This window comes from Bifidobacterium sp. JNUCC 75 (genome assembly GCF_054819865.1).
In genome coordinates, this window is record NZ_JBTHIF010000001.1 from 1 (window position 1) to 461,373 (window position 461,373).

General features: G+C 60.1%; 367 protein-coding genes, 7 tRNA genes, 7 pseudogenes and 4 riboswitches (1 of these 385 only partly in view). Of the genes and pseudogenes, 139 read left to right on the plus strand and 242 right to left on the minus strand.

Annotated elements, in window-relative coordinates:
* The first annotated feature begins 719 nt into the window (after positions 1 to 719).
* Positions 720 to 1,040, plus strand: coding sequence for a hypothetical protein (locus tag ACVWNW_RS00005; RefSeq protein WP_046322944.1), 321 nt, complete (start codon positions 720 to 722; stop codon positions 1,038 to 1,040).
* Between the two features lie 58 nt (positions 1,041 to 1,098).
* Here ACVWNW_RS00005 and metF read toward each other — a convergent pair whose 3' ends face one another.
* The 12 genes from metF to lepA all read right to left on the minus strand — a co-directional run bounded on the left by metF (position 1,099) and on the right by lepA (position 20,932).
* Positions 1,099 to 1,980, minus strand: a complete 882-nt coding sequence (gene metF, locus ACVWNW_RS00010) for a methylenetetrahydrofolate reductase [NAD(P)H] (RefSeq protein ID WP_454482335.1) — start codon at positions 1,978 to 1,980, stop codon at positions 1,099 to 1,101.
* Entirely contained in the window at positions 1,973 to 4,309 is a 2,337-nt protein-coding gene (gene metE, locus ACVWNW_RS00015) for a 5-methyltetrahydropteroyltriglutamate--homocysteine S-methyltransferase (RefSeq protein ID WP_454482337.1), read from the minus strand. The genes metF and metE overlap by 8 nt, the downstream gene beginning before the upstream one ends.
* A gap of 178 nt (positions 4,310 to 4,487) precedes the next feature.
* Positions 4,488 to 5,048, minus strand: coding sequence for a SixA phosphatase family protein (locus tag ACVWNW_RS00020; protein ID WP_046322947.1), 561 nt, complete (start codon positions 5,046 to 5,048; stop codon positions 4,488 to 4,490).
* 80 nt (positions 5,049 to 5,128) lie between these two features.
* Positions 5,129 to 6,262: a tRNA (adenine-N1)-methyltransferase gene (locus tag ACVWNW_RS00025; protein WP_198190834.1), complete on the minus strand. Its 1,134-nt coding sequence runs from the start codon at positions 6,260 to 6,262 to the stop codon at positions 5,129 to 5,131.
* Between the two features lie 6 nt (positions 6,263 to 6,268).
* Positions 6,269 to 8,215 (minus strand): ABC transporter ATP-binding protein, encoded by a 1,947-nt coding sequence (locus ACVWNW_RS00030; RefSeq protein ID WP_454482339.1) that lies wholly within the window; start codon positions 8,213 to 8,215, stop codon positions 6,269 to 6,271.
* Positions 8,216 to 9,979, minus strand: coding sequence for an ABC transporter ATP-binding protein (locus ACVWNW_RS00035; protein WP_454482341.1), 1,764 nt, complete (start codon positions 9,977 to 9,979; stop codon positions 8,216 to 8,218).
* Positions 9,980 to 10,119: 140 nt separating this feature from the next.
* The gene (locus ACVWNW_RS00040; protein WP_121913472.1) at positions 10,120 to 10,959 is read right to left on the minus strand and encodes an ABC transporter ATP-binding protein; all 840 of its coding nucleotides are present in this window, start codon (positions 10,957 to 10,959) and stop codon (positions 10,120 to 10,122) included.
* Between the two features lie 2 nt (positions 10,960 to 10,961).
* Positions 10,962 to 11,414 (minus strand): DUF2975 domain-containing protein, encoded by a 453-nt coding sequence (locus tag ACVWNW_RS00045; RefSeq protein ID WP_232348597.1) that lies wholly within the window; start codon positions 11,412 to 11,414, stop codon positions 10,962 to 10,964.
* 45 nt (positions 11,415 to 11,459) lie between these two features.
* A complete protein-coding gene (locus tag ACVWNW_RS00050; protein WP_454482344.1) occupies positions 11,460 to 13,007 on the minus strand; it encodes a glutamate synthase subunit beta in 1,548 nt (515 codons plus the stop codon).
* A 1-nt stretch (position 13,008) separates the two neighbouring features.
* The gene (gene gltB, locus ACVWNW_RS00055; protein ID WP_454482346.1) at positions 13,009 to 17,583 is read right to left on the minus strand and encodes a glutamate synthase large subunit; all 4,575 of its coding nucleotides are present in this window, start codon (positions 17,581 to 17,583) and stop codon (positions 13,009 to 13,011) included.
* Between the two features lie 123 nt (positions 17,584 to 17,706).
* Entirely contained in the window at positions 17,707 to 19,050 is a 1,344-nt protein-coding gene (gene hemW / locus ACVWNW_RS00060; protein WP_461196290.1) for a radical SAM family heme chaperone HemW, read from the minus strand.
* A gap of 4 nt (positions 19,051 to 19,054) precedes the next feature.
* Positions 19,055 to 20,932 carry a translation elongation factor 4 gene (gene lepA, locus ACVWNW_RS00065; protein WP_454482348.1) on the minus strand — a complete coding sequence of 626 codons (1,878 nt, stop codon included), beginning with the start codon at positions 20,930 to 20,932 and terminating at the stop codon, positions 19,055 to 19,057.
* Positions 20,933 to 21,077: 145 nt separating this feature from the next.
* On the opposite strand from lepA, the gene rpsT reads away from it, so the two are divergent.
* Positions 21,078 to 21,338 carry a 30S ribosomal protein S20 gene (rpsT, locus tag ACVWNW_RS00070; RefSeq protein WP_046322954.1) on the plus strand — a complete coding sequence of 87 codons (261 nt, stop codon included), beginning with the start codon at positions 21,078 to 21,080 and terminating at the stop codon, positions 21,336 to 21,338.
* Between the two features lie 40 nt (positions 21,339 to 21,378).
* On the opposite strand, the gene ACVWNW_RS00075 is transcribed toward rpsT, so the two are convergent.
* The 3 genes from ACVWNW_RS00075 to ACVWNW_RS00085 form a co-directional block, all read right to left on the minus strand.
* The gene (locus ACVWNW_RS00075; protein ID WP_454482351.1) at positions 21,379 to 22,185 is read right to left on the minus strand and encodes a trimeric intracellular cation channel family protein; all 807 of its coding nucleotides are present in this window, start codon (positions 22,183 to 22,185) and stop codon (positions 21,379 to 21,381) included.
* A gap of 183 nt (positions 22,186 to 22,368) precedes the next feature.
* Positions 22,369 to 23,496, minus strand: coding sequence for a branched-chain amino acid aminotransferase (locus tag ACVWNW_RS00080; protein WP_261252658.1), 1,128 nt, complete (start codon positions 23,494 to 23,496; stop codon positions 22,369 to 22,371).
* Positions 23,497 to 23,682: 186 nt separating this feature from the next.
* A complete protein-coding gene (locus tag ACVWNW_RS00085) occupies positions 23,683 to 24,306 on the minus strand; it encodes a 50S ribosomal protein L25/general stress protein Ctc (RefSeq protein ID WP_046322957.1) in 624 nt (207 codons plus the stop codon).
* Between the two features lie 236 nt (positions 24,307 to 24,542).
* On the opposite strand from ACVWNW_RS00085, the gene ACVWNW_RS00090 reads away from it, so the two are divergent.
* Positions 24,543 to 26,552: an AMP-dependent synthetase/ligase gene (locus ACVWNW_RS00090; protein ID WP_454482354.1), complete on the plus strand. Its 2,010-nt coding sequence runs from the start codon at positions 24,543 to 24,545 to the stop codon at positions 26,550 to 26,552.
* Between the two features lie 6 nt (positions 26,553 to 26,558).
* Here the strand turns inward: ACVWNW_RS00090 and era are convergent, their stop codons facing one another.
* The 6 genes from era to ACVWNW_RS00120 all read right to left on the minus strand — a co-directional run bounded on the left by era (position 26,559) and on the right by ACVWNW_RS00120 (position 31,894).
* A complete protein-coding gene (era, locus tag ACVWNW_RS00095; protein ID WP_454482356.1) occupies positions 26,559 to 27,512 on the minus strand; it encodes a GTPase Era in 954 nt (317 codons plus the stop codon).
* On the minus strand, positions 27,509 to 28,927 hold the full coding sequence (locus ACVWNW_RS00100) for a hemolysin family protein (protein ID WP_110425286.1): 1,419 nt from the start codon (positions 28,925 to 28,927) through the stop codon (positions 27,509 to 27,511). Before ACVWNW_RS00100 ends, era begins: the two co-directional genes overlap by 4 nt.
* Positions 28,920 to 29,474 carry an rRNA maturation RNase YbeY gene (gene ybeY, locus ACVWNW_RS00105; protein WP_046322961.1) on the minus strand — a complete coding sequence of 185 codons (555 nt, stop codon included), beginning with the start codon at positions 29,472 to 29,474 and terminating at the stop codon, positions 28,920 to 28,922. Before ybeY ends, ACVWNW_RS00100 begins: the two co-directional genes overlap by 8 nt.
* Entirely contained in the window at positions 29,471 to 30,625 is a 1,155-nt protein-coding gene (locus ACVWNW_RS00110) for a PhoH family protein (protein WP_211120139.1), read from the minus strand. Before ACVWNW_RS00110 ends, ybeY begins: the two co-directional genes overlap by 4 nt.
* Before the next feature lie 40 nt (positions 30,626 to 30,665).
* Positions 30,666 to 31,013 carry a histidine triad nucleotide-binding protein gene (locus ACVWNW_RS00115; protein ID WP_046322963.1) on the minus strand — a complete coding sequence of 116 codons (348 nt, stop codon included), beginning with the start codon at positions 31,011 to 31,013 and terminating at the stop codon, positions 30,666 to 30,668.
* Between the two features lie 80 nt (positions 31,014 to 31,093).
* Positions 31,094 to 31,894, minus strand: a complete 801-nt coding sequence (locus ACVWNW_RS00120) for a 16S rRNA (uracil(1498)-N(3))-methyltransferase (RefSeq protein ID WP_454482359.1) — start codon at positions 31,892 to 31,894, stop codon at positions 31,094 to 31,096.
* A 118-nt stretch (positions 31,895 to 32,012) separates the two neighbouring features.
* On the opposite strand from ACVWNW_RS00120, the gene ACVWNW_RS00125 reads away from it, so the two are divergent.
* Both ACVWNW_RS00125 and ACVWNW_RS00130 read left to right on the plus strand, forming a co-directional pair.
* A tRNA-Leu gene (locus tag ACVWNW_RS00125) sits at positions 32,013 to 32,101 on the plus strand.
* Positions 32,102 to 32,357: 256 nt separating this feature from the next.
* Positions 32,358 to 33,224, plus strand: coding sequence for a TrmH family RNA methyltransferase (locus ACVWNW_RS00130; protein ID WP_454482361.1), 867 nt, complete (start codon positions 32,358 to 32,360; stop codon positions 33,222 to 33,224).
* Positions 33,225 to 33,504: 280 nt separating this feature from the next.
* On the opposite strand, the gene ACVWNW_RS00135 is transcribed toward ACVWNW_RS00130, so the two are convergent.
* The 12 genes from ACVWNW_RS00135 to aroC all read right to left on the minus strand — a co-directional run bounded on the left by ACVWNW_RS00135 (position 33,505) and on the right by aroC (position 48,890).
* Positions 33,505 to 34,821, minus strand: a complete 1,317-nt coding sequence (locus ACVWNW_RS00135; RefSeq protein ID WP_454482363.1) for a uracil-xanthine permease family protein — start codon at positions 34,819 to 34,821, stop codon at positions 33,505 to 33,507.
* A gap of 101 nt (positions 34,822 to 34,922) precedes the next feature.
* The gene (locus ACVWNW_RS00140) at positions 34,923 to 35,645 is read right to left on the minus strand and encodes a metal-sulfur cluster assembly factor (protein ID WP_121913442.1); all 723 of its coding nucleotides are present in this window, start codon (positions 35,643 to 35,645) and stop codon (positions 34,923 to 34,925) included.
* The gene (gene sufU / locus ACVWNW_RS00145) at positions 35,642 to 36,229 is read right to left on the minus strand and encodes a Fe-S cluster assembly sulfur transfer protein SufU (RefSeq protein WP_121913443.1); all 588 of its coding nucleotides are present in this window, start codon (positions 36,227 to 36,229) and stop codon (positions 35,642 to 35,644) included. The genes ACVWNW_RS00140 and sufU overlap by 4 nt, the downstream gene beginning before the upstream one ends.
* Before the next feature lie 60 nt (positions 36,230 to 36,289).
* Complete coding sequence (locus tag ACVWNW_RS00150; protein ID WP_454482366.1) at positions 36,290 to 37,564, minus strand: SufS family cysteine desulfurase; 1,275 nt, start codon at positions 37,562 to 37,564, stop codon at positions 36,290 to 36,292.
* Between the two features lie 21 nt (positions 37,565 to 37,585).
* Positions 37,586 to 38,365 (minus strand): Fe-S cluster assembly ATPase SufC, encoded by a 780-nt coding sequence (gene sufC / locus ACVWNW_RS00155; protein ID WP_029678566.1) that lies wholly within the window; start codon positions 38,363 to 38,365, stop codon positions 37,586 to 37,588.
* Between the two features lies 1 nt (position 38,366).
* Positions 38,367 to 39,593, minus strand: a complete 1,227-nt coding sequence (gene sufD / locus ACVWNW_RS00160; RefSeq protein WP_454482369.1) for a Fe-S cluster assembly protein SufD — start codon at positions 39,591 to 39,593, stop codon at positions 38,367 to 38,369.
* A complete protein-coding gene (gene sufB, locus ACVWNW_RS00165; RefSeq protein ID WP_081581024.1) occupies positions 39,593 to 41,047 on the minus strand; it encodes a Fe-S cluster assembly protein SufB in 1,455 nt (484 codons plus the stop codon). Before sufB ends, sufD begins: the two co-directional genes overlap by 1 nt.
* Positions 41,048 to 41,307: 260 nt before the next feature.
* Complete coding sequence (locus ACVWNW_RS00170; RefSeq protein ID WP_046322971.1) at positions 41,308 to 42,972, minus strand: CTP synthase; 1,665 nt, start codon at positions 42,970 to 42,972, stop codon at positions 41,308 to 41,310.
* A 65-nt stretch (positions 42,973 to 43,037) separates the two neighbouring features.
* Positions 43,038 to 45,581 carry an excinuclease ABC subunit UvrA gene (locus tag ACVWNW_RS00175; RefSeq protein ID WP_454482371.1) on the minus strand — a complete coding sequence of 848 codons (2,544 nt, stop codon included), beginning with the start codon at positions 45,579 to 45,581 and terminating at the stop codon, positions 43,038 to 43,040.
* Positions 45,578 to 46,048, minus strand: coding sequence for a type II 3-dehydroquinate dehydratase (aroQ, locus tag ACVWNW_RS00180; RefSeq protein ID WP_454482373.1), 471 nt, complete (start codon positions 46,046 to 46,048; stop codon positions 45,578 to 45,580). Before aroQ ends, ACVWNW_RS00175 begins: the two co-directional genes overlap by 4 nt.
* A gap of 3 nt (positions 46,049 to 46,051) precedes the next feature.
* On the minus strand, positions 46,052 to 47,683 hold the full coding sequence (locus ACVWNW_RS00185; protein ID WP_454482375.1) for a bifunctional shikimate kinase/3-dehydroquinate synthase: 1,632 nt from the start codon (positions 47,681 to 47,683) through the stop codon (positions 46,052 to 46,054).
* 13 nt (positions 47,684 to 47,696) lie between these two features.
* The gene (aroC, locus tag ACVWNW_RS00190; protein ID WP_046322975.1) at positions 47,697 to 48,890 is read right to left on the minus strand and encodes a chorismate synthase; all 1,194 of its coding nucleotides are present in this window, start codon (positions 48,888 to 48,890) and stop codon (positions 47,697 to 47,699) included.
* 62 nt (positions 48,891 to 48,952) lie between these two features.
* On the opposite strand from aroC, the gene ACVWNW_RS00195 reads away from it, so the two are divergent.
* The gene (locus ACVWNW_RS00195) at positions 48,953 to 49,426 is read left to right on the plus strand and encodes a peptidase A24 (protein WP_454482377.1); all 474 of its coding nucleotides are present in this window, start codon (positions 48,953 to 48,955) and stop codon (positions 49,424 to 49,426) included.
* Positions 49,427 to 49,478: 52 nt separating this feature from the next.
* Here the strand turns inward: ACVWNW_RS00195 and mltG are convergent, their stop codons facing one another.
* The 7 genes from mltG to rpsD all read right to left on the minus strand — a co-directional run bounded on the left by mltG (position 49,479) and on the right by rpsD (position 56,164).
* Positions 49,479 to 50,675, minus strand: coding sequence for an endolytic transglycosylase MltG (gene mltG / locus ACVWNW_RS00200; RefSeq protein ID WP_232339342.1), 1,197 nt, complete (start codon positions 50,673 to 50,675; stop codon positions 49,479 to 49,481).
* Positions 50,676 to 51,158 (minus strand): Holliday junction resolvase RuvX, encoded by a 483-nt coding sequence (ruvX, locus tag ACVWNW_RS00205; RefSeq protein WP_082097851.1) that lies wholly within the window; start codon positions 51,156 to 51,158, stop codon positions 50,676 to 50,678. It lies immediately after the preceding gene.
* 7 nt (positions 51,159 to 51,165) lie between these two features.
* Positions 51,166 to 53,847, minus strand: a complete 2,682-nt coding sequence (gene alaS, locus ACVWNW_RS00210; RefSeq protein WP_454482380.1) for an alanine--tRNA ligase — start codon at positions 53,845 to 53,847, stop codon at positions 51,166 to 51,168.
* Positions 53,848 to 54,013: 166 nt separating this feature from the next.
* Positions 54,014 to 54,253, minus strand: a complete 240-nt coding sequence (locus ACVWNW_RS00215) for a hypothetical protein (RefSeq protein ID WP_046322979.1) — start codon at positions 54,251 to 54,253, stop codon at positions 54,014 to 54,016.
* Complete coding sequence (locus ACVWNW_RS00220) at positions 54,253 to 54,684, minus strand: DUF948 domain-containing protein (protein ID WP_198190848.1); 432 nt, start codon at positions 54,682 to 54,684, stop codon at positions 54,253 to 54,255. Before ACVWNW_RS00220 ends, ACVWNW_RS00215 begins: the two co-directional genes overlap by 1 nt.
* Positions 54,685 to 54,776: 92 nt before the next feature.
* Entirely contained in the window at positions 54,777 to 55,445 is a 669-nt protein-coding gene (locus ACVWNW_RS00225) for a histidine phosphatase family protein (RefSeq protein ID WP_313840455.1), read from the minus strand.
* A gap of 92 nt (positions 55,446 to 55,537) precedes the next feature.
* Positions 55,538 to 56,164, minus strand: coding sequence for a 30S ribosomal protein S4 (gene rpsD / locus ACVWNW_RS00230; protein WP_015021916.1), 627 nt, complete (start codon positions 56,162 to 56,164; stop codon positions 55,538 to 55,540).
* Between the two features lie 317 nt (positions 56,165 to 56,481).
* On the opposite strand from rpsD, the gene ACVWNW_RS00235 reads away from it, so the two are divergent.
* Together ACVWNW_RS00235 and ACVWNW_RS00240 are read left to right on the plus strand one after the other, a co-directional pair.
* Positions 56,482 to 57,168, plus strand: coding sequence for a TetR/AcrR family transcriptional regulator (locus tag ACVWNW_RS00235; protein ID WP_144177167.1), 687 nt, complete (start codon positions 56,482 to 56,484; stop codon positions 57,166 to 57,168).
* A complete protein-coding gene (locus ACVWNW_RS00240) occupies positions 57,165 to 58,442 on the plus strand; it encodes an MFS transporter (protein WP_144177168.1) in 1,278 nt (425 codons plus the stop codon). The genes ACVWNW_RS00235 and ACVWNW_RS00240 overlap by 4 nt, the downstream gene beginning before the upstream one ends.
* 116 nt (positions 58,443 to 58,558) lie before the next feature.
* On the opposite strand, the gene ACVWNW_RS00245 is transcribed toward ACVWNW_RS00240, so the two are convergent.
* The 4 genes from ACVWNW_RS00245 to ACVWNW_RS00260 all read right to left on the minus strand — a co-directional run bounded on the left by ACVWNW_RS00245 (position 58,559) and on the right by ACVWNW_RS00260 (position 62,790).
* Entirely contained in the window at positions 58,559 to 59,131 is a 573-nt protein-coding gene (locus ACVWNW_RS00245; protein ID WP_144177169.1) for an NAD(P)H-dependent oxidoreductase, read from the minus strand.
* Between the two features lie 143 nt (positions 59,132 to 59,274).
* Positions 59,275 to 60,612 (minus strand): ABC transporter permease, encoded by a 1,338-nt coding sequence (locus ACVWNW_RS00250; RefSeq protein ID WP_454482384.1) that lies wholly within the window; start codon positions 60,610 to 60,612, stop codon positions 59,275 to 59,277.
* Complete coding sequence (locus ACVWNW_RS00255; protein WP_144177171.1) at positions 60,599 to 61,792, minus strand: ABC transporter permease; 1,194 nt, start codon at positions 61,790 to 61,792, stop codon at positions 60,599 to 60,601. The genes ACVWNW_RS00250 and ACVWNW_RS00255 overlap by 14 nt, the downstream gene beginning before the upstream one ends.
* Before the next feature lie 41 nt (positions 61,793 to 61,833).
* Positions 61,834 to 62,790 (minus strand): ABC transporter ATP-binding protein, encoded by a 957-nt coding sequence (locus tag ACVWNW_RS00260; RefSeq protein WP_110425311.1) that lies wholly within the window; start codon positions 62,788 to 62,790, stop codon positions 61,834 to 61,836.
* 554 nt (positions 62,791 to 63,344) lie between these two features.
* Here ACVWNW_RS00260 and ACVWNW_RS00265 point away from each other — a divergent pair.
* Both ACVWNW_RS00265 and ACVWNW_RS00270 read left to right on the plus strand, forming a co-directional pair.
* The gene (locus tag ACVWNW_RS00265; protein ID WP_454482387.1) at positions 63,345 to 64,232 is read left to right on the plus strand and encodes a sensor histidine kinase; all 888 of its coding nucleotides are present in this window, start codon (positions 63,345 to 63,347) and stop codon (positions 64,230 to 64,232) included.
* A complete protein-coding gene (locus ACVWNW_RS00270) occupies positions 64,229 to 64,882 on the plus strand; it encodes a response regulator transcription factor (RefSeq protein WP_144177174.1) in 654 nt (217 codons plus the stop codon). The genes ACVWNW_RS00265 and ACVWNW_RS00270 overlap by 4 nt, the downstream gene beginning before the upstream one ends.
* A 27-nt stretch (positions 64,883 to 64,909) precedes the next feature.
* On the opposite strand, the gene ACVWNW_RS00275 is transcribed toward ACVWNW_RS00270, so the two are convergent.
* Together ACVWNW_RS00275 and ACVWNW_RS00280 are read right to left on the minus strand one after the other, a co-directional pair.
* Positions 64,910 to 67,444, minus strand: coding sequence for a UvrD-helicase domain-containing protein (locus tag ACVWNW_RS00275; protein WP_454482389.1), 2,535 nt, complete (start codon positions 67,442 to 67,444; stop codon positions 64,910 to 64,912).
* A gap of 192 nt (positions 67,445 to 67,636) precedes the next feature.
* A complete protein-coding gene (locus ACVWNW_RS00280; protein WP_144177176.1) occupies positions 67,637 to 67,930 on the minus strand; it encodes a hypothetical protein in 294 nt (97 codons plus the stop codon).
* Between the two features lie 246 nt (positions 67,931 to 68,176).
* Between ACVWNW_RS00280 and ACVWNW_RS00285 the strand changes: the two genes are divergently transcribed.
* Positions 68,177 to 68,767: a xanthine phosphoribosyltransferase gene (locus tag ACVWNW_RS00285; RefSeq protein ID WP_015021927.1), complete on the plus strand. Its 591-nt coding sequence runs from the start codon at positions 68,177 to 68,179 to the stop codon at positions 68,765 to 68,767.
* A 38-nt stretch (positions 68,768 to 68,805) separates the two neighbouring features.
* Here the strand turns inward: ACVWNW_RS00285 and ACVWNW_RS00290 are convergent, their stop codons facing one another.
* Entirely contained in the window at positions 68,806 to 69,798 is a 993-nt protein-coding gene (locus tag ACVWNW_RS00290) for a D-2-hydroxyacid dehydrogenase (protein WP_046322991.1), read from the minus strand.
* Positions 69,799 to 69,866: 68 nt separating this feature from the next.
* Positions 69,867 to 71,036, minus strand: coding sequence for an aminotransferase class I/II-fold pyridoxal phosphate-dependent enzyme (locus tag ACVWNW_RS00295; RefSeq protein ID WP_313840464.1), 1,170 nt, complete (start codon positions 71,034 to 71,036; stop codon positions 69,867 to 69,869).
* 715 nt (positions 71,037 to 71,751) lie between these two features.
* Between ACVWNW_RS00295 and ACVWNW_RS00300 the strand changes: the two genes are divergently transcribed.
* Positions 71,752 to 72,576 carry an oxidoreductase gene (locus ACVWNW_RS00300; RefSeq protein ID WP_454482392.1) on the plus strand — a complete coding sequence of 275 codons (825 nt, stop codon included), beginning with the start codon at positions 71,752 to 71,754 and terminating at the stop codon, positions 72,574 to 72,576.
* A gap of 246 nt (positions 72,577 to 72,822) precedes the next feature.
* Here the strand turns inward: ACVWNW_RS00300 and ACVWNW_RS00305 are convergent, their stop codons facing one another.
* Positions 72,823 to 73,851, minus strand: a complete 1,029-nt coding sequence (locus ACVWNW_RS00305) for an alpha-L-fucosidase (RefSeq protein WP_454482394.1) — start codon at positions 73,849 to 73,851, stop codon at positions 72,823 to 72,825.
* 852 nt (positions 73,852 to 74,703) lie between these two features.
* Between ACVWNW_RS00305 and ACVWNW_RS00310 the strand changes: the two genes are divergently transcribed.
* The 7 genes from ACVWNW_RS00310 to ACVWNW_RS00340 all read left to right on the plus strand — a co-directional run bounded on the left by ACVWNW_RS00310 (position 74,704) and on the right by ACVWNW_RS00340 (position 82,304).
* Positions 74,704 to 75,699 (plus strand): N(4)-(beta-N-acetylglucosaminyl)-L-asparaginase, encoded by a 996-nt coding sequence (locus ACVWNW_RS00310; RefSeq protein WP_454482396.1) that lies wholly within the window; start codon positions 74,704 to 74,706, stop codon positions 75,697 to 75,699.
* A gap of 1,288 nt (positions 75,700 to 76,987) precedes the next feature.
* Positions 76,988 to 77,284, plus strand: coding sequence for a hypothetical protein (locus tag ACVWNW_RS00315; RefSeq protein ID WP_454482398.1), 297 nt, complete (start codon positions 76,988 to 76,990; stop codon positions 77,282 to 77,284).
* A 490-nt stretch (positions 77,285 to 77,774) separates the two neighbouring features.
* Complete coding sequence (locus tag ACVWNW_RS00320) at positions 77,775 to 78,050, plus strand: hypothetical protein (RefSeq protein WP_454482400.1); 276 nt, start codon at positions 77,775 to 77,777, stop codon at positions 78,048 to 78,050.
* 784 nt (positions 78,051 to 78,834) lie between these two features.
* On the plus strand, positions 78,835 to 79,320 hold the full coding sequence (locus tag ACVWNW_RS00325; protein WP_454482402.1) for a TetR/AcrR family transcriptional regulator: 486 nt from the start codon (positions 78,835 to 78,837) through the stop codon (positions 79,318 to 79,320).
* Complete coding sequence (locus ACVWNW_RS00330; protein ID WP_267430478.1) at positions 79,317 to 79,673, plus strand: PH domain-containing protein; 357 nt, start codon at positions 79,317 to 79,319, stop codon at positions 79,671 to 79,673. Before ACVWNW_RS00325 ends, ACVWNW_RS00330 begins: the two co-directional genes overlap by 4 nt.
* 231 nt (positions 79,674 to 79,904) lie before the next feature.
* Complete coding sequence (locus ACVWNW_RS00335; RefSeq protein ID WP_267430477.1) at positions 79,905 to 80,174, plus strand: hypothetical protein; 270 nt, start codon at positions 79,905 to 79,907, stop codon at positions 80,172 to 80,174.
* Between the two features lie 309 nt (positions 80,175 to 80,483).
* Positions 80,484 to 82,304 carry a hypothetical protein gene (locus tag ACVWNW_RS00340; protein ID WP_123649856.1) on the plus strand — a complete coding sequence of 607 codons (1,821 nt, stop codon included), beginning with the start codon at positions 80,484 to 80,486 and terminating at the stop codon, positions 82,302 to 82,304.
* A 278-nt stretch (positions 82,305 to 82,582) separates the two neighbouring features.
* Here ACVWNW_RS00340 and ACVWNW_RS00345 read toward each other — a convergent pair whose 3' ends face one another.
* From ACVWNW_RS00345 to ACVWNW_RS00355, 3 genes are all read right to left on the minus strand, one after another.
* A complete protein-coding gene (locus tag ACVWNW_RS00345; RefSeq protein WP_096227033.1) occupies positions 82,583 to 82,891 on the minus strand; it encodes a hypothetical protein in 309 nt (102 codons plus the stop codon).
* Entirely contained in the window at positions 82,860 to 83,174 is a 315-nt protein-coding gene (locus tag ACVWNW_RS00350) for a hypothetical protein (RefSeq protein WP_123649857.1), read from the minus strand. The genes ACVWNW_RS00345 and ACVWNW_RS00350 overlap by 32 nt, the downstream gene beginning before the upstream one ends.
* A 106-nt stretch (positions 83,175 to 83,280) precedes the next feature.
* A complete protein-coding gene (locus tag ACVWNW_RS00355; protein WP_096227031.1) occupies positions 83,281 to 83,505 on the minus strand; it encodes a hypothetical protein in 225 nt (74 codons plus the stop codon).
* A gap of 131 nt (positions 83,506 to 83,636) precedes the next feature.
* Between ACVWNW_RS00355 and ACVWNW_RS00360 the strand changes: the two genes are divergently transcribed.
* From ACVWNW_RS00360 to ACVWNW_RS00440, 17 genes are all read left to right on the plus strand, one after another.
* The gene (locus ACVWNW_RS00360; RefSeq protein ID WP_096227030.1) at positions 83,637 to 84,803 is read left to right on the plus strand and encodes a WYL domain-containing protein; all 1,167 of its coding nucleotides are present in this window, start codon (positions 83,637 to 83,639) and stop codon (positions 84,801 to 84,803) included.
* Between the two features lie 535 nt (positions 84,804 to 85,338).
* Positions 85,339 to 85,557, plus strand: coding sequence for a helix-turn-helix domain-containing protein (locus tag ACVWNW_RS00365; protein ID WP_096227029.1), 219 nt, complete (start codon positions 85,339 to 85,341; stop codon positions 85,555 to 85,557).
* Between the two features lie 78 nt (positions 85,558 to 85,635).
* Positions 85,636 to 85,884 (plus strand): helix-turn-helix transcriptional regulator, encoded by a 249-nt coding sequence (locus tag ACVWNW_RS00370; RefSeq protein ID WP_096227028.1) that lies wholly within the window; start codon positions 85,636 to 85,638, stop codon positions 85,882 to 85,884.
* A 5-nt stretch (positions 85,885 to 85,889) separates the two neighbouring features.
* Positions 85,890 to 86,405: a hypothetical protein gene (locus ACVWNW_RS00375; protein ID WP_096227027.1), complete on the plus strand. Its 516-nt coding sequence runs from the start codon at positions 85,890 to 85,892 to the stop codon at positions 86,403 to 86,405.
* 14 nt (positions 86,406 to 86,419) lie between these two features.
* Positions 86,420 to 87,208 carry an ATP-binding protein gene (locus ACVWNW_RS00380; RefSeq protein WP_033500214.1) on the plus strand — a complete coding sequence of 263 codons (789 nt, stop codon included), beginning with the start codon at positions 86,420 to 86,422 and terminating at the stop codon, positions 87,206 to 87,208.
* 201 nt (positions 87,209 to 87,409) lie between these two features.
* Entirely contained in the window at positions 87,410 to 87,943 is a 534-nt protein-coding gene (locus ACVWNW_RS00385; protein ID WP_198187151.1) for a peptide ABC transporter substrate-binding protein, read from the plus strand.
* Positions 87,944 to 87,999: 56 nt separating this feature from the next.
* Complete coding sequence (locus ACVWNW_RS00390) at positions 88,000 to 88,551, plus strand: hypothetical protein (RefSeq protein ID WP_051923562.1); 552 nt, start codon at positions 88,000 to 88,002, stop codon at positions 88,549 to 88,551.
* A complete protein-coding gene (locus ACVWNW_RS00395; protein WP_096227025.1) occupies positions 88,548 to 90,365 on the plus strand; it encodes a VirD4-like conjugal transfer protein, CD1115 family in 1,818 nt (605 codons plus the stop codon). Before ACVWNW_RS00390 ends, ACVWNW_RS00395 begins: the two co-directional genes overlap by 4 nt.
* Positions 90,366 to 90,449: 84 nt before the next feature.
* Entirely contained in the window at positions 90,450 to 90,665 is a 216-nt protein-coding gene (locus tag ACVWNW_RS00400) for a hypothetical protein (protein WP_006234636.1), read from the plus strand.
* A 30-nt stretch (positions 90,666 to 90,695) separates the two neighbouring features.
* Positions 90,696 to 91,103, plus strand: a complete 408-nt coding sequence (locus ACVWNW_RS00405) for a PrgI family protein (protein WP_270241130.1) — start codon at positions 90,696 to 90,698, stop codon at positions 91,101 to 91,103.
* A complete protein-coding gene (locus ACVWNW_RS00410) occupies positions 91,072 to 93,549 on the plus strand; it encodes a VirB4-like conjugal transfer ATPase, CD1110 family (protein WP_073293312.1) in 2,478 nt (825 codons plus the stop codon). Before ACVWNW_RS00405 ends, ACVWNW_RS00410 begins: the two co-directional genes overlap by 32 nt.
* Positions 93,550 to 93,578: 29 nt before the next feature.
* Positions 93,579 to 95,153 (plus strand): NlpC/P60 family protein, encoded by a 1,575-nt coding sequence (locus tag ACVWNW_RS00415; protein WP_096228565.1) that lies wholly within the window; start codon positions 93,579 to 93,581, stop codon positions 95,151 to 95,153.
* Positions 95,154 to 95,183: 30 nt separating this feature from the next.
* Positions 95,184 to 95,882, plus strand: coding sequence for a hypothetical protein (locus ACVWNW_RS00420; RefSeq protein ID WP_198187153.1), 699 nt, complete (start codon positions 95,184 to 95,186; stop codon positions 95,880 to 95,882).
* Positions 95,883 to 95,884: 2 nt separating this feature from the next.
* On the plus strand, positions 95,885 to 96,886 hold the full coding sequence (locus ACVWNW_RS00425) for a hypothetical protein (protein WP_198187154.1): 1,002 nt from the start codon (positions 95,885 to 95,887) through the stop codon (positions 96,884 to 96,886).
* A 109-nt stretch (positions 96,887 to 96,995) separates the two neighbouring features.
* Entirely contained in the window at positions 96,996 to 97,454 is a 459-nt protein-coding gene (locus tag ACVWNW_RS00430) for a DNA gyrase (RefSeq protein ID WP_073293310.1), read from the plus strand.
* 12 nt (positions 97,455 to 97,466) lie between these two features.
* Positions 97,467 to 100,196 carry a VaFE repeat-containing surface-anchored protein gene (locus tag ACVWNW_RS00435; protein ID WP_096227024.1) on the plus strand — a complete coding sequence of 910 codons (2,730 nt, stop codon included), beginning with the start codon at positions 97,467 to 97,469 and terminating at the stop codon, positions 100,194 to 100,196.
* A gap of 72 nt (positions 100,197 to 100,268) precedes the next feature.
* Positions 100,269 to 101,000: a class B sortase gene (locus tag ACVWNW_RS00440; protein ID WP_071128194.1), complete on the plus strand. Its 732-nt coding sequence runs from the start codon at positions 100,269 to 100,271 to the stop codon at positions 100,998 to 101,000.
* A 205-nt stretch (positions 101,001 to 101,205) separates the two neighbouring features.
* Here ACVWNW_RS00440 and ACVWNW_RS00445 read toward each other — a convergent pair whose 3' ends face one another.
* The 6 genes from ACVWNW_RS00445 to ACVWNW_RS00470 all read right to left on the minus strand — a co-directional run bounded on the left by ACVWNW_RS00445 (position 101,206) and on the right by ACVWNW_RS00470 (position 105,957).
* Positions 101,206 to 101,760, minus strand: coding sequence for a hypothetical protein (locus ACVWNW_RS00445; RefSeq protein ID WP_073293304.1), 555 nt, complete (start codon positions 101,758 to 101,760; stop codon positions 101,206 to 101,208).
* A complete protein-coding gene (locus ACVWNW_RS00450; RefSeq protein ID WP_096227023.1) occupies positions 101,757 to 103,028 on the minus strand; it encodes a relaxase/mobilization nuclease domain-containing protein in 1,272 nt (423 codons plus the stop codon). Before ACVWNW_RS00450 ends, ACVWNW_RS00445 begins: the two co-directional genes overlap by 4 nt.
* On the minus strand, positions 103,016 to 103,462 hold the full coding sequence (locus ACVWNW_RS00455; RefSeq protein WP_015540324.1) for a CopG family transcriptional regulator: 447 nt from the start codon (positions 103,460 to 103,462) through the stop codon (positions 103,016 to 103,018). Before ACVWNW_RS00455 ends, ACVWNW_RS00450 begins: the two co-directional genes overlap by 13 nt.
* Positions 103,463 to 103,672: 210 nt before the next feature.
* Complete coding sequence (locus ACVWNW_RS00460; protein ID WP_096227022.1) at positions 103,673 to 104,629, minus strand: ParB/RepB/Spo0J family partition protein; 957 nt, start codon at positions 104,627 to 104,629, stop codon at positions 103,673 to 103,675.
* Complete coding sequence (locus ACVWNW_RS00465) at positions 104,616 to 105,380, minus strand: ParA family protein (protein WP_033499416.1); 765 nt, start codon at positions 105,378 to 105,380, stop codon at positions 104,616 to 104,618. The genes ACVWNW_RS00460 and ACVWNW_RS00465 overlap by 14 nt, the downstream gene beginning before the upstream one ends.
* A gap of 205 nt (positions 105,381 to 105,585) precedes the next feature.
* A complete protein-coding gene (locus tag ACVWNW_RS00470; protein WP_096227021.1) occupies positions 105,586 to 105,957 on the minus strand; it encodes a YraN family protein in 372 nt (123 codons plus the stop codon).
* 547 nt (positions 105,958 to 106,504) lie between these two features.
* On the opposite strand from ACVWNW_RS00470, the gene ACVWNW_RS00475 reads away from it, so the two are divergent.
* The 6 genes from ACVWNW_RS00475 to ACVWNW_RS00500 all read left to right on the plus strand — a co-directional run bounded on the left by ACVWNW_RS00475 (position 106,505) and on the right by ACVWNW_RS00500 (position 113,215).
* Positions 106,505 to 106,780, plus strand: a complete 276-nt coding sequence (locus tag ACVWNW_RS00475; protein ID WP_052118776.1) for a hypothetical protein — start codon at positions 106,505 to 106,507, stop codon at positions 106,778 to 106,780.
* Between the two features lie 168 nt (positions 106,781 to 106,948).
* Complete coding sequence (locus ACVWNW_RS00480; RefSeq protein ID WP_227561562.1) at positions 106,949 to 107,161, plus strand: YlcI/YnfO family protein; 213 nt, start codon at positions 106,949 to 106,951, stop codon at positions 107,159 to 107,161.
* Between the two features lie 4 nt (positions 107,162 to 107,165).
* Positions 107,166 to 110,411 (plus strand): helicase-related protein, encoded by a 3,246-nt coding sequence (locus ACVWNW_RS00485; RefSeq protein WP_033499418.1) that lies wholly within the window; start codon positions 107,166 to 107,168, stop codon positions 110,409 to 110,411.
* Positions 110,408 to 111,190 (plus strand): DUF4391 domain-containing protein, encoded by a 783-nt coding sequence (locus ACVWNW_RS00490; RefSeq protein ID WP_033499419.1) that lies wholly within the window; start codon positions 110,408 to 110,410, stop codon positions 111,188 to 111,190. The genes ACVWNW_RS00485 and ACVWNW_RS00490 overlap by 4 nt, the downstream gene beginning before the upstream one ends.
* Positions 111,174 to 111,968 (plus strand): hypothetical protein, encoded by a 795-nt coding sequence (locus ACVWNW_RS00495; protein WP_033499420.1) that lies wholly within the window; start codon positions 111,174 to 111,176, stop codon positions 111,966 to 111,968. Before ACVWNW_RS00490 ends, ACVWNW_RS00495 begins: the two co-directional genes overlap by 17 nt.
* An 11-nt stretch (positions 111,969 to 111,979) precedes the next feature.
* On the plus strand, positions 111,980 to 113,215 hold the full coding sequence (locus ACVWNW_RS00500) for a site-specific DNA-methyltransferase (protein ID WP_197702168.1): 1,236 nt from the start codon (positions 111,980 to 111,982) through the stop codon (positions 113,213 to 113,215).
* A gap of 53 nt (positions 113,216 to 113,268) precedes the next feature.
* Here ACVWNW_RS00500 and ACVWNW_RS00505 read toward each other — a convergent pair whose 3' ends face one another.
* Both ACVWNW_RS00505 and tet(W) read right to left on the minus strand, forming a co-directional pair.
* Entirely contained in the window at positions 113,269 to 113,775 is a 507-nt protein-coding gene (locus ACVWNW_RS00505; RefSeq protein ID WP_431978847.1) for a DUF4368 domain-containing protein, read from the minus strand.
* Between the two features lie 200 nt (positions 113,776 to 113,975).
* Positions 113,976 to 115,895: a tetracycline resistance ribosomal protection protein Tet(W) gene (tet(W), locus tag ACVWNW_RS00510; protein ID WP_000691721.1), complete on the minus strand. Its 1,920-nt coding sequence runs from the start codon at positions 115,893 to 115,895 to the stop codon at positions 113,976 to 113,978.
* Positions 115,896 to 116,500: 605 nt separating this feature from the next.
* Here tet(W) and ACVWNW_RS00515 point away from each other — a divergent pair.
* The 6 genes from ACVWNW_RS00515 (at position 116,501) to ACVWNW_RS00540 (ending at position 123,121) form a co-directional block, all read left to right on the plus strand.
* Positions 116,501 to 117,226: a hypothetical protein gene (locus tag ACVWNW_RS00515; RefSeq protein WP_197702167.1), complete on the plus strand. Its 726-nt coding sequence runs from the start codon at positions 116,501 to 116,503 to the stop codon at positions 117,224 to 117,226.
* 1 nt (position 117,227) lies between these two features.
* Complete coding sequence (locus ACVWNW_RS00520) at positions 117,228 to 120,290, plus strand: type III restriction-modification system endonuclease (protein ID WP_033499421.1); 3,063 nt, start codon at positions 117,228 to 117,230, stop codon at positions 120,288 to 120,290.
* Between the two features lies 1 nt (position 120,291).
* Complete coding sequence (locus ACVWNW_RS00525) at positions 120,292 to 121,176, plus strand: DUF4238 domain-containing protein (RefSeq protein WP_022349656.1); 885 nt, start codon at positions 120,292 to 120,294, stop codon at positions 121,174 to 121,176.
* Positions 121,177 to 121,200: 24 nt separating this feature from the next.
* Positions 121,201 to 121,419 carry a hypothetical protein gene (locus tag ACVWNW_RS00530; RefSeq protein WP_022349657.1) on the plus strand — a complete coding sequence of 73 codons (219 nt, stop codon included), beginning with the start codon at positions 121,201 to 121,203 and terminating at the stop codon, positions 121,417 to 121,419.
* Between the two features lie 51 nt (positions 121,420 to 121,470).
* Positions 121,471 to 122,100: a DUF262 domain-containing protein gene (locus ACVWNW_RS00535; protein ID WP_454482418.1), complete on the plus strand. Its 630-nt coding sequence runs from the start codon at positions 121,471 to 121,473 to the stop codon at positions 122,098 to 122,100.
* A gap of 565 nt (positions 122,101 to 122,665) precedes the next feature.
* Positions 122,666 to 123,121 (plus strand): HNH endonuclease family protein, encoded by a 456-nt coding sequence (locus ACVWNW_RS00540; protein ID WP_269748872.1) that lies wholly within the window; start codon positions 122,666 to 122,668, stop codon positions 123,119 to 123,121.
* Positions 123,122 to 123,124: 3 nt separating this feature from the next.
* Here ACVWNW_RS00540 and ACVWNW_RS00545 read toward each other — a convergent pair whose 3' ends face one another.
* From ACVWNW_RS00545 to ACVWNW_RS00555, 3 genes are read right to left on the minus strand one after another with little or no spacing between them, the layout of a single operon-like run.
* The gene (locus ACVWNW_RS00545) at positions 123,125 to 123,550 is read right to left on the minus strand and encodes a plasmid mobilization protein (protein WP_022349659.1); all 426 of its coding nucleotides are present in this window, start codon (positions 123,548 to 123,550) and stop codon (positions 123,125 to 123,127) included.
* 5 nt (positions 123,551 to 123,555) lie between these two features.
* Positions 123,556 to 124,626, minus strand: a complete 1,071-nt coding sequence (locus tag ACVWNW_RS00550) for a site-specific integrase (protein WP_022349660.1) — start codon at positions 124,624 to 124,626, stop codon at positions 123,556 to 123,558.
* A 1-nt stretch (position 124,627) separates the two neighbouring features.
* The gene (locus ACVWNW_RS00555) at positions 124,628 to 124,831 is read right to left on the minus strand and encodes a hypothetical protein (RefSeq protein WP_006681531.1); all 204 of its coding nucleotides are present in this window, start codon (positions 124,829 to 124,831) and stop codon (positions 124,628 to 124,630) included.
* Between the two features lie 140 nt (positions 124,832 to 124,971).
* Between ACVWNW_RS00555 and ACVWNW_RS00560 the strand changes: the two genes are divergently transcribed.
* The gene (locus ACVWNW_RS00560) at positions 124,972 to 125,385 is read left to right on the plus strand and encodes a helix-turn-helix domain-containing protein (RefSeq protein WP_022349661.1); all 414 of its coding nucleotides are present in this window, start codon (positions 124,972 to 124,974) and stop codon (positions 125,383 to 125,385) included.
* 618 nt (positions 125,386 to 126,003) lie between these two features.
* Here ACVWNW_RS00560 and guaA read toward each other — a convergent pair.
* Positions 126,004 to 127,566: a glutamine-hydrolyzing GMP synthase gene (guaA, locus tag ACVWNW_RS00565; RefSeq protein WP_454482422.1), complete on the minus strand. Its 1,563-nt coding sequence runs from the start codon at positions 127,564 to 127,566 to the stop codon at positions 126,004 to 126,006.
* Between the two features lie 337 nt (positions 127,567 to 127,903).
* On the opposite strand from guaA, the gene ACVWNW_RS00570 reads away from it, so the two are divergent.
* The 3 genes from ACVWNW_RS00570 (at position 127,904) to ACVWNW_RS00580 (ending at position 133,610) form a co-directional block, all read left to right on the plus strand.
* Positions 127,904 to 130,378: a phosphoketolase gene (locus tag ACVWNW_RS00570; protein WP_046323000.1), complete on the plus strand. Its 2,475-nt coding sequence runs from the start codon at positions 127,904 to 127,906 to the stop codon at positions 130,376 to 130,378.
* A 126-nt stretch (positions 130,379 to 130,504) separates the two neighbouring features.
* Entirely contained in the window at positions 130,505 to 132,193 is a 1,689-nt protein-coding gene (gene pta, locus ACVWNW_RS00575; protein ID WP_454482424.1) for a phosphate acetyltransferase, read from the plus strand.
* A gap of 190 nt (positions 132,194 to 132,383) precedes the next feature.
* Positions 132,384 to 133,610 carry an acetate/propionate family kinase gene (locus ACVWNW_RS00580; RefSeq protein WP_046323002.1) on the plus strand — a complete coding sequence of 409 codons (1,227 nt, stop codon included), beginning with the start codon at positions 132,384 to 132,386 and terminating at the stop codon, positions 133,608 to 133,610.
* A 146-nt stretch (positions 133,611 to 133,756) separates the two neighbouring features.
* On the opposite strand, the gene hisN is transcribed toward ACVWNW_RS00580, so the two are convergent.
* Positions 133,757 to 134,557, minus strand: a complete 801-nt coding sequence (gene hisN, locus ACVWNW_RS00585) for a histidinol-phosphatase (RefSeq protein WP_454482427.1) — start codon at positions 134,555 to 134,557, stop codon at positions 133,757 to 133,759.
* 32 nt (positions 134,558 to 134,589) lie between these two features.
* Positions 134,590 to 135,945, minus strand: coding sequence for a 3-phosphoshikimate 1-carboxyvinyltransferase (gene aroA / locus ACVWNW_RS00590; protein ID WP_454483463.1), 1,356 nt, complete (start codon positions 135,943 to 135,945; stop codon positions 134,590 to 134,592).
* A 118-nt stretch (positions 135,946 to 136,063) separates the two neighbouring features.
* On the opposite strand from aroA, the gene ACVWNW_RS00595 reads away from it, so the two are divergent.
* Positions 136,064 to 136,137 (plus strand) — tRNA-Pro (locus tag ACVWNW_RS00595).
* Here ACVWNW_RS00595 and ACVWNW_RS00600 read toward each other — a convergent pair.
* The 9 genes from ACVWNW_RS00600 to ACVWNW_RS00640 form a co-directional block, all read right to left on the minus strand.
* A complete protein-coding gene (locus tag ACVWNW_RS00600) occupies positions 136,129 to 137,415 on the minus strand; it encodes an MFS transporter (protein WP_454482429.1) in 1,287 nt (428 codons plus the stop codon). The genes ACVWNW_RS00595 and ACVWNW_RS00600 overlap by 9 nt on opposite strands.
* Before the next feature lie 13 nt (positions 137,416 to 137,428).
* Positions 137,429 to 138,124: an ABC transporter permease gene (locus ACVWNW_RS00605; RefSeq protein ID WP_454482431.1), complete on the minus strand. Its 696-nt coding sequence runs from the start codon at positions 138,122 to 138,124 to the stop codon at positions 137,429 to 137,431.
* A gap of 1 nt (position 138,125) precedes the next feature.
* Entirely contained in the window at positions 138,126 to 138,857 is a 732-nt protein-coding gene (locus tag ACVWNW_RS00610; protein WP_454482433.1) for an ABC transporter ATP-binding protein, read from the minus strand.
* Between the two features lie 99 nt (positions 138,858 to 138,956).
* Entirely contained in the window at positions 138,957 to 139,688 is a 732-nt protein-coding gene (locus ACVWNW_RS00615; protein ID WP_144177198.1) for a TetR/AcrR family transcriptional regulator, read from the minus strand.
* A 126-nt stretch (positions 139,689 to 139,814) separates the two neighbouring features.
* The gene (locus ACVWNW_RS00620; protein ID WP_454482435.1) at positions 139,815 to 140,498 is read right to left on the minus strand and encodes an NUDIX hydrolase; all 684 of its coding nucleotides are present in this window, start codon (positions 140,496 to 140,498) and stop codon (positions 139,815 to 139,817) included.
* A 35-nt stretch (positions 140,499 to 140,533) separates the two neighbouring features.
* Positions 140,534 to 141,451, minus strand: coding sequence for a Nif3-like dinuclear metal center hexameric protein (locus ACVWNW_RS00625; RefSeq protein ID WP_454482437.1), 918 nt, complete (start codon positions 141,449 to 141,451; stop codon positions 140,534 to 140,536).
* Positions 141,452 to 141,499: 48 nt separating this feature from the next.
* Positions 141,500 to 144,394 (minus strand): DNA polymerase I, encoded by a 2,895-nt coding sequence (gene polA, locus ACVWNW_RS00630; RefSeq protein WP_454482439.1) that lies wholly within the window; start codon positions 144,392 to 144,394, stop codon positions 141,500 to 141,502.
* Between the two features lie 8 nt (positions 144,395 to 144,402).
* Positions 144,403 to 145,050 carry an ANTAR domain-containing response regulator gene (locus ACVWNW_RS00635; protein WP_015021953.1) on the minus strand — a complete coding sequence of 216 codons (648 nt, stop codon included), beginning with the start codon at positions 145,048 to 145,050 and terminating at the stop codon, positions 144,403 to 144,405.
* A gap of 49 nt (positions 145,051 to 145,099) precedes the next feature.
* Positions 145,100 to 145,173: transfer RNA gene (locus tag ACVWNW_RS00640), tRNA-Leu, on the minus strand.
* A 121-nt stretch (positions 145,174 to 145,294) separates the two neighbouring features.
* Between ACVWNW_RS00640 and ACVWNW_RS00645 the strand changes: the two genes are divergently transcribed.
* Positions 145,295 to 145,888 (plus strand): NUDIX domain-containing protein, encoded by a 594-nt coding sequence (locus ACVWNW_RS00645; RefSeq protein ID WP_046323781.1) that lies wholly within the window; start codon positions 145,295 to 145,297, stop codon positions 145,886 to 145,888.
* Between the two features lie 208 nt (positions 145,889 to 146,096).
* On the opposite strand, the gene pyk is transcribed toward ACVWNW_RS00645, so the two are convergent.
* From pyk to ACVWNW_RS00675, 6 genes are all read right to left on the minus strand, one after another.
* Positions 146,097 to 147,539 carry a pyruvate kinase gene (gene pyk, locus ACVWNW_RS00650; protein WP_046323011.1) on the minus strand — a complete coding sequence of 481 codons (1,443 nt, stop codon included), beginning with the start codon at positions 147,537 to 147,539 and terminating at the stop codon, positions 146,097 to 146,099.
* A 114-nt stretch (positions 147,540 to 147,653) separates the two neighbouring features.
* Complete coding sequence (locus ACVWNW_RS00655) at positions 147,654 to 148,652, minus strand: TerC family protein (RefSeq protein WP_046323012.1); 999 nt, start codon at positions 148,650 to 148,652, stop codon at positions 147,654 to 147,656.
* A 173-nt stretch (positions 148,653 to 148,825) separates the two neighbouring features.
* Positions 148,826 to 150,937 carry an excinuclease ABC subunit UvrB gene (uvrB, locus tag ACVWNW_RS00660; protein ID WP_046323013.1) on the minus strand — a complete coding sequence of 704 codons (2,112 nt, stop codon included), beginning with the start codon at positions 150,935 to 150,937 and terminating at the stop codon, positions 148,826 to 148,828.
* Positions 150,938 to 150,975: 38 nt separating this feature from the next.
* Complete coding sequence (gene coaE, locus ACVWNW_RS00665; protein WP_454482443.1) at positions 150,976 to 151,608, minus strand: dephospho-CoA kinase; 633 nt, start codon at positions 151,606 to 151,608, stop codon at positions 150,976 to 150,978.
* An 86-nt stretch (positions 151,609 to 151,694) separates the two neighbouring features.
* Positions 151,695 to 153,200, minus strand: coding sequence for a 30S ribosomal protein S1 (gene rpsA, locus ACVWNW_RS00670; protein WP_046323014.1), 1,506 nt, complete (start codon positions 153,198 to 153,200; stop codon positions 151,695 to 151,697).
* Between the two features lie 104 nt (positions 153,201 to 153,304).
* On the minus strand, positions 153,305 to 154,243 hold the full coding sequence (locus ACVWNW_RS00675; RefSeq protein ID WP_461196291.1) for a bifunctional methylenetetrahydrofolate dehydrogenase/methenyltetrahydrofolate cyclohydrolase: 939 nt from the start codon (positions 154,241 to 154,243) through the stop codon (positions 153,305 to 153,307).
* A 193-nt stretch (positions 154,244 to 154,436) separates the two neighbouring features.
* On the opposite strand from ACVWNW_RS00675, the gene ACVWNW_RS00680 reads away from it, so the two are divergent.
* Positions 154,437 to 155,312 carry an ABC transporter ATP-binding protein gene (locus ACVWNW_RS00680; protein ID WP_046323783.1) on the plus strand — a complete coding sequence of 292 codons (876 nt, stop codon included), beginning with the start codon at positions 154,437 to 154,439 and terminating at the stop codon, positions 155,310 to 155,312.
* On the plus strand, positions 155,309 to 156,136 hold the full coding sequence (locus tag ACVWNW_RS00685) for a metal ABC transporter permease (RefSeq protein WP_046323016.1): 828 nt from the start codon (positions 155,309 to 155,311) through the stop codon (positions 156,134 to 156,136). Before ACVWNW_RS00680 ends, ACVWNW_RS00685 begins: the two co-directional genes overlap by 4 nt.
* Before the next feature lie 5 nt (positions 156,137 to 156,141).
* On the opposite strand, the gene ACVWNW_RS00690 is transcribed toward ACVWNW_RS00685, so the two are convergent.
* A complete protein-coding gene (locus tag ACVWNW_RS00690; protein WP_313841191.1) occupies positions 156,142 to 156,621 on the minus strand; it encodes a 2-C-methyl-D-erythritol 2,4-cyclodiphosphate synthase in 480 nt (159 codons plus the stop codon).
* 14 nt (positions 156,622 to 156,635) lie between these two features.
* On the minus strand, positions 156,636 to 157,256 hold the full coding sequence (locus tag ACVWNW_RS00695; protein ID WP_261252543.1) for a CarD family transcriptional regulator: 621 nt from the start codon (positions 157,254 to 157,256) through the stop codon (positions 156,636 to 156,638).
* Positions 157,257 to 157,480: 224 nt separating this feature from the next.
* On the opposite strand from ACVWNW_RS00695, the gene ACVWNW_RS00700 reads away from it, so the two are divergent.
* The 4 genes from ACVWNW_RS00700 to ACVWNW_RS00715 all read left to right on the plus strand — a co-directional run bounded on the left by ACVWNW_RS00700 (position 157,481) and on the right by ACVWNW_RS00715 (position 161,404).
* Positions 157,481 to 158,218, plus strand: a complete 738-nt coding sequence (locus ACVWNW_RS00700) for a response regulator transcription factor (RefSeq protein ID WP_046323019.1) — start codon at positions 157,481 to 157,483, stop codon at positions 158,216 to 158,218.
* Between the two features lie 18 nt (positions 158,219 to 158,236).
* Positions 158,237 to 159,349 carry a sensor histidine kinase gene (locus ACVWNW_RS00705; protein WP_110425639.1) on the plus strand — a complete coding sequence of 371 codons (1,113 nt, stop codon included), beginning with the start codon at positions 158,237 to 158,239 and terminating at the stop codon, positions 159,347 to 159,349.
* A gap of 88 nt (positions 159,350 to 159,437) precedes the next feature.
* Positions 159,438 to 160,055, plus strand: a complete 618-nt coding sequence (locus ACVWNW_RS00710) for a LexA family protein (RefSeq protein WP_121913133.1) — start codon at positions 159,438 to 159,440, stop codon at positions 160,053 to 160,055.
* The gene (locus tag ACVWNW_RS00715; protein ID WP_144177208.1) at positions 160,052 to 161,404 is read left to right on the plus strand and encodes a Y-family DNA polymerase; all 1,353 of its coding nucleotides are present in this window, start codon (positions 160,052 to 160,054) and stop codon (positions 161,402 to 161,404) included. Before ACVWNW_RS00710 ends, ACVWNW_RS00715 begins: the two co-directional genes overlap by 4 nt.
* Here the strand turns inward: ACVWNW_RS00715 and ACVWNW_RS00720 are convergent.
* Together ACVWNW_RS00720 and ACVWNW_RS00725 are read right to left on the minus strand one after the other, a co-directional pair.
* Positions 161,401 to 162,156, minus strand: coding sequence for a ComF family protein (locus tag ACVWNW_RS00720; RefSeq protein WP_454482450.1), 756 nt, complete (start codon positions 162,154 to 162,156; stop codon positions 161,401 to 161,403). The genes ACVWNW_RS00715 and ACVWNW_RS00720 overlap by 4 nt on opposite strands.
* Before the next feature lie 106 nt (positions 162,157 to 162,262).
* On the minus strand, positions 162,263 to 163,075 hold the full coding sequence (locus ACVWNW_RS00725) for an HAD-IIB family hydrolase (protein ID WP_461196292.1): 813 nt from the start codon (positions 163,073 to 163,075) through the stop codon (positions 162,263 to 162,265).
* Between the two features lie 92 nt (positions 163,076 to 163,167).
* Between ACVWNW_RS00725 and ACVWNW_RS00730 the strand changes: the two genes are divergently transcribed.
* A complete protein-coding gene (locus tag ACVWNW_RS00730; RefSeq protein ID WP_198190881.1) occupies positions 163,168 to 163,602 on the plus strand; it encodes a metallopeptidase family protein in 435 nt (144 codons plus the stop codon).
* Positions 163,603 to 163,612: 10 nt separating this feature from the next.
* Here the strand turns inward: ACVWNW_RS00730 and ACVWNW_RS00735 are convergent, their stop codons facing one another.
* The 3 genes from ACVWNW_RS00735 to ACVWNW_RS00745 all read right to left on the minus strand — a co-directional run bounded on the left by ACVWNW_RS00735 (position 163,613) and on the right by ACVWNW_RS00745 (position 168,589).
* Entirely contained in the window at positions 163,613 to 165,136 is a 1,524-nt protein-coding gene (locus ACVWNW_RS00735; protein ID WP_454482454.1) for a DUF5719 family protein, read from the minus strand.
* The gene (locus ACVWNW_RS00740; protein WP_461196293.1) at positions 165,133 to 168,219 is read right to left on the minus strand and encodes a glycosyltransferase family 2 protein; all 3,087 of its coding nucleotides are present in this window, start codon (positions 168,217 to 168,219) and stop codon (positions 165,133 to 165,135) included. The genes ACVWNW_RS00735 and ACVWNW_RS00740 overlap by 4 nt, the downstream gene beginning before the upstream one ends.
* Positions 168,220 to 168,331: 112 nt before the next feature.
* Positions 168,332 to 168,589 (minus strand): WhiB family transcriptional regulator, encoded by a 258-nt coding sequence (locus ACVWNW_RS00745; protein ID WP_046323023.1) that lies wholly within the window; start codon positions 168,587 to 168,589, stop codon positions 168,332 to 168,334.
* Positions 168,590 to 168,894: 305 nt separating this feature from the next.
* Between ACVWNW_RS00745 and ACVWNW_RS00750 the strand changes: the two genes are divergently transcribed.
* On the plus strand, positions 168,895 to 170,349 hold the full coding sequence (locus ACVWNW_RS00750) for an LCP family protein (RefSeq protein WP_454482458.1): 1,455 nt from the start codon (positions 168,895 to 168,897) through the stop codon (positions 170,347 to 170,349).
* A 236-nt stretch (positions 170,350 to 170,585) separates the two neighbouring features.
* Here the strand turns inward: ACVWNW_RS00750 and ACVWNW_RS00755 are convergent, their stop codons facing one another.
* Positions 170,586 to 170,714, minus strand: a complete 129-nt coding sequence (locus tag ACVWNW_RS00755) for a hypothetical protein (protein WP_255297760.1) — start codon at positions 170,712 to 170,714, stop codon at positions 170,586 to 170,588.
* Here ACVWNW_RS00755 and ACVWNW_RS00760 point away from each other — a divergent pair.
* The 3 genes from ACVWNW_RS00760 (at position 170,713) to ACVWNW_RS00770 (ending at position 174,101) form a co-directional block, all read left to right on the plus strand.
* Positions 170,713 to 171,684 (plus strand): LCP family protein, encoded by a 972-nt coding sequence (locus ACVWNW_RS00760; protein WP_232346966.1) that lies wholly within the window; start codon positions 170,713 to 170,715, stop codon positions 171,682 to 171,684. The genes ACVWNW_RS00755 and ACVWNW_RS00760 overlap by 2 nt on opposite strands.
* Positions 171,685 to 171,774: 90 nt before the next feature.
* On the plus strand, positions 171,775 to 173,745 hold the full coding sequence (locus tag ACVWNW_RS00765) for an FtsK/SpoIIIE domain-containing protein (protein WP_454482461.1): 1,971 nt from the start codon (positions 171,775 to 171,777) through the stop codon (positions 173,743 to 173,745).
* A 77-nt stretch (positions 173,746 to 173,822) separates the two neighbouring features.
* Positions 173,823 to 174,101 carry a WhiB family transcriptional regulator gene (locus ACVWNW_RS00770; RefSeq protein WP_015021978.1) on the plus strand — a complete coding sequence of 93 codons (279 nt, stop codon included), beginning with the start codon at positions 173,823 to 173,825 and terminating at the stop codon, positions 174,099 to 174,101.
* A 100-nt stretch (positions 174,102 to 174,201) separates the two neighbouring features.
* Here ACVWNW_RS00770 and ACVWNW_RS00775 read toward each other — a convergent pair whose 3' ends face one another.
* A complete protein-coding gene (locus ACVWNW_RS00775; protein ID WP_046323025.1) occupies positions 174,202 to 175,689 on the minus strand; it encodes a sensor histidine kinase in 1,488 nt (495 codons plus the stop codon).
* A gap of 168 nt (positions 175,690 to 175,857) precedes the next feature.
* On the opposite strand from ACVWNW_RS00775, the gene trhA reads away from it, so the two are divergent.
* Positions 175,858 to 176,778 carry a PAQR family membrane homeostasis protein TrhA gene (gene trhA / locus ACVWNW_RS00780; RefSeq protein ID WP_141650074.1) on the plus strand — a complete coding sequence of 307 codons (921 nt, stop codon included), beginning with the start codon at positions 175,858 to 175,860 and terminating at the stop codon, positions 176,776 to 176,778.
* Positions 176,779 to 176,942: 164 nt separating this feature from the next.
* Here the strand turns inward: trhA and ACVWNW_RS00785 are convergent, their stop codons facing one another.
* The 13 genes from ACVWNW_RS00785 to ACVWNW_RS00845 form a co-directional block, all read right to left on the minus strand.
* The gene (locus tag ACVWNW_RS00785; protein WP_024627331.1) at positions 176,943 to 177,422 is read right to left on the minus strand and encodes a GreA/GreB family elongation factor; all 480 of its coding nucleotides are present in this window, start codon (positions 177,420 to 177,422) and stop codon (positions 176,943 to 176,945) included.
* 105 nt (positions 177,423 to 177,527) lie between these two features.
* A complete protein-coding gene (locus ACVWNW_RS00790; protein ID WP_046323026.1) occupies positions 177,528 to 177,935 on the minus strand; it encodes an FKBP-type peptidyl-prolyl cis-trans isomerase in 408 nt (135 codons plus the stop codon).
* Between the two features lie 90 nt (positions 177,936 to 178,025).
* Positions 178,026 to 178,111 (minus strand) — tRNA-Leu (locus ACVWNW_RS00795).
* A gap of 24 nt (positions 178,112 to 178,135) precedes the next feature.
* A complete protein-coding gene (locus tag ACVWNW_RS00800; RefSeq protein WP_454482464.1) occupies positions 178,136 to 179,137 on the minus strand; it encodes a Ppx/GppA phosphatase family protein in 1,002 nt (333 codons plus the stop codon).
* A gap of 10 nt (positions 179,138 to 179,147) precedes the next feature.
* Positions 179,148 to 179,891 (minus strand): DUF501 domain-containing protein, encoded by a 744-nt coding sequence (locus ACVWNW_RS00805; protein ID WP_461196294.1) that lies wholly within the window; start codon positions 179,889 to 179,891, stop codon positions 179,148 to 179,150.
* A gap of 36 nt (positions 179,892 to 179,927) precedes the next feature.
* A complete protein-coding gene (locus ACVWNW_RS00810) occupies positions 179,928 to 180,506 on the minus strand; it encodes an FtsB family cell division protein (protein WP_046323028.1) in 579 nt (192 codons plus the stop codon).
* A 101-nt stretch (positions 180,507 to 180,607) separates the two neighbouring features.
* Positions 180,608 to 181,903 (minus strand): phosphopyruvate hydratase, encoded by a 1,296-nt coding sequence (gene eno, locus ACVWNW_RS00815; RefSeq protein WP_015021986.1) that lies wholly within the window; start codon positions 181,901 to 181,903, stop codon positions 180,608 to 180,610.
* A gap of 43 nt (positions 181,904 to 181,946) precedes the next feature.
* Positions 181,947 to 185,570, minus strand: coding sequence for a transcription-repair coupling factor (mfd, locus tag ACVWNW_RS00820; protein ID WP_454482469.1), 3,624 nt, complete (start codon positions 185,568 to 185,570; stop codon positions 181,947 to 181,949).
* On the minus strand, positions 185,560 to 186,159 hold the full coding sequence (gene pth, locus ACVWNW_RS00825; protein ID WP_454482471.1) for an aminoacyl-tRNA hydrolase: 600 nt from the start codon (positions 186,157 to 186,159) through the stop codon (positions 185,560 to 185,562). Before pth ends, mfd begins: the two co-directional genes overlap by 11 nt.
* A gap of 40 nt (positions 186,160 to 186,199) precedes the next feature.
* Complete coding sequence (locus ACVWNW_RS00830) at positions 186,200 to 186,730, minus strand: GNAT family N-acetyltransferase (protein WP_454482473.1); 531 nt, start codon at positions 186,728 to 186,730, stop codon at positions 186,200 to 186,202.
* Positions 186,727 to 189,933 (minus strand): UPF0182 family membrane protein, encoded by a 3,207-nt coding sequence (locus ACVWNW_RS00835; RefSeq protein ID WP_454482475.1) that lies wholly within the window; start codon positions 189,931 to 189,933, stop codon positions 186,727 to 186,729. Before ACVWNW_RS00835 ends, ACVWNW_RS00830 begins: the two co-directional genes overlap by 4 nt.
* Before the next feature lie 9 nt (positions 189,934 to 189,942).
* Positions 189,943 to 191,106: a glycosyltransferase family 4 protein gene (locus ACVWNW_RS00840; RefSeq protein WP_454482477.1), complete on the minus strand. Its 1,164-nt coding sequence runs from the start codon at positions 191,104 to 191,106 to the stop codon at positions 189,943 to 189,945.
* Complete coding sequence (locus tag ACVWNW_RS00845) at positions 191,103 to 191,735, minus strand: NAD(P)H-dependent oxidoreductase (RefSeq protein ID WP_144177221.1); 633 nt, start codon at positions 191,733 to 191,735, stop codon at positions 191,103 to 191,105. Before ACVWNW_RS00845 ends, ACVWNW_RS00840 begins: the two co-directional genes overlap by 4 nt.
* A 133-nt stretch (positions 191,736 to 191,868) precedes the next feature.
* Positions 191,869 to 192,027: riboswitch (M-box (ykoK) riboswitch) on the plus strand.
* A gap of 97 nt (positions 192,028 to 192,124) precedes the next feature.
* Between ACVWNW_RS00845 and ACVWNW_RS00850 the strand changes: the two genes are divergently transcribed.
* The 4 genes from ACVWNW_RS00850 to ACVWNW_RS00865 all read left to right on the plus strand — a co-directional run bounded on the left by ACVWNW_RS00850 (position 192,125) and on the right by ACVWNW_RS00865 (position 196,253).
* Positions 192,125 to 193,864: an ABC transporter permease gene (locus tag ACVWNW_RS00850; protein ID WP_186363921.1), complete on the plus strand. Its 1,740-nt coding sequence runs from the start codon at positions 192,125 to 192,127 to the stop codon at positions 193,862 to 193,864.
* A complete protein-coding gene (locus ACVWNW_RS00855) occupies positions 193,861 to 195,237 on the plus strand; it encodes an ABC transporter ATP-binding protein (RefSeq protein WP_454482479.1) in 1,377 nt (458 codons plus the stop codon). Before ACVWNW_RS00850 ends, ACVWNW_RS00855 begins: the two co-directional genes overlap by 4 nt.
* Positions 195,238 to 195,275: 38 nt before the next feature.
* A riboswitch (Fluoride riboswitch) is annotated at positions 195,276 to 195,348 on the plus strand.
* Positions 195,349 to 195,438: 90 nt separating this feature from the next.
* On the plus strand, positions 195,439 to 195,876 hold the full coding sequence (locus tag ACVWNW_RS00860) for a FluC/FEX family fluoride channel (protein WP_454482481.1): 438 nt from the start codon (positions 195,439 to 195,441) through the stop codon (positions 195,874 to 195,876).
* Positions 195,873 to 196,253 (plus strand): fluoride efflux transporter FluC, encoded by a 381-nt coding sequence (locus ACVWNW_RS00865; protein WP_454482483.1) that lies wholly within the window; start codon positions 195,873 to 195,875, stop codon positions 196,251 to 196,253. Before ACVWNW_RS00860 ends, ACVWNW_RS00865 begins: the two co-directional genes overlap by 4 nt.
* Before the next feature lie 33 nt (positions 196,254 to 196,286).
* On the opposite strand, the gene ACVWNW_RS00870 is transcribed toward ACVWNW_RS00865, so the two are convergent.
* The 6 genes from ACVWNW_RS00870 to ACVWNW_RS00895 all read right to left on the minus strand — a co-directional run bounded on the left by ACVWNW_RS00870 (position 196,287) and on the right by ACVWNW_RS00895 (position 202,414).
* Complete coding sequence (locus ACVWNW_RS00870; RefSeq protein WP_046323037.1) at positions 196,287 to 197,294, minus strand: bile acid:sodium symporter family protein; 1,008 nt, start codon at positions 197,292 to 197,294, stop codon at positions 196,287 to 196,289.
* Positions 197,295 to 197,415: 121 nt separating this feature from the next.
* Positions 197,416 to 198,186 (minus strand): L,D-transpeptidase, encoded by a 771-nt coding sequence (locus ACVWNW_RS00875; protein ID WP_461196295.1) that lies wholly within the window; start codon positions 198,184 to 198,186, stop codon positions 197,416 to 197,418.
* A 74-nt stretch (positions 198,187 to 198,260) separates the two neighbouring features.
* Positions 198,261 to 199,061, minus strand: a complete 801-nt coding sequence (locus ACVWNW_RS00880) for an alpha/beta fold hydrolase (protein WP_454482487.1) — start codon at positions 199,059 to 199,061, stop codon at positions 198,261 to 198,263.
* Entirely contained in the window at positions 199,058 to 200,164 is a 1,107-nt protein-coding gene (gene ychF, locus ACVWNW_RS00885; RefSeq protein ID WP_454482489.1) for a redox-regulated ATPase YchF, read from the minus strand. Before ychF ends, ACVWNW_RS00880 begins: the two co-directional genes overlap by 4 nt.
* A gap of 56 nt (positions 200,165 to 200,220) precedes the next feature.
* Positions 200,221 to 201,024, minus strand: a complete 804-nt coding sequence (gene proC / locus ACVWNW_RS00890; RefSeq protein ID WP_454482491.1) for a pyrroline-5-carboxylate reductase — start codon at positions 201,022 to 201,024, stop codon at positions 200,221 to 200,223.
* Positions 201,025 to 201,034: 10 nt separating this feature from the next.
* Positions 201,035 to 202,414 (minus strand): alpha/beta fold hydrolase, encoded by a 1,380-nt coding sequence (locus ACVWNW_RS00895; RefSeq protein ID WP_454482493.1) that lies wholly within the window; start codon positions 202,412 to 202,414, stop codon positions 201,035 to 201,037.
* 232 nt (positions 202,415 to 202,646) lie between these two features.
* Here ACVWNW_RS00895 and ACVWNW_RS00900 point away from each other — a divergent pair, with 232 nt between their 5' ends.
* From ACVWNW_RS00900 to ACVWNW_RS00920, 5 genes are all read left to right on the plus strand, one after another.
* Entirely contained in the window at positions 202,647 to 206,234 is a 3,588-nt protein-coding gene (locus ACVWNW_RS00900; protein ID WP_454482495.1) for an RCC1 domain-containing protein, read from the plus strand.
* Between the two features lie 475 nt (positions 206,235 to 206,709).
* The gene (locus ACVWNW_RS00905) at positions 206,710 to 207,744 is read left to right on the plus strand and encodes a LacI family DNA-binding transcriptional regulator (protein ID WP_461196296.1); all 1,035 of its coding nucleotides are present in this window, start codon (positions 206,710 to 206,712) and stop codon (positions 207,742 to 207,744) included.
* A gap of 53 nt (positions 207,745 to 207,797) precedes the next feature.
* A complete protein-coding gene (locus ACVWNW_RS00910; RefSeq protein WP_198208439.1) occupies positions 207,798 to 208,781 on the plus strand; it encodes a ribokinase in 984 nt (327 codons plus the stop codon).
* Between the two features lie 718 nt (positions 208,782 to 209,499).
* Positions 209,500 to 212,223: a sensor histidine kinase gene (locus tag ACVWNW_RS00915; RefSeq protein ID WP_454482499.1), complete on the plus strand. Its 2,724-nt coding sequence runs from the start codon at positions 209,500 to 209,502 to the stop codon at positions 212,221 to 212,223.
* A 318-nt stretch (positions 212,224 to 212,541) separates the two neighbouring features.
* A complete protein-coding gene (locus ACVWNW_RS00920) occupies positions 212,542 to 213,231 on the plus strand; it encodes a response regulator (protein WP_046323043.1) in 690 nt (229 codons plus the stop codon).
* An 18-nt stretch (positions 213,232 to 213,249) separates the two neighbouring features.
* On the opposite strand, the gene ACVWNW_RS00925 is transcribed toward ACVWNW_RS00920, so the two are convergent.
* The 5 genes from ACVWNW_RS00925 to ACVWNW_RS00945 form a co-directional block, all read right to left on the minus strand.
* The gene (locus tag ACVWNW_RS00925; protein WP_454482502.1) at positions 213,250 to 215,925 is read right to left on the minus strand and encodes an ABC transporter permease; all 2,676 of its coding nucleotides are present in this window, start codon (positions 215,923 to 215,925) and stop codon (positions 213,250 to 213,252) included.
* A gap of 10 nt (positions 215,926 to 215,935) precedes the next feature.
* Complete coding sequence (locus tag ACVWNW_RS00930) at positions 215,936 to 216,820, minus strand: ABC transporter ATP-binding protein (protein ID WP_232339346.1); 885 nt, start codon at positions 216,818 to 216,820, stop codon at positions 215,936 to 215,938.
* A 445-nt stretch (positions 216,821 to 217,265) separates the two neighbouring features.
* A complete protein-coding gene (locus ACVWNW_RS00935) occupies positions 217,266 to 219,917 on the minus strand; it encodes an ABC transporter permease (RefSeq protein WP_461196297.1) in 2,652 nt (883 codons plus the stop codon).
* A 53-nt stretch (positions 219,918 to 219,970) separates the two neighbouring features.
* Complete coding sequence (locus ACVWNW_RS00940) at positions 219,971 to 220,861, minus strand: ABC transporter ATP-binding protein (RefSeq protein WP_232339347.1); 891 nt, start codon at positions 220,859 to 220,861, stop codon at positions 219,971 to 219,973.
* A gap of 194 nt (positions 220,862 to 221,055) precedes the next feature.
* Positions 221,056 to 222,375, minus strand: coding sequence for an O-acetylhomoserine aminocarboxypropyltransferase/cysteine synthase family protein (locus ACVWNW_RS00945; RefSeq protein ID WP_261252453.1), 1,320 nt, complete (start codon positions 222,373 to 222,375; stop codon positions 221,056 to 221,058).
* Between the two features lie 266 nt (positions 222,376 to 222,641).
* Here ACVWNW_RS00945 and ACVWNW_RS00950 point away from each other — a divergent pair, with 266 nt between their 5' ends.
* The 4 genes from ACVWNW_RS00950 (at position 222,642) to ACVWNW_RS00965 (ending at position 227,968) form a co-directional block, all read left to right on the plus strand.
* Positions 222,642 to 223,538 (plus strand): pyridoxamine kinase, encoded by an 897-nt coding sequence (locus ACVWNW_RS00950; RefSeq protein ID WP_110425377.1) that lies wholly within the window; start codon positions 222,642 to 222,644, stop codon positions 223,536 to 223,538.
* A gap of 611 nt (positions 223,539 to 224,149) precedes the next feature.
* Positions 224,150 to 224,797, plus strand: coding sequence for a YraN family protein (locus tag ACVWNW_RS00955; protein ID WP_121912646.1), 648 nt, complete (start codon positions 224,150 to 224,152; stop codon positions 224,795 to 224,797).
* Positions 224,797 to 226,383: a YifB family Mg chelatase-like AAA ATPase gene (locus ACVWNW_RS00960; RefSeq protein ID WP_313841000.1), complete on the plus strand. Its 1,587-nt coding sequence runs from the start codon at positions 224,797 to 224,799 to the stop codon at positions 226,381 to 226,383. Before ACVWNW_RS00955 ends, ACVWNW_RS00960 begins: the two co-directional genes overlap by 1 nt.
* Before the next feature lie 49 nt (positions 226,384 to 226,432).
* Positions 226,433 to 227,968 carry a DNA-processing protein DprA gene (locus tag ACVWNW_RS00965; RefSeq protein WP_313841001.1) on the plus strand — a complete coding sequence of 512 codons (1,536 nt, stop codon included), beginning with the start codon at positions 226,433 to 226,435 and terminating at the stop codon, positions 227,966 to 227,968.
* A 4-nt stretch (positions 227,969 to 227,972) separates the two neighbouring features.
* Here ACVWNW_RS00965 and ACVWNW_RS00970 read toward each other — a convergent pair whose 3' ends face one another.
* The gene (locus ACVWNW_RS00970) at positions 227,973 to 228,317 is read right to left on the minus strand and encodes an MGMT family protein (protein WP_046323051.1); all 345 of its coding nucleotides are present in this window, start codon (positions 228,315 to 228,317) and stop codon (positions 227,973 to 227,975) included.
* A gap of 79 nt (positions 228,318 to 228,396) precedes the next feature.
* On the opposite strand from ACVWNW_RS00970, the gene ACVWNW_RS00975 reads away from it, so the two are divergent.
* From ACVWNW_RS00975 to ACVWNW_RS00985, 3 genes are all read left to right on the plus strand, one after another.
* A complete protein-coding gene (locus tag ACVWNW_RS00975) occupies positions 228,397 to 230,298 on the plus strand; it encodes an FAD-dependent oxidoreductase (protein WP_454482508.1) in 1,902 nt (633 codons plus the stop codon).
* A 129-nt stretch (positions 230,299 to 230,427) separates the two neighbouring features.
* On the plus strand, positions 230,428 to 231,639 hold the full coding sequence (locus tag ACVWNW_RS00980) for a succinate dehydrogenase/fumarate reductase iron-sulfur subunit (RefSeq protein WP_454482510.1): 1,212 nt from the start codon (positions 230,428 to 230,430) through the stop codon (positions 231,637 to 231,639).
* 73 nt (positions 231,640 to 231,712) lie between these two features.
* A complete protein-coding gene (locus tag ACVWNW_RS00985) occupies positions 231,713 to 232,390 on the plus strand; it encodes an O-methyltransferase (RefSeq protein WP_313841004.1) in 678 nt (225 codons plus the stop codon).
* A 20-nt stretch (positions 232,391 to 232,410) separates the two neighbouring features.
* On the opposite strand, the gene ACVWNW_RS00990 is transcribed toward ACVWNW_RS00985, so the two are convergent.
* The 5 genes from ACVWNW_RS00990 to ACVWNW_RS01010 form a co-directional block, all read right to left on the minus strand.
* On the minus strand, positions 232,411 to 233,178 hold the full coding sequence (locus tag ACVWNW_RS00990; RefSeq protein ID WP_198190917.1) for an LOG family protein: 768 nt from the start codon (positions 233,176 to 233,178) through the stop codon (positions 232,411 to 232,413).
* Positions 233,179 to 233,525: 347 nt separating this feature from the next.
* Positions 233,526 to 236,516, minus strand: a complete 2,991-nt coding sequence (locus ACVWNW_RS00995) for a beta-galactosidase (RefSeq protein WP_454482513.1) — start codon at positions 236,514 to 236,516, stop codon at positions 233,526 to 233,528.
* 102 nt (positions 236,517 to 236,618) lie between these two features.
* Positions 236,619 to 237,473 (minus strand): carbohydrate ABC transporter permease, encoded by an 855-nt coding sequence (locus ACVWNW_RS01000; RefSeq protein ID WP_454482515.1) that lies wholly within the window; start codon positions 237,471 to 237,473, stop codon positions 236,619 to 236,621.
* Positions 237,470 to 238,411: a carbohydrate ABC transporter permease gene (locus ACVWNW_RS01005; protein WP_198208426.1), complete on the minus strand. Its 942-nt coding sequence runs from the start codon at positions 238,409 to 238,411 to the stop codon at positions 237,470 to 237,472. Before ACVWNW_RS01005 ends, ACVWNW_RS01000 begins: the two co-directional genes overlap by 4 nt.
* 141 nt (positions 238,412 to 238,552) lie before the next feature.
* On the minus strand, positions 238,553 to 239,818 hold the full coding sequence (locus ACVWNW_RS01010; protein ID WP_313841006.1) for an ABC transporter substrate-binding protein: 1,266 nt from the start codon (positions 239,816 to 239,818) through the stop codon (positions 238,553 to 238,555).
* Positions 239,819 to 240,191: 373 nt separating this feature from the next.
* On the opposite strand from ACVWNW_RS01010, the gene ACVWNW_RS01015 reads away from it, so the two are divergent.
* A complete protein-coding gene (locus ACVWNW_RS01015) occupies positions 240,192 to 241,286 on the plus strand; it encodes a LacI family DNA-binding transcriptional regulator (protein ID WP_454482518.1) in 1,095 nt (364 codons plus the stop codon).
* 543 nt (positions 241,287 to 241,829) lie between these two features.
* On the opposite strand, the gene ACVWNW_RS01020 is transcribed toward ACVWNW_RS01015, so the two are convergent.
* The 6 genes from ACVWNW_RS01020 to ACVWNW_RS01045 all read right to left on the minus strand — a co-directional run bounded on the left by ACVWNW_RS01020 (position 241,830) and on the right by ACVWNW_RS01045 (position 248,651).
* Positions 241,830 to 242,585, minus strand: a complete 756-nt coding sequence (locus ACVWNW_RS01020) for an ABC transporter permease (protein ID WP_144177275.1) — start codon at positions 242,583 to 242,585, stop codon at positions 241,830 to 241,832.
* A 31-nt stretch (positions 242,586 to 242,616) separates the two neighbouring features.
* Entirely contained in the window at positions 242,617 to 243,531 is a 915-nt protein-coding gene (locus ACVWNW_RS01025; RefSeq protein ID WP_198190922.1) for an ABC transporter ATP-binding protein, read from the minus strand.
* Positions 243,532 to 244,261: 730 nt separating this feature from the next.
* Entirely contained in the window at positions 244,262 to 244,411 is a 150-nt protein-coding gene (locus tag ACVWNW_RS01030) for a hypothetical protein (RefSeq protein WP_176694649.1), read from the minus strand.
* Positions 244,412 to 244,414: 3 nt separating this feature from the next.
* Positions 244,415 to 244,615: a P-loop NTPase family protein gene (locus tag ACVWNW_RS01035; RefSeq protein WP_052733338.1), complete on the minus strand. Its 201-nt coding sequence runs from the start codon at positions 244,613 to 244,615 to the stop codon at positions 244,415 to 244,417.
* A 238-nt stretch (positions 244,616 to 244,853) separates the two neighbouring features.
* Positions 244,854 to 246,611: an ABC transporter ATP-binding protein gene (locus tag ACVWNW_RS01040; protein WP_454482521.1), complete on the minus strand. Its 1,758-nt coding sequence runs from the start codon at positions 246,609 to 246,611 to the stop codon at positions 244,854 to 244,856.
* A complete protein-coding gene (locus tag ACVWNW_RS01045) occupies positions 246,612 to 248,651 on the minus strand; it encodes an ABC transporter ATP-binding protein (RefSeq protein ID WP_454482523.1) in 2,040 nt (679 codons plus the stop codon).
* Positions 248,652 to 248,806: 155 nt separating this feature from the next.
* On the opposite strand from ACVWNW_RS01045, the gene ACVWNW_RS01050 reads away from it, so the two are divergent.
* Positions 248,807 to 249,781: a helix-turn-helix domain-containing protein gene (locus ACVWNW_RS01050; RefSeq protein WP_454482525.1), complete on the plus strand. Its 975-nt coding sequence runs from the start codon at positions 248,807 to 248,809 to the stop codon at positions 249,779 to 249,781.
* 5,829 nt (positions 249,782 to 255,610) lie between these two features.
* Here the strand turns inward: ACVWNW_RS01050 and ACVWNW_RS01055 are convergent.
* Positions 255,611 to 255,826, minus strand: a complete 216-nt coding sequence (locus tag ACVWNW_RS01055) for a hypothetical protein (RefSeq protein ID WP_454482527.1) — start codon at positions 255,824 to 255,826, stop codon at positions 255,611 to 255,613.
* 806 nt (positions 255,827 to 256,632) lie between these two features.
* Here ACVWNW_RS01055 and ACVWNW_RS01060 point away from each other — a divergent pair.
* On the plus strand, positions 256,633 to 257,556 hold the full coding sequence (locus ACVWNW_RS01060; RefSeq protein WP_454482529.1) for a P63C domain-containing protein: 924 nt from the start codon (positions 256,633 to 256,635) through the stop codon (positions 257,554 to 257,556).
* Between the two features lie 74 nt (positions 257,557 to 257,630).
* On the opposite strand, the gene ACVWNW_RS01065 is transcribed toward ACVWNW_RS01060, so the two are convergent.
* The 21 genes from ACVWNW_RS01065 to ACVWNW_RS01165 form a co-directional block, all read right to left on the minus strand.
* Complete coding sequence (locus ACVWNW_RS01065) at positions 257,631 to 258,128, minus strand: hypothetical protein (RefSeq protein ID WP_454482531.1); 498 nt, start codon at positions 258,126 to 258,128, stop codon at positions 257,631 to 257,633.
* A 366-nt stretch (positions 258,129 to 258,494) separates the two neighbouring features.
* A tRNA-Arg gene (locus tag ACVWNW_RS01070) sits at positions 258,495 to 258,568 on the minus strand.
* A gap of 106 nt (positions 258,569 to 258,674) precedes the next feature.
* A complete protein-coding gene (locus ACVWNW_RS01075; RefSeq protein WP_454483325.1) occupies positions 258,675 to 259,433 on the minus strand; it encodes a TlyA family RNA methyltransferase in 759 nt (252 codons plus the stop codon).
* A 47-nt stretch (positions 259,434 to 259,480) separates the two neighbouring features.
* Complete coding sequence (locus ACVWNW_RS01080; protein WP_454482533.1) at positions 259,481 to 259,801, minus strand: hypothetical protein; 321 nt, start codon at positions 259,799 to 259,801, stop codon at positions 259,481 to 259,483.
* A 5-nt stretch (positions 259,802 to 259,806) separates the two neighbouring features.
* A complete protein-coding gene (locus ACVWNW_RS01085) occupies positions 259,807 to 260,871 on the minus strand; it encodes an HAD-IIA family hydrolase (RefSeq protein ID WP_454482535.1) in 1,065 nt (354 codons plus the stop codon).
* Positions 260,868 to 262,982 (minus strand): tetratricopeptide repeat protein, encoded by a 2,115-nt coding sequence (locus tag ACVWNW_RS01090; RefSeq protein WP_454482537.1) that lies wholly within the window; start codon positions 262,980 to 262,982, stop codon positions 260,868 to 260,870. Before ACVWNW_RS01090 ends, ACVWNW_RS01085 begins: the two co-directional genes overlap by 4 nt.
* A gap of 23 nt (positions 262,983 to 263,005) precedes the next feature.
* Positions 263,006 to 264,337 (minus strand): tyrosine--tRNA ligase, encoded by a 1,332-nt coding sequence (tyrS, locus tag ACVWNW_RS01095; RefSeq protein WP_121912660.1) that lies wholly within the window; start codon positions 264,335 to 264,337, stop codon positions 263,006 to 263,008.
* 249 nt (positions 264,338 to 264,586) lie between these two features.
* Complete coding sequence (locus ACVWNW_RS01100) at positions 264,587 to 265,318, minus strand: SGNH/GDSL hydrolase family protein (protein WP_454482539.1); 732 nt, start codon at positions 265,316 to 265,318, stop codon at positions 264,587 to 264,589.
* 92 nt (positions 265,319 to 265,410) lie between these two features.
* Complete coding sequence (argH, locus tag ACVWNW_RS01105; protein ID WP_454483327.1) at positions 265,411 to 266,856, minus strand: argininosuccinate lyase; 1,446 nt, start codon at positions 266,854 to 266,856, stop codon at positions 265,411 to 265,413.
* Between the two features lie 17 nt (positions 266,857 to 266,873).
* Positions 266,874 to 268,109 (minus strand): argininosuccinate synthase, encoded by a 1,236-nt coding sequence (locus tag ACVWNW_RS01110; RefSeq protein ID WP_154312513.1) that lies wholly within the window; start codon positions 268,107 to 268,109, stop codon positions 266,874 to 266,876.
* 52 nt (positions 268,110 to 268,161) lie between these two features.
* A complete protein-coding gene (locus ACVWNW_RS01115; RefSeq protein ID WP_454482542.1) occupies positions 268,162 to 268,704 on the minus strand; it encodes an arginine repressor in 543 nt (180 codons plus the stop codon).
* Positions 268,704 to 269,678 (minus strand): ornithine carbamoyltransferase, encoded by a 975-nt coding sequence (gene argF, locus ACVWNW_RS01120; protein WP_454482543.1) that lies wholly within the window; start codon positions 269,676 to 269,678, stop codon positions 268,704 to 268,706. Before argF ends, ACVWNW_RS01115 begins: the two co-directional genes overlap by 1 nt.
* A 47-nt stretch (positions 269,679 to 269,725) precedes the next feature.
* A complete protein-coding gene (locus ACVWNW_RS01125; RefSeq protein WP_454482544.1) occupies positions 269,726 to 271,039 on the minus strand; it encodes an acetylornithine transaminase in 1,314 nt (437 codons plus the stop codon).
* Entirely contained in the window at positions 271,026 to 271,973 is a 948-nt protein-coding gene (gene argB, locus ACVWNW_RS01130; protein WP_198190942.1) for an acetylglutamate kinase, read from the minus strand. Before argB ends, ACVWNW_RS01125 begins: the two co-directional genes overlap by 14 nt.
* Positions 271,974 to 272,044: 71 nt before the next feature.
* The gene (gene argJ, locus ACVWNW_RS01135; RefSeq protein ID WP_454482546.1) at positions 272,045 to 273,214 is read right to left on the minus strand and encodes a bifunctional glutamate N-acetyltransferase/amino-acid acetyltransferase ArgJ; all 1,170 of its coding nucleotides are present in this window, start codon (positions 273,212 to 273,214) and stop codon (positions 272,045 to 272,047) included.
* Entirely contained in the window at positions 273,211 to 274,305 is a 1,095-nt protein-coding gene (gene argC, locus ACVWNW_RS01140) for an N-acetyl-gamma-glutamyl-phosphate reductase (protein WP_198230061.1), read from the minus strand. Before argC ends, argJ begins: the two co-directional genes overlap by 4 nt.
* A gap of 108 nt (positions 274,306 to 274,413) precedes the next feature.
* A complete protein-coding gene (locus ACVWNW_RS01145; RefSeq protein ID WP_454482548.1) occupies positions 274,414 to 275,004 on the minus strand; it encodes a DJ-1/PfpI family protein in 591 nt (196 codons plus the stop codon).
* Between the two features lie 120 nt (positions 275,005 to 275,124).
* On the minus strand, positions 275,125 to 275,733 hold the full coding sequence (locus ACVWNW_RS01150; protein ID WP_198208359.1) for a DUF4190 domain-containing protein: 609 nt from the start codon (positions 275,731 to 275,733) through the stop codon (positions 275,125 to 275,127).
* Between the two features lie 27 nt (positions 275,734 to 275,760).
* Positions 275,761 to 278,367 (minus strand): phenylalanine--tRNA ligase subunit beta, encoded by a 2,607-nt coding sequence (gene pheT / locus ACVWNW_RS01155; protein ID WP_454482550.1) that lies wholly within the window; start codon positions 278,365 to 278,367, stop codon positions 275,761 to 275,763.
* 7 nt (positions 278,368 to 278,374) lie between these two features.
* Positions 278,375 to 279,442, minus strand: coding sequence for a phenylalanine--tRNA ligase subunit alpha (gene pheS, locus ACVWNW_RS01160; RefSeq protein ID WP_015022071.1), 1,068 nt, complete (start codon positions 279,440 to 279,442; stop codon positions 278,375 to 278,377).
* A gap of 69 nt (positions 279,443 to 279,511) precedes the next feature.
* A complete protein-coding gene (locus ACVWNW_RS01165; RefSeq protein ID WP_454482553.1) occupies positions 279,512 to 280,432 on the minus strand; it encodes a TrmH family RNA methyltransferase in 921 nt (306 codons plus the stop codon).
* Positions 280,433 to 280,652: 220 nt separating this feature from the next.
* Here ACVWNW_RS01165 and ACVWNW_RS01170 point away from each other — a divergent pair, with 220 nt between their 5' ends.
* A complete protein-coding gene (locus ACVWNW_RS01170) occupies positions 280,653 to 281,273 on the plus strand; it encodes a superoxide dismutase (protein WP_015022073.1) in 621 nt (206 codons plus the stop codon).
* A gap of 112 nt (positions 281,274 to 281,385) precedes the next feature.
* On the opposite strand, the gene ACVWNW_RS01175 is transcribed toward ACVWNW_RS01170, so the two are convergent.
* The 5 genes and pseudogenes from ACVWNW_RS01175 to ACVWNW_RS01195 form a co-directional block, all read right to left on the minus strand.
* Entirely contained in the window at positions 281,386 to 282,381 is a 996-nt protein-coding gene (locus tag ACVWNW_RS01175) for an energy-coupling factor transporter transmembrane component T family protein (protein ID WP_454483329.1), read from the minus strand.
* 42 nt (positions 282,382 to 282,423) lie between these two features.
* Positions 282,424 to 283,347: pseudogene (locus ACVWNW_RS01180) on the minus strand (ATP-binding cassette domain-containing protein); the annotation flags it as partial.
* A pseudogene (locus ACVWNW_RS01185) lies at positions 283,321 to 283,917 on the minus strand (energy-coupling factor ABC transporter ATP-binding protein); the annotation flags it as partial. The pseudogenes ACVWNW_RS01180 and ACVWNW_RS01185, both read right to left, overlap by 27 nt.
* Positions 283,892 to 284,566 carry an ECF transporter S component gene (locus ACVWNW_RS01190; RefSeq protein WP_082097765.1) on the minus strand — a complete coding sequence of 225 codons (675 nt, stop codon included), beginning with the start codon at positions 284,564 to 284,566 and terminating at the stop codon, positions 283,892 to 283,894. The pseudogene ACVWNW_RS01185 and the gene ACVWNW_RS01190, both read right to left, overlap by 26 nt.
* A 49-nt stretch (positions 284,567 to 284,615) precedes the next feature.
* Positions 284,616 to 284,731, minus strand: a riboswitch (TPP riboswitch).
* Between the two features lie 28 nt (positions 284,732 to 284,759).
* Positions 284,760 to 286,136, minus strand: a complete 1,377-nt coding sequence (locus ACVWNW_RS01195; protein WP_454482555.1) for a dipeptidase — start codon at positions 286,134 to 286,136, stop codon at positions 284,760 to 284,762.
* A gap of 66 nt (positions 286,137 to 286,202) precedes the next feature.
* On the opposite strand from ACVWNW_RS01195, the gene ACVWNW_RS01200 reads away from it, so the two are divergent.
* The 5 genes from ACVWNW_RS01200 to ACVWNW_RS01220 all read left to right on the plus strand — a co-directional run bounded on the left by ACVWNW_RS01200 (position 286,203) and on the right by ACVWNW_RS01220 (position 292,371).
* On the plus strand, positions 286,203 to 286,829 hold the full coding sequence (locus tag ACVWNW_RS01200; RefSeq protein ID WP_046323086.1) for a DUF3043 domain-containing protein: 627 nt from the start codon (positions 286,203 to 286,205) through the stop codon (positions 286,827 to 286,829).
* A 141-nt stretch (positions 286,830 to 286,970) separates the two neighbouring features.
* A complete protein-coding gene (locus ACVWNW_RS01205) occupies positions 286,971 to 288,458 on the plus strand; it encodes a dihydrolipoyl dehydrogenase family protein (RefSeq protein WP_052733343.1) in 1,488 nt (495 codons plus the stop codon).
* 48 nt (positions 288,459 to 288,506) lie between these two features.
* Complete coding sequence (locus ACVWNW_RS01210; RefSeq protein ID WP_110425462.1) at positions 288,507 to 289,241, plus strand: DUF4191 domain-containing protein; 735 nt, start codon at positions 288,507 to 288,509, stop codon at positions 289,239 to 289,241.
* 145 nt (positions 289,242 to 289,386) lie between these two features.
* Entirely contained in the window at positions 289,387 to 290,823 is a 1,437-nt protein-coding gene (gene glnA, locus ACVWNW_RS01215) for a type I glutamate--ammonia ligase (protein ID WP_198190952.1), read from the plus strand.
* A 201-nt stretch (positions 290,824 to 291,024) separates the two neighbouring features.
* On the plus strand, positions 291,025 to 292,371 hold the full coding sequence (locus ACVWNW_RS01220; protein WP_121912674.1) for an MFS transporter: 1,347 nt from the start codon (positions 291,025 to 291,027) through the stop codon (positions 292,369 to 292,371).
* 38 nt (positions 292,372 to 292,409) lie between these two features.
* On the opposite strand, the gene ACVWNW_RS01225 is transcribed toward ACVWNW_RS01220, so the two are convergent.
* The 3 genes from ACVWNW_RS01225 to ACVWNW_RS01235 form a co-directional block, all read right to left on the minus strand.
* A complete protein-coding gene (locus ACVWNW_RS01225; protein WP_454482558.1) occupies positions 292,410 to 293,606 on the minus strand; it encodes an Mrp/NBP35 family ATP-binding protein in 1,197 nt (398 codons plus the stop codon).
* 69 nt (positions 293,607 to 293,675) lie between these two features.
* Entirely contained in the window at positions 293,676 to 296,264 is a 2,589-nt protein-coding gene (gene ligA, locus ACVWNW_RS01230; RefSeq protein ID WP_454482560.1) for an NAD-dependent DNA ligase LigA, read from the minus strand.
* Positions 296,257 to 299,688: a tetratricopeptide repeat protein gene (locus tag ACVWNW_RS01235; protein ID WP_454482562.1), complete on the minus strand. Its 3,432-nt coding sequence runs from the start codon at positions 299,686 to 299,688 to the stop codon at positions 296,257 to 296,259. The genes ligA and ACVWNW_RS01235 overlap by 8 nt, the downstream gene beginning before the upstream one ends.
* 50 nt (positions 299,689 to 299,738) lie before the next feature.
* Between ACVWNW_RS01235 and ACVWNW_RS01240 the strand changes: the two genes are divergently transcribed.
* Complete coding sequence (locus ACVWNW_RS01240; protein ID WP_454482563.1) at positions 299,739 to 301,997, plus strand: hypothetical protein; 2,259 nt, start codon at positions 299,739 to 299,741, stop codon at positions 301,995 to 301,997.
* Between the two features lie 18 nt (positions 301,998 to 302,015).
* On the opposite strand, the gene ACVWNW_RS01245 is transcribed toward ACVWNW_RS01240, so the two are convergent.
* From ACVWNW_RS01245 to ppgK, 4 genes are all read right to left on the minus strand, one after another.
* On the minus strand, positions 302,016 to 304,253 hold the full coding sequence (locus ACVWNW_RS01245; RefSeq protein ID WP_198190956.1) for an exo-alpha-(1->6)-L-arabinopyranosidase: 2,238 nt from the start codon (positions 304,251 to 304,253) through the stop codon (positions 302,016 to 302,018).
* A gap of 86 nt (positions 304,254 to 304,339) precedes the next feature.
* Positions 304,340 to 305,716, minus strand: coding sequence for an MFS transporter (locus tag ACVWNW_RS01250; RefSeq protein WP_232348592.1), 1,377 nt, complete (start codon positions 305,714 to 305,716; stop codon positions 304,340 to 304,342).
* 131 nt (positions 305,717 to 305,847) lie between these two features.
* Positions 305,848 to 307,029 (minus strand): pyridoxal phosphate-dependent aminotransferase, encoded by a 1,182-nt coding sequence (locus ACVWNW_RS01255; protein WP_454482564.1) that lies wholly within the window; start codon positions 307,027 to 307,029, stop codon positions 305,848 to 305,850.
* Between the two features lie 48 nt (positions 307,030 to 307,077).
* The gene (ppgK, locus tag ACVWNW_RS01260) at positions 307,078 to 307,848 is read right to left on the minus strand and encodes a polyphosphate--glucose phosphotransferase (protein WP_110413135.1); all 771 of its coding nucleotides are present in this window, start codon (positions 307,846 to 307,848) and stop codon (positions 307,078 to 307,080) included.
* A gap of 173 nt (positions 307,849 to 308,021) precedes the next feature.
* Between ppgK and ACVWNW_RS01265 the strand changes: the two genes are divergently transcribed.
* Complete coding sequence (locus ACVWNW_RS01265) at positions 308,022 to 308,801, plus strand: nitroreductase family protein (RefSeq protein WP_454482565.1); 780 nt, start codon at positions 308,022 to 308,024, stop codon at positions 308,799 to 308,801.
* Between the two features lie 52 nt (positions 308,802 to 308,853).
* Positions 308,854 to 309,627, plus strand: coding sequence for a histidine phosphatase family protein (locus ACVWNW_RS01270; protein WP_454482566.1), 774 nt, complete (start codon positions 308,854 to 308,856; stop codon positions 309,625 to 309,627).
* 10 nt (positions 309,628 to 309,637) lie between these two features.
* Here ACVWNW_RS01270 and ACVWNW_RS01275 read toward each other — a convergent pair whose 3' ends face one another.
* The 7 genes from ACVWNW_RS01275 to ACVWNW_RS01305 all read right to left on the minus strand — a co-directional run bounded on the left by ACVWNW_RS01275 (position 309,638) and on the right by ACVWNW_RS01305 (position 317,195).
* Positions 309,638 to 310,666: a glycosyltransferase gene (locus ACVWNW_RS01275; protein ID WP_454482567.1), complete on the minus strand. Its 1,029-nt coding sequence runs from the start codon at positions 310,664 to 310,666 to the stop codon at positions 309,638 to 309,640.
* 61 nt (positions 310,667 to 310,727) lie between these two features.
* On the minus strand, positions 310,728 to 312,644 hold the full coding sequence (locus ACVWNW_RS01280; RefSeq protein WP_454482568.1) for an FtsX-like permease family protein: 1,917 nt from the start codon (positions 312,642 to 312,644) through the stop codon (positions 310,728 to 310,730).
* Positions 312,645 to 312,784: 140 nt separating this feature from the next.
* A complete protein-coding gene (locus tag ACVWNW_RS01285; protein ID WP_101432577.1) occupies positions 312,785 to 313,522 on the minus strand; it encodes an ABC transporter ATP-binding protein in 738 nt (245 codons plus the stop codon).
* Positions 313,515 to 314,714: a hypothetical protein gene (locus tag ACVWNW_RS01290; protein ID WP_461196298.1), complete on the minus strand. Its 1,200-nt coding sequence runs from the start codon at positions 314,712 to 314,714 to the stop codon at positions 313,515 to 313,517. Before ACVWNW_RS01290 ends, ACVWNW_RS01285 begins: the two co-directional genes overlap by 8 nt.
* Positions 314,715 to 314,802: 88 nt before the next feature.
* Positions 314,803 to 315,651 carry an ABC transporter ATP-binding protein gene (locus ACVWNW_RS01295; protein WP_461196299.1) on the minus strand — a complete coding sequence of 283 codons (849 nt, stop codon included), beginning with the start codon at positions 315,649 to 315,651 and terminating at the stop codon, positions 314,803 to 314,805.
* Positions 315,652 to 315,694: 43 nt separating this feature from the next.
* Positions 315,695 to 316,558, minus strand: a complete 864-nt coding sequence (locus ACVWNW_RS01300) for a hypothetical protein (RefSeq protein ID WP_313835538.1) — start codon at positions 316,556 to 316,558, stop codon at positions 315,695 to 315,697.
* Entirely contained in the window at positions 316,545 to 317,195 is a 651-nt protein-coding gene (locus tag ACVWNW_RS01305; RefSeq protein ID WP_454482574.1) for an RNA polymerase sigma factor, read from the minus strand. Before ACVWNW_RS01305 ends, ACVWNW_RS01300 begins: the two co-directional genes overlap by 14 nt.
* A 165-nt stretch (positions 317,196 to 317,360) precedes the next feature.
* A riboswitch (FMN riboswitch) is annotated at positions 317,361 to 317,495 on the plus strand.
* Here ACVWNW_RS01305 and ACVWNW_RS01310 point away from each other — a divergent pair.
* Complete coding sequence (locus ACVWNW_RS01310) at positions 317,480 to 318,106, plus strand: ECF transporter S component (protein ID WP_181415119.1); 627 nt, start codon at positions 317,480 to 317,482, stop codon at positions 318,104 to 318,106. It overlaps the preceding riboswitch by 16 nt.
* A 33-nt stretch (positions 318,107 to 318,139) precedes the next feature.
* Complete coding sequence (locus ACVWNW_RS01315) at positions 318,140 to 320,557, plus strand: energy-coupling factor transporter ATPase (protein WP_454482576.1); 2,418 nt, start codon at positions 318,140 to 318,142, stop codon at positions 320,555 to 320,557.
* 169 nt (positions 320,558 to 320,726) lie between these two features.
* Here ACVWNW_RS01315 and ACVWNW_RS01320 read toward each other — a convergent pair whose 3' ends face one another.
* The 12 genes from ACVWNW_RS01320 to ACVWNW_RS01375 form a co-directional block, all read right to left on the minus strand.
* Positions 320,727 to 321,791, minus strand: a complete 1,065-nt coding sequence (locus ACVWNW_RS01320) for a Gfo/Idh/MocA family oxidoreductase (protein ID WP_454482578.1) — start codon at positions 321,789 to 321,791, stop codon at positions 320,727 to 320,729.
* A gap of 49 nt (positions 321,792 to 321,840) precedes the next feature.
* The gene (iolE, locus tag ACVWNW_RS01325; protein ID WP_046323821.1) at positions 321,841 to 322,740 is read right to left on the minus strand and encodes a myo-inosose-2 dehydratase; all 900 of its coding nucleotides are present in this window, start codon (positions 322,738 to 322,740) and stop codon (positions 321,841 to 321,843) included.
* 30 nt (positions 322,741 to 322,770) lie between these two features.
* On the minus strand, positions 322,771 to 323,658 hold the full coding sequence (locus ACVWNW_RS01330; RefSeq protein WP_454482579.1) for a sugar phosphate isomerase/epimerase family protein: 888 nt from the start codon (positions 323,656 to 323,658) through the stop codon (positions 322,771 to 322,773).
* Positions 323,659 to 323,734: 76 nt separating this feature from the next.
* Entirely contained in the window at positions 323,735 to 324,604 is an 870-nt protein-coding gene (locus ACVWNW_RS01335) for a sugar phosphate isomerase/epimerase family protein (RefSeq protein WP_046323108.1), read from the minus strand.
* Between the two features lie 27 nt (positions 324,605 to 324,631).
* A complete protein-coding gene (locus tag ACVWNW_RS01340; RefSeq protein ID WP_454482582.1) occupies positions 324,632 to 325,684 on the minus strand; it encodes a 3-isopropylmalate dehydrogenase in 1,053 nt (350 codons plus the stop codon).
* A 118-nt stretch (positions 325,685 to 325,802) separates the two neighbouring features.
* On the minus strand, positions 325,803 to 326,690 hold the full coding sequence (iolB, locus tag ACVWNW_RS01345; protein ID WP_454482584.1) for a 5-deoxy-glucuronate isomerase: 888 nt from the start codon (positions 326,688 to 326,690) through the stop codon (positions 325,803 to 325,805).
* Between the two features lie 68 nt (positions 326,691 to 326,758).
* Positions 326,759 to 327,301, minus strand: coding sequence for a heme-degrading domain-containing protein (locus tag ACVWNW_RS01350; protein ID WP_052733347.1), 543 nt, complete (start codon positions 327,299 to 327,301; stop codon positions 326,759 to 326,761).
* Positions 327,302 to 327,397: 96 nt separating this feature from the next.
* On the minus strand, positions 327,398 to 328,183 hold the full coding sequence (locus ACVWNW_RS01355) for a TIM barrel protein (RefSeq protein WP_454482586.1): 786 nt from the start codon (positions 328,181 to 328,183) through the stop codon (positions 327,398 to 327,400).
* Positions 328,184 to 328,251: 68 nt separating this feature from the next.
* On the minus strand, positions 328,252 to 329,679 hold the full coding sequence (locus ACVWNW_RS01360) for a sugar porter family MFS transporter (RefSeq protein ID WP_052733348.1): 1,428 nt from the start codon (positions 329,677 to 329,679) through the stop codon (positions 328,252 to 328,254).
* A 250-nt stretch (positions 329,680 to 329,929) separates the two neighbouring features.
* Positions 329,930 to 330,730 (minus strand): IclR family transcriptional regulator, encoded by an 801-nt coding sequence (locus tag ACVWNW_RS01365; protein ID WP_046323112.1) that lies wholly within the window; start codon positions 330,728 to 330,730, stop codon positions 329,930 to 329,932.
* Positions 330,711 to 331,544, minus strand: a complete 834-nt coding sequence (locus tag ACVWNW_RS01370; RefSeq protein WP_046323113.1) for an IclR family transcriptional regulator — start codon at positions 331,542 to 331,544, stop codon at positions 330,711 to 330,713. Before ACVWNW_RS01370 ends, ACVWNW_RS01365 begins: the two co-directional genes overlap by 20 nt.
* 161 nt (positions 331,545 to 331,705) lie before the next feature.
* Complete coding sequence (locus tag ACVWNW_RS01375) at positions 331,706 to 333,166, minus strand: NAD-dependent succinate-semialdehyde dehydrogenase (RefSeq protein ID WP_454482589.1); 1,461 nt, start codon at positions 333,164 to 333,166, stop codon at positions 331,706 to 331,708.
* Positions 333,167 to 333,421: 255 nt separating this feature from the next.
* Here ACVWNW_RS01375 and iolD point away from each other — a divergent pair, with 255 nt between their 5' ends.
* Positions 333,422 to 335,296 (plus strand): 3D-(3,5/4)-trihydroxycyclohexane-1,2-dione acylhydrolase (decyclizing), encoded by a 1,875-nt coding sequence (gene iolD, locus ACVWNW_RS01380; protein WP_454482591.1) that lies wholly within the window; start codon positions 333,422 to 333,424, stop codon positions 335,294 to 335,296.
* 157 nt (positions 335,297 to 335,453) lie between these two features.
* Here the strand turns inward: iolD and ACVWNW_RS01385 are convergent, their stop codons facing one another.
* The 6 genes from ACVWNW_RS01385 to ACVWNW_RS01410 all read right to left on the minus strand — a co-directional run bounded on the left by ACVWNW_RS01385 (position 335,454) and on the right by ACVWNW_RS01410 (position 343,247).
* Positions 335,454 to 338,096, minus strand: coding sequence for an ATP-dependent Clp protease ATP-binding subunit (locus ACVWNW_RS01385; RefSeq protein ID WP_454482593.1), 2,643 nt, complete (start codon positions 338,094 to 338,096; stop codon positions 335,454 to 335,456).
* Between the two features lie 102 nt (positions 338,097 to 338,198).
* A complete protein-coding gene (locus tag ACVWNW_RS01390; RefSeq protein WP_261252290.1) occupies positions 338,199 to 339,203 on the minus strand; it encodes a DUF3027 domain-containing protein in 1,005 nt (334 codons plus the stop codon).
* A 68-nt stretch (positions 339,204 to 339,271) separates the two neighbouring features.
* On the minus strand, positions 339,272 to 339,661 hold the full coding sequence (locus ACVWNW_RS01395; RefSeq protein WP_015022102.1) for a cold-shock protein: 390 nt from the start codon (positions 339,659 to 339,661) through the stop codon (positions 339,272 to 339,274).
* Positions 339,662 to 339,747: 86 nt separating this feature from the next.
* Positions 339,748 to 341,508 (minus strand): sensor histidine kinase, encoded by a 1,761-nt coding sequence (locus ACVWNW_RS01400; RefSeq protein WP_461196300.1) that lies wholly within the window; start codon positions 341,506 to 341,508, stop codon positions 339,748 to 339,750.
* A gap of 184 nt (positions 341,509 to 341,692) precedes the next feature.
* Positions 341,693 to 342,451 carry a response regulator transcription factor gene (locus ACVWNW_RS01405; RefSeq protein WP_110425491.1) on the minus strand — a complete coding sequence of 253 codons (759 nt, stop codon included), beginning with the start codon at positions 342,449 to 342,451 and terminating at the stop codon, positions 341,693 to 341,695.
* A 4-nt stretch (positions 342,452 to 342,455) separates the two neighbouring features.
* On the minus strand, positions 342,456 to 343,247 hold the full coding sequence (locus tag ACVWNW_RS01410) for a TPM domain-containing protein (protein WP_454482597.1): 792 nt from the start codon (positions 343,245 to 343,247) through the stop codon (positions 342,456 to 342,458).
* A gap of 69 nt (positions 343,248 to 343,316) precedes the next feature.
* Here ACVWNW_RS01410 and ACVWNW_RS01415 point away from each other — a divergent pair, with 69 nt between their 5' ends.
* Positions 343,317 to 343,610, plus strand: a complete 294-nt coding sequence (locus tag ACVWNW_RS01415) for a WXG100 family type VII secretion target (RefSeq protein WP_015022106.1) — start codon at positions 343,317 to 343,319, stop codon at positions 343,608 to 343,610.
* A 216-nt stretch (positions 343,611 to 343,826) separates the two neighbouring features.
* On the opposite strand, the gene groL is transcribed toward ACVWNW_RS01415, so the two are convergent.
* From groL to ACVWNW_RS01440, 5 genes and pseudogenes are all read right to left on the minus strand, one after another.
* On the minus strand, positions 343,827 to 345,446 hold the full coding sequence (groL, locus tag ACVWNW_RS01420; RefSeq protein ID WP_024626575.1) for a chaperonin GroEL: 1,620 nt from the start codon (positions 345,444 to 345,446) through the stop codon (positions 343,827 to 343,829).
* A 273-nt stretch (positions 345,447 to 345,719) separates the two neighbouring features.
* Positions 345,720 to 345,860, minus strand: a pseudogene (locus ACVWNW_RS01425) (IS256 family transposase); the annotation flags it as partial.
* Between the two features lie 2 nt (positions 345,861 to 345,862).
* Positions 345,863 to 347,806: pseudogene (locus tag ACVWNW_RS01430) on the minus strand (ABC transporter permease); the annotation flags it as partial.
* A gap of 8 nt (positions 347,807 to 347,814) precedes the next feature.
* The gene (locus tag ACVWNW_RS01435) at positions 347,815 to 348,546 is read right to left on the minus strand and encodes an ABC transporter ATP-binding protein (RefSeq protein ID WP_029676375.1); all 732 of its coding nucleotides are present in this window, start codon (positions 348,544 to 348,546) and stop codon (positions 347,815 to 347,817) included.
* Between the two features lie 411 nt (positions 348,547 to 348,957).
* Positions 348,958 to 350,122: pseudogene (locus ACVWNW_RS01440) on the minus strand (IS1249 family transposase).
* 316 nt (positions 350,123 to 350,438) lie between these two features.
* Here ACVWNW_RS01440 and ACVWNW_RS01445 point away from each other — a divergent pair.
* The gene (locus tag ACVWNW_RS01445; RefSeq protein ID WP_045925197.1) at positions 350,439 to 350,951 is read left to right on the plus strand and encodes a hypothetical protein; all 513 of its coding nucleotides are present in this window, start codon (positions 350,439 to 350,441) and stop codon (positions 350,949 to 350,951) included.
* A 22-nt stretch (positions 350,952 to 350,973) separates the two neighbouring features.
* Complete coding sequence (locus tag ACVWNW_RS01450; protein WP_015022033.1) at positions 350,974 to 351,420, plus strand: hypothetical protein; 447 nt, start codon at positions 350,974 to 350,976, stop codon at positions 351,418 to 351,420.
* 135 nt (positions 351,421 to 351,555) lie between these two features.
* Here ACVWNW_RS01450 and ACVWNW_RS01455 read toward each other — a convergent pair whose 3' ends face one another.
* The 7 genes and pseudogenes from ACVWNW_RS01455 to ACVWNW_RS01485 form a co-directional block, all read right to left on the minus strand.
* Positions 351,556 to 352,116 carry a hypothetical protein gene (locus ACVWNW_RS01455; RefSeq protein ID WP_015022034.1) on the minus strand — a complete coding sequence of 187 codons (561 nt, stop codon included), beginning with the start codon at positions 352,114 to 352,116 and terminating at the stop codon, positions 351,556 to 351,558.
* Positions 352,117 to 352,489: 373 nt separating this feature from the next.
* On the minus strand, positions 352,490 to 352,837 hold the full coding sequence (locus ACVWNW_RS01460) for a hypothetical protein (RefSeq protein WP_015022035.1): 348 nt from the start codon (positions 352,835 to 352,837) through the stop codon (positions 352,490 to 352,492).
* Between the two features lie 24 nt (positions 352,838 to 352,861).
* Positions 352,862 to 353,125 carry a hypothetical protein gene (locus tag ACVWNW_RS01465; RefSeq protein ID WP_141650026.1) on the minus strand — a complete coding sequence of 88 codons (264 nt, stop codon included), beginning with the start codon at positions 353,123 to 353,125 and terminating at the stop codon, positions 352,862 to 352,864.
* A 183-nt stretch (positions 353,126 to 353,308) separates the two neighbouring features.
* Positions 353,309 to 354,739, minus strand: a complete 1,431-nt coding sequence (locus tag ACVWNW_RS01470) for a ParB/RepB/Spo0J family partition protein (protein ID WP_015022037.1) — start codon at positions 354,737 to 354,739, stop codon at positions 353,309 to 353,311.
* A gap of 699 nt (positions 354,740 to 355,438) precedes the next feature.
* Positions 355,439 to 356,603, minus strand: a pseudogene (locus ACVWNW_RS01475) (IS1249 family transposase).
* Positions 356,604 to 356,847: 244 nt separating this feature from the next.
* Positions 356,848 to 357,051, minus strand: coding sequence for a cold-shock protein (locus tag ACVWNW_RS01480; protein WP_015022108.1), 204 nt, complete (start codon positions 357,049 to 357,051; stop codon positions 356,848 to 356,850).
* Positions 357,052 to 357,219: 168 nt separating this feature from the next.
* Complete coding sequence (locus ACVWNW_RS01485; protein WP_110425493.1) at positions 357,220 to 357,864, minus strand: LytR C-terminal domain-containing protein; 645 nt, start codon at positions 357,862 to 357,864, stop codon at positions 357,220 to 357,222.
* Positions 357,865 to 358,014: 150 nt separating this feature from the next.
* Here ACVWNW_RS01485 and ACVWNW_RS01490 point away from each other — a divergent pair, with 150 nt between their 5' ends.
* The 12 genes from ACVWNW_RS01490 to ACVWNW_RS01545 all read left to right on the plus strand — a co-directional run bounded on the left by ACVWNW_RS01490 (position 358,015) and on the right by ACVWNW_RS01545 (position 370,416).
* On the plus strand, positions 358,015 to 358,803 hold the full coding sequence (locus tag ACVWNW_RS01490) for a uracil-DNA glycosylase (RefSeq protein WP_232348590.1): 789 nt from the start codon (positions 358,015 to 358,017) through the stop codon (positions 358,801 to 358,803).
* Between the two features lie 36 nt (positions 358,804 to 358,839).
* Entirely contained in the window at positions 358,840 to 359,904 is a 1,065-nt protein-coding gene (locus tag ACVWNW_RS01495) for an AAA family ATPase (RefSeq protein ID WP_454482603.1), read from the plus strand.
* Positions 359,901 to 360,833 carry a DUF58 domain-containing protein gene (locus ACVWNW_RS01500; protein WP_454482605.1) on the plus strand — a complete coding sequence of 311 codons (933 nt, stop codon included), beginning with the start codon at positions 359,901 to 359,903 and terminating at the stop codon, positions 360,831 to 360,833. The genes ACVWNW_RS01495 and ACVWNW_RS01500 overlap by 4 nt, the downstream gene beginning before the upstream one ends.
* Positions 360,830 to 361,363, plus strand: coding sequence for a hypothetical protein (locus tag ACVWNW_RS01505; protein WP_461196301.1), 534 nt, complete (start codon positions 360,830 to 360,832; stop codon positions 361,361 to 361,363). Before ACVWNW_RS01500 ends, ACVWNW_RS01505 begins: the two co-directional genes overlap by 4 nt.
* Positions 361,360 to 362,436 (plus strand): vWA domain-containing protein, encoded by a 1,077-nt coding sequence (locus tag ACVWNW_RS01510; RefSeq protein ID WP_454482609.1) that lies wholly within the window; start codon positions 361,360 to 361,362, stop codon positions 362,434 to 362,436. Before ACVWNW_RS01505 ends, ACVWNW_RS01510 begins: the two co-directional genes overlap by 4 nt.
* Positions 362,433 to 363,461 carry a vWA domain-containing protein gene (locus ACVWNW_RS01515; RefSeq protein ID WP_454482611.1) on the plus strand — a complete coding sequence of 343 codons (1,029 nt, stop codon included), beginning with the start codon at positions 362,433 to 362,435 and terminating at the stop codon, positions 363,459 to 363,461. Before ACVWNW_RS01510 ends, ACVWNW_RS01515 begins: the two co-directional genes overlap by 4 nt.
* Complete coding sequence (locus tag ACVWNW_RS01520) at positions 363,458 to 364,009, plus strand: DUF6466 family protein (RefSeq protein WP_454482613.1); 552 nt, start codon at positions 363,458 to 363,460, stop codon at positions 364,007 to 364,009. Before ACVWNW_RS01515 ends, ACVWNW_RS01520 begins: the two co-directional genes overlap by 4 nt.
* A gap of 207 nt (positions 364,010 to 364,216) precedes the next feature.
* On the plus strand, positions 364,217 to 364,543 hold the full coding sequence (locus tag ACVWNW_RS01525) for a hypothetical protein (RefSeq protein ID WP_261252267.1): 327 nt from the start codon (positions 364,217 to 364,219) through the stop codon (positions 364,541 to 364,543).
* Positions 364,540 to 365,967, plus strand: a complete 1,428-nt coding sequence (locus tag ACVWNW_RS01530; RefSeq protein WP_454482615.1) for an esterase/lipase family protein — start codon at positions 364,540 to 364,542, stop codon at positions 365,965 to 365,967. Before ACVWNW_RS01525 ends, ACVWNW_RS01530 begins: the two co-directional genes overlap by 4 nt.
* A 72-nt stretch (positions 365,968 to 366,039) precedes the next feature.
* On the plus strand, positions 366,040 to 367,485 hold the full coding sequence (purB, locus tag ACVWNW_RS01535; protein WP_454482617.1) for an adenylosuccinate lyase: 1,446 nt from the start codon (positions 366,040 to 366,042) through the stop codon (positions 367,483 to 367,485).
* 2 nt (positions 367,486 to 367,487) lie between these two features.
* Positions 367,488 to 369,959 (plus strand): lysylphosphatidylglycerol synthase transmembrane domain-containing protein, encoded by a 2,472-nt coding sequence (locus ACVWNW_RS01540; RefSeq protein WP_454482619.1) that lies wholly within the window; start codon positions 367,488 to 367,490, stop codon positions 369,957 to 369,959.
* Between the two features lie 169 nt (positions 369,960 to 370,128).
* Positions 370,129 to 370,416, plus strand: coding sequence for an HU family DNA-binding protein (locus tag ACVWNW_RS01545; RefSeq protein ID WP_454482620.1), 288 nt, complete (start codon positions 370,129 to 370,131; stop codon positions 370,414 to 370,416).
* Between the two features lie 98 nt (positions 370,417 to 370,514).
* On the opposite strand, the gene ACVWNW_RS01550 is transcribed toward ACVWNW_RS01545, so the two are convergent.
* From ACVWNW_RS01550 to rpoZ, 10 genes are all read right to left on the minus strand, one after another.
* Positions 370,515 to 371,942, minus strand: coding sequence for a proteasome accessory factor PafA2 family protein (locus ACVWNW_RS01550; protein WP_454482622.1), 1,428 nt, complete (start codon positions 371,940 to 371,942; stop codon positions 370,515 to 370,517).
* A 3-nt stretch (positions 371,943 to 371,945) separates the two neighbouring features.
* A complete protein-coding gene (locus tag ACVWNW_RS01555) occupies positions 371,946 to 372,149 on the minus strand; it encodes a ubiquitin-like protein Pup (protein WP_454482624.1) in 204 nt (67 codons plus the stop codon).
* 24 nt (positions 372,150 to 372,173) lie between these two features.
* Positions 372,174 to 373,010 (minus strand): inositol monophosphatase family protein, encoded by an 837-nt coding sequence (locus ACVWNW_RS01560; RefSeq protein WP_045935548.1) that lies wholly within the window; start codon positions 373,008 to 373,010, stop codon positions 372,174 to 372,176.
* Between the two features lie 90 nt (positions 373,011 to 373,100).
* The gene (gene dop / locus ACVWNW_RS01565) at positions 373,101 to 374,591 is read right to left on the minus strand and encodes a depupylase/deamidase Dop (RefSeq protein ID WP_461196302.1); all 1,491 of its coding nucleotides are present in this window, start codon (positions 374,589 to 374,591) and stop codon (positions 373,101 to 373,103) included.
* Between the two features lie 14 nt (positions 374,592 to 374,605).
* On the minus strand, positions 374,606 to 376,168 hold the full coding sequence (gene arc / locus ACVWNW_RS01570; protein WP_454482628.1) for a proteasome ATPase: 1,563 nt from the start codon (positions 376,166 to 376,168) through the stop codon (positions 374,606 to 374,608).
* A 66-nt stretch (positions 376,169 to 376,234) separates the two neighbouring features.
* Complete coding sequence (fmt, locus tag ACVWNW_RS01575) at positions 376,235 to 377,209, minus strand: methionyl-tRNA formyltransferase (protein ID WP_454482630.1); 975 nt, start codon at positions 377,207 to 377,209, stop codon at positions 376,235 to 376,237.
* A 45-nt stretch (positions 377,210 to 377,254) separates the two neighbouring features.
* Entirely contained in the window at positions 377,255 to 377,959 is a 705-nt protein-coding gene (locus tag ACVWNW_RS01580) for an HAD family hydrolase (protein WP_144177404.1), read from the minus strand.
* Positions 377,960 to 378,061: 102 nt separating this feature from the next.
* Positions 378,062 to 380,365 carry a primosomal protein N' family DNA-binding protein gene (locus tag ACVWNW_RS01585; protein ID WP_454482633.1) on the minus strand — a complete coding sequence of 768 codons (2,304 nt, stop codon included), beginning with the start codon at positions 380,363 to 380,365 and terminating at the stop codon, positions 378,062 to 378,064.
* Between the two features lie 92 nt (positions 380,366 to 380,457).
* Positions 380,458 to 381,678: a methionine adenosyltransferase gene (gene metK, locus ACVWNW_RS01590; RefSeq protein WP_046323134.1), complete on the minus strand. Its 1,221-nt coding sequence runs from the start codon at positions 381,676 to 381,678 to the stop codon at positions 380,458 to 380,460.
* 62 nt (positions 381,679 to 381,740) lie between these two features.
* Positions 381,741 to 382,025, minus strand: a complete 285-nt coding sequence (gene rpoZ / locus ACVWNW_RS01595; RefSeq protein WP_015022131.1) for a DNA-directed RNA polymerase subunit omega — start codon at positions 382,023 to 382,025, stop codon at positions 381,741 to 381,743.
* Between the two features lie 178 nt (positions 382,026 to 382,203).
* On the opposite strand from rpoZ, the gene ilvD reads away from it, so the two are divergent.
* A complete protein-coding gene (gene ilvD, locus ACVWNW_RS01600; RefSeq protein ID WP_029678603.1) occupies positions 382,204 to 384,063 on the plus strand; it encodes a dihydroxy-acid dehydratase in 1,860 nt (619 codons plus the stop codon).
* 85 nt (positions 384,064 to 384,148) lie between these two features.
* Here ilvD and gmk read toward each other — a convergent pair whose 3' ends face one another.
* The 10 genes and pseudogenes from gmk to ACVWNW_RS01650 all read right to left on the minus strand — a co-directional run bounded on the left by gmk (position 384,149) and on the right by ACVWNW_RS01650 (position 396,427).
* Positions 384,149 to 384,772, minus strand: coding sequence for a guanylate kinase (gene gmk, locus ACVWNW_RS01605; RefSeq protein WP_454483331.1), 624 nt, complete (start codon positions 384,770 to 384,772; stop codon positions 384,149 to 384,151).
* 97 nt (positions 384,773 to 384,869) lie between these two features.
* The gene (gene carB / locus ACVWNW_RS01610; protein ID WP_454482636.1) at positions 384,870 to 388,244 is read right to left on the minus strand and encodes a carbamoyl-phosphate synthase large subunit; all 3,375 of its coding nucleotides are present in this window, start codon (positions 388,242 to 388,244) and stop codon (positions 384,870 to 384,872) included.
* The gene (carA, locus tag ACVWNW_RS01615; RefSeq protein ID WP_454482638.1) at positions 388,237 to 389,466 is read right to left on the minus strand and encodes a glutamine-hydrolyzing carbamoyl-phosphate synthase small subunit; all 1,230 of its coding nucleotides are present in this window, start codon (positions 389,464 to 389,466) and stop codon (positions 388,237 to 388,239) included. Before carA ends, carB begins: the two co-directional genes overlap by 8 nt.
* A gap of 424 nt (positions 389,467 to 389,890) precedes the next feature.
* A pseudogene (gene nusB, locus ACVWNW_RS01620) lies at positions 389,891 to 390,367 on the minus strand (transcription antitermination factor NusB); the annotation flags it as partial.
* Between the two features lie 22 nt (positions 390,368 to 390,389).
* Positions 390,390 to 390,953: an elongation factor P gene (efp, locus tag ACVWNW_RS01625; protein ID WP_454482640.1), complete on the minus strand. Its 564-nt coding sequence runs from the start codon at positions 390,951 to 390,953 to the stop codon at positions 390,390 to 390,392.
* A 236-nt stretch (positions 390,954 to 391,189) separates the two neighbouring features.
* Positions 391,190 to 392,389 carry an elongation factor Tu gene (gene tuf / locus ACVWNW_RS01630; RefSeq protein WP_015022138.1) on the minus strand — a complete coding sequence of 400 codons (1,200 nt, stop codon included), beginning with the start codon at positions 392,387 to 392,389 and terminating at the stop codon, positions 391,190 to 391,192.
* Positions 392,390 to 392,584: 195 nt separating this feature from the next.
* On the minus strand, positions 392,585 to 394,711 hold the full coding sequence (fusA, locus tag ACVWNW_RS01635) for an elongation factor G (protein WP_198190989.1): 2,127 nt from the start codon (positions 394,709 to 394,711) through the stop codon (positions 392,585 to 392,587).
* 26 nt (positions 394,712 to 394,737) lie between these two features.
* On the minus strand, positions 394,738 to 395,208 hold the full coding sequence (gene rpsG / locus ACVWNW_RS01640) for a 30S ribosomal protein S7 (RefSeq protein ID WP_015022140.1): 471 nt from the start codon (positions 395,206 to 395,208) through the stop codon (positions 394,738 to 394,740).
* A gap of 3 nt (positions 395,209 to 395,211) precedes the next feature.
* Entirely contained in the window at positions 395,212 to 395,583 is a 372-nt protein-coding gene (rpsL, locus tag ACVWNW_RS01645) for a 30S ribosomal protein S12 (RefSeq protein ID WP_015022141.1), read from the minus strand.
* Between the two features lie 475 nt (positions 395,584 to 396,058).
* Positions 396,059 to 396,427 carry a DUF488 domain-containing protein gene (locus tag ACVWNW_RS01650; RefSeq protein WP_454483333.1) on the minus strand — a complete coding sequence of 123 codons (369 nt, stop codon included), beginning with the start codon at positions 396,425 to 396,427 and terminating at the stop codon, positions 396,059 to 396,061.
* Between the two features lie 112 nt (positions 396,428 to 396,539).
* Here ACVWNW_RS01650 and ACVWNW_RS01655 point away from each other — a divergent pair, with 112 nt between their 5' ends.
* The 4 genes from ACVWNW_RS01655 (at position 396,540) to ACVWNW_RS01670 (ending at position 398,727) form a co-directional block, all read left to right on the plus strand.
* Positions 396,540 to 397,517: a YwiC-like family protein gene (locus ACVWNW_RS01655; protein WP_454482643.1), complete on the plus strand. Its 978-nt coding sequence runs from the start codon at positions 396,540 to 396,542 to the stop codon at positions 397,515 to 397,517.
* On the plus strand, positions 397,514 to 398,083 hold the full coding sequence (locus ACVWNW_RS01660; protein ID WP_454482645.1) for a DNA-deoxyinosine glycosylase: 570 nt from the start codon (positions 397,514 to 397,516) through the stop codon (positions 398,081 to 398,083). Before ACVWNW_RS01655 ends, ACVWNW_RS01660 begins: the two co-directional genes overlap by 4 nt.
* Complete coding sequence (locus ACVWNW_RS01665) at positions 398,073 to 398,531, plus strand: ASCH domain-containing protein (protein WP_454482647.1); 459 nt, start codon at positions 398,073 to 398,075, stop codon at positions 398,529 to 398,531. Before ACVWNW_RS01660 ends, ACVWNW_RS01665 begins: the two co-directional genes overlap by 11 nt.
* A 120-nt stretch (positions 398,532 to 398,651) precedes the next feature.
* Positions 398,652 to 398,727 (plus strand) — tRNA-His (locus ACVWNW_RS01670).
* A gap of 275 nt (positions 398,728 to 399,002) precedes the next feature.
* Here ACVWNW_RS01670 and ACVWNW_RS01675 read toward each other — a convergent pair.
* The 8 genes from ACVWNW_RS01675 to ACVWNW_RS01710 all read right to left on the minus strand — a co-directional run bounded on the left by ACVWNW_RS01675 (position 399,003) and on the right by ACVWNW_RS01710 (position 408,817).
* The gene (locus tag ACVWNW_RS01675) at positions 399,003 to 399,677 is read right to left on the minus strand and encodes an N-acetylmannosamine-6-phosphate 2-epimerase (protein WP_110425515.1); all 675 of its coding nucleotides are present in this window, start codon (positions 399,675 to 399,677) and stop codon (positions 399,003 to 399,005) included.
* Positions 399,674 to 400,735 (minus strand): ROK family protein, encoded by a 1,062-nt coding sequence (locus ACVWNW_RS01680; RefSeq protein WP_461196303.1) that lies wholly within the window; start codon positions 400,733 to 400,735, stop codon positions 399,674 to 399,676. Before ACVWNW_RS01680 ends, ACVWNW_RS01675 begins: the two co-directional genes overlap by 4 nt.
* Before the next feature lie 41 nt (positions 400,736 to 400,776).
* Complete coding sequence (locus ACVWNW_RS01685) at positions 400,777 to 401,730, minus strand: DUF4434 domain-containing protein (protein ID WP_454482652.1); 954 nt, start codon at positions 401,728 to 401,730, stop codon at positions 400,777 to 400,779.
* A 79-nt stretch (positions 401,731 to 401,809) separates the two neighbouring features.
* On the minus strand, positions 401,810 to 402,757 hold the full coding sequence (locus ACVWNW_RS01690; protein ID WP_121913841.1) for a carbohydrate ABC transporter permease: 948 nt from the start codon (positions 402,755 to 402,757) through the stop codon (positions 401,810 to 401,812).
* Complete coding sequence (locus ACVWNW_RS01695) at positions 402,738 to 403,745, minus strand: carbohydrate ABC transporter permease (RefSeq protein WP_211119716.1); 1,008 nt, start codon at positions 403,743 to 403,745, stop codon at positions 402,738 to 402,740. The genes ACVWNW_RS01690 and ACVWNW_RS01695 overlap by 20 nt, the downstream gene beginning before the upstream one ends.
* Before the next feature lie 114 nt (positions 403,746 to 403,859).
* The gene (locus tag ACVWNW_RS01700) at positions 403,860 to 405,161 is read right to left on the minus strand and encodes an ABC transporter substrate-binding protein (protein ID WP_461196304.1); all 1,302 of its coding nucleotides are present in this window, start codon (positions 405,159 to 405,161) and stop codon (positions 403,860 to 403,862) included.
* Positions 405,162 to 405,489: 328 nt separating this feature from the next.
* Positions 405,490 to 406,305, minus strand: coding sequence for a GntR family transcriptional regulator (locus ACVWNW_RS01705; protein ID WP_454482657.1), 816 nt, complete (start codon positions 406,303 to 406,305; stop codon positions 405,490 to 405,492).
* A gap of 109 nt (positions 406,306 to 406,414) precedes the next feature.
* Positions 406,415 to 408,817 carry a DUF4855 domain-containing protein gene (locus ACVWNW_RS01710; RefSeq protein ID WP_454482659.1) on the minus strand — a complete coding sequence of 801 codons (2,403 nt, stop codon included), beginning with the start codon at positions 408,815 to 408,817 and terminating at the stop codon, positions 406,415 to 406,417.
* Positions 408,818 to 409,929: 1,112 nt separating this feature from the next.
* Here ACVWNW_RS01710 and ACVWNW_RS01715 point away from each other — a divergent pair.
* Positions 409,930 to 413,718 carry an RCC1 domain-containing protein gene (locus ACVWNW_RS01715; protein ID WP_454482661.1) on the plus strand — a complete coding sequence of 1,263 codons (3,789 nt, stop codon included), beginning with the start codon at positions 409,930 to 409,932 and terminating at the stop codon, positions 413,716 to 413,718.
* 586 nt (positions 413,719 to 414,304) lie between these two features.
* On the opposite strand, the gene ACVWNW_RS01720 is transcribed toward ACVWNW_RS01715, so the two are convergent.
* The gene (locus tag ACVWNW_RS01720) at positions 414,305 to 414,622 is read right to left on the minus strand and encodes a VOC family protein (RefSeq protein ID WP_454482663.1); all 318 of its coding nucleotides are present in this window, start codon (positions 414,620 to 414,622) and stop codon (positions 414,305 to 414,307) included.
* Positions 414,623 to 415,076: 454 nt separating this feature from the next.
* Between ACVWNW_RS01720 and ACVWNW_RS01725 the strand changes: the two genes are divergently transcribed.
* The 6 genes from ACVWNW_RS01725 (at position 415,077) to ACVWNW_RS01750 (ending at position 421,625) form a co-directional block, all read left to right on the plus strand.
* Entirely contained in the window at positions 415,077 to 415,769 is a 693-nt protein-coding gene (locus ACVWNW_RS01725; RefSeq protein ID WP_461196305.1) for a hypothetical protein, read from the plus strand.
* A gap of 484 nt (positions 415,770 to 416,253) precedes the next feature.
* A complete protein-coding gene (locus ACVWNW_RS01730; RefSeq protein WP_454482665.1) occupies positions 416,254 to 417,444 on the plus strand; it encodes an NAD(P) transhydrogenase subunit alpha in 1,191 nt (396 codons plus the stop codon).
* Entirely contained in the window at positions 417,441 to 417,809 is a 369-nt protein-coding gene (locus tag ACVWNW_RS01735) for an NAD(P) transhydrogenase subunit alpha part 2 (RefSeq protein ID WP_454482667.1), read from the plus strand. The genes ACVWNW_RS01730 and ACVWNW_RS01735 overlap by 4 nt, the downstream gene beginning before the upstream one ends.
* Entirely contained in the window at positions 417,806 to 419,215 is a 1,410-nt protein-coding gene (locus ACVWNW_RS01740) for an NAD(P)(+) transhydrogenase (Re/Si-specific) subunit beta (RefSeq protein WP_461196306.1), read from the plus strand. Before ACVWNW_RS01735 ends, ACVWNW_RS01740 begins: the two co-directional genes overlap by 4 nt.
* An 81-nt stretch (positions 419,216 to 419,296) precedes the next feature.
* Positions 419,297 to 420,322, plus strand: coding sequence for a threonine aldolase family protein (locus ACVWNW_RS01745; protein ID WP_454482669.1), 1,026 nt, complete (start codon positions 419,297 to 419,299; stop codon positions 420,320 to 420,322).
* A 253-nt stretch (positions 420,323 to 420,575) separates the two neighbouring features.
* Positions 420,576 to 421,625 (plus strand): NAD(P)-dependent alcohol dehydrogenase, encoded by a 1,050-nt coding sequence (locus ACVWNW_RS01750; protein WP_454482671.1) that lies wholly within the window; start codon positions 420,576 to 420,578, stop codon positions 421,623 to 421,625.
* A gap of 190 nt (positions 421,626 to 421,815) precedes the next feature.
* On the opposite strand, the gene ACVWNW_RS01755 is transcribed toward ACVWNW_RS01750, so the two are convergent.
* Together ACVWNW_RS01755 and ACVWNW_RS01760 are read right to left on the minus strand one after the other, a co-directional pair.
* The gene (locus tag ACVWNW_RS01755) at positions 421,816 to 422,721 is read right to left on the minus strand and encodes a sensor histidine kinase (RefSeq protein ID WP_461196307.1); all 906 of its coding nucleotides are present in this window, start codon (positions 422,719 to 422,721) and stop codon (positions 421,816 to 421,818) included.
* A gap of 49 nt (positions 422,722 to 422,770) precedes the next feature.
* Positions 422,771 to 423,463 carry a response regulator transcription factor gene (locus ACVWNW_RS01760; protein WP_454482675.1) on the minus strand — a complete coding sequence of 231 codons (693 nt, stop codon included), beginning with the start codon at positions 423,461 to 423,463 and terminating at the stop codon, positions 422,771 to 422,773.
* Between the two features lie 158 nt (positions 423,464 to 423,621).
* Between ACVWNW_RS01760 and ACVWNW_RS01765 the strand changes: the two genes are divergently transcribed.
* Together ACVWNW_RS01765 and ACVWNW_RS01770 are read left to right on the plus strand one after the other, a co-directional pair.
* On the plus strand, positions 423,622 to 424,551 hold the full coding sequence (locus tag ACVWNW_RS01765; protein WP_454482677.1) for an ABC transporter ATP-binding protein: 930 nt from the start codon (positions 423,622 to 423,624) through the stop codon (positions 424,549 to 424,551).
* Positions 424,548 to 425,324, plus strand: a complete 777-nt coding sequence (locus ACVWNW_RS01770) for an ABC transporter permease (protein ID WP_198208297.1) — start codon at positions 424,548 to 424,550, stop codon at positions 425,322 to 425,324. Before ACVWNW_RS01765 ends, ACVWNW_RS01770 begins: the two co-directional genes overlap by 4 nt.
* Positions 425,325 to 425,336: 12 nt before the next feature.
* Here ACVWNW_RS01770 and ACVWNW_RS01775 read toward each other — a convergent pair whose 3' ends face one another.
* From ACVWNW_RS01775 to ACVWNW_RS01795, 5 genes are all read right to left on the minus strand, one after another.
* On the minus strand, positions 425,337 to 426,509 hold the full coding sequence (locus tag ACVWNW_RS01775) for a glycosyltransferase (protein WP_198230120.1): 1,173 nt from the start codon (positions 426,507 to 426,509) through the stop codon (positions 425,337 to 425,339).
* A 90-nt stretch (positions 426,510 to 426,599) separates the two neighbouring features.
* Positions 426,600 to 427,463 carry a MetQ/NlpA family ABC transporter substrate-binding protein gene (locus ACVWNW_RS01780; protein ID WP_110417419.1) on the minus strand — a complete coding sequence of 288 codons (864 nt, stop codon included), beginning with the start codon at positions 427,461 to 427,463 and terminating at the stop codon, positions 426,600 to 426,602.
* A 33-nt stretch (positions 427,464 to 427,496) separates the two neighbouring features.
* Positions 427,497 to 428,378: a MetQ/NlpA family ABC transporter substrate-binding protein gene (locus ACVWNW_RS01785; RefSeq protein ID WP_454482680.1), complete on the minus strand. Its 882-nt coding sequence runs from the start codon at positions 428,376 to 428,378 to the stop codon at positions 427,497 to 427,499.
* A 25-nt stretch (positions 428,379 to 428,403) separates the two neighbouring features.
* Positions 428,404 to 429,084: a methionine ABC transporter permease gene (locus tag ACVWNW_RS01790; protein ID WP_045935580.1), complete on the minus strand. Its 681-nt coding sequence runs from the start codon at positions 429,082 to 429,084 to the stop codon at positions 428,404 to 428,406.
* Complete coding sequence (locus ACVWNW_RS01795) at positions 429,081 to 430,133, minus strand: methionine ABC transporter ATP-binding protein (RefSeq protein WP_454482682.1); 1,053 nt, start codon at positions 430,131 to 430,133, stop codon at positions 429,081 to 429,083. Before ACVWNW_RS01795 ends, ACVWNW_RS01790 begins: the two co-directional genes overlap by 4 nt.
* Positions 430,134 to 430,268: 135 nt before the next feature.
* Here ACVWNW_RS01795 and purT point away from each other — a divergent pair, with 135 nt between their 5' ends.
* The 6 genes from purT to purD all read left to right on the plus strand — a co-directional run bounded on the left by purT (position 430,269) and on the right by purD (position 440,173).
* A complete protein-coding gene (gene purT / locus ACVWNW_RS01800) occupies positions 430,269 to 431,576 on the plus strand; it encodes a formate-dependent phosphoribosylglycinamide formyltransferase (protein ID WP_052733358.1) in 1,308 nt (435 codons plus the stop codon).
* Positions 431,577 to 431,653: 77 nt separating this feature from the next.
* Positions 431,654 to 432,406, plus strand: coding sequence for a phosphoribosylaminoimidazolesuccinocarboxamide synthase (gene purC / locus ACVWNW_RS01805; protein ID WP_046323160.1), 753 nt, complete (start codon positions 431,654 to 431,656; stop codon positions 432,404 to 432,406).
* A 79-nt stretch (positions 432,407 to 432,485) separates the two neighbouring features.
* Positions 432,486 to 436,265, plus strand: a complete 3,780-nt coding sequence (locus tag ACVWNW_RS01810) for a phosphoribosylformylglycinamidine synthase (protein ID WP_454482685.1) — start codon at positions 432,486 to 432,488, stop codon at positions 436,263 to 436,265.
* Positions 436,266 to 436,282: 17 nt separating this feature from the next.
* The gene (purF, locus tag ACVWNW_RS01815; RefSeq protein WP_454482687.1) at positions 436,283 to 437,788 is read left to right on the plus strand and encodes an amidophosphoribosyltransferase; all 1,506 of its coding nucleotides are present in this window, start codon (positions 436,283 to 436,285) and stop codon (positions 437,786 to 437,788) included.
* Between the two features lie 45 nt (positions 437,789 to 437,833).
* Positions 437,834 to 438,883 carry a phosphoribosylformylglycinamidine cyclo-ligase gene (gene purM / locus ACVWNW_RS01820; protein WP_454482689.1) on the plus strand — a complete coding sequence of 350 codons (1,050 nt, stop codon included), beginning with the start codon at positions 437,834 to 437,836 and terminating at the stop codon, positions 438,881 to 438,883.
* Between the two features lie 18 nt (positions 438,884 to 438,901).
* Positions 438,902 to 440,173, plus strand: coding sequence for a phosphoribosylamine--glycine ligase (gene purD, locus ACVWNW_RS01825; protein ID WP_454482691.1), 1,272 nt, complete (start codon positions 438,902 to 438,904; stop codon positions 440,171 to 440,173).
* Here the strand turns inward: purD and ACVWNW_RS01830 are convergent.
* Positions 440,170 to 442,266: a sulfatase-like hydrolase/transferase gene (locus ACVWNW_RS01830; protein ID WP_461196308.1), complete on the minus strand. Its 2,097-nt coding sequence runs from the start codon at positions 442,264 to 442,266 to the stop codon at positions 440,170 to 440,172. The two genes, purD and ACVWNW_RS01830, sit on opposite strands and share 4 nt — an antisense overlap.
* A gap of 176 nt (positions 442,267 to 442,442) precedes the next feature.
* A complete protein-coding gene (locus tag ACVWNW_RS01835) occupies positions 442,443 to 443,363 on the minus strand; it encodes a metal ABC transporter solute-binding protein, Zn/Mn family (protein ID WP_454482695.1) in 921 nt (306 codons plus the stop codon).
* Between the two features lie 219 nt (positions 443,364 to 443,582).
* On the opposite strand from ACVWNW_RS01835, the gene ACVWNW_RS01840 reads away from it, so the two are divergent.
* Together ACVWNW_RS01840 and ACVWNW_RS01845 are read left to right on the plus strand one after the other, a co-directional pair.
* The gene (locus tag ACVWNW_RS01840; RefSeq protein WP_454482697.1) at positions 443,583 to 444,947 is read left to right on the plus strand and encodes an alpha/beta hydrolase; all 1,365 of its coding nucleotides are present in this window, start codon (positions 443,583 to 443,585) and stop codon (positions 444,945 to 444,947) included.
* Positions 444,948 to 445,001: 54 nt separating this feature from the next.
* The gene (locus tag ACVWNW_RS01845; protein ID WP_454482699.1) at positions 445,002 to 447,587 is read left to right on the plus strand and encodes a bifunctional lysylphosphatidylglycerol flippase/synthetase MprF; all 2,586 of its coding nucleotides are present in this window, start codon (positions 445,002 to 445,004) and stop codon (positions 447,585 to 447,587) included.
* Here ACVWNW_RS01845 and ACVWNW_RS01850 read toward each other — a convergent pair.
* The 3 genes from ACVWNW_RS01850 to purE form a co-directional block, all read right to left on the minus strand.
* Positions 447,559 to 448,002 (minus strand): Fur family transcriptional regulator, encoded by a 444-nt coding sequence (locus tag ACVWNW_RS01850; RefSeq protein WP_046323168.1) that lies wholly within the window; start codon positions 448,000 to 448,002, stop codon positions 447,559 to 447,561. The two genes, ACVWNW_RS01845 and ACVWNW_RS01850, sit on opposite strands and share 29 nt — an antisense overlap.
* A gap of 69 nt (positions 448,003 to 448,071) precedes the next feature.
* Positions 448,072 to 449,238 carry a 5-(carboxyamino)imidazole ribonucleotide synthase gene (gene purK, locus ACVWNW_RS01855; RefSeq protein ID WP_454482701.1) on the minus strand — a complete coding sequence of 389 codons (1,167 nt, stop codon included), beginning with the start codon at positions 449,236 to 449,238 and terminating at the stop codon, positions 448,072 to 448,074.
* Complete coding sequence (purE, locus tag ACVWNW_RS01860; RefSeq protein ID WP_454482703.1) at positions 449,222 to 449,728, minus strand: 5-(carboxyamino)imidazole ribonucleotide mutase; 507 nt, start codon at positions 449,726 to 449,728, stop codon at positions 449,222 to 449,224. The genes purK and purE overlap by 17 nt, the downstream gene beginning before the upstream one ends.
* 179 nt (positions 449,729 to 449,907) lie before the next feature.
* Between purE and ACVWNW_RS01865 the strand changes: the two genes are divergently transcribed.
* On the plus strand, positions 449,908 to 451,803 hold the full coding sequence (locus ACVWNW_RS01865; protein WP_454482705.1) for a 1-deoxy-D-xylulose-5-phosphate synthase: 1,896 nt from the start codon (positions 449,908 to 449,910) through the stop codon (positions 451,801 to 451,803).
* 44 nt (positions 451,804 to 451,847) lie between these two features.
* A tRNA-Arg gene (locus ACVWNW_RS01870) sits at positions 451,848 to 451,924 on the plus strand.
* A gap of 778 nt (positions 451,925 to 452,702) precedes the next feature.
* Here the strand turns inward: ACVWNW_RS01870 and ACVWNW_RS01875 are convergent.
* Positions 452,703 to 455,360, minus strand: coding sequence for a multicopper oxidase domain-containing protein (locus ACVWNW_RS01875; RefSeq protein WP_454482707.1), 2,658 nt, complete (start codon positions 455,358 to 455,360; stop codon positions 452,703 to 452,705).
* A gap of 58 nt (positions 455,361 to 455,418) precedes the next feature.
* Between ACVWNW_RS01875 and ACVWNW_RS01880 the strand changes: the two genes are divergently transcribed.
* The 3 genes from ACVWNW_RS01880 to ACVWNW_RS01890 are packed head-to-tail and all read left to right on the plus strand — an operon-like array spanning position 455,419 to position 457,156.
* Complete coding sequence (locus ACVWNW_RS01880; RefSeq protein ID WP_454482709.1) at positions 455,419 to 456,171, plus strand: helix-turn-helix transcriptional regulator; 753 nt, start codon at positions 455,419 to 455,421, stop codon at positions 456,169 to 456,171.
* Positions 456,168 to 456,554 carry a ferredoxin gene (fdxA, locus tag ACVWNW_RS01885; protein ID WP_029678651.1) on the plus strand — a complete coding sequence of 129 codons (387 nt, stop codon included), beginning with the start codon at positions 456,168 to 456,170 and terminating at the stop codon, positions 456,552 to 456,554. The genes ACVWNW_RS01880 and fdxA overlap by 4 nt, the downstream gene beginning before the upstream one ends.
* Positions 456,551 to 457,156, plus strand: coding sequence for a DNA-3-methyladenine glycosylase (locus ACVWNW_RS01890; protein WP_454482711.1), 606 nt, complete (start codon positions 456,551 to 456,553; stop codon positions 457,154 to 457,156). Before fdxA ends, ACVWNW_RS01890 begins: the two co-directional genes overlap by 4 nt.
* 46 nt (positions 457,157 to 457,202) lie before the next feature.
* Here the strand turns inward: ACVWNW_RS01890 and ACVWNW_RS01895 are convergent, their stop codons facing one another.
* From ACVWNW_RS01895 to uriT, 3 genes are all read right to left on the minus strand, one after another.
* Positions 457,203 to 458,450 (minus strand): MFS transporter, encoded by a 1,248-nt coding sequence (locus ACVWNW_RS01895; protein ID WP_461196309.1) that lies wholly within the window; start codon positions 458,448 to 458,450, stop codon positions 457,203 to 457,205.
* Positions 458,451 to 458,506: 56 nt separating this feature from the next.
* Positions 458,507 to 459,688 carry an SLC13 family permease gene (locus tag ACVWNW_RS01900; RefSeq protein WP_313841129.1) on the minus strand — a complete coding sequence of 394 codons (1,182 nt, stop codon included), beginning with the start codon at positions 459,686 to 459,688 and terminating at the stop codon, positions 458,507 to 458,509.
* Positions 459,689 to 459,932: 244 nt separating this feature from the next.
* Positions 459,933 to 461,373, minus strand: partial view of a uridine transporter UriT gene (gene uriT, locus ACVWNW_RS01905; RefSeq protein ID WP_461196310.1) — the 3' portion only. Its footprint extends 8 nt past the window's final position; only the last 1,441 of its 1,449 coding nucleotides appear in the window; the start codon falls outside the window, past its right edge — the gene reads right to left on this strand; it ends in the stop codon at positions 459,933 to 459,935.

Genomic DNA, 461,373 nt, shown 5'->3' on the forward strand with positions numbered 1-461,373 from the left:
GACTTATCCCCTGCCTTTCCTCAGGCTCCGCAACGCCTCTGATATCTGCAGAACCGGTACAGGCATTATAGGGGTGACGGGTCGTCAGCCCTTGCGGCCATCCCGAAATGCGCAGTATATGTAGTGAAAATCAGGATGGGCCTAGTAAACAGGCTGCCGTTCTACGCTGCCTCAACCAGAGAAAGGATACAACAGCCAATGTCGGCGGATCATAGGTGACACCGTTATCCGCATCGACAATGCGACGAATCCCGAGGTAGTGGTCCTGGGAGGCATTCTGAGCACAACCTGAGACCTGTTTCAAATCCCCTCGGGGAGACCCTTCAACGTACGCTTTCCCTGACACCATGGTTTCTATAGAGGTGCTTACTATCCGCCACCCATTATCGATTTCGCTCTGTGGCGGCTAGGATGGCTGTCGATAGCGCCCACAAACACATTGATGTGTCAACAAAGTCCGCAGGTCGATCATCGTAGAGGAAGTGACCTGGAATGCATGAAACGGCTATCCTGATGCAGATGGACGAGCCGACGGCCTCCTTGTCTGTCATGCAGTCCGTTGAGTTGCTCAACTACATTAAGAGGATGCGTTCCGAGGGCCGCAGCATTCTCCATCTGTCGCGATTTGCTGGACGTTTGCGCTGTTTTCGAACGCATAGCGGTCATGTGTGGCGCCAGAAAAGCCTTACCCGAACAATCATGAACGAAGGAATCCTAGAATGCAACTGACCGATATCCTCCTGACCGTCGTCTGTGCCCTGATAGGACTGGCATGGGGACTGATTTGCGGACTTCTGCCGAAGAAAAACGACCGACTTACCGATTCGCAACAACGCTGGACACCGGTCTTACCTCTGGTCGGGGTCGGTTTGGTGGTGATTCTCATTCTGTTGGGACGTGATCTGGCCTCCTGGATAACCATCGGAGCGATGGTTCTTGGGCTGTTGATTGGCATAATACCGCCGCTGAACAGAGTTGCGCTCAAAGCCTGCCCATGGCTGAGGCCCCGCACCGATGATCAAGGCCGAAAACGTCGCTGAAAGCCGGAAATCACGCTTTTACGGTCATCGGTGCGGGGCCTAAACTGCTTTTATTCGGTCATTTCTGGCTACTGACCGGCTCCTCCTTGGCGCCAACCTGTCGGAAGAGGTGACGGACGTTGTGCCAGATGCGCCTGGTGACGCCGGAGTGGTTCATGGAGTAGAGGTGGATACCGTCCACTCCATGGGCCACCAGGTCGGCGATCTGCTGTGAGGCGTAGATGATGCCCGCCTCGCGCAGGCTGGCCCGGTCGTCACCCCAGCGATCCAGGATGGACTCGACCGCAGCCGGGATCCGCGCCTTGCAGACTTCGCTCATGTGCCGTACCTGGCCCTCGTTGGTGATGGGCATGATGCCAGCCTCAATGGGCACCTGGATGCCGGCTGCCCGAGCCCGGTCCAGGAAGTCTAGAAAATCAGCATTGTCGTAGAAGAGTTGCGAAACCAGATGATCCACGCCGGAATCGACTTTGATTCGCAGATGCTCCATGTCCTCCTCGGGCGAGGCGGCCTCCGGGTGGGTCTCCGGATAACAAGCTCCGTATATCGACAGGTTGGGCCGACGGGAGCGGATGTAGGCTGCAAGGTCGCTGGCATGTTCGAATACTCCGGCGGGCTCACGGCCCTCCACGCTGTCGCCGCGTAGGGCCAGCACCGCTGCCACCCCTGCATCGTCGAACATGTCCAGTGCCTGGTCGATCACCTCGCGGTCCGCATACTGGGCGGTCAAGTGCGCCACGGCAGGGATGCCATATTCGGTATGTATGGTCTTGGCTATGCGGGCCGTGGCCGTGCGGTCCGAGCGCCGACCGGTCCCGTAAGTCACCGAGATGAAGTCGGGCATCAGTCCCTCAAGCCCATCCAGGGTGTCATAGATGGTGCCCACCGGGGCATCACGCTTGGGGGGAAAGACCTCCAGGGAAAAGATAGGCTCATGCATGATCCGACTCCTGACTGGACGATAGCTCCGCGCGCACCTGATGGGCGGCGGCCACCATGTGCTCCAGGCTGGGCCAGGTCTCCTTATCGCCTCGGGTCTTGAGTCCGCAGTCGGGATTGATCCATACCTTGGCCGCATCGAGCTTCTTCAGTATGGCGTGGATCCGGTCCACGATCTCCTCGGTGGAGGGGATGCGCGGCGAGTGGATGTCGTAGACTCCAGGGCCTGCCTCGGTCTCGAACTTGGCCTCCTGAATGGCATCAAGAACGGTCAGATCGGAGCGGGAGGCTTCGAAGGAGATCACATCGGCGTCCATGGCATCAATGTCCTTGATGATGTCGTTGAACTCCGAGTAGCACATGTGGGTGTGAATTTGGGTAGTGGGTTTAACCCCGGAATGAACCAGACGGAAGGCGGGAATGGCCCAGTCCAGGTATCGGCTGTGCCAGTCGGAGCGCCGCAGCGGCAGCTTCTCGCGCAGGGCGGCCTCGTCGATCTGGATGATGCGGATGCCAGCGGCCTCCAGGTCCAGGACCTCATCACGGATGGCCAGGGCCAGCTGGCGGGTCTGCTGCTTGTGATCGATGTCCTCGCGGGGCCAGGACCAGTTGAGAATGGTCACCGGACCGGTCAGCATCCCTTTGACCACATGGTCGGTGCGGGACTGGGCGTATGAGGACCAGCGCACGGTGATGGGCCGGGCGCGGGAGATGTCCCCCCAGACGATCGGAGGCTTGACGCAGCGGGTGCCATAGGACTGGACCCAGGCATTCCGGGTGAACAGGTAGCCCTTGAGGTTCTGGCCGAAGTATTCGACCATGTCGTTGCGCTCGAACTCGCCATGGACCAGAACATCCAGGCCAATCTGCTCCTGGTGGTCGATGACCTGGTCGATTTTGCGGGCGATGAAGCTGTCGTAGTCCTCCTGGCTGATCTCCTTCTTGCGCAGGCGGGCCCGCTCGGCGCGGACCTCGGCGGTCTGGGGGAAGGAACCGATGGTGGTGGTTGGCAGCAGGGGCAGATCCAGCTCCTGGGCCTGGATCCTCTGGCGCTCGGGCCGGGCCGGGGTGCGTACAAAGTCCTCGTCCTTAAGGCCGGCCAGGCGTTGCTGCACCTGGGGGTCGGGCTGTACGCGGCTGCCGTCGAAGAGCTTCTGGTTATCGGCAAGAGCCTTGCTGGAACGGCGTTGGTCCTCGTCGACATCAGCCAGCTGAGCCAGGTCGTGCAGCTCGCTCAGCTTCTCCAGGGCGAAAGCGAAGTGAGGCCGCACGGTGTCGGCATCCAGCCCATCCTCGTCGGCCACGGTGTAGGGCACATGCAGGAGGGAGCATGCGGTGGACACCACCACGTTCGAGGTCACCTGGTGCAGGGCATCCAGCAAGCCCAGGCTGACTGCGTAGTCGTTGCGCCAGATGTTGCGACCGTTGACCAGGCCGGCAAAGATGGTGGTTCCATCCGGCACGCCGTGCTCCTTCAGGGCCGCCAGATTCTCATCCCTGCCCTCGACCAGATCCAGGCCGATGCCATCGAAGCCAAGGTCAGCCAGCCGATCGTAGCAGTCGCCCACATGGCCGAAGTAGGTGTTGAGGAGGATACGGACCTTGCCTTTGTCGCTCTCACGGGCTTTGAGAATGGGCTGGTAGAGGGTTTCGAAGAGATCCCGGTCGCCCTGTTCCTTGTCCAGGACCAGGTAGGGTTCGTCCAGCTGCACCCAGTCGGCCTTAAGGCCGATGAACCGCTCCAGTATGGTCGCGTAGGCCTTGGCCAGGTCCTGGACCAGTGCCGGGTCGGGATCCAGCAGCTCGCCCTGAGGACCGCGTGCCAGCTTGAGGAAGGTGTATGGGCCTATCAGCACCGGCTTGGCGGCGATGCCTTGCTCGCGCGCCTCCTGGAACTCTTTGAAGGGTTTGTCGCCTTCAAGAACGATTTTGGTGTCCTGGTCGATCTCGGGAACCAGGTAGTGGTAATTGGTGGTGAACCACTTCTTCATAGGCAGGGCGGTCACGTCACCCTGCTCCCCCTGGTAGCCGCGGCCCATGGCGAAGAGGGTGTCCTCGGGGCCCAGGCCCAGCTTCCGATAGCGCTTAGGGACGACGCCCAAGAGGATAGAAGTGTCCAAGACCTGGTCATAGTAGCTGAAATCATTGACGGGAATCAGGTCGACGCCGGCCTCCTGCTGAAGCTGCCAATGCCTGGCACGCAGGTCCGCGGCCGTGCGCCGGACCTCGTCCAGATTCCGTTCGCCCTTCCAGTAGCCTTCGATGGCCCTCTTGAGTTCACGATGCGCACCGATGCGCGGGAACCCGGACACGGATGTAATCGCTGCCATGAAACCTCCCAGTTTCGTCCTGATGTCTTCGGTCAGCCTATCAGCGGCGGGGGGCGGCGGGTAATTGGTGCAAATAAGGTGTCGCCATAACTTGAATCGATAACGACAGGACTACGGGCAGGGGGCTGTTGGTCACTAAGACTGCCTCTGAAGGGTTGCCTATAGCTCGTTCCGCCAGTCAGTCCTCCAGGTCCTGCGGGCCAAGAATACCAAGCAAACGGGCCTGATGGGTTCCCCAGTCGGTCAAGGGTCGCTCAGAGCCCAGAAGAACCATGGTGGCCGGCGGCAGTCCAAGATTGAGCAGGTCCAAAAGATCGGGATCGGAGTTGTCCTCGGCCAGCCACTGTGAGCAGATAGACATGGTGGGCTCGTGCCCTAGGATCAGGACCCGGCGGTCACGGTCTTCGGTCTGCGCCAGCTCGTCGAAGACTGCCTGCATGCCCGATTCGTAGAGGGATTCCCGGTAATCGACACGGGGTCCGTCGCCCAGAGGTTTGAGCATGCCGTCCAGGGTCTGACGGGCTCGGGGCGCACCCGAGCAGATGATGCGGTCGGGAACCAGACCCAAAGCAGTCAATCCACGGCCCATGATCCGGGCCTGTTTCTGGCCACGGTCGGTCAGCTGACGGCTGCGATCGCCCTGTGACCCCTGGCGATCGGTCTTGGCGTGACGCATGAGCATAAGAGTTCGGCTACACCTGCGCAGATCCTCGGCCTTCAGACCTTTTCGTAAACCCATGCATGCTTCCTTTCCCGAAGTTCATATCAGGCATCTTTTCCATTATGGCAGAGCTGACTGAAAGTACGGGTCATGGGCGATCAGCCTTCCTGACCCTGGCCTCCCTGCAAGGTGCGCACCTGATGGTCCAGGTCGCGCAACACCTTGCGCAGCTTACGATCGGAGACCCGGCGCAGCTCCAGATCCTCAAGATCCTCCACGTCCTGCATCTCACGCTCCTGACTGAATTTACTGCTCGTGTCAGGCCGCCGGCTCTGATCTACATCGGTTTGGTAGTCCTTGGTGGCCCGGACATGCTTGCGAAGAGCCTGTTGGCCCGGAGCCATGGCTCTGCTAATCAAGAGGAAGCCGGTGTGTCCGATCATCTCATGCTCTGGCCGGACCGCCAGACCGTCGGCCTTCCAGGAGCGCTCCAGGCTCTCCATGATTTCTGGCTCGGTCCACCGTCCGTCTGCACGCAGAGCCTCGGCCAATCGGCTGAGCTGTGTGGTGGTGGTAACGTAGGCGGTCAGCACGCCTCCGGCTGCCATGACACGATAGGCCTGTTCCAGACGGTTCCATGGGTCCAGCATGTCCAGAACGATACGGTCGAATCCGTCCTCCGGCAGGTCGGCAGCAATGGCATCAAAGTCGCCGGTACGCAGATCCCACTGGGCTGGGCGCTGCCCAAAGAAGACGGTGGCGTTGCCCATAGCCACCCGGGCGAACTCCTCCCGCCGTTCAATGCTGGTCAGTTTCCCCTCTGTGCCAATGGCATCCAGAAGACCCAGACTCATGGCCCCTGAGCCGGCTCCTGACTCCAGAACCCTCATGCCGGGACGGATGTCGCCCAGAAGGATGACTCGGGCCACATCCTTGGGGTACATGATCTGAGCGCCCCGAGGCATGGAGAGAATGTAGTCCTCAAGCCGTGGACGCATAACGGTGAAAGCCCATCCCCCGATGCCTCGTGAGGACTTCCAAGGCTTGGCCCTGTCAGGCGCTTCTGCGTCAGTACTGGCATCCTGTTTGTGGCGCATCTGCCGCCACTTGTCGGCCGAGATGGTCACTACCACGGATCCCTCGGGCAGGCCGATCATGGCCTCGTGCGGCAAAAGGCCATGATCGGTCTGGGTCAAACCGCCAGGTTCCAGCATGACCGTCAGCTTGCGGCCACGCCGGTCGGTCAGCTGGACCCGTTCCCCTACGCTCAGCGGACCGCGTCTAAGGCTCATGCCTCCTCAGCCCTCCTCGCCCTTGGTGAACTGAGAGTTGTAGAGGGATGCATAGGCGCCGCCTCGCTCCAGCAGCTGGTCGTGGGTGCCCTGCTCAACCACCGAGCCGTGGTTCACCACCAGAATTAGGTCGGCGTCGCGGATGGTGGACAGCCTGTGCGCTATGACGAAGGAGGTCCTGCCCTTGCGCAGAGTGTTCATAGCCTGCTGGACCAGCAGCTCGGTCCTGGTGTCCACCGAGGACGTGGCCTCGTCCAGGATCAGGATGTCGGGGTCAGACAGGAAGGCCCGACAGATGGTCATCAGCTGGCGTTCACCCTGGCTTAGCTCGCTGCTGTCCTCATTGAGAACCGTATCGTAGCCCTGGGGCAGCTTGCGGATGAACTCGTCCACGTGGGTGGCCTTGGCCCCGTTGATCATGGTCTGCTCTGGGATGGTCTGTCCCTCGTCCAGCCCGTAGAGCAGGTTGTCGCGGACGGTCCCGTCAAAGAGCCAGGTGTCCTGCAGGACCATGCCGAAGTGGCTGCGCAGGTCGTGACGGGTCACCCTGGAGGTGTCCACGCCGTCGATGGTGATGCGCCCGCCCTGGATCTCGTAGAAACGCATGAGCAGGTTGACCAGGGTCGTCTTGCCCGCCCCGGTGGGCCCGACGATGGCTATGGTCTGTCCAGGTTTGGCCTCGATGGAAAGGTCTTTAATCAGCGGTTCGGCCGGATCGTAGGAGAAGCGGACATGATCAAAGCGGACATGGCCCTCGACCTTGCCTCCGGTCTCCTGTCCCAGATGGTCGGGATGCTCGATGTCCGGCACCTCCTCGGCCTCGTCCAGGAAGTCGAAGACCCTGCGGCAGGAGGCCAGGGAGGACTGGAGCATGGTGCCCATGGAGGCCAGCTGGCCGATAGGTTGTGAGGCCTGACGGGTGTACTGGGTGAAGGCCTGCAGACCGCCCAGACTCATGCTGCCGTTGAGCACGTGCACGCCGCCGATGATGACCACGATCACGAAGCTCAGGTTGCCGAAGAAGGTCGACATGGGCGTGACCAGAGCCGAGAAGAAGGAGGCCTTGAAACTGGCCTGGTAGAGCTCCTGGTTGCGCTCCTCGAACTCCTCTTCAGCCTTGCGCTGGTGGCCAAAGGCCCGGACTACCATATGGCCGGAGAACATCTCCTCCACATGACTGTTGACCTGTCCGGTGCGAATCCACTGTCGGGTGAACTGCGGCTGTGTCTTCTTGAGGATGACGCCAGCGCACAGGGCCATGACCGGGATGATTATGAAGGCTATCAGGGTCAGCAGGGGCGAGATGGTCAGCATCATGATGAAGGCGCCGATGATGGAGAAGACCGAGAAGAGCAGCTCGCCCAGGATCTGCTGCAGGGTGCCCGAGATGTTGTCGATGTCGTTGGTGGTCCGGCTCATGACCTCGCCACGCGGAGTCCGGTCGAAGTACTGCAGGGGCAGCCGGTCCAGCTTGTCCTCTATCTGCCTGCGCATGGTGTAGACCGCGTCGGAGACCAGCCGGGTCATCAGGAAGTTCTGCACCAGCCTGACCAGGATGGAGATCAGGTAGATGCCAATGACGAACATGAGGATGGTGCCGAAGCGTGCCCAGTCGATGCCCACACCCACCTGGACGTTCATGGAGTCGATCATCCGGCCTAATTTGTCCTGCCCGCGCGACTGCAGATAGGCGATCACAGCCTGCTTGGGAGTGCCGGGCTTGGCGCCCATCTTGACCAGTATGGACCCCAATAGCCCCTCGAAGAGGACGTTGGTGGCCTCGCCCATTACCTTGGGACCGATGACAATCATGGCCACGGCGGTCATGCCGGCGAGGACCATGACGATGACCCTCCAGGGGCTGGCCAACAGATAATGGACCAGCCGGCCCACGGTGTGACGGCGATCGCCCACGGCCTGCGAGCCTGTATTTACGCTCAAGTCCTTTGCCATCTACTCGGCCCTCCCCTCGTCAATGCTGAGCTCTTCCACGTCGGGCCCCTGACCGCCCTGGGATTGGACGATCTCCTGGTAGGTTGGGCAGTCCTTCATGAGCTGGTCGTGGGTGCCCCGGCCGACGATGCGTCCACGGTCCAGGACCAGAATCTGGTCGGCCTCGCGGATGGAGGCCGCCCGCTGGGCCACGACGATCTGGGTGGCCTCTCGGGTGACCGGCACCAGGGCCTCGTGCAGGGCCCGGTCGGTGGTCATGTCCAGTGCGGAGAAGGAGTCGTCGAAGGTGTAGATGCGGGGATTGCGCAGGATGGCCCTGGCCATGCAAAGACGCTGCTTCTGCCCGCCAGAGAAGTTGGTACCACCCTCGGCCACACGGGCATCCAGGCCCTCGGGGATCTCACGCACAAAGTCCTCGGCCTGGGCGATGCGCAAGGCTTCCCAAATGCGGTCGTCGTCGGCGTCGGGGTCCCCATAGTGCATGTTGTCGCGGATGGTCCCGGTGAAGAGAGTGGCTTTTTGCGGGACTGGTCCGAATATCAGGGCCAGCTGGTCGGGGTCGTACTCACGCACGTCGTGCCCGTCCACCAGGACCTGGCCATCGGTGACGTCGAACATGCGGTTGGAAAGTCTGATGATGGTGGACTTGCCGGATCCCGTGGCCCCGATAATTGCCGTGGTGGTGCCCGGCCGGGCGGTGAAGGAAATGTCCGAAAGGACCGGGTCCTGGGCGCCCGGGTAGCTGAAGTCCACGTGCTTGAATTCCAGCAACCCTTGGGGGTGCTCGTTGCGGTATGGATGCTCGGGTGCTGCGATCTCGCTGGTGGCCTCCAGGACCTCGTTGATCCTTCGGGCGGCCACAGCGGCCCTGGGCAGCATGACTGACATCATGGCGGCCATCATCAGGCCTGACAGAATGATCATCAGGTACTGGATGAAGGCCTGCAGGGCGCCGATCTGCATAGCCCCGGAGTCGATGCGGCGGCCGCCGAACCACATGATGGCCACATTGGACATATTCAGCAGGAACCACATGAGCGGCACCATCATGCTCATCAGACGGCCGGTGGAGATCAGAACACCATAGACGTCGCGGTTTGCTTTGTCGAAACGTGCTGCCTCGGTCTTCTCACGGACGAAGGCGCGGATGACCCGCACGCCTGAGATCTGCTCACGGACCAGACGGTTGACGGAATCCAGCATGTTCTGCAAGCGGGTGAACAGGGGTCCCATCCTGCCCATGAGTACCAGGGCCACCAAGAGAATAAGGGGAACGATGACCGCCAACGACCAGGTCAGGGGGCCGTCTTGGCGCAAGGCCAAAACCAGACCGCCGATCAGCATGACCGGGGCCTGCAGGATGATCATCAGTGTCTGCATGGTGGTCATCTGCATCTGTTGAACATCATTGGTTGTGCGGGTGATCAGGGATCCTGCCGAGAAGCGCTCGATCTCGTTGAGGCTGAAGCCCTCCACCGAGGCGAACAGGTCCCTGCGCAGCTCGTAGCCCATCCTCATGGACAGACGTGTGGCGCAGTAGACGGCGACCACATTGGCAACGATCTGAATGGCGGTGATCCCCATCATCTGCCAGCCGATCCTGTAGATGGCATCCTGGTCGCCTACGGCAACGCCCTTGTCGATGATGTCCGCCTGCAGGTTGGGCAGATAGAGGTTCAAGGCCGTCTGCGCCACCTGAAAGAGCACCAGAACGGCCACCTGGAGCCAGTAAGGCCGCAGGTAGCGGGTCCATATCTTGATCACGTCAACATCCTTCACGCATACTGGTCTGCCGCGGTCCCTGGGCAGACAAACCACCACAGTCTATACCCGCGCCTCGGTGAACGAATTTGCTATTCCTTGAGCTGATACGGGCATGTCAGAACTTCGGCGGCAAGTGGCCTTCAGACGGCGAAGGCACCCCAACGTCCGTCGCGGTGGACCACGGTCAGGTCCAGACCGAAGAGCTCGCTCAGGCGTGGACCGGTCAGTCCACCCTCCAGGGGCCCCTGGTAGACGATGGTGCCAGGATCCGGATCGCCTGTGTCTGCAGTGTCCACAGGACGTCGTCCCATCATGGCTATCCGATCGAAGCCCAGAGGAATCTCCTCAAGCCGGTGGGTGACCAGGATGACCGTCCTGTCCCTGTCCTCCCTGCCTATGTCGCTCAGGGCCCTGAGCACCAGCTCACGGCCACCCAGGTCCAGTCCTGTGGTCGGCTCGTCCAGAATGAGCAGGTCGGGATTGGCCATCAGCGCCCGGCATATCAGCACCCGGCCGCGCTCCCCCTCGGAGAGCCGGTACATGCGCTTGCCCTTGAGGTAGGCGATGCCGAACCGATCCATCAAGGCCAGGGTGGCCTCCTCCTGCTCGGCCGTGAAGGTCTCCCTCCAGCGGCCGGTAGTGTCGCTGAAGGCGGTCAGCACCACGTCGTAGGGATCCTCCTGGGGGCTAATGGTCTTGGCCAGGCCAGCCGAGGCCAGACCAATCCGATGCCGGTAGGAGAAGACGTTCACCTTGCCCAGCCGGTTGCCCAGGATCTCTACGCTGCCGGTGCTGGGGAAGCCTCTGGTGCTCATCATGGCCACCAGGGTGGATTTGCCCACGCCGTTGGGTCCGAAGAGTACCCACTTCTGCCCGCGGCCCACCTCAAGATTGACATCATCCAGAATGACCCGGCCCTGACGGCGGAATCCCACATGCTGCATGAGCACAGCCTGCTTTTCTGCCACGCTTTCGGTCATGGTCACAGGGCCGTTCCGTAGGAGTCCAGTCGGGGATTGTCCCGGTTGCCGCCGACCAGGAAGAGCCCCAGCACGCCCAGGCAGAAGACCGCCGCGATGGCGATGGTGGCCCAGATTGGAACGTGGGGCAGCCACATGCAGACCAGGAAGGCCAAGCCGGAGCAAATGATCAGGGCCCAGACCAGGATTCGCAGCCACTGACGCACACCACTAGGAGCCTTCAACAGACGGGGGTTGCGATTGTTGGGGTCCACGGAGTCCTTCTGCACCAGGTCATCTGTGTGCCCGGTGGGCTTCCACTCGGCGTCCTGGCCAGCCTCCAGCCGACGGGAACGCTCCTGCAAGGCCCGTTCGTCCATCACTCCGGCCCTGCCCTTGGCCGCCATCCTCCGGTCGTCGCTGCCGCCACGGCGGCTCCGCTTGGCCTGCGCCCTACGTTCAGCGCGGTTGGTCATATCCCACTGCCTCCATCCCTTCGATCGGCACCATACCTCTTCATATTAGCGTGGGTACCGGTCGGCCGCAGGCAGAGTCATGGCGCGCTCATCGGCTCGAATAGGAGCAGGCAGTTCTGTGGCGCCGGTCAGATACCGGTCCACTGCCGCCGCGCAGGAACGACCCTCGGCCAGCGCCCAGACCACCAGGGACTGGCCGCGTCCGGCATCACCGCACACGAAGATCCCGTCACGATCTGTGGCATAGTCGGCATCACGGGCCACGTTGCCGCGAGGGTCCAGTCCTACGCCGGTCTGTCCTGTTAGGGTGACCGTCTCCGGATGGGCAAAGCCAATGCTGATCAGCACCAGGTCTGCAGGCAGGACTCGCTCGGTGTCGGGATGGGGGATGATTCGGTCCTGGTCGTCACGACTGACATCCACCACGCGAACGCCGCGCACTCGTCCCTCATCGTCCCTGTCGAAGCCGGTGGGGGCGCTGGTCTGGTCCAGGTTGATTCGGTCATCAGCCCCGGCACCCAGGTATTCCAGGCTGTCCACCGCGTATTCGTAGTGGCCGCCCTCCTCCATGGAGGAGGTGGGATTGTAAAGCCTGGCGTAAGTTGGCCAGGGCCGGTTATCAGGCCTGGATGAGGGTTCCCGAGGCCGGATCTGCAGGACGGTAACCGACTTGGCGCCCTCTCGAAGAGCCGTGCCCAAACAGTCCGACCCGGTATCGCCGCCGCCGATGATGATGACGTTCTTGTCGGATGCATCGATGTCGTTGATGGGCTCGCGGCCCATGAGTTTACGGGTGGGGTCAGGCAGAAAGTCCATGGCGTAGTGGATACCCTTCAGCTCCCGTCCGGGCAGGTCCACACGCCGGGGTTCGGTGGAACCGATGGCCACCACCAGAGCATCGTATCGGGCACGCAGCTGGTCCCAACCCAGTTCTCGGCCGATTTCGACGCCAGTGCGGAATCGGGTCCCCTCGGCCTCCATCTGCTCCAACCGGCGATCCAGCAGGGACTTCTCCAGCTTGAAGGCGGGAATGCCGTAACGCAAGAGGCCACCTATGGCATCGGCGCGCTCATAGACAACTACCGTGTGTCCGGCCCTGGTCAACTGCTGGGCGCAGGCCAACCCTGCTGGACCCGACCCGACCACAGCCACAGTCATGTCGGTCAACCGCTGCGGAGGCCGGGGCTTGACCAAGCCTAGGGACCAGGCCTGGTCGATGATGGTCTGCTCGTCAAGCTTGATGGTGGTGGCCGGTTGGTGGATCGAGAGCACGCAGGAGGACTCGCATGGAGCCGGACAGATTCGTCCGGTGAACTCCGGGAAGTTGTTGGTCAGGCTCAACCGCTCGTAGGCCTCCTCCCAGCGGCCCCGGGACAGCAGGTCGTTGAACTCGGGGATCAGGTTGCCCAGAGGGCAGCCGGTCATGCAGAAGGGGGTGCCGCAGTCCATGCAGCGGGCGGCCTGCTCGGCGGTCCAGGGTCCGGGGCCGGTGGACTGGTGTACATCCCGCCAGTCCTTCAAACGTTCAGCGACCGGGCGCTCGGCCAGTTCGTGCCGGGTACGTACCTTGAGAAATCCCTTGGGGTCGACCATATTAGTGCGCTCCTTCCATGACCTGGGCGTAGGTGGCATCCCAGACGCCGGGCTCGTTGAAGTCCACCTGCTCACGTTCGGCCTCTTCCATGGCCTGCTTCATGGCCAAATAACGACGGGGTACCAGATGGGTGAACCGGGCCAGCGCGCTTGGCCAGTCCGCAAGCAGGGCGGCTGCAGCCTTTGAGCCAGTCAGCCGGGCATGCTCCGCTATCAGTTCCTTGAGCATGGCCGCCTGGTCCTGGTCGGGCTCCAGGGCCAGCAGGGAGCCGTCATTCCAGGCTTCAGGATTGAGCCGAGAGGTATCCATATCCAGCAGGTAGACATCCCCTCCTGAGAAGCCAGCGCCGAAGTTGCGTCCAGTGGAACCCAGAACCACCACCAGGCCACCGGTCATGTACTCGCAACCGTGGTCGCCCAGGCCCTCGACCACGAAGCGGCCGCCACCGTTGCGCACGGCAAAGCGCTCCCCAGCCCGTCCAGCCACGAACATATCGCCTGAGGTGGCACCGAATCCTGCCACGTTGCCGCAGATGACGGTCTCGTGAGGATCGAAGCGAACTCCCTGGGCAGCGTGGAGGACCAGACGGCCGCCGGACAGGCCCTTGCCTGCATAGTCGTTGGCCTCACCGATCACCCGAATGGTCTCGCCCCTAGGAATGAAGGCGCCCAGGGACTGTCCGGCAGAACCTGTCAGCGTGATGTCCACGGTGTTCGGGGGCAGGCCGGCCGCACCGTATTTGCGGGTGATCCTATAGCCCAGCATCGTACCTACGCTCCGGTTGACGTTGCGCACGGTTCCCTTGATGGCCACCGGCCGACCCTCGTCCAAGGCATCGACGGCCTGATTGATCAGGTCCACATCTAGTGACTTATCCAGCTCGTGGTCTTGGGCCTGAGTGTGGTGCAGCACAGTGCCCGGAGTGGGGCCCGGCTTGCGCAGAATGGCATCCAGATCGATGCCCTGGCTCTTCCAGGTCTGCACAGAGGGGTCCCGGCGCAGGCACTCCACGTGACCGACTGCCTCCTCCAGGCTGGCGAAGCCCAAGGATGCCAGAATTTCCCGCACCTGGCGAGCCATGAACATGAAGAAGTTGATCAGATCCTCGGGCCGACCGGTGAAGCGGGAGCGCAGCTCAGGATCCTGGGTGGCTATGCCCTGGGGGCAGGTGTTCTTGTGGCAGGCCCGCATCATGACGCAGCCCTCCACCTGGAGCGCCGTGGTGGCGAAACCGAACTCCTCGGCCCCCAGCAGAGCGGCTATGACCACGTCGCGACCGGTTTTGAGCTCCCCGTCGCATTGGACCACAATCCGCGAGCGCAGGTCGTTCATGACCAGGGTCTGCTGGGTCTCGGCCAGGCCCAGCTCCCAGGGGGTGCCCGCATGCTTGATGGCATTGAGGGGCGCCGCTCCCGTTCCACCGTCCTGGCCGGAGATGAGGACCACGTCGGCATGGCATTTGGCCACGCCTGCGGCCACGGTTCCCACCCCGTGCTCGGAGACCAGCTTGACGTGGATGCGAGCCCGCGGGTTGGCCATCTTCAGGTCATGGATGAGCTGCTTGAGATCCTCGATGGAATAGATGTCATGGTGGGGCGGAGGGGAGATGAGCTCGACCCCAGGTGTGGAGCGCCTGACCTGAGCGATCCAGGGCGGAACCTTGGCGCCGGGAAGGTGGCCACCCTCCCCCGGCTTGGCTCCCTGGGCCAGCTTGATCTGCAGGTCGGTGGCCGAAACCAGATAGTCGCTGGTGACCCCGAATCGGGCCGAGGCCACCTGCTTGATGCGGCTGGTCCGGGCCGGGTCTGCGATTCGATCCGGGGACTCGCCGCCTTCGCCCGAGTTGGACCTGGCCCCGAGCCGATTCATGGCCACTGCCATGGTCTCATGGGCTTCTTGGGAAATGGACCCGTAGCTCATGGCTCCAGTAGAGAAGCGGGTGACGATGGACTCGGCGGCCTCCACCTGGTCCAGCGGTATGGGCGCCCTGTCGGAGTGCAGTTCCATGAGGCCGCGCAGGGTCATGCCCTGCTTGGCCGCCGCGTTCACATGGTCGGTGTAGGCCCTGAAGAGCCCGTAGTCCCCTCGTTTGGTGGACTGCTGGAGCAGGAAGATGGACTCTGGGTCGTTCAGGTGGTCCTCGCCGGTGCGGCGCCAATGGTAGTTGCCGCCTGTCTCCAGATCATGCCCGGAGCCAGCGGTCCACTCAATGGGATAGGCCACCCGATGGCGCTGGGCCACCTCGGCGGCGATCTCATCCAGGCCTATGCCACCCACCAGAGAGGTAGTGCCCGTGAACCAGCGGTCGATGACCTCCCGACTGAGTCCGACGGCCTCGAAGAGCTGGGAGCCGCGGTAGGACATGATGGTGCTCACGCCCATCTTGCTCATGATTTTGAGGACCCCGGTGCTCAAAGCCCGGACCAGGTTGTCGGAGGCCTTTTTGGCATCCACGTGCAAGTCCCCGCTGTTGGCCAGATTCTCCACAGACTCCAGAGCCAGGTAGGGATTGACGCAGGCTGCGCCATAGGCAATCAGCAGGGCCACGTGGTGGACCTCGCGCACGTCGCCGGCCTCCACCGCCAGGGAGACCTGGGTGCGCGTGTGCTGACGAAGCAGATGGTGCTGTACGGCCCCGGTCAGCAGCAGGGAGGGTATGGGTCCCCAAATGTGGTTGGAGTCCCGGTCGGACAGGACAAGCACATTGCAGCCCTCCTCGATGGCCTGATCCACCTCCCTTTCGATGGCTTTCAGACGCTCCTCAAGCGCCTTGCCGCCTCCGGCCACCTGGTAGAGGCCGCGGATCAGACGGGGGCGGAAGCGGCCTTCCAGGACCGGTGCCCGGTCCAGACGCTTGATCTGCGCCATCTGGACGGAGTTCACCACTGGCAGGTCGATGTGAATCTTCCAGGCGTGCTCGGGGGTGTCCTCCAAAAGATTGGGCTCGGGCCCGATGGCCGAGGCGATGCTGGTCACCAGCTCCTCACGCTCCCAGTCCAGGGGCGGATTGGTGACCTGGGCGAACTTCTGGCTGAAGTAGTCGAAGAGCATGCGGGACCGGCGTGAGAGCACGGCGATGGGAGCGTCGTTGCCCATGGAGCCGATGGGCTCCCTGCCGGTTTCAGCCATGGGCCCCAGCAGCATGGTCAGGTCCTCCCGGGTGTAGCCGAAGGCCTGCTGCCGACGGTGGACCGAGATGCGCGAGTAATTGACATGCTCGCGCTCGGGCAGATCGTCCAGGCGGACGGTGCGCTCGGAAACCCACTTCCTGTAGGGATGCAGATCGGCCAGCTGGCGCTTGATCTCGCTGTCGGGCACTATCCGGCCCTCTTTGGTGTCGGCCAGGAACATGCGCCCCGGCTCCAGCCTGCCCTTAGCGACAATGGACTCCTGGGGCGTATCCTCCAGGACGCCGGCCTCCGAGGCCAGGACCAGGTGGCCGTCATCGGTCAGCTGCCAGCGGCCTGGACGCAGGCCATTGCGGTCCAGCTGGGCACCCACCAGGGTTCCGTCGGTGAATACGATGGCCGCCGGGCCGTCCCAGGGCTCGATCAGAGTGTCGTTGTACTCGTAGAAGGCTTTCAGATCCGGATCCATGTCCGGATCCTGCTGCCAGGCCGGAGGCATCATCATGGAGACGGCGTGGGGCAAGGACCGACCCGCCAGGTGGAGTAGCTCCAGGGTCTCGTCGAAGGTGCCCGAGTCCGAGGCTCCCGGGGTGTTGACCGGCAGCAGCGGGGCCATGTCGCCCAGCAGCTCCGAGCTCAGCATTCCTTCCCGGGCTGACATCCAGTTGCGGTTGCCCTGAATGGTGTTGATCTCCCCGTTGTGGGCGATCATCCTGAAGGGCTGGGCCAAGGGCCAGGATGGGAAGGTGTTGGTTGAGAAGCGGGAATGGACGATGGCCAGGCGGGCCTTCATGGCCGGATCACTCAGGTCCGGGAAGAATCCCTGCAGCTGCTTGGTGGTCAGCATGCCCTTGTAGGTGATGGTTCGACAGGACAGGGATGCGAAGTAGACGCCCAGCTCGTGCTCCGCCCGCTTGCGGACCCGGTAGCCCTGCCGCTCCAGGTCCAGTCCTCCTCGGCCTTTAGGACCGGCGTCATACATGATGGGCATGAGGAAGCGGGGCATGGAGGCCAGAGCCTGCAGACCCAATCCGTCCGGATCGGTGGGTACTGACCGCCAGGCCAGAACGCGCAGCCCCTCCTGGCCGGCAATGGAGGCGATGGCCTCCTCCTGACCGGCAGCCTGAGCCGGGTCCCTATCCAAGAAGGCCATGCCCGCCAGATAGTGGCCAGCTTCGGGCAGATTCCGGTAGACCCGGGTGCGCATGAACTCGTCGGGCATAGAGAGCATGATGCCGGCCCCATCGCCGGTGTTGGGCTCGGCTCCCACGGCTCCTCGGTGGTCCAGGTTAATCAGGACGCGGATGCCCTGCTCGACGATCAGTCTTTCGTCCCGTCGGTTTAGGGTGGCAACCATGCCGAAACCGCAGGCATCGTGTTCCGTATCAGGGTCATAGAGCCCTTGGGGGCCGTGGACATGCATATCGAGAGGGGCCGTGAATGACACCGCAATCACCTCGTTCGTGGACGGGGGCGGGGCCGGCATGCTCCGCCCTTGAGGAGCCTTGTCAATGGTGAATCAACAGAATAATGCATCCACAGGTGACATCCGTGTAACGTTCCGCAGTGACTAACGGATTCCTACCGCCTCCAGGACCTGATCGATGACCAGATCGTTGAGCAGGCGGCCCCGGCGGGTCACCTGAATTCTGTCACCCACGGGCAGCAGGAGCCCCTGGTCGACCAGATCCTTGAGGATCTGCGGGTCTGCTGAACGACCTGCCATCTTGGTCAGTCGACCCATTCCTAGGCCTTCTGGCAGACGCAGGGCCAACATGACTGTCTCCTCCAGGTCCTGCCTCCAACCCAGAAGCTCGGCATCCTGCCAGGGCACATGTCCTGCATCCATGGCGGCCGCCCAGTCCCTTGGGTGGGCGATGTCCCAGGAGCGGATGGCCCGTGCACGCCGTTCCCCCAGACCGGGCTCCGGCGAAAGCCACCAGCGTACCCCGGGATCGGCCTCTTGAGCTGCTGCTTTTCCGGTGGCCCTGAACCCGGGCGAAACGGAGGAGACGGGCTCCGGTTCCCAGGCTTCTTCCACCGGTGCCATGCCTGTGCCCTCCCCTTCCAAAGCACGATAGTGGGAGTGGGCGCCAGGCCCGATGCCGGCCCAGTCTACGTTGTGCCAATAGCCTAGGTTGTGACGACTCTCCTGGCCGGGGCGGGCCCAGTTTGAGATCTCATACCAGTAGAGGCCCGCCTCGGAGAGCATGTCGTCGGCCATCTCGTACTTGGCCGCCTCGTCATCGTCATCGGGCGCGGGCAGTTGGCCCCGGCGCACTGCACGGCCCATCTTGGTGGTGGGCTCCAGGGTCAGGGCGTAGGCGGAGACATGCTCCACGCCCAGGTCCAGAGCCGCCTGCAGGCTGGTCCGCCAATCCTCAAGCTGCTCCCCCGGCGTCCCGTAGATCAGGTCCACACTAGCCCTGAGACCCAAGTCTTTAGCAGCGGCCACGTCAGTGGTCACATTGGCCGGGGTATGGGTACGATCCAGGGTTGCCAGGACGCTGGGCACCGCTGACTGCATACCGAAAGAAACGCGATTGATGCCGCCCCGGAGTAACTGCTTCAGGTAGGTCCGATCCACAGTGTCGGGATTGGCCTCGGTGGTGATCTCGGCCCCGGAGGACAGGCCCCAGAGGTCGGCTACGGCCCCGACCATGCGTACCAGATCCCGGGCAGGCAGAATGGTCGGGGTGCCTCCGCCGAAGAAGATGGTGGACACGGGCGGCTCTATCAGCCCCCTAGAGGTCTGCCAGTCCCGGACCATGCGCATCTCCTGTATGGCCAGATCGGCGTAGTGCTCCCGGCTGGCGCCCCCGCCTAGGTCGCTGGCTGTATAGGTGTTGAAGTCGCAGTAGCCGCAGCGGCGCATGCAGAAGGGCACATGGATGTAGACCTGGTAGGATCCCACCCGTTCAGCCCTCCTTCTTAGCGGCGGCCCGGATTTTGTCCTTAGTGTCCCGATCCTGGGCCTGGCCCGTGCTCAGGGCGGCGATGAAGGCCTCTTGGGGCACCTCGACATGTCCCAGCATCTTCATGCGCTTCTTGCCGGCCTTCTGCTTCTCCAGCAGCTTGCGCTTGCGGGTGATGTCGCCCCCATAGCACTTTGCCAGCACATCCTTGCGCAAGGCGCTGATGGTCTCCCGGGCGATGATTCGGGACCCTATGGCCGCCTGTATGGGTATCTCGAACTGCTGGCGGGGAATCAGCTTGCGCAGCTTTTTGGTCATCATCACCCCGTAGGCGTAGGCCTTGTCCTTGTGGACGATTGCCGAGAAGGCGTCAATCTTTTCCCCCTGGATGAGGATGTCCACCTTGACCAGGTCAGCGGACTGGGTCCCGTCGGGCTGATAGTCAAGGCTAGCGTAGCCCTTGGTTCGACTCTTCAGCTGGTCGAAGAAGTCGAAGACGATCTCGGCCAAGGGCATCTTGTAGTGCATCTCGACACGCTCGGGACTCAGATATTCCATGGTCCCCATCTGCCCGCGATGGTCCTGGCAGAGCTCCATGACCGGTCCGATGAACTCCTTGGGGGTGATGATATCGGCGCTGACAACGGGTTCCAGAATCTGACGAACCTTGCCATCGGGGAACTCGCTGGGGTTGGTCACCGTGTGCTCGCTGCCGTCTTCCATGGTGACCTGATAAGTGACGTTGGGGGCCGTGGCGATCAGGTCCATGCCGAACTCCCTGCTCAGGCGCTCGGTGACAATCTCCATGTGCAGCAGCCCCAGGAAGCCACAGCGGAAGCCGAAGCCCAGGGCCACCGAGGTCTCTGGCTCGTAGACCAGGGCGGCATCGTTGAGCTTGAGCTTGTCCAGGGCGTCGCGCAGCTCGGGGAACTGGGCGTTGTCGATGGGGAAGAGCCCGGAATAGACCATGGGTTGGGGATCCTGATAACCGGGCAGGGGCTCTTTGGCTGGCTTGGCCTCGGTGGTGACTGTGTCGCCCACCTTGGACTGGCTGACGTCCTTGACGCCGGTGATCACGTAGCCGACCTCCCCGGCACCCAGGGCCTTGGTGGGGGTCATGTCCGGACTAATCACGCCCAGTTCGATGGGGTCGTGCACGGTCGCCCGGCCCATCATGCGGATCTTCTGGCGCTCCTTAAGCTCGCCGTCTACCATCCTGATGTAGGTGACGATTCCCCGGTAGGAGTCGTAGACCGAGTCGAAGATAAGGGCGCGGGCCGGAGCCTTGGGGTCCCCCTTGGGGGCGGGCACCTGGTCCACGATGCGGTCCACCAGCTCGCGGATCCCCTGGCCGGTCTTGCCTGACACACGGAGCACCTCATCAGTGGAGCAGCCGATCAGATTGGCAATCTCCTCGGCATGCTTATCCGGTTCGGCCGAGGGCAGGTCGATCTTGTTGAGGACGGGGATGATAGTCAGGTCATCCTCCAGGGCCATATACAGGTTGGAGAGGGTCTGCGCCTCGATGCCCTGGGTGGCGTCCACCAGCAGCACCGCGCCCTCACAGGCTTCCAGAGCCCGGGATACCTCGTAGGTGAAGTCCACATGACCGGGGGTGTCAATCATGCCCAAGGTGTATTCGACGCCGTCCTTGACCCAGGGTAGGCGAACGGCCTGGGACTTGATGGTGATGCCGCGCTCCTGCTCGATGTCCATCCTGTCCAGGAACCGGTCGTGCATCTCGCGCTTGGGCACGATCCCACTCAGCTGCAGGATCCGGTCGGCCACTGTGGATTTGCCGTGATCGATGTGGGCGATGATGCAGAAGTTGCGGATCAGCGATTGGTCGGTGAATCCTGGTTGGTTCTTGGCTTCCTGCACCGGTCTGCTCTCCTCACGTACGTCTGGTCTAACGATTCTAGACGATGCCCTGGGCCGAAGCGCCCGCCTCCGGCGGATTCTTCTCCCGGTCGGGTGCTATTATGGTGGGTTGTCTGTACAGATACATTCATCGTTTGGAGCAACATTGGCAAACATCAAGTCGCAGAAGAAGCGGGTCATCACCAACGAAAAGGCGCACCTGCGCAACAAGGAGGTCAAGAGCGCAATCAAGACCTCAGTGCGTTCCGTGCGTAATGCCGTGGATGCCGGTGACAAGGAGGCCGCTCAGGCTGCTTACCAGGTGGCCGCCCGTCGTCTGGACAAGGCTGCAGGAAAGGGTGTAATCCACCGCAACCAGGCCGCCAACCGCAAGTCCGGTCTGGCCAACGCCGTCAACGCCCTCTGAACCGGGTGCCCTATAAGGGCCGGTGATCCAAGCGCTTGGATCACCGGCCCTTTTTGATGCCCGGCTCACCTTTTGAATTCTCGTTGGCATCTTCGTCGGCGTGCTTGATGGTGACGCTAATGTCCGACCGGCCACGCATCAGATGACGGATGGCCCTGGCCAGCTGGACATCATTGAGCGGTAGCCGGGCCGAACGCCGGTCCATTGCCCCAGGCACCAGAATGTCGAATTTCACGGAGATAATGCGCAGGACGACCACCAGGGCCACGATGGCAAGGTCCAGGATCATGTCGACCCTTGCCGGATAGAGTCCATGCTGCTGGGCGCGCGTGGATGCCAGGGTCAGCAGGCATCCGATCAGTGAGGGCAGCGCGTACCAGTGCTGGTCCTGGATGACCGCCGGCACCTGGTTGAGAAGGATGTCTCGCAGTAGACCACCCACCAAGGCCGTGGCCATGCCCATGAAGATGGCCGTCATGCCACCGGTTCCGCACATCAGGGCCTTGGCGGTCCCGTTGACGGCGAAGGATCCCAGCGCCATGGCATCGGTGACCAGCATGGACCAGGTCATCCTGCTGATTTCGGGATGGGCGACAGCCACCACCAGGCCGGATGCCAAAGTGACGATGACCGAGCCCTTGTCAGTGATGCCGCTGGGCGGCACCTGGCCCAGAAGAACGTCACGCACCACCCCGCCGCCCAGAGCGCTAATCCATGAAACCAGCAGGATGGCGATGATGTCGTAGCCCTTGCGCACGGCAGCCAGACCGCCCGAAAGTCCGCAGCTGAAGATGCCCAGGTACTCGATGACCATGAAGATCAGGTTCCCCTCCAAGGCCGTCTTCATCCCGCGCTTCTCCTCTCGGAATCGTCCCGCACTCAAATCTGTCTATAGATTAGCCAACCCAAAAGCTGAACAGGCCGATGATATGCCCAAGACCACAAAGATAACGAAAGGCGGCCCGGGGCGGAATATCGCCCTGAAGCCGCCTTCCTTTCAAGACCTGTCAGGCAGGAATGAGGCCAGTGCTCAGCAAACCTTCCACATCCAGTCGTGCGGATCCTCGATCTCGCCCAGCTGGATGCCCAGAAGCTCGTTGCGGAAGTCCATGGTGACCTTGCCTGAACCACCGTCGGCCACCTGGACGTCGAAGTTCTCGGACTTGAAGCGTCCGATCGGGGTGATGATGGCGGCGGTCCCGCAGGCGAACACCTCAGTGACCTCGCCCGAGCGGATGTCGTCCAGCAGGGTGTCCAGACGGATCATGGTCTCCACCACGTCACGACCGTGGTCCTGGGCCAGGGCAATCAGGGAGTTGCGGGTGACGCCGGGCAGAATGGTTCCGGTCAGGCTGGGGGTCTCCAGGTGTCCGTCCTTGTGGACGGTGAACATGTTCATGCCGCCAAGCTCTTCCAGGTAGGTCTTAGTGGCCGCGTCGACGAAGCAGACCTGCTCGCAACCGTGCTCAGCACCGCGGTTCTCACCCAGCAGGGATGCCGCATAGTTGCCGCCGCACTTGGCGAAGCCGGTGCCACCGGGACCGGTGCGGAACCACTTGTCTTCCACCCAGATGCTGACCGGCTTAACACCGCCAGCGAAGTAGGGTCCCGAGGGCGAGGCGATGACGCAATAGTCCACCGCATGTGGTGCGCGCACGCCCAGAAAAGGCTCGGAGGCGAACATATAGGGGCGCATATAGAGCGTATACTCACGACGCTTGGGCACCCAGGCCGCGTCACGGCGGACCAGGGCCGCGACTGATCCCAGGAAGTCATCGGGCTCGAGCGGAGGCAGGGCCAGACGCTTGGCAGAATTGTAGAAGCGCTGAGCATTGGCATCGGGCCGGAAGAGCCAGATGGAGCCGTCGTCATGGTAGTAGGCCTTGAGTCCCTCAAAGGCCTCCTGGGCATAGTGAAGCACCGAGGCGCCCGGATCCAGGCTGAGCGGTCCGTAGGGCTCAACCCTGCGGTCCTTCCAGCCGTCGTTTGAAGTCCATCCCATGTGGGCCATGTTGTCTGAGAAGAGCTGGCCGAAGGCAGGCTTGTCAATCAGCCGGGCACGTTCCTCGTCAGAGGCGGGATGATCGTTGGGAATGACCTTGAAAGCGTCCGCCAACTCATTGAGTGCCTTCGGGTCGTGATGTGATTGCTCTGCCATTATCTACCACTTCTTCTTGCTACTGTATTGGTTGCTCGGGCGCTATGCTTATGGCCATGCCCGGTACCCGAACTATCGCATAGGCAGACCCTGACCCGTCCAGCGTATTTCGCATAGTGACCGTTATAAACAAAAAGGCCGCAGGATCGTGATGATCCCACGGCCTTGCAGATTGAACCTCTTGGTTCACTCGCTTTGTTCGTCGGCCTCCGGGGCAGCTTCCGCCTCGGTCTGTTCGGTTTCCTCGGTGGGGGTCTCCAGGCTCTCCTCCTTGGGGATCTCGACGGAGACGATGGATTCCTCCATATCGTCGATGATCAGCTCGGAGCCTTCGGGCAGCTTGATGTCCTTGGCCAGGATCTTGTCGCCCTCTGCCAGGCCTTCAACGCTGATATCGATGCGCTCGGGCAGGTTGGACACGTCGGCCCGGACCTGCAGGTTCTGGGTGTCGACCAAGGCCACGGCAGCGCCCTTGGTCTCGCCGCTGACGAAGACAGGCACCTCCACGGTGACCTTCTCGCCGGCGCGGACCTCATAGAAGTCGATATGCTCTACCTGGCGCTTGACTGGGTTGCGCTGCACGTCCTTGACCACCGCCGTCTTGGTCTGTCCGCCGAAGCTGATCGAGAAGAGGGCGTTGGCGCGGCGCAGGGCTAAAGTGGTCTCGCGCATGGGCAGCTTGATGTAATCGGGCTGGGCGCCTCCGGCGTAGATGGTGGCGGGGATCTGCTGGGCCACGCGCATGCGGCGTGCCGCCCCCTTGCCAAATTGGTCGCGGACTTCGCCCTCGAGCTTAATTGTGTTAGCCATGTTGGCTTCCTTCCTTGAGTGGTTCCTCAAGACCGACCTGGGCCGGTCCTGGCGCATCGCCGCGTCGGATTCCGGACCGCCAAAAAGGAAAGGCCGCCGATGATCCAGCCGAGTCGATAACGGAGGCCATGAAAGCCTCCCTCGCCAAAGCAACGTGCCTACTTTAGCACCGGGCCCGCCCTTCTCCAAGTAAACGGCTATTCTGGACATATCCCGCGATTATTGAAGGAGACAACGTGTCGTTACTAGCATCGGTCAAATCTTTTGTGGCACACCAGGTGGGTCATGGGGAGGGACCGACCGGCGAGGAAGCTGCGGATCCATCAGGTGCCGCCCAGGAAGCCCTCGCCCTGCCCAATACGCATTTCTGGTCAGCTGACTACGCCACCACCACGCGCATGGATCCGGCTTCAGGACTGCTTTCAGCCACCACCGCCGGCATGGGTCCAGTGCCAGACGACATGACCGTCTATGACATCTACGCTGATCGAGCCCGCCGCACTCCTGACCAGCCGGTTCTGCACTTTGTGGAGAACGGCAGCTGGACCTACCGGACCGGCCGAGAGATTCTGCACGACATCAGGACCACCGCCAAGGGCTTCATGCACTACGGGCTGAAGAAGGGCGATGCCGTGGCCTTCATGTGCAGGACCAGCTATGAGTGGGACATCGTGGATGCCGCGGTCCTGTCCATCGGCGGGATCATCGCCACCATCTACGACACCGATTCGTCCGAACAGATCCGATTCATCGTTAACAACTCCGATGCCAGGCTCCTGGTGGTGCAGACCGCCGAGATGCGTGCCAAGGCGGAGGGGGCCGACAAGGAGTGCCCCACTTTAGAGCGGATCGCCTGCCTGGAGTCCGGGGCTCTGCAGGAGCTCCAGGCCTATGGAGAGTCGGTCAGCGACGCCGAACTCGACGAGCGAATCAACTCCATCCGCAAGACCGACCTCTGCTCCATTGTTTACACCTCTGGTTCCACAGCGGCGCCCAAGGGCGTGGAGATGACCCATGAGCACTACTGCCAGCTGGCCAGAAATCTGAACGCCTTCATCCCGAATCTGACCCACGACCCGAATGGATCCATCCTGCTCTTCCTGCCCCAGGCCCACACCTTTGCTCGGGCCATCAGCTACGGGGTCGTCTACGGGACCATGCATGTCTACATCTCCTCTGGTTTGGCTACCCTGCTGTCCGATCTGCAGGAGTCCCAGCCCACGGTCATCATCGGCGTGCCCAGGGTCTTCGAGAAGGTCTACAACGCCGCCTCCCAGAAGGCCGGGCACGGCATCAAGGGCAGGATCTTCAACGGAGCGGCACGTGCGGCACGCACCTACATGGAGGACATCTCTCGCCAGGGCTGGCCGACCAGGCGCAGCGCCCTGCGGCGAGCCTTCTACGACCCGCTGGTTTATTCTTCTTTGCGCCAGGTCCTGGGCGGGCGGGCCAAGTGGATCGTCTCCGGAGGCGCTCCTCTGGACCCGGAATTGCTGGGCTTCTTCCGCGGATCCAATGTCCCGGTCTATGAAGGCTACGGCCTGACCGAAACCACAGCACCCTGCGCCTTCAACCCCCTGGGCACCCCCTACCACAGGGGCTCTGTAGGCATTCCCTTCCCGGGATTCACCATCCGTATCGCCTCGGACGGCGAGGTGCAAATCAAGGGCGTCTGTGTATTCCACCGCTACCACAAGAATGAAGAGGCCACCCGCGATTCCTTTACTGAGGACGGCTGGTACGCCACCGGCGACCTGGGACGGCTCTCCCGAGACGGGTTCCTCTTCCTGACCGGGCGCAAGAAGGACCTGATCATCACGGCCGGCGGCAAGAACGTCTCCCCCAGGCCCATCGAGGAAGTCATCGAGCGCTCCGAAATTGTCTCCCAGGCCCTGGTTCTAGGCGACAAGCGCCCCTTCATCTCAGCCCTGGTCACCCTGAACGAAACAGCCCTGCGTCCCTGGCTGGCCTCCAAGGGTCTGGATCGCAACATGTCCCTTCAGGAGGCAGCACAGAACGCTGTGGTCCGGGCCGAGGTCCAGGAGTATGTGGACCGGGCCAACGAGGGCGTCTCCCGGGCCGAGTCGGTGCGCAAGTTTATCATCCTGCCCGAGGAGTTCACCCAGGACAATGGTCTGATGACACCATCCATGAAGGTGATTCGGCCCAAGGTCATCGAGCGCTACGCTGACCTGCTGAACACCCGGATGTATACGGCCAAGCGCACCCCGGCACCCCGCCGCTGAACACGATCAGAACCCCAGGCGCTCCAACTGCTTGGGGTCAGTCTGCCAGTTGCGGGCGACCTTGACGTGCAAATCCAACCGGACCTTGCGACCCATGGTCCGGTTGACGGCGGTGCGCAACTTCTTCTTCACGCGCACCAGGTGCTCAGCCCCCCGCCCGATGACGATGGGCTTCTGGGAGTCACGCTCTACATAAATGCCTATATGGACCGTGTCGCGCCCGCCCTCTGGATCCGGATCGATTGACTCCACACGAACTGCCAGGGAGTGGGGCAGCTCGTCGTTGAGCTCCTCTAGGTAGGCTCCGCGAACCAGCTCAGCAATCATGTCCTCGGGACGCTCCTCGGTCAGCTGGTCGTCAGGGTAGAGCTGAGGGCCTTCGGGCATGACATCCATTAGAACCTTGGCCACCTCGTCCACGTTGTCAGCCTCCAGGGCGCTGACCGGAACAATCTGGGAGAAGTCGGCGAAGGCCCCGATCTGCAGGAGCTTGTCCACCAGCTTTCTTTTGCTCAGCTGGTCGATCTTCGTCACTACGGCGATTAGAGGCTTTCGCCAAATCCACTTGCCGTCCTTGTCCTTATGGGCGAAATCGGACCGCAACCGGCTGAGAATGCGACGGTCGCCTGGACCGATGGCCTGGTCTGCGGGCAGCAGGAACGCAATGGCATCCACGTCCGACAGGGAGGCCTCCACCACGTCGTTGAGCCGTTGGCCCAACAAGGTACGCGGGCGATGGATGCCTGGGGTGTCCACCAAGACCACCTGGGCTTCGGGGCGGGTCATTATCCCCCGAATGGCCTTGCGGGTAGTCTCTGGCCTTGAGGAAGCTATGGCGATGGGCCTGCCTACCAGGGCGTTCATGAGCGTGGACTTGCCCACATTGGGTCGGCCCACTACCGCCACGAAACCCGATCGGTGGACCGGTGCCTTGCCTTCGCTCTGTTCTTCCTTGGTCATGAATTCTCCTGACTGTCCTGCTCGGATTGATCCCTGTCGGCCTGTTCGTCTTCTTGCTCCGCACCGTCTTCCAGGTCCAGGGCGATGTTGGATCCGTTGGCTGGCTCGACCACGATGGTGGCGATCTTCTTGCGACGGCCGACCGCCTCGCCGGCGGTCAATCTTATTCCTCGAGTCACCGCCGATGAGCCTGAAACTGGCACGGAGCCCAGCAGCTTGGTCAACAAACCGTAGACCGTATCTACGTCATCTTCATCAATGGTGATCTCGTAGAGCTCCTCCAGGTCGGCGATAGGCGTGCGGACCGGCAGCTGCCAAGTATGCGGGCCGATCTGCTTGGGCTCGTCGTGCTGGACCCGGTCGTGCTCATCCTCCAGCTCGCCCACGATCTGCTCGATGGCATCCTCAATGGTGACCAAACCGGCTATGCCCCCGTACTCGTCCACAACCACAGCCAGGTGGTGGCGTGAGCGTTGCATGTAGTGGAAGAGGTCGTCCACGGGCTTGGACTCTGGCACCAGAACGGGACGACGGATGATGGAGGCAACTGATCTGTCACCCTTGCGGTTGAAGGCCAGGGCACGGACCACGTCCTTCAAATAGACGATACCGACCAGGTCATCCACATCTTCACCAATGGCGGGAATACGGGAGAATCCCGACCGGGAGAAGAGCTTCAGAGCCGAATCCAAACTGGCATCCTTGGAGATGCAGATCATGTCGGTGCGAGGAACCATGATTTCGCGTGTCAGCGTAGTCGATAGTGTCAGCACATTCTTCAACATCTCGGAGATCTCGGGATCAAAGGCACCGGCCTCCACCAGCTGGTCGACCATGGCCCGACCCTGTTCGATCTGGATCTTCTCCAGTTCCTCGTCGTCGGAAAGTTCGCCGCGAAGGTTTTTGCGGGCACTGGCTTCAGCCTGCCGTCGACGCTTGAAGGGGGTCAACAGAACAGCCATCCCGACCAGGCGCACGTGTTTGAGCAACGCTTCCATGGGCTGACGGGAACGACCACGAGGGCCCAGGGTGACGGAGATGGCAGCCACCAGGATGGCCATGACCACTCCGCACAGCAGCTGCTCCCAGAGAGGCATGCCACCAAGAGCAGCCATGCAGGCCACCAGGACGCCGACCATGATGTCACAGATGATGCGGAAAAAGGCACAGGCGCTTCCAGTCACCTGCCGCTGGGAGATTAGGTTCTGGGCCCGATGAATGCGGTCGATTCGCTTCATCCTGGAGAACTGGCTGAGTTCCTGGTCGGTCTGCAGGCCCAAAATCAAATTGTTGAGACTGGATCGGGTCACTCTGTTGAGCGCCCCCTGGGCCTCGGCCAGCGCCAGGGAGAGTATGACCAAGGCGATGATGGCCAAAGCCATGACCACCATGGCGGCTATGGTCCGCTCATTCATGAGATTTGCCTCTCTGAGAGGCACCACGGCCGTACCGCTCATAGATCTCCAAAGCATTGGTGGCTCCGGCCGGCAGCGCGGCATTCGCAATGGGCCCCTGGCGCAAGGCCAGGAAGGTCAGCAGCAGCTGGCGCTGCAGTCCGAACATCTGCGCCTCCTGCTCCCTGCTGGCGTGGTCGTATCCAAGCAGATGCAGGGTGCCGTGAATCGCCAGCAGCAGCATCTCCTCCATGGTGGAATGACCGGCAGCCAGAGCCTGCTGTGCCGCCACCCAGGGGCAGATGACGATGTCGCCCAGGATGCCCTCCTGCCGATGGTTCTCGTCGCCGGGACGCAGCTCGTCCATAGGGAAGCTCATGACATCAGTAGGGCCGACCAGGTTCATCCAGCGCTCGTGCAGCACCGCCATGGGCTCGGGATCGTTGAAGATGATAGTCATGTCGGACTGGGTGCTCACCCGCATCTGGTCCAGCACCCACACTCCCAGATCGGAGAAGGTTTTGGCATCGATCAGCCATTGGGTCTCGTTGGTCACTTCAACGCTCATGCCTGCTCCCGTCTCCGGCTGCGGGCTTGATCGGCGCGGTCGTAGGCCCGGACAATCTGCCCGACCAGCCGATTGCGCACCACATCGGCCGCCTGCAGGTGCACGAAGGCAATATCGTCGATGCCGTGCAGAACCTGTTCGATAGTGGCCAGACCAGACGCAGGCCCACCCAAATCCACCTGGGTGACGTCGCCGGTGATGACCATCTTGGTGTTGAAGCCCAAGCGGGTCAGGAACATCTTCATCTGCCTGCGGGTGGTGTTCTGCGCTTCGTCCAGGATGACGAAGGCATCGTTCAGGGTGCGCCCCCGCATGTAGGCCAGCGGGGCCACTTCAATGGTCTCATCGGCCAGAAGGCGGTGGAGCCGCGAAGTGCCCAGCATGTCGGCCAGGGCATCGTAGAGGGGCCGCAGATAGGGGTCGACCTTCTCATTGAGGGTGCCAGGCAGAAAGCCCAGGCTCTCTCCCGCCTCCACAGCAGGCCGGGTCAGGATGATGCGGCCGATGCGGCCGGCCCGGAATTCCTGAACGGCCTTGGCCACTGCCAAATAGGTCTTGCCGGTGCCGGCCGGACCAATGCCGAAAGTGATGGTATGCGTTTCAATGGCGGCCACATAGGCGGACTGGCCAGCGGTCTTGGGCCTGATCGGACCCTTGGAAGCCTGGGTCAGAGGGCGGCGGCGAACTGCAGCTGGGGCTGCCTGACGTGGTTGGTCAATGCCTTCCAGAGCGTTGTTCCGCTCCGACTCTGCCATAGCTGTCTGCCCATAATCGCGGTCTACAGAAGTATGGTTTATCGTATTGCGATCCTGAGTATTGCGGTCTGTAATTTTCTGCTCTTCCGGATGGGAGTAATCGGCTGCGTCGGCGTTCCCCAAACGACGGTGGTCCAGTATTCGCCCCACCTGATCGGCATCCACGGGAACCTGATCGGCGTTCTGCATGAGTTCGGTCAGTAGATCCCTGATCTGTGCCGCCTCAACGTCGCCCTGCCGGTCCTGAGCCCGCAGCATAATCCGGTTGCCACGAACCAGGATAGACACTGCCGGGAAGGCACGCTCGATCCTGTCAATGACTGCGTCTTCCGGCCCCAACACCTGAACCGGGTCGATTCCCTCCGGAATCTCCAGGGTTCGCGTAGTTACCGCCACGGATTCCCTTCCTGCACGATGACGATGGTGAACATGGGCTTCACTCGGGCAGCACCTGTCCGGTCAGGACGTGGGCGTGGACATGAAAGACCGATTGGCCGGCATCCTCCCCCGTGTTGAAGATCAGCCGGTAGGCTCCGTGGAAATCCTGGTCGGCGATCTGCTGCGCCACCTGGACGATGTGGGCCAGGGTGTTGGGATCGGCCTTGGCCAATTCAGCCACGGACGCGTAGTGGTGACGCGGGACGATCAGGACATGGACGGCGGCCTTGGGGTTGGCATCCTTGAAAGCGTAGACGGTCTCATCCTCATAGACCTTTTCACTGGGGACCTCCCCTGCCACGATTTTGCAGAAAATGCAGTCCTCCTGTCGATCGTCATCGCTCATGACCACTCCTCACTGTTTGCTGACAATGCTGTTTTCGTTGTTTCCCATCTTATGGGCGAGGATGTATATTGCGCGCGACTTCATGCGCTGGGCTCAGGGGCTTCCGACTGCCAGCGACCCAGCATGTCCGCCAGCAGGGTCAGGGCCACAGGTCCGGCCAGAGCGGCTCGGAGAATGTTCCCGCCCAACCGGACCGGCAGGGCCCCTTCCCTCATCAAGGCCTGGACCTCCTGATCGGCAATCCCACCCTCAGGACCCACAACCACGGCGACCGAGGAGCCAGCTGGCAACTTGTCGACACGTTTACGAACTGCATCCCATCCAAGGTCGGCATCCTGGTGCAGGACCAGAACCAGGCTTCCCTGACCGGTCGCCTTCCGGCACCAGGAGGCCAGACTATGGCTGTCCACCTTGCTCAACAATCGAGGACGATAAACCCTCCGGCTCTGCTCGGTGGCCGCATTCAAGGCGGTCTGCCAGTGCCGTTCGTTGCGGCCGGGCCGCCATTTGGCTATGGACCGGTCAGCCTGCCAGGGCATGACCTGATCCACCCCGATCTGGGTAGCCATGTCGATGGCCTGCTCGTCCCTACCGCCCTTAGCCAGAGCCTGAACAAGAATCAATTCCTTCTCGGGAGGTGCCTGGCGTCCTACAGTGGTGACCTCCACCAAGCCGGTCGATGCATCCCTGACCAGGGCGCTGATGCGCAGTCCATCTCCGTCTGAAAGATCCAGCTGGTCCCCGTTCTTCAGCCTCATGGAGCCCAGGGCATGGCGACGGATGTGCTCGGGCAGGGTCAGGCGCCAGCCGGTATGGAGCTCATCACTGGCCAATGGGGAATCATCATGGTCGGGATCCAGCAGGAAGAGGGGTGCGGTCATGGTGTTAGGCTACAGCCCGCTGCCGAAAAGCACTCTCGATGACGACACGCTCCTCCAATCGCCCAGTGCGCGATGCCGCCCAAGATGCTATGATTATCTCCGTTGCGATTACGCACCTGTCCGGGTGGCGGAATGGTAGACGCGCTAGCTTGAGGTGCTAGTGCCTATATATATACAGGCGTACGGGTTCAACTCCCGTTCCGGACACTCAATCTCCCTTCGATGGGAACTATCAAGGTTCACATCTGTCATGTTTTTTGCTTTTATTGAAAAAAAAAAATAATTTATGTATGCCGACAATCGTTGTTTTCACTAGTCCGGCTGACCAATACGGCTCTTTTGGACTCATTATTCGCATTCTTCATCAAAATGACCCACGCTTGATTTTCGGTTGTGCTGCCTATGCTGTTGACAGAACAAGGCCCAGTCAGCGGTCCCAGGACCAGAAGGAGGAACGGCAGGCGTGCTCAGGGTGAGAATCGACTCCATCGAGGATGACAGAATCGAGGCTTATACCAGGCTAACCGAGCCGCAACTGCGCAATCGTCTGGAACCAGCTAAGGGCCTGTTCATCGCGGAGTCCCCCAAAGTCATCGCCCGTGCTCTGGATGCCGGGGTTGAGCCCATCTCCTTCCTGGTGGAAGAGCCCTGGCTGGAAGGGATGCGTTCAATGTTCGACCAGGTGGACGCAGCCTTCGGACACAACGTTCCCGTCTACGTGGCCAGCCCTGCACAGCTCAAGACCATAACCGGGTACCGGCTTCATCGAGGCGCGCTAGCGGCCATGCGACGCTGGCCTTTGCCCACCGTTGAGCAAATCTGTCGATCGGCAAGGCGAGTGGCCGTCATGGAAAACATAGTTGATCACACCAACATCGGCGCCCTGATGCGTTCTGCGGCAGCCCTGCAGGTGGATGCGGTCCTGGTCACCCCCTCTTGCTCCGACCCCCTTTACCGCAGGGCCGCACGGGTCTCCATGGGCACGGTCTTTCAAGTTCCCTGGACCAGGATCGGCGGCGATGACATCCACGCCTGGCCCGATCAGGGCATGCACCAACTGCATGATCTGGGCTTCACCACGGCGGCTATGGCCCTGAACCGGGATGCCATCAGCCTGGATGAATTGGCTGAACGCCTAGGTCCAGGGCAGGACCAGATCGATCGCCTGGCCCTGATCTTCGGCACAGAAGGCGACGGGCTGAGCCACAGGACCATCGCCCGGGCGGACCTGACCGTGCGCATCCCCATGAGCCACGACGTGGACAGTCTGAACGTGGCTGCCTCAAGCGCTGTGGCTTTCTATGCAACCAGACCCGAACACAATAGCTGAGCCAAGTCTGGCAACTACGCCCAGACAGCCAGTTGAGCTCGTTAACAAACTGACCGAGCCGGCCAACTGATTCCTGCTAACCAACTGAACCCACCTGGCAACTGACAGGGCTATTGAATTGAACCCATGCTACCTAGCGGATTCGTGGTGTCTCAGCCGCTTCACTCCATGACCGAGTCGAGTACTGAATATTGGACAACCATAGGCATTAGGCGATACTTTTCAGCAGGCAACGTTCGAGAATCAGGCAACCACCGAGTGTCGGATGCCGTTGACGCGATCAGCTCTGCTGGGAGGCGACCTGCGAATCCTCATGAATATAGTCGTCTGGGTCGATGGTCCCCCGCCAACGGCCGATGGCCTTGAGACCGTGGTACATGACCAGCGTGGCCACAGAGCCAATAGCGATGCCGTTAAAGCTGACCCCGGCCACCGCGAAGGTGAAGTCGGCGATGCCCACGATCATGACGACGGCGCCCACGGTCATGTTGACGGACTTGCCGAAGTCCACCTTGTTCTCCACCCAGATGCGAATGCCCAGCATGCCGATCATGCCGTAGAGCATGGTGGTGACCCCGCCCAGAACACCGGTGGGGATGGTGTTGATGATGGCCCCGAACTTGGGGCAGAGGGAGAGCAGGAAGGCGAAGATGGCGGCGCACCAGTAGGCGGCCGTGGAATAGACCTTGGTGGCGGCCATGACGCCGATGTTCTCTGCGTAGGTGGTGGTGCCCGAGCCGCCGCCCAGTCCGGCCAGCGTAGTGCCCAGGCCGTCGGCCATCAAGGCGGTGCCGATCTGGTCGTCATAATCACGGCCGGTCATCAGAGCCACTGACTTAACGTGACCGATGTTCTCGGCCACCAGGACCAGCACCACAGGTATGAACATGGCCAGGACAGACGGGTCGGCCTGAGGGGTGTGGAAGTGAGGCAGACCGAACCAGGCGGCCTTTTCCACCGCTGCGAAATCTACCTGGCCCTGGGTGACCGCGAAGATGTAGCCGACGATGACGCCCAGAAGGATGTTGAGTCGGCCGATCAGACCCTTGAAAAGCACGGCTATCAGCATGACGGCCATCAGGGTGACCAGGGCGGTCAGCGGGGCGGATTTGAAGTTCTTCCAGGCCGAGGGGGCCAAGTTGAAGCCGATGATGGCCACGATGGCACCGTTGACCACCGGGGGCATGATCAGATCAATCCATCGCGAACCTGCGAAGTGGACGATCAGGCCGATCAGGAAGAGCAATGCACCGGTGACCATGATCCCGAAGGAGGCCACAGCCAGGCCCTTGTGGGCAGTGGTCACTGCCAGGACCGGGGCGATGAAGCCGAAGGAGCTGCCCAGATAGGAGGGCAGACGGTTGCGGTTGATCAGCAGGAAGAGGGCCGTGGACATGGCCGTGAAGAAGAGGGTGGTAGAGGGGTCGAATCCGGTCAGAATGGGAACCAGGAAGGTGGAGCCGAACATGGCGATAACGTGCTGGGCGCCGATGCCAGCCGTACGTGGCCATGTGAGTCGCTCATCGGGTTCCACAACCTCGCCCGGAGCCAATGTTTTCCCGTCGCCGTGCAGTTTCCAGCCCATGGACAATGCCATTTCACTGTGCTTTCTCTCGTGCGCCGTGCCGGTCACGGCGGACCGGAATCATCAGTATATTCGCACGGGAGGACCCGAAATGGCCTAGAGGACGGAATGCCTCACTGATAGGTAGGCATGTTCTCGAAGTTGAAGCCGATGGCGGCCAGCTGCTCGCGACCCTCAGGGGTGATCATGTCCAGGGTCCAGCGCGGCGACCAGGTCCAGTCGATGCGGAACTCCTCGACCAGGCCCGCCAGGACGCTGGCGCACTGGTCCTCGATCAGGTCAGTCAGCGGGCAGGCCGGCGTGGTCAGGGTCATGGTGATGATGGCCCGTCCCAGTTCGTCGATTTCTATGCCATAGACCAGCCCCAGGTCGACCACATCGATGCCCAGCTCAGGATCGATGACCTGGTGCAGGGCCTCCCTGACATCCTCCGCGGTGGCTCGGCCAATGTCGTCGACGGCCTTGAGAGGGATGGCCTCTTCAACGGCTGCCTCGGCATCAGCGGCATTCTGGTCCGCAGTCTTGGTGCTGTTGTCGACTGGCATGCTGGCCGAGGATTGGTCGTTCGAATCCCGGTCCGCTGACGCATCTTCAGTGGAAGCTTCAGGGATGGCTTCGTCGGCATGTCGATCGTCAGACTTGGCTGAATCGGACTTCTTGTCCGCCTGGCCGTCAACCTGACGCATGGAACCGCCTTCGGCCGACTTAAGAACCGTTTCAGCACCCAAGGGATTGCTGGCCAGCGCCTGTGCCGTGCCGGGATCGCTGATGGCCCTGCCCACCGAGGCCAGGATGGAGTCCTGGGGTTCGGGCACCAGATTCGTATTACCGCTCATACCTGCTCCTCCTTCTCACCTTTGTCGCCGTCTCGTCCGGCTGACAGGGCTTGGGCCACCGAGGCCTTCATGCCCTCCCAGCCCAGCAGGGCGCACTTGATTCGCATGGGATACTTGGACACGCCCTGGAAGACCATGGCATCGCCAAGAGCGTCCTGTGCCTTCTCGTCCTCTAGTCCGGCTCCGCGCGACTCCATGAGCTTGCGGAAGTCGGCAGCCAGATCCATGGCATGATCGACGGTCTGCCCCTGGACCAGATCCACCATGATGGACAGGCTGGCCTGGCTGATTGAGCAACCCGAACCCTGCCAGACGATCCGCTGGATGAGGTCGGGACCACCTTGCTCGCCGGGGGCCACCTCCACATGTATGGTGGCCTGATCCCCGCAGGTGGGATTGAACTGGTGGGACTCGGCAGCCAGGCAGGCCTCGTGCTCCACCCTGATGGTCACGCCGTCGCCACCCGGGTCCTCCCCAGCATCAGCCCGATCCCCTACACGCCCGTGAGGATCCCGGGCTGCGTCCAGGATCACCTCCTGGTACATCTGCTCCAATTCCTCGTCATCCATCCCGAAATCCGCCATGTCCTTAAACCTGCCAGTATGTCTTTGCCAAAACCGTCGATGCGCTGCCGGTGAAGACCTTCAAGCCACCCGGAAGAACCTGCGGACCCCGGAGACGGCATCCAGCAGGGCATCCGTGTCGGCTACAGTATTGTACACGCCGGTCGAGGCCCGGTTGGAGGCCATCAGACCGAAGTGTCGATGGACTGGCTGAGCGCAGTGGTGTCCCACGCGGATGGCAATGCCGCGTGAATCCACGTACTGGCCCACGTCATGGGGGTGGACCCCCTGCACATCGAAGGCGACCGTGCCGATCCGGTCCTTCGGAGTGGTTGGCCCCAGAATGCGTACCCCGTCCAACTCCCCCAGCCTCAACAGACCGGCGGTGATGGCCTTCTCGTGTTCGGCCACGTTCTCCATGCCCAGATCCATCAGCCAATCGGCGGCTACCCCAGCACCGATCATCTGAGCCACCGGCTGGGTGCCGGCCTCGAACCGGGCCGGAGGATCCATGTAGCTGGCTGGACGGTCCAGATAGGCCAGCTCCACCATGGATCCGCCGAATGATGCCGGAGGCAGGGCCTCAAGTAGCTCTCGGCGGCCATAGAGGAAGCCCACACCGGTGGGGCCATACATCTTGTGCGCACTCCAGGCGGCGAAGTCCACACCCATGGCGTGCAGATCGATAGGCAGGTGAGGCACCGACTGGCACACGTCCAGCACCACCAGGGCGCCCACTTGATGGGCACGGCGGACAATGGGCTTGATGTCTGTGATGGCACCAGTCACATTGCTGACGTGGGTCACCGCGACCACCTTGGTCCGCTCGGTTATGACCTGATCGGCTGTATCTGCCAGAACACGGCCTTCCAAGTCCAGATCGAAGTACTTGAGGACTGCTCCGGTCCGATAGCAAAGCTCCTGGAAGGGCAGCAGGACCGAGTGGTGCTCGGCCTTGCTGACCACGACTTCATCCCCGGGCTTCAGCGCAAATCGACGCGCCGCCTTGCCTCCGCGACCCAGACTGGCGTTGCCGAAGGCGGTGGCGAGCAGGTTCAGAGCAGCCGTGGCCCCGGCGGTGACGACAATCTCCTCGCTGCCCTCCTGGCCTTCTGCGCCGACCAGGGCAGCCACACGTGAGCGCGCGTGCTCGAAAGCCACGGTGCTGCGGGCGGCCAGTTCGTGGGCGCCCCTGTGCACCCCGGCATTGTCCTTCAGGTAGAAGTCCCGAACGGCATCGATGACCGCCAGGGGTTTCTGGGCAGTGGCAGCCGAATCCAGATAGACCAGAGGGTGGCCATGCACCTGCTGGTCCAGAATCGGAAACTGCTGTCGAATGCTGTCATCAATGACCATTGCGGACCTCTTCTCTTATCCTCAGGCCAGGGCTGATTCAGAGTCGGCGCCCTCGGGCAGGTACTGGTCGTACCCGGTCTCCTCCAGGGTGTCGGCCAGCTCAGGGCCACCGGTCTTCACAAAGCGGCCGTCGGCGAAAACGTGGACGATGTCAGGCTTGATGTACTTGAGAATCCTGGTGTAGTGGGTAACCATGAGCACACCCATGCCGGTATTCTCCTTGGCCCTGTTGACCCCTTCGGAGACGATGCGCAGGGCATCCACGTCCAGACCGGAGTCAGTTTCGTCCAGGATGGCGAACTTAGGCTTGAGCAGCTCCAGCTGCAGGACCTCGGCACGCTTCTTCTCGCCGCCTGAGAAGCCCTCGTTGACCGAGCGCTGGGCAAACTTGGGATCCATGCGTAGCCGCTTCATGGCTTCATTCAGATCCTTGGTCCACTGACGGATGGCCGGGGCCTTGCCGTCGACCTCGGTCTTGGCGGTACGCAGGAAGTTGGTCATGGATACACCGGGCACCTCGACCGGGTACTGCATGGCCAAGAAGAGCCCGGCCTTGGCTCGCTCGTCTGGGGTCATCTTGAGCAGATCTTGCCCATCCAGCAGGGCCTGGCCTGAATCCACCTCGTACTTGGGATGCCCGGCCAGGGTGTAGGCCAGGGTGGACTTCCCCGACCCGTTGGGACCCATGATGGCGTGGGTCTCGCCGGAGTGGACGGTCAGCGTGGCCCCCTTGAGGATCTGCTTGCGACCCTCCTTGGTCTCCACCGAGACGTGCAGATCCTTGATTTCCAATGTGGACATGTCAGTTCTCCTCCAAAACGTGCTGCATCTCTTGATCCTCGCCGGCCGCCAGCCTGCGGTCGATGACCCCCATCAGGTGCCCGGAGACGCTGGGGACGTCAATCTCCTCCACCAGTTCACCGAAGAAGCCTCGAACCACCAGCTTGCGGGCCTCCTGCTCGGGAATGCCGCGGGACTGCAAGTAGAAGAGCTCCTCGTCGTCGAAGCGTCCGACCGAACTCGCATGACCTGCCCCGATGATGTCGCCGTTCTCGATCTCCAGGTTGGGCTCGGAATCGGCGATGGCCCCAGGGGTCAGAACCAGGTTCCGGTTGAGCTCGTATGAGTCGGTTCCAGGCGCAGTCGGCTGAATGAGCGCGTTGCCCACCCAGGTGGTGTGCGCGCCGATTCCGTCCAAGGCACCCTTGTAGACCACACGGGACTTGCAGTTGGGATGGTTGTGCACCACCATGGTCCGGTGTTCCATGTGCTGGCCGGGATCGACGAAGTAGATGCCCAGCATGTTCAGGTCGCCCTGCTCGCCGCCGAAGTCCTGGTCCATGCGCAGCCGCACGACATCGCAGCCCAGACTGACCACAGAGTGGCGTAGGGAGGCCTCGGCGCCCAGGTGAATGCGGTGGTTGCCTACATGCTTGCTGCCCTTGTCCCACTCCTGAATGAAGGTGGTCGACATCTGCGAATTGTCACCGATGTCGATTTCAACCCCCTCAGCCAGACGTGCCTGGCCCTGGTGCTCGACCACCAGATCGGCCTTGGTACCCGCTTCGGCCTTGATCACCAGGTGGAAAGCATCCAGTTCGGGGCCGCCACCATTGACACGGACCAGCACGGGCTGATCCAGGGTGCCCTTGAGATTGACCACGGTCGCCTGCTTGCCGCTGGCCCACTCCACAGCAGCTGCTCGGTCGCTGGGCTTGAGGACGGTGCCGCAGGGAGCCTGATCCATGGGAATCTGGCTGAAGCTGACCTGATCTGCGGGCGGTTCGGACCCGTCAATCATGGTGACTGAGACCTTGGTCAGACCACTGGGCTTGAAGACAGTGAAGAACTCCTCCATCCGGTCGATGGGGGTAAACCGCCAGTCATCCTGCTTGCGGGTAGGCATGGGAAAGTCATCAGGGTTGAAGGAACGTGGCTCCTTGTCGGCACTAGACGGCATGGTGGCCGGGAAAGCATAGGGATCCTTGGGATCCGCATGCGGAATGGTTATTTCGCTGTTTCGTGACATCAGCCTACCGAACCCTCCATCTGCAATTCGACCAAGCGGTTAAGCTCCAACGCGTACTCCATGGGCAGCTGCCGGGAAATGGGCTCCACGAACCCGCGCACAATCATGCCCATGGCCTCCTTCTCCTCCAGGCCGCGGCTCATCAGATAGAAGAGCTGGTCCTCGGAGACCTTGGAGACGGTGGCCTCATGAGCCATGGAGACGTCGTCCTCGCGAACATCCACGTGCGGGTAGGTATCCGAGCGGGAGTAGTCGTCCACCAGCAAGGCGTCGCAGACCACCGAAGAAGAAGACTTCTCGGCGCCCTTGATGATCTTGACCAGGCCTCGGTAAGCGGCCCTTCCCCCGTTGCGGGAGATGGACTTGGAGACGATGGTGGATGAGGTATGGGGTGCCAGGTGAATCATCTTGGCACCCGTGTCCTGGTACTGCCCCTTGCCAGCGAAGCCCAGGGAGAGGGTCTCGGCCTTGGCGTAGGGCTCGGCCAGGATGCAGGCCGGATATTTCATGGTCGCCTTGGACCCGATGTTGCCGTCCACCCACTCCATGGTGCCGCCCTCGCGCACATAGGCACGCTGAGTGACCAAATTGTAGACGTTGTTGGACCAGTTCTGGACCGTGGTGTAGCGGACACGGGCATGAGGTTCGACCACAATCTCCACGTTGGCCGCGTGCAAAGAGTCAGTGGAGTAAATGGGTGCTGTGCAGCCCTCCACGTAATGGACGTAGGAACCCTCGTCGGCAATGATCAGCGTGCGCTCGAACTGGCCCATATTGGGCGTGTTGATACGGAAGTAGGCCTGCAGGGGGATGTCCACATGGACTCCCTTGGGCACGTAGACGAAGGATCCACCCGACCAGGCCGCCGTGTTCAGTGCGGCGAACTTGTTGTCGTCCGGGGGGATGACCGTGGCGAAGTACTTGCGGAAGAGGTCTGGGTACTCTTTCAAGGCCGTGTCCGTATCCAGGAAGATGACCCCCTGTTTGCGCAAGTCGTCGCGGATGGAGTTGTAGATGACCTCAGACTCGTACTGGGCGGCAACACCGGAGACCAGCCGCTTCTTCTCGGCCTCGGGGATGCCCAGCCGGTCATAGGTGGTGCGGATGTCGTCGGGCAGGTCCTTCCAGTCCTTGGCCTGCTCCTTTAAGGGCTTGACATAGTACTTGAAGTCGTCGGCATCGAACCCGCTTAAATCCACGCCCCACTTGGGCATGGGCTTTTCCATGAAGGCCCGATAGCCCTTGAGACGCATCTGCAGCATCCAGTCAGGCTCGCCCTTGTCGGCCGAGATGGCACGGACGACATCCTCGTCAATGCCCTTGTGGGCATTGCGCCCGGCATCATCGGAGTCGTGCCAGCCATAGGTATAGTCGCCGAACTCGGAGATGATTTGGTCGTCTTTTTTGATTTTTTCTTCGTTGACGCGGGAGCGGTCGGCCACGTACTGGCTCATTTCCACATCCCGCGATGTGTCTGTCCGCTGCGAGGTGCTGTCCACGAGCTGAGACCTCCTAACACACGCACGGCCGCCATATGCGGCCGTTCACACCATTACAGGATAACCGGGACCATAATGAACCGCCAGACCCCGGCTTACGCTCTCTAAGGAATCCGGCCCTACCTCTTGACAGCAGTACCGATACGGACAATCGCCCGCTTCCCATAAGAGGGAAACGGGCGATCATAGTCAACGTTTTTGAAAACGGATTGACCTCAGGCGGCCTCCTGTCCTCCGTGCTCCAGGCTGGCCTTGACCAGGCCGGCGAAGAGGGGGTGCGGCTTGGTGGGCCGGGACTTGAACTCCGGGTGGGCCTGGGTGCCCACATAGAAGGGATGCTGGTCCTGGGAGAGCTCTACGAACTCGGTCAGCTGCCCATCCGGGCTGGTGCCCGAGATGTGCAGGCCGGCCTTGTCCAGCCGCTCCTTGTAGGCCACGTTGACCTCATAGCGGTGGCGGTGACGCTCGGAGATCTCGGTCGAGCCATAGAGCCGGGCCACCAAGGAATCTGGCTTGAGCACTGCTGGATAGGCGCCCAGCCGCATGGTGTGGCCCATGTCGCCATGGCCGGCCACGATGTCCTTCTGTTCCTCCATGGTGGCGATGACCGGGTTTTCGCAGTCAGGCTCGAACTCCGAGGAGTTGGCGTCCTCCAGCCCCAGGACGTGGCGGGCGAACTCGATGACCATGGACTGCAGACCCAGGCAGAGTCCCAGGGCAGGCAGGCCAGTCTCGCGGGCGTAGCGAAGGGCGCCAATCTTGCCCTCGATGCCGCGGATGCCGAAGCCGCCGGGAACCACGATGCCATCCACGCCCTCCAGGGCCTTGCGGGCACCATCCATGGTCTCGCAGGTGTCGGCTGCCACCAGCTTGACCTGGACCTGGGAACGGTTGGCGAAGCCGCCGGCCTTCAGCGCCTCGATAACCGACAGGTAGGCATCAGGCAGGTCGATGTACTTGCCCACGATGGCGATGGCCACCTTGGTACGGGGATTGTGGACTCGGTCCAGCAGGTCCTCCCACTCGTTCCAGTCGACGTCGTGGAAGGGCAACCCCAGCTTACGCACCACGTAGGTGTCAAGGCCCTCCTTATAGAGGATCTTGGGCACGTCGTAGATGCTGGGCGCATCCACGCAGTTGACTACGCCCTCGGCATCCACGTCGCACATGAGGGAGATCTTGTCCTTGATGCCTTGGTTGAGCGGCCGGTCGGAGCGCAGCACCAGGGCATCGGGGGCGATGCCCAGCTGGCGCAGGGCCATGACCGAGTGCTGGGTGGGCTTGGTCTTGAGCTCGTGGGCGGCGGCCACGTAGGGCACCAGGGAGACATGGACGAACATGCAGTTGTCCGGGCCGATGTCCCGACGCACCTCGCGGGCGGCTTCCATGAAGGGCTGGGACTCGATGTCGCCCACAGTCCCGCCGATCTCGGTGATGATCACGTCCACATCGTCGCTGGCCTGGGCCCGCATGCGGCTCTTGATTTCGTTGGTCACGTGGGGAATGACCTGGACGCACTGGCCCAGGTATTCCCCCGCCCGCTCCTTACGCAGAACAGACTGGTAAATCTGACCGGTGGTCACGTTGGCCTTCTGGGAGAGGAAGACATCGGTGAAACGCTCATAGTGGCCGATGTCCAGATCGGTTTCGGCCCCATCCTCGGTCACGTAGACTTCGCCGTGTTGGAAGGGGTTCATGGTCCCCGGATCGACGTTGATGTAGGGATCCAGCTTCTGTTGAAGAACGCGGATTCCGCGGCTTCTCAGCAGTCGGCCCAGAGATGATGCGGTCAGTCCCTTGCCCAGTGAAGAAACCACGCCGCCGGTGACGAAAATGTGTTTGGTGATATGCCCTTGCGAATTTCCATGTTCTCTGACCATGGAACTTCAGCCTATCAGGCAGGAGCGACCAGAAACCGGCCAACACTCGAGGAGAACGGAAGGTTTCAGGGACGACTCAGATGCAGGTGGTCAGCCAGGTAGCGACCGGTCACTGAATCAGGGTTGCGGGCCACAGATTCAGGGTCGCCCTGAGCTACGATTCTTCCGCCACGATCGCCGCCGCCCGGACCCATATCGACCACATGGTCGGCGTTGGCGATCATGTCCAGATCGTGCTCGATGAACACCACTGTGGCCCCCTTGCTGACCAGACGCTCCAGCACTCCAATCAGGACGCGCACATCCAAGGGATGCAGACCTGTAGTGGGCTCGTCCAAGACGAACATGGAACCATTCTGCCTGCGGCCCAATTCGTTGGACAGCTTCAGCCGCTGGGCCTCCCCGCCAGACAGGGAGGGAGTGTCCTCTCCCAGTGTCAAGTAGTCCAGACCCAAGTCCTTCAAAGTCTGCAAGCCTCGGCGAATGGCCGTGTACTCGCGGCCCTGCGCAAAGACCTCCAGCGCCCGGCCCACCTCCATGGCCAGCAGATCGGGCAGGCTCAGCGGCTTGGGGTGTGCCGGTGTGGACAGACGGTAATGCTCGGCCTCCGGACGATATCGACGACTCTGACAGCTGGGGCAAGTGATGGGGATGTCGGGCAGGAACTGCACGTCCAGGCTGATCTGGCCGGTTCCGTCGCACTGGGGACAGCGCAGTGATCCTGTGTTGTATGAGAATGCTGAGATGCCCAGCTTGTCCTTTTTCGCCTGGTCAGTGGCCGCGAAGAGGCGGCGCAACCGGTCCATGAGCCCTGAGTAGGTGGCCACCGTGGAGCGCACGTTGATGCCGATGGGCGAGGAATCCACCAGACGAACCCTGTCGATGCCGGCTGGGTCCAGACTGTGCACATGTTTGGGCATGGGGTCGCCCTGGATGCAAGCCTGCAGGGCCGGGACCAAGGACTCCAGGATCATGGTGGTCTTGCCTGAGCCGGATACGCCGGTAACAGCCGTCATGCACCCACGAGGAATGGCCAGATCCAGAGGGCGGACCGTGTGAATGAGTCCTGACTGCATGCGAATCCATCCATCTCCTGCCGGCATAGGGTGACGGTCCCGTACCAGAACAGGTTCGCGTCCATCCAGAAAACCTGCGATGCGCGAGTCCGGATTCGCAGCGATCCGTTCAGGAGCTCCCTGGGCCAGGATCCTGCCGCCGCGCTCCCCTGCCCCGGGACCCATTTCGATCAGATAATCGGCTGATTCTAGGACCTTGACATCGTGGTCGACGAAAACCACCGAATTGCCATCAGCCAGCAGGTCGCGCATGACCCCTATAAGCCCCTCCAGGTTGGCAGGATGCAGACCGGTCGAGGGCTCGTCCAGCACATAGAGCACGCCTGTGGTCTCATTGCGCACCGCCCTGGCTAGCTGGGCCCGCTGCCTCTCACCTGTGGACAGGGATGCGCTGGAGCGGTCCAAGGTCAGGTAGCTCAGTCCCAACTGAATCAACCGCCTGCCCATCTCGTCCAGGGTCCTGCAGAGGGCCGAAGCCATGGGCTGCATGGGTTCAGGCAGCGTGGGCGGCAACTTTCGACCCCAGCCCAGCACCTTGTCCAGAGGCCAGGAGGTAACCGTGGCCAGATTGTCCCCATTGATCTCAGGCAGACGCGCTCGCTGGTTGAGCCGGGTACCCTTGCAGTCCGGGCAGGTCCGCTCAGTCAGAAACTTGGCCACCTTGGCCAGTCGCTTGTCATCATTAGCCCTCTTGAGCTCCTCGGTCACGGTCAAGCGTGCGTTGCGGAAAGTGAAGTCCAGCTCGTGAACCCCCTTGACCGAAGTGATGGTGATGTGCTTCTTCTCAGCCGGCCCCTCGAAAACGATCTTCCGCTCCCGATCGGTCAGGTCCCGCCAAGGTACGTCGGTGCGGACTCCGAACTCGCGGACGATGTCTGGCTGGACGTTGAAACCGAAGGTTCGCCAAGGCACCACGGCACCCTGGTCGATAGTCAGACTGCCATCGGGAACCAGGGTGGCATCGTCCACCTCGCGCACGGTCCCGGTCCCCTGGCAGGTAGGGCAGGCTCCCAGAGAGTTGAAGGCCAGCTCCTCAGCGCTGGGAGGCTCCACTTTAGCACCGCAAGTAGGGCAGGCGATGGGTATCTCGGCTGCCACAGCCAGGGTGGGCTCCTGGCGATGGCCATTGGGGCAGACATGGCTGGCCAGCCGTGAGAACATCAGCCGAAGTACATTGAGCAGCTCGGTGGCGGTGCCGAAAGTGGAGCGCATGCCTCCCACGCCCGGCCGTTGACGCAGAGCTAAAGCCGGCGGCAGAAAGCGCACCGAGTCCACCTGGGGGCGTTGGGCCTGGGTCATCCGCCTCCTGGTGTAGGTGGATAAGGATTCCAAATAACGCCGGGACCCCTCGGCGTAGAGGACCCCCAGAGCCAGGGAGGACTTGCCGGAGCCCGAGACCCCGGCAATGCCCACCAAGTGATTCAAAGGAATGTCGACATCCAGATTGTGCAGGTTGTGGACCCTGGCGCCGCGGACAAGGATGGCCTTGGGCGGTGCGGAGAGTTTCTTGCCGGTCTCTCCACTCTCACTCATGCGCTCTCCAACAGATGGGCCACAGCTTCCAGGGCAAGCCGGTAGCCATAGAAGCCCATGCCGGTGATGGTGCCGGTGGCCACCGGTGAGATGACGCTGCGTCGGCGGAAGGCCTCCCTGGACGAAGGATTGGAAATATGAACCTCCATCAGCGGCAACCCTGCTTGGGTGATCTGAACGGCGGCATCGGCAAGCCCGTAGCTGTAGTGGGTGAAAGCCGCCGGGTTGAGCACCACTGCGCTGCCTTGGTCCACGGCCTGATGCATCCAGCGAATGACCTGGCCTTCGTCGTCCGATTGCAGCACCTGGACATCCAGACCCAGTTGCTGACCCCAGTCTTCGCAGTCACGGGTCAGAGTAGCCAGATCCTGACGACCGTAAACATCAGGGTCGCGCACTCCCAGCCGACCCAGGTTGGGTCCGTTGACCACCAGAACCGTCTGCCTGCCCTTGTCGGCATCCGCCATCTGTCATTCCTCCTTGCGTATGGCCTGGAAGGCCTCCTTGAGCGCCGAAACCGGCGGGTCGTCCAGGTGGGTGGGTTCGCCCAAACCATCAAGAATGATAAACCGCAACTTGTTGCCGCGGGCCTTTTTGTCCCTATGCATGAGCGCCAGTACCTGGTCGAAGTCTCCCCCATTCCACCAGGTTCGCAAGCCTAGGGAGGAAAGAAGCTGCCGGTGGTAGTCGACCGCATCCTGATCCAGGTGGCCGGTGATCCTGGCCAACTCGGCTGCGAAGACCATGCCCACGGACACGGCCTGACCATGCCGCCAGGTGAAGTGTTCGATCTTCTCGATGGCGTGGCCCAGGGTGTGACCATAGTTGAGGAACTCCCGCAAGCCGGATTCCTTGAGGTCCACTGAGACATGCCGGGCCTTGACCTCTACGGTGCGTTCAATCAGATCCTGGACCACCGTGCCGAACCACTGGTCGGACTCCTGCCCATCGAAGGAACGAAGGGAGTCGGCCCGCTCCTCAAGTTCACTCAGAATGCCGCCGTCCATGATGAAACCAGACTTGGCCACCTCGCCCAGGCCCTCTACAAAAATCTCATTGGGCAGGGTCCGCAGGGTTCGCAGATCGGCCAGGACACCGGCAGGGGTATAGAAGCTGCCGACCAGATTCTTGCCCTGCTCCAGGTTGATGCCGGTTTTGCCTCCGGTAGAGGCATCGACCATGGCCAGCAGAGAGGTCGGACAGTTCACATAACGGATACCTCGCATCCAGGTGGCGGCGATGAACCCAGCTTGGTCTGTAGCCGCTCCCCCACCTAGTCCTACAACCGCGTCGGAACGGGTGAAACCCTCGGTGGCCAGGCGCTCCCAGATCCCCTGGCTGACCTGAATGGTCTTGCCGGCCTCCGCATCGGGAATGGTCAGATCCACCACTTGATACCCGGCCTGACGGAGGAGGGCACGGGCATGGTCCGAATGGCGTTGGACGGGCTGGGTGTGAATCAGGGCCACGCGCATGGCCTGGTCTCCAAGCATCTCATGCAACCGCCCGGTCACTCCTGCACCGATCCTGACATCGTAGGGGTCGGGACCGCTTACGTGAACCACCCGCTCAGTCAAGGCATCGGCCAGACGACGGGCCAGGGCCCGGGGGGTGGTGTTCCTGGATTTGAGGGTGATGGTGGCCAGCCCCTGGTAGACGCTGCGGCGCTCACGATAGAGGGCCATCCAGCGCTCCGATGCGGCACCGCGAAGAAGGGGGCGATGATCCGACCGAACCGCCCGACTGACCCCCTCCTCCGGGTCGATCTGCAGGTAGACCACAGCTCCGCCTGCCCGCCGATATTCCTGCAGCGCCTGAAAGACCTCGGTGCTCATTGGAGCACCTCCTCCCAAGGACAGGATTCCACCGGAAAAGTCCTTCAGCAGGTCCAGGATCACCCCGGTCTCCATGTCTCGGAAAGCCTGCTCGCCCTGAGCGTCAAAGATCTCACTGACCGATTGGCCTGCCTCTTCCTCAATGCACTGGTCCGTGTCCCGGAAGGGCGCCTTGATCAGGGTGGCTGTCTCCCTGCCCAGACGGGTCTTGCCCGCACCGGGCATGCCGATGACGACGGCCTTGGGCATGCTGTTGCTTTCAATCATGCAAGACCGCCCCTCACCGCAGATGCTCGGGCCAGGACTGAAGGTAGGCCTGGGCATTGCGCCGAACCTCTTCGAGCGAGTCGCCGCCGAACTTCTCCAAAGCGAATCGCGCCAGGGTCAGGTTCATCATAGCTTCGCCGATCACTGCAGCGGCAGGCACGGCGGTCACATCGGAACGCTGATGGATGGCCTGGGCAGGCAGTCCGGTGGCCACATCCACCGTACGCAGAGCCCGCGGCACCGAGGAGATGGGCTTCATGGCGGCCCTCACCCTAATGGGCTGGCCGTTGGACGTGCCACCCTCCAGACCGCCTGCATGGTTGCTGAGCCTGCGAATGGTGCCGTCAGGACCGGGCTCCATTTCGTCATGGGCCTGCGATCCTGGACGATCAGCCTCGCTGAATCCGTCGCCGATCTCCACGCCCTTGATGGCTTGAATGCCCATGAAGGCGCTGGCCAGGGCCGCATCCAAACGCCGGTCGTCCTCCACATAAGTGCCCAAGCCCGCAGGCACGCCATAAGCGATGACCTCGAAGACCCCACCAGCGGTGTCGCCGTCCTTCTTGATCTGATCGATTCTGGCCATCATCCGCTTCTCAGCGTCCTTGTCCAGAGTCCTGACCGGCGAGGCATCCAAGGCGGGTGCGTCCTCAGGGCCGGGCGTGACTTCATGACCCTCCAAGCCGACACCGGCTATAGAGATGACATGGGAGACAGTTCGTATGCCCAAGGCTTGCTGCAGGAAGTCGGCAGCCACCGATCCCAGAGCAACCCGGGAGGCAGTCTCCCTGGCCGAGGAACGCTCAAGTACCGGACGCGCATCTGTAAACCCATACTTGCGCATACCGGTCAGATCGGCGTGGCCGGGTCTGGGCCTGGTCAGTGGTGCATTACGACCGGTGGCCGGAGGCTCCTGATCGGCAGGCAGCTCGTCCACACTCATCACCTGCTCCCACTTGGGCCACTCAGTGTTACCGATCTCGATGGCCACTGGCGAACCGAGCGTCCGTCCATGCCTGACACCGGTCAACAGTCGCACCCGGTCCTGCTCAAAGCCCATCCTGGCCCCGCGACCATAGCCCAACCGGCGGCGAGCCAGGGCTGATTCAATATCCTTGGTGGACACGGCAACCCCGGCGGGCAGACCCTCCAACATGGCCACTAGGGCCTCTCCATGGGATTCCCCTGCCGTCTGCCAGCGCAACATATTCAAGCTCCTCGTTCGTTCCTCGTTTGCCAGGTTAGGGCTACGTATGATTATCTTAGAAGATGGTCTACCTCATCCCAGCGCCGGGACTGCTGATCGCCCTCCTCCTGGCCCTGATCGATATCCGCACCCGGCGAGTCCCACGTCTTCTGGTGCTCGTGGGACTGGTATTGCAGACCGTGGTCCTGCTGGTCTTTGCGCTAATCCTGGGTCGGATGATGCTGCTCACGCAGTGCCTGCTGCTGACTCTGGCCTCTGCAGGCCTTCAGTTTCTGCTGGCCCTGGTCCGACCCGGTGCCTTGGGGCTGGGCGACGTGACCGCCACGGGTCTGGTCGCCCTGAGCCTGTCAGTTCTGGGATGGACAACCATCCTGGTTTGGTGGTTGATGATGGGGCTGCTGGGACTGGTCGCGCTGGCTTTGGTCTGGTTGGCACGCCGCCGCAGATCAGACAGAACAAACACCCCACTCTCGCTGGCCTATGTCCCGATCATCCTCGCCGCAGCGGTAACGGCCTTAATAATCAATGCCTTCTAATGCCGTATGCATCTAGTTGACAATTGAGACCTTGAAATCCAGGGAAAAAGCGCTACTCGCCCTGCTGGTTGTGCTGGGACTCCCAGGCCTTGTACTCCTTGACATCCCGGTTGAACTGATCCTGGTTGTCGCTGAACCTGGTCTCTCCTGTATCCATGTTCACAGTGACGAAATAGAGCCAGTCGCCCGACTCAGGGTGCATGACTGCTTGGATGGCCTCATCCCCAGGGCTGCCGATGGGGCCTGGAGGCAGACCCGGATGGACCCTGGTGTTGTAGGGGTCATCGGCGTTCTTCAACATGGCATCGGTCAGCTTCAAGGCGGAGACATTGTTGGAGTATGCCACGGTGCTGTCCATGCCCAAGGGCATCCCCTTGGCCAATCGGTTTTCTATGACCCGGGCCACCTTGCTGTAGTATTCCGACTTGTTGACCTCGGCCTCGGTGATGGAGGCCGTATTGAGTATGGTCTGCCGATCCTGACCACCGGGCACGCCCAACTGGTCCAGGTGCTCGATTCGCTTGGACACCAGATTGCTCAAAATGGCCTTGGCCGACCCGGCTTTGCGCACGTCGTACTCGCCAGGTTGCAGCCACCCCTCGAAGTTGCCCTGTGCCTCCTGGGGCAGGATGCCCTCGCCCTTGGCTTGAATCAGGGTGTCGAATTCGCTCTGCGGAACACCGGAAAGCTGGGCGGCCCGGGCGACCACGTCGCGGACCCGTTCGCCGGCCCGCACCTGCAGGAAGCCTCCAGCCTTGCTGCTGTCAGTCAGAATGGCAACCACATCCGAGGCCTTCATCCGCAAACGCAGATCGAAAACGCCGGGCAGAAGCCTGGATTCGGACTGGGTACTGGTGATGGCGTGCAGGAAGGCTGCCGTGGACTTGACCACCCCGGCCTTGACCAAATTGGCACCCACCTGATCAGCACCCTGACCGCTCTCGACAGTAAACTCCAGCGGCTGTCCGCCGGGACCTGGATAGTCAGGGGCGACCTCCTTGGTGGCTACGATCCTAGGGGCGCCATGACGCAGCCCGCCTACCAGAATCACTACGCATGAGGTGGCCAGCACAACAGCCAGGGCGATGATAACGATCATGATCTGCTTGCGATGCTTGCGCCTTTCGCGCCGACGGCGCATTTCACGGCGCGAATGAGGAGGACGCGGCGGCATGGCGGAAACCGGGGCCTGCCCATCGGTAACCCACTGAACTTTGTTCTGGAAGAATTCCTGCATGTCGTCGGCCAATTAGCACTCCTTGTCGGCACGTTGGTCGTCCAGGGCCGACTGCAACAGCACAACAGCGGACTGCTGATCGACCACGGGACGATGTCTTCGCCCGTCCACGCGGGCATCATATAGCTGACGATGGGCGCTGACGGTCGTCAGTCGTTCGTCTCGCAATACTACACTGGGCAGCTGCTCAGGGGCAATGTCGGCATCCTGGGCGGCCTCCTGCAGGCGTCCAGTCAATGCACGCACCCAACGGGCCGCCTTTTTTGCGCTGCGACCAGCCTGGCCGCTCAGAAGCAAGGGGTGTCCGACTACAACCTTGGAAACACACTTGTCCATAATCAGGTCTTCCACCTGGTCCAGGGCTTGGAAGTAGTCGCCCTGAACCTTGATGTTGCCAGCGGGAAAGGCCAGGGTCAGCTCCGGGTCCGACAGGGCCAGACCCACCCTGGCCTCACCAAGATCCACCCCCAGCCACACGGCTGTCTGTGATCCCACGGGAAGCTCAGCCTTCTTGGACCTGATCACTCAGGGCTTTCAAGGCCCGATCGATGGCCGAGGCATCCTGGCCGCCACCCTGGGCAAAGTCAGGCTTGCCCCCACCGCCGCCTCCCAGGACCTTGGAAGCCGTCCTGACCAAATCGCCGGCCCTGAGACCGCGGTCACGGGCCGCCTGGTTGGTGGCTACGAAGATGACGGGCTTGCCATCCTCGCTTACACCGGCCAGTGCGACCACAACCGGGTACTCCTCGCCCATGCGGGCCCGCAGGTCGGTCACCGTCTTGCGCAGAGCATCGACCGAGCCGAAATGTCCCATGTTCCGGGATGCAACCTTGACCTCGCCCGGGGCATGCAAGGCCTGGTTGGCCAGTTCGGGCACAGCCTGGGCCATCTGCTGCTCATAGGTGGCCGCCAGTCGGCGGTCGGACTCCTTGAGCTTGGCCAGCAGGGCCGAAATCCTTGACTCAAGCTCGTCAGGGCGGGCGTTGAGCTTGTCGGAAAGCTGAGAGACCAGGGCGTGCTCACGGGCGTTGTACTCGTAAGCGCCCTGGCCCACCACGGCATCCACACGACGAACACCGGTACCCACCGAGGCTTCGGACATGATGGAGACCGCACCGATCTTGCCCACGTGATCCACATGGGTTCCCCCGCAGAGCTCACGGCTCCAGCCGTCCTCGCCAATGGAGACCACACGGACCACGTCGCCGTACTTCTCCCCGAACAGATGCATGGCGCCCAGGGCGATGGCATCGTCATACTTCATCTCCTGCGCGGTCACGGCCAGGTTGTCCCGCAGGCGGTCGTTGACACGCGATTCCACCGCATCCATGGCCTGGCGGCTGGGGGCTTGCGACCACTGGAAGTCGAAACGCAGCCTGTTGGGTGCATCCTCGGAACCGCGCTGCGTGGCCTGGGGACCCAGTTCCTCTCGCAGAGCCTTATGGACCATGTGCGTGGCGGTGTGCGAGCGGGCGATGGCGCCGCGCCGGTTCCGGTCGATGGTGGCCGTGACCTTGGCCTGCAGGATCAGCGTTCCCTCCGTCAGCCGACAGCGGTGGATGGTCAGCCCCTTGATGGGCTTCTGCACGTCGTCCACCTCCAGGACAGCCCCATCGTCGGTCAATATCTCGCCCTGGTCGGCCAGCTGGCCGCCGGCCTCGGCGTAGAAGGGCGAGCGGTCCAGAATAACCTCAACCTGAGCAGGTGCCTTGACAGCCGGAACCGCCCCCTTGCCCTCCTGGATGATGCCCAGGACGGTCGAGCGGCTGGAGAAGTCGGTGTAGCCCAGGAAGACCTGAGGCTCGTCCAGACTCTTGCGCATATCGTCGTAGACACTCAGATCGACGTTGTGCCGCTTCTTCATGGCATCGGCGCGGGCCCTGGACTTCTGCTCATTCATGAGCTTTCGGAACTCGTCCTGGTCCACCTTGACACCCTGCTCGGCAGCCATCTCCAGGGTCAGCTCGATGGGGAAGCCGTAAGTGTCATGCAGGGTAAAGGCATCCTTGCCCGAAACCTCGGGGTCGCCCTTCCCGCTCTTGGCCTTGTTGACGGCCGTATCCAAAATGGTGGTCCCCTTGTCCAGGGTCCGGCGGAAGGCCAGCTCCTCGCCATAGGCCGATTCGGCCACCTCGGAGAAGGTGTCGTTGAGCTCTGGGTAGCTGGGAGCCATGGCCTCCTTGGAGACCGGGAAGAGCTGGGGCAGAACCTCCTGGTCCACGCCCAGCATCTTCATGGAGCGGATGGTCCGGCGCAGCAGACGACGCAGCACATAGCCACGGCCGACGTTGCTGGGACGGACGCCGTCGCTCATGATCATCAAAGCCGAGCGAACATGGTCAGCCACCACACGGAAGCGCACGTCATCCTGGGCGTCATCGCCGTAGTGCCGGCCGGACAGACCCTCGGCCGCCTGGATGACGGGATAGACCTCGTCGGTCTCGTAGATGTTCTGCTTGCCCTGAAGCAGGTAGGCCAGGCGCTCCAATCCGGCGCCGGTGTCGATGTTCTTGTGCTCCAGCTCGCCCACGATGTGCAGGTCGGTCTTGGAGCGGACGTTGTCCACCTCGTAGTTCTCGAAGACCAGATCCCATATTTCGATGTACCGGTTCTCATCGGCCGAGGGGCCGCCCTCCTTGCCATAAGCAGGCCCACGGTCCACATAGATTTCAGAGCAAGGGCCGCCAGGGCCGGGGCCGCCGGTGGTCCAGAAGTTGTCCTCCATGCCCAAAATTTCCATGTGCTCGGGGTCGAAGCCCTCGTTTTTCCATAGGGAGCGAGCCTCGTCATCGTCGGTGTAGGTGGTCACCCAGATCGTATCGGGGTCGAAGCCGTAGCCGCCCTGGTCCTGGGGCTTGGTCAGCAGGTCCCAGGCGTAGTGGATGGCCTCCTCCTTGAAGTAGTCCCCAAAGGAGAAGTTGCCCAGCATCTGGAAGAAGGTGCCGTGACGGGTGGTCTTACCCACCTCGTCGATGTCCAGAGTGCGCACGCACTTCTGGTTGCTGGCCATCCGGCTCTTGGGCGGGGTCTGTTCCCCCAACAGGTAGGGGATGAAGGGGACCATGCCGGCGATGGTGAAGAGCGTGGTGGGATTGGGCGAGATCAGGGATGCGGATGGGACCACCAGATGATCCTTGCCCTGGAAATAATCGAGGAAACGCTTGGCGATTTCCGATGTGCGCATGCTGCTTCTGCTCCTTCAGACCCGGTGAACGCCGACGGGCTTGCGGGTTGTCCAAATGACTCGGTTGTCCGGGGCACGAGCAGGTCGCCCGCACTCCGGACTCATAGCTGAATATGGTGATTTTACACCGACCAGGTGCATCTGTCCTGGTCTGTCCGCCCCAGGCTCAGCCCTGGAAACGGTCCAGATAGCGGCGGTCCAGCTCGTCCTGCCGCTGATGCATTGTCTGGGTGAATTGGCGCACCAGTCCGGACAAGGTCCGAGAGGCCACCTGGTCCTGGTCCTCGCCCAGAACGAATTCCCGGGCACGCTTGGGGGTATTGGCCCTCACATAGGCCTCAGCCTTGGTCACCAGGACCACGCCTGTTGTCACGCCCAACCCCAGCCAGAAGATCCGTTTGAACATCAGCGGGTCCTCCCCTCGTTCCCTTGGCCGTCATTGGCCTTTTTGGCTGTTGAGGACTGGACTCCAGCGTTGTCACGGCCTCCTGAAAGGAATGACGAAATCGTCTTGCGCAAGGCATATAGGAAGGCTGCTACTTTGATGACCGGCTTGCCCAGCATTGATCCGTACAGATCGGTTAGAGCACCGACGTTGCCTGCAGTGGTTGAGGCCGCTGCGGAGATGCGATTGACGTCAGTCAGAGTCTGGTTGAGTTGAGTGACCGTGCTGGTGGACTCGTCCAGGGTGGGCACCACATGATCGCCCGTCTGCTTGATGGTCTGCGCCAGCTGATCGAAGAGCTTCCCCAGACGAATCAGGGGATAGATCAGAAACCCCGCCAGGATAGCGAAGGCAATAGCCGCTATCAGGCCGGCAATCTGTCCTACGTCCATCTGCTACCTCTCTTCCATTGGTACGATACTGGGGACAACGCTAGCACGCGCCGTCTATCAGTCCAGGACATGACCGGCCTGTTGAAGCCGGTTCAGCGATTGAAGGACCGTACCTGCAGGGCCCGCTCAAAAGGGGCATCCGTATCGAAGTCGAATATGGTGACGCTTCCATTGCTTGGGCGGCTGCTGGTGTCATATCTGCCCCCGCCGAAGCGGTTGACCAAACTAAGCAGTGTGTTGCCGTGCGAGATCAGTAGGACGCGGTCGTCATTCTTCAGGTGCTGGTCGGAGGCAATCAGGGCGAATCCGCCGGCAATCCGCGTCCAATACTCGTTGTCGGACTCGGCATCGCCAAAGGGATCTGCCTCCTTGAGGAAGTCCCTGGTGGCTGCCAGGCCGAAACGGTCCACGATCTGCTGGTAGGTGCCAGCCCCATGAGGCGCGCCTGCAGCCCACCAGGCCATGGCCATGTCCTGTCCCTCGAAATAGCCGTAGAACTGCTCACGGAAGTGGCTGTCACTGACCGGCTCAGGCTTCTTCTCCGACTTGTTCTGGTCCAGGATCCTGTGGACTGTCTCTTGGGCGCGTGTGGTGTCCGAGCAGTAGGCGGCCGCAAAGCTCACCTGGCTCAATTTGTGGCCTGCACGGTCGGCATCCTGCAGCCCCGATGAAGTCAGCGGCGAGTTGGACCAGCCCTGGAGACGGTTGTAGCGATTGAAATAGGTCTGCCCATGGCGGACAGCATACAGATGGAGCAACATGCCTCTATTATCCCACCCATGCTTCGGCAGGGGCGGCAGGTCTTGGCACGCAAAGGGCCCCGGACAAACCGGGGCCCCAAAGTTGCTGGCGGTCAGCGAGCGTAGAACTCGACCACGTACTGGATGTTAATCTGAACCGGAATCTCCTCCGGCTCGGGCTTGCGGACCAGACTGGCCTTCAGGGAGGCCAGGTCCACGTCCAGGTAGCCGGGGACTGCTGGCAGCACATCCCGGTGGACGCCTTCTGCTGCGATCTGGAAGGGCACCATGGTCTGGCTCTTGGGCTTGACCTGGATGGTCTGGCCGGGCTTGACCCTGTAGGAGGGCCGGTCCACGATGTTGCCGTCGACCAGGATGTGGCGGTGAACCACGTACTGACGGGCCTGAGCGGTGGTGCGGGCGATGCCGGCGCGCAGGACCAGGTTATCCAGGCGGCACTCCAGCTCGCGAAGCATTGCGGCACCGGTCTGGCCGGACTCGTGGGTGCCCCGCTCATAGGCGGCACGCAGTTGCTTCTCAGAGACGCCGTACTGGGCGCGCAGCCTCTGCTTCTCCCGCAGACGAACGGCGTAATCGGACTCGGTGCGACGACGGCTGCGGCCGTGCTCGCCGGGGCCATAGGGGCGCTTCTCGAACAGGCGCTGGGCCTTGGGCGTCAGGGCAATGCCCAGAGCACGGGACAGGCGGACCTGCCGACGTGCACGCTGAATGTTAGTCATTGATGCAATCCTTACTTGCTTCTGTCGTTATCTGAACGAAGACGGCCGGAACCGTCGAGTCAGGCCTCTCCAATGCTTCACCGTGCCAAGCACGAACGACCTTGCGGCCGCCGACCCATTGATGGGCTGAGACTCCAGATAGATTCACGCACAAATGCGCAAACCAAGTGTTTATTAAACCACATGTGCCTGACCTGCCAGAGGAGAGTGTTGTGATATATTCATACCAACGGTCGGTATGAAATTGACGCAGGAATGGCAGCCTCACCATCCAATCGACGACGGCTCATCATCATCGACCTGAAAGGAAAACGACCATGGCCCGCAACGCACACCCTGAGCTGACGCAGGAACGAATCATCAAAGCCGCAACCGGGCTCTTCACCAGCCGGGGCTACGACAAAACCAGCATGCAGGACATCATCGATGCGACCGGAGGCTTGAGCAAGGGAGCCGTCTACCATCACTTCCAGTCCAAGGAAGACCTCTTTGATGCCGTGGCCGATAGGTTGATGAGGACCATGAGCGAGACAACCGACAAGACCCGACCCCGGACGGAACAAGGCACGGCATTGGAGCAGCTGCAGTCGCTCTTCTCCCCCGGGCGAGCGCAAAAGAGACTGGAGGCCGCGGAGCTGATGTTCCGCAAATTCAATCCAAAGGCTAATCCCAAGATGATCGGCATGGAATTCACCGCCATGGTGGACGAGCGGGACGACTTTGTCGATCTCTTGAAACAAGGCAATCAGGACGGCTCACTGCACGTGGACCACGTCAAACAAGCCGCGGAGATTCTCCGCTTGCTGGCCAACATGTGGCTGCTGCCTTTCTTTCGCCGTGGTACGCAGGCTGAACTACGCACCAGAGCCGCCTGTTTCTTCACGATCATGCAAAGCTTGGGTATCCCCCTGCAAGACCAGGGATTCTCCGACTCGCTGGCATCCTTCGGTACCGACACCAAAGGCAACAACAAGGGAAAGACTGAAAGCGAAGGCAGTATATGAACCCGCCCGCTAGCGACCAAACCTCAAACATGGGCCACTCCAAGGGCAAGGGGCTGCTGACACTGCCATTCATTGCTCTTCTGACGACTGAGATTCTATCTAATCTAGGGCAAACATGCTTGGTCTTCGCCCTCCCACTTCACCTGCTCAACATCTCAGGATCGGCATCACTTTATGGCATGGCATCCGCTCTGGCAGTCCTTCCATCCATTCTCCTGACCCCCCTGGGCGGAGCTCTGGCCGACCGGTTGCACAAGCAGTCCACCATGGCAGTCCTGGACGTTCTGTCGGCATTGACAGCACTCTTGTACATCCTGATCAGCCGCAAGATCGACCCGGTTTTTTTGACCGTGGCCTGCATGATGCTGGTCAATGCCTATAGGGCCTGTTACAGCCCAACGGTGCAAGCAGCCCTCCACTGCCTGGTAGACAGAAAAGACCTAACCCGCGCATCGGCCCTGGTGTCCCAGGCGATCTCCCTCGTAGGAATGATCGGACCAGTATTGGCCGGCATGGTCATGGGCTTCTTCGGAATCGTGCAAGTAGTCGGGGTTGCTGCCTTGGTATGTCTTCTTTCTGCCGTCTGGATCAGAATTGCGGTCAGGATTCCCGAACCAGCACAGGGCACCTCCCAAGGTCCGAGGGCACTGGTGAGCCATCTGGTCGCGGACACCAAAGCTGCGGCACAATTTCTGGTCCGGCATGGCAACCTCAAAGTGGTCATAGGACTCAGTCTGGCGGCCAACTTGATCTTTGCCTCCTACGTCAACGTGGCACTACCATATATGGTCACTCGTGCGCTGGGTCTGAACAATGCCATGCAGGGGCTGGCCGAAGGAATACTGGCCTGCGGGAGCCTGCTTGGAGCCATCTTGGTGTCCATCCGCCCAACCTGGTTCTATCTGCAACGGATACCCATGCTGCTTTCGGGCAGCGCCCTGGTCCTCCTGCCCATTGCCGCAGGGCTGCTTCTGCATTTGCCTACTCGTGTCCTCTTCGCCCTGGTCACCGGGTGCATGGCTCTGGCTGCGGGAGTGGTGCAGACGGTCAACATCACCTCCCTTTCCTATGAGCAGATTCATACCCCTGTAGGACTGATAGGCAAGGTGATAGGACTGACCAACAGCCTATGCATGTGCGCGATTCCACTGGGACAGGCCGCCTTCGGCCCGCTGATCGACCACTGCCCCATGACCCTGATCATCGCTGGGGTGGTCACGGTGACACTGCTGACATGTGTGATTGCCAGGCTTGCCATGAATCCGGACGAATAAATGGCATGGCATATGCCCTTTTTTGAATGCCGCGCCGGCGCTTTTCGACATTGGCGACCAAAGGTCCATTACTTAGCGACGTAGACACATAAGCATCTCAATAAGGCTGACAGGCCTTACTTTGTTGAGGGTACTGTCTTGCAAATCTTCTGAGTGAAGGCTTCGCGGCGTTCAGGTGTATCAACCTTCGAGTCTATGCGGCCCAGAATGCTGGCCCCGGTGAATTTGATACCGCAGAATTTCAGGATGGAGTACTTCCATCGGGTCACGGTTGAGCCATACATCTTGGAGACGAAGGCCGGCCCATGGCTGCTGCTGATAATTTGCGCCGTCTTGCCTCTGAGCAGCCCCTCCGATTTAAGGCTGCTTTCATACCGGTATGCAAATTGTGGCGTGAGTACCCTATCTAACCAGCCCTTGAGGATGGCCGGTTCACCTGCCCACCAAATGGGGAAGACAAAGACCAGATGATCGGCTCGGGCGACCATGCTTTGATAACGCTTAGGTGCTGATTCGTCTTCCATGTGCTTGACATAGCCGTAGCGAAGCACCGGGTCGAAGTCTTCCTGGCTGAGGTCGATCATTTCGACCGTGTGGCCTTTACGCCGGGCAGCTTGTGCATAAGCCTGGGCGTTGGTATGGCTGAAACTACCTTCATAGGGTGATCCTTGAATAACGAGTATGTTCATATCGTTTACTTCTTCAGTTATGCTGCATCTGGTTTAGGCGCTATCGAAAACCTCTGCCGACTCTATTATCTAAAATAATTTAATATTTGATAGATTATCATAAGCAAAACTGTTGACAGAAAGATGATATGAATGCAGGAAAACTACCCGATCATACTGGGGTCGGAACTGACAGGAGCGACCAGGGTGGCGCGGGTGCGGGTGAGGCGTGAGACCATGAGACCGACACAGGCATAGGCCAGAGCGAACAGGGCAACCACGATCAGCGGAAGACCCCAAGAGGTCAGACCTGCTGCACGTGAATCCATGATTGATTGGAGAGCGGTGTTGTACCACCAGCCAGGAGTCAATTTGCCGATGGTCTGCATGACCGGAGGCAGGGGGCCTCCCGAACTTGACCCGGAGGTGAACATAACCACCAAGCCGAAGATGACCCCTACCGAGTTTATGAGAGAAGAGGAAGGATTGAACTGAGCAAGCATGAATCCAAAGGAGGCCGCCGACACAGCGAATATCAGCATGACGAAAAAGCTCAGCAGCACCCTCCCCCAGCCAAGCGAAGCCAAAGACACCCCTGACGCCGCCATGCTGAAGGCGACGAGTGCCACGTAATATATCCAGGAGAAGCCTGCGAGGATGAGGGCTGCCGTGAGCTCCTGTCCGTTCAGGCTACTTGAACGCATTGGAGAGGCAAGCAGGCGTCGATGTCGGTCTGGAGAGCTGAAGGCTCCGAAAAGCGTAGCAACACAGACCGTCAGCGCTGTCATCAAGGGAAAGGCAGCCAGGCCGACGGTGGTGGCGAAACCTTCCAAGAGGGCGCCATGGTCATCATCCTTTGGGCTGGCATGGATGCCCACATGTGGCTGGTTGCTGGCATAGTGCGATACTGCATAGGCAGCCGCATCCTTGATCGCTGCAGACGAATGCAGCTCCATGGGACCGTTTTGGCCCAGATCTGACAGCAGAGCAGTACGAAGAGCATCGAAATAACTGTCCACCTGCAGTTGTGCCAAACTGCCGCGGCTGGAATTATAGGAGGCAGCTGTTTCAACTTTAGGGAAATTAAGAGCTTTGCTACCGCTGTGAGCTTGGGCGGCAGTATCTTCAAGCGCATCAAGAAAGCGTTGGCCATATCCCGCTGGAATGATGACAGTCAAATCGCTTTTGCCGGATACGTTGGCATCCTGCAGGGCCTGGGGTCTATCTTCAACTGTCACCAGTTGGGCCGACTTGCTCAGATACCGCTCCAGACCTTGGCCCAGCTCACAACCAACCTGGTTGCCGTGGTCCCTGTTAATAACGACTATTTTCGCCTTCGCGGGTTCAAAGCGACCAACCGAGCTTGAGGCATTGGCACGTACCGCGGCCTGCATGTTCGTGGAACCGATGACAATCATGATGAGGCTCATGCCCACCAGATACAAGAGGAGATAGAACTTATGCGCCCAGATGACGCGCAGTGCTGTTTTACAAGTATTCATAACGTTGTTTCCTTAGGAACAGACCGCAAATGGCTAGGAAGACGGCGGCCATGATAGCCAGGATGCCGCAGGTGCGGGCAAAGGGTGCCAGGCTGTCGTAGTAGACGATGTCGTAGAAGAGGTTGGAGACCTGCTTGACAGGGTTGATCAGGTGGAGGATCGGAGCATGCTCCTGGATGGCGTTATTAAGGTCCATAGCCAGGCTGCCGTAGAGGCCGATAAAGGCACTCAGCGTGCAGTCAATGCCTATGACCAGGCCAACCTTCGTTTCGGTGGACAGTTTAGGGATTGCTCCCATCATAGAGCCGAAAGCGGTAGCCATAAAGGTGCCCACGGCGATGGCCATGAGGGCTATCGGGTCACGACCACCGGTTTGCACGCCGCAGACTGTGCGGACGAAAATGTAGGCAACCAGAAGGCTGACTGCGGAGAAGAGCCAGGAGGCCAAGAAGGCGCCCGCTGCCTGCTGCCACTCGGGGCTGGGAGAACTGGCCCGTCGGGCTCCCAAGGCTGAAAGGTTGGGCTGAGTCCTGGCAATCATCTCTGCTGCGGTGCTGGCGCCGATAAGGCAGGCCATAGCGAGCACGGCAAAGAAGTAAGGTGCGGTCATCGAAGGATTGATATGGGTCAGACGGATTTGCTTAGTGTAGGTCTGTCGGCCGGATTGCAGCAGTATTTGAGTATTTGGCAAGGCCAAGGTTGAGCTTACCGAGTTGGCCTGATTGAAGCTGACTAGCGAGGCGGAGAGAATAGAGACCGTTATGCCTTCTGAGGCAGTTGAGTCGGATTGGATGTTGGCGGCTTCACGATCGGACAGGACCATGTTGACCCGTCCGTCAGAACCCGCGTACAGGTAGCCGATGTCCTTCTGACTATCCAGACGTGTGTCTGCTTCGGCCCTGGAAGTCACTGTCGTCGGGATAAGCAGCTGAGTGTCATCGGACCCGGCCTTGGGTTTCTTCGATAGTGATGAAACCAATTCGTCAGCGCCCAGGCTGGCTTTCCAGTTGGCGTCAGAGACTATGGCGAAATGTTGCGCCTCGGCAGTGTAACCGTCCTGGAGGTTGCCCATGATGCCCAGCATCAGAGCGGCCAATATGACTGGAAAGGCCAGTACCCAGAAGAGGGAGGAGGTATTGCGTATCGAGGTCTTGACGTTGATCAGGAATGAGTTCCACATAGATATGTGCTCCTTACGGCAATTGAGCCTAGGGACCGCGCTCAGTCGCGCAATTCCTTGCCGGTCAGTTCCAGAAACACGTCGTTCAGGGATGGCGGACGGCTGGTCAGGTGGCCGTAGCTGGTCTGGGTGGATTCCAGGACCGTCAGCACATCCTGCAAGTTGTGCTCGCCCTGCCGACAGTGGATAACCAATTCCTTGCCGTCATAATCGACGGACTGGGCCAGAGGCAGAGCACGGATCTTGGCCAGTGTAGACTCCTTCAAATCCAGTGTCTCGACAGTGACCTGCTCACCGGCCTGGACCATGCCCTTGAGCTCCTCAGCAGTGCCTAGGGCAATCTGTCGGCCGTGGTCCATGATCATGATGCGCGTGCAAATCTGCTCCACCTCCTCCATGTAATGGCTGGTGTAAACTACGGTTGCCCCCTGGGCGTTCAGCCGCTCGATGCCTTCCAGGATGGCGTTGCGGCTCTGGGGATCCACGGCGACGGTGGGCTCGTCAAAGAAGATGAGGTCGGGCTGATGGGCGATGCCACAGGCGATGTTGAGCCTGCGCAGCAGACCGCCCGACAGCTTGCCGGGACGGAACCTGCGGAAGTCACCCAGCCCCACGAAGTCAATAGCCTGCTCAACCAGATCCTTGCGGTCGGCCTTCTTGGGCACATAGAGGGAGCAAAAATAGTCGATGTTCTCCTGCACGTTCAGTTCGTTGAAAACAGCCACATTCTGTGGAACCACGCCGATATGACTTTTGAGGTCATAGGAGGTCGGGGTCATCTCCTGCCCGAATATCCGAACCGTCCCCGATTCAAAGCTGAGCAGGGCCAGTATGCAGTTGATGGCGGTTGACTTGCCTGAACCATTGGGACCAAGCAGTCCGAAAACTTCGCCTCGATTGACTTCCATGTCGAAGTGGTCCAAGGCCACCATGTCACCGTAGCGCTTCACCAATGCATTGACCTTCAAGGCCGGCTCTTGCTCACGTGAACTGTTCATGATTCCATCATCCCAGCTACAACTGGCCCAACACCATGACAGCCGTCATCAATGTTGTGGATGCTCAAATCAGACCTATGACATTTGTCATGGGTAGTCCTGCCTTCGGATAGGCTCAGGAACGGGTAGCCCGCCAATTACTATTTGAGACAATAGGGCAACTGGGCGAGGAGACATTCATGGGCAGGATAGCTGGCTGGCTGATTCTGCTTGGTCTGGGGACCTTATGCGGATCATGGTATGGTTCAGAGATTTCAGGAATCCTGATCGCAGGCCTCTTGGCCTCAGTAGCCGCAGGAGCCCTGTGCGAATGGCTGTTGCCAGCGCCGGGTTCCATGTGGGGTGGCGCTCTGGTGTCGCTTTTGGCAACGTTTATACCAGACTGGCTTTTCTTCTTGCCAGCTTTGGCCTTTGAGGCGGGGGTCGGACTCGGAAGCATGGTCCCGGCTACCAGGTCAGTCGGTATGAAAGTCCCCCAGACCGAGGACTCTAGACTGGTCTGGCCCAGGCTGCTCTTAGCCTTGCTGCCGGCATTCTTTTGGCTGGTACCTGGCATGGCCGACCTCATACAGTTCAGAGGCCTCCCCCAACGCTATGCCCTGCTGGCTTTATTGACCTCAGCACTGGCGCAAGGCGGCGGACTGACGTGCGCGCACTTGGCCGTAGCTAAGGGTCGTGTATGGCAGATTGAAGACACCGAGCGCTACAGGATCCGCCAACTGCATGGCCGCATCAACGACCTGGACGAGGAGCGGGCCCAGGCGACCCGGATGGCACACTTAACCGAGCGGACCCGGATTGCCCGAGATATTCATGACAATGTAGGCCACCTACTCACTCGAGCCATCATGCAGACCCAGGCTGGCCGGGTGGTTGCTCAGAGCAAAGGCGATCAGAGTACCGAGCAAGTCATTGATAGTGTCGGAAAGACTTTAGACGAAGCAATGACCACAATTCGTCGTTCGGTGCATGACTTGGAGGATGAGGGCACCGACTTCGCATCCCAGATGGAGGATGCCAGCTCCGAGGCTTCTATGGGGCGGCTACAGGTCGATCTGAACAACGGCATTAAGACAGCGCCTGCACCGGTGTGCCGTTGCCTGGCCAGCATTGTTCGTGAGGCCCTTACCAATACGGTCCGCCACTCTTCAGCCAAGTCGGCACAGGTCATTCTGCGCGACCTACCGGCCTTCTGGCAGATGGTGGTTCAAGACGACGGCGGAATTCAGCACTCGCAACCTGACAGCTCGCGTCATAAGAAACCAGAGCTCCAGCGCGGCATGGGGCTGGCCGATATAGAGGCCAGGGCCAGAGCCCTGGGCGGCACAGCCAACAGTGGACCCAACCAAAAAGGATGGAAGGTCTTCGTATCCTTGCCAAAGGAGCCCTGGTTCAACCGCAGTGCAACTGAGCACGTAGAGGATAGGAAGGTAATGGCATGAAAGTCGCTATCGCTGATGACGATCCGATCGTCTGCTCGTCCCTGTCAACAATTTTGACGGCAACCGGCGCTGCAGACGTGCTCTGGACTGCCAATGACGGTCAGTCAACCCTGGATTGTTACCAGGCCGCTGGTGGCAGGCCTGACGTGCTGCTGCTTGATGTGCAGATGCCTGGCATGGATGGCCTGGAGGCGGCGGAGCGCATCATCGCCATGGATTCGACTGCACGAGTGCTCTTTCTGACCACCTTTGCGGACAAGGAGTATATTTCCCGTGCCTTGGCCTTGGGTGCCAAGGGCTATGTAATCAAGCAGGACGTGGCTTCTGTGGTGCCGGCCCTGCAAGCCGTCATGGCGGGACAGACGGTTCTTGGAGCTGAAGCAGTGGCTAATCTGTCACTCGGCAAGCAAGAGGAGCAGACGCAAAAAGATCCAGCCGACCCTCGCCCCAGACGCTTCCAAACACTGACTGACCGCGAACGTGAAATCGTCGCTCTCGTGGCCGATGGCCTCGATAATCAGGCCATCGCCAGGCGGCTCTATCTCAGCGAGGGCACCGTCCGCAATCACATCTCAGCCATCCTGGCCAAGACCAACCTGGCCAACCGCACCCAACTCGCCGTGGAATGGCTGTCCTCGCAAGAGTCGTGAGCATACAGCTTTTGGAGTCTCGATCGTTCAGAGCTTTTCGATTGGTGCCAAGCGCAGCATCAGCCTCTTGGTCCCCTCGGAACCGAAGTCCACGGTCAGGACCGAGTTGTGACCCTTGTCCTGAATGTCGACCACCTTGCCCAGGCCATACTGGTCATGGGCCACCCTGTCTCCCAGGGAGAAATCCTGAATGGACAGGCCGTTCGACTTGGGTTGGGCTGAGGCCCTGCCAGCGTGTGAGGTTGACGATGAGCTTGTTGTGCTTCGTCTGGTCGTGACTCTTCCATTTCTTGAGGAGGAGCCGCGAGAGCCGTACCCTGATGATCCAAACGAACGCTGTGAGGAGGTTCGCGATCGCCCATACCCACTGCGGGAAGAGCCAAACCCGGATCCGGAGCCAAAGCCGCCGAATGAACGATGACCGAATGCACGGCCATCGCTTTCATCCTCGAAACCACCGAATTCGTCCTCGTCATCACCCAGGTCCCAACCTGCGCGCATCCGCTCGTTTCCTGCCTGTCGACGCTTCCAGTCGATTAACTCGTCAGGGATGTCGTCCAGGAACTGGCTGGGTAGCATCTCATTGACCTGCCCCCACTGAGAGCGGACGGCCGCCCGGGTCAGGTAGAGACGCCGCTTGGCACGAGTCACGCCCACATAGGCCAGCCGACGCTCTTCCTGCATCTCATCGGCATCTTCCAGACAGCGGGAGTGCGGGAAGGTTCCCTGCTCCATACCGGTCAGGAAGACCACAGGATACTCCAGGCCCTTGGCCGTGTGTAGGGTCATCAGCGTCACCTTGCCTGAGTCGTCGCCCAGGCCTGGCAGCTGGTCCGAGTCGGCCACCAGTGCTGTGGTCTCCAGGAAACCTGCCAAGGTAGCGTCAGGAGTCTTCTGTTCAAATTCGGCGGCCACGGACTGCAACTGGCCAAGGTTCTCAAGCCGGGAGGCATCCTGCGGGTCAACCGACTTGCGAAGCTCATCCAGCATGCCGGACTCCTCCAGAACCTTCTCGACGATCTGAGACGGCTTGGTATCGTGCTCTGCGGCAAAGCCGGTCAGGGAGGTGATCAGATCCCTGAAGGCCTTCATCCGCTTGACCATCAGCGTGGAAGCCCCGGGCACCTCCTCTATATGTTGCACCCCCTCCCAGAAGGAGACCTGATGCAGATCCGCATAGGAGGTCGCCGCTGCCTCGGCACGTGCGGCCAGGCCCCGCTTGGGCACGTTGAGTATCCGCCGCATGTTCACGTCGTCCTGGGGATTGGCGATGGCGTGCAGATAGGCCAGTGCGTCCTTGATCTCCTTGCGCTCATAGAAGCGGGTCCCACCCACCAGCTGATAAGGCAGGCCGGCATTGATCAATCCCTCTTCCAGGGCGCGGGACTGGGCGTTGGCCCGGTACATGATGGCCATGTCGGAGTATGGAATGCCTTCCTCGCTTCGTAGCCTGGCAATCTCGGTGGCAATCCAGGCTGCCTCCTGCTGGGCATTGTCGGCTGCGTAGCCCACGATGGGCTCTCCCTTGCCCAAGGCAGTCCAGAGTTTCTTGGGCTTGCGCCCCTCATTCTTGACGATGATGGCGTTGGCCGCATCCAGAATGGTCTGGGTGGAACGATAATTCTGCTCCAGGAGGATGGTCCGGGCTCCGGGGAAATCCTTCTCGAAGTCCCTGATGTTGCTGATATCAGCCCCTCGGAAGGCATAGATGGACTGGTCCGAATCCCCCACCACGGTGATCCAGGCGGGATCCTGCTTGTCAGCATCGGCGCCGGCCAGCTCGCGCATGAGCACATACTGGGCATGGTTGGTGTCCTGGTACTCGTCCACCAGCACGTAGCGGAAACGATGATGGTAGTACTGCGCCACCATCGGGGATTGTTGGAGCAACTGGACCGTACGTACGATCAGATCGTCGAAATCGACAGCATTGGCCTGAGCCAGCCGATGCTCATACTCGGCGTAGATTACGGAGTAGAGCTCCTCCTCGTTGCCGAAGCGGGCGGTGATCTGCTGGCCGCGCTGACCGGGCCGGTAGTCGGGGGCGTACTCCTGCAGCTGCGTGCGCCAATCCTGCAGGTTGTTCTTGTAGTCAGATATGTGGCTCAGAATGTTTCTTGGGGTGTAGCGCTTCAGATTAATGTTGAGATCCTTGCCGATCAGCTTGATCAGGCGCTCGGAATCGGCTGTGTCATAGATGGTGAAGCCCGACCGTAAGCCGATCTCCTTGCCATCTCGCCTCAGAATACGCACGCAGGCTGAATGGAAGGTAGACACCCACATGCGGTCGGCCACAGGCCCAATCAACCTACGCAGACGTTCGCGCATCTCGGAGGCCGCCTTGTTGGTGAAGGTGATGGCCAGAATCTGACTGGGCCAGGCGCCAAACTGACTGAGAATCCAGGCGATTCTGCGGGTCAGCACCCTTGTCTTGCCCGAGCCTGCGCCTGCTCCGATCAGCAGGGCCTGCCCCTGGTATTGCACTGCCTCGGCCTGCCGATCGTTGAGCCCCTTGAGCAGCTCCTTGGCGCTGCGCTGGATCAAGTCCGGTTCCTCGTTCACAAGCCACCTCTTGCCATCTGGTCTCGGTCACCGTCACAGGCCGGATGGCGCACACCCGGCAACCAACTATTTCTACCACAAAGCGGTGTCATCGACCTTGGCTCACGGGTTAGCCAGCAGACATAAAAGACCCCGCCCGCTTCGGATAGGGAAAGCGGACGGGGTTTAGTCGGGGAAGCCGAGATGACCCAGTCAGTTGCGCACTTGATCCTTGGCGTTGTTGACAGCCTCAGTGGCGCCCTGCTCAGCCTTGGCCTTGCCGACCTTTGCATCGGCCTTGGCCTGGTCCATCTTGTCGGAGGCGGCGTCCTTGACGTCACCCAACTTGTCCTGGGCAGCGTCCTTTGCATCGCCCATCTTGTCGGCAACGGCGTCCTTGGCATCGGATGCCTTGTCCATAACGGTGTCTTTTACATCGCCTGCGACGTCGGAAATCTTCTCGCCGGCAGACTTCATGGCATCCTTTGCATCATCCAGAATCCCCATATGGTCCTCCTTAGGTCCTTTAACGCATCGCGACGATGCGTGACCATTGCGGTCAATTTTCACTGTAACAGTCAGGGCCTTGAATCCGCGGATTGACGGGCTGACACGCCAGGAAGACACTCCAATCCGCTGGCGGTGAACCTGACGGATCAGGACAGCCGGACCACAGTCCCAGAACCGGGTTATCTTGGTGTCTATCCGTCGGGACCATAGGGGCCCCGCATTCATGACGACAAGGACGATGACATGCAGGAACTTGAGGAGCGAATCCGCCGCCAGGGCACGGTCAAGCCTGGCAATGTACTCAAGGTGGACGCCTTCCTCAACCATCAGTGCGACGTGCGGCTCTTCGACCACATGGGCGCTGAATGGGCCCGCCTGTTCGCTGGACACCAGATCGACAAGATTCTGACCATCGAGGCATCCGGCATCGGCATCGCCTGCCTGGCCGCCCGTCACTTCGGCGACGTGCCGGTGGTATTCGCCAAGAAGACCCAGTCCATCAACCTTGACGGCGACCAGTACACGGCCCGCATCTACTCCTTCACCAAGCAGCGTGAATACCCCGTCATCGTGGCCAAGCGCTTCCTCAAGGAGGGCGAGCACGTGCTGATCCTTGACGACTTTTTGGCCAAGGGCAACGCCCTGCACGGTCTGATCGACATCTGCCATGATGCCAAGGTCGTCATCGAGGGCATCGGCATCGCCGTGGAGAAGGGCTTCCAGGAGGGCGGTCGCACCCTGCGCAAAGAGGGCTACAACCTCAAGTCCCTGGCCATCGTGGAAAGCATGGACCCGGACCAGGGCACCATCACCTTTGCTCACAATCCTGCCTGAGCAGGTCGGCGCCTGGTCCGGTTCGCATAAACAATAGCTCAGTCCACCTGATGCTCGCTGGTGCCGCCCTCCAGAATGGTCTTCACGTCGTTCAGGGAGATGTTGACCATGGCAGTCACGGCGGCATCGGTGTAGAAGCCGATATGAGGCGAGACCTCCACATTGGGCATGGCCTTGAGGGTCTCCAGGGCCTGATTATCGACCTTGGTTCCGCTCAGATCCTTTTCGAAGATGCCGGCCTCCCCTTCGATGGTGTCGATGGCGGCACCAGCGATGGACTTGGTCTGCAGGGCCTCAATCAGGGCCGGGGTGTCCACAATAGGGCCTCGGGCGGCGTTGATCAGGAAGGCCGAGGGCTTCATGGCTTCCAGGGCCTGCGCGTTGATCAAATGATGGGTGGTCTCGTCCAGCGGCGTATGAACGGTGACGATGTCGGCCCGTTTCAAAAGGGTGGGCAAATCCACGTAATCAAGTGTGTCCGCCAGCTCGGGGCGATGAACCGGATCGTTGGCGATGACGGTGGAGCCCAGCGCCCGGAAGATTCTGGCCACGGCCGATCCGATCTTGCCGGCTCCGATGATCCCCACGGTCAGGTTGTGGATCTCATGGGCCTGAAGTCCATCCCAGGTATAGTCATCCTTGGCCTCGCGAGCGCTGGCCTCCCCCAGATGCCGAACCAGACGCATGACCTGGGCCAGAACCAGTTCGGAGACCGACCGGGGCGAGTAGGCAGGTACGTTGGTGACGACCAACCCGTTCTCCCGAGCGGCCTGCAGGTTGACGATGTCATACCCGGTGATTCGCAGGGTCAGTTGCTTGAGACCATACTCCTTGAGCCGCTGGTAGAGCTCAGGCTCGGGCAGGGCCGCGTGCTGCTGGATGACGATTCCGTCGTATCCCTTGATCATGTCAACAGTGTTCATCCCCAGATCGTGGTCAGTGGTATCCACTTGAATGTCATTGGCTTGCGCCCAGGCCTGAATGGCCTCCTGCTCGTCGGGACGTACTGAATACATAAGAATGCTGGTCATTTTTCCTGTCCTTGGTAACTGTCTTCATTGATGGTTTTTGCCGGCTGTCGGATGAATCGCCAGATGAGTCATCCGCGATTCTGACGCATATAGTCGCCGATCCGCTCCACGGCAGTGTGCAGGTCCTCCATGGAAGCCGCGTAGGAGATGCGGACGTAGCCCTCACCCCCGGGCCCAAAGCTTGCCCCGGGGATTACCGCCACCTTGGCCTTGCGAGCCAGGTCATAGACGAAGCTCCAGCTGTCGCGCATGCCCTCGGGCAGCCGGGCGAAGATATAGAAGGCGCCCTTGGGATCAATGACGTCCAGCCCGACCTCAGGCAGGGCCTTGACCAGATAGTCCCGCCGTTTACGATATGCTTCGCGCATCGGGTCCGTGTCATTTATACCCTTGGTCAGAGCCTCCTGGGCCGCATACTGGGCGTTGGTGGTCACCGATGTAATAGTGAACTCGTTGACCTTGCTGATCTGATCAATCACGTCGGCGGGGCCAGCTGCGATGCCGACCCGCCATCCAGTCATGGCATGGGACTTGGAAACCCCGCCAAGAACAACTGTCTGCTCGGGCAGGATAGTGCCCATGGACACGTGAGTACCCTGGTAGGTCAGCTCGGCGTAGATCTCATCGCTGAGCACGAAGAAGCCGTGCTTGCGCGCCACCTGGGCCAGAGCCTCCAGATCCTCGCGGGCATAGGTCACGCCGGTGGGGTTGGTGGGATAGTTGAGCACCAGGGCTTTGACCGGACCCTCGCTGTTTTCGACGGCGGCCTCCAGTTTGTCCGGCTTGAGAATGAAGCCGTCCTCGGAGGTATCCACGAAGACGGTTTTGGCGCCGCTCAGCTGGGCGATGGGGATGTAAAGCGGGAAGATGGGCGTGGGCAGAATGACCGTATCACCCGGGTTGATCATGGCGGTAAGGCCCGAGAAGATACCCCCGGTGGCACCGGCCGTAATCACAATCTGGCTGTCAGGGTTGTAGTCCAGCCCGTACTTGGCCTGAAGATAGTCGGCAGCTGCCTTACGCAGACTGGGCATACCGCGGCTCTCGGTGTAATGACTGTGATTGTTTTGAATGGCCTCGATACCCGCCTGCTTGACATGCTCAGGGGTGAAGAAGTCAGGCTCCCCCAAGGTCAATTTCACAATGCCGTCTATTCCGGCAATCTCCTTGTTGAACTCGAGAATGTCGCTCGGTGCCAGAGCTTTGACCCTGGCATTCATATGATCCGCCAATGTCATTGGCTTGTCCTTTCCCATGCGGTTACTACAACCATTGTCGCTGGTGCTGTCCTACCGACTATGCGGTGACGATGCACGGGAAATGCTGTCGACGACTGCAGGGCCGGTGGGTTCCGATCCGTGCAACCGTTCCTACAAGGCACGCGGCGTCACAGATCGAATCCGTGCCACCAATAGGTAAATCGTGTGCCCTGCATGCTGAAACCTCCTGCGGAATCTACAATCAGCATTAAAGTAAGCGTACAGCGAAGTTTCAGCAATCTTATAAACGCGACCATTATTTGACCAGACGCTTGCATTTTGCGGACGCGATAAGCATCCAAAATAAACGTGCCTATGACAAGACAGACCAGACTAATCTCGAAATTTCAGAGATTTATCTTAAGGCTCCCTTGGGAGTCTCTCGCAAGCCGCAGCCTGCGAATCCGTAATCAACACATTCAGATACCCCTTCCCATACAAGCTCATCCCGTACCGAAGCATTGGTCGTTTGCATCCTGGGTCCTATCGCTTCACTACGGTCTGTAAGCTATGCTCGGCAAGAACGAATTCGGGTAAAAGTCTTGTCAAAGTTGTGTCGCACTACCAAACTCGGACGCGAGATTCGCCTTATCCGACTGTTGCGTCCCTGCATTGAGATCTCTGTCATATACTTTGCCTCAAAGACAGGCAAGAGACAGAATTCTTGGATGTGTCGGCCAAAAGGGGTGAGGAAATGACCATTCGAGTTGCACTGGTCACAGGGGCCACCAGCGGCATTGGGTATGAAACCGCTCGAATGCTCGCAGAGCATGGATACCGAGTGTATGCAGCAGGACGACGCGTTCAACGGCTGGAGCCGCTTGGCGACAAGGGGGTGACGGCTGTGCAGATGGACCTGACTGATTCTGCATCCATTGAGAAGGCTGTCGCACGAATTCTGCAGAAGGAAAAACGCGTCGACCTGCTGATCAACAACGCCGGATATGGCTCCTATGGCCCGGTCGAACAGGTCCCCATCGAAGAGGTCCGACGACAATTCGAGGTCAACCTCTTCGGCCTTGCCCGCTTAACCCAGCTGGTACTGCCCGCCATGCGCCGAGCCAGACTCGGCCGGATCGTGAACACATCATCCATGGCAGGCCGGATGGTCACCTATATGGGCGCCTGGTACCATGCCACCAAATACGCTCTCGAAGCCTTCAGTGATGCTTTGCGCATGGAAATGCATCCCTTCGGCATCGACGTGGTCCTGATCGAGCCGGGGGCAATCGCCACCAACTGGGGCGCAATAGCCGCCGAACATCTCCAGACAGTCACACGCAAGAATGCCTATCAAAAGTCAGGATCCCAAGCTGCCGCCGGGTTGCGCAAACTATACTCCAGCAGGCATTTGACCCAACCATCAACCATCGCCAAGACCATCGTACGTGCCTCGACAGTACGCCATCCCCGTCCACGTTACCTTCTGGGCTTCGGCGCCAAGCCTCTGGTCGCCCTTCATGCCCTGCTCCCCACCCGTGTATGGGACTATCTGATGGTCCATGCTAAGGACTTGTAGACAATAAAAAAGGTATCAAACGATACCCCACCGTCGAGTTTCAAAGGAATAACGGCATTTAGGGCATGTTCATTCAGATGAACCGGTCCACAGCTTCTTAGATTCACTGCTGCTGAATACAAAAAGCTCGCTTTTGAAAGCCGCCAAGCTATGCAAAATGAAGCAGACAGTCAGCAAGGGATACCGTAGGACAGAATCAGCATCCTTACCACAGAGTCCCTCGCCAATTGGCAGAATTCCGACTCCTCAAGCCTCTAGAGCTTGAGCTCCTAGGAGCGCCTGCTCTGCCGCCATGGGGACTCGTCCCAGTCCATCCAGACCAACATTGAGCAGATAGTTGATGCCGTACTTGTTCAGATGGGCCTTGTAATCGTGAATGGTCTTCGGGCTCTTCCAGTTCTGGTCATGGTAGGAGAATCCCCAGGAATCGTTGATGGTTCCGGCGGTCTCATAAAGGCCGAGCTTTGAGGGTTTGAATCCTTCGACGGAATTGTAATCGACATCTTCCTCCGAGGAGGCTTTGGCGCTGGCATCCGAATCCTCAGGGATCTCGTTGTCTCCCAAAGAGACATAGTCGTAGCGACCGTTGCCAAGTCTGGAATTAATCAGGCAGTCCGGCTGTAGGCGCTTGACCGTATCGTAGATGGTCTGGCTCTGCTCGTCGCTGAGAGTCATGGGCATGTCGAACCAGGCGACCGATATTTCCCCGTAGTTGCTCATGATCTCTTCGATCTGCGGCATGATCTTGTGCTTGAACGCACGGTCGTAGTTCTTCTCCCCCACAAAGTCCCAGCTGTTGTCCCAGGTGGTGCCCGCCGTCTCGATGTCATTTGAGAGGTATCCGCCGCCATCCGGTTCATGCCAATCCAAATCTTGAGAATAGTAAAGGCCAAATCGCAGGCCAGCCTTGCGGCAGGCCAGGGACAACTCGCCAATTACATCCCGGTGAAATGGTGTCGCGTCATAGACGTTGTAAGCATCTACCAGGGATCGGTACATGGCGAAGCCGTCGTGGTGCTTTGCTGTGACGACCAGATACTGCATGCCGCAACGCTTTGCAAGATCGACTATGGCATCGGCATCGAAGTAGATGGGATTGAAGGCCTGGGTCAGGCGTTCGTACTCCTTGTTGGGAATCTGGAGCTTGGATTGGATCCACTCCGCGTAGTTGCTTGACGACTTTCCCTGGTACTCCCCTCCCAGGAGCGAATAGAGACCCCAGTGAATCATCATTCCATACTTGGCTTGCTTGAACCATTCCACGGTATCGCTCATTACTTACCTCTGTTTCTGCTGATTAACACGAATTGTTTGAACCGGACCTCAGATGGTCAGCTTGCCCTTCTTGACAACGAAAGTATCATAAAGAGCCATACGCACATAGCGGACTCCTGTACACATGATCATGAAACCTGGATCTTTCCTGCCAAGTACCCTGACCGAAACCTGGAAAGAAGTAACGAGCGACCAGGGAGCTGAGGATCCCGGTGGTATTGGCTGCAAAGCCTTCAAATGACGTAGATAAGGTGCCTAGCATCAAAATCGGTGGACTGCTGTTCACTGTACCTCTTTTGACCCCATGAAGGTTCCTTCCTCGGAACTGTCAGCACGTTCCCCATTCGTGATGGAGAGCGATTGCTTCACTCATATACTGCAAAACAACCGGATTCCATGAACCATCTTGGTCATGAATACTTCGATAGGTACTATTTTGTTAACAGTATATACCCAATTCAGAATCATACATGCCAGAGACTTCATGCCACTATGAATTATCAAGATCTGCCATAGGGCGATTAACGAGCATATTATTAGTATCCGGTCTTTAAAGCGACTTAATGGCATGTATGCAAAACTGATATCTGACAAACGATTAAGAGCACAAACATGACATTCTACAAAACAAGAAGTATCTTTAGTAACTGTCATTAACAGACAAGAATAGGATAGAGGACATCATTGCTGTCTGCATGCGAGCAAGGCAAGCCCGCTACTGACAGTTAGCCCTCAAGAGCACGGTCCATCAGCTTGGTCATTCGACGATCGGCTGAGGACCGGCACACTAACTGCATTCGTGTTCCGGTCAGGAAGAGCCGAACAACCATACCGACAGAAAGAAACAAGGAAATGAGTGATTCATCCCCGCAGAAAGCCAGTCACGATCAGTCCACTTGGGCATCTATTGCTACCTGGCGGATGGCCTATGAAGGTATGGTCAAGTCCAGTTCCGGTCTTGAAGAGGGCGGCCAGTCGGGCGATGCTGTCGAGAGGCTGATTCAAGAAGTTGAGGCCAACCCGGATTACACCTCCGTCGGTTATGGCGCCTTGCCGAACCGGGAAGGCGAGATGGAGATGGATGCTGCTTTCATGGACGGGAACAGCATGGCCTTGGGCGCAGTGGCCGGCATCCAGCATGTACTCCACCCCATATCCGTGGCAAGGCAACTGAGTCGACGCCATACCAGCAGCTTTCTGGTTGGACAGGGAGCGACTCGCTACGCCCAGGTCAGCGGATTCGAAATGCGCAATATGCTGACGGACAGAGCTAGAAGACGTTGGGAGCTGGAGGCTGCCAAGACCACAACACCGGAGTCTGCCAGCCCTTATCGAGGGCACGATACGGTCGGGGCCATCACCTTGGATATGCAGGGTTCGATGGCTGTTGGCACATCGACATCAGGTCTCTTTATGAAGGAGCCGGGCAGAGTGGGCGATTCACCCCTGCCCGGCTCGGGCTTCTACGTGGACAGCGCCATCGGAGGAGCTGCCGCCACCGGGCTGGGGGAAGACATCATGAAAGGATGCCTCTCCTATCGTATCGTCGCCCTGATGGGAAGCGGATTGACCCCGCAGGAAGCCTGCGATTCTGCAGTCTACGAATTCGACGACCTCCTGAGGAACCGCTACGGCAAGGCCGGCGAGATCTCTCTGATCGCCCTCAACAAGAGAGGGGATTGGGGGGTCGCCACCAACGTGGAATTCACCTTCTGCACAGCCAAGAAAGGCCAGCAGATACGCATACTCATGGCCAATCCGGACGGTAAGGGCAGAACACGAATCGAACCAGTGACTAAGGAATGGCTGCAGGAATATAAACGCTCGCTCAAGGCACCCATCAAATGAACGTTACAAAAACATGCAAGATGAGCTACACCGAAATAATTGTCAGAATACAGAACGCCCTCAATCAAGGCCGGCTGTACGCCTTAAAACCCCTTAACTGTATCCTCACTTAACTAGGTGCTCACTGCCGGACCCTTGCCCCTTGGGCAAGCGCCCGGCAAACAATTCAGAGGGACAGTCAAATAGATGCACCTCTAGAGGTATAATCATGTTCCTCAATGGGGACATTACCAATCAAACAATAAGTGAAGCAATTTTTTATACGTCAATCTATTTACCGCAGATTGTCAGGTAGGTAAGGAAGGAAATCAAAAAGGGGATTAGTCGGGTACAAGCGTACATTGAATAATGAGGATTGTAAGTTTAAATTTATGTGGATCAAAATTCCCAATATTTTGCCTTTTAAGGAAAGGCAAAGAGACCACACCACTGAGAATGTGTACTGTACGGCGGCATGACCTCCGTCGGTGTCCCCCCGACGAACCTGAATTCGCCTTCGATGCAATCGACCAGCCCGTTTATGCTCGCATATGGAAATCAGAGGTCTGTTTAGACAGCATGCTGTTGTTATATAATTGTTATGAAATTAAGTCGCAGGCGACGCTGTTGTACTGAGCATTTGAATTTGAATTTTTATCTGATAATTCTCTCCGTTTTATTGCAGATAGTAATGGGCCGCCTCGTTTGCGTATCCATAAATGTAAGCCTGCATTACGACCCAATCTACAGGAATGTTTGCTTACATGCAGATGACTACGAAATCACTCATCTCAGGGTACCTGACGTATGCTACCCCATATGACCTCCCAGCACTTTCTGAAATAGATGCTCCAGAATCTACGTCAGCTACGCCAGCGATTCTGTCTCTTATCGGGAAGCCCTCCGTAGCTTGTGGTGTAGCTGTGTCGAATATCACGGGATCCATTGTTTCTAATATCGCTAACGGTTGCTGACCCCTGAATCAACATGAGCAAACAAATTAGTAAAACAAGAACGTTGGCATTAATCGGAAGGAACCGAATATGTCAACCACTTCATTGAACGCCGAGAGTCTTAGGCCTATGCCTCCCCTGCGGAACTCACGCTTAGGGATTTTGATACCGCTCCGGTGCTCTCGCCGACACCGTCAATTGTCTCATTCTTTACCGCCCCCACAGTTGAGTGAGGTCAGTTCTGCATTGGGGTTTCGGCGGCTCCTGTGACGACGGACTCTCGCGACTGTATGCTAGAAGTGGTCATCACTTCAGCGGCCAGAAAATGAGCACCAGGTACTTTGAGAGGAAAAGCCATGAGCTTGACCAATGACAACAATCCGAGGATCGAAGTCACGATGATATTTGCTGACTGCAAAGACCCGATGGCTGCGGCAGTGAAATGGGCTCAAAGCATCGCCACTTCTGAGGAAATAGATCCTAGCAAGGATCAAGTCGTGTTTATCCGTGAACTCAGGCGCGCAGAGCCGAGTCTAAGTCTGAAATCAGCCGTGTACCTTGCCAAAGTGACAGCGAGAACTTCCCGAATCGAACGCAATGCGAATGGAACAGGCATCAAGAGTCTGCTGGACACCGATCGCAATATTCCGTGAGTCCCATCCGTCCCATTCAAGCGAACAGGACATACTGGACATATGGGTATGCCTCGGAGTCATCTAATTTACTACACATCGGGCTCACCATGATTGGGACTGTTTTGTTTAGCTACACCTTCTCCCCCAGCAAAATAATGCTTGCCACTTTCTCCGTTGCTATGTGGCAATGAACCGACTTCCCCTTTACCGGATGTAAGACCAGTGTGGCCATACTCTGGTCTTGATGATTGCTGATGGTGCTTCCCGCAATGCCTGCGTGGATTGCTGAAAATCTCGGTCAGACGTGTCTTGGACTACTTCGTTAAAACTTTGCCCATCAAATAATCGGAGCCGGTGAAGAGCTCTCCAATTGCGCTATAGAAGACTTCGAGTAATCGCGTGCTTACCTGCAGTATTTATCTCATCAGCAATTATGCTGGCTTTTCGTTTTCTATAGCTAATGTACGGCTAAGTCGTTTGGTATACATGTCAACCAAAGGAGATTGATATGCGGTCAAAGAATACACAAGCTACTGAACCTAGTGGACGCAAGCGTGTCAGCGGCGCTGATGTTGATGTTACTGGAACAGCTGGCGCCCTCGAACTCACTACAACAGCGCAAAAGCCAAGGATCGAACAGGTCCAAACTGGAGAAGATAGTTCATCACTCAGCACTGCAGAACTTGATCAATTGACCGATCGACTGGATCAGATTTTAACAGAGATTAAAAATACTGACCCAGGGACCATTCCACATTGCGCTGAAAACTGGGTAACTTCTTAGCGAGCGCAACATTCTCTTATAACTGACCTTCAAATAACCAGATCCGACCAAGGTTTAATTTGGGAGGGTTCATTTTAGATAAGACTGATCGTTACCCAATACGGCGTCCAGGTCTCTGAAATCGTCAGCGGAATCAGTACATTACACAAAGTCTAGAACGGAATTCCCAGTACAAATGGGTACTGCAATCAGGTCATGCTGCAGCTCTGATTGGAGGAAATTTCGTCAGAGTCCCGTTGGAAATAATTGGACTTGACGGAGTAATACGGAAGTACTTCAGCTGATTTGTGTTCTGACGTATTTGCAATTCTGATGACCACTGACACCGGAAAAGTTAATGGTTGCCAACTTTTCTTGTAATTAAAGGAGGGCCAAATGAAACCAAGGAGAGACGCGGAACGGGTTCCGCCTTCATTTATAGATATCAGGATTAGCAATATTATCGTTAGCGGCATTGAAGGGGTGGTATTTACACCGAGAACTTTCTGGTTGTAACCATTTTTAAAAAACTGCATATACTTGTTTAACAATTCTCGTGGCTACCCAGCCGATACTTGTATTCCTTATACATTCAATCAAAAAAAGATCATGGAAAGTCCTTCATGGCAAGTGGTGCCAGTTGAGATACATAGCTATTACGCTGGTTATTACTCCTCCTATCGCGATTTTATGCTCGGATGGAGGCCATCCTCATGGTTTTAATTCTTGCGTTTATTGCTGGCAGTTTAGCCAGCAAATCACTATTCCTAGCATCTACAGCTTTCAAAAAGAAGGAACGATAGTGATGGACAAAAACCGTCTATTATTCTTGACTGTTTGGTCAAATAATGCTATCTTGGCGAGCATGGGTCGCAAGAGAAGCTTCGATGATGATGAGGTGCTTGCCCGTGCCCGCGAGGTTTTCTTGGAGCATGGCTATGAGGGCACGTCGATCGATGCTCTCGTCAAGGCCACGGGTCTGCTCCGAGGTAGTCTCTACGGTGCGTTCGGTAGCAAGCGTGGCATGTTCGTGGCTGCGCTGCATGATGCAACGGATTCGGAGTCGCGCGATTCAGGAGTGCTCAATCTGGTATTGGTGGCACTCATGGAGCTGTCAGACCATGATCCTGAGGTTCGCAGACTGGTCAGGGATTACCTCGTAAAGCTGTCCAACTCGGGATCTGACGATACCAATGCTGTGACCGTTGATGTCGCCACGCTCCTTGGCGAGACGCTGCTGCAGCGTGCACATATTCGGTTTCAGTCTGATAATGAAAGAAGCAAGTCATGAACAACAAGGTGGCAATTGTCGGGCGGACGCTGGAAGTTGAACCGCAGGGCTTGGATAAGATGTGGTCGTTCAAAGGGAAACTGGTGGTGCCGCTCGAGCATGTTCTGGGTGCGAGCGAGGATCCGGGCATTCTTGATGATGCCAAGGGGCTGCGTTCGCCCGGCCTTCATGTTCCCGGTAAATGGGCCGGCACATACATTGAGCATGGGGAAAAGACATTCTGGAATGTCACCCGACCGGAAAGCCCCATCGTCATCCAACTCAAGGACGAGCACTATGATCGGCTGGTGCTCGGGGTGGAACATCCCCGCGAGCTGGTTGACCGGATCAACGCGGCCATCACCAAGCAGTAAACGACGGATTACAGCACCCAAGCTCTTCAATCGACCATCGGCGTTCGAGTAGTCAGAAGATAACCGGATAAGCCGACATGCCATATGACCATACTGTTTTTGACGTATTGCCGTACGACTTGTCGGCCCAGATGCTCACTCCCACTCGATGGCAGCAGTTCTGATGTCCCGTCATTCCAGTTGCATCCAGTTTTCGGTGCCGTCTCGAATCGAGTGCCGCCAGGTAACGCCATGTCGCGCTTCGTCGGCTTCGGGGACAAAAGTCGGGACAACTTCAAATACTTTTTTCGAACTCAGGGCTTTGAGTTTTTATTTTTGTCCCAAAGAGTGCAGCGGGCCGACTTTGGAGGCTCAATAGCGCCGAAAGCGCCCGTTTTGAAACTCAACCGCCCTTTAACCCGCAAGCCGCCAGCTGCAATCGTAAGTGAATCAGCGCGGGTGGTTTGCGCGCCATTTGCAAAACCCCAGGTCGCGACCCTTCGCCATTCGTGGGAAAAGTGAGTAGTCTCAGGTGGCTTACTCATGAGTTGAACCGCTTTCGCGATTAGGGGCCTAATAGCGGCTTCTCCACTAACTGCCCCTGGGTTTGCCTTTGTCCGCCGCACGGGATGGCTCCCGAGGCAACGCGGTGAGATAATGCCATCCAACGCAGGCAATGGAGCCTGAAAATATAGGTGACGGCGGCATGGCCCGAGCCAGCACTTTTGGCCCGCCTCCGTAGCCTCCTTTTTCATATGCGGTCCGCGATACGCCTATGGGAGCGATTCGCTCGTGCAAGGCTGTAAACACGCAGAGAAAACGAGGTATTGGATGAATAGCGAACCGATCTACAAAGAATTCCTTCTTGGAGAAGGCTTAAGCGAGTTGAAGAAAATTCGAGATGGCTGGAGGGATGAAAGCGGCTATTCCGAGTCGAGGGGAGGAACCTCTTTAATACCTGAAAATCTATGCAATGTCTCAGGGTCCGAACGGCTTAACTATACCTTCATCATGGACAGAGCCAATGAGTGCATGTATCGACTGATTTGCGAGTCGATTTCCATGCTTCTTACAGAATATGGATACATAACACTACGTGCCCGCGTTCGCAGAAGCGATGCTTACCAATATCTCCCAAAAGACGGCCTAGCCGGGCCGACCGTCCTCAAAGCGAGCAAGAGGGTGGTCCGCATAATCAAGGTGGATGTCGATGGCTCCCCGAGCGTTTTTGTATTCAAGGAACCTGGATTAGACCAGAGTCTCCCGAAAGAGCTTGAGGATTCGCTGAGGGAAAACTTTGGGGTATCGAAAATCACCTACGTCTCTTTGGTTATGGACGGAGCGAAGAGGGAGGTTCTCAATTACGAGTCGGTGAAGGACGCTACGCCCTACATCTCGGTTAAAGAGTTCTTCCGCCTGTTCTTTCCACAAGAGGAGTTCGACAAATTCGAGGAGGCTGTGGTTGAGCTTAGGCAGAAAGCGCGTTCCTACTATGGCTTGAGCATAACCAAATCGCTTAACCATTTGCGCATGGGCCATTTCAGGAGAGACATCCGAGACCGTCTGATCGGCTACAAACCAGACGTGGAATTGGGGTCCGAACAGAGAATGGCCATAGACAAGAGCTTTGTCGTAGACGGCAGATACTCGGCGTTGACCGGTGACACGGATTTCGCAGTAAGCTTCCAGACCGCAGAATGGCTAAGGGATTCTTTAACGCATGCAGGATGCATAGATTTCGCCCCCATCGCGTTGGAGTACTTCAAATCGCTCGAACAATTCCTGTACAGATTTCTTTACGCCATACATAAGACTTCGAAATCGAAGAGTAGGCGTATTTACTACGGCAAAAAGCTCGGAGAAAACCCTTACTACCTGCCTGCGAAAAGAGATGGCGTTCCCGACAAATCGCGACACATAGAAGTCAAGGACGGAGAAATCGAAATCAACGATGAGCTTTTCACGGATGGTTTCGAATATGTCTTAGACCTCGGTAGGCTCACAAGGTTCTTCGGCGACTATGTTTGCGAGAAGCAGCAGCTGTACAGCCGCAATGAAGACCTTCTCGATACGGCGATAAGCGAGGATACGTACGAGTCGATAATTCGCGCACTCCAAAGCGCTCGAACGATGAGGAACGGCATTGCTCACAAAGACAATCTCTACGATTGGACCGAGATGGAAAGCGCCCGGTCGTCAGTCCTCTTGGCTTTCTACTTAGTCCTAGGTTCTTACAGCATCGATACTGAAATGCGAAGCCTCCTCGGCATCGAAAGCGATTGCGTGCAGAAAAGCGAGGAGTGGAAGCTCTGCAACTACGTGGCATCGGCGGCCGTTCCTAAAGGCAATCCTCTTGAGTTTCCCGTTTTTTATCTCGATGGCGACGATTCCCCCGAGGCCGCCTTGTTTGCTTGCCCCGACGACGAAGAATCCGATCCCGACCGATATGGAAAAGCCCAATCGTTCTCGGGTGTGTACTTCAAGAGAATCGGATCGCATAAGCGTTACGATATCTCGTACCCAACTGACCGTCTTCCCTCATTGGTTGAACAAGGGATGCTGATTATCTGCGGTGAGGGGCTGAAGCTCATGGGGCCTCAAAAGGTCATCTACAGAGACGGAAATTACCTTGGGGACACGAGCGCAGAGTGACTTCGAACCCAGGGCGTGGACCTCGCGCTCCCGCCCTAAAGACCATCGTGGCCGGTTTTAAGGGCGGGAGCGCGAGGAATGTCCGTAGGGTTCATGCCTTCCCGGGCGCAAGCCACCAGTCCGTAACCGCAGGTGAGGCAGCGCCGTGGCTTGCACGCTGGTGGCAAATTCGCAGGTCAAACATCTCCGTCATCTATCGACGAAACGAGAAGCCCCACGTTGACGCGTCTATGAGTTGATGACCTGAACGACGGTCGTCCTAGTTGCCAGCTTCCGCATCAGAGAAACCACTTGGAGCAGAAGCCGATCTGGAAGACCGAATGGACGAGCATCGAGATTCCGAGGCAGACCATCATCGCGCAAAACCCGATTCCGGCCCATTTCAAGAAAGGGTCTTTTTCTTGCTTGTCGGAAGCTCGCTCCATCCAGTCGCGCGAATACGTATCGCCGTACTCGTCGCTCTTTGAGGCCTCTTTCGAAAGCAGCTCGAGAGCTTCGTCGAGGTCATCAGCAAGCTTGTTTCCGTCGATTCCGACCTTGAAAAGATGAGTCTCATCATGCTGCTTGAGCGCCGATTGGTTCTGCAAAAGGTAGAACCTCTCGCCGTTCACCCCGTTCGCCAGAGCGGTCCTCTCGCTCGAAAACGACCGAATCTCCTTCTTGAGCCTTGAGAAGGCCCCCCTTGCCCTCGATTCCGAACTTCTGCGCGAGCGACTCAAGCTGCCAGAGCAGGTCGTACAGCCCCACCGCGGGCAGGAGCCCGGCCCCGTACGCCTTCTCGAGCATCGACCGCTCGAAGCGATCGTAAACGGGGATCGCCTCCCCGTACGTCAACCTGGTGCCAACTTCGGGGAAATCATTGCATTCCATATCGTCTCCTATCATTCGAATCGAGAGTTAATTCCTTGGGGCGCGTCACGCGTCGACGACGCCGCGTCCCACAACAGCGGTTGTTGCTTCCGCGTGGGCGCATCGCCTAGCACGCAGGGCGCAGATCAAGCCTGAAATCACCTTTGGCGATAGAGAGGCTGTAGTTCGACCCGACTAAAACAGCGATGCCCATCAAGGCCAGACCGCAAGCGGCGATCAGCTGCTCCGGCGAAAAGCCGAGGATCCTCCTTCCGTTATCGCACGCCGCCTCCGCTACGGCATCGGCTGACGAAATCGTCGGGGCGTTCACCGCCCGTCCGGCGTCGTTCATAGTTGGCTCCCTACTCTCTCTTCCATTGCTTCGACCCTTATTTTCAACCGTCATCGGAATTTCGTCTCCTCTGACTGGTTTGGATTGCCTACAATTTCATAGGCAATAAAGCTGTTTATGGAGGACCTGCAATGTCTAGGACATTCACCGAGGAGGAGATCTCCGAGTTAAAGGAAGCCGGATTCGCGGCGAGCGGCACATCGAGAAGCAGGATCCTGTCCGTTCTCGACCTCCTCGTCCGCTTCACCGATGAGAGGACGGGCATATCCGCATCGGAAATCGCGCGCGTCATAGGCATTTGCTCCGAGAGGCCGACGTCGGAGAATGCCATTCTCAAGGACCTCCACCAGATAAGCGAAAGCATGCCAATGGGAATCCGCGTAGCGATACCAAGCCACGGTGAGAACATTGGGTTCAGAGCTATAAACAAGCCCTTGTCATCCGAGGAGGCAATCCTGATTTCCGACGTAGTGGGGACAAGCTCCTTCATCGGCGAGGCGCAGAAGGAAGCAATTTCCTCGAAGGTGCTCGTTTTCTCCTCCGACTACGACGTTGACGAAAGCATAGAAACCGTGTTTGTCGACCGCAAAGCCGGTAAAGACACTGATATGTTTTTTGGCGTCCTCCATGCCGTATCCCGAGCAATCCGGATGAACGAAAAGGTCGCCTTCAAGAAGCAGGTTCACCTGATGAGCGGACCCACCGTAAAAGTCGGGTTCTATGAGGAGGACCCGGTTGCGATCGTGTTCAGCTTCGGCCGTTACTATCTCGAGAGTATGCATCTCGATGAAAGCGGCTTTCCCATCCCCCACTTCCATCGACTAGACGACATCACAGACCTAGTTATCACAGGAAAACCGGTGTCGGATCGGGATAAGGTAGAGGCGCTGAGGACGCGCGTGGTCGCGGACACGCGCCAGCGGGTCGACATGTTCGGCTCGGGCACCGCCAGAAAGCTGTTCCTGGAAGTATCCGGCACTCATGCCAAGTACGTTTACGAAAGGTTCGGCCACGACCTCAAATTCTGTCACATCGACGAGAGCGACGAAAGAAACGTCATCGGCTACGCCTGCGTCAGCGTGATGCCGTCTCCGACCTTTTACAGGTGGCTATTCGGGATGGACGGCGCGGTGAGGCTGGCGAAGCCTAAGGGGAAACGGTGGGTCGAGAGCTTCCCGAATGCCGTCGCCTCCGACCTAGAATCCTATATCCAAGATTACGAAGCAGCATCAGAGGGCTACAAAGCCGCACTGGATGCAGCTATTTCACGATTGGACTCGAAGAGCTGCCGGCAATGAGGCAATCCCAATCGGTCCGATTCAAAAGCCAATATTGACTAACTCGAATTCGGCTCGCATCCTCGCGCCGTTCGTCTGCTCCCATTCGTCCGAAATGACAACCACAGCAGGTCGTGTCCCAACGGATGGGTACCATTTATCCGGGTGCACCTGGGGCAACGGGTTGAAGAACCTGCACAAGGTCGCTCGCAGAACACGCAACATCAAACACGACAGAAGAGGCGAACGACAGATGCCGGACCCCGGACGACAGCACCGCGGAAGACGAGCATTCCGACCACAACCGAACAACTCCAGCTACTAGGCAGGCGCCCGCATGGGTGCCTTTTACTTTTCAGGGACTTAGCCGCGAGCTAAGGCACGCGGCTCATGGCCGTTTCGTGAAGGCACGACCAGCTCGACCCACTTCGACCCGTCTCCGCTCCTGCCGTGCTCACCAATCGCCATCAGGCGGTTCAATCGTCGTGCAGACGAAAAGGCACACGGTGTCGTGCGGTGTCCTCGCGCGGTGCCGCACGGGAAGATTGGAGGAACCATGGCACGCACAGCCGAATGCGCCGCGCCCGAGGGAAGCCGAGATCGGGACGAATGGATGACGGTGATCGAGATGCAGGAGTACATGAGGGCGAGCCGAAACAAGGCGTACGACCTCATCTGGTCGGGAGAGATCGACTCGTACAGGCTCGGAAGGAAGCTCCTGGTGTCGAGGGCGTCAGTGGACGCCTACATCGAGTCGAGGAGCGGCAGGAAATGACGGCGGCGACCGCCCCGGGAGCCGCCCGCGGCCGGGCACGCGAGGGAGCCTCGAGACGAAAGGAGCTCGAGGACGACCATGACCAAGAGCATTAGCAGGAGCCAGGTGAGGCTCATCGCATCGACCAACGCGATATTCGGCGCCGACGAGGCGTGCGCGATGCTGCGCATCAGCCGCGACGCAATGTACCGGCTCGCCAAGGACCCCGACGACCCGTTCCCGATCCGCTACATCGGCGGCAAGACGCGCGACGGCATCGTTCTGCACGACGAGCTCGTCGCATGGGTCGAGCGGAACAGCATCGTCGGCTCGCCCAGAAGGGATTAGCGCCGATGGCAGCCGCAGGCCCGAGGGGACGCGACGGCCCCTCCCCGCGCGAGTTCACGGCGGTACGGCACTTCATGATGGCGGACCTGGGCCTCTCCGGCCTTCCCCTGCTCGTCTACGCGCGCATCTTCGGCTTCTGCGACGCCGGGTGCGGCTACTTCGAGAGCAAGGGTGGCCTGGCACGATTCCTCAACGTGCAGGAGCGCAGCGTCCACCGCGCCATCCGCGACCTGCTCGACCGGGGCCTCATCGAGGAATGCGGCGTGCACGCCCCGGCGCGCGGGCACGCCACCAAGCGGTACCGCATCGTGCGCGAGAGGCTGCCGCCCGGAGCGCTGGCAACCCCTGACGATTCGTCAGGGTTCCCGGCGCGAAAGGGTGACGAAATGACAGGGTTCGCCGAGAACAAGGGTGACGAACCGTCAGGGTTCGCAGCCCGAACCCCTGACGAGATGACAGGGAAACCCCTGACGATATGCCACCCAATAAGCAAAAGGGACAACAAGGACTTCAGAAGATAAGGAAGGGGCGCCCGATGGACCGAGCGGGACTCATCACCCTGGAGCAGGCCCGTGCGGCCGGGCTCTCCTTCGACGAGCCGGAGCCGAGGGCGTGCCCGCACTGCGGCGCCGCCCTCGATCCGCTCGGCGCGGCGCTGGCGGGCAGGGTCGCCTGGGTCTCCGCCGCCCCCTGCCCGTGCGAGGGCGCAGCCAGCGAGCGGGAGTCCGAGGCGCGAAGGCGCGCGGCCCTCGCCGCCAAGGAGGAGGCCGCCCGCCGGGAGAAGGCGCTCTCGCGCGCGGGCATCCCCAGGCGCTACTGGGCCGCCGAGGCCGACCGCCCCGAGTTCGCCGAGTACATCGCCTCGTTCGCGGGCAACGGGGGCGCCGGGCTCTACATACACGGGGGCGTCGGCGCCGGCAAGACGCACGCCGCCTCCGCCATGGCCAGGCTGTTCGCCGAGGCCGGCTACGACGTCGCCTTCACGACGGCCAAGGGCATGCTCGAGCGCGTGAAGGCCACGTTCGACGAGGGCGGCACCGAGGCCGCCGTCGCGCGGTACGCCAAGTGCGACGTCCTCGTGCTCGACGACCTCGGCAAGGAGGACGCGACGGAATGGTCCGTCGGCACCGTGTTCAGCGTGCTCGATGCGCGCTACGAGGACATGCGCCCGACCATCGTCACGTCGAACTACGCGCCGGGCGCGCTGGCGGACAGGCTCGCAAGGCGCGGCGAGCGCGTCACGGCAGAGGCGATCGCGAGCAGGATCTCCCAGACCTGCAGGACCGTCTACCTGGGCGGAAGGGACAGGCGCCGCCTCGGCTAGCTTGTGCGCTTCCCGTGGAGGCGCGGACGGCTCGACCCAGCTCGACCCATCGCAGGCGGCCCCGATGCCCGCCGCAATCGAAATCGCTATACACGTCTTGGGCGGCGCCGACGCGCCGGCACGCACGCCTGCTCCGACTCGCACCGTGCCCCCATCGCGAGGACGCCGCCCGCCAAGCAACAAACGAAAGGCGGAGGGCCCATGGACGGCTTCGAGAGGATAACCGGCCGCGAGCACGACGGGCTCGTGGAGAAGTGCCAGGAGAACGGCTGGCTCAAGGTCGGCGGCTTCGACTGGCAGGACGACCCGTTCCTCGAGGAGTACCCCTACGAGTTCTCCCGCACGGACAGCGTCGACAGGCTCCGCGAGGCGCTCGGCTCGGGCAACTGGGCCATACGCCAGGGGTTCTGCTACCGCGACCTCGCGTTCATCCAGCAGGTGAACGGCGGCGACGAGTGGTGGACGCTCAAGCGCGACGGCGACGCGTGGACCGGCTTCGAGAGCTGGAGCTTCGGCGCCATCGCCCAGGAGCCCGAGCGGTTCGAGCGCGCCATGCGCGACATGTGCGAGGCGACGCCGGAGCAGTGCCGCAGCGGCGAGTGGGCCCATCTGCACGAGAAGGCTCCCGAGCCGCTGGCGCAGCGCGCCGCGTCCGCCCGCGAGGCGAGCCGCGCGCACGCCGGGCAGGAAGCCCGCGCCCCAATGGCGCGCGAGAGGGCCGTCGGGGTCGAATAGGGACGACCGGGGCGCGAAGGCGCCCTTTTTCATCTCGACTGGAAGGGAGGCGCGGGATGGCGAGCGACTACGGGGACGAGGCGGGCGGCAAGCTGCTCGACTGGATGCTGAGGATCGGCCAGGAGGCCGGCGCCGAGGCAATGGCGCGCAGCGCGAGGGAGCTCTCCGAGCGCCTCGCGGGAATCCGCGGGACCATCGCCGGCGGGCGCGCCGAGCCCATCGCGGCCGACGGCGTGCCGGCCTACGCGAAGCTCAGCCTCGAGGAGCTCTCTGGGCTTCCCGAGTACGCGACGATCAAGGAGGTCGTCTCCGACAAGCTGCGCGCCGCGTCGGTCGAGCACCACATCATCCCCGGCGAGGGCCGCGACTGGCTGCTCTTCAAGGTGGAGGACGCCCCCGAGGTCGACGAGGCCTTCCGCCAGCTGGAGCAAGAGACGGGAAAGGCCGCCGATCGCGCAAGGGAGCGGCTCTCCGAGATCGCCGAGAGGCGCCAGGCGCCCGAGCGGCTGGCGGAGCGCGCCGAGCGGGCGCGCGAGGCGTCGAGGGCCCACAGCCAGGGCATCGGCCGGGACCGCGGCCCGCGCCAGATCGAGGGGCCCGAGAGATGAGGTGGCAGGCGGCGGCCGCGCTGGCCGCGGCGGCGTTCGCCGCGGGAGACTTCGCGGCCGCGGCAATCGCGGCGTCGGGCACGAGCCCGATCCTCGACCCGGAGGCCGCCATGGCGGCGATCCCCGCGGCGCTCCGCGCGGGGCGCGTCTTCTCCGCGGAGGCGGTTCCCCTGTGCGCCGGGACCGCCTGCGCGTGCGGCGCGCTCCTCGCCTGGGCCCGCTCACTGGGGACCAAGGGGGCCCGGCGCGACGGCGAGGAGCACGGTAGCTCCAGGTGGGCCACGCGCAAGGACATCGCGCCCTTCGGCGACCCCAAGGACCCCGACAACAACATCATCCTCACCGACAACGCGCGCATCCGCCTCGTGAGCCGCAGGTTCGACCTCTCCACCGACACCAACGACAACGTGCTCGTGGTGGGAGGACCCGGCACCGGCAAGACGCGCTACTACGTCAAGCCGAACCTCCTGCAGGCCAACGCCAGCTTCTTCGTGACCGACCCGAAGGGCACGCTCATCCGCGAGATGGGCAGCGCGCTGGCGGAGCTCGGCTACGAGATCCGCGCGTTCGACACCATCGACTTCACGCGCTCCATGCGCTTCAACCCCATAGCCTACATACGCGACGAGGCGGGCGTCATCCGCTTCGCCCGCGGCATCGTCGCCAACACCGAGGGCGACGCCGACCACAAGGGCGACCCCTACTGGGAGAAGGCCGAGCGCCTGGTCTACACCGCGCTCACGGCCTACCTCGTCATGCACTGCGAGCCCGCCGACCGAAACCTCGACGGGCTGCTCACGCTGCTCTCGCTCGCCGACGCCCGCGACGACCCGGGCTACATGAGCCCGCTCGACATGGTGTTCCGCGAGCTGGAGACCGGCGAGCGCTACGTCAGGCGCGGCGGCGCCTCGGCGGAGGGCGGATCGCTGCGCGGCTTTTCCGAGGAGGACGGCGCGTGGGAGTGGGTCAAGGTCCGCGAGCCCGCGCCGCCCGACGACTTCGCGCTCGCGAGCTACCGCGAGTTCCGCGTGGCCGCCGGCGACACCATGAAGTCGATGCTCTCGAGCTGCAACGTCCGCCTGAAGCCGCTTTCCATCCGCGCCGTGCGCGACCTCACCTCCAAAGACGAGCTCGACCTCGCCCACATGGGCGACGAGGGCGCCAAGGTCGCGCTCTTCGCGTCTATGAGCGACACCGACTCGACCTTCGACTTCCTGTTCGCCCTGCTCATGGATACGGCCGTGAGCGCGCTTTGCGCCGAGGCGCTCGAGGCGCACGGCGGCTCGCTGCCCACGACGGTGCACTTCGTCTTCGACGAGTTCGCCAACATCGGGCGCATACCCGACTTCGAGCGGACCATCGCCGTCACCCGCAGCAGGAACATCGCCGTCTCGATGATCGCCCAGTCGCTCTCGCAGCTGAAGGAGACCTACGGCGACAACAACGCCGAGACCATCGTGAACGCCTGCGACACGCTGCTCTACCTGGGCGGCAAGGCGAACGAGACCAACGAGGAGATCAGCAAGATGGCCGGCAAGCAGACGGTGGCGAGCGAGACGCAGAGCGACTCGCGGGGCGCCGGCTGGACCCGGACCGTGAACCGCGGCATCTCCGAGCGCGACCTCATACAGCCCGCCGAGGTGGCGCGCATGCCGCGCGAGGACGCGCTCGTGCTCGTGAACGGGTGCATGCCGCTCATGGACCGGAAGTACCGGCTCGAGCGCCACCCGCGCTCGCGCCTGCTCGAGGAGGCCACGCGCCGCGGCCCGTTCGACTTCGCGGAGTACCGCAGGCGGAAGGACGGCGCCTCGTGACGGGGCCGCGGAGGGCGCGGGCCTCCCCCGCCGCGGGGGAGGAGCAGCAAGGAACATCGTCAACCGAAAGCAAAGGAGAGCAGCATGCTCGCAAACGTCATCAAGCTCGTGTCGGGCTGCGTGACCTTCCTCGGCGGCTTCCTGGTCGTGTGGGGAGCGGTCTCGCTCGGCCTGGCCATCAGGGAGCAGCAGGGCGGCCCGCAGATCGCGACCGCCATTTCCACCATCGCCGGCGGCGCGATCATCATCGCCGCGTCGGTCTACTTCGGGCAGCTGGACACGTCCTGGCTGCCGGCATAGGGGGCGTCGCGGATGGCGCTCCGGATACCGGTGCAGAAGGACATCGGGGAGTACGAGGAGAAGATCGTCGGGAAGATGAGCCTGCGCACGCTCGCATGCGTGTCGCTCGGCTTCGGCAGCGCGGTCGGGGCGGCGGCCTTCGTCCACCTGGGCCTGCACGCCGACGTCGCGGACGCGGCCTTCCCGATCATGCTCTGCAGCATGCCGTTCTGGCTCGCCGGGTTCTGGCGGCCCTTCGGCATGCGCGCCGAGGAGCTGCTGCCGCTTTTGGCGGCACACGAGCTCTCCCCGCAGCTGCTCGCGTACGAGCCCTGCCTCGCCGGGAGCCTCCCCGAGGGCTCGCCGCGCCCGGGCCGCCCGGGACGTCGCGCGAGGCGCAGGGCAAGGAAGAAAGGAGCCGAGCTCTATGAGCCGAGCAAGAAGCAACAAGGAGAATAGGCCGAAGCGCCCGAGCACCCTCGGGCTGCTCCTCGGCGGCACGGGCGGGCGCAAGGACGCCTCGAAGGGCGCGGAGGCCGAGCGGCAGAGGCGCCGCCGGGAGCGCGACCGCTCGCGCGAGATGGCCGCCTACGTCGGCTACGACGCCATGTACAGGGACGGCATCGCCCAGGTGATGCCCGGGGTGTTCAGCCAGACGGTCGAGTTCTCCGACATCAGCTACCAGTCCGCGCGCAAGGAGGCGCGCGAGACGGCCTTCACCGTGATGAGCTCGCTGTTCAACTACTTCCCGGCGGACTCCCACGTGCAGCTCCAGGTAGTGAACGCGCCCATCCCCGCCGACGAGGTCGGCCGCAAGGTCTTCTTCGAGCCCGGGGAGCGCGCCACCGCCGGGCTCGCCGAAGAGTACAACCGGATCCTCAACGACAAGATGCGCGAGGGCGTCTCGAACCTCGTGCGCCACCGCTACCTGACCTACGCCGTGGGCGCCGACGACGTCGACGCCGCGGTGCCCAAGCTCGCGCGCATCCGGGGCGACGTGGAGCAGACGCTCGCGCGCATACGCTGCTCGTCGCGCGCCCTCGACGGCGTCGAGAGGCTCGAGCTTTTGCAGGGGCAGCTGCGCCCGGGGTCGCGCTTCGAGTTCTCCTGGGACAAATTGTCCCCGACGTCGGGAGCGCGCACGAAGGACTTCGTCATGCCCTCCACGCTCGACTTCAAGCCCGAGGGCAGGTCCGACTGCTTCCGCAGCGACGGGCGCTACGGCGCGGTGCTCGCGGTGCGCAGCTTCGGGTCAGTCATCGAGGAGACCTACCTCGCCTCCATCATCGACCTGCCGCTGCCGCTCAACGTGACGCTGCACGTGCAGCCCATCGCGCAGAGCGAGGCGCTCGCGCTCGTGAAGCGCCAGATCGACTGGATGGACAAGGAGATCATCGACGAGCAGATGAGCGCCGTGAAGAAGGGCTACGACTACCAGATCCTGCCGCCCGAGCTGCGCTTCTCGAAGGAGGAGGCCGAGGAGCTGCTCGACTTCCTGCGCAACAAGTCCGAGCGCCTGTTCGTCTACACGGGCCTCGTCTACACCTGGGCCGACAGCCTCGAGGAGCTCGACCGCCGCGTCCAGCAGGTGACGAGCGTCGCGCAGGGCTGCACGATCGGCCTCGAGCCGCTCCACTTCCGGCAGCGCCAGGCTCTCAACTCGGTGCTCCCGCTCGGGGACAACCACGTCACCGTGAGCCGCTACCTCACCACGGGGCAGGTGGCCATGCAGATGCCCTTCGCCAGCCAGAGCCTCGACGAGGCGGGCGGAGGCTACTACGGGCAGTCCAGGGAGAGCGGGAACCTGGTGCTGTGCGACCGCAAGCGCCTGGCGAGCCCCATGGGCTTCGTGTGCGGCAAGCCCGGATCGGGCAAGAGCTTCTCGGTGAAGCGCGAGATAACCAACACCGTGCTCGCGCACCCCGAGGACGAGGTCGTGATCTTCGACCCGGCCGGCGAGTACGGCAACCTCGTCGGCGCGCTCGGCGGTGCGAACGTCGAGCTCGCCCCGGGATGCTCGGCGGTGCTCAACCCCCTCGACACCGCCGACGTCGCGGACCGCGCCGACGCCGCCAAGCTCGCGTACAAGACCGACGCGGTGCTCGCGCTCTCGAGCGCGCTCATGGCCGAGGGCCGCGAGGGCCTGCCGGAGCGCGACCGCTCGATCATCGCCCGCTGCGTCGGCGAGGCGTACCGGGAGTGCGCGAGGGACGGCCGCCTGCCCACGCTCGGCGACTTCCACGCGGCGCTGCTCGCTCAGCCCGAGCCCGAGGCCGCCGACATCGCGCTGCGCTACGAGCGCTACGTGAAGGGCGCGTTCTCCTTCTTCAACGGCCAGAGCAACGTGGCGCTCGACAACCGCATCACCAACATCGACATGCACGGCCTCGGCCAGAACATGCGCGTGTTCGGCATGATCACGGCGCTCGAGATGGTGCGCAACCGCGTGATGGTAACGCCGCCGCGCCCCAACTACACCTGGCTCTACATCGACGAGGTGCAGAGCCTCTTCGCGCACCCGACGGTGGTCGAGTACTTCGCCCGCCTGTGGCGCGAGGGGCGCAAGTTCGGCCTCATCTGCACCGGCATCAGCCAGAACACGAGCCACATGCTGGCCAACGCCGAGGCCCGCGACATGGTGCTCAACTCCGAGTTCTTCCTGCTGCACAAGCAGTCCACCGCCGACCTCGACGCATGGGCGGAGATGCTCCAGCTCTCCGCCACGGAGCGCGGCTACATCGGCGACGCCGTCAAGCCCGGCGAGGGCCTGCTCATCAGCGCCGGGATCCGCGTGCCCATCACCGACGACTTCCCGAAAGGCCCGCTCTACGACCTGTGGAACACCAAGCCCGCAGAGGTCGCCGAGCGCGAGATGCGCCGGGCGGCGCGAGAGGCGGAGGAATAGGAATGGCCGGCCCGAGCGAGGGCGGCGGGATGCTCGAGGTGGTCGGGGCGCAGCGCCGCGACGTGCTCACCGCGGGCGACGTCGCGGAGACCGAGCGCGACGCCCTGGGAAACGTCTCGGAGGGTGCCGGCCCGCTCGACGAGGCGGGAGGCCCCGCCGCAACGGCGAAGGGGCGCCCTTCCAGGCCCGACGCGCCGGAAGGCGGGCTCGGGGACAAATTGTCCCAACCAGCCGGCGACCGGCGCGCGGCGGCCGCGATGCGCTCGCGCGTCGATGCGGCGAAGCTGGCGATCGCCCGGGAGGCCGTCTCCCAGCTCGACGACTCGGAGGAGCTCGAGGGCGCCTCGGGCATGTACGACGCGGGGCGTGCGGCCAAGAAGGCCGCGGGAAGGCTGCGGCAGAGGAAGGCGAAGAAAGCAGCCCAAGGCAGCCGCAAGGCGGCGACCGCGCTCGGCGCCCCAAAGGGAGGCGCGCGCGGCCCCGAGGCAGCCGGCGCGACCGCCCCGGCCAAGCACCAGGCGGCCCAGGCGGCCGCGCAGGCGTCGGGCGAGGCGGCCCGAGCCGCGGGGTCGAAGGGCGCCGCCTCCGCGATCGCGGGCGCGGTCTCGGGCGCAGCGCCCGCCCTGCTCGGGGCGGTGGCCGGCATCGTGGCCTTCGTCGCCTGCGCGCTCGCCGTCGCGCAGCTGCTGAGCGCGCTGTTCGGCTTCTGGGACGACGCGGCCTCCAAGCAGGGCCTCGAGGGGCTGCCGCCCTACATCACCTACGAGATGGTCGAGGCGGCGCTCGAGTGCCAGGAGGAGTACGGGCACCCGGCGGGCTGCACCATCGCGCAGATCATCCAGGAGTCCGGCCAGGGCGACCGCATGAGCCAGCTCGCAGAGCGCGACCACAACCTCTTCGGCATGAAGTGGTGGTCGGGCTACGCGGGCTGCCCCGAGGTGGCCGGCAAGGCGAACTGGGCCACCAGCGAGGAGTACGTGCCCGGCGAGCACACCCAGATCACGGCGAGCTTCATCCGCTTCACCGGCGACGCCGAGTGCATCCGCTTCCGCAGCAGGGTCTTCCTGCAGGCGGAGCGCTACTCGGGCAACGCCCTCATCCGGGAGGCGATCGAGAGGCACGACTCGGACAGGATGGCCGAGGGGCTCAAGGACGCCGGCTGGGCGACCGACTCGTCCTACGTCGAGTCCCTGAAGTCGATCATGGCGCAATGGGGCCTCTACCGGCTCGACTCCATGACGGTCGAGGACCTGAAGGACTCGACCGCGAACGGGAACGCGATCGTCGAGGCGGCGTACAGCCAGCTCGGCGTGCCCTACGTGTGGGGAGGCTCGACCCCCGGCAAGGCGCTCGACTGCAGCGGGCTCACGCAGTACTGCTACGCGCAGGCGGGCATCCGCATAAGCCACTACACGGGTTCCCAGTACGAGGAGCTCAGGCGCATACCGCTCTCGGAGGCGAAGCCCGGCGACATCCTCTACCGCTCGGGCCACGTGGCCATCTACATCGGCGACGACAGGTACATACACGAGCCGCGAACGGGCGACGTGTGCCGCATAGCGAGCGGCATCGGCAGCTTCAGCTGCGCGCTCACCGCGAGATAGGAGAAACCAATGCAGGGAAAGTCAAGGGTCATGGCCGCCGTCGCGGCAGGCGCGCTCACCGTGGCGCTCGGCGCGGGCGCGGCGCGCTGCGCCATCGCCCCGCAGGAAGGCGCGCAGGATAGTCCCCAGGAGCAAGAGCAGCCCGCGGCTGCAGGCGCCGACGCGGCAACCGGGAAGGCCGCCTCGGGCGCCGAGGCGCTCTGGAACACCGCATGGACGGGCGCCGACGACCCGACAGCCACGCTGCGGATCGTCGAGGGCGCCATGGTGGAGAGCGCGGGCGGCACCGAGCGCGCCTGGTTCTTCTCGGCCGAGGAGCCCTCCGAGGCCGGCGGCGTGCTCAGCGTGCCCATCGAGGTCAAGGGAACCGGCGACAAGGCGGGAGGGCTCTCGCTCATCCAGGTCTCGGGCGACGGGGACGCCCGCACCCTGGCATGCGACCTCCTGACGCAGGCCTACGTGCCCCAGAAGGCGCAAGACGGAGCGTTCTCCGTGACCGGCACCGACGACCGCCTCTCCGAGGCGCTGGGCGCGGATGCCGCCGCCATCGAGGAGGCCGTCGCCGGGAAGGCGGCGGAGGTGTCCCCGCAGGCGGCGGGAGCCACCTGGGACAAGGAGGTGTGGCTCGACTACGCCGGGAACGTCGCGTCGACGACCTTCACGCTCGACGACCCCGCCTCGACGGTGGTCACCGTGGTCTCGCGCGGCGGCTCGCTGGAGGCGATGTAGCCGTGCGGGCGCTCAAGGCGCAGCGCCGCAGGGCGTTCGCCATCTCCGCCGCGGCGGCGTTCGCCCTCTGCGCGCTCCTGCTCGTCCCCGCGCAGCCGGCATACGCCGACATAGCCGGGGACGTCAACGATTGGCTGTGCGGCCTTCTGCGCGACTGCTGCAACTGGATGTTCAAGGCTCAGACGGGCGTGCTCGGGTCGATCGGCGCGAACGGGATCCTCTCGGCCGACTTCGCGCACATGCTCACGAGCTCGAGCGACCTGACCATGCACGACGTCGCCCGGGGCGTATGGCAGGTTGCCATCCTGCCGATCGGGTGCGGGGTGCTCGGCCTGGTCTTCACCCTGAAGCTCGTCGAGATCTCCCAGCGCATGGACGGCAGCCAGAGCCTTCCCGGCGTCAAGGAGGTCGTTTTCCTCCTCGTGTTCTTCGCCGTGTTCCTGTTCCTCATACAGAACAGCTTCGACCTGATGGCGTCGATCTACGAGGTCTGCGGGCTCGCCATCGACCGAGTCGAGGCGCTCTTCGGCGCCGGAGGCGCGCTCGACCTGCCCGAGGTGTCCGTCGTCACCACCGACGACGACATCCCGTCGCTCATCGCCATGCTCGTCGTGAGCCTCATCAGCTGGGTCGTGGTGCTGGCGGCCTACGTCGTCGCCCTCGTGGTCTGCTGGGCCCGCGCGCTCCAGCTCTACATCATGGCCGCGTTCGCCCCGATCCCGCTGGCGTTCCTCGGCATGGACGCCACGCGCCAGATAGGCCTTGGCTACCTGAAGAGCTTCGGGGCGGTCTGCATCGCCGGCGTCATCATCCTCGTGCTGCTCATATCGTTCCCGCTCGTGCTCGGCGGGCTCACCGGGGCGAACCCCGGGACGGGCACCCCGGCCGACGCGGTCGCAAACGGGCTCACCTACGCGCTGCAGTACCTGGCCATGTGCGTGCTGCTCATCCTGGCCCTCGTGAAGAGCGGCTCCTGGGCGCGCGACATCGTGAGCGGCTTCTAGCGGAAAAGCGAGGAAGGGGGCGGTCGCCATGAGATAGGGGCACCGCGCCGGGGCACGCGTCCCGGCGGATGAAGACAAGGACCGATTGAAAACGAAAAGGAGGAAAGACATGGAAGAGAGGAAGAACGTGTACCTCTCGCTGCACAAGAGCTTCGTGCGCGAGGGCATCGAGTACACCGACCGCGCGACCGGCGAGACCAGGACCTTCAACTCGGCGACCCTTCCCAAGGGCACCGTCGTCGACGGCGTGGACGTGGGAGGCTACGAGTTCAGCCCCATGTTCGTGAACGAGAGCCGCTTCAAGGGGGCCGACTTCCGGGACATACCGCTGCTCGCGAACCGCGAGGTGTGGCTGAGGAAGACGGTGATGGGCCCGGACGGCCAGCCCGAGCTCGACGAGGACGGCCGCGCGGTCAAGGACACCGTGAAGGTCATGCCCGCGCAGCTCAAGGAGGCCGTTGACGCAGGGCGCTCGCGCTACCTCGCGGAGCGCGCCGAGCACGCCCGCCAGGCGAGCCGCGCCGCCGAGCACGAGGCGCCCCGCGCACAGCGAAGCGTCGAGAGATAGGGAGGCGGAAAGATGAACGCAGCGAAAGACTGCACCCTGCAGGAAAAGCTCCTCCGATGCGCCATGGCGCTCATCCTGGCGGCGGGGGCGCTGCTCGCCTCCGTGGCGGCCTCGCCCGCCTACGCCGCGCCGAGCACGGTAGACGTGTCCATCGGCGGCAAGATCCCCTACGGCGGCTTCGCCACCACGTGGATGAGCGCCGACGGGAACATCGCCTACTGCGCCGAGCCCTCGTCCCCGACGCCCGCGCCGGGCTCCTACTCGACGAGCCCCGTGCCGAGCGGCGACGTGACAGCGGCGATCTGGTACTCGTTCGGCTCTCCCGGCTTCGACGCGTCGATGTTCCCGGGCAGCTGGTACGACGGCGGCGGCTGGGACGACGCGAAGTACGCCGCGGCGAGCCATGTGCTCATCGCCTACGCCTACTCTGGGTCCGAGTCGGCTGCCACGCACGGCACGAGCGCCGAGTTCGCCTCCTGGGCGAAATCCGAGCTGATCGGCGGGACCTTCGCCAAGATGAAGGCGGGCGCCGGCAAGGTATCCGCCGGGTTCGAGGCATTCTGCGTCAGGACCGGCGGCGGCTCTCAGACGCTCGTGAGCTTCAGCTGGTCCACGGGCGGAGTCAAGGTCGCCAAAACGGACTCCGAGGCGGGCGCGGAGCCCCAGGGCGACGCCTCGCTCGACGGCGCGAGCTTCTCCGTCGTTAACGAGACCGGCCGCTACGTGCTGGTCGGCGGCAAGTACTACGCCGACGGCGAGGTATGCGCCACGATAAAGACCGCGCCCGAGGACGGGTCGCACGTCGCCGCGACCGGCGCCGACACCCTCCCCGCGGGCAATTACCGCATCGTCGAGTCCGGCGCGCCCGAGGGCTACGACGCCAGCGACGCCTCCGTCACGTTCACCGTGAAGGCCGACGAGATGCGCGACCTCACGGGCGACCCCGTGACCGACGAGGTCTTCCGCGGCGGCGTGCAGGTGACCAAGTCCGACAAGGAGCTGCAGGCGTCCGAGGCGCTCGCGGGCAGCGGCCACAAGGAGGCGCCTGGCGAGCACCCCGGCCTCGACGGGATCGAGTTCACCGTCACGAACCGCTCGGCGCACAAGGTCCTCGTTGACGGCGAATGGCGCGAGCCGGGCGAAGCCGTGGCCACGCTGACCACCGCATGGAACGACGAGGCCGGCGCCTACACCGCGCAGACCGCGGCCGACGCACTGCCGTACGGGACCTACGACGTGCGGGAGACGGCGACGAACGGGAGCTACCTGCTGACCGACGGCGAGCCCCGCACCTTCGAGGTCCGCACCGGCGGCGAGATCGTGAGCGCCTCCGCGGACGGCGCCGCGCTCGAGTTCCGCGACCAGGTGGTGCGCAACGACCTCGAGCTCTCCAAGAAGAGCGAGTCCGACAACGCCGGCCTCATGGTCCCGTTCGCCATCGAGAACGCGGCCACCGGCGAGACTCACGTGCTGGTCACGGACCGCAACGGCGACGCGTCGACCGCGAGCAGCTGGAACAGGCACTCGAGGGACACCAACGCCAACGACGCCCTGCTCGGCCATGAGGGTCCGATCGAGCCCGCCGAAATGGACCCGAAGGCCGGCATCTGGTTCTCGCTCGGCGAGGACGGCTCCTCGGCGCCGGTCGACGACTCGCTGGCGGCCCTGCCGTACGGCGCCTACACCATGACCGAGCTGCGCTGCGATGCCAACGAGGGCCTCGAGCTCATCACGAGGAGCTTCTGGGTCGATCGCGACTCGACGGTCGCGAAGGCCGTGTGGATGGGCCTCGACGACCAGGAGGGCCCGCGCATCTCCACCACGGCAAAGGACGGGGCGGACGGCGACAAGGACGTCTCGGCCGACGCCGAGGCCAAGGTCGTCGACACCGTCGCCTACGAGGGCCTGAAGGCCGGCGAGGAGTACGAGCTCTCGGCCACCCTCGTCGACAAGGCGACCGGCGAGCCCGTGGCCGACGCCTCGGGCGTGCCCGTGGAGGCCAAGGCCGAGTTCGCCCCCGCGCTCTCGACCGGCAGCCAGGACGTCGAGATCGCCTTCGACGCGAGCCTGCTCGGCGGCCGCGACCTGGTCGCGTTCGAGAGCCTACGCAAGGACGAGGCCGAGGTGGCGTCGCACGCGGACCTCTCCGACGAGGGCCAGACAGTCCACGTCGCCGTCGAGGTGGGCACGCAGGCGGCCGACGCCGCCGACGGCGACCAGGTCATCGAGGCCGGCAAGGCCAAGGTCATCGACACGGTGGCCTACAAGGGCCTCGTCCCCGGCGAGACCTACATCGCCGTGGGCACGCTCATGGACAAGGGCACCGGAGAGCCGTTCCTCGACAAGGACGGCAACGAGGTGACCGCGCGCACGCCCTTCGAGCCCGAGGCACCCTCCGGCACCGTCGAGGTGACCTTCGAGTTCGACACCGAGGGCCTGGCCGAGGGAGACGAGCTCGTCGTCTTCGAGAAGGTCCTGGACTCCGCCGGCAACGTCGTGGCGGCCCACGAGGACATCGACTCCGCCGAGCAGAGCGTCGTCGTGGACAACCCCGGCACGCCCGAGGTCCCCGAGGAGCCCTACGCCAAGACCGGGGCCGACGCCCCCGACGGCACCGGCTACGCCGTGGCCGCGGGCATCGCTCTGGCAGCTGCGGCGGGTGCGGGCGGGGCGCTCGCGTACCGCAAGCGCAAGACGGCCGGCGCAAGCAAGGACGCGGCAGACGAAGAGCCGGAAGAGTAGCGGCGCCGCATCGATACCGAACCGGAGGCCCTGGGCGCTCGCCCGGGGCCTCCCCTGCGAACGGGGGAGGACATGAACAAAGGGAAAGCCGCCACGGCGCTCGCCATTGCCGTGGCGTTGCTGGCGATGGGGGCGCTCGCCGTCCTGCCGCTGTCCGAGAGGAACCCTTACGAGGTGCACGAGGTGCCTACTGCGGAAGAGGACGCGACAATGGAGGCTCAAGAGACGGGAGGCGGCATCGACTGGGACGCCCTTCCCGCCTCCGTCGTCGCTTGGGTGCGCGTGCCGGGCACGACCGTCGACTACCCGATCGTCCAGGGCCGGCCCGAATCGCCCGACTTCTACCTCACGCACGACGCCGGCGGCGAAAGATCCGCGTGGGGCGCTCCCTACATAGATGCCGGGTGCGCGCAGGGTGCCGAGAGCCCGCTCGTCATCGTCTACGGGCACCACATGTCCGACGGCACCATGTTCGCGCCGCTCGCGCAGTACTCGTCGCGCGACTTCGCCGAGGGGCACCGCACCATCCGGATCTACACCCGCGAGAAGGCGATCGAGCTCAAGGTCTTCGCGGCCGACGTGGTCGACGCGAGCTCGGAGGGCAAGCGGACCGACTTCGCCGACGCGGCGGAGCTCGCCGCCTACCTCGGGGACAAATTGTCCCGGTGCGAGGTCGTCCTGGAAGAGCCGGCGGACATCGCGCAGGCCTGGGCCTTCGTGACGTGCAGCTACCAGACGAGCAACTCGCGCACCGTCGTCTACGCGAAGGAGGTGGAAGGATGGGATTCGCGCCCTTCGGAATAGGGCTCCTCATGGGGCTCCTCACGCTCACGGCCTACGCCTGCTGCGCAGCCGGCGACGACGACCGGGACTAGCCGTGGGAAATCGAAATCGCACAACGGAAAGAGGCGGGCAATTGCCCGCCTCTTCTCACATCACCCACTTGAACACGGCACGGAACAGCCAGACGAAAAAGCCCAGCGTGACCTTAAGCGCCGCCATGAGGAACCTACCAAGCCTCTTCATCGACGTCACCCCAATCTTCCTTGACCTTGCGGGCGCCCTCGTCGGCGCCCTCCTCCTTCTCTTGCGCGAGCAGCCTCGCCAGCTCGTCGGGCACGCCCGGGACCTCTGCCCTCCCCAGAGCGCGCTGCAGGTCCCTTATCTGCGATTTCAGCGGTTTTGAGGGAGGGCCCACGTGCTCGCGGTAGCAGGCGCCGATCGCGGCCGCGTCGCACAGGAAGCCCCGCACCCGGGCGAACGCCTCGTCGCCGTCGAGCAGGACGCGGCGGGCTCGCCCCAGCTCGGCCTCCGAGGCCAGCATGAAGCGCCAGCCACGGGACCTGCGCGCGGCCGGTATCCCGTCCGCGGGCGCGTCGGCGCGCCAGTCGTCGCGCACCTGGTGCCAGTTCGCCGTGAGCCAGAGCCCCTTCTCGGGCTCCTCCCGCATCTCGAGCTCGAACTCCGTGAGCATGTTCGCGCCGGAGAACGGCGACCCCTCCGTGAACGAGAGCGTGTCGAACAGCGTCGTCCTGCCGCCCTCGTACTCTATCCTCACCATCATCTCCGGCCCCTCTCCCTGCGCTGGTCCTGCTGGGCCCGCTGCCGCTCGGCGGCGAGGATGCGCTGTTGCTCGTCCGCTCGGTGGCACTGGCGCGAATTGCCGCTGGCATCGTCGCGCCCTTCACCGTCCCCGTAGCGGGTCTTGAGCGGCATGAGCCCGTTCTCGGCCATGTAGGCGCGGGCGGCCTCGAGGCGACGGTATCCCTCGCCGCCCGCCTGGCCGCGCCGCTCGAGCGTCGCCATCCTGAGCCCGAACTCCTCGATGGACTCGACGTCGAACTTCGCGCACGTCTCGAGCGCCGAGGAGAGCCTGCTCAGCTCCGAGAGGTCGTTGAGCTCGAGGGCTCGCTCGGCGGCCTCGCGGATCCGCGCGGCGCTCGCGTCCGTGGGGCGGTAGGCGCCTTCGCGCTCGAAGCGCCGGCGCAGCATCTCCTTGCCGTAGACGAACCCCAGGCGCTCGCCGGTTACCTTCTTGGACGGTTCCTCCGCCAGGCTGAACACCCAGTCGTCCCGCCGCGCCTTGGCCGAGTTGTCGGCGACGTGCACGCCCAGGGCGTCGAGGATGCCGAAGAACTCCGCCTCGTCGCGCGCCGTGGTCTTGGCGAGCGCGACGCGGGCGCGGATGTCGCCGACCCACGAGTAGCCGCCCGAGCGCATGATCTCCTTCTCGGCCCGGCCCAGGTAGACGCTCCTGCGGCTCCTGGGCCCGCCCGCACCTGCCCGCCCGCGCGCCTTCGACGGAGATTCGGGCGCCCGGTCGTTGGAGAGCCCCGACAGCCCGCGCTCGCGCGCCATGTCCTGCAGGTCTCGGTTGAGGTCCTCGGGGTGCTGGGTCTGCATGCGGTAGCCGGTGCGGAGGTTGGCGTTGTTCACGACGATGTGCGCGTGCGGTATGCCGCGGGCGTTGTCGTCGTGGTAGACGATGGCGATCTCGTGGTCGTCGAAGTGCCTGAGCGCCCACGAGCACGCGAGCTCGCGCAGCGTCGCCAGGTCGATGTCGTCGCCGGGGTCCGGCGAGAGCACGAAGTGCTTGAACGTGCGCGCGGGCTTGCCCCTCCAGGGTGCGTCCGTGCCGAACGCGGCGCGCGTGGCGTCCATCTCGGCGTCCCAGGCGCAGGCCTCCTTGGCGTCTTCCCCCAGCGCGCCGGCGTCGCGCTCGTCGTAGCTCAGGTTGAACAGGTCGCGCGCCAGGGCGCGGCCTCCCTTCTCGAGGTAGCGGCGGATGCCGCCCGTCGAGCCGTGGCCGCTTATCGGCTTCAGGATCGGCATGGCGAGCCCTCCACGAGCGAGTCGGCGCCGATGCGACCGAGCTCCGCCGCCATCTCTCGGGCCGCGGCGTTCACGTCGGCGAGCTCGCGCTCGATCGTCGGGATGCTATCCGCGACGAGGTCGCGGTCGACGTGCCCGTGGCGGGCGTGGAAGTTGATGAGGTTCATCGCGTGCACGGCCTGGTTGTAGTGGTAGCCCCACTTCGTGAGCTCTCGCGACATCGCCCACAGGGCTCTGCGGTCCACGAGTATGCGGTGCTCGTCTCCCGCGTTGGCCTCCGTCGACAGCGGTATGCGAACGAGGTAGCGCAGGTACTCCGACTTGCTGAGGCCGGCACGCTCGCACCGCTCGCAGAGCGCGTCGTAGTCGCCTCCCTCCATGCGGAACGTGACGCGGCGCTCCTTGCCTTTGGCGGCGCCGGCTTCCTCTTCCATGGCGGATTCCTTTCCTCGGGCCCGCCGCGCGGCGGGCGCGTCTCTCTAGGGGTGCGGGGGATCCCCCGCAGGCGGCGGCCCGGCTCGGGCGCCGCCTCTGGGACCGGGCCTCGCGAAAGCGGGCTCCCGAACGGCCCGCGGCATGACGGGTCCGAGGCCGCCCGGTCCCCAAGTGCTATGGACGCCCGACGCGATGTCGGACGCCATAGGCTACTTGCTGGATTTCGGGCCTGAGGCCCTTCTGCGGCGCTTTCGGGCATCGGTGCCCGCATCCGTGTAGGGCGCGGTCATGAGCGCCATCTCCCGCAGCAGCGAGAGGTCGGCCGGGCTCGGGCTCTCGGGCGGGCTCTCCAGGAAGTCGGCGACGAGCCTCGCGGCCTTCGCGATGCGGCCGTCGGGGCCTGCCTGCGTCTTGCCCTCGCTCCTCACGTAGTCGGAGAGCTCGCGCTTGGTGCGCCGCCAGGGCTCCATCGCGGCGTGCATCTCCGCCTGGCGCTCCTTCGGCATGCCCGCGAGCGTGCGCACCGCCTCGGCGCTGAGGTTGCCGCGGTCGGCCTCGGCGGCCCACTCGGGCGAGAGGTCCTCGGCGATGCGGCGGGCAAGCCTCTCCTCGCGCGCGATGGTCTTGCCGGAGACCTTGCGGCCCGTCTGCCGCTCGATGATGGCGGCCTTCACGTCGTCGACGCGCATGCCGGAAAGCGACGGGTCCTCGGAGCGCAGGCGCACGGCGTCGCCCCTGAGCGCCTCGGTCGCTGCGGCGCGCTCGGTCACGGTGAGCGCGCGGGTGAAGTAGTTCGCGGCGTGGAGCAGCGTCACCGCCCGCTCGTCGTCGATGCCCTCTATCACGCGGCAGGGCATCTTCTCGTAGGCGGGGTCGTCCTTGGCGAGCAGCGCGTAGGCGGCCTTGCGCCGGTGCCCGGAGACCATCTGCCACGAGCCGTCGCCGACCTTGCGCACGAGCGGCAGGTCGGTGAGGCCGTCCTCGCGTATGGACTCGGCGAGCTCGGCTATCCCCGTTGGGTCCATGGAGTAGGCGGCGTTCGCCGGGTGGTCGGCGATGTCGGCCACCGCTATCTCGGACACCGGGTAGCGCCCGCGGGTGCGCGACGCGCCGTCGAGAAGCCCCGTGATGGTGAAGCCCGCGGCCACCTGGCTAGGCGAGCTCACGGGACACCTCGTCGGCGAGAGCTTCGTAGTCGCGTGCGGGGCGGCTCCCCGGCTCGAAGGCCGCCACCGGCTTCCATTGCCAGCTGCCCTCGCAGACCTTGCTGCTCGCGTGGATGACCGTCTCGAACTGCTCGCCCGGGAAGAACCCGTCGAGCACGGCCGCGCCCGTGGCCTCGGCGTTGGTCATGCGGCCGGGCACGCAGGTGCGCAGTATCTTCCATCTGGGCGTGGGCATGCGCAGAGCGTCCGCGATGGAGCGCGTCGCCTCCACGGTGAGCGCCGTGCCGCGCATCACGGTGGAGTCGAGCTTCACGGGGATGACGACCATGCCGCCCTCCGTTGCGGCGAGGTAGGCGTTGAAGGCGAGCCTGCGCATCACGGGGCTGCAGTCGATGAGGCAGACGTCGTAGGAGCCCGAGGCGTCGTCGAGGGCGAACTTGAGGCGCTGCTCGCGCAGGAGCATCTCGTTCTGGTCGACGAGGTCGATGGTCGAGGCCACCACGTCGAGGCCCTCCCCGGCGGCGTAAGCGACCTCTTCCACGGGCGCGCCGCCGTAGAGCAGCTCGACCGAGGTGCGGCGCTCGGAGGCGGCGCGGTCGTAGAGGCCGAAGAAGTCGGTGGCAGACGCCTGCGGGTCGAGGTCGACGAGCAGGGTCCGAAGGCCCCTGGCGGCGAAGATGGCCGCCAGGTTGACGGCGGTCGTCGTCTTGCCGACGCCGCCCTTGTAGTTGGAAATGGCTATCGTGCGCATGGGTCGCGTCCTCTCTAGCGTGGGGCGCGCCTCGCCGCATCCGGTCCGGCGCGCCCCGAGTCTCGGAGCGTCGGGACAAAACCGTACGGATTTGTCCGACAAGCGGAGTGTACCACGAAAACGTACGTATATGTACGTTTTCGTGGTACAGGGGCCGGTTTCGGGGGAAAGCCCGGCCCCGGGAGCCCGGGGCCGGGCGCGCCGCCTAGGAGAGCGGCTCCATCTCGCCGAAGCAGTTGATGTGGTGGCGAAGGAGTGCGCGGTTCTCCTTGACGACCATCATCGCCACCTCGTCGAAGCGGACCGGGGTGTCGGCGTAGTCGTCGCCGTTGCCGGCGAGCCACCTCGCCGCCAGCGCCTCGCGCAGCCCGCGCGCCCTGTGGGCCTCGGGGAAGCCGTCCGTCCCGATCCGGACCGTGGCGTCGACGAAGACCAGGGTCCCGTCCTCGTCCACCGCCACGAGGTCGATCCCGCCGATGCCCTCGGGTCCCTGCCAGGCCTCGTCGACGATCTCGTAGCCCTTGCGCTCGAGGAAGGCCTTGACCGCGCCCATCGCCTTTTCCTTCATGTCGTTCATGTCTTGCTCCTTAGACTCTGAGGCCCGCCCCTGTGGCGTGCCTTGCGCCGCGTGAGTCGCATGCAGCGCGGGCGTGCCTGCAAGGGAGGAAGCGAAGTCGGGCATGGAAATAGAAGTCTCCCGACGGCAGTTTTTCGCGTTGTTCGCGCGCGGAGCGCATGGGGCGAAGAACCCGAAAAAGTGTCGCGGCCCTTGCTGGCCGCCTGCCGGCGTGCGACCCTGCGCGTCCAAGGAGCGCCGGGGCGGGTATTCGGATCAAAGGGGCGCAGGCGTGCGGCATGGAATCCGGCGTGGGCGCCGAGACCCTCCGGGCATGGGATGCGGCCCATCGGCGGTTGCTGGGCTCCCGCGGGGATTGACGACGACGTCGTGGCGGGGACGGAGGCGGGTTCCCGAGTCGCGGCGCCGCGGCATGAGTCGGGACGGACGGCTTTCCCGTGCCGCTTGCGGCCGATATGCGCACGGGACCGCGGGCGGCGAGATGGTTCTCCGCATGGAACGGCTACGGTGCTGCGCGACACGTCCGTTGAGAGAAGGAGGCGAGCTGATGTTGAGCCACGAAGAGAAGTTGGAGCGCATCGAGCTCATCGATGCCGTGTGCGATGCCGGGAGGCTGGCGAGGGGCCTGGACCAGCTGCTCGAGTCCCTGGCGCATGCCGACCAGCTGGACCCGCTCGACGTCGAGGGGATTCTGGCCCTGAAGTCGATAAGTGAGAGGTGCGCCGAGCGCATCGGCGACGCCGCGCGAATCTTGGAGGCTCAGAACGAGGTTCTCTACGCCGAGGAATGGGCAAACGCCAAACCTCGCGAAAACGAGAGATGAGGACCCGAACGAAAGCGGCCATCCAAGCCCGATCAGGGCGTCCATCGCCGTCCGCGCTCATATAAAGCCTGGACATCGGCTGTCCTCGCATTCCCAGTGCCGCCGCGTGCCGTCGCGTTATAATGCTGCAAACGCATTTGTATTGCATTTCGAGCGATGGGAGCGCAGATGCCCGACAGCTACAAGGAGCTCATCAAGAGCAATCCCGACGAGACCGAGATCAGAAGCTTCCTGGTGGACGGCGACCAGGTCTCCGTGACCCTGCGCATCCCCGACACCCTGCGCGACGCGGCGAAGGAGGAGGCGGCCCTGCGGGGCATGAGCTTCTCCGCCTTCGTGCGCACCTGCATGATCGAAGAGCTCGCGAAAAAGGGGGCATAGAGGCGTGAAGTCGCTAAGCAACGTCGGCGCGGAGCGCCTGGGAGACGCCCTCGGCGAATCCATCGACGACGGCGCGAAGTTGTCGATAATCAGCTCGTATTTCACCGTGTTCGCCTACGGGGAGCTCAAAGAGGAGCTCTCCAAGGTCGACGAGGTGCGCTTCCTGTTCAGCGAGCCCACCTTCATCAAGCGCATGGCCGACTCGAAGGAGCCGCGCGAGTTCGAGGTAGCCCGCCGCGCGCGCGAGGTCGGCGTCGGCGGCTCGGGGCTCGAGCTCACGCTGCGCAACAACCTAAACCAACGCGCGCTCGCCCGCGAATGCGCCGAGTGGATCCGCGAGAAGGGCGTCTTCAAGTCCGCCAAGACGTCCGGCGCCATTCAGCCGGGCGGCACCTACGTGGTGGAGAACCCATCCGGCGACGACCACGCCTTCATGGGCGCCGCCGCGAACTTCACGCAGGAGGGCCTCGGCTACGAGCGCCGTCCGGGAACCGTGACCTGCGTGAGCCATTTCGAGAACGCGACCGAGGCCGTCGGCCTCAAGATGATGTTCGAGTCGGTCTGGGACAACCCTGCCATGGTCGAGGAGGTCACCGCGCAGGTGGCCGCCCAGGTCGAGACGCTCTACCGCGAGAACCCGCCCGAGTTCATCTATTTCCTGACCCTGTACCACCTGTTCCGCGACTTCATGGAGGACGACGAGGACAACGGCATCCGCCCCGGCCTCAAGTTCGAGGAGTCCGTGGTCTGGAGCAAGCTCTACGACTTCCAGAAGGACGCCGTCGTGGGCGCCATCCGCAAGCTGGAGAAGTACAAGGGCTGCATCATCGCCGACTCGGTGGGCCTGGGCAAGACCTACGAGGCGCTCGCCGTCATGAAGTACTACCAGGAGCGCAACGACCGCATCCTCGTGCTGTGCCCGAAGCGCCTGCGGGACAACTGGACCCTGTGGACGCAGGACAACGACGACCGCAACCCGCTGGCCGACGACCGCTTCAGCTACACGGTGCTCAACCACACCGACCTGTCGCGCTACCACGGCATGAGCGGCGAGGTGGACCTCGAGCACCTGCGCTGGGGCCACTTCGACCTCCTCGTCATCGACGAGAGCCACAACTTCAGGAACAAGAGCACCGACGCGGACAAGACCGACCGCTACACGCGCCTCATCGAGGACGTCATCAAGTCGGGCCAGCGCACGAAGGTGCTCATGCTCTCTGCCACCCCGGTGAACAACCGCCTGCTCGACCTGCGAAACCAGATCGAGCTCATCACCGAGGGAGACGACGCGTACCTCGCCGATACCGATGGCATCCCGTCGATCACCCACGTGACGCGCGTCGCCCAGCAGAGGTTCAACGAGTGGAGCAAGCTCTCCGACTCCGAGCGCACGACCGAGAGCTTCGTGAACGCGGTGAACGCCGACTACTTCAAGCTGCTCGACGTGCTGACCATCGCGCGCAGCCGCAAGCACATCACGAAGTACTACGGCGCCGCGAGCGGTACCTTCCCGGCGCGCCGGCCGCCCCTGTCGTTTCAGACGCCCATTGACCTAGAAGGCGAGCTGCCGCCGATTGCCGTGCTCAACGACATGATCGCCCAGCTCACGTTCGCCCAGTACCAGGTGCTCTCCTACGTGCGCGCCGACCAGCGCCGCAAGTACGAGGACCGCTACGGGGACACGTGGGGCAAGGACTTCGAGAGCCAGGTCCACCGCACGACGGCGGTGGCCAACCTCATGCGCGTCAACGTCCTCAAGCGCATGGAGTCCTCCGTGAACAGCTTCCGCATCACGCTGCGACGAATCCTCGACGGCTGCGTCGACCTGCGCGCGAGGCTCGACGCCGACGCGTCGGGGGTCGCCTACGGCACCGAGGGCCTCGAGGACGGGTTCGACGACGACGATGCCGAGGAGTTCGAGGCCGGCGGCAAGGTGCGAGTCGACCTGCGAGACGTCGACGCCCTGCGCCTGGGCCAGGACCTCGACTTCGACATCCAGGTGCTCCGGGCCCTGCTAACCTATGCCGACGCGGTGACGCCCGAGCGCGACGCCAAGCTCGTGAAGCTGCGCGACTTCATCGCGGGCAAGGTCAGCGAGCCGTACAACCCCGGCAACCGCAAGGTGCTGGTGTTCAGCGCGTTCGCCGACACGACGGCGTACCTTTTCGAGCAGCTGGCGCCCTGGCTGAAGCGCGAGCTCGGAATCGAGTGCGCCGAGGTGGCGGGCAGCTCCAACCGGACCTACTCGCTGAAGCTTCCCAGGACCACCTTCGAGAACATCCTCGCGAGGTTCTCTCCCGTCTCAAAGGAGCTGCCGGAGAGCCAGCGGGAGCTCGGCGAGATCGACGTCGTCTTCGCGACGGACTGCATCTCCGAGGGCCAGAACCTGCAGGACTGCGACTGCCTGGTGAACTACGACATCCACTGGAACCCCGTGCGTATCATCCAGCGCTTCGGCCGCATCGACCGCCTGGGATCGAAGAACTCCCAGATCCAGCTGGTCAACTTCTGGCCGGACATCGCGCTCGACGAGTACATCCAGCTCGAGGGCCGCGTGAAGGGGCGCATGGCGCTGCTCGACGCGTCGGCAACCGGCGAGGAGAACGTGCTGGAGGCCAAGGGCAATGGAGAGATGAACGACCTCAAGTACCGTCGCCGGCAGCTCCAGCAGCTCAAGAGCGAGGTGCTCGACCTCGAGGACATCTCGGGCGGCATCTCGATCACGGATTTCGCCTTCGACGACTTCCGCGTGGAGCTCCAGCGCTACGCCAAGGAGCATCCCGGCGCGTTGGAGAACTCGCCGGCGGGACTGCACGCCGTGGCCCCCATCCCCGACGAGCTTCGCAGCGACGTGAAGCCAGGCGTGGTCTTCTGCCTCAAGCAGAACGACGAGGGCAACGATCCCAGGGACACGAACCCTGTCTTCCCGTACTACGTGGTGTACGTGTCGGCCGACGGCGAGGTCATGACGAAGCACACCCAGCCCAAGCCGGCGCTCGACATCATGCGCGCCGTCTGCTCTGGGCATCCCGAGCCCATCGCTAAGCTGTGCCGCGAGTTCAACCGCGAGACCCGCGACGGGACGAGGATGGACGCCTACACCGACCTGCTTGACGATGTCGTTGCGGCCATCACCGGAACGCAGCAGGACAAAGGCATCGAGAGCCTGTTCAGCCTGGGAGAGGTCGGCAGCGGCACCGTCATGGGCTTCAACGACTACTCGTTGGTATGTTTCGCGGTGCTGCGATGAGCGGCATCGACTGGAACGGAATCCTGCGCCTGCCCGAAGCGGCGCTCGCGGGATGCCGCCGCATTCCCAAGACGGTGCTCGTCAAGCAGGCCATGCTCACCAAGACCGAGCAGAAGAGGCTCGACAAGGTCGCGCGCCTCGAGCACTTCGCCACGGTCCAGAAGTCCACGACGCGCATCCCGCCGTACGAGGACGACGAGCGCAACGTGCAGAGCGTCGTCTTCCTCCGTTGCGAGATGACAGCCGGGACCATGGCGGTGGCCGAGGTGGCGGAGCTCGTGCACAAGTGCTTCCCGAACCCGACGGTGCTCCTGGTCGAGGCGGGCGGCTGCGCGTGCATATCGGTCGCCCTCACGCGGAGGAGCCAGGCCGAGCAGGGCGCGACGGTCGTCGACCGAGTCGAGTCGACGGGCGCGTTCGATCCTGGCCGTTCAGAATACGCGGACTTCCTAGGCGCGCTGGCATTCGGGCGGCTCTCGCAGGGCGACCTCTGGGAGTACCTGGTCGACCTGTCGCGCACCGTAGCGCTGTCCCGCGCGATTGGCGGCCTGGGGTTCTACCCCGTATGCCCCGCTCGAGACCGGGAAAAGCTGATCGCCCTCACGTCGCGCTACGATGAGATGGGAGCCTCCGTCAAGCGGCTGAAGGAGCAGCGGCGGTCGAAGGACATAACGCTCAACGAGTCCGCGAAGCTGAGGATGGAAATGAAGGAAGAGGAGCGACGCCTGAGGGCGGTCGCCGATGAGATAAAGGAGATCTGCAATGGCCGTTCTAGATGAGTATATTTTGCGAGCGGCGCGCCTTTTGAGTGATGCTGCAGATGAGGATGTTGATGCGCTCTGCCGTGAAATCATGCAGGTCTTCGACCTCGACTACACTAACCCCGAGGCTTTAAAATATATCAATTCCTCAAGCTCATTTCGCTACTCGAAAAGCGACCTAGGGATGATTCTCCAGAAGCTGCGCCTAAAGCGGGAAGACTCAGACGACAAAGCGTTCGGTGCCGCATTCTGCGCAACTATAACGCAGCATATCAGGAGACTGGAGCAAGCTCTTGAAGAGGGCGTGAAAGACGACGAGCTCAAAGCCGTATACGACTCAATCGACTACGTCTACGCAAACGCGAGGGGCTACGACTCCTACACGGACGGACTAGCCTCCTATTCCTATGGGTCTTCCAATCGCAATGATTTCAACGATGAACAGACGCAACTACGTATCGACAAACTGAAGCATTTCCGTGATGAGGAGCTCCGTAAGCTGAAAATCGCCGAAGCGCAGGGCGCTAGCGTCAGCCTCACGGCATCCGCCACGAGCAACGTACAGGTCACGTTAGAGGCAACCTTTGAACAGATTGACAAATTGCCAGAGACAACGCTTTCCGATGACGAGAAGACGCTGCTCAAAGGGATGATGGGCGATCTCAACACAAAAGATAAAAGCAAACGGGGCAGCAAGCTTGACAAACTCCTGAGCTGGCTTGCCGGCAAGGGCACCGACGTTTTTATTGCCGCCATGCCCTACATAGTTCAACTAATCAAATCTCAACTTTCCTAGGAGGAGACCTCATGGGCGAGATAGAAAAGATGACTCTTGAATCGGAGAGTCTTATTGACGACCGCCTGAATAAGCTCAAGGAGCTGATGCCCGAAGTGTTCTCCGAGAGCGGAATCGACTTCGACAAACTGCGGCTGGAGCTTGGCGACGAGGTAGACGAGGGCCTGGAGCGCTATGCGTTCACGTGGCCCGGCAAGGCCGATGCCATCCGCCAGTCGCAGATGTCCAGCACTGCTACTTTGCGTCCCCGTATCGAGAAAAGCCGCAGCCGCGATGGAGAGGATGGGTCCTTCGACTCGGACAACATTTATATCGAAGGCGACAATCTCGAGGTGCTGAAGCTCCTACAGCGCGGCTACCACGGCAAGGTCAAGATGATCTACATCGACCCACCCTACAACACGGGTCACGACTTTGTCTACAAGGACAATTTCGGCAACTCTGTCGATAACTATAAGGAGCAGGCGGGACTCGCCGGCCAGTCCAACGCCGACACAAGTGGCCGCTACCATAGCGACTGGTGCTCGATGATGTACCCTAGGTTGAGACTGGCTCGAGAGCTCCTAACCGACGATGGCGTCATTTTCATTTCGATTGACGATAACGAAGACCGCAATTTGCGCATCCTCTGTGACGAGGTGTTCGGAGAGGCAAATTTCGTTTCTCAGCTAATCTGGGAACGAGCTTACTCGCCCAAGAATGACGCCAAATACGTTTCAAATAGCCATGATTATGTTCTCGTATACGCCAAATCCATTGAGCGCTTTGTGATTGGACGCCTGCCGAGAACAGACGAGGCAAACGCCCGCTACAAGAATCCAGACAACGACCCTCGAGGCGTTTGGAAGCCAAGCGACCTCAGTGTAAAGACTTACAGCCCAGATTCCGACTATCCAATCACAACGCCCTCGGGGCGTGTTGTAGAGCCTCCAGCAGGACGCTGCTGGAGGCTCTCGCGAAACGCGTTTCGCGAGAGACTCCAGGATAACCGCATTTGGTTTGGCCCAAACGGCGACAGCGTCCCTTGCATCAAGCGTTTCCTAACAGAGCTCAAATATGATGGAATGGCTCCAACTTCAATCATGTTTTACAAAGAAGTGGGTCACAGCCAGGAAGGCGCCAAGGAGCTCGTATCTCTATTTGACGGAAAGGGCTATTTCGATGGACCGAAACCGACGAAACTACTTCAGCGCCTGATAACCCTTGCGAATCTGCTAATGTGCGATAAAGAAGTAATAGAAGTGTAAAAAATTTTGCCGTTCCTATCCGGCACTTAGGGCTGTGTCGGATAGGTCAGGCGTTAGGCTTCCGGCAAGTCTATCTTGCCGACAAAGCTGTAATAAATCTCAATGTCCTGCCTGCGGGTGCCGTTCTCGTCATAGCTGCACTCATGCACGACGATTTTCTCAATCATTTCCCGCAAGAGGGTGGGGGTCAATTCTTCAAAAGCAAGGTGCTTTCTCACAATCCCCATGAATTTCTCGGCGTTGACGGTGGCGGCCTGCGACTTGGAAAGTTCCTCCTGCAAAGCGGCAGCCCGGTCTTTCAGTTCCCGCTGCTCCTGCTCATAGTCCGCCGACAGCTCCATGAAACGCTCGTCGCTGATTTTGCCGCTTACATTGTCCTCATACAGCCGCTTGATAATGCGGTTCACTTCGGCAATGCGTGTCTGGGCCTGTTCAAGCTGCTTCGTGGCTGCGGCGGTCTTTCTCTTGCCGCCGATTTCGTTCTGCTGGATGAGCAGCTTTACAAAGCGGCTCTCATGCCTGGCGGCGTATTCCGTCACTTGCCGGAGATTGGAAAGCACGCCCGCCGTCAAAAGGTCGGTGCGGATAAAGTGTGCCGTACAGTCACGGGTACGCTTCTTGTAGCTGCCGCAGATATAACAGTCCTGCTTGCGGTTCTATTCGTCTGTTCCTGGTTCAAAATAGTTTCTCCTCTCTGATACTGATTTTATCAATGATATTTCGCAATAGCCAGCAATGAACGCTTGCATTGCGCAAGACGTTACATTATCTTCTGAAACATATAGCGCACCTTGTCCAGGCGGCTGTTTGGACGGCGGGGCTGGATGACTGGCTTGCCGACAGCGGCCTGATACCCTTTCAGTTCTGTAAGGCATACGCTCTGCCCGTTGGTGTAAAAGGCCAGATCAGTACGGTATGCCTGTATACAGCGGGCGGGAATCTCGCCAGTAAAGACAACTTCATCCTTTTTTACCTGGACCGTTTCGATGGTGGCACAGTATTTCGGTGCATCATGATAAGCCCTGGAAAGATATTCCCGGGGCGCATAGAGGGTGAAGGAGAGATAAGGTTCCAGCAGTTGCGTCCCTGATTCCTTCAATGCCTGTTCCAATACAATCGGGGCCAATGAGCGGAAGTCCGCCGGCGTGCTGACCGGACTGTAATAAAGCCCGTATTCAAAGCAAATCTTACAGTCCGTTACGTTCCAGCCGAACAAGCCCTGCTCCAGCCCGTAACGGATACCATCCCTGACAGCGTTTTGAAAACTCTGGTTCAAGTATCCCAGCGAAACCCGGCTCTCGTATTGTACACCGGAGCCAAGCGGGAGTGGTGTAACAGACAGTCCGATGGATGCCCAAAACGGGTTGGGCGGCACCTCGATATGGATGGTGTGGCTGGCTGCTTTGAGCGGCCGCTCCATATAAATGACGGTGGGTTCCTTTACCACTGTTTCAAGCTTGTATTTTTCCGACAGCAAAGCGGAAACAACCTCCAACTGCACCCGGCCCAAAAAAGAAAGAATGATCTCATGGGTGATGGAATCCACCTCGCAGCGCAAAAGCGGGTCAGTATCCGCAAGTTGCGTAAGAGCGTCCAGCAGCCGTTCTCTTTGCGCTGCCGTTTTCGGCGCAATCGACGTCCGCAGCATGGGGAGGGGGTCCTCACGCCACCTTTTACGAGGGAGCCGGGTTGGGTCCCCTAATACATCGTTTAACCTCACGCTGTCGCTGGGAAGGATAACAATTTCACCCGGATAAGCGGTGTCTGTCCGAACAATTTCCCCTTTGGATGGAATACGCATCTCTGTGATTTTCAGCTTTTCTCTCCCGGCCAGGGCCACCGTATCCCGCAGGCGCAGCGTTCCGCTGTATAGCCGTAGATAGACACGCCGCTGGCCGCAATCTGTATACTCCACCTTGAAAACGCTGCCGCATAGGGCGGCGCTCCCCTGTTCCCCAATCGGTTGGAACAGCCCTGTCACCGCATCCATCAACGGTTGAATGCCAAGGCCCTTTTTGGCGCTGCCATAATAGACCGGGAACAGGGAGGCGTCTTGAACCCGCCGCTGTTCCTCCCGCACAAGTTTTTCCCGGCTGATTGGTTCTCCTGCGATATACTTTTCCAATAATTTATCGTTATTTTCGATGACCGCATCCCATGCTTCTATGTCGGTATTTTCCTCCAGGACTATTTCCGGGGACAGCGACACCGTCTGCTTGATGATAATATCGGCGGAGAGCTTATCCCGAACAGACTGAACCACGCTCTGCAAATCAACGCCAGCCTGGTCGATCTTGTTGATAAAGATAACGGTGGGAATGTTCATTTTCCGCAGGGCATGGAACAGAATACGGGTCTGGGCCTGCACGCCATCTTTAGCGGAGATCACCAAGATGGCCCCATCTAAAACAGCCAAAGAGCGGTACACCTCCGCCAAAAAATCCATGTGGCCGGGCGTATCCACAATGTTGACTTTACATCTGTGCCACTGGAAGGAAGTGACTGCCGCTTGAATGGTAATCCCACGCTGCCGCTCCAAAAACATGGTGTCCGTCCTCGTTGTCCCTTTTTCGACGCTCCCCGGTTCTGAAATGGCTCCGCTGGCATATAGCAGGCTCTCCGTCAAGGTCGTCTTTCCAGCGTCTACATGGGCAAGAATTCCAATATTGATTATTTTCATGTGATTGTCCTCCCTTTACTGCCCCGAAGGGCATAAAAATCCCCAGCAGTAAAATACTTTTACCACTGGGGATGATAATTTGCGGACATACACATATGCAGCATACACCTGTTTGTGAGTGCTGTTTTTGGGGATATGTCAAAATTGATAAGGCAAAAGTATTCTTAAATTGGGTACAAAAAACTAAGCCCCTACAAAATGGACTATCATAATCCTTTGTTCCCACTATTTGATTATAGTTTTATTTAAGAATACCTTGCCGCATATTTTTTACTCCTTTTCTGGACTTGAATTATTATATCACATCAGTTTTAGGAAAACAAGTATCTAAAAGAAATTTTTCTTCCCCTTATATGTAACAATCATACCGGCTTCCTAACGTTCAGAATGGTTTCTACTGTCTGCTGCGGTGTTTGGTTGGAATTGTCCAGCCAAAAGCCGATCCGTGGTGTTGTCTGCATTTTACTAAATACAAATTCAATGTATACAGAAAGAAATATATAAGGAGTGGGAGGGATTCCGCCGTAGTCGGCATTGTAGGAAAATCCAAAAGTTTAGATTTTCTCAAAATGCTTATCTTTTGGTCTTTGGTTCGGAATAGTGTAGTGCTGGCGGTCTATCTATTGTTTTCGGTTGCTTGCTTCTTTACCGTACATGAGCATTTAAGCACGGGTGATATTGTGCTTGATTTTTTCTCAGGCTCAGCATCGACCGCCCATGCCATGTTCCTGCAGGAGCTCGGAAAAGATGATCGCTATCAGTTTATCCTTGTCCAGCTTCCAGAGCCTTGTGACCCGAAACGCGACGCCTACAAGGACGGGTATGAGACTCTCTGCGACATAGGCGAAGGACGCATTCGCCGCGCAGGCGACAAAATCAAAACCGAGCTCGAGGAATCCAACCGTCAACTCAAGCTTGGCGAGGGACCCAAGCAGCTTCCCGACATCGGCTTCCGTGTGTTCGAGCTCGATGAGTCCGGCATTGAGAAGCCCGAGCCCGGTCAGCTCCTCTTCGACGTGGTCAAGCCCGATCGCTCCGATATGGATATCGTCTTCGAGATGATGCTCAAATGGGGCCTCGAGCTCACGCTGCCCGTCGAGAAGTCTGAAGCCGCGGGCTATCCCATCTGGTCCGTCGCTTGCGACGAGCTCGTCTGCTGCATGTCCCGAGGCCTCACCATTGAGGCGCTCGAGGCCATCGCCGACATGGAGCCCAGGCGCGTTCTCATCCTCGATTCCGTCCTCGACGACACCCTCAAGCTCAACGCCGTGCAGATCTTCAAGCACGCCGGCGAGCGCATGGGCTGTGAGATCGAATTGAGGACGGTCTAGCATGGCGGCGCTCGAGTTCAAGTTCTCATCCGACCAGCAGCACCAGCTGGAGGCCATCGAAGCAACCTGCGACCTGTTCCGCGGACAACAATTTATTGGCAGCGTATTCTCCGCCGATTCCGGCCGCAAAGGCCAGACGGCAATCGGCGAGCTCATGGTCGGCCACGGCAACGAGCTTCGCGTGGCGCCGGGCCAGCTCCTCGACAACCTGCACGCCGTGCAGGAGGAGGGCTGCCTCCCGGCAACCGACGTCCTCACCGATGGGCGCCTGCGAGACTTCACCGTCGAGATGGAGACCGGCACCGGCAAGACCTACGTCTACATCCGCTCCATCTACGAGCTAAACCGCCGCTACGGCATCACCAAGTTCGTTATCGTCGTGCCGAGCGTGGCCATCCGCGAGGGCGTCCTCAAGAGCCTCCAGACCACCCGCAGGCACTTCGAGACGCTCTACGACCGCACGCCGCTCGACTACTTCGTGTACGACTCGAAGGACATGGGGCCGGTGGGTAACTTCGCCACGTCGAGCTCCATCCAGGTCATGGTCATCAACATCGACGCGTTCAACAAGGGCCTCGAGAAGGATGGCACCGCGAAGGAGGGCAACCTCTTCCACCGTCCCAGCGAGAAGCTCACCGGCGGCTTCAGCCCTCGCGAGCTCGTGAGCGCCTGCAAGCCCGTCGTCATCATCGACGAGCCCCAGAGCGTCGACAACACCAAGCAGGCCAAGGCCGCCATCAAGAGCCTGAACCCGCTGTTCGTGCTGCGCTACTCGGCCACGCACAAGCAGGCCTACAACATGATCTACCGCCTCACGCCGGTCGACGCCTTCGAGCGCCACCTGGTGAAGGGCATCTGCGTGGACTCGATCAAGGCCGAGGCGAACCTCAACGGCGCGTACGTGAGGCTCGAGTCCGTCAAGTCCGACCCGTTCTCCGCCAAGGTGTCCATCGACGTGCGCCAGGCCGACGGCACGCAGAAGCGCAAGGCCGTCACGGTGAAGACCGGCAACGACCTCTACCAGAAGAGCGGCGAGAACAGCGACTACGAGAGCGGCTGGGTGGTCAACAACATCGGCGCCGCAGTGGGCGACGAGTTCATAGAGTTCCAGAACGGCGAGGTGCTCGAGCTCGGCGAGGCGCTGGGCGACGTCAACGAGGAGGTCGTCAAGCGCGCGCAGATCCGCCGCACCATCGAGGACCACCTGGCCCGCCAGTTCGAGCTGTGGCCGCGCGGCGTGAAGGTGCTCTCGCTCTTCTTCATCGACCGCGTCGACCGATACCGCGTCTACGAGCCCGAAGTCCACGGCGGCCTGTACGCCCTGATGTTTGAGGAGGAGTACGCAGGTGCCCTGAACTCGAAGGCGCCTCGTCGCATCGCAAAGGCGGCGGGGATCGGCAAGGGCACGTGGCTCGAGTGCTACGAAGCCGTCGGCGCCCCGCTGGTGCGCGACCCCCACGCCGTGCACCAGGGATACTTCGCCAAGGACAAGAAGGGCAAGTTCAAGGACTCCAAGGGAGCCGCCGGCACCGCCGACGACGCCGGGGCCTTCGAGCTCATCATGCAGAAGAAGGAGACGCTCATCTCCTTCCCGGACGGCAAGGACGCGGACAAGGACGTCTCTTTCGTCTTCAGCCACTCCGCGCTCAAGGAGGGCTGGGACAACCCCAACGTGTTCCAGATCTGCACGCTCGTCGAGACAAAGGACAACCTGACCAAGCGCCAGAAGATCGGCCGCGGTCTGCGCCTGTGCGTGAACCAGGATGGCGAGCGCCTGTACGACCCAGAGGCGAACGTGCTCACCGTCATCGCGAACGAGAGCTACGACGACTTCGCCAACGGCCTGCAGAAGGAGCTTGAGGCTGAGGACTTCAAGTTCGGCGTCATCACTCCGGAGAGCTTCACGAAGGTCACGGTCAAGGGCGATGATGGCGTCGAGGAGCGCCTGGGCTACGAGAAGTCCAAGCAGGTCTACGACCACCTCGTCGCGACCGGCATGGTCGACGACAAGGGCGCGGTGACGCCCGAGCTGAAGGCGGCCGCCGAGGAGGGCAAGGTCGAGCTCCCCGCCGAGCTCGAGCCTGCCAAGGAGCAGGTCGAGGCGATCATCATCCACAAGTCCCAGAGGGTCCAGATCCGTGACAAGGCCAAGGAGGTCTCGGTCGAGCTGCAGAAGGACGTCACGCTCGACCCTGCGTTCCAGGCCCTGTGGGACCGCATCCGCCAGCGCACGCGCTTCCAGGTCGAGGTCGACTCCGGCAAGCTCATCGAACATGCCATCGAAGCTGTCGACGGCATGCTCGCCGTGCGCCCGCCCCAGGTGACGAGCGAGCGTGCCTCGCTGGGCATCGACGACGCGGGCGTGAGCGCCGAGGGCACGGGCACCTCCGTGGTGTCCGTTTCGGGAAAGGTGAAATACGACCTTCCCGACCCGATCGCAGAGCTGCAGGACGCCGTCGGGCTCACCCGCGGCACCATCAAGGCGATCCTCGAGGGCTGCAGCCGCCTCGACGAGTTCGAGATCGACCCCGCGACCTTCCTCGCGCAGGTCGGCGACAAGATCAACCGCGTGAAGAACGACCTCATCGCCCAGGGCATCAAGTACGTGCGCCTTCCCGAGGACGAGTGGTACACCATGCGCGACCTCGAGCTTGACGACTACACGGCCTACCTTGGGCAGAACGCGTGGAAGCCGGACATGACGAGCAAGAGCCTGTACAACTACGTGGTCTACGACTCGGCGGGGGTCGAGCGCTCCTTTGCCGAGGCTCTAGACAAGCAGGAGGAGGTTCTCGTGTTCGCGAAATTGCCCTCGGCGTTCAAGATCGACACGCCGCTCGGCAGTTACAACCCCGACTGGGCGTACGTCGAGGAGGCCGACGGCGAGCGCCGCGTGTACTTCGTGACCGAGACCAAGGGCGGCAAGAACGGCGAGCCCGCCCTGCGCGACGCGGAGAAGATCAAGATCGGCTGCGCCAAGAAGCACTTCGAGGCGCTGGACCTCGGAAACGACTTCCATTACAACGTGCGCACGACCTACCAATACGAGGCGGTGAAGGCTTAGGATGTCGAAGCTGCCCGGAAAGATGACGCGAAAGCAGCACTGGGTGCCGCGGTTCTACCTGCGCCATTTCGCGGATTCCTCCGGGCAGCTTCATGCCTACAGCAGACAGAAGGGCTCCTTCTTCCGCACGAATTGCGAGAACCTTTGCAGCATGCGCGATCTTTATGAGGTCGAGCATGCCGATGCGACAGGCGATGCGACAGACAGATTCTATGCGCAGAACCTCATCGAGGTTAAGCTATCTGAGCTCGAGAGCCGCATCGCGCCGCTTTACGATCGCTTTTTGGAACGCCAGAAAGAAGACCAGTGCGAAGACGAAGGGTATTCTGATGGGAAAGCCGCCGTTTGCGAGCTGGCAGCAAATATCATCGTCCGGCACCCTATCAGTATGCGCGTCGACAAGAAATGGTCACGCGAGACTGCCGAAGAGCTGCTCAGAAACGTTCATCTGACACCCTATGAGCTCGGCTTGCTCGATTGGTCGGATTGGCGCGGGGATTCCCAAGCGGTGGTCGAGCTTGCCGCCGCCGCAACCATGCTCTTCTCCAACGATGATATTGTGCCAGTTAACCGTATTCGAAAGGCTTTTTTTGAGAAGAGCTTCTCCATCCTTAGGGCACCCGTCGGCTCAGGGTTCGTTACGACGTCGATGCCTATGTTCATCATCGGGCCCGAGGACGACTCGTACGATTTTCATCTCGCGTATATGCCGTTGAGCAGTGAGTATGCTGCGGTCTTTTCAGATGACCCTCTATTTCCGCCGTTTGCGAGACTCGGTTTTTCGGGCGTCGAGTTCATGAACCGACTTCTTCTGCTTAACTGCGAGCATTGGGATGTCGCCATATCGAGGGGAAGCGGCCCGCTCGAGCACGCGGTACGCGATTGAAGTCAAGCGAACAGTGCCGAATTCATGCACGAGATGTTCACGCGCGACGGCAGGGAGCTATCCCTCGACACAGTGATCTACGACCGCTCGAAGAAGAAGGGGCAGACGATGATCGATACCATCGACCGTGGCTGCCTCGAGGGCGGCTGCCTTGATGACGAGGACCTGCGCATCATCTTCGAGCACCTTCTGGGGAGAAGACGGCAAGGACCGGGAACATTAAAGGGTCAAGCAGCGTATTGATAAAATTGACCCCGCCAGCAATAACCGCAAAGGATAGATAGGGCTTTAAGGATGGATGCAGGAAAAGCAACGATAAGCGGCGTGTTCAACGGATCGCGCCTGCTCGAAATACCTTTTTACCAAAGGGCGTACGTCTGGGGAGAAGAGCAATGGGAGCGTTTCCTCGGCGACATGGAGTTCGTCACGGCCTCGAAGCGGCCCTATTTCCTGGGCTCCATCATCCTGAAGCAGGCCTCCTCCGGCAACACCTGGTCCGAGGTCTCCGAGGTTCGCACCGTCATCGACGGCCAGCAGCGACTCACGACCATGGTCATCTTCTTCAAGGCACTCTGTGCAAAAAACGGCACCAACAATTTGTTTGAGCGAGATTTCGTCCTGGAGACCGGCGATGTCGCCTTGCGGCACGGCAAGTACGACCGGCAGGATTTCGAAAAGGTCGTCAGCGCCACGGGCTGCGAACCCCTCGAGGGCTCCTCGGCCATCGTCCTTGCCTACAACTACTTCCTCAAGAATATCGACCCGGAGAAGGTCGACAGGAACACGATCAAGTCGAACGTCCAGTTCGTCTGCATCGATCTTACCGAGGGCGAGGACGAGCAGCAGAAAGAACTACTTCTTCAACCGCGAGAACGAGCAGGCGTTCAAGGAGTGCTGGGAAGACGTCTTCGAGCCCACGGCTGAGAAGAGGGAGTATTGGGAGCAGGAGATCGTTACCGGGCGCATCAAGCGCACGCTCGTCGACCTCTTCTTCGACGCGTTCCTCCAGATTCTGGTCCAGGACAAGAGGCGTGGCGTCACGACCGAGGACAAGCTCTTCTATTCGCGTACTTCGAACCTCTTCCAGTCCTACAAGGATTTCATCGGCAGGTACTGCAACGGCGACAAGGTCGAGATTCTCGACAACATGAAGGCGTATGCCGAGGCGTTCGAGTCCACGTTCGACCCTGGCTACTGCGACGCGGACATCCCCTCCGCTTCCGGCGTCGAGCGCCTGAACGTGCTGATATTCGGCCTCAAGAACTCGACGCTCATCCCGTACGTGCTCTACGTTCGAAAGAACGCGGAGTCTTCGAGCGAGGAATCTAAGATCTACGCCCTGCTTGAGAGCTACATCGTCTGCCGAATGCTGGTTCAGGCGACCACGAAGAACTACAACAGGCTGTTCACCTCGCTGATCTTGAACGAGGTGAAGGACGCGGAGGCGCTGAGGAAGGCTCTCGAAGCCAATGACGAGGCGACGACGTACATGCCCGGCGACGCCGAGGTTCGAGCGGCATTCGAGGAATCGTGTCTGTACAACCTCCAGTCCAAGGGCGTCCTCTATCTGCTGGAAAGCGCCATTCGTCCGGGCATGAGCAGCACGGCCCTGCTCGGGTTCAACCAGTACACCCTCGAGCACATGATGCCCAAGAAGTGGCGCAACAAATGGGGAGCCCTCGACGATGAGGCTGCCACGCGAAGGGACCGGAAGCTCCTCACGCTCGGCAACCTCGCCATCATCACGCATTCGCTCAACGCCTCCATCCGCGATGCCGATTGGCCCACCAAGAAGCAGGGAAAGGGATACAAGGACGGCCTTGCCCTCTGCGCCGCCGGCCTTGCGACCATGGCCGGCGCCCTAGAGAAGGAGTCTTGGAACGAGGGCGATATCGCCGATCGCGCCGAATGGCTTGCGGACAAGGCGTTGGAGGTCTGGCGCTAGGCCCTACCTGCGTCCCATCTCGAAGATGCTTGCGGTGTCGGAACCCGCATCGATGACGGATGGAACCGGCTCTTCCAAAAACGTAGTTCGTGGCGATGTCTCTTCCGTCGGCGCGTCAAGAGGCTCGCCGAGCGCTAGGAAGAACCTCATCACGTGCTCAATTCTCTGTTGCAGGGACTCGCTCAGCTCGCCGTAGGAGGCCGCCAGCCGCACCTCCTTGGCCAATTCCGCCATCGAGTCCCTCAGTGCCTTCTGCACGCTCACGGAGGGCCTCACCTCGACCTGGGTATCGGTGAGCTTGGCGATGATGTAGTCCTGCCTGTTCATGCCGCTCCAGGCTGCCATCTCGCATATGAGCTTGCGCTCCTCGGGCGTGCAGCGGAACGCCATCGTCTTGCTGCGCTTGCGGGCGCTGTTCTCGCACGGCATCCTTCTTACCCCCTCGCCCCGTCGAGCGCGGCGGCCATCTCGTCCTGCTTCGTGGGGAACAGGTGCGCGTAGCGGTAGGTGATGTCCACCGCCTCGTGGCCCATGCGCTCGGCGATGGCCAGCGCGGAGAAGCCCATCTCTATCAGCAGGCTCACATGGCTGTGGCGTATGTCGTGTATGCGGATGCGCTTCACGCCCGACGCCTTGCACCCGCGCTCCATCTCGTGGGCCAGGAAGTGCTTGGTCACGGCGAACAGGCGCTCGTCGGGGGCGACGTCGTCGCGCATCTCGATGAAGTCCGCCATCTCGTCGCGCAGGAAGGCGGGCATGACGATCGTGCGCACGGACTTGGGCGTCTTGGGGTCGGTCACGGTGTCAACGCCGTTGAGGCTCTGGTACGACTTGTTGATGCGCAGCCGCGAGCTCTCCAGCATGAAGTCGGACGGCGTGAGCGCCAGGAGCTCGCCGCAGCGTATGCCCGTCCAGTAAAGCAGCTCGAAGGCGTGGAATGAGAGAGGCTTGTCCATGACGGCCTCGCTGAACCTCAGGTACTCGTCCTTGGTCCAGAACTGCATCTCGCCGCCCTTCTTCGAGCCTATCTTGTCGACCCTGCGCACCGGGTTGTCGCTGAGGCCGTAGTAGCGCTCGGCGTGGTTGAAGATGGCGTTGAGCTGGTTGTTCACTGTGCGCAGGTACGTCGGTGCCCAGGGCTTCCCGTCGGCGTCCCGGTGCTCGGTGAGCTCGTTTTGCCACCTGATGACGTCGATCGGCCTCACGTCGCACATGCGCATGTCCCCGAAGAACGGCACGAGCTTGTCGTTGATGATGTACTCCTTGGTGATCCACGTGTGCTCGCGTATGCGCGGCTTCACCTCGGAGGCGTACACCTCGACGAACTCGGAGAACGTCATGTCCATGGCCCCGCCGTTAAGGCTCTTGAACTGGCTCTCCCACACTGCGGCCTCCACCTCGGAGGAGAAGCCGCGCTTCGTCTTGTGGCGCTTCGAGCCGCGGGCGTCGCGGTAGTAGCACTGCACGTAGAACGTGCCGTTGCCGTCGTCCTTGTACACGGGCATGTCAGTCCACCTCCGGGAAGTACAGGGCGTCGAAGACGTCGCTTCGAACGCGCCCGCGGATGACCACGCGCCCGCGCGCCTCCTGCTCGGCGTTTATCTTCCTGATCACCTCGTAGGCGCTGCCTTTCTTGATCCTCAGCAGCTCCGCGACCTCGTCGGCGTCCAGCATGTGCGGCCTCGGCGTCTTCGCCACCTTCTCGTCCATGGCTCCTCCAATCAATGGCGTACGGATACGTACGTTTCACAGATTCAGAGTAAACGTACATATCTGTACTGTCAATAGAATTGCGTACATTTGCGTACGCTGATAAGATGTGCTGGTACGTAATTCCAGGAGGAGGGCTCATGTCCGTAGGCGAGAACATAAGGCGGTACCGCAAGTCGCGCGGCATGACGCAGGCGCAGCTCGCCGAGGCGGTCGGCCTGACCGAGGGGGCCGTGCGCCACTACGAGAGCGGCATCCGCGCCGTGAAGCCCGAGCTGCTCGAGTCCATCTCCGCGGCGCTCGGCGTGTCCGTCAACGCCCTCAAGGATTACGGCGTCGAGACTGCGGGCGACCTCATGTCGCTGCTCGTGCGGCTCGAGGACTCCTTCGGCATCGTGCCCGCAGCCGACGGCACGGGCCTCTCCCTGAACCCCAAGGCGCCGCACGCGCCCAAAGCCGCGATGGCGATCGAACTGTGGGCAGAGAAGCGCGCGCAGCTCGAAAACGGCAAGATCGACGCCGACGAATACGAGGACTGGAAAGCCTCGCTGTAGCGGCTCTCCGCATTTCGCGATCAACGCAACCGAATCAGGACGGTGGACCAGGCGGCGAGCGCCGCTCGGGCCTGCGTAAGCTGAGTTTTTACTCCCCATTGCATGCCAAGGCATTTCCGGCGCACCTGGGGAGTAAATGACGCGGTGGCTTACACGGCGGCACGCGGCAGTACGCCGCGGCATTTCCCCTGGTTACTCCCGTTTTCATTGAGGCGGCGAGATTCTTTACTCCCCATTAACCACCTGGGAAAACGCTGTGAGAAGACCGCCGAAAAGCCTATTGAGTTCGATTTGAGTTTCACAGGCCCCGAAACGGCCCCGTTTGGCTCTCGGAGACAAAAATCGCGCGTCTACTCACTTGGGATGAATCCTTACTCCCGTTCCTCCGAATGCCGCACCGTGCCTTGCCGTCTTGAAACACGGGGGAGTAAATTGCGAAATCGCAGGTGAAAGGGAGTAAAACGACAAAGAAAAAGCCTCCGTCCCAACGCGGGAACGGAGGCTCGGTTATCGTATTTACTCACCAACATCGCTGGCGGCTTTGCCATGACTCTCGTACGAAACGAAACTCAGCGGCACAGTGCGGCACTCAAAAATGCAGGTCAAAACCCTATCAGCCTACTCCCACTCGATGGTTGCCGGAGGCTTGGAGGTGCAGTCCAGGACCACGCGGTTGATGCCCGGGCACTCGTTGGTGATGCGTGTAGAAATAGTGGCCAGCACGTCATAGGGCAGACGTGTCCAGTCGGCGGTCATGGCATCCTCAGAGGAAACTGGACGCAGCACGATCGGCGAACCATAGGTACGCTCGTCGCCCTGCACACCTACTGAATGCACATTGGCCAGCAGCACCACCGGGCACTGCCAGATCTGCCGATCCAGTCCGGCTCGCGACAGCTCCTCGCGGGCGATGGCATCAGCCTCACGCAGAGTCTCCAAGCGTTCACGGGTGATTTCGCCAATGATGCGGATGCCCAGACCAGGACCCGGGAAGGGCTGACGCCAGACAATCTGATCAGGCAGGCCCAGTTCGGTGCCAATGGCCCGGACCTCATCCTTAAAGAGAGTGCGCAGGGGCTCGATCAGCTTGAACTTGACGTCCTTTGGCAAACCACCCACATTGTGGTGGGACTTGATATTGGCCGCTCCGTCTCCACCGCCAGACTCGACCACGTCAGGGTAGAGTGTGCCCTGCACCAGGAACTTGACTTCCTTGCCGGTCTTGCCGGCCTCCTCAATCACCTGCCGCTGAGCCTTTTCAAAGGTGCGGATGAACTTCTCTCCAATGATCTTGCGCTTGCGCTCAGGCTCGGAAACGCCCTTGAGTGCACTCAGGAAGTCCTGCGAAGCATCCACGGCAATCAGTTTGATGCCGGTGGCCGCCACGAAATCATGCTTGACCTGCTCGGCCTCCCCCTTGCGCAAGAGCCCATGATCAACAAAGACACAGGTCAGCTGGTCGCCGACGGCCCTATGGACCAGGGCGGCCGCCACGGCTGAATCAACGCCGCCCGACAGGCCGCAGATGACCTGGTCATCACCCACCGTACGACGGATTTTCTCCACCTGCTCTTCGATAATTCCCGAAGCGTTCCAGTCCGACGGCAGTCCGGCGCACTGATGCAGGAAGCGGTCGATCAGGTCCTGCCCCAGAGGAGTGTTGGTCACCTCGGGATGCCACTGGACCCCGTACAGCCCCCGGGAAGGATCCTGCATGGCGGCCACCGGAGCACCCTCGGTATGCGCCAGAACATCAAATCCTTCAGGCGCACGGTTGACGGCGACACCGTGGCTCATCCATACATCCTGCCGCGCTGGCGAATCCTGCAGTATTCCCTTGGCGCTGTCGATGAAGGCCTCGGTCTTGCCGTACTCCCCCAGGGCCGCCTTGTCCACCTCGCCGCCCAGCTCATGGGCCATGACCTGGAAGCCATAGCAGATGCCCAGCACGGGCACACCCGCCTCGAAAATCCTCTTATCGATAGTCGGCGCCCCGTCCACGTAGACGGAGGCCGGTCCGCCGGAGAGGATGACCGCCTTGGGATCCTTGGCCAGCATCTGATCCAGGCTCATCGAATGAGGCACCAGCTCGGAGTAGACCCCCGCCTCCCTGACTCGACGAGCGATCAGCTGGGCGTACTGCGCACCGAAATCGACCACCAGGACGGGACCCTGTGCCATAAGACTCCTTATATATATTTATGCTGTATCTGCCATGAATGTCCGGGAGTGACGAATCAACGCCTGCGGACAAGTCCAGTATGGTTGCAGTTTTCGACAATGCTACTGTCACTGAGACCTCATCGGCAGCCCCGGCGGGAATTCATGTCTGCAAGCAGACAATTCCCTCGCATTTTCTCACAAGAGCGAACACACACTGCAAGAAAACGTTCAGAAAAGTCTGCTCGTTCACGTACCATGTAGGCATTGGGTACGGACCCGGCAGATGCCTGAAATGACACTGCACAAGCCCGTAACCGAAGTAAATAAACAATCGCACTAAAGTGCAGGAGTACACATGACGAATCCTGTTATCGGCACCCCTTGGGCGAAGCTGGAGACCCCAATCGCCGAGGAGACCCTCGAGGCCGTCGACAAGTATTGGCGGGCGGCCAACTATCTTTCCATCGGACAGATTTATCTTCGCAGCAACCCCCTGATGAAGGAGCCCTTCACTCGGGAGGATGTCAAGCATCGTCTGGTCGGCCACTGGGGCACCACCCCCGGCTTGAACTTCCTGCTGGGTCATATCAACCGTCTGATCGCCGACCATCAGCAGAACACTGTTATCATCATGGGCCCCGGCCATGGCGGCCCTGCCGGTACCTCGCAGTCCTACCTGGATGGCACCTACAGCGAGTACTACCCCAAGATCACCAACGATGAGGCTGGCCTGCAGAAGTTCTTCCGCCAGTTCTCCTACCCGGGCGGCATCCCCTCCCACTTCGCGCCTGAGACCCCCGGGTCCATTCACGAGGGCGGCGAACTGGGTTACGCCCTCTCCCACGCCTACGGCGCCATTATGAACAACCCCAGCCTCTTCGTGCCCTGCATCGTGGGCGACGGCGAAGCCGAGACCGGCCCTCTGGCCACCGGCTGGCAGTCCAACAAGCTGGTCAACCCCCGCACCGACGGCATCGTCCTGCCCATCCTGCACCTGAACGGCTACAAGATTGCCAACCCGACCATCCTTTCGCGCATCTCCGACGAGGAGCTGCATGAGTACTTCCATGGCATGGGCTACGAACCCTTCGAGTTCGTCGCAGGGTTCGACGATGAGGACCACCTGTCCATCCACCGTCGCTTCGCCGACATGCTGGAGACCGTCTTCGACAAGATCTGCGACATCAAGGCCCGGGCCGAAACCGACGACATGACGCGTCCCTTCTACCCCATGATTATCTTCCGCACCCCCAAGGGCTGGACCTGCCCCAAGTTCATCGACGGCAAGAAGACCGAGGGATCCTGGCGGGCCCACCAGGTGCCGCTGACCTCCGCCCGCGACACCGAGGCCCACTTCCAGATCCTCAAGAACTGGCTGGCCTCCTACAAGCCCGAGGAGCTCTTCGACGAGAAGGGCACCCTGCGTCCCGAGGTCACCAGCTTCATGCCCAAGGGCGACCTGCGCATCGGCGAGAACCCCAACGCCAACGGTGGCCGGCTGCTCAAACCGCTGGAGCTGCCTGACATCCACGACTACGAGATCGACATCAAGAAGCACGGCCATGGTTGGGGCGCCACCGAGGCCACCCGCGTCCTGGGATACTACACCCGCGACGTACTGGCCAAGAACCCCACCGACTTCCGCATTTTCGGGCCTGACGAGACGGCCTCCAACCGTCTGGCAGCCGCCTATGAGGTGACCAACAAGCAGTGGGATGCCGACTACCTGTCGGAGCTGACCGACGAGCATATGGCTCATACCGGCCAGGTCATCGAGCAGCTCTCCGAGCACCAGATGGAAGGCTTCCTGGAGGGCTATCTGCTGACCGGACGCCACGGCATCTGGAGCTCCTACGAGTCCTTCGTGCACGTCATCGACTCCATGATCAACCAGCACGCCAAGTGGCTGGAGGCCACCGTCCGCGAGATTCCGTGGCGCAAGCCCATCGCCGGACTGAACCTCCTGGTCACCTCGCACGTCTGGCGTCAGGACCACAACGGGTTCTCCCACCAGGATCCCGGCTTCGTCGACATCCTGCTGAACAAGAACTTCAACAACGATCACGTGGTCAACATCTACTTCCCCGCCGATGCCAACATGCTGCTAAACGTGGGCGAACGTTGCTACAAGTCGACCAACTGCATCAACGCCATCTTCGCCGGCAAGCAGCCCGCCGCCACCTACCAGAGCGTGGACGAGGCCGCCGCCGAGCTGGAAAAGGGTGCCGCCCGCTGGGATTGGGCCTCCAATGCCAAGGATGCCGAGGATGCTGATGTGGTCATCGCCACTGCAGGTGACATCCCCACCCAAGAGGCCCTGGCTGCCGACGACATGCTGCAGAAGCTGGGCGTGAAGGTCCAGTTCGTCAACGTGGTTGATCTGCTGAAAATCCAGGACGCCGAAGAGAATGATCAGGCCCTGTCCGACGAGGAGTTCACCGAGCTCTTCAGCAAGGACAAGCCGGTCTTGTTCGCCTTCCACGCCTACCCCGGCTCCATCTACCGCCTGATTCACGGACGTCCCAACCACGACAACTTCTCCGTGCACGGCTACGAGGAGCAGGGCTCCACCACCACGCCGTTCGACATGGTGCGCGTCAACAACATGGATCGCTGGTGCTTGGCCGCCTCCGCCCTGAAGCTGGTGGACGCCGGCAAGTATGCCGACCAGATCGACAAGTGGACCAAGTTCCGCGACGAGGCCTTCCAGTTCGCCGTGGACAAGGGCTACGACCACCCCGATTACACCGATTGGGTCTGGCCCGATGCCAACCGCGCCGGCCAGGAGACCATCTCCGCCACCGCCGCGACCGCCGGAGACAACGAGTGATACGCTGATCCGACCCTGAAACCGCCCGTCATGCGCAGCCCGCATGGCGGGCGGTTTCTGTATACTGGACAAGGTTGCGAACAAAGCAGTCATCAAGGCAACCACATCCGGACAGGAGAAGACACAGTGAGTCTTGCAAGCATCACCATCATCAGCCCAGAAGCCGCAAACGGCCGCAATGTCGTGGCCTACGGCCTGACCAAGGCCTTAAGTGCCAAAGCCAAAACGGCCGTATTCAGGCCAATCGCCTGCAGGAAGCACCCATTGACCCCGGAACTGGTTGCAGCCAGTTCATTCCCCGGCACGGATCCGGAGATCTGCCGTGGCAAGTGCCCTGGGCACGCCACTGAGGACACCATGCAGACCCGGGCTGATGTCCTCAACGCTTATGACGGTCTGGTGGAGGCCACCCATCCAGAGCGCGTCCTGATCGTGGGCAGCGATGCCTCAAAACTCTTCGACCCCGGCCTGTTTGCTCTGAATGCACAGATCGCGGCCGACCTGAGGTCCCCGGTCATGCTGGCCGTCTGCACCATCGGCAGGGAACCCGGCCAGGTCATGAAGACCGTGGCTGCCTGCCGTCGGACCATCGAGGCCCAGGGGGCTGTGCTTGCCGGAGTCTTCATCACCGGATGCCAGCCTGAACAGAAGGCGCCTCTTGCTCAGGCCTTCCAGAAGTATGATCTGCCGACCTGGACCGTCTCCAAGATGGACTTCGACACGGATCCGTCCGCCGATCAGGCCCGCCAGGCCACCAGCCAGACATTCCAGCAGGAGGTGGACGTCGACCAGGTGCTGAAGGCCGCCGACGCCGCCAGCCCCAAGGCCACCACGCCTGTAGCCTTCCAGAACGATCTGTTGGCCAAGGCCAAGGCCAACAGGAAGACCATCGTCCTGCCGGAAGGAGGCGAGGACCGCATCATCAAGGCGGCCGACTACCTGCTGGCCCGCAACATCGTCGACCTGATCATAGTGGGCGATAAGGATTCCATCCTGGCGCGCGGCAAGGAGCTTGGCCTCAACAACCTGGAGAAGGCATCCTTCCAGACCATGGACGACGAGCAGGTGCTGGCTCCCATGGTCGATCGTCTCTGCCAACTACGCGCCAAGAAGGGCATGACCCCAGAGCAGGCGCGCGAGCAGTTAGCCGATCCTTCCTACTTCGGCACCATGCTGGTGGTGCTGGGCAAGGCCGACGGCCTGGTGTCCGGCTCCATCAACTCCACAGCCAACACGGTCCGCCCAGCCCTACAGGTGATCAAGACCAAGCCGGGCGCTTCGCTGGTCTCGGGAGCCTTCCTCATGTGTTTCCCAGACCATGTGGCGGTCTTTGCCGACTGCGCCATCAACCTCAACCCATCGTCCGAGCAACTGGCCGACATCGCCATCCAGTCGGCCCAAACCGCTCGCTCCTTTGGCGTTGACCCGCGCGTGGGCATGCTCTCCTACTCCACGCTGGGCTCAGGTAAGGGCCCGGATGTCGACCTGGTTGAAGAGGCCACCCGCCTGGCCAAGGATAAGGCACCGGACCTGCCCATCGTGGGCCCCATCCAGTTCGACGCGGCCTGGTCTCCCACTGTGGCAGCCACCAAGGCCAAGGGTGATCCGGTTGCCGGAAAGGTCAACGTCTTCGTCTTCCCCAGCCTGAGCGCAGGCAACATCGGCTACAAGGCCGTTCAGCGAACCTCGGGCGCCCTGGCCATCGGACCGGTCCTACAGGGTCTGAATAAGCCGGTAAACGACCTTTCACGCGGCGCCTTGGTTGCCGACATCATCAACACTGTAGCCCTGACCGCCGTCGAGGCCCAGGACTGATCGCCGTCCCTGTAACGTCTCTATAAACCTCTGGGGCTGCCACTGGATCCTACCTCCAAAACGGATCCAGAAGCAGCCCCAAAATCATGTCAGCCCGGCAATATACCGCTCCTTGTAAGGGCCGACGAGTAATCTTGAAGACTGATTGAAGAGCGCAGGCTCTATACAAGCACATCAGGAGGATGCCCCAATGGCGAAAACCGTCCTAGTCATCAATTCGGGTTCAAGCTCGATCAAGTACCAGCTGGTCGATCTGGAGACCAGCCAGAGCCTGGCCTCGGGTCTGGTCGAGAAGATCGGCGAGCCCACCGACGGCCATTACAAGCACGAGGTCAACGGCGAAAAGCACGAGCTTGAGGAGCCCATCCACGATCATGAGGTCGGGCTCAAGCGTGTCCTGGGTTTCTTCAAGGAGTATGGTCCTGATTTGGACAAGGCCGGCATCATCGCCGTTGGCCACCGTGTCGTCCAGGGTGGAGCCATCTTCCCCAAGCCTGCACTCCTGACTAAGAAGACCCTGAGTCAGGTTAAGGATCTGGCTGTGCTGGCCCCTCTGCACAATGGACCAGAGGCAGAGGGCGCCGAAGTCATGAGCCGGCTGATGCCCCAGACTCCGCAGGTCTTCGTCTTCGACTCCTCCTTCTTCTTCGAACTGCCCAAGAAGGCCTCCACTTACGCTCTCAACAAGGACATTGCCAAGCAGTACCACATCCGTCGTTACGGCGCCCACGGCACCAGCCACCAGTATGTGGGCCAGCTGGTTCCCGGTCTGCTGGGCAAGCCTGCAGAAGGTCTGCGGCAGATCGTCCTACACATCGGCAACGGTGCTTCCGCTTCAGCGCAGGTCTCCGGGCATCCCGTCGAGACCTCCATGGGTCTGACCCCACTGGAGGGCCTAGTCATGGGCGGCCGCACCGGCGACATTGACCCTGCCGTTGTTTTCCACCTGATTCGCAACGCCCACATGAGCGTGGATGAGCTGGACACCCTCTTCAACAAGCGTTCCGGCATGACCGGCCTGACCGGCCATGGCGATATGCGTGAGGTTCACAAGCTGATCGCCGAGGGCGACGAGGACGCCAAGCTGGCCCTGGACATCTACATCCACCGCATTGTCGGCTACATCGGCAACTACACGGCCCAGATGGGCGGCCTGGACGCCATCACCTTCACGGCCGGCGTAGGCGAAAACGACGAGATTGTGCGTCGCCGTGTCATCGAGCAGTTGGAACCCTTCGGCGTGAAGCTGGACCAAGAGAAGAACGACCAGCGCTCCAAGGAGGCCCGGATTATCTCCACCCCCGACAGCACAGTCGCCGTCTGCGTCATCCCCACCAACGAGGAACTTTCCATCGCCCGCCAAGCCGAGGTCGTCGCCAGCCAGGGCGATGCCTACGGTAACAAGTTCCAGGCCTGACCACTGACTTTATTTATCCTCTCAATCTAACTAATGGTTGAAGGATAGATGATTGTGATTGAGTCTTGGTTCTAAGAACTTGGTCTTAAGAACGAAGAAGGTCGGTAACCACAGCAATGTATGTGGTCACCGACCTTCTTGATATGTCAATCCCCCAGGGCCGCCAAGGCCTCCTCGTGCAAAAGACCGTTGCTGGCTAGACCATTGCCACCCCAAGGACCCGGGTTGCCTGCCAAGTCAGTGAAGCTGCCCCCTGCCTCGGTCACGATGGGAACCAGCGCACCCATGTCATAGAGGTCAAGCTCCGGCTCGGCCGCCAGGTCTATTGCCCCCTGAGCCAAGAGCATGTATTGCCAGAAGTCGCCGAAACCCCGCAGGCGCCAGATCCGATCGGTCAAGTCAAGAAGCCGCTCCCGACGTCCTATGGCTTTCCACCCAGTTAGCGACGATATGGACATGGAGGCGTCTTCCATCCGGTTCACATTTGATACGTGGATGGCCTTGGGGGCTTCGCCCTGACGCGCCATGTGGGCTCCCTGACCCCGTGCAGCGTACCAGCGGGTGCCCAGCATGGGGGCCGATACCGCGCCGACCACCATCTGATGGTCTACCTCCAAGCCAATCAGAGTCGCCCAAACGGGGACTCCGCGCACATAGTTCTTGGTCCCGTCAATCGGATCGATGATCCACCGTCTGCCGTTGGACTCCTGCTTTCCCAACTCCTCGGCATAGATGGTATCGTTGGGCCTTGCTCGGGCCAAAACGCGACGAATCACCGCCTCCGCCTCTTTGTCGGCCTGGGTGACTGGGGTATTGTCCTCCTTACGTTCCACCTTAAGATCTGGCGACTTGAAGTAGCCCACGGTGACCTGATCTGCCTGATCGGCCATGGCGATGGCCAGATCCAGATCCTCCTGCCAGGTCTGCCTTTCATCCTCGATGCTCATAACACGGCTCCTTTCGCTTGAATCGCTCTGGTTTAGCCTTGACCCTCGCCCGCCAGCATTCGCTTCCACATACCCGGGAAGTCAGGCATGGTCTTGGCCGTGGTACCGATGTTGCGCACCCGGATGCCAGGTATCTTAAGACCAATCATGGCGGCGAAAGTAGCCATGCGATGGTCGGCATAGGTCTCCATGACGGCCCCATGCATACGCTGAATCGGCACAGGCTCAATTGCCAGGCCATCATCCAGTTCGCGGGCTCGACCTCCTATTCTGGTGATTTCCGTGGCCAGCGCCTTCAGCCGGTTGGTCTCATGACCACGCAGGTGGCCGATGCCGTGCAGGCAACTGGGCCCGTCTGCAAAAACCAGGATGGCTGCAATAGAGGGCACGATCTCCCCTGCGGGAGACAGATCGAAGTCGCCGAGTCCGTGTAGGGCTTCCCCGCCGGTCACTCTGCAGGTGGCGCTACCCTGTCCGTCGGGAACCATGTCTACCTTCGCGCCCATGGTCTCCAAATACTTGGGCAGCAAGCCGCCTGGCTGCGTGGTATCGTCTGGCCAGTTGGGCACACTGACTTGTCCGTCACCTATCAGGGCCGCTCCCAGGAAGGGAGCCGCATTCGACAGATCGGGCTCCACCTGGACCTGATCAGGCAGCTGCGTCCCAGCAAATCCCCTGCCTTCAACGCTCCACCTGCAGCGGTCGGGATTGGCCTGGACCTGAACCCCGGCCTGACGCAAATCCTCAACGGTCATGGCGATGTGTGGAAGGCTGGGAAGATGCTGTCCAGAGTGGACGATGGTCATGGTGCCATCAGCCCTGGCAGCCAGCAAAAGGAGACCGGAAATGAACTGCGAGGATGCCGAGGAGTCTATGGTCACATCTCTGCCAACCAGGTGAGCCGGTGGCGTGAGCACAAAGGGCAGGAAGCCCTCCTGGCCCAGGTAATCTATCTTGGCTCCCAACTGGGTCAGGCCGTCCAACAGGGGCTTCATAGGTCGCCGATAGGCCTGCTGGTCCCCGTCGAAGTGTGTGGGGCCATCAGCCAGCATGGCCAGGCCCGGCACGAAGCGCATAACGGTTCCAGCCAGTCCGCATTCTACCCGGGCGCCGCCACGGAAACGTCCGCCTGCCGGTGGAACAACTGTCACTTCTGTGGGACTGTTCGGGTCAACCCGACAGCTCACGCCAAGGGTCTCCAGAGCCTGAATCATCAGGTCCGTATCACGTGACCTGAGTAGACCAGTTAACCTGACAGGGCGACTTCCCAGGGCCGCCAGAATCAGATACCTGTTCGAAAGGGACTTGCTCCCCGGTATGGTCACCGTTGCATCCAAGGGACCACCCGCCTGCGGCGCCGCCCATGTCTCTTCCACTGTCATGGTCACCATGGTAACCGCAGGCGCAGAGCTGTTTCCGCTCCCTGCTCACCCCTACAGGTCCAGTGGAGACCCGACCCTGTGCTATATTGATACATTGTGCCCATACGGTGATACTGATGGGCGCCGGGCTATAGCGCAGCTTGGTAGCGCGCCTGCTTTGGGTGCAGGATGTCGCCGGTTCAAATCCGGCTAGCCCGACTTTTGCTTTTGTCCCATGTCGGGAGTCGGATCCTTGGCATTCATGCCCAGCAATCCTGTAACGAGAATCGTCAGAGCCAGAAGGCCCGTCAGACTCGCATAAATCGACATGGTGATGGCGATGCCGACCAGATTTCCCAGCGTTAGAAAAATCATCTGCCCCAGAGGCGCCCCTATCATCATGACAGTCTGTACCACTCCCATAGTTGCAGCCAGGTGGTCCTCGTCCACTGTGCTGATGAGCATGGTCATGAACCGAGGGTTGATCTTGCCCAAAAGATAGTTCATAACCAGGAGCGGGAGGAACAGCAGGGCAGGAATGTGCAGCCATACCAGGTTGATCCCTACCATGGCGGCTGCAGCCATGACTCCGGTCAGCAGGTGGGCCATGGGCAGCCGCCGGAGTGGATCTGCGGCAAGAAGTGCGCCAAGGATCAGTCCAAGCGAGGAGATGCCGTTGACTACGGCTATGGTTGTGCCGTAGCTTCCCCACCAGACCTCGGACATGGAAATCAGCCCCAGATTGAGCAAGGGTTGCAGAGCCGTCCCCAGAAGGTTGACCAGACAGCCGAAGCCCACCATCAGGACCAGGAATGTAGAGCTGCGAAACTCCCCCAAGGCCATACGGAGGCTGGAGGACAGGCCCACATGCTTGCCCATAGATGAATCATTGCCTGTGACTTCCGCCCTGGCGAATGCCTTATAGCCAATGGCCACCAGAATTCCCGCCAGCAGAAAGGTGGCAGCATTGATCAGCGCGAATACAGCGAATCTGTTGCCCAGGATAGCGATCAACACCGCACCTCCGCCTGCACTGATGACAGCCGCCACATTGGATGCAGCGGAGGTGATTGAGGTCGCCTGATGGAGCTGGCCTGGCTGGACCAGGTGTTTGAGGACCGGCATCCACAGACTGCCCGCATATCCCTCCAGCATGGAAGATGCCATGTCCATGGCTACCAGCAGCAGAAAGACGGGCAAACTCTTGGACCTGCCGATTGTTATGGCCATAGCCAGGTAAATACACACCTGAATCAGCTTGATCACCACTTGCATCCGTGTCTTGTGCGCGGTCCTGTCGGCCAAGTATCCGGTCAGGATGGCCGTCAGCGTTGGCGCCACCCAGGCCATTGAAGCTATGGAGACGGCCAGTCCGGCAAAGGGCATGGTCTGGGCATAGACGATGAAGACGATGTTGAAGAGCTCGCCCCCGACCGTATTAAACAGACTGGCCAGAACCATGGTCACGAAAGGCTTGTTCTTCAGAAGTTCCTGCATGGTCGGCAGCCGTTCAGGGCAGTTCGATCTTCATGAGAGTCCGGTGAAGCAACCACCAGGCCGGCAGGGAGGTCAGAAAGATGATAAGAAGTACCAGCGCAGACAGTAGTGGGGAAAGGGAGAGCAGGTTGCCCACCAAAGCGTCCAGCAGGAGCAGGACCCCAAACATGATTGGCAGCGAGCGCTTCCAGAAGCCCAAGGAAAGGGCGATGCCGACCAGCCCTGCCAGTCCCGCGAGACTGGTGACCAGCATGAAGAGAACCTGTCCGAACAGACTGCCTGGCGAACCCTTTTCGAGTGAACCCACAAGACGGTCGACCAGCAGCAAGACGGTCAGGGTAACGGCCGTTCCCGCCAGATAGGACAGGGCCGTGAAGAAGCCGACGAACACCAGTTTGGCAAGCAGGATTCGTTCCCGCGAGATGGGGCACGACAGGGTGAGTGTCAGATTCCTCCCTGTATAGGGTTCGATGAAGACCAGGTTGCAGAGGGCAGCGGCCACCAAAGAGAAACCTACCAGAAGGATGACCATGGCCATCTGCAACACGAAAGCCAGACTGGACAGCCGAGGATCAGACCGCCCGCTCGTGTGGCCAATGGCCAGGAACATGCCTCCCAGGGCCAAGGATGCGGCCACCACTGCCAGTCCTCCGAAAATGCAGGGCCATAGTCTCGTCTTTTTCAGCTCCAATTGCAGCAGCGTCTTCATATCAGCCCTCCATAGCATTGATCAGGGTCTGTTCGGCGGCCTCTTGGCCCTTATTGAGGAGCTCCGAGACGCTGGCCCGCAGACTTACCCTGCCGTCCACCACCACCATCACGCGGTCGGCAGTGTGCAGCACCTCGGAGAGGATGTGGCTGGAAAAGAGGACCGCGCTGCCTTGGGCAGCCAGACTTCGCAGGCTGTTTCGCAGCTGTCCGATGGCCACAGGATCCAATCCGTTGAGCGGCTCGTCCAGTAGGTAAAGGTCAGGATGATGGCCCATGCATCTTGCCAGGGCCAGCCTTTGCCTCATGCCCATGGAATATCTGCCAACAGGCGTGGTTGAATCGGCAGTCAATCCGACGTTCTCCAAGAGTTGGCTGATTCCGGCGAGATCAACGGCTCTATGCTCCCCGCTTGCCAACGCATGGTAGGACTGGTCGATCACCAGGTTCTGCCTGGCACTGAGCGACTCATAAAATACGGGCTCATTGATGGACACCCCCATCCTTGCCAAACTGCCCGGGTAGCCTTCGCTGAGAGGTTTCTCCAGAAAACGGACCCGTCCGCCGGCAGGTCTCTGCATTCCAGTCAGAATCTTCAACAGCGTGGACTTGCCAGCCCCGTTGGCTCCCAACAGGCCCAGAATCTCGCCCTGCTCCAATGACAGGTCCAGCCCAGCCAGCACCTCCCTGCCTTCAAACACTTGGACGATACCGTCCGCCTCCAGAATTTTCATGAAACTCCTTTCAAAAATACCAATGGTATGTTTGGCGGAAACAAAACCATTCACCCGTTGAGTACCCGAATCTTGCTAATCGCCAGAGCCATCTAGGCCCTAAGAGATCTCTCGGCTCATAGAGGCCTCGTGATCCTGATCCCGGTCGGATTTCTCCTGAGTGGACCCCCCACCAGTGGCAGTCAATGGATTGCTCTTCAGATGCGCATGCAAGTGCACGGCTGCGCGAATGACCCGATCATCTATGACCGGTGCCCCGATCCCCTTGAGCATATCGGCCAACAGAGTAAACTTGGAAACCACTTGTTCCCGAGTCATGGTCGAGAACCGGATCCCTATCCACATGTTGAGCAGGATATAGAGTACCTGGGCCAGATCCTCGGGATTGCAGGGGGCAATGGAGCCGTCTTCCACGCCTTCTCGAACGTAGGGGGTGATCACGTCCACAATCCTGTCCATGGATTTCAAGTACATCTCCCCGACCATACGGGGGCTCTTCAACAGGGTTCTGGCTGAAAAGGTCACGTCGAGACGCGAGTAAGCCGACAGGGAGGCAATCAGCTCGTTGCGCAGTTTGTCAAGGCCAGTTTTTCCGGGCCATTCCCCCAGCCAGTCCCCCTGGGATGAGGACGAAGCCATGCGCTCGGTGACCGCATGGAAAATGGCCGTCTTGGAAGGAAAATGATAGTAGACAGCTCCCTTGGTCATGCCACCCAGACCATCGACAATGTCCTGAATGCTGGTTCCGTCGTAGCCCTTTTCCAGGAAGAGTCGCTGGGCTACATCAAGGATCTGATTGCGATGCCCTTCGGGATCCTTCGGCGTGCCCATGCGGTGCTCCCCTTCCTGTCAGTGCATCAATGCCTGACCATCCTGGTCTGACCATCTTGTCCGGCAAAATGCTATCATACCACTGGTATGTTCTGCTTGACCAAGCATGCACTTTATTCCTCGACATTAATCCTTCTGCAGACGACGAATGGCCTCGTGCTGAATGGCAACCACCGCCTTGGCATCGGCGACTCCTGCTGCGCAGAGCTCCTGCCAGGAGACCCAGGCCGACTGGATGTGCTCGCCCGGGTCGAAGTCGGTTGGCCCCTGATGCCAGCGACGCAAATGCAGGACCACGATATGTCCGAGCTCGTCGCTCATGCCCAGGGAGGAGTAGACATCGGGAGCGGCATCAATCCAGCCGTTGTCCGGATCCAGATGGCTTTCTGAGCCCGGAGCACCCTCGGGCCCGGGTACCAAACCGGTCTCCTCACGCAGCTCGCGCAGGACGGCCTTGACGGGGCTCTCGCCCGGGTCGATGAAGCCGGCTGGCAGGCCGAACACGTAGGCCTGGGCGCCCACCCGGTACTCTCGGGTCAGCAGATAGGCATCGGCAGTGCAGTCGTGCACCAGCATGACCACGCAGGGGGCGTGACGGATGAGCTGTCTGCCGATGATCTCCTTAGAACCGTCACGCCGGAACATGGCCACCTGCTGTTGGTCGATAACGAATATCGGGCCGCGGAAGACCTCCCTATCATCCATCAGCTCGGGTACACGGTCCATATCGATGCCCTTGGCCCCCTGGCCATCCCGGTCGGCCAGTCTGGCGGCCAATCGTGCCTGCAGATCCTGTGCTTCATCGCTCATGCAATCATTCCTCCTCAATCATCAACCCTCAGCCGTCAGCGCACCACCATGGTCCAAGGGTCGGTGACGATCGATGAGACCTCCACCTGTGGACGAACACCAGTAGCCATCTCCAGGGCCCGGGCAATGTCTCCCTTGGCGTAGCGGAACCAGAGACTTTCGATGGCCGAGTGCGGGGTGTTAATCAGCATGGGTCTGGGCTGATTGGGACGACCCGCTATCCGGGCCTCATAAAGGGCCTGCTGGTAGGCATCCGTGGCTGGATGATGGCGCAAATCGCTGGTGATGTAGACATCTGCCCCCGTGGACCGGACCAGGTCGAACTCGGAGTCCCCCGAGCCGGGCAGCAGGGCGACCGTGGAAACCATGGCCTCGGGCACACCGACCGCCTGAACACCCAGAGCCGTCCTGGGCAGGAGGCCCGCCACGGTATGGACCAAATCCTCAAATGGTGTGGGCTTAGGAAGCCGTCCCCAACGACCCAGGCCTACCTGGATCCCCTGATCAGCGTGCAAATCGCGTTTAGAGACCGACTGAGGAGCCAGTGGTCTCGCCTCCTGCAGGTCAAGAACATCGGCAGCGGCCTGGGCCACGCCACGGTAAGCAGCATCAGCGTTGGTATGCCCAACCCAGAGCCCACAACGGCCCTCAATCAGCCTGGTTATCATATCCCCGCGAAAATCCTGGCCGGAAACCTGATGGACCGACCTGAAGAAGAGCGGATGGTGGGTGATCAGCAGGTCGGCCTTGTGGTCAAGAGCCTCCTGAACCACATCGGGCCGAGGGTCTACGGCGCACCAAATCCGCCTGACCGGCCAGGACGGATCCCCCGCCACCAGACCAGGATAATCCCAGTCCTCTGCGTATTCCAAGGGGTAAAGCCCCTCCAGCAGATCCACAACCTGGCCCAGGGACACCGAAGGCCTCTGAACCTCATCTTGCCCATCAGACATAACGATCCCTCCTCGGATCCTGCTGGGCCCAGGCCACCTCATGTTAGTTCAGTGAGCGGCCAGCTCCCAATCCTGGCCAATGCCGGTGGACACATCCAGGGGCACGGCCAATTCAACGGCATGTTCCATGGAATCCTTGACCAGTTTGGTGGCCTTGTCGGTCTCTCCGGGAGCGATCTCCACCAGCAATTCATCGTGGATCTGCAGGGAGATTCGGCTCTTCAGCCCCTGATCGGACAAGGCACGGCTGGCCTTGATCATGGCGATTTTCATGATGTCGGCAGCTGACCCCTGGATGGGCGCGTTCAGAGCGGCCCTCTCGGCGGCTTCGCGGGTGGGACGGCGCTTGGAACGCAGCCCCGGGAAGTAGCGCCGACGACCGAACATGGTCTCGGTGTAACCCTTCTCACGGGCATCGGCCACCAGGGACTCCAAGTACTCATGGACCTTGCCGAAGGTGGCGAAGTACTTGGCGCGCAACACATCAGCCGCGGCCGGACTAATCTTGAGTTGCTGGGCTAGGCCATAGGTGCTCAGTCCATAGGCCAGACCATAGCTCATGGCCTTCACATGGGAGCGCTGGTCCCCGGTGACCTCCTCCATGGGGATGTCGTAGACCAGGCTGGCCACGTACCGGTGGAAGTCAGCGCCGGACTTGAAGGCATCGATCAAGGCCTGGTCTCCGGAAAGATGGGCCATGATCCGCAGCTCCACCTGGGAGTAGTCCGAGGAAAGTAGCGCCTCGTACCCGCTGCCAGGCACGAAGGCCGAACGAATCTCACGCCCACGGGCATCCCGGTTGGGAATGTTCTGCAAGTTGGGATCAACCGAGCTCAACCGGCCAGTGGCGGCCACGGTCTGCTCATAGGTGGTGTGCAGCCGTCCATCCCGGGGATTGACAGCCTCGCGCAGGGTTTGCACGATCTGCTTGAGCTTGTTGGTCTCCCTGTGCTTGAGGAGCGCGCCCAGGAAGTCGTTGGCCCGTTCGTTGTTGACCGACTTTATATACAAGTCCTGCAGGACCGAGACGTTGGTGGAATAGGAACCGGTCTTAGTCCTATGGGTGGGCACCAGGCCCATATCATCAAAGAGCACCTTGCTAAGCTGCTTGGGGCTCTGCAGGTTGACACGGCTGCCGGCCTTATCCCAAGCGATTTCCTGAGCCTGACGGGCCTCTGCAGCGAACCGGTCGTGCATCTCCTTCAGGCGGGCATCATCCACCTTGGCGCCCTCGGTCTCCATCTGCGCCAGGACTGCGGAGGTGGGCAGCTCTATAGTGCGGAGCAGCCCGTACTGATGACGCTCGTCGATAAGTTCCTGCAGGCGCTCGGAAACCATCATGACGTATTGCGCCTGACGAAGAATCCGAGTCCCCCGCCGACGCTCGTCCTCATCCTCTCGCCCGTCCAGGGCCAGGGCCCCCTGTGTGGCTTCAGGCTCCTCCTCTACGGGGATGGCCAGGAAGTGGGCTACGGCCTGTTCCAGATTGTCAGCGTGGAAATCAGGCTCAGCCAGATAGCCTGCCAGCTTGGTATCGAACAGGGGCAGGGGCATGTGCAGTCCCTGGCTCTCCAAGAAGTGCAGATGCTCCTTGTAACCATGGACCACGCAGGTGCCAATCCGCTGGTCAATCAGCTCCTGGATGGCCTCACGCATGGCTTCGTCAATGTCTTCCGCCATAAGGACCAGGCCGTGGCCATCCATGGAGAGAACAGCCAGTTCCTCCAGGCCGTAGTCGCCGTGCTTGGCCCAGCCGATGGCGTGAAGAACCCAGTGCTCTTTCATGGCTTCACTGCAGCGCATGGCATTCTGGTCGGAGTCTCCGATGTCTTTGATTTGGTCCAGGGCATCGGCCATGGCCTTGACATGGTCTGCCGAGCGCCGGCAAAGGGCCTTATCCGGCAGATGCTTCTCGCACCAGTCCCGCAGCTGGTCGGCGGACTCCGCCTTATCACGCTCGGGCTGCGTGAACTCCTCTTGCTTGTTGCTGACGTCCACCAGCGCTGAAGCTGGAGAGTAATCGTAATCGGCAACCGTGTTGAATCCGCGCAGGATCTTCTTGCGGGTCTGCGGGCCGAACTGCAGCTGCTCAAAGATGGGCAGAACCTGATCCGTATGGATGGTGCCGAAACGCAGATCCTCCACCTTCACGCCCAGATCCAGGTCGCGCACCAGGGCATTGACCTTCCGGTTGAGTCGCACCTGGTCGGCATTCTCCGCCAATGCCTGGCCCTTCTTGCCGCCGATTTCGTCAGCGTGTTCCAGAATGGAATCCAACGATCCGTACTTGTTGATCCACTTGGCAGCATAGCCGTCGCCCACACCCGGCACGCCAGGGATGTTGTCGGCCCCCTCGCCGCGCATGGCGGCCAGATCCGGATACTGCTCCGGGGTCACCTTGTAGCGATCCATGATGGCCTGGGGCGTCATGTGCTTGAGGTTCTTGAAGTGGTGGCCTGGGTAGAGCACGGTGATGTCGTCGTCCACTAGCTGAAAGGCATCCCTGTCCCCCGACAGAACCAGGGTCTTGAACCCGGCCTGCTCCCCCATGGTGGCCAGCGTGCCGATGATATCGTCGCCCTCGTAACCGGGCTTTTCGATATAGGTGATGCCCAGGCCCTTAAGCAGGTCCTGGATCAGAGGCAGCTGGCTCAGCAGTTCCTTGGGAGCGGCTTCACGGGTGCCCTTGTATTGGGGCAACATTGCGTTGCGGAAGGTGCCGCCCTTGACGTCAAAGGCCACGCCCATGTGAGTGGGCTTCTCCTTGGCCATTACATCCGCCAGCATGGTGGCAAAGCCCCATACCGCGTTGGTGGGTTGCCCCGTCGAGGTAGTGAAGCTCTCGACGGGAAGGGCATAGAAGGCCCGGAAGGCCAGCGAATGTCCATCGACGACCAGCAGGGTGCGGCCGTCCTTGTCCTGCTCCTTCGTCTGGTCTTCCATAAGAATGACTAACGATCGTTCTGATTGGCCACGTTGTTGATGACCACGTCGGCCACCTCCTGCATGGTCAGCCTGCGGTCCATGGATGTCTTCTGGATCCAGCGGAAGGCCTCAGACTCGGTCATGCCCATGCTCTCCATGAGCAGGCCCTTGGCCCTGTCCACCCGCTTCCGGGCTTCGAAACGGGCCTTCATGTCGGTGACCTCATCCTTCAGGGCGTTGATCTGATCGAAGCGTGAAATGGCCACCTCAAGGGCCGGCAGCAGCTTTTCCGGAGCGAAGGGCTTGACCACGTAGGCCATGGCCCCAGCATCAGCCGCCTTCTCGACCAGACTCTGCTGAGAAAACGCCGTCAGCATAACCACCGGGGCCAGATTCTCCTTGCCGATCTCAGTGGCGGCGGTAATGCCGTCGGTACCGGGCATCTTCACGTCCATAACAACTACATCGGGTCTCAGCTCACGAGTCAGATCAATGGCCTCCTGGCCGCTGGCTGCCTGGCCGACCACGTCATAGCCGGCATCCTCGAGAGCTTCGACGGTATCGAGCCTGATCAAAGCCTCATCTTCCGCCACAACCACGGTCCGCCCTTCGGGGGAATCGCTGCGGTTCTTACTCTCTGAAGCCACTTTCAACCTCGTTTCCTGAAAGTCCATCCTGGCTCCACCGAAAACCGATGAGTGACGGATGGGGTTCGCTTTATCGTGCCCCCGGTGAGACTCGAACTCACACTGCACGGATTTTGAGGCCGTTTCCTCTACCAATTGGGATACGGGGGCTTTTCGTTACCACAGAGAATCTACCATACTTTGGCGACGACGCAAGGTTATTCGTGTTGAATCTGCCTTAGAATGAAGACAGTTATGTATACAGGCACATCAGCAGTCGAAGGAGAGCATGATGACCACTCAGATCTATCGACGGTTCGATCCTTGGCGCACCTCCCCCGTCCAGGAAAAGGCCCGCAAGCAAATTATGGACAGCCATTACTTCAGCGTCGACAGGGTCACCTTTGAATCCAGTGACAATCAGACCTTCGATCGCAGCATCGTCAGTGAGAAGCATGGAGACACCATCGCCGTCCTAGCCATCACCGACGATGGAAGGATACCCCTGGTCGAGCAGTACCGTCTGCCCACCCATCGTTGGACCCTTGAGCTGCCGGCCGGCCATCCGCTCAACGACAAGGAGGCCCCCATCGATGTGGCTACCAGACGACTGCGCGAAGAGGCCGGATACAAGGCTGCCTCCTTCAACCAGTTCGCGAGGTTCATCAACACTCCAAGCTTCTCCACGCAACACACCACGCTCTTCTATGCCGAAGGCTTGACAGCGGTGCAACCTTCCAGCCTGGCACCAGAGACTCCCCACCAGAATGTGCGGCTCTTCACCGTGGACGAGGCCTATGACATGGTGATCGCAGGGACCATATTGGATGCTAAAACCACCATCGCCATCCTGCGAGCCAAAATCGGACTGTCCGACCTGCACTGAGGCTGTTCCTGCGACAATTGCCTGCTACCTAAACGCCTTAGCAACGAGCCGACTAGCACAGGAGCAATCACATAGCGAACCGGTGACCTCTCCCCCTACCTTGTTAGGCGGGGAAAGACCACCGGTTCTTTGCTGTGTCAGCATCGAATGACCCTAACGGTCCAGTTGCCTGGCTGACTCAGACGGCAGTCAGGCAACAGTCCGGAGATCAGTCGTTGGCGCCAACTGTGTGGACGTAGATGCAGTCGGTGTTTCCCGGCTCATACTCGCCTTGGGCGCTACTGAGCACCACCAGGCAGTCGCCGTCGGAGACCTTGCCCTGCTTCTTCAAAGTGGAGTCCACGAAGGCCATGAGGCCTGCACGGTTGAAGTCGTGGTAGTCCTGCTCACACATGAAGGCCTCGGTGCCCCAGCTCAGTGCCAGCCAATGATAAGTGTGCTCATCAGTGGTCAGGGCATAGATGGGGGCAGCCGGACGCTCGCGGGAGACGCGGTGCACGGTGTTGCCGGTCTGAGTGAAGGCCACGATGGCCTTGGCGTTGATCTTGTCAGCCAGGTCCACGGCAGCGGAAGAGACAGCACCCGAGTTGGACATGTCCAGGTTGTGCATATCCGGGATACGATCAAACCCGTGGGTGGTGGCGTACTCAGAGATCCGGGCCATTGTAGAGACCGTGGTGTCGGGGTAGTCGCCCACGGCGGTCTCGTTGGAGGTCATGGTGGCGTCGGCACCGTCAAGGACGGCATTGGCGCAGTCGGAGGCCTCGGCGCGGCTGGGGATGGGCGAATGAACCATGGATCCCAGAACCTCAGTAGCGACGATGACCGGCTTGGCGTACTGACGGGCCAGCTCGATGCAGCGCTTGGTCACCAGGGGAACCTGCTCGAACGGCATCTCCACAGCCATGTCGCCGCGGGCTACCATGATGCCGTCGAAGGCTTTGACGATCTCCTCCAGGTTCTCAACCGCCTGGGGCTTTTCGATCTTGGCCACGATGGGGATGCGGCGACCCTCCTCGTCCATGATCTCATGGGCGCGGTCGATGTCGGTGGCGAAGCGGACGAAAGACATGGCAATGATGTCGGCACCGGTGCGGATGCCCCAGCGCAAGTCCTCCTCGTCCTTGGGGGTCAATGCCGGTAGGCTCACGGCCACGCCGGGTAGGTTGATGCCCTTGTGGGAGGAGACCGGACCAGCCACGACCACCTTGGTGTGAACCTGGTTGCCCTCGACCTTGGTGACCTCCAGACGGACCTTGCCGTCATCAATCAGAATGGGATCGCCGGGATGGCAGTCACCGGGCAGACCCTTGAAGGTGGTGGAGGTCATGTGTTCGTCACCCTCGACATCATCGGTGGTGATGGTGAACTCCTGGCCCTCCTTGAGGAAGACCTTGTCTTCGCCCTGCTCGTTCTTCTTGAACCAGCCGCAACGAATCTTAGGACCCTGCAAATCGACCAGGGCCGCCACGTTGCGTCCAGTCTCCTTGCTGGCCTGACGCACGTTGTTATAAACCTTGAGGTGATCTTCGGGAGTGCCGTGGGACCGGTTGAGCCTGGCCACATCCATGCCGGCCCTGACCAGCTTGGTGATGTTCTCCAGCGACTCCGAAGCCGGCCCGATGGTATCGACGATCTTGGCTTTGCGCATATACTACCTGCCTGTTCTTTTTCTTACTTACCGTTCTATTGTACAGACTTAGCATGATGGGAACCAGTATTTCCCGTTAGCGCTAACAACCCTAGTGGCTCAGGGGATTGTTAATTACCTTACTCCCTGTGCAGCTGATTCAAAGGACTGATGGCGACTCTTGAGCACTGACGCCAGTGCGGATATACCGATGGCCAGGACGATGACCAGCAGGGACACCCAGGTCGGTATCTCCGGCACGGCAGTCAAGGACCGCCCGCCGTTGATGAAAGGCAGGGTGTTGCCGTGCAGAGCCTCCATGATCAGCTTTACTCCGATGAAGGCCAGAACCACAGCCAGCCCAAGGGGCAGATACTCCAGCTTGTCGAGCAGGGATCCAAGCAGGAAGTAAAGCTGCTGAAGGCCCAGCAGGGCGAAGACATTGGAGGTGAAAACGATGAAGGGATCCTTGGTCAGTCCGAAGATGGCCGGAATGGAGTCGAAGGCGAACATAACATCTGTAGTGCCAATGGCCAGGAAAACCACCAGCATGGGCGTGAAGTAGCGCTTGCCCTCAAAGGTGGTCCGCAGATGCTCACCGTCATAGTGGCTGGTGATGGGGATGACCCGGCGCAGGATCCTGATCAGCCCGTTCTCGTGGTACTCCTCCTGCTTGCCGCGGCTGGAGACCATGTTCCAGGCGGTATAGAGCAGAAAGAAGCCGAAGATGAAGAATACCCAAGTGAAGCGGGTAATTAGTGCCGTTCCGGCCAGGATGAAGACGCCGCGCAGCAGTAGGGCGATAGTAATGCCGATGCTGAGCACATAGCGCTGAAGACGCAAGGGCACGGCAAAATTGCTCATGATGATGACGAAGACGAAGAGGTTGTCGATGCTGAGCGAGTACTCGGTCAGCCAGCCCGAGTAGAACTCGATGGCCGGCTTGGACCCAGCCACCTTCCAGATCAGCGCACCAAAAATCAAGGCCATAACCACGAAGAAGGCAATGTGCCGCACGCACTCGCCGGTGGAAGGCACGTGTGGTCGCCGTCCGATCACCAGAAGATCGACCACGAAGAAGAGGGCCAGCACAACCAGGCTCACAACCATGAACGGCAGAGGTGTCTCGGACATATCACCTGACTCTAGTGGCAAGATATGACGTGCTCATCTTCCCGGCCCGCCCATCAGAACATCCTTGCAAGCGGTGTTCCGCAGGATCGGGCCTATGATTCCTCATTCATTGTCACAATCTTGAAGCATGGCCTGGTCGGACCAAAAGCCATGGACCAAGGCTAAGGCTAAACTTATTTTTTGGCCTCGGTCATCTGCCTCAGCTCCTTCTTCAGATCCTTGATTTCGTCGCGCAGACGGGCTGCAAGCTCGAACTGCAGCTGTTGCGCAGCCGTGTGCATCTGGTCGCTCAGCTGACGAATCAGGTCGGCAAGATCCTGCGCCGGCAGACCAGCCTGGAGAATCTCCTGGTGCCGCTTGTCGGCCTCCTCCTTGTCGTAGAGGGGAACGCCCAGGTGGGAATTGCCAGCCTTGTTGGCGTTGCGGTAGCCTCCTGCCAGCAGGGTCTGGGTATCCACGTCCTCCTTGGCCAGCATGTCGTTGACATCGCTGATCTTCTTGATCAATGGCTTGGGATCCACGCCATGTTCCTTGTTGTAGGCGATCTGCTTGGCCCGACGACGATTGGTCTCGCTGATGGCCTTGTCCATGGAGTCGGTGACCTCGTCGGCGTACATGATGACCTTGCCGGACACGTTCCTGGCCGCACGGCCGATGGTTTGGATCAGTGAGCGGTATGAGCGCAGGAAGCCCTCCTTGTCCGCATCCAGAATGGCCACCAAGGAGACCTCAGGCAGGTCCAGTCCCTCGCGTAGGAGGTTGATGCCCACGATGACGTCGATCTTGCCCTCGCGCAGCTCCCGCAGGAGCTCCACCCGCCTGAGGGTGTCCACGTCAGAGTGCAAGTATTCCACTTTGATGTCGCGCTCAAGTAGGTAATCGGTCAGATCCTCGGCCATCTTCTTGGTCAGCGTGGTTACCAGAACCCGCTCGTGGCGATCCACCCTTGTCTTGATTTCGTCCAGGAGATCATCCACCTGGCCCTTGACAGGCCTAACCTCCACCTCGGGATCCAGCAGGCCTGTGGGCCGTATGACCTGCTCTACCACCCCGTCGGACAGGCCCATCTCATAGTCGCCTGGCGTTGCCGACAGGTAGACCGTCTGGCCCACCTTGTCCAGAAACTCAGGCCACTTCAGCGGACGGTTGTCCATGGCCGAAGGCAAGCGGAAGCCGTGCTCCACCAGAGTCCGCTTGCGGCTGGCATCCCCCTCGTACATGGCTCCGATCTGGGGGACGGTCACATGGGACTCGTCGATGACCAGCAGGAAGTCGTCAGGGAAGAAGTCCAGCAAGGTGTGAGGCGGCGTACCAGGTTCGCGCCCGTCGAAGTGACGGGAGTAGTTCTCCACTCCGGAGCAAGTGCCAATCTGGGTGAGCATCTCCAGGTCGTAGGTGGTGCGCATGGTCAGCCTCTGGGCCTCCAGCTCCTTGCCCTGCTTGCGCAGTTGGCCCACACGCCAGTCCAACTCCTCCTTGATGGTCTTCAGGGCGCGCTCCATCCGTTCGGGACCGGCCACATAGTGGGAAGCGGGGAAGATGTGCACTGAGGTCTCATGGGCGATCTCGTCCCCGGTCAGCGGGTGCAGGGTGGAGATGCGGTCGATCTCATCGCCAAAGAATTCGATGCGGACGGCCAGCTCCTCATAGACGGGGATGATCTCAACCGTGTCGCCGCGTACTCGGAAGGTGCCTCGGGTGAAGGCGATGTCGTTGCGCTTGTACTGCATGTCCACGAACTTGCGCAGCAGGTCGTCCCGGTTGATCCGGTCCCCCTCGTGCAGAAAGAGCATGCGGCCGGCGTACTCCTCGGGCGTGCCCAAGCCGTAGATACAGGAGACGGTGGCCACGACCACGCAGTCGCGCCTAGTCAGCAAGTTGGCAGTGGCGGCGTGCCGGAGCCGCTCCACATCGTCGTTGATGTTGGAGTCCTTTTCGATGTAGGTGTCCGTCTGGGGAATGTAGGCCTCGGGCTGGTAGTAGTCGTAGTAGGAGACGAAGTAGGAGACCGCATTGTCGGGCATGAGCTCGCGGAACTCGGCGCATAGCTGGGCGGCTAGGGTCTTGTTGGGCTCCAGAATCAGAGTGGGCCGCTGCAGGCGCTCAATCAGCCAGGCCGTGGTCGCGGTCTTGCCGGTGCCGGTGGCGCCCATGAGCACCACATCGTTCTCGCCATTCTCAATCCGTGTAGCCAGCTCCTCGATAGCCTCTGGCTGGTCGCCGGAGGGCTTGTAGGGAGACTTGACCACGAAGGGCTTATCGGTTCGCTCTATGTTGAACCCCATGAAACTCCCTTCCAGGATGCGTCATTCGCCAAGGCCCGTCAGTTACTGTGCGAGGAACCCTGGGCCAAGGATTTCAGCTCTTTATATATCCTATCAACAGACTCGAACATTTGTTCGATAGGCTGGGACCCGTCCACCAGCAGGTCGGCCTGAGCGCGTCGCGCACTGCTGTTGGTCTGTGAGCCGATGCGCTCAACAGCCTGACTCTGAGTCATATGCCGCTGATTCACCATACGCGCAATCCTCACCTGACTGGGGGCTTCCACCAGCAGAATCTTGTCAAAGTGAAACGGTATGGCTGAGCGCACCTCGGTCAGCAGGGGCACCTCATGCACCACCACCTCGGAACCCTCCAGCCAGGGCCGCTCGGCTTTGGCGGCCAGGTCATAGACCAGCGGATGGATGAGGTCGTCCAAATCCTTGCGGTCCCGGTCGGCCGTCGCTCCTCCGAAGACCCGCGCAGCCAAGGCTGACCTGTCCACTCCCCCATGGCCATCCCCGCAGTCTGCTCCGAACCGCTCGAGGACCGGCCCTACCCCAGGTCCGCTCGGAGCGATGACCTCGTGGGAGAGCCTGTCGTAGTCGATGACCCTGGCCCCGTTCCGAGCCAGCCGAGCCGCCACCGTGCTCTTGCCGGCCGCAATCCCCCCGGTCAATCCCACACGTATCATCCAGACCTCCCAGGCAATGCTGATGGCAACACATACAAATGGAGGGACCCGACCGAGGCCGGACCCCTCCATTCACTACTTAATGCTCACTTCTTTTCCTTGAGCAGCTGCTCGCGCAGGGCGGCCAGCTGATCGTCGGAGGCCAAAGTGCCCTCGGAGCTGGACTCCGAGCTGTAGTTGGTGGTCTCCTCGGAGCTCTGACGGTGGGAGTGGGAACCGGCGGCGGGCGCCTGGGAGGACCGGCTGTCCTCGGCGGCCGAAGCCTCGGCGTTCTCCAACTCCTTGGCCACGAAAGCCTTGTGCTGCTCCCAGAGGTCGTGGGCGGCCGCATACTGGGACTCCCACTCCTCCCGCTGCTTCTCGTAGCCGGCGATCCACTCGTTGCTCTCGGGATCGAAGCCCTCGGGGTACTTGTAGTTGCCGTCCTCGTCATATTCGGCAGGCATGCCGTAGATGGCCGGGTCGAAGTCCTCGGAAGTCGGGTCGACAGAGTCGTCGGCCTGCTTGAGGGACAGTGAGATGCGGCGGCGATCCAGATCGACGTCAATAACCTTGACGAAGATCTCCTCACCCTGCTTGACCACGGTCTCTGGGTTCTCCACGTGGCGGTTGGCCAGCTCGGAGATGTGGACCAGGCCCTCGATGCCGTCCTCGACGGAAACGAAGACGCCGAACTGCACAATCTTGGTGACTTTGCCCTTGACGATCTGTCCGGGCACATGGGTCCGGGCGAAGCGCTGCCAGGGGTCTTCCTGGGTGGCCTTGAGGGACAGCGAGATACGCTCACGGTCCATATCGACATCCAGCACCTCGACGGTGACCTTGTCGCCCACCTTGACGACCTCGCTGGGGTGATCGATGTGCTTCCAGGAGAGCTCGGAAACGTGGATCAGGCCGTCCACGCCGCCCAAGTCGACAAAGGCGCCGAAGTTGACGATGGAGCTGACCGTGCCCTCGCGGATCTGGCCCTTCTTGAGCTGGGCCATGAAGGTCTCGCGCACCTCGGACTGAGTCTCCTCCAGGTACTGGCGGCGGGAGAGGACCACATTGTTGCGGTTCTTGTCCAGCTCCAGGATCTTGGCCTTGATCTTCTGGCCGATGTAGGGAGACAGGTCGCGCACGCGGCGCATCTCGACCAGGGATGCGGGCAGGAAGCCACGCAGGCCGATGTCGACGATGAGTCCGCCCTTGACGGCCTCGATGACGGTGCCCTCGACGACGCCGTCAGCATCCTTGATCTTCTCGATGTCGCCCCAGGCACGCTCGTACTGGGCGCGCTTCTTGGACAGGATCAGACGGCCTTCCTTGTCCTCCTTGGTGACGACCAGAGCCTCAATGGTGTCACCGACCTGGACCACATCGTCGGGATCGACATCCTTCTTAATGGAAAGCTCGCGGGAGGGAATCACGCCCTCGGTCTTGTAGCCGATGTCCAGCAGAACCTCGTCATGGTCGATCTTAACGACCGTCCCCTCGACCAGATCCCCATCGTCGAAGTTCTTGATGGTGGAATCGACTGCCTTGATGAAGTCTTCCTCGGATCCGATGTCATTGACCGCGACCTGAGGGACTTCCTTGTTATTCTCTGCCATTAATTAAATTGTTTCTTGTATAGTTGGTGGATATTTTTACCGTTATTGAGTTATGCGTTCCCGCCGGCAGGCGTGAACATTCCCCATGATAGGAGACACCACGGTCATTGTCGCCGGGGAGCCTCGGGCGTGTCGCGCACAGGGATTCCTGCGGCTCGCTCAGCGGAATCGACAACATTGGCCAAGAGCATAGCCCGGGTCATGGGCCCCACACCGCCGGGATTTGGCGTATAGGCAGCTGCAGACAGCCTTGCGGCCGGATCGATGTCGCCCTTGATCCGCCAGCGCTTCTCCTGCTGATCCCAAATCCGGGAGACGCCTACATCCACCAGGACGGTACCTTGGCGAACCTGGTCTGGGCCAACCAGCCCGGCTTGACCCACGGCTGCAATGATCACATCAGCCCTGCGCAGATGGGCATCAATATCCTTGGTGCGGGTATGGCAGAGGGTCACGGTGGCATCCACCCCGCGGTTGGTCAGGAGCAGTCCGATGGTGCGACCCACAGTCAATCCTCGGCCCAGCACGCAGACCTCCTTGCCGGCTAGGTCAATCCCGTAATGGTCCAGCAGGTACAGGACCCCCCGCGGGGTGCAGGGCAGAGGGGTCCGCACCCGGCCGTCGGCATGCAGAACCAGCTGGCCCAGATTGTAAGGATGCATGCCGTCGGCGTCCTTGGCCGGATCGATGCGCTCGATGATCTCAGTGGGATCCACGCCATCCGGCAGGGGCAGCTGGACGATGTAGCCGGTGCAGTCAGGATCCCGGTTGAGCTGATCCACCGCAGCCAGAATCCGCTCCTTGCCGGCATCGGCGGGCAGATCCACTCGGATGGACCTGATGCCCACCTGGCTGCAGTCCCGGTGCTTGCCCTCCACATACTTGAGCGAACCGGGATCCTCCCCTACCAGGATGGTCCCCAGGCCAGGAGTGCGTCCCATGGCCGTCAGCCTAGCCACGCGAGCACGCAGGTCCTCCTTGAGTTCTGCAGCCGCCGCCTTTCCATCTAGTTTCACTGCCGTCAATAGGTCTCCATCATTCAAGCGGGCGCAAACCCTTGTCAAAGTTGTCTGAGCCAGCCTAGCGCAGATTCCTCCCCGACTGGAACCACTGTCCAAGGGCCGGTCCGGGAGGACTTGGCTGACAAAGTTGCGCGCTGTCCACTTACTCGCCATAATGAGAATCATGCTCAATAAGAGCAGGATCACCAATTTGGATGCCTGTGAGAAGGACGCCATGGATACGGACACGGATAGAACATCCACGCAGGCCTGCATTGTCTTCGACCATGCCGCCATCCGCCGATCCGGGCGGCTGATCTGGTCGGAGGGAACCTTCGCCATTCCATCGGGGACCATAACCGCCATCGTGGGCACCAACGGCACTGGCAAAACCAGCATGATGCAGGCCGAGCTGGGCTTGCTCCCCCTGGATGCCGGCAGCCTGCAGGTCCTGGGGCAGCCGGCCGGCCAAGCCAACGACCACATCGGCTACGTACCCCAGAGCTATACCTCGGATATCGACTCCAACCTGACGGCTGAGCAGTCCGTACTGCTGGGGCTGACCGGCACTCGCTTCGGCATCCACCCCGTCACCCGGCAGGACCGCGAGCGCGCCAGAAAGGCCATGCGCTTCGTCGGTGTGGAGGACAGGGCCCACCTGCGCCTGTCACAGCTCTCCGGCGGCCTGCGCCAACGGGTGGCAATCGCCCAGGCCCTGGTCTGCGATCCTGATCTGCTCATGCTGGACGAGCCCCTGGCCAATCTGGATCTGGCCGGGCAGCGCGCCACCGTCCACCTGCTGGCACAGCTCAACAGCCGTCTGGGCATGACCATCCAAGTGGTGGCCCATGACCTGAACATGCTGCTGCCGGTACTGACCGGGGCAGTCTACCTGCTGGACGGGCACCCCCACTACGCCCGCATGGACGACGTGCTGGACTCGGACCTGCTCACCCACCTCTATGGCACCAAGGTGGAGGTGGTCACCACACCCCAGGGGGACATGTTCGTAGCCCCCGACATGGACGAGCCGATCGGACCCGTCCACAATCGCTACCAACCCAGCCAGGTGGCCCGCCTGCATGGGACGGACCGGGAAAGGACCTCATGACCACACAAGTCTTCGATCCCCATTGGATGGAGATCCTCGCCGCTCCCTTCATGCGCAACGCCATGGTGGCTGGTCTGTGCATCGCTGTGGCCGCTGGAGCCATGGGCTACTTCACCATCGCCAGACACTCCACCTTCGCCGCCCATGCCCTGGCCCACATCGGGTTGCCAGGCGCCACGGGGGCCGTCCTGCTTGGGCTGCCGGTCTCTGCCGGCATGGGCCTGTTCGCCCTGGGCGGGGCGCTGGTCATCGGCGCCCTGGGCAAGCGGGCCTCCCAGAGGGAAATCGCCACGGGCACGGTCCTGGCCTTCGCCACTGGTCTGGGGCTCTTCTTCGCCAGGATGTCCAGTTCGGCCTCCCAGCAGATGCAGGCCATCCTCTTCGGATCCATCCTGACCATCACCCGAGGGCAGGTCATCGGCTTCATAATCTTCGACGCAGCCCTGCTAATCCTGCTGGCTCTGATCTACCGGCCCCTGCTTTTCAGCTCCCTGGACGAGCAGGTGGCCCAGGCTCGCGGCGTGCCTATCGGGCTGATGAACCTAACCTTCATGGCCATCATGGCCGGGGTTATCACCATCGCCGTGCCAGCAGTGGGGACCCTGCTCATCTTCGCTCTGGTCGTCACCCCAGCGGCCACGGCCAACATCCTGGTGGCCTCTCCCTTGAGGGCCATGCTTCTGTCGGGACTGATCTGCCTGGCTTCCATCTGGGGAGGCCTGGTGATTTCGGCCATGGTGCCAGCCCCGCCAAGCTTCATCATCGTGACCCTATCCACCCTCTTTTGGGCTCTGGCCAGGGGATGGGCAGCCCTGCGTGCCTGAGCCAGTCAGCCCACCAGCGCGGTGGCCATGACGGCGATGCCCTCGTTGTGACCAGTAAAACCCATGCCATCAGTGGTGGTGGCGGTCAGCCGAACCGGTGCGCCAACTGCCTGGCTCATGGCCTGCTGCGCCAGGTGGCGACGAGAAGAAAGTCTGGGGCGCTGGCCGACGATAACCAGGGAAGCATTGAGCAGCCTGCGACCGTGCTCATGCAGGCAGGTCATGGTTTTCTCCAACATGGCTGCCCCATGCATGCCTGCTCCAGGAGCCTGTGCTCCTAGGCCGAACAAGGTGCCTATATCGCCCAAGTCAGCAGCTGACAGGATGGCATCAATCAGGGCATGGGCAGCTGCATCACCGTCAGAATCGCCCAGCAGGCCAGGGGTTCCATCATTCCAGGACAGGCAGGCCAGCCAGAGGGGACGTTCACCAGTCGGATCGAAGCGATGGGCATCAAAACCCAGTCCGATGCTTGGATGATCCATGGCCGGCTCCGGCCTCAGCGCTTGCCCTTGGTCTTGCCCTTGCTCTTGGTCTTGGCAGCCTCCTGGGCCACCCGTGCCAGAGTCTTGGAAGCTGGCTCCTTGGGTGACTTGGTATGGTGCTTGTCGTCACCGGGCATGGGCTCCGCATAGCCCAGATTGACATCCAGCAGACGCTGGGCCTCGTCCTCGTCCAGATTCTCGGACAGGGCGATCTCGGAGGTCAGGATCTTGCGGGCCTTGATCAGCATCCGCTTCTCGCCCGCCGACAGCCCGTGCTCGTCCACGTCGCGTTGGGAAAGGTCCCGCACTACCTCGGCGATCTTGTTGACCTCGCCGGTGGCGATCTTCTCTACGTTCAGCTTGTAGCGGCGGGACCAGTTCATCTCCTTCTCCTCGACCACCGGAGTGCGCAGGATCTCGAAGACCTTGGCCACCGCCTTGGCGTCGACGATGTCCCTGACGCCCACCTTGGCCGCGTTCTCGACGGGGACGTTGATGACCAGCCCATCCGAGGAGAGCACGGACAGCTGCAGGTACTTGCGGGTGACACCCTTGACGGTCCGTTCGGTGATGGCATCCACTCTGGCGGCCCCATGACGCGGATAGACGACCATGTCGCCGACCTTGTAACCCATATGCCCTCCAGAACGAGTCGAGAAAATACCATATAATAATGCCATTGCGCATGGACTTGCCGACGGGGACTCGACGACGACGCGATTCTCTGCGAGCACACTTCCCCTGGAGACTCTGAAGACTATTCTGGAAGAAACGACGGTGGTGGAACGAATGCCGACAAGGCTCCACCCCGCATGACGAGCATCGTTTTGCGGATCAGTGATCGAAGACAGAGGTAGGCATGATCAAAAACACAAGCCGCTACACTACACCCAGCACCATCCTGGTGGTTGAGGACGAACCCACCCTGGCCACCGCCATCGCCCAGCGCATCACCGCCGAAGGGTGGACGGCACGGGTGGCCTCGGACGGTGCCAGCGCCGTGCAGGCCGCATCCCAGATCAAACCCGACCTGGTCATCATGGATATCATGCTGCCCGTCATGGACGGACTGGAGGCCACCAAGAGGATCGTGGCCGAGCGGCCGGTGCCGGTGCTGATTCTGACCGCCCGGGACGATGAGGCCGACAAGGTGACCGGTCTGGGCGCCGGTGCCGACGACTACATGACCAAGCCCTTCTCCATGCGCGAGCTGATCGCCCGCTGCAAGGCCCTCCTGCGCCGGGTGGAGCGGGCCAAGGTCATCGCCAAGAACTCCGAGAACGAGAAGGTGCTGGATTTTGGATCCCTGGTCATCGACCCGGCCCAGCGCATCGTGACCCTACGCGGGGAGCAGATCCATCTGACCCCCACCGAATTCGACCTGCTGGCCACGCTGGCCCGCCGACCCAAGTCCGTACTCACCCGCGAGAAGCTGCTGGAAGAGGTCTGGGACTGGGTGGATGCCTCGGGCACCAGGACGGTGGATTCCCATGTCAAGGCCCTGCGTCACAAGCTGGGCTCGCAGATGATCCGCACCGTGCATGGAGTGGGCTACGCCTTCGAGCCGCCCGAGGATCAGGACCAGGACCAGCGGTAACGGCCGCGGATGCACACCATGAGCAAGGACGGCAGGAGCCGGCGCAAGGGACCCAGTCTGAGTGCGCGGGTGGACCGCGAACGGCCCATCGGATCCTTCGCCTCATTGAAGGTGGAGCTGAGCGTTCTGATCATCATCTCCACAGCCATCGCCTTCGTCATGGCCTGGTTCCTGCTGAAGATGGGCTGGAGCGGCTGGATTGCCATGCCGCTGACCCTGGTGGTGGCCTTGGGAATCACCTATTTCTTCTCCCGAGGACTCACCGCCCCCCTGCGGCAGATGCGGGATGCGGCCGAGGCCATGGCCGACGGGGACTACACGGTCCGGGTCCACGCCACCACGACCAGCCATGACGAGGTGGGGCTCCTGGCCCAGTCCTTCAACGAGATGGCCGAGGAGCTCCAGCACGCCGACCAGATGCGCCGGGACATGGTGGCCAATGTCAGCCACGAGCTGCGTACCCCGGTCTCGGCCCTGCAGGCCATGGTGGAGAACATGGCGGACGGGGTGACCGAGCCCACACCAGCCAACCTGGAGGGAATTCTGGAGCAGACCCATCGTCTGTCCGACCTGATCGCCTTCCTGTTGGACCTGTCGAGGATGGAGGCCGGGGCCGCCAGCCTGCAGATCGAGGACTTCGACTTCGGGGACTTCATCGACGAGACCCTTCAGCCCCTAGCCATAGCCGATGCCGGGCACGCCCACGACATCCAGGTGGACCTGGAGAAGGGCCTGAGAATGGAGGGCGACCAGGACCGGCTGCGCCAGCTCTTCACCAACGTCATCAGCAACGCTCTGAAGCACTCGGCCGACGGCACCACGGTGCTGATCCAAGCCCACGAGGACCGGCAGCAGGAGACCATAGTCACCAACGTGGTCAACTTCGGCTCGCAGATACCTCCCGAGGCCCGTACCGATATCTTCCGGCGTTTCGTCAAAGGCAAGGCCGGGCCGGGCACGGAGTCGGGCGGCACCGGGCTGGGACTGTCCATCGCGCGCTGGGCGGCCCAGCTGCATGGAGGTCAGGTGCAGGTGGTGGACGATCCGCGCGGAGCGGACTTCGAAATCACCCTGCCCAGATATCACCGCGACCTCGACGAGGACGAGGAGGGCGTGGGCCGTTCCGACTGATCCGACGCGCCGCATTGACTGGGAGGCGGACTTCGACTCATAATGAAATCGAACATTTGTTCGAATGTCATCGAGTTCGAGGTGTGCCATGGTCGCTACCATCCATGGGTCGCCAGAGGCGGCCCCTGCTTCTCTGCCGGAGTGCCGGGTCGATGCCCTGAGCCTCTTCCGAGGGCGCCCCAGTCCCGTTCCCCAGGCCTTGGAGGCCGTCCACGCCGGCTTTCCCTCAGTCGCTCAGGACTACTTCAGCGGCGACTTCAGCTTCGATCAGAACGTCATCGTCCACCCCGACGCCACCTTCATCATCCATGTGGCAGGCGATTCCATGACCGGCGCCGGCATCTTCGATGGGGATCTGCTGGTGGTCGACCGTTCCCTGGAGCCACGTGAGGGGGACATCGTCATCGCCATCCTGGACGACGAGCTGCTGGTCAAGCGGCTGGCCAGGTACAAGGGACGGACCATGTTGCGGGCCGAGAACCCCGCCTACCCCGACTTCATGCCCCAGGAGGGCGAGGAACTGGTCATCTGGGGGGTGGTCATCGGCAACTACCACTGGCAGCGGGTAGATACCAAGGGCGAATCCCGGAGCGGCTCTCCCCTGCCTCAGGTCACCTATCCCGGACACACCCTGCATGAACGCAGGCGTACGGGAAGCCAGGGCCGAAAACCCACCTATCCTTCCACGGGCTGGGGGTCGGCATGAGAGCGCCAAAACCAGCCGATCCTGCACCCGGGACCGCTCTGACAGGCCGAGTAGTCCTGGCTGATGCCAATTCTTTCTTTGCCTCCTGCGAGGCCGTCTTCGACCCGTCCCTGGCTGACCGCCCGGTGGTCGTGCTGTCCAACAATGACGGCTGCGTAGTGGCCCGCAACCGCCCGGCCAAGGCCCTGGGCATCACCAACGGCACACCCTGGTTCACCATTCGTGAACGGGCCCTGCAGGACGGGGTGGTAGCCCGCAGTTCCAACTATGAGCTCTACGCCAGCCTCTCCCGGCGCATGATGGCCATCATGGCCCATTTCCTGCCCAACCAGGAGGTCTATTCCATCGACGAGTGCTTCATGGACAGCATCTGGAACGACAAGCGCACTGTCGAGATCTGCCGGGAGCTGCGTGCCGCAGTCCTGCGGTCCACCGGCATTCCCGTCAGCGTGGGGGTGGCGCCTACCAAGACCCTGGCCAAGGTGGCCAACCACTGGGCCAAGGACCATCCCTCGACCGAGGGAATCACCCTCTGGAGCCAGGTGGAAGCCCAGTATGGCGACCAGGCTCTGGCATCAGTGCCCGTCGACCAGGTTTGGGGGGTGGGCCGACGGCTGACAGGCAGGCTCATGGGCATGGGCATCACCACCGCTCTGGATCTGCGCGATGCCGATCCCTCGCTGATCCGTCACCGGTTCTCCGTCATGCTGCAACGCACTGTCCTGGAATTGAGGGGACGGCCCTGCATCGAACCCGAGGCGGATGCCGCCAGGGGTGTGCGCACCGATCAGATTCTGTGCTCGCGCATGTTCTCCCACCCTATCGAGGGCTACACCACTCTGGCCCAGGCGTTGAGCATCTATGCCCAGAAGGCCTGCCGCCGTCTACGTCGACAGCACGGCCTGTGCGGCAAGGTGCGGGTCTTCTGCTCCACCAGTCCCTATGCGCCCCAGCAGTTCTGCGCAGTCGGCCGGACTGTCGTCCTGGAGGATCCCAGCGACGACCCCCTGGTCATCGCCGGCGCAGCCAGCCGGGCGCTCAAGGGTCGAGTGGATCCGCACGCCCGCTGGATCCGAGCCGGGGTGGTTCTGTTGGACCTGACTGATGCCGACCACTTCCACACCCTGGAAGGCCTGGACGCAGCCCGGGACACCCATGGTCTGGGGGATGTCCTAGAGGATGCCACCCGTCGTTTCGGCCCCTTCCGGGTAGGCGTAGGCTACGGAGGCATCCGCGGCAAGGGCCGAGGCGACGAAGATACAGGGGCCGACTGGGCCATGAACCGGGGCATGCTCTCCCCCCGGTCCACCACCCGCTGGGATGAGATGGCCGTGGTCCAGGCCCGCTAGAGATCCTCATGGCCTGGAGAAACGGCCGCTAGAGCTAAGGCAGCCAACGGCAGGGCACCTGCGGTTCCCAGGGCACAAGCGCACTGGCGGATGGTGGATCCTGTGGTGATGATGTCGTCCACCACCAGGACGGGATGGCCAGCCAGGCGTGGGGGATCCGCAATTGCGATCCGGCCCGCCAGCCGACGTGAACGGTTCCGACGGCCGCCCGCCTGGACGGACTTGGTTCTGACGGAGTTCATGATCAGCGCCGGTTCCACACGGGCAGTCAGGCCCTGCTGCTGCAGGGCCTGGACCAGAGACAGAAGGATCGGTTGAAGATGAACCCTCCCCCGCCTGCGCAGGGATGCGGACGAGGATGGAGCGGGAACCACCAGGATCGCCTTCGCAGGCTTGGACCGGAGCAGAGGATCGATCAGTCTGGCCAGGACTGGAGCAAGATCGGCCATGACCTGGCCCAAGGGTGCGTCCAAGGGCCGGTTGTCGTGGTCCTTCCAAGCTAGAATGATCCGCCTGACAGGTCCTCGATATGGAGCACAGGCCAGAGCCAGGCCCATGGCATAGGCGGGCGCAGGCACCGACAGGGGCCGGAAGAGCAGGGATCTGCAAGTGGGGCATAGCAGAAGATCGGGGCGATCACAGCCGGCGCAGGATCGAGGAGCCAGCAAGTCCAGCGCCGAGCTAGCCAAGGCTGAGGCGACAGTACAAGCGGCCTGTCGGAACCGGCCGGATGCCAATGAAAGGTTGCACATAACGCCTAGTCAACCCTCAAACATTGAGGATAGGAAAGCAGGACAGAGCCATGTGCATGAACAGACCATCCGTTCACAGGATTGTCTGCAGACAGGTTCAGCAGGTTCAGACCAGATCTGCCTCAAGAGCCCGGATCAGGTCCAGGGCATCGGCCGGATTATGCACACGCAGAGCCATGGCCCCAGCCATAGCAGCTGGATAATCGTTGCCGTCCGGATCCATCCGGTCGCCCACGAAGGCGATCTGACCGACATCCACGCCCAGTATCTTGGCCAGGGAGGTCATGGCATAGGCCTTGTCGATGCCCTTGGCTGAGATGTCCACGCTGGTGGAGCCGCCGGATCGCACCTGCAGGTGGGGCAGGTCTGCGGCCACGGCCCGGGCTAGGGCATCCTTGCGGCTGTTGTCCGGATCCCAGGCCTCCTTGGCTTGGACGGGGGCCTGCTGACCCAGGGCGGAGAAGGTTATCTGGCTGCCGCGATCCTCGATGCGCGGCCCCCAGACCTGCTCCTCCCAGTCTCCCAGCTGCTTGGCCCTGCGCTCCAGGCTGGCCTCGGCTGCCTGCCGGTCCTGGGTGCTCAGATCGTGGGCATAAACGCAATCCCAGTTCCCATCCTGCCAGCGGTAGTAGCGGGTGCCGCTGGTGGGCATCAGATGCAGCTGATTGAAACAGGTATCCTCAGGCAGGGCATCCAACACCTGGTCGCGGAACTGGCTGAACCGCCCGCCAGAGACGATGGCCACAGGCCAGAACCGGGTGAGGGCAGCGAAATGGACAGCCATGGTCTGGTCCATGCGGGTCTTGGACAGCGCCAGGGTGTTGTCCAGATCGAAGGCCAGCACCCGTGCCCGTGCGCAGATGGACCTTATGTCTTGGCTGCCCCACCAGGCCACGTTCACCGCACCATCCTCCGCCATGATTGCTCCCATCCGCTTGTCGATCATCGCTCCATGCTACAAGACACCCTGAATCGAAAAATGCCTCCGGGTTGGGGGCTATGGTGAGTGTCATGATCAACGATCAGCCGCCTTGGTCCCGTAGCGTCTACCGGGACAGTCATGGCCGGGGGATTCGTCGGCCCACCTTCGGCACCCGCCTGCCCCGCTATCGCACCAGATGCGGGATCTTCGACGATCTGACCGCAGCTCAGATTCGGCGGTTGGGCTCCGGCTGGCCACAACTGGTCAAGCCCGTCCAATTCGCGGTCGAGGATGTACCGCCATCCGACCCCACCCCATGGGAGGACCAGTCAGACCTCTTCTCACGCAGTTTTCCGGCAGGCCGCGGCATCCCCGCCAGGATCGTTCTCTACCGAATGCCCATCCAGAGCAAGACCCGAGACCGCACGGAGCTGGAGCTGATCATCCGCGACGAGCTTGTCCTCCAGCTGGCTGACCTGTACGGGCGTGACCCCGAAGAGATCGACCCCATGTGGGGACGCTGAGGGCCGAATCTTAGGGCAGGACAGTGGAGTCTGGGCCGGAGCGGATCACGGTAGTCGTGGGCATGAGCCCGTCAGGAGTCATGATCGCCAGACCAGCCAAGCCAGCCTGTTTGACCGCGTCCACACTCAGGCGTGCGTTCCAGATCAACCGGGAGGAGCCATGCTCGGAAGCCTCATTCAGCCGCACGGCGGCCACATGGTCGCCCAAATCGTGGGTTGAAAGCTCATGGGCACGACCTGCTTCTATGGTCAGCGAGCGCTCCCCCAGCTTGTTGCCCTTCTCGTCGAATCCAACCAGTTCGGCCTTGATCTGATTCGTTGATGGGTTGACCAGTGTCAGTGCGGCCTGGGCAGGCTGGGATATAGTCAGGGCCGAGGAGGCAGCAGCAGTCCCCGCGGGAATCAGAGCCAGGTCGGACTGTGACTGGTCCTGGCTGCCCTGGCCTGTCACCTGCAGGACTGCACGGACGGGCCGGTCGGCATGCACCTGCAGAGCCAGCTTGCCATCGGGCACACCACCCAGATTCACCGCCGTGGCCTGAGAGCCCTGCAGATCCACCCGCCGCAAGGATTGCTGACCGCCTTCATCCACCCAGAACAGGTCCACCGCCGTGGCATGGGATCCCTGTAGAAGCAGAGTGGCCTGGTCAGCCCCGCGCAGGCCGGGAATGACCAGATCACGGCCGGGAGCCGCCAATGTAGTCATCTGATCAGACCCGCGTGGATCGAGCCCGGCCATAACATTGACGGAGACCGACATGGCTACCGGAGCCTGTGAGCTGCGAGCCCGGACGTAGATGGCCTGCTGACCAGGAGCCGCCGCAGACAGATCATATGAGGCATGGCCGCCAGGAGCCACGGTCATGGTCTTGCCTGTCTCCAGGGGCAGCCTACCTGAGGAGTGCGAACCCTGGACCTCGAGACTGATCACCGTGGCCTTGGATGACGGGTTGTAGACCACCAACCGCTGGGTATTCTCTCTGCTGGTGGCGGGCAACAGGAAGTCGGCATCCATGACGGCCCGGGGGCAGGCCAGCGCCTGGATTCCTCTAAGATCACCCTTCGTGGCCCAGGAGACCATACCGGCAGCAGCCCCCGTACCCGGCTGGGACTTGAGCATCCGGGAATCGAAGGCAGTAGCCGAAGCGCCAGGGTCGAGCGAAGCGGCCATGACTTTCTGCCCGTCCAAGAGATCGGGATCAGTCAACGTGGTGTGTCGCCCACTTCCCATTGGGGTCAGGCTGGAACTGCCAATGGATCCGAAGGCGGCGGCCGTGACGCGGGAGCTCAGATCGCCCTCCGATGCCTTGAACTGGTCATCACCGACCTTATCCTCGTCCGCTACCGTCATTCGAGCCGGGCAGTAGGCCGCTACCTCTCGCTGACTGACCCGGCTGGAAACGGCTGTAGATCCTCGGGCACCATCAGCCAATGAGGCCGGAGGTGCCCAGATCAGCAGAACGGCAATCAGGACCGCCACCAGGGGCGCCGTGACCAGAGCGGCCACCAGGGATCCCTTGCTTCGTGCACTCATAGCTGCTCCCCTCCAAAGTAGCCCGGACGCGGCAGAGCCACCAGGCAGTATCCCAGCAGGACCAGGCCCAGGGTCCACAGCCAGACCCGCCTCCAAGTGCTGGCCTCTGCTCGTGTGACACCAGTCATGTCAACGCCCACGTCCTTGCCGGACTGTGAGTTCAAACGGAAATAGGTTCCCTGTGCATTGGCCACCACCTGCTGGGCACCTTCGCTGGCGGTGATATTGGACACCAGGTCATCGTTGGGCGTGGACCCCAATCCCGCTGCTCCGGAACGATCAACTGGCACGTAGATACCGCCGAAGCCTAGGTCGGCCACCGCAGCTACGGCTTGTGAGTCGGCTTTGGCCATCAGAGCAGCTGCTGAATGCGAGAGGACATCCTCGCCAGCCAGCTGATTGCCATTCACTCTCTGGACGCGCAGGGCAGGTGAGGCATCTACCAGCTCTCCTCGTGAGGTGTGCAGACCGGTGTAGGCCACGCGACCATGGGAGGGCGATGTCAGCACCAGCACCCGATGGGATGGATCCTTCTCCAGGTAGTCCACCGCCACAGCCGGAAGCTGTCGGCCGTCCGCAGACAGGGGCCCACCGACAGGCGCCACCAGACCGATCACTGCTACACCCACAGTGACTAGGGCCAGGACCAGGACCAGCAAGAGCCTGAAAACACGTCCACCACCATTAACTGCAATTGCAGAGGTTGAAGAGGATTGCGCAGGAGGCAGGGGCGGACGATCGGCATCGTTGTCAGGGGCCTGATCATGCCCAGAAGCAAGGGGCGAGAAGGGACGGACGGCCCTGCCAGCCAGCAGACCCAGGCAGGCCAGAAGACCCATAAATGCCATCATCATGCCAGGCAGGACTGAACCGGCCACTGGACCGGTCTCGTCCAGGCCAGTGCAGACCGCCTGCGAGACCAGCGCCAGGACCAGGCCCAACAGGACCGTGATCCAAAGAATCCTGGCCGCCTTGAGCACCCGAGGCACAATCAGGGTAACAAAGGCAAGGAGGACCACCGCCAGCAGACAGCAGGCCAGCGTGGCAGGATGCCAGAGTTCAGGTCGCCACCTGGTGGGCCATAGGGCCGAAGCATCCAGGCCCAGCAGGCGGGCCAGCAGTTCCCCTAGGCTCCCGGTTCGAGGCTGACCGGTCAGATCCACCGAGGGAACCATCAGATCTGCGAAAAGCTGCCTCCAAAGCCCGTCCTTGGCATGATGCAGGGAGTTGACCAGGGTTGGCGCCAGGGCCAGCACCGAAGGCAGGGGCATCAGCAACAGCATTATCCGATGGGATGACACCAGGCAGATTGCCATGATGAAGAGCGGAATCATGGCCAATATGAGCTGAGGTTCGGCTACCAGGACCGGCAGGAAGCAGATGGAGGCCAGAGCCGCCTGCTGCACCGAAGCCTTGGGGTGCACGGGAGCCTCGGTCTGATACAGCCCCACGGCCTTGAAAACGAAGGCAAAGGCGGCAGGCATGAAGGCCATGACCGTCAGCATGGGCAACTGCAGACCATCCACGATGCCTAGGGCGAATGCCAGACAAGTCCAGAGCAGCCCCAGCAGGAAGCGGATGGGATTGGACCTGGTGACCACGCCGGCCAGGGCCCAGAAAGACAGAGCGGCCAGTCCCGTTTCAGCCAGGAGCATCAAGGCCATGGCCTGGGCCACATGACCGCCAGTCAACAGGGCGAAGGGTAGGAGCACCAAGAGGAAGGGGGCAGGAACTGCAGGCTGTCCCACGCCCCCGGCCCAGGACCAGGAGGTGGTGGCCGCCGCCAGCAGGCGGGGCCAGTCAGCTCCTGACGAGGGCAGGAAGGGCGCGTGGATGGCACCTCCTGAGAAAATGGCTCGGCAGAGGGGCCAGTGAGTGGCAACCAGAGCCACCAAGACTGCTATGGTCATCCCCGATGCCCAGGCCAGGCGACGCAGGAACTGCTGGCGCAGATGAGCCAGGGCCAGGTGGCTGAGCATGGGATGTTCCTGCTGATCGCGGAAGGCTTGCCTACGCTGCCGCCACTGCCGGATCTGCTGACTGTTGGCCTGAAGAATGTTCAATCGGCGTGGACTGCCATGGCAGGCGGAAGTCAGACGGCGACGCATGGTCAGCAAGGCCGCAGGACGGGTTAGAATCCGCCAGGGCGCACACAGACGGCACAGGGCCCTGTAAGGCCGTTTGCCGATGAGATCAAGGGCCATGAACCACAGTGCCGCCAGAACTCGCCAGAGCCAGACCAGCGGCCACCAGGGAAGGGCAAAGTCAGTCAGCAGGTAACGCTCTCGAGCCAGTATGGGCCCCATGGAGGCATCCAAGGGACGGTCGGGCTGCACTGGCCGCCCATTCCGGTCGCGCAATCCGCTCATCCGTGCGCTGGCATGGGCCATCCGGACACTAGGCACCACTACCACACGCCCCCCTGACAGGCAGATGCGGCGGCAAAGGTCGTCGGCTTGGCCGAAAGTTCCAGCCCAGGCACCTGGTCCACCCAGATCCTTCATAATCTGTATGGGCACCAGCGCACCAGCCAGACTCACCGCAAAAACATCCTGACGTGCGTCATACTGCTCCTGGTCGGGCTCGCTGTCCACTACCAGGCTCACCGTTCGGTGATGGTAGGCATACCGACCCACATCCCGCAGTCCCTCGCCCTGCCAGTCATACTGCTTGGCGCCCAACAGGGAAGCAGTGGGATTGCTGTGCCAGGTGTCCACCAGCCTGTCTAGGCAATGCTCATCCATTGGACGGCAGTCGTCGTGCAGAAGCCAAAGGGCACGGATTCGACCAGGCAGACGGGCATAGCCAAGTGCCTTGTCCACGGCATCGCCGAAGGAAGAGGCGCCTTTGGCGCGAACCACCTGCACTTCCACCCGCGCTGGCCCGTCCACCGGGAACTGCGCATAGAGAGGCTCTACAGTGATCCCCGAACAGTCCGCAATAACTATGACCCTAGGCAAGAGGCTCTGTCGCAAGAGGGCACGCAGGGTATCAGACAGGTAGGTCAGGTCATGCTCGACCGTGATCACCGCCGCCACAGCATCCTCCACATGAGGACTGGCAGCAGGCGAACATGCGTTCATAACTGCAGAGAGAACCTGCCGGACATCCTGGGCTTGAGGCGCGACGAAACTCATGCGTTCCAGTCTACGCAATCCAGGTCACCGGATGCCTCGCTCGGGCACCTGCGGCGATTCAGACCTGATGCTGCGCGCGCATCCTCTTCTTGTAACGGCGGCGCTCCCGTTCACTCATGCCGCCCCAGATGCCAAAGCGTTCGTCGTGTTCGACCGCCCAGTCCAAGCACTGCTTTCGGACGGTGCAGTCGGCGCAGACCCGCTTGGCTTCCTGAGTGGAGCCTCCCTTGCCTGGGAAGAATGCTTCCGGGTCTGTCTGTGCACAGAGCGCCTCGCTCCGCCAGGATGGTCCGATGTTGACTTCGAACCATTGCATCAGCGGCGTCAGCCTGTTTTTAGTTGTACTGCTGTATCGAGTGTCTATAAAACCACTCATAGCGACCCCCCAGTCCCTAGTGTGTTTACACACTTTTATTACAGCCGCTACGGAGGTCTTCTGTCAACCCCTACATGCCTGCAAGCGCAACTGAGCAACACGTGGAGGAGACCATATCGCCCGAAGAGGAGCTGCGGATGAGGGTCAGACTATACTATGACTGGTTCAAGCACGCTTTACCGTCATCCCGGTTCTTCCCGCCGGAATGACCCCTACAGCGACAGCCGATGAGGAAGGCATAACCATTGACGTCCCCAACCAGAAAGATGGGTCTGCCCAACATCAAGGCGGGCAGGAACGGCAAGCCCCAGCACAGCGGTGGGTTTCGCAACAGCCACCGTCTGCGCACGGGCATCTGTCTGGCCCTTACCTTCATTCTTTGTTTCGTAGCCTCGACAGTGGCGGCCTTCTGGACCGACATCAACGGTCACATGCACGTGCTGGAGCCCGTCACCCTTGCTCAAAGCCACAAGGCCCCGGAAGACATCTACAAAGGCAAAACCCTGAACGTCCTGGTCCTGGGACAGGACACCCGGGACGGCAAGGGCAATGCAGATGTGGGCGGCAGCGGCGACGGCCTAGAGGAGAATCACCAGTCGGACACGGCCATGGTGGTCCAGATCGCCGCAGACCGTTCCTACGTGAACGTGGTCTCCATTCCCAGGGACTCCATCGTGAACGCCCCGGCCTGCACCACCAGCAAGGGGGAAACCATTCCGGCCCGCCGCCAGGTCATGTTCAACTCCATCTTTGCCGAAGGCTACAGCCAGGGCGGCGATGTGAATTCGGCCGCCAGCTGCTCTCTGGCTGCGGTCCGCTCACTGACCGGTTTGGACATTCAACAGTTCGCGGTGGCTGACTTCAACGGTTTCAAGTCCATCATCGACGCCCTGGGCGGGGTCGACGTGTGCATCCCCAAGGATACCTGGGACGGCTATACCGGCATCAACCTGAAGCGCGGTCTGCGGCATCTGGACGGAACCCAAGCCACCGAGTACGCTCGCATGCGCCATGGAACCGCCGCCGACGGGTCGGACATTATGCGAACCACCCGCCAGCAGTATCTGATCAAGAGTCTGGTCAACGAAGCCAAGGCCATCAATATCTATTCCGACCTGCCCAAGGCCTACCGTCTGGCCACCACCTCCATGTCCACCCTGCAGCTGAGCGAGGGCTTGGGCAACTTCCAGACCCTGCTGGGTCTGGGCAATTCGCTCAAGCACATAGACACCAAACATATCTACGCCCGTACCATACCTGTCGAGGAATGGTCCCAGGACAATTACCGAGTGGTATGGACGGATGAGGCCGACACTATCTGGCAACTGCTCCGAGAAGGGAAGCCTTTGACCCAGGCCAATGAGGCTGCAGAGTCAACATCTTCATCAGACAAGCAGGCCAGCAATGATCAGGATGTCCAGAGTGTCCAAAACACACAGGGTGCTACTCAGACAGCGGGCAACGGCTCTGACACAGAGGACGGCACCCAATCCCCATCTGCGTCCGCCGCTGCTCTACCCAAGCCCGATCCCCGCACCGGACTGATCACCATGCCTGACAAGACCCTGATAGATCCGAACACGGGCGGAATTGTCGATCCGGACGACGGAACCATCAGGGATGCAAACACCGGACAGTACATCGGTATGGCGGACCGCTACCTGTTCGCTACGGTCTGTGCGGTTCCGGCGCAGAGATAGCCGATTAAGCCGCTGGGTCGTTCAGGCATGCTATTGCTTACCTAGTCGGTCAAAGCTACGGAGGTTAAGGGTATGCGGACTGGATCAGACCAAGGCGGACAGGGACAGGAGCCTCCTAGCTTCATGCCCTCCGGTCATCACCGTCCGGCGGCCGACCTCGGAACCCCAGGTACCGAGGCTAGACACAGCCGTAGCCAGACGCCTCCCAGCTTTTCCCCCTCCTCCGGGACTGGGCATCAGCCGGGGCAGACCAGCGGGGCCCGGAAGGCCAGACGCACCAGCGGATCATCGAAGACCACACCCCAGCCAAGGGCCACGGCTGCACCTGTTGGGAACGACTGGAGCAACAGAAGCAATCGAAGCATGCGCAATGGCACTGCCCTCGTCCGCAGACACCCCTTGCGCAGATTCATAACCATTCTGCTTTTGGTCCTGCTGCTGGCACTGGTCGTACTGGCGGGTGGAGGATGGTTCTGGATCAATGGCAAGCTCACCCGCGACAAAATGCTGACCGATGCCCCTGGTTCAGAGGCCACCACATGGCTCCTTCTGGGATCGGACCAGCGCGACGGTTCTCCGGGGGCCGGACAGGATGCCAGCATCACCGGCTTCCGCACCGACACCATCCTGGTACTGACCAAGCCCCGGCACGGAGCCGCCTCCTTGATTTCAGTCCCCCGGGATTCCCTGGTCAAGCAGGACGGGGATTACATGAAAATCAACGCCGTGGCCTACACATCGGGCTACCGGGCCCTGACCGGCCAGATTGAGGACATCACCGGCCATAAGGTCGATCACGTGGCCTTGATCCGGTTTGGAGGCCTCAGTAAGGTGGTCGACGCTCTGGGCGGTGTCAGGCTTTGCTACGATGCAGACGTCAACGACCCCAACTCAGGCATGGTCTGGTCCCGCGGCTGTCATCAGGCTGACGGCGGCATGGCCCTGGCCTTCACCCGCATGCGCTACTCGGATCCCAAGGGGGACTTCGGGCGTGCCGAACGCCAGCGTCAGGCCATCTCAGCCATCACTGCCAAGGCGCTCCAGCCCTCGGTCATGCTCAACCCGTCGACGGCCGGAAAGGTCCTTTCGGCGGGTCTGGATGCCTTGGTGGTGGATGAGCGGACCAACCCCATAGACCTTGTGCGCATGGTCCTGGCCTTCCGCAGTGCCAGCAGCAGCAAAGGCATCACCGGAAGCGTCTACTGGGCGGATCCTGACTACTATCCGGGCTGGGGTCTCGGTTCCACCGTTCTGCTGGATCAAGCCCGCAACACCGACCTGTTCAACAAGCTTGCGCAGGGCAGTCATGCCCCCGGAACCGTCGGCGGCATGTAGCACCGTCCGCCAATCCCAGCCAGATTCCACATTCGACCACATGCCAGATTTGCCCTGGAACTCCCCAGCCGGGCCCTTCATGCTGAAGACATGATAAAGGCCAATTCATCAGCAGCTGCATTTCCGATATCAGCAGCCGGGCCGAAAGTCTCTAACCAGGTTGCAGGCGATTGGCACTCTGCCAGCGTCAAAGAGCGAACGGCCAAAAAGGGAAGGATCCAGGTCATTCTGACCCTGGTCGCCCAAACGGCTCCGGCCCTGGCCCAGGCGGGCATGATCTGGTACGCAGTCGGCCAGGGACGCTGGATATTGCTCCTCCTCTTGTTGCCCAGCCTGACAGGTACCTTGGCCATGCTGCTTTTGAGCCTGCTGCGAGCGCATCAACAGCCACCGCCATCTCTCACCGCCCACGCACAATTGGAATACGGCATAGCATCGAATCGTGCTTCTCTATCGACAAGCACAGAGTACCAGACACAGCAGGACTTGGCTCAGCTGGCCTCCGACCCAGGCCCTCGGCTGGAGTCCCAACTGTTGGGATCGGGGGCTTCGGAAGCACATGGTCTGCTCTGGCAGAGCATCGTTCATGCCTGGCTTGCCGCATCGGGGAAGACAGCACCGGCAATCATCGGTGCCCGTCCTGATCACAGACCGCTGGTCATCGATCTGCCGCGTGACGGACCCCACGCCCTGGTGGCAGGTACAACGGGATCAGGCAAGTCGGTTTTTCTGCAGACCTGGTGTCTGGCCCTGGCCGCCAGTCAGCCTCCAGACCGGCTCAATCTGGTCCTGCTGGACTTCAAGGGCGGTGCCGGCTTCGGCCTGTTGGCCCGACTGCCACACACCGTGGGCTGCGTGACCAATTTGGATCTGGACCAGGCCGTACGAGCGCTGAACGGCCTTCAGCGGGAATTGGAGCGCCGTCAGCGCCTGGTTGCCAGAGCGGGGGTGGAGGACACTGCCCTGATGTCCGATCCACCGGCGCGCCTGGTGGTGGTCATTGACGAGTTCCAAGCCCTGCGCCAACTCCTGCCCGACTATCTGGACAAACTGACCGCCCTTGCATCTCAGGGCAGGTCCCTGGGTATGAACCTGGTGGCCTGCACCCAGCAAACCATGGGGCAGGTCAGCGCCCAGATGCGTGCCAACATGAACCTGGGCATCTGTCTGCGCGTGCGCGACCCCCTGCAGTCCAAAGAGTTGCTGGGGTCCTCCTGCGCCACAGCAATTGACCCTGCCTGTCCAGGTCTGGGCTTCCTGGAGCAAGGTCGGGGCCCCCAGGCCTTCCGCACCTGCCCAGCAGCTGACCCGCAGGCCCTGGTGGAACAGATCATCAAAGCCAGTCGCTTCTGCGGCAGCCGACCGCCAGCACCGCTCTTCTCGCCTCCCCTGCCAGAGCGTGATCCGGCCTGCGGAAAGATTCTCTGGCAATCAGGGCAGCCCCTGATACCTTTGGGACGCACCGACGACGGTGTCCTGCTGCACCTCTACCACCTGCCCCTCAAAGGTCATACGGCCGTGATTGGACCGCCAGGCCGAGGAAAGAGCACCCTTCTAGCCCTGCTGCTTCGTTCCCTGCTTACCCTGATGAAGCCGGGAGCCCGACCAGGACCCAGCTTTGATTTGCGCATCACGCGGCGAACAGGCCAGGGCTACAGCAGCCGGGACTCCACAGGTCCGGTGCCGACACCGCCTAAAGGTCATCAACGTGGCAACCGGGGGCTGGTCTGGATTGTTGACGATGCCCAAGACCTGCTGGATCCGCTCTGTCGGGATCCATTGTCCCCGCTCTTGCAGGAGGCTTTGGGACAGGAGGGAACCACGGTGATTCTAGCTGTGGATGCGGCAAGTGCCCTGCGCAGACCTGAGCGTTTCAGCCGTCGTCTGGTGTTCCCCTGTGGCGAACGGGGGGCCGATCTGGCGGCTGGCATCCCCGCCGATCAGCTGGCCGCCCTATCCACACGGGCCAGCGCCATTCCTGGACGGTGTCTGGTTCTGGAGGCGGGTCACGCCATTCCGCTACAGGTGTTCTCTTTAGCCGTAAAACAAATGGACCCTTGAAAAAAGTCACCCATCGTGCTTATCTTGCATAGGGTAGTGATAAAGCACAGATAAAAACTTCTTGGAGGCTTAGGTAGATGAGTAATGCGTTTGATTGGCGCGCCAAGGCTGCTTGCCGTGACAAGGACCCTGAGCTGTTCTTCCCTGTCGGCAACACAGGTGCAGCCTATCAGCAGATCGAGGAGGCCAAGGCTGTCTGCCGGACCTGCAAGGTCATTGACGCCTGTCTGAAGTGCGCCCTGGACACCAATCAGGATTACGGCGTCTGGGGCGGACTGAGCGAGGACGAACGCAGGGCTCTCAAGCGTCGGGCCATGCGTGCGCGCAGGTCTCAGGCCATGCAGATGCAGTCCTGATTCCTTCCCGATTGCACCGAACAGTTAAGGGGCGATGGCTTGATGCCACCGCCCCTTTCTTTTCCTGAAAAGCACCCCTCGCTAATAGGTTTTCGGGATATCACACGTCCTGCGCCACGCGCAGCTTGATGTTGATGACCACCCGGGTGCCCCCATCCCGGCGTGGCTCCCACTTGACCGTACCGCCGAAGTCGTTGGTGACGAAGGTATTGATGATCTGCGTGCCCAGCCCGGACCCGGTGGACCGAGCCTGTCCCTGATCCGACTCGGTGCTGTAGCCGTTGCCGTCATCCTCGACCACCACATTCAGGTTGTTGCCGCCCCGGCCTACCGATATGGTGATATGCCCCTCGTCACGGCCCTCAAAACCGTGTTCGACAGCATTGTTGACCAGCTCGGTCAGCACCAGGGACAAGGGTGTTGCATCCTGGGCTGGCATCATCCCGAACTTGCCCACGTAGGAGATGGTGATGTGCTGGTCGCTGGTAGTGGCCAGGTCCACGCTCATCTTCAGCAGGTTGGCAATCACCTTATCGAAGTCCACAATCTCGTCGGCGGTCTGGCTGAGGCCCTCGTGAACCACGGCGATGGTCTGGACGCGGCGCTGGGCCTCCTCCAGCTCCTTGCGGACCTCGTCTGACTTGGTGCGCCTGGCCTGCAGCCGCAGCAGGGCTGACACGGCCTGAAGGTTGTTCTTGACACGGTGATGGATCTCGGAGATGGTGGCATCCTTGGTCTGCAGCTCCTTCTCCCGGCGGCGCAGCTCGGTCACGTCCCGGCAGAGAACGATGGCGCCGGTCCTGCCCTGTTTGCCGTACAAGGGCAGGGAGCGCATGGAGACAGCCGACCCGTTGGCATCTAGTTCCGAGTCCACAGCCGCCTTGCCCGATAAGACCAACGGCAAAGAGTCGGGCACGGGATCGTTCTCCTTGAGCAGGGAAGTACCAATCTCGCTCAGGTACTGGCCAATCATGGTCTCCACTGAGCCCAGTCGGCGGAAGCAGCTGATGGCGTTGGGTGAGGCATAACGCACTACGCCGCTTGCCGTCAACACAAAGAAACCGTCGGCCACCCTGGCGTTGTGCCGCTGGTTGAGCACCGAATCCGCGTAGGGGAACTCGCCGCGGGTGATCATCTCGAAGAGTTCCTTGCCCGCGTTGATGCTCTCGCTCTCGTAACGGCCGTTGGACTCGCGCGTGGCCATGTTGGTCTCGCGGACCACCAAGCCCAGGGTTTTGCCCTGGTGACGGATAGGGGCATAGACATCGCAGACCGTGGCGCGGCCGATGGTCCGCAGCTTGTTGGATCGCAGCACCCCCTTGGACTGCATGGCCGCCTCCAGCTCCTCGCTGCGATCGGTCGGGAAATGCTCTCCGACCACATCTTCGGTGCGCAAAGACATGACCGTTGAGGGACGGCACTGCTCGGCCACAGTGAACTCCCCCTCGCCGGTACGCAGCAGGAGCAGCAGGTCGGCAAAGCTTAGATCGGCGATGACCTGCCAGTCGGCCACCAAGTGGTGGAGCCACTCGCGGTCCTCCTCATTGCAGTCGTCGCAGGAAGCCAGAATCTCGGAAAAATCAGCCATGCCCTCCATCATACAAAGGGCCCGCGGAAGCAGATAGGCGGGTCATGCCCAGGGCGATGATGACATGCGCGTCCAATACACAGGTCTGGGGTAGGGTGGTTCACGGATGTTTCGCCCCGGCTACCGGACCCGACAAGCCCGGACCAGTCAAGGGGCCAAGGGAGGGCCATGGCAACCAGGACCAGCGAGGACGGCAGACCGCCTGAGGACCAGGAGGTTGATCCCGATCTCGAACGCCGCCGTCAGCAGCGCCGCCAGGAGCTGACCTACCTGCGCAGGGACGCAGAGGTGGCCCATGAGGCCCATCTGCAGGCCAGGGCCGATGCGGTACGCGCCAAAGCCAAGGCCAAGGCTGCACGGATCATGACCAAGGCCGAGATGAAAGCCTCACGAATCGAGGGCATCCCCGACATGGAGATCGAACGCAAGGTCCGCCTGGATGTGCACGGCCGCCCCAAGCCCCTGCTGCGTGGCTGGATTCACGCCGTGGCCGCCCCGCTGGCCCTGGCAGCCGGCATCGTGCTGATCTGTTTGGCCCACGGCACTGGCCTTAAGCTGGCATGTGCGGTCTTCATGGTCGCCTCACTGGCCCTCTTCGGTAACTCGGCTCTCTACCATCTGGGCGACTGGACCCCGGGGACCACGGACGTTCTGCGCCGCTTGGACCACGTCAACATCTTCCTGCTCATCGCCGGCACCTACACGCCGATTTCCTTTGCACTGGACCCCTTCTGGCGGCGGGTCATCATCCTGGGCATGTGGGGGGCCAGCCTGGTGGCCATGATCGTCCACGTCTTCTGGATCGATGCTCCCCGCTGGCTTTACACCCTTGTCTACGTGGTCTTCGGAGTCTCGGGAGTGGGCTTCCTGAAACTCTTCTGGGACTCCCCCATGGCCGGTCCGCCGGTGGTTTGGCTGATTGTGGCCGGCGGCCTGGCCTACATCCTTGGGGCGATTGTCTACGGTCTGCGTCGGCCGGACCCTTGGCCCCGGGTATTCGGCTTCCATGAAATCTTCCACTGCGGCACGGTCATCGGCTATGCCTGCCACATCGTGGCCATCTATCTGGTGGTCTGCAACCTGCGCTGAGCAGCTCTCCAGCCGAACCGCACTTTTAACAAAGACCATCGGCCTGCCTTACGAACCAAGTGGTCATTCATAGAGCAGTCACCCACAGACGAAGCCGCCTCCCGTCGACCATGGCGGGGAGCGGCTTCATTCAGGCCGAGCTGGGACGGTGAGGGGTCGTCCCGCTACTTGAGGGGCTGGGCATCCTTGACGGTGACCGAGATGTCCTTGCCATTGGGAGCCTTGTAAGTCACGGTCTGGCCCTTCTTGGCGCCCATGAGGGCCGCGCCGATAGGCGACTCGGGGCTGATGACATCATAGTCGGTGGCCACGGTCAAATCTCTGGAACCCAGCACGTAGACCATTTCGTTGCCGGCCATGGTCAAGGTCACCAGGGATCCGTTGCCCACCGTGCCAGCCTTAGGAGCCTTGAGGATCTTGGCGTTGCGAAGCTTGACGATCAGCTCGTTTATCCGCCCCTCGTTCTTACCCTGCTCCTCGCGCGCAGCCTGGTAGCCGCCGTTCTCGCTCAGATCACCCTCGGCTCGAGCCGCCGCGATACGTTCGGTAATCTCGTCGCGGTACTCGCCCTGACGGTGGTCAAGCTCCTCCTTCAGCTTGTCGTAAGCGGCCTGTGTCAGCAGAATCGTCTTTTCCTCAGCCATGTGATTCCTCCTTGTTTGATGCACTTGTCTCGTGGCCCGACATGAACTGCAAAGTCAAGGGTATGAAAAAGGCGCCGGCCCTCACCGGCGCCTGGAGACCCTTGTCTACCGTGTCGATATGATATCGATCACGAAAACCAGGGTATCGTCGCCGCCGATGCCCGCCTGAGGCATCCCCTGACGACCATATCCGTACTCCGGCGGAATGGAGACCACCAACCTGGACCCCACGTTGTGGCCGGGCACCGTCTGGTCCCAGCCGCGAATGACCTGCCCCACGCCAATGCCGAAGCTGGCTGGCTGATGACGCTGGAAGCTGGAGTCGAAGACCTGATCGGACCCCCAAACGACACCGTGATAGTTGACGGTGACGGTATCGCCCTTGCGGACGACTGGCCCGTCCCCCTCGACCAGCTCCACGGCGCGCAGCCCGCTGGGCGCCGAACCATGGAAGGTTATGGTCGGCGTGGCGCCGAATTCGGCGTTCACTTCGGGCATGGATTGGTCACTCATGACAACTCCTTTGGTTTTCTTGCGTACCAGAGTATCGGTTCGTCGGCCGGGTGACAAGTTGCGACACTGCCGTCCAAGCCGATGAGGCCTTGGTGCCCCGGGTGGGAATCGAACCCACAAGCCGGTGAAGGCGGCGGATTTTAAGTCCGATGCGTATACCATTTCGCCACCGGGGCCATGACCCATAACGCCTTAGTATATCATTCGCGCAGGAGGGTCCGACCGTAGTCCAGGACCAGGCCGTCCAGGAGGCCATGCTCGCTGGCCACATAGGTTCCCGAAGCCAACGCACTCGGGCTGGCCTGGCCCAGACGCTCCAACAGGCGGCTCCAGATCAGGGCGCCGCCGCCAATCACATCCACACGCCCAGGATGGATGGCCTTGAGCTCCCTACGCTCCTGCCGGCTCATGTTCAGCACCCGGTCGTCAACCCGGCAGGCCGCATCAACCAAAATGGACTGACCATCGACGGCATCGCGATTGTAGACCTCGCATCCCAGGGCCAAGGCGCTCATGGTGGTGACCGTGCCGGAGACTCCGATCACACTGCCTACTCCGGCTACAGGGACCTGGTCGAAGGCCCGGTCGATCCAGCCGTCAACATCCTCAAGCGCCTGGTCAATCTGCTCCTGGCTGGGCGGATCGTTCAACAGATGGCGCTCAGTCATCCGTACGGAGCCGATGTTCATGGAGTAGGAGGCCCTGACATGGTCAACAGGCAAATCGCTCCCGTCCCCGCCCAGGACCAGCTCGGTGGAGCCGCCACCCAGGTCGACCACCAGGTATGGCGTAGGGGGCATGTCGGTGCCGCCTCGCTGTTCCAGCACGCTGACCGCTCCCAGAAAGCTCAGCGAGGCCTCCTGGGAGCCGCTGATGATCTCGGGCGTGACCCCTAGGATGGAGCGCACCCCCGCCTCGAATTTTTCTCGGTTGTCGGCATCCCTGGTGGCTGAGGTGGCCACAAAGCGCAGTCCATCTACCGAATGCTCCTGCAGCTGCTGGGCGAAGAGCCGACAGGCCTCAAAGGCGCGCTCCAGAGCTTGGTCGGAGAAGCGGTGATTGCGGTCCACGCCCTCCCCCAACCGGATAACGCGCATCAGCCTGGGAGCCACCGGATGGAGCCCCTGCCGGTCCACCTTGGCAATCAGCAGACGTATGGAGTTAGTGCCGCAATCCACACCCGCCACCGTTACCTGATCCATAAAACCCCCTTCATCGGTTCTCTTCCCGGTATGCCTCAGTCCAAGGCCGAGCGCACCTGCAGACCTGCGAATCGAATATTTGATGCACCAAACCAAGAGCACGGTCGCCCAAAGGATTAACCCCAGGGCCCATAACCAGAGACTGAGCGGTCAGAGCATGCAGGCACTTGACCCGCTTGGGCATGCCCCCCGCCGAGATTCCAGCGATGTGCCCTTCGTCGTCGCCCAGCTGATGGGCCAAGGCAGACCGGAAGGCCAGGTAGAGCTCATGGGCCCTGCGATAAGCACTGGCCAGATCCCGATCAGAACCAAGTTCGGCATTCCAGTCGGTCATGATACCGTTAGCCTCCAACCGGGAGACGGCCTTGACGGCCTCGGGGCTGGTCAGATAGCACGTGGTCGGAAAAGGCGTGCCGTCCTCCAGCTGCGGCCGGGTGACCACAGCCAGGGGGTTGCCGCAGACACAGCGAGCGCCCACGGCCACCATACCCCGCGGATAGCGACCCAGCTGGTGGTTCACGACATCTATCTGTTCCGGCGTGGCCGGAGTCGCCAGAAGCTCCTGGACCCGATCTCTGACCGCCGCCAGTTCCCGGTCGCCAATCAGGATAAAGGCCTCGACCTTATTCTGCCCAACCTCGGACTCGACCCTGACCTTGTCTACGACTTGAGATTCCTCTGCTGCCTGGGGCCTTCCCTGGGCCTTGTTCACGCTGTCCTCATCTTTCTGATTGTGCATTGCTGCAAAGTTCATGGCCTGTTGAAGCGGCGAAGTCCGAGCCTTCGAAGTTCACTGCGCTCCCCCGCCCCCAGATGGAGAGGAGCCATCAGAGCCACCCGGACTACTTGAACCAGACGGACTGGCAGAGCCGTTCGGACTGGCTCCATCGCCAGGATGCTGACCTGTGCTCCCCTTGCTTCTATCGGCAGTAGGGTCCTGATCGGCCTTGGCGAAGGAGTAAGCCATTTCCTGATACCAGGGCAGGGAGTTCTTCCTGGGGGCCCGGACCCCCTTGCTTCCAGCCTGGTCTTTGTCCTTGCTGCCCGTGACCGCCTCCGGGTGCAGGACCCGGATAGCCTCCTCGTCGGGGAAAATGAATCCCAGCCGATCCCGGGCCTGGGCGGTTACATAGGCCTTGTCATCCCAGCGCCGGATCTGGTTCTCCAGGTCACGCTTGTGTTCGACAAGCTGGGCCTGCTGGTTGCGCAGGCCGTTGAGTTCGGAAAGATTAATGGCGTAGGCGTGGAAGGTGGAGACCAGTTGAATTAGCCCCAGAGCCACGATGATGACCGCCACAAAGAAGGTGATGGGTCCCGACGACCGCCTGCTTGTCCGCCGGTTGGCGCCGTCACGTTTGTTTTTGGCCATACCCATAAAAATACCCGCGGCAGCCGACGCGGACCGCCACGGGTGAAAGACTTCACGGTTGGTTCGAAACCTGCAAAGGATCCGGCCCGACCGACAAAGACTTACTTGGTGTACTTCTTGCAGGCCTTGAAGGCACTGTAGCCGGCATACTCGGCGGTGGAGCCCAGCTCCTCCTCGATCTCCAGCAGCCGGTTGTACTTGGCGATGCGCTCGCCACGGGCCGGAGCACCGGTCTTAATCTGGCGGGTGTTCTTGGCCACGGCCAGGTCGGCGATTGTGGTGTCGGAGGTCTCACCGGAACGGTGGGAAACCATGGAGGTGAACCCGTTGGCAGTGGCCAGCTCGATGGCATCCAGGGTCTCGGTCACGGTGCCGATCTGGTTAAGCTTGACCAGCAGGGAGTTGGCGGCCTTCAGGTCGATGCCCTTCTGCAGCCTCTTGGGGTTGGTCACCAGCAGGTCGTCACCCACAAACTGCAGACGGTCACCCATTGCAGCGGTAATCTTCTGCCAGGCACCCCAGTCCTCCTCGGCGAAGGGATCCTCGATGGAGACCAGCGGATACTTCTCGACCAGGCCCTGGTAGTAGTCCAGCATGTAGTCCGCGTCGCGGTCCTCACCGTCGAAGTGGTACTTGTCGGTGTCCTTGTTGTAGAACTCCGAGGATGCCACGTCCAGGCAGAGGCCGATCTGCTTGCCAGGCTCGTAGCCGGCAGCCTGAATGGCGTCGACGATGTACTTCAAGGAGTCCTCGTTGGACTTCATCTTGGGGGCAAAGCCGCCCTCATCGCCCAGGCCGGTCTCGTGGCCGTCCTTCTTCAGGATGCCCTTGAGGGTGTGGTAGACCTCAACGCCGGCGCGCAGGGCCTCCCGGTAGGAGTCGAAGCCGTAGGGGGAGATCATGTACTCCTGGATGTCGGTGGCGAAGTCAGCGTGGGCGCCGCCGTTCATGATGTTCATGTTGGGCACGGGCAGGATGTGGCCGTTGGTGCCACCCAGGTAACGGTAGAGAGGCAGTTCGGCGGACTCGGCAGCCGCATAGAGCGCAGCCAGGGAGACACCCAGAATGGCGTTGGCGCCCAGCTTGCCCTTGTTGGGGGTGCCGTCCAGATCAATCATGGTCTCGTCCAGGGCGCGCTGATCGGTAGCGTCCATGCCGATGACGTTGGGAGCGATGGTCTCATTGACCGCCTTGACGGCGTCCAGCACACCCTTGCCCTGATAGCGCTTCTTGTCGCCATCCCTACGTTCCCAGGCCTCGGCCTCGCCGGTGGAAGCACCGGAGGGAACCAGACCACGCCCCTCGGCGCCGTCCTCAGTCTGCAGAACGACCTCGACGGTCGGGTTGCCACGGGAATCAAGAATTTCGCGCGCGAACACGCTTTCAATTGCTGCCACAACTGCTCCTTCAATAAGTTGTTGTGATGTCTCTTACAGGATACTAGTTTTGTTGGACGGGCGAGGGACCCGCTGGCGTGCCATCGTCGGAGGACTTGGGCAGCCCCCAGGCAAGGTCGTCCAGCAGGGTGTCCACCCAGGCGGTCATGGCCACCGAATCCATGGGTCCCGAACCAAGGGAGCCCGCGAAGGGCGCTGGGATCAGCAGGGTCTGCGTCACAGGACGGTACTGGCTGCCCTTGTAGATACGTGCGATCCTTGCCTGGAGGGAATCGGGCATAGTCACGGGCCTGATGCGCACCCTGGAGCCCTGGGAGGCGATCTCCGCAATGCCCAGGGAACGAGCCTTGGCCCGCAGCCTGGCAACTGCGAAGAGGGTGTCGAACTGGGCCGGCGGACGCCCATATCGGTCGGTCAGCTCCTCATGCAGGTCGCGCAGATCCTGCTCGTTGCGAGCCGAGGCCAGCTTGCGGTAGGCCTCCAGACGCAGCTTGTCCGAATCAATGTAGTCCACAGGGATGGAAGCTTCCAAGGGCAGGTCGATGCTGACAGTGACCGGCTCGGTCCGCCCAGGCTCCTTATACTCTTCCACCGCCTCGGAGACCATGCGCACGTAAAGGTCGAAGCCGACCCCCTCGATATGGCCGGACTGTTCGTCGCCCAACAGGTTGCCGGTGCCGCGTAGCTCCAGATCCTTCATGGCCACGTCGTAGCCGGACCCTAGGGCCGTGTTCTGAGCGATGGTGGCCAGCCTGTCGTGGGCGGTCTGGGTCATTGGCTTGCTGGGGTCGTAGAGGAAGTAGGCGTAGGCCCGCTCCCGGCCGCGTCCCACCCGGCCGCGCAGCTGATGGAGCTGGGAGAGCCCGAAGCGGTCGGCCCGGTCCACGATCAGCGTGTTGGCGTTGGGTATATCCAGGCCAGTCTCGACGATGGTGGTGCAGACCAGCACATCGATATCCCGGTGCCAAAAGTCCCGGATGACCCCGTCCAGCTGCTTCTCCCCCATCTTGCCGTGGGCCACGCCCACCTTGGCCTCGGGAACCAGCGTCTGCACCTTGGCCGAGACCTTGCCGATGTCCTCCACCCGGTTATGGATGTAGAAGATCTGGCCCCCGCGCAGGAGCTCACGACGAATGGCCGCAGTCACCTGGGCATCCTCGTAGGCGCCCACATATGTCAGTACCGGCAGACGATCCTCGGGGGGCGTGGCCAGGGTGGACATCTCGCGGATGCCGGTCACCGCCATCTCCAGGGTGCGCGGAATGGGAGTAGCCGACAGGGACAGGACGTCCACGTTGGTCCGCATGGCCTTGAGGGTCTCCTTGGCCTCCACGCCGAAGCGCTGCTCCTCGTCCACGATCATCAGACCCAGATCCTTGAATCGGATGCGCGGGTTGAGCAGCTTGTGGGTGCCGATGACCACGTCCACGGCCCCGCTGGCCAGGCCCTCCATGGTGGTCTGGTTCTCCTTGGCGGTCTGGAAGCGGCTCATGGCGGCCACATCCACCGGGAAGCCTTCGAACCGCTCTGTGAAGGTTTGATAGTGCTGCTGAACCAGCAAGGTCGTGGGCACCAGGACGACCACCTGCTTGCCGTCCTGAACGGCCTTGAAGGCGGCACGGATGGCTATCTCGGTCTTGCCGAAGCCCACATCCCCGCAGATCAGGCGGTCCATGGGCACCGGCTTCTCCATATCGGCCTTGACATCGTCGATGGCGGTCAGCTGGTCGGGGGTCTCCTGGTAGGGAAAGGCATCCTCCAGCTCCTTCTGCCAGGGGGTGTCGGGACTGAAGGCGAAGCCCTTGGTGCGTTGCCGGGCCGAGTAGAGCTTGACCAGGCCTTGGGCGATCTTGTGGACATGCTTGCGAGCCTTGGCCTTGGTGGCCGACCAGTCGGATCCGCCCAGCTTGTTGAGCCTGGGAATCTCGGCACCGATGTAACGACTGACCTGATCCAGCTGGTCGGCCGGTACGAAGAGCTTGTCTGGCGGGGCATTGCGCTTGGAGGGGGCGTACTCCAGGACCAGATACTCCCGGCTGCCCTTGCTGGGGCCCACGCCCACGCTGCGCTGGCGCATGCCTATGAAGCGGCCGATGCCGTGCTGGTCGTGGACCACATAGTCACCGGGCTTGAGCTCGTCCAGGTCGATGGCCTTGCGCCGTCGGTTGGAGGTCTTGCTGCCAGCGGCCACGCTGGTACGCCCGGTCAGGTCCCTCTCGGTCAGCAGGGCCAGATGGGCGGACTGGTCCACGAAGCCGTCCACAGCCAGGGAGCGGTGGTACTCCAACCCAGTGATCCCTGTGGTCTGCACGGCCCGACGCAGACGGCTCAGCGTCCCCTGGGCCGGAGCAGTCACAACAACCCGGTCGCCGCGCTCCAGCAGGGATGAAATGCCCGAAGCGGCCCGATCCTCGTCGCCGCGGTACTGGTCCGGAGCCAGGGCATCCAGACGCTCGGCCCCCTCCCGGTCCGGATCCACCGATAGGTCGGTCAGCTTCCAGACCTCACCCTTGCGGTACTCCAAGGATGAGATGACCTCGTCGTAGTCCAGGAAGCTGGCCCTGTCAAAGCTGATGGGTGCGCCCGAGCCCTGTCCTGAGGCTGCCACATGCCAGCTTGCGGCCAGGAACTCGTTGGCGGTCTTGACCAGGTCCTGGGCGGAGCGGGCCAACAGCTGCGGCTCAGACAGCAGAATCAGGGCACCCTCAGACAACATGGACCCCACCGGCACTAGCTCGTCGACCAGGGCAGGCAGAAGGGATTCCATGCCCTCTACCGGAATGGCTTGGGCGATGGACTCCAGCATGTCGTCGGCGTTGGGGATGCTCCCGATCAGGGAACGGGCGCGGGCGCGGACCTGGTCGGTCAGCTGCAGCTCGCGGCAGGGCGGCGCCCAGATCCGGTCCAGGTCGGGGCCGTAGGTGCGCTGATCGGAGGCGTGGAAGCTGCGGATGGTGTCCACCTCGTCGCCGAAGAACTCAATGCGCACCGGGTGGGCCATGGTGGGGACGAAGACATCCAGGATTCCGCCTCTGACGGCGAACTGTCCGCGCTCCATGACCAGGTCCACCCGGGTGTAGGCGTTGCGGACCAAGGCTTCGACTGCCTGGTCCAAAGGCAGGTCCTGGCCGCGTAGGAAGACCAGGGGCTCCACATCCTGCAGACCTTTAACAACCGGCTGCAGCAGGGAGCGCACGGGCATGACCAGGATGCGGATGGGTCCGAAGTCAGGGTCGTCCTGAATCGGATGGGCCAGCCGCCTGAAGACGGCCATCCGGGATGCCACGGTGTCTGCCCGGGGCGAAAGCCGCTCGTGAGGCAGGGTCTCCCATGAGCGCAGCAGGGCTACATCGCCAGGGTCGCCCTCATACCAGGAACGGATGGCGCCGGCCATCTCCTCGGCATCACGCTCGGAGGGGACCACCAGGACCACCGGGGCACGTCCGGCTGCCGCAGCGGCCAGGGCTGGTCTGATCCCCTGGGGAGCCTGCACCATAAGAGAGGTGTCGGTGTCGGTAGCAGGCTCGGAATCTCCTTGGACCAACCTTTTGAAGGCGGCATCCGCCTGCAGGTCGTCCAAAAGAGGACGCAGGGATCCATTCAGCGATTCCTGAGGTTCCACCTTCTTGCCGGTCCCCTGCCCTGACTGGATATGCTCATCGACCATTGAACTGCTCCTGAGCCTGGCTGAGGCCCTTGGTAATCACGATTTCTGCGGCATCCGCGCCGTCGGCCAGGAACTCGGGCAGACGCTTGCGCTGATCGTCGACAAAGGTGCCCAGAACCCAGTCCACGGTGCGCCGGTGGGCGTCAGGACCTCTCCGGGCATGCCCCACGCCCATGCGGACCCGGGCATAGGCGTTGCTGCCCAAAGAACGGTCGATGGAACGGATGCCGTTATGCCCGCCCGAGGACCCGCCGGCCTTGACCTTGATCCGGCCGAACTCTAGGTCCATGTCGTCATGGATGACCACGACCCGCCCAACCGGTATGTGGTAGTAAGAGCAGATGGAGGCCAGGGCATCGCCGGAGTCGTTCATGAAAGTCAGCGGCTTGGCCAGGAAGAAGGGTATGCGGCGTCCGTCAAGATCCAGGGTGCCACGGCCCAGCTGGGCCAGACCTTTGTGGTCGCGCAGGTTGACCGACCAGCGTTCGGCCAGCAGATCGGCGCACATGAAGCCCATGTTGTGCCTGGTGCCCTTGTACTCGTCACCCGGGTTGCCCAGTCCGGCTATCAGCCAGAAATCGGATGCCATGTAGGTGATACCTCCTGCTCTCAAACGGGACGGTGAGATTCTACACAGGCTCCCCGACCCCTTTACGCTCAAGGGACAGGCTCCAGTAGGAGACGTCATGCAGGACGAACCGGTCCCAGGCGGCCTGGGGCAGGAGGCCGAAGCGGTTGAACCCGAACCGGTGCAGCAGAGCCTTGGAGGCCGAATTATCGTCGAAGATGATGGCCACGGCCAGACGCATGCCCTCCTGCCGGGCGCGCTCCAGCAGGGAATGGACCATCAGGGCACCCAGGCCACGGCCACGGCTGCCACGGTCCACGTAGTAGCTCAGCTCGCAGGTCTCCTGGTAGCCGGGCCGATCGTAGTATGCCGACAGGGAGCCGAAGGCCAGCACCCGGCCCTCCTGCTCCAGGACCAGGGCCGGATGGCCCTGGTCCGGATTGTGGTCCAGCCACCATTCCAGGCGCTGATCCAGGCTGACCGAGGCCGTATCCGCCGTGGAACCGCCATCCATGACTGCCTGGTTGTAGATGGCGGTGACCGCCTTCAGGTCCCCGCGACGGCAGAGCCGAATGCACGGGGTGGCGCTCACTTGTTGCCGCCCTCCTGATCGGAGGCCTCCTTGAGAGCTTCGCGCAGACGGTTCTGAGCCTCGCCGTAGGCGCTGAAGTCGCCCTTCTTCAGGGCGGCATCGCCGTCGCTCATGGCCTGGTTGGCCTTGTCCAAGGCCTGTTTCAGGGCCTGTCCTCCTGTGGTCGATGCCCCGCCGGACCCGGCGGTCTTACCTGGAGCCTTATCGGATTGCTCGCTCTGGTCAGCATTGGAATTGGTGCGTCCAGTGTTGTCGGCATCGCCTGCCGATGCGCCCGAGTTGCCCTGGAAGGTCTTGTCAAGAGCCGCGTCCAAGGTCGCTGAGGAAGAAACCTTGTCTCCGAAGGCCACCAAAACCCGCTTGAGCAGGGGGAAGCTGGTGGCACCGCTGGATTGGACGTATACCGGCTGGATGTAGATCAGTCCGCCGCCAATTGGCAGGGTCAGCAGGTTTCCGCGTTTGACCTTGGTGGATCCGGACTGGAGCAGGTTGAGCTCGGTCGAGACCGCAGCATCCGAGTTGAAGTTGTTCTGGGCCTGCCCCGGGCCGGGAACATTGGAATTCTTGGGCAGCTCCATCAGCCGGATGGTCCCGTAGTCCGGCCCTATCACTCCCTTGGTCGACCCGGCGTCGGAATCCACAGACAGGAACCCGGTCAGAATCTCCCTAGTGGAGGTGCCGGCGGGGATGAAGGTGGAAGTCAGCGAGAAGGCGGGCTTGTCAGTTCCTGGGGTCTGCAGGGTCAGATAGTAGGGAGGCTGCTTGATCCCCGCCTTCTGCTCCTTGCTGGTGCCAGTCGGATCCACGGGGGTCTGCCAGAAGTCCTCGCCGGAGAAGAACTGGCTGGCCGAGTTGACGTGGTACTGGGACAGGAGCTGGCGCTGCACCTTGAACAGGCTCTCCGGGTAACGCATGTGGCTCATCAGGTCACCGGAGATTGACGAAAGCGGCTTGAACTGGCCGGGGAAGACCTTCTGCCATGCCTTGAGCACCGGATCCTTGGCATCCCAGGCATACAGATCCACCGAGCCGTCGTAGGCATCGACCGTAGCCTTGACGGAGTTGCGGATGTAGTTGGCCTTCTGGGAGCCCAGGCCTTTGACGGCCTCGGAGCTCAAGGTGGTCGTGTCCTGGGTGATGGGGCCCAGGTCCACCTTCTGTGAGTAGGGGTAGGCGTCAGAAGTGGTGTAGCCGTCGACGATCCACTTGACCCGACCATCCACCACAGCCGGGTATACGCGTCCGTCCAGGGTCAGATAGGGGGCGATCTGAGCCACACGCTCCTTTGGCGAACGGTTGTAGAGAATCTGCGAGTCGGGGGTGACGCGGTCCGAGAAGAGTATCTGATCGGATCCAAAACGGATGGCGTAAAGTACTCGGGCCAGGAAGTTGCCCACCGACGGGCCGCCGTTGCCCTTGAAGGTGTTGGTGGCACCCTTGGAGCCAGTGGGATAGTCGAACTCCCAGCCCGATGAGCCCTGGGGCGCGCCGACGATGGAGTACTCGGGCGCATTGGGCGAGAAGTAGATGCGCGGCTCGTAGTGCTGGCTGTCGGTCAGCTTGCCTTTGGTGGGGATGTCCTGCTCGAAGAATTCGGGCTGCCCGTCCGGGGTGACCTTGTTGCCGTAGGCGGCCACGATGCCGTAGCCGTGGGTGAAGACCGTGTGGTCGTTGACCCAGTTGCGGTTGTCGTTGCCCTCCAGGTCCAGCTCGCGAGCGCCGATGACCGTATCCTGGCTGACTCCGTCGATGTCGTACTTGTCGACGGCCAGGGTGTCCTCGAAGGTGTAGTACTGCTTGGACTGCTGTAGCTGACGGAAGGTGGGAGAAACCACCTGGGGATCCAGCAAGCGAATCTGTGCCGTGGTCTCCGCATCCCGGGAGAGGGCGCCTGACTGGACCTCGGTGGTGGCGTCATAGGCCTCGGTCTTGAGCTTGTCCAGCCCGTAGGCCTTGGTGGTGGCGGCGATGTTGCGCTGGATGTAGGCGGATTCCATCTCCTGGGCGTTTGGATTGACCCGGAAGCGCTGGACCAGGGCCGGCCAGAAGACGGTCAGCAACAGGGACAGGACGACGGTGACGGCTACAGCCAGAGCGGGAATCCTCCACTGCTTGACGGCCGAACCCAGGGATCCTGCATGGACACGGCCGGGTTCCAGGGTGGGCGACCTCAGAATCCAGACGGCCAAAATTATGCCCAGCAGAGCTATGACCACGGCCATAATCAGGGTCACTGGGATGGCCGCTTTGACCGAGGTGTAAGAGGCGCCGGTGATCCGATCGCCCTCCTCGGTCAGCCTGCCGAAGACACCCAGGGCCGTATCGCCGGCCCAGACCAGCATGAACAGGATCAACCAGACGGCCACCTGTCTGCGGGCGGAACGGGTCATCTCCAGAATGCCCCGGCCGTGCACGGGCATGGTCAAGCGAATGCCACCCATGAGGAAGTTGGTGACCAGGCTGAAGACCGTGGCCGCCAGCAGCATCATCAGCAGGGAGGAGACCAACAGCTGCAGGCCAGGCAGGATGAAGACATAGAAGCCGTTGTCCAGGCCGAACTGGGGATCGCGCACCCCGAAGGACTGGGCGTTGAAGAGCAGGAGCACCTGCTTCCAGTCGGCGTTGAACTGGAAGCCGAAGAATACGCCAACAACCAGGGAGACCACCACGGCCACCTTCAGGGCCGTGCGTGAGGAGACTCCCTTGCCTACCTCAATAAGATCGCCCTTGACCCTGATGGTAGACCCGTCAGGCGAATCGGGACGGCTGCGGATGGCCAGGATGGCCGAAAGCAGGGTCACCGCGGCCAGCAGCAGTGCGTAAGCCAGCCATAGGCCCACCTTGATGCCCAGCTGGGTCCAGACTATCTGCGCCGCCCCCAGTTGGGAGAACCACATGACATCGGTGATGAAGCGGCTGAGCGCGAACAGTAGCAGGAAGACGACCAGCACGACTGCCACAACCACTGCCAGGATCCGCGAGCCCCGGGAAGGCCCTTCATTGCCCTTTCTGCGGGAAGTCAGCCGAGGGTCACCCGGCCCGGAGAAGCGGAAGCGGGACGTGCCGCCGCCCCCCTGGCCGGGACCCTCACCATCGGTTTGCACGTGCAGGATGACCGGGTCGTCTTCATTGCGACGCCGGCCTGGACCGCCTGGACCGCCCTCAGGGTCGAACATGGCACCGAAGAAATCAAAGAATGACATGTACCTAGCCTACATGAGACGGCGGTCTTGAATGGCTTGCTGGTAGACCTCCTCCACCTGATCGGCCACCACGGTCACGTCGTAGCGGTCCAGGAGCGTCAGCTGGTCGTGGCGCACATTCCGCCTCCAGGAGGGATCCCCTAAGGCCTGGGCAATTCGCCGGGCCATCAGTTCGGGGGTGTTGGGCGAGTCGACGGGGACCAGAGCCCGCTCGTCGCCCATCAGGGTGGACCGGTAGCCGGGATTGTCCCCAGCCAGCACCGGAGCCGTACCCGAGGCGATGGCCTCCAGCAGCACGATACCGAAGGACTCGCCCCCGGTTGAGGGAAAGACGGTCAGATCGGAGGAGGCCAGCAGGGCAGGTTTGTCCTTCTCATCCACAAAGCCTGGGAAGGCCACCGGGGTGCGCAGGACTGCGGCCTTTCGACGACAGTCCTCCAGCAGCGGGCCCTTGCCAGCCATGGTCACATGCAGGCCTTCAGGCAGGATGGCGTCCCGCTCCCCCGCCTGGAGGGCCGAAAGCAGGATCCCCGCCCCCTTGCGGGCCACGAACCGTCCCAGAAAGACCAGATGCGGCCCCTGGCCGTGCAGGCGCGCCACCTTCCGATCGCCGGCAGCCTGTCGGGCCCGGCGCAGGGCAGCCACGTCCACGGGGTTGGCCACCACTTTGCTGGGCACGCCGGCAGTCTGCCGGGCATAGCTGGCCGCCACAGGCGAGACCGCAATGACCCTGTCGATACGTCTATGGGTCCTGCGGTTGATCCTCCCCAGCAACCTTCCGCCCAGCAACTGCAGCTTTCCTGTGGGGGCGATGTGGTAGGTGGCCACCAGGGCCGTTGTCGGGTCTGCGGCCCGGATAACCCGTCCGGCCAGGAAGGGACTGTACGGAGCCTGAATGTGCAACAGGTCGAAGTGCCCGGCCTCCAGGACCCGGCGGATGGGCGCCTTGGGCGCTGGCAGCGGTATGCGCATCCTGTTGCCATTGAAGGAGACCATGACATTGCGGGACAGGGAGTGAACCCCGTCAACCGGTGGGTGGGCGGTCTGCCCGACCAGGTACTGGACCCTATGGCCGCGCCTGCCCAGCTCCCGTCCCAGGGTCAGGATGTGCTGCTGAACCCCGTCAAACACATCCAGGGTGTCATCGAAGACGAACCCGATGCTGAGCGTCACTGAGCGTCCTGGTCCGCTCCGGGCTCGGTCCCTGCGGCCAGTTGACGGCCCTTGAGGGCTAGGGCCACCAGGTGCCGGTCAGCAGCCTCCCGCGCCTGCTGCTCGTCGTTGCCCGAGTCCAGATTGTCCACATAGATGGTCTCCACCTGCGCGACCTGGCAGTACTTGAGAAAGGTCTGCCTGCGCAGCTGATTGTCCAGGGCCTCATCGATGCCGCTGGACTGGTACCATTCCTTATCCCCGCCGGTCAGCATAATCAGCTCCACCCGGCGCCCGGCCAGAGCTCCCGGGGTTCCATCAGCGTTATAGGCGAAGCCTCGGCAGATGACCCGGTCAATGAAGCCTTTCATGATTGCCGGCATGCTGTACCAGTAGACAGGGAAGACCAGGGCAAGCACGTCCGCATCCTTGATGCGCTCCTGCATGGCCTCAACATCCTCGGGCATGGGTCCCTGGCCCAGGTAGTGGGACCTGTCCTCCATGCCGAAGACGGGATTGAACCCCTCTGCGCAAAGGTCGATCAACTCGGTGCGAGCCCCGCCCTCGGCCGCCCCGTCCAGCAGGGCGTTGCCTGCCGCATCGGTCAGACTCTTGGGTTCGGGGTTGGCCGTGACTGCCACGATCTTCATAGGGATTCACTCCTTACATTTCATTTCGCGCCTGCACCGACTGCGTGCAGACCCTTGCCATTGTCAGTCCTGGCAAGGACGGCAACACTGGTTTGACAAATGCTTGACACTGCTCTTGGGTCCATCTATGTTATTGGGTGGTCGGTAGGTGAAGCTACCGCATGGACAAGGCATGCTGCCGCAAAGTGGTGGAGACACCCCGCGCAGGTCAACAGTCCCCGTCGGATCAAGGCAGGGACTAATGCAGGGCCAAATACCATGCGAAGCCGAAGCTTGAACGATGACAATGGTCGGCTCATGGCCGACCGCCACGCCGTCTTCGAGGCTGCCGACAGGGATGTTCCGCACCTTGGAGGGAGGCCATCGTGAATACTGTCGCACTGCCGGGAATGCTCCGTTCGCCACTGAACGACGACCGCAGCCAGGCATCGCGCTCCACTCGCATATGGACGGGCCTTGCCGTAGCAATAGGCGCCCTGGTTTTGCTGGGTGCCCTGGCCTATCTGCTGCCGGCACTGGGTGCCCCCATTGGCCCCGCCGGCGTACCCTCGCACGTCTCCACCGACCCGTCAAACCTGCCCTACTACGCGCTGCGCTCCCTCTTCCGTATGTTCACGGCCCTGATCATCTCCCTGATCTTCGCCTTCCTCTACGGGCTGGCCGCCGCGCGCTCCCGTCGCCTTGGCGCCGTACTCATCCCCCTGCTGGACATCCTGCAGTCGGTGCCCGTCCTGGGCTTCCTGTCGGCCACCATCTCCATCTGGCTGGTCCTCTTCCCCGGTTCCATCATGGGCGTGGAGGCGGCCTCCATTTTCGCCATCTTCACCAGCCAGGCCTGGAACATGGCCTTCTCCTTCTATAACTCCCTGACCAGCGAACCCGCCGACCTGGACGAGGCGGTGAGGCTGATGCGCCTGACCCGCTGGCAACGCTTCTGGAAACTGGACGTGCCCAACTCCATGATTCCCCTGCTCTGGAACTGCATGATGAGCATGGGCGGCGGCTGGTTCTTCCTGACTGCCTCCGAGATGATCTCGGTCAACAACAGGACCCTGGCCCTGCCAGGCATCGGCTCCTTTGTGGAGGAGGCCACCGCCGAGCAGGACCTGGGCAAGGTGGGCCTGGCCATCCTGACCATGATCGTGGTGGTTCTGCTGATTGATTTCCTGCTCTGGAAGCCGCTGACCGCCTGGGCTGAGAAGTTCCGCTACACCAGCAGCCAGTCCACCGAGCCCCGACGCAGCCTGGTGCTGACGGTCATCCGCCTGTCCGGGGTCAAGGACCTGTTGGGCCTGGTGGGCCACCCCCTGGCCGACCTGCTGGACCGGATCACCCGCCCCTTGGGCCGTACCGGGGCACGTTGGAGCCGTGGAGGCGGACGCAGGCGGGCAAGCGACCTGGTCTGGTGGACCTGCCTGGCCCTGATCGGCCTGTGGGGTCTCTGGCAGCTGGACCGTCTGGTCATCCGTCCCCTGGGTCTGGGCGAGGTCGGCCACGTCTTCCAGCTGGGCCTGCTGACCTTCCTGCGGGTACTGATCCTGATGGTGGTCTGCACCATAGTCTGGGTGCCCATCGGCGCTCTGATCGGCATGAATCCGCGCATCTCCCGCTACCTGCAGCCCCTGGTGCAGATCCTGGCCTCCTTCCCGGCCAACTTCATCTTCCCCTTCGTCACCATGGTCTTTATCATCTGGCGAATCGACATCAACTGGGGCAGCATCCTGCTCATGGCCCTGGGCACCCAGTGGTACATCCTCTTCAACGTCATCGCCGGGGCCTCAGCCATCCCCGACGACCTGCTGGAGATGTCTCGCAGCCTGGGCCAGAACCGCTGGCAACGATGGAAGACTCTGATCCTGCCTGCACTGTTCGGCTCATGGTGCACCGGCGGCATCACAGCGGCCGGCGGGGCCTGGAACGCCTCCATCGTCTCCGAGGTGGTCTCCTACGGCAAAACCGAACTGACGGCCCGAGGCCTGGGTGCCTACATCGCCCAGGTGACCGCCACCGGCGACACCCCCCGCATCATCCTTGGTGTGGCCGTGATGAGCATCTTCGTGGTCCTGGCCGACCGGTTCTTCTGGTCTCCCCTGCAATCACTGGCACAACGGCGCTATTCCCTGACATGAGAAGTCTGAAAGGTTCGACAATGACCAAGATCAATTCCAACGGGATCATCACGGCCGAGCACGTGACCAAGACCTACCAGTCTGACAAGGGCGCGGAGCTGACCGTCCTGGACAATATTGACTTCACCCTGCACGAGGGCGAGGTGGTGGCCATCCTGGGCCGCTCAGGCGCCGGCAAGTCCACCCTGCTGCGCATCCTCGCCGGTCTGGTTCCAGCCAGCAAGGGCAGCGTCGAATACCGGGGCAAGCAGCTGGACGGGCCCAACCCCGGCGTGGCCCTAGTCTTCCAGAGCTTCGCCCTGATGCCCTGGCTGACTGTCAAAGACAACGTCGAATTGGGCCTGCAGGCCCGGGGCGTGCCCAAGAAGGAACGCGAGAAACTCTCCCTGGCTGCCATCGATGCCATAGGCCTGGACGGCTTCGAAAGCGCCTACCCCAAAGAGCTCTCCGGCGGCATGCGCCAGCGCGTGGGCATCGCCCGGGCCCTGGTCCTCAAGCCGGACGCCCTCTTCATGGATGAGCCCTTCTCGGCTCTGGACGTGCTGACAGCCGAGAATCTTCGCCAGGAGGTCCTCAAAGTCTGGTCCGAGGAGGCAGGCAGCGTCAAGTCGGTCCTGATCGTCACCCACAACATCGAGGAAGCCGTGGAGATGGCCGACCGGGTCCTGGTCCTGGACTCGCATCCCGGCCGGGTCATCGCCAACGTGCCCATCAACCTGGACAGACCTAGGGACAAGCAGTCCGACCTCTTCCAGTCCTGCGTGGACTACCTCTACTCCATCCTGACCGGCCAGCGCGACAGCGAGGATATCCGCCGCCGCCTGCAGACCAAGGTGCGCAATCGTCAGGCCGTGCGGGACTCGGTGCGGGACGAGGAGACCGCCGAGCGCAACCTGCCCGACGCAACCCCCGGCGGCCTTGCCGGTCTGGCCGATGTCATGGTCAACCAGCCCAACGGCATGGACCTGGCCGACCTGGCCGCCAAGCTCTCCTTCGAAGTGGACGACCTTTTCCCCCTGATCGACGCCGGACTCATGCTGGGCATCTTCCAGGCGGACAACGGGCACGTCAGGCTGACCGACCAAGGCCGGGCCTGGCATGATGCCGACATCCTGGAGAGCAAGGAGATGTTCTCACACATGCTGATGGATCATGTTCCGCTGATCCGCATCATCGACCGGGCCCTGAAGAACAGTGACGACAAGAGTCTGCACGGCTCTCTTATCCTGGACCTGCTGCGGGCCCACCACTCGGACAAGGAGGCCGTCCAGCAGTTCGACACCGCCATCACCTGGGGCCGTTACGGCGAGCTCTTCGACTACGATGCCGACGACGACCGGCTGACGCTGGACCCGGAGAACCACACCGAGTGAGTAGTCGCGGCAGCTACGGTCCCCTTCCACTCCTAGAATGTGCTCCGGGCGATGGAACCCGCCCGGGGCTTGAGCTCCGAACCGCAAACTGCTGATAGTTCCTGCACCATGATTCGACGACCCCGTCTGCGGGCCGGGTGCAGGCGCATGCCATTCAGCCCGACCCTGCGGACGCTGATCCGTCGGGAACCGAGGCCTCCAATGACCAAACCCCCTACCGGACCTGACATGGCCACAACCCTGGTGGTGATGCTGGGCGGAACCCTGGGCACCGGCTGCCGGTACGCCCTGAGCCTGCTGCCGGGCCAGAGCGGCCCGCTGCATTCGGGAACCCTCCTGGCCAACCTGATCGCCTGCGCAGGCTACGCCCTGCTGACCGCCTTCCTGGGCGGGCTGCCCAAAAGCGCACACGCGCGCCAAAGGCAACTGACCAACAGGGGCCTGGGCATGGGCCTGTGCGGAGGGCTGTCGACCATGTCCACCCTCTCGCTGGAATTGGTCCAAGGCCTATCGGGCGGTCAAATCCAGGCAACCCTTGCCTACCTGCTGGTCTCCTTTGCCGGAGGCCTCTTGGTCTCCTGGGCCATGGCAGCATTGGGAGCACGTCTGGCCGCACACATCCAGGCGGGTGTGCGATGACCATTGCATTTACCGTGCTGATCTGCCTGTGCGGCGGCCTGGGTGCCGGACTTCGCTACCTGTTGGATACCCTGGTCAAGGCCCGCTGGCAGGTGGACCTGCCCCTGTCGACCATGATCATCAACCTGCTGGCCGGATTGGCTGCAGGACTGGTGGCCGCCCTGGCCGCCTTCCACGGACTGCCCGCCTGGGGACGGCTGCTGCTGGCCACAGGACTGCTGGGCGGCTTCTCCACCTTCTCGACAGCGGTCAACGAAGTGTTGGCCCTGACCCGGCAGAGACGGCATCTGGCGGCTCTTGGCTATCTGGCAGCCTCAATGCTCCTGCCGCCCCTGCTGACAGCCCTGGGTTTCCTGCTGGCCGGACCGGGCATGTAGCAGATCCAGCCAGCAATCAAGGAGCTGCGGAACCTAGGCGCGAGCCGGTTCCGGACGACCCTGGGCGGAGTCGGCAGCAATCCCCAGACGGTCGTCATGCCGACGCCACCAGGCGGACAACACCGAGCCGGAGATGTTGTGCCAGACGCTGAAGAAGGTGGAGGGTATGGCCACAATCGGGTCGGCGGCAAAGGCCTGCAGGGCCAGGGTCGCGCCCAGTCCGGAATCCTGCATGCCCACCTCGAAGGTGATGGCCTTCTGCTGGGCGTAGCGGAACCCCTTGGGGTAGATGCGGTACATGAGCCGGCTGAAGAGGAAGCCCAGCCCGTACCCGCACAGGTTGTGGAGCATGACAACCGGCAGGACCAGGGCGGTGGCGGCTGTGAAGAGCTTGGCATGGTTGACGGAGACCACCACGCCGATGATGATCAGGATGGCGATCTGCGAGACCGCCGGCAGGGCCACGGTCACCTTCTGCACCTTCTCCTTGAAGAAGGCGTGGACGGCCAGGCCCAGGGCGATGGGGATCAGCACCACCTCAAGGGCGGTCAGGAAGAGCTGCTTGGTGGGGATGGCCACATACTGGCTGGCCAGCAGGTTCATCAGCATGGGGATCATGAAGGGCGCACACAGGGTGGAAAGCAGACCAATGGACACATCCAGGGCAACGTCGCCGCGCGACAGGTAGGACATGACGTTGGAGGAGGTCCCCGAGGGGCAGCAGCCCACCAGGATGACGCCCACAGCGATCATGCCGTCCAGCCGGAAGATGCGGCAGAGCAGCACGGCCAGCAGGGGCATGATCAGGTAATGGGCTATGGTGCCCACGATGACCATGAGCGGCATCTTGATAATTCGCTTGAAATCGTCCAGGCTCAGGGTCAGCCCCATGCCGAAGAGAATAATGCTCAGGAAGTAGTTGGTGTAGCTGCGGGCCCAAATGCTAATCTGCGGGACAAAGAAGTTGATGGCGGCCCAAACCAGGACCACCAGAATGAACCACTTAGTCAACCAGTCACTGAACCGCTGCACCTTTTGCATGATTCCTGACCACTTCCTCTCGATAGTTCTCTTTGTGGTAGAGCAAAATTAGAAAACCGAGGGCAGGCACGACCGAGAATGGCCACATTTTGGACGAGGATGTTCCGGTACCGACTGGAATTCAGTTGACCAGGACGGGCGTGCCGGTGGGCACGGACTTCATGATCCACAGGGCATCGGGCACCGTCAGCCTGATGCAGCCATGGGAGCTGGGTCGAATGCCCAACAAGTCAGCCTCCTCCTTTATGTAGCTGCCACTGGGATCAGTGGGAACCGAGTGGAAGAGGAAGACCCCGTGGTTCAGAAAGCTGGTGTAGTAGCGGGCGCCTATCCCCTCGTTGGGGTTGTAGAAGTGGTCGCCGCGCTCGGCCTGGATGCGGAAGCTGCCCCTGGGCGTGGAGTCATCCATACCTGTCGAGGCATACATGGTGTAGAGCAGTTGAGACCCATCACGCACGTAGACCCGCTGATCCTGAAGGCTGACCTCCAAGGAGATGCCAGGGTGGGCCGCAGGATCCGGGTAATCGACCTGCTGCGAAGGCTTGAGCCAATCGACAGGCTGAGTGGAGGAACCATCAGGGTCTGTCTTCTGAACCTTTGTTTGCTTCTTTGCCGCTGATGAAGAGGAGGACTTGGATTTGCTGGGATGATGCGCCTTGGGAAATTGTCTCACCGAAACGGTTGATGCGCTAGAAGTGCTCGCATCTGCCGATCGTTCTGCATGAGCCGCATCCACCGGCTGGAACAGATTGTCGACCAAAACTGTCAGCAGCAACGTCAACAGGGCGGTCGTCACTACCACAGGCGTGCGGCGTACAGGGTCCAGCAGCCAACGGAGCATGGCAAGCACACGCCGCTTAAGGCGTTTGCAATCCAATCCCCAGTCAGCCATGTCCTTCCCTTCGTCGCCATTGAACGAACCTGTATGCACAGTTCATTTTAGCGACAGAAGAAACCAGGACGGCCTCAGCCTTTCTGCACCTGCCTGGCCCAATCCTCCAGCAGGCCGCAAACCAAGGTGGTCTGCTCAATCTGCACATTGTGGCCGGACCGGTCCAGCACCGAGTAGGAGGCCCGGGGGAAACGGCAGGCCAGGTCAAACTGGTCCAGGTATCCCACACGGTCGTCCTGGCGGCCGCACACGAAGAGCACCGGGGCTATAAACCCAGACCAAACCTGGTCGAAGTCCAGATCCAGCTGGTAGTGCCCCTCCATTCGAGCCACCGTATCGGCATCGGCCGAACGAATACCGGGCATGATGGTGCGTTGGTAGGCTTCCAAGTGCCCCCGGGACTCCACCACTGCCATCTGCCGGTAAGCATGCCTGGTGAACTCGTCCGCGTCGGCCAGGCCCTGGTCGTCATGGACCAGCACCTGACGTGAGGGCAGGCGCCTGTGGGCGGTCACCGGGTCGACCACCGAGGAGAGCAGGGCCATCCCCCGGCAGCGGTCCAACCGCCCGGCGGCGGCATGGCGGCTGAGTAGCCCACCCAGGGAGTTGCCCACTAGAGCGAAGGGGCCGCCTTCGCTGAAAATGTCCACCTGGTCATCCAGCCACCGAGCCAAACCGTCCAGGTCGAGGATGGACGGGTCGGGTAGCGTGCGGCCAAAGCCGGGCTGGTCCAGGTAGATCCGCTCAAAGCCGCCCACCCGTTCGAAAACGGGGTCCAAGTCATCAAAAATGTGGTGATCCACACCCGACCCGTGTACAAAAATCAGCGGCAGCCCATGACCCCGGCGAATGGCGAACCCGGGCCTGGTACTCACTTCTTGGCACCGGAGGGGATGCCGGTCTTGAACTCCACGATGTCGCCGTCCTGCATGACATAGTCCTTGCCCTCAAGGCGCATCTTGCCTTCCTCGCGCACCTTGGCGTAGGACCCGTCGGCGGCCACAAAGTCGTCGTAGGAGACCACCTCGGCCTTGATGAAGCCCTTCTCGAAATCGGTGTGGATGACCCCGGCGGCCTGGGGGGCGGTCCAGCCCTTGTGGATCTGCCAGGCGCGCACCTCCTTGACCCCGGCGGTCAGGAAGGTCTGCAGACCAAGGATGTCGAAGCCCACCCGGGCCAGCTGGTCCAGGCCGGACTCCTTGAGCCCGGCATCGGTCAGCATCTCTCGGGCGTCGGCCTCGTCCAGCTCGGTCAGCTCGGACTCGAACTGGGCGTTGAGGAAGATGGCGGGCGCGGGAGCCACGGAGTCGGCCAGCTGCTTCTTCATGTCCTCGTTCTGCAGCTCGTCGTCGTCCACGTTGAAGACGTAGATGAAGGGCTTGGCCGTCATCAGATGCAGGTCGTAGAGCTCGTCCTTGTCGATGTCCCCGGCCTGGGCCGCCTGGTCGATGGTCCGCCCCTGGCCCAGAATCTCCTTGGCCTTGCGGACATTGTCCAGGTAGGCGGGTTTGATCTTGCCCCCGCGCTGGTCCTTCTCCAGCTTGGGCAGGGCCTTGTCGATGGTCTGCATGTCGGCCAGAATCAGCTCGGTGTTGATGGTGTCGATGTCGTCGGCCGGATCCACCTTGCCGTTGACGTGGACGATGTCGTCGTCATTGAAGGCGCGGACCACCTCGCAGATGGCGTCGGCCTCGCGGATGTTGGCCAAGAACTGGTTGCCCAGCCCCTCCCCCTCCGAGGCCCCCTTGACGATACCAGCGATGTCCACGAAGGTGACCGTGGCGGGTACGATCCTGTCCGTGTGGACCAGCTTGGCCAGAACAGGCAGCCGGTCGTCGGGCAGGGGCACGATGCCAGTGTTGGGCTCTATGGTGGCGAAGGGGTAGTTCTCCGCCAGAACATTGTTGCGGGTGAGGGCGTTGAAGAGTGTGGACTTGCCAACGTTGGGCAGCCCGACGATTCCTATGGTTAACGACATATCCACCAGTCTATTGCCCGGACTGCCCCGGCGTGGCTTCCCATAGAGCGGCAGGCTCAGTCGCCGCGCTCCACCGCATCAATGGCCTCAATAACCGCTCCACGGAAGCCGTGCTTCTCCAAGGATGCAACACCCTTGATTGTGGTTCCGCCCGGTGAGCAGACCGCGTCCTTCATGGCCCCGGGGTTGGTGCCGGTGGCCAGGTAGAGGGCTCCAGTCCCCTCCACCATTCGCGCCGCCAGCCGGTAAGCCGCCTGCCTGGGCAGCCCATGCTCCACCCCAGCGTCAGCCAGAGCCTCCATATACATGGCCGTGTAGGCGGGCGCACATCCGGCGATGGTCGTCCCCACCGAGACCAGCTCCCGGGGCAAACGCTCGATCATGGCCACCGGGTCAAAGACCTGAGTGAAGAGCTCCCGTTGCTGGTCGGTCAGGGTATCGTCCTCCTGGGTGACCAGAATCCCCTGCCCCACTGAAATGGGGGTGTTGGGGATAGCGCAAATCAGGTGGGTGCCCTCCTCCAGGATGTCGGCATAGTCCTCAATGGTCATGCCGCCCACAACGGACAGGACCATGCGGTCCGGATCAGCCAGCTCATGACGGATGGGTTCGCAGACATGGGTCACCTGCCCCGGCTTGACGGCCAGAATCACCAGATCGGCGGCCGCAGCCACCTCAGTGCCGGAGTGCATGGGCCGCACCCCCAGCCGAGCCGTCCGCTCCACCAGCCGGTCGTAGTGCGCTGCGCAGGCCACAATCCGGCCGCCTGGCAACACGCCCGCATCGACCAGGCCCTGAGCCATGGCCTGGGCCATGTTGCCGTATCCGATGAATCCGAGAGTCAATGAGTCCGTGTTCATGCCCTCAAGTCTAGCCGCGCGCCGGGAATAGCCCCTCCAGATCGCCGCGCTCCAGGGCCAGCCGGTAGAGATGGGCGAAGACCCTGTCCCCGTGCAGGCCGTCGTGCTCGAACTCGTTGGTCACCCAGGCATGGGAATGGCCCACGCGCGAGATGGTGTCCAGCTGGAGCTCGGAGGGCACGTAGAGGTCGTCGGCATAGACCGCGGCCTGTAGAGGAACCTGATTGTCGACCAGGCGGTCGGGGTCGTACAGGTGGCCCCAGAAGCCCTCCTCCATGAGCAGGCTAACCGCCGGGCCGAAGGGGCGCAGGGCGGACTCCTGCTCGAACATCCAGGGGAAGATCGCCTCCCCGGTGAACATGAGCGGGCGGGCAGCAGTATCAAATTCGGGTCGGGCATCGCGCACCCGCTGCCCTGCCCAGCGCAGGGGGCCGCAGTCCCCGTCGGCGTAGATGAACTCCTGCAAGGGCCAGTAGAGCGGGCTGACCGATGTGGCCGCCCGCACCCCCTCCAGGAAGGTCTGCGACAGGGTGGCCCGGGAGCCGTCAGTACCGGAAGCTGGCAGGCTGCCATCGCCATCCAGGAAGGCCGTGTCCAGCAACCAGTGGAGACGCTCGAACCCGCCTTTCTTGCCCAGGTCGGCGCCCAGGGTCTGCAGCCGCTCCACGCTCAGGGTATCGCCGCCGGGCAGGACCACATCACCCTGGGCCAGCCGGTCGGCAATGGCCGCCACACGGTCTTGATCCCTCGGATAGCGCTGGTAGAAGGCCTGGGACCGCTGAGCCATTTTGGTGAAGGTATGAGAGAATAGCTCGTAGGCATCAGTGGGGATATGAGGCACGCCCCCGGCGGTGAAGGCCGCAGCCAGCCCCTGGGGGAAGTTCGACAGGTAGGCCAGGGTCAGATAGCCGCCGAAACTCTGACCCAAGGCCACCCAGGGGCGGCCGGCGAAGACCGTGCGACGCAAGTGCTCGAAGTCCCGAATGATGGAGTCCGCCAGAAAATGTTTCAGATAATCGGCCTGGGCACGGGGCTCTCCTATGGATGCCATAGTGGTTCCGTCGATGGCGCTGGACCGACCTGTACCCCGCTGGTCGGGCAGGACAATACGGAAGTGGTGCAAGGCCTCGGCCATCCACCCGTCGGCAGTGGCGCTCAGCGGCCGTGGAGCCCCATAGCCAGGTCCCCCCTGCAGGTAGACCAGCAGCGGGAGATCGTCGTGGATATGCTCGGGGGCGCAGACCACGCGGTAGAAGCAGCGGATGACCGTCTGGTCCGAATTGTCTTCGGCTCGCCAAATGCCAGGTTCACTGCCCGCCCAGTCCAGGGGAACGGGGATGGACCCCTCTCGAACGTAGAGTCCAGGCAGATAGTATCCCTGGTTGGTCATATGCTGGCTCCTTTCCTTTAGTTCAGTCGGGTTCATTGTCGCCGGGCGGTTGGACCGGGCTTACGTGTCGTCTGTGGACTGGGTGGTAGGGTGAAAGGCGGGGATGTCGGGGAGGTGGCTGGCTTCCGTTTTGGCTCTTGCCGCGTGGTGCGGGGCTGGCGCTAGCTGGCAGGGCTTCGATTGGCAGGCGGTGCTTGCTCCGCTTGGTGTTTGGTGAAGGGGTTTTGGTTTCATGCATCTGGTTTCCCGTCTGCGTCGCGTGTCGGCGGTGGTGATCGTCCTGCTGGGCCTGCTGGCGGGCCTGGGCGCCGCGTCCGCCCGGGCGGACGCTCCTATCCTCACCGGGGGTGGGGGTCGTCGGACCCCTCGCGCAGCTGAAGCAGCCCCTGGCATTCTCCCCGGCAGCGCAAGCAGCACCCCGCTTCCCGCGCCATCACCGCTGACGCCTTCCCCGCCGTCAAGCCCGATAGCGAACCCGAACGCCCCGTCATCGCCGACGGGGACGCCCGACAGCGCAGACCCCGCTCCGGCCGGATCAGCCGGAAAGACGGATGATCAGGCTTCGCGCATGGTGCGCTTCGACCCGGGCGACGGAAGCAAGCCCATACAAACGACCGTGAAAACCGGCACCCTCGCCGCCCCCCCGCAGCAGAACCCTGGACGCGGGGGCTTCCGGTTCGACGGGTGGACGCTCGACGGGCAGCCCTTCGACTTCCGGACCCCCATCCTCCAGGACACCACCCTGAAAGCCAAATGGACCACGACAACGGACTGGACGCTGAGCCCGGGCCACGGGCCCGCCGCCGGGACGCGCCTGGCCATCAGCCCGCCCGGCAGGCAGGAGCCCTGCTACACCAGCATCCAGGCCGCCGGAGAGCAGGCCACCGGCCTGACCGGCGACGGCCGCATCCGCACATGGACGCAGGACGGCACACCCGAACAGCCCCCCCTCCCCGCCCAGGCCCCACAAGGGCTCCGCTACCTGCAGGCCGCAGCAGGCAGCCGACGGCAGGCCGCCCTGGGATCCGACCAGCGGATCTACACCCGGGACAGCCAACAATCAACGCCCGCCGTCCTCGACACCGGCCAGGACACCGGGTTCACCAGCATCAGCATGGACGATGACCTCCTGCTGGCCGTGGACCGGCAAGGCCGGGTCCACGCCTTCCAAGACAGCCGGGCCGGCAGCCGTAAGCCCCCGGAACAGGCCACGGCCAGCCTGCCCGGACAGGCGCAGGCCGTCACCGCCGCCGCCTCGGGCGGCCGGATCCTCGCCCTGGACGCGGACGGGCAAGCCTGGACCTGGAACAAGGCCGACACCGGCAGCATCAAACCCGAACGCATCAAACAGGACCCGGGCACACGCCTCATCCAAGCCCAAGCCCTCAGCACAGGATTCCTCCTCCTGGACGCAGACGGACAAGCCCGGTACCTGGCCGACGGCACAACCAGCCCCGCAGCCGTCAGCCTGCCGGAAGGAGCGCAGGCCAGCCAGATCAACACCAACCAGGACCAGGCCATCATCACCAGCAAGGACGGCCATGTCTGGGCCTGGAAGCCCGGCCAGGCGCCCATGCGCGCGGACGACGGGAGCCGGGCCTACGTGCAGGCGGCAAGCATCAACGGCAGGATCACCGCCATCAGCAGGCAGGGCGACCTCTACGGGTGGAGCCTGGACAAGCAAGGCCGGCCCGGCAAGCCGGCAGGGATCACCACCACTCAAGCACCCAGCCTGGAATCAGCCAGCATGGACGGGCAGCCGCTCAAACTCAGCAAGAACAACGACGCCTGGCAGACGGACATCCCCGCCCGCAAGCCCGGACAAGCCGCCATCCTCATCACCGGCAGGCAGGACGGCCAGCCCTTCACCAGAAGCCTCAACTACACGGTCGACCAGACCATGACCAGAGACGACCAACAAGGACCCGCATACACGGTCCGCTTCGACACGGACGGAGGAAGCCCGGAACCGGACCCGCAGCAAGTGACCCACCCGTTGGGCAGGGTGAAGCGGCCCACACCCGACCCGGCGCGCGAAGGCTTCCTGTTCGACGGATGGTTCACCGGCAGCATCGCCTACGACTTCAGCAAGCCCGTCGACAAGGACCTCACACTCACCGCCAAGTGGACCGAAAGCCAGAACAACAAGTGGAGCATCAGCCCCGACAAGGGCAGCCAGCTGGGCAGGGAATCCACCACCATCATTCCTCCAGACAAGGCCAGCCAAGGCATCAGATTCAGCCAGGTCAGCGGAGGAAGAAACAGCAACTATGGTTTCTCCTTGGCGGTGGGCAGCGACGGAAACGCCTACGCATGGGGAAACAACAGGTATGGCCAGCTCGGCGACGGGACGAGAACCAATAGGACCACGCCGGTCATGGTCAGGAAGCCTGATCCCAAGACGTATCCGGACCTGCCAGCAGATTTCACCTACGTGCAGGTCAGTGCCGGAGGCGCTCATTCACTGGCCCTGGGCAGCGACGGGTACGCCTACGCCTGGGGATGGAACAGCAGTGGCCAGCTCGGCAACAACAACAGTGGCGAAGATACGTATTCGTCTGTTCCTGTGCGCGTGCGAGACCCCGCCAGCCCGGCTGACGCGAGCAAAGGACTGCAAGCCACACAGGTCAGTGCCGGAGGCTGGCATTCGCTGGCCCTGGGCGGCGACGGAAACGCCTACGCCTGGGGAAACAACAGGTATGGCCAGCTCGGCGACGGGACGACCACCAATAGGACCATGCCGGTCATGGTCAGGAAGCCTGATCCCAAGACGTATCCGGACCTGCCAGCGGATTTCACCTACGTGCAGGTCAGTGCCGGAGGCTGGCATTCGCTGGCCCTGGGCGGCGACGGAAACGCCTACGCCTGGGGATGGAACCACTATGGCCAGCTCGGCAACAACAACAGTGGCAAAGATACGTATTCGTCTGTTCCTGTGCGCGTGCGAGACCCCGCCAGCCCCGCTGACGCGAGCAAAAGACTGCAAGCCACACAGGTCAGCGCCGGTTACGAGCATTCACTGGCCCTGGGCGGCGACGGAAACGCCTACGCCTGGGGATGGAACCACTATGGCCAGCTCGGCAACAACAACAGTGGCGAAGATACGTATTCGTCTGTTCCTGTGCGCGTGCGAGACCCCGCCAGCCCCGCTGACGCGAGCAAAGGACTGCAAGCCACACAGGTCAGCGCCGGAGACGGGCATTCACTGGCCCTGGGCGGCGACGGAAACGCCTACGCCTGGGGATACAACAGCACTGGCCAGCTCGGAAACAACAACAGTAGCGACTCGTCTGTTCCTGTGCGCGTGCGCGACCCCGCCAGCCCCGCTAACGCGAGCAAAGAACTGCAAGCCACACAGGTCAGCGCCGGAGGCTGGTATTCGCTGGCTGTGGGCGGCGACGGAAACGCCTACGCCTGGGGATACAACAGCACTGGCCAGCTCGGCAACAACAGCACCAGCCGCTCGACTGTTCCGGTGCCGGTGGCGTTCAATCTGCAGCTGGTGATCACCGGCGTCAGATTCGACCAGACCCCCGCATCAGGGCTGATGCACGGCGAAGGCGGCAGCGTCAGCGTGGCAGCGCCTGCACACGCGCCGGGCACGGTCACGGTCAGCGTCGACTACACGTTGGGCGGCGCACCCCAAAAGCCGGACACTACCCTCAAGTACACGTACCTGCCGCTGGGCGTGCTCCCGAGGGCCGGAGGGGAGGGCATCCTGCTCGCCCTCGCTACGGGGATGACCGGCATGGGCGGGGTCATGGCCTCACGCCGCCACCGGAGGGAAGCACGCCAATTACTTCACGCTTCGCACGAGTAAGACCGGCCGGGCGGCATATCATCCCCCCGCCCCCGGCCCGTACAGGGGGAGCAGGGAGGCCAGTGCCATCCAAGGCTCAACCCCAAGAGAGCCGACACGCCTCCCGCGCCCCCACCACACTCCCGCAGGCGAAAGCACGCGAGCAGACATGCACGCCCTACCGCCCCCGCCCGGGAGAGAGGAAAACAGCGGCCAAGCCGGCCGAGGGCATACATGCTCCAGCCAGCCCGGCCGCTGTTCATCCTCCCAATACCAGCATAATCGCGCAAGCAGTAACCCTTCACCCAGCATTTAGCCTCGCTCGCCTTCACTCGCAACCGAGCCTCGACGGCCATGCTGTGAAAGTTGCGGTATCGTTACCGCACTGATATAACTGAGAGCTGTCAGAACCGTTCGCCTGACCATGGCGTCGGTCAGGCAACCGCCGAGGTCGGCAGACCGGCCCGGCGGCCGACCACTTCGACGAAAGGCCATGATGGCGTACGCGACGATCAGGGATGTGGCCCGAAGGGCCGGAGTCTCCGTATCGACGGTCTCCCGAGCCCTCAACGACTCCGGGCGCATCTCCCCCGCCACACGACAGCGTATCAACCAGGTCATCCACGACCTGCACTATGTGCCGGACTCCCGGGCCCGATCCATGCACTCCGCCCACTCGCGCACCATCGGCCTGCTCATCCCCGACATTCGCAACTCCTACTTCGCAGACCTGGCCTATCTGATCCAGGGCCAGCTGCTCGACCATGGCTTCCAGACCCTGATCTGCACCTCAATCCAGGGCAACCCAGGCGAGGACCGGGCCCAGGTGCGCAACCTGCTGGGCCAGCACATTGACGGAGCCATCATCGTGCCCGGGCCGCGTTCCTCACACACTCTGGAGGAGCTGACCAGACGCGGGCTGCCCCTGGTCTGCGTAGACCGTGCCGCCGAGGGCGCCGCCGGACACGACGGGCGGACCATCCCCTGCGTCGATGCCGACCCCGAATCCGGCCTGAAGCAAGCCCTTGAGGATCTGCATGCCCAGGGCCACCGACGCATCACCCTGGTGCCCGGGCCACTCAAGGAATCGGCCACCTTCCGGGAACGTCTGGACGTATACCGGAACCTGCTGGCAAGCATAAAAGACATGGACGACCCCCTGGCCGACCAGGTTGACCCCGGCACCTTCGATCCCGACATGATCGACCTCTGGACTCGGCAGGAAATCACCGGCGTGCTCTTCGGATCATCCCTGGATGCCATACGCGCCATCAAAACGGCCCAGTCCCGAGGAATCAGCATCGGCTCGGACCTGTCCATGATCACCTTCGACGACCTGCCCGTCTTCCGCATCCTAACCCCGGCAGTGTCGACCATCTCCCAGCAAATCGACACCATGGGGACCCGCTGCGTGGACATGCTCCTGCAGCTGATGGCCGGCTCGCCCGTGCGGTCGGTCCGGCTGCAGACCAGCTACCGCCACTGCGCCTCGGTGGGGCGCCCGCCCGCGCACACCGGCCAGGATCCCTGAACCTCCACAGCGTGATCATCAAAGCGGACAAGCTCATCAAGGAACGGAGAAACATGATTCAAGATATGGCGGCGGCATCCGACCAGGTGCTCAAGGGACTGGATACCATCACAGGATCCATCTCGGTGGTCGGGTCCATGAATGCGGACTACACCGTCAACACCGACAGGCTGCCCAAGCCCGGCGAGACCATCAACGGGGGTCCCCTGCAGGTGCTTCCCGGGGGCAAGTCAGCCAACCAGGCGGCGACCGCTGCCCGCATCGGCGCCCAGGTCAGGCTCTTCGGGGCCGTAGGATCCGACTCCAACGCCGACTTTCTGCTGGGGCAGCTGGGCAACGCCGGGGTGGACGTCTCCCATGTGATGACCGTGCCAGGAGCCAGCGGAACCACAGTCATCACCGTGGATGCGCGCGGTGAGAACACCATCGTCTACTCCCCCGGCTCCAACGGCAAGGTGGATGTGGACTACGCCCACCGCTCCCGCCAGGCCCTTACCTCGGCCAAGGTGCTGGGCTTGTGCCTGGAGAGCCCCATCGAGACGGTCACCGAGGCCGCGCGGATGGGCCACGAGGCCGGCATGACCGTGCTGCTCAACGACTCCCCATTCCGCGCCGACCTGCCCGCCGACCTGATCGCCAACTCGGACCTAATCCTGGTCAACGAGCATGAGATGGCCCAGCTTCTGGGCATTGACGAACCCGAGGACGGCGACTGGCTGGGGGCCGACTGGGACCGGATCAACCAGACCATGCAGGACTTCGGCTTCCACCGGGCGATTGTCACCCTGGGCGGCGAAGGATCCATGGTGCTGGACCATGGCCAGACCTACCGGATTCACGCCGTGCATGTGGACGCTGTGGACACCACTGGCTGCGGGGACGCCTTCATGGGCACCGTGCTAGCTGGCCTTGCCTCCAACATGACCCTGGTGCAGGCCGCCCAGCTGGCCTCCTACGTCTCCGCCTACGCTGCCACCGGGCAGGGGGCGCAGGCCTCCTACGGCACGGCCGAGCAGATTAGGCTGCGTTTCTCCTGAGTCTGAACGTTCGGGGCCGGAGCTATCAAGGTCGAGTCATCGGAATCCTGACCACCGGGGTCTTGTAACCAGGGTCCGCTGGTCAGGGTCCAACGATTAGACAGGTAGAGCGCTGCTGACTCCCTCCCCTGCGTTGTCAGGCCGATGAACCGTTGCGAATTGCACGACGGTTCGTCGGCCTGACTGGTATCTGTGCAATAGAGGCTGGATGGATGAATATGGGATGCATACTTGTTGCCAGTTAAGTGCAAATGTGGAATTTAGACTCATTGCCAACTGAGAGCAAGTCCGAAATTCGCTTTTGTTGCCAACTGAATTCAAGCACGGAATCTGTTATTAGCGCCAGTTAAATGCATCTAAGGATCGGACGGGCATTGGAGAGTACGCGTGTGTCTTGGCCGTATAAGCTATGCAGAGAATCATTCGATGCGAGAATGCGTGAGCAGCACCACGGCAAGGAGCGGCAACAAGTCTGTCCAAGTGTCAGACAGCTGATCACCAATCGTCATATGCAAGGCCGCCATCTTTTGACTCACCACTAAGCGCCCGTTCCCGATTACAACTACTCCGGCTCATCCGCCTTGCGACAGCCTGGGACCGCGTTTGACCTCATCATCCCTCGGACTGATGGCACCTCCCGCTGTCCCCGAATATTGTTGATTCCATGAACACAGTCAGTCAAACAGCGCAGCGACCAATCACCAGGTCCAATAATCGAATGCTACTGACTGACGCCCTCTTCGCCATCCTTTTGTTTCTGCTGGTGAGCGGCTCCAGCGCCAATCTACGAGATGGGGCCCTGATCCCCTTGCAGGAAAATCTAATCCTGATGTGGACAGTCCTGCTCATAGCCCCTGTCGTTATCCGTCGCCGATTCCCGAACGTAGCAGCCGGGCTCTTCGTCGCTGTGGCTCTGGCTCAGCTCCTGTTGGGGCCTGCCATCATGCTCTCCGATGCAGTCTGCCTGGTGATGGTCTATTCCTGTCTGCTCTACGGACGTCCATCTTGGCGTCGACTCTATCTGACCGTGGCCTGGGTCATGACGCCCCTATCCTGCCTTATCTTCACATTGGTCGATTTGGGATTTCTGCCTCCGGGCAAGACGTGGCCGGACCACATCTCAATGTTGCCGACCTCATTCAAAGATCTGGCAATCACCTTCCTATCGAATTTTCTGATCGAGGGGCTTCTGCTGCTCATTGCAATCGTTGCAGCCTACTGGACGCGAACCAGACGGGATGCCATTGATGAGGCCCGGCGACGCAACCACGCCTTGGCCCTGCAGACAGAGCAAAGCGCGGCACTGTCTGCCAGCGCTGAGCGGGCCCGCATAGCGCGTGACATGCACGATGTCGTCGCACACACTCTGTCTATCGTCATCGTGCAGGCAGATGCCGGCAGATACGCAGCCTCTACCGATGCGGACCTTGCTCTCAAGACTATGCGCACCATTGATCAAGAGAGCCGTCGCGCCCTACGTGAGCTGAGCTCGCTCTTCGGCAAACTCAAGGCTCCAACCAACCCGGCACCCGAAACCAGCCAAAAAACAGCGGATTCTCTTCCAGGTCAACCCTCTTCTTCCCAACCACCAACGAACCCAGCCCATATCCAGCCGCCTCACCAATCTCAAGCAACTGCCCAAACGAATTCCGCTAGTCAATCCGGGAACGCTCATAATCTGAATCCAGCCGGAACAGATTGCACTCAGCCGAGCCAAGCCAGCGGCCATCTTCACACAATCAAAGAGAATCCAGCTGCCAACACTGCTAAGACCAACGTTGATACGCCCGACAATGCGCGTATCTGGCCTTCGGTTGCCACCTCTTCAAACAATCCGCCGACCAGCTACGGATCATGGTCAGAACTGATAGATGCCGCCCGACTTGCTCAGCCAGAATCCCAATTCAGCCGACGCATTGAAGGCCGACCCTGCCCAGAAAAGCTGGATCGCAGCCGCACCATAACTGCTTACCGGGTGCTGCAAGAAGCATTGACCAATGTTCGCAAGCATGCCGCTCCGGCTTCGGCTGTGCTAGTTGAAGAACAGTGGCTCACGGACGGTTTGTGTCTAACCATTGACGACCGCCCATTTGACCATGCCTCTACCAATTCAGATTCTCCGCCGCAGATGGAGCGACCTGCGCATTCAGGTTTCGGTCTTTTAGGGATGCGCGAACGACTGACTTCTCTTGGAGGCGACCTTCAAACAGGTTCCGAACCAGAAGGCGGTTACCACCTCCAAGCGTGGATTCCTTTTGCCGCTCCGCCAAAATCCGACTCTGAAGCGGGGATACGTGCAAATCGACAAGCTCAATGGTCCCTGCGCGCGATTGTCTCCACACTCTTCGTCTGGTTTCAACGCCATCCATTGACGACCGACCTGGGTTTGGTAATCGGACTCGTATTGATAGAGAATCCAGGTCAAGCTCTTGCTATAGCACCTGTCACGCGACAATATGATCCGGGCCGACCAGTAAGAATCATCGCCACGCTAGGTATTGCTTTGCCTCTGATTGTGCGCAGGGTCCGTCCCGGCATTTGCGCCGCCATAGTATCTGCAGTTGCCGCCCTGCTGCTGCTCTTCTCGCCCTGGCTGCCAGAAGCTGCAGTCTTATCCCCAGTCGCCGTCTATTCAGCAATGGTTTACGGTAAATACACCACCCGGCGGTGGGTTCCGTTGGCGGTCATCGCGGATACGGTTTTATGGGCTGTCAGATGTGTAGCCAATAACCAAGGGTGTCCAACCATTCTGGCCTACATGATAGAAGGCCCGGCAGAATCATCTTTCTCTGAATCCCATGTAACACTTTTCATAGTGATGGCCGCACCGGCCCTGATCTGTCTGCTGACCATTCTGATTGCCTCACGCCGACGTACTCGTGGTTCGGTCCTGCTCCTCCAGCAGGAACGCGAGCGCGCGCTAAACCAGACCCTGCAGGAAAGCCAGGCTCTGGCAGCCAATCAAGAGCGCGAACTCATTGGCTCTACCATGCAGGTAGAAGTGGCCGCAACCCTGAATACAGTCATTGCATCCACTACCAAAGCCATCTCCGAGTTGAACCATTATCAGGTCAAAGGGGTGAACCCTCCCCCAGAGCAGGTAGCGCAAGCCTTCGGCGACATTGCTTCTCAAGGACGCCAGGCCCTGGCTCGCATGCGACAACTGCTGACCGTCCTGCGTCACAGTTCCAGCACCGGTCTGCGCTCAAACACCGACACCGCCGATTCCCCAAACAAGAGCCTCAACTCAGACAGGAACCATATGGGCGAGCCCACCCGTAAAAACCCACATATACCGGCTCTTCACCCAGCCAAACCCCTGCCAGTAGATCTTGATGATCAGCTTGACAACTATTCGGAACAATCGCAACAGGATAAGGAACCAGAGCATGCCCAATCGGACCAACAGGACCACCCAGACTCCAGGCGTGAGCGTTCTTGATGATAAGCACCTCCTATGGATGGCAAACAGGAAAATGACCGTGTCAGGTAATCAGCACAATCGGAAAATTGAGCACTCCATAAATCACGCACCCGAAGTTTAGCCACTCCGGGAATCGATTGCCGACGAGCATAACTTCACCAGTTGAAAGTCTCTCCGACGACAGTCGCTTAGCCAACAATTACTCAATCAACAATCAATAAGACAGCGATTACACTGGCTCCAAATTAAATCCAGTTGTAATTCCAAGCAACACTCAACTCAGATAAAATTGGATGGTGGCGCTGGCCACCATTTAGCGGAAAGAAGCAGGCAGTCATGGAACGGACCGAACCCATCAGCGTTGCCATCGTGGATGACCAGGATCTGGTCCGGGCTGGCTTTGCCATGGTCATCGGCTCCCAGGATGACATGACCGTTGTCGGCCAAGGCGCGGACGGCGAGCAAGCAGTGGATCTGGCCTCACGCCTGCGGCCCGATGTGATCCTCATGGATGTCCGTATGCCCGGCATGGATGGTTTGACAGCCACCCGCCGTATCACTGCTTTGTCACCTGACCGCCCCGAGCCCAGGGTCATTGTGCTAACCACCTTCGATCTTGACGAATACGTCATGGCGGCTATAAAAGCCGGCGCATCAGGATTTCTGCTCAAGGATACCGAGCCTGAAACCCTCCTGACCTCCATCCGTACAGTTCACCAGGGCAATGCGATCATCGCTCCTTCGGCTACAAAACGCCTGATCGAACATATGGCCCATGACATGCCTGCGACCGGGTCCATGCCATCGGGATCGATCTATCGCGATCCCGAGGCGGACCTGCTCACTGATCGTGAGCTGCAGGTCCTGGTTCACATAGCCCAGGGCCTGAGCAACCAGGAGATCGCCGACAATCTGGGAATTTCACTGCCCACAGTGAAAACTCATGTCACTCACATTCTTCAGAAGATCAATGCCCGCGACCGCGTCCAGGCGGTGGTCTTCGCTTACGAAAACCATCTGGTATGAACCGGCCGTCGGGCGGTATCAATCGTCACTGAGCGCCTCAATGGGAGAAACCTTGACTGCCTCCCTGGCTGGCAGCACACTGGCTACCACCGCAGCCAGCAAGGCCACTGGCAGTATCAGCGCAAAAGCCGACCATGGTACGGTAAAGATCACGGACCCTAAGGACACAAAGACCTGATAAGCTCCTATCCACCCGAATAGCGTTCCTAGAACGATTCCAGCCAGACTGGCTCCTAGGGCAATCATGCAGGCCTCGACTCCCAAGGATCGGCGAACTTGGACACTGCTCATGCCGATTGCCCTGAGTGTGGCAGTCTCACGACGGCGCTCCAGCACCGACATCATCAAAGTATTGGAGACCCCTATCAGGGCGATAATGACGGCAACCCCCAGCAATGCCACCATGATTGCCAACAAGGAATCGATTCTTTCACCCCATATCCTCTTCTGTGTCAGCCCTCCGCTCATAGCCATGTCGTCATGCTCTCCAACAGCCTGACGTATGTCATCCAACAGCAGTGCAGCATCGCGATCTCCCTGCGTCCTGATCCAGATTTCATGCGTCTTGGTGTCAATCCCGGCAACATTTTGAGAGTCCGTGATTGCATAGACGCCACTGGTATCCAGCCCGCCGAATCCGGCAAAGACCCCAGTCAATGTTCTTCTTGCTTCTGCCTCTTTTCCACGTTCATCGTCCGCCTGAGGATCAGCTATCAACAACTTCAACTGACTTCCATCCCGGTAACCGGAATGCTTGGAAATCGTTCTGGTCGACACCAACAACGCATCAGACCTTTGCATACCTGGACCCAGATCGCCATGAAGCACACGCCTAATCCGTGGAGTATCCAAGGCATAGACAGTCATGGAATCTTTTGAGGGGCCACCTGACTCGACCTCGGCATTGAACCGCTGCACCAGCTCTGCATCAGCAACACCTTGGATACGCTGAATGGCCCACACATTATTCTTGTTCAGCCCCTGACCGGATATTTCAATATCCAAGGAATAACGCTGATCAATATCCTTGGCCAAGGTCCGTTTAGTGGTTACCGCACCTGTAGCCAGAGTGGAAACCAAAGTTACGCCGATCAGCAGAGCAACACCTGTGGCAGCGACTCGTGAGGGATTTCGAGCGATATTCGCCACTCCGACCCTGCAAGATGGTCCAATCCGGGACACAGGTCCACCCAGGCAACGCAGAAGAGCCGGAATCCATCGACGCGCACCCATCAGGGCACCCAGGAAAATCAGCAAAACACCCAATACCGCAAGACCTAGCAATAATTCCTGCTGATTACTGGTCTGGACTGTATCGCCAGAGTTTGTCCTGACCAGCTCTGTGACGCGCCAAGAGGACCAGATCACGAATACCAAGCCGCTGACTGCCAGCAGGATGCTGATCCACAAACCGGTCCGCTTCCTGCTGCCTTGTTCCTGATGATCCACTGGTTGCAGAGCTTCAAGCGGTCTGACCCTGATAGCCGTACGAGTAGACCCAAAGGCAGCCACCAAGGTTGCCAGAACACCGAGCACAAACGGAACCAGAAGGGCTGTAGGTGTAAGCAGAAGTTCAAGCTTCATGGTGCCCGAATGCAAACCAAGGCAACCGGCAAGGCCCATCAATCCCATAGCCAACAAGATGCCGACCAGGGAAGATATAACGCCAAGGAACAGGGCCTGCTGCAACACGCCTGCCCTGATTTGCCATCGATCAGCACCAATAACCCTCAGCAGGGCCAGATACCTGCGCTGTCTGGCCACCATGATCTGGAAGGTGTTGGCAATCACCAAGGCAGCCACCACCATGGCCAGCACACCGAAAGTCATGAGGAAAACAGTCATGATGTTCACACCATTGCCGGTCTGCTCACTGAGGAGTCTGTCCTCCATGGCACGACGGTCCTCCAGCTGGTATCCGTCGGGAATGTATCGACTGATATTTTGCAGAGTGTTCTGGAGTTCCTTGCCCTGGCCATCAACCTGCAGATAGATGTTTCCTACAGGAAGGGACTCCGGCCCAACCATTCCCGCCATACTCAGCAGGCGTTCAATCCGAGAACCCGTCAGCACCACAGCTCCGCCGAAATCGTCGTACTTTCCCCCATGGCTCTTGCTGATGCCTGAGATGGTCAAGTCCACAGTGCCTCGGTCGACAAGGCGTTCTTTACTTGAAGAATCCTGAGCACTATCACTATCACTACCTGGAAGCATCAGCGGGGACAGATGGAGGCGCACCTTATCGCCCAGACCAGCCTGGAGCCTGTTGGCGACGGAATGCGGCAGCACAACCTGATCGTCTGAATCAGGCCATTGCCCCCGAGCCAGATCGACAGGCATAAGCTCCTGCCTGGCACTCACAATGGCCAGAATTCCCTTGCTGGACTGACCGTTTGCTTCCGTATCCACCATAAGGTCGACATCAGGGCGCAAACCACTAACACCGCGCAGTTTCGACAGCCCCTTGCCATCGAATTCGTCGAGCAGGATCGGCTTGTCCAGATCCCTTCTGGATGTCACAGCATAGTTGGCTTGACCCGCATCCATGCTGATTTCGCGACGCATGGAGGCATTCGCCACGTTGCCAAAAAGGAGCGTCAAGCACATAAAGAGGGTGCCGATCACGATGGCCAGACCAGCCGGCATCATCATACGTGCATCGCGCTTCATCATCGTACGAGTTATCCGCCACACAATGCACCCCTTAGTCCTGGAACTGGGAATCGCCAGCAGTGCCGGCCGAGACTTGTTCAGCCAGAAGATCGTTCATGGCTTTCACTGTCGGATCTTTTCGGTCCGAAACAATCCGTCCGTCGGCAAAGACAAGCGCACGATCTGCGTAGGATGCGGCATAGGCATCATGAGTGACCATGATAACGGTCTGATTCAGCTCGCGCACGGAATCACGCAGGAACTTCAGAACACCAGTGCTGGAGGCCAGGTCCAAGTTGCCCGTCGGTTCGTCCGCAAAGACCAGACCGGGTTTGGTTATCAGCGCTCTGGCGATGGCGACCCGTTGCTGCTGCCCCCCGGATAATTCACCGGGAAGATGGTCCAGCCTCTCCGACAAACCGAGGGTCTCTACCAGTTGCTCCATCCACGAGCTGTCAGGCCGAACGCCGTCCAGTACCAGCGGCATGAGGATATTCTGTTTGGCAGTGAACATAGGCAACAGGTTGAAGCTCTGGAAGATGAATCCCAGATGTCTCCGCCTGATCAGAGTCAGCTGACGGTCGTCCAGTCGTGTCAGGTCAACTCGGCCGGCCTGATCAATCGATGGATGGTGACGATCTCCGCTCTTCGAATGCAGAAGATCAGCGGCCATATAGACATGGCCAGAGGTGACAGTATCCAGACCAGCCAGAACGTGCATAAGTGTTGATTTGCCCGAACCTGAAGGGCCCATGATGGCAGTGAACCGGCCTTGCTCAAAATTCACGTCAATTCCGCGCAGGGCATGGACGACGTTCGAACCTTGCCCATAATCCTTGGTCAGCTGTCTGGCACTGACGGCAGGCGGTCCCGCGACACCCGAGACTGCTCTGTCGATTAATCCTTGTGAAGACGAAGTATCCGCTTTGTTCTGCATGGTGCTCCTTTATCCGCGAGGAAGCCTTTCTCCCGTCAGCTTCCGACCGTATCCGGCTATCGGCTGCAGCGATATGCTCCCTAGGAGCGATGAAGATAATCATCCTTACGGATGAGTGCACTGAAGAACTCTTCCTGTTAGGCTGGCACCATTCAAATCAACGCGGGCGACGGGGGATGGACTCTGCGGAGATGAAGCAAATCATGTTCAGTACAAAAGACATGAGCCTAAAGACATGGATCCATCAGACCAGAGGATTGAGACAATTGCCTCGATCCCCTTAATCGACTACGAGAATAACGAGGTCCCCGCGATCAAGCCGGCGCGCTTCCAAGCAGCCTCAAGGAAAACATCATCTGGCAGAATAAATCATTCATTCCCGACGCCAACCAAGGTGCGCCTTGGTGAAAGTTGGCTGGCTCTGATGCGATCTGACTGCTGGTCGTCATTCCTCTGCTAGAGCCACGACCGGTGGAGTCCGGTTGACGCGCCTTGCAGGCAGGACGCTTGCCAGAATCGCCGCTACGAGCGCTACCAGCAGAATCACCAGGCCAATGGACCAAGGAATCGGGAAAGCCACCGTCCCCAGAGAGGAGAAGATCTCATAGGCTGCAGCCCAGCCGAAGAGCAGGCCCAGGACCATGCCTGACAAGGACGACCCCAGGGCTATCAGCCCCGATTCCACAGCCAGGGAACGTCTGATCTGCTTGCGGGTCATCCCGATGGCCCGTAGGGTGGCAGACTCCCGCCGACGTTCCAACACCGACAGGGAAAGCGTGTTGGCTACGCCGATCAGGGCGATGGCCACTGCAACCGCAAGCAGGCCCAGGATAATCATGAGCAGGCTGTCGATGGTCCGATCCCACTGCTGCTTTTCAGCCAACCCACCCTTCACGGAAACAGCCGAATATCCAGAAAGCGCACTCTTCACCTTGTCCATAAACGTCGAGACTGTTGGCGAGCCATCAACCTTGGCCCAGATCTGCACGGTCTGAGGCTGAACGCCATTTAGCAAGGATGAGTCGGTCATGCCATATAAATTGCTGGCATCAATCCCCTGGTAGGGCGCATAGATGCTAGTTACGAAGAGTCTTTGAGCCACCGACGTGGATCCGCCATGAGCGTCGCCTTGAATCGGGCTGAGAATATTGAGCCCTAGATTCCCGCCGTCGTGAAAATCCTTCTGTCTGTCCATGAGGCTTTCTGGAAGCAGCAGGGCATCCGGTCCGGAAAGATCCTTGCCGACCCTGGAGTTCAGAAGACGATCGATCTTATGCGCATCCAGGGCGAAAATAGTCATTCCCGCCCCGTTCTCGCCGCCTGATTTGACCATGGCTGCATACTGGGGCACCAGCTCGGCCTGTGCAACCCCGTCGATCCGTCGAATGTCGTTCAAAGCCTTGGCATCCAGACCATCAGCGCTGATCTGCAAATCGACTGAGTAGTGCTCATCCAGCATGTCGGCCATAGTCTGCTTGGCGCTAGCGGCGCCTGTGACCAGCGTGGCGACCAGTGTCACGCCGATCAGGAGGGCGGTACCTGTTGCCGCCACACGGGAATGATTCCGCGCGATGTTAGCCACGGCGATTGTGGACGAGGGCCCAACCCGCGAAACCAGGGATCCGATTCCCTTGAGCATGAAAGGAATCCAACGATTGGCACTGAGCAAAATGCCCAGGAAGGCAAGGATAATGCCGATGACAGCTATGACAGCAACAATATTCGGCCCGTCTCCAGATGCCTTGCCGGCCTTGTCTTCCGTGACATTGAGCCTGACCTGCCAGAGAGACCAGACGGTCATGGTGATGCCCGACAGAATCATGACAACGCTGAAAAACAGACGTATCCTGCTCGTCTGTTTGTTCTCCAGAAGATCAGCAGGCCTCAGCGCCTCCAAAGGACTGACTCTGGTGGCGGCCCATGAGGAGTTGAGGGAGGCCAAGATCGTAACGACGATGCCGAAAACGAGAGGCACCAGGATAACCGCCGGAGTCAGCTTCAATTGGAAGTAGAGGGAATTCGTATGAGCCTTAACTGCACCCAGAATAGCCATGATGCCAATGGCGGCGCCGACCCCGATCAAGGATGCCACAGCGCCCAGGATGATGGAACGAATCAGGACGCTGGCCCCGACCTGGCTCTTATTGGCGCCGATCGTCCTCAGGAGGGCCAGGTAGCGACGTTGCCGAGCAACCATGACCTGGAAGGTGTTGGCGATGACGGTGGCAGCCACGAACATGGCCAGTGTGCCAAAGACCAAAAGGAAGGTGGTCACGGGGTTTTGGGAACCACCGAGCGCGGTCTTGACCAGTCTGTCCTCCATGGTGTGACGGTCTTCAAGGGAATAGCCGGAAGGCATGAGCCTGCGCAGAGAAGCCAGACTCCCATCAAGGTCGCTTCCCTGCCCGCCAACATTCAGGTAAACGTTCTGGGCATACAGGTTACCCATTTCACCAAGACCTGCTGTGGCCATAAAAGCATCTATGGTCTTGGGGGTCAGCACGATTGCGCCGCCCGACTCGCCAAACTCGCCGCCCTCGTTGCCCTGGTTCGAACTGACGCCCGACAAGGTCAGGGGCTTCGATATAAATCTGCCCGCAACCTGGTCAGCGCTGGCCTGCCCTTTCGGCCCAAGGTCCTCGGAAATATACAGCATATTAGGCGACAGATTCAGACTCACCTTGTCACCCAGGGAGAGCTTGAGTCTGGAAACAGTCGGCCCGGGTAAGACCACTTGGTCATCAGCGCTGGGCCAGGATCCCTTGGACAAACCGACCGGCATCAGCGATGAATCCGCCATAGGAATGGCAATCACGCTCTCGCTTTTGATCTTGCCGGCGCGAACATCCACCATGAGCTGCGTGTCTGATCTGACTCCGTGAACGCCTGGGACTTTTGCCAGCTCCTCGGTTTTGAAGTCCTTCACCCTCTTCTGATCGGGATGGCTCCCTTCCGCTGGGATGATGGCGTAGTTGGCCTGCGCAGCATCGGATGAGACCATCCGCCTCATGGAAACGTCCATGGTATTTCCGAAGAGGAAGGTCATGGCAATAAACACTGTTCCGACGACAATGGCAATGCCCGCGGGAATCATCATGCCCAGGTCATGCCGCATCATTTTTCTGGCAACGAACAACATAAACATTACCCTCAGCGATGAGCAGCCGAGTCAGCTGTAGCCGCAGAGGCCATGACCTCCTCGGAGAGCAGTGCGTTCATAGAATCCACAGTGGGGCTGTCCTGGTCTGCCACGATTCGCCCATCCGCAAAGACCAAAGCGCGGTCGGCAAAGGAGGCCGCAAAAACATCATGTGTGACCATGATGATGGTCTGTCCCAGCTCGCGGACCGAGTCCCTCAGGAAGCTGAGGACCTCCGTCGAGGAGGCTGTGTCCAAGTTTCCGGTGGGTTCGTCCGCAAAGACAATGGAAGGTTTGGTAATGAGGGCCCTGGCGATGGCCACACGTTGCTGCTGACCGCCCGAAAGCTCGCTGGGCCGGTGGCTCAGCCTCTCCTCCAAGCCCAGGGTCTTGGCCAGAACCTCCAGCCAGGCTGTGTCTGGCTTGGCCCCATCCAGGATCAGAGGCATGAGGATGTTCTGCTTGGCCGTAAACATGGGCAGGAGGTTGAAGCTTTGGAAAATAAAGCCCAGGCTCTGGCGCCTCAAGAGAGTCAGCTGATTGTCGTTGAGCTTGGTCAGGTCGACCACTCCCCTCCGCCCTCCATGGCGGCTGGCTCGACTGCCCTTCACCCCGGCAGCATCGGTCCCGTTCAGGTAGACATGTCCGGAGGTAACGGTGTCCAAGCCGGCCAAGGTATGCATGAGAGTGGACTTGCCCGACCCGGAGGGACCCATGATGACTGTGAACCTGCCCCGTTCGAATTCGACATCAACACCCCGTAGGGCATGGACCAGGTTCTCCCCACTCCCATAGTCCTTGGTCAGTCCCTTGGCCTTGATGGCCACCTGGGCGATCTGCCTCGGTTTCCCCGCACCGGACGACAAATCAGAAGACGTCCTCGTCTTTGCTCCATGTTTCATGCTTCCATTTTACCCACCACAATATTTCAGCCTGACCAGTCAGATGCTGTCCGCCACTGGAGAGGGGAAGAGGGAAACATATACAAAAGTGCCCATCGAAACGTAATGAGGTTTCGACAGGCACTTTGTGCTTCTTCCTCTTCTCGGTCATATATCACGCGGATACGGCACCAAGAAGGAAGTGTGATTGTCGGCTACTTGGCCAGACCGGACTCCTTCAATGCCCGGAAGGCACCCTTGAGGTCATCCAGAATGTCCTCGATGTTCTCCGTGCCGATGGAGAGCCTGATGGTACCGGGATGGATTGCCTGATCCTCCAGCTCCTCCGGTGTCTCCTGGGAGTGGGTGGTCGATGCTGGATGGATGGCCAGCGACTTCACATCAGCCACGTTGGCCAGAAGTGAGAAGAGATGCAGGTTGTTGATGAAAACCCTGGCCGCATCCTTGCCGCCCTTCAGATCGAAGGTGAAGATGGAGCCGGCGCCGTTCGGGAAGTAGCGCTTGTAGAGCTCGTGGTCGGGGCGCCCCTCGATGGCCGGGTGGCTGACCGACTCCACCTCCGGCACGGTCTGCAGGTAGTCCACTACCTTCAGGGCGTTCTCAACGTGGCGCTCAACCCTCAGCGACAGCGTCTCGGTCCCTTGCAGGAGGAGGAAGGCTGCGAAGGGCGAGATGACGGCGCCAGTGTCGCGCAGGAGGATGGCACGAATGCGGGTGACGAAGGCCGCAGCACCCAGATCCTGGTAGAAGCGCAGACCGTGGTAGCTGGGGTCAGGCTCAGTCAGGGTGGGGAACTTGCCGGGCACTGCCGCCCAGTCGAACTTGCCGCCTTCCACGACTACCCCGCCCAAGGTGGTGCCATGGCCACCGATGAACTTGGTGGCCGATTCCACGACGATGTCAGCGCCGTGCTCCAGCGGACGGAACAGGTAAGGAGTGGCGAAGGTATTGTCTACAATCACCGGCAGGTTGTGGTCATGGGCGATCTTGGAGATGGCCTCGAAGTCGGGCAGGTCGGCGTTGGGGTTGCCGAAGGTCTCAAAGAAGACCAGCTTGGTGTTCTCCTGGATGGCCGACTCGAAGTTGGATGGGTCCGAAGGATCCACGAAGGTGGTCTCGACACCATCGCGGGGCAAAGTGTGCTTGAGGAGGTTGAAGGTTCCGCCGTAGATGTTCTTGGAGGACACGATATGGTCTCCGGTCTGGGTGATGTTCCGGAATGCATACTCCACTGCGGCTGCCCCTGATGCCACGGCTAAGCCGGCAGTGCCGTTCTCCAAGGCGGCGATCCTGTCCTCGAAAACCCCCTGGGTGGAGTTGGTCAGACGGCCGTAGATGTTGCCCGGATCCTTCAGCGCGAACCGAGCTTCGGCGTGGTCGAAGTCGTGGAAGACGTAGCTGGTGGTGGCGTAGATGGGCACGGCCCGGGAATCAGTGGCGGGGTCGGCCTGCTCCTGGCCCACGTGGAGCTGAAGCGTCTCGAAATGGTACTTGTGCGGGTTCTGGTCGGTCATGTCGATTCCTATCTGTTGGTGACGTGCGTCCTCTTGTAAGTTCTTGAATGTGACCATAAGCGGCCCAAGCCCACCTGTTCAAGCCAAAAAGGACTTTTCGGTATCGTCCTTTTTTATAACAGCTTCCAAAAGGTTGAAAGCGGGCCTTTTTGTCTCGACATTGCACACTCGGCAGTGCCCGTTTAACCCCTCCGCTGTAGAGTCGAGTAAGCAACGGAGAAAGCTTCGATGCGAACAGCCTCAGCAGGCATGAAGGAGTTCAAAAGATGGCCGGACAGACGGACGATCAGAACAGGCTCTACCAGCGCGACAGCAAGTACATCCCCCGAGTCGCCGCTGTGCATGACATGTGCGGGTATGGCAAGTGCTCGCTGACGGCCGCCATCCCCATTCTTTCGGCGGCCGGATGCGACGTTTGCCCGGTGCCTACAGCCCTGTTCAGCGCGCACACCATGTTCAAGGACTACACCTTCCACGACACCACCGAGATGCTGCCGGGATACCTGGATGCCTGGCAGAAGGAGGGTGTCGACCTGGACGGGATCTACAGCGGGTTCCTGGGCAGCGCCGAACAGGTTGACATTATTCAGCGCATGTATCGGGAATACCCCAAGGCCTTGCGGCTGGTCGACCCCGTCATGGGCGACGGCGGATCCATGTACCCCACCTACACCGAGGAGATGTGCCGGGCCGTGACCAATCTGGTCGACGGAGCCGACCTGCTCATGCCCAACTTGACCGAGGTCAGCCTGCTGACCGGCATCGACTACGAAGGCCAGGACCTTGACGATGCCCAGGTTGGTGAGCGTCTGGGCCGTCTGCTGGACATGGGCGCAAAAAACGTCATCATCAAGGGCATCGACCGGAAGGACGGCAAGCTGCGCAACTTTGTGGCCTCGGCAGATCATGGCGGAGTCAGCGAGCGCACCGAGCTGGTTCACGACAAGCTGCCCTTCATGATTCACGGGACCGGTGATGCCTTCGCCTCCAGCCTCTGCGGGGCGCTCTTTACAGGACGAGGCTTGGCCGATGCCGCCCGAATCGCCGGTGAATTCGTCCGCTCGGCCATGCAGCACACACGCAATCAGCCCGACTATCAGCAACGCGGGGTCAGTTTTGAGCTGGACCTGGGGCAGATGACTGCTCTGGTGCAGGAGCTGTGAGCCCAAGGTCGGCGAAAACGGCATAGGAGTCTGGGCATTTGCCAAAAGTGGAAGACCAAGGTGGATGAATAAAACCTAGACCGCCTTAATCGGCGCATTCTTGCCGGCCAGATACGTGGTCGACAATGTGACAAATCAGTCATAGAGCAACCCGGACACAGCAGACCGGAAGGCGTTGCCAGCGAATTCGCCGACGGTACCTTCCGGTCTCCGTTATCTCTTTATTCCTGGTTTCTTAGTTGCCTGATGCTCTGCTCCCTTCGCTTATTTCTCTCTATGTGTATCATGCGTTTCTGTTTCCTTGGTTTCTGCTTTACTTAGTTCCGCTTTGCCTGCTTCTCCTTTCTTTCGTTTCTGTTTCAGTTCTTCTTGCCTCTGCCGACTCTGCCTGGTGTAGAGATGAATGCAATCGATACAGCATCAGCATCGGGAATCCACTCGTTCATCCACTTTCGTGCGTGCGCAGGATCATTCGACCACATGCCTGGTTCGGCTAGTCACCGACTTCCTTTCAGTGGTCTCCTAGAAACATGGACACACAAGAACTGACTAGACCAAATAATCTCCGCACAGCCATAAACGACAGGGGTGGCAGAACCGATGCCGACATTATGATCACAGACCCATTGGTCGCGCGACCCATAAGAGCTCTGCCCGATTCCAAGAGATCCTTCGACAACCCAGAAAACACACGAACTAGTGGAGCAAGGTTTAGTACGAACAACGATGAATCCATCGACATAGAACTGGCAGATATTGAACGACAGATCAGAGTCAGTGGCATAAACAGCCGAGAACTCGGACGTTTGGGCGAGGATTACGCCTGCCAGTGGCTGCGGCAACGAAACTGGAAGATTCTAGCCCGCAATTGGAGAAGCAGATTCGGCGAGTTGGACATCATCGCCCTGGATCCCGAGGCGACTCTGGTATTCGTAGAGGTCAAGACCAGGCGCACCGGTCGGTTCGGATCCCCGGAACAGGCTGTCGGCCCGCGCAAGCAGACCCACCTGCGTCACGCAGCAGTCCAATGGCTGATAAGCCACGACCGAGAACCCAACGCACGGCATCGCAGCACCCGATTCGATGTCATCAGCCTGTCAGTCAAGTCCGACCCTGGCAGAAGCATGTATTCCGAGGGTGCCCATCCCCTGACTTCCTGTCAGACATCCGCCGAGACCGTCAGAGGATCCAACCATTCGGGCAGGGGCGGATGGAAACCGGGATCAGTCTTCCTCAGGCACACCAAAGAGGCCTTCTGATGCGTCTTGGATCTGCTGAATCCGTAGGATTGATAGGGCTCAAGGCCTTTCTCATTCACGTGCAGTCCTTCATCTCCCCAGGACTGCCCTACTTCTCCATCATCGGGCTGCCGGATGCCTCCTTGTCGGAGGCGCGGGAACGGGTCAAATCCGCCTGCTCGGCCTGCGGATTTCGTTGGCCGCAGACCAGAGTCACCGTCAACATGTCCCCTGCTTCAAAGCCTAAACACGGCTCCTCACACGACCTGGCCATTGCGACCAGCGTCCTAGAAGCCGGCGGTGCGCTGCCGACGGAAGGCCTGGATCATACAGTCATCGTGGGCGAGCTTAACTTGGATGGCACGATTCTGCCTATCAACGGTCTGCTGCCCATCCTGATGCAGGCCAGAGCTCAGGGAATCACGCGAGCCTTCGTCCCCGCAGACAACCTTGACGAGGCCCGTCTGGTTCCCGATATTGAGGTTGTCGGACTGCGTCACCTGGGCCAGCTCATTCAGGCCTTGGGCGGGCGAAGCAGAATCGCCGTCCCTGAAGCAGACGGCCATAAGAAAGCCGACGAGCCAACCGCCATAGCGAGTGTGCACACTAGGAACTCAGCTCGTAATGTCAACTCCCCCGCCAATGCCGAACCAGCTCCACCGAAGCCGGACATGGCTGACGTGATTGGCCAGGAGGAGACCAAATGGGCCATGATGGTGGCTGCAGCCGGCGGCCACCACATGCTCATGGTCGGTCCTCCAGGAGCCGGCAAGAGCATGCTTGCGGAACGGCTTCCCAGCATCATGCCCGCTCTGGATGCTGTTCAACAGCTTGAGGTGGCTTCCATCCGATCCCTATGTGGCACGCTGAGCCAGTATGGGATTACCAATGTGCCACCCTTCGAGGCCCCTCATCATACGATCTCCATGGCGGCCATGGTCGGAGGCGGAGCCGGACTCGCCACCCCTGGCGCCATCACCCGTGCCCATCGCGGAGTCCTCTTTATGGATGAGGCGCCGGAATTCTCTCCAAGGGTGATCCAATCCCTACGCGAGCCCCTGGAGATCGGGCGGATCTTCTTGTCCCGGGCCAAGGGCAGCACCACCTTCCCGGCTCGTTTTCAGCTGGTCATGGCTGCCAACCCCTGTCCTTGCGGATACGGATACGGCACAGGCGAGCGCTGCACCTGCACACCCCGCGAGCGCCTCCGTTATTGGAACAGGCTGTCAGGACCCATCATGGACCGCATCGACATCCAGACCACGGTCCCCCCGGTGATCGACCCGGGATTCGACGATCACCGTCCACGCCAGCACAGCGTCCAGATCCGCAAGCGTGTGACACGTGCACGTCAGACGGCAAAAGAGCGTTTCCACAAGGAAGGCTGGACCTGCAACGCCCAGATCAGCGGAGAATGGCTGCGTCAGAACACATCTTCCAAGGCGCGTTCGATCGTGGATCAAGCACTGCGCAGACAGCGGATCAGTCTGCGAGGGGCCGACAGGACCATGCGCCTGGCATGGACTCTGGCAGACCTGGACGGACGGCCCAGCCCCGGTGCCGACGATGTGACCACCGGCATCCTACTCAGGACAAGGGCCGTCTGAGATGACCAAACCCTTGATGAAAACCATGCCAGCAGATCAACCGCGACCGATGACCATGGTAGAAAGTGACTGGCTTGCCAGAGCTGTGCTGACCCTGGCTGCAGACGGCCCGGATGCCTTCATGATCAGCTGTCTGCTGGGCTCGAACCAGGCGGCCGACCTTTGTCGAAATCTGATCGAACTAAAGGCACCGAACCACTCGGATGGCGACGGCCCTCATGATGCTGCTCGCGCCAGACTAGACGAACGCTTTCTGAAGGGGACGGCTCGATGGGGACGACAAACGAGCCCTGAAGACCTAACTCGGTTCCATAAGATCAGTGACTCCTGGCGAAGACGCCTAACACCCTTGCTGGCCATGGACACTGACCAGGTGCGGACCATGATGACTGGTGGAGGTCGGTTCTGGGTGATGACCCCTGGCGACCCCTGCTGGCCAGGTCAGGTGGGTGACCTGGCACGTCGCTCTGATTGGGCCCCTCCCCTCTGCCTGTGGGGACAAGGCAATCCTGAAGCCTTGATCTGCTGTGACCGTCCCTTGGCCGTAGTCGGATCAAGGACATGCGACGAGTATGGCCGGTCCACCGCTCACCAGATAGCCATACAGGCTGCTGGTAAAGGCCACCTAGTCGTCTCCGGCGGGGCCATGGGCACGGATGCCGCCGCCCACTGGGGGGCACTGGCCGCTGGTGGCGGACGAACGGTGGCCGTTTTCGCTGGAGGCTTGCTGCATATGGGTCCCAAACGCAACAGTCGTCTGTTTGAGAACATTGAGGCAGATGGTGGCGCACTGATCAGCGAGCTGCCGCCAGGCACTATCCCCGAAGCACGGCGGTTCCTGCTGCGCAACCGAATCATCGCCGCCCTGGCCTCCGACATTGTAGTGGCACAGGCACGACACCGATCCGGCGCGCTGAACACAGCCAACTGGGGCGTGGAATTGGGCCGTCGTGTACTGGCTGCCCCCGGAAGAATCGACCAGCCAGAAAACACCGGCTGCAACAGACTCATCCATGAGGGCAAGGCGGAGTTGCTCCTGTCGGCGACCGACATCCAAGACATCTGCCATCCCGCCCATGCACCTATCCACCCTGACAAATCCGTTCAACAGGGAACCGGCGTTTCAGCCAAACCCACCGAAGATCATGAGAACCACCGAGCAAGTCGACAGCCTACGCAGCGCATACCGCCGCTTGACTCCGATCATCCGATCCAAACCATCCACGGCAGTCAACTGCCCTCAACCACATTCAAACAATCCCGGACAGATAGAGACAGGCTTTCGGCCCGTTCGAAGGGCAAAAAGGATTCTTCAACCCCGCCATCAAATCCAGCTATGGACCATGAATGGGAAAAAGCCGGCGATGAGCGCCTAACCAAGGCAGAGACCACAGTGCTGGTGGCGATCCGCAACTGTCAGCGTCAGAATGGTCCACCCATGACGGGACAGCTTCGTGTTCTGCTCGACAATCAGGGACATGAGCTCTCCGTGAGGAAACTGATGCAGCTACTGGGATCCCTGGAAATTCGTGGTCTGGTTAGTCTGCAGGACGGATGTGTGGTAGCCGAAAATCCGAAGACCTGAAGAGTCAGGCCTTCCAGCGACAGCGATCCAAATCCACCACCCAACCATCGGCACCAGCTGATTCGTCACTATGGGGAGGAACAAAGTGAACACCCTCATCCTCCAGCAGTTGACGCTGACGCTCTGGACCGCCAAAGGCGAATCCTGGTGCCAGCGAACCATCACGAAAGACCACGCGATGACAGGGAATCACGCCAGGTTCGGGATTGTCATGAAGCGCATAACCTACGAACCTGGCGTTGCGCGGATGACCTGTCAGGGAGGCGACCTGACCATAGGTGGCCACCTTGCCGCGAGGGATCCGTCTAACGACCTGATAAACCTGCTGGGAGAAGGAAAGTTCGGTCATAAGACTCATTCTGCCCGCGTAAGCAGACATCGACCGGATGAGGGTGCCGCTATCAATAGGTCGTGACAGTATCGTTGGTATGAATCCCCAGAAGGTCAGAAACCGCTATGATGCCGTCATCGTCGGAGCCGGAGCGGCTGGATTGTCAACAGCTCTGGGCCTGTACAGAGCTTTAGAGAACAAAAAGAGCAAGAGCGACTTATCTCCAAAGGTCTTGGTCGTCTCCAAGCTGCAGCCCCTACGCTCCCACACCGGCTCAGCAGAAGGAGGCATCGCGGCCAGTCTGGGCAACCAGGAAAAAGACGACTGGCATTGGCACTACTACGATACCGTCAAGGGCAGCGACTGGCTGGCTGACCAGGACGCTGTGCGGATTCTGGCCGAGCAGGCCCCGGGCATCGTCATCGAGCTGGAACATGACGGAGTGGCCTTCTCAAGGACCGAAGACGGGCATATCGCCCAGCGGAAGTTCGGCGGCCATACCGCTGATTATGGCGGCCATCCAGTCAGGAGAGCCGCCTATGCAGCAGACCGTATCGGCCACCAGATCCTGCACGCCCTCTGGCAGCAGTGCCTGCGTCATGGAGTCGAGTTCGCCGAGGAATGGTATGTGACCGATCTGGTCCTTGACCCGCCCACTGATGAGGAACCCGGCGGCCATGCCCGAGGACTAATCGTGCTGGACACCCATGACGGCAAGCTGCAGGCCATCCAAGCCGACAATATCGTTCTATGCACGGGCGGAGCCGGCCGACTCTTCCATACGACCTCCAACTCCTGGGATCTGACCGGTGACGGCATGGCGCTCGCCCTACAGGCTGGACTGCAGTTGGAGGATGTGGAGTTCATCCAATTCCATCCCACCGGCCTGGGTCACACTGGCATCCTGCTGTCGGAGGCCTCCCGCGCAGAAGGCGGCGTGCTCAGGAACTGCCAAGGACGGGCGTTCATGCAGGACTACGCGCCTGGACACGGCGACCTGGCCGCCAGGGATGTAGTCAGCCGTTCCATTGTGGCCGAGATTGATGCAGGTCGCGGAGTGGCCGATCCATCAGACCCGGATGGATCTCATGATTGCGTCTGGCTGGACATGACCGGCATTGACGCCCAGCGCATGACCACTCTGCTCCCCCAGGTCACCGAGACCATCCATCGCTACGCCCACCTGGATCCCACTGTGGACATGGTTCCTGTCAAACCCACCGCCCACTACACCATGGGCGGCATCCCCATCACAGATCGTGGCCACGTCTATCGCTGGCAGGATGGCCGCCGTCGAATCGTCGACGGACTGTATGCCGCCGGGGAGTGCTCATGCGTCAGCGTTCACGGGGCCAACAGGCTAGGCGGCAACTCCCTGCTGGACGCCTGCCTTTTCGGCACCAGAACCGGACAGACCATCGCCACCATCATGGCCAATGCCGACAAGCCAAACGACATGACCGACGCGCCTACGCTCGCACAGGCACTGCGAAGGCGTCAGACCTCCATGGACAAGTTGCTGGCTGTAGAGAGTGATGCCGAGCCCTCGGAGTCAACATTGACCAACAACCAAAACGAAGAATCCGACCCCAATGGCGGTGCCAGCCCGAACAACCCTTACGCGTTAATGGGTCGGCTGGGACGTCTGATGGAGGAGGCCGTAGCCGTCCGCTGCGATCAGAGCAGCATCGAAAAGGGTTTGCGCGGCCTTGATCAACTGGATGCCGATGCCAGGCAGTTGCGTGCGCACAGTGGCACAGCAGTGCTCAACCAAGAGGTGACCGCCATCATGGAGGTAGACAACCTGCTGACCCTGGCCCGGGCCGTACTGAACGCCAGCCTGAAACGCAAGGAATCTCGCGGTGCCTTGTACCGGAGCGATTATCCGCAACGCGACGACGAACACTACCTGGCCCACACTATGATCGACGCCAGGGAAGTTGTCTCCTGGCAGCCTGTTCATATCGTTGACATGCCTCCTAAGGGCCGCAACTACTGATGGACCCTGAGCTCATCCTGTTCCGACAGGCACCTGCTCGACACCTATGCTGGTCAGGCAGGGATTAGGATGGAGGCCGCGCATATTAGTGGGCATAGGGACACATCCCGAGCAAGGACAGGAGCAACCGTGACATCACAGTCCACAGGCTCAGACGGATCCAAGGCATCAGCATCGGACCGCGATCCCCGTCCGGTGACCTTCCGAATAGCCCGGTTTACCCCACGACCTCAATCAGAGCGTCCGGCGCGAACCAGCCCATTCGCCAAGAGCAACCCCTTTGCCGCAGCGGGTAGCCGACGAGCACGAGGACGCCGCTGGACACAGGAGTACACGATCCGCATTGCCCCACAGCGCACTGTTCTCGATGCCCTTCTGCAGATCAAGCGAGAGGTGGATCCCACACTGAACTTCCGGTACTCCTGTGGGCATGGCATGTGCGGGTCGGATGCCGTGCTCATCAACGACCGTCCGGATCTGCTCTGCACAGCCACCATCGCCGACTGCTTGTCTGCATCCGAGACCATGCCGAACGCATACGCCTCATTCGGTGTAGCTAATGGAAGTCCACAAGTTCAACAGCCTCCAGCTTTCCGCCGCACCGGCTCGGCAACCACCGCAACGGCCACATCCTCGTCGACATTGCACTCAGTTTCGGACATAGGCTCCAGAACCACAGGCCCTAAAGCCACAAATCCTTCTGAAGCCTCAGACCATACAGAAACCACAAACCATAAAGGCACCACACACTCTACAGAAACTTCAGACTCTGACAAATCTTCAGTGATAGAGATCCGTCCGCTCCCCGGCTTCACCCCACTCAGAGACCTGATAGTGGACACCGACACCATGTTTGAACAGATTCGACGCTTTAAGCCTTATCTGCTTCATGATGATTCCTCTGCCGAAAGCCGCCAAAATCACCACGAATCCGATCAGCCAGAGACCCAGGATTCGGTGCAAAACCCATTAACAAAAGCCATCAGCCAAGCAGCCAAGGCTAAAGTGGTCGACGCAGAACCAGCGTCGGAATACCGGCAGACTCCGGAAGAGCTGGCCCGGTATGAACTGCTCAGCACCTGCATCGCCTGCGGACTCTGCCAAGGTGCCTGTCCTATTTATGCGGGCGGTGAGGCCTTCGCCGGCCCGGCGGCCATGATCGCAGCGGCTCGATTCATCAACGATTCCCGCGACAGCCATCGACAGGAACGTCTAGAGGCCATTGACCAGGTGGACGGAATCCAGGCATGCCAGTCCATACGGGCCTGCACCCGACCCTGCCCCAAAGGCATCGACGTGGGTGAAGAGATGTGGAAGCTAGTCGAAGCCGTCAAGGAGTAGTCAGACTCGTACGCACACAGGTCAGCATGAGCATTCGACAGGCTTGTGCCCTCTGGTCGTTACCATGGTTAGCATGGACAAAACCTCGTACAACAACATCGCCAGAGGATGGGAATTCGCCGAGGCAAGCGCTCTGAACGTCGAATCAGACAAGTTGCAGACCTTGCGAGACAAGGCTTCGGAGGCCGGATTCGCACAGTGCTCCCGGTCTCAAGGCGCCTTTCTGCAGTTTTTGGCTGGCCGGAACGCTCCGGCATCCATCATCCTGGTCGGCAACGGCTCTGTGGTCGAAGCCCTGCGCCTGATGACGGGCTTGCATGGTCATGGCCAGTTCACCGCCGTCGACTCCACAGCCCAAGGCACCTCACTGGTCAAAAAAATATTCGCGGGCATGGAAAAAGCCCACCCTGGAATGAGGCTGCGGGCAGTCAATGCGGCTGCCAAAACCTACTTCCCCAAGCTCAACCCCAGCGACTACGACCTTATCGTCGTCTCAGGCAATGGGGACAACTACCAACAGGTCATGGACCAGGCTCCGCGCCTGCTCAAGGACCGAGGACAGGTGATCTTCACGGATGCCTTCGATCTGCTGAAGGATCCGGACAAGGGCGGCGTACTCAACCCGGCCAACAGGTCCGCCAAAACAATCACCTTACGGACCATCATGGAAGCCATAAGCAAAGACGATGCCTGGGAATCCTGTCTGCTACCCATTGGCACAGGTATGATCATGGCCACCCGCGCCCGCTGACCGCCGCCCGCCTATTATTATCAGTCACGGTGGCGCAGGATGACTTCGACAGCCTCATCAGGATCATCAGTGCGGATGACCAGATCGGGGTCCAGCTCAGAAATCATGCCCCTCTGCTGCACTGTGTCTGACATCCAGTCAAAGAGCCCCTGCCAGTAGACCCTGTCGAAGAGGACGATGGGCATGCTGGGCGCCTTATGTGTTTGGACAAGCGTCAGGACCTCAAACATCTCGTCCAGGGTGCCGAACCCACCGGGGCAGACGATGATGCCCGAGGAGTATTTCATGAACATCATCTTGCGTACGAAGAAGTAACGGAAGGTGATGCCCAGATTCACCCAGCGGTTGAGCCCCTGCTCCATGGGCAATTCGATGCCCAGGCCGACGGACTTGCCGCCGACCTCCGCCGCGCCCTTGTTGGCCGCCTCCATGATGCCAGGCCCTCCCCCGGTGATTACTGCCATACCGGCCTTGGCCAGGTCGCCGCCCATCTTGCGTGCAGCAGCATAGGTGGGATCCTCCCTGCCGGTCCGAGCTGAGCCAAAGATGGCGGCTGCCGGTCCCAGCTCAGCCAGTGCACCGAACCCGTCGACGAACTCAGCCTGGATGCGCAGCACCCGCCAGGGGTCCATATGCAGCCAGTCCGTATCGCCGCCTGACGAGAGCAAACCAGCGTTGGCATCCGCCTCAGGAATCATGGGCCCGCGCATGATGACCGGACCACTATGGTAGGTCCTGCCTAAGTCCGGGCCTTCATCGTCATTGTGATTGTCAACCATATCCGCCATGTACGCATTCCTCCATCGGGCCCTGATCCGAAGGACCCGCTCGATCCTGTTCCGGCTTTCATGATAGCGGCCCCCGCCGCCCAGTCGACAGCAAGACCAACATGGAAAAGTGGCCAGCGGGCACAATAAAGCAATCCGTCTAGCACATTTAAGATGAACGGCAAGCCCGTACAAACCCAATGAATATGCCTATAATCACCCCTGTTGGTTTGCTATCGCTAGACAAGTCAATCTCGAAACACACGATTGCTTCCAAGAACGATTATTGGACCGAACGGTAACCCAATTTGACTTTGTCTCCGTTTGCATTCTCATGAAGCAGCGATCAACGTTCCAGGAATATTTATTTACCGATCTCCGCTCTCTGAGTTCAAGTCCACAGCACCTCCTAGCTGAATTGTTTCCAACCGACCTGCTTCTTTGCCAGTAGACTCGATGAGCAGCGAAAGATCTCCCTCTTCTTGAGGAACTATGAGCAGATCGCCGCGTCCTCCGGCAAATATCGTTCCAGGCAAACCGCCCAACACCAACCGACCCAGATTGGTGTGCTCCCCGAAAGCAGTCACTTGCAGGCCCTGACCCTGCATGCGGACTATCGTTGATCCACGTTGTTGAGCTTGCGCTAGAGCCGACCGAGAAACCTGTAGCCAGAGGCAGCTGCCGGGCGGGCAAGTTACGGGAAGGCGCTGGTCTTTGAAAATTGCCCGACTTGCGCTCTTTCGAAGCATCGTCAGATTTTGCGTGCGTAAAGTCCAGTCTGCAATGGGTTCGCCTACCAGTAGTTCAATCGTTCCAGTTGGCTCACCCCAAGTCTGCCACGTTCTGATAGTCAACCGATCCGTTGCCTGTAAGGGCCCCAGCCAAAGCGTCGACTCATAAGGGGTGATTGTTCCTATCTGGCAGCCGTTAAGTTCAACTTCGCACTTGCACTGGCAACCCTTGAAGTGCAAGGCTCCGACCGGCAACCAGCTCTCTTCATCCAGCATTCGACCCGAAGATGCATTCTTAATTCTCGACCGAGAACTTGTACCAGCCTCTGCCGGGTATGAAACCGACAAACTTGGCAGGGAACGGGTATATGTCACCACCCTGGGCCAATAAGAGGCCGACCAGCCCCCAAAGCCCATTCGGGGAACCGGATCTCGCCCCGGAAGGACCACATCGGCCTTTCCTGCTGGCGACGACCAGCGTTTAATTTCAGTTGCTTGCCATCCTGAATTCAGGGGCAGGACTTCATGCACTGCCAGCACACCGGATAAACCCCGCCCGGCAGACAACCGAAGGGCTTGCAATCTCGTGTCATCGAAATTGGAGTGCCCCCAGATGCCTACTCTTATGGACAAGAGCGGATCCTCATCATCAGTTCGTTGGATAGCTGAGCCGTCCAATGGCATCCAATAATCACCGCCGCCATTCGCTACCCAGGGCATCACCAGATCCCCCCATTGCAGGCCAACCACATCTGCTGCCTGCCGCAGGACCATCCCGCGAATTCCGTCGGGACAGCAACGCGTACTATACAGACCACTGCCAGACCACAGACCTCGCTCTTCCAACATAGGCAGCCTGCTGCCTGGAATCAACGCAGACGGAGAAGACCATACCTGGTCACATTCAGCCTTGCCCACCGATTCCAACCGAACGATGGGTGCATGCGAGGACTGCGCCCTCGTAACCGGCTGACCCAACTGCACAGTAATTGATTTCCGGCCTTCTGGAGTAATCAGCATTGTTCGGAGGACTCCATGCTTTCCAGAAAGGGCCAATCCATTGACAGGTTTATCTCCGAGCCCGGTATTCTGGGCGGAATCCTTACAGGTGTCAGCCAGGGGATGCCAGATCAAGTCCCCGTCAATCCGCACCTTATCCAGCGACGTATCGGCAGGAAATGCTAAACGCAACCACAGGGGACCGGGTATCATGTCGGGAGCATCCACTTGCACTCGTACCCCGGTCTTCTCGTTGAATTCGAGTCCTGTCAATTCACCGCTAGTGGCTTCCAAAAGGCAACCCGATCCCAGAGGGAGATCCCGTACCAGCATCACCCCAGTCTTCGCTGGTAGTGGCCACTCGTCAGGTGAACCCTGGCCGCTATCAGCCTCCAGCTTCAGATTTTGCTCACTCACGTTGGTCAAGGTCAGCAATTTGCCACCACCGGCCAAATTCAGGAGACCCAATCCCAACTGCGGATCCTCCAGGCTGAGCGGACGGCCTTCTACTCGAATTCCACTGGCAAAGCTGGCGATTGCCTCCTCATCCGCCACTTGAGCCATGCTCAGCCGGTCGCCCAAGGCATTGATGATTGCACTCAATCGACGTGCCTGATCGGCCTCGGGTCGCTCGCCGCCGGCAGGGTCGACAGCTCCGCCGAAGTCGTAGTCGGATGTCATAAAGGCCTCCAAAGAACCCCAACTGTTGACGGAGGTTCCGTAATCGAAATCCCAGCCAGACACCTGCAGGTAAGGTCCTATGAAGGCCGCTCCCGATCCAACCAAACGCCTCAGCGTGCGATGTACGCGGTTAGTCTCCGTCACAATCAGGGGTGCTCCACGCCTACTGGCGGCATGACGGTAATAACGCACCTGACGATCAAAATCCGGATCGTCATCATCGGGGTAGAGGTTGACAGCGGGCGCCACCGTTGCAGCGTCAGCGCCGGCACGAGTCATATCCCCCTGACCAGCACAGACGACAATGGGCACACGCACTCCCATTTCCCGCATCATGGAGGCCAGTGAGCCAATGTATCCAGTTGGATCCTCACAGTCGAAAAAGTCCAGTTCGTTATCCGCCTGGACCATGATCACGGGTCCTCCATGGCCGTGTCCAGCATATTGTTGGCGCGAAATAATGGGGATAATTTGCTGATACCAGGTTCTGACAGCCTCCAGGAAGGCCTCATCGTGCTGCCGGGCTCGAATCTTAGGATCGGTAAGCACCCAGGCTGGCAGACCCCCGCCATCCCATTCTGCACAGATATAGGGGCCTGGCCGGATCAAAGCATAGAGACCGGCACGTTTGGTCATGCGCAGAAACTCCTCGATGTCCAAACGACCTGAAAAGTCAGCTTTGCCTGGTTCCCTCATATACAGGTTCCAAGGCGTATAGACATCTATGACCTGGTAACCCAGCCGTTTTACCGCATTCAGACGCTGCTCCCACTGACTTCGGGGTATACGAAAGGGAAAGACCGAGGCACACAGCAGAACCCTTGCTTTTCCGTCAATCCACAAACGTCCTTGAGTCAAAGCTACTGGATCGGGTGAGCCCTCCCTGGCATTTGAGATCGCCATGTCCGGCGCAGCATAACCGAATCGGCCGTCCGACTCCTGATTCATGATCGGACCTACAGGTGCTCCAGGGGCATTCGAAGTCGTCGCTGTTCTTCTCATCATTCCTATGCCTTTCGCCTTGTTGCAAAACAGGACAAACCTTGGTGTTTACTTGATTCCTGCTGATCCGGCGAACATCCCCGACTCGTACAGATATCTCTGGGCAAAGTAGTAGACGATAAGCACCGGCAGGATGAGAATCAGCGCTCCTACCATGATCATGTTCCAAGGCGGTGTCTGCACGCTGGAACTCTGGCTCGAAAGCACCTGCAAGCCTAACGCCAGAGGCATTTTATCCTCATCATTGATGTAGAGCAGGGGCCCAAAGAAACTCCCCCAGTTGGACGAAAATGTAAAGACACACACTGCCGCCAAGACAGGGACCATCATAGGCAGGATGATTCTGGTGAAAATCCTAAAGTATCCCAAGCCGTCAATCTCCGCTGCCTCATCAAGTTCCGTGGGGATACGAGTGATGAACTGACGCATAAGAAAAACGTTGTAAGCGTTGGCGAAAAGATTCGGAACGATCATGGGCAGGAGCGTGTTGATCCATCCGAGCGTTCTGAAGAGAATGAACTGAGGAATCATCAGCACCTGGCCGGGTATCATCATCGTCGATAGAACCAGGATGAACAGGATGTTCTTGCCTGGTGCATGCAGCCTGGCAAACCCGTATGCGACCAATGCCGAAGAAAACGTCATAAAAATACAGGCAGGGATGACAATTATCAGAGAATTGAGAATGAATCTGCCGATAGGAAGTCCAGAGCTGAAGACTCGGATGAAATTCTCCCAGTGCCATTCCCCTGGCAGAAAAGTAAACTTCATAGCTTTGGTCGTTGCATCAGAGCTTAAAGCAATGGATACGACGAAGACCAGTGGGGCACAAAGAATAGCGGAGACTACGGTGAGAATGGCGTAACGCCTCGCTTTGCTGCCAAAATCAGAACGCGTATTCACTTCTTTACCTCCGACTCATAAAACACCCAGGCATCCGAGGACTTAAGCACCGCTGCCGAAATTACCATGATGATGACAAAGAGTATCCAAGCCAGGGCTGATGCATAACCCATATGAAAATCCTTGAACGCGGACGTATAGATATAAGGCACCATCATCTGGCTGGCATTGTCTGGACCACCCTGGGTCAGGATGTAAACCTGGTCAAAGACCTGGAAAGCGCCGATGATCCCTGTGACCAGATTGAAGAATAAAATAGGTGTGATCATTGGGAACGTTATGCTCCAAAACAATCTGTAGTGACCTGCCCCATCAATTTCAGCCGCTTCGTACAGTTCTTTTGGCACGCCATTAATGGCAGAAATAAGCAGGATCGTTCCCCCTCCAACCTGCCAGATGGACAGAAGGATTATGGCAGGAATAACCCAGTTGGCATCCAGCAGCCAGGCGGGACCCTTGATGCCGAACAGGCCCAGCAAGGCATTGACTGGTCCATCTTCAGGCTTGAGCAACCATTTAAAAATCAATCCTGCTGCCACAAGCGGCACCAATGAAGGCAGATAAATGATGGTGCGGTAAATGCGTTTACCACGAAAGTCATGAGAAAGCAGATTGGACAAGTACAGCGCGATGAGCAGGGAGACAGGTACAGAGACTATAGCGTAATAGAAAGTGTTTCTGAGCACTTTCCAAAAAAGAGGGTCAGCAGTAAGAGCCTTGGCATAGTTGCCAAGACCCACCCAGTTGGGTTTCTGAAATGAATCCCAATCGGTAAACGACAGATACAGCGAAGAAAACATAGGCACCGCAGTGAAAACTACAAAGCCGATAATCCACGGAGATATACATACGTAAAAGAACAGGGTCTCCCTAGTGCTCCGTTTCATTCCTCGACGCGAACCACGATGACGACGACCTATGGATGCGGATATACTCATACAAATCACCTCTTGACGATGTAAAAACACGACGGCAGGCGCATCTGACTTGGCGCAACAGAGCACTGCGGGTAAAAAGGCGCTACGGATCCGGCCATTATGCGCCGGATCCGCCAGCTGCCTGGAACTGGACTGACCCTGCTACTTGTTCAGAGCCTGCTCCAATGTCTTTTGAGCTTTATCCAAGCCAGTTTTGACATCCTGCTTGCCGTTCCAGGTTTGGGACATACCATCGGACATGGCCTTGGTGATCTGTGACCATTCTGGCGTCAACGGCGGAGCATAGGTCATCGAGGTAGATCTGGTGAAAGCAGTCAGATCCAATCCATTCTTATTCCAAGATGCCTGGGTAAAGGACTTGTCCTTGGCCGCAGCAAGGTTCGCTGGCATGTCGAGCCCGCTCTCGGCGATAGGCCGCTGTCCCTCTTTCGAGGTCAGATATTTCACAATCTTGATTGCATCATCCTTATGCTTGCTCTGAGAAGAGACCGTAAGGGCGTTGAAGAACATGGGTACAGCAGTCTTCTTGCCATGCCACAGGGGTGCAACTCCCCAGTTGAATTTGGCATCCTTAAGTGAGGAGATGTCCCAGAAACCAGTCACATTCATGGCTGTCTTACCTTGTGCGAACAGGGGGTCAGCGCCTGAATCCGTGATCTCCTGCGGCTTGGGAATGACCTCATACTTGTACATGAGATCTTGATAGAACTGCATGGCTTCAACATTCTCAGGCGAATTCACCACCGGCTTGCCATCTTTGTCGAGAATACGGCCGCCGTTTTGATAGATCCAGGTCATATACCAGGCCCACCAATCACCTTCGCAGTAGGCCCACTGAGTGGTCTTGCCATTCTCACGCTTGACCAATTTCTGGGCGTTGGTCAAGAAGGTATTCCAATCCCACTTTTCGCTGGGGTATTCCACACCAGCAGCATCGAAAATGTCCTTGTTATAGAAGATCACCGCTGGTGCCGCCCTGTCAGGAGCCCCATACAGCTTGCCTTTATATGTGTAGATCTTCTGATTGGTCTTGCCATAGTCTCGAGCGACGTTCGGGAAATCCGATGTCAAATCAGCTAGCTGACCACGACTGGAGTATGCGTTGATATTATCAGCCATTTCCAAAATATCGGGTGGTGTTCCGCCTGAAAACATAGTCTGGATCTTGGTATCGTAATCCTTGGCTATATACTGCAGTTTGACGGGGATATTGGGATATTTCTTCTTAGCCAGACTCAGACGTTTCTGCATGACACGTTTGTCAATATCACCACCCCAGATCGTTAGGACCAATTCATCTTTGCCGGCGCCACTGCTGCCCCCACAAGCCGCAAGTGAAGACACCATGGACACTGATGCAAGTACCGCGAGGATGGCGGTCAGGCCTTTCTTCTTCCAGGACCTCATTGAAACCTCCTTGGTTCAAAGAATCCTTGATTCTCATATATTGCCGGATGGCCAGGCATCAACGCACCAACCATTCGACAGGATTTCGACTCAGTGAAGACACTTACTGAATCGAATCAGCTAATTGCCAGTAACAATATAACGCATACAACTTATACGTGTCAAATATGATGTTGATTTGCCATAGCCTGCTTATATAAGCTGAAGAAGTCGTAGCATGATTGAAGTCAGAAGAACGATAGGTAATGAGCTATATGCAATGAATTCTTAGATTAATGGATTCAGCTGCATTGTTCGTTGTTTGGAGACGGCAATCAATTTCCTATGGTTCGGCATCGACAGCATAAACAGAAGAAAGACGAAGGTAGAATTCATGGTCACAATGCGTGATGTCGCCGCTTTGGCGGGTGTATCACAGGCCACAGTATCCTATGCCTTGAACGGGGACCCTATGATTTCCGAGGCCACACGTTCACGAGTCATGGCAGCGGCACAAGAACTCGACTACGCCGTTAACCTTTCCGCCAGAAACCTCAAGTCTGGTAAAAGTGGGGCTATCGGCTTGGTCGTCCAGGAAATTGCCAATCCATACGTCAGCCAGCTAGCTGACGCTATTTCAGAATATGCCTTGGGCAAGGGGCTACAAACAGTCATCCAACAAACCCTCTACCGTCGTGAGAGCGAAACCACAATTCTGGAGCATGTAATCAGCGCTTTCTGCGATGCAGTCATTTTCAGCCCCAGTAAATTGACAAGCCGGCAGATCAAGGCGCAATTACACGGCAAACCCGCTTTACTCCTTTCCGCTCAAGATGAAAATCCCGAATATGATGTTTTGCAAACCCCAGGCAAAAGAGCCATGCGCGAAGCCACCGATTATCTATTTGCCTCCGGCTGTCGAAATCCTGTTTTTTTTGGCATGCCCTATATACCTTTAACCGAATGCGTAAATCCGCTGAATTCAGCCACGACCCGAGTCGTCGGCTATGAATCCTCACTGGCAAACCACGGCATGAAACCAGGACCTCAACAGTTCATCAACCCTCCGGATTGGAGCCCCGGCACCAGCCGCCAAACCATGCTGGATTATATCGACTATGATCTTGCCTCCAATTACGAACATTCACCAAGGAACCAATACGGCAATCAGGTAAGCTTTGACGCTGTGGTCTGCATCAACGATGCTGCGGCGCTTGGCGTCATCAGAGCGTTAATCGATCGGAATATCAGCATTCCTGATCAAGTATCCGTTATTGGCTTCGACGGTATCTCCCAGGGAGCCTTCATCGCTCCCAGTCTGAGTACTGTGGCCTTCGACTTCGACGATATGGCCCGGCAGGCTGTTGACACCCTGGTGATGCGCCTAGACGAAGCCTCCGGGAAGACTCAAACCAAAACCAGGCAACAACCCCAAAGACTTACCGCCCACTATCAACTGTTGCAACGTGAATCGACGAAGTCCCTCTAAAAAATCCGAAACGACGATGATATACGTGTTCCATTGGTGACCACAGTCGCGACAGACAGGAGGACCATTAAACAATAGACATCCGAAACAGACTAAATGCAGGTCATGCCATGTCTTCGGCATGACCAAGTACCTATCCCGCTAAAAGAAACTTTCATGACAATACTGCCAGCGGGATAGCAGCACACGACCGACAGTCGCAGTACAGTGCTTCACAGGAAAAGAACAGAAGATTAAGAAACCTTGCCAATAGCATGAATTGTCAAATGGAACAACCTCGGCTTAAATGACGGGGATCAGGTCCATCTGAGCAATCCTCCTGAAACAGATGATGCCGTTGACCATCGGCAGAAGTATAAACAGGCTGAATCGGTTCCACTGAGTATGTGCCGATAATCCCAGACATGACAGTAATTGAGAAAAGAAGCCAGCTCAACCCTCAAACTCTCTTATTGACCAGTGCCATAATTAACTTATGTTTCGTATTCAACGGTTCAACTTTCCTGTACTCTCTTAATATTAGTAAGAATCGGTGTTCTAAATTCACTCCACATCCCATTTGAAACTACGAACCGCCAAAAACACAAGCAATACAGTAACAGCAAGCACGATGGAGGTTGAAAGCATAGCGCCCGTTTGTTGTAGAGGATTTTTTGACGCCCAGAAAATAAGATCTCCAAATAGAGTCGAAGGAATCCATCTGATAACATTCGTCAACCAATCTGGAAGGATGGCGAAGGGTATGGCCAGACCGCTGAGGAACAAAGCCAACAATTGCACGAGAGTTCCCAAGTTGGTTGCCAACTGCGATGAGGAAAGACACCCGCCCATTAAATAACCCAGAGCAAGGAACATGACCAGGCCCAATAAGGACACGACAAAAACTCGACCAACATCCCTGAGCGGAAGCAGATTAAGCAATACTGAAGCGCCGACTATGGCAATGATCTGCACGGTCGCCATAATGAACCTTACAACCAGATACGTCATCAAATAGTCAGCTTTGCGGATGGGCGTAGTTGAAAGTACCCGAAGAGCTCCTGATTGCCTGACCTCGGCCAAAGGGCCTGCAGTCATTGTCAAAGCTGTACCGGTCACTGCCAGAAAGAGGGCCATGGGCATGACAAAGGGGCTGAAGTCCGGAGCATCAGCCTGCCCTTTCATCATCTCGGACATGAGAAGGAACATACCAGCCATGGCAAAAGGGAAAATTATGACAAAAATAAAGTATGAAGTGTTCCTGATTAGTTCACGAGTCTGTAGCGCCAACAGGGGGCGAAGGTCCCGTTTTTGTGTCATCTGGAGTCCTATCAAAAATGAGTATCGTCAACTATTCAAAATCATGCCCGGTCAGCCTTACGAAGGCATCATAAAGGCTTGGTTCGTTCATACGTAATTGGGAAACCGCAGGATTGCTTGACAGCACAGCAATGACCGGATCCGTATCGTCGGCACGTATCGAGATGGTTGTCTTATCAATAACTTTCGGTTCGCCGAAAGTTCGAAGCATGCTCACCAGATCCAATATTCCATCTGGGCTTACTTGGCAAGATATCAACGTCCCCTCGGCATATTTCCTTATGAGTTCCTCCGGACTGCCTTGAGCTACAGACCGACCATGATCTATCACCGCAACTTCTTGGCACAGAACTCTCGCCTCATCCAAATCATGTGTCGATAAGACAATTGTCGTACCTTCTTCGGCCAAAAAACGAAGCACCTTCCAAAGGTCGTCTCGAGCCATTACGTCAAGACCAGTGGAAGGTTCGTCAAGTATGGCTAGTTTCGTCCGTCCGATGATGGATAAACCAACGTTCAGACGTTGTTTTTGTCCACCTGATAATTTCGCCACCTTGCGGAGCAGCAATTCGTCCAAGCCCATCCATTTCGCGACCTTGTCCACGTCGCGCGGGTGATCATAAAGACTGGCCCAAAATGACAGTATCTCCCCCACTCTTTCCTGGGGAAAGACAGTGGACTCCTGTGGTTGAATACTCACCCTCTGATGAATCCACTGCGAATCAGTCTGCGGATTCCTATCGAATATGTTGACAGTTCCGGAAGTCGGTTTTCTCAAGCCGACAGCTATTTCGAGCGTTGTTGATTTTCCGGCACCGTTAGGGCCCAGCAGACCAAAGATGCCCCCTTCAGGGACGGTTAAATCGAGGTGATCCAGGGCCTTGATAACCCCTGCTGGCGTTTCATACTCTTTAACTAGATTGCCAAGTTCTATAGCAGCATTCATTGGTGCCACCCTTTATGGTAGGTACAGCGGTTCGTTAAAGTTTCATTGCATTGAGCGGCCAAACCTGCCACACACTCTTTGAAAAGATTACCACCAATGGTGATTGAAATACATCAGCATAAGAACCGCTGGCTGTTAGGACCGAATGCTCAAGCACCTGTCTACAAATCTAAAGAGAAACATGCAACTCTACTCATTGGCGAATCAAGTGAGCCATGAGTATCTGCCACACGTTCATAGAAAGAAGAAAGAACTCACTTATTAATTCGATCAGCCATCGGCAATACGGAATCTCTGCGGTTCTCCTAATAAGACATCTGCAGCCCCCCTGCAGCCTCTCTAGCAAAACAAAAAACTATCTCCTAGAACCTGGTTTCCTCATCCATGGCTTCAGCAAGCGATTTGCTCAAATGCCTGAATCTCAAATGCCGGAGTTCCCCGAGCGGAAACAATGCGTCTCGCAGGTTGTTGGGCGTTGCTTTTACCGCAACGAGAACCCTTATCCGACTTCTACAGATGGAAGAGGCCCTGTCAGACTCTTTTTTATACTGGGAAGGATCGATCCCTCCCACGAAGCACCCAAAGCAGAACTACAAGTTGCTTGAACCTATCAGGTTTCCCCCCATGCGCAGTATGTCCAGCCACATACTGGGCACACTCAGTCCTACCTGACAGCGATTTGTACTTATACTCACCCGATGCTGGCGGTCGGCATTGTTTCACCGGGTGCTCATATAGCAAGCCAAACGGCGAATGCCAGGCTTGCTGCGCCCAATATGCACATCGCGAACCAGCGCTTGTCTTTCTTGCCCAATACAAATCCCCGAACAATCAGTGCCAAGCCGAGCAAAGCCGCGAATACCATAATCCAGAAACCCATGTTCTAGGCCTTTCGTTGAAGTTTGATGATTCGATCATGCTGGTCAGCCAGTGAGGCGTCATGCATAACGGTGACGATTGTGGATCCCGAATCTTGGTTCAGGCCAAAGAGCAGAGCGATGATCCTCGACCTGTTCGCTGAATCGAGAGCGGCAGCGGGCTCATCAGCAAGAACAGCCTCGGAATTCATAATGACGGCCCGCACGAAAACTGTTCCTACTTTTCTCCCACCGGAGCATTTAAGCGGTTTTGCCAAGTATAGACCCAATGCCCAGAGAGTCCACCACCTGGCCGAATCTTCCCGAATGCACCTTGCCTGGCGTCCCTGCCTAGAGCAGGTACAGCTTGATGTTGTTCGCGATGCTCAAGGACCTGATGAGCCTTGATTCCTGCAGAACGGACCTGATTTCCTGGCTCCTCCATGCAGCCGATTCAAGCTCGTTCTATAAGGACCATCCTGCGCTCTCCCCCTGCAAGCGAACCATCCGCGCAAACTCACCATCTGCGGACATAAGCTCCTGGGGAGAGCCCTGCTCGACCACATGCCCATGGTCAAGAACGACAATCTTGTCGGCCTGCTCGACAGTGCGCATCCGGTGGGCGATGACCATGACGGTCTTCCCCACCAGTAATTGCGACAGGGCTTCCTGCACCTGCGTCTCGTTCTCCACATCCAGGGAGGCGGTAGCCTCGTCGAGCAAAACAATCGGGGCATTCTTGAGGATGGCTCTGGCAATTGAGATTCGTTGCCGCTCGCCCCCGGAAAGCCTGGAGCCGTTTTCACCAATCATCGTCTGGTACCCCTGTGGCAGGCGCGAGACGAACTGGTCGCAGTTGGCAGCGCTGGCTGCAGCCAACACCTCCTCGTCACTGGCACCGCTCCGACCCATCCGAATATTGCCCAAGACCGTGTCATCAAAGAGCATCACGTCCTGAAAAACCACGGCATAGTCTCGCAGGAGAACCTCCGGATCCACTTGGCTCACATCCACCCCTCCTACGGTGATGGAACCTGAAGCGGCATCCCAGAAGCGAGCCGCAAGGCGGGCGCAGGTCGATTTACCGGACCCCGAAGGACCGACCAGGGCCGTAATCTCCCCCTCCTTGGCAGTGAAACCGACATCCTCAAGAACCGGCTCACCTGCCGCCTTACCCGCAAGGCCGGGATAGGAGAAGGCAACGTGGTCGAAGACGATATCGTGCCCATCGGGATGGAATTCCGTACTACCCCCGGCTACAGGTTCCTCGGTGATGGAGCGGATCCGCCGGGCCGAGCCCTGGGATTGGAAGAGCTCCGAAACCAGCATCAGCGCCTGATCAAAGGGCGAATAGATCCGTGAGACCATCAGGAGGAAGAGGAACATGACCATGAAGTCGATCCTGCCCTGGATAATCAATCCGGCAGCCACCAGGAAGGTCGTTGCCACACCCAACCTCAAAACCACCATGGCGGAGTTCATTATAAGACCATTGGTCATCTCGGTTCGGACTGTAGTGGCTTCGGTGTCGTCGATGGTCGAAAAGAGCCTGTCCAGATACCTGTCTTCCTGGTTGGTGGCGTGAATCTCCCGAACGCAGTCAAGCGCCTCCTGAATGCCGTCACTGACCCGCACCTGGGCCTGCCTCGTGCGCCGTGACGAGGCTTCAACAAATCGTCGAGTGGCAAAGATGATAGCGAAGGCCACCGGCACACTCCAGAAGGCAGCCAGGTCAAGAGCCCAATTGATAGGCAGAAGCGACAGGAATATCAGGACGGATGAGACGACCGCACCGTAGAGCTGGCTCAAGGCATGGGCATAGGCATGTTCCATGGTGGCCACGTCACCCAGAATGGTATCGGTCAGATCAGCTAGGTCACGCCGCCCAAAAAATGAGAGTGGCAGTTTGCGCAGTCTCTCGGCCAAGTTGATCCGCTGAGTTCCGGTCTGGCTGAAGACCGCACCGTAGGAGTAACTGTACTGGAACCAGGAGGAGCCGAAGAGAATGAGGGCAAAGACCAGGAGACCGGCTAGATAGGGCAAGATCTCCGGCAGGGGCGCCCCCGCTGTCAGGTGTCCGACAAAAGCGTTCATGACCAGCAGAAGAGAGGCCGTTCCCGCCATGATGATCAGATTGGTCAGTGTAGTCCACAACGTTCCCAGAACCACGATTCTCACGCCCTGATCGGACAGGGCGTACTTCTTCTTGAATGAGGCGAGCACTTATGCCTCACCTCCTTCCCTCTGAATGTCGGAATCACCAGTCGACGAGTCCGCAGCGTATGGCCCGGCACCGGAAGCGGCGTACTCCTCACCCACAGTGGAGCCTGCGAGGTCGTGATCCGCTTTGCCGGCAGCCTTCGAAGAGTTGTTGACCTTCCATGAAACCGCCCGCTTGTAATCAGACCAGAGACGGGCATAGGTACCCTGCGCATCAAGAAGCTGGCGATGTGTACCCTGCTCAACCAGACGGCCCCCGTCCAGCACCAGAATTCGATCGACGTGGGCCACAGTCGACAGGCGGTGGGCAATCATAAGAACGGTTCGCCGCCGACCCCCTTCATCCTGGGTCAGCTTGGTCAGCGCCTTCTGTATCAGGACCTCGTTCTCAGGATCGGCAAAAGCAGTCGCCTCATCCAGAACCACAATGGGAGACTTTTTGAGGATTGCCCTGGCCAGAGCCACGCGTTGGACCTCTCCCCCGGAAAGATAGGTTCCACCCGAACCGAGCACGGTATCCAGCCCATTGGGAAGCTTGTCGACAATGTCCACGCACTGAGCCGCCCTCAATGCGTCCAGTACCTGCTCGGGAGTCGCTTCTGGCCTGGCTGCGCGGACGTTTTCGAGCAGGGTCGTCGAAAAGAGCCTGTTGGCCTGGAAAACGAAGGCGACCTGCCCCATCAGATCGTGGGGATCCATGGATCTGACATCAATGCCACCCAAAGCGACCCTGCCCGAATCCACATCCCAGAAACGCGGCACCAGACTGGCACAGGTCGATTTTCCTCCTCCCGAGGGACCAACCAGAGCCACCATTGTGCCCTCCGGCACCTTGAAGTCAATCCGATCGAGTGCCGGACGATTGGCACCTGGATAGCTATAGGACACCTGTTCCATGGATGCATCCGCCGACTTCGGGTGTTCCGGTTCGGCAACTACCGTCAGGGGATCAATGCTGAGCACGCCGGTGATTCTGTTCAAGGCATCGTCGGCCTTGCTGAAGGACTCATTGGAGAACTGCAGACGGGTCATGGCTGTGGGAACCATGCCCGAGAAGACGGCGTAGAAGGCGAAATCAGTCAGGAAAGAGGTGAAGTCACCATGCCCCGAAGCCAGCAGGATGGCTACAGGAACAAGGAAAATTACAGTCCCGTTCAGGGCCGTCATCTGAATGGTCTGGGGCAGGTGGCAGATTTGCATGGCATAGTTCCTGGCTATTCGGCTGTAGTGCTCGATGGCCTCGTGGAAGGCCTTGAAGGAATAGACCGTCTGTTGGAAGACCTTGACCACAGGAATGCCACGGACATATTCGGTTCCGGTCTTGGACATTCGCACCAGGGCATCCTGGTACTTCTTCACAAAGGACTGTCCCTGATCGTTCATCATGACACGGATGCAGACCAGGGCGATCAGGATGGGGAAGAGACAGGCCAGGCCCATACGCCAGTCGAAAGCCAGCATCAATATCGGCACACCAAGAATCATGGCGAAGGAGCCGGCTGCATCAGGGAGGATATGGGCAAGCAGATTCTCGGTATCGCCGGCCGAGCCATCAATCGTGCGACGCAACTCGCCTGAAGCGTGGAGGTCAAAATACCCCAGGGGCAGGCTCATCAGGTGGCTCATGGCCTCTTTACGCATGTTGGAGGCACTCCGGAAGGCTGCCAGATGCGCCATCAACAGTCCTGCACAGTACAAAATGACGGATGCCACCGCAAACCCCAATCCAACCCATCCGTATGTGGCGATTCCCGTGGCCTGGGACCACTTCGGCGCTACGGCGAGGAGGTCTTTCACCGCCAGCCATATGCAGATGTAAGGTCCAAGGCCGGCAATCGTGGAGAGCGCGGACAGACCACAGCCGAGATAGGAGAACACCTTGCGAGGGCCAGCGAAATCAAGCAGCCGCATCAGGGAACTACGCCCATGCGACTTTTCCTGTCCAGGCCAGCCTCCACCGCCCTGAGCTTTACTTTCTATAGGATCCGGTTTGCTTCCCGAATCCACATGGTCTGTGGTCATCCCTTTCCTCCTGATTTTCATCCAAGGCCTTGTTGTTCGTTGCCATTGAACGTAATCTGAGAAATCAACGGCTGGAAGACCGTCACAGAGGGACGGATGAATCCATAAAAGGTGCGAACGAAAACGAAAGTCTATCGAGATCGCCACAAGGCCGGCAGAATGAAACCAGGTGAGCAATGACCGACCACGAGATGCACTCCGAATCCCGCGAGATTCAGACCCTGTACCGCCCCCAGGTGGAACAACTCGGCATGGAGCTCCATCACCGGTCGGGTGGATTGGAAGGGCAGGTCGATGGCGACATCTGTCGGGGAAGATTCCAAGCCAATCCGGCAGGTCCTTATTGCCTGGTCATATGGCACGACATCACCTTCCTGCGCGAGATGAGCTTCATTGAGTACGCCATGACCGACTACGCCTGCCTGACCCTGGATGAAAGCCCGACATCCAGCCCCGCTCCTTACGGGTTGCAGCCGTGTACGATGCAGGAGGGCAATATGGTCTCCCTGGTCCAGCGGGCAGGATCGGTCACCAACCGTATGCCGGCAGGCTTCCGTTCACGGACCCAGAGCATCTGCATCCTGCCCCACTATTTCATGGAGCTGGAAACCCAGTGGCCCGGCCAGGTCAAGGGACTCTTTGACGCCTTCTGCCAACCCTGGCCATCCGGTATCGCCCTGGCCGCTTTAACCGCCATGTCAAAGTTTTCCCCAGGAAGGCCGGACCAGACGGAGTTCCTCATAAAAGCACACATCGACCTCCTCATGGCAATGTTGGCCCAGGCTTTCTCCGCCCTTGTACAGAGCCACGAACCGTCATATGACTATGACCTAGTCCAACAGGCCAAAGCCCACATACAATCCCACTTGGGCAGTGACCTCTCCATTGATCAGATAGCCCAATCCCTGTATGTGGGACGCACCCGTTTATGCACCGCCTTCAGGCATCAGACCGGCACAAGTCTGGCCAGGTACATCAGAGAGCGAAGAATGGACCAGGCCCGCCATCTTCTCTCGTCCACTGGGGAGGACATTACCTGGATCGGCCGGCAGGTCGGATATATGCGCCCTAGTTCATTCAGCGCGGCTTTCACCAGAGAAACCGGTGTTGCCCCAATCACTTGGCGCGGGCAGTGCAACCGTGTCGGTTAGTCTCGCCCCAATGGAAGATTTCACAGTTGCGAAAGCCATACAGCTGAAACAGCGTCCCTGGCTGACCCATGCTGCGTGTAGCGGCAGACGGACGCTATCACAGACCCACTCATCCCCCTGACACCATCAATCAGCATCAGCCAAGCGGCTCATATCTGACATGCTCCGAACCAACCGTTTCGTCTCCATGCAACGCTACGGGAGAAGATGCGCGAAACTACGAAGCACAGGCATCAGAACTACTGCCTTACTCCCCTATCAGCCATTCGCAAATACTACAAAGCCAGACCCTTTTCATCAATGACGTTCTATGGTATGTTGAAATAAATTATGAGGGAGTCGCCTGCATGCTGCAGCGCCGCGCATGATGTGGATATACAACAATCCGACAGTCAGACAGGTGCAATGATGAACTAGAACCATACCGGTATCTGCAGCGATTCACAAACCACCGGAAACGAAAAGCTGATCTTTGGCATGCGCGGACGGGCTGTCTCATTCCCAATCATGTTGATCCTGTCCTTCTTTTTCATAGCTCCAGGCGCATTCACGCAGAACCCTATTCGCGTGGACTGTTGGATCACAGCCTTGATGCTTACGGCCGTGGGCGTTGTAGACGACCTCATCGTGGAACATGGCACAGTAGACCGGGCTTGGGAACGGTGGCAGGTGCAAAAAGGCCTGACCTGAACACCAAAACATGTCTATCACCACTCGGTCTATCCGCACCAAAATTAAGACAAACGTTAAAAATCCCACCATGAAAATGAGCGCCTCTTGAGAGACAATGACGACAAAACCGACTAGTGGCGCCGAACACTGCGGGTCTGGGCCAATGCACGACTGCTCATGAGCATGCTCATGGTTCCCCTTCCGCGATACATTCTCTGCGGCAGAAAGCACAGTTATTCATCTCGTCTTCTTAGCTGTGACCAGGATTCTGCCCCGCCTGTGATCTTTACGATAAAAGAACGAAAGAGGATACCTTCCAACACCGCGAGCCCACAAGACAAAACCTCAGTTGAGCGACCGGAATCTGGTTCTTTGACTAGACCTTCCGGGGAAGGAAATAGATGTCATTGGCGGATTTCCCGAAGCCCATCACCCTGCCCTAGGCAGATGCGCAAAACATCAAGGACCTGAAGCTTCTAATTTAGGGCATTACATATTGCTTCTCTTCGAAGCACAAGCGCAATGGCGGCACGACTTATGCCGTAAGCATGTGTGAAGCAGACAAAAACAGACTCTATCATTGTAGCACAACCAAAGAACACTATTTGAACGACAGACATACGTGTCACCCACTGTTCCAGACAGCTTTTACTTGCCCGAAGATGAGCATGACACTTCAGAAAAGCGGATTCAGCGATCATCCCACTCCTGTTTCTGCCACCCGCGTACTCCTCGCACGAGCAGGGATCACCAGTCCGTTCCTGACTTTTTACATAGGGTTCCTCTACGGCAATACAGCGCTCTCTAATTCGTCCGTAAAAGGCTTCGAGTAAGACGATATGCTTCTTACCCTTTATCAGCGATAACCGAACGTAGCCCCTGCCAGGCTTTCGTGCTTTTCAGTATGAGCGCACGGCCGGGTAAACTTGACCAAAATCTGGTTCGCTCCACTTCATCGATAGTGGCTCACTCGATCGAAGGATCATCGCAGCAGCAGACTTCACCTTCTGTGTTAGACACCCGAGTGTCGCGAAATAGGACCAAGTGGCCGCCTTTCACTTTTGGATTTTGGGGAAAGTTGCAAGATACAGAGACTATAGAAGCGACTTGGACTGCGGGTAGATCTTCTAGAAAACCAATTGGGGCTTCAGGGAAAACTTGACCATCCAAGCCAGAGGAACGCCTCAATTCAAGAAGGCCTCGCAATATCCATCCTTTGGCAGTTGCATAGGCTCTGCTCTTAATCCCCTCAGCCAACAAAGTGCCGAGAGTCGGTACAGGAAGTCCTTCGGCATCCAGAATCGACAGGATGCATGCTAGAACACAACAGTTGTCCTCCCACTCCACCCGTGGTAACTTCGTCCCGTCGGACAAGGCAAGGCCTCAAGAGAACATGTTGCGGATATCGATGAGACTTCAAAACGGTACCGGATATGGTCACTTCGTTCTCCTTTGTTGAGTTTTATTTTTTCCACACAGTGTGGACAGAAAATGCAGTGCGCCAGCTTCAAACAGCAATGAGCAAACCAGACGCACCTTTCATTACTTCACCTAGTCAAGCTCATTATCGCGGTATCCCGCCGCCTTTTGCGCAAAGACAGATGCCATACAGCCATATAACCTACAAGCCATTTTGCACTCCTTTTGAGAACCCCACACGAAGGCGACAAGTTCAGAAACTCAGCGGAATCGAAATCATGCGAAAGCCACTTCAGAGTCTCTTATCAAGACGCTTTCTGGCAATTCCTTTTACGTTAGAAAGAACCATGATATCGAGAAAAAATGGACGATTACCTGGATACAGGTAGCATTCTGCAGAAGGGACATCACCGAGGAAAGAGATCGAGCCCATGTAGACTCGAAAAACTGGCCGGCAATCGTAGTTACTGAAAGCTAAAGAGCTGTGGAAATGCCGCAGGTGCGGGAAGAAAGAAGCAAACAGTTGGCCTTACGGGAAGAACCAATGAGCCGGCTGCCCCGACGGTCTGTGGATAATCAGGGAGAATACCTGCCGAATTCAATAAATTCCACGTTACCGTCCGGATGGTGCATCACCTACCCCAAGAGCATGATGGGACGCAAAGTGACTTTAACGCACCTACTCGCTCGGGTGCTGCAACTGAAGATGAAGCCAAACATACGCAGTCCAATATCTCATATTCCACAATCAAGACGAATCAGCCATCGCGCCAAACAGCAATGGCTAGCTTTCTTTGGCTTATGGTTGTTATACATGTTCCCCACAAGGAAAATACTCCAACTACAAAATCGGACACAACCAGGTCAACCTACTGGCATCCTCTGACGTGAATACACAGCTCATCCGAGCAATAGTCGGCTACACATCCGACACTATGGTTGAGTAGCGTTGTTATGGCGACGTTGTCAATCACCTCAAGGCCATAAAGACACTGAATGTCTGCCTAGAACTATGTCAGTAAGCATCTCACAAAGACCAGCAATCATATGGAACAATCCTCATTTCTGAGAGTAAAATAAAACTTGGAGCATATATTGTCAAAGAAGCGACTATTGGAGGAGAGTAGAGTGAAGCACATAAAAGAGTGGCCCGAAGGATCGGTTTTATTACTCTCCTATTTGCTGGGTTCTTTTTTACTTTTTTTACTTTACTTTTGCTTTCTCATTCACAAAAATATAGATGCTAATACAGCAGTTTTAATTCCTACTTTATTAGTCTCAGTACTTACAATCGTCTGGAACATATCGCGCAATTTACTAAAACTGGATAAACATAAAGTAGTCTATAAAGTCGCTGAAGTGTGTCCTATCATTATAATTATATTGTCGTTTATAATGGAATTTTATTTATTGAAGAACCTTCTTGCGAATGTGAGCCTTGCGGATTGGATAAAAGTTTTCATATTGCCCGTTTTTACATTCTTAACTGGTGTTATATACCCTTGGATTTCCGGTTGGGCCGACAACCAAGAGAAACCAAAAGCTAAAGCCAAAACGTGCTGTTTCAAAATTAAAAGTTTGATAAAAGAAAAACTAGATTGCATTCTCGTAGTTTTTTATATCTTAACTATTCTTGCAACTTTCTATATATCTTTTTGCAGCTAATTCTCAGCTTAAAATACACTTAAGAAAAAAGACGGATGCCTTTACATATAGTTACACATTTTAAATATATTTTAGAAATAAATGTCGTACTTTGATAACACAATGGACTGTCTTTCGTGTTCTTTGACTCATCAGTAGGCATAGGCAATAGCAAGCAAAAACCAATCGTGACTGTAACAATAAGCGGGATTGTCTAATCCGCGGTAAATCGTTTGTGACTACTTAAATGATGTATCTCACCTTGGCCAGTTAATATACGTAGAGCATAGGGGTGCTGGTCCAGCTTAAGCCGCACATATGCTCGGCCAGCAAGCTTAAGGATATCCTTATATGCGATCATGAGATAGGAAATATCAGGGATAGACTTCAGGAACTTGGAATGAAACAAATTGTTAAGGATGCAGCCTGCCCCAATGGCCGTTAATAGGACGCAAAGAGATAAGACCGATCGGCCACCGCCCCTATCAATGACAATTGCTACACGTGCGCTGTGACCGACCAAAGGGGAACATTGAAAATACCAAATCAGAAATGTCATGCAGTTCGAGACACTAGGGTTACGATGACATAGCGATTCAGACTACTAAACGAGAGCCGAACCGAACGAACTGTTCCGAGGAATATGGATAAGTTACGTGCTGATTAAGGTTTAACACATCATATTGCACATGGCTTTCCCGGAATTGGGATATATTATTAGTCCTGTCACCGTAATGAACATGCCAAAGTAGAGATGTTATATCGATATATGTCGGTCGACTCTTGATCCTCGGCAATAAGTTTAATCTTCAGTATAGCTTGAAGTCAAGCTTCGAAGGTTTCATTGGGACTAGGAAAGCTTCATGCGGGCGGATAAGCAATAAATCAAGAGCTTGGCAGACTCTTTCTTCAATTGCGGTATTAGGCCTAGTAATCGTAAACCAGTCGGCAATGACTTGACTCATTGGCTGCAGTCTGAAGGCCTTACCGTTTTGGACTTCATTCTGTTTGAGGACAAGCAAGAAAGGACATAGTATGACATTGAGGCTTGAATCAAAGCTTGGGTGATTATCATCCAGTGCCCGCAGAATCCACCAGCATACCTTGTATACAGCGGATCTGCCAAGAGTTCCACGATATTGACCGGCTAGGAGATCTGCACACCTGGAACCCTATAGAAGAAAAACAATATACACTGTTCTATACATGCTACCACGGATGGATTGGCAAGCCGGAAACGCTCCTTGATGTGTTTTTAGACCAGCCGGGTAACCATGAGAAGGAATTTGCAGTATAGTTGCAAGATTAACTCAACCACGATCACGAGTATTCAACCTAAGCTACTAACTTGATAATAGAATTGGTCAATGACCAAATCTCACGGGATGCTCCTCTGGTTAACGCCGACCAATGCTGGTTTCTGGTAAGTCCTAATTAGATTGATATCTTGAATTTCAATTATGCTGATTCACTGATAGTCGGCTAGGAGAATAGACCCTACTCGTATCAACGTTCATAGTTTGGCCAGCAAAGGGAACATTACCTCCGGCATCAACAGCACGAAATTAAGGTCGAGCTATACATGTTATGAAAATATCGTCAATTTCATTAATATGTATCATCTTATGACGCTAAGCGACGATCCTCATCCATCCTTGGCTCGCCCTTATGAGGCTAGATATTCAAACAGGGCTACTGAAATGATCAAATTCCTCGGCCACCCTTTGGCTGACGCGGACTATTCGTACTTCCAGACGGTCATCGACAAGGTAGACCTTTACGAGAGCAATACCTCCCCCCTGTTTTTACTGCAACGAGAATCGATTGAATAGGGAAAAGGTCAAGAAGGAGGATGGTAAAGCGCACAAGATGAGATGTTCAAAAGTAAATCGTCCCATTACTGAACATGGACAGACCCTGGACAACAAAGATCCCGGCAGGAACCTGCTTCACAAACTTCTACTGGAAGGCATACTGACCATCCATCATGCAGGCTCCCATATTCTTTTGCGAAGGGTACTATTCCACACTTCTAAAAATGGAAGCACCCTAGCGCCAAGAGACTGAAGGGAGAACGTAGTGCATATATGTCCATTAATAGCGTGCAAGTTTAATGGAGCTGTAGTCGGCGCCGAAGCCTGCTGCTTGAGCCTCTACTGTGTTTGACATAAACTTGCGAATCTTAGGACAACCGAAACGCATTAAGCCCCAGCTGGCCATGCAGACGATGATACACACCCGGTCGTTGAAGATCCGAATGTGGCCACTAACTTCTGTTGTTGCGTGTTTGGGCATGCGATTGTCTGCCATAACATTGTTTCTCCCACCTATAGCAGTCTTGGTCAGCGATTACGGCCTGTGGTCTGTCTAGAGGTTCACCGTATACACCTACGAACGTATCCCGCCGACGCTGACGCCGTCACCGCAGACGATAGGCAACCGAATGATAGGAAGCGTCCTGGTTACTGTACCAGACCCGGCGGACCGGTCCGCCCGCTAGAATCGTGTAATGTAGCGGCACGCCATAGATATTCTGCCGAGCACTCAAACGCAGCCTTTTACTGTGTCGTTGATTTCGGATCGGTTCGGCCCAGCCGTGCGAGACGCTACTCAGAAGGTAGATCCGATACTGCATTGCTTTATACTAGTGAGGGATTGAGATGGTTCCTCCATATGCTGACTGATAACGCAAGTAGTTATCGCAGGATAGTCATAGCAAGAATCCGTATTGCCCCCTCCGGTCTGACAGCAACCCTAACCTCTAGGAAGCGGTATACAACAAAATCTGGCGGAAGACTATGTTCAGCATCTGGAATCTGTTCAAGTGGTGATAACGGCAGACTTTATAACGACTAAACTTCGACAAGTTATAGAAATATATAAAATAGAAAATGTAATAATTTTGTGATTAAAAGAAGACGAGTAAGAATTTTCTTTACGAGAGCAGGAATATAAGAACCGCTGAATTCCAGTGATTCCGTTTACATCAAAATGACTATGTGTCGGTACTTATTTACATTCCGACCTCGTAATTCCATCGATTCGCCTAAGACTCCGACGCTAATGACAAAAAACGCGTGATAGAGTAGCTCTCAAAGCACTAAGCGAGGTAGCTCATGGTTAAAGAAAAACACACTGAAACAGCAAAATACAGTGGCATTCTCCACCTCCCCGGCGGCAATGACATACCATGCGGAGTGATGGCCGATGGAACCAGACTTCTTTCGGAAAGGAAAGTGTCTGATGCTCTCGGTTCAAAAAGAGGGGGATCACACTGGAAAAGGCAGAAAAAAGAGGGGAACAGACTGCCAGTGTTCATATCCGCCAACAACCTTATACCATATATTTCAGAGCCCCTCAAAGAAAAACTCGTGAACAGACGAGCATGGAGACAGGTGGGCAAGGGAGGCAATGGGGCGTCAGGCATAGACGCAACAGCACTGCCAGGAATCTGCGATGTATATCTTAGAGCCAGAAGGGAGGACGCTCTTGTTCCGTCTCAGGAACATATAGCGGCACAGGCGGAGATCCTGATGACCGCGTTAGCCAAAGTCGGCATCGTCGCCTTAGTAGATGAGGCTACAGGTTATCAAGAGGAACGCCAACATAACGAGCTTCAACAACTTCTGAGCAGATACATCGCCGAAGAGCTACAACCTTGGGCAAAGCGATTCCCTGACATTTTCTATCAGGAAATGTTCCGCTTGAAGGGATGGGACTATGAAAATCTTGGAGCAGGCGCGAAGAAGCCTCGAATTGTTGGAAGGCTAACCAACGAAATCGTCTACGAGAGGCTTCCTAAAGGAGTCCTTACAGAGCTGAAAAAGAAAAACCCGCCAAAAGACAACGGGCGAAGAAAGCACAAGCACCATCAATTCCTTACCCAGGATATAGGCGACAAACACCTCAACACTCAAATCACGGCAGACATAGCATTAATGCGGGCTTCAAAAACATGGCAAGGGTTTATGACACTACTAGACCGAGCCTATCCAAAACCAGGCCCACAACAAGGCGAACTCGAAACTGACTTCGAATGAGCCCCACCTCCACTTATATTGAGGCACAATCAGCCTCGCTTCGGCAGGGCTCCACATATAACCCACAACAGTGTTTATGCTAATCCAAGAACGGCAAGAATGAGTCCAATAATAATCGACCAAGCCCTATAAATTTCTGTAGAAGCTAATCTCTCTTTATATGTGTCTGTCTTCTTTATGACATCAGCCTCATCTTTAGACAACATTACATCAAGGGTGTTATTCATATTTCTTACGGACCAGTCAAAGTATGTGCCGAGGGCCACTATGAACGCAGCAAGGGCCTGGATAAATGGTTTAACCCAAATGTCGAAAAAGTTATTCTGAATAACGCTTAATATCACCAAGCCAATATAAATAAGAACAATTACTATGCATGCAATAACGAAACACCTCGTTTTCTCCATACCGAAGTATCCTGTATCAAGTAGTTCTTTTGCTCTTTGTTCTATTGCCTGATCATCCTTTGCGGTTTCTTCCTTTGTCTGATTTTCCTCTAACTTTTTCTCTTTGTCCTCCTGGCTAGGAGTACTTTCACCCATACACTGCAGTTTATGCCGTTCTGCACACATGACTTCCCCTTCCTAATAGACTCCACCGTAGACTAAACTATAATTGTTACGCTAAAGCGGGGATGGGGCGCATCTGCCTAATCGATGCCCACCGACTATCGATTTTAAGCATAATCTGCTGGCTCCCCTTAAGGGGAGCCAGCAGTGTTAGAATATGGCATATTAGTTGACCATAAAACCTGACAAAGTTACTTCCCTGATACAGATACCAATCAGTATTGATACGACCTGCTTCGGCTGGGCTTTCCATATGCTCCAGGAGTGTCGGAATAATCCGATGCCATTTAGCATACATTTTAAATTGAAGAGTCTAAAACAGAAGAAGTAAAGCCATACAGTCATTGAAACTGTAAGGTTCCCATATAGTGCGCCAGACAGGATTCGAACCTGCAACCTGCTGATCCGTAGTCAGCTGCTCTAATCCGTTGGGCTACTGGCGCATGTCATCTTGACGAGGAACTCGTTTTTGACAACTCATTTATACTACCGCAATTGTGGATTCTGTCCAGCCTGGTGTGTCGCGAAGGAAGCGGGAAACCACAGGCTTCAGGCTGACTGTGACCAAGACAGCCAAAGCAGATATTCTACGTTGCCATGGGCTCCGGTTATGGGCGATGGTATGGTAGCTCGGACAACGAATTTATGCTCACATGCACAGGCTAAGACGCGCTCCAGAGCCTCTTGTCTGCGGTCCTCGTCTGTCACAATGCCATGATGGCCCAGCAGACTACGTCCGACCTCGAACTGGGGCTTGACCAGCAACAAGCAGTTAGCAGCAGGCGCCAGCAAGGCAGGGAGGACGGGAATGACGTAGGTCAGCGAGATGAAGGACACATCAGAGACCACGTATTCCGGGCGATACGGCAGGTCGCCCGACTGGACTTCGCGTATGTTGACACCGCTCATGTCAACCACCCTAGGATCAGCCGCAATTCGCTCCAGCAACTGTCCGTGGCCCACATCAAGGGCGATAACCCGCCTTGCGCCATGTCTGAGCAGAACGTCTGTGAAACCACCTGTGGAAGCCCCGATATCGAGGCAGAGCCTGTCCTGCGGATCGGGCATTCCCTGCGCCGCAAAAGTCGTCAGAGCACCCTCCAGCTTCAGTGCTCCACGGGAAGCATAGTCATCGCCGGGATCCAGAAGGATCACATCGCCTGGCTGGACACTCTGAGCAGATCTTGATGCCGGATAATCGTTGACCGTGACCCGGCCCTCACGAATCAGTGCCTGGGCTCTGGCTCGTGAATCCGTCAGCCCCTGTGCAGGCAGGATGCGGTCAAGTCGGTCGCGGGCAAGAGCCACGGTTCTTCTGCGGCCGTCCCCAGCGCTGACGACCGTATCCTCATCGTTCACTTGCCCTCCCGATTCAAGTCCTGCTGAAGCCCGGCCAGCACATTGCCGAGCATCTCAACCTGTTGGGCAACGTCCAGATCGTCCAATTTCGCCAAATCAGGGAAACGTTCCAAAAGAGGGGCCATGGCTTGCTTATCCATGGGCTCTTCAGGTGCTGACGCAGCTGTATTCTCGTCTTCTGTCTGTGAGGACCCTGCAGAATCCTCAGACTCAACAGGCTGCCCGGTCTGGCCGGACTGCTCAGACAGCCCGTAGTCATTGGAACCTTGCGAAGATCCACTCGCTCCAAGCTGTCCTGACTTGACCTCTTCCGACATTGGCGCTACGCCCCGACGACAAAAGCAGGCAGATCCAGCGAATCCATATCGCCACCACGATCCTGATATTCCCAGAGCGCACAGGCGCAGGCCCGCACAGCATTCAGATCAGACATGGGGTCGCTACCGCCTTCAAGAGCACGCAAGGTGATATGCCCATCATCATCCACCTTCGCGGTTTGGCCGCCACAATGCCAGATCTGGTCTGCCTCCTTGCTAGGCTGTGGTTGCGACTCGGCCAGGCCACGCAGGTCTTCGGCCAGATAGGTCGGTCGCCACTTGGCTGGTGCAGTCAGAATAGCGGGTGTTCGAGCCACACCCGTCAGGACGAGCATAGAGTCGTAGCCGCCCCGGTTGGCTGCTTCGATGTCAGTGTCCAGACGATCCCCCACAGGCAGGCATCGGTCAATGTCCAGGATCTTCTTCTGGTCGCCGGCCAATAGCTGCCGGGCCTCGTCGTACATGGCTGATTCCGGCTTGCCGGCCGAGTCCTCCGGTTGCTTACCAGTAGCCAGAATCACCGGTTGGAGCATGGCCCCATTGCCGGGTGCCATACCGCCCTCCCGGGGAAGGGTCTGGTCCTTGTTGGTGGTGAAGTAACGTGCACCGTTTTCGATGGCAAAGGCGGCCTGAGCCAGGTCCTGCCAGCTCAGTCCGGGATACCAAGCTTGGATGACGGCCTCTGGCTGATCTGCAGCCTTGTCCACGGGCACCAATCCGTTGATGCGGATCTGCTCGCGCAGATGGTCGGATCCGATGATCAGTACCCTGGCGCCCTCCTGCAGGTATCGGCGCAACATTCGTGCGGCGACGACGGCGGAAGTAATGACCTGGCCGTCGTCCAGGGTCAGCCCAAATCCTCGCAGCTGATCGGCCACCACATGGGGAAACCGGGATGCGTTGTTGGTGGTATAGGCCATGCGCATGCCAAGCGTCTGGGCGCGGTCGATGCCCTCGGCCGCATGCTCAACAGGGTCAGCGCCCCGGTAGACCACTCCGTCTAAGTCCAGTAGAGCCAGACGGTAGATCTTTGCCAGGGCGTCTTCAGCTCCTTTGAGGAAGACGGTCATGATTCGGCCTTGGCTTCATCAGACGTATCAGACCCTTTGACCTGCTCATCCTTGGACTCTTCATTCTGATGATCGGCAGTATCGGCTTTGGAACCTGCATCCTGGTCAGACAGATCACCACCGTCAGCAGCCGGTTCATCGGCAACAGTCACGTCGGTTTCGTTGCCAGTCTGGTCGCTTTGAGAGCCATCCCCCGAAGCTTCCACATCAATGCGAGAAGGCTCTCCCTCGGATTGCTTCACAGCATCCGACGATTCCTGCATTCCAGATTCGGACATTAGGGATGAATCAGCTGACTCAGTCGAATCAGTTGAATCAACTGTGTCAGTTGAGCTCGCTGAATCATTCGAAGCTACTGATTCAGGAGATTCCTCAACCTTGCTGTCATCGGCACTCTGTACCGATTCGTCAGTGACATCAGACTCAGCGGCCTCAGTTTCAGTCTCAGTCTCAGCTTCAGCCTCATCCGAGTCGTCCTCGCCGCCATCCGAGTCGATGGAGAGATCCTCCATCATGGCCGGATCCAGGTGCTCCAGGTCGTAGTCAATCAGGATCTCCTCGGACTGTCCGTCCTTCTGGCCATCCTCGTCCTCATCCTCGTCGGCATACTCCGCTTCCAGTCGATCCAGCAGGGGTTCCAACTCCAGAGCCTCCTGGCTGCGACCAGCCTGTTCAAGGAAATTCTGCTCGGCCTGCACGGCACGCATCCGGTAGTCGCCGCTGAGCCCGCGGGCCTTGACCAGGGCCTGAACGGTCTCGATGGCCTTGTCCCACAAGCCCAGATCACCCAGCGCTCCGGCATAAACCAGGAACATCTCCGCCTTGGACTCGCCCTGCAGCTGGCTGCCCTCCTCGGAGGTAGCCTCCTCAATGGCCTTGCGGGGATTGCCCAAACCACGTTCGCAGTCTGCGATGAAGGGCAGGTAATCAGAGTAGCCGTTCATACGGTGTGCGGTACGGAACTCCTTCAAGGCCAGCTTGTAGTCGCCTTGACGGTAGGCGACCAAGGCCAGGGTCTCCCGGGCAAGATCAATCCTGGAAGCCTGTCGTGCAGCCCATTTGGCATGAGCCAGGGCCCCCTGGGGATCGGTCTCCTCCAGCGCGTAGGCGGCCAGGATGTGCAGACCGATGTTCTCCGCGTGCTCCTTACTCAGTCCACGCAGGCGCAGGCGGTCATCCTTGGAGAGCATGGACCATTCCAGCCCCTTGGGCATCTTGGGCTCGCCGGGCCGACGGTCCGTATAGGGGTTCTGCGAGGGGTAGGAGATGGTCCCGTCTGAGTTGCGGCGAGCACGGTCATAGCCATTCTGGCGGTCACGCTGATAGGACCCGCGGCGGTCGTCATGGCGATGATCGTTACGACGACGGTCATCACGGCCATGCTGGCCCTGATACCTGTCGCCACGGGAACGGTCGCCCCGATAGCCGCCTTGACGACGGTCATCACGGGAGCGGTCGCCATAGGAGCGGTTGCCGTAGGGACGATCCCCATGTGAACGGTCATGACGTGGACGGTCATCACGGGAGCGGTTGTTCCAGGGGCGATCCCCACCGGACCGCTCATCCTGCCGACGATCAAACCTCCGGTCGTCATCCCGACGGTGGTCCCCGTGGAAGCCCTGGCTACGATCACGGTCACGGTCATGCCGCTGGTAGCCATACCCCGACCGACCGCGGTTGTTGTCACGATCACGATGCCCATATCCGCCATTCCCGTTGGCATGGAAGTCGCGACGTGGACGGTCGCCATCCTGCCGACGGCCGTGGCGGTCACGGTCGGAATCCCTGCGGAAGCCGCCGTGACCATCATGACGGTCATGCCTATATCCGCGATTGTCGCGCTCGAACCGGTCGTGCCCGCGCCCGCGGAAGGGCCGCTGTCCATTCCTGCCCTCGGAACGACGCTCTTCGCCGCCCTCGCTGTCATGGTTGTGGAAGTTGCCGGAACGGTGACCCTCCGAACGATAGCCGCCAGAGCGGTATCCGCCCGAGTGCGAACCGCCCTTGTGGAAGCCCGAAGAGCGACGACCGCCCGACCGGAATCCGCCCGGACGCGAACCGCCCCGGCCCCGTCCGCGATCGCCACGGGAATGATTGTGTTCTTCTGCCATCAGTGTCCTTAATTCCTACGTTCCTACTTGCCGGCCCGACGCTCAAGTGCGCCCAGGGCCTTCTTTCCTCTGCGAACCAGGGCGAAGCGCCCATGCAGAAAGTCTTTGTTCCCCAATACCTGATCCGGATCCTCGATCCGCTGGTTATTCAGATAGAAACCACCCGATGCCACAGTCTTACGAGCCTCGGAGACTGAACGGAAGAGTCCGGCCGCAACCCCGGCCTCCACCAGACGCTGGCCCTCGCTGGCTGCAGGCAGAGCACGCCCGCCTTGACCATCATCGACCTTGAGCCCGTCCAGAGCAGAATCCAGCACATCCTCGTCCAGCTCCTCCAGGGTCTTGCCACGACCGAAGAGGGCACCAGAGGCATCAATGGCCCCCTGAGCGGCATGCTCGCCGTGCACATAGGAGGTCACCTGCCAGGCCAGGACCTTCTGGGCCTCGCGAGCGCCCGGATCCTGGGCGGTCTTCTCCTCCAGACGCTCAATCTCGGCCTTGGGCAGGAAGGTGAAGGTCTTCAGCAGCTTGACCACCTGGTCGTCAGGCTGGTTGAACCAGAACTGGTAGAAGCGGTAGGGGCTGAACATGGTGGGATCCAGCCAGACTGCATTGCCCTCCGACTTACCAAACTTTTTGCCCTGGGAGTCGGTGATTAACGGGCTGGTCATAACATTGACAGATGCATTGCGCACCTTGCGAATCAAATCCAGACCGCTGGTCAGATTCCCCCACTGGTCGCTGCCGCCAAGCTGCAGACTGCATCCGTAGCGGTCAAAGAGCTCCAGAAAATCGTTGCCCTGCAGCACTTGATAGCTGAACTCAGTAAAGGAGATGCCTTCGTCGGAGTCCAGACGGCGGGCCACCGTGTCCTTGGCCAGCATGGTGCCCATGCGGAAGTTCTTGCCCACATCGCGCAGGAAGTCGATGGTGCTCATGGAGCCGGTCCACTCGTAGTTGTTGACGAACCGGACGGGGTTGTCTCCCTCGGTATCCAGGAAGCGACCGATTTGCCCACGAAGGCGCTCGGTCCACTCGGCCACGGTCTGCTTGGGATTCAGGGTGCGCTCCCCCGACTGACGAGGGTCGCCAATCAGCCCAGTGGCCCCGCCCACAACGGCGATGGGATGCAGACCGGCCGCCTGCAGGTGGCGCATGTTGAGCAGCTGGACCAGATTGCCCACGTGCAGCGAGGGGGCTGTGGGGTCAAATCCGCAATAATAGGTCACCGAGGGGTCGGCCAGCACCTTCCTGAGCTCGGACTCGTCCGTGCACTGGGCAATGAGACCGCGCCACTTGAGTTCGTCGAAAAGCGAGTCGAAACCCGCCTGCCTGAAATCGGTGACCTGCGACATGAGAGGCTACTCCCTATCGAATATTTAATGAATGTATGCTAAACCCTACTATTCTTGCAACAGATACCGACACGGCCGAGCCCCGGACCGCCGCAGACAAGGCCTCACCAAAGCAGGAATCGCCAAGTCATGAAGCCGGACTGATTATTCATTGCGAATCAGCTGCTGTCGATTGACTATTAACCGCTATCTGTTTCGCTAAGGCAGGGCGACCAGCGGGAACCTCTCAGCGTAATCGCTGCGTTCAGTTCAGGAATGCGCATTCACAGACAACTGATCAATTAAGTCTTGGGGAATATGGTCGACCACACAGGCAGCCATGCGCCGGTACCCCTCAACCCCCGGATGGAAGTGATCGATGCCCCAGAAGTCGGGTCGGTCAGTGCCGACATCGTCGCGGGTAGCATCCACGAAGGGCACCGAAGCCTCTTGACAGACCTGACGGCTGGTCTGCGTCTGGCGGGCTATCCGACGCTCCACCTCGGCCCTGAGCGCCCGGCCCAGGGCAGGATCCCGATAGAGCTGACCGGAGCTGAGGACCAGCACCTGACGGCCCTTGTCTTTGGCCAGCTCAATGCTGGCTGCCAGGTCATCCCGCCACTGCTCATCGGTGCGGTTGGCCATGATGTCGTTGGAACCTGCACACAGGACCAGCAAATCAGGATAGTCCTGCAGAGCGGGCAGGAACCGGTAGCGGACTCTGCGGATGGTGGACCCTAGCCGACCCTGGGTCGACCAGGAGACCGGACGACCCAGCCGAGTGGCCAGGCATGCGGCTATGTCAGGGACGAAGCCCTGACTCTGGTCCTCTACCCCGCAGCCGACCGCCATGGAATCGCCCACCACCAGCATGGTCAGCGGCTCCAGGTCACGGCCTTGGTCCGGAGGCGAACATAGCCCGCAGCGTGAGCCAGGCGGCTCTTTTGCCAGAGTGATGTGCTCCTTGGCCCACCAAGCCTGGACCAGTGCCACCGGATTCATGTACCCGCCGCCTTTCGCCGTTTGCCGTCCCTCTTGGGGAATTGCCGTTCGGAATTTTAACGCGGACACCGGCCTGGCGGAAACCAGAAAGCTCACCTGGGCGGACGGTAGGCAGGCCCATCAGACTGCGAGTCAGCGAAGGTCTTCAGCTCCTCCAACGCATGTGCAGCCTGGTCCATCTGCTCCTTTACCCTCTCTGGTGCAGTGCCCCCCTGGCCCTGGCGTGCACGCACGGCTCCCCCGGCGGTCAGGACTGAACGGACCTCTGGGGCTTGATCGGCAGGTACCCAGTCAGCGAAGACCTTGACGAAATCGTCATCATCCAAGTCAGCCAGCTCGCAACCACGACCCTCGGCCAGCTTGACGCAGACCCCGGAGAGTTCGTGGGCATGCCGGAAGGGCACCCCCTGTCTGACCAGCCACTCGGCCAGGTCGGTGGCCAGAGCAAATCCTGTGGGGGCTTGCTCCTCCAGGCGATCCTTGTTGAAGCTCAAAGTGGCGACCATGCCGGCAAAGGCAGGTAGCAGGACTTCCAAAGTGTCCACCTGGTCGAAGACCGCCTCCTTGTCCTCCTGCAGGTCGCGCGCATAAGCTGTCGGCAGCCCCTTGAGAGTGGTCAGCAGGCCAGCCAGATCCCCGACCAGCCGACCGGCCTTGCCGCGAGCCAGCTCAGCCACGTCCGGATTCTTCTTTTGAGGCATGATGGAGGACCCGGTCGAGTAGCCGTCGTCCAGGCGGACAAAGGCGAACTCCTGGGTGTTCCAGATGATGATCTCCTCGGCCAACCTGGACAGATCCACGCCGATCATGGCAGCGACAAAGGCGAACTCGGCGACCACATCCCTTGCTGCAGTCCCATCGATGGAGTTGGCACAGACTCGGCTAAAGCCCAAATCCCGTGCCACTGGCAGTGGGTCCAGACCCAGGGTGGTGCCGGCGAGCGCGCCGGATCCATATGGACTGGCATCGGCACGCTGGTCCCAGTCCCTCAGGCGTTCCAGGTCACGGATGAGAGGCCAGACATGGGCCATGAGCTGGTGGGACAGCAGGACAGGCTGAGCGTGCTGCATGTGTGTGCGGCCAGGCATGACCGTGGTTCCCGCCGCACGGGCCTGATCCATCAGAGCCTGTTCTGTGCGCAGCAGATCCTTGGCCAGCACCCGGGCGTGACGGCGCAACCAGATCCGAATAAGGGTGGCGATCTGATCGTTGCGCGAGCGCCCGGCCCGCAGCTTGCCGCCCAGCTGATCCCCCGCTATGTCGATCAGACCACGCTCCAGAGCAGTGGCCTCGTCCTCATCGCCAGGTTCAGGGGCGAAGGCGCCGGAATCCACCTGGTCCTGGAGCTCATCCAGGGCCTTCTCCATGCGTGCCAGTTCGTCATCATCCAGCAACCCAGCACGGTTGAGAGCCCGAGCGTGGGCCCGGGAACCGGCCAGGTCGTCATCGGCCAGTCGCCAATCAAACTGGGTGGAACGGCTCAGCTCGACCAGCGCCGGTGAGGGACCTCCGCTGAAGCGCCCGCCCCAGAGAGCCATGGGCTTGTCGTCGGAGCTCACTGGTCTTGTCCGTCCTGCGCGATGCCGTTGCCGAAGCGCATATCACGGGCGGCGGCCACCTTGTCGGCCAGGCCATAGATGGCGATGAACCCGTTGGAGGCATTCTGGTCGAAGCTGTCACCGGACTCGTAAGTGGCCAGGCTGTAGTCGTAGAGGGAGCTGTCGGAGTGCCGACCGGTGACCACGGCCCGTCCCCCGTGCATGACCATGCGGATGCGGCCGGAGACATAGCGCTGGGTCTCCTCGATGAAGGCGTTCAGTGAGCGGACGGCCGGCGAATACCATTGGGCATCGTAGACCAGCTCGCCCCAGCGCTTGTCGATGTCGCGCTTGATCCGGTGCTGTTCGCGCTCCAAGCAGCAGTTCTCCAGCTCCTGGTGGGCGGTGATCAGGGCCACGGCGCCAGGAGCCTCATAGAGCTCGCGGGACTTGATGCCCACCAACCTGTCCTCGATCAGATCCACGCGTCCGATCCCTTGGGCTCCGGCGCGCCGGTTCATCTCTTCGATGGCCTCCAGAGGGGTGACGGCCCTGCCGTCGATGCGCACTGGGATGCCCTGCTCGAAGTCGATGGTCACCTCATCCTCGACCGGTGGGAAGGCAGGATCGTCGGTGTAGGAGTAGACATCCTTGGTGGGCCCATTCCAGGGATCCTCCAGGTAGCCGGTCTCGATGGCCCGTCCCCAGACATTCTGGTCGATGGAATAGGGGCTCTCCTCGGTCTGCTCGATGGGCAGATGGTGCTCCTTGGCGTAGGCGATCTCCACATCCCGCATCAACCCCAGGTCGCGGATGGGGCTGATGGCCTTCAGCGAAGGGTCGATGGACATGATGGAGACCTCGAAACGGACCTGGTCGTTGCCCTTGCCGGTGCAACCGTGGGCTATGGTGTCGGCACCGTACTTGTGGGCCGCCTGAACCAGATGCTTGGTGATCAGCGGCCTTGAGATGGCTGATACCAGCGGGTAGACGCCCTCGTACATGGCATTGGCCTTGAGCGCCAGCATGCAGTAGTCCCTGGCGAACTCGTCCCGGGCATCCACCACGACGGACTCGACTGCCCCGCAGTCCAAGGCACGCTGGCGGATGGTCTGCAGACGCTCGCCACCCTGGCCCACATCCAGGGAGACGGCCACCACATCCTTGCCGGTGCGCTCCTTGAGGTAGGGAATGGACACCGAGGTGTCCAGGCCGCCCGAGTAGGCCAGCACGATGCGATTGTTTTCGGTCATGGCGATCCTCTTTCCTTCTAATTTCACACTTTTAGATATTCAGTTCGTGCTTTCAGCGATCATCGGGCCTTGGCATCTCCTGGCCGGAGACGATGGTCATCAGCCAGTTGGCCCGGGATGAAGCCGATTCATCGTCTGCAGCGATGATCAGAATCGTGTCGTCCCCAGCTATGGTGCCTAGGATTCCATTGATAGGCTGGCGGTCCAGGGCGGAAGCTGCATACTGGGCGGCGCCGGCCGGGGTTCTGACCACCAGCAGGTTGCGGGCCCTGGCCACTGAGGTGATCAGCCCGGTCAGAATCTTGGCCAGGTAAGCATCGGTCTTGTTCTCCCCCTCGACCTCAGGCCCTTCGGCGGCAGCGGCCTCCATAGCCTGCTGATCGGTGGTGGCGGGAATCCAGTAGGCCATGCTCCCGTCTGCATACCGCAGCTTGGTGGCATGCAGGTCGTCCAGGTCCCGGCTCAGGGTGGCCTGGGTCACCTCGATGCCTTGCTCCGCCAGCAAGGCCGATAACTGCTGCTGGGAATTGACCCGATGTCGGTTCAGGGCCTGGCGGATGGCATCCAGCCGGGCCACCTTGGTCGTCGGACGCATCAGCACACCCCTTGCAAAAGGGATTCATCGCCCCAGGAACGGGCCACCAACCAGGTCATCAGGGCCTTCTGGGCGTGCAGCCGGTTTTCAGCCTCGTCCCAGACCACGGACTGTGGACCGTCGATAACCTCGGCCGTAACCTCCCGGCCCCTATAGGCGGGCAGGCAATGCTGGAAGAGGGCATCCGGGCGGGCATGGGCCATAAGTGCGGCATTGACCTGGTAGGGCTGGAAGGGATGGGACCGAATGGCATACTGGTCCTCCTCGCCCATGGAGACCCAGGTGTCAGTGAAGACACAATCAGCGTCCTCCACAGCCTGAACAGGATCCGTAGTGACCAGAATGGATCCGCCGTTTTCAGTGGCCAGAGTCTGCGCCTGGTCCACCAGGCTCGGATCGGGCAGAAAGCCGTGGGGGCCGGCAATCCGCACGTTCATACCGGCTACTGCCCCGCCCAGCAGATAGGAGTTGGCCATGTTGTTGGCTGCGTCTCCCAGGTAGGCGATGGTCATGCCAGCCAGGGCATCGACCCCACCCCGATGCTGTGCCAGGGTCAGGAAGTCTGCCAGAACCTGGCAGGGATGGAAGGAATCAGTCAGCGCGTTGATGACGGGTACGGTAGCATGGGCAGCCATGGTCTCCACCCGATCCTGCCCAAAGGTGCGCCAGACTATAGTGGATGTCATCCGTGTCAACACGTTAGCGGTGTCCGCCACAGGCTCGCCACGGCCCAGCTGCGAGCCTGAGCTGTCAATGACCATGGGATAGCCGCCCAGCTGGGCAACGCCCACGCAGAAGCTTGTCCTGGTGCGAGTGCTGGGCTTGTCGAAAATGATCGCCACGGCCTGAGGCCCATGGTAAGGCTGGGATAAATAGGGATTGGTCCTGAAGGCCATGCCTAGTCGAAGCACCTCCAGCTGCTCCTCGTGGTTGAGGTCGTCGTCACGCAGCATGTGCCGCAAACCGTTGCTCATCTCTGCCTCCCTATCGCTATGATTACGCACGTCATTGATGGCTGATCTCACTGACCATCCTGCCGCAAGCCCTTCCCGAGACTGACCGGAGCCTTAGACAGGATATCCACGGCCAGGTCGATCTGGTCTGCTTGAATAATCAGAGGCGGAGCCAGACGCAAGGCATCAGGAGCCACTGCATTGACGATCACCCCATGGTCCAAAGCCCAGGAAGCCAGATCCCCGGCACAAGGAGCGCTTAGCTGGACCGCATCCAGCAGCCCCCTGCCTCTGACCTCGTTATAAAGGGGATTCCCGCAATCAGTAAGGCCAGCGCGCAGCCTCTCCCCCATCTGCCGTGCCCGTTCCAGCAGGCCCTCCCGCTGGATAGTCTCCAAGGTGGTCAGTGCCAGGGCCGATCCCAGAGGATTGCCTCCAAAGGTGGATCCGTGCATGCCGGGAGTCAGCAGGCCCGATGGCCCAGGACCGAAGGTGATCATCCCGCCCATGGGGAATCCGCCTGCGACCCCCTTGGCGAAGGTGAGCACGTCAGGACAGGCTCCTCCGGACAGGCTATGGTCCTGAAAGGCGAACCAGTGACCGGTCCTGCCTATTCCGGTCTGCACTTCGTCCAAAATCATCAGGGCCCCATGCCGGCTACAGAGCTCGCGCACCTGCCGAACGTAGTCAGGATTCAGCGGTAGCACCCCGGCTTCTCCCTGGATGAGCTCCAGAATGACGGCAGCCACCGGCTCTCCTGAGGTCTCCGCCTGTGCAAAGGCCTCCTCTATATCATCGCCGTCTTCTGCCGGCAGGAAGCCCATACCCGGAACCAGGGGTTGGAAGGGCTCACGGATGGCCGGCTTCCATGTCAGGCTCAGGGAGCCCATGCTGCGGCCGTGGAAACTATGGGTCAGAGCCAGGATCCGGCCAGGGTGACCGCCCATGCGAGCGCCATGCAGCCGGGCAAGCTTGATGGCCGCCTCATTGGCCTCGGTTCCCGAGTTGGCGAAGAAGACGCGGGACCCCTCCGGAGCCTGAGCCAGGTCCAGCAACCGTTCGGCCAGCTCGATCTGAGGCTGGGAGGCGAAGAAGTTGCTGATATGGGCCATCTTTCCGGCCTGCTCAGCCAAGGCCTTGTTCCAGGCAGGATGGACGTAACCCAGAGCATTGACCGCGATTCCGGCCATCATGTCCAGATAGCGGTTGCCATCCAGGTCCCAGATCCAGGCGCCTCGGCCATGGTCCATGACTCTGCCTGGGCGTCCGAAGACCTGCATATGGACGCGGTCATAGCGGTCTGCCCATTGACTGCTCTGCGGCCCTTCGGGAGTCCTCTTGGGCTCAGCAGTTTTGGCAGTGGGCGCATCAGCCTTCGTCATGGCTCCTCCTCATGATCATGTCCCGGCCCGGCACGACCACCGTGCCGATGCCGTTGCGGGTGAATATCTCGTTGAGCATGGAATGCGGTCGCCGTCCGTCGATGACGTGCGCCTCGCCCACCCCGGAGCGCACGGCCTGCAGGCAGGCCTCCATCTTGGGGCGCATCCCCTCATGCATGTCCTCCAACATATCCTCGAGCTGGTCCACGCCGATGCTGGAGACCAGGGAATCGGCCTGGGGCCAGTTGGCATACAGTCCTTCCACATCGGTAAGAATGACCAGTTTCCGGGCACCCAGAGCTACTGCCAGAGCAGATGCGGCTGCGTCGGCATTCACGTTGAGCACCTGGGTGGGATCCTGCTCGTCAGGAGCCACGGAGGAGACGACAGGGATCCGCCCGGCATCGATCAGGTCTTCGACGGCCGAGGCATCCACGCCCACGACCTCGCCCACCAGGCCCAGATCGACCGGCTGGCCATCCGCCATGCCGGTACGGCGGGCCGCACTGAACAGACCGGCATCTTCCCCTGACAGACCGACAGCCATGGGACCGTGAGCATTGATGGCGCCGACCAGATCCCTGCCCACCTGTCCGGTCAGCACCATGCGAACCACCTTCATGGTTTCCGGAGTGGTTACCCGCAGGCCGCCACGAAAGACTGATGGAATCCCCAAGGCCTGAAGCATGTGGGATATTTGCGGGCCGCCACCGTGCACCACCACCGGATGCATGCCCACCTGCCTCAGGAAGACCATGTCCTGGGCGAAGCACTGCCGCAGATGGTCGTCCACCATGGCATGGCCGCCGTATTTGACTACGATTCGCTGGCCGGCGAACTCCTCCAGCCAGGGCAGGGCCTCGATGAGCACCTGGGCCTTGCGGGCGTCGTCCAAGGCCTTTTCAGCTTCGGCATCCTGCTCGTCATCCGCCATCCTCTTCCCCTTCCTTATGACCATCTTCCGATTGCTGCGGCTCTTGGCACTGCGTCCGATCAGACTTCCTATCAGGTGTGGTAGTCGGCATTGATGGTCACGTATTCGTGGGTCAGATCATCGGTCCATACCGTGGCTTGGTTGTTGCCCTGGCCAAGGTCGATGTCTATATGGACCTCGGGAACGTGCAGGTCGACCAGCTCTGGGTCCTGGCCGGGACGACCTCCTTGGCAGACCTTGATGCCGTTGAAGCTGACATCAACATGGGCCGGATCATAGGCCGCCGTAGAAACAGGCACAGTGCCCAGGGAAGATACCACTCGACCCCAGTTAGGGTCTTCCCCGGCCACAGCGCATTTGAGCAGCGTGGAGCCGGAGACCGCGCGGGCGCAGGCAAGGGCTGCATTCTCGCTCTCGGCACCGTGCACACGGATGCGGATCCGATGCCTGCTGCCCTCGCCGTCAGCCACGATCCGATGAGCTAGATCCGTGCATGCCTGACCGAGCTTTTCCTGGAACTGCTCGGAGTCAGGCCGTACACCAGAGGCCCCGGATGCCATCAGCAGGACGGTGTCGTTGGTAGACATACACCCGTCCACGTCGATTCGGTTGAAGCTGAGCCGGCAAGCCTCGGATAGGTCTTGACGTGCCTGTTCCGGCTCCAAAATGGCATCAGTGGTGATTACACAGATCATGGTGGCCAGCTGCGGGGCAATCATCCCGGAACCCTTGACCATGCCTCCCAGCCGCCAGCCAGACCCGTCCACGGCCACTGTCTTGGTGCAGGTGTCGGTGGTCAATATGGCCTTGGCGGCCTCTTCACCAGCCTCCTGACTGGCCGACATCCCCTGGGCAGCTTGGTCGATGCCAGTCAATATGGAGTCCAGATGAAGCAGATGGCCGATAATTCCTGTGGAGCAGACAGCGACCCGATTGGCCGGCAGGCCCAGTATCTCTCCTGTCCGCTCCGCCATGGCTCTGGCCTGGTCCAGGCCCTCAGGACCAGTACAGGCGTTGGCATTACCAGAGTTGATGACCACGGCTCCGGCACGGCCTTCTTCAAGGATCCTGCTAGTCCAGATAACCGGAGCGGCCCGGAAACGATTAGGTGTGAAGACCCCCACAGCCGTGTCCATGGGTCCGCTGTTGACGACCAGGGCCAGATTGCGGCGCTGTGAGCCTCCCGGACGGTGGGCGATGGCGGTGCCGGTCCGGAAGCCTGCAGGGTAGGTGATGCTCATGGTGCCACTCCTATAGTTGTCAGTCCGGTCTCCTCAGGTAGGCCCAAGGCCAGATTTACGGCCTGAAGTGCCTGGCCTGCGGTACCCCGGGTCAGGTTGTCGATGGCTGCAAAAGCGTAGAGGCGGTCAGCGCGCTGGTCCACAGCTACCTGGACCTGGGCCCGGTTGGAGCCGTACACATCGGCCGTGGAGGGAAGCCTGCCCTCGGGGAGCAGATCGACAAACTGCTCCCCGGCATAGACCTCTTTCCAGATTTCGCGAACATCAGACACCCCCATGCTCCGTCCACGCGTGCTCAGCTTGGCTGAGACCACTGCCAGAATCCCCCTCGACATGGGGACCAGTATAGGGGTCAGCCCCATGCGGATGGGTTGTTTCCCAAGACCCCCTATGCTCGGGTTCGCAGCTGCGGCCTTACGCAGATTTTGCAGAATCTCAGGGATATGCCGGTGGGTGCCTCCGACCGAGTAGGGATGGGCTGAATTGATGGCCTGGGCTGCCAGCAGATCCATTCTGCCGCCTGAGCGTCCGGCGCCCGAGTAGCCGACCGCCAGGTCAGCAACCAGATCATCGGTCTGCACCAGTCCGGCGGCTAAAGCAGGCTGGAAGGCCAGAGTGACTGCCGTGACATTGCAGCCAGGACCAGCGATCCGCCGAGTCTGTCCAAGCAGCTGACGCTGGCGACCGCCACCCGGATTGAGCAGCTCAGGCATCCCGTAGGTCCACGGGCTTGAGAAGGGCCCGCCGTAGTAGTCTTGCCAGTCGCCAGGATCCTCCAGCCGGTGATCAGCCCCCAGGTCGACCATCAGCGATTGCGGATCCAGCTGCTCTGCCAGGGGACCCGAAGCCCCGTGAGGCAGTGCCAGAACCACCAGATCGTGGCCGGCCAAGATCTTTGGATCGGTATCCTGAATCTGCAGCGAGGCTATCGACTCCGGAAGGTTGGGCGAGAACTCCCCCAGCAGCCGGCCAGCCGAGCCATGACCGGTGACCGTGCAAACCTGAAATGCTGGATGGGCCGCCAATAGACGGATCATCTCCGAGCCGGCATACCCCGAAGCTCCCGCTACAGCCACCGTGTATTGCCGCATGAGTGCTCCCTTCATCGGGAACCATCATACATACTCATGCAGTAAAACGCATATTTATGCAATTCGGCGTGTCGCTATATCTCTGCTCTAGCTGTGCAACACTTTCAACTATGCGAAGGGGTCATAACCGGAGTCTCTGTTGTGGATATATTCCATTTGCCTGCTGGCCTTTTCCGCAGCCTCGGATCCGCACGTCTCCTCCACAAAGGCCAAGGCCATATCGATGCCGGCCGAGATACCCGAAGATGTACGAAACTTGCCATCGACCACCCAGCGTGCATCCTTGATCCAGTCCACACGCTCCCCTGTGCTGACGACCCAGTCAAAGGCCAAGTCATTTGAGGTCGCACGCCGACCGTCGAGCACACCAGCGGCAGCCAAGAGAGCCGAGCCTGTGCAGACCGTCATTACCTGCGGCGACCTGGCGGCCAAGCTTGCCAGCTGCCCTGTCCATTGGTCGTCCCCAACCAGAGTTCGAGTACCGGACCCGCCGGGTATCAGCAGAACCCCTTGGGAATTAATATCTTCTGGTCCTACAGTTTCGACCCTGACACCGCCCTCACCGACTTTCAAGCCTGGCCCGTCAAGAGAGAAAAGCCGCACTCGGGCGCCATCAGTATTGATGAAAACCTCAAAGGGGCCAAAAACATCCAAGGGTTCAAACCCGTCGAATACGACGATATTAATATCCAAACCCATCTGATTGAACATCCCCCTCGTAGATCTCTATATCTCAAGGCTGACAGCATATGCACAAACATGAATTCCGGCTAATGCAAATGCATAATCGCATCCAGAAGGAGCCAGCGCCTTGAGTTTTCAGGCACTGACGCCACCTGAGCCGGATCCGCCGCCGCCCGTCGAGGGCGATGGCATCATCTGCTGGTAGAAATCATTCAGGGAGATGCCGTTGACCAGCAGCCAGATCCAGGCAAGCGTGAAAAGCAGGTTGATGATCAGGGCAGCCATAGCCAATCCATAGCCCTTCATATGCAGTCGGCGGGTCCGATACATGGAAACGCCACCCAGCAGAGCGGGAATCACAGGCATGGGCAAGAAGAGGGCCATAAGGAAGGCGATGATGGCGCAGGGATCCCAGTGACCGTAGACCGGATTTTGGGAGGGGTCGTTCAGATCGGGTAGGCCCTGTGGAGGCCAGACCGGAGCGCCTGGACTGGCCTGAGGATTCCCGGGATTTCCGCCGCGTCCTGGGGCCGGCTGCCCCGCCATGGGCATAGGCCGGTTGGCGGGGTTGCCTTGTGACGAATCGGATTCCTTGGCCTTAGGTTCGGGGTCTGGGCGACCGTATATGTACGGATTCCACCCTGGATAACGATCGGCGCGTGCGCCGTACAAGGGCTGGTCGCCTCCATCATGATCCTGGCGGTCAGGTCCACCGGCTGTGCCCTGTTCTTGAGAATCCGTCATGCCCCTCGGCCCCCTTGTGATGCCCGGTCAAGCGCGCAGTACGGCGCCCAGACCCGCAGTCTTGTCAACGATGGCCTGACGCAGGGATTCGCTGTCCTCGGACGTCAAGGTGCGGTCCGGGGCGCGGAAGGTGACTGCGAAGGCCAGTGATTTTGCATGCTCACCGATCTGATCGCCAGTGAAAACGTCGAACAGCTCGATGGATTCAAGACTAGACCCAGCCGCTTCTCTGATGGCGGAAGTCAGATCAGCTGCCGAGACCGTGTCCGGCACAGTGAAGGCCAGATCCTGACGGACCGGCGGGAAGGTAGAGACCGGCTTGGCCTGCAGGGGTGTGTAGTCCAGGTGGTCCAGCACCATGTCCAGGCTCAGCTCGAAAGCGGCAGAATGGGCAGGGAAACCCAGAGCCTGATCAACCCGAGGATGCAGCTCGCCCACCATGCCGACGAGCGTGCCGTCATCCAGGACCAGCCTGGCGGTGCGGCCCGGATGCCACTGGTCAGGCACCTGTTCGGCTGAGGGTTGCTCCAGCCGATAATCGGCACCCAGCCTGTCCAAAACCCGGCGAGCCGATTCGACTGCATCGGTCCAGTCCACATCCCTGCTGTCCTTAAGCCAGCCGTCTTCCTGGGCCCGGCCTGTCAGCAAGGCCGCCACATGCAGCCGTTGCTCTGGCAGACCCTGGTCCAGGCGGGCCAAATCTTCGTCGCTGGGCCGCACACCGCCCGGAAGTGTAGGCACCGCAGGAGCCTTGGGATCGCGACGGAAGACATAACCGATCTCGAAGAGACGCACATCAGTGTTGCCACGTCGCAGGTTGCGCTCCACGGTGTTGGCCAGCGGCAGCAGCAGGCTCTGCCTCAGATAGGGCCTATCAGCGGCCATGGGGTTGGCCAGCTCCACGCTGTTGATATGGACCTCATCAGGATCCATGCCGAAGGCCTTGAAATCATTGTCACCAACAAATGGATAGTCCAGAACCTCGGTCAGCCCATACTCGGCCAGGGTGTCAGCCACCCAACGGCGACGCTGCTGGCGATCGGTCAGACCAATTGCTCCGGAAACCTTGGGTGATGGCACGGTGACGGGGATACGGTCGTAGCCCATCAGGCGGGCCACCTCTTCGACCAGGTCGCAGCCCTCGCCTAGGTCGGGCCTCCAGGTTGGCGGAGTCACGGACAGCCGGTCCTGAGGATCGCCTTGGACCGTGCAGCCTATGTCGCGCAGAATGGCCACAATGCGCTGGGGTTCCACATCCAGTCCAGTCAGCCTGGCCACCTCGCTGACAGCAAAGTCGATGACTGACATGGGCTTGGTCTGGTTCATATCCAGCGGAGCATCCAGGTCCTGGCCACCGGCAAGGCGATGCAGCAGGTCAGCGGCCATAGCCGCGGCAGCCGGCTGCATCTGCGGATCGACCCCGCGCTCAAAGCGCTTGGAAGCCTCGGAGGGCAGCTTGTGGCGACGTGCGGTCCTGGCGATGGTCACCTGGTCGAAGTGGGCGGACTCAATCAGAATATTCCGCGTCTGATCGGTCACCTCTCCATACAGACCGCCCATGACTCCGGCCAGACCCAAGATACGGGATCCCTCTTGCCCCTCGGGTGAGTCGGTAATGAGCAGATCCTCGGTGCTGAGCTCGCGATCCTTGCCATCCAGAGTGGTCAGGTGCTCACCCTGCCTGGCCCTACGGACTACGATGGGCCCGCTGAGCTTGTCCAGATCATAGGCGTGCAGGGGCTGGCCCAGATCCAGCATGACATAGTTGGTGATGTCCACCGGCAGACTGATGGAACGCATGCCGGCACGTACCAACCGCCGACGCATCCAGCTGGGAGTGGCCGCCTTGGGGTCACACCCGGTCAAGGCACGCAGGTAGTACCGATCACAGCCTGGCTGACCGTGAATAGGGTTCTCGTCCTGAATGCGCACGGCCAGCGGAGCCTGATCCTCCTGAGCTACGGGGGCCGGCACTGTCTTGTTCAGCTCAATCACCGGATCCGTGTACTCAGCACCCGTGGAGTGGTGGTATTCCCTGGCAACCCCCCGGTAGGAGAAGGCATAGCCGCGGTCGGGTGTGATGTTGATCTCAAGAACAGGCCTGTTCATATGGAGCAGAGCTATGGCATCGTCACCTGGCTTGAGCTGCTCGTACTGCTCGGGGGTGAACCCGTAATTGCGCAGCAGGATGATGCCCTGATGGTCCGAGCCCAGCCCCAGCTCACGCTCTGAGGCGCACATGCCGTCCGAGATGTGGCCATAGGTCTTGCGCGGTTCGATACGGAAGTCCCCAGGCAGGACGGCCCCTGGCAGGGTCACCACCACCTTTTCGCCTGCAGCCATGTTTGGGGCCCCGCAGACTATGCCCCTAGGCACCTTGTGACCCTGGTCGTCCACAGCGTTGTACTGCTCGCCCACATCCACATGGCACCAGTTGATCGTCTTGCCGTTCTTCTGAGGTTCAGGCTCAGCATCCACCACATAGCCGACCACGATAGGACCGGTTACCGTGGACTCATGAATGTCCTCTTCCTCCAGACCGACCCGAACCAAGTCCTTGGCCAGCTGTTCATAGGTCAGATCCTCAGGGACCTGCACATGCTCCTTGAGCCAGTCGATATCTACCATTGGCATCTGACGGTCACTCCCCCATCTCGAACTGCTGGCTGAACCGCACGTCACCCTCGACCAGGTCGTGCATATCGTTGATGTCGTGACGCAGGAGCAGGGTGCGTTCCATGCCCACGCCGAAGGCGAAGCCTGAGTATCGCTGCGGGTCCACACCGGCCGACCTCAGAACGTTGGGATTGACCATGCCGCAGCCTCCCCATTCGATCCATCCAGGGCCGCCCTTCTTGTCGGGGAACCAGAGGTCCATCTCGGCGCTGGGTTCGGTGAAGGGAAAGTATGAGGGCCGCAGTCTGGTCCGGGCTTCAGGACCGAACATGGCAACGGCGAGCTTGTCCAGGGTGCCCTTGAGGTCGGCCATGGTCAGGTGCTCGTCGACGGCGATGGCCTCGCACTGGTGAAAGACCGGGGTGTGGGTGGCATCCAGTTCGTCGGTGCGGAAGACCCTGCCCGTGCAGGCCACATAGAGCGGCACGCCGCGGGTTATCAGAGAACGGGCCTGGTCGGGCGAAGTATGGGTGCGCATGACCATGTTGGAGCCGACGAAACCGGCGGCGTCCCTGGCCTGGCTGCCCTTGACATAGAAGGTATCCTGCATCTGGCGGGCAGGATGGTCAGGGCCGAAGTTAAGGGCATCGAAGTTGTACCACTCGGCTTCCAGCTCGGGCCCCTGGGCGATGCTCCAACCCATGGAGACGAAGAAGTCCTCCACGTCCTCCATGAGCTTGGACAGTGGATGCCGGGCGCCCTGGGGACGGCGGTTGACCGGCAGGGTCATATCCACCTGCTCGGCGGCCAGGCGGCGGGACTCCTCCTCCTGGCGCAGCTGCCGCTCCTTGAGCCCGTAGGCACGGCCGAAGTCAGCCTTGAGCTTGCCTGCCAGGCGACCGGCGGTCTTCTTCTGATCCGCTGGCAGCCGTCCGATCATCCGGCCTGATCCGGCCAGCGCTGAACCTGTCCCTGCATACTTGGCCTTGATCGCCTTGAGTTCTGCCAAATCGGAGGCTTCGCGAATCCTGCCGATGCCCTCGTTGACCTCGTCGGTCATCGCCGCGGGGTCGAATTCTTCCTGTGCCACCATGGACCTTTCCACTGTTGCCAATGCCGTATCCGGGCCGCAAATCAGCGGAAATCCCGGTCGTTGACGCCTTCACATTCTTTCAATACGACTCGACATGGCCATGGCGTAGAGCAGCACCGCAGCAGAGGTGGCCAAGTTGAGGGATTCAGCCCGCCCGTATATAGGGATGCGGACGATCTGATCCATGGCCTGCAGCAACTCCTTGGGCAGGCCGCGTGCCTCATTGCCGAAGAGCAGAACCATGGGCCGACCCGCCGAGTCTGGCCTGGTCAGGGCTCCGCTCACCATCAGATCAGCCAGGGAGCGGACGGGCTTATCCGGTGTTCCATAGACATCGGCCGCCACCATGGTCCGACCCTGCCGTCTGCACAGGGCCAGGAAGTCCTCGGTGCCCATGGTCATCAGGGGTATGTGAAAGGCCGATCCAGCCGTGGAGCGAATGACCTTAGGATTGGTGAGTTCCACGCACTGGTCCACCAGGATGACTGCCTTGCAGCCAGCGGCATCGGCAGTGCGGATCACAGTGCCAGCATTGCCCGGGTCACGAATCTGCCAGAAAGCTGCCACCAGGTCGGGCCCCTCTTTCGTCAGGCGCCGGGGATCCTCGAAGTCCATCGATTGTGTCAGAAATCCGTCCGTACGCGCCTGGGCCACGATCCCCTGTGCATTGCCGCTGATGGCACGCATGACCCTGGCGGAGACGAAATGTCCGTAGCAGTCAGGCAGCTCCCGAGCCTGCTCCACGATGGCGCCCACAGTCTCGTTGAACGGCCGTGGATGACCGCCCCTGGCCGCAGGAGAGGATTCGTCCGACTGAATATAGAGGTCAGTCAGCAGGTCAGAACGCCAGCGGACCGCCTCGCGCACACTCTGCGGCCCCTCTATGAGGAAGCGGCCATGACGCTGCCGTGCCCGCCGATCCTGCAGTTCAGCCAGGCGCCGAATTCGTTGGGCATGGGGATTGTCGAGAATGGAATCATCAAAGGGCATGGGCATAACTCTAGCCTCGACAGTCGAGAGCTCTGCGATCGGACCTCAATCGGCCTACATCTGTGGGAAAGTTCACTGAAAGAAAGGCCTGCGCCCCTTGTGCTCCCCGGACAAGGGGCTAGGGTAAAAGAACCGGTCGGGTCGACCACGTCCACAGCTGGTATGGCGCAGACCGACCATGGCACATCTGGCTTGGCCAGAATCATTGTGAGGAGACGATATGCCCGTATACACACTTCCCGATTTGCCCTACGACTACTCGGCACTGGAGCCGTACGTGTCCGGCAAGATCATGGAGCTGCACCATGATAAGCACCATCAGGCTTATGTGAACGGGGCCAACAAGGCCCTGGAGCAGATCCATGACGCGGCCGAGTCCGGCAACGTGGCCCAGTCCAACCTGCTGGAGAAGAACCTGGCCTTCAACCTGGCCGGGCACAAGAACCACTCAATCTTCTGGAAGAACATGGCCCCGGCCATCGGCCAGGAGCCCACTGGCGAACTCAAGGCCGCCATCGAGGACCAGTTCGGGTCCTTCCAGGGCTTCCAGACCTACTTCGAGTCCATGTGCGCAGGCATCCAAGGCTCCGGCTGGGCCGTCCTCGCTTGGGATACGCTGGGTGAGCGCCTGGTCACCCTGCAGATGTACGACCACCAGGGCAACCTGCCAGTCACCATCTTCCCGCTGGTCCTGCTGGACCTCTGGGAGCACGCCTACTACCTGGAGTACCTGAACGACCGGGCCAGCTACGTCAAGGCTTGGTGGCACATCGTCAACTGGGAGGATGCCTCCAAGCGGTTCGACGAAGTGCGCAACATCAACACCACTCTGGCCAGGTAAAAGACCGGCGCTTCCAACCACAGGCGGACCCCGGTCCTTTCCCCTCTCTGCGGGAGGTGGAAAGGACCGGGGTCCCTCCATATCTGGAGTCTGCTGCGGAAAACTCTGACAGTCAGTTGCCGAAGAAGGCGATGGAACCGGTCAGCGCAGCCACTGTCAGTGAGATTGCAGGCACAGACAGACATATGAGCAGGAAGCCCACATCACGTGGTCCGACCTGGGAGACCCTGGCATGGGTGCGCGGTGTGCTGCCGCCGAAGCCCCTGGCCTCCATGGCTGTGGCCAAGGTCGTTGAACGCCTGATGGACAGAACCAGCAGGGCGAAGGCCTGGGGCATAAAGGCCTTGAAGCGGTTCTCATCGCCCAGTCCACGACTGCGACGCGAGGCGGTCAGCGCCGACCAATCATCCTTGAGGACAGTGAAGAGCCGCATACCTGCCAATCCGCCATAGACGAATCGATCAGGCAGGTGGAGCACCTGGCTGAAGGCATCGGCCAGGTCGGTGGCATCGATGCCCAGAACAGTGATGATGGCTGGGATTCCGATGGCCAGGATTCGCAACGCAGTGGCCAGGGCCAGGTCCAGCGAGCGCTGGGTGATGTGGATCATCCCCCACTGCCAGAAGGTGGCGCCGCCGCTCTTGCCATAGAGGATGATCGCCAGGGCCGAACCTGGCGCCCCCAAAAAGATGGGCCAGGTGGATCTGACCACGCGCAGAGGTGTGAAGCCTGCCGAGCCCAGCAGCAGGAACTCCAGAATCAGGGCCGTTGTGGCCGAGACCGGATCCAGGCTGATCAGCAGGGGCAGAGCCGCCAGAAAGGCCCCGATCAGACGGAAGGCCGGATTGATGGAAGCTATATAGGGTGACCTACTGGCCGGCTTGACCGGCTCGTCCCGCTGATCCATGGGCGTGACGGTCAGCCTGGCGGCAACGGTCTTCCGGCGAGTCTGCAAATCCGACCCGGCTGTAGGCCAGACGGCCTTCTGGCCTCCCGGAGGCGTCATTTCCACCAGGCGGGCATCCAGAGCCTGAACCAGTTCCCGGTCATGGGTGACCAGGATGATGCAGGCTCCCTGGTCGCGCAGGTCTGCAATCAGCTGGGCCATGCTGACCCAGGTGTTCCTGTCCTGACCAAAAGTGGGCTCGTCAAGAATCAGCACCTGGGGTGCAGCCGCAAGAGCCGAGGCCACAGTGAGCCGCCGCTTTTCGCCGCCCGAAAGCGTGTAGGGGTTGGCGCGGGCGTACTGCCTCAGCCTGAAGCGGCCCAGCAGTTCCTGGGCGCGTGCCTGGGCCTGCTCCTCAGTCATGCCGGTGCGGATGGGGGCCAGTTTGACCTCATCCAGGACCGTGCCTCGGGCGAACTGATGCTCGGGATTCTGAAAGACATAGGCGATGCGCGCCGCCAGCTGGGATGAGGTCCATCGGATGGGCTCGGACTCCACAGGCGTCTGCCCCTGGGGTCCCTGAAGCAGACGATCCTGGGCAAGGACCGAACCAGCCACTGGCTCCAGCAGACCAGCCAGAGTCATAGCCAGCGTGGATTTGCCAGCCCCGTTGGCTCCGACCAGGGCAGTGACCTGCCCAGCCCTGAATTCCAGATTGATGTGTTCGGCAACCGCCCGGCCCTGACGGCCCACCGCCAGATCATTTGCAGCCAGCAAGACGGGATGATCATCCTGACTGGGGCCGGATTGCCCAGCCTGGCCCCGGTCACATCCAAGCTCAGGCAGCGAATCCCGTACACTCCTATAAGCCTCGGGAACCCATATGCCCAAGGCAGCCAGATCCAGGCCAGGATCAGTGAAGACCTCCTCGGGGCTACCGTCGGCCATGATCACGGTCTTGCGATAGGCCGCAGCGCCCGATCCGCCGGTATTGTCTTCAACCTCACCCAGCCCAAGCACGATGACCCGGTCGATCATGTCCATCCATGGCCCTGCCCGGTGTTCGACCAGAATCATGGTAGAGCCCTGCCGATCCAGGACCTTTCTGACAGCATCGACTATCTGCTCGACACCGACCGGGTCCAGATTGGCCGTGGGCTCGTCCAGCAGGAGCAGCCCAGGCTGCATGGCCAGAGCACCCGCCAGGGCCAGACGCTGCATCTGCCCTCCGCTCAGATGCATGGTGGACCGAGTCAGCTGCAGGTCAGCCAAACCCACCTCGGCCATGGCCTTCCGCACCCTTGGCCAGATCTCTTCACGAGGCAGCCCCATGTTCTCGGGCCCGAAAGCCACATTGTCGCCCAGTCGCTGAAAGATGGCCTGCGCATCCGGATCCTGCAGGACCAGGCCCACACGCCCCCGGCTGGATACGGCAGGATTGCCGTCAATCAAGACCTGGCCCTGGGTCACTCCGCCTTCATCGTCCTCAACCTGGTCCTGGCCACTCTGCGGGGCATGATCGCCCAGCAACCCGGCCACACCCTCAAGGATGGTCGATTTGCCAATGCCGGAGGCTCCCAGCAGAAGCACCCGCTGACCTGCAGGAATGCTCAGGGACAAATCCCTGACGGCGAAGTGGTTCCTGTAGGCATGCCGATAACCCCAGCCACGCAGTTCCAAGGCTGCGGGTCGATAGGGATTGTCTTGGATGCTCTGATCCACGCCCGAGCCTCTACTTCCCGGCCATACGAATATCACGGCCGGAGGCGAAGCGGTCCAGAGCCCCGGTGGCGGCAATGGCCTTGTAGAGGTACCAAACCAGTACTCCGGCGATCAGAGCGCCCGAAATCAGGGTGGCTATCAGATAGATCACCCCATAGGGGCCGGTGAGGTTGATGGCCTGCAAGTGCGTGCAGAAGGAGTACAGCCAGCAGCCGAAACCAGCGGCAGCACCCGACAGTGCCACCGTGGACATGTTCCAACGCCGGTAACGCAGCAGCATAAAGACCAGTTCGGCCATGAAGCCCTGAAGCAGGCCGATCAGTATGGTCTCCACAGGCACCCAAAGGCTGCCCAGCAGCGACTCCAGGATGGCGGCGACCAGCTCGGCATAGACGGCAGCACCCGGTTTGCGCACGATGACCGATGCCAGGGGCCCGGCGAACAGGTAGAGGCCGTTGAGAATGCCGCCCAGACCGGGCACAACCCCGTCCAGGAAGGACCAGGGAATGGTGGTTACCATGGCGACCACCCAGTAGATGACGGCGGAGGCCACCCCGATGACCGAGGCTACGGCGATATCCACCACCCTCCACCGTTTGGAGGGGATTCTGACCTGGGATGGAGTTCCTTCAGACTCCGGCTCTGATCCAGAAGCAGTGTTGTTTATGAAATGACCATCGGTCATGATCTTGTGCCTTTCCTCGGGGCGCTCCCTATGAGCGCCATCCCGTTCAGGCACGGGTCCAGTGACATCCGTGCGCCGGCATTACCCGGTAAACGTTCGTCCGGTTGAGGCTGAGCCTCCTCTCAGCCGCACGCCCTCAGGCATACGGCCCCCGTGTCACCTATTACCTTAGAACACGCCGTGGTCAAAAAAGTCAGTTCTGACCCTCGCCTAGGGAATCCAACAAAAGGGCCTCGGTGATGATGTTGTCGACCAGCCCCTGCAGGGAGATGGACTCATTTGGGCTGTGGGCGTTGGACTGGGGATCCTCGGGGCCGGTCACCAGGACCTGGGCCTCAGGGAATAGCCGCTTGAGCTCGGGAATGAAGGGGATGGATCCGCCCTCGCCCTTGTTGACCGGGTCGCGTCCAAAGGCCTGCCGCATGGCATCCTCAGCCTGCTTGACTACCGGGCTTTCGGCATCCATGGCCCATCCCATGCCCAAGCCGCTAGGGGTGACCTCCACCTTGGCCCCTTGAGGTGCATGGCCGACCAGAAAATCAGTCAGGGCCTGTACGGCCTGTTCGGGCCGCTGGGTGGGCGCGGTGCGCAGGGAAATGCGGAAGCGGGTCTTGTCGGCCAGCACGTTGAAGGAGCCCTCCACCGGGTGGGCATCGAAGCCAATCACCGCCGCTGCCGGCTTGGTCCAGAGACGGGATGCCAGGGAGTCGGTTCCAGCCAGCCGGTAGGAGTCCACCACACCGGCATCTGAACGCAGCTGGGCCTGGTCCAGGTCACGCTGCAGGCCGCCGATAGGCTGGCCGCTCTCCAGGCCGGGCACCGCGAGCTGACCCTGGTCGTCATACATGGAGGCGATCAGCATGGCAGCCAAAGTGTTGGCATCCAAAATAGGCCCGCCGAACTGGCCGGAGTGGACCGGATGCTCCAGGGCTGTGACCGTGACATCCAGGTCCGCATTCCCTCGCAGAGAGGTGGTCAGGCTTGGGGTGTCCGCCGACCAGTTGCCCGAGTCAGCCACGATGATCAGATCCGAGGCGAAGTCGTCCCGATGAGCCTGGAGGAAGGGAATGAAGCTGCGCGAGCCCATCTCCTCCTCACCTTCGATGAAGACCTTGACGTTGACGCGCAGATCCTTGTCCAAGGCATGCAAGGCACCCGAGTGGATGGCGATACCGCCGCCGTCGTCGGCCGATCCACGTCCGTAAAGCCGTCCATCCTTCTCCACGCCGGTAAAGGGATCAGTGGACCACTGGGAGGGATCGGGCACCGGCTGCACATCATGATGGGCATAGAGCAGAACAGTCGGAGCATTGGGATCCACTTGACGGGATCCGATGACCTCGAAGGCACCAGGGGTCCCGTCAGGATTGGTTGCCTGGACCACATGGGCGTCCACACCCACCTGCCGCAGCTGTCCGGTCACATAGTCGGCTGAGCGCCGCATGTGATCCCCGGTGATTCCCTTGGCTGAAACTGAGGCCAGTGAGATCTTGTCCTTGAGCAGATCGACGACCCGGCTCTCATCGTCCTGAACACGTGTGCGGATCGTTTCCAGGCCCAGCTTTGCCATCGCTACCTCCTGTAATTGCTTGTGAATCAATGCTTGCGAGTCTAGGCGTCACCGTAACCTGTTCGCATGACATGGAACCCCTTCTCACGCAAGGATCGTCGGGACAAAGAGGCGGAGGCGGACCAGGCCGCCTCAGCTGCAGAGGTACGAGGTAAGGGACGCCCCACACCCAAACGCAAGCAGGCCGAGGCAAGGAACCTGCGTCCGCTGGTCCCCAAGGACCGCAAGGCCTCGCGCAAGGCCGCCAAGGCCCGGATCCGAGCCCGTGAGGATGCCCAGTACGAGGCCATGAGGACCGGCGACATCGACCACATGCCCAAGTCGGAGCGTCTGCCCTGGAGGATCTACATCCGCGACTATGTGGATGCCCGCTTCAATCTGCTGGAATGGATCTTCCCGGCCATCATCCTCATGTTTGTGGCCACCCTGATGGGCATGTTCGTAGGTCCGAAATATTATGCCACATTCACCATGGTGGTGACCATTCTTCTATACGGCTACCTGATCGTGGCCCTGGTCGATACCTGGCTGATGTGGCGCAAACTCAAGCGCCTGTTGATCGACAAATTCGGCGAGCGCTCGGTGGCCAAGGGCTCACGCTCGGCCTCCTATGCCTGGCAGCGGGCCATGATGGTCCGGCGCTGGCGGGTCCCCAAGCCCAACCAGAGCAAGCGTGGGCACTGGCCCAAGTGACAATCGATTATTTTTGATGTCCCTGCCTGCGGTCGGTCACACCGCCCGGTTCCTCTTGAGGTTCCGGGCGGTTTTCGTATTCGCTCCACATTCTGCGAATGGTCTTCATTCTCCCAGCCTGTACGGCTAGCATGGATTGCTATGCAGCAATCGATCAACCAACCCGGTACAGAGTCTCTCGACCCCTGGGATGCCAACAGCCGCCAGTACGACACCATCATCATCGGATCCGGCCCGGGCGGCTATGCCACGGCCCTTCGCACGGCAGAGCTGGGCGGACGGGTGGCCCTGGTCGAACAGGACCCTGTGGTTGGCGGCGTCTGCCTGAACCGAGGATGCATCCCCACCAAGGCCCTGCTGACCGCCACACAGGTTCTCGAACAGGCCGACCTTGGGGCCGCCATGGGCATCAATGTCGAGTCGGCCAATATCGACTACCAGAAGCTCCAGGATTATCAGGACCGAATGGTAGACGCCATGACCGGCGGCCTGTCGAGCCTGCTGAAGCAACGTGACATCACAGTGGTACACGGCCACGGCACCATCGTCGGCGACGGCCTGGTGGAGGTGACCGACGATGACGGCGATCGAACCCGTCTGACCACCTGCGACACCATCCTGTCCACAGGGTCTCATCCCCGGGCCTTGGAAGAACTTCCCTTCGATGACCTGGTCATCGACACCGACCGGGCCCTGACTTTCAAACCCTTCCCCCGTCGGGCTCTGATTATTGGATCAGGGGCTGTAGCCCTGGAATTCGCCACCATTTGGAATCAAGCCGGCTGCCAGGTGACCCTGATGGTCAGACGGGACCGGGTGCTCTCCCACTGGGGTCGGCGGACCGGTCAGATCATGACCCGGGAGCTGGAGCGTCAGGGAATTCAGATCATCACCCATGCCCGCTGTTCGGGCGGGCACCGTCTACCCGCTGATGGAGGCATTCAGGTCGACTACCAGCCAACGGATGACAAGGGCCAGGCGGGAGCAATCGAAACTGATCTGGTCTTGGTGGCCATCGGCAGGGATCCCAATACTGACCCCGAGCACATGAAGGAGCTGGGCATTGACCTGGACGAACATGGCCAGGTCCTGACCGACTCTCAGGGGCGCACCAGCCGTGATCGGGTCTGGGCCCTGGGGGACATCACCCCGGGTCACCATCTGGCCCACAGGGCCTTCCAACAGGGCATCACCCTGGCTGATGCCGCCTCCGGTCTGGACCCCGAGCCGGTCAACGAGGCCACCATTCCCCGCGTGGTCTTCTCCTCCCCCCAGGCCGCAGCTGTGGGCTTCAGCCGTCAGGAAGCCGAGGACGATCCATCGCTGAACCAGGTCAGGGAGACCATCTACCCTATGATGTCCAACTCGCGCATGCGCATGAGCGGCATGCAGGGCACCCTCAGCCTGATCACCGCCTGCCAAGCCACCGACATGGAGAAGCAGATAGTGGTCGGTCTGGAGATGGTATCTCCCCAAGCCTCCGAGAATATTGCCGAGGCCCAGCAGCTGGTGGGCAACCAGATTCCCCTGCACCGGGCAGCCGGGCTCATCCACCCCCATCCCACCTTCTCGGAAGCCATTGGAGAGGCCCTGCTCAAGGCTGACGGCAGACCCCTGAATATGCGTTAGGCATGCGGTAGACTGGTCAACCAGTGAACGTTTCCGAGTGAGGATGGCATGGCTACAGAGGACACCAAGGGCAAAAAGGCAAAAAAGAAGAACAGCACGATCAGTCAGATCGTCAAAATCTATCAATTTACTCACGCAGAGGACAAGGCCCTTCCCTGGCTGCTAGCCGCGGCCATCCTGGTGCCCACACTGATAGCAGTCGTGATCTGCCTTCTGGCCCACTTCGGCTGGTTGTCCTGGATCCTGACTGTGCTTCTGGGCATCATGGTCGGCCTGCTCCTGGCCACCATGACCCTGACCAGGCGCTCCGACAGAGTCGGCTACGCCAAGATGGAGGGCCGCCCAGGTGCTGCCGCCGCCGTGCTGAGCAGCATCTCCAAGGCAGGCTTCTCCTTTCCCCAGGAACCCGTCTGGATTGATGCCAAGACCAAGGATGCCGTCTGGAGGGGCACCGGCCGCACCGGGGTTTACCTGATAGCCGAGGGCGACTACAACCGTGTCAACAAGGCCATGAATCGCGAAGAGGAGAAGATCCGCCGCATCACCCGCGGATCGGCCATCCCCATCTACCGCATCAGCGTGGGCCACGGCCCTGACCAGGTCCCGCTCAACAAGCTCCAGCGCACCGTGATCAAGAAGAAGATCAAGCTGACACCCACTGAGCTGGAGACCCTCAACGACCGGCTGGTCACCCTGCAAAAGCGGCAGAGCGCCTTGGGGATGCCTAAGGGCATCGATCCGACCAAGATACACGTCAGCCGCAAGGCCATGCGCGGACGCTGATGTTTTTGAAGGTCCCGGTCTCTCCCCAAGGGAGGCGCCGGGACCTTCGCATGAAACACCCCCGTAACCTCAGCGGCGCATTACCGAAAAAAGCGGTCCCCTAGACTGGGTGACCGTTACGGTTTTCCAGGAAAGGAGCAGTTCAGTGAGAGAACTGAAATCAAAGGCCGATTGCGAAGCTGTGATCAACCAGGAGGGCGTGGAATACGTCTCAGTCAGGTTCACGGATCTGATCGGCGTCCAGCAGCACTTCACCGTACCTGCCAGCGAATTTCTCAAGGACGCCTTCACGGACGGCATGGCCTTCGACGGCTCCTCCGTACAGGGATTCCAAGCCATCAATGAGTCCGACATGAAGCTGATTCCGGACCCTGAAACCGCCTATCTGGATCCCTTCCGCCGTCATCGCACTATGAATGTGGCTTTCTCCATCGTGGACCCGGTGACCGACGAGCCCTACTCGCGTGATCCCCGGCAGATCGCTTCCAAGGCCGAGGCCTACCTGCGCTCCACCGGAATCGCCGACACGGCCTCCTTCGCTCCTGAGGCTGAGTTCTTCATCTTCGACAAGGTCCGTTTCGAGAACAGCATGCAACGCTCTTTCTATGAGGTCGACTCGATCGAGGCCCCATGGAATTCAGGCGTGGATGTCGAGGAGGATGGCTCCGACAACATCGGCTTCAAGAATCGTGTCAAGAGGGGCTACTTCCCCGTACCACCCATCGACCACTACCAAGATTTGCGCGACGACATGGTTGCCAACCTGCAGAAGGTGGGCCTGATTCTGGAGCGTTCCCATCACGAGGTGGGCGGCGCCGGCCAGCAGGAGATCAACTACCGTTTCAACACCCTGCTGCACGCTGGCGACGATCTGATGAAGTATAAGTACGTGGTCCACGAGACCGCTGCCCTGGCCGGCAAGGCGGCCACCTTCATGCCCAAGCCCATCGCTGGGGACAACGGGACCGGCATGCACTGCCACCAGTCCCTCTGGAAGGATGGCAAGCCCCTCTTCTATGACGAGAATGGCTACGGCGGACTCTCCGACATCGCCCGCTGGTATGTCGGCGGCCTGATTGAGCATGCCTCGTCCGTCCTGGCCTTTACCAACCCCTCCACCAACTCCTACAAGCGGCTGGTTCCCGGGTATGAGGCCCCGGTCAACCTGGTCTACTCGGCCCGGAACCGATCGGCAGCCATCCGCATCCCCCTGGCCGGCACTTCACCGGCTGCCAAGAGGATCGAGTTCCGCGCCCCCGACCCCTCCTGCAACCCCTTCCTGGCCTTCTCGGCCCAGCTGATGGCAGGACTGGACGGCATCCTCAACCATACCGAGCCACCGGCCCCCATCGACAAGGACCTCTATGAGCTGCCCCCAGAAGAGCATGCCCAGATCAAGCAGGTACCCGGCTCCCTGGAGGAGGCTCTGAACGCTCTGGAGGAGGATCACGACTTCCTGAGCGAAGGCGATGTCTTCACCGACGACCTGATTCAGACCTGGCTGGACTTGAAGCGCGGCGAGCTGGACCAGACCCGTCTGGCCCCCACCCCCCTGGAGTACGAGCTCTACTTCCACATCTGAGTTCGCATAACGACTGACGCCGACTAGCCGGCCAGGTCACATAAGGCCCGATCCTTCCTGCTGAAGGGTCGGGCCTCTTTGCATTATCACGACCATCGGCATCCGCCCATTGACGGCAACACGCCAGTCCCGGCATCCCGGCTGGCGGTCAGGCCAGAATGAGGAGAGGCATGAAAACAGATTCGATGGAGGTGGAGACCGATGCGCTGGCTACGTGAGTTCATGGAGTTGCCCGTATACCTGCGAGCCATGCTCATCGTGGACCTTATGTGCAACTTCGGCATCGGCCTGGTCATGCCCATCGAGCTGCTCTTCGCCACCCATTCTCTGGGCGCCACCATGAGCGAGGCCGCCCTCCTGGTGACCATCAGCTCGGTAGGATCGCTAATCTCCAACCCCATCATCGGATGGGTCTCGGACCGGCGTTCCTCCTGGCTGGCCATGCATACGGCCATGATCTTCTCGGTCATCGGCCCCCTAATCTTCACTGTGGCCCACGACTACCGGGCAGCAGTGGCGGGAGCCTTCGTCTCGGGCCTGGGGATGGGCATGCAGACCTCCTGGGCCAGCATTCTGACGCAGATCTCCACCAGGGAGCAGCACCGAATCGTCTACGGCATCAACCAGGCCGAGCTCAACCTGGGCATCGGCCTTGGAGCGGCCGTTGGCGGGCTGCTGGCCGCTGGTGGTCAGGACTTCCTCTATCGGCTCGGCTTCGGCGGTAGGGCCCTGGGGTTCGCTCTGCTCAGCCTGTCCCTGCTGGTCATCGAACGACACTGGCAGCTACGCCGCTTGACGGCTGAGCTCAAGGCTCAGGCGGAGCGGGAGGCCGTCCAGGAATCCGCAGGGGCAACCCATGTCCTGCAGAACAAACAGTCAGACGGCAATAAAAGCATGACCATCAACGGTACCTTCGGCGGGCGGACCAGCTCCCTGACCAGGGTGCTGGCCTCCATGGTTCTGCTGACCTTAGGAACCTTCTTCATGGACCTGTTCGGCTACTCCCAGTTCGATGCCGGCCTGGTCACCACCCTGATCTCTGATCCACACATCCCCCGTTGGTCCCTGTCAGTGGTGGATGTAGTCAACACCTTCTCGGTGGTCATCATGAACATCGTGCTGCTGCCACGGCTCAAGGACGCCAACCATGTGCGCCTGTTGCGCACCGTGCCGGTCTTCTGGGCCGCAGCCTGGGTGATCATCGTCCTGGGCCTGCGCCTGGATTCCACCCCCGGCGCCCTGAGCGTGGCCTCTCTGGGCATCACCATCTTCGGACTGGGCGAGGTCATGATGGGTATCTCCCAGCCGGTGGTGGCCGCCGAGCTGGCCGGGCCATCGTTCAGTGGACGCATGTTCGGGCTACTCAACACGGCCGCCTCCCTGGGCTACATCGTGGGACCCATGTTCGCCTCCTACGTCCTGGCCGGGCATGAGGTCATTCCCTTCCTGGCCATGTGCGCCATCGGACTGGTCGTACTGGCAGTCCCCTGGTTCCTGGCCATTCCCTCGCGGCAGATCACCAGCCAAAAGAGCCCGGCCGCCGTCTAATCTCAGACAAGGTACGGCACCGGATTAAAAACGTAGAGTCAGTCTTCACCGGCGGCCCGACGGGCATCGCCAGGTTCCGAACCTGCCATCAGGGTCTTGGCCAGGTCCACGAATCGTTTGGTCAGCGGCGAATCATCCAGGGAGCCGTCTGATCTGAGCACAGCCGGCCGGCCGGACTCCCCCGATTCGCGCAGGTCAGTCTGCAGGGGCAACTGCTCCAGCAGGGGCACCTGATACCCCAAGTCACGGGTCAGCTGGTCGGCCACACGCTGGCCACCTCCCTGACCGAAGATGCGCAGACGCTCGCCATTGTGCTCGTACCAGGACATGTTCTCAATCACACCCTGGACCTTGGTGGGCAGCTGGAGGGCCACCAGCCCTGAACGCACGGCCACCTGCGAGGCCGAGGGCTGGGGCGTAGTAACCACGATCAGACGGCTGTTGGGCAGGGCCTGCGCCACGGACAGGGCCATGTCCCCGGTGCCTGGGGCCAGATCCAGCAGGAGCACATCGGGGTCACCCCACCAGACATCAGAGAGGAACTGCTCAAGCGAGCGCTGCAGGCGCGGACCCCTCCAGAGAATGGCACGGTCCGACCCGGCGAACATGCCGATGGAAATCAGCTTGACCCCCCATGCGGTGACCGGCATCAGCATGCCGTGCAGATTGGTGGGCCGGCTGTGTACACCGAAGAGCCCAGGCAGGGAGAATCCGTAGATGTCCGCGTCGATGGCAGCCGTGTCATAGCCTAGGGCAGCCAGCGTGGCCGCAAGATTGACCGTCACAGAGGACTTGCCCACGCCGCCCTTGCCCGAGGCAATGGCGAAGATGCGGGTGCCCACGCCGGGCTTGGAGAAGGGGTTGCTGCGCCGGGCGGCCTTGAGGTCGGCTACCAGGTTGTCCAGCTTCTCCCGGCTCATGGAGGAGACATCGATATGCGGACGCAGCCGGGCTCGCGGGTAGGAGGTCACGGTCCCGTTGATCTGGTTGGTGATGGTGGTCGACAACGGGCATCCCTTGATGGTCAGCTCCACCCGCACGGTCACCTCATAGTCGGCCTGGGCATCCCTGGCTGGCTCGACAATGATGTCAGTGATCATGCCCAGATCGGTGATGGATCGACCCAGTTCTGGATCGATGACCCGGCTGAGCCGCTCATAGACCTCCCCCTTGATTCTTCGAGGCAGCTCCTCCAGATTCCGGGTCCCTTCCTTGCGATGCTCTACTTGTTCCATGCCGTCACCATATCGCGCCCAGCCATCGGCTGCTAGGGCGCGGCTGGTCGGATATTGCGAATGTCACAATCAACCTTGGGCTGGGCTGGGATCGCCAGTGTCAAGCAGGCGGTGGAAGGCCGCCTCGTCCAGGATTGGCAGGCCCAGACTCTCAGCCTTGTCGGCCTTGGAGCCCGGGTTGGCGCCCACCACCACATAGGTGGTTTTTTTACTTACGGATCCTGAAGCCTTGCCGCCGCGCTCCACGATGGCCTCCTTGGCGGAGTCCCTGGAGAAGTCCTCCAGGCTGCCAGTGACCACCACAGTCATGCCCTTTAGAGTCTGTGGCTTAGTGCTGCGCTCGACATGAGCGCCCACGCCAGCTGCCTGCCAGGCATCCAGGATGCGTCCACGCCAGTCGTCGGGCTGCCGAGCACCCTGGAACCAGTCGTGGATGGAGTGCGCGATCTCGGGGCCCACACCGTCCAGCTCGGACAGGTCCTCCACGCTGGCTTCCTCCACGGCCTTGAGCGACGGGAAGCGGGTGGCGATGGCCCGGGCCGAGGTCGGTCCCAGGTGTCGGATGGACAGGGCCACCAGGACCCTCCACAGGTCGGCATGCTTGGCTTTGTCGATCTCTTCAAGCATCTGCAGGGTGTTCCTGGAGGGTTGGGCGTCGGCACTGCCCAGGGCGGCCTCCTGGACCTGGGTCTCATGGCTGTTCATAGCCCGCTCGCCCTGGCCAGCCTGGGCGCCCTTGGGCAGGTTGTAGAAGGCAGGCACCCGGTACCAGAGACCGCTGCCGCCAGTCCGGCGCTTGGTTGTGGCACGTCCCTGCCGGCCTTCGACCTCCGCCTGCTCCATCAGGGGAACCTCACGCCAGACATAGACCTGGCGCAAATCCTCCACCTTCAAGTCGAAGAGACCCGCCTCGCTGGTCAGGACAGGTTCCTGACGAGGCGGAAGCTTCAGGTCCGGGTCCGGCTGATACTGGGCTGCCTGGCCGCCTTGGTCGACCAGGACCTCACGCAGGCCGGGAGCGTAGACCTCCACGGAATCGGGCCGGTTCTCATCGGGGTTGGTCAGGGCTATGGCGCTCTGCTCCCCAAGATGCTCGATGTCCAGAGCCTTTCGAGAGGCCATGTGGATGATCCGCTCGGTCAGCTGGGCCGGGCAGGACTCCACATTGGGGCAACGGATGTCCACATCGCCCTCCTTGGCCGGGGCCAGCCGGGCACCGCAGCTGGGGCAGGTCTCGGGCATGATGAAGGGTCTCAGTTCCTTTTCGCGCCCCTTCCTGGCCTCGATAACCGGTCCGACCAGCTCAGGGATCACATCGCCTGCCTTGCGAACCACGACCGTGTCCCCAATCAGAATGCCCTTGCGCTTGACCTCGGAGGCGTTGTGAAGGGTGGTCCTGGAGACCGTGGATCCTGCCACAGTGACCGGAGTGAGAACAGCCACCGGGGTGATTCGCCCGGTCCGGCCCACCTGGACGGTGATGTCCAGAAGCCGGGTATTGACCTCCTCCGGGGGGTATTTGTAGGCCACGGCCCAACGGGGCGCACGTGAAGTAGCACCCAGCCTGCGCTGAAGATCCCGGTCCTGCAGCTTGACCACGATGCCGTCCAAGGCATGTTCGATGTCATTGCGGTGCTGGCCGTAATAGTCGATCATGTTCAGGATCTGGCCGAAGGACGTGACGACCCGATTGTGGGGGGAGACCGGGATTCCCCACTGCTTATAGAGGTCATAAGCCTGGGACTGGTCGATGACCTCGTCATGAGTCCCCCTGGGATGGGCCGGTCCCCATCTCAATGAGCCAAGGCCATGGGCGTAGAAGCTCAGACGGCGGCTGGCCGTGATGCGCGGATCCTTCTGCCTCAGTGACCCCGCGGCGGCGTTTCGGGGGTTGGCGAAGGGCGCCTTGCCCTCCTGCTCCTGCTGCTCGTTCAAGGCATTGAAGTCATCGAACCGCATGAAGACCTCGCCACGGACCTCCACGAACTCGGGAATATCACTGGCAGGCCCAGACAGGTTCTGCGGAATGCTCGAAATGGTCCTGACGTTCAGGGTGATGTCCTCCCCGGTAACGCCGTCCCCCCTTGTCAGGCCCTGCTCCAGGACCCCGTTACGGTAGAGGAGGTTGAGGGCCAGACCGTCTATCTTGACCTCGCTGGTCATGGGCAGGGCCTTGCCCTCTGGCCAGTCGAGCTCGTTACGAAGTCCGTCATACCACTGACGCAGCTCTGCGACGCTGAAGACGTCATCCAGGCTGAGCATCTGGGAGGGGTGACGGACGGAAGCGAAGTCGTTGGAGAAAGTCCCTCCGACCCGGTGCGTCGGCGACTGGGGTGTGTCCAAGCTGGGGAAGCGGGACTCCAGCTCCTGTAGGCAGCGCATCCGGGCATCATAGGCCGCATCAGAGGAGACCGGCGCATCGTCTATGTAGTAGGCGACCTGGTCGGACTCCACCCAGGCAGCCAGTCTGGACCAGAGACGCTGGGCCTGCTGGGCTCCCAGAGAGTCAAGATCCAACTCCCCCAGTCGCATGGCATCAGCATCGTCGGGCTGCAGGGAGGCTATCCATCGGTCAGTGCCCGGCCTGGGCCTGGACTCGGCATTCCCGCCCTCATCACGGGTTTGCTGAATATCTTCCTGAGCTGTTTTGTCATGCATTGAGCGACCTCATGAACTGTGCCTGTACCACATCAACACCTTCATTATCGTCGTCGTTCATCCTTGCGGCCGCCATTGACAGTGTTCGGGCCGGGACGAAGAGCCCACCATCCACACAGATGCGCGCTGCCTGGCGCACTATCGAAGCCACCTCGGTGTGAGGCCAGACCGGCAGGCCGTGTTCTGCCAGCACCCGGCGGGCCTGCCTGTGGTCTTCTGGCAGGACCACGCACTGGGAGCGGGCCCTGGCCTGCAGCTCGGCAAGCTCGCTCTTGAGGGCTGGTATCCGATCGGGACTGATGTGCTCGCTCATCAGGTAGGCCGCCGCAGCCACGTCAAACTCGTCGCGCATCCATGAGGCATAGGCCAGGCGATAGTAGGCGAAGGAGGCGTCGTCCCGATCCAAAGCCACCCGCAGGGCGTTGAGCGTGGCAGCCCGTGCCGAATCCCAGTCCTCCCGGTTAGCCAGCATGACCGCCAGCTTCAGGTGGGAAAGCGGATAGGCGGGCGCATAGGCCACCATGGCGTTCAGATGCTTGAGGGCCGCCTGGTCCTCCTTGATCTGGGCCAGCAGGTCAGCTATCTCCAAGTGGGCATAGAAGAGGTTGTCAGGAATGAGCAGGGTCCGCTCTCCCGGTGTGGCGAAGAGGCGGTTGTAGACCACCCGCTCGGCATAGGAGTTGAAGTAGCGGGGTACCTGGCCTTCGGCCGCAAAGACGGCATCCAGATGAGCGATAGCGTCTTGTTCAACCTGTATGCCCTGGGCTGCCCCACCGGAGAAGAGCAGATCACGGGCTTTGACGCGCTCCTTGTCCAGCTGGGAGGACAGTGAGAAGTCAAAGTCTGGAACAGGGGTGCCATCGATCATGGCACTGGCAACCTGGGGGGCCAGCTGTTCCAGCTCCGGGTCGCCAATACTCTGGATGATGCCTGTGGCCGCCTGGGCCTTGGCCGCTGATGTCATGGTCCGGTCCGAGGCCAGCTGGTGGAAACCGCCTACAGCCCTCTGCAACAGGTCGGCACGCTGGATGGACAGATCCACGGCCTTATGTGCGCCCAGGGCCTTGGCAGACTTGTCAGCAAAGGCCACCTCGGAGAACTCGGGTTCCTCCTGACTGCCATGGGGGCTGAAGCGGTCATCGCGCATGTCAAACTCAGCCTCAGTAGGCTTGAGCCCGCCTTGGAGATCCACCTGCATGGCCGCGTCGAAGAAGCGGTAGATGGCACGTGGATCCTTCAAACCCTGTGAACGGATGCGGGAGAGGAAGAGCTCCCTGCTGAATACCACCGAGACCAGGGTGCGGATGGTCGGATTGCTCTGCAGGGCGCTGAGCGGATTCTGCGATGCGTCGTCGTCAGTCTTGTCTGCAGAGGCATCATCATTCGAGACATCCTCCTTCGATGCATCATCAGCAGTCGACTCATCCGCGTCGGATTCATTGGCTGACGACGGCGGCGCAAAGGCGGCAGAGTCAAGGTCCACGCCCTGCATGAGATCCTTGAACTCACGGTCCACAGATTCCTTTTCACCCTGATCCTCGGCCTTGTCCTCCTCGTTCCCCTCTTGCTGCTCCGGAGCCATCCGGGAGGCAATGGGCTTGGTGGGATCACCGTGCACGTCGCCATCCTTGGGATCAGCCTTGGACCCGGTGGGGGCCACCTCGCCTGAACGCATGCGCTCAAAGGCCTCCAGGGCCTGTCCCATCATGGCCCTGATAGCCGAGTTCTGCTGGTCGACAGCCTCTTCCAGACCGATGGAGTCGATCTGCAGGCTGACCTCGCGCACGGACGGATCCACCCCAAAGGCCAGAGCAGCCATCATCAGCCCGACGCGCAGGTTGTAGTCAGCGCTCATGGCGGATCGCTCGCCGTCGTCCAGATCCCGCCACGCCCGCGACTGGTCCTCATAGCGGCTGGAGGGCATCATGGTGCGTCCTGCCGCAGTGAAGGCCAGGGCCACCTGTCCTTGGGCGAGATTGGACCTGAACTCCACATCGAAGCGGAAGGGCAGACGGAGGGATCGCATCAGCATGGACAGCGTCTGCCGGTAGACCCATTCGGATCGCACCGGCTCCTGACCCTGGCCGTCCGCTCGCACAGGCAGCGCCTGGGGAGCCTGTTGACTCACCATAACGGCGGTCGCCGCAGCCTTGTCGACCATGGCATTGATGGCAGTCCGCCCGTCGTCCTCCAGGGGGTCGAAGCGAATCGGATAGTCCCCCGGGCGCAGCAAGGCGACAATGGCAGGATCATCCAAAAGCGCCTGGTCCAGCCGGGTTGCCTGGACTCGGTTGATCGAGTCCTCGGTGGGCAGCGTTCCCAGTCGCGCATTGCGCTCCAGCCAGGCGCTGACGGCGGCGAACCTGTTGAGGTTACCCTCGATGCGCAGGGCCGCAAGGGCGGCAGTGAACTCCAGCCCATTGTCCCAGCTAAGGAAGTAGGCGCCCGAATAAGAGGAAGCATACAGATGCAGGGGCTCCGCCCCATGAACGGCCTCAAGGCCTGAGACGGGCGATAGGGCCCCAGCCTCGCGCATCAGGTCGGCGAACAGATCCTCCAGACCGGAGACCCGCTGTCCATGGGAGCGTGCCTGGATCATGTCACCCACGCTGCGTCGGATGGCTCCCATGGGCGCCTCCCGGTTGAGCCGGTAGAAGATGTTGCCCGAGCCGAACCCAGTGAAGGTTCCCTGGATGCGCGGCAGCAGGTAAGCAGCGAAGAAGGCGATGGCCACGGCATCCCTGTACTCCAGGTCCAGGCGCATCTCAGGAGGCAGGAGCGGACGCAGCTGCTCAAGTGAATAGCGACCATCGGCTCGCAGCCAGGAGGCCAGCCAACGCATGTGGCCGGCATCGTCACGGCCTGCTACAGCACCCTGCAGGGCGCGGACCGGCCCCGAATCCTGACCCGGATCGCGGCCCAGCCGACGACCGTCGGCCAGGGTCACCTCCTCCTCCCGGCCCAGCAAGAAGGCAGGCTCCATGTTCTGTAAGTCCATCCGGCTCTGCTCGCCGATGAAGACCCGGCCATGGTCGTCGGCCAGAGCAATCTGGGCGAAGTGACGACGATCGGTGAAGATACCTAGCGCAAAGCCGCGGCCTGGTGCATCAGGCCATTGGACCCAGCCAAGTGTCAGACCATCGGGAACGCCCTGCAGGCGCGGAAAAAGCCGACGCTTGACGGCGATGCCCAGAACACGGCTGTGGGAGGCCAGAAATTCGCGCATCTGCCGATCATCTGGGTGGTGCCCCGTCCGGTTGATCAGATCGACCATGTCGGCCACCGAAGAATCCAGGGGACGATCCCCGCGACTCCCAGTAGTCGGACGAGAGGAGCCGACCAGTCCCTCCAGTGAGGAAAGAATGGAACGGCCCAGGCCGGACAGATCCCCGAACCCCCGGGACTTCTTCGCGTTCTTGGACATACCTTTGATTGTCCCAATCCAGCCCGACATGTCGCCGTTAGAATAAAACCGTGATGACTCTGCCAGCCCTGAGACGCCCCACCCCGGCCAGGGGCGCAGCCATCCGCCTGCTGCTGGCACTTTTTGTTGTGCTCACCCTGGAACTGGGGGTCTTCAATCTGGCCCATTGGCAGTCGCTGTCGGGTTCATCCTCAAACTCTCCGACAAGGACTGCTGGCGATGTCGCCTCACAATCGCACCAGCTGGGACCAGGGCTGTCCCCGTTGCCGGGCGGAGGACTGAAGGTCACCGATCCAGCTGGTGCCTGGATGGACGTCCCTGTCGCCAATGGACGGGCATCCTTCCTTCAGGCTCAGCTGGCAGAAGACATCAAGGGTTCACCCTTGTCGCAGATTCATGTACGTCTGGACCTGCACCTGGCCGGCGACAAGGGTTGGACCCAGGGCACCCGAGGGCTGATCTGCCCCGGTCAGGCCCGTAGCCACTATCTACGCATCAGAGGCAATCCCAACGGCGGTCGGATCCAGGCCATGCGACTGTGGATACAGGAGCCCGTCGGATCTCAGCTGGAGCTGACCGGAATGACTCCGGCCGATGTGGTACCCCTGGAACTCAACCCAGCGCGGATACTGATGCTGGCCTGTCTGGCGGCACTGATACTAGGCTACCTGCCCGGCTCGGTCCTCTGGCGAACCCGGCTGGATACGGGTTCGATAAGCCAGCGCCTGGCCCTGGCCCTGATTTTGGCTCCGCTGGCAGTCTGGTCCTGCTGGAGCATCCAGTATGATCTGTCCACCTTTACCCCCGTGGCCTACCATCACCCACAGGCCTACGTCTACGACTTCAACCAGTACGATCATGTGGCGCAGGCCCTTCTGCATGGACACCCTTGGCTGGATCTGGGCCAGGCGCCGGGTCTGTCCAAGGCAGCCAACCCCTTTGACATAGCCACCCGCAACGCACTGTTGGCCCAGGACCAGCAACCCATATATTGGGACTATGTCTATCACAATGGCCACTGGTACTCCTACTTCGGTGTCCTGCCGGTACTGCTGCTCTTTCTGCCTTACAGGGCGGTGACCAGCCTGGCGCATCCGGGCGGGTATGCCCTGCCCACCAGTTCGGCTGCCGCCCTGCTGGTCACGTCGGCCATCATCATGACCACCCTGGCCACCATCCGCCTGCTGGCACGATGGTTCCCCCGGGTCAGCCTGGCCGTGGTCGGCATGGCTCTTATAACCATGCTGGAAGGATCCGGCATGGTCTATCTCTGGTGCCGCCGCAACTTCTATACGATTCCCTTCGATGCCTCCATATTGGCGGTCATGACTGGACTCTGGCTCTGGATGGGGGCCAGACGGGTCCATCGACAGCCTGCAGATGCCGGTAAGCATTCGGATCGTGGATCAACGCGGATGTGGACCGTGGAGGACGGGGACCAACCATGGCAACTGTCCAGACCTCGACTTTTTTTGGGTTCGCTGTCAATAGCTGCCACCCTGGGCTGCCGACCCACTTTCTTGGCTGCCGGACTACTGGCGCTACCCCTGTTTGCCAAGGAAATAAGGGCAGTCATCAACACCCTGTTCGCTCGCAGGAGCCATCCTGCCGACCTGTCTCAGAAACGGGCGCTGTCGCTGCTGGTCTGTGGCCTGTTGCCGGTCCTCCTGGTAGCCGCTCCCCTGCTCTGGTACAACCGCTGGCGCTTCGGGTCCCTGCTGGACTTCGGCAATAGGTATCAGATGACAGTCCTGGATCTGACCAACTATCATCCTGGCACCCAGGGCTTGCTTCAGATCTTTGGCTACTACCTTCTGCAGCCGTTGACCACCCTGCCGGTCTTCCCCTACCTGCAATTCTCCCCCGCTCCCATGCGGGTCTGGCACTTCACCGAGCCTGGCCTGGGCGGGCTGTTAGTCACCACACCGGTTCTCGTACTGGCCCTTGCTCTTCTTGCTCTGCCCCGGGTGCGAAAAGAACTGCAGCTCCGGGGATGGATGACCACCTTGACCCTGGCCCTGGCCTTGGCGGCTCTGGTAATGGCTGCAGACTCCTATGTGGGCGGTTTCTCGGTGCGCTACACCATCGACTTCGCCTGGCTGATCTGCCTGGTTGCCGTTGTAATCATGGCCGCCGCATCCTCAGCATACGAAGGCGGCCGCTCCAGAGCGGGAGCGGCCGTCATGAGTCTACTGACACTGACCTGTCTGGCTGGTCTGGTCCTGACCTTGATCAACGCCATGGTCATGCTGGAGCACTTCGACCCCAGTCAGGCCATGAACGTAGCCGTCTGGTTCCTAGCACCCTGAGCCCAGCCGACAGTGATGTCAGGAGTCCAGGCCCTGCTGCTTGAGGACTTGGTGATACCGGTCGACCATGTCAGCCACGATGCCATTGCCATCGCCGCCTGACAAGGTGATGACCGATGCCAGAGGCATGGTATCGAAAAGCTGAGCCGTGTTGGGATCGTCAGGCAGCGGTATGCCATCCTTATCGATACGATCGCGCAAGATGGGCCCGCCAATCGAATTCTCGCGCCACTCGGCCATAGTCGATTCGGCATTCAGCGGAATGAACCTGCCGTCGCCATCCACCTGCAGGTCCTCTTCTGCAACCAGATCTCGGCTAGAAGTACCCACCTGGATGCGGTAAGTGCCCGCCTCCACATGCCAGGCATCCATAGCCGTGGACCAGTAGGCGAAGTCGCGCTCGGTCAGGTCCATGCTCACCCGGCTGGACTGTCCGGCTTTCAGGAAGACCTTGGTGAAGGCCTTGAGCTCATGGCTGGGCCGATTCACCCGGCTGGCGCAGGGGGCCACGTAAACCTGCACGGTCTGAGCGCCGTCCACCTGCGAGGTGTTGGTCACAGTCACCTCCACCCGAGCCGAGTTGGCGCCGGTTTTGGTCACCGTTACCTGATCCAGGTCAAAGTCGGCATAGGACAGCCCGAATCCGAAGGGGAAGGCCACCGGGCGCTGGAAGGTGTCGTAGTATCGGTATCCCACGTAGACACCCTCGCCATAACGGGAGTGACCCTCCTCGCCGGGGAAGGATGTAATGGTGGGGTTGTCCTCCAGCCTAACCGGAATGGTTTCAGGCAGATGGCCCGACGGGTTGGCAGCACCAGTCAGCACGTCCACCACCGCGCGTCCACCCTCCTGGCCCAGCAGCCAGGTCTCCAGCAGGCCCTTGGTCTTGTCCATCCAGTCGGCAACCGTCACCACTGCTCCATTGGAGAGGACGGCGACCACCCGGTCGTTGACCTCGGAGACAGCCTTGAGCAGAGCCACCTGCTTGTCAGGAAGATCCATGCTGGTGCGGTCAAAGCCCTCGGACTCGGCATCTTCAGGCAACCCCAGGAAGAGCACAACAGTATCGGCTCCGCGCGCAACATCAAGCGCCTGCTGGGTCAGAGCAGGATCCTGCTCCTTGTCATCAAAGGTGAACCCGGGAGCGAAGTCCACATTCGTGCCAACCTCTTTGAAGCCATCCAGAGCCGAGGAGACCTCGGTCGGCGTGATGTGCGAGGAACCCCCACCCTGATAGCGCGGAGTCCGTGCAAATTCACCAATGACAGCGACCTTCTCTTTCGGATCAAGGGGCAGAATCCGGTCCTCGTTGCGCAAGAGGACAATGGACTCCTGGGCAGCCCGACGAGCCATGTTGTTGTGCTCCTGAACATCGTAACGATATCCCTGGTGAGACATGGCCGGACGTGCCTTGTCAATCAGATCCAGAATCCCCTGTGCCATCCGGTCCAGCTGCTCCTTGTCAAGCTGGCCGGCCTGCACAGCCTGGACCACCTGGTCATCAGTGCGGGAGGGCGGCATCTCCAGGTTGAGTCCGGCCTGCAGAGCGTTGACCCTGTTGTGGACGGCCCCCCAATCGGACATGACCATGCCCTGGTAGCCCCACTCGCCGCGCAGAACGTCCGTCAGGAGCCAGCGATTCTCTGAGCTGAAGACCCCATTGATCTTGTTGTAAGCGCACATAATGGTCCAGGGCTTGGCATTCCTGACCACGTATTCAAAGGCCGGCAGGTAGATCTCGCGCAGGGTGCGTGCGTCCACGTCAGAGCTGACCCTGAGCCGGTCGGTCTCCTGGTTGTTTGCTGCAAAATGCTTCAGAGAGGTTCCCACTCCCTTTGACTGGACCCCCTCGACCAAACCTGCGGCTTCATGCCCGGCCAGCACAGGATCCTCCGAGTAAAACTCGAAGTTGCGGCCACCCAGAGGGCTGCGCTTGATGTTGATGCCGGGGCCCAAAATCACGGCCACCTTCTCCTGGATGCACTCCTCGCCCATGGCTTGGCCCACCTGGTAGGTCAGATCGGGGTTCCAGGAGGAGGCCAGCCCCGCAGTCGGGGGAAAGCAGGTGGCCGGGACCGATCCGTAGACGTCGGAGCCAGTGGCTTTGCGCAAGCCATATGGACCGTCTGTGATCATATAGCCTTCATAGCCCTTGTCAGGCAGCCCCTGCAGGTGCCAGGAGTCCGACCCCGAGGTCAGTGAGGCCTCCTCTTGCAGCTCCAGATCCTTGGCTTTGGTATGTGATTCTTCTGTCATGTCTTTTTCCCTTTCATGTCTTTTTCTTTCGGGTTCGATTGACCGGACCGCTGCTCAGCACAGCTCCGGATTACAGGTTTTCAGACTCACTTGACCTTGCGGATCATCATGATGAATACGGTTCCCACCAGCAGACAAACGATAGCGACCGGGAAGATCATCCTGTAGCCTCCGAAGAGGCCAATGACCAAAGTCGTGCACCCGGGGGCGATCACCTGGCCGATTGTATTGGCCAGGTTGAGGATGCCCAGGTCCTTGCCGGCTTCCTTGGCATTCGGCAGCACATCGACGTTCAGCGCCTGGTCGACTGACATATAGCAACCGTTGCCGATTCCAGCCAGAGCAGCATAGAAGTACATGCCCGTGGCGGTTGGCATCAGGAAGGGGAAGAGTATGCCGACGGCGAGAATCAGGCAGCTGGTGGCTACGATCACCTTCCGCCTGTGCAGGAAGTCCGAGAGCGGGCCCGATACAACGGAGGCCAAAATGGTGGTCACAACCGAGATCAAGGCCATGATCTTGAGTGTGGATGCGGCCTGGGCATCGCTCAGGTGGCAGTACTTCTGCAGTATGTAAAGCTGGTAGCCCTGAATCATGAAGCAGCCGACGACGAAAGTGAACCTGCCCAGAAGCGCCAGGTAGAAGTCGCGGCAATTCTTAGTGGGAGGTATGAAGGACCGGCCGACATCCGCCCAGGTTCGTTCCACGACCGTGTTGGCAGCCGACTTCTCCCGGGGCCAGATCAGCACGGTGAGAATACCGGAGAAGAGGAAGATGATCATGGCGACTACCAGGCCGGTATGGATGTTGGCTATGAACGAGCTACCAATGATAGTCCCCAACTGCTGGCCGACCACCTGGCTAGCTCCATACAGCGCAGAATAGGTTCCCCTGGTCGACTCAGGAATCCTGTCGGAGAGGACCGCCACGGCCGGGGCTATCAGGCAGTTGATGCCCACCTGCACAATGCACCAGCCGAAGATGATCATGGGAAGTGTATGGGACTGGATGACCAGTAGGAAGCCAAGTGCGCCGATGATACCGCCCAGCACGATCCAAGGAGTGCGTTTGCCGACTCGGAACCTGGACATGTCTGAAAGAGCGCCGAAAACAACGTTGGCCACCAAGGCGAACACACAGCCGATCGAATTCATTGTCCCCAGAGCAGCTTCAGCGCTGACACCATGCAGGGAATTGAAAATCTGAGGCAGGAGAACCCCAGACCCCATGGTAAAGGGCGCAGCCCAAAGCAGGGATACCAGGACGAAGCCAATGGCAAAACGGAACTTCTCCGCGTTGTTGAGCCTTCTACCCGTATCTGGAGCCAGGTTCGCATCCACCCCCTGTCCGGCGACAGCGCTTCCAGTCTCGTCTACAGAGGCCATGGCCTTGATGTCTCCCCTGACTCGAGCACCGACCCCCTCAGTTGGATTTCCCCTTCGATCCTTATTTTCGTCTACCATAGTTATCACTCCTTCGTGTGCAGCCTTGCAATCAGTGGCTCATCATTGAGCCGTGCCAATCTCCCCCTTCCATAACCGACAATTGTTCAGAACTTATTATCGGAGCAAACCAGGCAAGAGGAGGGTTATAATCACAATATTTTTTCTACAGCTGAGACGACTGCGTCCACATTTCGGCGGAATCGCAAGGATTCCGGCAGAAGAGACAGGGCCAGATATCCGTTGCTTGGCATGTCGAAAAAGTATCCGGGTTGGCCGGTCAACCCGTAGGACCCAATCAGGAGAAGAATCAGCTCCTCCTCATCGATGACCTCGGGAAAACGCAGCAGAACGTTCCAACCGCCCTCAGGCCTGAGCAGGGAGACGCAGGACCCCTTTTGGTCCAATGTCTGTCTGAGGATTTCGAGATTGCCCCTGACACGCTCCCCCACACGACTGGTCTGGCCGGGAATATCCGAGAGCATGGATTCCATATCCCTAGTGATCAGAAGGCTCATGGGCAGGTAATCGTCGGCTATCATGTCAAGATGGCGTTTGGCCTCGGCAACCTGGTCGGCTGGCCCGGAAACCTGAATCCAGCCCACCTTGGCATGGGGAGCTGCCAGGCTCTTCGAGAACCCGTCCAGGGCGAAGGTCAACATCCTATCCTCCCCAGCCAGTCGTGCGCGGCCCGGCAGAGGATCCAAGGGATAGTCAAAAAAGACCTCATCAGCAATGATGGCCACCCCATGCCGCTGGCAGAGTTCCAGCAGCGACTGGCGTTCTTCTGGATGAATGTAGGACCCCGTGGGATTGTTGGGGTTGATAAGGACCAAGGCGCGGATGCGGTCGCTCTCAGGCCCCTCCAAGCCCTCTCTGACCGTGGCCAGGTCCAGGACCCAGGACCCGTCGTAGGCCAGGCGGTATGGAATTGTTCGGACACATTCCAGACCGGCGATGGATTCGATCAGTGGATATCCGGGCCGGGGCTCCAGAATGGCATCACCCGGGTCGCAGAGGAGCTTCATCAGCCAGGAATAGGCCTGAGATGTGGAAGAGAGCAGGTAGAGGTTATCAGGATCAACCGCAATACCACGATCCTTGCCGTACAAACCCTGACGCCTGGTCAGAAACTCAGCCAGAGCCTGCCGAGCCTTACGAGGCCCCCTCGGTTCGGCCTCGTAGACCTGAGGCAGAAATGCCGGGGCCAGTCCGAAACGGGTGGGATTGGAATCATTCAGCCTGCCCAACTTGAGACCATGGGCTCGTGCTTCTGACTCGGCCAGAGCTATGCGATTGGGGCGGTCAGACCCGGTGCGGTGAGAAAAATGCATGATTTTTCAGCTCCTCATCCGATCCAGCAGCCGCCTAAACGCCCTGCTTCACCCCAGGTGCTTTTGCCGAAGGTCAGCCAGATAGGCGGCTCCCACAATGCCGGCCTGGTTGCGCAGCTTGGCAGCCACAATAGGGGTCTTGATGTCGATGTGGGGCAAGAACTTCTCGCTCATCCTGCTGACTCCACCACCAACAACGAAGAAGTCAGGGTTGAAGTAGTGCTCAAGCAAGCGGTAGTACTTGGTCAGACGATTGGCCCACTTCTTATAACTCAGCTTCTTGCGGTCACGCACCGATGATGCTGCGTACTTCTCTGCGTCCTTGCCGTCCAGCGTCAGATGGCCCAGCTCGCTGTTGGGAATCAGAACGCCGTTATAAATCAGCGCCGTGCCGATGCCAGTGCCCAGTGTGGTGGCGATGACCAGACCCTTCTGGCCCTTGGCAGCCCCGTACTGCACCTCGGCAAGCCCGGCCGCATCCGCGTCGTTGACAACGCTGACGGGTCTACCGCAGGCCTTGGAAAGAACCTCTTGGACATTAGTACCGACCCAGGCCTGGTCCAGGTTGGCCATGAAATCCAGCGGCTTGTCAGGCTTGACAGGGGCCGGGAAGGCGATGCCCACAGGCACATCCGACGGAACTTCAAAACGGTCCAATAGCTCCTTTACAACAACCCCCACAGCCTCTGGCGTGGAGTGCTCCGGGGTCAAAATCTTCTTGCGCGGCTCTGCAAAATCGCCGATCGTCAGGTCAACAGGGGCAGCCTTGATGCCGGATCCACCAATATCCACTCCGAAAGCCTGCGCTGTTTCAATCATTGCTGCTCCTTAGCTGATCAAAGATGAGGGTCCGAACCGGCACGGTAGCGATTGTACCCCAAGCCATGCCTCTGCAACTCGTAGGAGCGGCATGAGCCGGACCAGGGTCAGGCTGTTTCGCTGGCACTGTGCTACAAACTGCAGGAAGAAGAATTGAGTGGAATAATAAGGCTATGACCGAACACACACAGCTCATTGATGCAGTTAACGTGCGCATCACTACCAGAGAATACGATCCTAAGCCTATCGATCCCGACCTCGCCAGGCAGCTCGGCAGCACCTTGAACGCTCTGAATACGCTCAGCGGTCTGGACATGCAACTGGTCCTAGGCAAACCGGACGCCTTCGCTGCCGACAATGCCTCCGGCCACCTGGCCAATGCGGCCAACTACCTTGCCCTGGTCGGACCCAAGGATGATCAGGAGAGCCTGGAAAAAGCCGGCTTTTATGGCGAGCGCATGGTTCTTGCCGCTACCCTGTACGGACTGGGGACAGGATGGGTGTCAGGCAGCTGGGACCGTCAGTTAGCCGAGCGCCACTGCCGGATCACCCCTAGCCAAACGCTCTATCTGGTGGTCACCATCGGCTATCCGGCCGACCAGGTCGGCTACGGCAACCAGGACTTCGACAAGCTTTGCCAACGTCAGAGCGAGCATCGAACCTCCAAGAGCTATGAGGAGCTAACTTCTTCCATGAGCGCGCAGGACCGGCAGGAGGCTCCGGAATGGTTCAAGGCCGGCGTGGCTGCCGCCGCCAAGGCGCCTTCGGCCATGAACGGACAGCCCGTGGTTTTTGCCTGGGACAAGAACACGGGCGATGCAATCGCCACTCTGGACCCCTCAGTCGCCTACGGCTCCGCAGTGGATCTGGGCATAGCCAAAATGAATTTCCAGATCGGATCCGGCGGCGGCACATGGACCTGGGGCGATGGAGGCCGTTTCATCAGGTCCTGACCGGGGCTGTATCCCAGTGCCCCGGCAAGGGGACCGTGTAGGGTGATGGACTATGAACAATGGAGCATCATCATCCCAGTCCACCACCGAACCGAGCATTGAAGCGGGTTCAACAACCCTTTACCTGACCCGTCACGGCAGAACGACGGCCAATGTCATGCATCTGATGCAGGGCTGGTCCGATTTCCCTCTCACCCGGCAAGGCCGTGAGGACGTGCGCCAGTTCGGTCGGGGTCTGCGGTCCATTCGCTTCCGGGCAGCCTGGAGCGGCAATCTGAGTCGTCAGTATGAAACGGCCCGCCTGGCCCTTGATATGTCCGGCAATGGAGACCTGCGCGTGGGCGTGGACCCTGACCTGCGCGAGGATAATTTCGGAAGTTTTGAGGGCCGGGACGAGCGCACCACTTTGGACCAAGTCTGCACAGCCATGGGGTTCGAGAACTTCGCTGCAGCCAAGGCAGCCTACGGCAGGAACATCTGCGTCCATATGCAGGACACCTTCCACCGGCTGGATGCCCAGGACATCCTATCCGCCGGTCTGGAGGAACAGGATCGGGCTGAGACCACGGCCCAGGTCCGCAGCAGAATGATTGCGGTATTGACGCGAATCGCCCAGTCCGCCATCGAAGAGGGCGGCGGGCCTGTCCTGGTAGTCTCATCAGGCATGTGCCTGCAACAGTTCCTGACAGCCATCGACGACCACTGCACCATCCCTGACATGGACAACACCGCGGTGACCAAGGTCGTCTATGGGGATGATGGCTTCCACCTGGCGGGACCAGTCAGTTCCATGGAGTACTTCCAGGCAGGAAGTCAAGAAAAGTAGCAGGCAGAATTTATTCAAGCTCGTTGCGTTTCCCGGTTGACTGGCCCTTGAGGGGCTCCATGGGCCTCCAGTCGGGATCATGCAATATCTGGCGCGAATCCACCCATCCCTTCAGGATGGCAGGAATACCAGTCATGATGTGACTGCGATCAACAGCCAGAAGGCGAATGACTTCCTTAAGAGCTGTTGCCAGGGTTCCTAGGGCGAAGGCCAGGGGCCGATAGTCCCCATGAACCATGAAATACCTGGCCATAAAGCCCCGGTTGCGCATGATGTGGTAACGATTCATATCCGATGTGGAATTGAGCTGGCGCACACCAGCGATGTTCCAATTGGCGATGTTGCGAGTCCGACGCATGACTACATCGGAGACCACCACAGGCTGTGTGACCTTGGATGCCAAATACCCATAGATGGTGTCATCCCAATAGATAAAGAAGCGCGGGTCAGGCAGACCGATTTGCTCCACAATCTGCCGCGAGAAGAAGCCTCCTTCAAAGCACATGGTGTTCATAGGCCGGCAGCCCGATGGGCCGAACTCCCCCGGTGCAATCGGGTCTGGAATGCCCAAGGCGGTCAGAAAATGATACTGCCAATAGAAGGGGCCGCCATCATAATCCAGCCGAGAACCCTGCACCACCTGATAGCGGTCACTCCACTTAGCGAGTAGGTCAAGTCCTTCAGGTTCCACTGCAACGTCATCATCCATGACCCAGAACCATTTGGCGCCAAGCTCGTATGCCTTGCGCACACCGGCGGAAAATCCACCTGAGCCGCCACCATTGTGGTCCTGCGGAAGATAAACGACACGATCCTGATTGCCGGAGCCGTCGATGATGGTCCTGCCCCAACGGCCTGTCACACGTTCAGAAAACTGCTCGACCATGGTTCTCGTGTCTGCCGAATTCTCGTTATCCACCACCACGATCCGCCAGGGGGCCTGGGTGAGCTGGAGGATGGAGTCGAACAGGCCTGTCAGCAATTCCTGACGCTTATAGGTTACGACGACCATAGCCGCCTTATTCAAGGTCTTTCCCATGCTCTCCATTGTGACACCGCCCCGCAACTTTGCTTAATGAAGCAAAATCCTCCTAGTAGGTTCAGCCTTCTTCCGCCTTCCTGGATCGCAGGCTGCACACCCAGGATGTGAACACCGCCACCAGCAGCAGAACCACAGTCACCAGAAGGAACCGGCCGACGGGCACAGGGGTCAGAGCCATAGACATGCCAGCCTGGACAAAACTCAAGGCAATACAGCCCTCGACAATGGCGATCCCCAGCAGCGCCATCACTGCACCGCCGGCCACATCGGTCAGTGTCTCCATCACTCCCGACCAGGCTATTGACCTCCAGGCCACCCCGATCTGATTGAGCCGCTGGTTCTGCCGCTTGCGCTCCCAAGCCGAAATGGCGATGGACTGCATCATGAAAATTAGGGCAAGAACGGTCCCGCCGACGATCATGACCGTCATGGCCGTCTGCCCGGACAGGCCTCGTTGAATGAAGTCATCTATATACTCCTGCCTGGTCTGCACCGCGAAATCGCCCTGAAGGCCACTCTTCAGACGGGATGTAATCCCGTGCGCATCTGTTGGATTGACAGCCGATATGGGAATGATCGTATGTGCGTCTTCACCCAATTGAGGCAGGTCATCCTCCGCCGTCAGAAACAGAGGATAGTTATTGCCTGCAGATAGTTCTGGAATGCCCTCAGGCGACTGAACAAGGGCAACGACCCGCACCTCATGCGGTTGATCATGGCGATCAAGAAGACGAACGGTATCGCCTATGGAATAGGAGGAATCCTGATTCACAGCGACGCGGTCTGAACCGAGATCAGACGAATTCCCTTGGACAAAGGAGAAATGAATGCTCGGCGAACTCTGAACTTTCTGACCCTGCAATTGCTCGGCAGGTTCCCATACCACCGTTGCCGTCTGGCCCGGTGATCCTTCCATAGCCCATTGCTGAGTCTGGTAGGTAACAAAGTCTCGAACCTCAGGCATCCCACCGATCAGATCGGATGGGTTGCGGTTTTGGGCATCCGAATCAAGGGAAGTAACCATAACATCGGCCTTCAGCGGATATAGGCTCAGAACCGCCCCTCCGATGGAGCCAGCCTGCATGGCTGCCACAAGGGAAATGACGATGGTCAGGATCATCATGGCGGGGAGGGCTATAGCGGTTGAGCCTGCGCTCTCCTTTCGAGCACGCTGCAGGGCCAGAAGACCTGGCCCCCCGGCCACCTTCGCCGGGATCAGACCAATGACTGACACAGTCAGGACAACCAGGATCGGAGCCGCCAAATAGACCGTAGTGATGACAAGAACGACCTCGAGCATAATACGCAGGTCCAGGGTCATAGAAGGCAGTGGGGCGAACCCGACCACCAAGGTCAGGATCAGGAAGACCAGGGCTGTCGAAGAACGAATCCATCCGATCCGCTTGGTTTTGTCACTGGTCTCCGTCATGAGCTGGAGCGGAGCTGCCCCGCCCACCTTGCGCATAGCCATCCATACTCCCAACAGGCAGGCGACCATCATCATGATGAAGGTGACAACTGCAATGGAAGGTCGAATCCGAGGTGTGAAAACCATGCCACTGTCGCTGAACTCGGCAGAGCGCGCGTAAAACCGTCCAACTGGTATGGTCAGGAGAGATCCGACCAGGCAGCCAATGAGATTCGAGAGGGCCAGGGGGATCGAGAATTCCAAGATACCTATGATCAGGATCCTCCTGCGTGAGGCTCCGTTCAACCGCATCATTGCATACTCGCGTCGGCGTTCCTGAATCAGAAAAGTGACCGACGAGAGGACCAAAAAGACCGACACCAGCAGGCAGCAAGCCAGCGCCGGAATAGTGACCATGGAGAGATTTGAATAAGGTACCTTGGATTGGAGACGCTGGTAGGTGTTCAACCTATTCAGATCGCCGATATTGTCAAAGGACTTTCCCGCTTGGTAGACCTGCATGGTCGAAGAGGTCAGCAGGGATGCCAGGAAGGTGGATAGACCCATGACCGCGTACGATGCTCGATGCTTCCTGATCAGGGACAAGACCAAGGAGAACAGGGTCGGTCGACTGATCGAGGAGAATACATGCAGGGAATCCCGTCCGGGAACTTCTCCTCTTCCTGCTTGGCCTTTACCCGCATGCATCATCGTCCTACCCCCTGGCCGACCTGAGTCATGCTGGTCAGGTGAGTGGACAGCTGCTCGGCCGTATATCCTTGGCATATCGAATGCACTGTGCCGTCCACCAAGAAGACCGTGCGCTGCGCCCAGGCCGCCACATTGGGGTCATGGGTCACCATGAGCACGGTCCGTCCGCTCTCCACCAAGGTCGAAAGGGCATCCAGAACCATTTCCGAGCTGCGCGTATCCAGTGCCCCGGTGGGCTCGTCCGCGAAAATCATATCTGGCTGGGCGACCAGCGCTCTGGCAATGGCCACGCGTTGCCTTTGACCGCCAGATATGTCAGACGGATATTGCTGCGCATACCCATCTAGACCCAAAATCTTCAAGGCCTGCAGCGATTGGGCGACACCAACTTTGGGACCGCCGAAGAGCTGGGGCAGCATGACGTTCTGCAAGCAGGTGAAGGCCTCGACCAGGTTGTAATCCTGAAAAACGAAACCGATATGGTCGCGGCGCATCCTGGTTAGGGCGGACTCCTTCATCCTGGCTATGTTCTGGCCGGCTATCTCGACCGATCCCTGCTGTACTGGCAAGAGCCCTGAGGCGCAATAAAGCAAGGTGGTTTTCCCCGCTCCGGAAGGACCCATAACTGCGGTCCAAGATCCTGTCGAGCATTCCAGGCCGACTTGGTCTATTCCAGCTTCACCAGCCTTGTAATGGAAGGATACCCCCTCCATTTTCAGTGGCAGTTCATTCATTGATCTTCCTTTCATTCAGATCGCCTAGGCAACAAAGCTTTCTGGCCGACCACCAGCAAAGACAAAGGGTCAAAACCAGCAGTCCCAGGATTAGGTAGAGCTCAATGCCGGGCAATGGCACAATCCGAGTCACCACACTGCCAATACAGCATGGATCCACGAGAAGCCAGGCGACAAAGACATGAACGGCCAGCAACACCACCGGGACTGCAAGCAAGACCAAGCGTGTGTAGGTCCTGCAGTGCATGGAAATCCAGAGAACCAAGAGAAAAACAAGAAAGGCGGACCCCAGGCAGAGCAATACGAACACAGCCAGATACTCCCCCAAGGACCAGGTGAACCAAGGCAATGCATGTCCATCAAAAACCGAAAGATCCTGCAAACCCGCGATCTTGGGCACCCACATCAGGAATGATCCCGCTGCCACCATGAGCATCATCAGCAGGCCCGCACAGACCATGGCGAACACCTGCAGCCCAGGCAAGATGCGTCCGGTCCGTGTCGTCAACTGCGTCTGCCGGACCCCATGGACCTGGTCTTTAACAAGGCGTGGGGCCACGACAACCAAGGCTGCCAGAAGCGGGACCATATAAACTGAAAGTCTGAAGTTGCTCTGAGTGTAGTCCAGTAATTCAGGAGCGGCCAGGCCCATACCCGCCCTACACTGTCCACTTAAGATGTCAAGCCGCTTCGTCACCGATTCGGGCAGTTCGATGCCATTACTACCGCCCTTACGCAACTGTTTCTCAGCTCTTGCGGTCAGGGCTTCCCGGTTGCATCCACGATAGGCATCCATGACATCATGGCAATGAACAAGCCGACGATAGCTAGGCAAGGCATTGATGCGGCCGGTCAGTTTGCCCCGGTCTGTATTCAGTACTGAAGGATTTGTCCAGCGCGAGCTCTCGACCGAATCGACCAGGTCCCTGGCCGACTGATAATTCTTGACGCCCAGTTGAACAGCCTGAGGACCAAGTGCCATCAGATCTTTGGATACCACCGGTTCAAGTCTGTCAGCCTCACGCTTGAATCCAGTAATGGTGGACTGACTGACATACGGTCCGTAGCTAGCTAGGTCATGATGGGCTTCGTCAGTGGGAATTTGGTCGTACATAGCTAGATTCATACAGAAAACGAATCCAAGAGACAGACTGAGCACCACCCAAAAAGAGGTACCCAGAAGGTGCCGCATCTCGTTCCTGATCACCATCCATCTCATTGAAGACATCCCTGGCAAGAAATAAGATTGCGAGCCCGATTCGGCGGGGTATGCTGCATCGCTACTCCTCGTCCCCGTAGATCACCAGGAAGGCATCCTCCAATTTGGCAGGAACAGCCTGGCCCTGGGACGGCGGCTCATGTGAGTAAATTCTGAGCCGGGTCGCATCCCCATCCAGCTCGTCCTCAAGGAGCAGCTGCCCCTGCCCTAAGCGATAATCCGCAGGAACCAGGAATATTTTGCCTTCCAGCCAGCGGCTTATCTGCCTTGGGGACTGGTTGCAGCAGATCTGCCCATCCTTGAGCATGATGACCCGGTCGGCGATGGTCTCCAGGTCAGAGACGATATGAGTGGACAGGATAACGATCCGGTCGCGCGAAAGAGCATGGACCAGGTTGCGGAAGCGGACACGTTCCCGTGGATCCAAACCAGCGGTCGGCTCGTCCAAAATCATCAGTTCCGGGTCGTTGATCATGGCCTGTGCCAGCCCCACGCGCTGAATCATGCCCCCAGAGAGCGTCTTCATCTTCTGCTTACCCTGGTCTTTAAGCCCCACGGTCTTCAGGAGATCTTTCGCCAGGGGCTTGGCCCGTTTCCGGCCGATCCCCTGAAGGGCTGCTATGTACATCAAAAAATCTTCAGCGCTGTAGTCTGGGTAATAGCCGAATTTTTGGGGCAGATACCCCAAGAGGCCGCGATAGTCCTCGTCCATAACCATGATGTCCTGCCCATTCCAAGTGATGTTTCCCGAATCCGGGCGGATCAGGGTGGCGATCATTTGGATCAGCGTGGTCTTGCCTGCTCCGTTAGGCGCGAGAAGCCCATGGACGCCGGTTCCAATGGAGAGGCTCAGATCGTTGATAACCCGCTTGTTCCTGAAGCTCTTTGACACATGGTCCAAGTGCAGCACGAAACTCACCGTCCTTTCACACTAAACATGTAAGATTCCGCCCTCATGCCGTCGCCAGTCTTTTCATATGCCATGCTCGCTTTGACAGAGGTGACCCTACGCAGCGTCCATGCAGAACAAGCAGGAAGATCGTCAGAAGAACAAGGCCCGTCGCTAGGCTCAGCGCCGGCGGAATAGAGACAAGGATGGGGGCGGTGGCGAATCGAGTCAGATAAAGAATCATACCGAGCACGATCCAGAGTCCCAAAACCAGACAGATGGACAGTTCTCCATGCATATGCTCCTCTACCCAGATCTGTGCCAGGGAAAAGAGAAAGAGGGAGGAGAAGCTGATCCCCAAAAGGGTCATGGTGGACAGCCCCGGATTGGTCGTCCACGCCAGCAAGACCGTGGCCAAGGATGAAATCATCATGCTGACCATGCCGAACAGAAGCATCCTGACTGCGGCTATCTGACGGAATGACCACCTGCAAGTTCTGATCAGATTCAGGGTATTCAGGTTCCGTTCCTTGAGCACGACCAAAAGGTGCACCACCAGGAAAAGAGCAGGCGAACAGACGAATATGGGGACAACCAGACCGAAGGTTCTATCGACTCTGCTGGGCCAAGCAGTCTTCATGAAGGAGCCAAAGACGGTCGCCCAAACCGCCGCCGTCAGAATCAGGCCGATAAAGACGCAGTCCCAGAGGCCAAAGAGCAGGTTTCTCAGGCCTAGGGAACGGACCATGGCTACAAGGGTCCAGATCAGCCCAGGACGTCTTCCCATCCCTTTGCGTACAATTGTTTTTATGGATCGCTCGCGCATCCTGGAACTGCCGATCTGTGATTCAGCAAAATCATCGCGCTCAAGGTCGCTACCCTGAAGAGCCGCCAGAATGGGACGGATATCAGGTTCAGACCGATTCATGACCAAACTCCTTCCTCAAATTGTCCAAAAGTCGGTAATACCGAGCCTTGACCGTGTTTTCAGGCTCTCCGCAGGCCTCGGCAATCTGCGCGAACCCATAGCCGGCATACAGATGGAGACGCAAAACTTCCTGCGCCGGGACCGGGGCTTGTGAGATCTTGTCTTCAATCCGACCAACTAGGTCGTCCTTGAAGGTCTGGTCGGCGGGGTCGTCATGTTGATCGTGGCCGGATGCCACAAATACTTGTGCCTCCTGCCGCTGCCGCCTGCGACGGATCCGCCAGTAGTCAATAACCTTGTAGGTTGCGATGCGGTGGATCCAGGTACGGAAGCTGGACTTGTGCGAATCGTAGCTGCCCAAAGACCGCAGAATGGCAACAAAGGCATCCTGGGCAAGGTTCAGCGACTCCTCCTTATCGCCTACTTGAGCTCGGATGTAGGCCAGGATGTCGTCGTAGTACTTGCGAACTAGGTCATCGGCTGCGCGAAAGGATCTAGTTGACAGTATGTTTCTGATCCATTCCAGGTCCTCTGCCTGGGATTGGCCACCATCAGCGTCTCCGTCACTGGTTTGTCTGACCAAGGCCGGATGTATAGCTTCATCCGTAGGCAGCAGATGGTCACCCATCCTCGCCATGCTCCAGCCTCCTTGCAGCATTGTGAACTTTCGACAACCTCATATTCGTTGTGCAGGCTGCAATAGTTGCATGGAAGGCGGTTTTATTTCCTTCCTGGCGTGTCTAGAAATGCACTAGCAGTGAGAAAGAATTGACCATTCCAAGGACCGCAGCTATATTGAAATCGTCAGTTTCAGGGAAGGTGAAAGTCCTTACTGGCGGTATCCGGCTGAATGCCGGGAGCCCGCGACCCGCGCAAGCGGTGGATATCGGTTCAAGTCCGAAGCCAACGGTTACAGTCCGGATGGAAGAAACGAGGCTCTCTATGAGCATGCCCAATTCTCATTCACACACCACTGCAAACAAGGACACGCGCTTCAACGATGTCCACTCCACAGGTGCAGGCGGTTCAGGACGCTGGTCGACAAAGCGGATCGCGGTCTACGCGCTCTTCGTAGCCCTGGCCATGGTTCTGAGCTTCTTCTCCTTCCCGATCTTTCCTGCCGCCCCTTGGCTCAAATACGACCCTTCAGGCATCGTCGTCCTGGTATGCGGCTTCGCCTTCGGTCCGGCGGCTGCAGCAATCATCTCCATACTGGGATTCGTCCCGCACCTGTTCACCAACCCCTTCGGCGCTCTGATCTCGATGATCGTGGCCTTGGCCCTGAGCGTGCCGGCGGCCCTTGTCTATCGCAGGATGCACAGCCGTAAGGGAGCGGTCATCGGGATTGTCTCCGGTGCCATTCTGGGCGTGGTTGCAGCCATCCTGTGCAACGTAGTGATCACCCCCTTCTACGCGCACATGTCCATGGCCAAGGTCGTCGCCATGATCGTGCCGATCCTTCTACCCTTCAACCTGATGAAGTTCGCCATCCACGGCGTGGTCACCTTCCTGATTTACAAGCCCATCTCCACGCTGATCAACAAGTAGGCCACGGCGATTCGGAGCGTCATGGCAGCATCCATGACCCAATCCGCAATCCCCGATTCAGCGGATTCGAAGGCGATAGTCGCCCGTCTCAGCCAGGTCTCCTTCTCCTATGACGGAGGCCAGAACTGGGCCTTGGACCATCTGTCCATGGAAGTGCATGCAGGCGAGCATCTGTGCATCCTGGGAGCGAATGGTTCCGGCAAATCCACGCTGGGAAGCGTCCTCTCAGGTGCGACGGCACCTGACCATGGTCAGGTCGAGCTTATGGGCCAGACGGTCTGTTCAGATACCCCGAATCAAGGCCGACGGATCGACGCTGGAGCCTACCGGCAGGCACGTCGGCGCATCGGCATGGTCTTCCAAAACCCCGAGGACCAGATTGTGACCACAGTCGTCCAGGACGACGTGGCTTTTGGACCCGAGAATCTGAGCATGCCCCGTCAAAAGATGCTTTCCTGCGTGCCAGCAGCACTGAAGCAGGTGGATCTGCAGACGCGGATGAATGATGATCCCACCCGCATGTCTGGCGGACAGCAGCAACGATTGGCCTTGGCCGGCAGCCTGGCCATGAATCCAGGCATGATGGTGCTGGATGAACCTGGCGCCATGCTTGATGCTGCCGGCCGGCAGGGGATTCAATCAATCCTTTGTCAGCTGACAGCCCAGGGCACGGCCGTCGTCCACATCACCCACCTGCTCGAGCAGGCCAGGCAGGCTGATCGAGTCCTCGTGCTTGACCATGGGTGCATCGTCGCATGCGGAAGTCCGAACCAGATTCTGAACAGACAGGATCTGCCTGCCCTTGTTGGCGAACCTGACCCAATTCCGCTGACCCAAAGCGGGGCGTCAAATACGGGTCCCAAGACCACGGTCGGCAACCACGCTATTCCCATGGTCAAGTTGTCGGATGTCTCTTACAGTTTCCCGGATGCAGACAGCAAAGCCCTTAGCCATGTGAATCTGGAGCTCGCGGCAGGACAGACCCTGGCCATTATCGGGCGCAACGGATCCGGCAAGTCCACCCTGGCCAGGCTCATCTGTGCCCTGGCCGCTCCCGACAGCGGATCCATACGGGTGACCGGCCTGCCCTTGGCCGGACCCGATCGGCCCAAGGCCAAGCATCTGCGACGCCAGAATCTGAAGCTTCTGCGCCAAAGGGTCGGCTATGTCATGCAATACCCCGAACATCAACTTTTTGCGGATACCGTTGCCCAGGACATCGCCTATGGTCCGCACAACCTGGGCTATGGACCCGAGCAGGTGCAGCAGCGGGTGGATGATGCCATGAAGCTTCTGGGCATCAGTGATCTGGCCGACCGTTCCCCCTTCGACCTCTCAGGGGGTCAGCGGCGCCTAGTAGCAATTGCCGGAGTTGTAGCTTGCAGCCCGCAATTGCTGGTTTTGGACGAGGCCACCGCCAGTCTCGACCCCCAGGCCTGCGCACGCATCATGACGCTGCTTCGAGTGCTCCACCAACGTGGAGTCACCATCGTCATGAGCACCCACGCCGATCGGGAGGCCCTGAACCTGGCCGATCAGACCCTGCTCCTGGAGCATGGGGAAACACTAGCCTATGGGACTACTGCTGAAGTCGTGGAACGCTATCACCAACTGCTCGCAACAGATGCGGCGGAGAAGGAGACTACTGAAAAGAAAGCGGATCGCACTCAGGACGACCAGAGGCCCCTATCCTTGCTGGCGAGGCTGGACCCGCGAGCCAAACTGGTGACCTTCCTCCTAGCCATGTTCACCGCCTTCGCCATTTCCACGCCGGCGCAGCTTGTTCTGGCGCTGGTGGTCACTGTAGGGCTCTTTGCCGCCGCCCGGGCACCACTGCATTCCATTATGAAATCAGTCAAGGGCTTTCTGGTCCTCATGCTTCTGCTGGCCCTGTTCAATCTCTTGGTCACTCAGACCGGCCGCAGAGTGGCTGCCTGGGGTCCATTCGTGCTGACCACTGGCGGCATTTGGGTGGCTGTACTCTATGCCTGCCGCTTCATGCTGATCATTTTTCTGGGGGCGCTCCTGGTGGAGACCACCACCCCGACACAGATGACCGATGCCTGTGAATCGCTGCTGAGCCCGCTGTCCAGACTGGGCATCCACACCAATGAGATCGCGCTAGTCCTCTCACTTGCCCTCCGTTTCATCCCCACACTGGGACGTGAGGTTCAGGCCATCGTGGAAGCCCAGGCCGCCCGTGGTGGATCCATCGAGTCCGGCTCGCTCTCGCAACGCCTGCATGCTGCCATAGCTATCACGGTTCCTGTCTTCGCCGGAGCTCTGCGCCATGCCGATAACCTGAGCCGGGCCTTGGATGCCAGATGCTACGAGGGCAGCCGTCAAGAGCGCACTCACTACCGCCTGCTGCGATTGGGCAGGTTGGACTTCTTCTTTATCGCTCTCATGGCCGTCTATCTGCTGGCCCTGCCGCTGCATCCCCTGTTCTGAGCAGTCCGGCCTCGTGAGCAGAAGCACATGCCATGGTTCCTGACTCTGCCAACCGGACAAATTATGCCACTGAACAGGTTGGGTCCCCGCTGATCAGCCATCCATGCGATCAGCGGGGACCCAACCTGTTATCAGTAGGCCCGAAGGCCAAGTATTGATTGCATCTACACTATTCCTGTATGACCCTCCTGTCCTGGCTGGAAAGCATGGCCTGATCCAGGAGTTCCAGAACATGGACACTCTCAGCCAGGGGAACCGGGTTGTCGGCCTTGCCTCGGAGGAAGTCACGCCAACCTTCGTAGAATGCCGGCTGCCAGCCCCGAACGGCCGGGAGTATATGCTCCTCACCCTCCCTGTCGATATAGCAGGCAGTGGGGTCGGACATGACACCGAAGTGCGGATCATCAATCCGCATGCCTGCCTTGAGCTGGTCTTCCTCAGGGTCCTGATCGTTGATCTGCAAGGATCCCAGTGTCCCCTGAATAGTCAGTCGGGGTTGCCGGGTGGATTGCACCAGGCCACCGACAATATGCGAGATGATGCCCTGCTGATGGGTAGCAGCAATGAAGAAGTCATCAGGCACGACTGCATTTTCTCTTTGGGTGGACACTTCACCATAAATCGAGGTGACCGGGCCAAAGAGCTGCACGACCTGATCCAGAATGTGAGCGCCAAGATCAAAGAGCGCTCCTCTGGGTTGGTCATGCGTCTTCTGCTCGCGCCAGCCGGTTTCCACATTGGGGCGGAAAGAACCGTACCTGGATTCGACACGTATGATACGGCCCAGGTCCAATTCCTTCAGGTACTTGCTGGCTGTCAGGATTTCTGCATCATGGCGTCGGTTCTGGAAGGCCGCCGCAGGTGTACCGGTAGCCTGAGCCACATCAAGGATCTTGTTCGCCTCCTGACTGGAGCCGGCCACCGGCTTGTCAATGACCACAGGCTTGCCGGCCTGCATGACCCGGGTGGCAAACTCCAGGTGGGTATCGTCGGGGGTGCCTATGCTGACAGCATCGTAACGATCGATATCCTTGAAAAAATCATCGTTATTGTCATAGACCCGGGCCCGAGGATAAAGCTGGTGAACGTGGGCTGTAGCTCGCTCGTTATGAGTCACTACAGCCGACAGTTCCAGTCCTTCAGTCTGATCGATCATGTTGGCATGAAAGACCCGCCCTACAAAGCCAAAGCCTATGAGGGCAATCTTGAGATTGTGATTTTGCTCTTGTCCCATTATTTACTCCTTCCACACCCTCCCATGATTGCCATGAGACAGAAGGGACTTATACACCGAGATGCTCTCTTAAGTACCGACGTGCGGTAAGGGCGCTCTTCAGCGGGTCAGCCTTGGCTGGGTCCTGCTCGGCCTCTACCATGAACCAACCGTGGTAACCCCCATCAAGCAGGGGCTGAAGAACCTTCTTAAAGTCGGTGACCCCATCCCCTGGCACGGTGAACACACCCTCCAAGATGGCCTGGAGGAAGCTCAGCTTCTCGTCCTTGACGCGCTGAAGGACATCAGGCCGAATATCCTTCAGGTGGACGTGCCCGACCCTCGAAGCGTAACGCTTCACGATGTCAACCGGATCCTCCCCCGAAAAGAGCAAATGGCCCACATCGACCAAGAGCTTTACCTTGTCAGGGTCAGTTCCTTCCATCAGGCGGTCAATCTCGCTGGTGGTCTGCACACCCGTGCCCATGTGGTGGTGGTAGGAGATTTCCATACCGACGTCATGGGCCAGATCTCCAAATCGATCAAGACCACGGGTCAGTTGATCCCATTGCTGACTGGTATATTCAGGCTTGCCATCGAAGATCGGCGTATGCATTTGGCCCTGAATGGTATTGCCCTGTTCAGCTACATTGATCATCTTGGCACCCAAAGCGTGGAGATAGTCGCGGAAGGCGATGAAACTCCGCTCGTTCTCCTCCCAGGTTTGCGTAGTCAGATAGGCGCTGAACCAGGCACTGGCAATGCTGATCCCCCGCATCTGAAGCTGCTCCTTCAAAACCTTGGGATCCTTGGGGTACTTGTTGCCAATTTCAGTGCCTTCAAACCCGGCCAGAGCGACTTCGCTCAAGATCTGCTGATAGGGAGTTTCGCCACCCAGCTCGGGCATGTCGTCATTGGTCCAACTGATTGGAGCCATGCCCACGCGAATTGCCGTATTCTTGTTTGTCATCATTTCACCCAATCATTCGTCTGCCTGAAGCTACTTGATCATGATGGTCAGCAGGTTTTTCATGGTCTGGGCCACCATGCCCATTTCATGCTCGTTGGCCCTGTCGGAAAACATCTCGGAGCAATACCAGCCGTCATAGCCTGTGGCCTTGATCGCATCAATCCACTCCTGCAGAGGGATGCACCCGCCACCATTGACCACATTACGGTGCACATCCTGGTTAGGAACCTCTCGGCCCCTGTCAATTTCCAACCCGTCAGAGACATGGACAGCGGTGATGATCTCCGGCGGTATCTTGGCTACGTCCTCCAGCGTGTCACCGGCAGTCCAGAAGTGCCAGGTATCCACGGTGATGCCGAAGTTGTCCCGGTTGACCTTATCAACAATTTGCAGCAACTGAGAGCACCGGCTGATTGGGGCCCAGCAGAGAGGCTCCAGGTAGATGCCCAGCCCGTACTGCTTGGCGATGTCACAGGCCAGCTGAACATTGTGCGCTGTTACATCAATGGCCTCCTGCTCGCTTAAACCTAGGGGGCCACGCCAACGCGGATCGTCTGCAGCCAGCTTGCCGGCATTGTAATCCATGACTACGTTCCAATCCACTGGATCCGTGCACATTTGAACGGCTGGAGCACCGATGACCTGGGCTATCTGGCACATCCTTTCAACCTCTTTGAGGTACTCTGCCCGGTCTTCTTCAGTCCTCCTGGTGATCCCCTGAATAGCCCCCAGTCCGCTGACCGGAAAACCATCCAGAATTTCAGCTGCATCCTGGGCGGTATAGCCCTGATCAAGAAAACGGTAGAGCTTTGGGCTCTGCATCTCTATGCCGTCGAAGCCGGCCTCCTTGGCAAAGCGTACGTCATCATAGACATTGCCGTAGAAGGTGGTAGTTACGTTCATTGATAATCGTGCCATCATTGACTCCTTTGTTGTGGTGGCTCGGCGCAGGCTTTTCCTGCAACCGTGAGGCTTCCATTGAAGTTCTGGAAACCTACGCTTCCTTGATTAATTGTTCGATGGTCTGACGTTGATACACGGAAGTATCATGGGCGGTCTCGTCCTCGGCGAAGACGTTGGAGACGATCAGGGAATCCTCCCTGTCCAGGAAACCGTTGGTCTTGAGTGCCTGGAAGAGATCCTTGAAATCCACATCCCCGTCACCCACCTTCAGATGCTGGTGGACCCGTGCGTTGGTCCCTGGAGGATTGGAGATATAGCGCAAGCCGTGTGAACGGTTGTGGTCATAAGCATCGGAAATGTAGACCGAACGCAACTTGGTAGATTCCGCCTGGGTGATCTCGTGCACTGCATTCCCGTAGTGGAAGGTGTGCGAGGACACGTAGACGGAACCGACCAGGTCTGAGTTGAGGCCGCGCAGTACGCGATGCGCATCCATGCCATTTTCCACAAAATCATACGGATGGGGGTCAAAGTTGATCACAATCCCCTCCCGCTCAAGCAAGGGTAGTATCTCCTCCATGGTCGAGTAGAAGCCGGCCTCCGACTCCTCATAGCGCTCGGGGATGCCGCTGAACTCACTGTTGATGGTATGGATCCCCAAGATGGCCGCAATCTCGATTGCCCGCTTCCAATTCCGCACAGCCCACTGACGTTCCCGCTCGTCCGGCCATGAGGTCCGGTAGACGGGCAGCAGGGAGACCAGTTCGACGCCGGCGTTCTTGCAGGCCTTAGCCAGATCGTGGACCAGTTCGTCATCAGCCTTAGGGTGGGTGTAGAAGGGCAGGAAGTCATCATGCGGGGCCAACTGCATGTACCGGTAGCCTGCATCAGCCACAGCCTGCGGCAGTTCCAGCAGTTTGTAGTCGTAATAGAAGGGGGTGGGGTCAAGTGCAATCTTCATAAGTATCAGCTTCTTCCTTTTGCCCGCTTACAGGCGGGCGATAATATCCTGAGCAACTTCTTGCGTGGACCTTGACCTGCTTGCATTGGCAGCAACGTCTTCTTCCACGGCCCGCTGGATGCGTTCAGCAGCCTGGTCATACCCGAAGTGCTCCAGCAGCATGGCTCCAGACAGGATCGAGGCTGTCGGATTGGCGATCCCCTTGCCAGCGATGTCAGGCGCTGAACCGTGAATGGGCTCGAACATCGAGGGGTGTTCGTCAGTGACGTTGATATTGGCTGAGGCCGAGTATCCAATGCCGCCAACCACGGCCCCCGCCTCATCGGTGAGCACGTCGCCAAAGAGGTTGTCGGTGACGATGACGTCGAATCGCGAAGGATCCGTCACCAGAAAGATTGTGCAGGCGTCCGCATGCAGATAGTCCCAGGTCACATCGGGGTACTCCTGCGCCACCTTATCCATGATGTCGAGCCAGAGGGCACCGGCATGGGGCAGGACATTGGTCTTGTTGACCATGGTCACATTGCGCTTGCCTCCACGCTTACGCGCTAAATCAAAGGCATAACGTACCGCCCGCTCGACGCCGAAAGCCGTGTTGAGGGAGGTCTCGGTCGCGATGGCCTGGTCAGTGCCCCGACGAATATATCCTCCCATTCCGGAGTAGAGGCCTTCAGTCCCCTCCCTAACCACAGCGAAGTCGATCTGTCCTGGATTCTTCAGCGGCGAGCTCACCCCTGGATAGAGTTTGGTCGGTCTCAGGTTGACGGCCTGGTCGAAGCTGAACCTGAGTTTGAGCAGGAGGCCGCGCTCCAGAATCCCTGAACGCACACGTGGGTCGCCCACAGCCCCCAGCAGGATGGCATCCTGCTGCCCGATGGATTCCAGATCCTCATCATTGAGCAGGGTGCCATCGCGCAGATAGCGTTCTGCTCCCAGGTCATAGTCCACATAATTCAGCCTTACCTGGTTGCCGACAGCCTTGCCCATGACCGCCTGTGTCTGCGGGGTAACCTCTTTGCCGATGCCATCTCCCGGGATAACAGCTATATTGATTGTCTTCCGTACGTCATTGTCCGCCATATGCTCAACCTATCATTATCATTTTCTAGTGTAACTAATCAATATTCATAAGTAAACTGTGAGAATCCTGAAGAATTCTATGAGATAATTTCATATAGTGAATCCTTATTCTCAGAATTTACTTTTGTTCCTCCATAGGGAGACGCGGATCAAGGGGGAGCGATTCTACCGCCCGGTAGACCCAGTCCTGTCCCGGGTCAATGGTGACCTTCCAGTCACGCTCTCCACCTCCCGCCATGACATTGAGATAGTAGAGGTCGAAGCCAGGGGCTGCAATGGAGGGGCCGTGCCAGCCGTACGGTATCAAGACCGTGTCACCCGGCTGTATCTGAGTGAGGATATCAAGTGGCCTGTCGTCCGAGGCAGACGCACCCTGATAGCCAAAGGGCCTCACCCCCTCTGGAGCCCCCGGCAGGGGCTGCATGTCGAAGTAGTATATTTCCTCCAAAGCAGTCTCATCCGGACCGGCCTGATCATGCTTATGCACCGGGTAGGAGGACCAGGACCCGCTTGGGGTGATGACTTCACAGACCAGAAGGCGTTCGGCCTGGATATTATCCATCATTCCAAAGTTCCTGGCTTCGCGGGAGATAGGCCCATTGCCGCGCAGGGCGACGTCAACATCCTGCGCTGGAACAAGCTGGTCCGGGAAATGGGTTGTGGCAGGCGCCGAGGCAACCGCCACCCGGCCAGCCTGGACTGCTCGAATGGTCAAGGGGCTGTCACAGCCGATATAGACCGTATCTGTGGGGGTGCTAAACACGTCATGACGACCACGAAGGTGATAGGTACCCCTGGGAGAGGTCACATCATAGGAACCGCTCAAGGGCACCACCATACGTTCCCAGGCTCCGGCAGGCAGACTCACCTGCTCCCCCTGGTTCAGCCTAGCAACCTGCAGACCCGCATATTGCCAGCCCGATACCGCCTGGCTGTCCTGGGCACCCAGAGAAACTTCCCAGTCTCGCTGTGATGCACTTCCCTTGGGGTATACCCATCGTGTCATATTCATCCCTCCATTGTCTTTTCGCCTATATCGGCTGTGTGCTTGACTTTTGCCTGACCTGCCCGGTTCTATTGGGCTGAGACGAACTCCTTCAAGGTAGCAGTGACCAGAGAGTGGTCATAGATCGAGGGCAGCCCGGAGACGGCTGTAACCCCAAACACCAGGCCACTGGGCAAAAGAAGCGGGAAAGCTCCGCCATGCGCCGCAAAGTCGTGTGCATTCCTTCGTGAGCTCACGTCAAAATCCTCCTCCTTCTGCTGAAAGTCGGTGCCTACATAGAGTGAGGCATGGCCATAGGCAAGCACCACATTCCCCTTGCGCTCAGCCCAGGCGTCATTGTCTTCTGCAGCCCCGGGAATGGCCGCATGGAAAGCCCTCTGCAAACCCAGGCGTATATCGATGGCGACCGGCAACTGCAGGCGGTGGGCTGCAGCGTAGATGGCGCTGCCTACCTCCCAGGCATCATCCACGCTAAAGTCGCTGAATCGCAGTTCCTTCTCCTGAGACTCGATAAACTGTTTACGCTCGGCAAGCTTGCCCTCGTTGGCATCGAATATTGCCTTGTACTCGTTATACCTTTTCACTACTGCATCAACTGAAATCTGTTTCATCATGACTCCTTTGTATTCATCTGAGTTATATTCCAATCCTTATTGGAATTACGAAAATTCTTATCGTGCACTGCGAGACCTACTACTTATGAGGTCTCATCCCCTGCACTGGGCGAAGGCCTGCCCAAAGGCTTGGAGGGCCTTATCGCTGTCGCCTGATGCATACCCCTCCATCCCGATTGGGCCAGTGAAATCAGTCTCATTGACGGCTGCCGCCACCTGTTCCCAGCGCACCTCCCAGGTGCCCGGCTCGCACCGGCCAGGGACATCGGCCGCCTGGAGCTCACCGATATAGGTGTTGGCCTCCTTGACGGTCTCGATGAGATGGCCATCATCCTCCTGGGCATGGTAGAGGTCCAGCATCAGTTTGAGGTTGGGGCTGTCGACACGCTTGACCAGGGTCAGCGTTTCGTAGCTATGGCAGAAGGGGACATGCGGATGGTCAACCCTCGAGTTGAGATTTTCCAGCAGGTAGGTCACCTGATTCTCCTGGCCCAGCTCGGCGAACCTCGACAGGGTGTCATAGGCGTTGAGCCACATATCGGGAGTGACCCGGTCAATCCACTTGGCTGCCTTGCCATCGACCAACTCAGCACCGTGGATTACAAGCTTGTCGATGCCAAGATCCTTCAATTCCGGCAGGATCTCTTTGGCGGTCCGCAGCATCTCTTCGCTGTCATCGGGATAGGCAAGGTTGCCATGCACGTAGCCCTGAGCACAGTTGATGGGCACCCCGGTAGCCTTCAGCTTGTTCAGATCATGACTGTAGTGAGTCCAGATATCCACTCCGAAGCCCATCTGGTCAATCCGCTTGATTCTCTCCTCGATAGGAAGATCCAGATAGACCATTTCAGCGCAAATCGTCAATTGATTGTGTGCCATCGTACTATTTCCTTTCCTTATGACCGCCCACCTGCCGGCAGGCAGTCCTGTTCATTCAGAGTTCCTGTTCAGGCTTCCGCTTTTGCAGTACGGGCCCTCGCCTCCTGTTCAATCTTCTCCAGGCTCTTCCCCCTGGTCTCCGGAATGAAGGCCTTGGTAAAGAAGACGGCTCCTACATTGATGAGTGCGAAAATGAAGAAGGTGACCGCTCCCCCGACCGCGTTGAGCAAGGGAAGGAAGAGGAGGGAGATGATAAAGTTTGCCGCATTCATGGCCACATTGGCATATCCCACGCCCTTGCCGCGGACCTTTGCCGGGAATACCTCAGCAATGAGCAGCCAGGTCACCGGCGAGACCATGCCCTGGGCGAAGGCGAGATCAAACATGACCAGACCGATGAGGAGCCAGGACATGCTGGTGGATGGATGGTTGGGGTCGATAAAGAGATAGCAGACCCCTACCAGGGCCAGGAAGACAGAGACCCCGCCCAGGCCGATCATCAGTGCAGTGCGGCGGTTTATCTTGTCGATAAAGCCGAGGCCACCGATGACGGCAGCAACAGACGAAACAATCATGACCGGAACCATGGCGATAATCGAGTTATCAGGGTCGATGCCCAATGTGGAAGAGAACATGGTAGGAGCGAAGAAGTTGATGGCGTTGGAGCCGACCAGCTGGTTTATCAGGGCTGCACCAACTCCTGCGATCAAGACCCTACGCAGCCAGGGGGTAGAGAAATTCTCCCTGGTCCCCTTCGTCTCATTCTTTTCCGCCGCCTGGAAGGAGGTGAAAGTCTCCTCCGCCTCGGACTTTGGACGAGTTTCCAGCAGGAGCTTGACTGCCTCGGTTTCCATACCATGCCTGGCAAGGAAGCTTGGCGTTTCATGGACAAAAATTGCCGTTATGACCAGTAGGACGGCTGGAACCACAGCCGCCCAAACCATGGCATGCCAATCTGCCTTGACTGCCAGGACAGCGTTGACCAATGAGGCGAGCAGCTGGGAAATATTGATCATGACCGAATTGACCGAAACCAGTCGGCCACGCTGCGCGGATGGCGCCATCTCACCAAGATATATGGGGATCACACAGGAGGTCGTCCCCACTGCAAAGCCTACGATCATCCGGGAGAAGGCAAAGAAGGCGATGTTGGTTGCTAGAGCACACATTAGCGCCCCGACCAGAGCGAGAAGAGCCCCATAAAGGATCAGTCGCTTGCGCCCCAAGCGGTCTGCCAAGTTGCCGCCGCAGAAGGAACCAACAGCACAGCCTAGGAGCATGACCGCAGTGATGATGCTCTGATTCCAAGCGCTGAGCTGATTATTGGACCCGTCAAAATTCATCGTTACGAGCGCCCCAGACAGGAAGGTTAGCGTATAGCCATACAGTCCCCCGCCGAAAATTCCCACCACGACCATCATGGTGACATAACGTTTGCGGTTGCGGGCCAAGGCTTCGACATCCATGTCTTGGGAGGCCTCTTGAAATGTTCCCATGTTTATTCCTGCTTCCCATTGACACCAAATTTGACACCGTTATCAAATTACGGTCAACATGTTCAGTATACGAAATAAAATACAAAAAAGAAAATCAAAAAGGCAAAAAACTTATGTTTTTCAGAAAACTATCCAAGAAATAGGAATATGGCCTAGACAGTGGGCTTGTTGGGACGTTTTTAACGGCAAAATTAACCGCAGACAGCCTGAGCCAGCCTTCGAACGCCACTGCCTCCTTCAGGGCTGGGCATCAAGCCTGAGAATGGGACGAGTTTCCCAAAAGCTGACTTGATTCCAGCCGATCTACATAGGCCGTGAGCTGTCCTGCCAGTTCTTCACAGCGCGGCATCATCGCGTCCGCGAATCCTCCGGTTGATAGGGCTCCGACCACCATGCCATCCTGTTGAGAAAAGATAGGGACACCAATCGAGGCCACACCGATGGTGATGTCCTCATTGGAAATAGCGAATCCTCTCTCCCGAATCTGCTTGATATCGGTACGCAGAGCGCTGGCAGTGACCAATGAGTTCTCATTATAGCCCGCAAAGGGGGCCTGTTTCAGGTAGTCATTCTGGATCTGCTCATCGGAATAGGCCAGGCAAACCCGGCCAGCAGCACCGGCGAAGAAGGGCAAGGTACCACCCGGCCGCAGGATCAGCGCGTCAATGCTGGGCCCCTGTGCGCATTCCACGCAGACGGTTTCGAAGCCACTGATGACGGTCAGGAAAGTCGTCTGCCCGGTAAGAGTCGTCAACTCAGCCAAGAGTTCATAGGCATTGGGCCATTCAGTCAAGGAGCTGCGCGCCACATCAGAGAGATTGAGCCAGCTTAAACTCAGTGAATAAGTATCGTCCTGGTTGGCCTTGACCAGACCGACTTGGACCAATCCATCCAGGATCCTATAGGCGGACGAGCGGGGAATGCCAGAGGCAGCCGCCACTTCTGCAGGCCCGATACCGTTGTTGTCAGCCAGGACGTCGATGATCTTCCCAGCCTTGGAAAGGGCTCCGGTCGGCTCCTGATTGCTGGCCTTACTGCTCGCTCTTACCATCGAACCTTCCCTCTTCGCCATCAACCACATAGCCCAGTCCCTGCGATATCTCCCCGGCAGCTTGGAGCAGGCTGGTCACCTCACGCAAATCGGCACCTGATTCAACCAAAGCCCTACTGGATCGAGACAGCCCGCTATAACAAGCCGCAGCCCTGATGTGACCAGCATGATCGAAGATCGGGGCTGCCAGGGTTAGCGCCCCTGGTACTGTTTGGTCAACATCGTAGGCATACCCTCGTTGGACCACCTTTTCAGCCATCTGCATCGAGCGCTCCCGGAAGGTGGACAACAGCCCACCGAGGTCAGCGTTGTAGCGATAGTGTTCGATCAGGCGCTCAAAACGCGCTTGATCCAAAAAGGCCAGAAGCACGTCTGAAGGTGCACCCAGACTAATCGGCAACGAATAGCCGATCTGAGGCGAGCGCAATCGACTCTGCCCCAGGAAGGTCATCTGCACGCAGACCGAGCGCACATAGTGGCGGACAAAAAGGCTCCAGCTGCCGTTCGAGCCCTCCTGCCTTTTAAAGACATGTCTTGCGATGCTTTGCACATCCAGCCTCGCCTCGATACGGCCGCCAATGCGCACACAGGCGATGCCCAATCGGTATTCGCCGCGATGCAGGCCATGATCCACCCAGCCCAAGGTCACGAGATTGGAGAGCAGGCGATAGGTGGAGCTGGCAGGTTCGTGCACATAGGCGCTGATTTCATGGATGCTGGAGGGGCCAAGTTGTTCCAGAGCGTCAAGCACTGCCTTGGCCTTAGTCAGGGTGCCAACGCTGTGTCCCGAGTCAGATTCGGTACCTTGCCTCAAGGCACCCTCCTTCTTGTCCTAAGTAAACTATCCATGCCCAGTGCACATTATATGGTGTCAGCAGGCTATCTTCCTCACAACAGGGCCCACTCCCGATTGGCACTGAGCCGTGCCAACCTGCACCCAACCTCCCGGGTTTGCAAATCGAAAGGCTCAGAGCATCAGGGCACCAGCAGGGTGTACTTGGTGGTCATATATTCAAAGATGCCTTCGGCTCCTCCCTCTCTGCCGACACCCGATTGCTTGACTCCGCCAAAGGGAACCGTGGCATCGGAGAGCACGCCGGAATTGATGGCCAGAACACCGGACTCACTACGGCGCTGCATGAGTTCACTGCGCTTGATCGAACTGGTATAGGCATATGCCGCCAGCCCGTACGGCGTGTCGTTAGCAGCCTGGATGCCTTCCTCGTCGCTGCCAAAACGGCTCACCGCCAGGACAGGCCCGAAGATTTCCTCGGCATATACCCGAGCCTTGCGAGGAACCCGGTCCAGGAGCGTCGGCTGGAAGTAGCGTTCTCCATGCTCATCCCTGTGACCGCCGACAATCAGCTCCGCTCCCTGACTGACTGCCTCATCGACTAGGCCGCCAATGCGCTCTACGGCCTTGACATCAATCAGGGGGCCGATATCGGTTGCCTCATCCATACCGTCACCCACGACCAGGGCCTCGATGCGATCCTTCACCTTGGCCACAAACTCATCGGCAACCCCATCCTGGACCAGAATCCTGTTGGCTGAGGTGCAGGCCTCCCCATAGTTGCGGAATTTGGCCAGCATGACCCCGTCAACAGCCGCGTCAATGTCGGCATCATCAAAGACCACAAAGGGGGCGTTACCGCCCAACTCCATGGAGGTGCGCAGCACATTGTCGGCCGCCTGCTTCATCAGCTTGACACCCACAGGGGTGGAACCTGTAAAGCTCACCTTACGCAACCGCTGGTCGGCAAAGAGGGCATCTGAAATGTGGGAGGAATGGGAGGTTGTGATGACATTGACCACACCCTTAGGCACCCCTGCCTGTCGAAGAATCTCCACCAGCGCCAAGGTGGTAAGAGGGGTCAGCTCGGCAGGCTTGACCACCACGGTATCGCCGGCAGCCAGGGCTGGGCCAATCTTCCTTGTTCCCATGGCCAGCGGGAAGTTCCAGGGGGTAATCAGGTAGCAGGGGCCCACCGGATCGTGGGTGACCAGACCCTTGCGGCCGTCTGGCAGGTGGAAAGTCCTGCCATATTCACGCATGGCCTCCTCTGAGAACCACTTGAGGAAGCCGCCACCATAGTCCACCTCCCCCAGCGCCTGCTTGAAACTCTTGCCCATTTCCCGGGTCATCAGCTCTGCAAAAATCTCCCTGTTGTCCATCAGGGCCTCATAGGCAGTTTGCAGAATGTTCCTACGTTCTTCGGGCGTTGACTGGCCCCAGGACTCCTGTGCCCGGTCAGCACTGTCCAGAGCCGCCAACGCCTCCTGCTTGTCCCCGTCTGATGCCTGGTAGAGCGTAGAGCCATCAGCAGGGTTTTCTACTGTAAACACCTTGCCACTATCGGCAGCCCTCCACTGTCCATCGATAAACAAACTCTTTCCCGACTGGGGAAGCACTGACTCGACCTTGTATTTCCACATACCGTCTACTCCTCACTTTCGCCGCTTCTTTGCAGCAATTACATTCCTTTGCGCAGATAAGCAACTACAACATACTAAATTTTAGACATTTTGTCCATTTAATGATATTTTTTACATATGTAGTCAGTAGTATTTGATTTGACTGCCATGACCCAGTCCGGTCCCAGACGGAGGCAGGCAGGGCAAGGACGCCTGCAGGCATGAGCCGGTGGCTATTTGAGGGTATGTATACAAGAAAGCGAAGGATAAAGCGAAATGGTATCAACGATACGATTGACAGTCGGACAGGCCATTGTGCGGTTCTTGGAGGCGCAGCAAGTCACCCGCGACGGGCAGACCAACACCTTCTTCGGAGGTGCCCTGGGCATCATGGGCCATGGCAATGTCGGTGGCGTTGGGCAGGCCTTTTTAGAAGAGAAAGAACGAATGCGCTTCATCCAAGGGCGCAATGAACAAGGCATGGGCCACATAGCCGTTGGCTACGCACGGCTCAAAAACCGCATGGGAGCCATGGTCGTGACCACCTCCATCGGTCCAGGAGCCGCCAACCTAGTAACTGCTGCTGGCACGGCAACGGTCAACCATCTTCCCGTCCTCCTGCTGCCCAGCGACATCTTCTCCACCCGTCGTGCCGGTTCAGTCCTGCAGCAGATAGAGGATGAACGCTCCTATGATGTTTCCGGCAACGACTCCCTGCGCCCCGTCAGTCGCTACTGGGATAGAATCAACCGCCCTGAACAGCTCCCGACAGCGCTCTTGGCAGCCATGGAAACGCTGACGAACCCAGCCAAGACGGGGGCGGTAACCCTCTGCCTGCCCCAGGATGTTCAGGCCGAAGCCTACGACTTCCCCACTTCCCTCTTCAAGGAACGCATCTGGAGAATCGGCCGGCCCCGAGCGGATGCGGACGCTTTGGCTGCAGCCGCCGAAGCCATACGTGCCAGTAAACGGCCCTTCATTATTGCTGGCGGCGGTACAGTCTACTCTTCAGCCAGCCAGGACTTGACCGACTTCATTGAACATACCGGCATCCCCGTTGGCAGCACTCAGGCCGCCAAGGGGGCTGTAGCCTATGAGCATCCATTGAACGTCGGACCCCTCGGCTCCATCGGACTCAAATATGCCAATCAGCTAGCACGCCAGGCCGACCTGATCATCGGCATCGGAACCAGGTACACCGACTTTACTTCAGCATCGAATACCATGTTCCAGGACCCCTCGGTGCACTTTGTCAATATCAACGTAGCTTCCTTTGATGCCAACAAGGAAGCAGCCATCGCGGTCGTCGGGGATGCCAGGGAGGCAATTCGTGAACTGAGCCGAGCCCTGAAAGACTGGCAAGTACCTTCTGACTACCGCAGGCAGGCGCAGGAGGCTGCAGATGAAGCAAGGGCGGAAGTCGTTCGGCAGACCCAGCATATTCCCGGAGACAACAAGCTCGGTCAAAAGGAGGTGATCGGCATTGTCAACAGTTTCGCCAAGCCTCAGGATGTGGTGGTTAACGCCGCCGGATCCATGCCTAGTGACCTGCAGAAGCTCTGGAGACCAGGATCCCCTCTAGGCTATTCAGTCGAATACGGATACTCCTGCATGGGCTACGAAATACCAGCTGGCCTAGGGATGCGTATGGCTGCACCAGATCGGGAGATCTTCACCTTCATCGGAGACGCCTCCTTCCTCATGTACCACCAGGATGTCCTCACTGCCATTCAGGAACATGAAAAAATCATCATTATTCTGGTCGACAATCACGGGTTCGGTTCCATCAACACCCTCTCCCATCAGGTTGGATCACAGGGGTTTGAAACCCGCTTCTACATGAAGAATGAGCAGGGACTGGAGGACAAGGACCACTACCTGCCCATCGATTTCCCGAAGATATTGGAGGGGTATGGCGTACCCACCTATTGCCCCACTGACGCCGAGGAGCTCAAGGACGCAGTCAAGAAGGCCGTAGATGGCGAGACCATAGCCGCCATCTACGTGACGGTAGATCCTGTTGTCCGCGACAACTCATCCCAGGCCTGGTGGGATGTAGCGACACCCCAGGTGGCCCATATAGATTCCAGCAAGCAGGCCCACCAGGCCTATGAGGAGGTACGCACCAAGGAGCAGAAGCTTTACCTGTAAGTTTCACCCTCTCCAGGTCCAACCTATTGCTGGGCAGAAACCTGGAAATATCAATGATGGGGTGGGGAACACCTTTCGCGTTCCCCACCCCATCATTGTGTTTTACGCCTTGGACCCTCTGCTAAACAACCAGAGAGTGCGTCCTTGGCCTTTTTATTTATTCAGCTGAACCTTCTGCTGGTTCATCGCCCAAGGGACGCTCTGCCCGCTCTACCTGGGAGGCGTCCTCAGAGAGATCGGCATCTGGGGTGGCAGACACTGGGGCTCCAACCAGTTCAGGCTCCTGGTTCTGTCCATCGGTAGAGTTAGCCGCATGACGGGGTCCCTCGAAGGGCTTGCCCGTGAAGGTGAACTCGCCTAGGATGCCCTCACCTTCTGCGTCAACCTGAACGGACTCGTTGTCCGTAAGGTCGCCCATGAGGATCTTCTCGGAGACCGCATCCTCGATGTCCCGCTGGATGACGCGGCGCAGAGGCCGGGCACCCAGGAGCGGATCGAAGCCCTTCTCGGCCAGCAGGTCCTTGGCCTTGTCGGTCAGATCCAAGGACATGTGGCGTTCAAAGAGACGATCGTTGAGCTGAGCGATGTCCAGATCGACAATCTGACGGACCTGGGGCTCGGTCAGCTGCTGGAAGACAATGATGTCATCCAGTCGGTTCAGGAACTCGGGCCTGAACTGCTGCTTGAGCTCACTGGTCACCTGGTCCTTCATCCTCTGATAGGAGGTCTCGGTGTTGCCGCTCACGTTGAAGCCGGTGTTGGCAGCCTTGGCGATGTCGCGGGTTCCCAGGTTGGTGGTCAGGATGATAATGGTGTTCTTGAAGTCCACCATGCGACCCTGCCCATCAGTCAGATGGCCGTCGTCCAGCACCTGCAGCAGGGTGTTGAAGATGTCCGGATGGGCCTTCTCGATCTCGTCGAAGAGGACCACGGAGAATGGCTTGCGCCTGACCTTCTCGGTCAGCTCGCCGCCCTCTTCGTATCCCACGTACCCCGGAGGGGCACCGAAGAGACGAGAAGTGGAGTACTTCTCCGAGAACTCGGACATATCCACCCGGATCAGGGCATCCTCATCATCAAAGAGGAACTGGGCCAGAGCCTTGGCCAGCTCGGTCTTGCCCACACCGGTGGGTCCAGCGAAGATGAAGGAACCTGCAGGACGCTTGGGATCCTTGAGGCCCACACGGGTACGGCGGATGGAGCGGGACAGGGCGGAGACGGCCTCATCCTGGCCGATGATCCGCTTGTGCAGCTCCTTCTCCATACCCAGGAGCTTCTTGGACTCGGCCTGGGTCAGCTTGAAGACCGGGATGCCGGTGGTCGAAGAGACCACTTCGGCGATCACATCCTCGTCGACAACCATCTTCACGTCGGACTCGCCCTCGTGCCAGGCCTGCTCCTTCTCCTTGCGCTCGGCCTCCAGCTTCTCCTGGCTGTCACGCAACTGAGCGGCCTTCTCGAAGTCCTGGTCCTTGATGGCCTGGTCCTTCTGGGCGGAAATACGATCCACCTTGGCATCCAGCTCTTTGAGCTCTGGCGGGGCAGTCAGCCGCTTGATGCGCAGACGCGCACCAGCCTCATCGATCAGGTCTATAGCCTTGTCAGGCAGGTTCCTGTCCTGAATGTAGCGTGCAGAGAGCTCAGCCGCCGATTGCAGGGCCTTGTCGGTGATGGTGACGTGGTGATGATGCTCATAGCGACCGCGCAGGCCCTTAAGGATCTCGATGGTCTGGGCGATTGTGGGCTCGGAGACCTGAATAGGCTGGAAGCGCCTCTCAAGTGCTGCGTCCTTCTCGATGTACTTGCGATACTCGTCGGTAGTGGTGGCACCGATGGTCTGCAGCTCGCCGCGGGCCAGCAGGGGCTTAAGCATGTCAGAAGCGCCCAGGGCCCCGTCGGCCGAACCCGCTCCGACGATGGTATGAATCTCATCGATGAAGAGAATGATGTCGCCCCGGGTCTTGATCTCCTTGAGCACCTTCTTCAGACGCTCCTCGAAGTCGCCCCGGTAACGCGAACCGGCCACCATGGAGCCCAGATCCAACGAGTAGACCTGCTTGCCCTTGAGCGTCTCCGGAACATCGCCCTCATGGATCTTCTGCGCCAGGCCCTCGACCACGGCGGTCTTGCCCACGCCAGGCTCGCCGATCAGCACCGGGTTGTTCTTGGTCCTCCTGGACAGAACGACCATGACCCGCTCAATCTCGTTGGCTCGGCCGATGACCGGGTCCAGCTTGCCTTCAGCGGCTTCCTGGGTCAGGTTCCTGCCAAACTGGTCCAGGATGGCCGAACCGGTTTGCCCGCCCTTGTTGGAAACGCCGCCGGCATTTGCCAAATCGCCCTTGCCAGCGTCGCCGCCTTCATGGTTACCGCGAATCATGTCAATAGTGGCGGTCCGCAGATCGCCCAGATCCACACCCATCTTGATCAACACCTGGGTGCCGACGCCCTCACCCTCACGAATGAGGCCGAGGAGGATGTGCTCAGTGCCAATGTATGAGTGACCTAATTGAAGAGCTTCGCGCAGCGACAGCTCCAAGACCTGACGGGCGTGCGGCGTGAATGGGATGTGCCCATTGGGGACCGCATTGCCCTTACCGATCATCTCCTCAACCTGCTTGCGTGTGGCATCCAGTTCCACGCCCTTGGAGGCCAGGGCCTTGGCGGCAACACCGTCACCTTCCCTGATCAGGCCCAGGAGGAGGTGCTCGGTGCCGATGTAGTTGTGCTGCAGGGTGCGGGCCTCTTCCTGCGCCAGCACAATCACCCGCCGCGCACGGTCGGTAAACCGTTCGAACATACTTGTCCTTCCCTTTGATCCGTAATTCACTCTACAGATTTACGGTGACGTTTATTCTCGGCCCGCCGGTGATTGCGCTCTGAACGCAACAAGGCCTTGGAATCAGTCCTCTGAGCCGTCTTCCGACTCCATCTGCTCCATCAGTTCCACCTCAGGGCGCTCCTCGCGTGGCTTCTGCCTGACCACATCAATATGAAGATCGTCATAGGCCGGCTGGGACTGAACCCAAAGATGGGACTCCTCCTGGGGCTCGATCTCAGAATGCTCACCACAGCCATGATCCAGGGAGACCACACGCCCGTCGTCCGGGCTCCAACGATTCGCGCACACGCCGAACATAGTCCCCAGATCGCCAGCCAGGGGAATCATGAAACCGCAGGTCTCGCATGCCTTGCCCTTGGCCGTCCGGGTCGATAGGGACTTGGGACCGTGCTGACCCTCGTACCAGCGCTTGGCGGTGGCCGTCCTAGCCTCGGCAGTCATCACGTGCCGGCGGCTCAGAGCGAAGCGATCGACAGCCTCATCCAGGTCGGCGGCAGAGGTCTGTGCATCGAAGGAAACCTGATCATTCGGTTCTTGCTTGTGAACGTCTTTTTCGCCACCTGAGCGGTCTACCAGGCGGAAGACCGCACCGTCAGTCCCCTGATCGGCACCATCAGCATCAACCGAGGCTGATGCTATCTGGCCTTCTTTATTCTCCTCTGAGGTCTGCTCTACTTCAGAATTCTGAGGCACTGCCTGCGCAGGTTTGTATCCGGCTGTCAGCCTGGGATCGTCGGGATCCGTTCCCATGACGTCTGTTACGCTCAGATCCGAGGGCAACAGGCGATCCTTCCAGGGAACCCATGCCGGGGGTTGCAGGGCCGCATCAGTAGGCACCAGCGACGATTCATCCACAGTCCAGGTATCGGCATCCTCATCGCGGTAAAGGGTGACCGACCACTGCCAGCCCTCGTATCCCTTGATGGCCGAGGCGAACCGGTAGTCCCAGACTCCATCCCCGATCGGGGTACGGCCGACCAGTTCACCGACCTCATCGCTGTCGGCAGCCACGCTCAGGGCCACTCGCCTGGCCAGTTCCTCAGGATCCAGGTCCTCTTGAACCATCTATCACACCTTCATCATCAGTGGGACCGGACAAGACCGATCCACATCGGATTCTTCTCGCCGTCCACTCAGTCCGGCACATCAAAGTCATCGGCCACAGCCCTCAGAAGGGTGGCCAGCTTGGCGGATTCGGCCCGACCTGGATAGTGATGCCGACGCAGGCCATTGCCAGCCGAGTCCAGCAGCTTGATCAAATCCTCCACGATGGCGGCCATATCGTCCGGATCGGGTCGTTTGGCGCGCAGGATGGAGGGGGTTGGCCCCACCAGCTTCAGATCCAGGGCCTGGGGGCCCTTGCGGCCCTCAGCCACCGAGAACTCCACCCGGGATCCCTTGCGTATAGTGGATACTCCAGCAGGTAGTGCTGATGAGGGCAGGAAGACATCTCCACCTTGTTCATCCGTGATGAACCCGAACCCCCGCTTGGCGTCGTACCACCGTACTCTCCCGCTGGGCATGCTCTGCCACTTCCTTACGTTGCTTCTTGAACAGGTATATCCGAAATCAGTCTACCTGAATGGAGAGGGCAGGACGACCCATCTTGTCATAGGCGTACGGGACGGCTGACAACAGGATTGGCTTGCTCCTCAGCGCCCTCCTGATCCCGCCTGACACCCTGGGGTATGACGATGGTGAAAGTCAAGCCGCCCCCCGGGGTCTGCGACGCGCAGATGAATCCCTGATGGGCCTTGACAATAGACTGGACAATGGCCAGTCCAAGCCCCGTGCCGCCTTTCTCCCGAGCCCTTGACGGGTCGGCGGTGTAGAAGCGCTCGAAGAGCCTGGACCTGGATTCCTTCGGGACACCAGGTCCATGATCAACCACGCGGATGATGGCATAGTCGGTGCCCACATGGCTGTTTTCTGCCACCTGGATCGCCTCGGTCAGGTGTCCCAGCGAGGACTCAGTGGCATCCAACCTGGTCAGATCCGCTGGAGCGATGGTCGCCTTGACCAGACCCAACCCCACCTGGACCGGCGAATCAGACGGAGTGTAGCGGTGGATATTGCCCACGATGTTGGTAATCACCTGACGAAGGCGGCTGGGGTCGCCTGTCACCTGTACCGAGGGCAAGGGTCCTTCCTGGATATCCAAGCTGACCGATGGACCCAGGTGCCCGCCCACGGTGATTTTCTCCTTGTTGCGTCCCTTGAGGCCTGACAGTCCCTTACTGGCTGTGGCTGGCATCTCCTGGGGAGCAGGCTGATCCTCGGTATGCAGGCAAACCCTTCCGGTAGCCACCTCTCTTCCCAGATCCAGGGCATGCAAGTCGTCCACTCCGTCTCGCACCAGACCGGTCAGATCGACCGACAGGGTCGGGTCGATTCCCCTGCCCTCATCCAGACGAGCAAGCGAAAGCAGATCCGTGACCAGAACCGTCATTCTGGTCGAAGAGTCCTCGATATGCTGAATGGACTTGTCGGCACGCTCCAGAGCCCCTGGATAGTCGCGCTGCATCCTGTAGAGCTCTGCATAGCCGTGGATGGCGGCCAGAGGAGTGCGCAACTCGTGACTGGCGTCCGAAACGAACTGCTTCATCTTTTCAGTGGTCTGGCGCTGCTCGTCGAAGGAATGCTCGATTCGCGCCAGCATGGCATTGAGGGATGCCGCCAGGGAGCCCACTTCGGTATTCTCCGGGAAGCTGGGAATGCGTTGGGAAAGGTCGCCGGCCGCTATCTTTGCAGCAGTCTTCTCGATGCGCTTGAGGGGAACCAGAGTGGACTGAATCAGCAGGACCGAGATGACTCCTCCCAGAAGGACCACTACGACGGAAATGATCATGCAGAAAGCCGTCAAATCATGCACGGCCTCATCCTGGTCGCTCATGGACAGACCGATGAAGAGCACACCACTGATTTCGGAACCGTCCAGATCATTGCGCAGCTTCCACTGCATGGCCACCACACGCCATGAGGCCCGGGCTCGCTTCATGGTGTCGCGGTCGGGCGAGGCTTGTTTGGAGACCCGCACATATGCAGGTACCGTGGTCGGCTGGCCAAGGGGTATCGAACCCAGGCTGCCATCGGCGGGCAGACGCGGGCGGGAGATGACCCCGTTGACCTGCATGGGATTGAGGTCGTCCGAAATGATGTGCAGGTCATCGTCACGAATCTGCAGGAAGTAGTCGGTGGGACCCAGGCCGTTCTTGCTCAGATCCTCCTGGCGCAAAAGCGTGGCGTTGCGGATGCCCAGATTGGCCTGGCGAATCAGCTGGGAGTCCGTACGCTTCATCAGATAGTCATCAGCCATCTGGCAGATGGCTACAGAGACGCCTACCGTACCCACGATGAGCAAGATGAGCATGCTGGCCACAAGTTTGGTACTTAGGGGAATCGCAGCCAGAGGCGACCTGGGCATGGACCTGCCCCTCGGCTTGCCGGAATCGGCTCCCCTGCCGGAGTCCGAACCCTTGAACGACCTGGACCTGTCGGCCGACCTCGGATCGGGAACAGTCGATTGTCCTGTCTCAGGGGTCGGACTCTGGGGACTAGTCGCCATCGCCGCCGTCCGATGCGTTCTGCCTAGGGGCCCGAATCATGTAGCCGATTCCTCGCTTGGTCTCGATCAGCGGGGTGACCTTGCGCTCACCGCCGTGCCCATCGCTGACAGTGATGCCATCCACCTTCTTGCGCAGGTAGGAGATATAGGATTCCACGATGGCCGCATCACCGCCCCAGTCGTACTGCCAGACATGGTCCAGAATCTGGGCCTTGCTGAGCACACGACCCTCATTATCCATCAAGTAGCGCAGCAGCTTGTATTCGGTCGGGCTCAGGTCGATGGGTCGGCCAGCCCTGGTGACATCGTGGGAATCCTCGTTGATCTCCAGATCACCCACGCGGATGATCGGGTCATCCTCCTGGTGCTCGCGGGTTCTGCGCAGTATAGCCTTGATTCTGGCCACAACCTCCTCCAGGCTGAAGGGTTTTGTCACATAATCGTCGCCGCCCACAGTCAGCCCCATGACCTTGTCCTGGGTGTCATCCCTGGCGGTCAGGAAGAGCACCGGCGCTTCGATTCCCTCCTGACGGATACGGGAGGTGACTGTGAACCCATCGATGTCAGGCAGCATGACATCCAGGACAATCAAATCGGGCTGGATGCGCTCAATGACCTGAATGGCCTCAGAGCCGGACGCTGCGGTCTCAACCGCAAAGCCCGCGAAATGCAGGGAAGCCACCAGCAGATCCCTGATGGACGGTTCGTCGTCGACCACGACCAGTTGTGCTTGCGTCGGTTTGCTCATGGCTTCAGCTTGCCGCCTCTTTCTGGGTATTATCTGAAAGTTCGCTGACCGTCTCTGTTGGGCGTGATTGCTCCTTCACCGAACTGGACCTGCGATGATGAGCCCCGCTTCGGCTGCTGCGACGCCACCAAATCGTAACGGCTACGCCCAGAATAACCAGGACCACAAACGTTACCGAAAGAGCGATGATCATGACCCGGTGATGCCTGTGGTTTTGCTCAAGAGTCTCCACTTGGGTCATCATGGCCTTGGCCGAGCCCACCCAATCAGGATTGCGGCTTTTGGCGACCGGCTCCAGAGCAGCCTGCGAGAGCTGATCCACGCTGGATTGGTCCTTGAGCCAGGCCTGCGAGTTGCTGGAGACCGCCACGACCAATTTGCCGTCCTGAGAGGCCACTGCCAGCATAACCGTGTCTTGGGCAGGCTTCATTGATTCGAGCGCCCGGGATGCCCAGATCTCCGGCTTGACGCCCTCGTAGAAATGCGGCAGGTAGAGCAGTCGGACCGATACTCCTGTTTGCTCTGCGGTCTCCTCGATCGCATCCTTGACGGATCCCACATCCGAACCCAGCAGATTCTGTGGATCAGTGATCGTGTCGGTCATGGTTCCGGCCCCGGTCTGAGGCTCATCGGCAAAGACCCTGGTCGGTCCAAGGGCGCCTGTCATCAAAACCGTCAAGAGCAGGAAAGCCAGAACCCGCCTCATGGCCAGAGCGCAGCCTGGACTCGCCTTGTGGAGGAAGACTCGTTCGACCACATGGGTCCGTGGACGGGGCAACCGCGTGAACACTGTCATAGTGTCCACAGTAGCGGCTGACGGCATCGGACTCCCCCACCATCACCGCCATTCACGGAAAGGACAACCATGACACGGTTCCAAGTTGATTCGGATCAGATACAGACAGCCTCCGGCGCAGTCAGCGGCTCAATAGGGGCCATCAGAGATGCCGTGGCGGGAATGTACACCAACCTGGACAATCTCCAAAGCGTCTGGCAGGGCTCGGCGGCCAGCCAATTCGCCACAGTGGCCCAGCAGTGGCGCGCCTCGCAAGCCCAGATGGAACAAGCACTTGAAGGCATCCAGGCGGCATTAACCCAAGCTTCGGCTCTTTATGCAGATACCGAAGCCCAGGCCACACGCCTCTTCGCCGGAGCCTGAGCATCGGGCCTATGTGCTGGCAGCTCAGAGCTATTTGACCATTTGACCATGGCGCATCGGGTCCAGACCCGGCAGGCATAGGGAAATACAGAACAGGCGATAAAGGAAAGCAGACCATAAAACAGAAAGGGGCCTGCGCACCATATCCCGATGCGCAGGTCCCTGTTCTTGGCGATTACTGGGTTCAGCCGAAAAGCCCGGCCGAACCTCAGGGGATCAGTAGCCCATATCGCCCTGAGGCTGAGCGGCGGCAGGTGCCGGAGGCTCAGGCTTGTTGGCCACGACAGCCTCGGTGGTCAGGAAGAGCCCGGCGATTGAGGCTGCATTCTGCAGCGCGGAACGGGTCACCTTGACGGGGTCGGCCACGCCGGCCTCCAGCAGGTCCTGATACTCGTTGTTGGCTGCGTTGAAGCCCTGGCCAGCAGGCAGCGAACGGACCTTGTTGATGACCACGTCACCGGAGACTCCGCTGTTCTCAGCGATCTGCTTGATGGGGGCCTCGATGGCGCGGAAGACGATGGATGCGCCGGTGGATTCATCACCATCCAGCTTGACATCCTTCTCAGCCTTGGCAGCGGCCTGAACCAGAGCCACGCCGCCTCCGGGCAGCAGGCCCTCTTCGATGGCGGCCTTGGCGTTACGGACAGCATCCTCGATGCGGTGCTTACGCTCCTTGGCCTCGACCTCGGTAGCTGCGCCGACCTTGATGACGGCAACGCCGCCGGCCAGCTTGGCCAGCCGCTCCTGCAGCTTCTCGCGATCATAGTCCGAATCGGTGTTCTCGATCTCGGTGCGAATCTGGCCCACACGTGCGGAGACCTCGTCCTTGGAACCGCCACCGGAAACAATGGTGGTCTCGTCCTTGGAGACGATGACCTTCTTGGCGGTACCCAGCACGCTCATGTCGATGGAGTCCAGCTTGAGACCGAGCTCATCGGACACGACCTGTGCGCCGGTCAGGATGGCCATATCCTGCAGCATAGCCTTGCGACGGTCGCCGAAACCAGGAGCCTTGACAGCGCAGGAGTTGAAGGTGCCGCGGATCTTGTTGAGGATCAGAGTGGGCAGCGCCTCGCCGTCCACGTCCTCGGCCACGATCAGCAAGGGCTTGCCGGTCTTCATGACCAGCTCGGCGATGTGGACCACGTCCTGCTGGCTGGAAACCTTGCCCGAGGTCAGCAGAATGTAGGGATCATCCAGAACGGCGGTCTGGTCGTCGTTGTTGGTAACGAAGTAAGGAGCGATGTAACCCTTGTCGAAGCGCATGCCCTCGGTGAACTCCAGGTCCAGTCCGAAGCGGTTGTTGTCCTCGACGGTGACCACGCCATCCTGGCCGACCTTGTCCAGAGCCTCGGCAATCTCATTGCCGATCTCGGGGTCGCCTGCAGAAATGGTGGCGGTGGCAGCAATCTGGTCCTTGGTCTCGACTTCCTTGGACTGGGCCACGAGTTCCTTGACGATGGCGTCAGCAGCCTTCTCGATGCCGCGGCGCAGGGCAATGGGGTTGGATCCGGCGGCCACGTTCTTCAGACCCTCATGCACCAGGGACTGGGCCAGCACGGTAGCGGTGGTGGTGCCGTCTCCTGCGACATCGTCAGTCTTCTTGGCGACTTCCTTGACCAGCTCGGCGCCGATGCGCTCGTAAGGATCCTCCAGATCGATCTCCTTGGCGATGGAGACGCCATCGTTGGTGATGGTCGGTGCGCCGTAGGACTTGTCCAGCACCACATTGCGGCCCTTGGGGCCCAGCGTGACCTTGACCGTGTCGGCCAGCTTGTCCAGGCCGGCAAGCATGCCCTGACGAGCTTCCTCGTCATACTCGATGATTTTTGCCATTGTTGCTTCCTCCGTCATGGCTTGAGGTTTCATGACCCACCGTCGGCGTGGAACGGAACCCGACCGTCAGCTGTCGCGTTATCACTCCCGCACCTCGAGTGCTAATTCAGCAGATTAGCACTCGATGGGGCCGAGTGCCAACCCGAAGGGAAAATACGCTGCAGGCTGTATGACATATCAAGCTTACTTATCGGCTGCACATGCAGACAATTCGGCCTATAGGAACTAAACGCGTTGTTTTAGGTTCTGTGTGTGGGTTTGGTTGTGTGTTGGTCAGAGTGTGGTGTTGGGGTATCTGACTGGTGTGTGGAACTCGTTCCAGTTGATGGCGGCCTCTAGTGTTTTGTGGGTTGGTTCTTGTGGGTGAGGCGTGTGCAGAGGATGGTGGTGGCTATGGCGACGGCCAGGAGCAGGAGGGACATGGGTAGGAAGATGTCTGCGATGATGGGTGTGTGTTGTATGCCGACCCCGTCCCGGACGAAGCTTATCGCCACGGATGCCTCGGTGATGGCCACGGCGACGAGGGAGAGGATGATGCCGGCGGTGACGTCGAGTGTGGTCTCGATGGCCGCTGACCAGGCGAGGGCGCCGCGGGTGACGCCCATCTGGTTGAGGCGCCGGTTCTGCATGCGTCGTTCGCTGATTCCTATGGCTATAGATTGGACGAGGAATATCAGGGCCAGGATGGTGCCGCCGGCTATCATGAGCGGTGTTCCCTGCTGCTCCTTGATGCTGGTCTTGATGTAGTCGTCGATGAAGTCCTGCCTGTTCAAGGCGGTGATCTTGTGGGTGGTGTCCCTTATCTGTTGGGCTATGTCGTCGGCCTGGGTGTGATCGCGGGCGGTGATGAAGGCGTACAGTCGGCCGTTCTCGCCCTCCCTGGGCAGGCCATCCTCGGTCGTGAGCATGTCCATGTTCACGTGGGGGGTGGTCTTGGGCGGCTCGATGACGGCCACGACCTGGACCTGGTGTCTTTTGTCGTGGCGGTCGATGAGGGTGATCGTGTCGCCCGGCTTGCGCTGGTTGTCGTATGCTCTGCTTATGGCCACCTTGCCGGCGCCCAGGTCGGCCAGGCTGCCCTGGAGCACCTTGGGGGCGGTGTCCTTGTGGCTGGGGTCGGCCAGGTCACGGGCCTGGGCCCAGGTGACCTGGAGGAAGGTGTCCATCTGGATGTTTCCGTGCTTGTCGGTCAGGACCCATTGCTGGGTCTGGTAGATGTCGGCTGTGCCGACCTCCCGTCCGAGCCCCTGCAGCGTGCGCGAGATCCTGCCGGCCTGGGACAGGTCGTCCGAGGAGGCCACCACGTCGGCCTTCATGGGCTCGATGCTGAGCACCACCGAGCTCATGCGGCCCGCCTGCATGATGAGGGTGAAGGAGACCAGAATGGTCAGCGCCATCATGGCCGGCAACGCTATGGCCGTGGCGCCTGCCCTGCCCCTGCGGACCCGTTGCCGGGCCAGCAGGCCCGGTCCGGCCGCGGTTTTTTCGGCCAGCAGGCCCAGCAGGGATGCTACCGGGGGGACCAGCAGGGGGGCGGCCACGTACACGGTGATTATCAGTAGGACGATCAAGCCCAGCAGCCGGTCGTAGAACTCCGAGCGGTCGACCGGCATGAAGGCGACCGTGATAGAGGCTAGGAACAGGGCCAGGGAGCATACGATCCGCAACCGGCTGGCCTTTTTGTCCTTGACGGCCGGTTGTGTCATCAGCTTCAGGGGGGTCTCGGCCCCGAGCCTGCGCGTGGCCAGCCACACGCCCAGCAGGCAGACCGCCATCATCAGGGCGAAGGCCACGGCCGCCACCCACAGGCGGGCCCTGGGGTGGAAGAGCAGGTCGATGTCCGTGGTGCCCATGGCCCTTATGAAGGCCATGCCCACAGGAACGGTCAGCAGGGATCCGGCCAGGCATCCCGCGGCGTCGGCCAGGGCCAGGGGCAGGGAGAACTCTCGCAGGGCCATGGCCACGACCTGTTTGCCCGAGGCGCCGTTGAGCCGCATCAGGCCGTATTCCCGGCGCCTTTCCTGGACCAGGAAGGACACCGATGACAGGACCAGGAACACCGTCACCAGCAGGCAGAACACCAGCGCGATCAGCGACACAGTGTTCAATGCCAGGTCGTAGTAGGCCTTGGTCAGAATGCGGTGGTAGGCGTTCAGGCCCTCCAGGCCGTGCAGGCCGTCGTAGGCCAGGCCCGCCTGACGTGCCTGCAGGGTCGCGCAGGACAGGGTCGTGGCGGCGAACACGGCCAGGCACATGATCCAGTAGGAGGAGCGGTGGGCCCTGACCAGGGAGAAGGACAGGCTGGCCCTTGTTGGCCGCTTGCGCCAGGGTCGGCTCGCCTGCTGGGCCGGGGAGGCCATGCCCGCGCTCACCGGTCGGCCCCGCTCAACGTGGTCTCGGCCAGGTGCATGGCCAGCTGCTCGGCCGTGCAGCCCGACCACACCGAGTGGATGCGGCCGTCGACCAGGAACACGGTGCTGCCAGCACGGGCCGCCACATCCGGGTCGTGGGTCACCATCAGCACCGTGGACCCCCGCGCCGCCACCTGGCCGAAGGCGTCCAGCACCAGCTGGGAGCCGGCGGTGTCCAGGGCGCCCGTCGGCTCGTCGGCAAAGACGACCGAGGGCCTCGAGGCCAAAGCCCTGGCCACCGCCACACGCTGCCGCTGCCCGCCCGACATGTCCGAGGGATAGACGTCGGCGAAACCATCCAGACCCACCGCCTGCAGGGCCCGCACGGCGTCGTCGACCTCGATGCGCGGCCCGCCGAAGAGGAAGGACAGCATCACGTTCTGCAGGCATGTGAACGCTTCGACGAGGTTGTAGTCCTGAAACACGAACCCGATCAGGTCACGCCTGACACGTGTCAGGTCGGCCTCTCCCATCCGGGCCAGGTCATGCTGCCCGATGTGCACCAAGCCCTGGTCGACCGGCAGCAGGCCCGAGGCGCAATTCAGCAGGGTCGACTTGCCCGCGCCCGAGGGCCCCATGATCGCCGTCCATGACCCAGGCGGGCATTGCAGGGACACGTCGGTGATGCCGGCCCCGCCCGAACCGTAATGATAGGAGACACCCTCAAGGGACAGAAACTCACCAGCCATACCCAGCCCCAATCCACAGCCCGACGAAACCCCGAGCACCATACGAATCCACAACGCGAAAAGCTACAGCGAACTTTACACTGAGACGCAATACAAGTATTGCTTGCGTGACGGTTAAAAGTCTTCCATAAATTATTGACAAAAGATGCAATAAGTCAAAAGTTATTGTAAAGTACGATTCGTATGCGCTAAGGGCATACCTAATTTAGGGGAAGGAGGGGAACATGAACAACTCATTGCAAAATCTGCAGGAAGCAGAGACTCCGCACATGGAGACTTTCAGTAACTCACAGTTTAGTCTTATTTGTGCGTGCCAAAACAGCAACTGGAGCATTATCTGCAGTTGATTGAGGCCTATAGGAACTAAACGCGTTGTTTTAGGTTCTGTGTGTGGGTTTGGTTGTGTGTTGGTCAGAGTGTGGTGTTGGGGTATCTGACTGGTGTGTGGAACTCGTTCCAGTTGATGGCGGTGCCGTAGTGTTCGGGCTCGTCCTGTTCCTGTCTGGTTTCCCGTTTGGGTGCTGGTTGTGGCTGGTGGTGTTCGTCCCTGATCAGGCTGGCGGGGTCGGGGTTGTCGGTTTTCATGTAGCAGTGCCATTCGCAGGCGCGTCTCATGTGGCTCTCGGGTAGGCCGTGGTGTTGCAGGAGGGTGCGTTTGATGGGTGGGTTGACTCCTCCTTCCAGCCGGTTGGTGGTGCGTTCCACTGGCCCGCCGGCGGTGAGTTCGGGTTCCGGGAAGGCGAAGGGCTGCCTGTCTTGGAAGAGGTGTTCGAGCCTGCGGTAGCAGCGGCGGAGTTCCTGGTGGGTCCACCACCAGGATTGGTGGCTGGCTTTGGGGTTGGCTGGGTCGTCCTTGGCCATGGTGCGTTCGTCGATGAGGGTTTTCCATCTTTCGTGCCAGGCGTTCAAGGCCTCACCCCAACGCACCGCTTCCTCGATGGTATGGACCCGGGTGAGCTGGTCGGAGAGTCGCTTGAGTTCCTTGCCGGCCTGAAGTCGTGGTTTGAGTGTCGGGTCGGTTTTGGTGTTGCGTTGCACGTGCACCAGGCGGCGTCGGATGCGCGTGCCCGGCCAGCAAGGCATGGCAGGCTTTCTGCACGCCGCGAAGGCCGTCGGTGATGAGCACGTCGGGCCCGGGGATGCGGGAGGACAGGGCCGTGTAGGCCGCCGTGTTCTCCTGATGGCACCACTGCCGGTCGATGACCTGGCCCGTCTGCCCGTCGATCGCTATCAGGAGGCACCAGCCGTGTGCCATATACGTGCCGTCGGCCATGAGCGTGTGATGGACCACCCCGTCCGGTGTGATTGCCGGCTTGATGTTCCAGCACCAGCCGACCCGTTTACGCCAGGCCCTGGCGCCCATGGCCCCCATCTGTTCCTGGGTCCTGCCCGTCAGCGGCCAGTCCGGGAACTCCCTCAACTGCGCGGCGCGGGCCCGGTCCTGCCTGCGCGCGGTGGACGCGATCGAGCAGGACGGACACATCCGGCGCTGCGTGCCTGATCTGTTGCGCCCATGCTTGCGCATCCGCCCATGGCATATGGGGCAATGCCTGGCCCTCTTCGATCTGGTTCTCATTCCCCAATCGAACAGGAACGGGCACCCCAGCAAGACCCCTATTAACAACCCGACCTATTAACAACCACCCAACACGCTTACAGCCACAAGGCCAAACCCCCAACATAAACAACGCGTTTAGTTCCTATAGCCCTATGATGGTGTAACGGTGGTGCTACTGTCACCGTTGATGTAATAACTCAAGAATGATAGTTAGGCCTATCTATCAGTGCAGTATTCCAGTTTTAGCTGGGTTGTCAGAGGTGCCATGGCTGACACCGCTGACTTCGTTATTGGTTATCAAGGATGAATTGACTCAACAAACGGAAAGGGGCTTATGATGAAAGCTCTGAACACTATCAAAAGTAGGTTGCTCGCCAGCGTTGCTGTTCCACTTGCGCTGTCTATGGGAGTCGCCATGGTTCCCAGTCAGGCGATGGCTGCAGAGCCTGTGGATACCGCTTCGACATCTATCGTGAGTCAAGTCACCGATTCGCTGACTCCGAGGGATGTGCTGGAGATAGCGGATACCGCATGGGAAAACGGTGATTATGAAGGTGCTGGCATCCTGACCGAGTATGCATTCTCGATGCATGATGGCACTGCCGGTAATGGCTTCCAATCGAGGAATTGGGCTACGACGATCGCCAAGAAAGCTGTCATTAAGCTTCTGCGCTGGGGAGGTTCCAAGCTTCCTGCCAAGATTGCTCCGTGGGCCGGTCGGATTGCAGACTTCCTGGAAGCCACCGGCGTCTGGACTCATGCCGCTATCGTCTCAGGTTTGATGCAGCTGGGCATCCCTTACGATATTGCTGAATACACGGCGACATGGGTTGATTTGTTCCTCTGATTCATGGAGAGAGGGGTGAGCGATGAGTGACCGTGGACGATCAGACCATGTAACGGTTTCGGATGCGATTACCGGTGTTGGTTTTTTCGGAACTGTGTTGTTGGGTTTTGTCTTTCCTTTTGCGGTCGGCATTGGTGTCACTTATCGCTTGCTCCCTTTCGGTGGCGTTCGTTCCTGGGTGCATGGGTGGCGTGGGGTTTTGGGTACCATCGTTATCTTTCTGTTGTGGTTCTTTGGTACCTACATAACTGATGCGTTGGTGGATGTGTTGTTTAGCATGAGCAGTCACAAGGTCTTGAAGAAGCTTGTTAGCGAAGTTGTGAGTTTTGTGTTTCTCATGGGGTTGATGGCCTTGGCCTTCAGCAGGTGGGAAGCCATGGCGCTCTCATCTTTGATAACTGAGGTTCTCACCATTCTCATCTCCCTACTCGTCATTCATGCCGTTGATGCTGCAGACAAGCATGATTAATCTAAACAACGATCATTCCTAGGGAATGAAGCGGATTCGAGTGCCCCTTTTATGGGGCGGGAGAAACGCATCGGACGCGGAGAGGTCTCCTCCTTGGTTTGGGAGGAGACCTCTTCGGTTTGGTTGTGTGTGGTGTTAGTCGTCGGTGGGGTTGATGTTCTTACTGAGGGCCAGGGCGATGAGCGCTGCGAGGTTGTTGGTTCGGTCGAGGGTGAGGGCTTGGACCATGTATGAGCTGGCTTGGTCGGGGTCGCGGGCGGCCCAGGCCAGGTAGGCTCTGGAGGCGCTGAGGTGTGGGGTGGGGCCGACGGCGGCGGTGAGCTGGTCGAAGAGGTTGTAGGCTCTGTCGGCGCGTTCCTGGTTGACGGGGGTCCGGCCTTCGAAGCAGGTGGTGAGGCTGGTGAAGATGAGTTTGACGGCGGCGGGGTCGTGGGGTTGTTCGGTGATGGTGGTCAGGTCGTCTCGGGTGGTGTCGGGGTTGATGGCGGCGACCAGGAGCGCGTCGCGGTGCGGCAGTGAGGTTTCTATCAGCGCGGCCATGCGGGTGAGCCGGTCGTGTCCTATGGCTTCGGGCTGGTGGGTGCCGTCGAGTATGCGCATGATGCTGTCGAGGGCCTGTCGGCCTGCGGTGAGCATGAGTTGGGGGTCCTGGCTCAGTTGCTTGACGTCGTCCTGGAGGCTGGTTGTGGTGTTCATGGGTGTTCCTTTCCTTGGTGCCGGGACTGTTTGTGCCGACGCCTGGAATGGCGGCCCGGGTATAGCGGAGAGTCAAGCCCCCGCGTGGATCCGAACACTCCCCCGGAGGCCGAGGGGGCATGCTGTTCGGCCCCCTCGGCCGGAGCGGGGTGTGGGCGGAGACGCTCGGGGCTTGAGTCGCAGCGGCCCGGGCCAGAATGGAAGGGGGCGGCACAAACACCACATTCCCAACCCCTTCAGCAGCACGCCGCAGGCGTGCGACAGCGGCGGCCAGACATCAAGGCGCAGCCGCCGATGACCACAACCCCGGCCGAGCCGAGCATGGAAAAAGGGACCCCGTTGAGGGGTCCCTTGATGATGTTGCCCTGATGGGTCAGGCCATCTGGCTTCGGAGTCCTGGGTAGTGGTGTGCCAGGTATTCGGCGGTGGCTTGGCGGATCAGTGCCGATAGGTTGGTGCCTTCTGTTTTGACGGCGGCTTCGGCCCATTGGTCCAGGGCCGGGGTGGTGCGTACCTGCCAGGTTTTGCTGGTGGGTTGTTTGAGTTCGTCGCGGGGGCGGCCGGCGAAGATGGAGAGCAGGTCGTCGTCGGTCAGGGGGCCGGCGTCGTAGCCCCGGTATACCCGGGTGCCTTCGATGGGTGTGAATTGGCCGGCGTCGGCCATGCGGTCGAGTGCTTCGGCGTGTGCTGCCCTGTCGGCGGGTGTCTGTGTGTTGGTCATGGTCTGGCTCCTTGTTGGTTGTGTCTATTGGTATCTGAGATGTTGCCACCGGCTGGTCAGCGGCATGGCGTGGAAGGCGTGGAGCTGGCCGTCCTGCCATTTGCTGACGATGACTTCGAGCAGGTTGTCGGGTAGGGCCCCGGGGTGTGGCTGGCCGACGAAGACCACCGTCATCTCGTCGCCGTAGCCCTCGATTTGTTCGTGGCCTATGGAGTGGAGGACCGCGTGCCTGATTTCGTCGTCGGCGCAGCCGTGCTTGCGGGCTGATTGCTCTATCTCGATCTCCATGACCATGAGTGTAGTACAAATTGCACATACAAACCAGTCGTGCGTTCCTCGCGTTGCGGTCTGGCTGTCCGAACGCGGGGCGTTCGACGATGCCGATTCCACCCCGTGGGGTGGCGCGAGGCATCGCTGCGCCGCCGCCGGCAGCCGGCCCCGCTTGGTGGCGGGGCCGGCTGCGGGGTTCATTCACTCTTTGGTGTCCTCCTCCTGGTCGCCGTCGTCTGTTTCATCTTCGTTCCCTTCGTTGTCTTCCTCTTCAGGTCGGGGCACCAGGTCGCCGTCGAGACCGGATTGCTCTTCGTCGCTGATGGCGTAGCCTGCGGTTTGGAGGGCACGGTAGAGGGGTTTGAGCAGGCCGTCTATGTCGTCTTGGCTGCGCCAGGTCTCGTGGTTGATCTGTGTCTCCATGATGGCGTGGCACAGGGCGAAGGCCGTCTGGGTGCGGCGACTCTCGTCAAGGTCGGCCTTTTGCGCCAGCTCGGCTTCCTGGTCCTGGACGATGGCGCGCCATGTGTCCCGCACCTGGTCCCGGCTGACCCACCAGGTGCGTTGGCTCGCTTGGGCGATGACCAGCATGGACAGGGCCTGGGACTGGTTTTTGGCGGGGCGTTTGAGGGACATGAGCCGTTGCGTGTAGGCCAGCCGCAGGTCGTGGCTTGCCGTGTCCAGTTGCTTGGCCGGTGCGATTTCGGCTTCTTGTTCGGCTTGCCACCTGGCCAGGTCATCCTCTCTTTGCCGGCGTTCGTCCTCCTGGTCCTGTTGGGTGTATGGCTCCAGCAGGGTGATTTTGACGCGCCACTGTCCGCCACGGTCGAGCAGTCCGGCGGCCGTGGGTTTGTCGCCTTCCCATTCCTCCAGCCATGTGTCGAGGGCCTGCTTGGGGTCGGGGTCGGTATCCGGGGAGAATCGGGCGATGGTGCGCCAACCTTCCGGGTCAGACCAGGATTGTGATGGTGTCAGCGGCACGATGGGCAGCCCGGCCTGCTTGATGGCTTCCTGGGCCTGTTCGATCCACTTGTCCAGCGACCGTTTGGCCTGGACCTGGTGCAGTGTCATGTTCCAGTTGTTGGTGCCTGCGGCTTTGATGAGCTGGTCTTGCAGGCCTTCGTCGTCGCGGAAGTCGGCTATCGTCTCCAATTCCTCGAAGCTCAGCTGGGATGGCAGCGCGAGTATTTTCTCGTCGTCGATGGACGATATTTTGAGCCGTCGCTGCACGGTGCTGCGGCTGCGGCCAGTGGCTTTGGCCATCTGGTCCACGTCTTCGCCAAGGTCCAGGAGGTGGGCGTATCCGCGTGCCTCGTCCAGGGCGGTGAGCTGGTCACGGTGTATGTTCTCTACCAGCATCACCTCCGCCTGGGTCTGCTCGTCCATGTCGGTGATGATACAGGGCACGGTTGCAAGGCCGGCCTGCTCGGCGGCCGCCAGCCGCCGGTGTCCGATGACCAGGGTGTGCCGCCCCTCCTGGTTCGCCGGTGTGACGACCAGGGCCTGCTGTATGCCTTGGGACGCGATGCTCATGGCCAGCTCCGACACGTCTCCTATCTCGCTTCGGGGGTTGGCGTCGTTGGGCCTGATGGCGTCGATGGGCAGCATGGTCACTGTGGTTGTGGTGTTCATGGGTGTTCCTTTCCTTGGTGCCGGGACTGTTTGTGCCGACGCCTGGAATGGCGGCCCGGGTATAGCGGAGAGTCAAGCCCCCGCGTGGATCCGAACACTCCCCCGGAGGCCGAGGGGGCATGCTGTTCGGCCCCCTCGGCCGGAGCGGGGTGTGGGCGGAGACGCTCGGGGCTTGAGTCGCAGCGGCCCGGGCCAGAATGGAAGGGGGCGGCACAAACACCACATTCCCAACCCCTTCAGCAGCACGCCGCAGGCGTGCGACAGCGGCGGCCAGACATCAAGGCGCAGCCGCCGATGACCACAACCCCGGCCGAGCCGACCAGTTTTATGTTTGCCGATTGAAGGGTGATCTGCAGTAGCTCATGATAGAAGAAAGACCATCCGATAAGAAATGTGTTTATATTGTGAAGCTTTATCTTGATGAAGCTTTCTAACTGATATCCCGAGTATATTAAAGCTTGTTAGAAGCCGCCATTGCCTCTATCATATTTATATGATATGCACACTAGGGCGGCACTTTTTTATCTAAAGGGGTGTAACTGAGATGGACACCGCTCGTATTCCTTACCCTTCGCATCCTTATCAGAGCTCAGCCAATCTAGCCTCTATGCTGATACAGAACGGTCTCTCCGGCATCAGGGGCTATAGGAACTAAACGCGTTGTTTTAGGTTCTGTGTGTGGGTTTGGTTGTGTGTTGGTCAGAGTGTGGTGTTGGGGTATCTGACTGGTGTGTGGAACTCGTTCCAGTTGATGGCGGTGCCGTAGTGTTCGGGCTCGTCCTGTTCCTGTCTGGTTTCCCGTTTGGGTGCTGGTTGTGGCTGGTGGTGTTCGTCCCTGATCAGGCTGGCGGGGTCGGGGTTGTCGGTTTTCATGTAGCAGTGCCATTCGCAGGCGCGTCTCATGTGGCTCTCGGGTAGGCCGTGGTGTTGCAGGAGGGTGCGTTTGATGGGTGGGTTGACTCCTCCTTCCAGCCGGTTGGTGGTGCGTTCCACTGGCCCGCCGGCGGTGAGTTCGGGTTCCGGGAAGGCGAAGGGCTGCCTGTCTTGGAAGAGGTGTTCGAGCCTGCGGTAGCAGCGGCGGAGTTCCTGGTGGGTCCACCACCAGGATTGGTGGCTGGCTTTGGGGTTGGCTGGGTCGTCCTTGGCCATGGTGCGTTCGTCGATGAGGGTTTTCCATCTTTCGTGCCAGGCGTTCAAGGCCTCACCCCAACGCACCGCTTCCTCGATGGTATGGACCCGGGTGAGCTGGTCGGAGAGTCGCTTGAGTTCCTTGCCGGCCTGAAGTCGTGGTTTGAGTGTCAGGTCGGTTTTGGTGTTGCGTTGCACGTGCACCAGGCGGCGTCGGATGCGCGTGCCCGGCCAGCAAGGCATGGCAGGCTTTCTGCACGCCGCGAAGGCCGTCGGTGATGAGCACGTCGGGCCCGGGGATGCGGGAGGACAGGGCCGTGTAGGCCGCCGTGTTCTCCTGATGGCACCACTGCCGGTCGATGACCTGGCCCGTCTGCCCGTCGATCGCTATCAGGAGGCACCAGCCGTGTGCCATATACGTGCCGTCGGCCATGAGCGTGTGATGGACCACCCCGTCCGGTGTGATTGCCGGCTTGATGTTCCAGCACCAGCCGACCCGTTTACGCCAGGCCCTGGCGCCCATGGCCCCCATCTGTTCCTGGGTCCTGCCCGTCAGCGGCCAGTCCGGGAACTCCCTCAACTGCGCGGCGCGGGCCCGGTCCTGCCTGCGCGCGGTGGACGCGATCGAGCAGGACGGACACATCCGGCGCTGCGTGCCTGATCTGTTGCGCCCATGCTTGCGCATCCGCCCATGGCATATGGGGCAATGCCTGGCCCTCTTCGATCTGGTTCTCATTCCCCAATCGAACAGGAACGGGCACCCCAGCAAGACCCCTATTAACAACCCGACCTATTAACAACCACCCAACACGCTTACAGCCACAAGGCCAAACCCCCAACATAAACAACGCGTTTAGTTCCTATAGCCCGACAATTCGCACCCTGCACAATCTTGGCTCAGTGTCTGGGTATGGGCTGAGGAGCCATAAAAAGGACCCCGGAATGACCCGGGGTCCCCATGACGAATACAGAAGAGACAATCAGAGCTTGGTGACCTTGGTTGCCTGCAGGCCCTTGGGGCCCTGCTCCACCTGATATTCGACCTTATCTCCCTCATCAAGGGTCTTGAAACCATCGGACTGAATGGCTGAGTAGTGCACGAACACGTCCTCGCCGCCATCGTCAGGATTGATGAATCCGTAACCCTTGCCAGCGCTGAAGAATTTCACAGTGCCTTGTGCCATAACTAACTTCCTTAACATAGGTGCCGCGTCACAACAGATACGAGACTGACCGCATCTGCCTGGTCGGCAAGGTCAGTTTAGGCCTATTTATGAGGCAATTGCAAAACGCCGAGCCGAAATTCTGAATGTTTTTCCATCATATTTGCTCCGCCATCCAGCTGACCGAACTCACTGCATGAGGATGGCTTCGACCGGAGTGGAAGCCACGGAGGACTGTTCCACCTGAGTGATACCCAGCAGGTTGGCCACCTCTTGGGCAGTGGCCTTATCGGCCTCGTCACGGTAGCGAACCGTGCTCACGCCAGGCAGTGCATCTTGCGGGTTGGATGCCGTGACCGCAGTGTAACCGGCATTGACCAGAACCTGGCGCTTCTTGCCGGCATACCCGTTGACCCTGGTTCCGTTGATGACAGTGACCTGCGTGCCCCGGTTGACCACGGGAGCCGGGCTGCTGCTGGAAGCGCTCGCTGAAGGCGACTGGGAGGAAGGCTCGGAAGTTTGTTCTTGGGAGGCTTGATCAGTAGCGGTCGCACTGCTTGAAGCAGAAGAAGATGCTGAACGCTTCGGCAGATGGCTGCTGATGACCCGGGAGGCTTCGGTATGCGTCTGCTGCCAGGGCAGGGAGCCGCTGACCGCAGCCCATACGCCCAGACCGCACAGCACCGCCAAGACAACCACCAGCAGGTAGGGCAAAGCCCTCACCGACAGGGAACGAGGCCCGCGATGCACGCCGACTGGCCCCTTGGGAGGGTTGTCGAACGCATCATGAACCTGAGGGCGCGCCTGCGTCCCATTGTCGCGCGTGCTAGCCATGAACTCTCCTCTGCTCCACCGGATCCTGAACCATTATAAGTAATGCGTCGTCGGGTCAACATTCAACTGACCATTCGACGTCCTCCGCCAACCCTGAAATGGCCGAAGCAGTCATGACCGGCCCATATCGCCAAGCGATATAGTGACCTTATGAACAGCAGCCAGCCTATTGCCGCAACCTCCCCTGAGCCGACGAACCGAACCGGTACCAACCCTTCGACCATAGCAGGAGGCCAGGGCCGGCCCCACCGCAAACCTCTGAGCGCCCTGGTGGATCCCGGCTGGGCCCGTGCTCTGGCACCTGTCGAACCCAACATTCACCGAATGGGTGACTTCCTCAGATCCGAGCTGGCCCAGGGCCACCGCTATCTGCCTGCCAGCAAGAACATCCTGCGCGCCTTTACCATCCCCTTCGACTCCATCAAGGTCCTCATCGTGGGCCAGGACCCATATCCGACCCCCGGGCATCCGGTGGGACTGAGCTTCTGCGTGGACCCTGCGGTCAGCCCCATCCCCGGCTCCCTGCGCAATATCTACGCCGAGCTGAGCTCCGACCTGGGCCTGCCCACGCCTTCCAATGGCGATCTGACGCCTTGGACCAGGCGAGGGGTCATGCTGCTCAACCGCTGCCTGACTGTACGGGTTGGCAAGCCGGCCAGCCACCGGAACAAGGGCTGGGAGGAGATCACCGATGCAGCCATCCGCGCCTTGAACGACAGACGCGACCAGGAGGGCAAGGTCCGGCCCCTGGTGGCCATTCTTTGGGGACGGCAGGCCCAGAGCCTAGAGCCCCTGCTGACCAACGCAGCCATCATCAAATCCCCGCATCCCAGCCCCCTATCGGCCCGGTACGGCTTCTTTGGATCCCGTCCATTCTCTAAGGCCAACCAAGCACTGGAGGCCATGGGCGCCCAGCCGGTGGACTGGTCCCTGACCTGAGCACTGCTGGCTGAGTCGTCAGGAAATGCCGTTACCATGTCTGCTATGCCATTATTCCCACCTCGACCCAGTCAGTCCCCATCTGTTCAGCCCGGTAAAGACCGACAGGTTCCGCCAATCAGCCAGGATGACCTGCAACGTTGCCGTCAGTTGGCCGACCGGATCCGGACCCGCTTTTCAAGGACTCTGGTAGGTCAGGAGAACCTGCGCGAGGCCCTGATCCTGACGCTGGTGGCCTCTGGACACATCCTGATCGAATCCGTGCCCGGCCTGGCCAAGACCACTGCCGCCCAGACCCTGGCCACCTCGGTCTCCGGCAGCTTCAAACGGATCCAGTGCACACCCGACCTGATGCCCTCGGATCTGGTAGGCACCCAGGTCTACGACTTCTCCACACAGCGCTTCTCCACACAGCTGGGACCAATTCACGCCAACTTCGTCCTTTTGGACGAGATCAACCGCTCCAACGCCAAGACCCAGTCGGCCATGCTTGAGGCCATGGCCGAGGGCGCGACCACCATCGGCGGCGAACGCGTAGCCCTGCCCCAGCCCTTCATGGTGATCGCCACTCAGAACCCCATCGAAGAAGAGGGCACATACAACCTGCCCGAAGCCCAGATGGACCGGTTCATGCTCAAGGCAGTCATGACCTATCCCGATGCCGACCAGGAGACGCGAATGCTGCAGATGCTGACCACCCGTGGCACCGACATGCCCGGCAAGGACGATCGGGATGCACTGACCATCGCCGATGTGGACTTCCTGAGGCAGAAGGCCCGGCAGGTTCACGTGGCAAAGCCCATCATGCGATATGCGGTCGATCTGGCAGCCACCAGCAGGGGTGCAGGTTCGCGGCCCATCCAAGGGCTGGCCGAGCAGGTGAGACTGGGGGCCAGTCCACGCGCCTCCATCGCCCTAGTGCGCATCGGCCAGGCCAGAGCCCTGCTGACAGGCAGGGATTACGTCATTCCCGAGGATCTGAAAGACTGGGCCCATTCGGTGCTCCGCCACCGGATCCTCCTGACCTTTGAGGCCCAGGCCGACGGCATCAGCAGCGACGATATCATCGACCAGATCGTCGACAGGGTGCCAGTGCCATGAGCCGCCGCCGCCCGTATCGCGACCCGGTCCGCAGACGGATCGAGTCCTTGGACACCAGTCTGCGGCTGCCCACAGTACGCAGGGCCTTGGGCCTGTTAGAGGGCGAGCACTCCTCTGGCCGTCGCGGCGGCGGAGATGAGCGTGCCGACTTACGCGCCTATGAATTCGGAGACGAAACCCGCATGATCGACTGGCACGCCAGCGCACGGTTGGGTCGCCCCATGGTGGTGGAGCGCGAGCGCCTGGTCACGAGCAAGGTCTGGTTGCTGCTGGATGTCGGCCGAGAGATGTCTGGAACATGCCCTGACGGGGAGCAGGCCATCCAGGTGGCCGCCAATGCCCTGTGCATGTTCGCCTCCCTCTGCCTGCGCCGCAGCGATGAGGTGGACCTGGTCCTGGTCGATTCATCCGCTATCCGCCGCATACCCTGCCGGGGCGGCTTCGCTCGATTCGAGCAGACCCTGGACCGAGCTCTGGAGTCACCGCTGGATCAGCCGCGCAACCTTGAAGCCCTGCTGGGCTACGCCGCTGGCATCCAGGACCGGCAGGCCATGCTGGTCATCGCCACCGATCAGTCGGCATTGAACGTTGACCTGATGCCGAACATCCGCCAGTTGGCCACTACACACCCCTTGAATCTCATCGGAGTGGAGACCATGAATCCTCTGCGCCAGCAGCCCGCTATGGACTCGGTAACGGATGCACCAAGCGGAAGGCAGATTCCGGCCTTCCTGCGCACTGCGAACGGGACACGGGCTGTGGACCTGCACAGGCGCTACCAGATCGAGGCCTTTGGAAGGGAATTGTCCAGAATCGGAACCTCGCTGATCCGGGCCGACTCCAGTACAACCATGTTCAACAGGTTCATCCACCTGCTTTCAGCCGGCCGGCCGGGCATCCCCATGCAGCGGACGGTGATGGCGGCATGAATGCTGTCGTCCTGATCCCTCTTACGTCCAGTCATGTCCGAATCAGGGTCATGCCTACCATGACCCAGCCCACCTGGCTGCTGGCCCTGACGGCGACCGCCGTCATACTGGCCTTGGCCCTGATCGCAACGGCCCTTCTCCTGCCCAAGTACCGTCGTCAGCGGGGGGAACATACGGTCCAAGCGAGCTTCGACTCCCGGAATGCGTGGCGTCAGCGGATCGATCAAGTGGTGGCCCAGTACGACAGTGGCCGTCTGGACCGCGACCAAGCCATGACGGCACTGGCCACCATCGCTCGTGGATTCGCCTCCCGCTCCTGGAACAACGATATGAAAACCAAGACTCTAGCTGAAATCAAGGCTCAGCCCCGCACGCCGAGTACCCGGCAGGGCCTTGACCTGCTTCGGCAGACCATAGATGCCCTTTACCCGCCTGAATTTGCCCTCCCCCGGGACAGCGCGGGAACCGACGCCACGGTGAATCAGGCAGCCGACTGGGTACGGGATCTGATCGAACGGTGGCCTCGATGAGCATAGGCAATTTGTCTTGGAGGTGGCCCTGGCTGCCGGTTCTGGCCTTGATCCTGGCCCTGGCGTTCAGCCTGCTGGCTTACCGTATGGCGCGTCATGGCAAGCCAGATCAGGAACCGGAAGCTCGGGTCTGGACCTTGAACAGCGACCTGGACACCGAGGAGGGCCATGAGGCCCTTCGGCGCTGGCGGCGATTGAACCGTTGCGCTGCGGTCCTGCTCTCTTTGGCCCTGCTGATGGCTCTGAGCCTTGCTGCAAGGCCCGCCCGGGTCGATCGAACCTTGGAGCAAGGCCATAACCGCGATATTGTTCTATGCCTGGACGTGTCCGGGTCCACCCTGCCCTACGACCGGCAGGTTATCGCCTCCTACCTTGATTTGGTCCGCAACTTCCGGGGCGAACGCATGGCTCTGAGCATATTCAACTCCACCTCAAGCACCGTCTTCCCTCTGACCGACGACTATGACATGATCACAGCCGAATTGAGCAAGGCGCGGTGGATCCTGGACGGGGTGCAGTCCCAGGACCGCATCGATGCCATGAGCGGACGACAGTACCAGGACATCAGCGACTGGCTGGAGGGTACGCAGAACCGCCGGGACACCACATCCCTGATTGGTGACGGACTGGTGGGCTGCGCCGCGCTCCTGCCGCAATTCGCACCTAGGGACCAGATCAGACCGGCAAAGGCCGACCAACGGTCGAGCTCCCTGGTACTGGCCACCGATAACGTGGTCTCCGGCAAACCCACATACACCCTAGAGGAGGCGCTCAAGCTGACCTCGGCCGCAGGAATCGCGGTGGACGGTCTCTATTCGGGACCGGACCAGGGCACCAAGGATGAAAGCACCCGGCAGATGCAGCGGCTGATCGAAGCGCAGGGCGGCATCTTCCTGCGACGGCAGGATGGCAACTCCATCAACGCGCTTGTCCGCCAGATTGAGCACCGACACGGAGCCGACCCACGTCAACAAGAGCAGTCCAGCCTGGTGGATGCACCCGGCTGGTGGACCTTGGTCCTGGCCCTAGCACTATCGGGATATCTGCTCCTGGCCTGGAGGCTGAAGCGATGAATATACTCAAGTCCCTGACCTTTGAGCCTGCCTTGGGCTGGGTGGCCGGCGGCCTTCTGGCGGGCCTGCTGTTGCTCCTGGCCATCGCGCTGGTCATCCATGGACTGCGCAAGGGGCAGGATACTGACGCCGATCGCTGGGCCCTGACCCGGCGCACCGCCATGGTCCTGATCCTGGCCCTCATGGTCCTGACCCCCAGCACGGTCAGCAAGACCACTAATAAAGCCATCAACGCCACTGATGTTTTCATTGCGGTTGACGTAACCGGATCCATGGCGGTCAAGGATGCTGGATATGGCAACCAGGGAGGAATGAGCCGACTGGATGCGGCCCGGGCAGCTGTCCACGAACTGACACACACCTACCCCGATGCCTCTTTCTCGGCCCTAAGCTTCGGCGCTTCGGCCAGCGTTGATCTGCCCCTGACACCTGACGTTCGGGCTGTGGACAACTGGGCCAGGGGGCTGGCTACAGAGCCCACATCCCGATCCTCCGGCTCCAGCCTCGATGCTCCGCTGGATCGCCTGAGCCTGGTCTTGAAACAGACCAAGGACCGGCATCCGGACGACCGAATTCTGCTCTACCTGATCAGCGACGGCGAACAGACCGGATCTGATGAACGACGATCCTTCAGCGTCCTCAGGGAAGGTCTGGACGATGCCTTTGTGCTGGGAACCGGCTCGACCAAGGGTGGCATGGTGCCCTTGAGCTCCGATGTCGGCGGAAGCGATGCCGACGGCTGGGTGACGGACCCAAAGACCGGCCAGCCGGGCATCTCCGTCATGGATCCGAAAACCCTCAAGGCCATGGCCGACGAGATGAGCGGCCACTATCAGGCCTTGACCAAGGGGACGACCTTGCGTGAGGGGAGTACGGCTGCAGCTTCCAAGCGCTACCGGGTGACCAAGGTCGACCAGGTCCGCCAGCATGTCACCCCGCTGGTCTGGCCGCTGGCACTGGTGGAGCTGGTCCTGATCCTGATTGAGGCGGGGCTCTGGATTCGCACTTCGAGGAGACTGTTATGAGCAGGAAGTCCCAGCAAGACGCAAGGAGCGGCCGCCGCCTGCGAGTGCGCCTGATTTTGGGTGGCTTGGCCTTGGTTGCAGCCCTGGCCGGAGCCTGGGGCCTGATCAACGTCAAAGCCATCGCCACCTATAACGAGGGCACGCGCACGCTGAGCACCAACGTTCGACAGGTCCAAAACCCCCAGGCCGATCCAGCATCCATCAAGGCTTTGCAGGACCAGGCCGAGCATCTCTTTGCCGAGGTCGAACGGCCTGGACCCCTGATTCTGCCACAGACCAGACATGCTGCCGAGGCCAACCGAGCTGCCAACGCTGCGCTGACCAGCCGCACGGAGCGTCTGTTCAAGAAGCAGAAAGCCGATAAGGCCCGGGACAGACGGAACGGATCCAACAAGAGCTCCTCCTCAGGGCTGACCAAGCAGCAGGAGGCCGAGGTGGAGGATCTGCTCAGGCGCAACCAGCAGCAGAACGAACCGTCTTCCTCCCCCACGCCCTCAGGCCAGGCGAGCAACAATAAGGGTCAGGGGAAGAACATCAAACCCTGGTGACCAGCCGCACACAGCCTTTCAGGTGAGTCATTCCGACGCCTCCTTTCCAGCAAATCGATCCTCATGCAGACGAACATCTCCAAGCCATCTGAGCGACAGAATCAAGAATCAGCAGTAAATCCGTCCACAGCCAGATGATCGGACCTCATTCGACCACATGGTCCTACGGGGATCATTTCAGAATGATTGCCATGTTGTAGTAGAGGCATGTATAGGTCATCCTCATCACTGCCCGCCCTGAGCCCCTTCCTGGAACAACCCTCCTACCTGGCTGATCCGGACTCAGCTGGATCCTGCCCCTGTCATGCACGGGCAGCCCGCTGTCGGACCTTGCTGTCCGACATGGTACGGCAGTCGCGAGCCACTCTGGTCCATCTGAGTGAATTAGCCGACCAGGCTCTGAGGGTCGACTGGCAAGGGCGGGCCGCTGAAGCCTATCGGACCCAGGTGCGGGCCATGGATGCCCTCTGCCAGGATCAGCGTGTCCAGGCAGGGCGCACCTTGGGCCTGATCGATCAAGAGAGCCGGCCATGAAGCGGACGATCACCGCCGCCCCCGACAACCACGGCTATACACGCACCGAGCTGGACCATCTGACCGGCATGGCGGATCGGCTCAACCAGGCAGGTGGTGCCCTGGCCACCATGCAATCCCAATGGGTTCTGACCAATCAGGCCATCCGCAGAACCATGCCGGAGCTGCCAGCCCTTCCTTGCGCACAGGCTTCAGTGCCGCCGCCGGGTCACGCCCATCTGCCCCTGGATCTGATAGTGTCCTTCTGCAATGACCAGGCCCAAGCCTACGAAGATCTGCGCACCCAGCTCCAATTTGTGGCCGACCGGCTGATCAAGGCCTACGGTCTGTATTCGCAGGCTGAATCATTCATGGACAGGCTGATGAATTCCCTGATGTCCAAAGCCCTGACCGTCTTTCGGCCTATTGCCCCATTCATGCTTGGATCTATCGGTTTGGGCCTGGGAGTAGCCAAACTGACCGATCACCTGGATGCATCGCAATTCCAGGAATTCCTGGAAACTACGGCCAGCATCCAACAGCCCCTGCTGACCGCCGTCGCATCCGGCCCGTCCTCGGACCATCATGATCCCATTGGCGGATTGGTTACCGGCCCCAGCCTACTGATGCCTTTGATACTTGCTCATTTCCAGGGTGACCGAGTCGCGATGGATCCTGTTCATCCGCAAGGCAAAGGATTGGTCGAGGCCCATGACATCGCCGGTGCTCTGCACAATCTGGAAACCCTGGGATCCTGCCGGGACGGCATTCCTTACGCCACAGTCGCGGTACAGCGCTATCGAGAGGCCGACGGCAAAGACCACTGGCTGGTCTACATACCCGGCACCAGCTCCCATCTGGACTCCCCCATCGGCTGGGCCCAGAACATCCAGCTCATGAGCGATAAAGCTTCAGTGCGCGACAGGGCGGCCTCCCTGCGTCTGGTGGACCAGGCCATGCAGGATGCAGGGGTGCGCCCGCACGATCCCGTCAGCCTGGTGGGCCATTCCCAGGGTGGCATCGTGGCCGCCACTATAGCCTCAGATCTTTCGGACCGCTACCACTTCGATCACATCGTGACCGTCGGATCACCCATCGCCCATCGCCAGATAGGGTCAGAGACCTGGGTCACCAGCGTGGAGATGCGTGAAGAGCTGGTCTCCAACCTTGATGGAGCCGACAACCCCTCCCGACCCAACCAGCTGACAGTCAGGGGAAGAGCGGGCGGACCTCCCCCTCCAGGCGGCAACCAAACTGGCCGGACAGTGACCACTGCCGGACCCGGCAAGGAATCCACCCACGGCATGGCCTACCAGCAGGCGGCCTGGGCCGATGCCCTGGATCAGAATTCACCAGCAGTACAACGTCAGGACGACCATTTCGCCCATGCCATCGAGGGCGATCTGCAGGAGACTCGCTACTACCGAGGCAGGCTGCGGCAATGAGCGGGACACGCGCGCCACCAGGAGTACCCATGCCGGTTCCTGCTGGTTGACCCGGTCGTCTAGGCTGGAGGCATGAACCTGAGCCGAATCACTCCAGTCATCCCCCTCAATCCCTTGGATGGACGTTACCGCAGACAAACCGCCGATCTGGTGGAATATCTGAGCGAACCTGCCTTGAACCGCGAGCGCATGCGGGTCGAGGTCGAATGGATGATCATGCTGGCCAACGGCTACCAGGGCAACGGCCAGCATCCGGTTTTACCGGGCGTAGAGCCTCTGACCGAGGCAGAACAGGGCTACCTACGAGCCATACCCGAGGATTTCGATGCCGACGGCATCGCCGAACTGGCGGGCATCGAAGCCCAGACCCACCACGATGTCAAAGCTGTGGAATATTACATCGATCGCCGTCTGGAGGCTGCAGACACAGCACTTGGCTCCGAGACCCAACTTCCGAGGCTGACACCCCTTGTCCATTTCGCCTGCACCAGCGAGGACATCAACAACCTGGCCTATGCCCGCTGCATCCGAGGCGGGATCGAACAAGTCTGGCTCCCCAAGGCCACCCGGATCGAGGACCATCTGGCGGCCATGGCTGAGAAATACCGGGATTTGCCCATGCTCGCCCTGACCCACGGCCAGCCGGCCACACCCACCACCCTCGGCAAGGAGATGGCGGTCTACGTCCACCGGCTTCACCGGCAGTTGGACCGGATCCGCAATCAGGACTACATGGGCAAGATGAATGGCGCCACTGGAACCTTTGGCGCCCATCTGGCCGCCCTGCCGCAGGTGGATTGGATCGATCTGACTCGGACTTTCATCGTGGAACGAATGGACCTGGTCTGGAACCCACTGACCACCCAGATAGAGTCCCACGACTGGCAGGCCGAGCTCTTCAGCAACATTGCTCACCTGGGCCGGATCCTGCACAACCTGGCTGTAGATGTCTGGATGTATATCTCCCGCGGCGTCTTCGCCCAGGAACCCGTCAAAGGCGCGACAGGGTCCAGCACCATGCCCCACAAGGTCAACCCCATACGCTTCGAAAACGCCGAAGCCAATCTGGAGATCTCAGGAGCCCTGCTGGACACCCTGGCCACCACCCTGACCGAAACCCGCTGGCAGCGGGACCTGACCGACTCCACCACCCAGCGCAACATCGGTTCGGCCCTGGGCTACAGCCTGCTGGCTCTGGACAACCTGGACGGCGGTCTGCAGACCATCCACCCGGACAAGACCCTGATGGCCCGCGAGCTGGACGGCAACTGGGAAGTCCTGGGCGAGCCCATACAGACGGCCATGCGGGCCGCTGGACTGGCTGGACGCTCGGGCATGGATCATCCCTATGAGCAGGTCAAGGAGCTGATGCGTGGCAAGAAAATCGGCCGGGAGGATGTCGAGCACTTCATCGATGGCTTGGACCTCGATCAGGACACGGCCAGTCGGCTCAAGGCCCTGACCCCGGCAACCTACACCGGCGTAGCCGGAACCTTGGTGGACTTCGATCGCGACTGACCATGACCCCGTCCCAGTCGACCATCACTCCCGAGGACACCGACCCCACTGACCCTGTTCAGGCAGATCAGGTCGTCATCCGGGATACACCGCCCCAACGGGTCCATGACGCTGAGGACCTGCTTCGAGCCCTGGCAGCTCTGATCCTGGGAATTCTTGTCACCCTGGCAGCCATCTACTTGAAAGGCATAGCCGCAGGGGTCGAGTCCGACATGCGCCAGGCCGGCAATGCCATGGACTGGCTCATGGACGTACCCACCGCCTTCCTGCAGCAGGCAGTCACGGTGACCGTGGTCCTGGCCGTGCTTATCCACCTGCTGGTCAACAGGGAGTGGGTCCAGGCCATCACTGCCCCCCTGGCCATGTTCCTAGGGTTCGGGCTGGTCATGCTGACCTCCAACCTGATCCTGAAAGCGGGCAACCCCACCCTGATCGCCTCATTCAGCTCCCAGAACGCCATAGGATCGCCCGTTCTGCTGCCTGACTTCTATGCCGGTCTGGCAGCCTTCCTGAGTGCAGCAGGACCCCGTCGCCTGCGCAGCTCGGTCAAATGGGGATGGAACGCTCTATACGTCGTGGCCGTCATCATGGTCGCCATATCCTCCAATTCGGCCAGCGGAGTCCTGGTCTCGCTAATTCTGGGACGGATCATGGGCATGGTCATCCGATACCTGGCGGGCACGCAGAACAAGGGCGCCTGGGGGCAGGGAGTGGTACAGGCCATAGCCTCCATCGGCATCCATGCCACCAGCCTGGAACGTCAGGATCCCAGCCTGGATGCCGATGGCCAGCCCCTGCCCGCCCTCGACGACGACCTTATCGAAGCCTCCCGCATCTACAGAGCCCAAGACAGGGATGGCCGCACCTACACGGTGTCGGTCATGGACGGCCAGCTGCACACCATGGGCTATCTGATGCAGCTATGGCAGTGGATCAAGCTGTCCGGAGTCTCCATGCGCCGGGACAGGTCGGTCAGAAACTCCATGCAACACCACATGGCTATGCTGGCTGAATTGCGAGACCTGCAGCTGACTGCCCTGCACCCTTATGGCCTGGCTGAGAGCGCGGAATCCTCAATCCTGGTCCTGGAGGATGATGTCCACCTTCGGCCCTTGGAACCCGGGAGCTTGGACACAGACAGGGCCGAGCAGCTGATGGACTACCTTCGCCTGGCCAACGAGCGCGGCTTTACACACCGCCGCATACGCCCGGAGACTCTGGCCATGGACCAGTCAGGCTCCATGGTCATCGCCGGCTGGGAGAACGGCGACAGCGCCAGCTCACAGGCCAACATCGCCCTGGACCGGATCCAGCTTCTGACCTTGATTGCCACGCTGATCGGCGTAGATCAAGCCATCGAGGCGGCCCGTGCCTCCTGGGGGGTCAAGACCCTGGTGAGCCTGTCGCCCTTCTGTCAGATGGTGGCCATTCCCTCACAGACCCAGGCCCTGCCCGGCTGGGATCGACAGATTCTGACTGACCTGCGCAAACAGTTGCAGGCCCTGGCTCCTCCTGAGTCGGTGGCGGAGACCGGTCAGGTGACCCTCTCTCGTTTCAGCCTGCGCAGCTTCGTAGCCCTGGCCCTGTTGGTAGTAGCGGTGGCGGTCATCGTCACCCAGTTCAACCTGCCCCAGGTCATCAGTGCCGTCCGCAACGCCAACCCTTGGATGGCCGGGCTGTCCTTCCTGCTGGGGTCGCTGTCCTGGGTGGGCTGTGCCATCACTCTGGGAGTCTTCATCGACCCTGCCAAGCGCGACTTCAGAGGCATCTTCCTGTCCCAGGTCGCCTCCTCGTTCACCTCGGTCTCCATGCCCGCCGGGGTAGGACCGGCCTTCGTCAATTTGCAGTTCCTGCGGCGGGACGGTTATGACAACACCATGGCCACAGCCATCATGAGCGCTGTGGTGGCCGTCCAGTTCGCAACCACCTTCTGCCTGCTGATCGTCATCGGCCTCTTTACCGGCCGCAACACCCTATCCGGTATGATCCCCACCAACACCCTGGTCATCGTCATCGGAACGGTAGCCATCATCGCAGCCCTGATCATGGCCGTTCCTTACACGAGGCGGCTGGTCATGGAGCGGCTGATGCCCATCGTGGCCTCCTACGCCCGCCACCTTGTAGAGATTCTGACTCAGCCCAGGCAGCTTGTGGTGGCCGTGCTTGGGGCCGTGCTGCAGTCAGCCGCCCTGGGCATGAGTTTCTGGGCCGCCCTGATGGCCTTCGGTTGCAGGACCAACGTTTTCGAGACCACCTTCGTCTTCCTCCTGGCCAACACGCTAGGCTCGGCTGTCCCCACCCCTGGTGGCCTGGGAGCCATAGAGGCGGTGCTGTTCTCGGCCTTCCGTCTGGCCGGCGTTCCCTCGGGCGTGGCCATCTCGGCCACTCTGGTCTTCCGAGTGGTCACCTACTGGCTGCGCATCCCCCTGGGAGCCCTGGCCATGCGCTGGCTGAGCAGCCATAATCGCATCTGAAGAGCCCTCCGGACAGCCCTAATCTCTCGGACCTCAAAAATCGCTTGATGAAATGTCGGAAACCCCCGGAAAATGCGGTGTTTGGGCCTAATCTGCGGTAATATCAGTCATTGACCGTTGGGCTTTCCCCAAATCAAGCAATGGGAGGCCCCCGAAAGAAGGATGTTCTATGGCATACAACAAGTCTGATCTCGTTTCGAAGATTGCGCAGAAGTCCAACCTGACCAAGGCTCAGGCAGAAGCTGCTGTCAACGCCTTCCAGGATGTCTTCGTCGAGGCCATGAAGTCCGGCGAGGGTCTGAAGCTGACCGGTCTGTTCTCGGCTGAGCGTGTCAAGCGCGCCGCCCGCACCGGCCGCAACCCCCGCACCGGTGAGACCATCAAGATTCCGGCCAGCTATGGCGTGCGTATCTCTGCCGGCTCGTTGCTGAAGAAGGCCGTCACCAGCAAGAAGTGAAACCAGCCTTTCCGCAAGGGCCTTGGCATTCATCCACGGATGCCAAGGCCCTTCTTGTTATATCAGGCCTGACGAAGCCCCTCACTGCAAACATGACCTTAGGCGCGCGGCTCTACGGCACTCTTCAGGAAATCCATCAGGGAGCGGTATCGGGGTGGGCCCAGATGGTCGAAGGGGTCGGGCAGGTCCACCTCGACTCGGCGAGAACCACCCAGGACCAGGTGGCTCCAGTCGCATGACCATGTGCGTGTCCCCCGGTCCGCGGCACGGACGAAGTCGCCACGCAGACGGGCCCGGGTATCCTTTGGAGATTGATCCATGGCGCGCTCTACCTCGGAGTCGTCGACCGGCGAGCGCATGAGCCCATGCCCGACCAGGCCAGGGTAGGATCTTCCCGCGCTCAAATCGTGATAGTCCAAGTCCAGAGCCTGGGCCAGATCCCGCCCGGCGCCACGTCGACTCAGCCCCTGGAGCAGCCGCAGTTTGGCGGCCCAGTCCACCCAGTCGGCCAGGTCCTGCCAACGCCCCGCGTCCAACGCATCCAAGGCAATCCTCCAAAGTTGCAGGGCATGCAGAGCCTGGGACCGGTCGATGCCTATATCCTCCTGTTGGTCCACCAAGGCCTTGCAGGCTGACCAATAGGCCTCTTGCAGACCCAGAGCACTGATGCCGCTGGTCTTCGTCGAAGCCTCCAGCTCCAGGTTGACCCGGCCGGTCCGATCCCGGCTGACGGCTCGGACGGCTGCACCGGGATCGGCCAGGGCCCAGTCGGCCACGTCTGGCCTGCGGCCTTGACGGCAGGCTTGCTCAACCAGGTTGAGGACCAGGTGAGTGCTGGCCATCTTGAACCAGGTAGCCAGCGGCGACCGGTTGGTATCCCCTACGATCACATGCAGACGCCGCCATCGTTCAGGATCGGCCAGAGGCTCGTCACGGGTGTTGACCATAGGACGGGCACGGGTGGTGGCCGAGGATACCGCTTCATCAAGAAAGTCGGCCCGCTGGCTGAGCTGGAACCCATCGGGGCTCAGACGACCCGCCCCGGTGATCAGCTGCCGTGTGACAAGAAAAGGAACCAGACAGGCTCCAATCATGTCCAAGGGGACCCTCCGGTCCAGCAGGTAATTCTCATGGCAGCCGAAGGCATGGCCCTGGGCATCCACGTTGTTGGCAAACACATGAACCTTTACAGGCCCGCCCAGGTTCTCCGACAGGTACTTCCGGGCGCGCTCCGCAAGGTCGGTCATGATTCGTTCCCCGGCCAGCACCTGAGTCAGGGCTGTCAGTGGATCACGGGCCTCTGCCGTGGCATACTCCGGGTGGGATCCCACGTCCAGATAGAGTCGGGCACCATTGGGCAGATAGATGTTGGTTGACCCGTGCTTCTCAATCAGAGGGCGGAACATGGCCATGGCTACCCTTCCGGCAGCATATAGGCCACTGGTGCCGGTCAGGCTCAGTCCATACTCGGTCTCGATGCCGAATATCCTGCGAAAGTCCGAGTCAGTCCCCTGCCCGTCCGCCATGGATCACTGGCCGCCCTTCTGGACGAAGCCCTGTACATACTCCTTGGCATTGGTCTCCAGAGTGGTCTCGATGTCATCCAGGACAGCATCCAGGTCGGACTCAGCTGCCTGGTCCTGTTCATATGCAGCAGTCTGCGGCAGATTCTCTTCCTGTTCCTGCTGCTGACCGGCTGCGATGCGCCGTCCTTGTTGGGATGCCTCAGCCATGGTCGCTCTCCTTCCCGGCGCGAATCAGCGCCCGCTCAGATACGTATTCAAATCCTCCGCGATGAGCCCGTTGGTAGCTACCACGTCGTTGCTGCCCTCCCAGCGCACATGCCCGCCGTCCCAGCGCCAGAGGGTACCCTTGGCCTCTCGGACCACAACAGCAGCCGCAGAGACAGCGGGGATGTCCCAGGAGTGCAGGGCCGGCTCAAAATAAGCATCGTAGCTGCCGTCCGCTACCCGGCACAGGTCCAGCGAGACCGGACCGACGCGCTTGATGTCGGCAGGCTTGCCGGCCATGCGCGAGACGATCTGCAGGACCTTTTCGGACTCGTTGGGGAAGTATGACATGCCGAAGCTGATTACTGATCCGGTCAGGGTGGTCATAGTGGAAGGGATGATTTTCTCCCGTTTGTCACCCACAATGGTCCGCCGGATCCTAATGGCGCCCTGGCCCTTGGCAGCCAGATAGGTCAGGCCCAGTACCGGTGCATGCACGATGCCCAGAACCGGTGAAGCATGGCCCTTCTCGTCCACGGCGAACAGGGAGATGGTAAGCGTCCATTCGGCCATGTTGCGCACATAGTTGACCGGACCGTCGATGTGGCCCAGACACCAGTAACGGCCGCCTGGACGCCGGTTGCCGGCCTCCTCTTCCCAGAAGCCGTCCATGGGGTCAAGAGCGGCGATCTTGGTTCGGCAGTAGCGAATCAGACGTGTGTCGATGCCTGGCGAGAACTGGGTGCCCTGGCCGATGGCCGAGGTGGAGCGGGGATCGTGGGGGTTGATCTGGTCCTGAAGGGCATGACGACCGGCCTCCACGGCAATGGTGGCGGCCTGCATGGCCAAATCGCGCAATTCCATACTTCTCTTCTCTTTCAAACGGGTGGTCGAGGCATTGCCGACCGTGGTCCACCGGTGGTCGTCCGGTCGGATATCGGACTATTGTCTGCGCTACGAGCAGTATATGTCGCGGTCATCCCGGCAGGAAGACCGTGTGTGGCTCAGAGGATCGGACAGATCCACAACCCTGGTCCTAGGCTCTCCCTCCGGTCCCTGCTCCTCAAGAATGACACGACTCCAGGAGATGCCCCTGACCGCATCAGGGCAGCGGTGGAGCAACTGGGAACGGCACCAGGCCCGGGTCTGCTCCGGCCCCTGGTCCATGGCCTTGGTGATCTGGCCGGGATCTGCCAGTCGCAGGATGGATCCTCTGAGTCGCCAGGGCAGATCACGGCCGGGATCCACCCGTGCCCAGGCCAAATCCAGGGCCGCCAGACGGGGATCCGACCAGTCCGGTATGGCCCGGCGACGGCGCAGGCGCTCCAAAAGCTGCCATTTGAGCAACCATTCCAATCTTCCCGCCTGATCGGTCATAGCAAGACGGGCCTCGTCGTCGCCCGAACGCACCACAGCCAGATCCTTGAGCACCTGGTCCCAAAGGTTCAAAACCCGGTCGTCGGCACAACCTGGCTGGTCGGCATCCCGTCTGGCCTGGCGGGCCGCATCCAGGAGTGCCTTTTGGATGGTCAGCGCATCGGCGCTGCCTCCGTTTGCCAGAGCAAGCGGCTTGGCCAACGTGACATCACGGGAAACCGTGTGCAGTGCAGACACCGGATCATCCAGGGTCCAGCGATCCAACAGCTCATCGATTTGGCGGGTCGAATCGCCCTCGGATTCCAAGAGTCCCAGCAGCAGATCGGTGGTCCCCAGCTTGAGAACCAGGGGGGCATCCAGCCGGTTGGCGTCGCCCACAATCACATGGAGACGGCGACTGTCCGGCCCTGCATGCGACTCGTCCCTGGTATTGATGATTGGCCGCCCGAAGGTGGTCTGCAGTCCAATGCGGCTGGTCAGATAGTCGGCGCGCTGGCTGAGCTGGAAGCCAGCCTCCTCGCTCCTGGGTCCCAGGCCCACTCTGCCCGAACCGGTATAAATCTGCCTGGTGACGAAATGAATGGTCATCAGGGCCGCTACTCTGGCAAAGGGCACCGCCCTGTCCATCAAATAGTTCTCATGGGATCCCCAGGCAGCACCCTTGCCGTCCACGTTGTTCTTGTAGAGCGCCAGGCCCCCTGCCCTCTCTGCTGCCTGGGCCATCATCCGATCACCCGCACGGTCCTGGACCAGCGCATCGAAAGCATTCACCGTTTCGGCCGAAGCATACTCGGGATGGGCATGATCCACGTAAATCCGGGCACCGTTGGGAGCTGCCACATCGATCAGCCGTGCACCGGGCGCATCCGTGAGCATGCTCGGAGCGGCAGCGGAACGCGGCAACCGACCTCCCCTGGCATCATTGACCGGATCCTCACCTCCGTAGTCCCAGCGAATGTGGGCCAGGTCCGGATGGGCGGCGGCCCTTACCAGACGCAGGGCCAGAGCACGTGGATCAGCGCCAGGATCCTGAGGGTCGGCAATGGCGTACTCCGTCTCGGTACCCATAACCCGCCCGGCACTCATGACCGCTCCCCTGGCCCGTCGACAGGGCGAACCTCCTGGACCTGCCCTGGACGCAGTCCGGCCAGATCGGCCCAACGGTTCGGGTCCTGGCCGCGGAGCTCCTCAAGAGTGTCCTCATACTGCCCACGGACAGCCCTCATGCAGAGCCCACGGTCAAGACCCACCGGTCGACCCTGTTCGATTGAGGCCTTGACCGCCATGGTCTTGACCCGATCAACCAGGTTATGCAGCATGGCGCCGGAGACCACAGACTCCAGGTAGAGGGGCTGCCAGCGGCCCGTGGCATCCATGATTTTGCCCAGCAGATGGTCATCATCCCGAGCGAAGAGCCCGTCGACCAGCACCTGGATCAGATCCTCCGGACCGGCATCATCCTCCATGGGCATGTCTGAGCCCAGATACTTGCCCAGGATGGCGGCTGACCTGGTCCTGTCGGGCCGATCGATGCGGATCTTGACATCCAGCCGTCCCGGGCGCAGAACCGCCGGGTCAATCATGTCGATGCGGTTGGAGGCGCCGATGACCATGACCTGGTCCAAGGACTCGACACCGTCCAGCTCGGTCAGGAACTGGGGGACGATGGTGGTCTCCACATCCGATGAGATGCCTGACCCCCGAGTGCGCAACAGAGCATCCATCTCGTCGATGAAGACCACCACTGGTCCACCCTGGCCTGCCAAGCTGCGGGCCCGGGCGAAGAGACGGCGGATCAGCCGTTCGGACTCGCCCACGAACTTGTTGAGCACCTCGGGGCCCTTGACCGACAGAAAAACCCCATGGCCGTCGCTCTCCTGAGCCAGGGCGCGGGCCAGGGCCTTGGCAATCATGGTCTTGCCATTGCCGGGCGGCCCATAGAGCAGAACACCCTTGGGGGCCTGAAGCCCGTAACGACGCATCAAATCGGCATGCTGGTAGGGCAGCTGGACAGCATCACGGATACGCTCAATCTGCCTGTCCAAGCCGCCAATATCAGAGAAGTCCACGTCAGGAGTCTCCTCCAGCAGCATGTCGGATTGGTCCGACTCAGGCAGAACAGCCAGGGCCATTGAACAGCTTTCGTCCATGAGCAAGGCGCTACCCGCCTCGATAGGCTGGTCCTGCAGAGATCCTGCACGTGCGGCGACGCGGGTCTGCCCGGAGGGGTCTTCCACCAGCAAGGCACCGGATTCCAAGGTCTCGCACAGCGTGCGAACCTGCCCAGTCACCGGCTGATCGCCCACACGCACCACCACCATATCGGCGTTGAGCAGAACCTCCTGGCCAGCCCTGATCCGCTCGGCGCGGATATCAGGCGCCAGGGGCACCACCATCCGCCTGGAACCGTTCAGAATCAGCAGGCGGGCCTGTTGTATCCCCTGGCTGTCATAAGCGACAGAATCAACGCCCAAGGCCAGGGCAACCGTCAAGGGCGGCTGACCCAGCTGGGCCAACTGGCTCTTGGCCTTGGCCAGCTCCTTGGCAGCCCTGGTAAGCGCCGCAGCCAGGGCCCGGTTGCGGCGATCCCCGGCCTGATCCCGGTCATTTATATCGTCGGCCTGATCAACATCATCGGACTGCATGGCTTCTCTCCTTCGTCCGTCCCTGGAATTCCCGCTCGGTCTGGACAGCCAGCCTGGCGGAAAGGCTCAGTTGCAGCGGGCTCCCTCTTCCAACCGAGCTCCACGGGCCCAGTCCATAGCCTTCATGGCACGCTTGCCGGCAGCCTTGACCATCTGCAACTCCAGGGGCAGGGTTTTGGTGCCCACCCAGAGGTGGCGGCGGTCCATGGCAAGACGCCCAGGCTCCAGATGCTCAGGAAGTCCGGGCTCGTCCCCTCGGGCAGGTGCCGCCCTGAGCACGGTCAGCCCTGTCTGCTTGTCCTGCGGGTCATCGCCTTGCCGATACAGACACCAAGCTCCGGGCTCTGGGCTGCATGCTCGAACCTGCCGATCCAGGGCAAAGACGGGTACGTCGAAGCGCATGCGAGCATCCTGGTGGGTGATTTTGGCGGCCACCTGATAGGCGCCCTGCGTCTGCTCCTTGGGTTGAATCCGACCTTCAGCAAGGGCTTCCAGGCTGGCAGCCAGCAGGTGGGATCCATCCTTGGCCAGCCGATCCAGCAGCTCGCCCGAGGTCTCGTGCGGTCCAATCTCCACCGTGGACTGAGCCAGGATAGGCCCTTCATCCATGCCGGCCGTCAGCCTGAAGACCGTGGCCCCAGTGATGGTATCCCCGGCCCAAATGGCCCGCTGGACCGGCGCTGCCCCCCGCCACTGCGGCAGCAGAGAAAAGTGCAGGTTATACCAACCGCCTTCAAAGGCATCCAGGACCGGCTGACGCAGGATCCGTCCGTAAGCCACGACGGCCGCACAGCTGGCACCCGTATCCTGCAGCCGCGCCGGAAAATCCGGATCGGATGGGTTGTTCTCGAGAACGGGGATCCCCAGCTTCAGGGCTTCAGCCTTGACCGGACTGGGATGCAGATGCCTTCCACGCCCCTGGGGAGCGTCGGGTCTGGTAAGCACGGCAGCAACCCGGAAATGCTCCTGGTCGGCCGCCAGCAATCTCAGAGATGGCAAGGCGACCTGAGGCGTGCCCGCAAACAGCAATGTCATGACCATATCGGCAACCTCCTTTTCATCTGACGGCTTTGGACCACTACACTTTCACTGCACCTGAGGAATGTTCACTCCTGCCTCGATCAGGGCGGTGCGCAGCCCGTAGGGGTCACTGAATCTTAGGCTGCGGATGCCGGCCTTGTTTGCACCGACTACATTCATACCCTTGTCATCCACGAAGAGGGCCCTGTCAGCCTGGATTCCGAACTGGTCCAGGGCATACCGGTAGATGGCCGGGTCGGGCTTGAGCATGTGGATGGGCCCGGAGACCACCACCCCGTCCAGCCCATGCAGGAAGGAGTCGCCGTCCCAGGCGTGATGGAAGAGCTCGGCACTCCAGTTGGTCAACCCCCAGACACCCAGGCCTGCTGCTTTCAGATCCTCCACCAGCATGCGGGCCCCGGGCACAGGGCCTGTCAGCGAATCGACAAAGTGGTCACAATAGTAGGCGAACATGTCATCCCAAGGGGCTCCGCAGTTGGCGGCTACCCAGTCAAGGGCCTGGGCACAGGTGGCTCCGCCGTCCATCATGTTGTTGGCCCGGTAGAAGCCGGAACGGCTGTCATCCAACATGGCCTCGATACTTTTGTGCCCGTATCGGGCCACCATGGCCATCTCGGGCTGCCAACGAATCAGGACGTTGCCGAAGTCAAAGATGACCTGTTCAATGGGTTGACCTTGGGCCTGAGCCGCTTCCTGCTCAGCCTTGATCACATCTGCCTCAACCCGGATCTCGCCCGGCCATCCCTTCATGACTCTCCGCCTTTCCTGAATCCGTTCATATGCGCCTCTGCCCGCGCCCCCTCATGAAACCACGCCGCATAGACCCTGTGCGTATGCGCCTGAAGCGACAAATCAGGTCAGATCCTTGGGATCCATCCGGAAGCGCAGCTCTCCTCGCCCGCGACCGGCCACGTACTTGGCCTGAGCCTGCTTGAGATCGTCAGCCAACTTGTCCCGGCGGCTAGTGGGTACCCGCACCAAGGCTCGGACCCTGTCCTGGGTTCCCTCCAGATAGCCGGCTTTCAGTGTGGAGGGAGCAGGTATGGGCACAGGCCCAAGCAGGGCAGGAACAGGTTCAGTGCCAGCATCTGTGACAGCCTCCTGACCCGGCGCAATCCCGACTGCGTCAAGCATCCAGACGACGGCCTCCCTTTCACCCCAGATCGCAGCCATGCCAACCGCAGGGGGCATGGCAGTCAGCCGCCGATCCTCCAGATCCGCAGCGGCCAATACCGGCCCCTGCCAGGTCATCAGCGCCTGGGCCAGCTGGGGATCGCACTCCCCCAGCAGGAGCACTTGACCTCCCTGGGCCCGGGGGCGACAGAAGGAGGCCACGCGCATCCAGGCTCCCAGGGTGTCCATGCGCGCATCGATGCCAGGGGCATACAGGCTGGTCCAGGCATCCAGAATGGCTACGGCCCGGTATCCTCGCGACAGCCTGGGCAGATCAGGATCGTCTGTATCTGCTTTGTTGCCATCGACGCCCGAGCCGACCACCCTTGGCTCGGCGCCTGGAGTGGCAATGACCAGACTGGGACGATCCCGCACGCTCTCTACCACCCCGCGGGGCTGACTGGGCGAAGAGGTGACGATTGGCACATTTCTGAAGAGCATGCGCAGCTCCTGCGCCGTCCCAGCGGCGCCTACCCTGACCACCCGAAGCCGTGAACCCCCGCAATCCGGGCAGGACCAGTCCGTAGCCGCAGCACCGCACCAGGCGCATCGGGGCGCACCAGGCCGCCGTGCCCGCAGGGGTCCGGTACAGCGCGGGCAACGAGCTTGATGATGGCAGCGAGCGCAACTCAGGCTTTCGAATATGCCGTCCTGAGGGATGGACAGCAGAACCGGACCACGCTCCAAGGCTTTGTTCATAACGGCGACGGCGGTATGCGGAACCCGGGCGCCCACGGTCGGGTCGGCCATATGGCTCAGTTCCTTCCGGTTCAGCCAGCGAATCCAAGGAAGCAGGGTCGTCACAGCAGACCGATCAAGCGTCAAGGCGGTGCCTGGACCAGTCACACCAGAGTCCGCCTCGGTGGCCTCGGGCAGACTCTCCCAGTGGGAACGCACGCTTCTAGCACGGGCCATGGCCAGGAAGACACCGCCGTGGGCACGCGCTCGCAATCTCAACACTCCGCGGGCGTTGGCGTATGGCATCATCCCGTCGGCGTACTGGTAACTGGCATCATCCATAAGAGCGAAGAGGGCAGGACCCTCCACCGGCGCGTACATGGCGGCCCGCAGCCCGATGGCGCAACGGACCTGACCGGAAGCCAGAGCAAGATAGGCCCTGTAGCGCTCGGCGGGAGCCATGCCGCTGTCCAGAATGGCGAAATCACCGGACCAGCCGCGTGCCTCCTGTTGGCCCGGACCTGCTGAGACAGAAGGTCCAAAGGGACGCAGTCCCAGCTGCTGGAGAACTGCAGACAGGTGAGCCACCTGACGGGTGCCCGGCAGCACCACAACCGCCGCTCGGCCGGCAAGCAGTGCGCCAATCAATACCCTGGCAGCCAACAGGGCGGCCTGGTCCACGCCAGGCAGAATGTCAGTCAGAAAAGCAGCGAAGGCATCCTCTTCCAGCGACTGATCCAATTTCTCCAGCCCCTGATAGCCCGGATCAAGTCTTTGTTTCAGGTCCTTCTGTCGCTGGGCCAGCCCGGCCACCCAGCTGGGGTCGGATGCCAACCGGGGTTGACCGGGAACCAGCTGCTGCTCCTTGTCGATCCGGGCGATGCGAGGGGGCAGGGCCAGACGCAGAATGTTGGCTTCAGTACCCCCATAGGCTCTGGCGATAGCAGTGATGTCCGCGCGCAAAGAAGGTGAGATCAGACTGCGATCCAACACCACCCGCTCCAGATAGCGTAAGGATGCGCGAGGAACCTGGCTGTCTGAGACGCGTTCCCAGATGATGCCATTGACCCTGCGCGCCCCGAATCGAACGCGAACCAGACATCCCGGCTGTGCATGATCGGCCTGGTCAGCGTCCACCAGATAATCGAAGGTCCCGCCCAGATGAGTAGCCTGGACATCCAACACCACCCGTGCCACGGGGAGTTCATCGGCTGGTCGGCGCGGGGGCCTCTTTCGACTGCTGCTCGTACGACGACGTGGGGCAAGACCATCCAGGGCGGGCTGACTGACGGCCTGCGAATCCATGGCTGATCCTCTCGCTTTCACGATTAAGAGAGCCACGGCGAATTCCCCAGTTGATGACCCGGGAACCCGCCGTGGCTCTTGATGAACAGCTGCTACCTGGTCATGCCGATGGCGGCCTTGAGCTCGCCAACCTTGTCCACCTGCTCCCAGGTGAAGTCGGGATCCTCCCGGCCGAAGTGCCCGTAAGCTGCAGTCTTGGCGTAAATAGGCCTCAACAAATCCAGTTCATCGATGATGGCGGCAGGCCGCAGGTCGAAGACCTTGCGCACGGCCTCCTGGATCTGCTCCCGAGTGACACCCTGCTCGGTGCCGTAGGTCTCAACGTTGACGCTGACCGGATCGGCCACGCCAATGGCATAGGCCACCTGGACCTCGACCTTGTGCGCCAGTCCAGCGGCCACGATGTTCTTAGCCACCCAACGCGCTGCGTAGGCAGCGGACCGGTCTACCTTGCTGGGATCCTTGCCGGAGAAGGCACCGCCTCCGTGATGGGCCGCACCACCATAGGTGTCCACGATGATCTTGCGTCCGGTCAGTCCTGCGTCAGCCGCAGGGCCACCTAGAATAAAGGAACCGGTCGGATTGACCAGCACCCGGTAGCCCTGGTGCTCGACGGCCTTGCCGCAGACGCGATCCAGCACGGGCGTAATGACGTGCTCCATCAACTGCTCCTGCAGCCAGTCGCGCCCAACCTCGGGATCGTGCTGGGTGGAGATGAGGACCGTGTCCACCCGACGAGGACGGTCATCCTCATCGTATTCGATGGTGACCTGAGTTTTGCCGTCAGGCCGCAGGTGGGGAATGATCCCCTCCTTGCGCACCTGTGCCAGCCGGAAGGCCAGCTGATGGGCCAGGTATATGGGCAGAGGCATGAGTGTGTCGGTTTCATCGCATGCGTACCCAAACATGACCCCCTGGTCGCCGGCCCCCTGGGACTGGTAACGCTCCTCACGGGTGGCGGCGCTCTCCTGGCTGGCCGACAGCCGCTCCACGCCCTGGTTGATTTCCTTGCTCTGCTCGCTCAGAGCCACGGTCACGCCGCAGGAATCCGCATCCAGACCAATATCTGAGGAGGTGTAGCCGATTCTACGCAGCACGGACCGGACCTGGGACTGGATATCCGTGTAGCCCTGAGACGATACCTCTCCGAAAACGAAGAAGAGGCCAGTGGCCGCCGAGGTCTCCACAGCTACATGCGAGTGCGGATCCTGGGCAATCAGATCGTCCAGAATGGCATCGGAAATCTGGTCGCAGACCTTGTCTGGATGGCCCTCGGTCACTGATTCAGCCGAAATCAGCCGTCGCTCTGTCATTTCATTCACCTTTGTCTAGAAACCGTCACCGCCCGAGGACCCTGTACCAAGAGTCGAAAGGCTCAGTTGCCTTCGCTCAGATCGTCCTCGCCCAGGGTCTCCTCAAGCAGGCCCTCGTTGATCTCGCGGAAGGCGATGGACAAAGGCTTCTCCTGGTTCTGGTATTCGACCAGAGGACCGACGTTCTGCAGCAGGCCCTCATTGAGCTGCGTGAAATAGGAATTGATTTGACGGGCCCGCTTGGCCGCGAAAATGGACAGTGCATACTTCGAATCGGCGTGCTTCATGAGGTCGTCGATGGGTGGATTCGCAAATCCCTGCGGATGGGGCTCGGTACCGAATGCCATAAGATGTTTCTCCAATTCAACTGGATGAACCATTCATTCAATCTGTATGATTTTATCGCCCGGGCTCGATTTTAGCCCTGAAGGCTTCTCTGCCGGGAAAAGCAGTGTGAACACGCCGGAAATTCCAACATGTGGTCATGTTCGAGCCGTCACCGTCCACGTTCACTTGAATGAAACTATGCAGATGCGATCAGCCAAATTAATGAAGGAACGAGAGTTCGCGGGCGCCCGTGCTCTCTATCGTGCCGCTGGCGTCAAGGGCGAGGACTTCGGCAAGCCCATCGTGGCCATCGCTAATTCCTTCTCCGAGTTCGTGCCTGGTCACGTTCACCTGAACAAGGTGGGGCGTCTGGTCTCCAAGGCCGTCAAGGAAGCGGGTGGCATCCCCCGCGAGTTCAACACCATTGCTGTGGACGACGGCATCGCCATGGGCCATACCGGCATGCTTTATTCTCTGCCCAGCCGTGACCTGATTGCTGACGCTGTGGAATACTCGGTCAACGCCCACTGCGCCGATGCCCTGATCTGCATTTCCAACTGTGACAAGATCACCCCCGGCATGCTCATGGCCGCTCTACGTCTGAACATTCCTACAGTCTTCGTCTCCGGTGGCCCCATGGAAGCCGGACGTACCGTCATGCCAGACGGGACAGTCCAGGAGAGCACGGACCTGATTGACGTCATGTATGCCTCGGCGGATGACAGCATTGACGATGCGGGCCTGCTGGCCTTGGAGAAGACGGTCTGCCCCACCTGCGGGTCCTGCGCCGGCATGTTCACCGCCAACTCCATGAACTGTCTGACCGAAGCCATGGGTCTGGCCCTGCCCGGCAACGGCACCACCCTGGCCTCACACACAGCACGGAAGATGCTCTTCGAGCGTGCCGGCAAGCTGGTCGTCGAGATTGCCAACCGATACTACCAGGATGACGACGACTCGGTCCTGCCGCGTTCCATCGCTACCAAGAAAGCCTTCGAAAATGCGATGACCATGGATGTGGCCATGGGCGGATCCACCAACACCGTCCTGCACATCCTGGCTGCCGCGCAGTCGGCGGATGTGGACTTCACCCTGGACGACATCGAGCGCATCTCCCACACGGTCCCCTGCATCTGCAAGGCCTCTCCCTCCGGAGACTGGGAGATATCGGACGTTCACCGCGCCGGCGGCATCTGCGGCATCCTGGGCGAGCTGGACCGTGGCGGTGTCCTTCACCAGGACACGCATTCCATCGACTACCCTGATCTGGAGTCCAAGCTCAACGACTGGGACATCATGCGCCCCACCTGTCTGGATCAGGCCAAGGAGCTCTACCACGCAGCGCCCGGGCACATCACCTCCCCTGAGCCTTTCAACCAGTCCAAGGAGTGGGAGGACCTGGACACCGACCGCGTCAACGGCGCCATTCACGACCTGGACCACCCGGCCGTCTCTGAAGGCGGCTTGGCTATACTGCGCGGCAACCTGGCCCCCGATGGCTGCGTGGTCAAGACTGCAGGCGTGCCCAAGGAAATCTGGAACTTCCGCGGACCGGCCCTGGTGGTCGAATCACAGGAGCAGGCCGTTGAGGTCATACTGAACGGCACCCTGCACAAGGGTCAGGCCCTGGTCATCCGTTACGAAGGACCCAAGGGCGGCCCAGGCATGCAGGAGATGCTCTATCCGACCTCATTCGTCAAAGGCAAGGGAATCGGCAAGGACGTTGCCCTGCTGACCGACGGCCGCTACTCCGGCGGCTCATCAGGCCTGGCCATTGGCCATATCGCTCCTGAAGCAGCCAACAAGGGCCCCATCGCCCTGATTCGCAACGGCGACATGATCCGCATCGACATCCCCAACCGGCGTGTAGACGTCGAGCTGAGCGATGAGGAACTCGCCCAGCGCCGCGCAGAACTGGAGGCCGGCGAAGGCTATGTGGCCCACAGGGACCGCAAAGTCTCACTGGCGCTGAAGGCATACGCCGCTTTCGCCCGCTCTGCAGACAAGGGCGCCACACGCGACCCGGATCTGATCAACCGGTTGTCCGGTCTGGACTGATAGATCGAAAATCCCCCAATCGGGCTCTTACCCGATTGGGGGATTTTCGACTCTTCTGGAGTAAGGCCAAGTAAAGGCCTGATGCTCAGAGACCGTATTCCTTGGCGATTATCGCCCAGAGAGCCTGGGCGGCTTTATCCACGTTGTCGTTGACTATGACCTGGTCGAACTGATCCTCTGAGGCCAGCTCCACCTTGGCGGTCTCCAGCCTTCGGGCCCGTTGCTCCTCATTTTCGGTTCCCCGCATGTTCAGCCTGGTGACCAGGTCCTGGAATGAGGGCGGCGCCAGGAACACATAGAAGACTTCCAGGCCCAGCTCCTTGGCACGTTCGCGAACTCGGTGCGCCCCCTGCAGGTCGATCTCCAGAATTGTGGGCACCCCTGCCGCCAGATGGTCCAGGACAGGCTGCAGCGGGGTGCCATAGTGGGACATGCCATGAACCAAGGCGGTCTCCAGAAAGTCTCCGGCGGCTTCCCTGCGGGCAAACTCCTGCTCGTCCAAGAACCAGTAGGTGATGCCGTCCTTCTCGCCCGGACGCGGCGCCCGGGTGGTGGCCGAGACGGAGACCCAAACTTCCGGGTGGGCATGACGCAGGGCTGCTTCCACTGTGCCCTTGCCTACGGCCGTGGGCCCTGTCAACACGATCAGCCGGCCGCCCGTCTTCCCCGTCCCCCCGGTCTGTTCTCCCGAAGGGTCCTGACTCGACATATCGGCACCGCTGATTGCTGACACGGCCACTTCCTTTCCTAAAGGTCACTCTCCGGCATATCTGGACCGGAGCATGGGTCAATCATATAGCCAGAACCTACCTGGCCTTCTCCAGCTCAAGCAACCGGGCCGCGTGTTCCTGGATGCTCATGACCTCGTAGTCGTCCTTTTTGACCACGTCAATGGCCATCAGGGCGGCTGAGAATTCGGTGACGGTGGTGAACTGCGGCAGATCGGCAGCTATGGCGGCGACCCGGATCAGATAGCCGTCAGAGCGCGAACCCCTGGAACTGGGGGTATTGAGGATCATGTCGATGGCCCCATCCTCAATTAACTGGACTGGATTACGGCCCATGTGCCTGACCCCATCAGCATCAGTGAAGGGCCGACCTTGCTCCTCCTCGTCGCTGATCTTGTCGACAACAGCCACGTCAAAGCCGTACCGGCGCAGGACGGAGGCCGTGCCACTGGTGGCGCAGATGCTGAAGCCCTGCTCCAGCAGACGAGCGGCCAGCATAGGCAACTGACGCTTGTCCGCATCATTGACCGACAGGAAGGCGACCCCGCCGGAGGGCAATCCGCCCTGGTAGGCGGCCAGCTGGCTCTTGGCGAAGGCGTGGGGGAAGTCCCGATCGAAGCCCATGACCTCTCCGGTGGAGCGCATCTCCGGGCCCAGCAGAATGTCCACGGTCCGGCCAACCGGAGTGCGGAAGCGCTTGAAGGGCAATACCGACTCCTTGACCGCCACAGGCTGACCTACACGGACCATGCCGCCGTCGCCGACAGGCAGGAGCAGGCCATTGGCTCGTTGCTGCTCGATAGTCTCCCCCACCATGATTCGCGCCGCAGCCTTGGCCAGTGCCGTACCTGTGGCTTTGGAAGCGAAAGGAACCGTCCGGGAGGCGCGGGGATTTGCCTCGATCACATAGAGGGTGTTGGCCATGAAGGCATACTGAACATTGATCAGCCCCCGAACCCCGCAGCCTTGGGCTATTGCCAGGGTGGCCTGCCGCAGCCGGTTGATCTGGTCGTCGGAGAGCGTGGATGGCGGCAGGGTGCAGGCTGCATCACCGGAATGGACCCCAGCCTCCTCCACATGCTCCATGATTCCGCCGATGTAGAGTTCCTGCCCGTCATAAAGAGCATCCACATCGATCTCGATGGCATCCTGAAGGAACTTGTCAATCAACAGGGGCGAGGGCAGCCGGCCGGAGACCACTGTATCGGCCTTGGCTTCCTCCAAGGCTCGATCCACGTAGGTGCCCAGCTGCTGGTCGTCATAGACGATCTCCATGCCTCGTCCGCCCAGTACGTAAGAGGGCCTGACCAGAACCGGATAGCCGATGGCATGTGCCGCATCCCTGGCCTCATCCAGGGAAAGAGCGGTGCCGTACCGGGGGGCGTTCAGATGCTCCTTGCTGAGCACCTGACCGAAGAGCTCACGGTTCTCGGCCAGGTCGATGGATTCGGGGCTGGTCCCCAGGATGGGCACCCCAGCCGCCTTGAGCCTGGCCGCCAGAGACAGGGGCGTCTGACCGCCCAGCTGGACGATAACCCCTTTGACAGGTCCCATGGCCTTCTCGGCCCGGTAGATCTCCAGAACGTCCTCGAAAGTCAGCGGCTCGAAATAGAGCCTGTCCGACATGTCATAGTCAGTGGAGACCGTCTCGGGATTGCAGTTGACCATGATGGTGTCATAGTCCTTGCCCAGCTCCTGGACGGCGTGCACGCAGGTGTAGTCAAACTCGACCCCCTGGCCGATCCGGTTGGGGCCCGAGCCCAGGATGATGACCGCCTCACGTTGACGGGGTCGCAACTCGGACTCGTCGGCGTAGCAGGAGTAGTAGTAGGGCGTGACGGCATCGAACTCGGCTGCGCAGGTATCCACAGTCTTGTAGACAGGATGAAGGCCGAAGGCCCAACGCAGCTCCCTGACGACCGCCTCGCCCTGGTCGCCCATACCGCGCAGGTGGGCGATCTGCAGGTCGCTCAGTCCCGATTGCTTGGCACGGCGCAGCAGGTCCTCGTCCAGTACTTCGGACTGGCGCACCTGAAGCGCCAGGTCATTGATCATGCTGATCTGCTCCAGGAACCAGGGGTCGATCCTGGTGGCCTGGTGAACCTGCTCCACGGTGGCTCCGCCCCAGAAGGCCCGCTGGATCTGCAGGTAGCGGTGCTCGGTGGGGGTGTGCATGGCCTCCAGCAGCCGATCCGTTTCGGCCTGGTCGGGCCGGGGGCCATCCCAGGAGAAGGTCATGTGCCGCTTGTCGATGGAGCGCATGGCCTTGCCCAGGGATTCACGGAAGTTTCCGGCCAGGGCCATGGCCTCGCCTACGGACTTCATCGAGGTGGTCAGAGTCGTGTCCGCCCCGGGGAACTTCTCGAAGGTGAAACGCGGGATCTTGGTGACCACATAGTCGATGGTCGGTTCGAAGGAGGCAGGCGTTGAGCGGGTGATGTCGTTCTCGATCTCATCCAGGGTATACCCAAGGGCCAGCTTGACCGCGATCTTAGCGATGGGGAAGCCGGTGGCCTTGGATGCCAGAGCCGAGGAGCGCGAAACACGGGGATTCATTTCGATGACAATGATCCGGCCATTCTTTGGGTTGACGGCGAACTGGATGTTGCAGCCACCCGTATCCACCCCAACGCCGCGGATGATGGCGATGCCGATGTCGCGCATGCGCTGATACTCCCGGTCGGTCAGGGTGAAAACCGGGGCCACGGTGATGGAGTCACCGGTGTGCACGCCGACCGGGTCCACATTCTCGATGGGGCAGACCACAACCACATTGTCCAGGCGGTCCCGCATGAGCTCCAGCTCATACTCCTTCCACCCCTCGATGCCCTCCTCCAGAAGAATCTCATCGGTAGGCGAATAATGGATGCCAGCGCCGGCGATCCGCCTCAACTCCTCGCGATCGTGCGCGATGCCCGAGCCCAGGCCGCCCATGGTGAAGGATGGACGAACAACCAGGGGGTAGCCCAGTTCAGCGGCTACTGCCTCGGCCTCATCCAGGCTGTGGGCAATACGGGACTTGGCCGACTCGGCGCCGGCCTGGTCCACCACCTGCTTGAAGAGCTCGCGGTCCTCTCCCCTGTCGATGGCCTCCAGCGAAGCGCCGATCAGCTCAACCCCATAGCGCTCCAGCACGCCAGCCTTGCCCAGCTCCACGGCAGCGTTCAGAGCGGTCTGGCCGCCCAGGGTGGGCAGAAGCGCGTCAGGCCGCTCCTTGGCAATGATCCGCTCCAGGAAGGGCAGGGCGATGGGCTCGATGTAGGTAGCATCGGCCATCTCGGGGTCCGTCATGATGGTGGCGGGATTGGAATTGACCAGGATGACACGAATCCCCTCTTCGCGCAGCACCCGGCAGGCCTGGGTCCCCGAATAGTCGAACTCGGCCGCTTGCCCGATGACGATGGGCCCCGAGCCGATAACCATGACTGAATGGATGTCCTGCCGCTTAGGCATGTGCCTTCCCTTCCCTGGCGTCCTGCATCAAAGTGACGAACCTGTCAAACAGATAGGAGGCATCGTGCGGACCAGCCGCCGCCTCCGGATGGTACTGAACGGAGAAGGCCGGAATGTCCAGACACTCCAGACCCTCGACCACGCCGTCGTTGAGATCGACATGAGACACCCGGACACGGCCATATCGGCCTTCACCATACGGTGAGGGCACTGGGTCCCCCTTGGGTGCCTTGACTGCGAATCCGTGATTATGGGCGGTGATCTCAACCTTGCCAGTGCTGAGATCCATGACCGGCTGATTGATGCCGCGATGACCGAATTTCAGCTTATAGGTCTCGAAGCCCAGGGCACGGCCCAGAAGCTGGTTGCCCAGGCAGATGCCGAAGAATGGCAGCCCGGCATCCAAAACTTGCCTGAGGAGCGACACCTCCTCGTCTGCGGTCGATGGGTCGCCTGGACCGTTGGAGAAGAAAACCCCGTCAGGCCGCAGGGCCCTTATCTGCTCGATGGTGGTGTCGACGGGAAGTACGTGGACCCTGCACCCTCGCTCAGCCAGCCTGTGAGGGGTCATGGACTTGATTCCCAAATCCACCGCCGCCACCGTGCAGACAGGCTCTTTCGCCTGACGGTCTCCGACTGGTTCGACGATATAGGACCTGTGCGTGCTGACCTCGCCGGTCAGATGGGACCCGCTCATCTTGGGGGCCGAACGGACCTGGTCAAGGAGTTCCTGCATGGTCCTGGACCTGCCGCCGCCGTTAAGCATTGGGTCCGGGCCTGAAAAAATACCGGCCCGCATGACACCTGCAGAACGCAAGTGTCGCACGAGCCGGCGGGTGTCTATGTGACTGATACCGACGATGCCCTGATCGACCAGCTGGTCATGGAGACTGCCCCGGGCCCGCCAGTTGCTGACGTTGGGGCTGGGTTCCCGGACTACATACCCTGCCACCCAGATCCTGTCTGACTCCCCATCCTGGTCATTGACGCCGGTATTACCGATGTGGGGGAAGGTCTGCACAACGATCTGCCGAGCATAGCTAGGATCCGTCAGGGTTTCTTGATACCCAGTCATTCCGGTCGAGAAAACAATTTCACCTATGGTAGTGCCCACCGCTCCGAAGGCTCTCCCCACATACACTTCCCCATCCTCAAGGATGAGCAAGGCACGATTGGAGAAACGGCTATCGGAGGTGATGGTGTTGGTGTCTTTCAGGTTCACCGAACCCCCTTGATTACCGCGGATATTCGCACCCATATTAATGACCCCCATGGATTATGCCGGCAGACCCTGCCAAAAAAATGGTTGGTCAAATCTTCCAGGATAGACCGCTGGTCAACCAGTCCGAATAGGGCAAAAGGCCGACCTGATGCCCAGATAGTTAGCGGGCATCGGTCGGCCTTTATCCGAATCATTGTCAGTTGCCCGAAGGACGATCCGCATCGGGGGTAAGTTCCTCCGGCAAGGTCAGTTTCAGCTGGTCCAAGCTGGGGGCCGACTGGTCGACAGTATGGTCAAGAACCTGGTCGGAGTCCCCTCCTTCGGATCCAATCGCTGCCGAATCCGACTCGCTGTCAGCATGGGCATCCTCGAGGGGAACAGGCTCGGAGGCTGCAACCCCTGGCTTTGCCTTGTCGGATTCATCATCCGAAACGTCCGCATCGGCCTCGGCATCAGCCAGGGCAGCGATTCGATCGGCTTGCTCACGACGAGCCTGATGCTCATCCTTCTCCTGCTCCAGGGCGCTGAGAACGCCGTGGATGAAGGAGGGAGCATCGGCATCCGAAAGTGTCTTGGCCAAAGAAAGGGCCTCATCGATGGCCACCTTGTCAGGAACCTCGGGGTTGTAGAGCATCTCCCAGGCGGCGATACGCAGAATGTTGCGGTCAATGGCATGCATCCGGCTCAGCGGCCATCGGGTGGAATGGGTTTGCAGAGCCTCATCGATATCTCGACGATGCTTTGCCACACCCTCGACAATGGTCACCGCATAAGCAGGCAGAGGTGTCTGAGCCCCCGGCCGAACCTTGCGCTCTTCCAGCAGGGAAAGGAAATCCTGGCTCTTCTCATCGGCCTCATACAGGGTATTCAAGGCCCGCTTGCGGGCTGTGGAACGTGCCATGGATGTGTGGTTTCTGCCTGACTCAGTTCTCGCGGCCCAGGTAGGAGCCGTCGCGGGTGTCCACCTTGACCTTCTCACCCTCGCCTACGAAGAGGGGCACCTGAATCTCGGCCCCGGTCTCCACAGTAGCGGGCTTGGTGCCGGCATTGGAGCGGTTGCCCTGCACGCCGGGCTCGGTTGCCGTCACGGTCAGCACCACGGATGCAGGCAGTTCCACGGACAGAGGGTTGCCGTCATGGAAGCTGATGATGCAGTCGGTGCCCTCAAGCAGGAAGCGCTCCTGATCGCCGACCAGGGCCTCGGGGATGTAGACCTGCTCGTAGGTGTTCATGTCCATGAAGACGAAGGAGTCCCCGTCGCGGTAGGAGTACTGCATGGTCCGGTTGTCCACGGTCTCGAAGTCCATCTTCATACCCGCGTTAAAAGTGCGGTCCACAATCTTACCTGTGAGGACGTCCTTGATGGTCGTGCGCACAAAGGCCGGTCCCTTGCCGGGCTTGACGTGCTGGAACTTGATGACGGTCCAAAGCTTGCCGTCCAGGTTGATGACCGATCCGTTCTTGATGTCATTGGAAGTCTGTGCCACCTTGATACCACCTCATTCTGATGAACGTTCCTTCGGAGGGCTCCTGGCCATCTGCCGAAAGCACCGGGCCTTACAGGATCAGGCCCGCTCGCGATAAATCCTCGCCTATTATGCCACGGCGCATGAACACCACAGCTGGTCCGGCGGCGAGGCCTGCCGGAAATGGGCGGGGCCCGGAATCACAGGAAGGATTCCGGGCCCCGTCATTGGATCGTGTCGATAAGCGACAGGCAATCCTACTCGATGATCTTGGTGACTCGACCTGAGCCGACCGTGTGGCCGCCTTCACGAACAGCGAAGGTCAGGCCCTCCTCCATGGCGACGGGCTGAATCAGCTCGACGGAGAAGGTGGCGTGATCGCCGGGCTGAACCATCTCCACGCCCTCAGGCAGGGTGATGACGCCGGTGACGTCGGTGGTCCGGAAGTAGAACTGCGGACGGTAGTTGGAGAAGAACGGCGAGTGGCGTCCACCCTCGTCCTTGGTCAGCACATAGACCTCGCCCTCGAACTTGTGGTGAGGTGTCACGGTGCCGGGAGCAGCCACAACCTGGCCGCGCTCGACGTCCTCACGGCCGATGCCGCGCAGCAGCAGACCGGTGTTGTCACCGGCCTCGGCCTCGTCCATCTGCTTGTGGAAGGTCTCGATGGAGGTGACGGTGGTGGACTGGGTGTCACGCAGGCCGACGATCTCCACGTTGGTGTTCACGGGCAGCTTGCCACGCTCGACACGGCCGGTCACCACGGTGCCGCGGCCGGAGATGGTGAAGACGTCCTCGATGGGCATCAGGAAGGGCTTGTCCAGGTCGTGGACCGGGGTGGGGATGTAGTCGTCGACGGCATCCATGAGGTCCTTGATGGTCTGGACCCACTTGTCGTGGTCAGGGGCATCGTCATGCAGGGCGCCGTAGGCGGAGGTGCGGATGACGGGGCAGTCGCGGTCGAAGCCGTTCTCGTCCAGCAGATCGCGGACTTCCTCCTCGACCAGCTCGATCAGCTCTTCGTCGTCGACCATGTCGCACTTGTTCAGGGCGACCAGGATCTTCGGCACGCCGACCTGGCGGGCCAGCAGCACGTGCTCACGAGTCTGGGCCATGGGGCCATCGGTGGCGGCGACCACCAGGATGGCGCCATCCATCTGAGCAGCGCCGGTGATCATGTTCTTGACGAAGTCGGCGTGCCCGGGGCAGTCCACGTGGGCGTAATGGCGCTTGGCGGTCTGGTACTCGATGTGCGCGATGTTGATGGTGATGCCGCGCTCCTTCTCCTCAGGAGCAGCGTCGATCTGAGCGAAATCGTACTCGGGGTTGACGTCCGGGTACTCCTCATGCAGCACCTTGGAGATGGCCGCGGTCAGGGTGGTCTTGCCGTGATCGACGTGGCCGATGGTGCCAATGTTAACGTGCGGCTTGGTCCGCTCGTACTTTTCCTTTGCCATTGTGTTTTGTCCTCCTGGACGTCTCGTAGGTTGCCTGCGCGAACCACGCACAGAGCACTCGCTACATATTACTGGGTTATCGGGTTCTTTGCCACTTTTGCCCTCCGCCCAGTCAGCGCTACAAGAGTGTAACGCCGACTTGTGACAGAAGAGCCTTTTTGCGGCGGCCCGCCGTGGCGGCGGACCAGACCGGCATTACTCGCCTCGCTGGGCCTTGATGATCTCGTCGCTGACAGTCTTGGGAACCTCAGCGTAGGAGTCCATCTGCATGGTGAACATGGCACGACCCTGGGTCTTGGACCTAAGGTCGCCGATGTAGCCGAACATCTCCGACAGGGGCACCTTGGCATCGATGACCTTGACGCCGGTGGCGTCGGTCATGGACTGGATGGAGCCACGACGGGAGTTGATGTCGCCCATGACGTCGCCCATGTACTCCTCGGGAGTACGGACCTCGACGGCCATGATGGGCTCGAGGATGACGGGCTTGGCCTTGGGAGCGGCCTCCTTGAAGCACATGGAGCCGGCGATCTTGAAGGCCATCTCCGAAGAGTCGACCTCGTGGATCTGGCCATCGGTCAGGGTGGCTTTGACGCCCACGACCGGGAAGCCTGCCAGCACGCCGGACTCCATGGCCTCCTGCACGCCCGCATCGACCGAGGGGATGAACTCCTTGGTGATGTGGCCGCCGGTGACCTTGTTTTCGAAGATGTAGGACTCGCCCTCGGAAGTGTCCAGGGGCTCGAAGTTCATGAGCACCTTGGCGAACTGGCCGGAACCGCCGGTCTGCTTCTTGTGGGTGTACTCCTGGTTCATGACGGGCTTGCGGATGGTCTCGCGGTAAGCCACCTGGGGCTTGCCCACGTTGCATTCCACATGGAACTCGCGGCGCATGCGATCCACCAGGATGTCCAGCTGGAGCTCGCCCATGCCGGAGATCAGGGTCTGGCCGGATTCTTCGTCGGTCTTGACCTGGAAGGTGGGATCCTCCTCGGAGAGCTTCTGCAGGGCGATGCCCATCTTCTCCTGGTCAGCCTTGGTCTTGGGCTCCACGGCCACCTCGATCACAGGATCGGGGAAGGTCATGGATTCCAGCACCAGCGGTGCCTTCTCGTCACACAGGGTGTCACCCGTGGTGACGTTCTTGAGCCCGACGAAGGCGTAGATGTTGCCGGCGATGGCCTCGTCGACCGGATTCTCCTTGTTGGAGTGCATCTGGAAGAGCTTGCCGACGCGCTCCTTCTTGTCCTTGGTGGAGTCCAGGACCGTTTCGCCCTGGGCCACCTTGCCGGAGTAGACGCGCACGTAGATCAGCTTGCCGTAGAAGGGGTGGGTGGCCACCTTGAAGGCCAGGGCCGAGAAGGGCTCGTCCACGGTGGGCTTGCGGTCGATCTCGACGGACTCGTCGCCGATCTTGTAGCCCTTGATGGCCGGCACGTCCTCGGGGCTGGGCAGGTAGTCCACGACCGCGTCCAGCATGGGCTGCACGCCCTTGTCCTTGAAGGCGGATCCGCAGAAGACCGGGAAGGCCGACTGCTCGATGGTCATCTTGCGCACAGCGGTGCGGATCTCCTGCTGGGAGATCTCCTCACCGCCCAGATACTTCTCCAGCAGATCCTCATCCGACTCGGCCACGGCCTCAAGCAGCTCGGTGTGGTACTGCTCAGCCTTGTCCTTAAGGTCGTCGGGGATGTCGATGGTGTCGTACTTGGCGCCCAGGTCGGCCTCGTCCTTCCAGTAGTAGGCCACCATGCGCACCAGGTCGACCACGCCGTGGAAGTCGCTCTCAGCGCCGATGGGCAACTGCATGACCAGCGGCTTGACGCCCAGCTTGTCCTTGATGGTGTCCACCGAGTAGTAGAAGTCGGCGCCCAGCTTGTCCATCTTGTTGATGAAGCAGATGCGGGGCACGCTGTACTTGTCGGCCTGACGCCAGACGGTCTCGGACTGGGGCTCCACGCCCTCCTTGCCGTCGAACACCGCCACAGCGCCATCGAGCACACGCAGGGAGCGCTCCACCTCGGCGGTGAAGTCCACGTGGCCGGGGGTGTCGATGATGTTGATCTGGTAGCGATCCTCAGGATCGTGGGACTGACGGTTCCAGAAGGCCGTGATGGCGGCGGAGGTGATCGTGATGCCACGTTCCTTCTCCTGGTCCATCCAGTCCATGGTGGAGGCGCCGTCGTGAGTCTCGCCAATCTTGTAGTTGACGCCGGTGTAGTAGAGGATACGCTCGGTCGTCGTTGTCTTGCCGGCATCGATGTGGGCCATGATGCCGATGTTGCGGACCTTGGTCAGGTCCGTGAGCACGTCTTGTGCCATAATTCCTTGTTCTCGCTCTCTTGGGATTACCAGCGATAGTGGGCGAACGCCTTGTTGGCCTCGGCCATCTTGTGGGTGTCCTCGCGGCGCTTGACCGCAGCACCCAGGCCGTTGGAGGCATCAAGGATCTCGTTGGCCAGTCGCTCCGACATGGTCTTCTCACGACGGGCGCGGCTGTAATCGGTCAGCCACCGCAACGAGAGCGTATTGGCGCGGTTCGGCTTGACCTCGACGGGGACCTGATAGGTGGCGCCGCCGACACGACGGCTGCGAACCTCCAGGCTGGGACGAATGTTGTCCAGGGCGCGCTTGAGCACGGCCACAGGCTCCTGGTCGGTCTTCTCCTTGACCTGCTCCAGGGCGGTGTAGACGATGTTCTCGGCGATGGACTTCTTGCCGTCCAGCAGGATCTTGTTGATCAGCTGGGCCACCACGGTGGAACCGTAGATGGGATCGGGCAGGAGCTGGTGCTTTTTAGCTGGTCCTTTGCGTGACATGTGTTACTTGGCCTTCTTTGCTCCGTACAGGGAACGGCCCTGCTTGCGATCCTTGACTCCCTGGGTATCCAGCGCACCGCGCACGATGTGGTAGCGCACGCCGGGCAGGTCCTTGACACGTCCGCCGCGCACCAGCACGATGGAGTGCTCCTGCAGGTTGTGGCCCTCGCCGGGGATGTAAGCGGAAACCTCGATGCCGGAGCTCAGACGGACACGGGCAACCTTACGCAGAGCCGAATTCGGCTTCTTGGGGGTGGTGGTGTAGACACGGGTGCACACGCCGCGACGCAGCGGGCTGCCCTTGAGTGCCAAAGTCTTCGACTTGCGAGGCTTGGCCTTGCGCCCTTTGCGGACGAGCTGTTCAATTGTTGGCAACTGACTCTCTCCGATTCCTTCGATGAACTTGTCTTCGTTTGCACTGCGAGACCGCCGCACCGCAGCCGCAGTCGCTCCTAGGAGGAGAGATCAGCCACTGTCCACCGGCCCGATGGCCCCTGATCCTCCTGCAGGGCATTGCTGCCTGCATTCTTCGGATTCGGGGATATCCCGACAAGCTCACCTGTGACATAAGGCGCGCTGCCGGCACACACGATGGAAAGTATATCACCGGGGCAGACATGGCCACGTCTACCACTTGGAAGTATGCTCTAGGCTTCGCCTACTGCGATAGCGCACCGGTTCCGTTAATGGGAAGGCCCTTGCGCATACCTTATATTTCATACCTTATATTTACAGACACCTACAATGCGGTACCCACCTATAACGGATTCCTACATATACACATATAGAGGTATCAGAAATACATATCCCGACCCGTAAATATTAACGCCAGAAACATCAAAGCCAGCGTCTACTTGTCTTCTTTCTCAAGAGCCTGGCGGATGTAGTCGCGCAGGATCAGGGCATGGTTGACAGCTGGATCCTTGGCCGCATAGACCAGTGTCGTCCGATCATGTTCGCGCACGATGCTCAGCAGATCCCCCAAGGCGCGGTTGTCGTCCAGCTCAGTGCGGTAGCGGCGTGCGAAGTCCTCGAAGCGGTCCGGATCATGGTGCCACCAACGCCGCAGGTCCGGACTGGGTGCAACATCCTTGAGCCAGCAGGACAGGGCTGCCCGCTCCTTGCTGATGCCGCGCGGCCAGAGCCTGTCGACCAGAATACGGACCCCATCCTCGTCAGCGGCCTGCTCGTATACGCGCTTGATATCCACCTGACCCATCATCTGCCTCCTGAAAGCAGGGACCCATGTGGTTCTTGTCTTCTTCGACCATGATATTGACCAAATCCGCATTACGGAAGAGGCAGTGACAGCCGTACAGGGGCGTAGGCTGATGAGTATGCTTACAGACGCAGACAGGGGCAAGGCCGCCGTGTCAAACGGCAGCAAACCGGCAAAATCGACCGGTTCAGGGCCCAAGGGACGACAGTGGCGGCGGCTATGGATACCCGACCAGATAGGCGGCTGGGCCATGGCCTTGATGCCGGGCCTGGCTGGGCTGCTGGTTGGAGGCCCGACCTGGAGGAGCCTGCTGCTCATGGTCGCTTGGGCTTTCTGCTACTGCTTTGAGTTCACCGGCTCGCGGTGGATGGTTTCGCACCGAGCTGCCAGGTTCGCGCCACCAGCTTTGGGATACGCCCTGCTTACGGCCGTGACCGGGCTGATTCTGTTGGTCGGCACGCCTGGGCTCCTGCGATGGGCTCCACTCTACCTGGTGTTGGGCGTGTTGAATTTTGCAGCCGCCTGGATGCGCATGGAACGCTCCTGGTGGAACGATACGGTAGTCGTGATCGCGGCCTGCACGCTCTGTCTGATCGCTGTCTCCCTAGGATCACGATTCCAGAAGCCGGAACCGGGTCTGGAAAGCTCCGGTGCCGGCTACTTCGGATGCCAGCCGAATCCTGCTGTGGGCTGCTTCGCCAGCGGATTTTTCCCAAGCGCCGCCCTGCCGTCGCTCGGAGTGGTCAGCGCGGCTGTCTTCGCTGTGACCCAGTTCGGGTCGGTCATCTTCGTTAAAACCATGATCCGCGAGCGCGGCAAGACCTGGTGCTACCTGCTTTCGCTGGCTTGGAACCTGGCCCTCAGTCTGATCGGAGTCGCCATGGTACGCACCGCAGGATGGTGGCCTCTGTTGACGGCCCTGGTTCTACTGGTGCGTGCGGCCCTGCTGCCTGCCATCTCTCATCGGCGCCGCATTCCCATTCTGTATGTGGGCCTGGTTGAATGCGGAACCAGCCTGTTGGTCTTCATTCTGGTGATTGCGCAGGCTGACGTGATGACTGCGTCTCTGACCAGCCTGCTCGGCGCATGACTGCAGTTTCGACCACACATGTCACCCACGGATTCGGGCCTGTCTGGGATGACCGGTCCCGTGTACTGATCCTGGGATCCATTCCCAGCCCAAGTTCGCGCAAGGCCGGCTTCTACTACATGTTTCCGCGCAACCGCTTCTGGCCCGTGCTGGCCGCGCTGTTCGACCAGCCTGTTCCAGAGCCCGATCCGACTGTCCGCGCCCGGTTCGCCCTCGATCACCGCGTAGCACTCTGGGACGTAATCCAAGAGTGCGACATTCACGGTGCCTCCGACGCTTCAATCACCAATGTCGTTTCGACCGACATCGCCGGTCTGTTGGCCCGTGCGCCCATCGGCACCATATTCACTACAGGACGCAAGGCCGGTCAGCTTTACCGTCGCTACTGCCTGCCGAACCTGCAGGAGAAGGGGTATCGGCTGACGATGATCAATCTGCCGTCCACCAGCCCCGCCAATGCCGCTATGAGTCTGGCTGATCTGATCAAGGCCTACCAGCCCATCAGAAAAGCGCTCGACGAAGCAGAACCAAGAAAACCAAGCAATCACATCGATTATGGCAAATAGACAAATACCGACAGTCAAAGCCCAAGATGTTGGGAATCTTCCCAGGGACGAATTCGCCTTCCCGGGTCCAGAACGCGATCGACTAGTGAAAGCAATTCTCGATGGGGGCAAAACTGCTACGACCAGTTTGATGGCAGAGTTCATCCACGATCATGAACCACTCCCCTCCTCCGGCCGACGAACGATTCTGGTGAACTCAGATAACCAGCCAGTTGCCGTCCTTAGATATGCCTCGGTGAGCGTGATCCGACTGGGCGTGGTCACATGGCAGCATGTTCTGAACGAGGGAGAAGGCTATAAAAGTCTTGCGGAGTGGCGTGAGGCTCATGAGTCCTTCTGGACCTCAGAGAATATGCGACAGGCGCTGGATGATCCGGACTTCACCGTCGATGACCAGACTCTGGTGGTGCTGGAAACCTTCCATGTAGATGCCATAGTCGTAAACTAAAGGTCCAAAGACAAAGATGGCCATTACCGCATGGGGCACACCTCACCGGCGTGCCATGTCATGCCATCGTGTATAGTTTCATCTGTTGCATTGATCCGCGATGCGGGTCGGTTCACCATGGTGGCTATAGCTCAGTCGGTAGAGCACCTGATTGTGGTTCAGGAGGTCGCGCGTTCGAGCCGCGTTAGCCACCCCACCTCAAACCCATACTCCCGACTGGGAAGCAGAGGTTTTATCATATATGCGGAATCCGTTTAATAGCCGAATCTTGTGTGCCATTTGTGTGCCAAAGTCGGCAAAAATCTAGCGACCTGCCCTATATCTGCGTCTCCCCGGTTATCCTGGCGCTCACCACGCCAGGCTCCGCCCTCCTCATCAGACGCAAGGAGTTGCAATAATTCGCCAATCGCCGCTCTATTGAGGGCCCGGTTCACCTGCGTTAGTCTGGGCCCTCACCTATTCCAAGCAAGCCTATTCTTGCAAGGCTTGAACGAACCATGAGGTGATCGTCTGCGGGTGAGTGATGGCCGTGCCCACTACTACTGCCCACACACCTAAGCTCTTAACACGCTGAGCCTGCTCTGGCGTATGTACCCTCCCCTCACAGATCACAGGGATATCGCTAATATTGGAGACCATCGCCTCAATAAGCTCATAGTCTGGCCCATCGGTCTTCTGCCGCGCCTCAGTGTACCCAGCAAGCGTAGGAGATACGATATCGAAACCCAGATCCCTCGCCCGTCGAGCATCGTCCAAACAGCCGCAGTCAGCCATCAGCACTGCACCTTCTGAATGCAGTATTCGCACTGTTTCCGCCAGGCTCAACCCATCCGGTCGTGGCCTATCTGTGGCATCGAGAGCCACAATATCGGCTCCCGCAGCCATGCAGCACCTCGCGTGCCGCAACGTGGGCGTGATATATACGCCGGTATCTCCCTCCTTCCACAGACCTATCACGGGCACACTGACCGTTCCTTTGATAGCGGAAATATCCGAAAGTCCCTGACAACGAATACCGCCGGCTCCCCCAGCTTGAGCAGAAAACGCGATTTGGGCCATAGTCTCCGGGTGTCGCATAGCTTCACCTGGATACGCTTGGCAGCTCACAATAAGTTGATGGTGCAATCGTTCTACTACTTTTTTCATGGGATTCTCCTGTCATCGTCAGCGTCAATCCACACGCCGCGTGCCCTGCCGCACATACCGAAGCCTTCCAAAAAGGCTTCTGCCGCTCCTATCAGCGGTGCGTCATCACCGAGATCTCCAAGCACAAGCTGGGTTGAGGCAACCGGTACTATCGCTTGCTCGGCATAACCTTTCCGCACAGCTTCCAGCCAGAGTGTTCCTGCTTGAGCGACCGATCCAGATAACACAATGACAGCCGGGTCGAGCACATTCGCGAGATTGCCTAAAGCACTGCCTAAGTATTGCCCGACTTGTTCAAGGGCTTGGCGAGCCAGAGGGTCACCTTGCCGAGCTCGAGCCGCAATCTGTGCTCCGTCACAAGGATTTTCTGCCGGAGCACCGCCCAGCTGAACATATACGTGTTCAAGACCTGGCCCTGAGGCAAGAGGCTCAATGTGGCCGCGGTGTCCGCAAGAGCACACTATATCAGCAGCTGCCGGGTGACCGATGTGACCCACGTGGCCTCCCGCGGAGTGAGATCCGTGTAGCAATTTGCCATCAATGCTGACACCACCGCCAATACCCGTCCCGATAGCTACAAGCAAAGCCGAGTCATACCCTTGCGCAGCCCCCCATCGCACTTCTCCAAACGTGTGCGCAAGAGCATCACCCAAGACATAGACGCGCAGCCCGCTCAACTGCTCCAGCCGAGACCTCAGCGCCAGGCCTGTCCAGCCTGGCAAAATATCGGTCGCCGACACGATGCGCCCAGAGAAATCCACACAGCCGGGGCTCGCCACAGCTAAACCCACTACTGTTAATGCACCATTAGGCCAGCTATGAGCTCTGTCGCATAAGGTCCGCACCTCCTGGGCTACCCGATTGAGTACATGCTCACCACCCTGCGCGGCTTGCGTAGGTATGGAGTGCTGGGTGTCAGGCAGTATCACAGGTTTCGACTCATTGACTTCGACAAGAGCCGAAGCAATTTTAGTACCTCCAATATCGACCGCAACTACTACTCGATGAAGTTCGTCCATGTCTGCGGTGACTCCTTTGCTCACAACAGCTTGAACCACGCTTGCCTTCCTATCGACTACGTCCAAACCAGCAATAAGACTCACTGATCCAACGCACGGTGCTCACCGTGCAAATACTCCTGGTAACGGTCGAACAAATGTCTTGCCGACGGCCACATGGAGTGAGGCGACAAGAAGTGGGAGAATTCAAACGTAATTGCTTTGTCGACTATTCCCTCTGCCGAAGTCAACTTGTGCACCAGCTTGCGCCACTCAATCGGAGGGAATTTGATAGGCATATCGCGATCGAATGTCTCCACATTCGACCACAGGGAGAGACCGTATTTATCCGTCAGCTCCCGCATGGCGCTCAGTGTCTCAGGCAGCTCAAGCTCGTATACCGTACCGTCCTGGAAAGCGGCTACATCAATAAGGCCCGAGTACGCCTTGAAAATCTCATCCCACTGGGTCACGATTTCCTTGAGCGACCGTGGCGAGGGCGCAGGCAGAGAATATCCTAGGCTCATGTCATACCTGCCCAGCCAATACGGCGACGAGAGAATAGGCAAGTCCTGCGTCTTCCGGCAGAGTTTAGCAAGCGATGTATTGAGCTCAATAATGCGCTGTCCCGAGTCGTAGGTCTCATGAGGTAGATACCAGCCAGCAAACGACTTGTGGGAACCATAGCGCTGCCACACTTCGGGAATATAGTCGCGATTGACCTCTACTTCACCCTTCCAATCGTTGCGATTCCAGTACACTCCAGAGTCGTACAGGCCGAAGTAAAACTTGATGTTGCGCTCGTCGGCCAAGCTTAAAAAGAGCTCGGGCATATCCATATACACCGGTATGGTCTTCACTTGAGCCGAGATAACCTTCGAGGGGTGCGAGAGCCGAGGACCCCAACCCGAGCGGATGAGAATAACCGTGTCGATACCCGCTTCAACATAGGTGTCAAACTCCTGCGTCCACTCTTTGACTCCCCAGTTGTGGCCAGCAATGTCTGCCGTCACCTCATCTAGGAACGTTCCGGTGATACGTAGCGGTTCTGTCATAAGAAACTCCAATATAAATAGAATTATTGATTACTGTGCTTTATTTCGGTAAAAAGATGCGGCAAGTATGATGTCTAAACTATTTGAGACCTCCCAACGAAGCGCCTTCAACAAAGTAGCGCTGGCCAATGAGGAAGATAATAAAGGTCGGAATAGTGAACATTGTGCAGGCCGCCATGAGCGGAGCCCAGTCGGTACCGTGCGAGGAGAAGAACGAATACATACCCATGGAAATGGTGTAGAGGTCTTGATCGCGCAGGTAGATGAGCGGCCCCATAAAGTCGGTCCAAGTGCCCACGAATTGGAAGAGCCCTACCGTAATCAGTGCCGGCTTCGCCATCGGCATGACGATGCGGAAGAGAATCCTAAACTCCCCTGCCCCATCCACACGGGCCGCCTCGATATATTCCATAGGAATGCCGAGGAAGAACTGGCGGAGCATGTAAATATAGAAGGAGGAGCCGAAGAACTGCGGGATAATGAGCGGCCAGAAGGTACCCACTAAGTTGAGCTGATCCCACATAATATAGACCGGTACCAGCGTGACCTGCGAGGGCAGCATCATCGTGGAAAGCACCAGCAGGAGCACTAGATTGCGCCCTCTCCAACGCAACTTCGAGAGCGAATAGGCCACAATCGGGCAGGTGAGCAACGTCGCGCCCACATTGAAAGCCACCAAAATAAGCGTATTACCGAAGTACTTCAGCAAGGGAGCCTGAGCGAAGGCAGCGCCATAGTTAGAGAAATCGAGCGTCTTGGGGAAGACCGACGCCCCTACTTCACGGGCTGGGGTCAACGAAGTCGCTACCATGACCACCAGTGGAATACCGAAGAGCAGAAGCACACCGACGATCCCCACCAAACTGAGGAACCGTGTGCGGTAGGAGCGCAGGCTCCGACTGTTCCAATCCTTGTGGTGCACGCCGGGCAGCTCTACCCGTTGTTTGCTGGTCTTGCTCGAGGGCGTTGAGCGGAACAACACTGTCCGAGGAACAGCCATACTTGATTTAGTGTGCAGCATCTTCATCTACACCTTTCGACAGTCGGAGAATAACGGCGGTGAGAATCAAAGCAATAATGAAGAGGATCCACGCCAGCGCCGAAGCATACCCCATCTTGAAGTAGGAGAACGCGTTCTGATACAGGTAGACCGCGTACGTGAGCCAGGTTTCATCTGGCCCTCCGGTAGACATGTTGAAACCACCCGAACCCAGTAAATATGGGATAGTGAAGTTCTGCAGACCTCCCAGCAAGCCCGCAATCAGCTGAAAGACCGTGACGGGTGCTATAGCCGGTAGCGTGACGTAACGAAAACGACGCAGTACGCCGCAGCCATCTAACGCCGCGGCCTCCATCAGCTCACGAGGCACATCACGCAGGGCAGCCAGATAAATCACCGTGGTGCCACCTACGGTCCACAAGGAGATCAAAATAACAGCGGGTCGTGTCCAAGCCGGATCAAGCAGCCAGTTGGGTGCCGGTATGCCTAGTTTGGTCAACACCACATTGATCAGGCCATACTTGCCATTGAACATCCAGCGCCACAGGTAGGCCACTACGGCGGAGGGAATGATGGCGGGGATGTACGAGAGAGCACGGGCGAGTCCTCGGGCCGGTGCCTCCTTCAGGTTCAGTATCAGGGCCACACCCAGTGCAAATGCAAGGCCCAGGGGCACGCCGATGAACGTCAGGTAAGCCGTGTTTTCCAGGGACTTATAAAAACGAGGATCGGCAAAAACCGATTGGTAGTTGTGCATACCCACCCATTTGGGCGCCGTCATGATATTGAAATCGGTAAACGAATAGTACAACGACGCAATCATCGGTCCGATAGTAAACAGCACTAAACCGATGAGGAAAGGCATAGCGAAGCCCAAACCGTAGCGCCTCTCATTCTTGCTGCTCCCTTTTGGTTTGCCGGCCTTGCCTTGTCTGCCTCGCCGGGTAATCGCACTGGAGTTGCGCTGCGCCTGAGTGTTGTGGGCTGCACCCGCTGAAATCTGTGCGTCTGACACGAATATCACACCTCCTCGTGTGAGACTCCGCAGGCTGCAAGACCACTGTTCAGACAGCCTGCGGAGTCGATCTAGAGCAAAATAGTTGATGGGACCATTCCACCCGTCTGTATCCTATTGCTTGTAGGCTTTGGCCTTTTCCGCCACCGACTGCATAGCCTGCTCTGGGCTCGCCTGTCCAGCCTGAATCTGTGTAAAGGCCGCAGAGAGATCCTGCCCATATTGAGTGCTGAACTTAGTGGAATAACTCGGCACGGCTAACTTTGACTTAGCAGCCGCCAGGAACACGTCGAAGTTCGGCAGATCAGAATATGTTGTGTCGCTGAGTAACGAAGTACGTCCAGGCAAGTTAGCCAACGTATGTGTAAACTCAAGCATCGGCTTTTTGCCTAGGAAATACTTCATGAACTCCCAAGCTTCCTTGGGGTGAGCGGAGTTCTTCGGGATGAACAAGTTGGACAGGTCCAAACGTGTAGTGCCCTTGAGCTCTGGCTTATCTGCAGGATATGGCAGAGCTGCGGCCCCCCAGTTGAGCTTCGGTGCCAGGCGACGGATGAACGCCGACTGCCAGTTGCCATCAATCAGAGTCGCAATTTGCCCGGTGTAGAAGGGGTATTGAGCCGTGCCGTACTCACCGAAACCTGACTGGAAGTCTTGCAGGTTTTTAGCACCGAACTTCTTGATTACATGCTCAACCCACCAGTTCAACGCCTCTATATTGCGTGGGTTGGTTGGTGAAGCCTTGCCGTCCTCGGTGTACCAACTGCCCCCATAGGCCTGGACGAGCAGCTGCAGGTCCACCGAAGAGTTGGTGCCCAACCGCTCGACCTTGTCTCCGTTGAGCTTACTAACTGTGTCGATGACTTTAGCAAAATCGTCGAACGTCTCGGGAGGGTTGGTAATGCCAGCCTCTTTGAGCTCGTCCTTGTTGTACAGCAACTGATAGATATTCGCTGCCACGGGTAGAGCGTAGAGCTTGGAATCAAAGGAATTATTTTTGATTGCGGCTGGAAGGAAGTCGGAGGTATCATACTTGTCAGCTTTAATATAGTCGTCCAGCCCCAAGAGCACGCCGCTGTTTGCCCAATCGACAATCTGCGAATTGCCTGTGTTGGAAATATCAAACTGAGGGTTTTTGCCCTGCATCGATAGCACCTGTGCCTGCTGATCTGCGGACGAGGTTCCTTTGACTGAGATCTTGCTCTGAGAAGAGTTGAAATCCTTGATGATCTTCTCAACGGCTTTCGCTTCGTCGCCCGTCCACAGGTACGAGAATCGTACGGTGACTTTCCCCTCCTTATCTGTGCTGGTCGTGTTGGTAGGCCCAAAGCCAGCGCATCCTGCTAGGGAGGCACTCGCCAGGGTAGCCACAGCGGCCACTGCTAGCTTCCTTGCTATACGGTGTACGTGTTTCATTGGTATATACCTTTCTTCGCTTTTTCAACATCATCGTTGGAGTCAACGTGTATCGTTTACTGACATTGCCGCCTTCGACCAGACGGAAGATTCATCAATCCTCTCTGACTACTACTTTGGCACCCTTGCCGGTTATACCTTATAAAAGACCGGTCAGACGGCCTGAAAGCACAGAAACCTTAACCCTGCGATACACAGCGCAAGCACCACACTTTCAACCAACTGACTTTCCGTAACCATCAGTTTTTATGCTAGAGGGCTCGTCTATGGAATGCAATATTGGTATCTACCAATTATTTGTCTGCAACCATTGCGCTACGGAATCGCTTCAGTCTCGCTTGACCGCATAATGAAGCATGTATTTATCTCCCCGATAGAGAGATGTGGTCGTCTCGATGCGTCTTCCCTTGGCATCAAAGGTTACGCGGACGATTTTCAAAGCCGGTGAATAGGGCGCTACTTGCAACAGCTTAACGTCACCTGGCTCAAGCACCACAGGAGAAACTACCTGATCTGCCCATACCGGCAGCAGTCCATATTTGTGTTGCAACACATCATAAAAGGAACCAGTGATATTCTGCTTCTCAATATCCGGTACATATTCAAGCGGGACGGTCACCTCTTCCAGGCACATGGGCTCGCCATCAGCCAAGCGCAGGCGTCGTAAGATGTACACGTCAGCCCCAGGCGAGACTTTGAGACGCCAAGAAGCCTCCCGATCTGCCTGCGCCCGCTCATGCAAAAGCACCCGGGAGGATGGAACCATGCCCCTCGCTCGAATGTCTTCAGAAAACGAAGTGAGCTTTAGCGACTTTACAATTCCTGGCTCGACAGTATATGTACCGCCGCCTTGCACCTTGTATAAAACGTTGTCTGCTTCGAGTTTTCCTATGGCCTTGCGAATCGTAACGCGACTAGCCTTGAACTCTTCGGCCAACTTGCGCTCAGGTGGAATCACCGAGTTTGAAGGGCGGCCCGCTATATATTTGCGATAAATAGCATCGCGTATCTTCATATATTTGGGCCGTGTATCTTCCTGGTCACGCCTGTCTTCATCATCGCTGAACGTTTGGTCATCCATAGGCCGATCAGAACCATACAAACCGCTCTTGCCCAAAAACAGCTCCTCAGCAGTTACCTGCATCTGTTCGCCCTCTTTCCTAGAACGGCGCCACACCGCCCACAGCCATGCGAAACAGTTTGGCGCTTATAACGCAGTTATAAAGGGATTGAGCTTTACAAGCATGAGACACTTATTCCACCTTAACTTCAGAGATCATCGTCCAAGCCCAGCCAGCCCCGTCACCTGGTAATAGAATCCGCAGAGCAGTAACTTGATGGTAGCGCAAATCGGCAATGTCAAGACGGAATCCACCAGAACCGAATGACGTTTGTTCCCGGCGCCCCTGCACGTCCACCCACTGATCCGCAATTTTTACCTGAGCCGTGAACCTAGTGGGTGCCACAATCCCGTAGGACCCAGCATTGAGAGTATAGACAGAAATGGTATTAACATCTATCGGTTCAGCGGTATCAAATCGAAGTGCAACAGCTTCGTTTGCCGGCCAACCCGAGATCTCTTTCCAAGCAAAGTCACCGGTGTATCTTCCGTCCGTAAGACGCAGCCCATCGTCCGAATAATTGTCTAAATCACCTGGACCTCGTGCTAACCGGTAGCTAAAATCGATGGGATTGCCGGCGCTATCAAGAACTTGCAGTTCAGAGAGCATAGCCCAAGAATTCGTAGAGAACCCGATATTGATATAACGTGCCTCGACTGGGGTACCAGTTGCTTCGATATATCCATCTTGGTTTGTACATGTAATCTCGGTAGCTGTTAAACAAGAGATGCCAGGTACTGTTGGCGAAGATTCTCCTCCGACTGGCGCATGCTTTGCGATAACATGCGGAGTCGAAAAAGGCCAGCTCGCCAATAATGGAGACGTGCCCGTACCGCTATCCATCAGCGTAGGAGTATTTGAGAAAGTAGCTACAGGATTTAGCGGCCAATTGACAGCTGCATCACTTCCACCCTGTGTATAGACTTTTACGGCTCCTACCCGATGTACACTACCTAAATCGATATTGATTACTGCTTTTCCGGGATTAGAGTTCCAGCCCACATTCCGCCCAGAAGACCAGCCTGCAGTCGATATTTCGCCATCGTGAAGCATATGAGAAGTCTTATCTGGATACGATGCAGGCTTAGGCTTACCTGATTCCACCACCGTATACGCGTTGGCTAGCCCGTTCTGAGTTACAGGATCAAGCGAACGATCGCCTACTATTCTCACAATCGGAGGCTTACTCACCGGGGAGCGCTGGGCCGTAGTCAGTATTAGCCTGATCGTCTGCTTGCCGGGGTTGACTCGGGTATTATCAAAACTCACAACCACACCTTGGATGTCGTCTGCCAAGCTGTCACCCCTTGGCCTTGTGGCCCATGCCAGCTGTTTCCATCCACCGTTGGCAGTCTGAACTTGGAGCTGTACCTCGCCCTGCCAATACTGCTGGTGTTCAGCAAAGTCAATGCGTATGCTATCGAACTTTTTCAGATCCACTTCGCGCGCAACGTACATTCGTTGATTGTCGCTCTGCCCGACTGATCGTTTCGCTTCCACAGCTTTGATGTCTACATCTGGAGAAGGGATGCGCTTGCCAGAGACGTAGTCAGCCAATGCATCATAGACTGAACGCTGCGATGGATTGCTGCTGGTCGTGATGCCACAAGTGCCAAAGCCCTCTCCCAAAAAAGCAGCAGATACTCCATCCTGGTAACCGTAGGTAGAACCGCTTGCTAGATACTGCATAGCCATAACTTGTTCAGTCGCTAACCGGCTGCACCCGCGGAATTCAAGTTCAACCCCTAAACCGTATTTTTGAGTAGCCACTGCTGTTTCTTGCAACCTCGATGCGTTGACTTCACCACCATCCAGCGGTGATCGGAAGGCATAGGAGGGCTGCATGATAGCAACGTCGAAACCATACTCTTTCCAAGACTGCCAGCCCAATCCTTTGTAATAGGGGATAAACAAATATTTAAGACCGCTGTTATGGACTCCTTGCGCATCGCTGGCAATTATGTGCTGCTCATAAGGAGGAACATCTTCACGCATCCTGTATAAGCCCCACAGAGCAAGATGTGCATAGCGCTTTTGGCTAAATCGTTGACTCACTGTATTGGCAAACCACTGGGCCACAGCCTGCCGATCTTGGGCACTCGACAAATCGCGGTCAGAGCCGTTTACTTGGCCGAAAGAGTTGACGCTGGGATTCATCCACGGCATCATAACTATAATCGAGCGTCGAGATTGCTGTGGAGCTCCAGCATTTTGTGCAGCCAAGTCTGCTTGTTCGGCAGCTTTTTCGAAGGTATCAATAGGGCCGCCCGTGCTAAACCACTGGTTGATAAGCGTCTGCCAATCCGACAATGTTGTTGCACCGTAATCAGTTTGTTTCCCATTGATCGTAAAACGCAATAGAACTGCCGCATCGAACATGGACGCTCTGGGAATGAGCTTACCTGTGTTATCAAGACGATTAAATAAAGGCAGGACTGCTCGCTCGTCCAACTGGTCATCAGCATATACCAGCGCCGCATGATGAAAGCCAACCGCCTCTGGCTTGGGGTACCCTGTCGATTGCTCGCTGGACATGCTTTGAGCCCTAGCGGGAGATATCGCAACAAGTAGACAGAAAGCAACGGATATAAGGGCCACAGTGGAAAAAACAAATGATCGATAAGCTTTTCCAGACATAGTTACTCCTCAATGACGGTTTCGCGCTGTCTTTGTTACTCGCAGCAGGGACATCATAGTTTCTACTGCTCGCTTGGTGGTGTAACGACATTTGCACCGAAAGAGCAATATTCCTTATACAAGTCAACACTCAAAGCATATACTGCACAGAAAACAGAGCTCAATATTGGTCTATACCAATATTGAGCTCTTCTCATTAACTTATCTATTACAAAGCAATATATAGCACTCGTCTATGCTGCCAACACACGGCAGCAGAACTACTGTTGAGATCGGCGACGTTGGAATTTACTCGCCCAATGGTTGGGGGGGGGGGGTCACACTTCGGTAGGAATCGAACGAGGCGAGCTAGGGACCGGATGACCTGTCATCAGAGTTAGAACCAGTGAAAGCTAGGATGGTGACACGAGAGGCGACCGCAGAAGTGTTGCCAGTCATTGTATCTTCTAAAGCCGCACATGCAGCCATTTGATCTGGTTCAATGCCCACAATAGTGGTTCAGAAGGCCGCGCGTTCAAGCCGCGTTCGCCACCCCACCTTAAAGCTATGCCCCTGACCTGATTAAAAAGCAGGAGTTTTGTTAAATGCGATCAAGCGTCCCTAGCGTCCTAATGCGTGACCGTTGTGACCGTGTATGACTTTCAATTGGCAAATGACTTCACTGCCCAAAAAGACGAGCGCTAGCAACACAAATGACAGAATCACCTACAAGCCTATAGGGCCGAGGTCATACACGATGCCAAAGGCAATCGGCAATAGCATAGTCGGCATGTATTCACCAGTATTTAATGGAACCGCCTTCCGCATAGACCACATCAGGCTGGTCGGCTCAATGGATATTTTTACAATATCAGGAAGGCAAAAGAGCGAAACCCACTATTGACATTTGAGTTGGCCCACAGATATGCGGGTGATAGCATAGTTTTATCTGCCGGGGCTGTTCCCGGTACGTAGTTCATTGGAAACGAGGGGAATTTCATCATTGAACTACATGTGTTCGGGAAGGGATTATGCATATTACGCTTCGGCATAAGTCCGCACGCGGCCGGTCGACGACCATGGTTGGTGTCCTGCTAGCTATCATCCTGCCCGCCAGCCTGATCATGGGCGGCCTGGCCACGGCCGACACAACCAACAGCGAATCCAGTGTGCCCGAGCCGACCAGGCTGGAGCAGACGGCTGCAGACCAACCGGCGGACCCATCAGCCAATGCACCAACCCTGCCTGCCAGTCCGGCCGGCCCCCAGTCTCCGCTGCCTTCGCCCTCGCCCCTGAACACCGCATCCCCCCTCACCAGCGCGCAGGCCGCGCCCAAGAAGCCCGGCGACACCGGCATCCAAAGCAAGAGCGCCGACAGCCAGCCCCAGACACGCGCAGCCTACACCGTCGCCTTCAGCGACCCCGACGGCAAAACCCGCACACCCTCCCAGAGCGTCCCCAGCGGCGGACAGGCCTCCAGGCCCGACAAGGACCCGAGCAGGGACGGCTACCTGTTCGACGGATGGTTCATCAAGGACGCCAACGGCGATCCCAAAGTCGCCTACGACTTCACCCAGCCCGTCACCGGCAACATCACCCTGACCGCCAAATGGACCAGGATAACCAGCTCCTGGAGCCTCAAGCCCACCTCCGGGCCAGCAGAAGGAGGCACCAGGATCACCCTGTCCACGCCCACCACATCCGACATACGCTTCAACCATCTCAGCGCAGGAACAAGCTTTTCCCTGGCCATGGGGTCAGACGGCAACCTCTACAGCTGGGGAAGCTCCACCGATAAAAGGCCGGGCCTCGTCACCCCGCCGACAGGCGTCCGCTTGACCCAGTTCGGCGCAGGACTAGGCTTCTTTCTGGCCATGGGATCGGACGGCAACCTCTACAGCTGGGGAAGCAACTACATGGGCCAGCTAGGCAACGGCACCACTACTTATAGCAACGTGCTAAGCAAAGTGAACCTGCCAACGGGGGTCCCAAAATTTACCCAGTTCAGCACAGGATGGAACTACTCCCTGGCCCTGGGGTCAGACGACAACCTCTACAGCTGGGGAGAGAACTTGACCGCCCAGCTGGGCAACGGCACTAACGATAGCGATCCACATACCACGCCGAGCAAAGTCATCATGCCGGCAGACGGCACGAAATTCACCCAGTTCAAAGCAGGAGACAGTCATTCCCTGGCCCTGGGAACGGACGGCAACCTCTACAGCTGGGGATACAACTACAATGGCCAGCTGGGACGCGACACTTCTCTAGACATATGGGACGGCACGCCACGCAAAGTGATCATGCCGACAGACGGCACGAAATTCACCCAGATCAGCACAGGATACAGGCATTCCCTGGCCCTGGGAACGGACGGCAATGTCTACAGCTGGGGAGACAACAGCAAAAGTCAGCTGGGACGCAGCATCAGCGGTGCGAATGACATCACGCCGCGCAAAGTGAACCTGCCTGCAGGCGTCAGGCGATTCACCCAGGTCATCGCAGGCGGCAATCATTCCCTGGCTATGGGGTCGGACGGCAACCTCTACAGCTGGGGCGACAACACCAGCGGCCAGCTGGGACGCAACTCTAGCGCAGCGAAAGACGGTACGCCGGGCAAAGTGGCCATGCCGGCAGGCATCACAATCACCCAAGCCAGCGCGCCAGGCATGGTTTATGGGGACTCCTCCCTGGCCCTGGGATCTGACGGCAACCTCTATAGCTGGGGAGACAACACCAAAGGACAACTGGGACGCGACACCAGCAGCAACTTCGACGGCCAACCCGGCTTGGTCGCCTTCCCCGAGTCCCCCACGCCGACCGGCGTCAGCTTCGGCGGGGCAGCGGGCACGAGCCTGACGGCCAACAAGGATGGCACCTGGAGCGTGACCACGCCCCAGCATGCAGCAGGCAAGACGGATGTGACCGTCTCCTGGAGCATGAATGGCCAGCAGCCCGACGCGCACCTGAGCTACACCTACATCAACCCCCACACGGTCACCTTCGACAGCGCCGGCGGCCAGCCGACCCCAGGCCAGCAGCAAATCACCGAGGGCAGGCAGGCCGCACGCCCGACCACGGACCCGGCCAGGGACGGCTTCCTGTTCGACGGCTGGTTCCTCAAGGACGCTAAGGGCGGTTCCAAGGTGGCGTATGATTTCAGCCAGCCGGTCACCGCGGACATCACCCTGGTCGCGCATTGGAGCCCTGAGAAAGGCTCCGGCTGGTCGATCAGCCCGGGCAAGGGCAATGTGCTGGGCGGCCAGCGGGCGACCATCACCCCGCCCAGGCTGGGCCGTGGCATCCGTTTCAGCCAGGTCAGCGCCGGCGGCTACCAGATGAGTGATGCGGCGGGTTTCTCCGTGGGCGTGGCCAGCGACGGGAACGCCTACGCCTGGGGCAGCAACCAGCACGGGCAGCTGGGCATCGGCAACAAAGTGCAGCAGAGCAAGCCGGTCAGGGTCCCCCTGCCGGCTGGCGTGGCCTCCGGTTTCACCTACACGCAGGCCGTGGCGGGGGGCTTCCATGTGCTGGCCGTCGGCAGCGACGGCATCGTCTACAGCTGGGGCGCCAACGACCACGGCCAGCTGGGCGACGGCACCACCGTCGAGCGTTCCAAGCCGCAGCCCGTGCCGGACCCGAACGACACAAGCCAGCCCTTCAAGGCCGTCCAGGTGAGCGCCGGCGCCTACGACTCGGCGGCCATCAGCCCGGACGGGCGCGTCTACACCTGGGGCAGCGAGGGCAACAGCCGCGACGGCAACTTCAACCCCAGCTTCACCCAGCCGCGGAAGACGCCGACCCCGGCAGCCGCCCCCGACGGATCCGGCCAGGGGCTGCAGGCGGTGCGGGTCAGCCTGGGCTGGAGCTTCATCATGGCCCTGGACGAGGACGGCAACGTATACGCCTGGGGATACAACAACTACGGCCAGCTCGGCAACAACAGCACCAGCAGCGCCTACACAGCCACGCCCGCCAGGGTGCGCGACCCGAACAGCCCCAATGACCCCAATAAAGGGCTGCAGGCCACGCAGATCAGCGCAGGCACGGACCATGGCCTCGCCATCGACAGGAACGGGACCGTCCTGAGCTGGGGGCACAACAACTCCGGCCAGCTCGGCAACGGCTCCACCTACGACAAGCTCGTCCCCGAACCGGTCAAGAACCCGGGTGGAAGAGGCAGTTTCACCGCCGTCGGCATCAGCACAGGAGTCATATACTCCCTGGCCGTCGACAGCTCCGGCAACACCTGGGCATGGGGATACAACGCCTACGGCCAATTAGGCAACGGCGACGTCTTTGCCCTGCTCACGCCGACAAGCGTGCGAAGCCCCGACCCGTCCGCCGGCGCCAGCGCATCCCTGCAGGCCACGCGGGTCAGCGCGGCGCAATACCATTCCCTGGCCATCGGCCAGGACGGCAACGCCTACGCCTGGGGCGACAACCGCTTAGGCCAGCTCGGCAACGGAAGTCTGACGCAGAGCCGCACCCCGACCCTGGTCGCCTTCAACCCGGCACTGCTGATCACCGGCGTCAAGTTCGACAAGACAGTCGTGGACCCCCTGGTGCAGAACCCCGACGGGTCCGTCACCCTGGCCACCCCCGCCCATAATCCTGGACTGGCCGATGTGGTCGTGGACTGGACCCTGGGCGGCACCAAACAGGAACCCGCACACCTGGCCTACACCTACGAAGGCGTCCTGCCCCTGACGGGCGGCAACGGCAGCACGGTCCTCCTGCTCGCCGCCGGGCTACTCGCCGTAGCCGGCGCAGCCGCGGCCGGACGCCACCGGCGCGAAGCCCGCGCCCTGCACGTCTAGAATCCTCACTCGAGTAAGCAAGCCGGGCCGCACCCCAAGACGGCCCGGCCGACCAGGGTGGCCCCGACAATCCCCCAACACAACGGAGCCACCCTACAAACCTATGAATATTAGGCTCCGCAACAATTGAACTGGCCAACTCACAAGCTCCAGACTCTTCTCCAAGATCCTTTCAGTAAATGGGGAGGCAAAACGGGACGATATGGGATGATTGAATTCGACACCGCGGCCAGTCGCCAGTTGCCCTGATGATAAAGTGCCGCCCTTTGACCAAACAGATCTTAGAGCTCAACATCACGAAACTCTACGTCACACCTCTCTATTATTGACTCCAGCGCCATGAACAAACGTGTTTTGCCAATGAAACATTCAAGGAATCCTGAAAAGATAATTGCATAAACGTAGAGCTAAAACTGACCGAGTGTAAATTATTACGAGACCGTATTAAACAAGGCATTGTAACCGTAATAAACTCAATCATCGGTATCTGAATGGGATGCTTTTACAATCTGTCATTTACCACTTTTCCATAATTGTGTTTGCATTCCTGTTATTGCCGACTGATATGACCTGTTCTTGTTTGGTATCAGTCCTGGTCGTATCTGGAAAGCTCGATCAGGTTCCTGTCAGGGTCCCTGACATACACCAAAGTGACAGCCCCAAGCGCGCCAGTCCGGCTGACCGGGCCCAGACAGTCGACATGACGCCCACGGAGCGCGGCAACCACATCATCCAACGAATCCCGAACAAGCAGACACAAGTCAGCCAAGCCGGGCACAGGCCTGTCTGCCTTGAGGTCAATCTTATGGAGGTTTATCTTTGGCACCGAGCACATCACAGTTCGCACGCAGGCCGCATCGGTCAGTTGGTTAACGCCATCGAGAGCCGATGCCTCCGCAGCCATTCATTCAAGTCATCTATCTGACAGACCCCGTTAACGGCCGCCTGTACTGACCAGGCAGAGACAGCATCCATAGTTGGATACGCTGCAATGAACACAGCTCTTTTTGCAGGACATTCCTCTCTTCAAGCTATTGGTGCTTCACCCATAAGGGTCAATATCGGAATGGTATGGATCTGGTGCCGGTCAATGCCACTTTTATGAGAAAAAGACACATACACTGGCCTCAACGGATGTTGCTTCCTGAAAACGGGCAGGCTTCCAGATGACCTGCCACAAGCAATGGGGAAGAACAAGCCTGGAGGGGCAGATGAGCAACAATCGAAACGAACGTGCGAATAAGAACCAAGGCAGGCATGAAAGTTCCCAACAATCACCAATGAACGACAAGGACCGCCTGCCAAAGCCAGTGGAGAACGCGAACGGCGGAAAAGAAAGCCAAGCGGAAAATGCCCCCATGCCGAAGCAGGAAGGCAGGGATTCATCCAGCAAGGACGTTGCTCACGGCAGACCTGGAGCACAAAATATGCAGAACCAAGCCCTAACCGACGACCGTTCGCAGGCCGGTCAGGTAGACAAAGAGCATGATGGCTCCTCACATGACGACAAGCCAAGCCAACCCGGCAAGCCTGCTGCAAAGGATACGCCCGGACCTGTCGATAAACCGTCTCAACCAACCAAGGAAGACAAGCCTGCCAAACCTCGCAAGGCCAAAAACCACGATTCCTTCTATCTGGGCCTTGCCTCGGCAGTCCTGGTTGCAGCTCTGGGCCTCAGCCTGAGCACCATGCCGATCTTCTTCTCCCTGCCTCTTGCCGCCGTTCTCTTCGGAATCGGCATCTGGCTCCTCTCCTATGCAAGCTTTAAGTCTCCCGGCAAACCAGAGGGAGAGGGAACAGATGCGGACAGGCACACCAGGACGGTAGTTGTAGCGACGGTTCTTCTGGTTCTGCAGACCTTCATCATGGATGTGTTCATCTTCACCCGTATGGGAACCGTCGGCAAACATCAGAACGCCATCGTCATCGCCTGGATCCTCGCCAGCATGATCGAGACCCTGGCTGCCTTCGCCCTTATCTACCATCACAATCCCTTGCAGTCCAAGCCCAAGGACCCTACGGCGAACGAAAAACACGAGGGGAATGAATAAAGCACTGCAGCGAACATGGATCTGAAACGACATAGCAGACCGGAAAGGCTGGCTGGCAGACCGTGGATGTGAAATTACCTGCCCACAGCGTTCCGTCGCCAAGGCCTTCCACCTCAGGGTGCCCTCATCATTCTTGAAGATGTGTGGCACCCTTTATTGGATCATCTCCCCTGCTGCAGCTTGACATGGATGGCAAGGTGCTGCACTTTGTTGGCAGGCTCACAAAAATCCGGCATCAAAACCGCGAAAACACTCTTTAGACAATCAATGAGCAGCGCGAACACAACTTGGCGAGCATGGCTCTTTGCTCTTTCTATTTCTCATCCTCTTCGGCAAGACACCATGCAAGATACCTTGAACTCTGTCTCTTCTCAACTGTTACTTATTCACATACAAATTGTGTTGACCTGCCAACAGTAAAGACCAGCAACTAGAATCATTGATGAAATTACTCACACACAGTTGTGTTTGGAAAAGGAAAGACATGAGTGGACCAGAACAATCCAACGTAGCCTTCGGGGTCCTCAAAGAGACTGACGATGAAGAGTCCCGTGTGGCCCTGACGCCTGACATCGTGACCCGGCTGACCAGGCAGGGCATTACCTGCCTATTGGAGTCCGGAGCCGGGGCTCGAGCCGGCTTCCGAGATGAGGACTACCGGCGGACGGGAGCAACAGTCACCGACAGGAATACCGTCCTATCCAAGTCACAAGTTCTGGGCTTCGTCAACAGACCAAATGAATCCTTGCTGAAGGGGATCCCAGCCGGAACATGGATCATCGGCATGCTGGGGTCCCTGAGCGACAAGGACTACGTCAAATCCCTGGAAGCGTCCGGGCTTACAGGGATCGCTATGGAGCGACTCCCCCGACAGCTCAGCTCGGCCCAGTCCATGGACGAGATGACCTCGCAGAACTCGGTCATGGGATACAAGGCGGCTCTGGTGGCTGCCAATGCCTATGGATCCTTCTTCCCCATGATGACCACTGCCGCAGGAACCATTCGACCAGCCAAGGTGCTGGTCTTGGGTGCCGGTATCGCAGGCCTGCAGGCCATCGGGACCGCAAAACGTCTGGGAGCAGTCGTCACCGCCTATGATGTCAGGCCCGCCTCCAGACAGGAGGTGGAATCCTTGGGAGCCAAGTTCCTCGACCTGGGACTGGACTTCTCCAAGGGACAGGGCGAGGGTGGCTATGCGCGCCAGCTGACCGATCAGGAGCAAGCCCAGCAGCAGGCTGCGGTGGATGCCAAAGCGGCAGGCTTCGATGTGGTCATCACCACAGCCAAGGTTCCAGGCGGAAAGCCTCCTCGCCTCCTCAGCGCCGAGGGTGTGGCCAACCTGCATCCCGGAGCTGTGGTCGTGGACTGCGCTGCCAGCGACCTGGGCGGCAATGTCGAGGGATCACAGGTGGGAACCAGGACCACCAACAAGGGAGTCATCATGATCGGGGCCCCATACCTGGCCAGCGGCGTAGCCACGACGGCATCGAATCTTCTGTCCAGAAATGTGGCGGACGTGCTGGTGCATTTCCTTCGTGACGGTGCGCTCAGCATCAAAACGGACGACGAGGTCGATCAAGCACTTGTTGTGTCAGGAGCAACCAAATCCAGCGCGCATGGAAGCGCAGATGCTCCGGATGTTGAAAAGACCGAAGAGAAAGGTCAGGAGCAATGAATTCTTTGGTCATAGCAATTACGCTCTTCATTCTGGCCCTGCTGATCGGCGTGAAGGTGATCGGCAAGGTTCCGGCCACGCTTCACACGCCGCTCATGTCGGGCGCCAACTCCATTCACGGCATTGTGATCGTCGGGGTAGTCATCATCGCGGCGGAGGCTCACTCCCCGCTTTCCTACATACTTATATTCCTGGCTGCCGTCCTGGGCGCCATGAATGTAGTGGGCGGCTACGTGGTGACCGACAGGATGCTGGAGATGTTCAAGTCCTCCAAACCAGACAAGGGGAAGGATAAGACCAGTCAGGACGAACAGGCTTCGACCGTCACGACCCAGACCGCTAAGAACGAGGGAGCCGAGAAGTGAACACCCTCGACATCATCACCTGGTTCGTCTATCTCCTTTCCTCAGTCATGTTCGTCATGGGCCTGCACTACATGAACTCCCCCAAAACCGCCCGTACAGGCAATAGGATTTCTGCGGTAGGCATGGTCATCGCCGTTGCCATGGCTTTCATTCACCTGTTCGCCACGGGTTTCACCTCCTCCCTGGCTATCATTCTGCTCGTGCTCGGCATTCTGATTGGAGCCGCTGCAGGGGTCTACTCGGCCAAGAAGGTGAAAATGACGGACATGCCTCAGCTGGTTTCCGTCTTCAACACGGTCGGCGGCGGCGCTGCAGCCCTGGTCGCCCTGAACGACATACTGACTTCCGAGGGCACCCCGACTCTGGTGGTGCTGATCACCGCCGGCCTGGGCGTGGTCATCGGTTCCATCACCTTCACCGGCTCCTTGGTCGCTGCCGGCAAACTCCAGGGCATCGGCCTGATCAAAAACCTGAAGCTGCCGGCCAAGGCTGTCTGGAATGTGCTCTTCGCTCTGTTGACGGTCCTCAGCCTGGTCCTGCTCTGCCTGAATCCGGACAATCGGACCCTATGGGCCCTCCTCACGGCCATATTCGCCCTAGGTTACGGACTTGTCTTCGTTATTCCCATCGGCGGCGCCGACATGCCCGTGGTCATCTCCGTCTTGAATGCCTGCACTGGTACAGCTGTGGCCATGAATGGCCTGGCCATTAATAACGTGGCTTTGATCGTTGCAGGCGCTTTGGTCGGCGCAGCAGGTGCAACCCTATCCGTCCTGATGGCCCAGGCCATGAACAGGCCGCTCCTGAGCGTGCTGGCCGGCGGGTTCGGCGGTTCCTCTGTCAGCACCAACCAGGATCAGGGCACCCAGGGGACCATGAAGGAGACCACGCCCGACGATGTGGCTGTCCAGCTGGTCTATGCCGACAAGGTCATCTTCGTCCCCGGCTTTGGTCGGGCTCAGGCACAGGCCCAACGCGAACTGGCCGACCTGGGCGAACTGCTCAAGGGCCGTGGCGTGGATGTATCCTATGCCATTCACCCTGTGGCCGGCCGTATGCCCGGGCATATGAACGTCCTCCTGGCCGAGGCCAACGTTCCCTATGAGGAATTGATCGACCTTGATGACATCAATCCTCAGTTCCCCTCAGCCAATGTCGCCTTGGTGGTCGGCGCCAATGACGTGACCAACCCGGCTGCACGCCGGCCGGGGACTGCAGTCTCGGGCATGCCCATCCTGGACGTTGACAAGGCTCAGCATGTTGTCGTCCTTAAACGAGGTCGTGGCAAGGGGTACGCCGGCATCGAGAACGAGCTCTACTTCAACCCAAATACGCAGATGCTCTTCAATGACGCCAAGGTCAGCCTTCAGGCGATCATTGCATCCGTCAAGGAACTCATCGCCTGAGCATATGCTGTAGTGAGAACCATGGCTCCGGATCGGCTTGACTGGTCCGGAGCCAATTATCATCGAACAGGAAGGACCCACATGCTGTCATTCGTCAACGACTATTCCGAGGGCGCACATCCCGCAGTCCTGCAGCGGCTGATCGACACCAACATGGAGCACCTTCCCGGGTACGGCAAAGATCGGTACTGCTCCTCCGCTGCTCAGAAAATCGCCCAAGCTTGTGGCTGCCCCCAGGCCCAGGTCTATTTCATGGCCGGAGGAACCCAGACCAACCAGGTCGTCACTTCCTGCCTGCTGAAGTCATATCAAGGAGTGGTCGCTGCGGATACTGGCCATGTCAATGTCCATGAGGCCGGCGCCATCGAAGCCGTAGGCCACAAGGTTCTGACAATTCGCGGCGAACAGGGCAAGATTCGCGCAGAGGACCTTGACGCTTTTCTGGAAGGCTTCTATGCCGACGGAAACCATGAGCAGATGGTCTTCCCCGGCATGGTCTACATCTCCCATCCCACCGAGTATGGGACCCTCTACACCCGCCAGGAGCTGGAAGACCTCTCGCGGACCTGTCGGGAATACAAGATTCCCCTCTACCTGGACGGGGCCAGGCTGGGATACGGACTGGTAGCTCCCGGAACCGACGTCGATCTGACGGACATAGCCCGTCTCTGCGACGTCTTCTACATCGGCGGAACCAAAGTCGGAGCACTCTGCGGTGAAGCGGTGGTCTTCCCCAGAGGGAATGCCCCCGAGCATTTCAGCACCATGATCAAAAGAAGAGGTGCCCTTCTTGCCAAGGGAAGACTCCTGGGAGTGCAGTTCGATGCCCTCTTTACCGACGATCTCTATTCACGAATCAGCCGCAACGCCATCCAGACGGCAGCGATGATCAAAAAGGCCTTGCGGGAAAAGGGGTATCAGATTGTCATGGATTCCCCAACCAACCAGACCTTCGTCCGCCTGGACAATGAACGCATGGAGGAGCTGTCCAAGCAGGTCGCCTTCGACTTCTGGGAACGCAGCGATCCCACCCACACCGTGATCCGGCTGGCCACCTCCTGGGCGACGACAGTCGAGGACACCCAAGCCCTGATCAATCTGCTGTAAAAGCCGCTCACGCTAAACGAAGGCAAGACCAAGGTAATCCTGCAACCCCTCCCCCGCCAATCAACCTTCGGGGAGGGGTATTTATATGTATATGTTATATGTATATGGCTTTCACCCTGCATTGTTGGACATATCACACTCGTTCGGGTGAGTGCAAAGCTGTCATTCAGTAAGATTTTTATTGCAACGATGCTGTTGCACACCTCCGCCCTGAGCACGGGAGCGGAATTATTTCAACGATGAAAGGACGCTTATGAAAGCCGTTGTTTTCGAAGAATACAATACCTTCCCCACCCTCAAGGAAGTGCCGGAGCCGACACCCGGGAGCGGCGAGGTTCTACTCAAGGTGGCCGGGGCAGGTTGCTGCCATTCTGATGTCTCCGTCTTCCAGGACTACACCCCCGAAACCGGCAGCCACACCAAGCCGCCATTCATTCTGGGACATGAGACCACTGGTTGGGTCGAAGAGGTAGGACCAGATGTCACGGGCTTCAAGAAGGGTGATGCCTACATTGTCTATGGACCCACCGGATGCGGCCACTGCCCTCACTGCGTGGCCGGCCAGGAGAACTATTGCTCCAGCGCCGCCACCAATAAATCCCTGGCCCTGGGTCTGGGACGCGACGGCGGCATGGCAGAATACATGACCGTCCCGGCCCGCAACCTGGTGCCCCTGGGCGATGCGGATCCCATCGGCGCTGCACCCCTGGCTGACGCTGCCCTGACTCCATACCACGCCATCCGGGCTGCCATGCCCCACCTGAACGGCGGCGGAAAGTACGCTCTGGTCATTGGCCTGGGCGGACTGGGTCAGATCGCCATTCAGATTCTTCACGCCCTGACCGGTGCCACCGTGATCGCCACCGACACCAAGCCGGAGGCCCTGGCCAAGGCTGAGGCCAAGGGTGCCATCCCCGTGGTCAGCGACGAGCACCAGGTGGAGAACATCAGGAAGATCACCCACGGGGAGGGCGTGGATGCCGCCTTCGATTTCGTGGGTGTGGCCCCGACCATCGCTGCCGCACAGGCTTCGGGCGGCCCGGGATCCCGGGTGACCGTGGTCGGCATCGCCGGCGGCAAGGCGGAGTACGACTGGTACTCCAAGCCCTGGGAGCAGGAGCTGCTTGGCATTTACTGGGGTTCCATCCCTGAGCTCTACGATGTGGCCAACATGTATCGCAACGGCCAGATCGAGACCGAGATCGAAACCTACTCACTGGATAATGCCCTGGATGCCTACCACAAGCTGGTCGACAACAAGCTCTCGGCCAGGGCTGTTATAGTGCCCCACACCAAGGCCTGATTTCCCCTGATTGTAGACGGAGAAGCAGCTCATCTGTCGGCCGGATTTAAGCACAATCAGATTTAGGTGCTGTCAGATTCATGTGCTGACCCCATTCTCCGCCTACATGCGCTGATGGCCGGTCACGGTCTTGTCGTGAAGACCGTGACCGGCCACAGCATCTTACCAAGCTCCCTCAAGCCTACGTTATTTACAGTTCCTTCGATTGCAGAGCATCACCCAACAACAAGTGGACCAGGAAAATACCGTCGGCAGATTCCAGCCTCATGGAGCCGCTGAGCGAATCCACCAGGGAATCAACGATGCTCAGACCCAGACCTGTGCTTCTGATCTTGGTACGTGACTGGTCATCGGTCTGGAACCGTTCCATGAGCCTGTCCACATCGACTGCTTCGCCCGTAGTTTTGTTGCCGAAGTCCAAATGAATTCGTCCATCTTCACTCTTGTGCAGGTCCACCCAGGCTGATTCCTCCGCATACTTGAGCCAGTTGCCAATCAGGTTCTGAATTATTCGACTCATCATGATCTGATCCGTCGTAATTTCCACACCAGTTTGAATTCTGGGCTCCACCGTGACGGACCGCGCGGTCAGAGAATCGAAGGCATTGAAGAGCTCCTGCTGAACCAATGCCGATAGGTTCACCCTGGTCAGATCCAGGCTCACGCTCTTCTCCTGTATCAGATTGAAATCCATCAGGTAATGCAGATAGTGATCCACCGATTGCAGGTTGTTGAGGATCTTACCCAATTGCTCCTGATCAGCCGATCCCTCCTTGAGCAGCTGGGCGTATCCCCTGGCCACGGTCAGCGGGGTCTTGATGTCATGGGTTAGGTTGGTCAGCATCTGCCGGACTTGCTTGTTCTGCTCAGCCTGGGTGATCTGCAGCCGCCTGGTCTTGTTCAGAACGGCATTGATCCTATCCGCCAGAGTGCGGATGAGCCCGGTATTGGACCCAGTGGTTACCAAGGCGTTAGTGTCGGCATGGTTGATGAAGTCCAGATCGTCACTGATCCGTTTGAGGTCGACAATCAGCATTATCAGGCCAATCGCCAGGGCGAGGGCGACAAGACCCAAAACAAGTGCGGCCACCTTCACGGATTCACCTCCGACGACCCTTATTCATCGTTCTTTCTTCCATCCGAATTCAGACCAGGCGAACGCCGATGCCCCAGACCGACACGATGTAGCGCTGACTGCCGGCGTATCTGTTCAGACTGGTCCGCAAGGTGCTCAGGTGCACATTGAGAGTATTCTCGGCATTGATGTATGGCTGGTTCCAAACCTGCCTGTAGAGGTCCTCCTTCTCGAAGACCCGATGCGGGTGGTCCATCAGAAGCTCAAGGATGGCGAATTCCTTGCGTGCCAGTTCGACCCTGTGCCCATCAACGCTGACCGTGTGCTCCATCCGGTCCAGCTCGATCCCCTGAAAACAAATCTTGGCGTCGGATTCACCTGCTGCATCCGCATCGGCTTTCAGTGCCCCGGATTGGCGCAGCTGGACCTGGACACGAGCGCGGAGCTCGTCAATGTCGAAAGGCTTGGTCACATAATCATTGGCGCCCTGCTCCAGGAGGCTGACGGTTCTGGTCTTATCCTGAATGGCCGTGAGGATGATGACCGGCACCGACGACATATGCCGAATGGCCTTGAGGACGCTGTCCCCGGTAACTACAGGGAGCATCAGATCCAGAAGGATCAGGTCGGGTTCCTCCTGCTGAAAGCGGGCCAAGGCCTGGGCGCCCGTCGTCGCCTGGATAATCCTGTAGGTCTCGCCCAGCACATCCTTGAGCAGGGACTGGATGTCCTCCTGATCCTCCACGACCAGAATCGTCGACATACTGTCTTCCTTTCGCAGGTCACTCTCATGTTACTGAAGCCACCTAACGAGGCCGGTCTCGCCCCAAACGGATTTATGCAATTCTTAATGATTTCTTAGCCATGCAATTAAGAAAGGCACTTTAGATTCTCTGATAGCGACATAGAGAAAGGAACCCCATGGACGATACCATTCTGGATATCAGCCATGCCAGCAAACGGTTCGGACGCTTTCAGGCACTGGACGATGTCAGCCTTTCCATAAACAAGGGCGAGGTCTACGGGCTGATTGGTGAGAACGGCGCCGGCAAAACCACTCTTATGCGTCTGATCACCGGGCTCTCCCCCATCCAGGAGGGAACCATAAGGCTGATGGGGCACACAATTGGCAAGGACAGCCGGATACTAAGCAGAATAGGCTCGATCATTGAGGCTCCGGCCGCCTTCAAAAAACTGACCGTCAGCCAGAATATGAAGCTGACAGCCATCCAGCACGGGCTGGCCGACGACAAGGCCATCGATCAGACCATCGACTTCGTTGGTCTGCGCGAGAAGGCCAAGACTCGGGCCGGTCACCTCTCTCTTGGCCAGCGTCAGCGCCTGGGGTTGGCCATGGCCATCCTCACACGGCCTGATTTCCTGATTCTGGACGAGCCCATCAACGGCCTGGACCCGGCAGGAATTATGGAATTCAGAACACTCCTGGACAGGCTCAACAAGGAACGCCAGACGACCATTCTCATCTCCAGTCACATTCTGAGCGAACTCTATCTGGTCTCCTCCCGGTTCGGATTCATCAGCCACGGCCGCCTAATCAAGGAGGTCAACAAGGATGAACTGGACCGGATCAATCAAAATGGACTTTTGATCGACGTGGACCAGAGCTCCAGGGCCGCCATGCTCCTGGATCGCCAGGGAATCGGCCCCTTCCAAGTCCTTGACGACCATCAGATTCTGATCAGGCAGGAGAACCTGGAGCCGGGCCCCATCAACAGACTTCTGGTTCAGGAAGGCATCCTGGTCAATCAAATCAGCCAGCAGAAGGGATCGTTGGAGGAATATTTCACAGATCTGCTCAACAAGGATTCTCAAGAGTCGAGGAAACAATGATTAACCAGATCAGGGCCGACTTTTACAGGCAGCGACGTTCCATCGGCATGCTGATTCTGCTCATTGCCACTATGGCACTCGGCATAGTGACCACATGGCGCAAGAGCACTATGGGAATCACCACCGGAGGCGAAGAATACGCTCATAAACTGTCGGAAATCGCAGGGCAAAGCTGGACCATTAGGACAGGCCTGCAAGCAGGTGTCGCCTCCGCCTCGTCTCTAATCTACTTTTACATCGCGGTCTTCGTCATTGTCATTGGTGCGGAATACAGCCAGCACACTCTGAAGAACACGCTGACATCGGGCATCTCGCGCATACAGTTCATCCTCGGCAAGTACGCGACTATCCTGATCGACATCATCCTCCTAACCCTGTGCTACTTCATCACCATCCTGATCACCGGACTGGCCCTAGGGAGGAAGCCTGGAGCCGGTTGGGGCATCCTATGCAAGGATGTGGCCGTCATGACCCTATCGGTCAGCTTCTGCATCTCCGTCATCATCAGCCTAGGCATTATCCTCTTGATCCTTACCAAATCCCTGGTCATCCCAGCGGTGGTGATCGTGATATGGCCCATGCTGATCGGCCTCGTGGAGTATGCCTTTAAATTGAACTGGCTGAAATACCTCGACTTCGTCGGGTTCGGCGAACAGATCATCCTTAACACTCTGAAGGCCGATCAGGCCTGGATCTACGCCGGAGTATCCGCAGGCGTGGTCCTGGTGGCCATCTTCGGATCGGCTCTGATCATATCCAGGCAGGAGATCTAAGCCAGGTCAAGCCTATACCCGGCCCGGCTCCTGATCGCTGACGGCCTGCACGGCCATATGGGCAAAGGCCCTGACGGAGGCATCCAGTGAGTAATGTTCCTTGGTATGTTCGGCATAGCGACTGGACCAGACTGCAAGGGCATCAGGATGGTCTACCCACCAGTCGATTTGCGAAGCTAGCGCCTGAGCCTTGCCGACCGGGAAGAGCGAATGCTGCGTCAAGGCGAAATGACCGGCGGCGCTCAGGATGGATCGGGCGATAACCGGGACTGCGCCGCAGGCCATCCCCTCCAGGACGCTGACCGATTCCAGATCCGCTATTGATGGATGAACCAGCAGGTCGGCCTGCCTGAGCAGATCGGGCATGGTCGCGTTCTGATGGAATCCAATAGAGACCTGCATGCCGTCCAGCTGCCGGGCGGCTTCTGCCTTCAGTCGGTGCTCCATGGGTCCTGTACCAGCTATGGTCAGACGGATCCTGCGTCTGTTTTTGCAAAGAGCCAAGGCACGGATCAAAGTCAGATGGTCCTTTTCCCGGGCCAGCCTGCCAGAGGCCACAACCTGGATCAGCCGACCGGATCGCTGCCGTTCGTATCGGTCCCGCTCATATCGGTCACCAGGGTTGAACCTGGGCTGGTACCCGTTGGATATGACGTGCAGGCAGGCCTTGTATCCATGCGAGCGCAGCAGGTCGGCCGTCAGCTGGGTGGGAACGTGGATGTGCCTGACATGGTCGTAGAGCCAGAACCGAAACAGCCTGTAAATGGCCGCATCCACCCCGGGCAGGTAGCGCAATGGGCCAGAGGAATAGGTGATGTTCTCAGGCTGAATGTGAAAGCCGGCTGTCACCGGTATGCCCATGGATCTAGCTTGGGACAGGGCGGCGCGGCCGAAGGCGAAAGGTTCGTAAATATGAACCAGATCCACACCGGCAAAGGCTCTTCGGAAGAGATCCGGATCAGCACGAGCGAAGCTCATCTGCTGCCTGGCCGCCACACTGGAGACCAGAGGAATGCGATGCACCCGTGCCGGATAGTCGGTCGATCCCACCCCCACCAGACGGACCCGATGTCCCAGCGCCTCCAGGCCCTGGGCGTATTGGATGGCGGAGTTGGATGTCCCGTTGCCCCTGTTGCCAAAGGAGTCCAGGACCAGGGCCAGCGTCAGGCGATCATGATCCCTCATCAGCGTTCCCTTCGCTGTTCATCAGTAGCAGCCTTGGGCCGGACCAAGACAGGGCGACGACCCGATTGCACCCACTAATTGCAGTCACTATTAGTAGGAGAAGGCCGGGACGGCTGCCCCACGGTAGTAGCGGTTGATGGCGTCAGCCACATATCGGCTGTGGTAGGCGGAGACCAGAGCCTTGTAGGCGGGGTCGTTCTTGTCGGCCTGCCTGGCCACGATGATGTTGACATAGGGGTGATTGGCTGGCGATTTGAGATCGCCGGGCACCTGGTAAATGGCATCCTGGATCTTCATGCCGGCATCCAGGATGAAATTGGTGTTGGTGATGCCGGCCGCATAGTCGGGCAGAACCTTGACGATTCCCGGTGGGTCGACCTGGTCCAGGACCAGCCCACGCGGGTTGTCGACGATGTCTTCGGGAACCGGCGTGGTGGCCTTGGGGTCTCGCAACCCGATCAGTCCGGCGCTGGCAAGCACTTTCAGGGACCGGCCCAGGTCGATGGGATCGCTGGGAATGGCCAGCCGCTCGCCATGCCCTATCTGGTCGACGCTCCGGTACTTCTTTGAGTAAAGGTTGAGCGGTGAAATGTAGGTGTCGCCGATGGCGGCAAACCGATACCCGTGCTGCTTGGACTCCTGCTCCAGAAAGGCGTAGTGCTGGAAGGCATTCAGGTCGATCTCCCCATTGGCCAGCGCCTGATTGGCGTAGCGCCCATATTGGAAGGACCGGAGCTTGATTGTTATGCCTGCCCGGCGCTGGTCCAGCTCGTGCTGAACGGCCTTCCAGATTTCCTCATCGGCATCACCCACCAGGCCGATGCTGATCTCCCGCTGGCCACGTTCGGGCTGGTTGACCTTGACATAGGCCACGCCCATCAGGACGGCGACCACCAGGATGACGACCGAGACAGCCGCCAGCTCTCGCTTGGCCCTGGTTCTTCTGGTGCTCATATCCGTCCTCCTTCATTGCTGGAACCTATCGCATCAGGAAACCTTGAATGCCGGCAAGCAGGCGCCCTTGTAGACACGGACGATGGTGTCGGCTACGGGCTTGGAATGATAGGCGCGCACCACTGCGGCGTAGGTGGGGTTGTCCCGCTGATCCTTGGTGGTGACGATGATGTTGATGTAAGGCTTGTTGGCCGGGTTCTGCAGATCGTAGGGAACCTCGTGGATGGCATCGTGCACGCTGCGACCTGCATCGACCACAAAGTTGGCATTGGTGACACCACCTGCGTAGTCGGGCAGCAGATTAAGGATGCCGGCCGGATCCACCTGCTCAATGCTCAGATGCTTGGGGTTGTCCACCACATCCTCGGGCAGCGGGTTGGTGGCTTTGGGGTCGCGCAACCCGATCAGCTTGGCATCGGCCAGGACCTTCAGGGCACGGCCCATGTTGGTGGCGTTGTTGGGAATGGCTACTCGGTCGCCGTCCTGGAACTGCGAGGGCTTGTCATAGCGCTGTGAGTAGAGGTTCATGGGCGAGATATAGGTATTGCCAAGCACGGCCAGCTGATAGTGGTTGGTTTTCACATCGTCCTGCAGGTAGGCGTAATGCTGGGCGGCGTTGAAGTCCACCTCGCGGTTGGCCGTGGCCTGGTTGACGTAGATGGCGTCCTGGAAGGGCTTGAGCTCGATTCTGATGTGTTCACCCCGCCGATCCAGCTCTGTCTGGACGGCCTTCCAGATCTGATCGTCCGAACTGCCGATGACGCCGACCTTGACGACCTTGACATCGGCACCTACCTGGTTCAGACGGACATCGGTACCGACCACCAGCGCCAGCAGGAGGACGATGACCAGACTGAGCGCCGCCAGCTGGATCTTAGCTCTGTTCTTTTTGCCGACGCGACTACGACCGACCACGATAATCTGACCTTTCCCCGGTTGCTCAGTGTTCGACGACCTCGGCCAGAAGCCGGCCGAACAGTTCGATCAGGGCTATGAAGATGACCAGCACGATGATGGTGGCGATGGTCACGTCGTTCATGGATCGCTGGTAGCCCAGACGGATGGCAAAGTCACCTAGACCGCCGCCGCCCACGATGCCCACGGTGGCGGTCTCGCCCACCAAGCTGACGATGGTGATGGTGGTCACCCTGATGATTGAGGGGATGCCCTCACGCAGGTAGACGTGCCAGATGATCTGCCAGGTGGTCATGCCCATGGATTCCGCCGCCTCAACATACCCGGGGTCCAGACCGGCAAGGGCCGACTCGATCTGCCGGGAGAAGAAGGGAGTGATGCCTACAACCAGCGGGAAAATCGCCCCCTTGGGCCCGATGGCCGTACCCATGAGCATCCTGGTCACCGGCACCAGGGCCGCCGCCAGAATGATGAAGGGGATGGAGCGGAAGAGGTCGATCAGTTTGTCCAGGATGGTGAAGACCAGGCCGTTGTGGCGGATGCCGTCACGTCGGCTGATGATCAGCCCCACCCCGATGACCAGAGCAAACAGGAAGGAAATCACCCCGGAGACGCCGACCATGACCAGGGTCTGAACCATGCTGCTGAAGAACTCCGGCAGCCGGCTCATGACGTTGGGGAACCAGGTGGTAAGCAGGGACGTCATGACTTGAGAACCTCGATTCCGATGTTGCGAGAGCGCAGGTATTCCATGGCCTGGCGGATGTTTTCAGGGTCGCCGCCCATCCTGACCACCAGTCCGCCCAAGGGTGCCCCCTCCACCACATCGATGTCGCCGAAGATGATGTTGACGTCCAGGTTGTAGCGACGGCTGATGGTGGAGACCAGGGCCTCGGAGACCTCCTTGGAGACATAGGACATGCGCATGAGGATCTGTCCGGGTTCAAGGGCCACCAGAGGCGAATCGGCGGCCATCAGATCCTTGACCTTGTCCAGGTTGGAGGTGGTGGCAACGAAGGACTTGGTCAGCTGGGCCTTGGGGTCTGCAAAGACGTCGAAGACCCTGCCCTGCTCCACGATGACGCCCTTATCGATGACCGCCACCCGGTTGCAGATCTGCCTGATGACCGACATCTCGTGGGTGATCATGACCACAGTGATGCCCAGCTGGTCATGCAGATCACGCAGCAGTTGAAGGATGGAGCGCGTGGTGGTCGGATCCAATGCGCTGGTGGCCTCGTCGCTGAGCAGGATATCCGGCTCATTGGCCAGGGCTCGGGCGATAGCCACCCGCTGCTGTTGGCCGCCGGAGAGCTCAGCGGGATAATGGTCAGCCAGCTCGGTCAGTCCCACCAATTCCAGAAGCTCGGACACCCGGCCCCGTCGAGATGCACGGTCGCGGCCGTTCCCCCGCAGAGGAAGGCCCACATTATCGGCCACCGTCCTGGAGGGCATCAGGTTGAAGTGCTGGAAGATCATACCCGTACGACGTCTCAAGTCCCTCAACTCGGCCGGAGCCAGGTCCTTGACCTCGCGGCCGCGGACCTTGACGCTGCCCGAGTCATAATCCTCCAGCCCGTTGATGCAGCGGACCAAGGTGGACTTGCCCGCTCCGCTCAGGCCAATAATGCCAAAAATATCCCCAGTCTCGACGGTCAGATCGATGTCGGCCAGTGCCGTCTTGTCTTCGTCGTCGTCGCTGTGATAGGTCTTGGTCAGGTGCTCCATCCGCACCGCCGGTGTCCGCTCGCTCACGTTCCCGCCTTCCCTGGTCGACTGGATGACATGGTAATCGTCCCGGCGGCCAGTGGACAAGCAGGCCTCTATAGATGTCGTTTATAGGCATGTATCGATAATTCACCTGCTTGGTCTACGGGTCGGTGGCAGAATATGGGTATGAGCGCATCCGGTCAGCAGCGGATTATCAACACTATCAATCCTGGGGAGCGACCGTTCGGCTCTCCTCTGGGTCCAAGACCCACACGAGTCCTTCTCTTAGGGGCCGGCGAACTCGGCCGTGAGATTGCCATCAGCCTTATGCGGCTGGGAGCTTGGGTGGGTGCGGCGGACTCATATCCCGGCGCACCGGCCACCCAGGTGGCTCATGCCGGCTATCAGGTGAAGATGAGCGATCCGCAGGCCCTGGAGGACCTGATCGACAAGGTCCAGCCCGATTTGATCGTGCCTGAAGTGGAGGCCATTGCCACAGACCGCCTGGTCGGTGCCGCGGCCCGGGGCATCCAGGTGGTGCCTGCCGCCCCCCTGGCGGCCATGTGCATGGACCGCCGGGCTCTGCGCGTCTTCGCCCACGAGCAGGTGGGCCTGCCTACTACCCCCTACCGATTCGCCGACTCCCCCGAAGAACTGGCCAGCGCGGCGGACCAGGTGGGCTACCCATGCATGGTCAAACCCCTGATGAGCTCCTCCGGCCACGGGCAAACTCTGGTACGGAGCAGAGAGGGCTTGCCGCAAGCCTGGAATTCTGCGTTGACCCAGGGCCGGGCAGCCACCAAACATCAAGGCAAAGCCGAAGTCATCGTAGAGGCTCTGGCCCCCCTGGCCCATGAGCTGACCGTTCTGACCGTGGCTTCCTCTGCCGGCGTTGCCACCTGCACGCCCATAGGCCAACGGCAGGAGGACGGGGACTACCGGCTCTCCTGGCAACCGGCGGAGCTCAATCCCGACATCTTGCAGCAGGCTCGGACCATGGCCACCCGGCTGGTTGAGGCCATGACCTCCCTGGCCCGCCAAAGCGGCGAGACCGGTTGGGGTATTTACGGAGTGGAGATCTTTGTTCTGCGCGACGGTTCGCTGCTCTTCAACGAGGTAGCGCCGCGCCCCCACGACACCGGCATGGTGACCATGATCTCCCAGCGGCTGACCGAGTTCGATCTTCACGCCAGGGCTATTCTGGGCGTTCCAGTCCACCAGGAGGATCTGGCCCTGAGTCTGCCGGAGGGGACATGCGCGGTCAGCCGTCCCATCCTGGTCAAGGGCCAGGGACCGGTCAGCTTCCAAGGTTTGCCGCAGGCCCTGGATCACCCAGGCACTGATCTGCGCATCTTCTCCAAGCCGGAAGTGCATGGTCAGCGTCGCATGGGCGTAGTCCTGGCCCTGGGTCCTGACCTGCAGACCGCCACCGAACGTGCCGAAGCTGTGGTCAACGATCTGAAACCCCGGGTAGGCGCGGGGATGTAACCCGGGCTTGCTATGGTGGTCGTGTCCCAAGCAGTGCAGAAGTTTCCAATTCGCAACAAACTCGAGGAAGGCGAACAGTGGAAAAGTTGGGAATGCGCTATCAAGGCAAAGCCAAGAAACTGTACGAGACGGATGATCCAGACATACTCTGGGTTGAGTACACTGACCAGGCCACCGCGGGGAACGGGGCCAAGAAGGCCAATATCGAAGGCAAGGCCAGACTGAACAACAGAATCACCACGGTGATATTCTCCCTGTTGGCCCGCCGGGGCATACCCAGCCACTTCGTACGCAGCATCTCCGACACCGAACAGCTCAACCGTCGGCTGGACATGTTCCCCCTGGAGATTGTCATGCGCAACCGGGCCGCTGGCTCCTTCGCCCAACGGTACGGGGTTGCGGAAGGCACCGCCTTGAAGCAGCCTGTGCTGGAATTCTTCTACAAGTCCGATCCCCTGGATGATCCGTTTATCAACCGGGACGACATTCTGGCCCTGGGATTGGCCACTGAGCAGGATCTGGACATCATCGCTGCTAAGACCCGGGAGATCAACGGGGCGCTGACCGGCATCTTCCGCGCCATCAACGTGGAGCTGGTGGACTTCAAGATCGAAATGGGCAAGACCGGTTCGGGCATCATCCTTCTCGGCGACGAGATCACCCCCGACACCTGCAGGCTCTGGGCTATCAGCAACAATCATGACGGCCATGTCACCCACCTGGACAAGGACATCTTCCGCAGGGACCTGGGCAGCATCATTCCGGCTTATCAAACCATTCTGGATGGGCTCACCGAATTGGAGGAGCGCGAAAGCCAATCGAACAGCTGAATCGGTCGACCCGGAAGCGAGCATATCGCCTCCGGGTTTTTCATTGGTCCCCAACCAGTCCATCGCGAAAGGATCCATTGTGCTCTTCCGTGTCTATACCGAGAAAAAGCGTGGCTTCGACCAGGCCGCCGACAGGCTTGCCGAACAGCTGCGCACCCTGCCGGGCGTGCAAGGGCTGACCGGCCTGCGCATAATCAACCGTTACGATCTGGAGGGAATCGACGAAGACCTCTTCAAACGTTGTCTGCCCACGGTCTTCGCCCAGCCCCAGACCGATCTGGTGGCCACCCAACTGGAGCAGGCCCTGCGCATGAAGGGTGACGAGGACCTGCCGCCACTGGACTCCCCCATGCTCTTCGCCGTGGCCCCCCTGCCTGGTCAGTTCGATCAGCGAGCCGATTCCGCAGCCCAATGTGTTCAGCTGGTCGGCCAGGGCGCCCGCCCCCTGGTTGCCACGGCCACCGTCTACCTGCTACAAGGCGATTTGGATGCCGAGCAGATCAAAGCCGTCCGCAATTACCTGGTCAATCCGGTCGACTCACGGGTGGTGGGGCTGGAGCAGCCCAAGACCCTGGCCATGCCTGACGAGGATCCTGATCCAGTGCCCGTGTTGGACGGATTTCGCGATTTGGCCGATCCTGAACTCAAAGCGCTGATCGACAAGCTGGATCTGGCCATGGATCTGCCGGATGTCCGCTTCTGCCAGGACCACTACCGTCAGGAAAAGCGAGACCCCACGCTGACCGAGCTCAAAGTGATCGACACCTACTGGTCCGACCACTGCCGGCACACCACCTTCAATACCAAGCTGGAGCGAATTAAGGCGGACAATCCCCGAGCCCGCGCCACACTGGAACGTTACCGGGCAATCCGCGAAGAGCTGGGCCGCCAGGACCGGCCGGAATGCCTGATGGACATGGCCACCATCGGAGCCAAGTACCTGCAGAAGCGAGGCATCCTGAACGACGTGGACCAGTCCGAAGAGGTCAACGCCTGCACTATCCGGACCAAGGTCGACGTGGACGGCCAGGATCAGGACTGGCTCTTCCTCTTCAAAAATGAAACGCATAATCACCCCACCGAGATCGAGCCTTTCGGCGGTGCCGCCACCTGCATCGGCGGAGCCATCCGCGATCCTCTTTCCGGAAGAGGTTACGTCTACCAGGCCATGAGGGTCAGCGGGGCAGCGGATCCCCGTCAGCCCCTGGATCAGACTCTGCCGGGCAAGCTGCCCCAGAGCCGAATCGTCCGTCAGGCGGCCGATGGCTACTCCTCCTATGGCAACCAGATCGGGCTGGCCACCGGACAGGTTCGGGAGATCTACCACCCCGGCTATGCAGCCAAGCGGATGGAGGTGGGCGCAGTGGTGGCAGCCACCCCGGCCGACCATGTGATCCGCCGTCGGCCTGCACCCGGCGATCTGATCATCCTGGTGGGCGGAAGAACCGGCCGTGATGGTATCGGCGGTGCCACCGGAGCATCCAAGTCCCAGAACGAAGAGAGCCTGGAACGTTGCGGGGCCGAGGTGCAGAAGGGCGATGCCCCTGAAGAGCGCAAGCTTCAGCGCCTCTTCCGCCGCCCGGAGGCAGCCAGGCTGATTGAACGCTGCAACGACTTCGGAGCCGGCGGCGTCGCCGTGGCCGTAGGCGAGCTTGCCGACGGACTGAACGTGGACCTGGACCGGGTGCCGCTCAAGTACAAGGGGCTGGATGGAACCGAAATCGCCATCTCCGAGAGCCAGGAGCGCATGGCCGTGGCCCTGGCTGCCGAAGACGCGCCCGCCTTCATCGACTACGCCCGGCAGGAGGACCTCGAGGCCACCGTCATCGCCGAGGTCACCGAAGAACCCCGACTGCGGATGACTTGGCGATCAGAGACCATCGTGGACATCCCCCGATCCTTCCTGGCTTCCAACGGCGCCCCTCACGAGGCCGATGCCCAGGTAACGGTTCCTGCTCCCTACCATGCCCCATTCGAGGTCCAAGGCAGCCTGGACGCGCGCATGAGGGCCCTACTTGCTGACATCAACGTCTGCTCCCAGCAGGGTCTGGCCGAGCAGTTCGACTCCACCATCGGCGCAGGCACTGTCCTCATGCCCTTCGGCGGAGCCCGACAGCTGACTCCGGCCCAGGCCATGGTGGCCAAGCTGCCGGTGGATGGACACACCACCACCGCCTCGGCAATGGCCTGGGGATTCAACCCCTGGATCAGCAGCAAGGATCCCTACACCGGCGCCTACCTGGCCGTGGTCGAGAGCCTGGCCAAGCTGGTGGCCAGCGGCTTCAGCCGTTCCCGGGCCCACCTGAGCCTGCAGGAGTACTACCCCAAGCCCGGCGCCGACCCCCGGCGCTGGGGTCTGCCGGTGGCTGGCGTCCTGGGAGCCCTCCAGGCCCAGCTGGATCTTTCCGTGGGTGCCATAGGCGGCAAGGACTCCATGTCCGGCAGCTTCGAGGACCTGGACGTGCCTCCCACCCTGATCAGCTTTGCCGTGGCACTGGGGCGAGCCAAGGATGCGGTCTCTCCCGAGTTCAAGGCCCCGAACCGGCAGGTCTACCTTTTGACGCCCGAATATCAGGAGGACGGATTGCTGCCCGATCCGGAGAGTCTGAGGGCCGTCATGGACCAGGTGGAGGCGCTGATCAGCCAGGGCCTGGTGGATGCTGCAGCCACTCCGGGCTACGGATGCATCGCCCAGTCATTGATGGAGATGTGCCTGGGCAACAGAATCGGGCTGAATCTGGCATCAAACACTGCCATATCTGCGCTCTTCCGTCCTGCCTATGGGAGCTTCATCCTGGAGACCTCAGGCCCAGAGCCCCTGTTCATTCAGGATTCCGGTCTGCATTTGCAGCTGCTGGGGCGCACACGGGAGGATTACCGCCTCCGCTGTGGCAGTGAGGGTCTGGACCTGGCTGAGCTTGAGGAAATCCGTGCCAGGGGTCTGGAATCCATCTTCCCATACCGAGGTCAAGGCGACCCGGTGCCGACCATCGGCCGCACCGACCGTGAGCATGGCAGGCCAGTAACGCGTAGAACCAAAGGGACTGCCAAGACCGCCCGACCCAAGGTGGTTATGCCCGTCTTCCCCGGCACCAACTGCGAGTTCGACTCTGCACGGGCCTTCCGGGACGCTGGAGCCCAGGTGGAGACCGTGGTCATCCGCAACCTGAACGCCGAGGACGTAACCGAAAGTTCCCGCCGCCTGGCCCAGGCCATCCGCAGCAGCCAGATACTGATGCTACCCGGAGGCTTCTCCGGTGGCGACGAGCCCGATGGTTCGGCCAAACTGGTGGCATCCTTCCTGCGTTCGGACCAGGTCGCCGATGCCCTCCAAGAGCTTTTGCAGGACCGGGACGGGCTGGTTCTGGGCGTCTGCAACGGCTTCCAGGCGCTGATCAAGCTGGGTCTGGTCCCTTATGGCAAAATCGTCACTGGGTCGCCCGAAGATCCCACCCTGACCGCCAACACCATCGGCCGCCATCAGAGCCGTCTTGTCCATACTCGGATCAGCTCCACACGCTCCCCTTGGCTGAGCGCCTGCCGGGTGGGCGACATCCACACCATGCCCATCAGCCATGGCGAAGGGCGGTTCGTGGCCGAGCCTGGCCTCCTGCGTACCCTGATCGACCGGGGGCAGGTGGCCGCCCAGTATGTAGATGAGCAGGGCCGTCCCTCCATGGATCCGCTGGTCAACCCCAATGGATCCGACATGGCCATCGAGGCCATCACCAGTCCGGACGGCCGGGTGCTGGGCAAGATGGGCCACACGGAACGCAGCGGCCCCGACCTGTATCTCAACGTGCCCGGAGGCCGCCCGCAGCCGCTCTTCCAGTCGGGAGTGGACTACTTTGCCGCCTAGGGGAAAGGACATAGACCATGTCGTTGGAGCTTGAAGGCATTCACGAGGAGTGCGGTATCTTCGGAGTCTGGGGCCACCCCGATGCCGCCCGGCTGACCTACTTCGGCCTGCATGCCCTGCAGCACCGCGGCCAGGAGGGTGCCGGCATCGTTTCCAACGACCAGGGGCATCTGATCGGACGGCGGGGCCTGGGCCTACTGACTCAGGTCTTCCCGGACGAGTCCAGCCTGACGCCGCTGACCGGAGACAGGGCCATTGGCCATGTCCGCTACGCCACGACCGGCTCAGGGTCCATCGAGAACATCCAGCCCTTCGTCTTCCGCTTTCATGACGGGGACATAGCCCTGGCACACAACGGCAACCTGACCAACTGCGACAGCCTCAAGGCGGAGTTGGAGGATCAGGGGGCCATCTTCCACTCCAACTCCGACACCGAGGTGCTCATGCACCTGATCCGGCGCAGTCCTGAAAAGGACTTCATGGCAGCGCTCAAACAGGCCCTGCGCCAGGTTCATGGCGGCTTCGCCTACCTGCTCATGACCGAGGATGCCATGATTGGAGCCATGGATCCCAACGGGTTCCGTCCTCTCTCGTTGGGCCAGCTGCCAGGAGGGGCCTACGTCCTGGCTTCGGAAACCTGCGCACTGGATTTGGTCGGCGCCACGCTGGTGCGTGACATCGGCCCCGGCGAAATCGTACGGGTGGACGACTCGGGTTACAGCATCGAGCGCTATACCGATCAGACCTGCCTGTCCATCTGTTCCATGGAATTCATCTACTTCGCCAGACCCGACTCCAATATTTATGGGGTCAACGTCCACTCGGCCCGCAAGCGGATGGGTGCCAGGCTGGCCCGCGAAGCCCCGGTGGACGCCGATATGGTCATCGGAGTGCCCAATTCCTCCTTGTCCGCAGCCTCAGGCTATGCCGAGGCGGCCGGACTGCCCAACGAGATGGGGCTGATCAAGAACCAGTATGTGGCACGCACTTTCATCCAGCCCAGCCAGGCCATGCGCGAACAGGGTGTCAGGATGAAACTGGCCGCTGTACGAGGCGTCGTAGCCGGCAAACGGGTGGTGGTCATCGACGATTCCATAGTTCGAGGCACCACCTCGCGCAGAATCGTCCGTCTGCTTCGGGAGGCCGGAGCGAGCGAGGTGCACATGCGCATCGCCTCCCCGCCCCTGCGGTATCCCTGCTACTACGGCATCGACATCCAACGGACCTCCGAACTGATCGCCGCCAAGAAGTCCGTGGAGCAAATCAGGGAAGCCATCGGGGCCGACTCCCTGGCCTATCTGAGTCTGGACGGTCTGGTGGATTCCATCGGTCTGGGCCGTGACGCACCCTACCAGGGCCTTTGCGTAGCCTACTTCAACGGTGATTATCCCACGCGACTTGACGACTATGAGCAGGGTTTCCTGGCCTCGTTGACCCCAGAGGACCGGGCCCGACTGGAGGCCTCCAAGGGATCCTACGGGCTTGACATGCCTGCAGGGTCGGGGCAGAAAACATACCAATGAGCATTAGCGAAGAGCAGAACAGGCAGCGCAGAGAAAGGGGCATCCATGCCGAAGGCATATGAGCAGGCTGGGGTATCGGTGGAGGCCGGATATGAACTGATTGACAGGATCCGTTCCCACACGGCCAGAACCCATAGGCCGGGCGCCGGAGACATTGGCGGCTTCGGCGGCGACTTCGACCTGTCTGCGCTCAATTACCGCCATCCTGTTCTGGTTTCGGGCACTGACGGCGTGGGTACCAAGCTGATGGTGGCCAGGGAAGCCGGCCGCCATGACACCATCGGTCAGGACTGCGTGGCCATGTGCGTCAATGACATCATCGCCCAGGGGGCCGAACCGCTGATCTTCCTGGACTACATCGCCTGCGGACACAACGACCCGGCTCTGCTGGAGCAGGTGGTCAAGGGCGTGGCCGACGGCTGTGTCCAGGCCGGGGCCGCCCTAGTAGGCGGGGAGACCGCAGAGATGCCTGACATGTACCAGCCTGATGAATACGACCTGGCCGGATTCACCGTGGGTGTGGTCGAACGGGAGTCCCTGGTGGACGGTTCGGCCATCAAAGAAGGCGACCAGCTGATCGGCCTGCCCTCCTCAGGAGTCCACTCCAACGGATTCTCCCTGATTCGCCAGGCCCTGCTGGACCAGGGAGGCATGAAGCTGGAGGATCGGCCCTACCAGCTTGGCGGACGGACCCTGGGAGAGGAACTGCTGACACCCACCCGCATCTATGTCAAGGCCCTGCGTCCGCTCTTCGCCTCCGGCCTGCTCAGGGGCGCTGCACACATCACCGGAGGCGGCTTCGTGGAGAAGGTGCCCCGGATTCTGCCCGAGGGGCTGGCGGCCAGCTTCAACCTGAATGCCTGGAAGGTGCCGCCCATCTTTACGATGATCGAGGAGATGGGCAGGGTCGACCATCTGGAGATGTACAACATCTTCAACATGGGCATTGGAATGGTTCTGGTCGTCTCCCCTGACCAGCTGGACCAGGCACGCGCAGTCCTGGATGGGGAGCAGGAGTCCTACACCCTGATCGGACGGGTGACGCGTGCTCAAAACGGCCAGCAGGTCATTCTTAACGAAGACGGTCGTCAGTAATAGCGAGAGGAGCCCATCATGGCGGACAAGGTACTGGTCATCGGGTCGGGAGCCAGGGAGCACGTCATCGCCACCACCCTGCTGGCTGGGCCAGGAGTGGATCGGGTCTGGTGTGCCCCGGGCAACCCGGGCATGGAGCCGGACGGCATCAGCCTGCTGCAAGAGGATTCCTCGCAGCCTGAAAAACTGATCGCCGCAATACGCGAACTGGGAATCGACTGGGTCTTCGTCGGACCCGAGGCTCCTTTGACGGCTGGGTTGGTCGACGAACTGCAAGCTGCCGGCATCCCTGCCTTTGGACCCACCAAGGCTGCGGCCCGCATCGAGGGATCCAAGGGCTTTGCCAAGGACTTGATGCGCAGGCATGGGATCCCCACCGCCGACTATGCGGTCTTCCATGACCTGGAAACAGCCAAGGCCTATGTGCGCTCGCACGGCGCACCGGTGGTCATCAAAGCTGACGGGCTGGCAGCCGGCAAGGGAGTGACGGTGGCCGCCGACCTTGACCAGGCCATGCAGGCCCTGGATGCCATCTTCATCGATCATAAGTTCGGACAGGCCGGAGCCCAGGTGGTCATCGAGGATCAGCTGGTGGGCCAGGAGTGCTCGCTCATGTGCTTCGTCCGGGGCGAGCGGTTCTGGCCCATGCCACTGTCACAAGACCACAAGCCCGCCTATGACGGGGATCGGGGCCCCAACACCGGCGGCATGGGAGCCTACTCCCCTCTGCCCCAGTTCGGACCGGAACTGACCCAAAAGGCTTTGGATGCCATCGTCGCCCCCACCGTCCGTGCCCTGGCCCAGGAAGGCAGTCCTTTCACCGGGGTTCTCTACACGGGATTGATGGTCACCGACCAGGGCCCTCAGGTCATCGAATTCAACGCACGACTGGGAGACCCGGAAACCGAGGTAGTCCTGCCTGCCCTGACCAGCGATTTGGGCACGGCCATCCGCACGCTGATGGAGGGCGGAGAGCCTCAATTCACCTGGGACAGCTCCCACAGCCGCCTGGGTGTGGTCCTGGCAGCCCAGGGCTATCCCGGCAATCCCAAGACCGGGGTTCCTGTGCCTGTGATCGCTCCGGAACCTGACCTCAGAGCCTACTACGCCGGAGTGTCCGGCTCAGCTTCAACTGGTCTGACATCCTCTTCGGGAAGGACCGCCCTGGTTGTTGCCCAAGGCGACGACCTGGCCCAGGCAGCCCGCCGAGTCTATGACCGTCTGGACGGCTTGTCGATGCCTGGGCTCTTCTACCGGCACGACATCGGCCACCACGGTCTGGAAGCCTAATTGGCCGAGCTGACTGCGCTCTCCCTGTCCTTGTCTTGGTTTTGCTCCTCCTGGCGGGCTTGCTCCTTGGCCTTCTGCCGGGCGGCATCCGAACGGCGGGTGGGCGTGGTGGTGAAGCCGGTTCCCTGCAGGTAGTGCTTGCCTGCCATGATGTCGTACTGGATCAGCTTGTAGTCATTCAGAAGCTGCCGGGTGGCCCGGTCGAAGTCACGGGCGTTCATGGGCTGGCCCTGGGCATCCAGATAGTTGGTCTGCCCTGCCGGGATCCTGTTCCAGTCCTGGATCTGGTTGGCCACCGGAGGCTCGATGGCGCTGATCTTTTCGTGCAGCTCGGTCAGGAAGGCTGTGAAGGGCGAGACCTTGGCACCCATGTGCTCGGCCGCCTGGGCCTGGAAGAAGTTGGGCGAGGAGTAGGCGCTGTTGCTGACCTGTGCTCCCGAGGAATCCGAGGCCTTATTGGACCAGATGAAGTAGTCGGTCAGATGCAGGGCCAGGGAGTTGTGCTCGTCCCAGCTGGCCGTGCCATAGATGCCGGGCAAATGATCCCCGTAGAAGATCACAGTGACCGGCTTGCTCTGGGAGTCCAGGCTGTTCAGGAAATCTGCCGTGGCCTGATCGGTCAGACTGACCCCCTTGGCGTAGGTGCGGATGGATTGCATCTCATCGTCACCTAGAGGCCTGTTGGGGTCGGAGGAATTGACCGAGAAGTTGTTGTCGTCATACCAGTCGTTGTAGGGCATATGGTTCTGCATGGTGATGACCTCGACGAACTGGTTGCCCTTGTCGTCACCCATCTGCTCCAGAGCGGAATCATAGGCAGAGCGATCCCCCACATACTGGCTGCGGTCGATGCGGTCCTGGTGGGCTATCTGGTCAGGGCCAGTCAGTGAGTAGAAGTGCGAGAAGCCGAACTTCTTGTAGTTTTCGGCCCTGGAATACATGGAGGACTCATAGGGATGGAAGGCCAGAGACTTGGATGGAGATCCCCAGGCCTGGTTGACCGTGGGTATCCAACTCAAGTGAGGGATGACCTGCTGATAGGGAGAGGTCAGCGAGGGATCGAAGTTGGCCATGGACAAGCCAGTCATGGCCTGGAACTCCAGATTGGCCGTGCCGCCGCCGTAGCCGGAGGAGAGCATGAGCCCGCTGGTGGTTCCCTCCTTGATGGATCTGATGTGGGGCATGGGGTCCTGGTTGAGTGCGACGCCTGGCACCCGCGTGGGATCCGAGAACGACTCAGAGAGGATGTAGACCAAACTCGACTCATTCATATAGGACTTGCGGTCACGGTTGATGCGGTCCGCAGAACGCTGGTAGCGGTGGGCCAGAGACTGCATGGTGGCACGGCTGTATCCGGCGGGCTGGTCCATGACCTTTGGTCGCAGCTGCCGAGAGAAGGACACGAAGACCCCGTTGCGCTGGGCATCATAGACCGAGTCCCACATGGAGGGTATGTCGCCCATGTACTGCGAGAAGCGATAGGCGGGGCTGCCATAGGTGCCCACAGTGGACATGAACAGTGCCACCACCAGGGCCGGGACCAGGACCCCTACCGTACGCAGTCCCGCGCCCAGGGGCTTGTTGCCAGTGGCAACTGGACGGCCGCGACGGGCATCCATCCGTGTCACCAACCAGCAGAGCACTCCGAGAATAACCAGAGCCACGATTCCCAACCCGATCATGAGCAGGGACCGGACCGGCAGGAAGGAGACCAGGTTGGCCGCATCGGCATGGAGGAAATCCAAATCCGAGGGTAGGACGGCTTCATACCGTGCACGCACCTTGAAACGTTCGATGACTGCAATGACCGCGCAGATGGCCAGAATCAGCCCTGATGCCGCCCAGAATCGATTGGTCAGGTAGGCCAGAGCCAGATAGACCAGGCCCACAGCCAGCATGTTGAGCACCAGGACGAACCGGCGCTGGGTCCACATGGCCGAGATGAAGCCCCAGAAGCCGATCAGCGGGTTGGAAAGCTCTACGCGGGAGCTGTTCAGGGAGACCCCCCACTGCAGGATGCCCACAGACAGGAAGTTGATCAGGATGAAGGCGAGCAGGTAGACCCACCCACGCACCCGAAGACGTCCGGTCATGTTCTGCATCCGGGATGTCCACCGGCCGGGCTGACGCTTACGATCCTTCACCGCTTACTCCTGACTTTGGCGACTGGGCCCAAAGGCCTTTACCGATACCTGTGCCATTGTTCCCATCAAGGACGACAAGCCCCGTGAAAACACCCCTTAGCGAACATGAAGAGAGGACGGGCCCATCAGGCCTTGGTGCCCGGCACCCGCTTGACCAGGGCGCTGATCCAATCCTCCAGGTTCCGGTACTTATCGGGGCGCTGCTCGCTGACTTCGAACACCGGCACATGGGCTTTACGGGCCTCAATGGCCAGATCCTTGGATGTTCGGTTGACTTCCTGGGTGTTGAGCACCAACATGTCCAACTGCCCGGAGGTCAGCAGATGGCGAAAGGCCACCAAGTCCTCGGGCGAGGGCTCGCTTTCGTTGGCGGCCGCCCGCAGGTACCCCTCTGGGGTCAGATCCTCCATGCCCAGATCATGACAGAGATAGTAGGCAGCCGATTCCGTGGCCGCATAGTGCCGGCCTTGGGTCTGCTTGCGCGCTTTGGCAATCAGATCGTCCAGCCGGGCCTGTCGACCCTGCCAGTCCTGGTAGGCCTTGTCAAAGTCGGTCCCGCGACCTGGGCGCAGCTGCCGGTAGGCCTCATGCACAGCCTTGGCAGCCGCTCTCCTGCTCTGGGAGGAAAACCAGAGATGGGGATTGTCTCCGGCCTTGTGCCCTGATGCCTTGGATATGTCCACCAGCCGGGCCTGCCCGGTTTCAGCGGCCTTGGCTGCCCAGTCGTCAATTCCGGCCCCGTTGACTATGACCAGATCTGCGCGGCTGATCCGGGCGATGTCTGCCGTTGTCGGCTCATAGTCATGGGCATCAGTGGAGGTGTTGCTCAGAATAGTATCCACCCGAGCCTGGTCGCCTCCCAGGTCCACGGCCAGGGACTGCCACTGATTGATGCTGGTCACCACTTGCAGAGTGCTGGACTTTGCAGCTGACGAGGATGATTCACTCTTCCCGCAGCCAGTCAGACATGTCAGCAGGGTCAGTCCTGCCAGCAGGGCTGCGACCAAGGTTCGGGTCCGACGGAAGCGTGTACTGCTGGAGTGCATGGATGGGGATTCCTTCCTGGCGGCGGCGCTATATGGGCCTGTTGCCGTACCTGCCGAACGTTACTGAGATTGATTATCAATAAATCTACCATAGACGAACCCGTGACCGGGATCCGGGGATTCGGGCCTGTCAAGAATGAATGCCTGCCTAAATAGTCTCCGTGAGCCCGAACATTCCCTATACTGAACTGCGGATGTATTTTCCTTGGAAGGAATGGCATGGGTGCATGGCTGGCAAAGGTCCATCTGACCCAGGGATGGCTGCCTGCGTCACTGTTTGCATTGACGGCCTTGGCCCTGATCGTGCTGACGCTGACCGGACTGACACACGGACGCTGGCGGACCCTGCTGCGGCAGGCGGCCATTGCCCTGGGCATAGGAGCCTTGGGACTGTTGGCCACCTGGCTGGTCTCCGATGTCTTCATGCTCTTCGGTGTCTCCCTGGGTTGGATGGTTATCATCAGCGTGGCCTTAGGCTTTCTTGCCGTGGGGTTCGCCGTCTGCATCCTGATCACCGCCCGGGGGTGGCGCCGGATCCTGGCCGCACTGACCGTCCTGCTTTGTCTGCTTTCCACCGGGCTTCGCGTGGATATCATCTACGGCGAATTCACCACCTTGGGGTCCCTGTTCAGCGTCTCCCTCTACCCTGATTACCGAGACCACAAGGCAGCCAGACCGGCCATGAGCGTGGCCCAGTGGCGATCCCTGGCATCTAAGGGCGAACTGCCCTCGTATCCGAGTGCCGGCCGCTCCTATAGCATGCTCATCCCCAACGGGCGCTCCCGGTTCGCGGCCCGGCCAGCTGATGTCTACCTGCCGCCCGCCGCCTTGAGCGACAGACCGCCTGCACTGCCTGTATTCGTTCTTCTGGCCGGCCAGCCCGGCAGCCCCGACCGGCTCTTCACGGCTGGAGCCATTCCGGCCATGATGGATGCCTATGCTGCCCGGCACGAGGGCCTGGCGCCAGTGGTGGTCTCCCCCGACCAGAACGGGTCCTCCTCCCACAACAGCCTGTGCGTGGACTCCCCGGTCTACGGGAAGGCGGAAACCTATTTAAGTAAGGACGTGCCCACCTGGATCCGCACAGAGCTGCCCGTCGCCGACCAGTCCCAACAGTGGGCTATAGGCGGATTCTCCCAGGGCGGGACCTGCTCTACCCAGCTTGGGGCACGGCATCCCGACATCTACGGGAACATGCTCCCAGCCGACGGAGAGCTGGAACCGACGCAGGGTCGGCAAGAGCAGATGATCCGCGACTACTTCGGCGGCGACAAAAGACGCTTCCTGGCCCAGGTCCCAGCCAGGGCCATGCTGGAGCGGGCACCCTCGCACCAGCGCCTGTTCACCGCAGCCGGATCCAACGATAAGGAGTCCCAGCACAATATGATGGTCATTGCCAAGGCCGCCACCCAGGCAGGCATGAAGGTGCAGGCCGTCGTCACCCAGGGCTCGGGCCATGACTGGCACACAGTCAAGACCGCCTGGGAACCCGGGCTGGAGTGGATGGGCGAAGCCATGGGACTAGGGCCAATGTCCCGGCCGCTTGCAGATTTTCCGAACATTATCGAAACCAGCATCCACTGAACCGCCGACAGGCCAAAGCGTTCAAGCAGATAAGCAGAAAGAGCCGCCGTAATCATGGAGACAACGAATAAGGGATCCGGACTGATGGAGCCTTCGGCCAAGACCGTACTTTTGCGGGACCTGACCCGATGGATCAGACGTCACGCCTTTGCGCTGGCTTTCAGCCTCGGACTGGTCCTGCTCAACCTGATCAGCTGGCTGCTAATCTGGCTGTTGCGCATCCCCGGCAGGACACGGCTGGGCCTGCCCTTGTCCGACCTGATCATTCACCAGGCGCCACATCCCGTTCATGGCCAGGGGCGTCCCTCGCTCCTGGTCCAGTTCGCACGGCTGCTGGTATCCCTGGTCATCACCCCCGGTCCTCTGCAACTGGTCATAGATGTGGCCCTGGTCCTGGTTATGCTATGCATCGCCGAGACCCGACTGGGTCGCAGGCGCACCGTGCTCGCCTCAGTCATCAGCGCTGTAGGCGGCGCGGCTATCGGGCTGGTCATCTGCACCCTGATCAATGCCCTTCAGGACCATTGGGCCTGGTTCATCCGGGTGCCCATGACACTCAGCCCCATCATCCTGGTGGTCGGATCCCTGATGGCATCCATCCCCTTCAGCGACTTCCTCTGGCGGCGCAGGATCGCCACCATAGGCTACACGGCCTTGATCCTGATGGTTTTATATACCGGCAACCCCGGCTACTACTGCGCCCTGGCGGCAGCGCTCATCGGCCACCTGACCGGCCACCTCTGGCACGGACCGGTCAAGGACGCCAATCCGCATGGCCATAGCGGCTCATACGAGACCCGCCACCTGCTGGGAGCCGTCTCCACGGTTCTGGCTCTTGGCCCACTGGTCACCGTCTCCTCCAAAATCCGTGCAGGATTCTTCACCCCGCTGGGTATGTTCCTGGGTTCGGACCCTGGCGGCAGCGCCGCCCTGTCCCGCTGCCTGGCCAAGAACAACCAGGCCAGCTGCTATGCACAGTATGGCTTGGTCGCCGGTCGAGCACCCACCAGCGTCTCGTCCTTGATCATGCCCACCCTGGTCCTGCTGGTGGTGGCCTGGGGCATCTACCATGGCCGCCGGGTTGCCGCTGTCACCAGTCTGGTCCTGAACGGCCTGACCATCGTCCTGGCTGTGCTCTACTACCTGGTTTTCCCGCTGACCATCGGCGACGGCCTGCCCCAGGCCATCCGTCACGGTGCTATTCCCTCTCTGCTGATCATCACTCTTCCTCCGCTGATTCTCAACTGTTTCTTGGCGCGCAACCTGCGCATCTTCCTGGTACGGACCAAGGCCTCACGCCTACAGGCAGGCTGGGCAGCCATCGGTCTGGCCTTTCTGGCCACAGCCGTGGGCTATCTGGCCTTCACCGCAGTCAGTCCCGGCTCCTTCCATCCCTGGCCCACCACCAGCAGAGCGCTCTCCCAACTGCCCGAGCTTTACCTGCCCAATGGTGTGGCCTCGCGCTTCCGGCCGGCTCTGGCACCACGTACTCCGACGGGGATAATCGTTAGCCACGGAGTCGGGCTGATCTTCTGGCTGGTGGTCCTGGTAGTCCTGCTCTCCTGGATGCGCAGCTCGGTCATCCAGAACGGCAGCGAACGCCAGGAGGCCGATCGACTGGTCGAGTACGGAGGTGAGAGCATGTCCTTCATGACCACTTGGGAGGGCAACAGCTACTGGTTCTCCCAGAGCGGCCGTTCAGCCATTGCCTACCGGCTCCTGCACAGCATAGCCCTGACCACCACTGGTCCCTTCGGCGATCCTGAGGAGTATGCGGATGATCTGGACGAATTCACCCGTTTCTGCAACGCCCATTCCTGGTCACCGGTCTTCTACAGCGTCCACAAGCCCCAGCGTGATCTGCTGGCAGCCAGGGGCTGGTCCACCCTGACAGTCGGCTCGGAGATGGTGGTCACCCCCAGCCTTTGGCAGACCAAGGGCAAGAAATGGCAGGACATTCGCACAGCCATCAACAAGGCCAAGCGCGACAAGATCACCGACGTGCTGACCACATTCAACGACGCCTCCTGGGACGTCCAGTCACAGATTGTGGACATCTCGGAGCAGTGGGCTGAGCTCAAGGCGCTTCCCGAGATGAAGTTCACCCTGGGTGGCCTGGATGAGCTGAGGGACCCGCGCATGGCCATCCTCTACGCCGTGGACGACCAGGGCAAGGTGCTGGCCGTGACCAGCTGGATGCCCACCTACCGCCAGGGCCAGGTGATCGGCTGGACCCTGGACTTCATGAGGCACAGGACCGACAGCCCCAATGGAATCATGGAGTTCCTGATCGCACGGATGGCTGAACGGCTACGCGACCAGGGCACGGCGGAATTCATGAGCCTGTCGGCCGCTCCCCTGGCCGGCATGGACAGCAGCGAAGATCAGACCGCCTTCCTGCAACATGCCCTGCATATGGTGGCAGACCTGATGGAACCGGCCTATGGCTTCCGTTCGCTCTTCTTCTTCAAGAAGAAGTTCCAGCCCAGCGAGCACCCGGTCTATATCTGCTATCCCGACCCGGCTCAGCTGGCCCAGATCGGACTGGCTGTAGTCCAGGCCTACCTGCCCAATCTCAAGGCTTCGCAGGCCTGGGATGCCATCAAGACCATCATGCCCAAGGGCCGGGAGGATCACTGACGTCCGCCTGCCCAGAGTGGCCCTGACAGCTGCTGCACAGGCCGTAGACCTCCAAGGTGTGCGAGGAGACCGTAAAGCCATGCTCAGCTGCCACGGCCTTCAGCCAACCATCGTCCGGCGGGCTGATCTCCACGGTCCTGCCGCAGCGTTCACAAACCAGATGGTGATGGTGTTTCCGTTGGGCCAAACAGACCCGGTAAAGGCGAATGCCCCCATGCTCAATGCAGTCCAGGCTGCCGGACATATGCAGAGAGCCCAGCTGCCGATAAACAGTGGCCAAGCCGATTCGCTGGCCCGAATCGCGAAGAAGCCTGTGCAGCTCCTTGGCTGAGACGAAGTCGTTCTGGGACTGAAGAATTCTCCAGATAGCATTCTTCTGCCGCGTCCGGCGGCCGACGGATGAGCCAGCGTTCATGATTAGACACACTCCTTGGGCTCCACCAAGCCTACATCCGGATTGCCGGGACAGATGTGAGGATTCGGTTCAGTCCAGGTCGGACCAGCAGCCTGTGGCCTCCAGATCCTTGACCGTCTTCTCCAGATCGTCGGTCAGCACCGTCAGATGCCCCATCTTGCGGTCGGTGCGCACTTCGGCCTTGCCATAATCATGCAGGTACCATTCGGGGTGCTTCCCCAACAGCTTTCTGACCGGGGCCACATGCTGGCCCAGAACGTTGACCATGACCGCCGGACTGAGCAGACGAGGATTGGGCAGGGGCCACCCGGCGATGCCCCGGACGTGGGCATCGAACTGGTCCATGGAGCAGGCCTCAATGGTGTAATGACCGGAGTTATGGGGGCGCGGGGCCAACTCGTTGACTACCAGACCGCCATCGGGCATGACAAAAAGCTCAAGGGCCAAGGTGCCGGCCAGCTTGAAGCCGTCAGCCAAAGTCAGAGCCATGTCACGCGCGCGGTCGGCCATTTCAGGCTCGACCTGTGCCGGTGCCAGAGTCATGTGCAGGATGTTGTGGCGGTGCTCGTTGCGCACCATGGGGAAGGTGACATAGTCCTTCCCGTTGCCTGAGACCAGTATGGAAGCCTCGAAGGCGAAGTCCACGAACCCCTCCAGCACGGAGGGCGGGAAGTCCCGGCCCTTCATCCGCGCCTGCAAGGCCTGAAGATCCTCCTTGGTGCGCAGGACCGCCTGGCCGTGGCCGTCATAGCCACCGGTTCGCGTCTTGAGCACAGCGGGCATTCCCAACTCCTCCAAGGCTGAATCCAGCTGGTCAAGACTGTCAACCTGCCTCCAGGGGGCGGTATCAATGCCATGGCGGTTTATGAAGGTCTTCTCGTGAACCCGGTCCTGGGTGATCCTGAGCAAATCAGTCCCCTGAGGGATGGCCACACGATCCCTCACCTGGTCCAGCGCATCGGCATCCACATTCTCGAACTCGTAGGTGAGCACATCGCTGCGTTCGGCAAGCCTCTTGAGAGCATCCAGGTCGCCATAGTCGGCTGTCTCCTGGAAGTCAGCCACCTGAGCCGCAGGAGCATCAGGCGTGGGATCCAACACACCGATGCGGAATCCGTGGTAGCGGGCGCTCAGGGCCATCATCCGCCCCAGCTGGCCGCCGCCCACGATCCCGATGACGGACCCCGGCTCCAGGTGATCAATCCTCCCCTTCGTCTCTTCAGACAAGCTGGGCATTGGACGCCTCCACGGATCGGGCCAGCTCGGCACGGTAGTCATCCAGGGCCTGGGCCAGTCTTGAATCATTAATGGAGAGAATTGAAGCCGCCAGCAGGCCGGCATTGGTAGCCCCGGATGCCCCTATGGCCGTGGTCGCCACAGGAATTCCGGCAGGCATCTGCACGATGGACAGGAGTGAATCAACCCCGCTCAGTGCATGGGACTTCACTGGCACCCCGATGACCGGCAATGTGGTCTGGGCCGCCACCATACCAGGCAGATGGGCTGCTCCTCCGGCCCCGGCGATGATGACCCCTATGCCCTGGCTCCGGGCCTGATGCGCGAACTCCGCCATGCGCCCAGGTGTGCGATGGGCGGAGATTACCTCCTTGGTGTAGACGATAGCGAACCGGTCCAGCATCCGGCAGGCTTCCTTCATTGTCTCCCAGTCGCTCGATGATCCCATGATCACTGCGACGCGTGCCCCTTCATGTGTATTGTCAGCCATCGGCCCTCCAATGTTCATGCATATTTGATACTACGCAAGGCAGGGGAGAAGCCAGCCAATCGTGACGGTCCTATGGATGTAAAGGCCGGGCCTGGTGAACATCGTGTTCTCAGCGTCTCTAAACCGCCGCTCCAGACCTAGAATCATTGGATTGCATGACAGAAACAGACAGGAGGGTTATGGGCAAGCTTCTGGACAGCATCGACTCCCCAAAGGATCTGAAGGTTCTCTCCTTGGAAGAGCTGAATCGACTGGCCGACGAGATCCGTCAGCTGCTGATCCGCTTCTGTCGACGTCACGGCGGTCACCTGGGCTCCAACCTGGCCACCATCGAGCCCATCATCGCTTTGCACTACGTCTTTGATATGCCTCATGATCATCTGATCTTCGATGTCTCTCACCAGGCCTATACCCACAAGATCCTGACCGGTCGGCGCCAGGCCTACACGGACCCTGAGTCTCAGGAGGATTTGTCCGGATTCACCTCGCCCAAGGAGAGCCCCTACGACGACTTCATGCTGGGGCACACAGGCACCTCGATCGGCCTGGCCTGTGGGATGGCCGCCCAGCGGGATGCGACCGGCGGCAAGGCCAACATCATCGCCTTCATCGGGGATGGCTCCCTGAGCAGCGGGCCGGCCTTCGAAGGGCTGGACTGGGCTGCTGAACAGGGCGGCAACCTGATTATCGTGGTCAATGACAACGAAATGTCCATCGCCGAGAACCACGGAGGACTCTACAAGAGTCTGGCGGCCCTCCGTGCCAGTGGGGGACGTAGCCCAGACAATCCCTTCCGTGCCCTTGGACTGGACTATAGCTACGTGGAGGAGGGCAACCGGATCGAGGATCTGATCAAGGCTTTCCATCAGGTCAAGGACACCGATCATCCGGTGGTGGTTCATATCCACACCCGTAAGGGCCTGGGGCTGGGCCAGGGTAGCCATGGACGGATCGGGTCGGCGTCGATGGCCCAGAGCGATAGGAACCCAGCTCATATGACTTCCCTGCCCGATTTGCCCGCCGAAGGCCCGGTGGAGGCCAACCACTGGCAGGACGGCTTGGACTCCTTGGACCGCCTGCCCAATTCACGAAAGACTTACGGAAGAATGGCCATGCAGGCTTTGGAGTCCAGGTTCCCACAAGAGCCAGGCCTAACGGTCATCTCCCCTGCCACGCCGCTGTCCAATGGCATCGATCCTGACTTCCGCCAGCGGGCTGGAAACCACTACCGGGACGTGGGCATCGCCGAATCCCACGCGATAGCCTATGCTGCGGGCATCGCCAAGGCCGGAGGCACTCCCGTTGTCGCCACCTCGGCCACCTTCTTCCAGAGGGCCTACGACCAGATCGAGCAGGAGATGGCCTTGAACGGCAGCGCTGTGACCCTGCTGGTCTTTTCCACAGGCGTTGCCAAAACCGATGCCACGCATTCAGGCACGGCCGACATGGTTATGATGCGGGGCATCCCCGGACTGACCTGCCTGGCTCCGACCAGCGGGGCCGAGTTTCTGGACATGCTGGCCTGGGCCACTGGCCCGGCTCGGCAGCCGGTGGTAATCAGGGTGCCCGGCGAGCGCACACTGGCTACAGAACGGGCCGGGAAGCCGACAACGCCGGCTCCAGATCCCTCGAAGACCGATACTGAATGCGGGTCGGACCCTGCTCCCTGGGATCGCTATCGCATCCTGCAAGAGGGTAAGACCGTAGCCGTGCTGGCTCTCGGCGATGCGCTGCCACTAGGCCGCGACCTTGCAGATTCCTTGGAAAAGTCCATGGGGCTAAAGCCCACACTGGTGGACCCACATCGCTATGACCGCTTGGATGAACAGACCCTAAATGCACTGGCCAGCACCCACTCCCTGGTGGCCACCATCGAGGACGGTCAGCTGGACGGCGGCTGGGGACAGGCAGTGGCTGCATATTACGGACCTGCTCACATTCGCACCCTGGCCTTCGGAGCGGCCAAGGAGTTCAACGACAGGGTTCCCCAAGCCACCCTGATGGAAAGGTATGGCATAACCGTTCCTGCTATGGCTCAGGCCATCTCGGATGCCCTCGCCGACCAGGCTTCATAGATTTGACCCGCCGGTGGACCAAAGCGGGTACAATGAAAGGGTTTGGCCCCGTAGCTCAGCTGGATAGAGCAACTGACTTCTAATCTGTAGGTCGAGAGTTCGAATCTCTCCGGGGTCACCACTAGTCCTCCCTGCTTCAACCCAAGGAGCAAGGGTTCTTCGTATTCTTGTCCATCTTGCCATAGCAGCATGTGCTGCCCATGTATGGCTCGCGACGATCGCAGTTGCAGAAACAATATGGACAAGAAAGACAGCCATGAACAATCGGCATCAACCAATAGATCAGCAACCAAGCGACAATCAAGACCAAGCTCAGGCGAGCCAGAATTACTCCGACTATACGGGATAGGGCCAAGAGCCTTCCAGTCAAAGCTACGAGACTGCTTCCCCGCAGGGGAATCATTCAACAGCTGCCAACGGGTACCCGAATGCGGATCAATCTTGGCTGGCTTCGAGCACTCAGTGAGGACCGCAAAATTCCTACGGGCAAACCGCATATACACCTCAACCCAACGGCACCAACGGACCGACCCAAATTCAGCCTTGGCAACTTCAGACCCAGCATGTCAGCGGACCGGGCATGTCGAACAAGCTGAAGGTCAAAGCAGCCATCTTGGCTTTCTTCTTGGGCGGCTTCGGCATGCACAACTTACCAGATGGACGGCAAGGGCCTCCAGCTGCTGGATTGATCGCTCGGACCCAGTCCACAACTTTCTTATCCGCCTGCGATTCCATGGATGCTTTTGCGTCTCAACCTTCCTGCTTGGAGACGGCAGACAATCAGAAAGGCACAGCACAGGCGACCAGGCAGGAACTATCTCTCCAAGTAGTCAAGGATCGGATCAGTTCCGAAACTTGGCAACCATCTGGCTAAAAGCAATGCACGTCGCTTGATCGCTTCACGACACCCGCAGGATGCCGTGGGCACCCTTTTCGGCCAGACTCATGATGTGGTTGACTATGGAATAGTCGCCAGGCTGATCGACCTTGAGCTCTACGAAGCCGCCTTGGGCCGGCAGCAAGGGCAGAACCTGCGCTCCGGCTGGTGAGGTAGCGGCGGAATTCGCTCCTGAACCTCCGCCTATCAGATAGCGGCCTTCGGTCCAGACCGTATCGAACTGGGTTCCCACGATATGGAAGGACAGCGGCTGGTTGGGGCCGGTATCCAGAACCCAGATGCGGACCCTTTGCCCCTTCTCCAGCTTGAGAGGGTGTGCATCATATTGAAAGGCTCGTCCGTTGAAGGTCATGATATCCGGGGTCATGGCCGCCACTTTTTCAGCATCAGCAGTCCCTCCATTGGGCCCCAGATAAATCTCGGACTGGACCAGAACATATTCCGCAGCCACTGGTGGCAGGGTGCCATCATCCACGACCACAGCCCCGTACATGCCGTTGGCTATATGGTTTGACATGGGGTCGCTGCTGCAGTGGTACATCCATATGCCGGCCCGATCAGCAGTAAAGGTGTACAGGAGCTCCTTGCCAGGTTCTATGTTGCGCATCATGGTCTGGGGAACAGCCGGGCCTGCATGAAAGTCAATGGAATGGCTCATGCTTCCTTTGTTTCTGATGGTTACTTCAAAGGTGTCTCCCACCCGGCCTCTGAGCACCGGACCCTGAGCCAAGGGCCTCGATCCCTTATCCCGCGGATCGTCCGCGTCATCGAAGCTCCAAACCGTGCGCTCAAGCCCTGCTGCCACCTGCTCCTTACGTTCCTTGACATCCAAAGTGTATTTTCTTGTTCCAGCCCTCCCCTGGTCATCCAAGGGTGGAAGAGTGGCCTTGGCAGGTTCGCTCTTCTCAGCCTGCGCCTTGAGTTTGGCTGCTGAAAAGGCCTGGTTGATGGTCATCTTCCGAGCGGAGGACTGCATTTGCTCGGTAGCTGTTCCACCTTTGGTCTTGACCTTGAGCTCCATACCCATCTGACGGTGTCCTGCCAGTGAGCACCATCCTAATGTGTCGCCGCCCAGGACTCCCACATCGACCGAGATGCTCTGGCCTACAGGCACGGATCCTGTGCTCTTGCCATTGGCGAAAACCAAGTCGTGCCGCTGATCTCCGGTGTTCTGAAAATCTACAACCAGCCGGTCGCCTGCATCGATGGCGATGGTATCCGGCACAAAGGCCATCCCCTTTACCCTGATTGAAGCTCTGCTGGTGTGACCCGTCGGCTGGACACTCTTTGACGATGCCTCCTGGACGCCTCCAGTATTGGGCGCAGCCCCAATCGAAACAGCCAACGTCGGTCGCAGGACCATCAAAACCACGGCGGCCACCAGGACCAGCACAGTAACCGATGTGGCAACCAGATCCGTCCTCAGGGCCAAGGTCCCAACAAGTTCGGTATGCGAGTCCTTGGGCTGGCGACGACGGTAGCGTTTGGAAGCCAGGACCTGCTTGCCGCGAGCAGCCAGGTAAACCACGGTCAGCATCATGGAAAGGATTCCCAAGACATTCAGCAGGTTCCCCGCCTTCCACAAGGGCGTGTAGAGCCGGATGGCTCCAAGGAGCCTGATTAGCAAGCCAACCTGCATGAGCGCCCAAGCACCCCAGAGGAGGGGATGAAAAGGCAGAGGCCTGCGAATGACCGAGGGGACGATCATGCAGACATGGGCGATGACCATGGTCATGATGAATCCCACAGCCAGCGCATGCAGTGCCATATCGCCCCAGTAGGTGCTGGAATCCAAGGGTGCCACCATCCAGATGAGGGCAGCCAGAAGCCCCCAGGCGTAGGCCGACAGCATGCAGGTGCCCATGAATCCTGGCAGACCGCCGTGACGGAAGGTGCCCTTGGCTACGTCGTGACTGGCCATAACCAGGAGGAGCAGACCCAGGGACAATCCCAGAAGCGGATAACCGACCGAAGGTGCCATGGCTTGAACAGGCAACATCAGGACGGTCAGGAGGCTCAGACCCAGAATTCCCGATTCGAGGCGGACATCCGAGAAGACCGCCCTGGCCAGCTCCACCCGCTCCCCGACGATGGTCAGAATCAGGAAAAAGAGCCAGGTTGGAGCCAGAACCGAGGCATCCAATCCTGCAACCCATCCAAAAGCTCCGACCAGGCCAACCAGGGATCCGAGGACCTGTATGAGCACCTCTGCAGAAGGTTGCCGCCGCCAGATAGCCAGATACATGGCTGTCAGAACAAACATGGACAAAGTCCACGGAATACCGCCAAAAAGCTCCACTCTGACCCATGCCGGGGCAGCAGCGGGGCTTGAAACCATCAGCGAAAGCAGGCAGAGCAGGGACCCCAGCAAGCCCAAGGCGGGAGCAAGAAATCCCCAGGAGGGTTTTTTGGATCCGCCACTGCGATAAGCCACTGCCCTCTCAAGACCGATGGCAGCGCCCAAAAACCCATAGACCATGAGCCCACCATGCAGATCAGCTAAGGGCACCCTGTCTGAAGGGTGGATCAGATCCGCGCGAATCAGTGCCGCAACAAGACCAAGCAGTGCAGCCAGACCTGCGCCTATGAGCAGGGCCATCCTGGACCTGGGTAAGGCTGTTTTGCCTCCGGACTTGCGCATCTTCTGGTCGCTCTGCATGGATCTGTCCGCCTTGCCCTGGGTTGATAATTGATTTGATAGTTATACAATTTAATCGATGAGTCAGGAAATTCAAGCCCGCAAGCGACGGGACCAAACCCCCTCCAGGCGAAGAAGCGGGGAAGAGATTCGCTCCGCAATCTTGGATTACCTGCATACGTCAGCCGAACGGACCGGTACAGGTCTAACCGCCCAGCAAATCGGAGCAGCCTTCGGCATCCATCCGACGACTGCTCGTTTCCATCTTGAGCATCTAGTCAAACAGGGCGAGGCAGTCCGCCAAACAAGAGACGGTGATGGTCAATCAGTCGGTCGAGGCAGACCGGCTGTCATCTACTCTCCCACATCCATGAACCACGCCAGGGAGGATATGATCTCCTCGCTTTGCACTGCTCTCGAGACTGCCTGCCCCGATACTCGGAGCAGGAATGCGGCTGCTCTGAAAGCAGGTCTGGCCTGGGGTCGGACCCTGGCCCAGCAGAGGCGGGAGCATACAGAAAAGAGTGCGCCGTCGAGCATGACTCAGACGCTGTTGGATGTACTGAATACCTTGGGTTTTGCACCGGTGAGGACAGGGTCGGATTCAGCAAGTCTGTATCTGACCTCATGCCCCTTCCTGGACAGCGTCAGCAGCCATCCAATTATCTGCACAATCCATCGGGGCATGGTCCAGGGATTCGTGGAGAGCAGCAACAGCGCGACCAGGGACAGAAAGGCCCGTGTACTGCTGAAACCTCTGACCTCACCAAAAGGATGCTTCCTGAAAGTATCGAAAGCGGACAACCAATCAAGAAAGAGAGTCAAGCAATGACCTACGTAATCGCCCAGCCTTGTGTGGACGTCAAGGACAAGGCCTGCGTGGACGAGTGCCCGGTGGACTGCATCTACGAGGGCCCCAGGAACCTGTACATCAACCCCAATGAATGCATCGATTGTGGTGCCTGCGAGCCTGTCTGCCCTGTAGAGGCAATCTTCTACGAGGAGGACCTGCCGGAGGAATGGACCTGGTTCAAGGATGCCTCCGAAGACTTCTTTGCCCAGGTCGGTGATGCCGGCGGCGCCCAGGCCCAGGGTCCCTACGATCACGACCATCCACAGGTCGCCGCCCTGCCCCACCAGGACAATTTCGTCTGCATTCAGCCAGAATCACGCGGTCAGCGCGCGGTCTGGGTCCGCAAGGACCAAACGGAATGAAGGCTGGTTCAAGCCGGGATGATCACCTGGTCTTCCCTGACTTTTTGGGCCGCCCTGTAGAGGAGGCAGCCCGGATGCTTCTGGGTTGCCTGATCATCCGGGACTATGAGTCGGAGGGGAAACAGGCCTGGGTTCGGATCGTGGAAACCGAAGCCTACGATCAAAACGATCCGGCCAGCCATGCCTACCATGGACGATCGGCCCGCAACGATGCCCTTTTCGGTCCCAGCGGACACATGTATGTCTACTTCACTTATGGAATGCACTACTGCATGAACATCTCCTGCCAGGAGGACGGATTCGGTGCCGGCGTGCTGATTCGAGCCTGCCAGCCAGTGCAGGGTCTGGACCTTCTGCGCAGCCACAGGCACGGCCATCACCCGGACCGGGAACTGACCAACGGTCCCGCCAAGCTCTGTCAGGCCTTGGACATCGACAAGCGCAACTACGGCCATGACCTCAGAAAACCGCCCATCCGCCTGGCAGCCGCCAGTCTGGACCGGGACGAGACCATCACGGCAACCCCCCGAATTGGCATATCCCACGCCAAGGAGACCCTACGGAGGTTCATCATCACCGGCAACCCCTACCTGTCGCGATGATTAGGCGAAGAACCGGCGCTCCTGGCTTGTACAGCTTAGGGGTGACTTATTGCTCAATGAAGCGGGATTCGACACAGCTCTGGAAGCGAACAAGCGAGAGAATGACAGCGGCCAGCAGAGCAATGATCAGCATGCCTATGAAACTCCCAGTTACCGGATTCAGTCCAAACGCTGATGAGAAAGCCTTGAAAGCCCAGGTGGATGCCGTAAAACCAAGGCTGGTGGTGGCCGAGAAGACCCCCATGACCAAGGGATAGAGTCTGTGCGGAGTCAGGTTGGACAGGAGGAAGGGGCAGGTGGCCATATTGATGGCACTGCCCGAACCAACCAAGAAGGCCGATAAGCAGACCAGCGTGAAGGAGCGGGTGGTCAGGAAGAGCAGGGCGCCCAAGGCCATCAAAAGGAAGGCGACCGGAATCGTCCATTGCCGGCAGACCCGCTTGATGCCGTTGATACTAAGCCCGATCACGACCGAGGAACCCGTGTTGAACATCAAGGCCACCCCGGCTGCACTGGTGCCGCCCAAACCGTACTTGGCTATGTAGACTGCGAGCTTGTTGTACAGGACCGCGACCAGGAAAATGCTCAGAAAACCGATGAGAATGCAGGAAATGGTAGCCCACCAGCATTGTCTGCCCTTCTGCAAGGGGGAGACTTGAGACTCTGTGGCCTTTTCCGACTCCTCCTCGACGGCACCGACTCCGGGGACCATGAAGATAACCAAGACCAGGGCAGGCAAGGCCAGGAAATAAAGCCAATAGTTGTGCAGCCACCCTCCCCTGGCCAGGACACCGCCCAGGGCAAGGACCAGCATGGAAGAGCCATCCTGAACAGCCAGGACCAACCCCATCAGCGCCGCCAACTGCTTCCCGCGGAAGAACCTGGCCGACAGGCTGGGGAGAACTGTAGTGGCGATTCCCACGCCGAATCCGACAACCAAGGCAAACAAGAGCAGCTGGCTTACACTGCTATGCACCAAAAGGGGCATCAAGCCGCCCAGGGCGACACACAGACAACTGATGCAGGCAGCGGTTCTGAAACTCATTCTAGTCAAGAGCTGACCGAATAAAAGGGCGGAAACTATGGCCGCCGAAGAGCCAATGGAGACCACCGATTCAACGGTGGAAGGATCAGAGCGAGGAAAGGATGCCTGAATGGCCGCCACGGAAGGAGAGATGATGGAGTCAAACCGCGACATGATAGCCAAGGCCATGATTCCGGCCAGAATCCCAAGGTTCCGTCTGGTCAATATCCCTGTGTCCTTGGACTTAGACGCGCACGGCTCCGGTTCCACCGTTGCTGCCTCCCTCTCAATGTCAGCGGCACCATTCCTGGTTGATGGTGGGTAGTCTACTCCAGCAGCAGGGCCATGCCAACCAACACGACGAGGAAGAGCAGATTAAAAGCAGTATAGATTTTCAGGTACTCACCTTTCTTGCTCGGATACTGCTTGACTACAGCCTTGTAGGAGATCAGCGACGCCATTGAAGCGACCAGGGTTCCGAGCCCGCCCAGGTTGGTGCCCAGAATAATTGAGCGCCAGGCTGTCGAAAAACCTGAGACCAGGAGTGCTGTGGGCACATTGCTGATGACCTGGCTGCACAGGACCGAGGTAATCAAAGGGTGGATATTGACCAGGCCGCTGACCAGGTTATAAAACTGGGGAATCCTCCTGGCATTGCCTATGAAAATGAAGAAAGCCACGAAGGTCAGCAGCAGACCCCAGTCCACATGCAGAAAGACCCGCCTGTCGCAGATCAGAAAGGTCACAACCACCACCAGGACCATGGTCCACTGGGGAATCAGCTTGGCCACACCAAGCAGGCAGACAAGAAAGAGAAGAAGGTAAATGGCGATGCGCCATCCGCTGGACTGCTGCATCTCCTTGACCTGAGGCTGTATCCCCTCTTCCCGGGGCGCTAGAATGCTGTGACGAATCTCTTGTGCATCCATGCCCTCGAACTTGTCCAAATGCTGATTCCTGAAGGCGAACCAGCAGCACAGGAAGAGCATCAGGGCCGCCACCAGAGCGTAAGGCGCCATAAGGAGGAGGAACTCCCCAGTAGGCATCTCGGAGCGGGCCTTGAGGTATAAGTTGTGAGCATTGCCAATCGGCGTCAGCATGCTGCCCACGTTGGCACCCAGGGTCATCAGGGTGACGATCAGCAGAGCATGGCTTTCCAGACCGGCCATGATGAGCACAGCGATGGCGAAGGGCACGAAAGTAACCAGGGCTACATCGTTCGTGATGAACATACTGGAGAAGAAAGGCAGGGAAACCAGGACCAAGGCCAGGCCCCGCACCGAGCGGACGCGACTCAGCAGGCCGGCACCAATGGCATGGAAGACCCCGATCCGCTGAAATCCGCAGACCACCATCATCAGGGAACCCAGCTGGGTAAGGGTATTGACGTGGATGTAGCCCAGATACTGTCGGTCGGGAGGAATGAGAATGCAGGATACGAGAGCGATGACTGCCGCGACGACCAGGACGGTCTCGTTTTTCAGCAGTCCGATCACCCGATGTTGCATGGTCACCTCCGGCGAACGAATTCCCCACTTAGTTTACGCGCCCGCCCATGGCTTACAGGGCCTCTGTTGACGCTATTTTCCGCTCCTGAACCCGGGGTCGGAACACTCGGCGCTACTGACGGCTAGTCTGTCTGGCCCCGACTTTTGACCCTTGTCGGATAGTCACAGAGTCGGATGCCCACTAAACATGAATAGGGGTCCTGCGGATAGGTTGCATTCGCAGGACCCCCGTCAGATGGCAATATTACTTGTCATCCATTCGTTCCGGATCGGGAATCAGGTAGGACAGGATCAGGGCAATCAGCACCAGCACTCCGCCTCCGATCATGGCGGCAACATATCCAGCGCGGGCTCCCCCGGATGCCGCCAGGCCGCTCATGAATGCGTAGAGGACCGCATAGCTCAGGCCTGAGCCTAGGTTGAAGGCTCCGGCGTTGAGTCCCGGCAGGTACCCGGTATTGTCCGCAGGAGACAGGACCACGCCCAGCCCGTTGAGCATGATGTTGGCCGTCCCCGCGTAGGAGACACCCAGGATCAGGGAGAGGAGCACCAGACTCCAGATGCTGGGAACCAGACAGACGTAGATGCCGAAGACCAGTCCCAGCACGCTGACTAGCTGACCGGCTCTCAGGACCTTGATGTAGCCAAAGCGTGAGGCCAGCATCCCGGCAACCGGACCAAAGACCAGACCGACCAAGGCATAGGGGGTCAGCGTCGCAAAGGAGACGATGCTGGCCTTCAAGCCGACACCTACCTCGCCATCCTGGGCAAGGGCCGGAACGATCCCGTTCATGATGGCGAAGACACCGACCATGGTGGTGAGAGTCGTCAGCAGAAGTCCCCAGGTGCGGCGTTGTCTGAGATAGGTGGTGGTGACCATGGGTGCTGACGTTGTGCTTTCAACTTTCCAGAAGATCGCGAAGAAGACCGCGGCCACCAGGATCTCGACAACCACCAGTAGCCAGCGCGCCTGGGCAAGCTTCTCGACCTCATTGATAGCCAGGTATGCGGCCAGGAAGGCGATGCAGAGGAAGACCACACCTGCCCAGTCCATGCGGGGGCGATCGTCTGCATAGCTCTCGCGGGCGAAGAGGGCCACCAGGAGTACGGCGATCACAGCAATGGCCACCATGAACCAGAAGACCGAGCGGAAACCGAAAGTGCCAGCCAGCCAACCGCCTAAGATGGCATCCACGCCGCCGATGCCGCCGTTGACCGCCGTCAAAACGGCCATGAGCCTGGCGTATCGGGCCTCATCAGTTACCTCGGCATGCAGCATGATCAGGGTCATAGGCACGACCGGACCGGCCACCCCCTGAATGACACGACCAATCATGAGCACCGTCACATTCGGTGCCAGAGCGGAAACCACGCATCCCAGCGCCGTCAGGCTCAGCATGCCCAGCAGCACCTTCTTGCGGCCGGCAAGATCGCCCAGCCGAGGCAGGAAAAGGGAGAAGACCGCGCAGGAGGTGAAGAACACCGTCTGGGTCAGTCCGATGCTGGAGCTACTGGCGTTGAGCTCGTTCCCCATGGTCGTCAGAGCCGGCGAGAGCATGGAGGCGTTGAGCTGGAAGGCGAAGACGGCGGCCATCAGGGCGGTCATCAAGGCGACGATGGAAGAGCCTGAACCGCCAGCGGTTGTGGTGGTGGGATTGTCAGTCTTGGGTGCGGCCGTGTTCGAA

Coding starts and splice junctions, on each gene's coding strand:
- ACVWNW_RS01320 (WP_454482578.1), bottom strand. CDS start 321,791: ATGGGACAAGAGCAAAATCACAATCTCAAGATTGCCCTCATAGGCTTT.
- tuf (WP_015022138.1), bottom strand. CDS start 392,389: ATGGCAAAGGAAAAGTACGAGCGGACCAAGCCGCACGTTAACATTGGC.
- ACVWNW_RS00365 (WP_096227029.1), top strand. CDS start 85,339: ATGGCACGCACAGCCGAATGCGCCGCGCCCGAGGGAAGCCGAGATCGG.
- ACVWNW_RS01305 (WP_454482574.1), bottom strand. CDS start 317,195: ATGGCGAGGATGGGTGACCATCTGCTGCCTACGGATGAAGCTATACAT.
- ACVWNW_RS00905 (WP_461196296.1), top strand. CDS start 206,710: ATGGCGTACGCGACGATCAGGGATGTGGCCCGAAGGGCCGGAGTCTCC.
- ACVWNW_RS01335 (WP_046323108.1), bottom strand. CDS start 324,604: ATGAAGATTGCACTTGACCCCACCCCCTTCTATTACGACTACAAACTG.
- ACVWNW_RS01835 (WP_454482695.1), bottom strand. CDS start 443,363: ATGCACTCCAGCAGTACACGCTTCCGTCGGACCCGAACCTTGGTCGCA.
- ACVWNW_RS00310 (WP_454482396.1), top strand. CDS start 74,704: ATGAGTGATTCATCCCCGCAGAAAGCCAGTCACGATCAGTCCACTTGG.
- ACVWNW_RS01245 (WP_198190956.1), bottom strand. CDS start 304,253: ATGACAGAAGAATCACATACCAAAGCCAAGGATCTGGAGCTGCAAGAG.
- ACVWNW_RS01145 (WP_454482548.1), bottom strand. CDS start 275,004: ATGGGTTTGGATATTAATATCGTCGTATTCGACGGGTTTGAACCCTTG.
- ACVWNW_RS01890 (WP_454482711.1), top strand. CDS start 456,551: ATGAAGGCTGGTTCAAGCCGGGATGATCACCTGGTCTTCCCTGACTTT.
- ACVWNW_RS00960 (WP_313841000.1), top strand. CDS start 224,797: ATGCGTCTTGGATCTGCTGAATCCGTAGGATTGATAGGGCTCAAGGCC.
- ACVWNW_RS01255 (WP_454482564.1), bottom strand. CDS start 307,029: ATGCATTTTTCTCACCGCACCGGGTCTGACCGCCCCAATCGCATAGCT.
- argJ (WP_454482546.1), bottom strand. CDS start 273,214: ATGAGCATCACCTACCCTGCAGGCTTCCGGACCGGCACCGCCATCGCC.
- ACVWNW_RS01775 (WP_198230120.1), bottom strand. CDS start 426,509: ATGAGGGATCATGATCGCCTGACGCTGGCCCTGGTCCTGGACTCCTTT.
- groL (WP_024626575.1), bottom strand. CDS start 345,446: ATGGCAAAAATCATCGAGTATGACGAGGAAGCTCGTCAGGGCATGCTT.
- ACVWNW_RS00020 (WP_046322947.1), bottom strand. CDS start 5,048: ATGGGTTTACGAAAAGGTCTGAAGGCCGAGGATCTGCGCAGGTGTAGC.
- ACVWNW_RS01580 (WP_144177404.1), bottom strand. CDS start 377,959: ATGAAGGGATGGCCGGGCGAGATCCGGGTTGAGGCAGATGTGATCAAG.
- ACVWNW_RS01350 (WP_052733347.1), bottom strand. CDS start 327,301: ATGAAACAGATTTCAGTTGATGCAGTAGTGAAAAGGTATAACGAGTAC.
- purK (WP_454482701.1), bottom strand. CDS start 449,238: ATGCCCAGCTTGTCTGAAGAGACGAAGGGGAGGATTGATCACCTGGAG.
- ACVWNW_RS01170 (WP_015022073.1), top strand. CDS start 280,653: ATGCCCGTATACACACTTCCCGATTTGCCCTACGACTACTCGGCACTG.
- ACVWNW_RS00185 (WP_454482375.1), bottom strand. CDS start 47,683: ATGATTGAAAGCAACAGCATGCCCAAGGCCGTCGTCATCGGCATGCCC.
- ychF (WP_454482489.1), bottom strand. CDS start 200,164: ATGTCGTTAACCATAGGAATCGTCGGGCTGCCCAACGTTGGCAAGTCC.
- ACVWNW_RS01770 (WP_198208297.1), top strand. CDS start 424,548: ATGATTAACCAGATCAGGGCCGACTTTTACAGGCAGCGACGTTCCATC.
- ACVWNW_RS00845 (WP_144177221.1), bottom strand. CDS start 191,735: ATGAAGATCGTGGCAGTCACGGCCAACCCCGAACCCAAGAGTCTGACC.
- iolD (WP_454482591.1), top strand. CDS start 333,422: ATGGTATCAACGATACGATTGACAGTCGGACAGGCCATTGTGCGGTTC.
- ACVWNW_RS01790 (WP_045935580.1), bottom strand. CDS start 429,084: ATGACGTCCCTGCTTACCACCTGGTTCCCCAACGTCATGAGCCGGCTG.
- ACVWNW_RS01365 (WP_046323112.1), bottom strand. CDS start 330,730: ATGGTAAGAGCGAGCAGTAAGGCCAGCAATCAGGAGCCGACCGGAGCC.
- fdxA (WP_029678651.1), top strand. CDS start 456,168: ATGACCTACGTAATCGCCCAGCCTTGTGTGGACGTCAAGGACAAGGCC.
- ACVWNW_RS01485 (WP_110425493.1), bottom strand. CDS start 357,864: ATGGCTAGCACGCGCGACAATGGGACGCAGGCGCGCCCTCAGGTTCAT.
- ACVWNW_RS00805 (WP_461196294.1), bottom strand. CDS start 179,891: ATGAACTTTGCAGCAATGCACAATCAGAAAGATGAGGACAGCGTGAAC.
- ACVWNW_RS00720 (WP_454482450.1), bottom strand. CDS start 162,156: ATGTGCAACCTTTCATTGGCATCCGGCCGGTTCCGACAGGCCGCTTGT.
- polA (WP_454482439.1), bottom strand. CDS start 144,394: ATGGAAGACCAGACGAAGGAGCAGGACAAGGACGGCCGCACCCTGCTG.
- ACVWNW_RS01655 (WP_454482643.1), top strand. CDS start 396,540: ATGAGTATGCTTACAGACGCAGACAGGGGCAAGGCCGCCGTGTCAAAC.
- ACVWNW_RS00655 (WP_046323012.1), bottom strand. CDS start 148,652: ATGTCCGAGACACCTCTGCCGTTCATGGTTGTGAGCCTGGTTGTGCTG.
- ACVWNW_RS01265 (WP_454482565.1), top strand. CDS start 308,022: ATGACCGAACACACACAGCTCATTGATGCAGTTAACGTGCGCATCACT.
- ACVWNW_RS00570 (WP_046323000.1), top strand. CDS start 127,904: ATGACGAATCCTGTTATCGGCACCCCTTGGGCGAAGCTGGAGACCCCA.
- ACVWNW_RS00760 (WP_232346966.1), top strand. CDS start 170,713: ATGCGCAATGGCACTGCCCTCGTCCGCAGACACCCCTTGCGCAGATTC.
- ACVWNW_RS01585 (WP_454482633.1), bottom strand. CDS start 380,365: ATGGATTCGCAGGCCGTCAGTCAGCCCGCCCTGGATGGTCTTGCCCCA.
- ACVWNW_RS00030 (WP_454482339.1), bottom strand. CDS start 8,215: ATGGCAAAGGACTTGAGCGTAAATACAGGCTCGCAGGCCGTGGGCGAT.
- pheS (WP_015022071.1), bottom strand. CDS start 279,442: ATGGTGGCACAGGAAGAATTCGACCCCGCGGCGATGACCGACGAGGTC.
- ACVWNW_RS00535 (WP_454482418.1), top strand. CDS start 121,471: ATGGATGCAGGAAAAGCAACGATAAGCGGCGTGTTCAACGGATCGCGC.
- ACVWNW_RS01900 (WP_313841129.1), bottom strand. CDS start 459,688: ATGCAACATCGGGTGATCGGACTGCTGAAAAACGAGACCGTCCTGGTC.
- alaS (WP_454482380.1), bottom strand. CDS start 53,847: ATGCGCACATCGGAAATCGCCAAGCGTTTCCTCGATTATTTCCAGGGC.
- ACVWNW_RS00240 (WP_144177168.1), top strand. CDS start 57,165: ATGAACCCGCCCGCTAGCGACCAAACCTCAAACATGGGCCACTCCAAG.
- ACVWNW_RS00265 (WP_454482387.1), top strand. CDS start 63,345: ATGGCCGACCTCATACAGTTCAGAGGCCTCCCCCAACGCTATGCCCTG.
- ACVWNW_RS00280 (WP_144177176.1), bottom strand. CDS start 67,930: ATGGGGATTCTGGATGATGCAAAGGATGCCATGAAGTCTGCCGGCGAG.
- guaA (WP_454482422.1), bottom strand. CDS start 127,566: ATGGCACAGGGTCCCGTCCTGGTGGTCGATTTCGGTGCGCAGTACGCC.
- ACVWNW_RS00400 (WP_006234636.1), top strand. CDS start 90,450: ATGCTCGCAAACGTCATCAAGCTCGTGTCGGGCTGCGTGACCTTCCTC.
- ACVWNW_RS00730 (WP_198190881.1), top strand. CDS start 163,168: ATGATCAACGATCAGCCGCCTTGGTCCCGTAGCGTCTACCGGGACAGT.
- ACVWNW_RS01410 (WP_454482597.1), bottom strand. CDS start 343,247: ATGACAGTGTTCACGCGGTTGCCCCGTCCACGGACCCATGTGGTCGAA.
- tyrS (WP_121912660.1), bottom strand. CDS start 264,337: ATGTCGCAGGTCACCGATTTCAGGCAGGCGGGTTTCGACTCGCTTTTC.
- ACVWNW_RS00150 (WP_454482366.1), bottom strand. CDS start 37,564: ATGGTCATTGATGACAGCATTCGACAGCAGTTTCCGATTCTGGACCAG.
- ACVWNW_RS01235 (WP_454482562.1), bottom strand. CDS start 299,688: ATGTCCAAGAACGCGAAGAAGTCCCGGGGGTTCGGGGATCTGTCCGGC.
- ACVWNW_RS00635 (WP_015021953.1), bottom strand. CDS start 145,050: ATGGACTTTCAGGAAACGAGGTTGAAAGTGGCTTCAGAGAGTAAGAAC.
- ACVWNW_RS00790 (WP_046323026.1), bottom strand. CDS start 177,935: ATGAGTGACCAATCCATGCCCGAAGTGAACGCCGAATTCGGCGCCACG.
- sufC (WP_029678566.1), bottom strand. CDS start 38,365: ATGTCCACATTGGAAATCAAGGATCTGCACGTCTCGGTGGAGACCAAG.
- ACVWNW_RS00715 (WP_144177208.1), top strand. CDS start 160,052: ATGAGAGCGCCAAAACCAGCCGATCCTGCACCCGGGACCGCTCTGACA.
- ACVWNW_RS00235 (WP_144177167.1), top strand. CDS start 56,482: ATGGCCCGCAACGCACACCCTGAGCTGACGCAGGAACGAATCATCAAA.
- ACVWNW_RS01435 (WP_029676375.1), bottom strand. CDS start 348,546: ATGGCTGGTGAGTTTCTGTCCCTTGAGGGTGTCTCCTATCATTACGGT.
- ACVWNW_RS01085 (WP_454482535.1), bottom strand. CDS start 260,871: ATGACCGTCTTCCTCAAAGGAGCTGAAGACGCCCTGGCAAAGATCTAC.
- ACVWNW_RS01830 (WP_461196308.1), bottom strand. CDS start 442,266: ATGACCGGACGTCTTCGGGTGCGTGGGTGGGTCTACCTGCTCGCCTTC.
- ACVWNW_RS00755 (WP_255297760.1), bottom strand. CDS start 170,714: ATGCTTCGATTGCTTCTGTTGCTCCAGTCGTTCCCAACAGGTGCAGCC.
- ACVWNW_RS00450 (WP_096227023.1), bottom strand. CDS start 103,028: ATGCCGATCCTGAAGCCGATAAGCGGCCACGGCTCGACGGGCGGCATC.
- ACVWNW_RS01735 (WP_454482667.1), top strand. CDS start 417,441: ATGAATTCTTTGGTCATAGCAATTACGCTCTTCATTCTGGCCCTGCTG.
- purD (WP_454482691.1), top strand. CDS start 438,902: ATGGCGGACAAGGTACTGGTCATCGGGTCGGGAGCCAGGGAGCACGTC.
- ACVWNW_RS00940 (WP_232339347.1), bottom strand. CDS start 220,861: ATGAAACATGGAGCAAAGACGAGGACGTCTTCTGATTTGTCGTCCGGT.
- ACVWNW_RS00255 (WP_144177171.1), bottom strand. CDS start 61,792: ATGTGGAACTCATTCCTGATCAACGTCAAGACCTCGATACGCAATACC.
- ACVWNW_RS00375 (WP_096227027.1), top strand. CDS start 85,890: ATGGCAGCCGCAGGCCCGAGGGGACGCGACGGCCCCTCCCCGCGCGAG.
- ACVWNW_RS00085 (WP_046322957.1), bottom strand. CDS start 24,306: ATGGCTAACACAATTAAGCTCGAGGGCGAAGTCCGCGACCAATTTGGC.
- proC (WP_454482491.1), bottom strand. CDS start 201,024: ATGAACACGGACTCATTGACTCTCGGATTCATCGGATACGGCAACATG.
- ACVWNW_RS00270 (WP_144177174.1), top strand. CDS start 64,229: ATGAAAGTCGCTATCGCTGATGACGATCCGATCGTCTGCTCGTCCCTG.
- ACVWNW_RS01650 (WP_454483333.1), bottom strand. CDS start 396,427: ATGGGTCAGGTGGATATCAAGCGCGTATACGAGCAGGCCGCTGACGAG.
- ACVWNW_RS01005 (WP_198208426.1), bottom strand. CDS start 238,411: ATGAGTATATCCGCATCCATAGGTCGTCGTCATCGTGGTTCGCGTCGA.
- era (WP_454482356.1), bottom strand. CDS start 27,512: ATGACCAAGGAAGAACAGAGCGAAGGCAAGGCACCGGTCCACCGATCG.
- ACVWNW_RS00520 (WP_033499421.1), top strand. CDS start 117,228: ATGGCGGCGCTCGAGTTCAAGTTCTCATCCGACCAGCAGCACCAGCTG.
- ACVWNW_RS00395 (WP_096227025.1), top strand. CDS start 88,548: ATGAGGTGGCAGGCGGCGGCCGCGCTGGCCGCGGCGGCGTTCGCCGCG.
- ilvD (WP_029678603.1), top strand. CDS start 382,204: ATGCAGATGCGATCAGCCAAATTAATGAAGGAACGAGAGTTCGCGGGC.
- ACVWNW_RS00350 (WP_123649857.1), bottom strand. CDS start 83,174: ATGGAATGCAATGATTTCCCCGAAGTTGGCACCAGGTTGACGTACGGG.
- ACVWNW_RS00330 (WP_267430478.1), top strand. CDS start 79,317: ATGAACAACAAGGTGGCAATTGTCGGGCGGACGCTGGAAGTTGAACCG.
- trhA (WP_141650074.1), top strand. CDS start 175,858: ATGGCAACCAGGACCAGCGAGGACGGCAGACCGCCTGAGGACCAGGAG.
- ACVWNW_RS00490 (WP_033499419.1), top strand. CDS start 110,408: ATGAGCGGCATCGACTGGAACGGAATCCTGCGCCTGCCCGAAGCGGCG.
- ACVWNW_RS00225 (WP_313840455.1), bottom strand. CDS start 55,445: ATGTTGCTCCATCTGTATGCTGTCCGCCATGGGCAGACCTATTTCAAT.
- ACVWNW_RS00910 (WP_198208439.1), top strand. CDS start 207,798: ATGATTCAAGATATGGCGGCGGCATCCGACCAGGTGCTCAAGGGACTG.
- argF (WP_454482543.1), bottom strand. CDS start 269,678: ATGAGCAACGGTTTGCGGCACATGCTGCGTGACGACGACCTCAACCAC.
- ACVWNW_RS00040 (WP_121913472.1), bottom strand. CDS start 10,959: ATGACCGAAAGCGTGGCAGAAAAGCAGGCTGTGCTCATGCAGCATGTG.
- ACVWNW_RS00875 (WP_461196295.1), bottom strand. CDS start 198,186: ATGGCTGACTGGGGATTGGATTGCAAACGCCTTAAGCGGCGTGTGCTT.
- ACVWNW_RS01865 (WP_454482705.1), top strand. CDS start 449,908: ATGGGCAAGCTTCTGGACAGCATCGACTCCCCAAAGGATCTGAAGGTT.
- ACVWNW_RS01465 (WP_141650026.1), bottom strand. CDS start 353,125: ATGGAGATCGAGATAGAGCAATCAGCCCGCAAGCACGGCTGCGCCGAC.
- ACVWNW_RS00410 (WP_073293312.1), top strand. CDS start 91,072: ATGAGCCGAGCAAGAAGCAACAAGGAGAATAGGCCGAAGCGCCCGAGC.
- ACVWNW_RS01460 (WP_015022035.1), bottom strand. CDS start 352,837: ATGACCAACACACAGACACCCGCCGACAGGGCAGCACACGCCGAAGCA.
- ACVWNW_RS00550 (WP_022349660.1), bottom strand. CDS start 124,626: ATGCCCGTGTACAAGGACGACGGCAACGGCACGTTCTACGTGCAGTGC.
- sufU (WP_121913443.1), bottom strand. CDS start 36,229: ATGGCGGATTTCGGGATGGATGACGAGGAATTGGAGCAGATGTACCAG.
- ACVWNW_RS01030 (WP_176694649.1), bottom strand. CDS start 244,411: ATGGGTTTCTGGATTATGGTATTCGCGGCTTTGCTCGGCTTGGCACTG.
- ACVWNW_RS01715 (WP_454482661.1), top strand. CDS start 409,930: ATGCATATTACGCTTCGGCATAAGTCCGCACGCGGCCGGTCGACGACC.
- ACVWNW_RS00540 (WP_269748872.1), top strand. CDS start 122,666: ATGCCCGGCGACGCCGAGGTTCGAGCGGCATTCGAGGAATCGTGTCTG.
- ACVWNW_RS00220 (WP_198190848.1), bottom strand. CDS start 54,684: ATGGACGTAGGACAGATTGCCGGCCTGATAGCGGCTATTGCCTTCGCT.
- ACVWNW_RS01545 (WP_454482620.1), top strand. CDS start 370,129: ATGGCATACAACAAGTCTGATCTCGTTTCGAAGATTGCGCAGAAGTCC.
- ACVWNW_RS00950 (WP_110425377.1), top strand. CDS start 222,642: ATGGCCGGACAGACGGACGATCAGAACAGGCTCTACCAGCGCGACAGC.
- purB (WP_454482617.1), top strand. CDS start 366,040: ATGAACCTGAGCCGAATCACTCCAGTCATCCCCCTCAATCCCTTGGAT.
- purE (WP_454482703.1), bottom strand. CDS start 449,728: ATGGCTGACAATACACATGAAGGGGCACGCGTCGCAGTGATCATGGGA.
- ACVWNW_RS00340 (WP_123649856.1), top strand. CDS start 80,484: ATGAATAGCGAACCGATCTACAAAGAATTCCTTCTTGGAGAAGGCTTA.
- ACVWNW_RS00195 (WP_454482377.1), top strand. CDS start 48,953: ATGGTCTACCTCATCCCAGCGCCGGGACTGCTGATCGCCCTCCTCCTG.
- ACVWNW_RS01525 (WP_261252267.1), top strand. CDS start 364,217: ATGTATAGGTCATCCTCATCACTGCCCGCCCTGAGCCCCTTCCTGGAA.
- ACVWNW_RS01415 (WP_015022106.1), top strand. CDS start 343,317: ATGACACGGTTCCAAGTTGATTCGGATCAGATACAGACAGCCTCCGGC.
- ACVWNW_RS00975 (WP_454482508.1), top strand. CDS start 228,397: ATGAATCCCCAGAAGGTCAGAAACCGCTATGATGCCGTCATCGTCGGA.
- ACVWNW_RS01270 (WP_454482566.1), top strand. CDS start 308,854: ATGAACAATGGAGCATCATCATCCCAGTCCACCACCGAACCGAGCATT.
- ACVWNW_RS00855 (WP_454482479.1), top strand. CDS start 193,861: ATGAGAAGTCTGAAAGGTTCGACAATGACCAAGATCAATTCCAACGGG.
- ACVWNW_RS00115 (WP_046322963.1), bottom strand. CDS start 31,013: ATGAGCGATGACGATCGACAGGAGGACTGCATTTTCTGCAAAATCGTG.
- ACVWNW_RS01195 (WP_454482555.1), bottom strand. CDS start 286,136: ATGGCAAAGCTGGGCCTGGAAACGATCCGCACACGTGTTCAGGACGAT.
- ACVWNW_RS01395 (WP_015022102.1), bottom strand. CDS start 339,661: ATGCCCAGCGGGAGAGTACGGTGGTACGACGCCAAGCGGGGGTTCGGG.
- hisN (WP_454482427.1), bottom strand. CDS start 134,557: ATGAGCATCGAGGATGAAAGGCAGACCTGGCAGGAGGATCTGGATCTG.
- ACVWNW_RS01495 (WP_454482603.1), top strand. CDS start 358,840: ATGTCTGCTATGCCATTATTCCCACCTCGACCCAGTCAGTCCCCATCT.
- argC (WP_198230061.1), bottom strand. CDS start 274,305: ATGCGGCAATACACGGTGGCTGTAGCGGGAGCTTCGGGGTATGCCGGC.
- ACVWNW_RS00300 (WP_454482392.1), top strand. CDS start 71,752: ATGACCATTCGAGTTGCACTGGTCACAGGGGCCACCAGCGGCATTGGG.
- ACVWNW_RS00770 (WP_015021978.1), top strand. CDS start 173,823: ATGAGTAATGCGTTTGATTGGCGCGCCAAGGCTGCTTGCCGTGACAAG.
- ACVWNW_RS00140 (WP_121913442.1), bottom strand. CDS start 35,645: ATGAGCGGTAATACGAATCTGGTGCCCGAACCCCAGGACTCCATCCTG.
- ACVWNW_RS01115 (WP_454482542.1), bottom strand. CDS start 268,704: ATGCGTCCGACGACCAAGGTGGCCCGGCTGGATGCCATCCGCCAGGCC.
- ACVWNW_RS00695 (WP_261252543.1), bottom strand. CDS start 157,256: ATGGGTTACAAGGTCGGCGACATGGTCGTCTATCCGCGTCATGGGGCC.
- sufD (WP_454482369.1), bottom strand. CDS start 39,593: ATGTCACGAAACAGCGAAATAACCATTCCGCATGCGGATCCCAAGGAT.
- ACVWNW_RS00965 (WP_313841001.1), top strand. CDS start 226,433: ATGACCATGGTAGAAAGTGACTGGCTTGCCAGAGCTGTGCTGACCCTG.
- ACVWNW_RS00705 (WP_110425639.1), top strand. CDS start 158,237: ATGAGCAAGGACGGCAGGAGCCGGCGCAAGGGACCCAGTCTGAGTGCG.
- ACVWNW_RS00710 (WP_121913133.1), top strand. CDS start 159,438: ATGGTCGCTACCATCCATGGGTCGCCAGAGGCGGCCCCTGCTTCTCTG.
- ACVWNW_RS01205 (WP_052733343.1), top strand. CDS start 286,971: ATGCAGCAATCGATCAACCAACCCGGTACAGAGTCTCTCGACCCCTGG.
- ACVWNW_RS00560 (WP_022349661.1), top strand. CDS start 124,972: ATGTCCGTAGGCGAGAACATAAGGCGGTACCGCAAGTCGCGCGGCATG.
- ACVWNW_RS01200 (WP_046323086.1), top strand. CDS start 286,203: ATGACATGGAACCCCTTCTCACGCAAGGATCGTCGGGACAAAGAGGCG.
- ACVWNW_RS01765 (WP_454482677.1), top strand. CDS start 423,622: ATGGACGATACCATTCTGGATATCAGCCATGCCAGCAAACGGTTCGGA.
- ACVWNW_RS00725 (WP_461196292.1), bottom strand. CDS start 163,075: ATGGCGGAGGATGGTGCGGTGAACGTGGCCTGGTGGGGCAGCCAAGAC.
- ACVWNW_RS01490 (WP_232348590.1), top strand. CDS start 358,015: ATGAACAGCAGCCAGCCTATTGCCGCAACCTCCCCTGAGCCGACGAAC.
- ACVWNW_RS01760 (WP_454482675.1), bottom strand. CDS start 423,463: ATGTCGACGATTCTGGTCGTGGAGGATCAGGAGGACATCCAGTCCCTG.
- ACVWNW_RS01720 (WP_454482663.1), bottom strand. CDS start 414,622: ATGGCTGCGGAGGCATCGGCTCTCGATGGCGTTAACCAACTGACCGAT.
- fmt (WP_454482630.1), bottom strand. CDS start 377,209: ATGGTCATGACATTGCTGTTTGCGGGCACGCCTCAGGTCGCCTTGCCA.
- ACVWNW_RS00865 (WP_454482483.1), top strand. CDS start 195,873: ATGACCATTGCATTTACCGTGCTGATCTGCCTGTGCGGCGGCCTGGGT.
- ACVWNW_RS00315 (WP_454482398.1), top strand. CDS start 76,988: ATGAGCTTGACCAATGACAACAATCCGAGGATCGAAGTCACGATGATA.
- ACVWNW_RS00625 (WP_454482437.1), bottom strand. CDS start 141,451: ATGTCTGATGGGCAAGATGAGGTTCAGAGGCCTTCGGTGTCCCTGGGC.
- ACVWNW_RS01175 (WP_454483329.1), bottom strand. CDS start 282,381: ATGGCCCAGCTGATTGCAGACCTGCGCGACCAGGGAGCCTGCATCATC.
- ACVWNW_RS00580 (WP_046323002.1), top strand. CDS start 132,384: ATGGCGAAAACCGTCCTAGTCATCAATTCGGGTTCAAGCTCGATCAAG.
- ACVWNW_RS01845 (WP_454482699.1), top strand. CDS start 445,002: ATGGAGACAACGAATAAGGGATCCGGACTGATGGAGCCTTCGGCCAAG.
- ACVWNW_RS00600 (WP_454482429.1), bottom strand. CDS start 137,415: ATGCAGGAACTTCTGAAGAACAAGCCTTTCGTGACCATGGTTCTGGCC.
- ACVWNW_RS00305 (WP_454482394.1), bottom strand. CDS start 73,851: ATGAGCGATACCGTGGAATGGTTCAAGCAAGCCAAGTATGGAATGATG.
- ACVWNW_RS00075 (WP_454482351.1), bottom strand. CDS start 22,185: ATGAAGACGGCCTTGGAGGGGAACCTGATCTTCATGGTCATCGAGTAC.
- ACVWNW_RS00900 (WP_454482495.1), top strand. CDS start 202,647: ATGCATCTGGTTTCCCGTCTGCGTCGCGTGTCGGCGGTGGTGATCGTC.
- ACVWNW_RS01780 (WP_110417419.1), bottom strand. CDS start 427,463: ATGAGCACCAGAAGAACCAGGGCCAAGCGAGAGCTGGCGGCTGTCTCG.
- ACVWNW_RS01730 (WP_454482665.1), top strand. CDS start 416,254: ATGAGTGGACCAGAACAATCCAACGTAGCCTTCGGGGTCCTCAAAGAG.
- argB (WP_198190942.1), bottom strand. CDS start 271,973: ATGGCGGATGACGAGCAGGATGCCGAAGCTGAAAAGGCCTTGGACGAC.
- iolB (WP_454482584.1), bottom strand. CDS start 326,690: ATGACACGATGGGTATACCCCAAGGGAAGTGCATCACAGCGAGACTGG.
- ACVWNW_RS00745 (WP_046323023.1), bottom strand. CDS start 168,589: ATGCAATGGTTCGAAGTCAACATCGGACCATCCTGGCGGAGCGAGGCG.
- ACVWNW_RS01660 (WP_454482645.1), top strand. CDS start 397,514: ATGACTGCAGTTTCGACCACACATGTCACCCACGGATTCGGGCCTGTC.
- ACVWNW_RS01045 (WP_454482523.1), bottom strand. CDS start 248,651: ATGAAAATCAGGAGGAAAGGGATGACCACAGACCATGTGGATTCGGGA.
- ACVWNW_RS00385 (WP_198187151.1), top strand. CDS start 87,410: ATGGACGGCTTCGAGAGGATAACCGGCCGCGAGCACGACGGGCTCGTG.
- ACVWNW_RS00860 (WP_454482481.1), top strand. CDS start 195,439: ATGACCAAACCCCCTACCGGACCTGACATGGCCACAACCCTGGTGGTG.
- pyk (WP_046323011.1), bottom strand. CDS start 147,539: ATGCGCAAAGCCAAGATCGTCGATACCATCGGGCCGGCTTCGGAGTCG.
- aroC (WP_046322975.1), bottom strand. CDS start 48,890: ATGTTGCGCTGGCAGACGGCAGGGGAATCCCATGGAGAGGCCCTAGTG.
- ACVWNW_RS01250 (WP_232348592.1), bottom strand. CDS start 305,716: ATGGTAGACGAAAATAAGGATCGAAGGGGAAATCCAACTGAGGGGGTC.
- ACVWNW_RS01745 (WP_454482669.1), top strand. CDS start 419,297: ATGCTGTCATTCGTCAACGACTATTCCGAGGGCGCACATCCCGCAGTC.
- ACVWNW_RS01310 (WP_181415119.1), top strand. CDS start 317,480: ATGGAAGAAACGAGGCTCTCTATGAGCATGCCCAATTCTCATTCACAC.
- ACVWNW_RS00895 (WP_454482493.1), bottom strand. CDS start 202,414: ATGACCAACCAGGGATACTATCTGCCTGGACTCTACGTTCGAGAGGGG.
- coaE (WP_454482443.1), bottom strand. CDS start 151,608: ATGATACGTGTGGGATTGACCGGGGGGATTGCGGCCGGCAAGAGCACG.
- ACVWNW_RS01015 (WP_454482518.1), top strand. CDS start 240,192: ATGGTCACAATGCGTGATGTCGCCGCTTTGGCGGGTGTATCACAGGCC.
- purM (WP_454482689.1), top strand. CDS start 437,834: ATGCCGAAGGCATATGAGCAGGCTGGGGTATCGGTGGAGGCCGGATAT.
- ACVWNW_RS01840 (WP_454482697.1), top strand. CDS start 443,583: ATGGGTGCATGGCTGGCAAAGGTCCATCTGACCCAGGGATGGCTGCCT.
- aroQ (WP_454482373.1), bottom strand. CDS start 46,048: ATGGCGGATGCCGACAAGGGCAGGCAGACGGTTCTGGTGGTCAACGGA.
- ACVWNW_RS01510 (WP_454482609.1), top strand. CDS start 361,360: ATGAGCATAGGCAATTTGTCTTGGAGGTGGCCCTGGCTGCCGGTTCTG.
- ACVWNW_RS01165 (WP_454482553.1), bottom strand. CDS start 280,432: ATGCCCTTTGATGATTCCATTCTCGACAATCCCCATGCCCAACGAATT.
- ACVWNW_RS00955 (WP_121912646.1), top strand. CDS start 224,150: ATGATCACAGACCCATTGGTCGCGCGACCCATAAGAGCTCTGCCCGAT.
- ppgK (WP_110413135.1), bottom strand. CDS start 307,848: ATGATTGAAACAGCGCAGGCTTTCGGAGTGGATATTGGTGGATCCGGC.
- ACVWNW_RS00690 (WP_313841191.1), bottom strand. CDS start 156,621: ATGGATCATCCAAGCATCGGACTGGGTTTTGATGCCCATCGCTTCGAT.
- arc (WP_454482628.1), bottom strand. CDS start 376,168: ATGCAGTCCGATGATGTTGATCAGGCCGACGATATAAATGACCGGGAT.
- ACVWNW_RS00645 (WP_046323781.1), top strand. CDS start 145,295: ATGACCACTCAGATCTATCGACGGTTCGATCCTTGGCGCACCTCCCCC.
- ACVWNW_RS00430 (WP_073293310.1), top strand. CDS start 96,996: ATGGAAGAGAGGAAGAACGTGTACCTCTCGCTGCACAAGAGCTTCGTG.
- ACVWNW_RS00495 (WP_033499420.1), top strand. CDS start 111,174: ATGGCCGTTCTAGATGAGTATATTTTGCGAGCGGCGCGCCTTTTGAGT.
- ACVWNW_RS01025 (WP_198190922.1), bottom strand. CDS start 243,531: ATGAATGCTGCTATAGAACTTGGCAATCTAGTTAAAGAGTATGAAACG.
- ACVWNW_RS00435 (WP_096227024.1), top strand. CDS start 97,467: ATGAACGCAGCGAAAGACTGCACCCTGCAGGAAAAGCTCCTCCGATGC.
- ACVWNW_RS00250 (WP_454482384.1), bottom strand. CDS start 60,612: ATGAATACTTGTAAAACAGCACTGCGCGTCATCTGGGCGCATAAGTTC.
- ACVWNW_RS01470 (WP_015022037.1), bottom strand. CDS start 354,739: ATGAACACCACAACCACAGTGACCATGCTGCCCATCGACGCCATCAGG.
- ACVWNW_RS00685 (WP_046323016.1), top strand. CDS start 155,309: ATGACCACACAAGTCTTCGATCCCCATTGGATGGAGATCCTCGCCGCT.
- ACVWNW_RS00390 (WP_051923562.1), top strand. CDS start 88,000: ATGGCGAGCGACTACGGGGACGAGGCGGGCGGCAAGCTGCTCGACTGG.
- ACVWNW_RS01455 (WP_015022034.1), bottom strand. CDS start 352,116: ATGAACACCACAACCAGCCTCCAGGACGACGTCAAGCAACTGAGCCAG.
- ACVWNW_RS00870 (WP_046323037.1), bottom strand. CDS start 197,294: ATGCAAAAGGTGCAGCGGTTCAGTGACTGGTTGACTAAGTGGTTCATT.
- ACVWNW_RS01055 (WP_454482527.1), bottom strand. CDS start 255,826: ATGGCAGACAATCGCATGCCCAAACACGCAACAACAGAAGTTAGTGGC.
- ACVWNW_RS00100 (WP_110425286.1), bottom strand. CDS start 28,927: ATGAATGAGCGGACCATAGCCGCCATGGTGGTCATGGCTTTGGCCATC.
- ACVWNW_RS00005 (WP_046322944.1), top strand. CDS start 720: ATGCAACTGACCGATATCCTCCTGACCGTCGTCTGTGCCCTGATAGGA.
- ACVWNW_RS00465 (WP_033499416.1), bottom strand. CDS start 105,380: ATGCGCACGATAGCCATTTCCAACTACAAGGGCGGCGTCGGCAAGACG.
- ligA (WP_454482560.1), bottom strand. CDS start 296,264: ATGCATGACAAAACAGCTCAGGAAGATATTCAGCAAACCCGTGATGAG.
- ACVWNW_RS01880 (WP_454482709.1), top strand. CDS start 455,419: ATGAGTCAGGAAATTCAAGCCCGCAAGCGACGGGACCAAACCCCCTCC.
- ACVWNW_RS00915 (WP_454482499.1), top strand. CDS start 209,500: ATGCTACTGACTGACGCCCTCTTCGCCATCCTTTTGTTTCTGCTGGTG.
- dop (WP_461196302.1), bottom strand. CDS start 374,591: ATGGGTACCGAGACGGAGTACGCCATTGCCGACCCTCAGGATCCTGGC.
- ACVWNW_RS00615 (WP_144177198.1), bottom strand. CDS start 139,688: ATGGGCACGCCGAAGGATCCCGAAGGGCATCGCAATCAGATCCTTGAT.
- ACVWNW_RS01705 (WP_454482657.1), bottom strand. CDS start 406,305: ATGCAGGTAACTGCTGAGGAGCTGTTTTTGGGCAAGAGCGGTTTGTAT.
- ACVWNW_RS00120 (WP_454482359.1), bottom strand. CDS start 31,894: ATGACCGCACCCCTCTTCCTGCTGGATCCCGACCATGATGATTCCCCA.
- ACVWNW_RS01750 (WP_454482671.1), top strand. CDS start 420,576: ATGAAAGCCGTTGTTTTCGAAGAATACAATACCTTCCCCACCCTCAAG.
- ACVWNW_RS00620 (WP_454482435.1), bottom strand. CDS start 140,498: ATGAGCGATGAAGCACAGGATCTGCAGGCACGATTGGCCGCCAGACTG.
- ACVWNW_RS01150 (WP_198208359.1), bottom strand. CDS start 275,733: ATGACGGATTCTCAAGAACAGGGCACAGCCGGTGGACCTGACCGCCAG.
- ACVWNW_RS01690 (WP_121913841.1), bottom strand. CDS start 402,757: ATGAAGATGCTGCACACTAAATCAAGTATGGCTGTTCCTCGGACAGTG.
- ACVWNW_RS01390 (WP_261252290.1), bottom strand. CDS start 339,203: ATGGTTCAAGAGGACCTGGATCCTGAGGAACTGGCCAGGCGAGTGGCC.
- ACVWNW_RS00990 (WP_198190917.1), bottom strand. CDS start 233,178: ATGGCGGATATGGTTGACAATCACAATGACGATGAAGGCCCGGACTTA.
- ACVWNW_RS00360 (WP_096227030.1), top strand. CDS start 83,637: ATGTCTAGGACATTCACCGAGGAGGAGATCTCCGAGTTAAAGGAAGCC.
- ACVWNW_RS01875 (WP_454482707.1), bottom strand. CDS start 455,360: ATGCAGAGCGACCAGAAGATGCGCAAGTCCGGAGGCAAAACAGCCTTA.
- ACVWNW_RS01090 (WP_454482537.1), bottom strand. CDS start 262,982: ATGGCAGAAGAACACAATCATTCCCGTGGCGATCGCGGACGGGGCCGG.
- ACVWNW_RS01375 (WP_454482589.1), bottom strand. CDS start 333,166: ATGTGGAAATACAAGGTCGAGTCAGTGCTTCCCCAGTCGGGAAAGAGT.
- ACVWNW_RS00740 (WP_461196293.1), bottom strand. CDS start 168,219: ATGAACGCATGTTCGCCTGCTGCCAGTCCTCATGTGGAGGATGCTGTG.
- ACVWNW_RS00420 (WP_198187153.1), top strand. CDS start 95,184: ATGGCCGCCGTCGCGGCAGGCGCGCTCACCGTGGCGCTCGGCGCGGGC.
- ACVWNW_RS01555 (WP_454482624.1), bottom strand. CDS start 372,149: ATGGCTGAGGCATCCCAACAAGGACGGCGCATCGCAGCCGGTCAGCAG.
- ACVWNW_RS00440 (WP_071128194.1), top strand. CDS start 100,269: ATGAACAAAGGGAAAGCCGCCACGGCGCTCGCCATTGCCGTGGCGTTG.
- ACVWNW_RS00800 (WP_454482464.1), bottom strand. CDS start 179,137: ATGGATCAGGTAACGGTGGCGGGTGTGGATTGCGGCACTAACTCCATA.
- ACVWNW_RS00810 (WP_046323028.1), bottom strand. CDS start 180,506: ATGGCCAAAAACAAACGTGACGGCGCCAACCGGCGGACAAGCAGGCGG.
- ACVWNW_RS00470 (WP_096227021.1), bottom strand. CDS start 105,957: ATGAACGACATGAAGGAAAAGGCGATGGGCGCGGTCAAGGCCTTCCTC.
- ACVWNW_RS01225 (WP_454482558.1), bottom strand. CDS start 293,606: ATGGAACAAGTAGAGCATCGCAAGGAAGGGACCCGGAATCTGGAGGAG.
- ACVWNW_RS01110 (WP_154312513.1), bottom strand. CDS start 268,109: ATGACCGAAAACAATCGCATCGTGCTGGCCTACTCGGGCGGCCTGGAC.
- ybeY (WP_046322961.1), bottom strand. CDS start 29,474: ATGAGCGTTGAAGTGACCAACGAGACCCAATGGCTGATCGATGCCAAA.
- ACVWNW_RS01280 (WP_454482568.1), bottom strand. CDS start 312,644: ATGGGTCTATCCACCTTCCTGGCATCCCTGCTGACCTCTTCGACCATG.
- ACVWNW_RS01405 (WP_110425491.1), bottom strand. CDS start 342,451: ATGAGCAAACCGACGCAAGCACAACTGGTCGTGGTCGACGACGAACCG.
- ACVWNW_RS01210 (WP_110425462.1), top strand. CDS start 288,507: ATGGCTACAGAGGACACCAAGGGCAAAAAGGCAAAAAAGAAGAACAGC.
- ACVWNW_RS00355 (WP_096227031.1), bottom strand. CDS start 83,505: ATGAACGACGCCGGACGGGCGGTGAACGCCCCGACGATTTCGTCAGCC.
- ACVWNW_RS01560 (WP_045935548.1), bottom strand. CDS start 373,010: ATGGAATTGCGCGATTTGGCCATGCAGGCCGCCACCATTGCCGTGGAG.
- ACVWNW_RS00735 (WP_454482454.1), bottom strand. CDS start 165,136: ATGAGTGCACGAAGCAAGGGATCCCTGGTGGCCGCTCTGGTCACGGCG.
- ACVWNW_RS01530 (WP_454482615.1), top strand. CDS start 364,540: ATGAAGCGGACGATCACCGCCGCCCCCGACAACCACGGCTATACACGC.
- ACVWNW_RS01355 (WP_454482586.1), bottom strand. CDS start 328,183: ATGGCACACAATCAATTGACGATTTGCGCTGAAATGGTCTATCTGGAT.
- ACVWNW_RS01725 (WP_461196305.1), top strand. CDS start 415,077: ATGCCGAAGCAGGAAGGCAGGGATTCATCCAGCAAGGACGTTGCTCAC.
- ACVWNW_RS01700 (WP_461196304.1), bottom strand. CDS start 405,161: ATGAAACACGTACACCGTATAGCAAGGAAGCTAGCAGTGGCCGCTGTG.
- ACVWNW_RS00335 (WP_267430477.1), top strand. CDS start 79,905: ATGTCGCGCTTCGTCGGCTTCGGGGACAAAAGTCGGGACAACTTCAAA.
- ACVWNW_RS00170 (WP_046322971.1), bottom strand. CDS start 42,972: ATGGTCAGAGAACATGGAAATTCGCAAGGGCATATCACCAAACACATT.
- ACVWNW_RS01220 (WP_121912674.1), top strand. CDS start 291,025: ATGCGCTGGCTACGTGAGTTCATGGAGTTGCCCGTATACCTGCGAGCC.
- ACVWNW_RS00985 (WP_313841004.1), top strand. CDS start 231,713: ATGGACAAAACCTCGTACAACAACATCGCCAGAGGATGGGAATTCGCC.
- ACVWNW_RS01065 (WP_454482531.1), bottom strand. CDS start 258,128: ATGTGTGCAGAACGGCATAAACTGCAGTGTATGGGTGAAAGTACTCCT.
- ACVWNW_RS01125 (WP_454482544.1), bottom strand. CDS start 271,039: ATGACGAAGGCTGATGCGCCCACTGCCAAAACTGCTGAGCCCAAGAGG.
- ACVWNW_RS00080 (WP_261252658.1), bottom strand. CDS start 23,496: ATGGCAGAGCAATCACATCACGACCCGAAGGCACTCAATGAGTTGGCG.
- ACVWNW_RS00970 (WP_046323051.1), bottom strand. CDS start 228,317: ATGACCGAACTTTCCTTCTCCCAGCAGGTTTATCAGGTCGTTAGACGG.
- argH (WP_454483327.1), bottom strand. CDS start 266,856: ATGGCTCTCTGGGGCGGGCGCTTCAGCGGAGGTCCCTCACCGGCGCTG.
- ACVWNW_RS01850 (WP_046323168.1), bottom strand. CDS start 448,002: ATGAACGCTGGCTCATCCGTCGGCCGCCGGACGCGGCAGAAGAATGCT.
- ACVWNW_RS00480 (WP_227561562.1), top strand. CDS start 106,949: ATGCCCGACAGCTACAAGGAGCTCATCAAGAGCAATCCCGACGAGACC.
- ACVWNW_RS01300 (WP_313835538.1), bottom strand. CDS start 316,558: ATGAATCGGTCTGAACCTGATATCCGTCCCATTCTGGCGGCTCTTCAG.
- pth (WP_454482471.1), bottom strand. CDS start 186,159: ATGGCATCCGATTTCTGGCTGATAGCCGGACTGGGCAACCCGGGTGAC.
- ACVWNW_RS00285 (WP_015021927.1), top strand. CDS start 68,177: ATGCAGGAACTTGAGGAGCGAATCCGCCGCCAGGGCACGGTCAAGCCT.
- ACVWNW_RS00945 (WP_261252453.1), bottom strand. CDS start 222,375: ATGACCGACCAGAACCCGCACAAGTACCATTTCGAGACGCTTCAGCTC.
- ACVWNW_RS01190 (WP_082097765.1), bottom strand. CDS start 284,566: ATGACCGATGGTCATTTCATAAACAACACTGCTTCTGGATCAGAGCCG.
- ACVWNW_RS00555 (WP_006681531.1), bottom strand. CDS start 124,831: ATGGACGAGAAGGTGGCGAAGACGCCGAGGCCGCACATGCTGGACGCC.
- ACVWNW_RS00455 (WP_015540324.1), bottom strand. CDS start 103,462: ATGGAAGAGGAAGCCGGCGCCGCCAAAGGCAAGGAGCGCCGCGTCACG.
- ACVWNW_RS00835 (WP_454482475.1), bottom strand. CDS start 189,933: ATGTCATTCTTTGATTTCTTCGGTGCCATGTTCGACCCTGAGGGCGGT.
- ACVWNW_RS00850 (WP_186363921.1), top strand. CDS start 192,125: ATGCTCCGTTCGCCACTGAACGACGACCGCAGCCAGGCATCGCGCTCC.
- ACVWNW_RS00500 (WP_197702168.1), top strand. CDS start 111,980: ATGGGCGAGATAGAAAAGATGACTCTTGAATCGGAGAGTCTTATTGAC.
- ACVWNW_RS00545 (WP_022349659.1), bottom strand. CDS start 123,550: ATGCCGTGCGAGAACAGCGCCCGCAAGCGCAGCAAGACGATGGCGTTC.
- ACVWNW_RS00050 (WP_454482344.1), bottom strand. CDS start 13,007: ATGGTCGACCCCAAGGGATTTCTCAAGGTACGTACCCGGCACGAACTG.
- fusA (WP_198190989.1), bottom strand. CDS start 394,711: ATGGCACAAGACGTGCTCACGGACCTGACCAAGGTCCGCAACATCGGC.
- ACVWNW_RS01540 (WP_454482619.1), top strand. CDS start 367,488: ATGACCCCGTCCCAGTCGACCATCACTCCCGAGGACACCGACCCCACT.
- rpsA (WP_046323014.1), bottom strand. CDS start 153,200: ATGGCAGAGAATAACAAGGAAGTCCCTCAGGTCGCGGTCAATGACATC.
- ACVWNW_RS01315 (WP_454482576.1), top strand. CDS start 318,140: ATGACCCAATCCGCAATCCCCGATTCAGCGGATTCGAAGGCGATAGTC.
- ACVWNW_RS00295 (WP_313840464.1), bottom strand. CDS start 71,036: ATGACATTGGCGGATCATATGAATGCCAGGGTCAAAGCTCTGGCACCG.
- uvrB (WP_046323013.1), bottom strand. CDS start 150,937: ATGGGGTTCAACATAGAGCGAACCGATAAGCCCTTCGTGGTCAAGTCT.
- ACVWNW_RS00920 (WP_046323043.1), top strand. CDS start 212,542: ATGGAACGGACCGAACCCATCAGCGTTGCCATCGTGGATGACCAGGAT.
- ACVWNW_RS00930 (WP_232339346.1), bottom strand. CDS start 216,820: ATGCAGAACAAAGCGGATACTTCGTCTTCACAAGGATTAATCGACAGA.
- ACVWNW_RS00530 (WP_022349657.1), top strand. CDS start 121,201: ATGCACGAGATGTTCACGCGCGACGGCAGGGAGCTATCCCTCGACACA.
- ACVWNW_RS01050 (WP_454482525.1), top strand. CDS start 248,807: ATGACCGACCACGAGATGCACTCCGAATCCCGCGAGATTCAGACCCTG.
- carB (WP_454482636.1), bottom strand. CDS start 388,244: ATGCCTAAGCGGCAGGACATCCATTCAGTCATGGTTATCGGCTCGGGG.
- sufB (WP_081581024.1), bottom strand. CDS start 41,047: ATGAGCCAGTACGTGGCCGACCGCTCCCGCGTCAACGAAGAAAAAATC.
- ACVWNW_RS01515 (WP_454482611.1), top strand. CDS start 362,433: ATGAATATACTCAAGTCCCTGACCTTTGAGCCTGCCTTGGGCTGGGTG.
- ACVWNW_RS01685 (WP_454482652.1), bottom strand. CDS start 401,730: ATGACAGAACCGCTACGTATCACCGGAACGTTCCTAGATGAGGTGACG.
- ACVWNW_RS00605 (WP_454482431.1), bottom strand. CDS start 138,124: ATGAAGACGCTGCTGCAATTGGAGCTGAAAAAGACGAGACTATGGCCC.
- ACVWNW_RS00415 (WP_096228565.1), top strand. CDS start 93,579: ATGCTCGAGGTGGTCGGGGCGCAGCGCCGCGACGTGCTCACCGCGGGC.
- ACVWNW_RS00785 (WP_024627331.1), bottom strand. CDS start 177,422: ATGGCTGAGGAAAAGACGATTCTGCTGACACAGGCCGCTTACGACAAG.
- ACVWNW_RS01020 (WP_144177275.1), bottom strand. CDS start 242,585: ATGACACAAAAACGGGACCTTCGCCCCCTGTTGGCGCTACAGACTCGT.
- ACVWNW_RS00260 (WP_110425311.1), bottom strand. CDS start 62,790: ATGAACAGTTCACGTGAGCAAGAGCCGGCCTTGAAGGTCAATGCATTG.
- ACVWNW_RS00995 (WP_454482513.1), bottom strand. CDS start 236,516: ATGAATCAGGAGTCGGACGGCCGATTCGGTTATGCTGCGCCGGACATG.
- ACVWNW_RS00025 (WP_198190834.1), bottom strand. CDS start 6,262: ATGAGCCTTAGACGCGGTCCGCTGAGCGTAGGGGAACGGGTCCAGCTG.
- metF (WP_454482335.1), bottom strand. CDS start 1,980: ATGCATGAGCCTATCTTTTCCCTGGAGGTCTTTCCCCCCAAGCGTGAT.
- purT (WP_052733358.1), top strand. CDS start 430,269: ATGGGTATGAGCGCATCCGGTCAGCAGCGGATTATCAACACTATCAAT.
- rpsG (WP_015022140.1), bottom strand. CDS start 395,208: ATGTCACGCAAAGGACCAGCTAAAAAGCACCAGCTCCTGCCCGATCCC.
- ACVWNW_RS00245 (WP_144177169.1), bottom strand. CDS start 59,131: ATGAACATACTCGTTATTCAAGGATCACCCTATGAAGGTAGTTTCAGC.
- ACVWNW_RS01505 (WP_461196301.1), top strand. CDS start 360,830: ATGAATGCTGTCGTCCTGATCCCTCTTACGTCCAGTCATGTCCGAATC.
- ACVWNW_RS00175 (WP_454482371.1), bottom strand. CDS start 45,581: ATGAGTGAGAGTGGAGAGACCGGCAAGAAACTCTCCGCACCGCCCAAG.
- rpsD (WP_015021916.1), bottom strand. CDS start 56,164: ATGACTAACATTCAGCGTGCACGTCGGCAGGTCCGCCTGTCCCGTGCT.
- ACVWNW_RS00445 (WP_073293304.1), bottom strand. CDS start 101,760: ATGATGGTGAGGATAGAGTACGAGGGCGGCAGGACGACGCTGTTCGAC.
- ACVWNW_RS01100 (WP_454482539.1), bottom strand. CDS start 265,318: ATGAATCCGGTGGCACTGGTCCAGGCTTGGTGGGCCAAGGAGCACATC.
- ACVWNW_RS00325 (WP_454482402.1), top strand. CDS start 78,835: ATGGACAAAAACCGTCTATTATTCTTGACTGTTTGGTCAAATAATGCT.
- ACVWNW_RS00370 (WP_096227028.1), top strand. CDS start 85,636: ATGACCAAGAGCATTAGCAGGAGCCAGGTGAGGCTCATCGCATCGACC.
- ACVWNW_RS00215 (WP_046322979.1), bottom strand. CDS start 54,253: ATGTTCAAACGGATCTTCTGGCTGGGGTTGGGCGTGACAACAGGCGTG.
- pheT (WP_454482550.1), bottom strand. CDS start 278,367: ATGCCAATGGTAGATATCGACTGGCTCAAGGAGCATGTGCAGGTCCCT.
- ACVWNW_RS01500 (WP_454482605.1), top strand. CDS start 359,901: ATGAGCCGCCGCCGCCCGTATCGCGACCCGGTCCGCAGACGGATCGAG.
- ACVWNW_RS01330 (WP_454482579.1), bottom strand. CDS start 323,658: ATGGCACGATTATCAATGAACGTAACTACCACCTTCTACGGCAATGTC.
- ACVWNW_RS00610 (WP_454482433.1), bottom strand. CDS start 138,857: ATGAAAATTCTGGAGGCGGACGGTATCGTCCAAGTGTTTGAAGGCAGG.
- ACVWNW_RS00775 (WP_046323025.1), bottom strand. CDS start 175,689: ATGGCTGATTTTTCCGAGATTCTGGCTTCCTGCGACGACTGCAATGAG.
- ACVWNW_RS01285 (WP_101432577.1), bottom strand. CDS start 313,522: ATGAATGAACTGCCACTGAAAATGGAGGGGGTATCCTTCCATTACAAG.
- metE (WP_454482337.1), bottom strand. CDS start 4,309: ATGGCAGCGATTACATCCGTGTCCGGGTTCCCGCGCATCGGTGCGCAT.
- ACVWNW_RS00525 (WP_022349656.1), top strand. CDS start 120,292: ATGTCGAAGCTGCCCGGAAAGATGACGCGAAAGCAGCACTGGGTGCCG.
- purF (WP_454482687.1), top strand. CDS start 436,283: ATGTCGTTGGAGCTTGAAGGCATTCACGAGGAGTGCGGTATCTTCGGA.
- ACVWNW_RS00380 (WP_033500214.1), top strand. CDS start 86,420: ATGGACCGAGCGGGACTCATCACCCTGGAGCAGGCCCGTGCGGCCGGG.
- ACVWNW_RS00290 (WP_046322991.1), bottom strand. CDS start 69,798: ATGACCAGCATTCTTATGTATTCAGTACGTCCCGACGAGCAGGAGGCC.
- metK (WP_046323134.1), bottom strand. CDS start 381,678: ATGACAGAGCGACGGCTGATTTCGGCTGAATCAGTGACCGAGGGCCAT.
- ACVWNW_RS01360 (WP_052733348.1), bottom strand. CDS start 329,679: ATGGGAACATTTCAAGAGGCCTCCCAAGACATGGATGTCGAAGCCTTG.
- ACVWNW_RS00680 (WP_046323783.1), top strand. CDS start 154,437: ATGGATACGGACACGGATAGAACATCCACGCAGGCCTGCATTGTCTTC.
- iolE (WP_046323821.1), bottom strand. CDS start 322,740: ATGACAAACAAGAATACGGCAATTCGCGTGGGCATGGCTCCAATCAGT.
- ACVWNW_RS00700 (WP_046323019.1), top strand. CDS start 157,481: ATGATCAAAAACACAAGCCGCTACACTACACCCAGCACCATCCTGGTG.
- ACVWNW_RS01675 (WP_110425515.1), bottom strand. CDS start 399,677: ATGAAAAAAGTAGTAGAACGATTGCACCATCAACTTATTGTGAGCTGC.
- ACVWNW_RS01445 (WP_045925197.1), top strand. CDS start 350,439: ATGATGAAAGCTCTGAACACTATCAAAAGTAGGTTGCTCGCCAGCGTT.
- ACVWNW_RS01520 (WP_454482613.1), top strand. CDS start 363,458: ATGAGCAGGAAGTCCCAGCAAGACGCAAGGAGCGGCCGCCGCCTGCGA.
- ACVWNW_RS01010 (WP_313841006.1), bottom strand. CDS start 239,818: ATGAGGTCCTGGAAGAAGAAAGGCCTGACCGCCATCCTCGCGGTACTT.
- ACVWNW_RS01450 (WP_015022033.1), top strand. CDS start 350,974: ATGAGTGACCGTGGACGATCAGACCATGTAACGGTTTCGGATGCGATT.
- ACVWNW_RS01710 (WP_454482659.1), bottom strand. CDS start 408,817: ATGTCCAGCGAGCAATCGACAGGGTACCCCAAGCCAGAGGCGGTTGGC.
- ACVWNW_RS01550 (WP_454482622.1), bottom strand. CDS start 371,942: ATGGCGGACGGGCAGGGGACTGACTCGGACTTTCGCAGGATATTCGGC.
- ACVWNW_RS01080 (WP_454482533.1), bottom strand. CDS start 259,801: ATGTCGGAAGAGGTCAAGTCAGGACAGCTTGGAGCGAGTGGATCTTCG.
- ACVWNW_RS01275 (WP_454482567.1), bottom strand. CDS start 310,666: ATGGGAAAGACCTTGAATAAGGCGGCTATGGTCGTCGTAACCTATAAG.
- ACVWNW_RS01480 (WP_015022108.1), bottom strand. CDS start 357,051: ATGGCACAAGGCACTGTGAAATTCTTCAGCGCTGGCAAGGGTTACGGA.
- gmk (WP_454483331.1), bottom strand. CDS start 384,772: ATGTCGAGTCAGGACCCTTCGGGAGAACAGACCGGGGGGACGGGGAAG.
- rpoZ (WP_015022131.1), bottom strand. CDS start 382,025: ATGGCATTCGGTACCGAGCCCCATCCGCAGGGATTTGCGAATCCACCC.
- ACVWNW_RS01340 (WP_454482582.1), bottom strand. CDS start 325,684: ATGGCGGACAATGACGTACGGAAGACAATCAATATAGCTGTTATCCCG.
- ACVWNW_RS00765 (WP_454482461.1), top strand. CDS start 171,775: ATGATAAAGGCCAATTCATCAGCAGCTGCATTTCCGATATCAGCAGCC.
- ACVWNW_RS01060 (WP_454482529.1), top strand. CDS start 256,633: ATGGTTAAAGAAAAACACACTGAAACAGCAAAATACAGTGGCATTCTC.
- ACVWNW_RS00320 (WP_454482400.1), top strand. CDS start 77,775: ATGCGGTCAAAGAATACACAAGCTACTGAACCTAGTGGACGCAAGCGT.
- ACVWNW_RS01400 (WP_461196300.1), bottom strand. CDS start 341,508: ATGCTCATCTTGCTCATCGTGGGTACGGTAGGCGTCTCTGTAGCCATC.
- ACVWNW_RS00935 (WP_461196297.1), bottom strand. CDS start 219,917: ATGATGATTCCCGCGGGCATTGCCATTGTCGTCGGAACAGTGTTTATT.
- ACVWNW_RS00475 (WP_052118776.1), top strand. CDS start 106,505: ATGTTGAGCCACGAAGAGAAGTTGGAGCGCATCGAGCTCATCGATGCC.
- ACVWNW_RS01665 (WP_454482647.1), top strand. CDS start 398,073: ATGGCAAATAGACAAATACCGACAGTCAAAGCCCAAGATGTTGGGAAT.
- ACVWNW_RS01290 (WP_461196298.1), bottom strand. CDS start 314,714: ATGCGGCACCTTCTGGGTACCTCTTTTTGGGTGGTGCTCAGTCTGTCT.
- ACVWNW_RS00135 (WP_454482363.1), bottom strand. CDS start 34,821: ATGGCATTGTCCATGGGCTGGAAACTGCACGGCGACGGGAAAACATTG.
- ACVWNW_RS00045 (WP_232348597.1), bottom strand. CDS start 11,414: ATGACCAACCGCGCTGAACGTAGGGCGCAGGCCAAGCGGAGCCGCCGT.
- ACVWNW_RS01385 (WP_454482593.1), bottom strand. CDS start 338,096: ATGTTCGAACGGTTTACCGACCGTGCGCGGCGGGTGATTGTGCTGGCG.
- mfd (WP_454482469.1), bottom strand. CDS start 185,570: ATGGTCGATGAGCATATCCAGTCAGGGCAGGGGACCGGCAAGAAGGTG.